Annotated in this window: 378 protein-coding genes and 9 pseudogenes (2 of these 387 running past the window's edge); 171 read left to right on the top strand and 216 right to left on the bottom strand. The window is 67.6% G+C overall.

Annotation, left to right across the window (positions count from 1 at the left end; translation table 11 throughout):
• Nucleotides 1–1,458 carry the 5' portion of a PAS domain-containing protein gene (locus tag P0M04_RS26155; protein WP_281042105.1) on the bottom strand. Its footprint begins 918 nt before the window's first position, so the window shows 1,458 of its 2,376 coding nt (coding positions 1–1,458); it begins with the start codon at nt 1,456–1,458; its stop codon lies off the left edge, out of view.
• A 130-nt stretch (nt 1,459–1,588) separates the two neighbouring features.
• Between P0M04_RS26155 and P0M04_RS26150 the strand changes: the two genes are divergently transcribed.
• From P0M04_RS26150 to glf, 3 genes are all read left to right on the top strand, one after another.
• Nucleotides 1,589–2,710, top strand: a complete 1,122-nt coding sequence (locus P0M04_RS26150) for a mechanosensitive ion channel family protein (protein ID WP_259451333.1) — start codon at nt 1,589–1,591, stop codon at nt 2,708–2,710.
• 174 nt (nt 2,711–2,884) lie between these two features.
• Nucleotides 2,885–3,208: a KGG domain-containing protein gene (locus tag P0M04_RS26145; protein WP_259451334.1), complete on the top strand. Its 324-nt coding sequence runs from the start codon at nt 2,885–2,887 to the stop codon at nt 3,206–3,208.
• 238 nt (nt 3,209–3,446) lie between these two features.
• Nucleotides 3,447–4,604, top strand: coding sequence for a UDP-galactopyranose mutase (gene glf / locus P0M04_RS26140; protein WP_259451335.1), 1,158 nt, complete (start codon nt 3,447–3,449; stop codon nt 4,602–4,604).
• Here the strand turns inward: glf and P0M04_RS26135 are convergent, their stop codons facing one another.
• The 11 genes from P0M04_RS26135 to uxaC all read right to left on the bottom strand — a co-directional run bounded on the left by P0M04_RS26135 (nt 4,605) and on the right by uxaC (nt 20,820).
• Complete coding sequence (locus P0M04_RS26135; protein WP_259451336.1) at nt 4,605–6,512, bottom strand: glycoside hydrolase family 97 protein; 1,908 nt, start codon at nt 6,510–6,512, stop codon at nt 4,605–4,607. It abuts the gene before it with no gap.
• 1 nt (nt 6,513) lies between these two features.
• A complete protein-coding gene (locus tag P0M04_RS26130; RefSeq protein ID WP_259451337.1) occupies nt 6,514–8,037 on the bottom strand; it encodes an alpha-L-fucosidase in 1,524 nt (507 codons plus the stop codon).
• 76 nt (nt 8,038–8,113) lie between these two features.
• Nucleotides 8,114–10,228 carry an alpha-L-rhamnosidase-related protein gene (locus P0M04_RS26125; protein ID WP_259451338.1) on the bottom strand — a complete coding sequence of 705 codons (2,115 nt, stop codon included), beginning with the start codon at nt 10,226–10,228 and terminating at the stop codon, nt 8,114–8,116.
• Nucleotides 10,229–10,329: 101 nt separating this feature from the next.
• Nucleotides 10,330–11,568 carry a glycosyltransferase family 1 protein gene (locus P0M04_RS26120; RefSeq protein WP_259451339.1) on the bottom strand — a complete coding sequence of 413 codons (1,239 nt, stop codon included), beginning with the start codon at nt 11,566–11,568 and terminating at the stop codon, nt 10,330–10,332.
• 389 nt (nt 11,569–11,957) lie between these two features.
• Nucleotides 11,958–13,220, bottom strand: coding sequence for a hypothetical protein (locus tag P0M04_RS26115; RefSeq protein ID WP_259451340.1), 1,263 nt, complete (start codon nt 13,218–13,220; stop codon nt 11,958–11,960).
• 65 nt (nt 13,221–13,285) lie between these two features.
• Complete coding sequence (locus P0M04_RS26110; protein WP_259451341.1) at nt 13,286–14,011, bottom strand: GntR family transcriptional regulator; 726 nt, start codon at nt 14,009–14,011, stop codon at nt 13,286–13,288.
• Nucleotides 14,008–14,955 carry a 2-dehydro-3-deoxygluconokinase gene (kdgK, locus tag P0M04_RS26105; protein ID WP_259451342.1) on the bottom strand — a complete coding sequence of 316 codons (948 nt, stop codon included), beginning with the start codon at nt 14,953–14,955 and terminating at the stop codon, nt 14,008–14,010. Before kdgK ends, P0M04_RS26110 begins: the two co-directional genes overlap by 4 nt.
• Nucleotides 14,956–14,988: 33 nt before the next feature.
• Nucleotides 14,989–16,284, bottom strand: coding sequence for an MFS transporter (locus tag P0M04_RS26100; protein WP_259451343.1), 1,296 nt, complete (start codon nt 16,282–16,284; stop codon nt 14,989–14,991).
• Between the two features lie 94 nt (nt 16,285–16,378).
• A complete protein-coding gene (locus tag P0M04_RS26095) occupies nt 16,379–17,806 on the bottom strand; it encodes a tagaturonate reductase (protein ID WP_259451344.1) in 1,428 nt (475 codons plus the stop codon).
• Nucleotides 17,807–17,816: 10 nt separating this feature from the next.
• Entirely contained in the window at nt 17,817–19,415 is a 1,599-nt protein-coding gene (locus P0M04_RS26090) for a UxaA family hydrolase (RefSeq protein ID WP_259451345.1), read from the bottom strand.
• Nucleotides 19,416–19,425: 10 nt separating this feature from the next.
• The gene (gene uxaC, locus P0M04_RS26085) at nt 19,426–20,820 is read right to left on the bottom strand and encodes a glucuronate isomerase (RefSeq protein ID WP_259451346.1); all 1,395 of its coding nucleotides are present in this window, start codon (nt 20,818–20,820) and stop codon (nt 19,426–19,428) included.
• 175 nt (nt 20,821–20,995) lie between these two features.
• On the opposite strand from uxaC, the gene P0M04_RS26080 reads away from it, so the two are divergent.
• Nucleotides 20,996–22,288, top strand: a complete 1,293-nt coding sequence (locus P0M04_RS26080) for an NCS2 family permease (protein WP_259451347.1) — start codon at nt 20,996–20,998, stop codon at nt 22,286–22,288.
• An 18-nt stretch (nt 22,289–22,306) separates the two neighbouring features.
• Here P0M04_RS26080 and P0M04_RS26075 read toward each other — a convergent pair whose 3' ends face one another.
• Together P0M04_RS26075 and P0M04_RS26070 are read right to left on the bottom strand one after the other, a co-directional pair.
• Nucleotides 22,307–24,931, bottom strand: coding sequence for a GGDEF/EAL domain-containing response regulator (locus tag P0M04_RS26075; protein ID WP_259451348.1), 2,625 nt, complete (start codon nt 24,929–24,931; stop codon nt 22,307–22,309).
• A gap of 307 nt (nt 24,932–25,238) precedes the next feature.
• Nucleotides 25,239–25,868, bottom strand: coding sequence for a response regulator (locus tag P0M04_RS26070; protein ID WP_259451349.1), 630 nt, complete (start codon nt 25,866–25,868; stop codon nt 25,239–25,241).
• 284 nt (nt 25,869–26,152) lie between these two features.
• Here P0M04_RS26070 and P0M04_RS26065 point away from each other — a divergent pair, with 284 nt between their 5' ends.
• Nucleotides 26,153–26,956: a DUF481 domain-containing protein gene (locus P0M04_RS26065; RefSeq protein WP_307727282.1), complete on the top strand. Its 804-nt coding sequence runs from the start codon at nt 26,153–26,155 to the stop codon at nt 26,954–26,956.
• A 27-nt stretch (nt 26,957–26,983) separates the two neighbouring features.
• Here the strand turns inward: P0M04_RS26065 and P0M04_RS26060 are convergent, their stop codons facing one another.
• The 5 genes from P0M04_RS26060 to P0M04_RS26040 form a co-directional block, all read right to left on the bottom strand.
• On the bottom strand, nt 26,984–27,958 hold the full coding sequence (locus P0M04_RS26060) for an IS1595 family transposase (RefSeq protein WP_259451351.1): 975 nt from the start codon (nt 27,956–27,958) through the stop codon (nt 26,984–26,986).
• Between the two features lie 130 nt (nt 27,959–28,088).
• On the bottom strand, nt 28,089–28,583 hold the full coding sequence (locus P0M04_RS26055) for a hypothetical protein (protein WP_259451352.1): 495 nt from the start codon (nt 28,581–28,583) through the stop codon (nt 28,089–28,091).
• Nucleotides 28,584–28,702: 119 nt separating this feature from the next.
• Nucleotides 28,703–29,113, bottom strand: coding sequence for a GFA family protein (locus P0M04_RS26050; protein WP_259451353.1), 411 nt, complete (start codon nt 29,111–29,113; stop codon nt 28,703–28,705).
• Nucleotides 29,114–29,135: 22 nt separating this feature from the next.
• Nucleotides 29,136–30,434 (bottom strand): MFS transporter, encoded by a 1,299-nt coding sequence (locus P0M04_RS26045; RefSeq protein ID WP_259451354.1) that lies wholly within the window; start codon nt 30,432–30,434, stop codon nt 29,136–29,138.
• Complete coding sequence (locus tag P0M04_RS26040) at nt 30,431–30,766, bottom strand: thioredoxin family protein (RefSeq protein ID WP_503827476.1); 336 nt, start codon at nt 30,764–30,766, stop codon at nt 30,431–30,433. The genes P0M04_RS26045 and P0M04_RS26040 overlap by 4 nt, the downstream gene beginning before the upstream one ends.
• Before the next feature lie 144 nt (nt 30,767–30,910).
• Between P0M04_RS26040 and P0M04_RS26035 the strand changes: the two genes are divergently transcribed.
• The 3 genes from P0M04_RS26035 to P0M04_RS26025 all read left to right on the top strand — a co-directional run bounded on the left by P0M04_RS26035 (nt 30,911) and on the right by P0M04_RS26025 (nt 33,250).
• The gene (locus P0M04_RS26035; RefSeq protein ID WP_258850610.1) at nt 30,911–31,099 is read left to right on the top strand and encodes a DUF3606 domain-containing protein; all 189 of its coding nucleotides are present in this window, start codon (nt 30,911–30,913) and stop codon (nt 31,097–31,099) included.
• A gap of 99 nt (nt 31,100–31,198) precedes the next feature.
• The gene (locus P0M04_RS26030) at nt 31,199–32,329 is read left to right on the top strand and encodes a mechanosensitive ion channel family protein (RefSeq protein ID WP_259451356.1); all 1,131 of its coding nucleotides are present in this window, start codon (nt 31,199–31,201) and stop codon (nt 32,327–32,329) included.
• 75 nt (nt 32,330–32,404) lie between these two features.
• Nucleotides 32,405–33,250, top strand: coding sequence for a glucose 1-dehydrogenase (locus P0M04_RS26025; protein ID WP_259451357.1), 846 nt, complete (start codon nt 32,405–32,407; stop codon nt 33,248–33,250).
• A 40-nt stretch (nt 33,251–33,290) separates the two neighbouring features.
• Here P0M04_RS26025 and P0M04_RS26020 read toward each other — a convergent pair whose 3' ends face one another.
• The 3 genes from P0M04_RS26020 to P0M04_RS26010 form a co-directional block, all read right to left on the bottom strand.
• Nucleotides 33,291–35,699 (bottom strand): penicillin-binding protein 1A, encoded by a 2,409-nt coding sequence (locus P0M04_RS26020; RefSeq protein WP_259451358.1) that lies wholly within the window; start codon nt 35,697–35,699, stop codon nt 33,291–33,293.
• Between the two features lie 70 nt (nt 35,700–35,769).
• A complete protein-coding gene (locus P0M04_RS26015; RefSeq protein ID WP_281042104.1) occupies nt 35,770–38,544 on the bottom strand; it encodes a bifunctional diguanylate cyclase/phosphodiesterase in 2,775 nt (924 codons plus the stop codon).
• 111 nt (nt 38,545–38,655) lie between these two features.
• A complete protein-coding gene (locus P0M04_RS26010) occupies nt 38,656–39,993 on the bottom strand; it encodes a chloride channel protein (RefSeq protein ID WP_259451360.1) in 1,338 nt (445 codons plus the stop codon).
• 86 nt (nt 39,994–40,079) lie between these two features.
• Here P0M04_RS26010 and P0M04_RS26005 point away from each other — a divergent pair, with 86 nt between their 5' ends.
• Nucleotides 40,080–40,580, top strand: a complete 501-nt coding sequence (locus P0M04_RS26005) for a MarR family winged helix-turn-helix transcriptional regulator (RefSeq protein ID WP_259451361.1) — start codon at nt 40,080–40,082, stop codon at nt 40,578–40,580.
• A gap of 153 nt (nt 40,581–40,733) precedes the next feature.
• Here the strand turns inward: P0M04_RS26005 and P0M04_RS26000 are convergent, their stop codons facing one another.
• The gene (locus tag P0M04_RS26000) at nt 40,734–42,125 is read right to left on the bottom strand and encodes a metallophosphoesterase family protein (RefSeq protein WP_259451362.1); all 1,392 of its coding nucleotides are present in this window, start codon (nt 42,123–42,125) and stop codon (nt 40,734–40,736) included.
• On the opposite strand from P0M04_RS26000, the pseudogene P0M04_RS25995 reads away from it, so the two are divergent.
• The 3 genes and pseudogenes from P0M04_RS25995 to P0M04_RS25985 form a co-directional block, all read left to right on the top strand.
• Nucleotides 42,124–42,738: pseudogene (locus P0M04_RS25995) on the top strand (TonB-dependent receptor plug domain-containing protein); the annotation flags it as partial. The gene P0M04_RS26000 and the pseudogene P0M04_RS25995 overlap by 2 nt on opposite strands.
• 110 nt (nt 42,739–42,848) lie before the next feature.
• On the top strand, nt 42,849–44,645 hold the full coding sequence (locus P0M04_RS25990; RefSeq protein WP_281042459.1) for a TonB-dependent receptor domain-containing protein: 1,797 nt from the start codon (nt 42,849–42,851) through the stop codon (nt 44,643–44,645).
• 77 nt (nt 44,646–44,722) lie between these two features.
• Nucleotides 44,723–45,487, top strand: coding sequence for a ZIP family metal transporter (locus P0M04_RS25985; RefSeq protein ID WP_259451364.1), 765 nt, complete (start codon nt 44,723–44,725; stop codon nt 45,485–45,487).
• Between the two features lie 9 nt (nt 45,488–45,496).
• Here P0M04_RS25985 and P0M04_RS25980 read toward each other — a convergent pair whose 3' ends face one another.
• A complete protein-coding gene (locus P0M04_RS25980) occupies nt 45,497–46,156 on the bottom strand; it encodes a LuxR C-terminal-related transcriptional regulator (RefSeq protein WP_259451365.1) in 660 nt (219 codons plus the stop codon).
• Nucleotides 46,157–46,705: 549 nt separating this feature from the next.
• On the opposite strand from P0M04_RS25980, the gene P0M04_RS25975 reads away from it, so the two are divergent.
• The 4 genes from P0M04_RS25975 (at nt 46,706) to P0M04_RS25960 (ending at nt 49,949) form a co-directional block, all read left to right on the top strand.
• Entirely contained in the window at nt 46,706–47,041 is a 336-nt protein-coding gene (locus P0M04_RS25975; RefSeq protein ID WP_259451366.1) for a hypothetical protein, read from the top strand.
• Between the two features lie 134 nt (nt 47,042–47,175).
• Nucleotides 47,176–47,427 carry a hypothetical protein gene (locus tag P0M04_RS25970; protein WP_259451367.1) on the top strand — a complete coding sequence of 84 codons (252 nt, stop codon included), beginning with the start codon at nt 47,176–47,178 and terminating at the stop codon, nt 47,425–47,427.
• Nucleotides 47,428–47,540: 113 nt separating this feature from the next.
• Nucleotides 47,541–48,233: a hypothetical protein gene (locus P0M04_RS25965; RefSeq protein ID WP_259451368.1), complete on the top strand. Its 693-nt coding sequence runs from the start codon at nt 47,541–47,543 to the stop codon at nt 48,231–48,233.
• Between the two features lie 75 nt (nt 48,234–48,308).
• Nucleotides 48,309–49,949: an alpha-L-fucosidase gene (locus P0M04_RS25960; RefSeq protein WP_259451369.1), complete on the top strand. Its 1,641-nt coding sequence runs from the start codon at nt 48,309–48,311 to the stop codon at nt 49,947–49,949.
• Here P0M04_RS25960 and P0M04_RS25955 read toward each other — a convergent pair.
• From P0M04_RS25955 to cyoA, 7 genes are read right to left on the bottom strand one after another with little or no spacing between them, the layout of a single operon-like run.
• Nucleotides 49,942–50,499, bottom strand: coding sequence for a response regulator transcription factor (locus P0M04_RS25955; protein ID WP_259451370.1), 558 nt, complete (start codon nt 50,497–50,499; stop codon nt 49,942–49,944). The genes P0M04_RS25960 and P0M04_RS25955 overlap by 8 nt on opposite strands.
• Nucleotides 50,492–51,838, bottom strand: a complete 1,347-nt coding sequence (locus tag P0M04_RS25950) for an ATP-binding protein (protein WP_259451371.1) — start codon at nt 51,836–51,838, stop codon at nt 50,492–50,494. Before P0M04_RS25950 ends, P0M04_RS25955 begins: the two co-directional genes overlap by 8 nt.
• Entirely contained in the window at nt 51,822–52,613 is a 792-nt protein-coding gene (locus P0M04_RS25945; protein WP_259451372.1) for an SURF1 family protein, read from the bottom strand. Before P0M04_RS25945 ends, P0M04_RS25950 begins: the two co-directional genes overlap by 17 nt.
• Nucleotides 52,613–53,029: a cytochrome o ubiquinol oxidase subunit IV gene (gene cyoD / locus P0M04_RS25940; protein ID WP_259451373.1), complete on the bottom strand. Its 417-nt coding sequence runs from the start codon at nt 53,027–53,029 to the stop codon at nt 52,613–52,615. Before cyoD ends, P0M04_RS25945 begins: the two co-directional genes overlap by 1 nt.
• On the bottom strand, nt 53,026–53,661 hold the full coding sequence (cyoC, locus tag P0M04_RS25935) for a cytochrome o ubiquinol oxidase subunit III (protein ID WP_091662197.1): 636 nt from the start codon (nt 53,659–53,661) through the stop codon (nt 53,026–53,028). Before cyoC ends, cyoD begins: the two co-directional genes overlap by 4 nt.
• The gene (gene cyoB, locus P0M04_RS25930) at nt 53,654–55,657 is read right to left on the bottom strand and encodes a cytochrome o ubiquinol oxidase subunit I (RefSeq protein ID WP_259451374.1); all 2,004 of its coding nucleotides are present in this window, start codon (nt 55,655–55,657) and stop codon (nt 53,654–53,656) included. Before cyoB ends, cyoC begins: the two co-directional genes overlap by 8 nt.
• 2 nt (nt 55,658–55,659) lie before the next feature.
• Nucleotides 55,660–56,685 carry a ubiquinol oxidase subunit II gene (cyoA, locus tag P0M04_RS25925; RefSeq protein ID WP_259451375.1) on the bottom strand — a complete coding sequence of 342 codons (1,026 nt, stop codon included), beginning with the start codon at nt 56,683–56,685 and terminating at the stop codon, nt 55,660–55,662.
• A gap of 153 nt (nt 56,686–56,838) precedes the next feature.
• Between cyoA and P0M04_RS25920 the strand changes: the two genes are divergently transcribed.
• Nucleotides 56,839–58,185, top strand: a complete 1,347-nt coding sequence (locus P0M04_RS25920; RefSeq protein WP_259451376.1) for an MFS transporter — start codon at nt 56,839–56,841, stop codon at nt 58,183–58,185.
• A 66-nt stretch (nt 58,186–58,251) separates the two neighbouring features.
• Nucleotides 58,252–59,822: pseudogene (locus P0M04_RS32955) on the top strand (EAL domain-containing protein).
• Between the two features lie 3 nt (nt 59,823–59,825).
• On the opposite strand, the gene P0M04_RS25905 reads toward P0M04_RS32955, so the two are convergent.
• The 4 genes from P0M04_RS25905 to P0M04_RS25890 all read right to left on the bottom strand — a co-directional run bounded on the left by P0M04_RS25905 (nt 59,826) and on the right by P0M04_RS25890 (nt 66,258).
• On the bottom strand, nt 59,826–62,732 hold the full coding sequence (locus P0M04_RS25905) for an ATP-binding protein (protein WP_259451378.1): 2,907 nt from the start codon (nt 62,730–62,732) through the stop codon (nt 59,826–59,828).
• An 84-nt stretch (nt 62,733–62,816) separates the two neighbouring features.
• Nucleotides 62,817–64,184, bottom strand: coding sequence for a family 43 glycosylhydrolase (locus tag P0M04_RS25900; protein ID WP_259451379.1), 1,368 nt, complete (start codon nt 64,182–64,184; stop codon nt 62,817–62,819).
• A gap of 112 nt (nt 64,185–64,296) precedes the next feature.
• Nucleotides 64,297–64,827 carry a ZIP family metal transporter gene (locus P0M04_RS25895; RefSeq protein ID WP_281042101.1) on the bottom strand — a complete coding sequence of 177 codons (531 nt, stop codon included), beginning with the start codon at nt 64,825–64,827 and terminating at the stop codon, nt 64,297–64,299.
• A gap of 489 nt (nt 64,828–65,316) precedes the next feature.
• Nucleotides 65,317–66,258 (bottom strand): manganese catalase family protein, encoded by a 942-nt coding sequence (locus tag P0M04_RS25890; protein WP_259451380.1) that lies wholly within the window; start codon nt 66,256–66,258, stop codon nt 65,317–65,319.
• A gap of 342 nt (nt 66,259–66,600) precedes the next feature.
• On the opposite strand from P0M04_RS25890, the gene P0M04_RS25885 reads away from it, so the two are divergent.
• Nucleotides 66,601–67,185, top strand: a complete 585-nt coding sequence (locus tag P0M04_RS25885) for a hemerythrin domain-containing protein (protein ID WP_259451381.1) — start codon at nt 66,601–66,603, stop codon at nt 67,183–67,185.
• A 156-nt stretch (nt 67,186–67,341) separates the two neighbouring features.
• Here P0M04_RS25885 and P0M04_RS25880 read toward each other — a convergent pair whose 3' ends face one another.
• The 7 genes from P0M04_RS25880 to P0M04_RS25850 form a co-directional block, all read right to left on the bottom strand.
• Nucleotides 67,342–68,082: an LrgB family protein gene (locus P0M04_RS25880; protein WP_259451382.1), complete on the bottom strand. Its 741-nt coding sequence runs from the start codon at nt 68,080–68,082 to the stop codon at nt 67,342–67,344.
• The gene (locus P0M04_RS25875; RefSeq protein WP_259451383.1) at nt 68,075–68,437 is read right to left on the bottom strand and encodes a CidA/LrgA family protein; all 363 of its coding nucleotides are present in this window, start codon (nt 68,435–68,437) and stop codon (nt 68,075–68,077) included. The genes P0M04_RS25880 and P0M04_RS25875 overlap by 8 nt, the downstream gene beginning before the upstream one ends.
• A 43-nt stretch (nt 68,438–68,480) precedes the next feature.
• Nucleotides 68,481–69,878, bottom strand: coding sequence for an SH3 domain-containing protein (locus tag P0M04_RS25870; protein ID WP_259451384.1), 1,398 nt, complete (start codon nt 69,876–69,878; stop codon nt 68,481–68,483).
• Between the two features lie 54 nt (nt 69,879–69,932).
• Nucleotides 69,933–71,945, bottom strand: a complete 2,013-nt coding sequence (locus tag P0M04_RS25865; protein ID WP_259451385.1) for a methyl-accepting chemotaxis protein — start codon at nt 71,943–71,945, stop codon at nt 69,933–69,935.
• Between the two features lie 14 nt (nt 71,946–71,959).
• Nucleotides 71,960–72,757, bottom strand: a complete 798-nt coding sequence (locus tag P0M04_RS25860) for a TorF family putative porin (protein ID WP_259451386.1) — start codon at nt 72,755–72,757, stop codon at nt 71,960–71,962.
• Between the two features lie 275 nt (nt 72,758–73,032).
• The gene (gene hppD / locus P0M04_RS25855; RefSeq protein ID WP_259451387.1) at nt 73,033–74,112 is read right to left on the bottom strand and encodes a 4-hydroxyphenylpyruvate dioxygenase; all 1,080 of its coding nucleotides are present in this window, start codon (nt 74,110–74,112) and stop codon (nt 73,033–73,035) included.
• Nucleotides 74,113–74,141: 29 nt separating this feature from the next.
• Nucleotides 74,142–75,047 (bottom strand): LysR family transcriptional regulator, encoded by a 906-nt coding sequence (locus P0M04_RS25850; RefSeq protein WP_259451388.1) that lies wholly within the window; start codon nt 75,045–75,047, stop codon nt 74,142–74,144.
• A 135-nt stretch (nt 75,048–75,182) separates the two neighbouring features.
• On the opposite strand from P0M04_RS25850, the gene hmgA reads away from it, so the two are divergent.
• The 7 genes and pseudogenes from hmgA to P0M04_RS25815 all read left to right on the top strand — a co-directional run bounded on the left by hmgA (nt 75,183) and on the right by P0M04_RS25815 (nt 80,552).
• Nucleotides 75,183–76,463: a homogentisate 1,2-dioxygenase gene (gene hmgA / locus P0M04_RS25845; protein ID WP_259451480.1), complete on the top strand. Its 1,281-nt coding sequence runs from the start codon at nt 75,183–75,185 to the stop codon at nt 76,461–76,463.
• A 175-nt stretch (nt 76,464–76,638) separates the two neighbouring features.
• On the top strand, nt 76,639–77,943 hold the full coding sequence (locus P0M04_RS25840) for a hemolysin family protein (protein ID WP_259451389.1): 1,305 nt from the start codon (nt 76,639–76,641) through the stop codon (nt 77,941–77,943).
• Between the two features lie 53 nt (nt 77,944–77,996).
• Nucleotides 77,997–78,761 (top strand): OBAP family protein, encoded by a 765-nt coding sequence (locus P0M04_RS25835; RefSeq protein ID WP_259451390.1) that lies wholly within the window; start codon nt 77,997–77,999, stop codon nt 78,759–78,761.
• A 28-nt stretch (nt 78,762–78,789) separates the two neighbouring features.
• Nucleotides 78,790–78,897, top strand: a pseudogene (locus tag P0M04_RS25830) (transcriptional regulator); the annotation flags it as partial.
• A gap of 38 nt (nt 78,898–78,935) precedes the next feature.
• A complete protein-coding gene (locus P0M04_RS25825; protein WP_259451391.1) occupies nt 78,936–79,370 on the top strand; it encodes a YeeE/YedE family protein in 435 nt (144 codons plus the stop codon).
• 9 nt (nt 79,371–79,379) lie between these two features.
• Complete coding sequence (locus P0M04_RS25820) at nt 79,380–79,850, top strand: DUF6691 family protein (RefSeq protein ID WP_259451392.1); 471 nt, start codon at nt 79,380–79,382, stop codon at nt 79,848–79,850.
• Entirely contained in the window at nt 79,851–80,552 is a 702-nt protein-coding gene (locus P0M04_RS25815) for an MBL fold metallo-hydrolase (RefSeq protein WP_259451393.1), read from the top strand.
• A gap of 2 nt (nt 80,553–80,554) precedes the next feature.
• On the opposite strand, the gene P0M04_RS25810 is transcribed toward P0M04_RS25815, so the two are convergent.
• Together P0M04_RS25810 and P0M04_RS25805 are read right to left on the bottom strand one after the other, a co-directional pair.
• Nucleotides 80,555–82,789 carry an outer membrane beta-barrel family protein gene (locus tag P0M04_RS25810; RefSeq protein ID WP_259451394.1) on the bottom strand — a complete coding sequence of 745 codons (2,235 nt, stop codon included), beginning with the start codon at nt 82,787–82,789 and terminating at the stop codon, nt 80,555–80,557.
• 93 nt (nt 82,790–82,882) lie between these two features.
• Nucleotides 82,883–85,483 (bottom strand): EAL domain-containing protein, encoded by a 2,601-nt coding sequence (locus P0M04_RS25805; RefSeq protein ID WP_259451395.1) that lies wholly within the window; start codon nt 85,481–85,483, stop codon nt 82,883–82,885.
• A 194-nt stretch (nt 85,484–85,677) separates the two neighbouring features.
• Here P0M04_RS25805 and P0M04_RS25800 point away from each other — a divergent pair, with 194 nt between their 5' ends.
• The gene (locus P0M04_RS25800; RefSeq protein WP_259451396.1) at nt 85,678–87,048 is read left to right on the top strand and encodes an amino acid permease; all 1,371 of its coding nucleotides are present in this window, start codon (nt 85,678–85,680) and stop codon (nt 87,046–87,048) included.
• Here the strand turns inward: P0M04_RS25800 and P0M04_RS25795 are convergent.
• On the bottom strand, nt 87,038–87,601 hold the full coding sequence (locus P0M04_RS25795) for a flavin reductase family protein (protein WP_259451397.1): 564 nt from the start codon (nt 87,599–87,601) through the stop codon (nt 87,038–87,040). The two genes, P0M04_RS25800 and P0M04_RS25795, sit on opposite strands and share 11 nt — an antisense overlap.
• 52 nt (nt 87,602–87,653) lie before the next feature.
• On the opposite strand from P0M04_RS25795, the gene P0M04_RS25790 reads away from it, so the two are divergent.
• Nucleotides 87,654–87,920: a cupin domain-containing protein gene (locus tag P0M04_RS25790; protein ID WP_259451398.1), complete on the top strand. Its 267-nt coding sequence runs from the start codon at nt 87,654–87,656 to the stop codon at nt 87,918–87,920.
• Between the two features lie 13 nt (nt 87,921–87,933).
• Here the strand turns inward: P0M04_RS25790 and P0M04_RS25785 are convergent, their stop codons facing one another.
• Together P0M04_RS25785 and P0M04_RS25780 are read right to left on the bottom strand one after the other, a co-directional pair.
• Complete coding sequence (locus P0M04_RS25785; protein WP_259451399.1) at nt 87,934–88,458, bottom strand: hypothetical protein; 525 nt, start codon at nt 88,456–88,458, stop codon at nt 87,934–87,936.
• Nucleotides 88,459–88,480: 22 nt separating this feature from the next.
• Complete coding sequence (locus P0M04_RS25780) at nt 88,481–89,398, bottom strand: PLP-dependent cysteine synthase family protein (protein WP_259451400.1); 918 nt, start codon at nt 89,396–89,398, stop codon at nt 88,481–88,483.
• A gap of 272 nt (nt 89,399–89,670) precedes the next feature.
• Between P0M04_RS25780 and P0M04_RS25775 the strand changes: the two genes are divergently transcribed.
• Entirely contained in the window at nt 89,671–90,057 is a 387-nt protein-coding gene (locus P0M04_RS25775; RefSeq protein ID WP_259451401.1) for a group III truncated hemoglobin, read from the top strand.
• Here the strand turns inward: P0M04_RS25775 and P0M04_RS25770 are convergent.
• The gene (locus P0M04_RS25770; protein ID WP_259451402.1) at nt 90,043–92,400 is read right to left on the bottom strand and encodes a hybrid sensor histidine kinase/response regulator; all 2,358 of its coding nucleotides are present in this window, start codon (nt 92,398–92,400) and stop codon (nt 90,043–90,045) included. The two genes, P0M04_RS25775 and P0M04_RS25770, sit on opposite strands and share 15 nt — an antisense overlap.
• A gap of 148 nt (nt 92,401–92,548) precedes the next feature.
• Here P0M04_RS25770 and P0M04_RS25765 point away from each other — a divergent pair, with 148 nt between their 5' ends.
• Nucleotides 92,549–92,935, top strand: a complete 387-nt coding sequence (locus tag P0M04_RS25765) for a cupin domain-containing protein (protein WP_259451403.1) — start codon at nt 92,549–92,551, stop codon at nt 92,933–92,935.
• Nucleotides 92,936–92,947: 12 nt separating this feature from the next.
• Here the strand turns inward: P0M04_RS25765 and P0M04_RS25760 are convergent, their stop codons facing one another.
• Both P0M04_RS25760 and P0M04_RS25755 read right to left on the bottom strand, forming a co-directional pair.
• On the bottom strand, nt 92,948–94,015 hold the full coding sequence (locus tag P0M04_RS25760; protein ID WP_259451404.1) for a hypothetical protein: 1,068 nt from the start codon (nt 94,013–94,015) through the stop codon (nt 92,948–92,950).
• A gap of 74 nt (nt 94,016–94,089) precedes the next feature.
• Nucleotides 94,090–96,489 carry a glycoside hydrolase family 31 protein gene (locus tag P0M04_RS25755; RefSeq protein WP_259451405.1) on the bottom strand — a complete coding sequence of 800 codons (2,400 nt, stop codon included), beginning with the start codon at nt 96,487–96,489 and terminating at the stop codon, nt 94,090–94,092.
• A gap of 188 nt (nt 96,490–96,677) precedes the next feature.
• Here P0M04_RS25755 and xth point away from each other — a divergent pair, with 188 nt between their 5' ends.
• Nucleotides 96,678–97,463 carry an exodeoxyribonuclease III gene (gene xth / locus P0M04_RS25750; protein ID WP_259451481.1) on the top strand — a complete coding sequence of 262 codons (786 nt, stop codon included), beginning with the start codon at nt 96,678–96,680 and terminating at the stop codon, nt 97,461–97,463.
• Here xth and P0M04_RS25745 read toward each other — a convergent pair whose 3' ends face one another.
• A complete protein-coding gene (locus tag P0M04_RS25745) occupies nt 97,464–98,093 on the bottom strand; it encodes a TetR/AcrR family transcriptional regulator (protein ID WP_259451406.1) in 630 nt (209 codons plus the stop codon).
• 84 nt (nt 98,094–98,177) lie between these two features.
• On the opposite strand from P0M04_RS25745, the gene P0M04_RS25740 reads away from it, so the two are divergent.
• The 3 genes from P0M04_RS25740 to P0M04_RS25730 are packed head-to-tail and all read left to right on the top strand — an operon-like array spanning nt 98,178 to nt 101,445.
• Nucleotides 98,178–99,662, top strand: a complete 1,485-nt coding sequence (locus P0M04_RS25740; protein WP_259451407.1) for a flavin-containing monooxygenase — start codon at nt 98,178–98,180, stop codon at nt 99,660–99,662.
• On the top strand, nt 99,659–100,459 hold the full coding sequence (locus P0M04_RS25735; RefSeq protein ID WP_259451408.1) for an SDR family NAD(P)-dependent oxidoreductase: 801 nt from the start codon (nt 99,659–99,661) through the stop codon (nt 100,457–100,459). The genes P0M04_RS25740 and P0M04_RS25735 overlap by 4 nt, the downstream gene beginning before the upstream one ends.
• Nucleotides 100,456–101,445, top strand: coding sequence for an alpha/beta fold hydrolase (locus P0M04_RS25730; RefSeq protein ID WP_259451409.1), 990 nt, complete (start codon nt 100,456–100,458; stop codon nt 101,443–101,445). Before P0M04_RS25735 ends, P0M04_RS25730 begins: the two co-directional genes overlap by 4 nt.
• On the opposite strand, the gene P0M04_RS25725 is transcribed toward P0M04_RS25730, so the two are convergent.
• On the bottom strand, nt 101,397–104,612 hold the full coding sequence (locus P0M04_RS25725) for a PAS domain S-box protein (protein ID WP_259451410.1): 3,216 nt from the start codon (nt 104,610–104,612) through the stop codon (nt 101,397–101,399). The two genes, P0M04_RS25730 and P0M04_RS25725, sit on opposite strands and share 49 nt — an antisense overlap.
• Nucleotides 104,613–104,895: 283 nt before the next feature.
• Between P0M04_RS25725 and P0M04_RS25720 the strand changes: the two genes are divergently transcribed.
• From P0M04_RS25720 to lpdA, 4 genes are read left to right on the top strand one after another with little or no spacing between them, the layout of a single operon-like run.
• Nucleotides 104,896–106,128: a 3-methyl-2-oxobutanoate dehydrogenase (2-methylpropanoyl-transferring) subunit alpha gene (locus P0M04_RS25720; RefSeq protein WP_259451411.1), complete on the top strand. Its 1,233-nt coding sequence runs from the start codon at nt 104,896–104,898 to the stop codon at nt 106,126–106,128.
• 1 nt (nt 106,129) lies between these two features.
• Nucleotides 106,130–107,173, top strand: a complete 1,044-nt coding sequence (locus P0M04_RS25715; RefSeq protein WP_259451412.1) for an alpha-ketoacid dehydrogenase subunit beta — start codon at nt 106,130–106,132, stop codon at nt 107,171–107,173.
• Nucleotides 107,173–108,471 (top strand): dihydrolipoamide acetyltransferase family protein, encoded by a 1,299-nt coding sequence (locus tag P0M04_RS25710; RefSeq protein WP_259451413.1) that lies wholly within the window; start codon nt 107,173–107,175, stop codon nt 108,469–108,471. The genes P0M04_RS25715 and P0M04_RS25710 overlap by 1 nt, the downstream gene beginning before the upstream one ends.
• A 4-nt stretch (nt 108,472–108,475) precedes the next feature.
• On the top strand, nt 108,476–109,879 hold the full coding sequence (gene lpdA / locus P0M04_RS25705; protein ID WP_259451414.1) for a dihydrolipoyl dehydrogenase: 1,404 nt from the start codon (nt 108,476–108,478) through the stop codon (nt 109,877–109,879).
• Between the two features lie 97 nt (nt 109,880–109,976).
• On the opposite strand, the gene P0M04_RS25700 is transcribed toward lpdA, so the two are convergent.
• On the bottom strand, nt 109,977–110,285 hold the full coding sequence (locus tag P0M04_RS25700; RefSeq protein WP_259451415.1) for a hypothetical protein: 309 nt from the start codon (nt 110,283–110,285) through the stop codon (nt 109,977–109,979).
• Nucleotides 110,286–110,442: 157 nt separating this feature from the next.
• On the opposite strand from P0M04_RS25700, the gene kefF reads away from it, so the two are divergent.
• Nucleotides 110,443–111,024, top strand: coding sequence for a glutathione-regulated potassium-efflux system oxidoreductase KefF (gene kefF, locus P0M04_RS25695; protein ID WP_259451416.1), 582 nt, complete (start codon nt 110,443–110,445; stop codon nt 111,022–111,024).
• A pseudogene (kefC, locus tag P0M04_RS25690) lies at nt 111,014–112,821 on the top strand (glutathione-regulated potassium-efflux system protein KefC). The gene kefF and the pseudogene kefC overlap by 11 nt, the downstream one beginning before the upstream one ends.
• Here kefC and P0M04_RS25685 read toward each other — a convergent pair.
• From P0M04_RS25685 to soxR, 7 genes are all read right to left on the bottom strand, one after another.
• Nucleotides 112,822–113,778 carry a glycoside hydrolase family 43 protein gene (locus P0M04_RS25685; protein ID WP_259451418.1) on the bottom strand — a complete coding sequence of 319 codons (957 nt, stop codon included), beginning with the start codon at nt 113,776–113,778 and terminating at the stop codon, nt 112,822–112,824.
• An 8-nt stretch (nt 113,779–113,786) separates the two neighbouring features.
• A complete protein-coding gene (locus P0M04_RS25680; protein WP_259451419.1) occupies nt 113,787–116,513 on the bottom strand; it encodes a TonB-dependent receptor in 2,727 nt (908 codons plus the stop codon).
• A 94-nt stretch (nt 116,514–116,607) separates the two neighbouring features.
• The gene (locus P0M04_RS25675) at nt 116,608–117,636 is read right to left on the bottom strand and encodes a LacI family DNA-binding transcriptional regulator (RefSeq protein WP_259451420.1); all 1,029 of its coding nucleotides are present in this window, start codon (nt 117,634–117,636) and stop codon (nt 116,608–116,610) included.
• A gap of 612 nt (nt 117,637–118,248) precedes the next feature.
• Nucleotides 118,249–118,530: a hypothetical protein gene (locus P0M04_RS25670; RefSeq protein ID WP_259451421.1), complete on the bottom strand. Its 282-nt coding sequence runs from the start codon at nt 118,528–118,530 to the stop codon at nt 118,249–118,251.
• Nucleotides 118,531–118,685: 155 nt separating this feature from the next.
• The gene (locus P0M04_RS25665; RefSeq protein WP_259451422.1) at nt 118,686–119,042 is read right to left on the bottom strand and encodes a hypothetical protein; all 357 of its coding nucleotides are present in this window, start codon (nt 119,040–119,042) and stop codon (nt 118,686–118,688) included.
• A 165-nt stretch (nt 119,043–119,207) separates the two neighbouring features.
• Complete coding sequence (locus tag P0M04_RS25660; RefSeq protein WP_259451423.1) at nt 119,208–119,513, bottom strand: hypothetical protein; 306 nt, start codon at nt 119,511–119,513, stop codon at nt 119,208–119,210.
• Nucleotides 119,514–120,081: 568 nt separating this feature from the next.
• A complete protein-coding gene (gene soxR / locus P0M04_RS25655; protein ID WP_259451424.1) occupies nt 120,082–120,534 on the bottom strand; it encodes a redox-sensitive transcriptional activator SoxR in 453 nt (150 codons plus the stop codon).
• Between the two features lie 76 nt (nt 120,535–120,610).
• Between soxR and P0M04_RS25650 the strand changes: the two genes are divergently transcribed.
• A complete protein-coding gene (locus tag P0M04_RS25650; RefSeq protein ID WP_259451425.1) occupies nt 120,611–121,063 on the top strand; it encodes an ester cyclase in 453 nt (150 codons plus the stop codon).
• Between the two features lie 113 nt (nt 121,064–121,176).
• Here P0M04_RS25650 and P0M04_RS25645 read toward each other — a convergent pair whose 3' ends face one another.
• The 7 genes from P0M04_RS25645 to P0M04_RS25615 form a co-directional block, all read right to left on the bottom strand.
• Entirely contained in the window at nt 121,177–122,292 is a 1,116-nt protein-coding gene (locus P0M04_RS25645; protein ID WP_259451426.1) for an ABC transporter ATP-binding protein, read from the bottom strand.
• 4 nt (nt 122,293–122,296) lie between these two features.
• A complete protein-coding gene (locus P0M04_RS25640) occupies nt 122,297–123,121 on the bottom strand; it encodes a carbohydrate ABC transporter permease (protein ID WP_259451427.1) in 825 nt (274 codons plus the stop codon).
• A complete protein-coding gene (locus P0M04_RS25635) occupies nt 123,118–124,002 on the bottom strand; it encodes a carbohydrate ABC transporter permease (protein WP_259451428.1) in 885 nt (294 codons plus the stop codon). Before P0M04_RS25635 ends, P0M04_RS25640 begins: the two co-directional genes overlap by 4 nt.
• 22 nt (nt 124,003–124,024) lie before the next feature.
• Entirely contained in the window at nt 124,025–125,332 is a 1,308-nt protein-coding gene (locus P0M04_RS25630; protein ID WP_259451429.1) for an extracellular solute-binding protein, read from the bottom strand.
• Between the two features lie 39 nt (nt 125,333–125,371).
• Nucleotides 125,372–127,378 (bottom strand): glycoside hydrolase family 2 protein, encoded by a 2,007-nt coding sequence (locus P0M04_RS25625; protein ID WP_259451430.1) that lies wholly within the window; start codon nt 127,376–127,378, stop codon nt 125,372–125,374.
• 103 nt (nt 127,379–127,481) lie between these two features.
• Nucleotides 127,482–129,278, bottom strand: a complete 1,797-nt coding sequence (locus P0M04_RS25620; protein ID WP_259451431.1) for a glycoside hydrolase family 43 protein — start codon at nt 129,276–129,278, stop codon at nt 127,482–127,484.
• A gap of 65 nt (nt 129,279–129,343) precedes the next feature.
• Nucleotides 129,344–129,676, bottom strand: coding sequence for a DMT family transporter (locus P0M04_RS25615; RefSeq protein WP_259451432.1), 333 nt, complete (start codon nt 129,674–129,676; stop codon nt 129,344–129,346).
• Between the two features lie 143 nt (nt 129,677–129,819).
• Here P0M04_RS25615 and P0M04_RS25610 point away from each other — a divergent pair, with 143 nt between their 5' ends.
• Genes P0M04_RS25610 through merP form a run of 4 tightly spaced genes read left to right on the top strand, consistent with a single transcriptional unit; the run spans nt 129,820 to nt 132,146 of the window.
• On the top strand, nt 129,820–130,347 hold the full coding sequence (locus tag P0M04_RS25610; RefSeq protein ID WP_259451433.1) for a TlpA family protein disulfide reductase: 528 nt from the start codon (nt 129,820–129,822) through the stop codon (nt 130,345–130,347).
• 4 nt (nt 130,348–130,351) lie between these two features.
• A complete protein-coding gene (locus P0M04_RS25605) occupies nt 130,352–131,470 on the top strand; it encodes a transglutaminase-like domain-containing protein (RefSeq protein WP_259451434.1) in 1,119 nt (372 codons plus the stop codon).
• A 5-nt stretch (nt 131,471–131,475) separates the two neighbouring features.
• The gene (locus P0M04_RS25600) at nt 131,476–131,850 is read left to right on the top strand and encodes a mercuric transporter MerT family protein (RefSeq protein WP_259451435.1); all 375 of its coding nucleotides are present in this window, start codon (nt 131,476–131,478) and stop codon (nt 131,848–131,850) included.
• An 11-nt stretch (nt 131,851–131,861) separates the two neighbouring features.
• Nucleotides 131,862–132,146, top strand: coding sequence for a mercury resistance system periplasmic binding protein MerP (gene merP / locus P0M04_RS25595; protein WP_259451436.1), 285 nt, complete (start codon nt 131,862–131,864; stop codon nt 132,144–132,146).
• On the opposite strand, the gene P0M04_RS25590 is transcribed toward merP, so the two are convergent.
• Genes P0M04_RS25590 through P0M04_RS25580 form a run of 3 tightly spaced genes read right to left on the bottom strand, consistent with a single transcriptional unit; the run spans nt 132,130 to nt 134,959 of the window.
• Entirely contained in the window at nt 132,130–133,386 is a 1,257-nt protein-coding gene (locus tag P0M04_RS25590; RefSeq protein WP_259451437.1) for an MFS transporter, read from the bottom strand. The genes merP and P0M04_RS25590 overlap by 17 nt on opposite strands.
• Before the next feature lie 60 nt (nt 133,387–133,446).
• On the bottom strand, nt 133,447–133,911 hold the full coding sequence (locus P0M04_RS25585) for a hypothetical protein (protein ID WP_259451438.1): 465 nt from the start codon (nt 133,909–133,911) through the stop codon (nt 133,447–133,449).
• On the bottom strand, nt 133,889–134,959 hold the full coding sequence (locus P0M04_RS25580) for a serine hydrolase domain-containing protein (RefSeq protein WP_259451439.1): 1,071 nt from the start codon (nt 134,957–134,959) through the stop codon (nt 133,889–133,891). Before P0M04_RS25580 ends, P0M04_RS25585 begins: the two co-directional genes overlap by 23 nt.
• On the opposite strand from P0M04_RS25580, the gene P0M04_RS25575 reads away from it, so the two are divergent.
• A complete protein-coding gene (locus P0M04_RS25575; protein ID WP_259451440.1) occupies nt 134,958–135,098 on the top strand; it encodes a hypothetical protein in 141 nt (46 codons plus the stop codon). The two genes, P0M04_RS25580 and P0M04_RS25575, sit on opposite strands and share 2 nt — an antisense overlap.
• Before the next feature lie 27 nt (nt 135,099–135,125).
• On the opposite strand, the gene P0M04_RS25570 is transcribed toward P0M04_RS25575, so the two are convergent.
• A complete protein-coding gene (locus P0M04_RS25570; protein ID WP_259451441.1) occupies nt 135,126–135,938 on the bottom strand; it encodes a glycoside hydrolase family 16 protein in 813 nt (270 codons plus the stop codon).
• A gap of 259 nt (nt 135,939–136,197) precedes the next feature.
• On the opposite strand from P0M04_RS25570, the gene P0M04_RS25565 reads away from it, so the two are divergent.
• From P0M04_RS25565 to P0M04_RS25540, 6 genes are all read left to right on the top strand, one after another.
• On the top strand, nt 136,198–139,140 hold the full coding sequence (locus P0M04_RS25565) for a TonB-dependent receptor (RefSeq protein ID WP_259451442.1): 2,943 nt from the start codon (nt 136,198–136,200) through the stop codon (nt 139,138–139,140).
• A 140-nt stretch (nt 139,141–139,280) separates the two neighbouring features.
• The gene (locus P0M04_RS25560; protein ID WP_259451443.1) at nt 139,281–140,813 is read left to right on the top strand and encodes a tryptophan halogenase family protein; all 1,533 of its coding nucleotides are present in this window, start codon (nt 139,281–139,283) and stop codon (nt 140,811–140,813) included.
• Between the two features lie 47 nt (nt 140,814–140,860).
• Nucleotides 140,861–141,571 (top strand): SapC family protein, encoded by a 711-nt coding sequence (locus P0M04_RS25555; protein ID WP_259451444.1) that lies wholly within the window; start codon nt 140,861–140,863, stop codon nt 141,569–141,571.
• Nucleotides 141,558–142,565, top strand: coding sequence for a cupin-like domain-containing protein (locus tag P0M04_RS25550; RefSeq protein ID WP_259451445.1), 1,008 nt, complete (start codon nt 141,558–141,560; stop codon nt 142,563–142,565). The genes P0M04_RS25555 and P0M04_RS25550 overlap by 14 nt, the downstream gene beginning before the upstream one ends.
• A gap of 33 nt (nt 142,566–142,598) precedes the next feature.
• A complete protein-coding gene (locus P0M04_RS25545) occupies nt 142,599–144,122 on the top strand; it encodes a tryptophan halogenase family protein (RefSeq protein WP_259451446.1) in 1,524 nt (507 codons plus the stop codon).
• Nucleotides 144,119–145,270: an acyltransferase family protein gene (locus P0M04_RS25540; protein ID WP_259451447.1), complete on the top strand. Its 1,152-nt coding sequence runs from the start codon at nt 144,119–144,121 to the stop codon at nt 145,268–145,270. Before P0M04_RS25545 ends, P0M04_RS25540 begins: the two co-directional genes overlap by 4 nt.
• On the opposite strand, the gene mntP is transcribed toward P0M04_RS25540, so the two are convergent.
• The 11 genes from mntP to P0M04_RS25485 form a co-directional block, all read right to left on the bottom strand.
• A complete protein-coding gene (gene mntP, locus P0M04_RS25535; RefSeq protein WP_259451448.1) occupies nt 145,271–145,840 on the bottom strand; it encodes a manganese efflux pump MntP in 570 nt (189 codons plus the stop codon).
• A gap of 213 nt (nt 145,841–146,053) precedes the next feature.
• Nucleotides 146,054–147,313: a sugar MFS transporter gene (locus tag P0M04_RS25530; RefSeq protein WP_259451449.1), complete on the bottom strand. Its 1,260-nt coding sequence runs from the start codon at nt 147,311–147,313 to the stop codon at nt 146,054–146,056.
• 29 nt (nt 147,314–147,342) lie between these two features.
• Nucleotides 147,343–148,305: a glucokinase gene (locus P0M04_RS25525; RefSeq protein ID WP_259451450.1), complete on the bottom strand. Its 963-nt coding sequence runs from the start codon at nt 148,303–148,305 to the stop codon at nt 147,343–147,345.
• A complete protein-coding gene (locus P0M04_RS25520; protein ID WP_259451451.1) occupies nt 148,302–150,812 on the bottom strand; it encodes a glycoside hydrolase family 3 protein in 2,511 nt (836 codons plus the stop codon). The genes P0M04_RS25525 and P0M04_RS25520 overlap by 4 nt, the downstream gene beginning before the upstream one ends.
• A 113-nt stretch (nt 150,813–150,925) precedes the next feature.
• Nucleotides 150,926–152,305, bottom strand: coding sequence for a GH1 family beta-glucosidase (locus P0M04_RS25515; protein ID WP_259451452.1), 1,380 nt, complete (start codon nt 152,303–152,305; stop codon nt 150,926–150,928).
• A gap of 91 nt (nt 152,306–152,396) precedes the next feature.
• Nucleotides 152,397–153,425: a LacI family DNA-binding transcriptional regulator gene (locus P0M04_RS25510; RefSeq protein ID WP_259451453.1), complete on the bottom strand. Its 1,029-nt coding sequence runs from the start codon at nt 153,423–153,425 to the stop codon at nt 152,397–152,399.
• A gap of 53 nt (nt 153,426–153,478) precedes the next feature.
• Entirely contained in the window at nt 153,479–154,531 is a 1,053-nt protein-coding gene (locus P0M04_RS25505) for an ABC transporter ATP-binding protein (protein WP_259451454.1), read from the bottom strand.
• 3 nt (nt 154,532–154,534) lie between these two features.
• Nucleotides 154,535–155,461 (bottom strand): carbohydrate ABC transporter permease, encoded by a 927-nt coding sequence (locus P0M04_RS25500; RefSeq protein ID WP_259451482.1) that lies wholly within the window; start codon nt 155,459–155,461, stop codon nt 154,535–154,537.
• A 2-nt stretch (nt 155,462–155,463) separates the two neighbouring features.
• Entirely contained in the window at nt 155,464–156,339 is an 876-nt protein-coding gene (locus tag P0M04_RS25495; RefSeq protein WP_259451455.1) for a carbohydrate ABC transporter permease, read from the bottom strand.
• 1 nt (nt 156,340) lies between these two features.
• Nucleotides 156,341–157,606, bottom strand: a complete 1,266-nt coding sequence (locus P0M04_RS25490) for an ABC transporter substrate-binding protein (RefSeq protein WP_259451456.1) — start codon at nt 157,604–157,606, stop codon at nt 156,341–156,343.
• 131 nt (nt 157,607–157,737) lie between these two features.
• Nucleotides 157,738–158,655, bottom strand: coding sequence for a LysR family transcriptional regulator (locus tag P0M04_RS25485; RefSeq protein ID WP_259451457.1), 918 nt, complete (start codon nt 158,653–158,655; stop codon nt 157,738–157,740).
• Nucleotides 158,656–158,736: 81 nt separating this feature from the next.
• On the opposite strand from P0M04_RS25485, the gene P0M04_RS25480 reads away from it, so the two are divergent.
• Nucleotides 158,737–159,603 carry a DMT family transporter gene (locus P0M04_RS25480; protein WP_259451458.1) on the top strand — a complete coding sequence of 289 codons (867 nt, stop codon included), beginning with the start codon at nt 158,737–158,739 and terminating at the stop codon, nt 159,601–159,603.
• Here the strand turns inward: P0M04_RS25480 and P0M04_RS25475 are convergent.
• A complete protein-coding gene (locus tag P0M04_RS25475; protein ID WP_259451459.1) occupies nt 159,589–160,488 on the bottom strand; it encodes a LysR family transcriptional regulator in 900 nt (299 codons plus the stop codon). The two genes, P0M04_RS25480 and P0M04_RS25475, sit on opposite strands and share 15 nt — an antisense overlap.
• 108 nt (nt 160,489–160,596) lie before the next feature.
• On the opposite strand from P0M04_RS25475, the gene P0M04_RS25470 reads away from it, so the two are divergent.
• From P0M04_RS25470 to P0M04_RS25460, 3 genes are read left to right on the top strand one after another with little or no spacing between them, the layout of a single operon-like run.
• Nucleotides 160,597–161,646 (top strand): porin, encoded by a 1,050-nt coding sequence (locus tag P0M04_RS25470; RefSeq protein ID WP_259451460.1) that lies wholly within the window; start codon nt 160,597–160,599, stop codon nt 161,644–161,646.
• Nucleotides 161,647–161,659: 13 nt separating this feature from the next.
• Nucleotides 161,660–162,430: a substrate-binding domain-containing protein gene (locus P0M04_RS25465; RefSeq protein ID WP_259451461.1), complete on the top strand. Its 771-nt coding sequence runs from the start codon at nt 161,660–161,662 to the stop codon at nt 162,428–162,430.
• Between the two features lie 20 nt (nt 162,431–162,450).
• The gene (locus tag P0M04_RS25460; protein WP_259451462.1) at nt 162,451–163,776 is read left to right on the top strand and encodes an MFS transporter; all 1,326 of its coding nucleotides are present in this window, start codon (nt 162,451–162,453) and stop codon (nt 163,774–163,776) included.
• On the opposite strand, the gene P0M04_RS25455 is transcribed toward P0M04_RS25460, so the two are convergent.
• Nucleotides 163,769–164,176: a DoxX family protein gene (locus P0M04_RS25455; protein WP_259451463.1), complete on the bottom strand. Its 408-nt coding sequence runs from the start codon at nt 164,174–164,176 to the stop codon at nt 163,769–163,771. The two genes, P0M04_RS25460 and P0M04_RS25455, sit on opposite strands and share 8 nt — an antisense overlap.
• A gap of 123 nt (nt 164,177–164,299) precedes the next feature.
• Between P0M04_RS25455 and P0M04_RS25450 the strand changes: the two genes are divergently transcribed.
• Nucleotides 164,300–165,094: a cupin-like domain-containing protein gene (locus P0M04_RS25450; protein WP_259451483.1), complete on the top strand. Its 795-nt coding sequence runs from the start codon at nt 164,300–164,302 to the stop codon at nt 165,092–165,094.
• Here the strand turns inward: P0M04_RS25450 and kdpE are convergent.
• The 3 genes from kdpE to wrbA form a co-directional block, all read right to left on the bottom strand.
• On the bottom strand, nt 165,057–165,755 hold the full coding sequence (gene kdpE, locus P0M04_RS25445; protein WP_259451464.1) for a two-component system response regulator KdpE: 699 nt from the start codon (nt 165,753–165,755) through the stop codon (nt 165,057–165,059). The two genes, P0M04_RS25450 and kdpE, sit on opposite strands and share 38 nt — an antisense overlap.
• Entirely contained in the window at nt 165,745–167,736 is a 1,992-nt protein-coding gene (locus tag P0M04_RS25440) for an ATP-binding protein (protein WP_259451465.1), read from the bottom strand. The genes kdpE and P0M04_RS25440 overlap by 11 nt, the downstream gene beginning before the upstream one ends.
• A 79-nt stretch (nt 167,737–167,815) precedes the next feature.
• Complete coding sequence (gene wrbA, locus P0M04_RS25435) at nt 167,816–168,415, bottom strand: NAD(P)H:quinone oxidoreductase (protein WP_259451466.1); 600 nt, start codon at nt 168,413–168,415, stop codon at nt 167,816–167,818.
• A 136-nt stretch (nt 168,416–168,551) separates the two neighbouring features.
• Between wrbA and P0M04_RS25430 the strand changes: the two genes are divergently transcribed.
• A complete protein-coding gene (locus P0M04_RS25430; RefSeq protein WP_259451467.1) occupies nt 168,552–170,396 on the top strand; it encodes a sensor histidine kinase in 1,845 nt (614 codons plus the stop codon).
• Nucleotides 170,397–170,405: 9 nt separating this feature from the next.
• On the opposite strand, the gene P0M04_RS25425 is transcribed toward P0M04_RS25430, so the two are convergent.
• On the bottom strand, nt 170,406–172,505 hold the full coding sequence (locus P0M04_RS25425) for a putative bifunctional diguanylate cyclase/phosphodiesterase (RefSeq protein WP_259451468.1): 2,100 nt from the start codon (nt 172,503–172,505) through the stop codon (nt 170,406–170,408).
• 176 nt (nt 172,506–172,681) lie between these two features.
• On the opposite strand from P0M04_RS25425, the gene P0M04_RS25420 reads away from it, so the two are divergent.
• The 3 genes from P0M04_RS25420 (at nt 172,682) to P0M04_RS25410 (ending at nt 177,562) form a co-directional block, all read left to right on the top strand.
• Entirely contained in the window at nt 172,682–173,665 is a 984-nt protein-coding gene (locus tag P0M04_RS25420; RefSeq protein WP_259451469.1) for a Gfo/Idh/MocA family protein, read from the top strand.
• A gap of 135 nt (nt 173,666–173,800) precedes the next feature.
• Nucleotides 173,801–175,192 (top strand): MFS transporter, encoded by a 1,392-nt coding sequence (locus P0M04_RS25415; RefSeq protein WP_259451470.1) that lies wholly within the window; start codon nt 173,801–173,803, stop codon nt 175,190–175,192.
• Nucleotides 175,193–175,210: 18 nt separating this feature from the next.
• The gene (locus P0M04_RS25410) at nt 175,211–177,562 is read left to right on the top strand and encodes a GH36-type glycosyl hydrolase domain-containing protein (protein ID WP_259451471.1); all 2,352 of its coding nucleotides are present in this window, start codon (nt 175,211–175,213) and stop codon (nt 177,560–177,562) included.
• A gap of 21 nt (nt 177,563–177,583) precedes the next feature.
• On the opposite strand, the gene P0M04_RS25405 is transcribed toward P0M04_RS25410, so the two are convergent.
• Nucleotides 177,584–178,063, bottom strand: coding sequence for a GNAT family N-acetyltransferase (locus P0M04_RS25405; RefSeq protein ID WP_259451472.1), 480 nt, complete (start codon nt 178,061–178,063; stop codon nt 177,584–177,586).
• 243 nt (nt 178,064–178,306) lie between these two features.
• On the opposite strand from P0M04_RS25405, the gene P0M04_RS25400 reads away from it, so the two are divergent.
• Nucleotides 178,307–179,260, top strand: a complete 954-nt coding sequence (locus P0M04_RS25400) for an IS1595 family transposase (RefSeq protein WP_281042100.1) — start codon at nt 178,307–178,309, stop codon at nt 179,258–179,260.
• A 228-nt stretch (nt 179,261–179,488) separates the two neighbouring features.
• Here P0M04_RS25400 and gntR read toward each other — a convergent pair.
• A pseudogene (gntR, locus tag P0M04_RS25395) lies at nt 179,489–180,516 on the bottom strand (HTH-type transcriptional regulator GntR).
• Nucleotides 180,517–180,741: 225 nt separating this feature from the next.
• Between gntR and P0M04_RS25390 the strand changes: the two are divergent.
• Nucleotides 180,742–181,254 (top strand): hypothetical protein, encoded by a 513-nt coding sequence (locus P0M04_RS25390; RefSeq protein WP_259452305.1) that lies wholly within the window; start codon nt 180,742–180,744, stop codon nt 181,252–181,254.
• Between the two features lie 156 nt (nt 181,255–181,410).
• Nucleotides 181,411–184,167, top strand: a complete 2,757-nt coding sequence (locus P0M04_RS25385) for a bifunctional diguanylate cyclase/phosphodiesterase (RefSeq protein WP_259452304.1) — start codon at nt 181,411–181,413, stop codon at nt 184,165–184,167.
• Nucleotides 184,168–184,242: 75 nt separating this feature from the next.
• Here P0M04_RS25385 and P0M04_RS25380 read toward each other — a convergent pair whose 3' ends face one another.
• Nucleotides 184,243–185,238 carry a diacylglycerol/lipid kinase family protein gene (locus P0M04_RS25380; protein ID WP_259452303.1) on the bottom strand — a complete coding sequence of 332 codons (996 nt, stop codon included), beginning with the start codon at nt 185,236–185,238 and terminating at the stop codon, nt 184,243–184,245.
• A gap of 275 nt (nt 185,239–185,513) precedes the next feature.
• On the opposite strand from P0M04_RS25380, the gene P0M04_RS25375 reads away from it, so the two are divergent.
• Nucleotides 185,514–186,122 (top strand): TetR/AcrR family transcriptional regulator, encoded by a 609-nt coding sequence (locus P0M04_RS25375; RefSeq protein WP_259452302.1) that lies wholly within the window; start codon nt 185,514–185,516, stop codon nt 186,120–186,122.
• Here P0M04_RS25375 and P0M04_RS25370 read toward each other — a convergent pair.
• Nucleotides 186,112–187,239 (bottom strand): branched-chain amino acid ABC transporter substrate-binding protein, encoded by a 1,128-nt coding sequence (locus P0M04_RS25370; RefSeq protein WP_259452301.1) that lies wholly within the window; start codon nt 187,237–187,239, stop codon nt 186,112–186,114. The genes P0M04_RS25375 and P0M04_RS25370 overlap by 11 nt on opposite strands.
• A 131-nt stretch (nt 187,240–187,370) precedes the next feature.
• Between P0M04_RS25370 and P0M04_RS25365 the strand changes: the two genes are divergently transcribed.
• The 3 genes from P0M04_RS25365 (at nt 187,371) to P0M04_RS25355 (ending at nt 189,171) form a co-directional block, all read left to right on the top strand.
• On the top strand, nt 187,371–188,201 hold the full coding sequence (locus P0M04_RS25365; RefSeq protein ID WP_259452300.1) for a MaoC family dehydratase: 831 nt from the start codon (nt 187,371–187,373) through the stop codon (nt 188,199–188,201).
• A gap of 74 nt (nt 188,202–188,275) precedes the next feature.
• Nucleotides 188,276–188,734, top strand: a complete 459-nt coding sequence (locus P0M04_RS25360) for a universal stress protein (protein WP_259452299.1) — start codon at nt 188,276–188,278, stop codon at nt 188,732–188,734.
• Nucleotides 188,735–188,736: 2 nt separating this feature from the next.
• A complete protein-coding gene (locus P0M04_RS25355) occupies nt 188,737–189,171 on the top strand; it encodes a universal stress protein (protein ID WP_259452298.1) in 435 nt (144 codons plus the stop codon).
• Here P0M04_RS25355 and P0M04_RS25350 read toward each other — a convergent pair.
• The 4 genes from P0M04_RS25350 to P0M04_RS25335 form a co-directional block, all read right to left on the bottom strand.
• Nucleotides 189,168–190,100, bottom strand: coding sequence for a hypothetical protein (locus tag P0M04_RS25350; RefSeq protein ID WP_259452297.1), 933 nt, complete (start codon nt 190,098–190,100; stop codon nt 189,168–189,170). The two genes, P0M04_RS25355 and P0M04_RS25350, sit on opposite strands and share 4 nt — an antisense overlap.
• Entirely contained in the window at nt 190,097–192,472 is a 2,376-nt protein-coding gene (locus P0M04_RS25345) for an LTA synthase family protein (protein WP_259452296.1), read from the bottom strand. Before P0M04_RS25345 ends, P0M04_RS25350 begins: the two co-directional genes overlap by 4 nt.
• The gene (locus P0M04_RS25340) at nt 192,466–193,701 is read right to left on the bottom strand and encodes a YaiO family outer membrane beta-barrel protein (protein ID WP_259452295.1); all 1,236 of its coding nucleotides are present in this window, start codon (nt 193,699–193,701) and stop codon (nt 192,466–192,468) included. The genes P0M04_RS25345 and P0M04_RS25340 overlap by 7 nt, the downstream gene beginning before the upstream one ends.
• A 147-nt stretch (nt 193,702–193,848) precedes the next feature.
• Complete coding sequence (locus P0M04_RS25335) at nt 193,849–194,433, bottom strand: NAD(P)H-dependent oxidoreductase (protein WP_259452294.1); 585 nt, start codon at nt 194,431–194,433, stop codon at nt 193,849–193,851.
• Between the two features lie 172 nt (nt 194,434–194,605).
• Between P0M04_RS25335 and P0M04_RS25330 the strand changes: the two genes are divergently transcribed.
• The gene (locus P0M04_RS25330) at nt 194,606–195,061 is read left to right on the top strand and encodes a hemerythrin domain-containing protein (RefSeq protein WP_259452293.1); all 456 of its coding nucleotides are present in this window, start codon (nt 194,606–194,608) and stop codon (nt 195,059–195,061) included.
• Here P0M04_RS25330 and P0M04_RS25325 read toward each other — a convergent pair.
• Together P0M04_RS25325 and bla are read right to left on the bottom strand one after the other, a co-directional pair.
• Complete coding sequence (locus P0M04_RS25325; RefSeq protein WP_259452292.1) at nt 195,047–195,535, bottom strand: GNAT family N-acetyltransferase; 489 nt, start codon at nt 195,533–195,535, stop codon at nt 195,047–195,049. The two genes, P0M04_RS25330 and P0M04_RS25325, sit on opposite strands and share 15 nt — an antisense overlap.
• On the bottom strand, nt 195,535–196,404 hold the full coding sequence (gene bla / locus P0M04_RS25320) for a class A beta-lactamase (RefSeq protein ID WP_259452291.1): 870 nt from the start codon (nt 196,402–196,404) through the stop codon (nt 195,535–195,537). Before bla ends, P0M04_RS25325 begins: the two co-directional genes overlap by 1 nt.
• A gap of 100 nt (nt 196,405–196,504) precedes the next feature.
• Here bla and P0M04_RS25315 point away from each other — a divergent pair, with 100 nt between their 5' ends.
• Nucleotides 196,505–198,817 (top strand): GH92 family glycosyl hydrolase, encoded by a 2,313-nt coding sequence (locus P0M04_RS25315; RefSeq protein ID WP_259452290.1) that lies wholly within the window; start codon nt 196,505–196,507, stop codon nt 198,815–198,817.
• On the opposite strand, the gene P0M04_RS25310 is transcribed toward P0M04_RS25315, so the two are convergent.
• Complete coding sequence (locus P0M04_RS25310; protein ID WP_259452289.1) at nt 198,814–199,695, bottom strand: DMT family transporter; 882 nt, start codon at nt 199,693–199,695, stop codon at nt 198,814–198,816. The two genes, P0M04_RS25315 and P0M04_RS25310, sit on opposite strands and share 4 nt — an antisense overlap.
• Nucleotides 199,696–199,980: 285 nt before the next feature.
• Between P0M04_RS25310 and P0M04_RS25305 the strand changes: the two genes are divergently transcribed.
• Complete coding sequence (locus P0M04_RS25305) at nt 199,981–200,448, top strand: Lrp/AsnC family transcriptional regulator (RefSeq protein ID WP_091661881.1); 468 nt, start codon at nt 199,981–199,983, stop codon at nt 200,446–200,448.
• A 2-nt stretch (nt 200,449–200,450) separates the two neighbouring features.
• On the opposite strand, the gene P0M04_RS25300 is transcribed toward P0M04_RS25305, so the two are convergent.
• The 6 genes from P0M04_RS25300 to P0M04_RS25275 all read right to left on the bottom strand — a co-directional run bounded on the left by P0M04_RS25300 (nt 200,451) and on the right by P0M04_RS25275 (nt 207,167).
• A complete protein-coding gene (locus P0M04_RS25300) occupies nt 200,451–201,176 on the bottom strand; it encodes a DNA-binding protein (RefSeq protein WP_259452288.1) in 726 nt (241 codons plus the stop codon).
• A 136-nt stretch (nt 201,177–201,312) separates the two neighbouring features.
• Nucleotides 201,313–202,608 carry a GGDEF domain-containing protein gene (locus P0M04_RS25295; protein WP_259452287.1) on the bottom strand — a complete coding sequence of 432 codons (1,296 nt, stop codon included), beginning with the start codon at nt 202,606–202,608 and terminating at the stop codon, nt 201,313–201,315.
• 195 nt (nt 202,609–202,803) lie between these two features.
• Nucleotides 202,804–203,694: an RNA polymerase sigma factor SigJ gene (gene sigJ / locus P0M04_RS25290; protein ID WP_307727330.1), complete on the bottom strand. Its 891-nt coding sequence runs from the start codon at nt 203,692–203,694 to the stop codon at nt 202,804–202,806.
• A gap of 81 nt (nt 203,695–203,775) precedes the next feature.
• Nucleotides 203,776–204,156: a hypothetical protein gene (locus tag P0M04_RS25285; RefSeq protein WP_259452285.1), complete on the bottom strand. Its 381-nt coding sequence runs from the start codon at nt 204,154–204,156 to the stop codon at nt 203,776–203,778.
• 81 nt (nt 204,157–204,237) lie between these two features.
• Nucleotides 204,238–206,346 (bottom strand): TonB-dependent receptor plug domain-containing protein, encoded by a 2,109-nt coding sequence (locus tag P0M04_RS25280; RefSeq protein WP_259452284.1) that lies wholly within the window; start codon nt 206,344–206,346, stop codon nt 204,238–204,240.
• Nucleotides 206,347–206,507: 161 nt separating this feature from the next.
• Nucleotides 206,508–207,167 (bottom strand): TetR/AcrR family transcriptional regulator, encoded by a 660-nt coding sequence (locus P0M04_RS25275; protein ID WP_259452283.1) that lies wholly within the window; start codon nt 207,165–207,167, stop codon nt 206,508–206,510.
• Nucleotides 207,168–207,322: 155 nt separating this feature from the next.
• On the opposite strand from P0M04_RS25275, the gene P0M04_RS25270 reads away from it, so the two are divergent.
• From P0M04_RS25270 to P0M04_RS25245, 6 genes are read left to right on the top strand one after another with little or no spacing between them, the layout of a single operon-like run.
• Nucleotides 207,323–210,277, top strand: coding sequence for a polymer-forming cytoskeletal protein (locus tag P0M04_RS25270; RefSeq protein ID WP_259452282.1), 2,955 nt, complete (start codon nt 207,323–207,325; stop codon nt 210,275–210,277).
• Nucleotides 210,274–210,753, top strand: coding sequence for a pilus assembly FimT family protein (locus P0M04_RS25265; RefSeq protein ID WP_259452281.1), 480 nt, complete (start codon nt 210,274–210,276; stop codon nt 210,751–210,753). The genes P0M04_RS25270 and P0M04_RS25265 overlap by 4 nt, the downstream gene beginning before the upstream one ends.
• Nucleotides 210,743–211,210, top strand: a complete 468-nt coding sequence (locus P0M04_RS25260; RefSeq protein WP_259452280.1) for a prepilin-type N-terminal cleavage/methylation domain-containing protein — start codon at nt 210,743–210,745, stop codon at nt 211,208–211,210. Before P0M04_RS25265 ends, P0M04_RS25260 begins: the two co-directional genes overlap by 11 nt.
• Nucleotides 211,207–212,070 (top strand): prepilin-type N-terminal cleavage/methylation domain-containing protein, encoded by an 864-nt coding sequence (locus tag P0M04_RS25255; RefSeq protein WP_259452279.1) that lies wholly within the window; start codon nt 211,207–211,209, stop codon nt 212,068–212,070. Before P0M04_RS25260 ends, P0M04_RS25255 begins: the two co-directional genes overlap by 4 nt.
• On the top strand, nt 212,067–212,537 hold the full coding sequence (locus P0M04_RS25250; protein ID WP_259452278.1) for an MSHA biogenesis protein MshP: 471 nt from the start codon (nt 212,067–212,069) through the stop codon (nt 212,535–212,537). Before P0M04_RS25255 ends, P0M04_RS25250 begins: the two co-directional genes overlap by 4 nt.
• A gap of 5 nt (nt 212,538–212,542) precedes the next feature.
• Nucleotides 212,543–213,406, top strand: coding sequence for a DUF817 domain-containing protein (locus P0M04_RS25245; RefSeq protein ID WP_371877389.1), 864 nt, complete (start codon nt 212,543–212,545; stop codon nt 213,404–213,406).
• Between the two features lie 362 nt (nt 213,407–213,768).
• On the opposite strand, the gene P0M04_RS25240 is transcribed toward P0M04_RS25245, so the two are convergent.
• Together P0M04_RS25240 and P0M04_RS25235 are read right to left on the bottom strand one after the other, a co-directional pair.
• Complete coding sequence (locus P0M04_RS25240; protein WP_259452277.1) at nt 213,769–214,164, bottom strand: nuclear transport factor 2 family protein; 396 nt, start codon at nt 214,162–214,164, stop codon at nt 213,769–213,771.
• Between the two features lie 19 nt (nt 214,165–214,183).
• Nucleotides 214,184–215,047 (bottom strand): protein phosphatase 2C domain-containing protein, encoded by an 864-nt coding sequence (locus P0M04_RS25235; protein WP_259452276.1) that lies wholly within the window; start codon nt 215,045–215,047, stop codon nt 214,184–214,186.
• A 141-nt stretch (nt 215,048–215,188) separates the two neighbouring features.
• On the opposite strand from P0M04_RS25235, the gene P0M04_RS25230 reads away from it, so the two are divergent.
• Entirely contained in the window at nt 215,189–215,524 is a 336-nt protein-coding gene (locus P0M04_RS25230; protein ID WP_259452275.1) for a DUF805 domain-containing protein, read from the top strand.
• A 4-nt stretch (nt 215,525–215,528) separates the two neighbouring features.
• Here the strand turns inward: P0M04_RS25230 and P0M04_RS25225 are convergent, their stop codons facing one another.
• Nucleotides 215,529–216,467, bottom strand: a complete 939-nt coding sequence (locus P0M04_RS25225) for a LysR family transcriptional regulator (protein WP_259452274.1) — start codon at nt 216,465–216,467, stop codon at nt 215,529–215,531.
• Between the two features lie 96 nt (nt 216,468–216,563).
• On the opposite strand from P0M04_RS25225, the gene metE reads away from it, so the two are divergent.
• Nucleotides 216,564–218,894, top strand: coding sequence for a 5-methyltetrahydropteroyltriglutamate--homocysteine S-methyltransferase (gene metE, locus P0M04_RS25220; RefSeq protein ID WP_259452273.1), 2,331 nt, complete (start codon nt 216,564–216,566; stop codon nt 218,892–218,894).
• On the opposite strand, the gene P0M04_RS25215 is transcribed toward metE, so the two are convergent.
• On the bottom strand, nt 218,891–220,414 hold the full coding sequence (locus tag P0M04_RS25215) for an FAD-dependent monooxygenase (protein ID WP_259452272.1): 1,524 nt from the start codon (nt 220,412–220,414) through the stop codon (nt 218,891–218,893). The genes metE and P0M04_RS25215 overlap by 4 nt on opposite strands.
• A 125-nt stretch (nt 220,415–220,539) precedes the next feature.
• On the opposite strand from P0M04_RS25215, the gene P0M04_RS25210 reads away from it, so the two are divergent.
• Nucleotides 220,540–221,112, top strand: coding sequence for a hypothetical protein (locus P0M04_RS25210; RefSeq protein ID WP_259452271.1), 573 nt, complete (start codon nt 220,540–220,542; stop codon nt 221,110–221,112).
• Between the two features lies 1 nt (nt 221,113).
• On the opposite strand, the gene prsT is transcribed toward P0M04_RS25210, so the two are convergent.
• Nucleotides 221,114–223,903 carry an XrtA/PEP-CTERM system TPR-repeat protein PrsT gene (gene prsT, locus P0M04_RS25205; RefSeq protein ID WP_259452270.1) on the bottom strand — a complete coding sequence of 930 codons (2,790 nt, stop codon included), beginning with the start codon at nt 223,901–223,903 and terminating at the stop codon, nt 221,114–221,116.
• 217 nt (nt 223,904–224,120) lie between these two features.
• Here prsT and P0M04_RS25200 point away from each other — a divergent pair, with 217 nt between their 5' ends.
• Nucleotides 224,121–224,954, top strand: a complete 834-nt coding sequence (locus P0M04_RS25200) for a PEP-CTERM sorting domain-containing protein (RefSeq protein WP_259452269.1) — start codon at nt 224,121–224,123, stop codon at nt 224,952–224,954.
• Between the two features lie 6 nt (nt 224,955–224,960).
• Here P0M04_RS25200 and P0M04_RS25195 read toward each other — a convergent pair whose 3' ends face one another.
• On the bottom strand, nt 224,961–225,902 hold the full coding sequence (locus P0M04_RS25195; RefSeq protein ID WP_259452268.1) for a sensor domain-containing diguanylate cyclase: 942 nt from the start codon (nt 225,900–225,902) through the stop codon (nt 224,961–224,963).
• A 119-nt stretch (nt 225,903–226,021) separates the two neighbouring features.
• On the opposite strand from P0M04_RS25195, the gene P0M04_RS25190 reads away from it, so the two are divergent.
• The 4 genes and pseudogenes from P0M04_RS25190 to P0M04_RS25175 all read left to right on the top strand — a co-directional run bounded on the left by P0M04_RS25190 (nt 226,022) and on the right by P0M04_RS25175 (nt 229,075).
• Nucleotides 226,022–226,570, top strand: coding sequence for a Dps family protein (locus P0M04_RS25190; RefSeq protein ID WP_259452267.1), 549 nt, complete (start codon nt 226,022–226,024; stop codon nt 226,568–226,570).
• A 138-nt stretch (nt 226,571–226,708) separates the two neighbouring features.
• On the top strand, nt 226,709–227,485 hold the full coding sequence (locus tag P0M04_RS25185; protein WP_259452266.1) for a sensor histidine kinase: 777 nt from the start codon (nt 226,709–226,711) through the stop codon (nt 227,483–227,485).
• Complete coding sequence (locus P0M04_RS25180) at nt 227,478–228,110, top strand: response regulator (protein WP_259452265.1); 633 nt, start codon at nt 227,478–227,480, stop codon at nt 228,108–228,110. The genes P0M04_RS25185 and P0M04_RS25180 overlap by 8 nt, the downstream gene beginning before the upstream one ends.
• Nucleotides 228,111–228,119: 9 nt before the next feature.
• Nucleotides 228,120–229,075, top strand: a pseudogene (locus P0M04_RS25175) (MBL fold metallo-hydrolase).
• A 3-nt stretch (nt 229,076–229,078) separates the two neighbouring features.
• Here P0M04_RS25175 and P0M04_RS25170 read toward each other — a convergent pair.
• Entirely contained in the window at nt 229,079–229,387 is a 309-nt protein-coding gene (locus P0M04_RS25170) for a hypothetical protein (protein ID WP_259452263.1), read from the bottom strand.
• Nucleotides 229,388–229,603: 216 nt separating this feature from the next.
• On the opposite strand from P0M04_RS25170, the gene P0M04_RS25165 reads away from it, so the two are divergent.
• Both P0M04_RS25165 and P0M04_RS25160 read left to right on the top strand, forming a co-directional pair.
• Entirely contained in the window at nt 229,604–230,239 is a 636-nt protein-coding gene (locus P0M04_RS25165) for a response regulator transcription factor (protein ID WP_259452262.1), read from the top strand.
• Between the two features lie 11 nt (nt 230,240–230,250).
• Nucleotides 230,251–233,226 (top strand): sensor histidine kinase, encoded by a 2,976-nt coding sequence (locus P0M04_RS25160; protein WP_259452261.1) that lies wholly within the window; start codon nt 230,251–230,253, stop codon nt 233,224–233,226.
• On the opposite strand, the gene P0M04_RS25155 is transcribed toward P0M04_RS25160, so the two are convergent.
• Nucleotides 233,196–234,110 (bottom strand): LysR family transcriptional regulator, encoded by a 915-nt coding sequence (locus P0M04_RS25155; RefSeq protein ID WP_259452260.1) that lies wholly within the window; start codon nt 234,108–234,110, stop codon nt 233,196–233,198. The two genes, P0M04_RS25160 and P0M04_RS25155, sit on opposite strands and share 31 nt — an antisense overlap.
• Nucleotides 234,111–234,211: 101 nt before the next feature.
• On the opposite strand from P0M04_RS25155, the gene P0M04_RS25150 reads away from it, so the two are divergent.
• Both P0M04_RS25150 and P0M04_RS25145 read left to right on the top strand, forming a co-directional pair.
• The gene (locus P0M04_RS25150; protein ID WP_259452259.1) at nt 234,212–235,219 is read left to right on the top strand and encodes an NAD-dependent epimerase/dehydratase family protein; all 1,008 of its coding nucleotides are present in this window, start codon (nt 234,212–234,214) and stop codon (nt 235,217–235,219) included.
• Nucleotides 235,220–235,236: 17 nt separating this feature from the next.
• Nucleotides 235,237–235,698: a CBS domain-containing protein gene (locus P0M04_RS25145; RefSeq protein WP_259452258.1), complete on the top strand. Its 462-nt coding sequence runs from the start codon at nt 235,237–235,239 to the stop codon at nt 235,696–235,698.
• Nucleotides 235,699–235,711: 13 nt separating this feature from the next.
• Here P0M04_RS25145 and P0M04_RS25140 read toward each other — a convergent pair whose 3' ends face one another.
• Complete coding sequence (locus P0M04_RS25140; RefSeq protein WP_259452257.1) at nt 235,712–236,641, bottom strand: LysR family transcriptional regulator; 930 nt, start codon at nt 236,639–236,641, stop codon at nt 235,712–235,714.
• Between the two features lie 126 nt (nt 236,642–236,767).
• On the opposite strand from P0M04_RS25140, the gene mdcA reads away from it, so the two are divergent.
• The 9 genes from mdcA to mdcH all read left to right on the top strand — a co-directional run bounded on the left by mdcA (nt 236,768) and on the right by mdcH (nt 244,044).
• Nucleotides 236,768–238,429 carry a malonate decarboxylase subunit alpha gene (gene mdcA, locus P0M04_RS25135; protein ID WP_259452256.1) on the top strand — a complete coding sequence of 554 codons (1,662 nt, stop codon included), beginning with the start codon at nt 236,768–236,770 and terminating at the stop codon, nt 238,427–238,429.
• Nucleotides 238,429–239,295 carry a triphosphoribosyl-dephospho-CoA synthase gene (locus P0M04_RS25130; protein WP_259452255.1) on the top strand — a complete coding sequence of 289 codons (867 nt, stop codon included), beginning with the start codon at nt 238,429–238,431 and terminating at the stop codon, nt 239,293–239,295. The genes mdcA and P0M04_RS25130 overlap by 1 nt, the downstream gene beginning before the upstream one ends.
• A 4-nt stretch (nt 239,296–239,299) precedes the next feature.
• Nucleotides 239,300–239,611 carry a malonate decarboxylase subunit delta gene (locus P0M04_RS25125; protein WP_259452254.1) on the top strand — a complete coding sequence of 104 codons (312 nt, stop codon included), beginning with the start codon at nt 239,300–239,302 and terminating at the stop codon, nt 239,609–239,611.
• Nucleotides 239,608–240,456 carry a biotin-independent malonate decarboxylase subunit beta gene (locus P0M04_RS25120; protein WP_259452253.1) on the top strand — a complete coding sequence of 283 codons (849 nt, stop codon included), beginning with the start codon at nt 239,608–239,610 and terminating at the stop codon, nt 240,454–240,456. Before P0M04_RS25125 ends, P0M04_RS25120 begins: the two co-directional genes overlap by 4 nt.
• Nucleotides 240,457–240,461: 5 nt before the next feature.
• Entirely contained in the window at nt 240,462–241,280 is an 819-nt protein-coding gene (mdcE, locus tag P0M04_RS25115; protein WP_259452252.1) for a biotin-independent malonate decarboxylase subunit gamma, read from the top strand.
• Between the two features lie 77 nt (nt 241,281–241,357).
• A complete protein-coding gene (gene madL / locus P0M04_RS25110; RefSeq protein WP_259452251.1) occupies nt 241,358–241,759 on the top strand; it encodes a malonate transporter subunit MadL in 402 nt (133 codons plus the stop codon).
• A gap of 11 nt (nt 241,760–241,770) precedes the next feature.
• Nucleotides 241,771–242,535 carry a malonate transporter subunit MadM gene (gene madM, locus P0M04_RS25105; RefSeq protein ID WP_259452250.1) on the top strand — a complete coding sequence of 255 codons (765 nt, stop codon included), beginning with the start codon at nt 241,771–241,773 and terminating at the stop codon, nt 242,533–242,535.
• A gap of 1 nt (nt 242,536) precedes the next feature.
• Nucleotides 242,537–243,130 (top strand): malonate decarboxylase holo-ACP synthase, encoded by a 594-nt coding sequence (locus tag P0M04_RS25100; protein ID WP_259452249.1) that lies wholly within the window; start codon nt 242,537–242,539, stop codon nt 243,128–243,130.
• Nucleotides 243,127–244,044, top strand: coding sequence for a malonate decarboxylase subunit epsilon (mdcH, locus tag P0M04_RS25095; RefSeq protein ID WP_259452248.1), 918 nt, complete (start codon nt 243,127–243,129; stop codon nt 244,042–244,044). Before P0M04_RS25100 ends, mdcH begins: the two co-directional genes overlap by 4 nt.
• Here the strand turns inward: mdcH and P0M04_RS25090 are convergent.
• The 4 genes from P0M04_RS25090 to P0M04_RS25075 all read right to left on the bottom strand — a co-directional run bounded on the left by P0M04_RS25090 (nt 244,038) and on the right by P0M04_RS25075 (nt 252,804).
• On the bottom strand, nt 244,038–245,036 hold the full coding sequence (locus P0M04_RS25090) for an alpha/beta fold hydrolase (protein ID WP_259452247.1): 999 nt from the start codon (nt 245,034–245,036) through the stop codon (nt 244,038–244,040). The two genes, mdcH and P0M04_RS25090, sit on opposite strands and share 7 nt — an antisense overlap.
• Before the next feature lie 64 nt (nt 245,037–245,100).
• Entirely contained in the window at nt 245,101–246,357 is a 1,257-nt protein-coding gene (locus P0M04_RS25085) for a DUF3472 domain-containing protein (protein WP_259452246.1), read from the bottom strand.
• 20 nt (nt 246,358–246,377) lie between these two features.
• Nucleotides 246,378–249,401, bottom strand: coding sequence for a TonB-dependent receptor (locus P0M04_RS25080; protein ID WP_259452245.1), 3,024 nt, complete (start codon nt 249,399–249,401; stop codon nt 246,378–246,380).
• A gap of 94 nt (nt 249,402–249,495) precedes the next feature.
• Nucleotides 249,496–252,804 carry a TIM-barrel domain-containing protein gene (locus P0M04_RS25075; protein ID WP_259452244.1) on the bottom strand — a complete coding sequence of 1,103 codons (3,309 nt, stop codon included), beginning with the start codon at nt 252,802–252,804 and terminating at the stop codon, nt 249,496–249,498.
• A gap of 320 nt (nt 252,805–253,124) precedes the next feature.
• Here P0M04_RS25075 and P0M04_RS25070 point away from each other — a divergent pair, with 320 nt between their 5' ends.
• The 6 genes from P0M04_RS25070 to P0M04_RS25045 are packed head-to-tail and all read left to right on the top strand — an operon-like array spanning nt 253,125 to nt 260,131.
• The gene (locus P0M04_RS25070; RefSeq protein ID WP_259452243.1) at nt 253,125–254,261 is read left to right on the top strand and encodes an SIS domain-containing protein; all 1,137 of its coding nucleotides are present in this window, start codon (nt 253,125–253,127) and stop codon (nt 254,259–254,261) included.
• Entirely contained in the window at nt 254,245–255,186 is a 942-nt protein-coding gene (locus P0M04_RS25065) for an ROK family protein (RefSeq protein WP_259452242.1), read from the top strand. The genes P0M04_RS25070 and P0M04_RS25065 overlap by 17 nt, the downstream gene beginning before the upstream one ends.
• Nucleotides 255,183–256,499 (top strand): D-tagatose-bisphosphate aldolase, class II, non-catalytic subunit, encoded by a 1,317-nt coding sequence (locus P0M04_RS25060; protein WP_259452241.1) that lies wholly within the window; start codon nt 255,183–255,185, stop codon nt 256,497–256,499. Before P0M04_RS25065 ends, P0M04_RS25060 begins: the two co-directional genes overlap by 4 nt.
• Before the next feature lie 36 nt (nt 256,500–256,535).
• Complete coding sequence (locus P0M04_RS25055; RefSeq protein WP_259452240.1) at nt 256,536–257,303, top strand: DeoR family transcriptional regulator; 768 nt, start codon at nt 256,536–256,538, stop codon at nt 257,301–257,303.
• A gap of 1 nt (nt 257,304) precedes the next feature.
• A complete protein-coding gene (locus P0M04_RS25050; protein ID WP_259452239.1) occupies nt 257,305–258,390 on the top strand; it encodes an N-acetylglucosamine-6-phosphate deacetylase in 1,086 nt (361 codons plus the stop codon).
• Nucleotides 258,391–258,412: 22 nt separating this feature from the next.
• On the top strand, nt 258,413–260,131 hold the full coding sequence (locus P0M04_RS25045; protein ID WP_259452238.1) for an MFS transporter: 1,719 nt from the start codon (nt 258,413–258,415) through the stop codon (nt 260,129–260,131).
• Nucleotides 260,132–260,138: 7 nt separating this feature from the next.
• Here P0M04_RS25045 and P0M04_RS33010 read toward each other — a convergent pair whose 3' ends face one another.
• Genes P0M04_RS33010 through paoA form a run of 4 tightly spaced genes read right to left on the bottom strand, consistent with a single transcriptional unit; the run spans nt 260,139 to nt 267,086 of the window.
• Nucleotides 260,139–263,228, bottom strand: a complete 3,090-nt coding sequence (locus P0M04_RS33010) for a PAS domain-containing protein (RefSeq protein ID WP_281042098.1) — start codon at nt 263,226–263,228, stop codon at nt 260,139–260,141.
• 33 nt (nt 263,229–263,261) lie between these two features.
• Nucleotides 263,262–265,466: an aldehyde oxidoreductase molybdenum-binding subunit PaoC gene (gene paoC / locus P0M04_RS25035; RefSeq protein WP_259452235.1), complete on the bottom strand. Its 2,205-nt coding sequence runs from the start codon at nt 265,464–265,466 to the stop codon at nt 263,262–263,264.
• A 10-nt stretch (nt 265,467–265,476) separates the two neighbouring features.
• Nucleotides 265,477–266,430 (bottom strand): FAD binding domain-containing protein, encoded by a 954-nt coding sequence (locus tag P0M04_RS25030; protein WP_259452234.1) that lies wholly within the window; start codon nt 266,428–266,430, stop codon nt 265,477–265,479.
• A complete protein-coding gene (paoA, locus tag P0M04_RS25025) occupies nt 266,427–267,086 on the bottom strand; it encodes an aldehyde dehydrogenase iron-sulfur subunit PaoA (protein WP_259452233.1) in 660 nt (219 codons plus the stop codon). The genes P0M04_RS25030 and paoA overlap by 4 nt, the downstream gene beginning before the upstream one ends.
• 240 nt (nt 267,087–267,326) lie before the next feature.
• On the opposite strand from paoA, the gene P0M04_RS25020 reads away from it, so the two are divergent.
• From P0M04_RS25020 to P0M04_RS24995, 6 genes are all read left to right on the top strand, one after another.
• On the top strand, nt 267,327–267,722 hold the full coding sequence (locus P0M04_RS25020) for a hypothetical protein (protein WP_259452232.1): 396 nt from the start codon (nt 267,327–267,329) through the stop codon (nt 267,720–267,722).
• Nucleotides 267,706–268,503 (top strand): DUF2145 domain-containing protein, encoded by a 798-nt coding sequence (locus P0M04_RS25015; protein WP_259452231.1) that lies wholly within the window; start codon nt 267,706–267,708, stop codon nt 268,501–268,503. The genes P0M04_RS25020 and P0M04_RS25015 overlap by 17 nt, the downstream gene beginning before the upstream one ends.
• A gap of 79 nt (nt 268,504–268,582) precedes the next feature.
• Nucleotides 268,583–270,772 (top strand): NHL domain-containing protein, encoded by a 2,190-nt coding sequence (locus P0M04_RS25010; RefSeq protein WP_259452230.1) that lies wholly within the window; start codon nt 268,583–268,585, stop codon nt 270,770–270,772.
• Nucleotides 270,773–270,788: 16 nt separating this feature from the next.
• On the top strand, nt 270,789–271,043 hold the full coding sequence (locus P0M04_RS25005; RefSeq protein ID WP_259452229.1) for a hypothetical protein: 255 nt from the start codon (nt 270,789–270,791) through the stop codon (nt 271,041–271,043).
• Entirely contained in the window at nt 271,040–272,068 is a 1,029-nt protein-coding gene (locus P0M04_RS25000) for a HupE/UreJ family protein (protein ID WP_259452228.1), read from the top strand. Before P0M04_RS25005 ends, P0M04_RS25000 begins: the two co-directional genes overlap by 4 nt.
• A 38-nt stretch (nt 272,069–272,106) precedes the next feature.
• A complete protein-coding gene (locus P0M04_RS24995) occupies nt 272,107–274,065 on the top strand; it encodes a CocE/NonD family hydrolase (RefSeq protein ID WP_259452227.1) in 1,959 nt (652 codons plus the stop codon).
• Here P0M04_RS24995 and P0M04_RS24990 read toward each other — a convergent pair.
• Together P0M04_RS24990 and P0M04_RS24985 are read right to left on the bottom strand one after the other, a co-directional pair.
• Entirely contained in the window at nt 274,030–275,985 is a 1,956-nt protein-coding gene (locus P0M04_RS24990; RefSeq protein ID WP_259452226.1) for a diguanylate cyclase, read from the bottom strand. The two genes, P0M04_RS24995 and P0M04_RS24990, sit on opposite strands and share 36 nt — an antisense overlap.
• The gene (locus tag P0M04_RS24985; protein WP_259452225.1) at nt 275,982–278,336 is read right to left on the bottom strand and encodes an EAL domain-containing protein; all 2,355 of its coding nucleotides are present in this window, start codon (nt 278,334–278,336) and stop codon (nt 275,982–275,984) included. Before P0M04_RS24985 ends, P0M04_RS24990 begins: the two co-directional genes overlap by 4 nt.
• Here P0M04_RS24985 and P0M04_RS24980 point away from each other — a divergent pair.
• From P0M04_RS24980 to P0M04_RS24970, 3 genes are all read left to right on the top strand, one after another.
• On the top strand, nt 278,335–278,514 hold the full coding sequence (locus tag P0M04_RS24980; protein ID WP_259452224.1) for a hypothetical protein: 180 nt from the start codon (nt 278,335–278,337) through the stop codon (nt 278,512–278,514). The two genes, P0M04_RS24985 and P0M04_RS24980, sit on opposite strands and share 2 nt — an antisense overlap.
• A gap of 104 nt (nt 278,515–278,618) precedes the next feature.
• On the top strand, nt 278,619–280,331 hold the full coding sequence (locus tag P0M04_RS24975) for a diguanylate cyclase (RefSeq protein ID WP_259452223.1): 1,713 nt from the start codon (nt 278,619–278,621) through the stop codon (nt 280,329–280,331).
• Nucleotides 280,332–280,362: 31 nt separating this feature from the next.
• Complete coding sequence (locus P0M04_RS24970) at nt 280,363–281,673, top strand: amidohydrolase (protein WP_371877388.1); 1,311 nt, start codon at nt 280,363–280,365, stop codon at nt 281,671–281,673.
• Here the strand turns inward: P0M04_RS24970 and P0M04_RS24965 are convergent.
• The 5 genes from P0M04_RS24965 to P0M04_RS24945 are packed head-to-tail and all read right to left on the bottom strand — an operon-like array spanning nt 281,670 to nt 285,632.
• Complete coding sequence (locus P0M04_RS24965; protein WP_259452222.1) at nt 281,670–281,972, bottom strand: DUF5710 domain-containing protein; 303 nt, start codon at nt 281,970–281,972, stop codon at nt 281,670–281,672. The two genes, P0M04_RS24970 and P0M04_RS24965, sit on opposite strands and share 4 nt — an antisense overlap.
• Before the next feature lie 42 nt (nt 281,973–282,014).
• A complete protein-coding gene (locus P0M04_RS24960) occupies nt 282,015–282,893 on the bottom strand; it encodes an ABC transporter permease (RefSeq protein WP_259452221.1) in 879 nt (292 codons plus the stop codon).
• On the bottom strand, nt 282,890–283,711 hold the full coding sequence (locus P0M04_RS24955; protein ID WP_259452220.1) for an ABC transporter ATP-binding protein: 822 nt from the start codon (nt 283,709–283,711) through the stop codon (nt 282,890–282,892). The genes P0M04_RS24960 and P0M04_RS24955 overlap by 4 nt, the downstream gene beginning before the upstream one ends.
• 10 nt (nt 283,712–283,721) lie before the next feature.
• A complete protein-coding gene (locus P0M04_RS24950; RefSeq protein ID WP_259452219.1) occupies nt 283,722–284,729 on the bottom strand; it encodes an ABC transporter substrate-binding protein in 1,008 nt (335 codons plus the stop codon).
• A 21-nt stretch (nt 284,730–284,750) separates the two neighbouring features.
• A complete protein-coding gene (locus P0M04_RS24945) occupies nt 284,751–285,632 on the bottom strand; it encodes a TauD/TfdA dioxygenase family protein (protein WP_259452218.1) in 882 nt (293 codons plus the stop codon).
• A 123-nt stretch (nt 285,633–285,755) separates the two neighbouring features.
• Between P0M04_RS24945 and P0M04_RS24940 the strand changes: the two genes are divergently transcribed.
• Nucleotides 285,756–286,253 (top strand): GNAT family N-acetyltransferase, encoded by a 498-nt coding sequence (locus P0M04_RS24940; protein ID WP_259452217.1) that lies wholly within the window; start codon nt 285,756–285,758, stop codon nt 286,251–286,253.
• Nucleotides 286,254–286,269: 16 nt separating this feature from the next.
• On the opposite strand, the gene P0M04_RS24935 is transcribed toward P0M04_RS24940, so the two are convergent.
• From P0M04_RS24935 to P0M04_RS32935, 7 genes and pseudogenes are all read right to left on the bottom strand, one after another.
• Nucleotides 286,270–286,638 carry a DUF1622 domain-containing protein gene (locus P0M04_RS24935; protein WP_259452216.1) on the bottom strand — a complete coding sequence of 123 codons (369 nt, stop codon included), beginning with the start codon at nt 286,636–286,638 and terminating at the stop codon, nt 286,270–286,272.
• Between the two features lie 7 nt (nt 286,639–286,645).
• Entirely contained in the window at nt 286,646–287,011 is a 366-nt protein-coding gene (locus P0M04_RS24930; protein WP_259452215.1) for a c-type cytochrome, read from the bottom strand.
• A complete protein-coding gene (locus P0M04_RS24925) occupies nt 287,008–287,910 on the bottom strand; it encodes a cytochrome c oxidase assembly protein (protein ID WP_259452214.1) in 903 nt (300 codons plus the stop codon). The genes P0M04_RS24930 and P0M04_RS24925 overlap by 4 nt, the downstream gene beginning before the upstream one ends.
• On the bottom strand, nt 287,898–288,233 hold the full coding sequence (locus P0M04_RS24920; protein WP_259452213.1) for a hypothetical protein: 336 nt from the start codon (nt 288,231–288,233) through the stop codon (nt 287,898–287,900). The genes P0M04_RS24925 and P0M04_RS24920 overlap by 13 nt, the downstream gene beginning before the upstream one ends.
• A 10-nt stretch (nt 288,234–288,243) precedes the next feature.
• Nucleotides 288,244–288,885 (bottom strand): cytochrome c oxidase subunit 3, encoded by a 642-nt coding sequence (locus P0M04_RS24915; RefSeq protein ID WP_259452212.1) that lies wholly within the window; start codon nt 288,883–288,885, stop codon nt 288,244–288,246.
• A complete protein-coding gene (gene ctaD, locus P0M04_RS24910; protein ID WP_259452211.1) occupies nt 288,882–290,804 on the bottom strand; it encodes a cytochrome c oxidase subunit I in 1,923 nt (640 codons plus the stop codon). The genes P0M04_RS24915 and ctaD overlap by 4 nt, the downstream gene beginning before the upstream one ends.
• Before the next feature lie 112 nt (nt 290,805–290,916).
• Nucleotides 290,917–291,462: pseudogene (locus tag P0M04_RS32935) on the bottom strand (c-type cytochrome); the annotation flags it as partial.
• On the opposite strand from P0M04_RS32935, the gene P0M04_RS24900 reads away from it, so the two are divergent.
• Nucleotides 291,443–291,784, top strand: coding sequence for a hypothetical protein (locus P0M04_RS24900; protein WP_281042097.1), 342 nt, complete (start codon nt 291,443–291,445; stop codon nt 291,782–291,784). The pseudogene P0M04_RS32935 and the gene P0M04_RS24900 overlap by 20 nt on opposite strands.
• A gap of 122 nt (nt 291,785–291,906) precedes the next feature.
• Here P0M04_RS24900 and P0M04_RS24895 read toward each other — a convergent pair whose 3' ends face one another.
• The gene (locus P0M04_RS24895; RefSeq protein WP_259452209.1) at nt 291,907–292,818 is read right to left on the bottom strand and encodes a polysaccharide deacetylase family protein; all 912 of its coding nucleotides are present in this window, start codon (nt 292,816–292,818) and stop codon (nt 291,907–291,909) included.
• A gap of 121 nt (nt 292,819–292,939) precedes the next feature.
• Here P0M04_RS24895 and P0M04_RS24890 point away from each other — a divergent pair, with 121 nt between their 5' ends.
• The 3 genes from P0M04_RS24890 (at nt 292,940) to P0M04_RS24880 (ending at nt 296,878) form a co-directional block, all read left to right on the top strand.
• Complete coding sequence (locus P0M04_RS24890; RefSeq protein ID WP_259452208.1) at nt 292,940–293,848, top strand: alpha/beta hydrolase family protein; 909 nt, start codon at nt 292,940–292,942, stop codon at nt 293,846–293,848.
• Between the two features lie 107 nt (nt 293,849–293,955).
• Complete coding sequence (locus P0M04_RS24885; RefSeq protein WP_259452207.1) at nt 293,956–295,695, top strand: glycoside hydrolase family 9 protein; 1,740 nt, start codon at nt 293,956–293,958, stop codon at nt 295,693–295,695.
• Nucleotide 295,696: 1 nt separating this feature from the next.
• Nucleotides 295,697–296,878, top strand: a complete 1,182-nt coding sequence (locus P0M04_RS24880; RefSeq protein WP_259452206.1) for a glucuronyl esterase domain-containing protein — start codon at nt 295,697–295,699, stop codon at nt 296,876–296,878.
• 106 nt (nt 296,879–296,984) lie between these two features.
• Here P0M04_RS24880 and P0M04_RS24875 read toward each other — a convergent pair whose 3' ends face one another.
• The 8 genes from P0M04_RS24875 to P0M04_RS24840 all read right to left on the bottom strand — a co-directional run bounded on the left by P0M04_RS24875 (nt 296,985) and on the right by P0M04_RS24840 (nt 313,279).
• Nucleotides 296,985–298,064 carry an SGNH/GDSL hydrolase family protein gene (locus P0M04_RS24875; protein WP_259452205.1) on the bottom strand — a complete coding sequence of 360 codons (1,080 nt, stop codon included), beginning with the start codon at nt 298,062–298,064 and terminating at the stop codon, nt 296,985–296,987.
• The gene (locus P0M04_RS24870; protein ID WP_259452204.1) at nt 298,061–299,176 is read right to left on the bottom strand and encodes a glycosyl hydrolase; all 1,116 of its coding nucleotides are present in this window, start codon (nt 299,174–299,176) and stop codon (nt 298,061–298,063) included. The genes P0M04_RS24875 and P0M04_RS24870 overlap by 4 nt, the downstream gene beginning before the upstream one ends.
• On the bottom strand, nt 299,173–302,049 hold the full coding sequence (locus P0M04_RS24865) for a glycoside hydrolase family 31 protein (RefSeq protein WP_259452203.1): 2,877 nt from the start codon (nt 302,047–302,049) through the stop codon (nt 299,173–299,175). The genes P0M04_RS24870 and P0M04_RS24865 overlap by 4 nt, the downstream gene beginning before the upstream one ends.
• Nucleotides 302,050–302,074: 25 nt before the next feature.
• The gene (locus tag P0M04_RS24860; protein WP_259452202.1) at nt 302,075–303,736 is read right to left on the bottom strand and encodes a GH35 family beta-galactosidase; all 1,662 of its coding nucleotides are present in this window, start codon (nt 303,734–303,736) and stop codon (nt 302,075–302,077) included.
• Nucleotides 303,737–303,809: 73 nt separating this feature from the next.
• On the bottom strand, nt 303,810–306,812 hold the full coding sequence (locus P0M04_RS24855) for a TonB-dependent receptor (RefSeq protein ID WP_259452201.1): 3,003 nt from the start codon (nt 306,810–306,812) through the stop codon (nt 303,810–303,812).
• 91 nt (nt 306,813–306,903) lie between these two features.
• Nucleotides 306,904–309,165, bottom strand: coding sequence for a glycoside hydrolase family 95 protein (locus P0M04_RS24850; protein ID WP_259452200.1), 2,262 nt, complete (start codon nt 309,163–309,165; stop codon nt 306,904–306,906).
• A gap of 58 nt (nt 309,166–309,223) precedes the next feature.
• Nucleotides 309,224–311,377: a sialidase family protein gene (locus P0M04_RS24845; protein WP_259452199.1), complete on the bottom strand. Its 2,154-nt coding sequence runs from the start codon at nt 311,375–311,377 to the stop codon at nt 309,224–309,226.
• 30 nt (nt 311,378–311,407) lie between these two features.
• Nucleotides 311,408–313,279, bottom strand: a complete 1,872-nt coding sequence (locus P0M04_RS24840; RefSeq protein WP_259452198.1) for a putative glycosyl hydrolase — start codon at nt 313,277–313,279, stop codon at nt 311,408–311,410.
• Between the two features lie 581 nt (nt 313,280–313,860).
• Between P0M04_RS24840 and P0M04_RS24835 the strand changes: the two genes are divergently transcribed.
• Both P0M04_RS24835 and P0M04_RS24830 read left to right on the top strand, forming a co-directional pair.
• Nucleotides 313,861–316,914, top strand: coding sequence for a TonB-dependent receptor (locus P0M04_RS24835; protein WP_259452197.1), 3,054 nt, complete (start codon nt 313,861–313,863; stop codon nt 316,912–316,914).
• Between the two features lie 108 nt (nt 316,915–317,022).
• The gene (locus P0M04_RS24830; protein ID WP_259452196.1) at nt 317,023–318,603 is read left to right on the top strand and encodes an aldehyde dehydrogenase (NADP(+)); all 1,581 of its coding nucleotides are present in this window, start codon (nt 317,023–317,025) and stop codon (nt 318,601–318,603) included.
• A gap of 6 nt (nt 318,604–318,609) precedes the next feature.
• Here P0M04_RS24830 and P0M04_RS24825 read toward each other — a convergent pair whose 3' ends face one another.
• From P0M04_RS24825 to P0M04_RS24795, 7 genes are all read right to left on the bottom strand, one after another.
• Complete coding sequence (locus P0M04_RS24825) at nt 318,610–320,601, bottom strand: glycoside hydrolase family 2 protein (RefSeq protein WP_259452195.1); 1,992 nt, start codon at nt 320,599–320,601, stop codon at nt 318,610–318,612.
• Nucleotides 320,602–320,658: 57 nt separating this feature from the next.
• Nucleotides 320,659–322,443: an IlvD/Edd family dehydratase gene (locus P0M04_RS24820; protein ID WP_259452194.1), complete on the bottom strand. Its 1,785-nt coding sequence runs from the start codon at nt 322,441–322,443 to the stop codon at nt 320,659–320,661.
• 6 nt (nt 322,444–322,449) lie between these two features.
• Complete coding sequence (locus P0M04_RS24815) at nt 322,450–323,334, bottom strand: SMP-30/gluconolactonase/LRE family protein (RefSeq protein WP_259452193.1); 885 nt, start codon at nt 323,332–323,334, stop codon at nt 322,450–322,452.
• Entirely contained in the window at nt 323,331–324,119 is a 789-nt protein-coding gene (gene xylB, locus P0M04_RS24810; protein ID WP_259452192.1) for a D-xylose 1-dehydrogenase, read from the bottom strand. The genes P0M04_RS24815 and xylB overlap by 4 nt, the downstream gene beginning before the upstream one ends.
• A gap of 21 nt (nt 324,120–324,140) precedes the next feature.
• Nucleotides 324,141–325,313: a fumarylacetoacetate hydrolase family protein gene (locus tag P0M04_RS24805; protein WP_259452191.1), complete on the bottom strand. Its 1,173-nt coding sequence runs from the start codon at nt 325,311–325,313 to the stop codon at nt 324,141–324,143.
• Between the two features lie 16 nt (nt 325,314–325,329).
• Nucleotides 325,330–327,720: a glycoside hydrolase family 3 N-terminal domain-containing protein gene (locus tag P0M04_RS24800; RefSeq protein WP_259452190.1), complete on the bottom strand. Its 2,391-nt coding sequence runs from the start codon at nt 327,718–327,720 to the stop codon at nt 325,330–325,332.
• A 303-nt stretch (nt 327,721–328,023) separates the two neighbouring features.
• Nucleotides 328,024–329,136, bottom strand: a complete 1,113-nt coding sequence (locus P0M04_RS24795) for a LacI family DNA-binding transcriptional regulator (protein WP_259452189.1) — start codon at nt 329,134–329,136, stop codon at nt 328,024–328,026.
• A 183-nt stretch (nt 329,137–329,319) separates the two neighbouring features.
• On the opposite strand from P0M04_RS24795, the gene P0M04_RS24790 reads away from it, so the two are divergent.
• The 4 genes from P0M04_RS24790 to P0M04_RS24775 all read left to right on the top strand — a co-directional run bounded on the left by P0M04_RS24790 (nt 329,320) and on the right by P0M04_RS24775 (nt 335,471).
• Entirely contained in the window at nt 329,320–331,545 is a 2,226-nt protein-coding gene (locus P0M04_RS24790; protein ID WP_259452188.1) for an alpha-glucuronidase family glycosyl hydrolase, read from the top strand.
• 38 nt (nt 331,546–331,583) lie between these two features.
• Nucleotides 331,584–332,717, top strand: a complete 1,134-nt coding sequence (locus tag P0M04_RS24785) for an endo-1,4-beta-xylanase (RefSeq protein ID WP_259452187.1) — start codon at nt 331,584–331,586, stop codon at nt 332,715–332,717.
• A 103-nt stretch (nt 332,718–332,820) separates the two neighbouring features.
• Nucleotides 332,821–334,185: a glycoside hydrolase family 27 protein gene (locus P0M04_RS24780; protein WP_259452186.1), complete on the top strand. Its 1,365-nt coding sequence runs from the start codon at nt 332,821–332,823 to the stop codon at nt 334,183–334,185.
• Nucleotides 334,186–334,271: 86 nt separating this feature from the next.
• Entirely contained in the window at nt 334,272–335,471 is a 1,200-nt protein-coding gene (locus tag P0M04_RS24775; protein WP_259452185.1) for a GGDEF domain-containing protein, read from the top strand.
• Here the strand turns inward: P0M04_RS24775 and P0M04_RS24770 are convergent.
• From P0M04_RS24770 to P0M04_RS24760, 3 genes are all read right to left on the bottom strand, one after another.
• Nucleotides 335,458–336,183 carry a GH12 family glycosyl hydrolase domain-containing protein gene (locus tag P0M04_RS24770; protein WP_259452184.1) on the bottom strand — a complete coding sequence of 242 codons (726 nt, stop codon included), beginning with the start codon at nt 336,181–336,183 and terminating at the stop codon, nt 335,458–335,460. The two genes, P0M04_RS24775 and P0M04_RS24770, sit on opposite strands and share 14 nt — an antisense overlap.
• A 218-nt stretch (nt 336,184–336,401) precedes the next feature.
• Entirely contained in the window at nt 336,402–336,806 is a 405-nt protein-coding gene (arfB, locus tag P0M04_RS24765) for an alternative ribosome rescue aminoacyl-tRNA hydrolase ArfB (RefSeq protein WP_259452183.1), read from the bottom strand.
• A gap of 6 nt (nt 336,807–336,812) precedes the next feature.
• Nucleotides 336,813–338,090 carry a cyanophycinase gene (locus tag P0M04_RS24760; RefSeq protein ID WP_259452182.1) on the bottom strand — a complete coding sequence of 426 codons (1,278 nt, stop codon included), beginning with the start codon at nt 338,088–338,090 and terminating at the stop codon, nt 336,813–336,815.
• 194 nt (nt 338,091–338,284) lie between these two features.
• Between P0M04_RS24760 and P0M04_RS24755 the strand changes: the two genes are divergently transcribed.
• Nucleotides 338,285–338,686: a hypothetical protein gene (locus P0M04_RS24755; protein ID WP_259452181.1), complete on the top strand. Its 402-nt coding sequence runs from the start codon at nt 338,285–338,287 to the stop codon at nt 338,684–338,686.
• Here the strand turns inward: P0M04_RS24755 and P0M04_RS24750 are convergent.
• Both P0M04_RS24750 and P0M04_RS24745 read right to left on the bottom strand, forming a co-directional pair.
• Complete coding sequence (locus P0M04_RS24750) at nt 338,683–341,544, bottom strand: glycosyl hydrolase 115 family protein (protein ID WP_259452180.1); 2,862 nt, start codon at nt 341,542–341,544, stop codon at nt 338,683–338,685. The two genes, P0M04_RS24755 and P0M04_RS24750, sit on opposite strands and share 4 nt — an antisense overlap.
• A 30-nt stretch (nt 341,545–341,574) precedes the next feature.
• A complete protein-coding gene (locus tag P0M04_RS24745; RefSeq protein WP_259452179.1) occupies nt 341,575–342,831 on the bottom strand; it encodes an SGNH/GDSL hydrolase family protein in 1,257 nt (418 codons plus the stop codon).
• Nucleotides 342,832–342,944: 113 nt separating this feature from the next.
• Between P0M04_RS24745 and P0M04_RS24740 the strand changes: the two genes are divergently transcribed.
• Entirely contained in the window at nt 342,945–344,312 is a 1,368-nt protein-coding gene (locus tag P0M04_RS24740) for an enolase C-terminal domain-like protein (protein WP_259452178.1), read from the top strand.
• 18 nt (nt 344,313–344,330) lie between these two features.
• On the opposite strand, the gene P0M04_RS24735 is transcribed toward P0M04_RS24740, so the two are convergent.
• From P0M04_RS24735 to P0M04_RS24720, 4 genes are all read right to left on the bottom strand, one after another.
• The gene (locus tag P0M04_RS24735; RefSeq protein ID WP_259452177.1) at nt 344,331–346,715 is read right to left on the bottom strand and encodes a putative bifunctional diguanylate cyclase/phosphodiesterase; all 2,385 of its coding nucleotides are present in this window, start codon (nt 346,713–346,715) and stop codon (nt 344,331–344,333) included.
• Between the two features lie 169 nt (nt 346,716–346,884).
• Nucleotides 346,885–347,844 carry a chemotaxis protein gene (locus P0M04_RS24730; protein ID WP_259452176.1) on the bottom strand — a complete coding sequence of 320 codons (960 nt, stop codon included), beginning with the start codon at nt 347,842–347,844 and terminating at the stop codon, nt 346,885–346,887.
• 154 nt (nt 347,845–347,998) lie between these two features.
• Complete coding sequence (locus P0M04_RS24725) at nt 347,999–348,124, bottom strand: hypothetical protein (protein ID WP_259452175.1); 126 nt, start codon at nt 348,122–348,124, stop codon at nt 347,999–348,001.
• A gap of 74 nt (nt 348,125–348,198) precedes the next feature.
• Nucleotides 348,199–349,158 (bottom strand): MYG1 family protein, encoded by a 960-nt coding sequence (locus tag P0M04_RS24720; RefSeq protein WP_259452174.1) that lies wholly within the window; start codon nt 349,156–349,158, stop codon nt 348,199–348,201.
• 63 nt (nt 349,159–349,221) lie between these two features.
• Here P0M04_RS24720 and P0M04_RS24715 point away from each other — a divergent pair, with 63 nt between their 5' ends.
• The 4 genes from P0M04_RS24715 (at nt 349,222) to P0M04_RS24700 (ending at nt 353,628) form a co-directional block, all read left to right on the top strand.
• Nucleotides 349,222–350,493: a cyanophycinase gene (locus P0M04_RS24715; protein ID WP_259452173.1), complete on the top strand. Its 1,272-nt coding sequence runs from the start codon at nt 349,222–349,224 to the stop codon at nt 350,491–350,493.
• A 161-nt stretch (nt 350,494–350,654) separates the two neighbouring features.
• On the top strand, nt 350,655–351,299 hold the full coding sequence (locus P0M04_RS24710; protein ID WP_259452172.1) for a Dps family protein: 645 nt from the start codon (nt 350,655–350,657) through the stop codon (nt 351,297–351,299).
• Between the two features lie 621 nt (nt 351,300–351,920).
• Nucleotides 351,921–352,547 (top strand): OmpA family protein, encoded by a 627-nt coding sequence (locus P0M04_RS24705; RefSeq protein ID WP_259452171.1) that lies wholly within the window; start codon nt 351,921–351,923, stop codon nt 352,545–352,547.
• Nucleotides 352,548–352,575: 28 nt separating this feature from the next.
• Nucleotides 352,576–353,628, top strand: a complete 1,053-nt coding sequence (locus P0M04_RS24700; RefSeq protein WP_259452170.1) for a YsnF/AvaK domain-containing protein — start codon at nt 352,576–352,578, stop codon at nt 353,626–353,628.
• Between the two features lie 36 nt (nt 353,629–353,664).
• On the opposite strand, the gene P0M04_RS24695 is transcribed toward P0M04_RS24700, so the two are convergent.
• Nucleotides 353,665–354,150 carry an Lrp/AsnC ligand binding domain-containing protein gene (locus P0M04_RS24695; protein ID WP_105376963.1) on the bottom strand — a complete coding sequence of 162 codons (486 nt, stop codon included), beginning with the start codon at nt 354,148–354,150 and terminating at the stop codon, nt 353,665–353,667.
• A gap of 106 nt (nt 354,151–354,256) precedes the next feature.
• Here P0M04_RS24695 and P0M04_RS24690 point away from each other — a divergent pair, with 106 nt between their 5' ends.
• Together P0M04_RS24690 and alr are read left to right on the top strand one after the other, a co-directional pair.
• A complete protein-coding gene (locus P0M04_RS24690; protein WP_259452169.1) occupies nt 354,257–355,549 on the top strand; it encodes a D-amino acid dehydrogenase in 1,293 nt (430 codons plus the stop codon).
• Nucleotides 355,546–356,676 carry an alanine racemase gene (gene alr / locus P0M04_RS24685; protein ID WP_259452168.1) on the top strand — a complete coding sequence of 377 codons (1,131 nt, stop codon included), beginning with the start codon at nt 355,546–355,548 and terminating at the stop codon, nt 356,674–356,676. The genes P0M04_RS24690 and alr overlap by 4 nt, the downstream gene beginning before the upstream one ends.
• Here alr and P0M04_RS24680 read toward each other — a convergent pair.
• The 4 genes from P0M04_RS24680 to P0M04_RS24665 all read right to left on the bottom strand — a co-directional run bounded on the left by P0M04_RS24680 (nt 356,661) and on the right by P0M04_RS24665 (nt 359,778).
• Nucleotides 356,661–357,062 carry a YybH family protein gene (locus tag P0M04_RS24680; RefSeq protein WP_259452167.1) on the bottom strand — a complete coding sequence of 134 codons (402 nt, stop codon included), beginning with the start codon at nt 357,060–357,062 and terminating at the stop codon, nt 356,661–356,663. The two genes, alr and P0M04_RS24680, sit on opposite strands and share 16 nt — an antisense overlap.
• Nucleotides 357,063–357,214: 152 nt before the next feature.
• The gene (locus P0M04_RS24675; protein WP_281042095.1) at nt 357,215–358,258 is read right to left on the bottom strand and encodes a glycoside hydrolase family 62 protein; all 1,044 of its coding nucleotides are present in this window, start codon (nt 358,256–358,258) and stop codon (nt 357,215–357,217) included.
• An 86-nt stretch (nt 358,259–358,344) separates the two neighbouring features.
• Entirely contained in the window at nt 358,345–358,944 is a 600-nt protein-coding gene (locus P0M04_RS24670; protein WP_259452165.1) for a 2-hydroxychromene-2-carboxylate isomerase, read from the bottom strand.
• A 12-nt stretch (nt 358,945–358,956) separates the two neighbouring features.
• Complete coding sequence (locus P0M04_RS24665; RefSeq protein WP_259452164.1) at nt 358,957–359,778, bottom strand: CmcJ/NvfI family oxidoreductase; 822 nt, start codon at nt 359,776–359,778, stop codon at nt 358,957–358,959.
• A 115-nt stretch (nt 359,779–359,893) separates the two neighbouring features.
• On the opposite strand from P0M04_RS24665, the gene P0M04_RS24660 reads away from it, so the two are divergent.
• Both P0M04_RS24660 and P0M04_RS24655 read left to right on the top strand, forming a co-directional pair.
• Nucleotides 359,894–360,856, top strand: a complete 963-nt coding sequence (locus tag P0M04_RS24660) for a LysR substrate-binding domain-containing protein (protein ID WP_259452163.1) — start codon at nt 359,894–359,896, stop codon at nt 360,854–360,856.
• Nucleotides 360,857–360,873: 17 nt separating this feature from the next.
• A complete protein-coding gene (locus tag P0M04_RS24655; protein ID WP_259452162.1) occupies nt 360,874–361,104 on the top strand; it encodes a hypothetical protein in 231 nt (76 codons plus the stop codon).
• Here the strand turns inward: P0M04_RS24655 and nhaR are convergent.
• Nucleotides 361,094–361,996, bottom strand: coding sequence for a transcriptional activator NhaR (gene nhaR / locus P0M04_RS24650; protein WP_259452161.1), 903 nt, complete (start codon nt 361,994–361,996; stop codon nt 361,094–361,096). The two genes, P0M04_RS24655 and nhaR, sit on opposite strands and share 11 nt — an antisense overlap.
• 109 nt (nt 361,997–362,105) lie before the next feature.
• Between nhaR and P0M04_RS24645 the strand changes: the two genes are divergently transcribed.
• Together P0M04_RS24645 and P0M04_RS24640 are read left to right on the top strand one after the other, a co-directional pair.
• On the top strand, nt 362,106–363,077 hold the full coding sequence (locus tag P0M04_RS24645) for a TerC family protein (protein WP_281042094.1): 972 nt from the start codon (nt 362,106–362,108) through the stop codon (nt 363,075–363,077).
• A 13-nt stretch (nt 363,078–363,090) separates the two neighbouring features.
• Nucleotides 363,091–363,435, top strand: coding sequence for a TerB family tellurite resistance protein (locus P0M04_RS24640; protein ID WP_281042093.1), 345 nt, complete (start codon nt 363,091–363,093; stop codon nt 363,433–363,435).
• A 56-nt stretch (nt 363,436–363,491) separates the two neighbouring features.
• Here the strand turns inward: P0M04_RS24640 and P0M04_RS24635 are convergent, their stop codons facing one another.
• Nucleotides 363,492–364,637: an efflux RND transporter periplasmic adaptor subunit gene (locus tag P0M04_RS24635; protein WP_259452159.1), complete on the bottom strand. Its 1,146-nt coding sequence runs from the start codon at nt 364,635–364,637 to the stop codon at nt 363,492–363,494.
• A complete protein-coding gene (locus tag P0M04_RS24630) occupies nt 364,627–367,812 on the bottom strand; it encodes an efflux RND transporter permease subunit (RefSeq protein ID WP_259452307.1) in 3,186 nt (1,061 codons plus the stop codon). Before P0M04_RS24630 ends, P0M04_RS24635 begins: the two co-directional genes overlap by 11 nt.
• Nucleotides 367,813–367,998: 186 nt before the next feature.
• On the opposite strand from P0M04_RS24630, the gene P0M04_RS24625 reads away from it, so the two are divergent.
• The gene (locus P0M04_RS24625) at nt 367,999–368,580 is read left to right on the top strand and encodes a DUF6058 family natural product biosynthesis protein (protein ID WP_259452158.1); all 582 of its coding nucleotides are present in this window, start codon (nt 367,999–368,001) and stop codon (nt 368,578–368,580) included.
• 89 nt (nt 368,581–368,669) lie between these two features.
• Complete coding sequence (locus P0M04_RS24620; protein ID WP_259452157.1) at nt 368,670–369,134, top strand: carboxymuconolactone decarboxylase family protein; 465 nt, start codon at nt 368,670–368,672, stop codon at nt 369,132–369,134.
• Here the strand turns inward: P0M04_RS24620 and P0M04_RS24615 are convergent, their stop codons facing one another.
• Complete coding sequence (locus P0M04_RS24615; RefSeq protein WP_259452156.1) at nt 369,135–369,500, bottom strand: VOC family protein; 366 nt, start codon at nt 369,498–369,500, stop codon at nt 369,135–369,137.
• 71 nt (nt 369,501–369,571) lie between these two features.
• Complete coding sequence (locus P0M04_RS24610; RefSeq protein WP_259452155.1) at nt 369,572–370,429, bottom strand: hypothetical protein; 858 nt, start codon at nt 370,427–370,429, stop codon at nt 369,572–369,574.
• Between the two features lie 102 nt (nt 370,430–370,531).
• Here P0M04_RS24610 and P0M04_RS24605 point away from each other — a divergent pair, with 102 nt between their 5' ends.
• Entirely contained in the window at nt 370,532–370,861 is a 330-nt protein-coding gene (locus P0M04_RS24605; protein WP_259452154.1) for a hypothetical protein, read from the top strand.
• On the opposite strand, the gene P0M04_RS24600 is transcribed toward P0M04_RS24605, so the two are convergent.
• The 3 genes from P0M04_RS24600 to P0M04_RS24590 are packed head-to-tail and all read right to left on the bottom strand — an operon-like array spanning nt 370,858 to nt 372,951.
• The gene (locus P0M04_RS24600) at nt 370,858–371,748 is read right to left on the bottom strand and encodes an arginase family protein (RefSeq protein ID WP_259452153.1); all 891 of its coding nucleotides are present in this window, start codon (nt 371,746–371,748) and stop codon (nt 370,858–370,860) included. The two genes, P0M04_RS24605 and P0M04_RS24600, sit on opposite strands and share 4 nt — an antisense overlap.
• The gene (locus P0M04_RS24595) at nt 371,745–372,506 is read right to left on the bottom strand and encodes a DUF6597 domain-containing transcriptional factor (RefSeq protein WP_259452152.1); all 762 of its coding nucleotides are present in this window, start codon (nt 372,504–372,506) and stop codon (nt 371,745–371,747) included. The genes P0M04_RS24600 and P0M04_RS24595 overlap by 4 nt, the downstream gene beginning before the upstream one ends.
• Before the next feature lie 7 nt (nt 372,507–372,513).
• On the bottom strand, nt 372,514–372,951 hold the full coding sequence (locus P0M04_RS24590) for a hypothetical protein (protein ID WP_259452151.1): 438 nt from the start codon (nt 372,949–372,951) through the stop codon (nt 372,514–372,516).
• A gap of 169 nt (nt 372,952–373,120) precedes the next feature.
• Between P0M04_RS24590 and P0M04_RS24585 the strand changes: the two genes are divergently transcribed.
• Nucleotides 373,121–373,702 (top strand): hypothetical protein, encoded by a 582-nt coding sequence (locus tag P0M04_RS24585; protein WP_259452150.1) that lies wholly within the window; start codon nt 373,121–373,123, stop codon nt 373,700–373,702.
• 4 nt (nt 373,703–373,706) lie between these two features.
• Here P0M04_RS24585 and P0M04_RS24580 read toward each other — a convergent pair whose 3' ends face one another.
• Together P0M04_RS24580 and P0M04_RS24575 are read right to left on the bottom strand one after the other, a co-directional pair.
• Nucleotides 373,707–374,297 carry a protein-S-isoprenylcysteine O-methyltransferase gene (locus tag P0M04_RS24580; protein WP_259452149.1) on the bottom strand — a complete coding sequence of 197 codons (591 nt, stop codon included), beginning with the start codon at nt 374,295–374,297 and terminating at the stop codon, nt 373,707–373,709.
• Between the two features lie 110 nt (nt 374,298–374,407).
• Nucleotides 374,408–376,177, bottom strand: coding sequence for a glycoside hydrolase family 16 protein (locus P0M04_RS24575; protein WP_259452148.1), 1,770 nt, complete (start codon nt 376,175–376,177; stop codon nt 374,408–374,410).
• 228 nt (nt 376,178–376,405) lie between these two features.
• Between P0M04_RS24575 and P0M04_RS24570 the strand changes: the two genes are divergently transcribed.
• Nucleotides 376,406–376,759, top strand: a complete 354-nt coding sequence (locus P0M04_RS24570) for a translation initiation factor Sui1 (RefSeq protein WP_259452147.1) — start codon at nt 376,406–376,408, stop codon at nt 376,757–376,759.
• On the opposite strand, the gene P0M04_RS24565 is transcribed toward P0M04_RS24570, so the two are convergent.
• The 3 genes from P0M04_RS24565 to P0M04_RS24555 all read right to left on the bottom strand — a co-directional run bounded on the left by P0M04_RS24565 (nt 376,760) and on the right by P0M04_RS24555 (nt 380,553).
• Nucleotides 376,760–379,144, bottom strand: a complete 2,385-nt coding sequence (locus P0M04_RS24565; RefSeq protein ID WP_259452146.1) for a DNA polymerase II — start codon at nt 379,142–379,144, stop codon at nt 376,760–376,762.
• Nucleotides 379,137–379,934 (bottom strand): ferritin-like domain-containing protein, encoded by a 798-nt coding sequence (locus P0M04_RS24560; RefSeq protein ID WP_259452145.1) that lies wholly within the window; start codon nt 379,932–379,934, stop codon nt 379,137–379,139. The genes P0M04_RS24565 and P0M04_RS24560 overlap by 8 nt, the downstream gene beginning before the upstream one ends.
• 64 nt (nt 379,935–379,998) lie before the next feature.
• On the bottom strand, nt 379,999–380,553 hold the full coding sequence (locus P0M04_RS24555) for a hypothetical protein (RefSeq protein ID WP_259452144.1): 555 nt from the start codon (nt 380,551–380,553) through the stop codon (nt 379,999–380,001).
• Between the two features lie 273 nt (nt 380,554–380,826).
• Here P0M04_RS24555 and P0M04_RS24550 point away from each other — a divergent pair, with 273 nt between their 5' ends.
• The 6 genes from P0M04_RS24550 to P0M04_RS24525 all read left to right on the top strand — a co-directional run bounded on the left by P0M04_RS24550 (nt 380,827) and on the right by P0M04_RS24525 (nt 389,648).
• Nucleotides 380,827–381,843 (top strand): glycoside hydrolase family 53 protein, encoded by a 1,017-nt coding sequence (locus P0M04_RS24550; RefSeq protein WP_259452143.1) that lies wholly within the window; start codon nt 380,827–380,829, stop codon nt 381,841–381,843.
• Nucleotides 381,844–381,873: 30 nt separating this feature from the next.
• The gene (locus P0M04_RS24545; RefSeq protein WP_281042092.1) at nt 381,874–383,541 is read left to right on the top strand and encodes a sodium:solute symporter family transporter; all 1,668 of its coding nucleotides are present in this window, start codon (nt 381,874–381,876) and stop codon (nt 383,539–383,541) included.
• 312 nt (nt 383,542–383,853) lie between these two features.
• Nucleotides 383,854–386,472: a TonB-dependent receptor gene (locus P0M04_RS24540; RefSeq protein WP_259449167.1), complete on the top strand. Its 2,619-nt coding sequence runs from the start codon at nt 383,854–383,856 to the stop codon at nt 386,470–386,472.
• An 8-nt stretch (nt 386,473–386,480) separates the two neighbouring features.
• A complete protein-coding gene (locus tag P0M04_RS24535) occupies nt 386,481–388,907 on the top strand; it encodes a beta-galactosidase (RefSeq protein WP_259449168.1) in 2,427 nt (808 codons plus the stop codon).
• A gap of 22 nt (nt 388,908–388,929) precedes the next feature.
• Nucleotides 388,930–389,175 (top strand): hypothetical protein, encoded by a 246-nt coding sequence (locus P0M04_RS24530; RefSeq protein WP_259449169.1) that lies wholly within the window; start codon nt 388,930–388,932, stop codon nt 389,173–389,175.
• Nucleotides 389,172–389,648 carry a hypothetical protein gene (locus P0M04_RS24525; protein WP_259449170.1) on the top strand — a complete coding sequence of 159 codons (477 nt, stop codon included), beginning with the start codon at nt 389,172–389,174 and terminating at the stop codon, nt 389,646–389,648. The genes P0M04_RS24530 and P0M04_RS24525 overlap by 4 nt, the downstream gene beginning before the upstream one ends.
• On the opposite strand, the gene P0M04_RS24520 is transcribed toward P0M04_RS24525, so the two are convergent.
• On the bottom strand, nt 389,617–391,209 hold the full coding sequence (locus P0M04_RS24520; RefSeq protein WP_259449171.1) for a rhamnogalacturonidase: 1,593 nt from the start codon (nt 391,207–391,209) through the stop codon (nt 389,617–389,619). The two genes, P0M04_RS24525 and P0M04_RS24520, sit on opposite strands and share 32 nt — an antisense overlap.
• 134 nt (nt 391,210–391,343) lie before the next feature.
• On the opposite strand from P0M04_RS24520, the gene P0M04_RS24515 reads away from it, so the two are divergent.
• On the top strand, nt 391,344–391,931 hold the full coding sequence (locus tag P0M04_RS24515; RefSeq protein WP_259449172.1) for a LysE family translocator: 588 nt from the start codon (nt 391,344–391,346) through the stop codon (nt 391,929–391,931).
• A gap of 3 nt (nt 391,932–391,934) precedes the next feature.
• On the opposite strand, the gene P0M04_RS24510 is transcribed toward P0M04_RS24515, so the two are convergent.
• The 8 genes from P0M04_RS24510 to P0M04_RS24475 all read right to left on the bottom strand — a co-directional run bounded on the left by P0M04_RS24510 (nt 391,935) and on the right by P0M04_RS24475 (nt 398,714).
• Nucleotides 391,935–392,759 carry an AraC family transcriptional regulator gene (locus tag P0M04_RS24510; RefSeq protein WP_259449173.1) on the bottom strand — a complete coding sequence of 275 codons (825 nt, stop codon included), beginning with the start codon at nt 392,757–392,759 and terminating at the stop codon, nt 391,935–391,937.
• A gap of 52 nt (nt 392,760–392,811) precedes the next feature.
• Complete coding sequence (locus P0M04_RS24505) at nt 392,812–393,324, bottom strand: putative immunity protein (RefSeq protein ID WP_259449174.1); 513 nt, start codon at nt 393,322–393,324, stop codon at nt 392,812–392,814.
• Between the two features lie 9 nt (nt 393,325–393,333).
• Nucleotides 393,334–393,945: a 2-dehydro-3-deoxy-6-phosphogalactonate aldolase gene (locus tag P0M04_RS24500; RefSeq protein ID WP_259449175.1), complete on the bottom strand. Its 612-nt coding sequence runs from the start codon at nt 393,943–393,945 to the stop codon at nt 393,334–393,336.
• Nucleotides 393,942–394,850 (bottom strand): 2-dehydro-3-deoxygalactonokinase, encoded by a 909-nt coding sequence (locus tag P0M04_RS24495; RefSeq protein ID WP_259449176.1) that lies wholly within the window; start codon nt 394,848–394,850, stop codon nt 393,942–393,944. Before P0M04_RS24495 ends, P0M04_RS24500 begins: the two co-directional genes overlap by 4 nt.
• Before the next feature lie 9 nt (nt 394,851–394,859).
• On the bottom strand, nt 394,860–395,834 hold the full coding sequence (locus tag P0M04_RS24490; RefSeq protein WP_259449177.1) for a LysR substrate-binding domain-containing protein: 975 nt from the start codon (nt 395,832–395,834) through the stop codon (nt 394,860–394,862).
• 77 nt (nt 395,835–395,911) lie between these two features.
• Nucleotides 395,912–396,685, bottom strand: coding sequence for an SDR family oxidoreductase (locus P0M04_RS24485; RefSeq protein WP_259449178.1), 774 nt, complete (start codon nt 396,683–396,685; stop codon nt 395,912–395,914).
• A 70-nt stretch (nt 396,686–396,755) separates the two neighbouring features.
• The gene (dgoD, locus tag P0M04_RS24480; RefSeq protein ID WP_259449179.1) at nt 396,756–397,904 is read right to left on the bottom strand and encodes a galactonate dehydratase; all 1,149 of its coding nucleotides are present in this window, start codon (nt 397,902–397,904) and stop codon (nt 396,756–396,758) included.
• Between the two features lie 81 nt (nt 397,905–397,985).
• A complete protein-coding gene (locus P0M04_RS24475; RefSeq protein WP_259449180.1) occupies nt 397,986–398,714 on the bottom strand; it encodes a substrate-binding periplasmic protein in 729 nt (242 codons plus the stop codon).
• A 122-nt stretch (nt 398,715–398,836) separates the two neighbouring features.
• Between P0M04_RS24475 and P0M04_RS24470 the strand changes: the two genes are divergently transcribed.
• Both P0M04_RS24470 and P0M04_RS24465 read left to right on the top strand, forming a co-directional pair.
• Complete coding sequence (locus P0M04_RS24470; protein WP_259449181.1) at nt 398,837–399,049, top strand: DUF7661 family protein; 213 nt, start codon at nt 398,837–398,839, stop codon at nt 399,047–399,049.
• An 85-nt stretch (nt 399,050–399,134) separates the two neighbouring features.
• Complete coding sequence (locus P0M04_RS24465) at nt 399,135–399,323, top strand: hypothetical protein (RefSeq protein WP_259449182.1); 189 nt, start codon at nt 399,135–399,137, stop codon at nt 399,321–399,323.
• Here P0M04_RS24465 and P0M04_RS24460 read toward each other — a convergent pair.
• Genes P0M04_RS24460 through P0M04_RS32930 form a run of 3 tightly spaced genes read right to left on the bottom strand, consistent with a single transcriptional unit; the run spans nt 399,308 to nt 401,076 of the window.
• Complete coding sequence (locus tag P0M04_RS24460) at nt 399,308–399,559, bottom strand: hypothetical protein (protein ID WP_259449183.1); 252 nt, start codon at nt 399,557–399,559, stop codon at nt 399,308–399,310. The genes P0M04_RS24465 and P0M04_RS24460 overlap by 16 nt on opposite strands.
• A gap of 10 nt (nt 399,560–399,569) precedes the next feature.
• Nucleotides 399,570–400,892, bottom strand: a complete 1,323-nt coding sequence (locus P0M04_RS24455; protein ID WP_281042091.1) for an RNA-guided endonuclease InsQ/TnpB family protein — start codon at nt 400,890–400,892, stop codon at nt 399,570–399,572.
• A gap of 1 nt (nt 400,893) precedes the next feature.
• Complete coding sequence (locus tag P0M04_RS32930; RefSeq protein ID WP_371877295.1) at nt 400,894–401,076, bottom strand: MerR family transcriptional regulator; 183 nt, start codon at nt 401,074–401,076, stop codon at nt 400,894–400,896.
• A gap of 48 nt (nt 401,077–401,124) precedes the next feature.
• Here P0M04_RS32930 and P0M04_RS24450 point away from each other — a divergent pair.
• Nucleotides 401,125–401,874: pseudogene (locus P0M04_RS24450) on the top strand (sterol desaturase family protein); the annotation flags it as partial.
• Between the two features lie 4 nt (nt 401,875–401,878).
• Here P0M04_RS24450 and P0M04_RS24445 read toward each other — a convergent pair.
• Nucleotides 401,879–403,000, bottom strand: a complete 1,122-nt coding sequence (locus P0M04_RS24445) for a PepSY-associated TM helix domain-containing protein (RefSeq protein WP_259449185.1) — start codon at nt 402,998–403,000, stop codon at nt 401,879–401,881.
• A gap of 94 nt (nt 403,001–403,094) precedes the next feature.
• Between P0M04_RS24445 and P0M04_RS24440 the strand changes: the two genes are divergently transcribed.
• The 3 genes from P0M04_RS24440 to P0M04_RS24430 all read left to right on the top strand — a co-directional run bounded on the left by P0M04_RS24440 (nt 403,095) and on the right by P0M04_RS24430 (nt 407,607).
• Nucleotides 403,095–405,113: a TonB-dependent receptor gene (locus P0M04_RS24440; RefSeq protein WP_259449186.1), complete on the top strand. Its 2,019-nt coding sequence runs from the start codon at nt 403,095–403,097 to the stop codon at nt 405,111–405,113.
• Between the two features lie 163 nt (nt 405,114–405,276).
• The gene (locus tag P0M04_RS24435; RefSeq protein WP_259449187.1) at nt 405,277–406,488 is read left to right on the top strand and encodes a hypothetical protein; all 1,212 of its coding nucleotides are present in this window, start codon (nt 405,277–405,279) and stop codon (nt 406,486–406,488) included.
• Nucleotides 406,489–406,512: 24 nt separating this feature from the next.
• Nucleotides 406,513–407,607, top strand: a complete 1,095-nt coding sequence (locus P0M04_RS24430; protein WP_259449188.1) for an acyltransferase family protein — start codon at nt 406,513–406,515, stop codon at nt 407,605–407,607.
• A gap of 59 nt (nt 407,608–407,666) precedes the next feature.
• On the opposite strand, the gene P0M04_RS24425 is transcribed toward P0M04_RS24430, so the two are convergent.
• Entirely contained in the window at nt 407,667–408,065 is a 399-nt protein-coding gene (locus P0M04_RS24425; protein ID WP_259449189.1) for a VOC family protein, read from the bottom strand.
• Nucleotides 408,066–408,145: 80 nt separating this feature from the next.
• Here P0M04_RS24425 and P0M04_RS24420 point away from each other — a divergent pair, with 80 nt between their 5' ends.
• Nucleotides 408,146–409,099, top strand: a complete 954-nt coding sequence (locus tag P0M04_RS24420) for an NAD-dependent epimerase/dehydratase family protein (RefSeq protein WP_259449190.1) — start codon at nt 408,146–408,148, stop codon at nt 409,097–409,099.
• Here the strand turns inward: P0M04_RS24420 and P0M04_RS24415 are convergent.
• Complete coding sequence (locus tag P0M04_RS24415; RefSeq protein ID WP_259449191.1) at nt 409,089–409,382, bottom strand: H-NS histone family protein; 294 nt, start codon at nt 409,380–409,382, stop codon at nt 409,089–409,091. The genes P0M04_RS24420 and P0M04_RS24415 overlap by 11 nt on opposite strands.
• Before the next feature lie 226 nt (nt 409,383–409,608).
• Here P0M04_RS24415 and P0M04_RS24410 point away from each other — a divergent pair, with 226 nt between their 5' ends.
• On the top strand, nt 409,609–412,239 hold the full coding sequence (locus tag P0M04_RS24410; RefSeq protein ID WP_259449192.1) for a sensor domain-containing diguanylate cyclase: 2,631 nt from the start codon (nt 409,609–409,611) through the stop codon (nt 412,237–412,239).
• Here P0M04_RS24410 and P0M04_RS24405 read toward each other — a convergent pair whose 3' ends face one another.
• The 6 genes from P0M04_RS24405 to P0M04_RS24380 form a co-directional block, all read right to left on the bottom strand.
• On the bottom strand, nt 412,240–412,527 hold the full coding sequence (locus tag P0M04_RS24405) for a hypothetical protein (RefSeq protein ID WP_259449193.1): 288 nt from the start codon (nt 412,525–412,527) through the stop codon (nt 412,240–412,242). It lies immediately after the preceding gene.
• The gene (locus P0M04_RS24400) at nt 412,508–412,798 is read right to left on the bottom strand and encodes a DUF504 domain-containing protein (RefSeq protein WP_259449194.1); all 291 of its coding nucleotides are present in this window, start codon (nt 412,796–412,798) and stop codon (nt 412,508–412,510) included. Before P0M04_RS24400 ends, P0M04_RS24405 begins: the two co-directional genes overlap by 20 nt.
• Nucleotides 412,799–412,804: 6 nt before the next feature.
• Nucleotides 412,805–415,195 (bottom strand): sensor domain-containing protein, encoded by a 2,391-nt coding sequence (locus P0M04_RS24395; RefSeq protein WP_259449195.1) that lies wholly within the window; start codon nt 415,193–415,195, stop codon nt 412,805–412,807.
• A 212-nt stretch (nt 415,196–415,407) separates the two neighbouring features.
• A complete protein-coding gene (locus P0M04_RS24390; RefSeq protein ID WP_259449196.1) occupies nt 415,408–417,012 on the bottom strand; it encodes a fatty acyl-CoA reductase in 1,605 nt (534 codons plus the stop codon).
• 15 nt (nt 417,013–417,027) lie between these two features.
• On the bottom strand, nt 417,028–418,035 hold the full coding sequence (locus P0M04_RS24385) for a DUF2156 domain-containing protein (RefSeq protein ID WP_259449197.1): 1,008 nt from the start codon (nt 418,033–418,035) through the stop codon (nt 417,028–417,030).
• Nucleotides 418,036–418,161: 126 nt separating this feature from the next.
• Entirely contained in the window at nt 418,162–418,812 is a 651-nt protein-coding gene (locus P0M04_RS24380; protein ID WP_259449198.1) for a class I SAM-dependent methyltransferase, read from the bottom strand.
• Between the two features lie 287 nt (nt 418,813–419,099).
• Between P0M04_RS24380 and P0M04_RS24375 the strand changes: the two genes are divergently transcribed.
• The 7 genes from P0M04_RS24375 (at nt 419,100) to P0M04_RS24345 (ending at nt 428,291) form a co-directional block, all read left to right on the top strand.
• The gene (locus tag P0M04_RS24375) at nt 419,100–420,314 is read left to right on the top strand and encodes a DUF4861 family protein (protein WP_259449199.1); all 1,215 of its coding nucleotides are present in this window, start codon (nt 419,100–419,102) and stop codon (nt 420,312–420,314) included.
• Entirely contained in the window at nt 420,242–422,989 is a 2,748-nt protein-coding gene (locus tag P0M04_RS24370; RefSeq protein WP_281042090.1) for an exo-rhamnogalacturonan lyase family protein, read from the top strand. Before P0M04_RS24375 ends, P0M04_RS24370 begins: the two co-directional genes overlap by 73 nt.
• Nucleotides 422,990–424,285, top strand: coding sequence for a right-handed parallel beta-helix repeat-containing protein (locus P0M04_RS24365; RefSeq protein ID WP_259449201.1), 1,296 nt, complete (start codon nt 422,990–422,992; stop codon nt 424,283–424,285).
• 19 nt (nt 424,286–424,304) lie between these two features.
• Entirely contained in the window at nt 424,305–425,573 is a 1,269-nt protein-coding gene (locus P0M04_RS24360; protein ID WP_259449202.1) for a rhamnogalacturonan acetylesterase, read from the top strand.
• Complete coding sequence (locus P0M04_RS24355) at nt 425,570–426,559, top strand: glycoside hydrolase family 43 protein (RefSeq protein WP_259449203.1); 990 nt, start codon at nt 425,570–425,572, stop codon at nt 426,557–426,559. The genes P0M04_RS24360 and P0M04_RS24355 overlap by 4 nt, the downstream gene beginning before the upstream one ends.
• Nucleotides 426,560–426,672: 113 nt before the next feature.
• Nucleotides 426,673–427,104: a YsnF/AvaK domain-containing protein gene (locus tag P0M04_RS24350; RefSeq protein WP_259449204.1), complete on the top strand. Its 432-nt coding sequence runs from the start codon at nt 426,673–426,675 to the stop codon at nt 427,102–427,104.
• Nucleotides 427,105–427,124: 20 nt separating this feature from the next.
• Nucleotides 427,125–428,291, top strand: a complete 1,167-nt coding sequence (locus tag P0M04_RS24345; RefSeq protein WP_259449205.1) for a YsnF/AvaK domain-containing protein — start codon at nt 427,125–427,127, stop codon at nt 428,289–428,291.
• On the opposite strand, the gene P0M04_RS24340 is transcribed toward P0M04_RS24345, so the two are convergent.
• From P0M04_RS24340 to P0M04_RS24330, 3 genes are read right to left on the bottom strand one after another with little or no spacing between them, the layout of a single operon-like run.
• On the bottom strand, nt 428,213–428,782 hold the full coding sequence (locus tag P0M04_RS24340) for a GNAT family N-acetyltransferase (RefSeq protein ID WP_259449206.1): 570 nt from the start codon (nt 428,780–428,782) through the stop codon (nt 428,213–428,215). The genes P0M04_RS24345 and P0M04_RS24340 overlap by 79 nt on opposite strands.
• An 8-nt stretch (nt 428,783–428,790) precedes the next feature.
• The gene (locus P0M04_RS24335) at nt 428,791–429,711 is read right to left on the bottom strand and encodes an NAD(P)/FAD-dependent oxidoreductase (protein ID WP_259449207.1); all 921 of its coding nucleotides are present in this window, start codon (nt 429,709–429,711) and stop codon (nt 428,791–428,793) included.
• Nucleotides 429,692–430,147, bottom strand: a complete 456-nt coding sequence (locus P0M04_RS24330) for an Rrf2 family transcriptional regulator (RefSeq protein WP_259449208.1) — start codon at nt 430,145–430,147, stop codon at nt 429,692–429,694. Before P0M04_RS24330 ends, P0M04_RS24335 begins: the two co-directional genes overlap by 20 nt.
• A 61-nt stretch (nt 430,148–430,208) precedes the next feature.
• On the opposite strand from P0M04_RS24330, the gene P0M04_RS24325 reads away from it, so the two are divergent.
• Nucleotides 430,209–431,528: a GMC family oxidoreductase N-terminal domain-containing protein gene (locus tag P0M04_RS24325; protein ID WP_259449209.1), complete on the top strand. Its 1,320-nt coding sequence runs from the start codon at nt 430,209–430,211 to the stop codon at nt 431,526–431,528.
• On the opposite strand, the gene P0M04_RS24320 is transcribed toward P0M04_RS24325, so the two are convergent.
• Nucleotides 431,494–433,668: a glycoside hydrolase family 3 C-terminal domain-containing protein gene (locus tag P0M04_RS24320; protein ID WP_259449210.1), complete on the bottom strand. Its 2,175-nt coding sequence runs from the start codon at nt 433,666–433,668 to the stop codon at nt 431,494–431,496. The genes P0M04_RS24325 and P0M04_RS24320 overlap by 35 nt on opposite strands.
• 169 nt (nt 433,669–433,837) lie before the next feature.
• Here P0M04_RS24320 and P0M04_RS24315 point away from each other — a divergent pair, with 169 nt between their 5' ends.
• Entirely contained in the window at nt 433,838–435,313 is a 1,476-nt protein-coding gene (locus P0M04_RS24315) for a tryptophan halogenase family protein (protein WP_259449211.1), read from the top strand.
• Between the two features lie 100 nt (nt 435,314–435,413).
• On the opposite strand, the gene P0M04_RS24310 is transcribed toward P0M04_RS24315, so the two are convergent.
• Entirely contained in the window at nt 435,414–436,070 is a 657-nt protein-coding gene (locus P0M04_RS24310; RefSeq protein WP_259449212.1) for a TetR/AcrR family transcriptional regulator, read from the bottom strand.
• An 84-nt stretch (nt 436,071–436,154) separates the two neighbouring features.
• Here P0M04_RS24310 and P0M04_RS24305 point away from each other — a divergent pair, with 84 nt between their 5' ends.
• Nucleotides 436,155–436,814 carry an O-methyltransferase gene (locus P0M04_RS24305; RefSeq protein ID WP_259449213.1) on the top strand — a complete coding sequence of 220 codons (660 nt, stop codon included), beginning with the start codon at nt 436,155–436,157 and terminating at the stop codon, nt 436,812–436,814.
• A gap of 10 nt (nt 436,815–436,824) precedes the next feature.
• On the opposite strand, the gene P0M04_RS24300 is transcribed toward P0M04_RS24305, so the two are convergent.
• Genes P0M04_RS24300 through P0M04_RS24290 form a run of 3 tightly spaced genes read right to left on the bottom strand, consistent with a single transcriptional unit; the run spans nt 436,825 to nt 446,714 of the window.
• On the bottom strand, nt 436,825–443,889 hold the full coding sequence (locus P0M04_RS24300; protein ID WP_281042089.1) for an Ig-like domain-containing protein: 7,065 nt from the start codon (nt 443,887–443,889) through the stop codon (nt 436,825–436,827).
• Nucleotides 443,805–445,892 (bottom strand): DUF4347 domain-containing protein, encoded by a 2,088-nt coding sequence (locus P0M04_RS24295; RefSeq protein ID WP_281042088.1) that lies wholly within the window; start codon nt 445,890–445,892, stop codon nt 443,805–443,807. The genes P0M04_RS24300 and P0M04_RS24295 overlap by 85 nt, the downstream gene beginning before the upstream one ends.
• 15 nt (nt 445,893–445,907) lie before the next feature.
• Complete coding sequence (locus tag P0M04_RS24290) at nt 445,908–446,714, bottom strand: phage tail protein (protein WP_259449215.1); 807 nt, start codon at nt 446,712–446,714, stop codon at nt 445,908–445,910.
• Between the two features lie 542 nt (nt 446,715–447,256).
• On the opposite strand from P0M04_RS24290, the pseudogene P0M04_RS24285 reads away from it, so the two are divergent.
• Nucleotides 447,257–448,582 (top strand): annotated as a pseudogene (locus P0M04_RS24285) (NCS2 family permease); the annotation flags it as partial.
• Between the two features lies 1 nt (nt 448,583).
• On the opposite strand, the gene P0M04_RS24280 reads toward P0M04_RS24285, so the two are convergent.
• Nucleotides 448,584–448,964, bottom strand: a complete 381-nt coding sequence (locus tag P0M04_RS24280; RefSeq protein ID WP_259449217.1) for a nuclear transport factor 2 family protein — start codon at nt 448,962–448,964, stop codon at nt 448,584–448,586.
• Nucleotides 448,965–449,055: 91 nt separating this feature from the next.
• On the opposite strand from P0M04_RS24280, the gene P0M04_RS24275 reads away from it, so the two are divergent.
• Both P0M04_RS24275 and P0M04_RS24270 read left to right on the top strand, forming a co-directional pair.
• Entirely contained in the window at nt 449,056–449,463 is a 408-nt protein-coding gene (locus P0M04_RS24275) for a hypothetical protein (protein WP_259449218.1), read from the top strand.
• A 44-nt stretch (nt 449,464–449,507) separates the two neighbouring features.
• The gene (locus P0M04_RS24270; protein ID WP_259449219.1) at nt 449,508–450,326 is read left to right on the top strand and encodes a metallophosphoesterase; all 819 of its coding nucleotides are present in this window, start codon (nt 449,508–449,510) and stop codon (nt 450,324–450,326) included.
• Nucleotide 450,327: 1 nt separating this feature from the next.
• Here the strand turns inward: P0M04_RS24270 and P0M04_RS24265 are convergent, their stop codons facing one another.
• From P0M04_RS24265 to P0M04_RS24255, 3 genes are read right to left on the bottom strand one after another with little or no spacing between them, the layout of a single operon-like run.
• A complete protein-coding gene (locus P0M04_RS24265) occupies nt 450,328–451,734 on the bottom strand; it encodes a glycoside hydrolase family 88/105 protein (RefSeq protein ID WP_259449220.1) in 1,407 nt (468 codons plus the stop codon).
• Between the two features lie 12 nt (nt 451,735–451,746).
• The gene (locus tag P0M04_RS24260; protein ID WP_259449221.1) at nt 451,747–452,430 is read right to left on the bottom strand and encodes a DUF6250 domain-containing protein; all 684 of its coding nucleotides are present in this window, start codon (nt 452,428–452,430) and stop codon (nt 451,747–451,749) included.
• The gene (locus P0M04_RS24255) at nt 452,427–454,109 is read right to left on the bottom strand and encodes a rhamnogalacturonan acetylesterase (RefSeq protein WP_259449222.1); all 1,683 of its coding nucleotides are present in this window, start codon (nt 454,107–454,109) and stop codon (nt 452,427–452,429) included. The genes P0M04_RS24260 and P0M04_RS24255 overlap by 4 nt, the downstream gene beginning before the upstream one ends.
• Before the next feature lie 154 nt (nt 454,110–454,263).
• On the opposite strand from P0M04_RS24255, the gene P0M04_RS24250 reads away from it, so the two are divergent.
• Complete coding sequence (locus P0M04_RS24250; protein ID WP_259449223.1) at nt 454,264–455,604, top strand: TolB family protein; 1,341 nt, start codon at nt 454,264–454,266, stop codon at nt 455,602–455,604.
• Here P0M04_RS24250 and P0M04_RS24245 read toward each other — a convergent pair.
• Complete coding sequence (locus P0M04_RS24245; protein ID WP_259449224.1) at nt 455,601–456,239, bottom strand: 3-keto-disaccharide hydrolase; 639 nt, start codon at nt 456,237–456,239, stop codon at nt 455,601–455,603. The two genes, P0M04_RS24250 and P0M04_RS24245, sit on opposite strands and share 4 nt — an antisense overlap.
• A 46-nt stretch (nt 456,240–456,285) precedes the next feature.
• Here P0M04_RS24245 and P0M04_RS24240 point away from each other — a divergent pair, with 46 nt between their 5' ends.
• Nucleotides 456,286–457,215, top strand: coding sequence for an alpha/beta hydrolase (locus P0M04_RS24240; RefSeq protein ID WP_259449225.1), 930 nt, complete (start codon nt 456,286–456,288; stop codon nt 457,213–457,215).
• A gap of 101 nt (nt 457,216–457,316) precedes the next feature.
• Here the strand turns inward: P0M04_RS24240 and P0M04_RS24235 are convergent, their stop codons facing one another.
• The 3 genes in view from P0M04_RS24235 to P0M04_RS24225 are tightly spaced (at most 16 nt apart) and all read right to left on the bottom strand, a layout consistent with a single transcriptional unit that may run on beyond the window.
• Nucleotides 457,317–457,634 carry an L-rhamnose mutarotase gene (locus tag P0M04_RS24235; protein ID WP_259449226.1) on the bottom strand — a complete coding sequence of 106 codons (318 nt, stop codon included), beginning with the start codon at nt 457,632–457,634 and terminating at the stop codon, nt 457,317–457,319.
• Nucleotides 457,631–458,833: a glycoside hydrolase family 88/105 protein gene (locus P0M04_RS24230; RefSeq protein ID WP_259449227.1), complete on the bottom strand. Its 1,203-nt coding sequence runs from the start codon at nt 458,831–458,833 to the stop codon at nt 457,631–457,633. Before P0M04_RS24230 ends, P0M04_RS24235 begins: the two co-directional genes overlap by 4 nt.
• A gap of 16 nt (nt 458,834–458,849) precedes the next feature.
• Nucleotides 458,850–460,261 carry the 3' portion of a glycosyl hydrolase gene (locus P0M04_RS24225; protein ID WP_259449228.1) on the bottom strand. 1,276 nt of this gene lie beyond the right edge of the window, so the window shows 1,412 of its 2,688 coding nt (coding positions 1,277–2,688); the start codon falls outside the window, past its right edge; it ends in the stop codon at nt 458,850–458,852.

Here is a 460,261-nt window from a genome sequence, read left to right as displayed (position 1 = left end):
GTGCTGCAGGCGCCCGCCCGGCGCCATCAACTGCACGGATGCCAGGCCGGCGCCGCCCGTGTATTCCTCGGCGGTGCGCGCCAGCACGTCCAGCACGTCGCCCAGCGGCGCGTCGGTGACGGCCAGTTCCAGCGCGCCGCGCTGGCCGATGGCGAGCAGGTTCGCGCGCGTGCGCTCGGTGACGTCGACGCCGTGCAGCAGCACGCCGGAGATGCTGCCGTCGGGCTCGCGCAGCGCCATGCACACGAAGTCGAGGAAGTGTTCTTCCAGGCCCGTGTGCGGGTCGCCGTCGCCGTCCGCGGCAGGGGCCAGCAGCAGCCGCACGTTATGGCCCTCGACCGCTTCGCCGCTTGCGAAGACGCGGTCCAGCACGTCGATGAACCCCTGTCCGGCGAGCTCGGAGAGCGCCGCGCGCACGGGGCGCCAGGCGAGCTTGCGGCCGCCGGCCAGTTCCAGGAAGCGCTGGTTGGCCATCTCGATCACGTGGTCCGGGCCGCTCATCACGCACATGATCGCGGGAGCGCGGTGGAAGATGTCGCGCATGCGCTCGCTGGCGGCCTGCAGTTCGCGCAGCAGCCGTTCGCGCTCGGCGTCGGCCTGGCGCCGGCTGTCGTCGAGTTTCTGTTCGCTCTCGGCCAGCCGTTCGGCGGCCAGCTTTTCGGCGGTCGCGTCGCGGATGATCTTGGCAAAGCCGACGTGGACGCCCGCTTCGTCGCGCAACGGCACCATGACCCCGTCGGCGTAGAACAGCATGCCGTCGCGGCGCACATGCCAGCGGCGGTCCTCGGCCCGGCCCTGTTCGAGCGCGCGCCGGGCTTCCAGTTCGGGCTGGCCGTTCGCCAGGTCTTCCGGCGTGAACAACAGGTCGGCGCCGCGCCCGCGCACGTCGTCGGGGGACCAGCCCGTGATCGCGGCGGCGCCCCCTTCCCATTCTGTCACGACGCGGTCGACGTCCGTGCCGATGAAGGCATAGTCGCGGATGTTGTCGAGGATGAGGCGCAGGCGCGCGTCGCGTGAGCGCAGCTGGGCGCGGTGGCGCTCTTCCTCGATACGGGCCAGTTCCGCGTTCTTGCGGTACAGGTCGATGAACACCGCGACCTTGGCCCGCAGGACGATCGGATTCAACGGTTTGGTGAGGTAATCGACCGCGCCCAGCGCGTACGCGCGTTCGAGGGGGAATTCGTCGGCGTCGCCGGCAGTGAGGAAGATGATGGGCAGACTGTGCGTTCGCGGGTGTTCGCGGATCAGCTGCGCCAGCTCGAACCCGTTCATCGTCGGCATGCGCACGTCCAGCAGCACGACGGCGAAATCGTGGGCGAGCACTTCGCGCAGCGCCGCCTCGCCCGATGTCACGGACACGAGCGTCTGGCCCAGGTCCGCCAGGATGGCCTCCAGCACCGCCAGGTTGGCCGGCTGGTCGTCGACGAGCAGGATCTTGGTGGTCTGGTCGGAGGCCATCAGTGTCAGGCGATGTATTGATGCAAATAAGGCAATGTATGCCGCGCCCTTCCGAAAGTCAATTGTGCGCGGCCGGATCCCGCACGCCCGCACACTGGCGGCTGGCTTTCGTTTTTATTGAATCATGTCGATGACGTTTCCCTTCCTGTCCCGATCCGGACATTTCTCCTTTCTCAACAATGCTTTCGATGACTGGGCCCTGGCCCTTGCCGTGACGGCCGGCAGTGCCGTCGCGATGATGTTCCTGCGCGCCTTCGTGCTGCGGCGCATGGAAGCGTTGTCGCGGCGGACGGAAACCCGGCTGGACGACTTCGTCACGGCGATGCTGTCGAAGACGTATCTGCTGTTCATCCTCGTGTTCGCGCTGTATTTCGGCAGCACCTTTCTCGAACTGACGGCCAAGCAGGACAAGTTCGTCACCCGCATCGCGATCGCGTCGCTGCTGCTGCAGGCGGCGATCTGGGGCGACACGGGCCTGCGTGCGTGGCGCGACCGGTTCAGCATCGGCCCGGTCGACGGCGAGCGGCGCGCGTCGAGCAGCGTGCTGTGTTTCATTTCGCGGTTGCTGCTGTGGGTGGTCGTCACTTTGATGATCCTCGATAATTTCGGGATCAACATCACGACCCTCGTCGCGAGCCTGGGGATCGGCGGCGTGGCCGTCGCGCTCGCCACGCAGAACATCCTGGGCGACCTGTTCGCCTCGCTGTCGATCATGCTGGACAAGCCGTTCGAGGTCGGCGACTTCATCATCGTGGGCGACGTGCTCGGATCGGTGGAACACATCGGCCTCAAGACGACGCGCGTGCGGGGCCTCGGCGGCGAGCAGGTCGTGTTTTCCAACGGCGAGCTGCTGAAGAGCCGCATCCACAACCACAAGCGCATGCAGACGCGGCGCGTGGCGTTCGTGCTGCGCGTCGCGTACGGCACGCCGGAAGACCAGCTGTCCCGCATCCCGCAGATCATTCGCGAGATCGTCACGAGCAAGCAGAACGTCGATTTCGAGCGTGCGCACTTTTTCAGCTGGGGCCAGTGGTCGCTCGACTTCGAGGTCGTGTACCACTTCCGCAGCCCGGACTACATCCTTCACATGGATGCCCAGCAGGCCATTTTCCTGGAGATCTACCGCCGCTTCCAGCAGGAAGGCATCGAGTTCGCGCACCCGCTGTCGATCGTGCGGCTGGACGACCCGAAGCTCGCGGAATCCTTCCTGCGCCGTGGCGACACGCCGCCGCCCGGGCCGTCCGTCCACTGAACTGTTGCACCAAAATGGACAGACTCATCCTACAAGCCAGCCATAAGTAGTCCTATTCACCATGCATAAGTTCGCCGTTACCATGGACTCACCTCTTCCCGATCGGGAGTCTGCAGACGCTGATCCGGCAGAGGAAGTGCAAACGCGCTTTCACCAACTTCAAGGAGAACGATCATGGCATCGAACAACCAACAAGGCGGTAACAAAGGCAACAACCAGAGCGGCGATACCAGCAACCGCGGCTTCGCGTCGATGGACCCGCAAAAGCAGCGCGAAATCGCATCGGAAGGTGGCCGCGCCGCCCACGCTTCGGGCAATGCCCACGAGTTCACCTCGGAAGAAGCACGCCGTGCCGGCTCGATGAGCCACAAGAACGACGGCAACAACCAGAGCGGCAATGGTGGTAACCAGCAGAGCGGAAACAGCACCCGCGGCGGCACGCCGGAGCAGCACGCCAAGGCCGGCTCGCAGAGCCACAAGAATGACAACAAGCGTTAAACACTGAGCGCTTGTCGATCATCGAACCGCTGGCTTCGGCCGGCGGTTTTTGCGTTTACGTGACGCGTCCGGAAAACCGGCTTGCATTCGTCCGCATCCAATTGTGCGGGGTAAAACGACCGAACGGTGATATATTTTTGGCACTATATTTCACATTCCTATCGTGTAGTAACTGCAAGTCACGCCAGCAGGACATACGGGGCAACCACCACAAATATCTTTCACACAGGAAACGCGAATGAAAAAAAATATTGCCATTGTCGGTGCTGGGTTTTCGGGAGCTGTCATCGCCAACCAGTTGGCCCATGCGGGCTACAACGTGGAGATCTTCGAATCGCGCGATCACATCGCGGGCAACTGCCATTCGGAGCGCGACAGCGAAACCGGCGTCATGGTCCACGTGTATGGACCGCACATTTTTCACACCGATAACGAACGGGCGTGGGAATTCGTCAACCGTTATGCCGAATTCATGCCCTACGTGAACCGCGTGAAGGCGATCACGAACAACCGCGTGTTCACCTTGCCGATCAACCTGCTGACGATCAACCAGTTCTTCGGCAAGACCTTCCGCCCCGCCGAGGCCCAGGCATTCATCCAGTCGCTGGGCGACAAGTCGATCGAGAACCCGCAGACGTTCGAGGAACAGGCGCTGCGCTTCGTGGGGCGCGAACTGTACGAAGCCTTCTTCAAGACGTACACGATGAAGCAGTGGGGCCTGCACCCGAGCGAGCTGCCGGCCAGCATCCTGAAACGCCTGCCCGTGCGCTTCAATTACGACGACAATTATTTCAACCACAAATACCAGGGCATGCCGAAGGACGGCTACACGGCGCTCGTGGAAAACATCCTCAAGGAAGCGCCCGGCATCACCGTGCACCTGGGCACCCGCTTCGATCCGGCGTCGAAGGCGGATTACGACCACGTGTTCTACAGCGGCCCGATCGACGCCTGGTTCAAGCACGTCGAAGGTCGCCTGCCCTATCGCACGCTGGATTTCGAAGTCTTCCGCGACACCGGCGACTACCAGGGCAACGCCGTCGTCAATTATTGCGACGACTCGCAAACCTATACCCGCATCACGGAACACAAGCACTTCTCGCCGTGGGAACAGCACGAGAAAACGCTCTGCTACATGGAATACAGCCGCCAGTGCGAGGAAAACGATACGCCGTACTACCCGATCCGCCAGGCGCGCGAAAAGGCGCAGCTGGAAAAATACGTGAACCTGGCACGCAACGAGGACAACGTCACGTTCGTCGGCCGCCTCGGTACGTATCGCTACCTCGACATGGACGTGACCATCCACGAAGCGCTGCTCACGTCGGACAAGTTCCTCGAGGCCGCCCGCGAAAACGTGCGCATGCCCGCCTTCGCGATCGACCCGCTGGCCTGATCAACGGGCCTCGATGACCACCACCGCGCCGCCCGCCGCCGCCAGTTCCAGGGCCAGGGCGTCGCGCGGCGTCACGTCCACCTCGCGCAGCCTGACGTTGTTCGGCGTGGCGCCGTCTTCCCAGATCGTGGCCTTGTAGCGTCCGGCCGGCAGGAAGTCCAGCTTCACCCGCTTCGTCGTCGTCGACTCGTCCGCCGACATCGCGCCCAGGTACCATGTGGTGCCCTGGCGGCGTGCGAGCACGATATCCTTGCCCGGTTCGCCGGACACGAAGCGTGTCTCATCCCAGGCCGTCGGCACCTTGCGGATGAAATCGAAGCCTTCGGCGTCGCGGTAGACATCCGGATCGTCCGACACCATCTGCAGCGGGCTGTCGTACACGACGTACTTCGCCAACTCCTGGCCGCGGGTGTTCTGGACGAACGGCAGCTCGGCGCGCACCTGGAACGTCGCGGGCGCGACATTGCGGAAGCCGCCCGGCGTGTAGTCGATCGGGCCCGCGAGCATGCGCGTGTACGGCAGCATCAGGTTGTGTGCTGGCGTGACGATCGTTTTCATCTTGTCCCATTCCGCACCCATCACCCCTTCCTGCGTGATGAAGTTCGGATACGTGCGCTGCAGCCCGGCCGGGACGTACGCGCCGTGCAGGTCCAGCAGCAGGTGGCGCTGCGCCGTGCCGGCCGCGACGCGGTGGTAGAAGTCGACGACTTCCTGGTCGTCGCGGTTCATGAAGTCGATCTTGACGCCCTTGATGCCCCAGCGCGCATAGGTGTCGAGCACCTCGTCCATGCGCTGCCTCACGTGATCCCAGTGCGCCCACAGGATCAGGCCGACGCCCTTGTCGGCCGCGTACTGGACCAGCGCGGGCATGTCGATGCCGTCGGCGGCGCGGGTGATGTCCGTCGTCGGCAACGCGTCGCAGCAACCGCCGCTGCCGGACGCCCAGCCGGCGTCGATCAGGTAGTACGGAAAGCCGGATGCGGCCGCGAAGTCGATGAAGCGGCGGTAGGCAGCCATGTCCGGCTTCATGCCCACGAGCGGGCCGGACCACCAGTCCCACGCGGCCTTGCCGGGCTTGACCCAGCTGAAATCGCCTTGCGGGGCCGGGTTCAGGTTGCCGACCAGGTGGGACGCGATCAGGTCGCCCGTCCGGTTGCCCAGCATGACCACGCGCCAGGACGTCCGCAGCCCGCCTTTCGATTCGTACGCGGACGCGCCGGACAGGCGCACGCGCAACCCGCCGCCTTCGCGCCACAGCGACGCACCCGTATAACCTTCCAGGTGCGACTGCGTGATCGCGTACGCGGTGCGGCCCGACGGGGTCGTGCAGACGACGGGGACGTCGTAGCCCTGCTTTTCGCCCAACTGGGACACCTTCTGGCGCGCGAACGCCACTTCGTGCGCGCCGTCGAACGGCGAGATCAGGCAGTCCGGGTCCCCGGCCGGCACGAACGCCGTTTTTTCGCCGCGCAGGCGCACCGGTGCGCTGCCGTCCATGCGGTAGCGGAAGGCGACGCCGTCGTCATACGCGCGCACGTCGACCAGCAGGCGGCGCGTGCCGTCCGCGCGGTCGCGGAAGTGGAGCGTCGCGGCGCGGTAATGATCGCGCGCGCTGGACGCTTTCGTCGCCACGAGGGGAATCACCTGGTCCGTCGCCGACTTCGTGACTTTCTCCAGGACGAGCTTGCCAAGGTCCGGCTGGCCGTCGAACTCGAGACCCAGCGGCGACGCGGCGATCACCGTTTCGCCGCCGCGCGTCACGACATAGCTGCCGCCGTCCCGGGCAATCCTGATCGCGGCCCGGCCGTCCGGCGACGTCACCGTGACCTGTCCCGCCGACGCCGCGCACGCGGCCCCGCTCAGGGCGGCCAGCACCGCTGCCGCCATCGTCATCATGCGAGTGTTCATATCAGAATCCGATCTTGAAACTGGAGGCGATGGCCGTCGGCAGGCTGGCCGGCACGTCGATCACGAGTGCGTCGTCCTGCTGCTTCCAGCGCAGCGGTGCGGTGGCGCCCACGAGCGACACCGACTTGACGGGTCGCGTCTCCAGCCCGGCCTTCGTGCCGAGCGACGCGATGCGCACCTGGCCCTTCGGCTCGCCCAAGGTGATGGCGTACAGGGCGCCGCCCTTGGTGGTGAAGCGGATGTCGCTGGCGGTATAGTCGGCGTTTTCCTTGAAGGCGCCGGCTTCGAGTCTGGTCGGGCCTTCGCCGAACGTCTTCCACGGCCGCGTGCCGTAGATGGCGTCGCCGTTGACCTGGATCCACGCTGCCATCTCGTCGAGGAATTTACGGGATTCGGGCGGCAGGCTGCCATCCGGATACTGCACCACGTTGAGGAGCAGGTTGCCGTTCTTGCTGACGATATCGGCCAGCATGTAGACGACGTCCCGGGTCGTCTTGTACTTGTAGCCTTCGCTGTAGAACCAGTCGCCCATCGACGTGTCGGTCTGCCAGGGCAGCGGCTGGATGCCGTTCATGACGCCCCGTTCGACGTCCTGCACGCCGGCCTTGCGGAGGAACTCGCCGGAGCCGATGTCCTTGTGGTTGTACACGGCTTCCAGCTTGCCGTGGGTCTTGATGTTCTGGTTGTAGAAATTGGCGACGAGGGTCCTGCCGGTCTCGCCGAACGGGATCCCGCCATCGCTGTACAGCAGGTCAGGCTTGTAGCGTGTCACGAGGTCCGTCACGCGGTTGAACCATTCCTGGTGATACGCGGCGTTCTTCGTGTACCACTTCTGGCCGCCGCCAAACAGCTCGTCGTGCTTCGGGTGGTACAGGTCCGCGTACTGCGGGTCGGCGCCGTCATACGGCTCGCCGAGCGCCGGGAACACCTCGTCGTGCCCGTGGCTCGTGCCGAACCAGCCGTAGCTCGCGCCGAGGTGCTCGGACACGCCGAAGCGCAGGCCCGCCTTGACCGCCGCCTTCTGCCAGTCGCCGACGATGTCGCGGTGCGGTCCCATCTTGACGGCGTTCCAGCGGTGGTACTTCGAATCCCACAGGTCGAAATTGTCGTGGTGGACGCCCATGCTGACGAAGTATTTCGCGCCCGCCCTGGCGTACAGGGCCATCAGCGCGTCCGGCTCGAACTTCTCGGCCTTCCACAACGGGATGATGTCCTTGTAGCCGTGTTTGGACGGGTGGCCGTACGTCTTGAGGTGGTGCTCGTACTGCGGCGTGCCGTAGATGTACATATTGCGCGCGTACCAGTCGCCCGCACGCGGCACGGCCTGCGGTCCCCAATGGGACCAGATGCCGAATTTGGCGTCGCGGAACCAGTCCGGGGTCCGGTATTTGTCCAGCGTGGCCGGATCGGCGGCGAACGGGCCCGCGACGTGCGTCAGCTTGACGGGCGTGTCGGCTGCGGGTGCCAGCGGGCTGGCGAACAGGCCGCACAGGATGAGGGTGGAAAGTAGCGGTCGGCGCAACATCGGGTCTCCGTGGTTTTTAATCTATAACGTACAGACCGGATTATAGATGCACCCATGGAATCCCCGCAACAGCTTATTATTTCCGCGAAACGATGTAGGTCTCCCCTCCTTCCAGCGGCAGTTCGTAGCGGTGCTCGCCCGTCTTGCGGATCGTCCCGCCATCGCTGCGCGGTGTGGTCGCACTGGTGAACCGCAGCACGCCCTGCCCGGCGACGCCGGTCACCCGGATCGTCTTCGCGTCCGCATACACGGCGATGTCCCCGTGCGGCGTCGGTACCTTCCCGTCGATCCATTTCAGGCCGCCCAAGTCCGGCTCGACGACATAGGCCGCGTAACCGGGCTGCGTCGGTTTCACGCCCAGGTAGTATTTACCCAGTAGGTAGAGCGGACTCGCGCCCCAGGCATGGCACAGGCTCATGCCGAACGGCTTGCCGTACATCGCCCAGCGCGCGGCGCCCTCCACCTTCGGGTCGTACTGCTCCCAGAAGCAGGTGGCGCCCGCGCGCAGCATGCCGCCCCAGTAATCCTTGATCTGGCCCCTGACGTAGCGCTGCTGCCCGCTTTCCGCCAGCGCGGCCAGTTCGTAGAAGCGCATGTAGGGCGTCGTGATCTTCGGCACCGTCTCGCTCGTGAGCACGTTGCGGCGGACGCTCGCCGCCTGTGCGTCGTCGAGATAGCCGAACATCAGCGCGAACATGTTCGGATGGCGCGTGACGAGCGGATTCGTCCTGCCGTCCTTGCGGCCGTGGACGAACAGCTGGCGCCGTGGATCCCAGAAGGCCGCCATGATCTTCGTCTTCAGGTCGGCGGCCAGCTGGCGGTAGGTGGCGGCCCTGGCGTCGTCGTGCGCGAGCGCCGCGCAGTCGGCCATCGCTTCGAGACTCCTTGCGAACAGCAGCTGGATGACGGCCAGTTCGCCTTCCTTCGGCATGTCGGCCCAGTCGACGAACACCCAGTCACCCGGCAAGCCTTCCAGCATGCCGTTCGCGTTGCGGCGCGCGAGCACGAAGTCCATCAACGTGGTCATGCGCGGGTAGACGCTCTTCACGAAGTCGGCATCGCCCGTGTACTGGTAGTAGTCGCGGATCCCGATGAACCAGTACAGCGAGTAATCCAGGATCGTGTTGATGTGCATGTCGACGGGATCCGCGCCGCGCAGCGCCCACGTCGTGCGCTTGACCGTGTCGCTGTCGAAGAACGTGTAGTAGTTCATCAGGTAGGTCTGCACGGCGTCGCCGGACCAGACCCAGTGGTCGCGCTTGACCCCGTCGATGAAGAATTCGCGCGTGTTCAGTTCCAGCGTGCGCTGGGCGACGTCCCAGATCCGGTTCAACTCGTCGTCGGAACTCTTGAACGTGCCGCGGTGCGAAACGGGCGAGTATTCATACAGCAGACCCACGTCGCCGAGGCTCAATCCGGCGTCGAAGCGGATGTTCACGTAGCGCATGGCGCGCGAGATGGGCGCGACGAAGTCGCCATGGTGGTCGGCGAGCGTGAAGCGGTCGAGGGTTTCCGCGCCCTGTTCGGACAGCGCTTCCTCCTTCGATTCGCCGTAGTACAGGGTCACCTTGCCGCTGCCCGAGACGTTTTTCAGCTTGACGAAGCCCGTCGTCTCGCGGCCGAAGTCCACGAGGACGGCGCCGTCCCAGCGCGTGAGCGCGACGGCCGGGATCTCCCGGGTCGGCAGGCGGTAGCGCGATGGCGGCGTGTCCGGCGCGGTCAGGTTCCAGTGCGCGGCACTGGCGGTGGGTGCACCAGGACGCGGGCCGACCGACCAGGATGCGTCGGAGCGGATCGTCCTGCCCTGCACGAAGACGGCCGGCGGCGAGGCCGCATTGTAGACCTGGAGGTTGAGCGTGTGTTTGCCGGCGGGGATGCGGACATGGCGCTGGTCGCCATGCACGAACTGGCCGTCGATGGCGATGTTGTAGATGCCTTCGACGGCGATGTCGACGTCTTCCGGCGCGGCCAGGTCGACCTGCCGAATGAAGTTCACCTGCGGCTGGTGGTTGTACAGCCGCCAGAACGGCGGCCACGCGACGTCGCGCTCGACGCGCTGCACCTGCATGCGGTTGGAGAGCCAGATCTCGAAATCGCCCGGCGACCAGATCCAGGTCGCCGTGCCCTGTGCTCCCGCCAGGCCGCACGCGAGCGACAACAGGAGACCGATGAAGCGTGAATGAATTCGCATGCGCGAATTGTATTCACGAACCTCACCGGTCTTGGGCGCTTGCGCGAATTAATCGCCCGGTTGAGCGATTTCCGCGTGACGCATCACGCGAATAAAATGCGTCAACCAGCGGCCTTCGCCATCCCGTCCTTCGGCGTCATGCGCGCAGCGAGTGCGGCGATCGGCAGCGGATTGACGTTCTCGGCGTTGACGACGTCGTCGAAGTCCTGCTCTTCCGCCTGGGCGAGGAAGCGCTGGGCCTTGTTGCTCGGGGCGGTCGTCTGGATCAGGTGGTGCATGCTGGCGGCCGTCTTGTCCCACGACGTGTTGGCGACGATGGCGCGCATGCGTTCCTTCAGCGCGGCCTGTTGCTCGTCGTTCATGGCCAGCATGCGTTCGCAGGCGGCGATGAATTTCTCCGGCGTGTCGGCGATCGCGACGACGTCGCCGTACGGCACCTTCACGTCCGTGATCGGGGTGCTGACGGACGGCAGTTCGGCCGCCATGTATTCCAGCACCTTGGTCGGGCTGATGAACTTGGTCGACTCGTTCAGCGCGAACGGCAGCAGGCAGACGTCCCAGCCGGCCAGGAATTGCGGCAGCTGCTCGTACGTGCGCTGGCCCATGTAGTGGATGTTGTTCGCGCGCGGCAGATTGGCCGGGTCGATCTTCACGACCGGGCCCACCAGCACGATCTGCCAGTCCGGACGGGCTTCCGCGACCTGGCGGATCAGGTCCGTGTCGAAGCGCTCGTCGATGACGCCGTAGAAGCCCAGGCGCGGACGCGCAACATGGGCCTGCTCCGGGTGGCTGTAATCGCGGTCCAGCGCCTTCTGGAAGTGCTTCGCGTCGACGCTGCTGGAGAAGCAGTGCGCGTTTGCATGGCGATCGCGCTTGGACTGGTACAGGCTCGGGCCGCCGGTGAAGCACAGGTCGGCGATGTTCAGCAGTGCGTTCTCGCGCTGCAGCAGCTGTTTCGGCGCGTTCTTGAAAGCGGCCAGTTCGTCCATGCAGTCGTAGACGACGAGTGCGGGATCGAAGCCTTGCAGCAGCGGCAGGGCCATCGGGGTGTAGAACCAGACGACAGGACGCTCGCCTTCCGGGACGAGGTCGGCCAGCAGCGTCTGCAGGGTCGGGATCTGGTCGTCGTGGAAGCCGGGTGCCTGGATGCCGGTATGCGGCTGGCACACCGTGATGTTCGGCGCGACGGCCGTCTTCTTCAGGTGCGCCTTGCCCTCGTCATACACCGGCTCCTCGACAAACAGGATTCGGTAGTGTTCCGCCAGGCGAGTCATGAGGTGCTGGGGGCGCTGAAAGACGAAGTCCCAGCGCAGATGGCAAAACACGATCAGGGTCGGCATGTTGATTTCCTTTCGCCTCGGGGCGTTCTAGTTGATCTGGATTCAGGCCCGGACCCTGATGCGTCGGTGCTCTTGGAAACACCGACAGATCAGGTGCCGGACCAGTGAATCGTATCATGCAAAATTCTTAATATTTTCATTTATGCATTGCAATATTTACATCAGGAAATGACTGGGAGCCCGTACGGTCCGGGTCTCCCTAGGAGAGCTCGGCATAGTGCCCAACGATGTAGGTTCCCTCCTACGCGGACAATGGAAAAAGCACTACGAAATCGCATCATCTGCGCTTGCGTGACGGCGTGTGCAGTGCCGCAAAAACAGCGGTTTTGAGAGAGAAAAGACCGCGCCGGAGGGCGCGGCCGGGGACCGTAAGGCGGCGGTAAGGACGCCTAGGCCGAAAGATAGGGTTCCGCGTCTTCCGGCTCGCCGGCCTCATCGAAGCCGCGTGCCAGCAATACGCCGTCGAGGCCGACCGTGCCGAGTGCGTCGCACAAATCCTCCAGCTCGGCTTCCAGGTGCGCAGCCAGGTCGAGCGGCTTGTCGATGGAGGCGAGCGGCGCACCGCCGTCCAGCGGGTACAGGTTGATGCGCAGCACCGGTTCGCCGTTCGCCTCCAGCGGTGCGACGACGGCCTTGATGCGGTCCGGCGGGCGCTGCTGCTCTTCCAGTTTCTGGTTGACCTCGGCCAGCGTGGCCAGCATCGACAGCTCGGCCACGCCCTGCTCCAGGGCGCCGTAGAACAGGTCCTGGTACAGGAAATTCAGTTCGAGCTCGGCCGGATGACGCGACAGGCAGCGTTGCAGCAGCGGCGACACGCTGCCGGCCCACATGCGGTAGCGCGCCATGCGGCCCTCGAAATAGGCATCCGAGGCCGCCTCGCCGGATGGAATCTTGTAGAACGGATCGTCGACCGGTTTCAGCGCAAAGCCGAGCAGGAAGCGCAGTTCCATCGCATCGTCTTCCGCTTCGTAGTCGCCGCCGACCCACGGGCGCATGCTGGCCTCGATGGCGGGCGTGGCCACGAGCTTGCGCGACCGCATCGCCTGCGCCGCTTCCCGCAGCATCTCCTGCAGCTCGCTGTAGCGGATGCGGTCGACGGCGTCCAGGTCGTACAGGTGGCGCACGAGCACGATGCGGGTGGCGGCGCTGGCGAGGCCGGATTGCCTGAAACTGTCCATCAGGGCTTCGAAATCGGCGTCGTCGCGGAACACGTCTTCCTGCACGAGGCCGCCCGTGCTGTGCACGAACAGCGGGATCATGAAGGCGTCGATTTCGAGCTCCATCTCGTCGTCGCCGCGGACGTGGTACGTGGCGGCTTCTTCTTCCACGCGCTCGCGCAGCAGGCGGCAGCAATCCGGATCCGTGTATTTCGCCACTTCGATGGCGCCGTACAGCACGTCGTCGTGCTTGCGCCGCAGCATGCGCCGCACGAGAACGGCCAGTTCTTCCTGGCGCGCGGTGAGCGTCGCCGCGTCGGGGCCTTCGCGCTCGGTGATATCGAGCGCCAGGTCGACGAGGTTCTGGGCCAGCTCTTCGGGATCCGCTTCCACCGGCTTGGCTGCCTTGGCCGGCTTTGCCGGCTTGGCCGGCTTGGCCGATCCCCGGTTGGGCTGGGCCGACGGGCCCTTGGCCGGGCGCTTGTTGTTGGGCATGGCTGACTTCATCAAAGTTTACAAGCCACCATGGTAACAAATCGGTCGCGCATCGCGAAACCGCGTCAGCGTGCGGGGCGGGTGTCGAGGTGGGTCGTGAAGAATTCCGGCCGCAGCTTGCGGGTGATTTCCAGCACCGGCATGACGTGGTCGAGGTGTTCGCGCATGGCGGCCACGGCGCGCGCCGGGTCACGCGCCTCGATGGCATCGACGACGGCCCGGTGCTCCTCCAGCACCCCGGCCATGCGGCCTTCCAGCGGCAAGGTCAGCTGGCGGTAGCGGTCCATCTGCGTCTTGGCCTGCTGGATGATCGGCCACACGCCCGGATAGCCGGACAGCTCGGCCAGCAGCGCGTGGAAGCGCTCGTCCGTGCGGTGGAACGTGCCGAAGTCGTTGGCGGTGATGGCCGCCTCCTGCTCGGCCAGGATCGCGCGCAGGCGCGCCATGTCCTCCGGTCCCACGCGCGCGGCCGCCTTTTCGATGATCGCCGTCTCCAGCGCGTGGCGCACGAGGTTGGCTTCGTCCAGCGCGTCCAGCGGGATGCGGGCGACGAACGTGCCCGAGCGCGGCACGATCTCGATCAGGCCCTCGTCGGCCAGGCGCTGCACGGCCTCGTGCACGGGAGTGCGGCTCGTGCCGAACTCCTCGGCGATGTCGCGCTCCACGACGCGCGTGCCGGGCAGCATGTCCATCTCGACGATACGCCGGCGCAGGCACAGGTAGACGCGGCGCGACGCACTCAGGCCGCTCTCCGCCTCGGTCACGGGATTGGGTGGGGCTTGGTGGTTCATGGCCGGAAGTGTAGCGAATTCGGCATCGCGTCGCGCGGGATGATCGCGCCGCGGTGGCGGATCACCGTGCCGGCCAGCCGGTGCCCGGCGCGCGCCGCGTCTTCCGGGCCCTTGCCGGACAGGCGCGCGGCCATGTAGGCGGCGCCGAACGAGTCGCCGGCAGCCGTCGTGTCGACCACGTCCTGCACGGGTTCCGGCGCCACCTCGTGCACCGTGCCGTCGTGCCAGACGACGGCCGGATCGCCGCCGCACTTCACGACCACCTCGCCCACGCCCAGTGTTCGTGTGCGCTCGATCGCGTCGCGCGCGTCGCCCGGGCCGTACAGCGCGACCTCGTCGTCCAGCGTCAGGAGCGCGATGTCGGCATGGGCCAGCACGCGGCCATAGACGTCGCGTGCCGTGTCCGCGCTGTCCCACAGGCGCGGCCGGTAGTTGTTGTCGAAGACGACCTTGCCGCCCGCCGCGCGGCAACGGGCCAGGGTCGCGATCAGCAGGTCGCGGTCCGGCGGGGACAGGATCGCGAGGCTGATGCCCGACAGGTACACCATGCGCGCCTCGGTCAGTTGCGCGAGCACGCGCGCCGCGCCCGGCGCCGCCATCCAGTGGCGCGCGGCGGAATCGCGGCGCCAGTAATGGAAGCGGCGCTCGCCGTCGGGGTCGGTCTCGATCATGTAGATGCCCGGCAGGCGGTCCGGCAGGCGCAGCACGCTGGCGGTGGCGATGCCTTCGCGCTCCCACGCCGCCAGCATCTCGGCCGACATGCCGTCCGTGCCCAGGCCCGTTACGTACGCGACGTTCGCCACCGCCGGATCGAGCAAGCGGGCCATGTACACGGCAGTGTTCAGCGTGTCGCCGCCGAAGCGGTAATCCAGCGTGTCCTGCTCGCCGTGCTTCTGCAGTTCGATCATGCATTCGCCGATCGCGTAGACGGTATGTGCGCCCATCGTGTGTCCTTGTTGTGAAGTAGCCCGTAGAGTTTACCGGATGCCGGCGACTGCCGGGGCATCTGTTTTGACGGGCGTGCGCGGACCGCCGTCCCGGACCAGCGTCCACACGACGATCGCCGCCAGCACGTCGAACACGGCCAGCACGACGAACAGCGGGCTGTAGCCCACGTGCGTGACCACGACGCCGAACAGCAGCGTGAACAAGGTCGCGCCCAGGTAGCCGGACATGCCGGCCAGCCCGGTGGCCGTCGCCACTTCGTTCTTGCCGAAGACGTCCGACGTGATCGCGTACAGCGCGCCGGACAGCGTCTGGTGCGCGAAGCCGCCGATACACAGCAGGAAGATCGCGGTATAGGGGCTCGCCACGAGGCCGATGCAGCCCGGGGCGATCATGCACAGGGCGCCGAACACGACGACCCATTTCCGTGACGCGAACAGCGACACATTGAAATGCCGGTGCACGAACGGCGACAAATAGCCGCCCAGCACGCAGCCGATGTCCGCGGCGAGGAACGGCAGCCAGGCGAATACCGCGATCTCCTTCAAGTCCATATGGCGCTCCGTCGCCATGTACAGCGGGATCCACGCATTGAACGTCTGCCAGGCCGGCTCGGACAGGAAGCGCGGGATCGCGATCGACCAGAAATTCCGGTTCCTGACGATCTCGCGCCACGACGCCCGCGCGCCGCCGTCGTGGTGTTTTGCCTCCTGGCCGGACAGGATGTGGTCGCGCTCCGCATCGGACAGCAGTTTCTGGTCGCGCGGGTGCTTGTAGAACACGACCCACAGCAGGGTCCATGCAATGCCCAGCACGCCGACGATGACGAACGCCGACTTCCAGCCCGCGTGCAGGATCGCCCATACGACGAGCGGCGGCGCGCACAGCGCGCCGATCGACGAGCCGATGTTGAACCAGCCGATGGCAACCGACCGTTCCTTCGCGGGGAACCATTCCGTCGTCGCCTTGACGCCGGCCGGTATGCCCGCCGCCTCCGTCAGCCCGAGCAGGCCGCGGAAGAACGCCATGCTCTGCCAGCCGGTTGCCAGCGCGGCGCAGGCGCAGGCCAGCGACCACGCGAACGCGAACACGGCGAAGCCGATCTTCGTGCCGATCGCGTCCAGCACGTACCCGGCGACCGGCTGCATGACGGCGTAGCAGATCTGCCACGCGACGACGATGTACGAATACTCCTTCGTATCGATGTGCAGGTCGGCCATCATGGTCGGCGCCGCGACGGACAGCGTGTTGCGCGCCAGGTAGTTGACGATCAGGCCCAGCGTCACCAGGCCCACCATCCACCAGCGCATACCCTTCATTTTGCTCATGTTGTCTCCTCCGGCGCCATTTTTCAGGCGCGCAAGATCCCGAGCCGCTGGGCGCATGCGCCTGCGGCTTCTTCTTTCGTTGATGGTCGGTGGCTTACGCCAGCAGCGCGCGGATGCCCTGCTGTTCGATGTCGCGCAGGTTCGCAGCCAGCTGCGCCGCGAGGCCCGGGACTGCGTTCAGGTCCCTGCCCCACAGCGCGGTGTGGGCGAGCCAGCCGCGGGCCAGGTCGTCCAGCGTCCATTCGGAGCCAGCCACCTTGTCCCAGCCCGCGCGGAACCACGCCAGGGTCGCCGGATCGTCCGCGAGGTCGATGACGCCGCCGCGGTACAGCACCATGGTCGCGGCCATCGCGAGGACGAGGCGGCGTGGCAGACGGCCGTCGTGCAGTTCGGCGTAGCGCAGCAGTTGCGGCAGCACGCGCGCGGCGAACTTGCTCCAGCTGTTCAGCGCGATCGACGCGAGCCGGTGGTGGATGGCCGGATTGCGGAAGCGGCGCAGCACGTCGGCGGCGAACGCTTCCAGCTCCGCGCGGTCCATTTCCAGCGCCGGAATGATCTCGTCGTCGATGGCGGCACGCAGGAACGCGCCCACCTGCGGATCGTCGACGGCCGGGCCGACGGCTTCCAGCCCCGCCAGCAGCGCGACCGGCACGAGGGTCGTGTGGCCGCCGTTCAGGATGCCGACCTTGCGCTTCTTGTACGGCGTGATGTCGTCGACCAGCTTCACGTTGAGGTCCGCACCTGCCAGCTTCAGCTCTTCGCCGACCGACGCCGGCCCCTGGATCACGAACAGGTAGTAGTATTCCGCCGCGACGAGGAATGGATCCGCGTAGCCGAGTTCCTGTTCGATCTGCGCGGCGTCCGCGGCCGGGTAGCCGGTGACGATGCGGTCGACGAGCGTATTGCAGAACGTGCAGGCGTCGCCGATCCATGCGGCGAAACCGGCCGGCAGGTCCCACAGGCGCGCATAGTGCAGCACGGCGTTCTTCAACGCTTCGCCGTTCCTGTCGATCAGTTCGCACGGCAGCAGGATCAGACCTTTGTCCTGCGCGCCTTGAAATGCCTGGTAGCGCGCGAACAGCAGTTGCGTGAGCTTGGCGGGGAACGTCACCGGCGGCGCGTCGGCCTGGCCGTCCGTGTCGTTGACGACGATGCCCGCCTCCGTCGTGTTGGAGACGATGAAGCGCAGGTCCGGATTGGTCGCCTGCGCCAGGTAGTCGGCATACATCGTGGCCGGATCGATTTCGCGCTGCACGCATTCGACCTTGCGGTACTGCTTGACCGGCAGCCCTGCCTCGTCCAGGCCGCGCACGAGCACGGTGAACAGGCCGTCCTGCACGTCGAGCAGCGGCGTAGCGGAACCGCCGCGCGGGCGCACGACGACGACGCCGGCATTCAAACCGGTGCGCTCGTTCAGCAGGTCGACCTGCCAGTCGAAGAAACCGCGCATGAAGTTGCCCTGCCCGAACTGCAGGATCTTGACGGGCAATGCGAACGGAGTGGTACGACGAAGTTGAGTCATGGGTCTGCCCTTACAGCGAGATATCGCGTTTCCAGAAGATGAAGTCGTATTGCTGCAGCCGGTCGGCCTTGCACTTGTATTGCCCGCCCGCCGTCGCCACGACCATGTCGAACAGGCCTTTCGCCACCTCGGGCAGCGGCTTGCCTTCGATGATCGGACCGCAGTCGTAGTCGATCAGGTCCGACAGCTTCGAGGCCACGCGGCTGTTGCTGGAGATTTTCAGCACGGGCACGATCGGGTTGCCGGTCGGGGTGCCGAGGCCCGTCGAGAACAGCACGACGTTCGCGCCCGACGCCACGATGCCGGTGACGGATTCGACGTCGCCGCCCGGGGTGCACAGCAGCGCGAGGCCCTGTTTATCCGTCTGCTCGCCGTAATCCAGCACGGAGACGATCGGCGACGTACCGCCCTTCTTCGCGGCGCCGGCCGACTTCATCGCATCGGTGATCAGGCCGTCGCGAATATTGCCGGGGCTCGGGTTGTCGGCGAAATGCGTGCCGACCGACAGCGCGCGCTGCTCGAAATCGCGCATCATGCCGAGGAAGCGGCGCTTGTCGTCGTCCTCGACGCAGCGCTCGATCAGCGACGACTCCACGCCGCACAGCTCCGGGAACTCGGCGAGGATCGACGAACCGCCGACCGCCACGACCATATCCGACACATACCCCATCGCCGGGTTCGCGGAGATGCCGGAAAAGCCGTCCGAGCCGCCGCATTTCACGCCGATCTTCAGGTGCGACAGCGGCATCGGCCGGCGCTGCACCTTGTTCGCTTCCTTCAGGTGCGTCAGGGTGTCCTGCAGCACCGCCTTCATCATCTTCTCTTCGCTGTCCCATTGCTGCTGTTCGTAGATCAGCACGGGCTTGTCGAAGTGCGGATTCTGCTTCGCGAGCGCATCCTTGAACATGCCGATCTGTGCGTTCTGGCAGCCCAGCGAGAATACGGTGATGCCGGCCACGTTCGGGTGGTCGGCATACGCGGCGAGGATCTTGCACAACGAGCGCGCGTCCGCGCGGGTGCCGCCGCAGCCGCCGTTGTGCGTGATGATGCGCACGCCGTCCACGTTCGGGAACGGACGGACCACTGGCTTCGGTGCTTCCATGTCCTCGCCCAGCAGCTGGAACGTCAGCGACGCGAGATCATTGGTCGCATACCCGAGCGGGCCTTCGAGCGCATTGCGCAGGTGTTCCACGTTGCGGTTCTCGCAGAACACGAGCGGGAAGATCAGCCAGTAGTTGGCGGTGCCGACGCGGCCGTCCGCGCGGACGACGCCGTCGAACGTCGCGCCTTGCAGGTCGGCCACGTCCGGCGGGGTCCAGTGATACGGCTTCGATTCTCCGATCTCGACCTCGGACGCGTAATGCGCCAGGTTGTCCGTCGTGACGGCCTCCCCCTTGCGGATCGGCTGCGTGGCCTTGCCGACGACGACGCCGTACATGGTCAGCAGATCGCCCTCGGCGAAGGCGCGGCGCGCCAGCTTGTGCTTGGTCTTGATCGGCGTGGAGACGAGGATGTTCTCCCCGTTCCACGTCACGACGTCACCCGGCGCCAGGTCGGTCAGGGCGACCAGCATGCTGTCGTCCGGGTGAATGCAGATTACTTTTTGCATGGTTGCCCAATCAGAGCTTGAAGTAGTTCTTGGCGTTTTCGTAGCAGATGCCGCGCACGATGGTCGCCAGCGCATCGTAGTCTTCCGGGTACTCGCCGCTGGCGACCCATTCGCCCAGCTGGCGGCACACGAGGCGGCGGAAGTAATCGTGGCGCGGGTAGGACGCGAAGCTGCGCGAGTCCGTCACCATGCCCACGAAGATGCCCAGCACGGAGTGATTGCCGAACGCGAGGATCTGGTTCAGGTTGCCCAGCTTGTGGTCGTTGAACCACCAGGCCGGGCCGAATTGCACCTTGCCGGCCACGCTGCCGTCCTGGAAGTTGCCGATCATCGTCGAAAGCACTTCGTTCATCGCCGGGTTCAAGTTGAACAGCATCGTCTTCGGCAGTTGCTTGCGCGAGTCAAGCGCGGACAGCAGCGCCACGAGGCCGTTACTGGTCGTCATGTCCGAAATCGAATCGAAGCCGGTATCCGGACCCAGGGTTTCCAGCATACGCTGGTTATTGTTGCGCATGGCGCCGATGTGGAAGCACATCGTCCAGTCGTACTTCGCATAGACGCCCCCGATCGCCTCCAGCAGGCCGCGCAGGTATTGCGCCTGTTCGAGGTCGCCCAGCAGCTCGCCGCGCATCCGCTTGGCGAACAGGCCGTCCAGTTGTGCCGGGGTGGCGGCCACGGTCGGCAGCGGGATGTCGATGGCGTGGTCGGAAATACGGCCGCCGCGCGCATGGAAGTATTCCACACGGTTGGCCAGCGCGGCGATCAACGACGTGAACGAATCGATCTTCACACCGGCGACTTCCGCCAGGCGCGCGACATACTGCTCGAAGCCCGGGTTATTGATGCGCATCGCCTTGTCCGGACGGTAGGCCGGCAGCACGCGGGTCTTCAGCGCCGACTGCGCGATCTCGGCGTGCTGCAGCAGGTCGTCGGCCGGATCGTCCGTCGTGCAGGCGATTTCCACCTTGGCCTGCTCCAGGAAGGTCCACGTGTCCATGTCGGCCAGCCTGGCGTTCGCCTGTTCCCAGATCGCTTCCGCGTTCTTCTCGTTGATGACCAGGTCGATGCCGAAGATGCGGCGCAGTTCCAGGTGGCTCCAGTGGTAGATCGGGTTGCCGATGGCAAGCGGCAGCACCTTGCAGAAGGCCAGGAATTTTTCCTTGTCCGAGCGGTCGCCCGTGCAGTACTCCTCCGGCACGCCGGCCGTGCGCATCAGGCGCCATTTGTAATGGTCGCCGCCCAGCCACAGCTCGGCGATGTTGCGGAACTTCTTGCGCTCTGCGATCTCGCCCTGCTGCAGGTGCGAGTGATAGTCGATGACCGGCAGGTCGGCGGCCACTTCATGATAAAGCTTGCGGGCGACGTCGGTGGTGAGGAGGAAATCCTGGTCCATGAAGGCGGTCATAGCGTGTTGCTCCTTGGGTGGCTGATCTGATATATCAGGATGGTATGCCTAATATATTACTGGTGCAAGAACTTTGTGCCTTCGCGGGAAAAGGCCCGGGTGTTATGCTTCGGTCATCGGCTCGTGATGCATGGATACAACGCACACGGCCATCGACAACCCTTGGAGCCAGAGAATGCTCGAATCACTATTCAAACTACGCCAAAGCGGCACCGACGCGCGTACCGAAGTACTCGCCGGTATCACGACGTTCCTGACGATGGCCTACATCATCTTCGTCAATCCAGCTATCCTCGGCGACGCCGGGATGCCGAAGGATGCCGTGTTCGTCGCCACCTGCCTCGTGGCCGCGCTGGGCAGCCTCGTGATGGGCCTGTACGCCAACTACCCCATCGCGATGGCGCCGGGCATGGGCCTGAACGCCTACTTCGCCTACGCCGTCGTGCTGGGCATGAAGGTGCCCTGGCAGGCCGCGCTGGGCGCCGTGTTCGTGTCGGGCTGCCTGTTCATCCTCGTTTCCGTGTTCGGGCTGCGCGCGATGATCGTGAACGGCATTTCGCGCTCGCTGCGCGTGGCGATCACGGTGGGCCTCGGGATGTTCCTCGCGCTGATCGCCCTGAAGAGCGCCGGCATCGTCGTCGCCAGCCCGGCGACGCTCGTGCAGGCGGGCGACCTGCACAAGCCGGAGGCCATCATGGCCGTCGTCGGCTTCCTGCTGATCGTCACGCTGGACCGCCTGAAGGTGCGCGGCGCGATCCTGATCGGCATCGTCGTCGTGACGATCCTCTCCTTCTTCTTCGGCGGGAACACGTTCCACGGCCTCGTCTCCGCCCCGCCGTCGATCGCGCCCACGCTGGGCCAGCTGGACATCAAGGGCGCCCTCGGCGTCGGCATCATCAACGTGGTGCTCGTGTTCTTCCTCGTCGAGCTGTTCGACGCGACCGGCACCCTGATGGGTGTCGCCAGCCGCGCGGGCCTGCTCGTGGAAGGCAAGATGGAACGCCTCAACAAGGCCCTGCTGGCCGACAGCGCGGCGATCGTGGCCGGCTCCGTGCTCGGCACGTCCAGCACCACGGCCTATATCGAAAGCGCGGCGGGCGTGCAGGCCGGCGGCCGCACGGGCCTGACGGCACTGACGGTGGCCGTGCTGTTCCTCGCCTGCCTGTTCATCGCGCCGCTGGCGGGCGTCGTGCCCGCGTACGCGACGGCGCCAGCACTGCTGTTCGTCGCCTGCCTGATGCTGCGCGACCTGGGCGACATCGAGTGGAACGACACGACGGAAGCCATTCCGGCCGCCATCACGGCGCTCGTGATCCCGTTCACGTACTCGATCGCGGAAGGCATCGCGTTCGGCTTCATCACCTATGCCCTGCTCAAGCTGACGACGGGCCGTGCGCGCGAAGTCAAGCCGGTGATCTGGGTGATCGCCGGCCTGTTCGCCTTCAAGATCGTCTATATCGGAAGCTGAGCGGAAGCCGGGCGGACGTCAAGGTTGCCCGGCCGCGAGCATCCGGGCAAATTCCTCTGCCGGCACGGCGCGGCTGAACAGCCAGCCCTGCGCGAGGTCGCACCCGAGGTCGGCCAGCAATGCCAGCTGGCCCCTCGTCTCCACCCCTTCCGCGACGACGGACAGCCGCAGGCCGTGGGCCATCGCGATGACGGCGCGCGCGATCGCGAGGTCGTCCGGATCCGTCTCCAGGTCGCTCACGAACGAACGGTCCAGTTTGAGGCGGTCGACCGGGAAGCGCTTCAGGTAGTTCAGGTTCGAATAGCCGGTGCCGAAATCGTCGATGGCAAGCCGGATTCCCATCGCCTTCAGTTGCGCCAGCAGCGCGACGCTCTTGTTCGCGTCGGCCATCGACGCGCTTTCCGTCAGCTCCAGTTCCAGCAGGCCGGGTTCGAGGCCGCAGTCGTCCAGCACGCGGCGCACGGTGTCGATGATCCCCTCCGTGAACTGGTGCGCCGACAGGTTCACGGCCACCGGCACGACGGGCAGGCCCGCGCGGCGCCAGCGCTCCAGCTGGCAGCAGGCCTGGTGCAGTACCCATTCCCCGATCTCGACGATCAGCCCCGTCTCCTCGGCCAGCGGGATGAATTCGTTCGGCGGCACGAAGCCGCGTTCCGGATGGCGCCAGCGCAGCAGCGCCTCGGCGCTCACGATGGCACTGCCGTCGATGCCGTACTGCGGCTGATAATGGAGCTCGAGCTCGTGGCATTCGAGCGCGCGGCGCAGCGCGTTTTCCAGCTTGAAGCGGTCGTTCGCGTCGCGGTTCAGTTCAGGCCTGTAGAAGGCGTAACGCTGGCCCGTGCCGTCCGCGGCCTGGCGCAGCGCCGTCTCCGCGCCCCGGGCCAGCGTATCGTACGCGATGCCGTCGTTCGGATAGATCGCGATGCCGATGCTTGGGTCGAGGTGGAATTCGTCGTGCTGGTACGTGTAGGGCGCGCCCAGCGATGCCAGCACGCGGCGCGCGCACGTCGCGAGTTCGTCCGCGTCCGCGCGCAGCAGGGCCAGCGCGAACGTGCCTTCCGAGAAGCTGGCGACGACGTCCTGGCTGCCCGCCTCGCGCAGGCGCGCCGCCGCTTCCTGCAGCAGGGCCTGCTCGGCGCCCAGGCCCAGTGCTTCGCGGATCAACGCCATGCGGCCCAAGCGCACCAGCATGAAGCCGAGTACGCGGCCTCCGCCGTTCGCCTGCGCCTTCATCCGGCGCAGGCGTTCGCGCAGGAGGTCGCGGTTCGGCAGGCCCGTGACGGCGTCGTAGTTACTGGCGTAGTGCAGGCGCTGCTCGGCGCCGCGCAATTCGGTCACGTCGATGCCGGTGCCGAGGACGAACTCGACGCTGTCGTCCTCGCGCCGCAACAGCGTGTGCGTCCAGACGATGTTGCGCGTGCGCCCGTCCGGCGTCAGCCACTCGCCCTGCAGCCGCTGCGGCCGCGGATCGCTCGGCAGGCCCGCGAACATGTGCCGGACGGCGTCCGGGTCGGTCGCGCTGCGCATGACGTCCCAGCAGCGCCGGCCCATGGCCTGCGCGGCGCGCCAGCCCAGCGATTCCTCGCAGGCCCGGTTGAATGTCACGATGCGGCCTTCCGGATCCGTCATCAGCACGAGCGTGCCGGCCGTCTCGACGACGGCCGACAGCCGGTTGCGTTCCGAGCGCAGCGCGTTCGTCCGCTCGACGACGAGCGCCTCGGCCCGCGTGTACAGGCGCGCGCGTTCGAGCGCGAGGGCGACCTGCTGCGCCACGCCGGCCAGCAGTTCGCGGTCTTCGGCGCTGAACGCGTCGTGCCGGGCGCGCGCGTGCAACCGGCCCAGTTGGCGTGTCCCCGCGAGCAGCGGCAGGCAGACCTGCGCCGGATCGTCCGCCGCGCCGCCGTTCGCGCACGTGCAGGCGCTCGGCACGGGCCCCTCGCCGCGCTGCGCGAGCACGCGTACGCCACCGTCTGGCGCGCCGGTGCTGATGGCGGCGCCGGCGAGCGCCGGCAGCCTGCTCAGGTGGTCGAGGGCGGCGCGTGCCACGTCGGTCTCGCCCGCCGCCTCGTTCAGCGCGCCCGCGATCCGTCCCAGCAGCGCGAGCGAATCGACCATGCGCGCGAGGTCCGTGTTCAGGCGCTGGGTGTCCTCGTGGGTTGCGACGAGCAGTTCGTAGATGCGGCGGCGTTCGTCCGCCATGACTTCCAGCGGCCGCGCCGGGTCGCCCGCGTCGCGGCCCTGCAGGATGCGGCGCACGCGTTCGCGCAGCTGGTCGGCATCGTAGGGCTTGCGCAGGAAGCCGTCGGCGCCCGCTTCCAGGCTGCGCACGATGTCCTGCAGGGTGGTCAGGCGCGTCAGCAGCAGCACGGGCACGGCGGCCAGGTGCGGATCGTCCTTCAAGGCGCGGCACAGCGCATAGCCGTCCATGCAGGGCATGGCGATGTCGCTGACGACCAGGTCGGGCGCGAGCTCGCGGGCCATGCGCAGGGCGGCCTCGCCGTCCGCGGCCACGCGCACGCGCGCCGGGCAATCCGGATCCTGCGCCAGCACCCGGGCCAGGTGTTCGGCCTGCGTCGGGCTGTCCTCGGCCACGAGGATCTCGTAGCACAGCCCGGCCTTCTCTCTCTTGTGCGTTGTTGTCATCTTGTTCGCGCCGCCCTCATGAGCGGTCGTGCTGTCATCTCAAAGCAGTCGGTGGCCGGTGCAGCGCACACCCCGGCCGTCAGAACTTGCATTGATATTAGCTAAGATGGCTAACCATTAACATTCGTAGTGGGTCTGACCATGTGGACGACCGTCCTTACGAATAGAACGTTTTGGAACCGATTTATCGGTAACCGGGCGCGTCCTCCTCTGGCGCGTCACAATTTGGGGTAGGAAAACGCGTAGGAGCTGTCACGAATATTATGACAATCGCTCCGACACATTGTTGCCTAGTGGCAACGCAAAATCAGCCCGCCAGGCCATGCTGGAGCGCGTAGCGGATCAGGGCCGCGTTTGTCGACATGCCCATCTTGCGGAAAATGCGGGTGCGGTAGGTGTTGACGGAACTGATGCTGATGCCAAGCTCGGCCGCCACCTGCTTGATCTGCAGGCCGGAACCGATCAGCGCGACGATCTCCGACTCGCGCGGCGTCAGGCTGTGATGCGGCGGACGCCCGCCCGGGCGCGCCTCGAGCGCAAGCAGTTCCCCGACCCGCGGCCCCAGCCACGTAACGCCGGTGGCCGCGCGGCGCACGGCTTCCACCAGTTCGGCGGACGCCATCGCCTTCGAGACGTAGCCGAGCGCACCCGCGCGCAGCGAGGCGAGCGCGAACTTTTCCTCCGCGTGCATGCTGAGGATCACGACCCGCAGGTCGGGAAAATGGCGCCGCAGTTCGGCAAGGCCTTCCAGCCCGTCGTAATCGGGCAGTGTCAAGTCCAGGATCACGACGTCGGGGTGAACCTGGGCGATGAGGGCGATCGCTTGCTTCAAGTCTGCGGCTTCGCCGACGATTTTTAGGTCGGCGCAGGGCCGTACGATCTTCTTGATCCCCTCACGGATCAACTCATGATCGTCGGCGATGACTAGCCTGATCAATATGCGTCCTTAATACATGCATGCCGGTATGTCGGCGAAGCAAGCATTCTAGGCAACGTCCACGCACAATTGCAAACACAATCTTTGATTAGTTAACAATTGCACCAGATTTTGAAGCATTTCTCTAGGTAAATATGTAAATTTTCCGTGCGAAAGTATTTCGCGCGGCGCTTTGGGCTACAATGTCGCCTCCGCCGGCAGGCTCGGCTTGCCGCAGATGATCCGTGAACGACAGGCTGCGCATCGCTCCCGATGGCGACGGAAGGCAGCCGACCTCGATGCCTATGAAATCTCTGATGCTTTGCGCGCTGGCACTGACCGGCGCGGGGGCGGCGATGGCCGCTCCGGACGACCTCGACAGCAGCGTGCCGTCGTCCAGTTACTTCACGCAGGCGCCCTCGATGGCGATACCGGAAGGCAGCAACTGGTACACGTCGGCCGAGCTGGGCGCGATCACGACCTCGGGCAATACCGAGGGTACGTCCGTGACCGGCAAGGTCGACGCACGCCACGAAATGGCCAACTGGAGCAACGAGTACATCGTCAGCGGCTATTTCAAGGAAGACGTCACGCACAACGGCGACGGCACCACGACGCGCACCCGTTCGGCGGAGCGTTACCAGGTGTCGGCGAAAGCGGCGTTCAAGCTGCTGGAAGACGGCAACCGCGCCTTCCTGCTCGGCTCCCACGTGAACGACAAGTTCGGCGCCTACACGCGCTATTCGTCGGTCGGCGTCGGCTACGGTACCCAGTTGCTCAAGCGCGACAACGAAACCGTCGACGTCGAGGTGGGCCCGGGTTATTTCCACGGCGAGAATGCGGCCGGCGGCGTCGAGTCCGGCATGACCGTCCGCGGCGCGGCCCAGTTGCGCTGGCGCGTGAGCCCGTCGGCGGCGTTTTCGCAAAGCGTCAGCGTGGAACGGGGCACGTCGAACATGCACTCGATCGCCGAGACGGCGCTCTCGACCAAGATCAACGGCACGATGCAGATGAAGGCCGCGTTCAGCGCGCGCAATGACACGAACGTGCCGGACAACAAGAAGAACACGGATACGCAGACGTCGCTGACGCTCGTGTATTCGTTCTGACTCCCAAAAGAAAAGGCTGTGTTCGCGTTACTTCAGTGACCCGCCGACCTGATCGAGCTGGACCGCAGCGCATAAAAGGTGGGCAGGCGTCGTCAGCCGACGCGCATCCAATAAGCGCTGCCATCCCGAATAATTGATCAGGTAGCGGCTGGCGACGCCTCGGAACCGCACGAGCCAGCTTTTGAAACGGCTGTGCCAGCTGTTGACGTTCTGGATATGGATCGCGCCCCGGGCCCGTTCCCCCGCCTGCACATTGACGGTCTCATGCGTGATGCCAGCCTGTGCGGCGAAGCGGCGATACGACACGGCGCCGTCACTGATCAACAACACATCGGTGGGCAGCACGGGCTTGAGGCATTGATGTAATTGCTCCACCGTCACCTGGCCCCGCCCCGTATGGAAATCGAGGGTCTGTCCACTACGGTCCCGCGCGACGAGCAGGCAATCGTGCTCCCGATGGATGCCGCGCCGCTTCGCCACACCGCCGCGCTTCCTCGGCCGCCGCGTCAGGCTGCGCGAACCCTTCTGTGATTCCAGGCGATACGTCTCGTCTGCTTCGACGATGGCCGACAGCGTCGTTGGCCGGTCGCGCATCGCGCCGGGCACGAACCGGTGGCGCCATCGAAAACTGGTAGTGCGATGCACGCAAACGACCTGGGCCGCATCGCGAACCGTGCGCGATTCGAGTACGCATTGCAGATAGGGCAACCAACACTCTTTCTTACGCAACCTTGCCAGTGGTGTCCGCGTCAATGCATTATGGCTGCGCCCGCAGTGGAGGCAGCGGAAGCGCTGCAGTCCGCTCGCCTGGCCGCAGCGGTGTTTGCGGGCGCAGCCGCAGTGCGGACACGGCCGTCCTGCCACCGCCTGCTCGATGAGGGCAATGCATTTGGCCGGATGCGCGATGCTGGCGAGCCATTCCCGTAGCCGGGCCAGGTCACCTGCCGACAAAGCGACCGCCGAGAGCATGGCGAACAACTCGTCGAACGTCAGGCTGCGCATCGTCACTCCTCATGAGTTAACTCGACGATACGTGAGACCTCTACAACGGGTTTCAGTTCACATAACTAGCGCGAACACAGCCAAAGAAAACGGCCGGCAGTGCCGGCCGTCGTTCGACTCAATTCTCCGCTTACTTCGCCAGGATACGGCCGCTCAGCTGGATCGTCCCCTGCCCCGTCGTCATATCCTCGCCGCCCGTGATGTCGCCGCCGCCCGTCGCCTTGTAGTAGCGGCCGGTGCCGCCCGTGATCTGGAACGTGGCGTTGCTGAAGATGAATTTGGTGCCCTCGCCCGTCGGCACGAACTGGCCGCTGTAGTTAGCGTAGATCAGTTCGCCGGTCAGCGTGGTGATCAGGAATTTGCCTTCGCTGAAGGTGAACGAGGTGCCGTTCGGCGTGATGCAGTCGGTGGCCAGGAAGGTGACCTTGTTGCCGACCAGGCTGCTGGTGCCGAAACCGAGGATGGTGCCGCCGAAGTTCGAGGCGCAGCGGGCGGACGGGCCCGGGATCTCCTGCAGTACGCCGGACACCTTGAAGTCCTTGTACGTGGCCGGATCGGCGGAAGCGCAGAACGCGGCAGACATCAGGACGGCACCGGTGGCGAAACGCAGGACAGACTTGAACATGAAGTTCTCCAAATAAATTGTTGAAACCGAATTTTAGCGATTTGCTATCGTTTCGGGTGCGCGGTTGTGTATTTTATTGTAACTACGTTGCTGAAAACAACACTTTTCGTGTCACTGATTCAACAAAGTTTGCCCTGGGAACGTGTCGCCACGTAACGCGGCAGCGTGTCGGCGAGATGCAGCCAGCGCACTTGCTGGGACGCAAAGGTATGGTCGGCCGGGGCGACCGCCTCCGGATCGTCCAGGCTGCAGATCGTGACGTCGATCTCATCGGGGGCGCCGGCGCCGTGCCAGGTCAGCTGCGTGCCGCACTGGCCGCAGAACAGGCGCTCGACGCCGGGGCTGGAGGGGTTGCGGGCCGGGCTGCCGCGGGTCCAGCGCAGCGCGTCGCGGCGCACGCTGAACCACGCGAGGGCGGGCGCGCCGCTCGCGCGGCGGCAATCGACGCAGTGGCACAACGTGGCGTTGAAAGGTTCCCCCGCCGCCTCGTAGCGCACCGCGCCGCACATGCATCCGCCCTGTAAGCCCATCGCCCTCCCTCCGTCGTCGGTGTCAGCGCGCCGTGGCAGCCGTGCTCTGCGGTGCCGGCGCCGCCAGCAGCAACGCGACGAGGCTGATGAGGGAGGCTGCGCTCAAATACCAGCCCACGGTCTGCAGGCCGTAGTTCGTCGCGAGCCATGTTGCCACATACGGCGCGAGCGAGGCGCCCAGGATGCCGGCCAGGTTGAACGTCAGCGATGCGCCCGTGTAGCGGACCTCGGCCGGGAACATTTCCGACAGCAAGGTGCCCAGCGGGCCATACGTCAGGCCGATCAGGCACTGGCCCAGCACGAGGAACAGCGCGACGAGCGTCAGCTGGCCGGACCCGAACAGCGGGCCGAACAGCAGGCCGAACAACGCGAGACCGACGGACACGAGGATCATCGCCGCGCGGCGGCCGTGACGGTCGGCCAGTACGGCCGCGATGGGGATCGTGAGGCCGAAGAAGACGATGGCGCCCAGCTGCAGCAGCAGGAAGGTCTGGCGCGAATAGCCCAGTGCCGACGTGCCCCAGCTCAGCGCGAACACGGTCATCAGGTAGAACACGACGAACGTGGCCAGCGCGGCGAGCGTGCCCAGCACGAGGGCGCGCGTATGATTCGCGAACACGGCCGCGACGGGCAGTTTCACGCGCTCGTTGCGGTCGAGCACAGCCTGGAAATCCGGCGTTTCCGTGATCTTCAGGCGCACGTACAGGCCGACGAGCACGAGCAGCGCGCTCGCGAGGAACGGGATCCGCCAGCCGTAGCGCAGGAAATCGGCATCGGACAAGGTCTGCGACAGCAGCAGGAACACGCCGCTCGACAGGAAGAAGCCGATCGGCGCGCCCAGTTGCGGGAACATGCCGTACCACGCGCGCTTGCCCGGTGGCGCGTTCTCCGTCGCCAGCAGCACGGCGCCGCCCCACTCCCCGCCCAGGCCGAGGCCCTGGCCGAAGCGGCACAGCGCCAGCAGCAGCGGCGCCAGCGTGCCGATGGTGGCATAGGTGGGCAGCAGGCCGATGAAGACGGTGGACAGGCCCATGGTCAGCAGCGCGGCCACGAGCGTGGCCTTGCGGCCGACGCGGTCGCCGAAGTGGCCGAACACGGCCGAGCCGACGGGGCGCGCAAAGAAAGCGATGGCGAACGTGGCCAGCGACTGGAGCGTGGCCGCCGCCGCGTCCCCGGCCGGGAAGAACAGCTTCGGGAACACGAGCACGGCGGCCGTGGCGTAGATATAGAAGTCGAAGAACTCGATGGTGGTGCCGATCAGGCTGGCGAACAGGACGGTCGCCGGGCGGTTCCTTGGGGTATGCGTTGCGGATCCGGTCATGCGGCACCGGCCTGCGACAACGCGTCGGCGAGCTCGCTGCTCGCGACCGGGCGCACGACGCGCGCGACTTCCTGGCCGTCCTTGAGCACGACGACGGTCGGCCACAGTTTCACCTTGAACGAACGGCCCAGCTTGCGTCCGGGGCCATCCTCGACCTTGATGTGCTGGACGCCCGGATACGGTGCCAGCGCGTCGTCGATGTGGCTGGCCGCCGCCTGGCAATAGCCGCACCAGTTCGTGCCGAAGTCGAGGGCGACCACGCCCGGCAGCGCGTCGATGGCGCTGCGCTCGGGCTGCGCCGTGTCATAGGGTTTGCTCATGCATGTCTCCATGTTGTCGATCACGCTAGCCTACAACAAAACATGCCATGGGAGTAAGTGCGGGCCGCTTTTAAGGCGGCCACAACGTGAAACACCGAACGGAATATGGCCGGGACCGGTGGCATCCTGCACTTATATCGATCAAGGAGGCTCATCATGTCCGATAACCTGCAAAACCGCGGCCAGCAGGACCGCTCGCGCATCAACCTGCACGAAAAATGGGAAGTCCAGTACTGGACCAAGGAACTGGGCGTGACCGAGGAAGAGCTGGCGAAGGCCGTCAAGGAAGCCGGCAGCAGCAGCGCCGAGGCCGTGCGCCAGCACCTGCGCGGCACCCGCCACTGATCCTGCAGGTGCCCTGCCTGACGCCCGCCCGGCCCCGCCGGCCGGGCGCTACCCCTTCGCGCGTGCTCCCGTGCAACCCGCCTTTTCGAAAGGAGCCCGATGACTATCCGCGGCTATTTCTCCAATCTCGACATCAGCTGGACCAACGCGGCCGTGGCACTCACCGCTGCAGTCCTCAGCTTCATCGCCATCCACGGCGCCGTGCACCTGTTCCGCCGCCGTCTCGACCAGCTCGACGACGAGCGTGCCCATAAACCCATGGTCGAGGTGCTGCGCCACACGCTCGCGCGCACGAGCAACCTCGCCATCCTCGCGACCTCGATCCTGATCGGCGTGTCGCTGCTCGACCTGCCGCCGCCGTGGGACCAGCGTATCGGCCACCTGTGGTTCATCACGCTCGGCGCGCAACTGGCCCTGTACCTGCACCACGCCATCGCCGTCACGGCGCGGCGCTATTTCCGCGTGCATGGCAAGGGCCTGGAAAACGAACAGGTCACCGTCGCGCATACCCTGATGATCTGGGCGCTGCAGTGGAGCGTGTGGACCGTGTTCCTGCTGGCGATGCTGGCCAATCTCGGCATCAACGTGACGACGTTCGTCGCGAGCCTGGGCATCGGCGGCGTGGCCGTCGCGCTGGCCGTGCAGAACATCCTCGGCGACCTGTTCGCATCGCTGTCGATCGCGACCGACAAGCCGTTCGAGGTGGGCGACGCGATCTCGGTGCCGGAATTCTCGGGCACGATCGAGCACGTGGGCCTCAAGACGACCCGCATCCGCGCGCTGTCGGGCGAGCAGATCGTCATCGCCAACGCGGAGCTGCTGCGCAAGGTCGTGCACAACTTCAAGCGCCAGAACACGCGCCGCGTGCAGTACACCCTGCGCATCAATCCGGCCACGCCGCACGAACTGGCGGCGCAGCTGCCGGAGCGCGTGGCCGCCATCATCGCGGCCAGGGACAAGGTGAAACTCGACCACGTCAACCTGACGACGATGGACCAGAACTACCTGGAATACGACATCGTCTACAACCTGACGGACGCCAATTACGGCCTGTACCTGCAGACGCAGCAGGCCGTGCTGCTGGAGACGATGCAGCTGCTGCGCGACCTGGGCATCTCGACGGCGCCGCGCGCGCAGGAGCTGCTGGTGCAGCAACCGGCCGCCAACGACGGGGGCGGCGCCCGCCGTCCCGACGGCCGCGCGACGCCCCAGGCACGACCCATGCATTGATTGCCGGAACCGGACGCCGCGTCCCGGCGTCCGGCCCTATCATCCGAGCCTCCAACGTTCGATCAGGAGGTCACGATGCAGCAACATCAACCCGCGCAACAACAGACCCCGCCGGGCCACGAGTCGCAGCTGACGCCGAAGGCCGACCACGGCGAGACGAGTTATGTGGGCCACGGCCGGCTCAAGGACAAGGCCACCGTCATCATGGGCGGCGACAGCGGCATCGGCCGCGCCGTCGCCCTCGCCTTCGCGCGCGAAGGGGCGGACGTGCTGATTTCCTATCTCAATGAAGACGACGATGCGCGCGAGACGGAACGCCTCGTGCGCGAAGCGGGCCGCAAGGCCGTGCTGGTCCCCGGCGACATCGCGGATCCCGCCCACTGCCGCGCCATCGTCGACCGGGCCGTGCAGGAATTCGGCCGCATCGACGTGCTGGTGAATAACGCGGCGTTCCAGATGACGCGCCAGTCGCTGGAAGAGATTCCGGACGAGGAATGGGACCGCACGTTCGCCGTCAACATCACGGCCATGTTCCACCTCTGCAAGGCAGCGGTGAAGCACATGAAGCCGGGATCGTCGATCATCAACACGACGTCGATCAACTCGGACAATCCGAAGCCGACGCTGCTGCCGTATGCGACGACGAAGGGCGCCATCGCCAACTTCACGGCCGGCCTCGCGCAACTGCTGGCCGAAAAAGGCATCCGGGTCAACTCCGTCGCGCCGGGGCCGATCTGGACACCCCTGATCCCGTCGACGATGCCGCCCGACCAGGTGGAGAGCTTCGGCCAGCAGGTGCCGATGAAGCGGCCCGGCCAGCCGGTGGAAGTCGCGCCGGTGTACGTGATGCTGGCGTCCGACGAGGCCAGCTACATTTCCGGGGCGCGGATTCCCGTGACCGGCGGCACGCCGATCCTGTAATCGGCGCATCTCGCGTGGGCACGGGGTGCCCACCCTACGATCACGCGTCGTTGGGAGGCGGCGGCAGCATGATGCCTTCCGACGGCTGGTCGGACTGCGGCGGCGCCGGCGGTTCGTTGTCGGGCGGCTGCGGGGTGTCGGCCGGCGGGCCGCCTTCCTGCTGCATGTCGCCGCCCTCTTCCATGTCTTCCTCGGGCGGCGGTTCTTCGTGACGCGTCGCGGGTTCGGGTTTGCGCCCGCCCGGGAACAGCGCGTCGGCGCTGACCTTGCCGCTGTCGAGCGCGGACTTGAAGAAGTCGCCGACGAGCAGGATGGCGCTGTGGCCGCCCTGCCCCCAGTAATTCGAACGCATGGTGACGCGATTGTCGTTGAAGCCCACCCACGCGCCCGCGACGAGGTTCGGATGCATCATGATGAACCAGCCGTCCGCGTTGTTCTGCGTGGTGCCGGTCTTGCCCGCCACGTCGGCCGTGATGCCGAAGCGGTAGCGGATGCCCGTGCCCGTGCCGCGGTTGATCACGCCGCGCATCATGTCGATCAGGGTGACGGCCGACTCCTGCGACAGCACGCGCTGCGGCGTCTGCGAGGCAAAATCGGCGATCACCTGGCCGTTGCGGTCCGTGATGCGGCGCACGAACACCGGCTTGCGGTATTCGCCCTGCGCGGCGATCGTCGAATACGCGTTGACCATCTCCAGCAGGGTGACGGGGCTGGAGCCGAGCGCGATCGACGGCACGGGCGCCAGCTTGCTCGTGCGGACGCCCAGGTCCTGCGCCAGCTTGACGACCGGGGCCACGCCGATGTCGCGCACGACCTGCGCCGTGATCGTGTTCTTCGAAAAGACGAGGCCATCGCGCATGGTCAGCTGGCGGCCCGTCGTGCCGCTGTTGTCCGTCGGGCGCCAGACGGTGCCGTCGTTGAAGCGGATCGTCGTCACGGCGTCCAGGTAGGCATGGTCCGGTGCGAGGCCCTTTTCCAGCGCGGCGGCGTACACGATCGGCTTGAACGTGGAGCCGGGCTGGCGCGCGGCCTGGGCCACATGGTCGTACTGCTCCTTCTCGAAGTCGCGGCTGCCGACCCACGCCTTGATCTCGCCCGTCGCCGGGTCCATCGCCAGGAAGCCCGCCTCCAGGCGCGATTTCGATGCCTTCAGCTGGCGCATGAAGTTGCGGTCCGCCTTCAGTTTCTTCAGGACCGCGACGGGATTGTCGCCGCCGTCGACGGCCTTGCGGTAGTCGGACGACTCGCGGATGAACGTCTCCAGCAGCTCGCCATGCGACTGCCAGTAGTATTCGAACGGATTCACGCCGTCGCGCATGTCGACATAGGTCTGTGTCGACGTCGCGTTGATCGGCCAGGAATGGGCCCAGTCGACGTCCGCGATGGCCTGCAGCGCACTGGCCTGGCGCTCGACGGCGCGCTGCGCGGCCTGCTGCAGGTCGTAGTCGAGCGTCGTCTGCACGACGAGGCCGTCCTGCTGCAGGTCGGCGTCGTTCTTGTTCGCCCAGTCCAGGAGCCAGCGCCGCACGTAGGCGGTGAAATGGTCGTCCTTGCCGGTGCGTTCCGCCATGCGTGCGAAATGCAGGCGCAGCGGCCGCTTGATCAGCTGACGGTACTTGGCCTCGTCGAACGCGCCCGCCTTCAGCATCTGCCCCAGCACGACGTTGCGGCGCGCGAGCGAACGCTCGGGATTCGTCACGGGGTTGTAGTAGGCGGTGCCCTTCAGCATGCCGACCAGGGTGGCCGCTTCCGTCTCGTTCAGCTGCGCCGCCGTCTTGTTGAAGTACGTGTGCGCCGCCGCCTCGATGCCGTAGGTGTTGTACAGGAACGGGACGGTGTTCAGGTAGGCTTCGAGGATCTCCGTCTTGCTGTACGTGTTCTCGATCTTGAAGGCGGTGATGAGTTCCTTCAGCTTGCGGTTGATGTTGCGCGCGCGGCCGATCTCGTCGCGGAACAGGTTGCGCGCGAGCTGCTGGGTTATCGTCGAGCCGCCCTGCGCATCGCCCTTCAGGTTGGCGACGAAGGCGCCGGCGATGCGGGTGAAGTCGACGCCGTGGTGGTCGTAGAAGCGGTGGTCTTCCGTCGCGACGAGGGCGTTGACGACGTTCGGCGACACCGCCGACAGCGGCACCTTCATCTGGATGCCCTGCTCGAAGCTGGCCAGCTGGCGGCCGTCGGCCGAGACCACGACCGTGGGCTGCGCGACGCGCGCCTGCTTGACGTCCTCGATGCCGGGCGTGAGCGGGAACAGCAGCGCGATCCAGACGGCGAACAGGGTCGCCAGCAACAGCGCGAGCCCGGCGGCGATGTACAGCCAGCGCACATGCGGCGGCTTGGTCATCAGGTGCCCGTGCGCCCGTGCATAGGCTTCCCTGGCGCGGGCTCCGGCGCGGTCGATCATCCTGCGTTCGCGTCCGTCCCAGTCCTTGCCGTCGTTATGGTCATCCACTCTCGTTTCTTCCTGTCAGCTAGCTTGTCAATGGCGCCACAAGTATAGCCGACGGCCCGCTGACTTTCGGTTAGCGCACGCTCATACCGTCCCCGTTGTGGGGGATCATGTGCCGGCCCATGCGCAGCAGGCGCTCGACCTCGGCGCCGGACGACGCCTGTGCATACACGTGGCCCTGTACCTCGTCGCAGCCGCGCCGGCGCAGGTACTCGAGCTGGGCCTCCGTCTCCACGCCCTCGGCGATCACGCGCATGCGCAGCCCGCGCGCGAGCTCGATGATGGCGGCGACCATCGCCGCGTCGTCCTCGCTGAACGGAATGTCGCGCACGAAGCTGCGGTCGATCTTGAGCACGTCGACGGGAAAGCGGCGCAGGTACGACAGGCTCGAATAACCGGTGCCGAAATCGTCGATCGACAATTGCACGCCCATCTGCTTCAGTTCGCGCATCGTGCGGATCGCGCTTTCCACGTCGCCCATCACGAGGCTTTCCGTGATCTCCACTTCGAGGCAGCCGGCGGACAGGCCCGTCTCGTCCAGCACGCGGGCGATCTCGCGCACGAGGTTCGGCTCCGCGAACTGGCGCGCCGACAGGTTCACGGCGATCCGCAAGTGACCGAGGCCGGCGTGCTGCCACGCGCGGCTCTGGCGGCACGCCGTGCGCAGCACCCAGGCGCCGATGGGAACGATGAGGCCCGTCTCCTCGGCCAGGTTGATGAAACGGTCGGGCCGTACCATGCCCAGGCTCGGATGACGCCAGCGGATCAGCGCCTCCAGCCCGACGACGGCGCCCGTCTCCAGGTCGACCTGGGGCTGGTAGTACAGCTCGAACTCGTCGTGCACGAGCGCGCTGCGCAGCGCGCCTTCCAGCGCGAGGCGTTCGCGGGCGCGGGCATTCATCGTCGGCATGTAGAACTGCACCATGTTGCGGCCCAGTTCCTTGGACCGGTACATGGCCACTTCCGCGTGCTGGATCAGCGTGGCCGCGTCGTCGCCGTCGGCAGGGAACGCGGCGAGGCCGGCGCTGCCCGTGAGGACGAGTTCCTGCCCCAGCAGCTCGAGCGGATGGGCGAGCGCCTGCAGTACGGCGCGCACGGTGGCCGCCGCCTCTGACTCGCTCTCGCGGCCCGGCAGCACGAGCACGAATTCGTCGCCGCCGGTGCGGGCCACGGTGTCGCTGCGCTCGACGGCCGCGCTGATGCGCTGCGCGGCTGCCTTCAGCAGCTCGTCGCCGGCGTCGTGGCCCAGGGTGTCGTTGACGAACTTGAAGTGGTCGAGGTCGAGCGCCGCCACCCACACGGTGCCGCGTCCGGCCGCGAGGTTGATCGCGTTGTCGATGCGGTCGTGCAGCAGCGCGCGGTTGGCGAGGCCCGTCAGCGTGTCGAAGCGGGCGCGCGCCTCCAGCTCCGCCTCGTAGCGCTTGGCCATCGTCACGTCGTACTGCGCCAGCACGAAATGCGTCGTGACGCCATCCTCGTTGTTGACGGGCGCGATATACACTTCGGCATACATGTCCTCGCGGTCGCGCCGGCGCAGAAGCATCGACACGTGGGCCTCGCGCCGCTCGCGGATCGCGGCGCGCAGTTCGGCCACGCCGGCCTGGTCGGGTTCGCGGTTGCCCATGTCGAGCAGGCCGCGGCCGATCACTTCGGACGCGGTGACGCCGCGCATGCGCTCGAACGCCGGGTTCACGTATTCGATGGGGTAGCCGGGCCGCGTCGCGCTGACGAGGAGGATGGCGTTGGCGCTCGCGTCGATGGCGCGCCGGTACAGGCGCAGCGCGTCGAGGGCGTCGTGCAGGTCGGCCGTGCGGCTTTCGACGAGCGCCTCGATGCGGCGCGTGCGCTTGACGCGGCTCTGCACGTAGCCGGACGTGGCCAGGCTCCCGACGCCGCCGAGGACCAGCGCGATGAGCGCGCCGGCGCCGCCCGCCATTTCGCTGGAGCGCCCGGTGACGCGCAACTCCCACGGCATGCCGGCCACCTCGAACGTGTGGCGGTTCGTGAACACCGTGTCGCCGAGCCACGCGTGCCAGGCGGGGCGGTTCGTGCGGTCCAGGGCGTCATGCAGGTACGCGCGCTGCGGGCCGTCCAGGCCCGGGCCGTACAGCTCGATCTTCAACCCGTTGCGCACCAACATGTTCGATTTGGCGAGCGTCGTGCCGACCAGCGTCGCCACGTCGATCACGACGGCGGTGTCGCCCAGCGCCGCGTCGCTGCGCGCGGCCGCGTTGACGAGCGGCGCCCCGCGCCGGTACACGGGCATCATCAGCAGGAAGCCGAGGTGGTCGCCGCGCTGCAGCAACGGCAGCATGAGGCTGGACGCCGGCTGGCCCGTGTCGATGGAACGCATGAACGTGGAACCCTGCTGGGCGAACGAAAACGCGTCGTAGCCCAGCGTGACTTCGTTGCCCGCCAAGGGCTCGATGTAATCGACGACGAGGTAGCGCGGGCGCGGCGCCGCGCGCACGAGCGTGACGCTGTTGTCGTTCACGCGGCGTTCGCGGATCTCGAAGTTGGGCCGGAAGCGCCGGTTCTCCGCCTCGAACGCGGCGCGCTCGTGGCTGGCCACCATGCGGTGGAACACGACGGCCTGCAGGTACGGGTGGCTGGCCAGCAGCGGCCGTGTGAAGGCGCTGAACTCATCGCGGCTGGCGATGCCGACGGACGCAAACAGCGCGTTGGCCGCCTGCAGTACGTCGAGCGCGTCGCCGAAGCTGCGCGTGACGGTAGCGTTGCGGATTTCCGCGCGCTGCAGGAATTCGGAGCGGGCCCGTTCGCGCTCCGAGCCGATCATCCCGACGACCAGCACGGCAGTAAGACCCAGTCCCGCCAGCAGTGTCAGCACCGCGGCAGGAGTCGGGGCCGCGCGCGCGCGCGGCCGAGGCGCACTTTCCGTGTCAGCATGCCCCATCGTAGCAAATTTGCTCACACCGACGCGGCTTGTTTCCGTGCCGCCTCAGTCTGGCGCCTGGGGTTGTTCCCGCGCCACGGCTGGAGGCGGTATGCGCCCCAGTTGCAGCCGCGCGAGGGTCGGATACAGCGGTGGACTGATGAGGCGTGCGACGGCGAACGCGACCAGCGCGCAAGCCATCAGGCTCAGCACCATTGCGTGGCCGTCGACCATTTCCATCACGATGATGAAGGCCGTCAGCGGCGCCTGCGTGGCGGCCGCGAGGAAGCCGACCATGCCCAGCGCGATCAGCGCAGGCACCTGCACGCCATACAAGAGCAGCGCGACGTCGTTGCCGAACGCGGCGCCGATCGCCAGCGACGGTGCGAAGATGCCGGCCGGTACACCGGACCACGCGGTCAGCCACGTCGCCAGGAATTTGAAAGGCGCATAGGCGAACGGCATCGCCGCGCTGCCCTCCACCATCGTGCGCGTGGTGGCGTAGCCGGAGCCGAACGCGGCGCCGCCCGTCGCGATGCCGATCAGCGCGACGCCGAGGCCGCAGGCGCCGGCGAACAGCACGGGCCGGCGCGCGCGCCAGCGGCTGGCGCGGTCGGGACCGCCGCCTGCCAGCGAGGCGATCATCAGGCGCGAGAACAGGCCGCCGGCAAGGCCGGACAGCACGGCGACCAGCAGGCCCGGCAGCAGCAGGTCGAGGCCGATCGCGGGCGCGTGGATGACGCCGAAATAAGCGTCGTTGCCATGTGCGGACACGCCCACGAGGCCGGCCAGCACGATGCCCGCGATGATCAGGCCGCTGGAGCGCTGTTCGGGCGCCCGCGCCAGTTCCTCGATGGCGAACATGACGCCGCCCAGCGGCGTGTTGAACGCGGCCGCGATGCCCGCCGCGCCGCCTGCGACGAGGAGCCCGTGGACGCCGACGGCGCTGCCGGCGGGGATCAGCCGGCGCGCCTGCAGCATGACGCCGGCCGCGATCTGCACGGACGGCCCTTCGCGCCCGAGCGAGAGGCCGCCCAACAGGCCGCCGGCCGTCAGCAGGATCTTGGCGACGGACAGGCGCAGCGACACGAACAGGCCGCGCTCGGCGTCGCCGACGTTCGTGTCGAGCGTGGCCATCACCTGCGGGATCCCGGAGCCGGCCGCGCCGGGCGCGAAACGGCGCGTGCACCAGACGATGAAGGCGGCGCACAGCGGTGTCCACACAAGCGGGCTCCACCAGGCGAGGTCGCGCAGCGCGGCGAAGCGGCCGTAGGCCGCCTCCGCCAGCCAGGTAAAGCCGACGACCGTGAGGCCGGCCGCGGCGGCGAGCAGCACGACGATGGCGCGGACAGTCCACAGGCGCCAGTCGCCCAGTTCGCGGCGCAGGTCAGGTGCCGGATTCATCAATTTCCGGCCTCATTTTCCCGATTATATGGTTGCCTGAATATCATTTTTCGACGACCTGCCAGGTTTTCCGCTATCATTCTTGCATGTCCTCGTCTTCCGAATCCAATGCGGCTATCGAGCCGTCCCTGGCGCCTTCCACGCGCGTGCTGCGCCAGTTCCGCGTCGTCTTCAATTCCGTCAAAACCCATTTCCGCCAGGTCGAGCGGGAAGCGGGCGTCGGCGGCGCCCAGTTATGGGCCCTGTCCGTCATCGACCGCCGTCCCGGCATCGGCGTGACCGAACTGGCGCGCGAGCTGGACATCCACCAGTCCACCGCCAGCAACCTGATCAAGAGTCTCGTGGAACGCCGCCTTGTCGCCACGAGCCGGGAAGGCACGGACCGCCGCAGCGTGTCGCTGCGCATCCAGCCGGCCGGCGCCGACGTCCTGCGCAGCGCACCCCTGCCCTTCGCCGGCGTGCTGCCGGACGCGCTGTCCGCGCTCGATGCGGAGACGCTGGCGCGGCTGGAGCAGGACCTGTCCAAGCTGATCGCCCTGCTCGAGGCGGATGAATCCAGCGCCAACGTCCTCTTGTCGCAGATGTAAAAAAGAAGCCCGCGGCAAGCCACGGGCTCCAAAGATACAAAGGTATCCTCATCGCTGATCGCGGAGGCGGCCTGAAAGCATCCGGCAGCCCCGCTCACAGGTTCATTGTGACATGAATCGTGTATTGTAGGCAATCACATTTGTCGCAATATATCAGGCTTGTGGAACGGCGCAGCGGGAGTGACGGCCTGCCACCGTGCACGTGTTGCGTTGCTTGCCGTCGCGGTCGTGGACGACGACCGTCCACGTGTCCGGCCCGGTTCGCTCCATCGTCATGAAGCCGAAACCGTCGATCCAGGAACTCATCGCCTCGAGCACCGCACCCGGCGCTGGCGACTGCCCGGCGGGCGGAGTCTTCGGCAGCGGCACGATGTCTTCCGCCGTGCCGGCGAACCCCGCGACGAACTGGCTCGGGTGATCGCTGCTGAAACTGGTCTGCTCCCACAGGTGCACATGACCGGACAGCAGCATGTCGACCGTGGATGGCAGCAGGCGCGGATCGAGCGCGCCGAACACCTGCGTGAGGCCGGCATCGCCGCCGAACAGCGTGACCGCGCCCGTCCGCGCATCCTGGCTGGCGCCGAACGCGTACAGCGGATGGTGGTCCACGGCGATGTTGTAGCGCTGGCGCGCGGCCAGGCGTTCGATCTTGCGCCACGTGTCCGTGTAATGCCGGACGCGCATGTCGCCCGGCTTGAACCCTTTCCAGTTCGTGTTCGCGCTGTCGAACACGATCAGCTGCGCGCCTGCGCCCAGCGGCACGGCATACGGGTCCGTGTAATCCGCGCGCTCGTCCGCCGCCGGGTCGTCGCAGTTCGCGGCGGGATCGTAGGCGTGGGCGTCGAGGAAGCGCCACCAGCCCTGGCCGCCCCGGGAGCACGACTCGTGGTTGCCGCGCGCGAGCACCCACGGCGCCGCGGCCAGCAGGGTGCGCGCGGGGGCGAAGAAATCCGCGTTCCACGCGTCCCAGCCGTAGCCGTATGGGCTGCCCGCGCAGCCGGGACGGTCCGCCGGGCACGGGTCTTCGCGATAATGAAAATCGCCGACGTGCACGACGAGGTCCGGCTTCCATGCGGCCGCACTCGCGGCCACGCGCGCGAACGGGTAAGCCTCCGGGTCGTTACAGTCCTGGAATTCCTTGGCCTTCAGGCGGCAGCCCGTGTCGCCGATGACGACGATGCGCTTCGCCTCCGCCGGCGGCAGCGGCAACGCCTGGCCCGCCACGGCGACCTGCTTTGCGCCGCCAGGGAGCGGCGTCTCGCACGACAGCACCGGGTTCGACACGGCGTCCGGGTGAAAGCTCGCGCTGTGGTCCTTGCCGCGCAACGGGATCGCGCCGTACGGGGCACGCACGGCCATGGGCGCCGTGCGGCCGTCGATGGTGATCGCGGGACAGGTGGAGGCGGTCGTGACGGCGCGGGCGACCGGTGCGCCCTCTTCGCCCAGCACGACGAAGGCGGCGGCCGGCGGCGATTCGGACGGCAGGCTCGCGCAGCCTGTCAGGACGGCGGCGACGGCGAGCGGCCGGAGGATAGTGCGGATCATGGATGGTCCGGGGAAAAATTGGCAATCTACCACAGCTTCATCGGGCCGCATAAGCATAGGCGAAATCGTTATTGGCGCGAGAATTTTCTGCCTGTTAATGTTGCGACCCCGCGGCGGCCCTGTCGCCGCCGCCAAGTCGAGAAAGAAGAACATGAGCTGCAAATACACCACCGCCAATCCCGGGCGCGCCGTGCTCGTCCTGAGCCTGATCGCGTCCGCCCTGCCCGTCCAGGCGCAAGAAGCGTCGGGCGTGTCCGCGGATGCCCAGACCGTCGTCGTCACCGGTACCCGTTCGCTGAACCGCCGCACCCTCGATTCCGAATCGCCCGTCGACGTCATCAGCGGCAAGGACCTGCACAGCACCGGCTCCGGCGAGCTGGCCACCGTGCTGGGCCGCCTGCTGCCGTCGATGAACTTCCCCCGCCCGTCCGGCGCCGACGCCAGCGACGCCGTGCGTCCGGCCCAGCTGCGCGGCCTGTCGCCCGACCAGACCCTGGTCCTCGTGAACGGCAAGCGCCGCCACACGTCCGCCGTCGTCAACGTCAACGGCACCCTGGGCCGCGGTTCGGCGCCCGTCGACCTGAACGCGATCCCGCTGGCCGCCATCGACCACATCGAAGTGCTGCGCGACGGCGCCGCCGCGCAGTACGGTTCCGATGCCATCGCGGGCGTCGTCAACATCATCCTCAAGAAGGGTGCGGACGGCGGCGACGTCGAAGGCACGTGGGGCAAGTACGACGCGGGCGACGGCGAGCAGCACACCGTGCGCGGCTCGGCCGGCTTCAGGCTGGGCGACGCGGGCTTGGTGCGCGTGGCCGTCGAAGGCGCCGACCGCAATCCGACCAACCGCGCCGGCCCCGATCCGCGCGCGTCCGCCGGCCCGCGCCGCAACCAGGTCAACCAGCGCCTGGGCGACCCGGAAAGCCACCCGCGCACCGTCTTCGTCAACAGCCAGTACACGCTGAACGAGAACATCGACTGGTACGCCTTCGCCAATTACGGCGAACGCAAGACGTCGGCCGCCGCCACGTGGCGCCTCGCCGGCAATACGCCCATCTTCCCGGAAGGCTTCCTGCCGCTGGAAGACAGCAAGTCGAGCGATGCGTCGCTCGTCACGGGCCTGCGCGGCGACCTGGCCGGCTGGCGCTGGGACGCGAGCGTGAACTTCGGCCGCAACCGCTTCCAGCTGAACGTCGACAACACGGTCAACTACGCGCTCGGCGCCGCCAGCCCGACGAACTTCTACGCGGGCAAACTGATCCAGACGCAGGAAGTGGCCAACCTGGACGTCGCGCGCGACATCCCCGTGACGTGGCTCGCCGGCCCGCTGACGGTCGCCCTCGGGCGGAAGCACGCTACGAATCGTACGAGATCGGCGCGGGCGAACCGAATTCGTACTTCGGCTCGGGCTCGCAGGGCTTTTCCGGCTTCCGTCCGGAGAACGCGGGCAAGAACAGCCGCAACAACCAGTCCCTGTACGCGAACTTCGAAGCGGACATCACGAAGAAGCTGTCCGGCTCCTTCGCGGTGCGCCATGAGCACTACAGCGACTTCGGCGACACCAGTTCGGCGAAGGCGTCGGCCCGCTACGCGTTCACGCCCGCCTTCGCGCTGCGCGGCACGGCGTCGAACGGCTTCCGCGCGCCGTCGCTCGCACAGCAGTTCTACACGATCACGACGACGAACTTCATGATCGTGGGCGGCGAGAACGTGGCCGTCGAGACGGGCACGTTCCCGGTCGGCAGCCGCGCGGCCCTCGCCCTCGGCTCGCAGCCGCTGAAACCGGAAAAGGCGCGCAACCTGTCGATCGGCGCGCAGTGGCAGCCGACCCGCAACTGGACGACGACCGTCGACCTGTACCGCATCGACATCGACGACCGCATCGTGTTCTCGTCGAACGTCCAGCTGAACGGCACGTCGCTGAGGAATGCGCTGGCCGCCCAGGGCATCTTCGTGGGCGCGGCGCGTTACTTCACGAACGCGGTCGACACGCGCACGAAAGGCGTCGACGTCGTCAGCACGTACCGCCTGAACCTGCAGCAGGGCGCGCGCGCCGACTTCACGGTGGCCTACAACCACAACGACAACGAAGTCCGCCACGTGGCCGCGACGCCGGCCCTGCTGGCCGCGCAAGGCCTCGTGCTGGCCGACCGCCAGACCGTCAACCGCCTGACCGTCGGTTCGCCGAAGGATAAACTGAGCCTGGCGACGGACTACACGCGCGGCGTCTGGAACGGCCACGCCACCGTGACGCGTTACGGAAAATTCACCGTGCCGCAGAACGACCCGGCGCTGGACCAGACGTACGATCCGCAATGGGTACTGGACCTGTCCGCGAGCGTGAAGCTGGCGTCGAACCTGCGCCTGACGGCCGGCGCCGACAACGTGACGAACCGCTATCCGGCCCAGGTGACGTCGGCCGGCAATCTGAACCTGAACGGCATCAACCGCTACAGCGGCTTCGCGCCGAACGGCTTCAATGGCCGGTTCTACTACGTGAAGGCGGCCTACGCCTGGTAATGCCGGGTGGTAGCGTACGCCGCCCTCTCCCTCCGTCCCGCTATCATCGTTTTGTCGACGCGTGACGGAGGATAAGGATGTCGGGCATACCGCTGTGGGCGCAGGCCGGATTCTGGGGGCTGGTGGCCGGTGGCGCGCTGGTCCTTGGCGCCGTGGTCGGTTACAAGTTCGACGTGCCGCGGCGCCTGATCGCCGCCATCATGGCGTTCGGCAGCGGCGTCCTGATCTCGGCCCTGTCCTTCGAACTGATCGCGGAAGCCTACGAGCGTGGCGGTTTCAATTCGATGGCGGTCGGCTTCCTCGGTGGCGCGGCCGTCTACACGGCGGCCAACTGGCTGCTGTCGCACAAGGGCGCGAAGCACCGCAAGCGCTCCGGCGGGCAGCAGCCGTCCGAAGCGGAGGACAGCGGCAGCGGCGTCGCGATCGCCGTCGGCGCCCTCCTCGACGGCATCCCGGAATCGATCGTGATCGGCCTGTCGATGCTGGGCGGCGGCGCCGTCAGCACGGTGGCCGTCGGCGCCATCTTTCTCTCCAACGTGCCCGAAGGCCTGGCCAGCGCGGCCGGCATGAAGAAGGCCGGCCGCTCGGCCACGTACGTCTTCGGCATCTGGGGCGGCATCGCGCTCGCGTCAGGCGTCGCGTCGCTGGTCGGCTATACGGTGTTCCAGGACTTGTCGCCCGCCGTCGTCGCGGCCACGACTGCCGTCGCGGCCGGGGCGATTCTCGCCATGCTGGTCGACACGATGATTCCGGAAGCGTTCGAGGTGGCCCACGATTTCGCGGGCCTCATCACGGTGGCTGGCTTCCTTGCGGCGTTTGCGCTCAGCAAGCTCGGGGGCTGACCGGGCGAACTACCGGTCGGTGCAGCGATCCCGACAGACGTCCGTCAGGTTGTTCGCGATACTGTACTGGATCATGTCGCTGAGACTTTTACAGCGCAGCTTGACCATCGCTCTGGCCTTGTGCGTGCTGATCGTCTTGATACTGAGGTTGAGCACGGCCGCGATGCGGCTGACGCTCCGGCCACAGACGAGCATGGCGAACACGAGAAACTCGCGGTCGCTGAGGAGCTCGTGCGGCAACGCATCCTTACCTTCCCACATGTGCAATGCGACTTCTTCGGCGAGTCGCTCGCTCATATGGATCTTTCCCAGGCTCACCCGGCTTGCGGCCTTGAGAAGTTCATCGGCGGGACGGCTTTTCATCACGTATCCCTTCACGCCGCAGCGGATGGCCCGCATGCCGAAGTGAAGCTCGTCGAGCTCGGTATAGACGAGGACATGCGCGCGCGGCGCCACGGCCCGGATCTGGCGCAGGAACGTCTCCTCGCTTCCGGCTGCCAGGACCGGATCGACCAGGACCAGGTTGTATTGCTCGGTTTGCAATTTGCTGATCAGGTCCGCCCGGCTCGTCGCTTCGCAGACCACCGTATCCTCCGCTTCCTTGCTGAAGAGCGTACACACGCCTAGCCGCATGGTCTCGCTCCGATCACCTACCAGCATCTGAATCATGCTGCCTCCTAACCGTTTTAGTGGGGGAATGTGAGAGTAAACACAGCCATAATTAACCAATTGTCACCATAGGTCAAATTATCAGTTCAAATTTATTTTGTACAAACTCTCGCCGTCTCGATTTTGCTGCACCGCGTCGTGTTTTCCTATTCAATTTGGATAGGTGGCGAATGGTTTGATAAAAATCAACTGCCGCATTGCACCACCCTCTAAGCTTCATTGTGATCGCCTTCAATAACTTAATCGCAATTTATTGCGCCATGTCAAGAAAAACGCTCATCGAATCGGCCCGTGCCCACCCTGAGGTCATCGCCATTGCCCTTGAGGTGACAATGGACCCCGGCCGGAGACGCCACTACTCGCCCCTCGTTCTTATGCTCGCAGATGCTGCGATGCAAGAATTGATATCGAGAATCATTGCGACCACGCTGGAAAAGCCAGGTCCAGAGCCTAGTTCCTAGAAAAAATTTCCGTCAGTATTGAACCAAGAGTTACATGCAATATTCATTGGCGTTTTGCAATCTGAATGCGCGGCGCGGGAGCCAATCGATGAGTAAGGTCTGGCCTGGTCTTTTCCGCACATTCACATTAGCCGCTCGCACCGCCCTCGCGAGGTTGCGCAAGGACGTGCACCCGGCGGACGCCGTGACGCATCACGACGCGGGCCGTTCCGCGCGCGCCGGTATCGAGCGGCGGGCCGATGCCTTCACTGCTGACATTATTCAGATCGGCATCTCCTTCATGAAGGTCTTTGGACGGGAAAACGCCGAAGCGTTCTTCCTCACTGCGGGCATCGAGCCCGCCGTCTACCGACGGGTCATCGCGGGCCGGTTTCGAATGGTGGCGCAAGACGGGGATGCCGATACGCAAGGCGTCCCCGCATGAGGCAGTGTCACGGGACATGCGGCCGCCCTGGTCCGCGTGTCCGCCAGGTGTGCCGTCGTAAAGGCGCTCTACCGGAGCCGGCGGTAGGAAAATATACCGGCACCACGTTCCGCCAAGGAGAGCGAGACACTGCGATGGGCAATGACGATGATGAGCTACGGCATTTCCTCGGCGTGAACCGCCGGAAGGATCACGCCACCGCGGACATCGTCGACATCGGCCTCCTGTTCATGCGCGTCTTCGGTAACGATAAAGGTTGGAGCTTCTTTCGCAGCACGTTGATTCAGCCGGAAGTGTGCTGGCGCGTCATGCGGCGGCGAACGCGCGGTTCGCCGCCCGAGATCGATCCCGAGCACAGAGGCGATGCGGGCAGCCAGCCCCGCTAGCGTGCGATGGCCCCATGCATGGGGGAAATGCGGATTTTCGTCAGGCAATATATTTACTGCAAAAACAAGGATGGTTATCGTGCTGTCCATTCCCACACAGCACAGGAGACCCCATGACCCGCACACTTCGCCACGTCCTCGCCGCTTCCGCCTGCCTGTTCGCGGTGAACTCGGCCCACGCCCAGTTGTCCGCGCTCGGCGGGCTTGCGTCCAGTATCGGCGGCATGCTGGCCGGCGCCACCGGGATCGGGACGGCGGATGCCGGTTACGACGTCGACGGTTTCGTGCGCAAGAGCGCGGAATTGTCCGAAGTGGCGGGCCGCGCGGTCACTGCCATCAACGCCGCGTTCGCGACGGACGAACAACTGGCGGCCAAGCGCACCGCCCTCGCGGCCATTGCGGTCGTCGCCGAACCGAAGGAGCGCCAGGCCCGGTACGCGGCACTGTACGCGGCCGAAAGCGCGGAGACCAAACGCCTGCTCGATTCGGGCGAGATGGAACGGCGCATGGCGCAGCTGGACAGCGACAAGAAAAAACTGATTGGCCAGGCCCTGCTGAACTTCGCGATCGGCAGCCTGCAGGCAGTCGAACTGGGCAAGCACGGCCAGGCGCTCGTCCAGCAGGCCGGCATCAGCCCCGTCGAACTCGTGCGCATCCTGCCCGTGAAGGATGCGATTCCGCTGCTGGGCAAGGTGGCCGTCGATGCATCCGGCTTCGTGGGCGGCGTCGTGAAACTCGCGCGGGCCGCGCACATCACCGTGCCGGACGCACGCACCGGGTCGGCCCCTGTCAGCCTGAACGTTTGAGCCATTGATTGTTTTGAATCTATAAAGTACAATCGCGTGTGATGTTATCGATAACTAGACCATCACGGAGACAATATGAAACGACGCCAGGTCCTGGCCGGATTGGCCGCCACTGTGCCGGGCTTCGCCGCAAGCGCCCTCCTGCCGCGGCGCGCGCTGGCGGCAACCGCCGGCGGTCCCTTCAAGCCGGACTGGGATTCGCTGGCCGCGTACCGCACGCCCGACTGGTTCCGGAACGCGAAGTTCGGCATCTGGGCCCACTGGGGCCCGCAGTGCGAGCCGGAATTCGGCGACTGGTACGCGCGCAACATGTACAAGGAAGGGAGCAACCAGTACCGTTACCACGTGCAGAAATACGGCCACCCGTCGAAGTTCGGTTTCAAGGACGTGATCCGGCAGTGGCAGGCCGCGCAATGGGACCCGAACGCCCTGCTCGCCCTGTACCGCAAGGCCGGCGCCCGCTACTTCGTCGCGTTGGCGAACCATCACGATAACTTCGACCTGTACGACAGCCGCTTCCAGCCCGACTGGAATTCGACCCGCATCGGGCCGAAGCAGGACCTGATCGCCGGTTGGGCGAAGGCGGCGCGCGCGCAGGGCCTGCGCTTCGGCGTGAGCGTCCATGCGGCCCATGCGTGGACGTGGTACGAGACGGCCCAGGGCGCGGACAAGGCGGGACCGTACGCCGGCATCCCGTACGACGGCGTGCTCACGGCCGCCGACGGCAAGGGGCAGTGGTGGGAAGGGCTGGATCCGCAGGCGCTGTATGCCCAGGCGCATCCGCTGAGCCGCAAGACCACCGTCCCCGCCGAATGGGGCGCGCAGTGGGACTGGGGCGGCGGCGCCATGCTGCCGTCGCGGCGCTACGTCGACAACTTCCACGACCGGACCATCGACCTGATCGACAAGTACGACCCGGACCTCGTCTACTTCGACGACACCGCCCTGCCCTTCTGGCCGTTCAGCGACGCGGGCCTGCGCATCGCCTCCCACATGTACAACCGCAGCATCGCCACGCGCGGCCGGCTGGAAGCTGTTATCAACGGCAAGATGCTCGATGAGCGGCAGCGCCATTCCCTCGTATGGGACATCGAGCGCGGCCAGAGCAACGCCATCGAGCCGCTGCCGTGGCAGACGTGCACCTGCATCGGCGGCTGGCACTACTCGCGCCCGGAGTACGAGCGCGGCGCGTACAAGAGCGCGCAGACCGTCGTGCACATGCTGGTCGACATCGTCAGCAAGAACGGCAACCTCCTGCTCAGCGTTCCCATGCGCGGCGATGGCACGATCGACGAGAAGGAACAGGCGATCGTCGAGGAGATCGGCCGCTGGATGGCCGTGCACGGCGAGGCGATCTACGACACGCGGCCGTGGGCCGTGTTCGGGGAAGGCCCCGCGCTGCATGGGACGGCGCGGCTCAAGGACCAGGGCATGAACGAGGGGAAGAATGCACCGCTCACGGCGGCCGACGTGCGCTTCACGGCGAAGGGCGATGTCGTGTATGCGTTCGTGATGGGCTGGCCGGCCGGCCGCGAGCTCGCGATTGCGGCGATGGGCACGGCGGCCGGGCACCTGAAAAAGCCGGTCGCGCGGGTGGAGGTCGTCGGCACCGGCGCGCCGCTCGCGTTCCGCCAGGCGGCCGACGGGCTGAAGGTGACGCTCCCCGCCGCGGCGCCGGCCCTGTCCTACGCGTTCGCGTTGAAAGTGCTTATTTGACGCGCTGTTTTTCGAGCTTGCGCGCGAGGGTCCGGCGGTGCATGCCGAGCCGCCGCGCCGCTTCCGAAATATTGAAATCCGTCTCGGCCAGCACGGCGTGGATCCGCTCCCACTCCAGTGTCTTGATCGACGTGGCGCGGTTGGTCAGTTCCAGGTCCGTGTTGCCGGCGACGTGGCCGAAGGCGGCCTCGATGTCGTCCGTGTTCGACGGTTTCGCCAGGTACTGGCGGGCACCGAGCTTGATGGCCTCGACGGCCGTGCCGATGCTGGCGAACCCCGTCAGCACGACGATCTGCATGTCCGGATCGTGCGCATGCAGCATCTGCACGCACGCGAGGCCGGAGCTGTTGCCCTTCAGCTTGAGGTCGACGACGGCGTAGTCCGGCGAATGCTCCTTCAACAGTTCCTGCGCCTCGTCGAGGCCGGGCGCCTGCAGCACCTGGTAGCCGCGCCGTTCGAACGATCGGGCGAGTGTGCGGGCGAACGCGTCGTCGTCCTCGATGATCAGGAGCAGGCGGTCTTCGGCGTCGTTGACGATGTCTTCATCCATGGGCATGTCCCAATTCCTTGTCGAGCGCGATCGCGGACAGCGGCAATGTCAGCGTGACGGCGGCGCCGCCTTCCGGCCGGTTCACGGCCTGCACGGACCCGCCCAGGGTGCGGGCCACGTTCACGACGAGGAACAGGCCCAGGCCGCCGCCGGGACGGCCTTTGCTGGACTGGTACGGTTTGCCGAACTGGGCCAGCATCGCGGGCGCGAAGCCGGGGCCGCGATCGTTCACGGTCAGTACGAGCGTGCCGTCGGAGACACAAGCGTCCACGCCGACCCAGTCGGGTGACGCTTCGAGCGCGTTGTCCAGCACGTTGTCGATCGTTTGTTTCAGTGCGGAGTCGAAGGCGACCGGCAAGTCGTGTTCGATCCGGTTGCGGTAGTCGAAGCCGCGCACGGGGCGGCTGTGCTGCCATTCTTCGACGAGCTTGTCGAGGAAGCCCCGGATCGTCGTGCGCGCAGCCGACTCGCCCCGCGTCTCGCCGGCCGACAGCAGGATGCCGCTGACGATGGATTTGCAGCGCTTCAGCTGCGTTTCCATCTCCGTGATCTCTTCCAGCAGGTCCGGGTTCGCCTTGAACTCGCGCATGCGCTTCCAGTCGCCGAGGATCACGGACAGCGTGGCGAGCGGCGTGCCCAGTTCGTGCGCGGCGCCCGAGGCGAGCAGGCCCATGCGCACGATGTGTTCTTCCTCGGCCGCGCGCTGGCGCAGGTCCGCAAGCTGCGCCGCCTTGCCCTTCAGCGTGCTGGTGATCCGCGAGATGAAGACGACGAGCAGCGCCGCGTTCAACGTAAAGCAGATCAGCATGCCCTGCACGTACAGGCTCGAAATGCCGCGCGCGTGGTCGAACGGCAGCGCGAGCGGCTTCGCGAAGACGGACAGGCCGGCGAGGCACGCGAGCGTGATGGCGACGATGGTCCACGTCGACCACGCTTCCAGCAGCACGGCCGACAGGATCACCTGCAGCAGGTAGAGGAAAGCGAACGGATTCGTCGTGCCGCCCGCGAGGTACAGCTGCATCGTGAGGCTGGCCACGTCGACGAGGAGCGCGAGGAACAGCTCGTTGTTCGTGACGGGCCGGTGTTCGTGCCAGCGCAGGTGGCTGGCGATGTTGAAGGCGATGAGGCACGCGAGCACCTCGAGCATCTGCACGAGCGGCAGGCGCACGTCGAACACGAGGATCGCGCCGGCGATGGTCGTGATCTGGCCGATGACGGCGATCCAGCGCAGCTCGATCAGCTGCAGCATGTTCTTGTGGCCGGCGACGTATTCGACGGCGGCGGCGGTGTCCGCGCCCCGTTCGAAGATCCGTTTCAGCAGGTCAGTCGTGTCGTTCATCATTCGAGGGTTCGTCGCCGCGGCGGGCCACCCACCACCAGGCGCCGGCCACCATCAAGGCAAGAGCATACCAAGTGAATGCGTACACGAGGTGGGAGTTCGGAAATTTGACGACGGTGAGGCCGCCGATGGGCCGGTCGGGGCTGTCCGGCGGGTTCTGTTGCGCGGCGGCGTCGACGAAGAACGGGGCCGCGGCCAGGCCGCGCGCGGCGGCGATGGCGGCCACGTCGCGGGTGTACCAGCGGTTGGCGGCCGGATCGTTGGTGCGCGTAAAGGCGCCGTTGCGCTCGCTCGTGCGCAGGAGGCCCGTGACGTCGGCCGCGGGGCCGGCGTTCGCGCACGGGTTCCCGGCGGCGCGCTGCGGCGTGTAGCGCGTGCGCGCACCCAGGTCGGTGGCAATGAAGCCGCGGTTGACGAGGACGATCCCCTGTTCCGTGCACATCGGTGTGAGCAGCCAGTAGCCGCTGCCCTGTTCGGTGAGGGCCTGGACGGGCGTGGTGAGATCGTAGAGATAAGTGCCGTGCAGCTTGACGCGGCGGTACTCGTCGGATTCGGGGGTGATGCCGGCCCAGCTCGTGCGCGATGGCAGCGGCGCCGGGGCGGCGTGCACGCGTGCTTCCACGCGTGCGATAAGGTCCAGTTTCCACTGCAGGCGAATCACCTGCCAGGTACCCAGACCCGCGAAGAGGACGATCAGCAGCAGTGCCAGCACTGCCAGGACGGGAGAGACTCCCTTGCGGCCGGCCGGCGCCGCTGCGCGATCGTCCCTCGCCATTACTGCATGTCGTGCATGCCGTGTACCGAACCGCCGTCATTGCCCATGTTGGGCATCATGTTGGCGTTCATGTGGTACATGACCCAGATCGAGCCGGTCAGGACGATGAACAGCAGGATGGCCGTGAGGATCAGCGCCATCATGTTCCAGCCGCCTTCCGACTTCGAGTTCATGTGCAGGAAGTAGACCATGTGCACGACGACCTGGACGGCCGCGAAGCCGAGGATCACGAACTTGGTCGTGCCCGGTGCCAGCTGGTGGGTCATCACCAGCCAGAACGGGATCGCCGTCAGGATCACGGACAGGATGAAACCGATCGTGTAATCCTTGAAGCTGCCGTGCGCGTGCAGTTCGTCGTCGTGATGACCGTGGCCATGGTCATGCCCGTGGCCGTGGGCGTGGTGGTGATCGCTCATGGCAGGACTCCCATCAGATAAACATAGGTGAACACGCCGATCCAGATGACGTCCAGGAAGTGCCAGAACATCGACAGGCAGGCGAGGCGGCGGTAGTTGGCGGCATGGATGCCGTGCTTACCGACCTGGAACATCAGCGTGACGAGCCACACGATACCGAAGGTCACGTGCAGGCCGTGCGTGCCGACCAGCGAGAAGAACGCGGTCAGGAAGCCCGAGCGCCACGGGCCGTAGCCTTCGTGGATCAGGTGCGCGAACTCGTCCAGTTCGAGGTACAGGAAGCAGGCGCCCAGCACGCCGGTGATGGCGAGCCAGACCAGCGTGCCCTTCACGTTCTTCTTCTGCGCGGCCAGCATGGCGAAGCCGTACGTGATCGACGAGAACAGCAGGAACGCGGTGTTCAGTGCCACGGTCGGCAGCTCGAAGATCTCGGCGCCGGACGGGCCGCCCGCGTAGTTGCGGCCCAGGACGGCGTAGGTCGCGAACAGGCAGGCGAAGATGAGGCAGTCGCTCATCAGGTAGATCCAGAAGCCCAGCAGCGTGCCGTTCTCCGGATGGTGCTCGCGCACGTAGTAGCGCGAGCTCGGGTCGGCGCTCGCGGCGCCGGCGTGGGTTACGTTAATCTCAGACATGGGCTTCCAGCAAACGGGTGCGTTCTTCTTCCGTGCGGGTCACTTCGTCCGCCGGGATGTAGAAGTCGCGTTTGTAATCGAACGTGTGGTAGATGGCGACGGCGAGCATCGCGACGAACGCCAGGCCGACCAGCAGCCACATGTGCCAGATGATGCCGAACGCCATCACGAACGTGATGCCCGGGATGACCGGACCGGCCCACGTGTTCTTCGGCATGTGGATCGCCACGAAGTCCTTCAGCGGACGCAGGTAGCCGTGCTTCTTCATGTCGGCCCACGAATCGTTGTCATGCACGACCGGGGTGAACGCGAAGTTGTAGTCCGGCGGCGGCGACGACGTCGACCATTCCAGCGTACGGCCGTTCCACGGATCGCCCGTCATGTCGGCCAGCGCCTTGCGGTTCAGGATCGACACGAAGATCTGCATCAGCATGCAGCCGATACCGGCGGCGATCATCAGCGTACCGGCCAGCGAGATCTGGAACAGGTAGTGGATCGACGGATCGTCGAAGTGGCTCATGCGGCGGGTGACGCCCATGAAGCCCAGGATGTACGGCGGGGTGAAGGCGACCCAGAAGCCGATCGACCACAGCCAGAACGAGTACACGCCCCATTTACGGTCGAGACGGAAGCCGAACATCTTCGGCCACCAGTAGTTCACGCCCGCGAACAGGCCGAACAGCACGCCGCCGATGATGACGTTGTGGAAGTGGGCGATCAGGAACAGCGAGTTGTGCAGCACGAAGTCGGCCGACGGGACCGCCAGCATCACGCCGGTCATGCCGCCGATGATGAAGGTGATCATGAACGACACGGTCCACATCATCGGCAGTTCATAGCGGATGCGGCCCTTGTACATGGTGAACAGCCAGTTGAAGATCTTCGCGCCCGTCGGGATCGAGATGATCATCGTGGTGATGCCGAAGAACGAGTTCACGCTCGCGCCCGAACCCATCGTGAAGAAGTGGTGCAGCCACACGAGGTACGACAGGACCATGATCACGACCGTCGCATACACCATCGAGGTGTAGCCGAACAGGCGCTTGTTGCAGAACGTCGCGACGACTTCCGAGTAGATACCGAACGCCGGCAGGATCAGGATGTACACCTCCGGGTGGCCCCAGATCCAGATCAGGTTCACGTACATCATGGCGTTGCCGCCCAGTTCGTTCGTGAAGAAGTGCGTGTCGAACAGGCGGTCCATGCCCAGCATGGCCAGCGTGGCGGTCAGGATCGGGAATGCCATCACGATCAGGATGTTGGTGCACAGGGCGGTCCAGGTGAACACCGGCATCTTCATCAGGTCCATGCCCGGGGCGCGCATCTTGATGATGGTGACGACCAGGTTCACGCCTGACAGCAATGTGCCGACACCCGCCACCTGCAATGACCAGATGTAGTAGTCGACGCCCACGTCCGGGCTCGCCAGGATGCCGGACAGCGGCGGGAACGCCAGCCAGCCGGTACGGGCGAATTCACCGACGAACAGCGAGGCCATCACGAGGATCGCGCCGGCGGTCGTCATCCAGAACGAGAAGTTGTTCAGGAACGGGAACGCCACGTCGCGTGCGCCGATCTGCAGGGGCACGACGTAGTTCATCAGGCCCGTCACGAACGGCATCGCCACGAAGAAGATCATGATCACGCCGTGGGCGGTGAAGACCTGGTCGTAGTGGTGCGGCGGCAGGAAGCCGTGCGAATCGCCGAACGAGAACGCCTGCTGGGCGCGCATCATCAGTGCGTCGGCAAAGCCGCGCAGGAACATCACGAGACCCAGCACCATGTACATGATGCCGATCTTCTTGTGGTCGATACTGGTGAACCACTCGGTCCAGAGATAGCCCCACAGCTTGAGTTTGGTGAGGACGCCGAGCAGGACGATACCGCCCAGCAGGACGCCGATAAATGTGGCGATCAGGATCGGCTCGTGGTAGGGAATCGCTTCCCAGCTGAGCCGACCGAAGATCAACTTCGCTAAGTCAAATTGCTCGTGCATGATTACTTCTTCTTCACAGAATCATTGGGCGTAGTGCAGACCTCGCCGTTGGCCTGGGCCAGACGGGTCGTTGCCGCTTGTTGGGGCGAGTAACGCGCAACGGCCATTTCGCGGGCCTTCTTCGCGTCGTCGTTCATCATCTTGTCCTGGCACACGACGCCGTCGGTGACGCAGCGGTTCAGGATTCGATAATAGAGGTCCTCGTCGACGGCCGCGTAACGGCGCACCGGCTCCTTGATGCTCGGCTTTTCGAGCGTCAGGTAGTTGGCACGATCCAGCTTGCCGCCGCCGGCAGCCTTGGCCGAATGGACCCAGGCGTCGAAGTCGCCTTGCGCGACGCCGCGGTAGCCGAAGCGCATGTCCGAATAGCCCGCGCCGCTGTAGTTCGACGAGAAGCCGACCGACTGGATCGGCTTGTTCTGCACCGCGTTCAGCGTGATTTCCATGCCCGGCATGCCGTAGACCATGCCCGCCAGTTCCGGTACGTAGAACGCGTTCATCACCGACGTCGCGCTGACCTTGAAGCGCAGCGGCACGTCGACCGGTACGACCAGTTCATTGACCGTCGCGATGCCCTGCTCCGGATAGATGAACAGCCATTTCCAGTCCATCGCCACGGCCTGGATGACCAGCGGCTTGGCCGACGCGGGAATCGGACGCCCTTCGGCGATGCGGTCCAGCGGACGGTAAGGATCGAGCTTGTGCGTCGAGATCCAGGTCACGAGACCCAGCACGATGATGATCAGCAGGGGCGCGCCCCAGATGACGAGTTCCAGCTTGGTCGAGTGGTCCCAGTCCGGTTCGTAGGCCGCTTCCTTGTTGCTGGCGCGGTACTTGTACGCGAACCAAATGATGAGGAACATCACGGGGACGATAATCAGCAGCATCAGGACCACCGAAACGATGATCAGTTGCGCCTCTTGCTTGGCGATGTCGCCGGAAGGGTTCATCACCACCGTGTTACAGCCAGCCAGCGCTGCCAACAGTGGAGAGAGGAACATTCCGCGACGGAGGGTCTTAGGAATCATGCTTGTGTTTTACGTTACATGGGAAAAATAACATGCTAATGTAACGCCAACGGCGTGCGTTTGGCGATTGGACGTTTTGTCCTACCCTTTCCGTGTTGCAGCATATTTTTGTGGGTCCGAACGGCCGTTGGCTTAGAAAAGGAGACGAAGAACATGCAAGGCACCCCGAACACGTACGGCGGCGTAGGAGCCGCTCCAATCACAGCACCCCACTCCGGGGCCCGGAACATCAACAGCCGCGACACGAAAATCGCCCCTGGCGAGATCGCGGTCGGCGTCGTCATCGGCCGCGCTTCCGAATACTTCGACTTCTTCGTTTACGCGATCGCTTCGGTGCTCGTATTCCCCGCCGTGTTCTTCCCGTTCGCGGACCGGCTCGAAGGTACGCTTTATTCTTTTGCCATCTTCGCGCTGGCCTATGTGGCAAGGCCGGTCGCGTCGCTGGTCTTCATGGTCATCCAGCGTCATTACAGTCGCGAGATCAAGCTGACCATCGCCCTCTTCCTGATGGGTTCCGCCACGGTCGCCATCTCGATGCTGCCCACCTATTCCCGCTGGGGCGAGTGGTCCATCGTCGCCCTCGCCATCCTGCGCATCGGCCAGGGCGTCGCCCAGGGCGGGTCGTGGGACGGGCTGCCGTCGCTGCTCGCGCTGAACGCGCCGCAAAACAAGCGAGGATGGTACGCCATGTTGGGACAACTTGGCGCACCAACGGGATTCATCATCGCGGCGGGCCTGTTTTCGTACCTGATGGCCGAGCTGTCGCAGGACGATTTCCTCGTGTGGGGCTGGCGCTATCCGTTCTATGTCGCCTTCGCGATCAACGTCGTCGCCCTGTTCGCCCGCCTGCGCCTCGTTTCGACGCCGGACTATACCCACCTGCTCGACGAGCACGAGCTGGACCCGGCCCCGGCCCGCGAAGTGATCGGCAACCAGGGCACGAACATCGTCATCGGCGCCCTCGCCGCCCTGGCCAGCTATGCCCTGTTCCACCTGGTGACCGTGTTCCCGCTGTCGTGGATCCAGCTGTACGATACCCGCTCGATGTCGCAATTCCTCGAAGTCCAGATGATGGGCGCGGGGCTCGGCATCGTGGGCGTCCTGGCGTCGGGCCTCATCGCCGACAAGTTCGGCCGCCGCAACACGCTGGGCACTCTCGCCGCGCTGATCGCCCTGTTCTCCGGCTTCATCCCGACGCTGATGGATGGCGGCGTGACCGGCCAGAACACGTTCATCCTGGTGGGCTTCCTGCTGCTGGGCCTCTCGTACGGCCAGGCCGCCGGCGCCGTGACGTCGAACTTCCTGCCGCAATACCGCTACACGGGCGCGGCCCTCACGTCGGACCTCGCCTGGCTCGTGGGCGCCGCGTTCGCCCCGCTCGTCGCGCTGGGCCTGGCCGCCAACTTCGGCCTAGGTTACGTCAGCCTGTACCTGCTGTCCGGCGCCGTCGGCTCGCTGGCCGCGCTCAGCCTGAACCGGGCGCTCGAGATCCGCAACTGAACCCTATATAGATAGCAGAGCTCAAGCCCCGGTATCCCCGGGGCTTTTTTTAATCGACGGTGACGGATGCGTACGCGGGCAACCTTCGCGCTGACCCTGCTGGCCGCGGCCCTGGCGGCGGGCGGCCCGCCCTGGATCGCCCTGCACGAGGCGCGACGCCAGGCGTACGATGCGGAAGCGGAACTGGCGCTCAACTATGCGCGCGACGTGCTGCACCGTACCGACGAGACGGCGCGCCAGGCAATGGAAGCGATCTCGCAGCTGCGGCGCGCGGGGCTCGCCTCATGTTCGGACGCCGCCCGCGCCGCAATGCGCGAAATCGACCTGACCTCCACCTACATCCAGGCCGTCGGCCACCTGAACGGCGACACCATGGAATGTTCGTCGCAGGGCGGCCCGCCCGTCCACCTCAACCGGGAGGCGTTCCACACGTCGCGCGACGTGGCCGTGTACGACGCCGTGCCGCTCGTCGCCGGCGGCCGCAATCCGCTGATCGGCCTCGCACGCGAGGGCGTGATCGTCGTCGTGCACCGCGACCTGCCGCTCGACATCTGGACCGCCGTGCCGGACGTCGCGCTCGGCGTGCTGCACCTGGAAGGCCGGCGCGCGGTGATGGCGCGCGGCCCAGTCGATCCGGCCTGGATGGACCGCGTCGGCGCCCGCGGCGAGACCACCTTCGTCGCCGGCGACCGCCTCGTGGCGCTCGTCCGCTCGCGGCGTTTCGTCACGACGGTCGCCGTGGCCGCCGTGCCGGCCCGCTACCTGCACGAGCGCGTCGCCGCGACGACGCGCCGCCTGGTCCCGGCCGGCCTGTTCGGCGGACTGGCGGCGGCCGCCGCGATCCTGCTGCTGGCACGCCAGCGGATGTCGATGACGTCGGCGCTGCGCAGCGCCCTGCGCCGCGGCGAATTTTACCTGCTGTACCAGCCGCTGATCGACATGCGCAGCGGCGCGTGCGTCGGCGCCGAGGCCCTGCTGCGCTGGCAACCCCGAGCGGGGAAGATGTCGGCCCCGACCTGTTCATTCCCGTGGCCGAGCAGACGAGCCTGATCACGCGCGTGACGGCGCGCGTGCTGGACCTGGTCGAACGCGACGCCGGCGACTTCCTCGCCCGCCACCCCGACTTCCATATCGGGATCAACCTGTCGCCCGCCGACCTGCGGTCGTGCGCGGTCGTCGAGCGGATCGATGCGCTGCTGGCGCGCACGGGTGCGCGGCCGACGAACCTGATCGTCGAGATCACGGAACGGGGCTTCCTCCACCTCGACTCGGCGCGGGCCGTGATCGCGGCCCTGCGCGACCGCGGCATCGACGTCGCCATCGACGACTTCGGCACCGGCTACTCGAGCCTGTCGTACCTCGAAACCCTGGACCTCGATTTCCTCAAGATCGATCGCTCGTTCATCGAAGCGATCGGCACCGGCGCGCCCACGAGCCAGGTCGTCGGCCACATCATGGCGATGGCGCGCACGCTCGACCTCAGGATGATCGCCGAAGGCGTCGAAAGCGAAGCCCAGGCCGAGTTCCTGCGCACGCACGGCGTGCATTATGCGCAAGGTTGGCTGTACGGCAAGCCGATGTCGTTCGCCGACGTCGCCAGGCTGACGTCATACGCACGCCGGCCAGTCCGGGGCTGAACGTCAGCGCCGGCCGGCCACGATGTCGAGCAGCGCCTGCAGCTCGACGGGCTTGGTGAGGTGGCAGTCGAAGCCGGCGTCCGCCGAGCGGGCCCGATCGGCATCCGTGCCCCAGCCGGACAACGCCACGAGCCGGGTCGCGCGCGTGCCCGGCTGCGCGCGCAGGCGGCGCGCGACGTCGTGGCCGTTCAGGCCCGGCATGCCGATATCCAGTAACGCCACGTCGGGATTTACCCGCGCCGCCGCTTCCAGCGCCGCGTGGCCGTTGCCGACCACGTCGACCGTGTGCCCATGCCGCGCCAGCAGTTCGCGCAGCAGCTCGGCCGCATCCGCGTTGTCGTCCGCGACGAGGATGCGCAGGCCGGCCGTGGCCCGTCCCGCGCCGTCGTCCGTGTGCTGCGCGGCCGGCTGCGCGCCGGTGGCCAGCGGCAGTTCGACGACGAACGTACTGCCCTTGCCCGGACCCGCGCTGTCGGCGCGCACGGAACCGCCGTGCAGTTCCGTCATCTGGCGCACGAGATGCAGGCCGATGCCCAGGCCGCCGGATTCCTGTTCGGGATGGCGCCCCACCTGCGTAAACATGTCGAAGATGCGCGGCAGCGCCGCTTTCGGGATGCCGATGCCGCTGTCCGCGACTTCGATACGGACGCGATTCCCGGCGCGGCGCACGCCGAGGCCGACGCTGCCGCCCTCCGGCGTGTACTTGGCCGCATTGGTCAGCAGGTTGCCGATCACCTGGGACAGGCGCGTGGCGTCCGCATGGACGGCAAGGGGTTCGTCGCCCACATCGACGTGGAAGTCGTGGCGCTTCGCCTCGATCACGGGCAGGGTCATCTCGATCGCGCGCAGCACGACGTCCTTCAGCGGCACGACGGCCTTCTTCAGTTCGACCTTGCCGCTGTTGATGCGCGCCAGGTCGAGCAGGTCGTCGACGAGGTGCACGAGGTGGTTCACCTGGCGCTCCATCATCGGCCGCACGCGCGCGAGCACGTCCGGCTTGTCGGCGCCGATGCGCAGCAGGTCCAGGCCCGTGCGGACGGGGGCCAGCGGGTTGCGCAGCTCGTGCGCGAGCGTGGCGAGGAATTCGGACTGGCGCCGGTTCGCCTCGGCGAGGTTGTCCGCGAGGTCGCGCAGGGTCTCGCTGCGGGCGCGCTCCTCCGTCACGTCGCGCAGGAAGATGGCGACCTGGCGGCTGTCGGCATCGCCCAGGCGCGCCGCGTACACGTCCAGCCAGCGTCCGAGGTTGGCCGTGTATTGTTCGATGCGCACGGGCAGGCCCGTCTTCGCCACGCGGCCATAGATGCGCGACCAGCGGATATCGTGCGTCGGCACCAGTTCGCGGATCGTCTTGCCGGCCGCGTCGACGAGCCCTGTGTGCCGCACGAACGCGGGGTTCACTTCGAGCATGCGGTAGTCGCAAGGCTCGCCGGCGGCGTCGAACATCATCTCGATGATGCAGAAGCCCACGTCGATCGATTCCAGCACGGTGCGGTAGCGCTGCTCGCCCGCGCGCCGCGCCGACTCGCTGTTGCGCAGGTCCGCTTCCGCCGCCGCCTGGCGCGAGATGTCGAACACGACGCCGGCCATGCGCACGGGCGTCCCGGACTCGTCGACTTCCACGCGGCCGCGCGCATTGACCGTCCGGACAGCACCGTCGCGGGCCAGCACGCGATGCACGACCTGGTGCGGCTCGCGCGCCGCCACCGCGCGCTCCAGGCTCCCGCGCACGGTGTCGACGTCGTCCGGGTGGATGGCTTGCAGGTAGGCGTCGAGCGGGGCGCCGCCCGGGTCCAGGCCCGGCGCCACGGAGAACATGGCGGCCACGTTCGCGTCCGCGTGCACCTTGCCCGTCCTGAGGTCCAGTACCCACGTGCCGATCTCGCCCGCCTCGAGGATCGCTTCCAGGCGCGCGCGCCAGGCCTGCGCCGTGCTTTCCGTATGCACCTGGTTTGTGATGTCCATGACGGCGGTGACGGAACCGGCGATGTCGCCGTTCGGCCCGAGCACGGGTGCCGCGCGCAGGATCACCGTGCGGCGCCGACCCGGGGTGTCGAACGGCTCGATCTCGATGACGTCGCCATCGGCCCGCTCGCCGCGCAGCGCGCGGGCCTGCGCCCATTCCTCGGGCGCGACGGGACGGCCGTGGCGTTCCGAATGGTCGGCCCACCACCCTTTCCAGTCCGCGTATTCGGCCACGTTCGACGAGCGCGGATAGTCGCCCCACAGCCGTTCCAGCTCGTCGTTGCACAGGACGAGCTTGCCGTCACGGTCCGCATAACTGATGCCGACCGGCGCCGCGGCCAGCAACGCGTCCAGGCGGTTGCGCAAGGCGCGTGCCGTGTTGCGGGTCTCGTCCAGTTCCGCGCGCGTGCGGCGCAGCGCCTGTTCGGCCGTGTGCCGCTCGTGTTCCGCGCGGCGCAGTTCCATCAGGGTCATCACCTGGTCGCCCAGGGTGCGCAGGGCAAGGCGCTGCTGCACGGTGATCCCTTCAGGGCGCGGGCGCAGGTCGAGGATGCACAACGTGCCAAGCGGGATGCCTTCCGGCGTGCGCAGCAGCGCGCCCGCGTAGAAGCGCAAGCCGGGCTGGCCGGTCACGAGGGGATTGCAGGCGAACCGGGTGTCGCAGGTCGTGTCCGGGACGACCATCACGCTGTCTTCCAGCAGCGCGAACTTGCAGATGGAGTCGTCCAGCGGCATCTGGCGCACGCCCAGGCCGATCTCCGCCTTGAACCACTGGCGGTTGCCGGCGATCAGGTTGACGGCGGCAATCGGTGCGTCGAACAGGTCGGCCAGCAGGCGGACGATGGCATCGAAGGCCGCTTCCGTCGGCGTGTCGAGAATGCCGTAACGGTCGAGCGCGGCCAGGCGGGTCGCCTCGGGCCAGGAACAAAGGGGTTGTGCTGTGGTCATGAAGGATTGCCGTGCGGATTGGCAACAATGTACCACAGCGCATCGGGCGCACGTCACACGCGTGCGCCCTGCCGCCCGGCCGCGCTATTTTCGGATCAGCGACCACTGCTGGTTGGTGCCGCCGTTGGACGGATACTGGATGATCTGCGCGCCATCGGCCGTGCTCTTGTTCTGCACGTCCAGCACCATGCCGGAGAGCTGGTTCGCGACCGTATAGTAGCCGGCTGCCGGGCTGGCGAAGCGCCATTGCTGTCCCTGCCCCGCCCAGTAGCCCCACTGGGCGATATTCGTGCCGGCCGTCGTGGAGTTATTGTAGTCGTCCAGGCTCCGCAGGCTGTTGGCGTTGATGACGCTGTAGTACCCGTCGCCGTGGCCGATCACGTACCACTGCTGGTGGCGCGCGTTCGTGTCCGTCGCCTGCTGCACGAGGGCGCCGTCCGCGGTCGACGCACCCGCCACGCCCGTTACCTTGCCCGACAGGCGCGACTTGAACGCGTAGACGCCGTCGCTGATGCCGCCGCAGCCCGCGAAGTCCGTGAAGTTGCGGGTCAGGACCGGCCAGCCGGCACTGTACGTCATGCGCTGGATGTCCAGCTTCGCGTTGCCGTTGTCGGTCAGGTCGTAGTAGTGCGTGGAGACGAAATGGCAGCCGTCCTGGCGCAGGTCCGCGATGTGGCCGGGGCCCCGGTACTTGCCGTCGGTGACCGGGAGGATCGTACGCGTGCCGGAGTACGGGCCCCGGATGTTCGTCGCGCGCTGCACTTCGACGTAATAGGTGGAATCGGCGCCGTGGCAGCAGCTGCCGCGGTTCACGAACAGGTAATAATAGCCGCCGTCGCGCGTGATGTACGGCGCCTCGATGTCCTTGCCGCCGCCGCCCCAGATCGTCGTCACGCTGCCGGCCAGCTTGCCGGTGGACTGGTCGATCTCGGCCAGTCCGATGCCGCCGAAGAACGAGCCGTAGCTCAGGTAGACCTTGCCGTCGTGGTCGCGGAACAGCGCGGGGTCGATGGCATTGATCTCCGCGCTGCCGCCATACGATTGCACGACGATGCCGAGGTCTTGCCAGCTCGGGTTCTTCAAGGAGAGACTGCGCGCCACGCCGATCGCGGACGACGACGTGCCGAACGACGACACCGAGTAGTACAGGTAGTAATAGCCGTTCATCTGGATCACGTCCGGCGCCCAGTACGAGCCGGAGAAATTCGGGATCTTTTGCGTGACCCAGGCCGGCGGGGTCGCGAACACGGGCGCCGGGCCCGCCGCCCACGTCTTGAGGTCCTTCGACGTGGAGTACCAGATGCCGGTGCCGGTCGTGAAGTTGAAGTACGTGTCGCCGTCCTTGGTGATGGTGCCCGGGTCGTGGGCGTTCTGCACGCCCAGCAGGTCGATGGCCCCGGCCGAGGCGCAGCCGAGCGCGAGGCAGCACGCTGCCAGCAGCTTCTTGAACATGTGAGTCTCCTGTGTTTTATATGTATGGATGGGTTGAACCCGCCACCAGCTTAGGCAATACGGGTGGGCGCCACCAATGAAATAAAACAGCCAGGCGATTGCGATTTCGGTATCAGCCGAGCGCCGTGTCGAGCACCGTCATGAGGATGAAGCCGCCGACGAGGGCCACGCTGGCCCAGGTGCCGTTGCCGTTCTGCTGCGCTTCCGGCACGACGTCGTTGACGATCACGAACAGCATCGCGCCCGCCGCGGCGGCCAGCGCGAACGGCAGCAGGCCGGCGGAGATGCCGATCAGGACGGCGCCCGCGACGGCGGCCACCGGTTCGATCAGTCCGGACGCGACGCCCAGCGCCGCCGACAGGCCCCGTCCATAGCCGACGGTGCGCAGGGCCAGCGCGACAACGAGACCTTCCGGCACGTCCTGGATCGAGATGCCGGTCGCGAGCGAATTGGCCTTGTCGACGTCGACGCCTGCATACGCGACGCCAATCGCGAGACCTTCCGGCAGGTTGTGAAGTGCGACGGCCCATACGAACATCCAGGCGCGCTTGAGGGAGTGGGCTGTGCGTGGATCGTCGTGGGCGAGGATCCCGTCGGTGGAAATGCAGCGGTCGAGGACGAGCAGCAGCGCCGCGCCGGCCATGATGCCGGCGCCGACGGACAGGCTCGCCCCCAGTTGCCCGCCCCGCCCGTCTTTGCCGCGGCGAGTGCGGGGATCACGAGCGAGAAAGCGGTCGCACCCAGCATCACGCCGCCGCCGAAGCCGAGGAAGCAGTCGTAGGTGCGACTGGAAAAATTCTGGGACAGCAGGATAGGCAGGGTACCGAGCGCCGTGGCGGCGGCCGCGGTGGCGCCGCCGACCAGCGCACCGCGCACGTGCGGGACGTCCTGCAGGAGGCCGGCCAGATAGCCGAAGCCCGTGAAGATGAGGACCGCGCAGCCGAGGAGGCAGACGGCGCAGCCGGCGAGGCGGCGGGGGCGCAGCATCCAGGACAGTGCGGGTTGTTTGGTCAAGGGTGATTCCATGCGCGGGCTCAGTAAAAGAACGACCCGTCGTTCCCGCGCACGCGGGAACCCATGCTGAGCGTCCTGATCGATTCAGTATGGATCCCCGCTTTCGCGGGGATGACGGTCAGTGAAGCTTCGGCGCCCCCGGGCTCGGCTGCGTACCCGGCTGCACGGTCATGCCGTCAGCCAGCGTCTGGTTACCCATGCCCAGCTCCGCACCTGTCTGCGGATCGACGTTCGGGTCGGACATCGTGCGCTCGGCCATCTGCTTGAGCAGGTCGACTTCCTTCGCCGGCAGCCTGACTTCGGCCTCGCCCGTGCCGCCGTCGACGGCCATCTGCTTCTCGCGGTCCGTGACGAAGTCCCAGTTCTCGCCCTGGTTCCAGGAGCCGCGCATCTCGCCCGGACCCTGCGACATGTTGAAGTAGGTGTTGGCGAAGCGCGGGTCGCCCGGCATCTTCCCGGACGGGAAGTTCGGCTGGATCGAGTACAGCGCCTTCTCGAACGACTTCTGGTGCGCGATCTCGCGCGTCATGAGGAAGCCCAGCGCCTCTTTCACGCCCGGGTCGTCGGTCAGCGCGATCAGGCGCTCGTAGACGATCTTGGCGCGCGCCTCGGCGGCGATGTTGGAGCGGAGGTCGGCCGTCGGCTCGCCAATCGTGTCGATGTACGCAGCCGTCCACGGCACGCCCGCCGAATTGACCAGCGGCGTGCCGGCGCCGTACAGCACCTGGGTCACGTGGCTGTCGTTGCCCGCACCCTGGATCTTCTTGTACAGATCGGCTTCGCTGTCGACGGCTTCGGCCAGGTCGCCCTTGGCGCCCTTGTTGAGCATGGCGACGATGTGGCCGATCACCTCGAGGTGGCTCAGTTCTTCCGTCGCGATGTCGAACAGCATGTCCTTGCGGCCCGGATCGTCCTCGCTGACCGCCTGCGTGAAGTAACGCATGGCTGCGGCCAGCTCGCCCTGCGGCCCGCCGAACTGTTCGAGCATCAGGTTGGCCAGCCCCGGGTTCGGTTCACTGACACGCACGGTGTACTGCAGGCGTTTGTTATGTGCAAACATTCCGATTCCTCCAGTGTGTGATTGGATGGCCGCGCGGAACGCGTCTTGCGTTACCGCGCGGACAAACGGACGCGCCGTGGCGCGACCGGTCGATGCCATCTTGGCAGCGTTGCGGCGCCGAGTAATCAGAAACGAAGCCGTGTCTGTGTAGGAGTACAGGCGACATCCTGTCGAGCTCCGTGAGATTCTGAACAGGCGGAAACAGTCGAGAGACTGCCAGTCTGGGCCTGACAGCCCGTGCGTCATCGGCCGACAAGACCGTGCGGCGCCCTCCTACGCGGCAGCTCTAGCGTCGGCACTAACATGGTCATATCGCTACCCCACAGCCAACAGGAGACGATCATGTTTTCCCTGAAAAATTTGAGTCCGTCCATCACCGACATGATCCGCTTCGATCACTCGCATGTGATGGTGACGTTCCACCAGTACACCCGCGACAAGCGCGCCAGCGTCAAGAAGGCGCTGGCGGAAACGATCTGCGACGCGCTGGAAATTCATGCCACGCTGGAAGAGGAAATCTTCTATCCCGTCATGCGCCCGCGCGCCCACGACCAGAAGGTGATGGACAAGAGCGAGCCGGAACATGACGAAATGCGCAGCGTGATCTCGGAACTGCGCCGCACCGACCCGAAATCACCGCGCCACGACGAGCTCGTCTTCGAACTGATGCGCGACGTGCAGCACCACGTGGCCGACGAGGAAACCGTGTTGCTGCCGGAAGCCGAGCAGACGCTCAGCAAGGAGCGCCTGTCCGAGCTGGGTGCCCAGATGACGAAGCGGCGCCTGGAACTGGTGACGCCGAAAGCCGGCAAGATCGCGGCCAACACGGCCGTCGGCTTCTCGGGCAGCACGGCCGCCATCGTCGTCGGCGTGGCCAGCGCGCTGTTCGCGGCCCGCGCCTTTACACGCAAGCCTTCGCACGCGTAGCACCGGTTTTCCGCAGGGGGCGCAAGCCGCCTGCGCGTCCCCAGTTTCACCGCAGCGGCGCAAGCCGCCTGCGCTCCCCCGGCACGGCGTTCCGCGCGCCTGCCCCGCCCGCAATCGCGTCCGCGCGTGGTTGCGGGCTTCTTTTATCTTCCCAACCTACTGTCCCATCCAGCGCAGCAGCAAAGGCACGAGCCAGGGCGCCAGCAACGCCGTGAGCACGCCGTTGATGCCCATGCCGAGCCCCGCATAGGCGCCCATCTCCGGGCTGACCTGGAACGCGCGCGCCGTCCCGATGCCGTGCGACGCGACGCCCAGCGCGAGGCCGCGCGCCGCGTGCGAGTCGATGCGCAGGGCGTTCATCAGAAAGCGCGCCGTGACGGCGCCGAAGATGCCCGTGCCGATCACCAGGACGGCCGTCAGCGCCGGCACGCCGCCCAGGTGCTCGGACACGGCCATGGCGATGGGCGTCGTGGCCGATTTCGGGCCCAGCGAGCGCGCCAGTTCGGGCGAGGCGCCCATCAGCACGGCGATGCCGACGGCGCTGACGATGGCCGTCACGCACCCGGACAGCAGCGCGCACGCGAGCGGGAACAGGCTGCGGCGCAGGCGCGGCATCTGGCGCGCGAGCGGCACGGCCAGGGCGACGGTCGCGGGACCGAGCAGGAAGTGGACGAATTGCGCGCCCGCGAAATAGCGCTGGTACGACATGCCGCTGGCCGCCAGCACGAGGCTCACGAGCGCGATGGCGATGGCGACGGGGTTGGCGAGCGGAGAAAATCCGCAGCGCGCGTAGACCCATTGCGCGAACACGTAGGCGCACAGCGTGATCGTGAGGCCCAGCAGTGGCGACGCCGACAGGTAGACCCAGAAGTGGCCGAGTTCCTCGAACTTAAACATCGCCGCCCTCCCCGGGCCTGTGGGCCGGCGTGAGGGCGCGCAGCACGAGCGCCGTCACGGCAAGGGTCAGCAAGGTGCTGCCGACGACGGCCGCGCAGATCGCGAGCCAGTGCCCGCTGCCGCTCGCCGCCGCCACGATGATCCCGACGCCGGCCGGCACGAACAGCAGCGACAGATGGCGCAGCAGCTCGTTCGCGCCCGCCTCCACGGTGTCATGCAGGCGCGGGAACGCGACGAGCGCCGCCAGCAACAGCAGCATGCCGGCCACGGGACCCGGCACAGGTAGTCCGAACAGGAAAACGAGCCCCTCTCCCAGACACTGGAAAACGAGCAATACGGCAAACGCGAGCAGCAAGCGACCTCCTTCGATGATGGTTCACCGAAGGATAGCACCCGGCTCAGCGTCGCGTCGGCTGCGCGAGACTCGTCATCGCATCCACGTAGGTCTTCTCGTCGTCGGCATACAGCGGCAGCAGCGGCGTCACGGCCACCTGGTTCAGCTTCGTCCTGCGCAGCGCGCCCGTCGCCGGGTCCTTGAAGACGGCATACGGCACGTCCTGGATCACGTACGGTTCGCCGTTCACGTGGCCGACGATCATCAGCACGTGTCCCGGCACGACGACGAGATCGCCCACCTGCGCCTCCCGCACCGCTTTGACGCGCGCGTCGTGCGTGTCCGCCGCCGTGAACGTGCGGTGCTTCAGCGCCGTCGACGTTCCCTGCAGCCCGGAGCTGTGCTGCAGCAGGAGGCCCATGGTGCGGTAGGTTTCGGCGACCAGGCCGCTGCAGTCGCGCGCGTCGAACTGGTGGCCCCACCCGTACCGCTCGCCGAGCAGCTTGAAGGACTGCCGGATGATGTTGGCGCGTGTCAGAGGCAGGTAGCCCGGCGCCGTGTCGGCGCCGCGGCGGATCAGCGCCGGCCGGATGGCCAGCGAGCCGTCGGCCTGGCGCACCGGCAGTTGCACTGCCCACGACGCGTACGGACTCGCGCCGTTGACGGGTTGGTCGGGCGGCACGTCGGCGCGCGGCAGGGCCACGCCCATGTCGAGATCCAGTTGCGACAGCGCCGGCGCCTCCGGCGTGAAGACCGTGTGCACATGGTCGCCCGTGACGACGCGGCCCGGCGGCAATGCCGCGTACGCGAACACCGTCTCCGCGGGACCGATGGCGATGTCGCCCGTGTGCACCCACGCCGGGCCCTGCGTCGTCACCGCGAGCAGCCAGCGGCCATCGGCGCTCGTGTGTGCGACGAGCACGGGTTCACCCGGGAACAGGGTGCCGGCCGTGAGGCTTTCGTAATCCGTTTGATCGAGGCTCGCGTAGAACACGCGGTCGCTCGGGTAGGTGCGCATCGGCGCGCGGCGCACCGCGAGGCCGTAGCGCGCGGGGGCCATGGCCGGGACCTGGCCGGCGGCCGTCGCGTCGCGCAGAAGCTGCAGCGTGTCCGGACCGACGGGGCGGCCGGTGTCGTCGACCGCGAGCTTGACGGGCGTCTGCTGCTCCGCGCCGCGGATCCAGTCGAGCACCTGGTCGCGCGTGAGTGTCGCGGAAAGTTTGCGGACGTCGACGAACCCGCCGCCGGGCGCATACGCGGCGGCGCGCTGCGCGGCGGTCGCGCGGGCGTCCAGCAGCACGGCGTCCGGTTGCGGCGCGCGCCGGATCCAGTAGTCGGGGGACAGCATCGCCTCGTCGAAGGCGAGGATGCCGGCGGTCGATACGGCCGGCGGGGCGGCAAAGGCGCCGGCCGAAAAAACGAGGCCGCATGCGACTGCGGCCAGGAGATGCGCTGCTTTCATGTGCTGGGCCTACTTCCGGATCGTGGATCCGGCAGTGTAGCCCAGCTTCGCGGTTTACGCGGCAGCGAGGGCCTTGATCGGGGTCCGGCTGGCGCCGGCCGGACGTGCCGCGGGTGCGGCTTCGCCCTCGAGCCTGAACTGGCCCACCAGCGACACGAGCAGGTCGGCCTGTTGCTGCAGGCTGTCCGCCGCGGCGGCCGCCTCTTCGACGAGGGCCGCGTTCTGCTGCGTCGTGCCGTCCATCTGCACGATGGCCTGGTTGACCTGGCCGATGCCCGTGCTCTGCTCCGCGCTGGCGGCCGAGATCTCGGCCACGATGTCGCTCACGCGGCGCACGCTGGCGACGACGTCGGCCATCGTGCGGCCCGCGTCCTGCACGAGCGCGCTGCCCGCTTCGACCTTGCCGGACGCGTCGCCGATCAGGGCCTTGATCTCCTTCGCGGCGCCGGCGCTGCGCTGGGCCAGGCCCCGCACTTCCGACGCGACGACGGCGAAGCCGCGTCCCTGCTCGCCGGCGCGCGCCGCTTCGACGGCTGCGTTCAGCGCGAGGATATTGGTCTGGAAGGCGATGCTGTCGATGACGCCGATGATGTCGACCACCTTGCGCGACGCGACGTCGATCGCGGCCATCGTCTCCACGACTTCGGCCACGACGGCACCGCCGCGGCGCGCCGTTTCCGATGCGGACAAGGCGAGCTGGTTGGCCTGGCGCGCATTGTCGGCGTTCTGCTTGACGGTGGACGTCAGCTGCTCCATCGACGCGGCCGTCTCTTCCAGCGCGCCCGCCTGCTGCTCGGTGCGGCCCGACAGGTCCATGTTGCCCTGGCTGATCTCGACGCTCGCGGCGGCGACGCTGCCCGCGCTTGCGCGCACCTGCACCAGCACTTCCTGGATCTTGGTGACGAAGCCGTTGAAACCGGCGGCGATCAGGGCCAGCTCGTCGCTGCCCTTCGCGTCCAGGCGGGCGTTCAGGTCGGCGTTACCGCTGGCGAGGTCAGTCATGGTGGCGCCGAGGACACGCAGCGGGCGGGTCAGGCGGCGCTGCACGGTGACCATCACGATGGCGGCCACGACGGCGCAGACCAGCGACGCGAACAGCGAATAGCCCATCAGCTGGCGCGCGCTGGCCGTCGCGACGGCGTGCGGGAACGACAGTTTGACGGCCCACGGCGCGATGTCCGGATGCAGGCGCAGCGGCTGCAGCAGGTGCACGATGCCGGCCTTGTCGATGTACTCATAGGTCTCGCCGGCGCGCACGGCCGCCAGCGCGGCGGGCGGCAGGTCGTCGGCCTTCTTGCCGGTCTTGCCCGCGTCCGGATGGCTCGCATACAGGCCGCCGTTCGAGAGGAGCGACAGGCGGCCGCCGTCGACGACCTTGATCTTGCCGAGGATCTCGCCCAGGTGCGTCAGCTGGAAGTCGGCGCTGGCCGTGCCGCGGAACTCGCCCTTGACGAGGATGGGCGCCACCAGCGACGCCATCATGATGTCCTTGCCGTTGACGGGATACGAGTACGGCTCCGTGAAGAATACCTTGCGGGTGGCCTTGGGGATGTCGTACCAGTCGTTGGCGCCCGGCGTGGTGGGGAACACGATCGGCTCCACGTGCACGGTGCCGTCCGCGTTGCGGGTGTAGTACGGCATGTAGCGGCCGGTCGCATCGTACTCCGGGGCCTTGCCGGCGAAGTCGGCGTCCTTGCCGTCCAGTGCATTCGGTTCGAAGGTCACGGCGCTGCCGATGAAATCGCCCGAGCTGCGCAGCGTGGCCTGCGTCATCGCGGCGACCTGCGGCCGCGACGGCGCGATGTCCGCTTCGCGCAGCGCGCTCATGCCCGCGGCCAGGTTGGTGACGGCGCCCAGCTTGGTGCCGATCTGCGCCTGCACCGCGGAAGCGGCTTCGCGCGCGGACGTGCGGGCCTGGTGCATGCTCGCGTCCTCGGCGGTATCGCTGCTGCGTACGGCGATGACGGCCGACGTGACCGCGAGGCTCAGCACGACGAGCGTGGTGGCCGTCGCGCAGATTTTCGCCGTGAGCGACAGCTTATGCAGTGCGAAAGGATTTCGACTCATTGTTTTTCCTCGATTCAGAATTTGCGGGTCAGCGACAGCACGACGGCGCGGCGCGCGACGTTCGACACGGCCAGGCGGCCGTCGGCGCGCGGCACGCCCGTCGTGTAGCTCTTGTAGATGCCGGTCGCGCCGATGGCGCGGGTGTAGTTCAGGGCGACGGTCCAGCCGTCTTCGAGCTTGTGCGTGAGGCCGGCCTTCAGGTCGCGCCAGTCCCAGATGCCGTTGCCGCTTCCGGCCACGCGGCCGTCGCCGGCGTGCAGGTTCAGCGTCAGCGACTTCGTGAGCGGCTGGTCGGCGCCGACGTCCACGTAGCCGGTGCCGCGGGCATTCGTGATGCCGAAGAAGTCGCGGCTGAACGTGTAGTTGTAGCGGGCGTACAGCGTCTTCCACGTGAGGCCGGCGGACAGTTCGCCGTAGTCGAACGAGGTATCCGTCGCGCTGATGCGCGCGCCCGGGTATTTGTACCAGTAGACCATCGCGGACCAGCCGACGGGGCCCGTACTGCCGCTGTAGCCGCCGTACAGGTCCCATTCCACGGTGCCGCCTTCGATGAACTTGTCGCTGACGTTGATGACGGACGTGCCGGCCGACCAGCCGCTCGGATGCGCATAGTCGACGCCGGCCATCGCGGCCGGCCCGCCCCACGTCTGGCGGATGCCGCGCGAGATGTATTGCGAGCTGACGGACACCGTCGCGCTCAGCGGGTTGTCGGTGTCGTCGGCATGCGCGGACGAGGCAGCGGCCAGCAGCAAAAAGGTCAACGGGGCAAGGCGCCGGGTCGGCCGCATGGCCGGGCGGTGTCGGGTGCTCATGGTCTCTGGAGTCGGTAGTTCGGCGGTCGGGCCGATGTTGAATTTCGGTAGGCGGTGATGCCGTACGGAAATTCTAGTGCCGACTCAGATGCTTTTGGTTACAAATCGGTGGGAAATCTGCGGAAAGCGGGGGAATGAGACATGCACGCAACACTCAGATATTTGTCTGGAAATGAAGTGCACAGGTGTTCGCAAAAAATCGATTAACACCTTGAAAAGATGAGGAAATTTTGGAAACAGGCAGGCGCGGGAGGCCTGCCTGTCGCGTTGCGGCCTTATGCGGCGGTCTTGAGCGCCCCGCGGCGCAGCTGGTCACGCTCGATCGACTCGAACAGCGCCTTGAAGTTACCTTCGCCAAAGCCCTCGTCACCTTTGCGCTGGATGAACTCGAAGAACACGGGCCCCAGCTGCGTCTCGGAGAAGATCTGCAGCAGCAAGCGCAGGTTGCCGTCCTCGGTCGTGCCGTCGACGAGCAGCCCGCGTGCCTTGAGCGCTTCCACGTCCTGGCCGTGGCCCGGGAGGCGGGACTCCAGCATCTCGTAGTACGTGGCCGGTGGCGCGCTCATCAGCGGCACGCCCGCGGCGCGCAGGCCGTCGACGGTCGAGAAGATGTCGTCCGTCAGCAGCGCGATGTGCTGGATGCCTTCGCCGTTGTACTTGAGCAGGAATTCCTCGATCTGGCCGCCGCCCGCCTTGCCTTCCTCGTTCAGCGGGATGCGGATCATGCCGTCCGGCGCCGTCATCGCCTTTGACGTGAGGCCCGTGTATTCGCCCTTGATGTCGAAGTAGCGGATCTCGCGGAAGTTGAAGAGTTTCTCGTAGAAGCCGGCCCAGTAGCTCATGCGGCCGCGGTAGACGTTGTGCGTGAGGTGGTCGATGATCTTCAGGCCATGGCCCACCGGGTGGCGTTCCGTGCCGTCGATCCATTCGAAGTCGATGTCGTAGATGGATTTACCGTCTTCGAAGCGGTCGATGAGGTACAGCGGCGCGCCGCCGATGCCCTTGATGGCGGGCAGGCGCAACTCCATCGGGCCGGTCGGAATGTCCAGCGGCTGGGCACCCAGTTCCAGGGCGCGCGCGTAGGCTTTATGGGCGTTCTGGACGCGGAAGGCCATGCCGCAGGCCGACGGGCCGTGCTCGGCCGCGAAGTAGTAGGCGGCGCTCTTCGGCTCGTTGTTGACGATGAAGTTGATGTTGCCCTGGCGGTACAGCACGACGTCCTTGGAGCGGTGCACGGCCACTTTGCTGAAGCCCAGCGCCTCGAACACGGGTTCCAGCACGCCCGGGGTGGGCGAGGCGAATTCCACGAATTCGAAGCCCATCAGCCCCATCGGATTGTCAAACAGGTCGGCCATTGTCTATTCCTCTATCGTTTATTAAGTTTTCATTCCGCGAATACGTCGGCAATCAGTCCCCGCAGCCACTGGATGCCGGGATCGTGGTTGAAGCGCCGGTGCCAGAAGACGTTGGTCTGCAACGTCGGCAGGGCGAGCGGCGGCTCGATCCACTTCAGGCCGAACGGGCTTGCCGCGCTTTCGGCCAGTTTTTGCGGCACCGTCACCACCAGCCCGCTCGTGCTGACGATGTACGGCACCGCGGTGAAATGCGGCACCCGGAACCGGGTCCCGGCCGTCACCCCGGCCTTTTCCAGTAATCCATTGATGCGGTCGTAAGGGCTCTGTGCCGCATCGACGATCAGGTGCGGCGCCGCCACGAAGCGCTCCAGGTCCACCTTGCCCTTCGCCAGCGGATGGTCCTTGCGGAACATGCTCACGAAACGCTGGCGGAACAGCGCCCGGTGGTACAACGCTTCCGACACGTCCTCGAACGCGCCGATGGCCAGGTCCACCCTGCCCGTCTCCATGTCGTCCTTCAACGTCAGGCCGTTCGCGCGGATCGACGCGATCTCCACGTTCGGCGCGACCGTGCGGCAACGCTCGATCAGCACCGGCATGAAGTACACCTCGCCCACGTCCGTCATCGCCAGCGTGAAGCGACGGCCGCTCGTGGCCGCATCGAAGCGGCTGCGCTGCGACAGGGCCAGTGCCACCTGGACCATCGCGGCGCCGATCGGCTCGGCCATCTGCTGCGCGAGCGGCGTCGGCTGCATGCCGTGCGCCGTGCGCACGAACAGTTCGTCGCCGAACGTGCGCCGCAGCCGCGCCAGCGCATTGCTCACGGCCGATTGCGTCAGGCCCAGACGCCTTGCGGCGGCCGAGATCTGGCGTTCGCGATAGACCTCCTGAAATACCGATAACAGATTCAGGTCGATGCTAGAGGGTTCGATCATGCGTTCGATAGTCTTATTGATGATCTGAATAGTCTACATTTTTGTATTCATCTCGTAAAACTCGCTGGTCTCCTCTACAGTGTCATAAACGCCACGCATCTGGAGACACCCTTGACTGCTTCAACCGAACGCTACATGTCCGGCTTCGCCAACGAATTCGCGACGGAGGCCCTGCCCGGCGCCCTGCCGGCGCACCGCAATTCGCCGCAGCGCGTCGCTTATGGTCTGTACGCGGAACAATTGTCCGGTACGGCCTTCACGGCGCCGCGCAGCCATAACCGCCGCTCGTGGCTGTACCGCATCCGCCCCGCCGCCATGCACGGGACGTTCGAGCCGATGGGCAATGGCCGCATCGCCGCCGGCTTCGACGGCGTGGCGCCGTCGCCGAACCAGATGCGCTGGAGCCCGCTGCCCATGCCGGATGCGCCCACCGACTTCATCGACGGCCTCGTGACCATGGCCGGCAACGGCTCGCCGGCCGCCATGACCGGTTGCGCGATTCATCTCTACGTGGCGAACCGGTCCATGCGCGGGCGCTATTTTTATTCGGCCGATGGCGAGCTGCTGATCGTACCGCAGCAGGGACGCCTGGCCATCGCCACGGAATTCGGCCTCATCGACGTCGAACCGCAGGAAATCGCCGTGATTCCGCGCGGCGTGCGTTTCAAGGTCGACCTGCCGGATGGCGACGCCCGGGGCTATGTCTACGAAAACTTCGGCGCCCTGCTCCGCCTGCCGGACCTGGGCCCGATCGGCTCGAACGGCCTCGCCAACCCACGCGATTTCCTGACCCCTGTCGCCCGCTACGAAGACGTCGAAGGCGATTTCGAGCTGGTCGCGAAGTTCGGCGGCAACCTGTGGCGTGCGGGCATCCGCCATTCGCCGCTGGACGTCGTCGCCTGGCACGGCAACTATGCGCCATACAAGTACGACCTGCGCCACTTCAACACGATCGGCTCGATCAGCTACGACCACCCGGACCCGTCGATCTTCCTCGTGCTGCAGGCGCCGTCGGACACGCCCGGCGTCGACACGCTGGACTTCGTCATCTTCCCGCCCCGCTGGCTGGCCGGCGAGGACACGTTCCGCCCGCCCTGGTTCCACCGCAATGTCGCGAGCGAGTTCATGGGCCTCGTGCACGGCGCCTACGATGCGAAGGCGGATGGTTTCGTGCCCGGCGGCGCGAGCCTGCACAACTGCATGAGCGGCCACGGCCCGGATGCCGCGACGTTCGACAAGGCGAGCAGCGCCGACACGAGCCGGCCGCACAAGGTCACGGACACGATGGCGTTCATGTTCGAGACGCGCAATCCGCTCGTGGCGACGCCGTATGCGCTGCAGTCGCCGCAATTGCAGGGCAATTACCAGGAATGCTGGGCGGGGATCGCGAAGCATTTCAATCCGGCAAAGCCCTGATGTCGTCGCCCCTGCGAAGGCAGGGGCCCAATTCGTATGCAGTCCGTCGACGCGTAAAAATTGGGTTCCCGCCTGCGCGGGAACGACGTCGGTTTGCACCGGGGGGACTCGTTCTGTGCGACCTCCCCCGTTTTCCTCATGCGATGATTAACCCGACATCTCATACGGGAATCGCATGGCCGACGTCGTCATCATCCTCGCCCTCATCCTGCTCAATGGCGTGTTCTCCATGTCGGAGCTCGCCGTCGTTTCCGCCAAGCGACTGCGCCTGGAAAAGATGGCGGACGAAGGCCGGCGCGGCGCCGGTACCGCGCTCGGCCTGCATGACGATCCGAGCCGCTTCCTCTCCACCGTGCAGGTGGGCATTACCCTCATCGGCATCTTCAACGGCGCGTTCGGCGAAGCGTCGCTGACGGCGCGTCTGACGCCGGCGCTCGCCGCCATGGGCGTGCCGGACGGCTATGCGCGGCCCGTCGCGCTGGCGATCGTCGTGGCCGGCATCACCTTCTTTTCGATCGTGCTGGGCGAGCTGGTCCCGAAGCGCATCGCGATCCTGTATCCGGAAACGATGGCAGCGACGATCGCGCGCCCGCTGCAATTCGTGGCCCGCCTCGCGCACCCGTTCGTGCGGCTGCTTGCGATGACGACGGACGGCATCATGCGCCTGTTCGGCATGCACCACCACAAGGACGAGACGCCGACCGAGGAAGACGTCACGGGCATGATCAAGGAAAGCACGGACGCGGGCGTGTTCGAGAAAGCGGAATACGACATCGCCGCGCGCGCCCTGCGGCTCGACGACTGGCATCTGCGCGCGCTGATGACGCCCCGGGTCGACCTCGAATTCCTCGACCTCGACCAGCCGCTCGAGCGGAACCTCGCACGCATCGCGGAATCGCCGTACAGCCGCTTTCCCGTCTACCGCGGCGACCGGTCGCAGGTGCTCGGCATCGTGCGTGCGCGCAATCTGTTCGGCCAGGCGATCCGCACGCAGTCGCTGGCCGGCATCGACATCGAGGCCGCCCTCGAGACTATCCTGTACCTGCCCGAATCGAGCAGCGCCATCGACCTGCTCGAGCAACTGAAGCAGCACCGCGCCGAGCTGGCGATGATCGTCGACGAATACGGCGACATCCAGGGCATGATCACGCTGACCGACGTGATGAGCGCGCTCGTGGGCGACGTCACGCCGACGAGCGACCACGGCCAGCCGGACGCCGTCAGGCGCGACGACGGCAGCTGGTTCGTCGACGGCGGCATGGTGCTCGACCGCTTCCGCTACCTCACGGGCGCCGACGTCGACTTCCCCGACGAGGACGGCGGCGTCTACCACACGCTGGCCGGCTTCATGCTGTACCAGCTCGCCGTGATCCCGCGCGCGGGCGACCGGCTGGACTGGCAGGGCTGGCGGTTCGAGGTCGTCGACATGGATGGCAACCGCATCGACCGGTTGCTCGTCGCCCCGGTCCCGCGCACCTGATTCGAGCGGAACCGGCGGCCCGTTTCACGATCCTATCCACCAAGGAGGTCATGATGAAGCTACGTACCGCGGCCGGCCTGGCCGGCTGCCTGATGGCCACCGTGGCCGCCGGCCAGAATCCGCAGCCGGCCGGCGCCCCGAAGGCCGGCGACACGCGCGCGCTCGAAGCGGGCGCGAAGCTCCTGCAGGGCAATGCGCCGCTGGCCGGGTTCGACATCTACCTGAACGGCTTTCATCCGATGAAGGACCATCCGGAGATGCAGGTCGAAGCGCACCACTTCTGCCGCCAGGTCAACGAAGACTTCGCGCAATGCGCCCTGTTCGACGGCAACACGCGCACGGCCAACCTGAACGGCATCGAGTACATCATCTCGGAAAAACTGTACGGCCGGCTGCCTCCGGACGAGCGCCAGTACTGGCATCCGCACAACGGCGAGATCCTCGGCGGCCAGCTGATCGCACCCGGCCTGCCCGAGGCGGCGGAACACGCGCTGATGAAGAAAAAGATGAACAGCTACGGCAAGACGTGGCACGTGTGGAACACGGGCGCCAACGGCAAGCCCGGCGACGCGCTGCCGCTGGGCGCGCCGATGCTCGCGTGGTCGTTCGGCCGCGACGGCGAGCTGCTCCCGAACATGCTCGAGGAGCGCGACACGCGCATGAAGGTCCACACGGGCGAGAAACGCAAGTCGCGCGCGGACCTGAAACCGCTCGCGCATCCGCAGGGCGGCGTCGACGCGCTGAAGGGCAAGTTCCCGCGCCAGACGCAGGACATCCCGGGCGTCGTGGATAGCCAGCCACCACCAGCCGTGAAATAATCCATTAGCGCTCGCGAATCCCGACCGCCTGCTGTCGCTGTGCCAGCTCACGCAGGGCGAACAGCCCTTCGGCGACCTGGAAGCGGCGCTCGATATCCGCCAGCGGACCCTGTCGCAGCAACTGGCCGTGCTGCAGCTGTTGTACCGGCTTTACCGTCCGAAGGAGGACCGAACATGACAATCGACTGGCTCCATTTCACCCCGTGGGCGTCGCTCGCGGGCGGCATCCTCATCGGGCTGGCGACGGCCCTGCTCCTGCTGGCCAATGGCCGCGTCGCCGGCATCAGCGGCATCCTCGGCGGCCTGCTGCGGCCGAGCCGCGGGGATATTGCGTGGCGCGTCACGTTTATTCTCGGCCTGTTCGTCGCGCCGCTCGTGTGGCTGACGATGCGGGCGATGCCGCCGGCGCAGATCGACCACTCCCCCGCGCTGCTCACGATCGGCGGCCTGCTCGTTGGCATCGGCACCCGCTTCGGCAACGGCTGCACGAGCGGCCACGGCGTGTGCGGCATCGCGCGCCTGTCGCCCCGCTCGCTGCTGGCCACGGCCTGCTTCCTCGCGGCCGGCTTCGTCACCGTCTTCATCGTGCGCCACGTGCTCGGGCGCTGAGGAGCTGTCATGAACCTCGTCACCGCTTTTCTCGCCGGCCTGCTGTTCGGCGGGGGCCTGATCCTGTCCGGCATGAGCAATCCCGCCAAGGTGCTCGCCTTCCTCGACGTGGCCGGCACCTGGGACCCGTCGCTGCTGTTCGTGATGCTCGGGGCGATCCTCGTCGCCGCGGTCGCCTTCCGTTTCGCACGCACGCGCGTGCGGCCGCTGTTCGGGAGCCAGATCCACGTGCCGGGCGCAGGCCGCATCGATACGCCGCTCGTCCTGGGCAGCGTCACCTTCGGCATCGGCTGGGGCCTCGTCGGCTATTGCCCCGGTCCGGCGCTGACGGCGTTGGCCGTCGGCGGCCGGTCGACCCTGCTGTTCGTTGCGGCGATGGTGGCCGGCATGGCAATATTCGAAGTGGCCGAGCGTATCCGCGCCGGCAACGAGGCCAATCGCGGCGGTACCCGCGCCGCGGCCGGCCCTTCGGGAGAATGAATGCACACCAATCCGATCCAGCTGTTCGACGCCGTGTCGTCGACCTTCACCTATATCCTGGCCGCGCCCGGCAGTGACGCCGCCGTCATCATCGACCCCGTCGACCAGCACGTCGAGCGCGACCTCGCCCACCTGAAACGGCTGGGCCTGCGCCTCGACTACATCCTCGAGACGCATGCCCACGCCGACCACGTGACGTCCGCGGGCCAGCTGCGCGCGCTGACGGGCGCCCGGGCCGCCGTGCCGAGCGGCTGCGGCATCCCGCCGGCCGAAGTGCAGTTGCAGGATGGCGACGTCATCCGCTTCGGTGCCGACGAGACGATCGCCGTGATCCACACGCCCGGCCACACGGCGGGCAGCATGTGCTACGTCTGGCGCGGCAACGTGTTCACGGGCGACACGCTGCTGATCGACGGCTGCGGCCGCACCGATTTCCAGGGCGGGAGCGCCGCCGCGCTGTACGACAGCATCACGCGCAACCTGTTCGCGCTGCCGGATGCGACCCGCGTGTGGCCGGGGCACGACTACAAGGGGCAGTCGGTGTCGACCATCGGCTGGGAAAAGGCCCATAACGCGCGGGTCGCGGGGCGGTCGCGGGACGAATTCGTGACCCTGATGAACGGGTTGAACCTGCCGCAGCCGAAGCTGATCGATATTGCCGTGCCGGCGAATCGGAATCTCGGGCTGCCGCACAGCGTCTGACGTCAGATCCCCGGTCCGCCACCGAAGCCGCCCGGCGGCGGTCCACCCGGCGGCGGCCCGCCATGGAACCCTTCACCATCCGGCCCGTCGCGCCGCTCGCGATTGACGCTGCTCTGCACCCCGCCGAACCGCCACGACAGGCCCACGTACACGATCCGTCCATCGAAGCGGCGGATCGACGTCTCCTTCAGCGTGGCCGTGTTGGTGATCGTCTCCATCTTCTGCGAGCTGAACACGTCCGTCACGTTCATCACGAGCGACAGCGTGCGCGAGAGGCTGCGGCGCCAGCTGAGGTTCGCGCTCGACACGGGCTGGTTGTAGCCCGACCCCGCCAGCGTCCTGCCGCGCGCATTCAGCTGCAACTGTAGCTGGTCGTCCGGCGTCGCCTGCCAGTTGATGCGGCCGCGCACGCTCAGCGACGTCGCGTTGCGCGTCGTCTCGGCGCCGTTCAGGTCGATCTGCTGCTGCTCCAGGTACGCGAGATTGCCGCTCGTGTTGATGGTGACGTTGGGCGTGACCTTGCCGGACAGCGTGAATTCCAGGCCGCCCGACCGGTTGCTGCCGCCATTCTCCAGCGTCGTCAGGATCACGGTGTCGCTGATGGCGGTCTGGCGGCTGCGGATCGTGTCGCGGTCCGTGCGGTAGTACGCGCGCACGGCGGTATCGAGCTTGCCGGCCTTCGTTTCGTAGCTGATCTCGAAGGAATCGGTCAGCACGGGTTTCAGGTGCGGATTGCCGGCGGATTCGTTCAACTCGTCCTTGTAGACGATGAACGGATTCAGGTCGGCCGCATTCGGACGGCGGATGCGGCGCGCGTAAGCGAAGCGCAGGTTGGTCGTGTCAGTCAGTTTATAGGTCGCGAACGCGCTGGGGATCCAGTTCAGGTACGTGTTGGATGCCGCCGTCCCGGTCGTGACCTGGTCGAGGTCCATGTGCGTGTATTCGGTGCGCAGGCCGACCATGGCGGCCCAGCGCGGGTTCACCTGCCACTGGTACGACGAATACAGCGCGGCGTCGCGTTCGTGGACGGAGAACGCGTTCGTGAGACGGGTGTTCACGACGGTGTCGTCGTCGACATAGCGGTTGTCGAAGTCGCTCCTGTTGTCGAACAGGCGGTAGCCCATCTTGAAGGTCGCACCGCTGTCGAGCGGGCGTTCGTAGTCGCCCGAGTAGTCGACGATGCGGCTCCTGTTCGCGACGATTTGCAGGCTGTCGGCATCCGCCGGTCCCGCCGGGGTGACGACGTATGTGTTCGCGTAGCGCATGTCGTTGCCGTTGTCGCTCGTGGACACGCGCAAGTCCATCTTGAACAGTTCGCCGAGCTTCTCGCCCTTGTGGTCCCAGCGGGCGCCCCACATCGTGTTCGTGTTGTCGCCCGTGCGTTGCGTCGTCCGCGTGTAGTCGCTGGTCGGGTTGCCGTCCTCGTCGAACACGCGGTAGTGGTCGAGGCCCGACTGGTCGTTCGTGCGCTTCATGGCGCCGACGCTGGCCTCGATGGCATCCACATCCGTCAGGTTGTAGGTCAGCTGGCCGCGCAGGCCGGCGCTGTCGTTCAGGCCGCTGCTGGTGGAGGCCTGGCTGCTGTGCTGGACGGCGCCCGTGACGGGGTCGATGCGGTCGCGTTCCGTCTCGCCCGTCGAATTGCGGCCGTCGTGGCGCACGTTGACGCCGCCCTGCATGCCCCAGCGGCCCGTGTTGTACGCGCCGTTGACGGCCGAGTTGTAGCGGCCGGCCGTGCCGAGGTTCGTGTTGACGACGCCGAAGCCGCCCGCCTTGCGGTTGCGCTTCATGACGAGGTTCAGGATCGGCCCGCCGCCGCCCTCGTTGCCGAATTCCGCGCCGGGGTTGTTGATGACCTCGACGGAATCGATGTCCTCGGCCGGCATCGCCTGCAGCGCGGGGCCCTTGTTGTCGCCCTGGAGCATGGCGGACGGCTTGCCGTCGACGAGGATCTGCACGTTGGCATTCCCGCGCAGGGAGACGGTGCCGTCCGGATCGACGGACACGGACGGCACGTTGTTCAGGGCGTCCGCCGCGCTGCCGTTGCTGGCGTTCACGTCGTTCTTGACGTCGTAGACCTGGCGGTCGATGCGGTTGACCTGGCGTTCGCCGACGACGTTGACCTGTTTGATGTTCTCGGCCGCCTTGGGCGCGGCCTCCTGGGCCAGTGCGGGCTGGAGCGCGGCCAGCGCCAGGCCGACGAGCGTGGCGCTGCGTTTGCGTGTGAAGTGGACCATGTATCTGCTGTACGAAAAAAGTTGGCAGATGTTACAGGTCCGATCGCGTTAAAAGATGGGCGTTTCGTGTAAAGAAACGTAAAACCGGGCGACCTAGCCGCTGCGTTGCCGGTGCAGCCGGAAGGCGTCGCGAATATTCCTGACCAGCTCACCATCGTCCCACGGCTTGGTCATGAACTTGAAGAGTTCCCCCTGGTTGACGCTGTCGGTCACCGTCGCGAGATCGGTGAATCCCGACAGGATGATGCGTATCGTATCCGGATAGAGTTCCCTGACGATCCGCATGAACTGGGTTCCCGACATGTTGGGCATACGCTGGTCGGAAATGATGACCTGCACCTTGTTCAAGGCAAGCAGGTTGAGACCTTCCTGCCCGCCGCTCGCCGTCAGCACGCGGTAGCCCTCGCGCCGCAGCAATCGTCGCAGCGTCGCCAGGTTGTCGGGCTCGTCATCGACGATCAGGAGCGTATCGTCATCGACCTGTTCTCCGAGCGTCAGCAGCGTCTTTTCAACGAGCATGGCTTCGAATTGCGCGGCCGGCACCGCCTCGCTGAAGTAAAACCCCTGCAATTCGTCGCAACGGCGCCGGCGCAGGAACTGCAGCTGACCTTCCGTTTCCACACCTTCGGCGACCACGCGTAAATGCAGGCTGTGGGCCATCGCAATGACCGCGGTCGCAATCGCCGCATTTCCTGCATTGGCATTGACGTCGCGAATGAACGCGCGATCGATCTTGACCGCATCAAACGGGAAACGCTGCAAGTGGGCGAGCGATGAATGCCCGGTGCCGAAATCGTCCAGGGACAACTGGATGCCAAGCGCCTTCAAGGCCTGCAGATGCGCTGCGGCCAGCTCCACGTCATGCATCACCATCGATTCCGTCAGCTCGAATTCGATATGGTGGGCCGGCAGCTGGTGCCTGGAAAGCGCATCCATGACGTTCTGTACGAATTTTCCATTCCTGAGCTGCGCCGCCGACAGGTTGACCGCGACCGGCACGACGTCGATCTGTCGTTCCAGCCAGCGCGCCTGCTGGCCGAAGACCGTATCGAGAACCCAATCGCCGATCGGCTCGATCAGCCCGACCTCTTCCGCGAGCGGAATGAAGGTGCCGGGACATACCAGTCCCCGCTGTGGATGCCGCCAGCGGATCAGCGCTTCGGCGCTGTCGATGCGTCCACTCACCAGGTCGACCCGGGGCTGGTAGTACACGACGAATTCCTGTGCGTCGAGCGCATGCAGCAGCTCCGATTCCAGCGCGAGCCTGGCGGCGTGAAGCGCATTCATCGCCGGCGAGTAATACAGGTAAGGTTCGCCCAGCCGCTTGGCACTCTGCAGCGCCGCTTCCGCATGCTTGAGCAGCCTTTCGGCGTCGCCGCCATCACGGGGAAACAATGCCAGGCCGGCCCGCGCCTGGACAAGTGCTTCGTGCGGCCCCAGCCGGAAATGCTGGTTGATCGCCGCCAGGATCGTCCCGCCCACGATATGTTCGAGGTCGGCGACTTGCGCCACTTCGGCGATCGCGATCGCAAACGTGCCGCCGCCGAGTCGGGCAAGGCTGGCGCCCCCCGGGAGCGCCTCGTCGAGACGCTGTGCGACCTGCTTGAGCAGGGCGTCGCCCATGTGGCGTCCCAGCGCATCGTTCAACTGCGTGAACCGATCGATATTCACCAGGATCGTGCAGACATGGTGCCCGGCCTGCGCGCCGTGAATGAACTGTGCGAGCCTGTCCTCGAACAGCCTGGCGTTCGCCAGTCCGGTCAACACGTCGTAATACGCCAGGTAACTGAGCCGCTCCTTGTTGTCGATGAACTGCAACGCAAAGTTGAGGTCACCGACCAGGTCATCGAGGAGCTTGACTTCTTCCGCATCGAAGAATCCGGCGGTATCGGCAATGAAAACCATCACGGCATCCACGCGGCCGGCCGGCGCCAGCGGCAGCGCGGCAACGGCACGATGGCCCTCCTCGAGCATGTCCTTTGCCAACGGCGCCAGCCCGGGATCCGTCGCGACGTCGTTGCAAATCACCGCCCGCCCTTCGCGCGCCGCCACGCAAGCCGGCCTGGCGCTGTCGACACTGTCGGCACGTAAGGTCAAGCGCACCCGGTCGGCGTTGCGCCGGTCGGCGCCGCACCATGCCACGACGCGCCCGTCGAGCGCATCGGGCTCGAACACGCCGATCCATGCCGTCTTGAACGCGCCGACGTGCACCGCAATCCGGCAAACCTCGTCGAACAGCGCGTCCCGCGTATGAATCCGGGTAATCGCGGCATTGACGCCGCTCGACACGGCGTAGATCCGGCTGAGACGCATGATCTTGTCCTGCGCGAGCAGGCGCTCGGTGACGTCGTGGGCCAGGACAAACCTGCACGGGCGTTCATCGAACCACAAGGGATGCGACGTGATTTCCACCTGAATCAGGGAGCCGTCCTTCCTGACATGACGCCAGATCCCGGATTTCTCGATACTCGGCACCTGCGGCTGGCGCAGGTTCGCATCCAGCCGCGCGAGATCTTCCGGCAAACGGATGTCGCGGATCGTCATGGCCAGGAATTCCGCTTCCGAATACCCATAATGGACGATTGCCGCGGCATTGACCGCCATGAAGCGGAACGTGTCGAGGTCGTATACCCACATCGGTACGGGATGCGCATGAAACAGCGCGGAAAATCCGGCGTCGGATGGTTGAATCATGACATTCCTGACCAGCGGCTTTCAAAATACATGCGGGGCGACTCCGGTTCAAGATTGCTCGAACCACTGCGATTTTGCAAGTCCGTTATTTCGCGACAAAATGCCGCCCCGATATCCGTGTACAAGTTCGCGATCGTGTGGTCACATCCGCCACCGTTTGCTTTAAAATCCTTGTCTTTTAGCAAGCGGACACCATGGCTTCCGACGACACGACACTCCACCGCGGCCTCAAGAGCCGGCACATCCAGTTGATGGCCCTCGGCGGCGCCATCGGCACCGGCCTGTTCCTCGGCGTCGCGGAAACGGTCAAGCTGGCCGGCCCGTCCGTCCTGCTCGGCTACGCGATCGCGGGCCTCGTCGCCTTTTTGATCATGCGCCAACTGTCCGAGATGATGGTCGACGAACCGGTCGCCGGCTCGTTCGGCCATTTCGCCGACAAGTACTGCGGCCGGTTCGCCGGCTTCGTCTCGGGCTGGAATTACTGGGTGCTGTACGTGCTCGTCAGCATGGCCGAGCTGTCCGCCGTCGGCATCTACGTGCAGTACTGGTTTCCCGACGTGCCGGCGTGGGTGTCGGCGCTGGGCTGCTTCGTGCTCGCGAACGGCATCAGCCTGATCAACGTGCGCGCGTTCGGCGAGAGCGAGTTCTGGTTTTCCGTCATCAAGGTGGCGGCCATCATCGCGATGATCGTCTACGGCGTGTTCCTGCTCGCGAGCGGCGGCGCCGGACCGCAGGCGAATGTGAGCAACCTGTGGACGCACGGCGGTTTCTTCGCCCACGGCATCCAGGGCCTCGTGATGTCGATGGCGATCATCATGTTCTCGTTCGGCGGCCTGGAAGTCATCGGCATCACGGCGGCCGAGGCGGCCGATCCGTCCCGCTCGATCCCGCGTGCCACGAACCAGACCCTGTGGCGCATCCTCGTGTTCTACGTGGGTGCCCTCGCCGTCCTGCTGTCGCTGTACCCGTGGGACCAGATCGTGCCCGGCGCCAGCCCGTTCGTCCTGATCTTCAAGGCGCTGGACGCCGGCATCGTCGCCCACGTGCTGAACGTGGTCGTGCTGACGGCCGCGCTGTCCGTCTACAACAGCTGCGTGTACTCGAACAGCCGCATGCTGTACGGCCTCGCCGTGCAGGGCCATGCGCCGCGCGCGCTGTTGCGCGTCAATGAACGGGGCGTGCCGCTGGCGTCGCTGGCCGTGTCGGCCGTCGCCACCGCGCTGTGCGTCGGCGTCAACTACGCCGTGCCGGGCAAGGCGCTGGGCCTGCTGATGGGCCTCGCCGTCGCCGGCATGCTGATCAACTGGGCGATGATCAGCTGGTCGCACCTGCGCTTCCGCGCCGCCAAGGAGGCTGCCGGCGAACGCACGGCGTTCCCGAGCCCCCTGTACCCGCTCACGAACTGGGCCTGCCTGCTGTATCTCGCGGGGATCGTCGCGATCATGTATGCCACGCCGGAACTGCGCGTATCGGTATGGATGATCCCGGCCTGGCTCGTCGCGCTGGGCGTCGGCTACCGCATCGCCGAGGGCCGGCGCGCACGCGTCGCCCGCGCTACTTCCTGATGCCGACCGCCGCGCCAGTCTCGAAGAACTGGCCGCCGGCGATATAGTGGATGCTGCGCCTGCCGCCCTGATCTTCCTTCCAATGGCCGTCCGCGAACACGGCCGGATCGGCCCACGCGGCCACGACTTCGGCGAGGAACAGGTCGTACGCGGCCTGGATGTGCGGCTCCTGGATCACGCGGCATTCCAGCCACGCGAGGCAGCCGTCGACGAGCGGCGCTTTGACGACGCTGCCGGGCAACGTGCGGATGCAGTGCGCGGCGAACTTGTCGGCGTCGCGGCCGGACGTCGAACCGACGGCGACCGTCAGCGCCGCCTGGTCGCTGGACGGCACGTTCAGCACGAATTCGCCGGACCCTTCGATCAGGCCGCGCGTGAGCGTGTTTTTATCGATGACGACGGCCACCTTGGGCGGGTCGAAATCGAGCGGCATCGACCATGCGGCCGACATCACGTTAACGGCGCCGTCGTGCGCGCTGCTGACCATGACGGTCGGGCCGTGGTTGAGCAGGCGGTAGGCTTTCGGGAGTTCTACAGGGACAAGTGTGGTCATGGACCAATGATACACTCGGCCAGTCACGAACTCCGACCTTTGCGAGCCCAGCATGGAACAACAGGAATTCCTCGAAGCCCTGAAAGCGGAAGGTTATGCCGAACCGGTCCTCGTCGAACGCGCGCCGAACGGCACGCTGGCCGACCACGCGCATCCGTTCGAAGCGAAAGCGCTGATCCTGAAAGGCGAGATCCGCCTGCACGCCGGTGGCGAGATCAAGATCTATCGGGCCGGCGACGTGTTCCACGTGCGCCGCGACGAGCCGCACCGCGAGAGTTACGGGCCCGAGGGCGTGGCCTATCTGTCCGGCCGGCGCTGAGTTTGCTCCATTCTCAGGCGCACGCTTCGGCCAGCACGAGCACCGGCTGCATGCCGGGCGCCCGGAATACGATGGCGAAGCAGTCGAACCAGTCCTGCGGGTCGGGACAGCCGTCCGCGAGCATCGCCCTGTAGGCATCCTCGGCGCGGTAGGCATACGCGACGACGACTTCGCCCGCCGCATTGCCGAACCACGCCTCGTCGTCCGCGCGCGGCCGCACGCCGTCGCCCTGGCGGCCGTGCCAGCCATGCTGCGCGGGGTCGAACAGCAGCACCTCGCGCCCGCACACGGGGCAGGCCGCATGCACGGGTCCGACGGGCGCCGCGACCGTCTTGCGGCCGAACAGCCCGCGCCGCTCGCGCCGCCGCGCCGTGCGCAGCTTCAGTTCCCAGCTGCCGCAGGGGCAGCCGAGCCGGCGCGCGAGAACGTCCGGGCCGTGCGGCACCCCGCGCACGACAGGCGTCGTGACGTTGGCGAGCATGAACGGCGCCAGGTTGGCCGGGATGCGGGCACCGAGCAGGGCGATGAGGTCGGACACGGTCCGGATCCGTAGTCAGTAATCAAAAATACTTCGACAGATAGTACACGCCGGAGTCCGGGAACACGGTCGCCACGCGCTTGCCGGCGAGGCGCGGCAGCAGGTGCGCGATGCCGGCCGTGACGCAGCCGCTGGACCCGCCGGCGAGGATGCCCTCCTCCGCGGCCAGCCGGCGGCACCAGTCGAGCGCGTCGTCGTCGGCCACCTGCACGACGTCGTCGACGATGGCGGGGTCGAAGCTGCCGGACGCCTGGCGTTTGCCCACGCCTTCGACGACGCTGGCAAACGGGCCATCGGCGGGCGTGTCGGTGACGACCTTGCGGTAGGCGGAATTGCGTGGCTCCACGCCGATCACGATGAGGTCCGCCTTCTGCTCCTTGAGGTAGCGCCCGATGCCGGAGATCGTCCCGCCCGAGCCGATGCCGCACACGAACACGTCGATTTCGCCCGCGAGCTGATGCCACAGTTCCGGACCCGTGTCGCGGTAATGGGCTTCGCGGTTCAGTGCCGAGCGGTACTGGTCGAGGAAGTGGACGTTCTCGCCCTGGGCCAGGCGTTCGGCCACGGCGTGGTAGCCGGCGACGGGATCCTGGCCGTCGTCCGGCGCGCACAGGTGCACCTCGGCCCCGTAGGCGCGGATGCGCTTGATCTTTTCGATGCTCGTAGTCTGCGGTACGGTCACGTCGCATTGCAGGCCCAGCACGGCGCTGGCCATCGCGAGCGCTGCACCCGTGTTGCCCGACGAGCTTTCGACGACGCGGGCCGTGCCTGCCGGCAGGCTCTTGAGCATGTGCCGCACCATGCGGTCCTTGATGCTGCCGCCCGGATTCATGTATTCCAGCTTGGCGACCACGTCGAAGCCGGCAAAGAGGCGCCCCAGCCTGACGGCGGGGGTATTGCCGATCGCGTCCATCACGGAAGATTTGACTTGGGATTCCACGCCGCTCCTTTCAGTGAGATTTCCGCCGAGAAAGGCTAACACAACAATGCGTTCCACGGCGTCGGATTGGAACGCGCTTACCTTAACCGGGTAAGGTGCGTTCTCGCAAGACATTCGGCGTGCCGGTGTGGCCTATCGGGTTCATCGGGGCAAATTGCGTGTCCACGTGACAATTCGCGGATTTACCAGGCATGATCATTTGCTAAGCTCGCACTCTTGAAAACAATTATGCTAAAAGATGCATTTGAATGCATATTTGCTAGAATCGTCCCATGCCTTCCCCTGCCATCACCGAATCCTCGATCATCCGCCTGGTCGACACGTTTTACGCGCGCGTCCGCGACGATGCCGTGCTGTCCCCCGTGTTCGAAGCAAAGCTGGCCGGACGGTGGCACGAGCACATGCCGCGCATGTATGCGTTCTGGACCAAGGTCCTGCTCGGCACCGGCGAATTCCAGGGCAATGTGTTCGGCAAGCACATGGCACTGTCCGGCATCGAGACGGAGCACTTCGTCCGCTGGCTCACGCTGTTCCGGTTGACGGCCATCGACGTGTTCGGCATCGACGGCGCGACGGACGCCCTGGAAGTGGCGCAGCGCATCGCGTCCAGCCTGCAACTGGGCTTTTTCGGCGATATTCGGGTCTCAAGCGCGGCGTGACGCGTCACGGTCGCGCTGTTCGGCCACGGCGGCCAGCAGCGCCTGCTTCAGCTGCAGATCCGTAAACGGTTTCGTCAGCACGCGCGCCGTCACGTCCGACGTGCCCGCGACCAGGCTGCCGTAGCCGGACGCGAACACGATGGCGACACTAGGATGGCGTTCCACGATGCGCCGGGCCAGGGTGAGGCCGTCCAGGTCGGGCAGGCTGTAGTCGACCACGGCCGCGTGATAGCGGTCGCGCCTCAGCATGGCCAGCGCGTCCTGCGCCGTGGGCGCCTCGTCGGCCTGGAAGCCGGCCGCCAGCAGGATGTCGCGGTACAGCTCGCGCGCCTGGGCATCGTCTTCGATCAGCAGCACGCGCAGGCCGGCGGACGCCGCCTGGCGCGGCGCCGGCGCGTCCGGTGCCGGTTCGGGCGTCGTCTCCTTCGCACCCAGCAGCTGGCGCACCTTGGTCGCCAGCTTCTCCCGCCGGTACGGCTTGGACAGCAGTTCCACGCCCGGATCGAGGCGGCCGCCGTGGATGATCGCGTTCTGCGTGTAGCCCGACGTGTACAGCACCTTCATGTCAGGCAGCAGCGCGCGCGCCTGGCGCACCATCTCCGTGCTCTTCAGCTTGCCCGGCATGACGACGTCCGTGAACAGCAGGTCGCAGCGCACGCCGGCCTTCAGCACGGCCAGCGCCATCTCGGCATTGTCCGCGCGCAGCACCTGGTAGCCCAGTTCGGAGAGCATGCCGACGACGGTCGCCTGGACGCTCGCATCGTCCTCGACGACGAGGATCGTCTCGGTGCCGCCGCGCACCTCGTTCGCGACCGGTTCCGGCAGCGTCTGCTCCGCTTCCAGCACGCGCGGGAAATACGCCTTGATCGTCGTACCGTGTCCGACCTCGCTGTAGATGCGGAAGTGGCCGCCGCTCTGCTTGACGAAGCCGAACGCCATCGACAGGCCGAGGCCCGTTCCCTGCCCTTCGCCCTTGGTGGTGAAGAACGGTTCGATGGCGCGCTCGCGCACGTCGGGCGGCATGCCGGTGCCGGTATCGGAGATCGCCAGCAGCACGTACTGCCCCGGCGGCACCTCGTGCGCCGCGCTGACGTAGGTGTCGTCGAGCATCGTGTTGGACAGTTCGACCGTGAGCTTGCCGCCGTCCGGCATCGCGTCGCGCGCATTGATGGCGAGGTTCAGGATGACGTTTTCCAGCTGGTGCGGGTCGAGCGTGGTGTTCCACAGCGACGCGGAGACGACGGTCTCGACCTCCACATGCTCGCCGACGGCGCGGCGCACGAGGTCTTCCATGTTGCGCACGACGCGGCCCGGATTCAGCACATAGGGCTGCAGCGGCTGGCGGCGCGCGAACGCGAGCAGTTGCGACGACAGCTTGGCGCCGCGGTCGACGGCGGCCAGCGCCATCTGCACATGCCGCTGCGCGGCCGGCAGGCCGGCCACCGTTCCGCCCAGCAGCTGCAGGCTGCCGCCAATCACTTGCAGGATGTTGTTGAAGTCGTGGGCGACGCCGCCCGTCAGTTTGCCGACCGCTTCCAGGCGCTGCGCATGCTGCAGGACCTGGCGCGCCTCGTCCAGCTGCACGCGCTGGGTGACGTCGCGCGTGATCTTGGCGAAGCCGGCGAGGCGGCCGTCCGCGTCGCGGATGGCGTCCACGACGACATCGGCGCGGAAGCGCGTGCCGTCCTTGCGCACCCGCACGCCTTCGCCATGGTAGCGGCCCTGCTCGCGCGCCGTCGCGAGCACGTGTTCCGGCAGGCCGTTGTTCCGGTCTTCTTCCGTGTAGAAGCGCCGGAAGTGCGAGCCGATCACCTCGTCGGGCGTATAGCCCTTGATGTTGCGGGCGCCCGCGTTCCACGTCGTCACGAGGCCTTCCGGCGACAGCATGTAGATCGCGTAGTCGATCACGCTGTCGACCAGCAGGCGGAACTGTTCCTCGCTGCGGCGCAGGGCTTCGCGCGCCAGCTTCTTGTCGCTGATGTCGCGCGTGATCTTCGCAAAGCCGAGCAGCTGGCCGTCGTCGTCGCGGATCGGGTCGATGACCACGGACGCCCAGAAATGGCTTCCGTCCTTGCGCACGCGCCAGCCTTCCGCCTCGAACAGTCCTTTCTCCAGCGCCGTGGCGAGCGCCCGTTCCGGCAGGCCGGCGGCGCGGTCCGCCGGCGTATAGAAGCGCGAGAAATGCTGGCCCAGGATCTCCGCCTCCGTGTACCCCTTGAAGCGGCGCGCGCCGGCGTTCCAGCTCGCGACCGTGCCGTCGGGATTCAGCATGTAGATCGCATAATCGGCGACGCGCTCGACCAACAATTGCATACGGCGCTGCGTGGTGAAGTCGGAAGTCATGGTGAGCCGGGTCTGATGTTCATGATCTCAGTATAACATTGTGGAAATATTCATGCATGCAATGAAACGTTTATGGCTCGGTTGACAACGTTGCGTGTCGGATCACGCTTTCCGATACAATGGGGTGGACAACTTAATGGAGAACGCCATGTCGGGTTACAGCATCAATATTGAAGAAAAAACACTCGCCGGAAACAACTTCCGCGAAGTCCTGTATACGACCCAGCGCAGCCAGCTGGTCATCATGACCCTGCAGCCGGGCGAGGAAATCGGCCTCGAAAAGCATGAGGGTCACGACCAGTTCATCCGTGTCGAGGCCGGCCAGGGCGTCGCGATCCTGGACGGAGAGCAGCACCCGCTCGAGGATGGCGTCGCCGTCGTCATCCCGGCCGGGACCGAGCACAACGTCATCAACACCTCGGGCAGCGAACCGATGCGCCTGTACACGCTGTACACCCCGCCCGAGCATCCGGACGGTATCGTCCACGCCACCAAGGCCGAGGCCGACGAATACGAGAAACAGCACGGCCACTGAGTCAGCGGCGCTCTACCCTTTGCACGCGAGGCCGTAGCGCGTCATCGTACAGGCGCGCTCGATACACTGGCGCGCGTCGTAGCCGTGCGCCCGGCATTGCATCAGCGTCTCTTCGCGGCGCTGCCGCGGCGACTGCGTGGCGGCCACGGGCGGCGCCTCCTGCACCGGCGGCCGTCTCGTCCTGACCGCCGTTCGTTTCTTCTCCACTGACCTGGTGCGCGCCGCACGCCGTGGCGGCTTGACGTCGACCGGGGTCGCGGCAACAGGTTCGGCGGACTCGGGCGCCTTGTCCTCGACGGCGGGCGCGACCGGTTCGGGCGCCGGGGCCGGCACCGGCTTCACGGCCTCCGGGACGACGGCCGCCTGCACGGGTGCAGGCGGCGGCGAAGCGGCGGCGAACGGCCGCACAACCGGCGGCTGCCCCGCCGGCGACGTGTTGGCCACGACGACCAGCGCATCCTCGACCCGGTTTTCCTCGTAGAGCCACAAACCGCCCGCCGCCAGGCCCGCCAGCAGGCCGCCCGCGATGCTCCAAGTGACGAGGCGGCGTTTCCACATGCTCGACCAGGCCGGCGCCGCCGCGTCTTCGCGCAGGCGCGCGGCGAGCCATTCGGCTTCGATGTCGGGCTGGACGGGACGCGGGATCGTACCGGCATCGCCTTGCGGCGGCGGGATGGGATGCGGGATGTGATGGGGGACGTCGTGCCGTTCGGCCACCGGCGGCGGTTCGGGCGGCGGCTCCGGACGGGGCCGGGCCTCGCTGCCCGGTAACGTGGCCTCGTCGACAGGCGGCGGCGCTGCGGCGCGCGCCGTCCGTGCCGCCGCGATGCGGTCGGCCAGGGCTTCGATCGCGACGCCCTTGCCGCGTGCGGACGTTTCCGGCGCACGCTGCAGCGCGCCCGGATCCGCTTTCTGGACGGCCGCGGCGGCCTCGGTGCGCTGCGCGCCGGGGCCGTGCCACACGGCCGGGCGCCGCGGCGGAGCAGGCGAACGCTGAGGCGGAGGTGGAGGCGCGGGCGGCCCCGCCGACGCCGGCGCCGATCCGCTCTCCTGGAAGTCTTGCAACAATTGGGTCTTCATGGTGCAGTGCGCAAATCCGGGTTCCCGGGGAGGCAGTGTACCGAATTCAACCCAAGCGTGGAGCGCGCCTGATGTTACAAGGTCACGACCACCTGCAACGCCTCCGTACGCACGGCCGGCAGCCGGACGTCGAGCACGCGCCATTTCGCATCCCAGCGCACCGCGACGGCCTTGCCGCCCACCCGCACGGCACGAGGTTTCGTTGCCACGTTGTGGACCTTCAGGTCGAACGTGCGTGCGGTCGGCGTCGCGGCGGCGCCCGGTTCCGGCGTCACCGTCAGCGCCAGGCGGCCGTCGGCGAACTTCCCGGAAAAGCGCACCAGTTCGTACTTGCCTGCTTCGAACGCGTACGCCGTGTGGCCGTCGTCGTCGTACAGATGGCCCTGCGCCTGCGTCACCCCGGCATCGTGCCAGTAATGCAGGTCCAGCCTGGCCGTCGAGTAATCGCGCGTGCTCTGCACCGGTTGCGCGAGCGGGATGAAAGCGCCGGCGCGAACGTACGTCGGGATCCGGTCCGGGCGCGTGGGCACCGTCTCGAGGATGCCGCCGTGGTGCGGCTCGTCCGTGTAAAAGTCGAACCACACGCTGCCCTTGCGCGGGAAGAAGACTTCCTTACGCGCGGCGCCCGGTTCCGTGACCGGTGCTACGAGGAAGTCCGGACCCCACAGGTAGGTGGACGAGATAGCCGTCGTCGACATGAACTCGTTGTCCGGGTCGTCGAACAGCACCGGGCGCATCATCGGCATGCCCGTGCGGCTGTCGTCGAAGGCGGCCGTGTAGTTATACGGCAGCATCGCATAGCGCAGACGGATGGCGTCGCGCGCGAGGGCCTTCACGGCCGGCGTGCGGAAGATCGCCTCGGCCGGCACTTCTTCCTGCGCATGCGGGCGGAAGATCGGCTGGAACACGCCGTACTGCAGCCAGCGCACGTACAGCTCGTCGTCCAGCACCGGCCCGGCAAAGCCGCCCAGGTCGGAATGCATGTAGGCCTGGCCCTGCATGCCCATCTGCAACACGATCTCCATCTGCGACTGCAGGCCGCCCCAACCCCGCTGCACGTCGCCGGACCACGGGATCATGCCGAAGCGCTGCGAGCCCGAATAGCCCGAGCGCATCAGGATGAACGGCCGCTCCTGCGGGTAGTCGCGCGCATAGCCGTCGGCGATCAACTTCGCCCATTCGTGGCCGTAGATGTTGTGGACCTGGTCCGCGGTGCCGCTCGCGTGGCGCGTGGCGGACGGATGCGTTTCCGGCTCGCCCAGATCTCCCCACCAGCCCGCGGCGCCGCCGGCCTTGAGGTCCTTGTAGATGTTCCAGAACCAGTCGCGCGCCTGCGGCTTGAACACGTCGACGAGGCCCGTGTTCCCGAAGAAGAAATCGAAGACGAACGGCTTGCCCTGCGCATCCGTCGCCAGCACGCCCTGCTGCGCGGCGTCCTGCCAGCGCTTCGACGTCGTCAGCACGAACGGTTCCGTGATGAGGACCGTCTTGACGCCCTTCTTGCTGAAGTCGGCCATCATCGCCTCGGCGTGCGGGAAGCTGTCGCGGTCCCATGCGAGGTTGCCCATCGTGCCCTTGACGGTCTTGCCGAACCAGTACAGGTCGAACACGATCGCATCCAGCGGGATGCCGTCCGCGATGAACTTGTCGACGACGTTGCGCGCCTCGCTTTCCGTGTGATAGCCGAAGCGGCTGGCGAAATTGCCGAATGCCCAGCGCGGCGGCAGCGGCTGGCGGCCCGTCAGCCGGGTCGTCCCGTCCATCAGCTGCGCCCAGTCGTCGCCGGCGATCACCTGGTAGGTCTTGCGGCCGCCCATCACTTCGTAGCGCAGGGTGCCGTCCTTGCGGCTGTCGAAATCGAGCCAACCGGCCTGCGGATTGTCGAAGTGGATCGCGTACTTGTGGGACGACACGGCCATCGGGATGCCGTAGCCCATCTGGTCGGCGCGGTTGCCGAACCCGTACGACGCCCGGTTGTACAGGCGCAAGCGGTTGCCGCGCCGGTTCATGCCGACGGCGCGCGAGCCGGCGCCGTACAGCGCCTCGTCGCCCTCGAGCGCGAATTCGATGCTTTCCAGCTCCCCGGCCTGGCCATAGCCCTGCTTCTCGGCGACGAGCGGCCGGCCTTTGTAGGCATAGCTGATGCGCAGCGGCGATTTTTCCACCGTGACCGTGATCCCGTCCGTGACGAGCTGGATGCGACCGTCCGCTTCCCTGATCGCGGCCGGCGCCTGGCCGGGCTTCAGCACGACGGCGTGCGAGGCCGGATCGAAGGTCTCGCCGCGCGGCACGAAGCTCGTCTCGACGATGTTAGCGTCGTAGGGCCGGATCAGGTAGCGGCCGTCGCTGGTGGCGATGTCCAGCGTCCCGTTGTCGTTGCGGTAGCCGAGGAACGTGCGGTCCGCGTTCTGCGCGTGGGACGGCAGGCTGGCGAGCAGGCAGAGGGCGAGAACGGCGTGGGGGATCGGCTTCATGGTCTCCGGGCGGTGTCGTTGTTGGAATACGGGAATTTTAACCGCAATCCGTAGAAAAGCTACAGCGACGGGCTAGCAACATGGAATTTCTGAAGATTTCCGCGTAGTTTGACTACTTACGTAGGTCGTGCGGCGGCCGCGGCATTCTCGCGTCAGAATAGCGGCAACGACAACCCATGAGAGACCCCATGCGCATCGCCACCTTCAACGTCAACGGTATCAACAGCCGCCTCCCCGCCCTGCTGCGATGGCTGGAGGAGACGCAGCCGGACGTGGCCTGCCTGCAGGAGCTGAAGGCGCCGCAGGAAAAATTCCCCGAGATGGAAATCCGCGCGGCCGGCTACTGCCCGATCTGGCACGGCCAGAAAAGCTGGAACGGCGTCGCGATTCTCGCGCGCGGCACCGAGCCGCAGGAACTCCAGCGCGGCTTGCCGGGCGATCCCGACGACGAGCAGAGCCGCTACATCGAGGCGGCCGTGAACGGCATCCTCGTCGCCTGCCTGTACCTGCCGAACGGGAATCCGGCGCCGGGTCCGAAGTTCGACTATAAGCTGCGCTGGTTCGAGCGCCTGCGCCTGCGCGCGCAGGAACTCATCGCCACGGGGGCCCCGGTCGTGATCGCGGGCGACTATAACGTGATGCCGACGGAACTGGACGTCTACAAGCCGGAGCGCTGGCTCGACGACGCGCTGTTCCGCCCGGAGACGCGCGCGGCGTACCAGCGCCTGCTCGACCAGGGCTGGACGGACGCGCTGCGGACGATGCACCCCGGCGAAGTCATCTACACGTTCTGGGATTATTTCCGTGACGCGTACGGCCGCAACGCGGGCCTGCGCATCGACCATCTGCTGCTGAGCCCCGCCCTCGCCCCGAAGCTGAAGGCGGCCGACGTCGACCGCGACGTGCGCGGGCGCGAGAAGCCGAGCGACCATGCGCCGACGTGGGTCGAGCTGGATTGGCCGAAGCTCGGTTGATCAGGCGCGGCGCACGGGCGCCCGCCCCAGCACCATGCCGAGGCGCAGCGCGCTGTCGGTGACGACCTCGATGTCCGGCGTGTACCCGTCCTCGATCCAGCGCAGCGCGATATGGATCACGCCGCCGACGATGCCCGCTTCCAGCAGCGGATCGGCCGGCACGTCCGGGGGCACGAGGTAGCGGCCGACCTGTTCGCCGATGGCGCGCAGTGCGGCATCGAACGCCTTGTCGACGGCCCGGCTGACGCCGCGGATCTCGACGAGGAACACGCGCGCCGAACGCGGCTCCCGCTGCAGCGCCGCGAAATACGTGTGCAGCATCGCCCGCGCCCGCGCGACCCGGCTGCGGCCGGCCTGCTGGGCCGCTTCCGTGATTTCGCCCAGCACGCTGTACGTGACGGCGTTGAACGAGGCGATCAACAACTCTTCGCTGTTCGCGAAGGATTCATAGAAATAACGTTCGGTCAGCCCGGCCGCTTCGCAGACGGCCTTGACGGTCGACTGGCGGTAGCCGCGCTCGCCGTAGACGGCGACGGCCGCCGCCATCAGCTGGGCGCGCCGCTGTGCGCGCCGTTCGCCCTGGGGAACGCCGCGGTAGGGCCGGGCAGGTTGTAAAGATTCTGGAGGCATCCTTCTATTTTCGCACAGAACGTTGCTTATCAATATGTGACAATATACAGTGTCAGTAGTATTCAAAACACAACGAGACACGCCATGACCGACCGCCCTCGCGACCCAGCCGCGGAGCCCTTTTTCGACGTCCTGATCGTCGGCGCCGGCCTGTCCGGGATCGGCGCCGCCTGGCACCTGCAGCGGGGCTGCCCCGGCAAGACCTGGGCGATCCTGGAAGCGCGCGCCGCACTGGGCGGCACGTGGGATCTGTTCCGCTATCCCGGCGTGCGTTCGGATTCCGACATGTATACCCTCGGTTACGCGTTTCAACCCTGGACCGAAGGCAAGGCGATTGCGGATGGCCCGTCGATCCGGCGCTACATCGCGCAAACGGCGCGCGCGAACGGCATCGACCGTCACATCCGCTACGGCCACAAGGTCGTCGGCGCGCACTGGTCGAGCGAGGACGCATGCTGGCGCGTGGAAGCGGAGCACGACGGCGTGCGCACGCGGCTGCGCGCCCGTTTCCTCTACATGTGCAGCGGCTACTACAGCTATGACGAGGCGTACCGGCCCCGCTTCGACGGCGAAGAGGACTTCGGCGGCCGGATCGTGCAGCCGCAGTTCTGGCCCGCCGACCTGGATTACCGGGGCCGGCGCGTCGTGGTCGTCGGCAGCGGCGCCACGGCCGTCACGCTCGTGCCGGCGATGGCGCAGGATGCCGCACACGTCACGATGCTGCAGCGCTCCCCGACCTACATCGTGAGCCGCCCTTCCGAATACGGCTTCGCGCAGCGCCTGCGCCGCTGGCTTCCCGCGCGCGCCGCGTACGCGCTGACGCGCTGGCGCGTGATCGTCGAGAGCATGCTGCTGTACCGCGTCGCGCGGACCAGGCCGGAGCTCGCGAAACGGAAAATCGTCGAGATGGCGCGCCACCAGCTGGGCCCGGGCTACGACGTCGACACCCATTTCACGCCCGACTACAAGCCGTGGGACCAGCGCGTCTGCGTCGTGCCGGACGGCGACCTGTTCCGCGCGATCCGCACGGGCCGCGCGAGCGTCGCCACCGACCGCATCCAGCGCTTCACGCCGGAAGGCCTGCTGCTCGCATCCGGCCGCATCCTGCCCGCCGACGTCGTCGTGCTCGCGACGGGCCTCAAGGTCAAGCTGCTGGGCGGCATCGCCATCACCGTCGACGGCCGGCCGTTCCAGCCGAACGCCGCGATGTCGTACAAGGGCATGATGCTGTCCGGCCTGCCGAACTGCGTGATGACGTTCGGGTACACGAACGCGTCGTGGACGCTGAAGGCGGACCTGACCGCCTCCTGGGTCGTGCGGTTGCTGCGCCACATGGACCGCAAGGGCCAGCAGGTCGCCGTCGTGCACCGCGAACCGGGCGTGCAACCGGAACCGTTCCTCAGTTTTACCTCGGGTTACGTGCAGCGCGCCAGCGCCGACCTGCCGCAGCAGGGCTCGCGCAAGCCGTGGCAGGTCTACCAGAACTATCTGCAGGACATGCTGACGATCCGCTACGGCCGCATCGCCGATGGCGTGCTGCGTTTCGGCCGCAAAGGAGCCATGCCATGAACCTCGACGACCGCGTCGCCGTCATCACCGGCGCCGGCAGCGGCATCGGCCGCGCCACCGCCTTCGCCATGGCCCGCCGCGGCGCGCGCCTCGCCCTGGCGGACATCGATGCCGATGCCGTGGCCGCGGTAGCACGCGAAATCGGCCCGGCCGCCACGCACCACGTGCTCGACGTGGCCGACCGCGCCGCCGTGGCCGCGTTCCCCGCCATCGTGCACGCCGCGCACGGCCGCGTGGATCTCCTGATGAACAACGCGGGCGTCGCGCTGGGCGGCACCTTCGAACAGGTGGGCGCGGAAGATTTCGACTGGCTCATGGAAATCAACTTCGGCGGCGTCGTGCGCATGACGCGGGCGTTCCTGCCGCTGCTGCACGCAAGCGACGACGCGCGCATCGTCAACGTGTCGAGCATCTACGGCATCATCGCCCCGCCGGGCCAGGCCGCCTACTCGGCCAGCAAATTCGCCGTGCGCGGCTTTTCCAGCGTGCTGCGCCACGAGCTGGAAGGCAGCACGGTGGGCGTGTCCGTCGTACACCCGGGTGGCGTGGCGACGCAGATCGCACAGAACGCCCGCGTGCCGGCCGGCGCGCCGGCGGACGAGGTGGAACGCGGACGCCGCACGATGGAAAAGCTGCTGCGCATGGCGCCCGAACAGGCGGGCGAGATCATCGTGCGCGGCATCGAACGGCGCCGGGCCCGTATCCTCGTCGGCAGCGATGCCAAGGCGGCCGCGCTGCTGGAACGTTTGTCTCCCGTCGGCTACTGGAATCTTCTCAAGAAAGCGATCAAACGATGACACTCGTGCTGATACTCCTCGGCGTCCTCGCCCTCCTCGTCCTCGTCGCCTTCCTGTTCACCCTGTGGACCGTGCGCAAGGTCGAATCCGTACTGCCGCCGCGGGGCCGCTTCGTCGACGTGCCCGGCGCCCGGCTGCACATCCGCGAGTTCGACGGCGGCGATCCGGCCTTGCCGGCGCTGCTGCTCGTGCACGGCCTCGCGGCCCAGCTCGACCATTACACGTATGGCGTGACGGACCGGCTGGCCGGCCGTTACCGCGTAATCGCCGTCGACCGCGCCGGCTCCGGGTATTCCACGCGCGCGTCCGGCACGGCGGCGGACCTGGACACGCAGGCCGCCATGCTCGCCGCGCTGATCGAGCACCTTCAGCTGGAGCGCCCGCTCGTCGTGGGCCATTCGTTGGGCGGCGCATTGTCCCTCGCGCTCGCGCTGCGCCATCCGCACCGTGTGGGCGGTCTCGCGCTCATCGCGCCGCTGACGCACATGCAGGAACACGTGCCGCCCGTGTTCGAGGGGCTGACGATCCTGTCGCCGACCTGGCGCAAGATCGTCGCGTGGACGCTCGCGATCCCCGTGTCGATCAAGAACAGCCGCGCCACGCTCGACGTCGTATTCGGGCCGGAAGCCGTGCCGGAGGATTTCGCGACGCGCGGCGGCGGCCTGCTCGGCCTGCGCCCCAGTGCCTTCCTGTCCGCGTCCGACGACCTGCGTTCGCTGCCCGACTGCCTGCCGGCGCAGGCGTCCCGCTACGGTGAACTGCAGCTTCCGGTCAGCATCCTGTACGGCAAGGACGACCGCATCCTCGACTGGCGCGCCCACGGCCAGGCGCTGGCCGACAAGGTGCGCGGTGCGACACTCCAGCTGATCGAGGGCGGCCACATGCTGCCCATTACGAATCCGGATGTGACGGCCGCCTTCATCGATACGGCCGCGCGTCAGGCGATGCTGCTCGCCAGTGCCGCCACCAGCGCGGCCAGGTCGTAGGGTTTGCGCAGCACGACGGCGTCCGGCCAGTTGTTGACTTCCCCCTTGCCCGTCGCGAACACGATGCGGATGCCCGGTGCCAGGGTGCGCGCCTGCGCGGCCAGCAGGTCGCCGGACATGCCGGGCAGCAGCACGTCCGTGATGAGCACGTCCGACGCGGGCGAGATGATGTCGAGCGCCTGTTCCGCGTCCACGGCTTCCAGCACCTCGTGGCCCAGGTGGCGCAGCAGCGCGGCCGTGGCGTCGCGGATCTCGTCCTCGTCTTCCACGAGCACGATGCGCAGGCGGTCCGGATCGGGCCCGGGCCCGGCCGCCGGGACGATGGGCGGCGCGCTGTCCACGTGCACGCGATTCCTCTGGTTCGCGAGCACCTGGCGGATGCGCCGTGCGAGGCTTTCGCGCGTGTATGGCTTGCCGAGCAGCTCCACGCCGGGGTCGAGACGGCCGCCGTGCACGATGGCGTTTTCCGTGTAGCCCGACGTGAACAGCACGGCGAGGTTTGGCAGCCGTTCGCGTGCCATGCGGGCGAGGTCCGGGCTGCGCAGGGTGCCGGGCATGACGACGTCCGTGAACAGCACGTCGATCGGCACGCCCGACTCTACCACCGCGAGCGCGCTGGCCGCGTCGGCCGCCTTCAGCACGCGGTAGCCGAGCTGCGTCAGCATCTCCACGACCGTCGTGCGCACGGCTTCGTCGTCTTCCGCGACCAGGATCGTCTCCGTGCCGCCGATGGCCGGCTGGTGCGCATCCATCGGCCCCAGCGGTTCCTCGGCCGCCGTCGTGCGCGGCAGGTACAGTTTCACCGTCGTGCCCTGCCCCGGCTCGCTGTAGATCTTGACGTGGCCGCCGGACTGCTTGACGAAGCCATACACCATCGACAGGCCGAGGCCCGATCCCTTGCCCTCCGCCTTGGTCGAGAAGAACGGCTCGAATGCCTGGCGCAGCACGTCCGGCGTCATGCCGCTGCCCGTGTCCGTCACGGCCAGCATCACGTACTGGCCCGGCGCCACGTCGCCGTGCGTCCGGCAATACAGGTCGTCGAGGATCGCGTTGTGCGCCTCGATCGTCAGCTTGCCGGCACCGGACATGGCGTCGCGTGCGTTGATGGCGAGGTTGAGGATCGCATTCTCGACCTGCGCCACGTCGACCGCCGTGTTCCACAGGCCGCCCGAGATCGCAAGCTCCACCTCGATCTCTTCGCCCAGCGCGCGGCGCAGCATGTCTTCCATGCCCGTCACGACGCGGCCGATTTTTACAACCTTCGGCTCCAGCGGCTGGCGGCGGCCGAACGCGAGCAAATAGCTGGCCAGCTTCGCGCCTTTTTCGACCGCGGACCGCGCATTGCCGATCCATCGTTGCACTTCCGCGCCGCCGGTATTCATCTCGAGCAGTTGCAGATTGCCCGAGATGATCTGTAGCAGATTGTTGAAATCGTGCGCCACGCCGCCCGTCAGCTTGCCGATCGTCTCCATCTTCTGCGACTGCTGCAGCGCCAGTTCCGTGCGGCGGATCTGCTCGGCCTGTTCGCGGTCGGTCGTGATGTCGCGTCCGATCGCGTGGATGAAATCGGCGTCCGGCGCCGCGGTCCACGACAGCAGGCAATAGCTGCCGTCCTTGCGCCGGTAGCGGTTCTCGAATTTATAGACGTAGTGGCCCTCGCCCAGCGACGCCATCTGGTTGACCGTCGCGGCCTGGTCGTCCGGGTGCACGAGCTGCAGGAAATTCTTGCCGACGATATCGTGCTCGGACCAGCCCAGCAGCGATCCGAACGACGGACTCACGGCTTCGACGATGCCGTCGAACGACGCGACGAGCATGATGTCGCGCGACAGTCGCCACATCCGGTCGCGTTCCGCCGTGCGCCGCGCGACCGTCGATTCCAGGTCCGCGTTCAGCGCCGCGAGGCGGTGCGAGATGACTTTCTGGTCCTCGATGTCGATGGTGGTGCCGATCCAGCGGACCACGTTGCCGTCCGCAGCGCGCAGCGCGACGGCGCGCGACAGATGCCAGCGGTACGTGCCGTCCGCGCCGCGCAGGCGGAACTCCGCGTCGTAGGGCGCACCCGACGCCACCGCGACAGCCCAGCGCATCTGCGCGGCCGGCAGGTCGTCCGGATGCACGGTGGCCGTCCACTCGATGCCCGCGAGGGTGTCGTGATCGAGGCCGCTGTAGGCGTACACGCGGGTGTTGAACCAGTCGAGCTTGCCTTCCCGCGTCGCGGTCCATACCTGGTTCGGCATCGCCTCGGCGAACGTGCGGAATTTTTCCTCGCTCTCGCGCAGCGCGCGCTCGGCGTCGACGCGCACCGTGACGTCGCTGCCCTGCACGAAGATGCCGAACACGGTGCCGTCCTCGCGCTTGACGGGCTGGTAGACGAAATCGACGTAGTGCAGGACGCGGTTCCCGTCGCTGCCGGCCAGCCACAGCGGGCTCGCGGTCGCGGTGTACGTCGTGCCGGTGAGGTAGACCTGGTCCAGGATCGTGATCACGCCCTGCGGTACCGTCTCCGGCAGCGCCTCGCGCAGCGGTTTGCCGAGCAGGTCGCGCTGGCCGGCGAGCGCCCGGTAGGCGGCGTTCGCGGACTGGATCACGTGGTCGGCCCCCGCCAGCTGGGCCATGAATCCGGGCGCCTGCTCGAACATGGCCCGCAGGCGGTCGTGTTCCCCGCTCAGCCAGCGCTCGGCGCGCACCTTGGCGGTCGTCTCGACGACGATGGCGATCACGCCCACGACGGCGCCGCCGGCATCGACGATCGGCGAGTAATCGAGGTTCATCCACACGGGCTCGGGCTTGCCGCTGCGGTGCAGGGTCAGTTCCTGGTCGCGGTACGACAGCGTGCCGCCGGCCAGGCCGACCTTCATCACGTTGTCGTTGAAATCGGCCACCTCCGGCCAGCCCTCTCTCACCCTGGAGCCGAGCAGGCGCGGATGGCGGCCGCCCGCGAAGCCGGAGTAGGCGTCGTTGTAGATCATGACGCCGTCCTCGCCCCACAGGGTAACGATGGGTACCGGCGAGCGCAGGATCAGTTCGACGGTCGTACGGACGACGTCGGGCCACTGGACGATGGGGCCGAGGCTCGTGCCGGCCCAGTCGTAGTCGTCGATGATTCCGCCCAGCAGGCCGCCGCCCGCACCGAAGGTCCTGACCGGAGCCGCCTGAGTCAACATCTTGTCGATCCGCCCGCAATGTTAAGAAACCAGCAATTCTAATCGTGTTCGGCGTCCTGGGTACACACGATTAGCAACCTGCGTTCCGGTTGTCCGTATCGGCCCCCGTCCGCTGCACCGCGTGCTAACGTCCGGGCCAGATACGGCGGGCACGCGCGCGGCGATCCCGCGCCGGCATGCTGCATGGCAGCACGAAAAATCCCGGAGAAAGCAGCCGTGCGCTGTCTTTCCGGAATTAATATGTTGCTGCCGCACACACACCTTACCAAGGGGGACAGCGTTTATGAGCCAGAGTACACCTCTGTCGCTGCACGTCCCGGAGCCTACCGGCCGCCCGGGTTGCAAGACCGATTTTTCTTACCTCGACATCCACCAGGCCGGCGACACGCCCCGGCCGCCGGTCGACGTCCGCTACCAGGACACCGCCGCACTCGCCGCCGGCATGATCCGCGTGCTGGACGACGACGGCAATGCCGTCGGCCCGTGGGACCCGGGCCTCGAGCGCGACACGCTGCGCTTCGGCCTGCGCACGATGATGAAGACGCGCATCTTCGACGCGCGCATGGTCATCGCCCAGCGCCAGAAAAAGCTGTCTTTCTACATGACCTCGCTCGGCGAGGAAGCCATCGGCAGCGCCCACGCGCTCGCGCTGAAGGATGGCGACATGTGCTTCCCGACCTACCGCCAGCAAAGCCTCCTGATGGCACGCGAGTATCCGCTCGTGGACATGGTGTGCCAGCTGCTGTCGAACGAGGCGGACCCGCTGAAGGGCCGCCAGCTGCCCGTGATGTATTCCGTGAAGGACAAGGGGTTCTTCACGATCTCGGGCAACCTCGCCACGCAGATCCCGCAGGCCGTCGGTTGGGCGATGGCGTCCGCGATCAAGGGCGACACGAAGATCGCATCCGGCTGGATCGGCGACGGCGCCACGGCGGAAAGCGATTTCCACACGGGCCTCACGTTCGCGCACGTGTACCAGGCGCCCGTGATCCTGAACGTCGTCAACAACCAGTGGGCGATCTCCACGTTCCAGGCCATCGCCGGCGGCGAGAGCGTCAGCTTTGCCGCGCGCGGCGTCGGCGCGGGCATCGCGTCGCTGCGCGTGGACGGCAACGACTTCCTGGCCGTCTACGCCGCGTCGTGCTGGGCGGCGGAACGCGCACGTTCCAACCTCGGTCCCACCCTCATCGAGTGGGTGACGTACCGCGCCGGCCCCCACTCGACGTCGGACGACCCGTCGCGCTACCGCCCCGCCGACGAGTGGACCTATTTCCCGCTGGGCGACCCGATCGGCCGCCTGCGCCGCCACCTGATCAAGAAGGGATGGTGGACCGACGCCGAACACGAGGCCCTGCAGGCCGAACTGGAAGCCGAGGTGCTGGCCGCGCAGAAGGAAGCGGAACGCCACGGCACGCTGATTGACGGCCGCGTGCCGAGCGCCGCGTCGATGTTCGAGGACGTCTACAAGGACATGCCCGAACACCTGCGCCGCCAACGCCAGCAACTGGGGGTGTGACATGAAGCGCGACATCGACAACGACATCAAGACCACCCCGATGACGATGATCCAGGCCCTCCGTTCGGCCATGGATGTCATGCTCGGGCGCGACGACAATGTCGTCATCTACGGCCAGGACGTGGGATATTTCGGCGGCGTGTTCCGCGTGACGGACGGCCTGCAGGCGAAGTACGGCAAGAACCGCTGTTTCGACGCGCCGATCTCGGAAGGCGGCATTGTCGGCACCGCCGTCGGCATGGCGGCATACGGCCTGCGGCCCGTCGTCGAGATCCAGTTCGCCGACTATTTTTATCCGGCGACCGACCAGATCGTGTCGGAAGCGGCGCGCCTGCGCTACCGCTCCGCCAGCGATTTCACCGCGCCGCTGACGATCCGCATGCCTTGCGGCGGCGGCATCTACGGCGGCCAGACGCACAGCCAGAGCCCGGAAGCGTTCTTTACGCACGTGTGCGGCCTGCGCACGGTGATGCCGTCCAATCCATACGACGCGAAAGGCCTGCTCATCGCGTCCATCGAGAACGACGACCCGGTCATCTTCCTGGAGCCGAAGCGGCTCTACAACGGCCCGTTCGACGGTCACCACGACCGCCCCGTCGTCTCGTGGGCGAAGCACCCGAAGGGAGAAGTCCCGGAAGGCTATTACACGGTCCCGCTGGACAAGGCCGCCGTGTTCCGCGAAGGCGCCGACCTCACCGTGCTCACGTACGGCACGATGGTGTGGGTGTCCGAGGCGGCCGCGAACGAGACGGGCATCGATGCCGAGATCATCGACCTGCGCACGCTGTGGCCGCTGGACCTGGAGACGATCGTCGAATCCGTCAAGAAGACGGGCCGCTGCGTCGTCGTCCACGAAGCGACCCGCACGAGCGGCTTCGGCGCGGAACTCGCGGCCCTCGTGCAGGAACACTGCTTCTACCACCTCGAGGCGCCCATCGAGCGCGTGACGGGCTGGGACACGCCCTACCCGCATGCGCAGGAATGGGCGTATTTCCCGGGACCGGACCGCGTGGGCGCGGCATTCAAGCGAGCGATGGAGGCGTGATGGGACAGCATGTGATCAAGATGCCGGACCTGGGCGAAGGCATCGCGGAAGTGGAAGTCGTCGCGTGGCGCGTGCAGCCGGGCGACGCGATCGTCGAAGACCAGATCCTGGCCGACGTCATGACGGACAAGGCGACCGTGGAGATTCCGTCACCGGTGCACGGGACGGTGGTGTCCCTCGGCGGCAAGGTCGGGGAATCGCTGGCGGTCGGGGCGGAGCTGATCCGGCTGGAGGTAGAGGGTGCCGGGAATGCGAAGGCGGCGCCACCGCCGGCCGATGAACCGGCCGAGGTCCCGCACGGCTTCGTGCCGGAACCGCCGCGCGTGGCCGAAGCCGCGGCGAGCGTCGCGGAGGCGGCCCCGGTCGTCGCAGCGCCGCCGCGTCCCGCGCGTGCGCCCGCGCCCGCACCGCGCGCGGCGGGCGACAAACCGCTGGCCGCGCCGGCCGTGCGCAAGCGCGCGTGGGACCTGGGCATCGAGCTGCAATACGTGGCCGGCAGCGGCCCCGCCGGCCGCATCACGCACGCGGACCTGGATGCGCACGTGACCGGCCACCGGCAAGGCCGCGCGGCTGCGGCGGATGGGCGTTATGCGGAACTGGAAGGCGAGGAAGCTGTCCCCGTGATCGGCCTGCGCCGAAAGATCGCGGAAAAGATGCAGCTCGCGAAACGCCAGATCCCGCATTTCACGTACGTGGAAGAAGTCGACGTGACGGAGCTGGAAGCCCTGCGCAGCCAGCTGAACGCGCGCTACGGCGAGGAGCGGGGAAAGATCACCCTGCTGCCCCTGCTGATGCGTGCCATCGTCCTCGCGATCCGCAAGTTCCCCGACGTGAATGCCCGTTACGACGACCAGGCGAATATCGTCACGCGCTACCAGCCCGTCCACATGGGCATCGCGACGCAGACGGACGCGGGGCTCATGGTGCCCGTCGTGCGCCACGCGGAAGCGCGCGATCCGTGGGCCTGCGCGGCGGAAATCGCCCGGCTGGCGGACGCGGCGCGCCACGGCAAGGCGGCGCGCGACGAGCTGTCCGGGTCGACGATCACGATCACGAGCCTCGGCGCGCTGGGCGGCATCGTCAGCACGCCCGTCATCAACCATCCCGAAGTGGCGATCGTGGGCGTGAACCGCATCGTCGACCGGCCCGTGATCCGCAACGGCAGCATGGTGGCGCGCAAGCTGATGAACCTCTCGTCGTCGTTCGACCACCGCGTCATCGACGGCATGGTCGCGGCGGAATTCATCCAGGCGGTGCGCGCGTATCTCGAAGCGCCGGCCACCCTGTTCGTGGAGTGAACGCATGACAGTGAACACTGAAACCACCACCCTCCTCGTCATCGGCGGCGGCCCGGGCGGCTACGTCGCCGCGATCCGCGCAGGCCAGCTGGGCATCCCGACCGTACTCGTCGAAGGGGCGGACCTGGGCGGCACGTGCCTGAACATCGGCTGCATCCCATCGAAGGCCTTGATCCACGCAGCGGATGCCTTCCACCAGGCGGCCAGCTACGCGGGCGAGTCGCCGCTCGGCATCCGGACGGGCGCGCCGACCATCGACGTCACGCAGACGGTCGCGTGGAAGGACGGCATCGTCAAGCGGCTGACGGGCGGCGTCGGCGCGCTGTTGAAGAAGAACGGCGTGAAGGTCGTGCAGGGCTGGGCGCGCATCCTCGACGGCAAGACGGTCGAGGTGGGCGAGTCCAGGATCCGCTGCGAACACCTGCTGCTCGCGACCGGCTCCGTGCCCGTCGAATTGCCGTTCATGCCGTTCGGCGGCAACGTCGTCTCGTCGACGGAGGCGCTCGCGCCCGCGACGCTGCCCGGGCATCTGGTCGTCGTCGGCGCCGGCTACATCGGCCTGGAACTGGGCATCGCGTACCGCAAGCTGGGCGCGCGGGTGACGGTTATTGAAGCGGCCGGGCGGGTACTGCCTGCCTACGATGACGAACTGGTGAAACCTGTCGCGGCGAGCCTGAAACGGCTGGGAATCGAGCTGCACCTGGAATCCAGCGTGCTCGGGCTGGCCGAGGACGGCCGCAGCGACGGCTGGCGTGGCATCCGCATGAAGAACGGCGGCGGCGAGGAAGTCGTGCTGGAAGCGGACCGCGTGCTCGTCGCCGTCGGCCGCCGGCCGCGCACGGAGGGCTACGGGCTGGAGAGCCTGCTGCTCGACATGAACGGGCGCCACGTCCGCATCGACAACCAGTGCCGCACGTCGATGCGCAACGTGTGGGCCATCGGCGACCTGACGGGCGAGCCGATGCTGGCGCACCGCGCGATGGCCCAGGGCGAGATGGTGGCCGAGATTATCGCGGGCAAGCGCCGCCATTTCGCGCCGACCGCGATTCCCGCAGTCTGCTTCACGGATCCGGAAGTGGTGGTCGTCGGGATGACGCCGCAGGACGCTGCGACGCTCGGCATCGACTGCATCAGCGCCAGCTTCCCGTTCGCCGCGAACGGCCGCGCGATGACCCTGGAATCGACGGACGGCTTCGTACGCGTGGTCGCCCGCAAGGACAACCACGTGATCGTCGGGTGGCAGGCAGTCGGCGGTGCGGTGTCGGAACTGTCGACGGCGTTCGTGCAATCCATCGAAATGGGCGCGCAGCTGGAGGACGTCGCGGGCACGATTCACGCGCATCCGACGCTGGGCGAAGCGGTACAGGAAGCCGCGCTCAGGGCATTGGGGCACGCGCTGCACATCTGATAAAAACGCACGGGCGAACCGGCGTCGCCCCCGGCGCCGTTCGCCCGTACTGCGCACCAGACCGCTGGCACGCCCCCGATCCCGGACCAGCCGGGCCTTACCTTGACGCCTTGTCGTCCTCCTCGGACTGCCGGCTGCCCGCGTTACCTGTGCTCAGGCTGCCGATGCCGCCCAGACCGGTCTGCAATTCACCCGCTTCCTCACCGACGAAGCCTTCGCTGTCGCGGTCGGCGTCGTTGCTCAGCAAATCGTCCGCCCTGCCTTTTTGCAGGTTGCCGCCCGTGTCCGACTGTGCGTTAGTGCCAGTCCCTCCCACACCCAACGTGCCGGCGGAACTCGTGCCGTCCTTCGTCACCTGATCGTAGTTGCGCCCTTTGGCGTTGTTACCTTCGCTCTGCATGGACATACGATTCTCCATTCGTTCGCGTTGATGATCATCATAATCCTCCCGCATCCGCGGACTATAGGCATGTACGCGGCTGGCTTGTAGGACATGTCGGGCGAGAATGACGCACGGCATGTCTTGTATGCTATAAAACGGTGTTGCAATTGATGAACTACGAATGAACGAACCGAACATCCTGGTGATCTACGCCCATCCGGCGCCGCACCGCTCGCCCGTCCACCGCCAGCTCGCCGAGACGGCGCGCGCGCTTCCCGGCGTCGAACTGTGCGACCTGTACCAATGCTATCCCGACTTCGACATCGACGGCGAGCGGGAGCGCGAGCGGCTGCGAACCTCCCGCCTGCTCGTCTTCCTGCACCCGTTCCGCTGGTACGGCATGCCCTCCATCGTCAAGGAATGGATGGACGTCGTGCTGCAGCCCGGCTGGGCCTACAACGATTACGCGCATACGGGCGAATGCGCGCTGCGCGGGAAAAGCTTCTGGCTCGTGACGACGACGGGCAGCGGCCCCGATGCGTACCAGCCGGGCGGCCTGCACGGCCGGCCATTCGCGGACTTCCTCGCGCCGTACGAGGCGACAGCCGCCCTGTGCGGCATGGACTGGATCGCGCCGCTCGTGATGCACGGGACGGCGCAGGCGACGCCCGACGCGATCGACGCGTTCGCGGCGGAATTCCGCCACCGCCTCGAAGGGTACGCCGGCCCCGCCGACGTACTGGAGCGTCCGCATGGAACATAATCTGCTGCAGAACGCGGTGGTCTACCTCGGCGCCGCCGTGCTGGTCGTACCGTTCGCGAAACGCCTGGGCATGGGCGCCGTGCTGGGCTATCTTGTCGCCGGCATCCTGATCGGCCCGTTCGGCCTGCGCTTCGTTGCCGATGGCGAGGACGCGCTGCACTTCGCCGAATTCGGTGTCGTGCTGCTGCTGTTCCTGATCGGCCTGGAACTGGAGCCGAGCCGGCTGTGGGCGCTGCGCCGACCGATCTTCGGCTGGGGCGGTGCGCAGGTCGCCGGGGTCGCGGCGGGTCTGTTCGGCGCCGCGCTGCTGGCCGGGATCGACTGGAAGGTGGCCCTGATCGCGGGCCTGGGCCTGTCGCTGTCGTCGACGGCGATCGCCCTCGCGTCGCTGGAAGAACGCAACCTGATGCCGACACCGGCCGGCCAGGCCGGCTTCGCGATCCTGCTGTTCCAGGACATCGCGGCGATCCCGATGATCGCCATCGTGCCGCTGCTGGGCGTACCGGAATCCGCCGGTGGCGGGGCAATGCGTGGATCGCGGCGCTGAAGGTCGCGGGCGTGCTCGCGGGGCTCGTCGTCGCGGGCCGTTTCCTGCTCCGGCCCCTGCTGCGCATCATCGCCAAGACGGACGCGCGCGAGATCTTTACCGCGTTCGCCCTGCTGCTCGTCATCGCGATCTCGCTGCTGATGCAATGGGTCGGCATGTCGATGGCCCTCGGCGCCTTCATGGCCGGCGTGCTGCTCGCCGATTCGGAGTACCGCCACGCGCTCGAGACCGACCTGGAACCGTTCAAGGGCCTGCTGCTCGGTTTGTTCTTCATCGCCGTCGGCATGTCCGTCGACTTCGCCGTGTTCTTCGCGCAGCCGGGGCTCGTGCTGGGCCTCGTGGCGGGCTTCCTGGTCATCAAGGTCGCCGTGCTGTACGGCCTGTCGCGCGGGTTGAAGATCGCGCGCGGCCAGCACCTGCAGTTTTCCCTGCTGCTCGCGCAGGGCGGTGAATTCGCGTTCGTCGTGTTCGGCGCGGCCGCCACGGCGAAGGTGTTCTCGCCGGACGTGGTCAATATCCTCGTCGTCGTCGTCGCATTGTCGATGGTCGTGACGCCGCTCGCGCTGATGGCCTACGACCGCCTGTCGGCCGGCCGCGAAGGCCGCGGCGGCAAGCGCAAGGCCGACCGCATCGAGCCGAACGAGGGCCATGTGATCGTCGCGGGCTTCGGCCGCTTCGGGCAGATCGTGGGCCGCTTCCTGCACGCCAACAACGTACGGTTGACGGTGCTGGACCACGACCCGGACCAGATCGAGGTGCTACGCCACTTCGGCTTCAAGGTGTTCTATGGCGACGCGACCCGCCCCGACCTGCTGCGCGCGGCGGGCGCGCCGAAGGCCAGGGCCGTCGTCGTCGCCATCGACGACATCGAGGACAGCCTGAAACTCGTCGACGCCGTCCGGCGCGAGTACCCGGACCTGCCCGTGTTCGCGCGCGCCCGCAACGTCACGCACTACTACCAGTTGATGGACCGGGGCGTGGAACTGATCGAGCGCGAGACGTTCGAGGCGGCGCTGCGCCTGGGCCGCTCCGTGCTGACGGCGGGCCTGGGCCAGAGCGCGTACGCGACGCGCCAGGCCGCGCTGAAATTCAGGCGCTACAACAAGCAGACCCTCGACACGGTCTACCCGTATTACAAGGACCGCGAGACGTTCGTGTCGATGGCCAAGCAGGCGCGCGAGGAACTCGAAGAGATGATTTCGCGCGACCGCAAGGCGTTCGACGAGGAGACGGGCAGCGACTGGGATTGATCAGGGCGCCGGCTGGTCCGTCCACGTCGGCCCCGGCGTGGACGGCTTGCCGTCGACCCAGTCGATCCGGTCGATGCACATGCGCCGCGCCGTCTGCGCGAGGTCCCACGCGTGGTACACGATCCACGTGGATGTCCCGTCCGGCCCCGTGGTGAACGAATTGTGGCCCGGCCCAAGCAGGTCCCCGCCCTTCGGCGTGCGCATGAGCAGCGCCTCGTGCCCGCCTTCCGGGCGCGTGTACGGCCCCAGCGGATCGTCGGCGACGACCCAGCTGACGCCATAATTGTCGCGCTCCCACGCCCCGCCGCTGTAGAAACAGTAGAAGCGCCCGTCATGCTGCAGCACGGCCGCGCCCTCCACCGTGTGCCAGTCGTAGACGCCCCCGTACATCGTGCGGCCCTTGCGGAACACGTGCCAGTCCTCGTGCGGGCGGACGACGACATGCGGCTCCCCCGCCAGCGTCGTCATGTCGACGAGCCGGTCGACGACGATGCCCGTGCCGACGCGGTACTCGCCCTCCAGTTCCAGGAAATCGGTGCAGTAGAACAGGTACCACTGGCCGTCCCCTGCCCGGAACGGATGCGCATCGATGGCGAACGGTTGATCGGGCACGAGCAGCTTGCCGCTGTCGGCGAACGGGCCGGCCGGGTGATCGGCAACGGCCACGCGCAGTTTCTGGTCCGTGCCCTCCGGTGCCGACCCGGCCGAGTAGTACATGTAGAAGCGGCCCCCGTGGCTCGCCACTTCCGGCGCCCAGTAGTGCGACTCGCCGATCGGCAGCAGCGCGTGGCCCAGCGGCTCCCAGTCGACGAGGTCGGCCGAGCGCAGCACGGGCACCTGCCGCCCGTCCGCGCCGCCCGGCCCCGTGCCGTACGCGTAATACACGCCGTCGTGGCGCAGCACGAACGGGTCCGCGAACACGTCCGGGTACACCGGGTTGCGATACGTCTTCGCCATCGTCGGGCTCACAGCGAGAAGCGCAGCCCGAGGCCGTACGTGGTCGGGTTGTAGCGGATGTCGCGCGGACGGATCTCGGAGCCGAGATAGCTTTCGTACTTCTCGTGCGTCAGGTTGATCGCGTCGAATTGCAGCGACAGGTTCTTGTTCAGCGCATACGACACGCTCAGGTCGACGTACGTGCTGGCCTTGACGATGCGGTCCTGGAAGAAGCGCGGCTCGGCGATCTGCTCGACGTAGTTGCCGCGGTGCGTCGCGGTCAGGCGTCCCGTGATGCCGTTCCCTTCATACAGCAGCGCGAAGTTGTAGTTCTTCTTCGCGACGTTCGTCAGCGCCGTCGTGCGGTATTCCGTGCTCGTGGGCGAGACGAGCGTCTGGTTGTCGCCGTCGATCCACGTGTAGTTGAACTGGGCGCCGAAATTGCTCCACGGGCCGGGCAGGAAGTCGAAGAACTTCTGGATGCCGAATTCCGCGCCGCGCAGGGTGCCCTTGCCGGAATTTTGCGGACGCGTCACGCGATAGTTCTGCCCGCCGATGACTTCGCTCGACTCCATGTTCTGCAGGTAGCCGTCGATATCGCGGTGGAACAGCGCGACCTGCGCGTAGCCGTTTTTCGGGAAGTAGTATTCGAGCGTCGCGTCCGTGTTCACGGAGCGCGTCGGCCGCAAATTGGGGTTGCCGGCCGAGCCGGTGCCGGGCGCGTTGACGGTTGGCGGGATGAGCGACAGTGCCGGATTCAGCGACGCGAAATCCGGCCGGGTGATCGTCTTGCCGACGGAAAGGTGCGACTGCAGGTTCTCGCGCCAGCCGACGACGGCCGCGAAGCTGGGCAGGAAGTTGTTTTCCGTCGAGCTGACGGCGATCGGCGACACGACGTCGCCGATGCGGCTGTTGCCGTTCAGGTTGCGCGCCACGTGGACATAGCGTCCGCCCACCGTGCCGGACAGGTCGACGTCGCCCGCCTTCGTCTTCCAGCGCGCGGCGAGATACACGGTGTTCGTGCTCTCGCGCTGCTCGAACGTGCGGGTGGGGTCGTCCGCCACGCGGCCCGGCGACGCGCCATAGAAGGCACGCACGGTGTCGGCCTGGTCGATCAGGAAGTCGCGCGATGGCGTCAGCCACGGGCCGCCCAGCCGGTCGATGCCCGGCACCAGCGCTTCGAAACCGGGGCCGAATGCGTCGACCGGATTCGCGCGCACCGCCCCCGCGATGTCGCTGTGGCCTTCCGCGCCGTGGAAGCTGGCCAGGTGGTTCGACAGGCGCAGGCCGGCGTCGATACCGGAAAAGAAGCCGTCGCCGAGGCGGTACGACGCATCGCCGCGCCATTGCACCTGCTCGCCCTTCGAGATGCCCCAGTTCTGCACCATCCCGCGCAGCACGAATGCGCGCGGATCGCGCAGCGCGTTCGGGCTCGTGGGCGTGCTCACGCTGTTGTAGCCCCCGTGGCCGTCCGCGCCGTACGTGTAGACGTTGACGCTGGCGCCGGGGATCTGCTGGTCGACGATCACCGTGTCGTTCACGAACGTGGACTTGGTCCAGCCGAAGTTGGAACTCGCCTTCCACGGGCCCTCGCGGTAGTTCAGGCCCAGGTTCAGGAAGTGCGACGTCGTGTGCTCCTTCACGCCCCACGTCGACGTGGCCATGTACGGATCCCAGTCGTACGGTCCGCCGAACTGCGCGGCTTGCGCGTACGCGGACTGGATCGGGCACACGACGCCTTCCGGCGTGTTGCAGTACGCCCCCTGCGGGGCCAGCTGCACGTTGGTCAACCGTGGGGTCCACGTCGTGATGGCGAGGATGTAATCGACTTCGCTGCGCGCGCGGTAGCCCGTGCCGAGGTATTGCACGTTCGCTTCCAGCGTCGGGTTGACCTTCCACTGCAGGGCGCCGTGGATGCTGCCGCGGTCGCGGTCGCCCGCGTTGTAGATGCCGCCCACGTTCGGCAGCTCACCCAGGCGCGCGCCCGGCGTCAACGGCGCGAGCGGGCCGTCGCCCAGGCGCGTGCCCACGCCGTTGGAGTCTATGGAGTGCACGCGGTCGGGCCGGTCGACCCACTGCACGGGATAGCCCCAGTGCTCGCGGTTGAACGCCACGTCGACCAGCGCGCCGATCTCGCCGTAGCTCGTGTTCCAGCGGTTACTGGCCGAGAAGCCGGCGCCCGGGTTGTTCTTCGTCGACGTCGCGTCGGATCCGGTCACCTTCTGGCGGCGGTCTTCCACGTAACCCGTCACGTTGAGGCCCTTCAGGTCGAACGGCTGGCGCAGCCGGACGTCGATGCCGCCCGCGATGCCGCCTTCGAGCTGGTTCGGCGTCGCCGTCTTGTACACGTCCAGGCCGCCGATCGACTGCACCGGCAGGTCCTGGTACTGCAGCCGCCGGCCGTTCCCCGTGAAGTACTCCATGCCGTTCAACGTCGTCACGACGTCGGGCAGGCCGCGGATGATGACCTGGCTCGTCTCGCCGCGGTCGCGGCCGACCTGCACGCCGGCGATGCGCTGCAGGGCGTCGCCCGCGGCGCGGTCCGGGAATTTGCCGATGTCTTCCGCGTTGATGGAGTCGACGACCTGCACGGAGTCGCGCTTGATCGCCTCGGCGCTGCGGATACTGCTGCGCAGGCCGGTGACGGTGACTTGCTGGACTTGCGTGGGTTGTGGGTCGGTGGTTTGCGCGGCGGCAGTGTGGGCGAGCAGCGCAAGGATGGCCGCGGACACGGGCCGGAGCTGGAACGTAGTCATGCGTATCTCCCGTTTATTAGTAATAAGTTTTATCAGGAAGCTAACGCAAAAGTCGGCGGACCGACGCACGCTTGAACCGGTTTTTTGAGCGGTTTTACAGCCTTGGCGAGGCCACGGAATCGCGTGCCACCAGAGGGCATTCCATCTTGATGATGGCCTTGGAGGACTGGTTCGCGCGCACTTGCGCGATGAGGGAATCGGCCGCCCAGCGGCCCATTTCGTAGTTTGGTAACAACACTGTGGTCAGCGGCGGGTGAGTGTAGCGCGCGATATCCTGATCGTCATAACCGACCACGGACAGGTCGCGCGGCACCAGCAGGTTGCGTTCCCGGGCCGCGTCCAGCGCGCCGATCGCCATCAGGTCATTGGCACAGAACAATGCGGTCGGCCGTTGCGGCAGGTCGAGCAGGGACAACGCGTGGTCGTACCCGGCCGCCACCTGCCAGTCGCCGGCACGCACGAGGACGGGATCGAACGGGATGTCGGCCGTCGACAGCGCCTGGCGATACCCCTTCAGGCGCTCGGCCGCCGCCTCGATCCAGTGTTCGCCGTTGATGAAGCCGATGCGGCTGTGGCCGTTCTCGATCAGGTGCATGGTTGCCGTGTAGCCGCCCAGCAGCTCGCTCGGCACGACCGATGCGCGTCCCCTGTCGCGCGTGTGGCAATTCAGCAGGACGGTCGGCGTGGCGTCCAGCGCGGCCGGCACCGTCACGGCGCGGGTGAAGATGGTGGAGTAAATGACGCCCAGCAGCGCCGGATGGTCGAGCATGCGCGCGAACACCGCGGCCTCCAGTTCAGGATCCCCGCGCGTGGCGAACACGGCAACGAGGCAGTCGTGCTCCCAGGCGGCATCCTTGGCACCGTCGATGGTCTGCATCGCGTGCGGACTCGTCGTCAGCTCGTCGGTGAGATACACGATCAGGTTGCGGGTCTGGGCCGCAGCCAGGTGCGCATGCCGGTCGACGGGGTAGCCGAGCTCGCGCGCGATCCGCAGCACGGTCTCACGCGTCACCTTCGACACCTTCGCCCCGCTCATATGGTTGATCACCAGCGACACCGTCGACTGCGACACGCCGGCCAGCTTGGCGATGTCGGTCATCGTGGGGCGGCGGGGCCTGGTCATGGGCGGATGTGTTGGCAAATGGTCATCGGTTGCACAACATTATCACTAATTATCAACGGGTGCATGCCTGGAGCGTGCCTCGGGTTACGCAGCACGAATTCGTTCCCGTCCCTGCTATTCATATCGCGAATCGCCGATATCTAAAACGACAATTGGACTGATGTCTTCGGTTGCCGGAGAATCTGAATCGTCTCCTCTATCTCCTCCAAGGAAATAGATTCAGCCCGCCTCGTGCGGGCTTTTTTTTGCTGACGACAAACGAATACCGTGGATTCTCCTTTTTCGATGTCCCGGTGGAACCGGGCAACAAGCTTCCGAGCCATGAGCTTGCACGCACTTTGCGTCCAGCCGCGAGGAAACGCGACGCCCGCTCGGTAATCTGCGGTGGCGGGTTAACCTGTGGTGCATCTACATGAAGGGCTATAACCAGGAACGGAGTCCGGAAGGCAAGATTACGTTGTCCCGCACGGCGCGTTTCGACGACTTTGCCTGCCTTGGCGCGCCGGTGTCGGCAACTCGCGGCTTCTACAGCCGACAGAGCGATCAAACGTGTTGCCTCGGTAAAAGTTTGCTGACTGCTGTGACTGGCTGCTATCGACACGAAGCGGACGGTCATCCGGCCTGGATTCCATCCCAAGCACTGTCAAAAAGCCGGTGCGAAATTTCGTTGAGTGTCCCGTACTTGGGCTTGGCGGCCTCCAGCGCATCCCAAGGTCCATCCGGTAGCGCGCCAAACTCATCTGCTGGCTTGTCCTCGGTGTACTTCAGTGCGTGTCCCACAGACCGAATTTCGAGGTAGCGAGAGCAATATCCATCTTCAGCAATCGCAAAGAAGGCTATGTACTCATCCAATCCTTCCGTGTTTCCTGCGGAGCAGTAAAGGTAATACTTCAAGTTGTGGTGTCCTGATGAGCTGTTGTGTCCGCTTGGAAGGTCTGCTTCTGGCCGAACACGGCCGTTGGCTCAGCATAGCAGGTTGCCGAGCTGAAAAAGTCGCTTACTGTCACGACAGTCTGCTGGCGACCCAAAGCGGTCGTCGAATAGGGCCGTCAATCGTTCTTGTAAACATCGACAGCATCAACGTCAGAACGAAGGGCTGGATTGACGACGGTGCGGACAATTGCTTCGCCAATTTTTCCAAGAGGCCACGGGATGAACTTATACCCTTCATAGAGACGGCCTGAATTTCTCTCAGGCGCTAACAACCAAAGTTCGGCCAACGCCGTCTCGCCGGGTTCCGGCGGATTGCCTTTGAAAATATACATACCGTCGTTTAATTCACCCGGCAATCCGAAGTCGTTGGGGGTACGCCAACCTTGAGGCAGCGGTCGATTCAGTGCTTCGTCATCCGTGAAAAAACGCCGCAGCTCGACTTCCAAATCCGGTGGATGCGCTGGTCTCCGCATGTGTTTCTCCGAAAATTCTGGCTAACTAAGTTCAACGTCTGCTCTTGGCCGAACTCGGCCGTTCGGCTCAGCATAGCAGGTTGCCGAGTTGGAAAAGTCGCTTACTGTCACGACAATCTGCTGGCGACCATAGAGGTCATCGCGGGCAGATTGATGCGCTATGCTTCACCAGACTTTCGCTCGCCAGTTCTCAATTGCCTGTGTTACTTTGTCGGAGTAAATCTTTGACAAGTCGCGCCCCTTAAATCGAGAAGTGCTGATCGTCAGAACTGGCGCGCTGTCCTGTATCTCGGTCGCTAGGTGGTTGATAAATGTCCTTCCCTCCCGAGCATATCGTTCCTGCTCTTCCGAACTGAGTTGAACTAAAAAATCATAGCCTACAAAGCTGTGATTGCAGTTTGCGTCGAGAAAAAGTTTTCCATCTTCTTGCAGCAAAAACCACCACCGTGGTTCGTGATCGATCACTTTCATCATTTTTCAGCGGACTTAAATTGTCGAAGTTCCCATAGGTGAACAGCAGTTCCATGTGTGCTGAACGTCCGCCTTTGGCCGTTCTTGGGCGCTCTGCCAGGATAGCAGCTTGTTCGCGTGGAAAGTTCATGGACTATCACGACAGGCCGTTGTCGACCTAAAGCGGCCCCTGCGGTGCTGTGCCTGCGAGATTGTTTTCGGCTGCTACCTAACGTTTTCGCGTAGCCAAGTTGCGAGCACGGGCCATTTGACACGGCTTTCTTTCGGCGTGTAAGGGTTGGCCTCCCAACAAACCATCGCTTCCCTATGATCGCTATCCTTGTGGACAAGCGCCCCAAAACTGCCTTTCCAGCTGACCACAAACGAGGCTCCGCTATCGACGATCGTCAGGCCAGGCAGGTCTGAACAGTATCGCTCTAATCGCTCTTGCACCTGATGCATGGCTGTCCAGATAAGTGACAGTTATAAAAACTCGCTTCGGTCGCTCTTGGCCGAACGCGGACACACAGCACGGTTCAGTGTACGGCTCAGTGAATCTCAAGACAAGCAGGTGGCCCTGTCACCCGCATCACAACCGCTGCGCCCCACTCCCCTGCTCCGACAATTCGTCCAGCGGATTGCGCAGCCGGCACGCCTCGATCGACAGGCAGCCGCAGCCGATGCAATCGTCGAGCTGGTCGCGCAACCGGGTGAGCTGGTCGATACGTTCATCGAGCTCGCGCCGCCACAGGCTGGACAGCCGGGTCCAGTCGGCCTTCGTCGGCGTGCGCTCTTCCGGCAGCGACGCCAAAGCCGCGCTGATCGACGCGAGCGGAATGCCGATACGCTGCGCGACCTTGATGACGGCGACGCGGCGCAGCACGTCGCGCCCGTAGCGCCGCTGGCCGCCGCCGCTGCGCACGCTGCGGATCAGCCCTTTCGATTCGTAGAAATGCAGGGCCGACACGGCCACGCCCGCGCGCCGTGCGACCTCGCCCACCGTCAAGGGTCGCCCGATGTCGGCCGGATCGATTTTTGCCATCAGAATCCTCTTGACCTCAAGTTAAGTTGAGGTTCTACACTCCTTTGCATCGACACGCAACCACGAGGAGAACCGCATGAACGATCGCATGAACGCCACTGCCATGAACAAGGCCCTGGTCCGGGCACTGTACGAAGAGTGCATCAACGGGCGCGACCTGGATCGGCTGGAAACGCTGATCGCCCCCGACTTCGTCGGCGCGCGCAGCGAACGGGGTCCGCGCGAATTCCGCGCGACCATCGAAGCCGTGCTGACGGGCTTCCCGGGCGTGCGCTTCGAACTGCACGACGTGTTCGGCGAGGACGACAGGGTCGCCGTCCGCTGGACGTTCCGTGCCGTGCACGGCGGGCGCTTCGTCGGCATCAAGCCGAGTCTTGCGGATGTCACGCAGGAAGGCAATGTGATCTACCAGGTCCGCGACGGGCAGATCGTGCGGGCGTGGCTGCAGGCGGATCGGCTGGGCGTGTTGCAGCAGATCGGGGTGGTGCCGAAGTCGTTCGTGGAGGCGAGCGGGCAGCGGCCGATTTAGTTGAAAGATGATTCGTCGTCCCCGCGCAGGCGGGGACCCAGTTTTTATGTGCAGTTGCGATGCGTACAAATTAGGCCCCTGCCTCCGCAGGGGCGACGTGCTTGTGTTACGGACTACGACGCCGCCACCTGTTCCCGCAACGCCGGCAACGCCGCGCCGCCCTCGTCGAACAGCCACGCCCGCGCCGGATCGAACCGCAGCCGCACGGCCGTCCCCGGCGCCGGCAGCGGCACGTCGGGCGGACACTTGGCCGCCACCATGCCGTCGACGCCCTCGACCTGCACGTATGCGAGCGTCACGTCGCCCAGGTATTCGGCAAGCGCCAGCCGGCCCGGGATGCCGGCGTCGCCCCCGGTCTCCAGCCGCAGGTGCTCCGGACGGACGCCCAGGGTCAGCGCGGCGCCTCCCGGCGCCTGGCTCGCATCCGCCGCCACCTGGGCCATGCCGCCGCCCGGCACGCGCACGGTCGCGAGGCCGCCCGTGTGGCCGGCCAGGGTTGCGGGAAACGCGTTCATGCGCGGCGAGCCGAGGAAGCCCGCGACGAACAGGTTCGCCGGCCGCTCGTACAGTTCCAGCGGCGTGCCCACCTGCTCGATGCGGCCGCCGTTGAATACGACGATCTTCTGGCCCAGGGTCATCGCTTCGACCTGGTCGTGCGTCACGTAGATCATCGTGGCCTTCAGGTCCTTGTGCAGGCGTGCGAGTTCCACACGCGTCTGCGCGCGCAGCGCGGCGTCGAGGTTCGACAGGGGCTCGTCGAACAGGAACACTTCCGGCTTGCGCACGATGGCGCGGCCGATCGCGACCCGTTGCCGCTGGCCGCCGGACAGCGCCTTCGGCTTGCGGTCCAGCAGGTGCGCGATCTGCAGGATCTCGGCCGCGTGCCGCACGCGCGCGACGATGTCCGCCTTCGGCACCTTCGCGAGTTTCAAGGCAAAACCCATGTTCTCGGCCACCGTCATGTGCGGATACAGCGCATAGCTCTGGAAGACCATCGCGATGCCGCGCCGGGACGGTTCCACCGTGTTGCTGACGACGCCGCCCAGTTCCAGCGTGCCGTCCGTGATGTCTTCCAGCCCCGCGATCATGCGCAGCAGCGTCGACTTGCCGCAGCCGGACGGCCCGACGAAGACGACGAACTGGCCGTCCTCGATGTCCAGGTCCACGCCCTTGATGACGGGATTGTCGCCATACGTCTTGCGGATGCCGCGCAGCCTTACCGAAGCCATAAATCTATCCTTTTAATCCGCTCGCCGCCAGGAACCCCTGAGTCACGCGGCGCTGGAACAGCACATAGGCCAGCGCCACCGGCAGCGCGCCCAGCAACGCGGCCGCCATCAGCTGGGCGTAGCGCACGCCGAATGCATCGTACGTCTGCGTGAGCCCCAGCGGGATCGTCATCATGTCGTTCGACGTGACGATGATGAACGGCCACAGAAAATTATTCCACGCCGCGATGAACGTCACGATCGCCATCGCCCACACGATATTGCCAGAGATGGGCAGGTACACGCTCCACAGTACACGCAGGGGACCGGCACCGTCCATCACGGCGGCTTCGCGGAAGTCGGCGGGGATCGCGTCGAAGAACTGCTTGAACACGTAGATCACGACCGGCGACACGACCTGCGGCAGCACGATGCCCGCATACGAGTTGATCAGGCCCAGCTGGTGCATCGTCCGGAACAGCGGCACGAGCAGCGCCTCGAAGGGCAGCAGGAAGCCCAGCATGGCGATGCCGAACACGATGCCGCGGCCCCTGAAACGCAGCTGGGAAAACGAGTACGCGGCCATCAGGCTGATCGCCATCGTCACGACCGTCACCAGCAGCGCGACGAGGAAGCTGTTGAACAGCCAGCGCACGACGTTGCCGGCGCCGAGCGTCTTGCGGTAGGCGTCCAGCGTCCAGTCCTGGGGCAGCCAGTGGAAGTTCGCCGAGACGGTCTCCAGCTCCGGCCGCAGGGACGTGGACAGGGCCCACAGCAGCGGGAACGCCCACAGCGCGGCGAGCACGATGGCGCAGACGGCGCCGGCGAGGGTCCAGAACGAAGCCTTCATGCGTCCCTCCCGGCCAGGAATTTCACCAGCCACGCCTGCAGCAGCGACAGCAGGATCACGATGGCGACGAACGCCATCGCAACGGCCGCCGCATAGCCCGCGTCGCTCTGCGTGAACGCCGTCTCGTACATGTAGTGCAGCGCGACGCGCGTCGTGTTGAACGGCCCGCCGCTCGTGAGGATGTAGGTCTGGCCGAACACTTTCAGGGACGCGATCAGCTGCAGGATCAGCGCCGTGGTCGCGACAGGACGCAGCGCCGGCCACGTGATCGTGCGGAACAGGGTGAAGCCGCGGGCGCCGTCCAGCGCGGCCGCCTCGTACAGCTCGGCGGGGATGTTGCGCAGGCCGGCGAGGAACAGCAGCATGTTGAAGCCGACCGTCCACCAGATCGTGCCGATGGCGACGGCCGGCAGTGCCCAGTGCGGGTCCGCGAGCCATGCGCGCTGGCCGCCGAGGATGTGGTTGACGACGCCGGACGACGGTTGCAGCATCCAGTCGGCGATAAGGGTCATCACCGAGATCGGCAGCACGAACGGCAGGAAGAACGCGCCCTGCAGCCAGCCCTGTACGCGCGTAAAACGGTCGACGAGCATCGCCGTCAGGAGGCCGAGGGCGCACAGCGGGATCACCGTCAGCAGGGAAAAGTAGAACGTGTTGCCGACCGAATCCCAGAACGACGGGTCGTTCAGCAGCGTGTGGTAGTTATCGAGGCCGACAAAGGCGCTCGTGCGCGTCAGGCTGCTCTCCGTGAGGCTGAGCCAGAACGTCTGCAGCGCGGGCAGGAAGAAGAACAGGCCGAACGCCACGAGGAAAGGCGCCAGCAGCAGCCAGGCGGGCAAGGTGTCGCGCCGGGCCGTGGTGGGGCCTGCGCTCAATGTCATGTCGTCGCGTCGCATGGGCTCCTCAATAACGCGGCGGGCGCTTGCGCACGAGGCGCGCCGCTTCCGTCTCGAACCGGTGGACGGCCTGCTCCGGCGTCAGGTAGCCGTACAGCGCCGCCGGCAGGAATTTCGACGCGATTGCCTCCAGCGGTCCGGCCGCGCCCATGTACCAGCCGTCCGGATCGTACACGACGTCGTTCGCGACCCGCGCGTACATCGCATTCGGCATCAGGCTTTTCGCCGCGGCCGATTCGGCGACGGGCTTGTACGCGGGGATGTGGCCGCCCTCGGCCCAGCCCAGGGAATGCTTGCTGACATAGGCGATGAAGCGCAGCACGGCCTGCACCTTTTCCGGCGACGGTTCATGGCCCGGGTTCGCGGGCAGCGCGAACGCGTGGGAGTCGGCCCATGTCGACGCGTTCGCATACATCTTCGGTAGCGGCACGATGCCGTACTCGAAGCCCAGGGTGCCGGCCTTCGACGCGCGCACCAGTTCCGGCACTTCCCACACGCCGTTCAGCATGAACGCGGCGCCGCCGCCCATGAACTGGCTCGTCGACGCCGGGTAATCGAGCCCGGATTGCGCATAGCCCTTCGTGAACCAGTCGCTGATGCGGGACAGCGTCGCGGCGCCGGCCGGGCCGTACGTGAAGCGGCCATTGGCGATGATGGTGACGTTCTGCTGCGCGAGCATCGCCAGCCACAGGCGCCAGATCGCATACGAGCTCTGGCTGCTTTCCATCGTCAGGCCGCGCTGGGCCGTGCGCTCGGTGGCGATGCGGAACGCCTCCGTCAGGGCATCGACCCCGGCGATGGGTTTCAGGTTGCCGTCCGCGTCGAGCAGGCCCGCCTTGCCCGCGAGGGTCTTGTTGTAGTACAGGACGAACGGGTGGACGTCGAGCGGGACGGCATAGGTGGCGCCCTGGTAGTGCGCCTTGGCCCACTGGCGCGGCAGGTAGTCCTGCCCGCGCAGGCCGGCCGCCGCCAGCTCGCCCGGTGCGATCGGCCGCAGCACGCCGCCGCCGGCCAGGTTGACGATGCGCGACAGGTGGATGGTCGCGACGTCCGGCCCGGCGCCCACGACGGAGGCCGTGATCAGTTTCGTGTAAAAGGGTTCGCCCCATTTGAGGGTCGTGCTGACCACGCGCACGTCGCGCTGGCTGGCGTTGAAGTCGTCGACCAGCGCCCGCATGCGCGCGCCGTCGCCGCCCGAAAGCAGCGTCCACATCCTGACTTCGACCTGCGCCCGCGCGGGGGCGCTCACGCCCGCCAGCACGATGAACAGGGTCGCAACCAGCGCGGCGGCGCGCGGGAATCCGCGTCGCGCCACGTCGTCTCCTTGTCGTTCGTTGGCGGGAGCGCGGTCGAATCAGGCGGCTTTACGCCGTGCCCGCGCTCCCGGAGCGCCACGCCCGCGACGTTCGAAACCCGGAGGACCCGCGGAAGGACTCGGTTCCGTGGGTGGTTTGTCGGGCTCCACCTGCTGCGGCTGGCGCTCTCCCGGATAGGCTAGCACTTCTGCCGTTTCTCCGACGCGCGTCCACTCGACAGGAAAATCGGGCCCCCGCCGCGCGCGCCAGCGCTGGCTGTGGCCAAGGGGATCCAGCACCCAGTCCTGCAGGTGCGCCTGCGGACCGCGCGTGGCCTGGGCCAGCGCTTCGATGGGCGCTTTCGGGACGCGGTCTTCCGTCAGCAGCCCGTTCTTTTCGAGGAAGGTGTCCGTCAACTGCGTGTAGCAGAAGCCGGACAGCGGCCGGCACCGGTGCACCGCCGACATCAGTTGCTGGTAGCGGGTCAGCAGTTCCTTGCTGTCCTTCGCCACCGAATAGCCCCAGCCGGATTCCTCGCCGGGTTTCGACATGGCAATGCCACCGAATTCGGACAGGAACAGCGGCCGCCCCAGTCCCGTGTAGCCGTCGATGACGAGGCGGCGCCGGTCCGGCTGCACGTGTTCCAGCGTGTAGGCGACGGCTTCGCGGCTGCCGTAGCGTTCCAGCAGCACGACCGGGTCCTGCTCGTAGTCGTGCACGCACACGAGGTCGCCGCACGGCATCTCCCAGCCGTCGTTGCCGACGACGGGCCGCGTGCCGTCCAGCGCACGTGTCATGTGGTACAGGGCGCGCACAAAGTCGACCTGGCGCCGGTCGTTCATCAGTTCCGGCACGCCCCACGATTCATTGGTCGGCACCCACGCGACGATGCATGGGTGCGAGATGTCGCGCTCGACGAGTTCCTTCCACTCCTCCATCACGCCGTGGATGGTCGCGCTGGAGAAGCCGTACGCGGACGGCATCTCGCCCCACACGCACAGGCCCAGCACGTCGCACCAGTACAGCCAGCGCGGGTCTTCCGACTTCTGGTGCTTGCGCACGCCGTTGAAGCCGAGGCGCTTGATGAGCAGGACGTCGTGGCGCAGCTGGTCGCTCGACGCCACCATTAAACTGTCCGGCCAGTAGCCCTGGTCGAGCACCATGCGCAGGAAATACGGCCGGCTGTTCAGCACGAAGCGGTCGCCCTCCACGTTCACCGTGCGCAGCGCCGTGTAGCTCTGCACGCTGTCGATCAGGTTGCCGTCGGCCGAGCGGATCTCGATCTCGGCATCGATCAGTTGCGGGCTCTCCGGGCTCCACATCCACAGGCCGCGCGCGTCGTCGATGCCGGGATCGGGCAGCTGGAAGATGCGGGACAGGCGCGGTCCGGTCAGCAGGCAGCGGTCGTTGACGAGCAGCCGGTCGCCCATCTTCAACGTCACGTTGGCCATGCCGCCTTCCGGCACGTGGGCGATGTCGGCGTCGAGGCGGATCTGCCAACGGGCGACGTCGGCCGTCCAGCGCAGCTGGGCCACGTGGGCGCGCGGGACCTTCTCGATCCAGACCGTGCGCCAGATGCCGCTCGTGCGCGGGTACCAGATCTTGTGCGGCTCCGGCTCCCAGTCCATCTTCCCGCGCGGCTTGTGCATGTCCTGCGGGTCGTCTTCGGCCTGCACGGCGATCTCGAGGATCGAGCCGTCCAGGTGGCGCGTGACGTCGAGGGAGAACGGGCTGTGGCCGCCCCGGTGCTCGATGGCAAAGCGGCCGTTGATCCACACGCGGGCGCGGTAGTTGACGGCGCCGAAGTGCAGGATCAGCCGCTCCTCCGGACCCGGCAGCAGCGCGGGGTCGAGCGAAATCTGGCGCTTGTACCACACGCGCCGGCGGTAGCCGCGGTCGTGCACGCCGCTCGCGCGGGCTTCGGGCGGATACGGGACGACGATCGTGCGGTCGAACGGCACCTCGGCCGGATCGACGTAGAGGGTCGAGTCGTCGAACATGGCCTGCCAGGGGCCGTCGAGGCTGCGCCAGGCGGCGCGCCGCAATTGTGGGCGGGGATATTCCACGTTTGCGCTCCTTCGTTCTTCTGTACGACCTACTCTATGAGCCGACACTGTCGCTGGCAAGTCCTTTCACTGCCGGTTACAAACCGATACCAACGACGTCGCATCAACGAGACAGGCGGGACACGGTCACGCGTTCGAACACCGCGCGGTAGCCGGCGCCGCCCATCGCCACCAGTCCCAGCTTTGCCTGCGGTCCGAGGCGGTGCGTCCACGCCCCGCCGCCGACCCAGGTCTTGCCGTCCCGGCTCGAATAGGCCGTATAACGCTCATCCCCCCCGACCCGGTGGACATCGAGCCGCAGCCACGTGGTCGTCCCGGGCGTGCCGACCACCGTATTGCCGTAGCGCGGATACGCTTCCGGCACGGGAGACAGCTCCTTCGCGAACTCGACCTGGTGCAGGCCCCCGTTCGCCATCTCGACGAGCTTGACGTAGTTGTCGTCGTCGCGCATCACCACGAGGCCCGCCTGCACGGCCGTCTTGCAGCAGTCGTCGGGCACGTCAAGTTTGACGACCGCTTCGATCCGGACGTCGCCTTCCGGTAGAGAAGCCTGCAGCACACCGGCCGTGTTCGTGTCCACGTGCAGGTCGGTCGCGGCCGTGGCCATCGTCAGGCCCTTCGGACCGGTCGACCACGCGTCATCGGACGGCCGGCGCTGCCACGCCCACCGGTCGTCCAGCTTCGCGCCGTTGAAAGCGTCCGTCCACAGCGGACTCGCGTTCTGCGCGGGCGCCGGCGCGAGCGTCAGTGCACGAGGACGCGTACCGGCCACCGTGGCAGGCGCGGGACGCGGTTCGTCGCTGGGTGCGCCGCGCGCGACGGGCCAGCCGTCGACCCAGTCGATACGGTCGAGCAGCGCGAGGCGCCGCGTCAGCTTGTCGCGCGCGCTGAAGAAGGGTTCGTTCACGTCGATGCCGTGGTAGATCGTCCACCACTGTCCGCCCGCATCGGGGAACACAGTATTGTGGCCGACGCCCACCCAGCGGTTACCGTTCTGGAACAGGACGGGCGTGCCGCCGGCGCGCGGCGCCGCCAGGTCCTGGCCCAGCCGGTCGAGGAACGGCCCGGCCGGCGTGCGCGCCCGGCCCGCGTAGACGGCATAGCCGGTCAGCGGGCCGTTGCAGCAATCGGTCGTCGATCCGAACAGATACCACCAGCCGCCATGCTTCACGACTTCCGCGCCCTCGTAGCGCCACGCGGCGCCCACCTTGCGCGGCGTGCCCTCGGCTTGCAGCCCGTCGGACCGCAGCGGCTGCACGTACACACCGCCGCCGTAGCTGCCGTAATAAATCCACTTGCGGCCGCCGTCCTCGACGACTTTCGGGTCGAACGTCCATTGAAAATCGCAGCCGGGTCCCGCGCGCCGCGGCGGCACCACCGGCTTGGCCGCCGGCACCCATGGGCCTGCCGGACTCTCGGCCATGGCCACGCCGATGGCGCTATCCTTGTCGCACCCCGCTTCCGGGCTGTGCGCGTCCGCCACGTCGGTAACCGTGAAATACAGGTAGTAGTGGCCGTTCAGGAATTCGGGCTCGGGCGCCCACAGGCCGGACGTCGGCGCCGCCAGCCCGGCCGGACGGTCGGCGAACGCGTCGCCCACGTAGGCCCAGTCGACCAGGTCCGTCGAGCGGTAGATCGCGATCATATGGAAGTGCCAGTCGCCCTGTTCGCCTTCCAGCGGACGCTCCTTCTTGCTGACGGGATCGCTCGTGCAATATAGATACCACGTGGGCGTCTTCGCGCGCGGGTCGCGCAGCACGGCCGGGTCGGCGCAGTTCTGGGAGGGCTCGCCGTTCGCCAGGTGGACGGGCAGCGGATTGCGGTAGGTGGCGGCGGGCGCCGCCCATGCCGGTGCGGCCAGCGCGAATGCGAGTGTCGCGAGCTTCCGTAGCGATCCCATGGTCTCCCCCGTCGAGTGCCGCAGAGCTTACCCCAAGCGGCCCGGGCGGGATGCACGGTTGGCAATCAGTGGCCGGCCGTCTTCGAGAACAGGTTCATCACGAGGACGCCGGCCACGATCAGCGCGATGCCCGCCAGCGCCGCGGCGTCGAGTTTCTGTTCGTACAAGATCCACCCGGCCGCCGTGATCAGCACGATGCCCACGCCGGACCAGACGGCATACGCCACGCCCAGCGGGATCGTCCGCAAGGTAAGCGACAGGAAATAAAACGCGAGACCGTAGCCCACGACGACGAGCGCCGCAGGGCCCGGACGGGTGAATCCGGCGCTGGCCTTCAGCGCGGTGGTGGCGACGGTTTCCGATAAGATGGCGATCGCCAGGTAAATCCAGTTGTTCATCGCTGCTCCTTTGGCAAGATTATGAACAACCCCGTCGCATCATGCCAACTGGAAGGGCCCTTCCTCGGGCGCCGGAACGTCCGCTCTGGTATCATGACGCCTGTTTCCGCTTCGAGATCCACACGTTGACGAACCACCCGAGGATGTCCACCGGCCTGCTGTTTGCGGCTCTGCTGAGCGCCGGCACGGCCGGGGCGAAGGACGCGACGCTGCGGCCTTGGCCTGCCGGCCAGCCGACGCCAGGCCTGCAGGTGACGGGACTGGACGGCCAGCCGTGGAACCTGGCGAGCCTGCGCGGCAAGGTCGTCGTCGTGAATTTCTGGGCCAGCTGGTGCGGCCCGTGCGTGGACGAGCTGCCGGTATTGAAAGCGCTGGCGGGTCACGACGGCGTCGCGGTCGTCGGCGTGAACTACAAGGAACCGCTCGACACGATCGAACGTTTTACGATGGACCACCCGCTCGGCTATCCCGTCCTGCGCGACCGCACGGGCGACGCCTTCAAGCGCTGGACGCCGGGCGTGATGCCGACGACGATCCTCGTGGACCGGACGGGGCGCGCACGCTGGCGCACGGTCGGCGAGATTCCGCCGGACGACACGAGACTGCGCGCCGCCATCGATGCGCTGCTGGCCGAATCGCAACACAGAACACCAACCAAAAATAGGGAATAAACGCATGCAAGACACCAAACCGTCCACCGCCCGCCGTGCGCTGCTGAAAGCGGCCGGCGGCCTCGCGCTCGCCACCACCCTGCCCCGCGCCGTGCTGGCGGCGGACGAGCAGGAACGCCATTTCGACCCGCGTCCGGGCGACTGGAAGAGCTACGAGGTGGTGACGAAGGTGGCCCTGCAGCGCGCCGCCGGTCCGTCGACCGTGTGGATCCCGCTCCCGGCCATCGACACGGAATGGCAGCGCAGCCTGTCGAGTAACTGGTCCGGCAACGCGACGAAGACCCACGTGGAGAGCGACCCGCACTATGGCGCGCGCTTCCTCGTCGCCGAATTCGACGGCAGCGCCGCGCCGATGCTGGAAGTCGTGTCGCGCATCCAGACCCGCGACCGCGCCGAGAACTGGAAGACCCGCACTCCGGGCGGCGAGTCTGCGGAAGACCTGCGCCTGTGGCTGCAGCCGACCGACCTGATGCCGCTCGACGGCATCGTGAAAAAGACGTCGCTGACGATCACCAAGGGCGCGCGCACGGACGAAGAAAAAGTCCAGCGCATCTACGACTGGATCGTGCTGAACACGTTCCGCGAGCCGAAAGTGAAAGGCTGCGGCACGGGCGACATCAAGACGATGCTGGAGACGGGTAATTTCGGCGGCAAGTGCGCCGACCTGAACGGCCTGTTCGTGGGCCTGTGCCGCGCTTCCGGCGTGCCGGCACGCGACGTCTACGGCATCCGCATCGCACCGAGTGCGTTCGGCTACAAGGAACTGGGCGGCAAGCCGGCATCGCTGCAGGGCGCCCAGCACTGCCGCGCCGAGGTGTACCTGAAGCAGCACGGCTGGGTCGCGATGGACCCGGCCGACGTGGCAAAAGTCATGCGCCAGGAGACGGCGGACTGGATCAAGGACCCGGACCACCCGGTCGTCGCGCCGGTCAAGCGCGCCCTGTTCGGCGGCTGGGAAGGCAACTGGATGGGCTATAACTTTGCCCACGACGTGCGCCTGCCGGGTTCCGCCGCGGGCAAGGTCGGCTTCCTGATGTACCCGCAGGCGCAGAGCCGCGGCGAAGCGTACGACTCGCTCGCGCCGGACACGTTCAAGTACACCATCACGTCGCGCGCCATCTGACCGCCATGTCCACGCTCGCCCGCCAACCTGTCGACGGAACGGAACGCAAAGCCGGCCGCCTGATCGCCGTCGGCATGCTCGCGGCGCTGCTCGCCTCCACGTGCTGCGTGCTGCCGCTCGCGCTCGTGCTGATCGGCGTGACGGGCGCGTGGATGGCCAATCTGCAAGCCCTGAAGCCGGTGACGCCGTATGCCGTCGCGCTCACCGTGGGTGCGCTGGCGTGGGCCGGCTGGCTCGTGTTCCGCCCGGCGCGCGCGTGCGACCTGGCGAGCGGCGACTGCGCCACCACGCGGCCGCTGATGCGCCGCGTGTTCATCGCCTGCGCGCTGTTCGTCGCGCTGTTGCTGGGCTTTCCGCTGATCGCCCCACTGTTTTACTGAGGATAGCCATCATGAACTTCACCCGCTCCGCCGCCATCGCCGCTTTCTTCATCGCGGCGCCGGCCTTCGCCAAGCAGCAGACCGTGTCGCTGAATGTCCCGACCATGGACTGCGCCACCTGCCCCATCACCATCAAGACGGCGCTGTCGAAGGTGCCGGGCGTGTCGAAGGTGAAGGTCAGCTACGAGAAGCGCGAAGCCGTCATCGTCTACGACGACGCCCAGGCCACCGTCGCCGACCTGAAGAAGGCGACGGAAGACGTGGGTTATCCGGCGATGCTCAAGACGTCGAAGTGACCTTGCGGGGTTCGGTGAGGAATATCAGGAACACCGCCCCGATCAATCCCATCCCCACGGCGCACGCGGCCTGCCAGCCGCCGTGCGCATAGCTCCACGCCCCCAGGGCCGATCCGCTCGCGCCGCCCAGGAAGAACGTCGCCATGTACAGGCCGTTGACGCGGCCGCGCACTTCCGCGCCCAGCGCGTAGATCGCGCGCTGCCCCAGCACCAGGTTGCCCGACACGGCGAAATCGAGCGCGATCGCGGCCGCCACGAGGATGCCGACGCCGAACCTGCCGCCATCCGCCAGGCCCAGCGTCGGGACGAACGACAGCAGGCCGAGAAGCATGCAGAACACCGTCGCGGGACGCGTCCAGCCGCGGTCCGCGACGCGGCCCGAGAGCGGCGCCGCTATCGTGCCCGCGACGCCGGCCAGCGCGAACCACGCGATGTCGCGCTGGTTCATGCCGTAGGCCGGGCTGGCGAGCAGCAGCGGCACGACGGTCCAGAACACGCTGAACGCGCCGAACATGCCCGCCTGGTAGATGGCGCGGCGGCGCAACACGGGCAGGTCGCGTACCAGGCCCGCCATCGAGGCGAGCAACGCGCCATAGCCCAGGGTCGAATGCGGCCGGCGCGTCGGCAGCAGCACGCGCAGCACGATCCCGAGCACCACCATCAGCACGGCCGACATTACGTAGACGCCCTGCCACGACCACGCGTGCGTGATGAAACTGGCGACGGGCCGGGCCAGCATGATCCCGAACATCAGGCCGCTGACGATATTGCCGACGACTCTACCCCGCACGTGTTCGGCCGCCATGTGCGACGCGTACGGCACGAGCACCTGCACGGCCACGGCGCCGAAGCCGATCAAGAGCGAGCACGCAAGGAACGCGGGCGCCGGATGACCGAGCGCCGGGGCGATGGGCGCCGCGACGAGCGCGACCACCAGCAGGGCGACGAGAGCCAGCACGAGCTTGCGGTTTTCCAGCAGGTCGCCCAGCGGCACGACGAGCAGCAGGCCCGCGACATAGCCGAGCTGCGTCAGCGTGACGAGCAGGCCCGCGGCGCCGGCCGGCAGGCCGATGTCCGCGCGGATCGGACCGACGAGCGGCTGGACGTAATACAGGTTCGCGACGATCAGGCCGCACGCGGCGGCGATCAGCAGCATCAGCCACGTGGGCATGTCGGGGTGATTTACGGCGTCATGCCGCGGACTGTCGAGCACCTCGGTGGGCGAAGGCGATGGGGACAACGTGCGCTCCGGTCAAAGCGTCGAGTGTAACGCCTGGCTGCGATTCGTGCCGAAGGCGCGTCAGACCGGCGCGCGCTCCCACACCACGTCAAGCGCGCCGTCCACGTGGCCCACGGCGACGCGCGGATAGCGTTTCAGGCGCGCACCCGCGAAGCCGTCGGCGAGCGCTGCAAGCACGAGGCGCCGCACGAGCAGGACGCCGTCGCCGGCATCGGCGACGTCTCCCGGCAGCGCGATGCGGGGGCGCGACGGCAGCCAGACCTCGTCCAGCGCCCAGTCGGCGGCGGCCGGGTCGCAATCCGCCGCGCCGATCAATTCCACGGCGTGGTCGCCGGCCATCATGGGGTGCACGTTGAAGCACAGCGCGCGCACGCCGGCACGCCAGCTGCCGGCCGGCTCCGCGATCGCGCCCAGCAGCCAGCGCCGGAAGGAGTCCTCGAAGCGCGCGTCCTCGAAACGGGCATCGGGCGCGGCTTGCGGTATGCCGGCGTTGCCCGCGTCGTCAAGGTTGATCCAGCCAGTCATATTCCCAGCTCCAGGGCATGTCGTCGGGACCGAGCGCCTGCCGGCCCAGTTCCGGAAACAGGCGCTCCGCCCGTACGTCGTTCGACAGCATCACCACGCAGCGCTGGCCCGTCTCCAGGCACAGCACGAAGTCCGCCGTCGAATCGTCGTGGCCCCCGTCGAACCAGCCTGGGCCCGTCCTGTCCTCGAACGTGACGACGCCCAGGCCTGCCGCGAGCTTCTGCGGCCATGCCGTCTCGGCCCCGCCGAACGCGGGGAATCGACGGCGCGACGCGATCGGCAGCCACCCGGTCGTAAAAGCGGCGCGCGTGTCGGGCCGCAGCCCATCGCCGCGCATGATGCCGGCCCACAGCTTCGCCTGGTCGGCGATCGTCGTCTCCATCGAGCCGGCCGCGCGCACGCGGTAGCGGCGCTCGTGCGGCTGCAGGGTGCCGTCGAAGGCATAGCCGTCCGCCGCGTTCTCCGCGAACTCCGCGCGCCAGTGCATGCTCGTCCGGCGCATGCCGAAGCGGTCGAACACGCGCCGGCGCATCTCCTGTGCCACGTCCAGGCCGAGCCCCTCTTCCACGATCAGCTGCAGGATCGCATAGCCCTCGCTGGAATAGGCGTAACGCTCGCCCGGATCGGTGTGGATGCGCAGCCGGCTGCCGGGCTCCATCCAGCGGTAGTCGGCGAGGCCGCCGCCGTGGGCCAGCAGGATGCGCGGCGTGAGCGTCTGCCAGCGCGCGTCGCCGGCGAGATCGGAAAAGTCGTAGGGACGCACGCGGTACGTGGGCAACGGATGCGGCAACAGCTTCGTGACGGGTGCATCGAGGTCAAGCCGGCCCTCGTCGGCCAGCTGCAGCAGCATGTACGCAAAGGCTGCCTTGGTCAGGGAGCCGCCGGCCATGATCGTGTCCGGCGTCAGCGGCTGGCCGAGTGCCGCGTTGCGCGTGCCGAACACCTTCACCTGCGCGACTTTGCCGTTCTCGATCGTCGCGACGGCCAGGCCCTGCACCTGCTCGCGCCGCATCGCGCGCTGGATCTCCGGGTCGGAGAACGTCTGCATGGGACGCAGGGGACGCGCGCAGCCCGCCATCAACATCGCCGCCATACCCACCGTCAACCACGTCCCGACCCGCATGCGCTTCCCCCAGACCCGTCGGGCGCCGCACCGCGCGGCACCCCAGCCCGACATGATGCCATGAGAGCGCTAACTTCGTCATGACGAATCGTCAACGTGCGCGCCTGTAGACGCGCACGTAGTCGACCAGCATCTGCTGCGGGAGCACGGTCGCCGCATCCGGGTTGCCGGGCCAGGCGCCGCCGACGGCGAGATTCAGGATCACGAAGAACGGATGCTCGAACACCCAGTCGCCGGTGACGGTGTCGGGCCGCGCCGTGTGGTACAGGATGCCGTCGCGGTACCAGCGGATCTCGCGCGGCTCCCATTCGACGGCGTAGACGTGGTAGTCGTCGGCATAGTTTCCCTTCTCGAGGCGCTGCGGCTTGCCGATGGCCTTGTCGCCGCTGTAGCCGGGACCGTGCAGGGTGCCATGCACGAAGTCCGGCTCGCGGCCGATGTTTTCCATGATGTCGATCTCGCCGCAGCGGGGCCACCCGGCCTTGCCCACGTCGGCGCCGAGCAGCCAGAACGCGGGCCAGATCCCCTGCCCGCGCGGGATCTTGATGCGCGCCTCGTAGCGGCCGTACGTGCGCTCGACCTTGCCGGCCGTCTTGATGCGCGCGGAGGTGTAGTGACGGCCGCCGTGGTCTTCCTTGCGCGCTTCGATGACGAGGTTGCCGCCGCCGACGCGCACGTTCTCCGGCCGGTCCGTGTAGAACTCCAGCTCCTCGTTGCCCCAGCCGTCGCCGCCGGTTTCCGGCACCCATTTCGTGCGGTCGAGGGTCGGGCCGTCGAATTCGTCGTTCCAGTCCAGCACCCAGCCGGGCGGCTGCGTGAGCGGCACGTTCGCCGTTTGCGCGTTGACCACGGCCCCCGTGGACAGGAAAACGGCAAGCACGGCGGCAGCGCGAAACGTGGACATGCGGGCTCCTCTTGGAAACGTTCCCAGACAATTTCCAATATAGCACCGCGATTTTTTCGATGTCAAACATACCCTGGTTTTCCAGTGTGCCGTTTCGGCCACGCACTACTGAATATTCCGTTGACAATTATTTTTTCTGAACATAAGATTCGACCAACATATGGAAACGTTTCCAGAGAATGGAAACGATGTTGAAGCGGTGAAGAGAGATAAAAACAGAGGAGACCCAATGCATTACCCAAAGGCAAACCAAACACTGATGAGCCTGGCTGTGGCGAGCGCCTGCGCCGCCCTCATCCCGGCCTACGCCCAGACCACCGCGACCGAAGACAGCCGCGGCGGCGACATCCCGACCACGTCGATCCAGCAGGTCACCGTCACCGGCCTGCGCCAGTCGCTGGCCTCGTCGCTGAACCTGAAGCGCCAGTCGGACGGCATCGTCGACGGCATCGTGGCCGAGGACATCGGCAAATTCCCCGACACGAACCTGGCCGAATCGCTGCAGCGCATCTCGGGCGTGTCGATCGACCGCGTGAACGGCGAAGGCCAGAAGATCACCGTGCGCGGCGTGGGCCCCGACTTCAACATGGTGCTGCTGAACGGCCGCCAGATGCCGACGTCGAACCTGGGCGACCTGAACGGCCGCTCGTTCGACTTCTCGAACCTGGCGTCGGAAGCGATCTCGCAGCTGCAGGTCTACAAGACCAGCCGCGCCGAGACCCCGACCGGCGGCATCGGCGCCACCGTCAACGTGATCACCGCGCGTCCGCTCGATAAACTGGGCACCTGGTCGAGCATCGGCATCAAGGCCGTTCACGACACGTCGAACAACAACCTGCCGGGCGACGTCAAGGCCAGTACTTCCACGACGCCGGAATTCTCGGGCATCTATTCGACGACGTCGAAGGATGGCCACTGGGGCCTGGGCGTGTCGGCCAGCTACCAGGAACGCAACCTGGGCTTCAACCAGGCCTCCGTCGGCAACGGCTGGAAGGGTCCCTTCCGCGGCGACGAGAACAACTGGGGCACGATCCCGCAGCCGGGTACCGCGGGTTCGGAAAACATCACGAACCGTCCGAAGCCCGGCGACATCTACCAGGTGCCGCAGAACCTGAACTACAGCATGACGGGCGTGAAGCGCCAGCGCACCAACGGCCAGCTGACCCTGCAGTGGCAGCCGGTCAAGGAACTGACGACGACCCTCGATTACACGTATTCGGAAAACAAGCTGCAGACGAAGCGCAACGACGTCTCCGCCTGGTTCAACTTCGGCGCGTCGGCATCGTCGTGGACCAACGGCCCGATCGCCGCGCCGCTCGTCTACACCGAATTCATCCCGGCCGGGAACAGCGACATCGCGATGGGCGGCGCCGACTTCGCCACCAAGACCCAGAACAAGTCGCTCGGCTTCAACGCCCAGTGGCGCGCCACGAAGGACCTCAAGCTGGAATTCGACGCGCACCGATCGACCGCGGAATCGAAGGCGGACAGCCCGTTCGGCTCGAACAATACGCTGGGCACCGCGAGCTTCTCGCGCGGCGACACGACCGCCGACTTCTCGCAGGAATTCCCCGTCCTGTCGATCAAGGGCGCCAACTTCACGGGCGCGCCGCAACAGGTCACCGGCTCCGTCTTCCAGAACGGCTACATGAAGGGCGAGGTCGACCAGCTCCAGTTCAAGGGCCGCCTGCGCATGCTGGAAGCGTCGAACCTGAACTTCGGCATCGGCACCGTCGAGGTCAAGAACCGCTCCGCGTTCTCCACGCAGCAGCGCGACGCCTGGACCGGCGCGACGAAGCCGTCCGACTACCCGAGCAGCCTGTGGCACGCCGACACGATCCGCCAGTACTTCGACCAGCTGGCCGGCAGCCAGAACCCGAACCTGTTCAACACCTTCTACACCTTCAACTTCGCGCAGGTGCGCGACGTGGTCTCGAAGGCATCCGGCCTGCCCGCGCTGTACCTGCCGAAGAACACGTACGACACGGACCAGCGCACCGGCGAAAAATCGAAGAGCCTGTACCTGCAGTTCAACACGGACTGGGATACGGCGCTGCCGATGCACACCGCGATCGGCGTGCGCTACGAGAAGACGGACGTCGTCTCGACGGCACTCGTGCCGGCGGCCACCGCCATCACGATGGTGTCTGCCAACGAGTTCCCGGTCACGTTCGGCGCCCCGACGTTCACCACACTGACCGGCAAATACCACCACCTGCTGCCATCGGTCGACTGGGACATGGACCTGCGCGACGACATGAAGGTGCGCGCGAGCTATGGCGAGACCATCGGCCGTCCGCGCTACGACCAGATCGCCGGCGGCCAGATCCTGAATACGCTGGCGCGCGTCGACGGCGGCACGGGCTCGCAGGGGAACCCGGCGCTGAAGCCGGTCAAGTCGAAGAACTTCGACCTGTCGTGGGAGTGGTACTACGGGAAGGACAGCTTCTTCTCCGTGAACGCGTTCTATAAAGACCTGGAGAACTACGCGGGCCAGTCGAAGATCGACGCCACGCCGTTCAACCTGCACACCCCGGTCGGCGGCGCGCTGTGGAACGAAGCCTCGGCCTCCGGCTGCGGCACGGACCCGGCCTGCATCCGCAACTACATCTTCAAGAATCACCCGACCGCCGCGGGCGTGACGGTGACGGGTGTGGACAGCAGCGGCAACCCGACGGGCAACATCGTCGGCCAGCCGGGCGATCCGGTGGCGCACTTCCAGATCACGACGTTCTCGAACCAGAAGAAGGCGAGCCTGAACGGCCTGGAATTCAACCTCCAGCACATGTTCGGCAACACCGGCTTCGGCATCTCGGCGAACTACACGTACGTGCACTCCGGACTGCGGTACGATAACGGCAGCGTGGGCGAACAATTCGCGCTGGTCGGCCTGTCGAACTCCGCGAACCTCGTCGGCATCTACGAGAACGACAAGTGGAACGTGCGCGCGGCGTACAACTGGCGCGGCGAGTTCCTGTCGTCGACGTTCGACGGCGCGGGCCCGAATCCGAACTACGTGGAGCCGTACGGCCAGCTCGACCTGTCGGTCGGCTACAACGTCACGCCGAAACTGGTCGTGCAGGCGGAAGCCATCAACCTGACGAACGAGACGAGCCGTGTCCACGGCCGGGCCACGCAGCAGGCCCTGTACGTGACACAGACCGGACCGCGTTTCATGCTGGGCGCCCGCTACAAGTTCTGATGCGCCGATCCGCCGCGGGGGCGGGTCCCCTGCGGCGGACGCACAGCCTGCCGTAATCGGTTTCAGCGCATAAAAAGTTGTTCCAAAAGCAGCTTTTTCGGGTAGACTCATGCGGCCCACCGGAAATAAGGAAAGCTGTGATGAGTAAACCCATCGAACACGTCGTGGTGGTCGGCGGTGGCTCCGCCGGCTGGCTGACGGCCGCCGTCCTCGCGGCCGAACATCCGCGCCTGGCCGTCACGCTCGTCGAATCGCCGGGCGTGCCGCCCATCGGCGTCGGCGAAGGCACGTGGCCGTCCATGCGCGAGACCCTGCAGCGCATCGGCGTGTCCGAAGCCGCGTTCTTCCGCGAATGCGACGCGGCGTTCAAGCAGGGTTCGCGCTTCGACCGCTGGGTCGACGGCAGCGACGACGATATCTATTTTCATCCCTTTTCCCTGCCCCAGGGCTATGGCGAGGTGAACCTCGTCGCGGCGTGGCAACGCGCACACCGTGATGTGCCGTTTGCGGACCTGGTCAGCTATCAACCGCATCTGTGCGTGCAGGGCCGCGCCCCGAAACAGCCGCAGACGCCGGAATTCGCCGGCGTCGCCAACTACGGTTATCACCTCGACGCCGGCAAATTCGGCGTCTTCCTGCAGAAGCACTGCGTGGAGAAGCTGCGCGTGCGCCACGTGCTGGCCCACGTCGTCGACATCCTGTCCCTCGACGACGGCGACATCGCCGCGCTGCGCACGCGCGAGGCGGGCCTGATCGAAGGCGACCTGTTCATCGACTGCACGGGCATGGCGTCGCTGCTGCTGGGCCGCCACTACGGCGTACCGCTCGTGTCGCAGCGCGACGTGCTGTTCAACGACCGCGCCCTCGCCGTGCAGGTGCCCTACCCCACGGACGACACGCCGATCGCGTCGCAGACGACGTCCACCGCGCAGTCGCACGGCTGGACCTGGGACATCGGCCTGCCCACGCGGCGCGGCGTCGGTTACGTGTATTCCAGCGCCCACGTCGACGACGACGCGGCGGAGAAGACGCTGCGCGCCTATCTGGCGTCCACCGGCATCGTCGGCGAGGTCCCGCAACCGCGGAACATCGCGTTCGACCCGGGCTACCGCGCCCGCTTCTGGGAACGCAACGTCGTCGCGATCGGCCTGTCCGCGGGGTTCATCGAGCCGCTGGAAGCGTCCGCGCTCGCGCTCGTGGAACTGTCCGCCACCTGGCTGGCGGACGACATGCCCGCCACGCGGGCGCAGATGGACACGATCTCCGCGCGCTTCAACGAGGCCTTCACGTACCGGTGGGAGCGCATCATCGACTTCCTGAAGCTGCACTACGTGCTGTCGAAGCGCACGGATACCGACTACTGGCTGGATCACCGCGCGCCGCGCACGCAGTCGCCGCGCCTGCGCGAACTGCTCGCGCTGTGGCGCACGCGCGCGCCGTCGCGCCGCGACTTCCCCCGCATCGAAGAGATCTTCCCGTCCGCGAGCTGGCAATACATCCTGTACGGGATGGGCTTCCGGCCCGAGCTGACGGAACGCGCATCGGACCTGCCGGAGGCTGCCTCCCAGTATTTCCGCGAGGCCGCGCGCCTGACCGCGCGCATGCTGCCGCAGCTGCCCGCGAACCGCGAGATGCTCCACCACATCCGCCAGTACGGCATGCCGCCGGGCTAGCAGAGACACCGCCACCAAAACAAAGACAACGAGAGAGACTACCACCGATGGCCAACCATGCACCCCTGAACAACGTCGACCACAAGAACCTGCGCGTGGTCACCACCCGCGGCGCGGCATACGGCGACGCCGTGATGTCGGCACTGACCTTCCCCGCCGAATTCCGCGACCTGCAAGCCTGCTACCCGATCGTCTTCGCGCAGGACGGCAACGGCAGCTACGACGCCATCGCCCTGCTGGGCTTCGAACAGGGCGAGAACCTGTTCCTCGGGCCGAACGGCTGGGACGCGCCGACGATCCCGCTCACGATCGAACGCCAGCCGTTCATGATCGGCCGCAGCGGCGAGGAACTGTCCGTCCACGTCGACCTGGACAGCCCGCGCGTGCGCGACGGCGGCATCGAGGGCGAGGCGCTGTTCCTGACCTACGGCGGCACGAGCGAATACCTGGAACGCATCAGCTCCGTGCTGCGCACCATCCACGAAGGCCTGGCCGCATCGCGCGCGTTCGTCGGCGCGCTCGTCGAGCTGGAACTGATCGAATCGTTCGTGCTGGACGTGGAACTGGACGACGGTTCGCAGAACCGCCTGGCCGGCTTCTACACGATCAACGAAGACCGCCTCGCCCAGCTGTCGGGCGAGCAGCTCGCGCGCCTGCACGCCCAGGGCTACCTGCAGGCCATCTACATGGCGGTGGCGTCGCTCGCGCAGTTCCGCGGTCTGATCCAACGGAAGAATCGCGCCAATGACATCCGTTAAGCACGTCCGCGAGGTAGCGGCAATCGACGGCAAGCTGCCGGACGAGATGCTGCGCGCGACCCGGCCGTACATCGTGCGCGGGCTCGCGGCCGACTGGCCCCTCGTGCGCAGGGGGCGCGTGTCCGCGGAGAGCGCGGAGGCCTACCTGCGCCAGTTCTATCGTGACGCGACCGTCAACGCGATGCTGGGTCCCCCGCAAATCGGCGGCCGCTTCTTCTACAACGACACGATCACGGGCTTCAACTTCCAGAACGTGCGCGCACGGCTCGACCAGGTGCTGGACGAACTGGCCGTACAGCGCGCGCGGCCGGAGCCGGGCGCGATCTACGTGGGCTCGACGTCGATCGACACGGCCCTGCCCGGCCTGCGCGCCGCCAACGACATCGACCTGGGCGACCGCGACGCGCTGGCCAGCATCTGGATCGGCAACCGCACCGTCGTCGCCACGCACTACGACCTGCCCGACAACGTGGCAGTCGTCGCGGTCGGCGAGCGGCGCTTCACGCTGTTCCCGCCGGACCAGCTGAAGAACCTGTACGTCGGCCCGCTCGACTTCAATCCGGCCGGCCAGGCGATCAGCCTCGTCGATGTGCGCAATCCGGACTTTGAGCGCTTTCCCCGCTACGCCGAGGCGCTGCAGCATGCCGAGGTGGCCGAGATGGGCCCGGGCGACGCGCTGTTCATCCCGTCGATGTGGTGGCACCACGTGGAAGCGCTGTCCGCGTTCAACGTGCTCGTGAACTACTGGTGGCGCCAGTCGCCGGACTGGATGGACACGCCGACGAACGCGCTGATGCTGGCGATCCTGACGATGCGCGACCTGCCGCCCGAACAGCGGCGCGCGTGGCAGGAGATCTTCCGCCACTACATTTTCGAGCCGGACCCCGCGAACCTCGCGCACCTGCCGGAGAACGCGCGCTATGCTTTGTCGCCGCTCGACGACGACGGTGCTCGCGTCCTGCGCGGCCAGCTGCTGCGCCGGATCAACCGATAAGACTACAAGCAGTGAAAAGCCAGGAGTAGAGACATGGAGAACAATAACGAGAACAAGCAGCAGCGGGGCCGCGGCCGCCCGATCCGCCGCGTCGTCATCGCCGGCGGCGGCACCGCCGGCTGGATGGCCGCAGCGGCGCTGGCACGCACCCTCGGCAAGGTCCTCGACATCAAGCTGGTCGAGTCGGACGACATCGGCACGGTCGGCGTGGGCGAGGCGACGATCCCGAGCCTCGTGCACTTCCACCGCCTGCTCGACATCGGCGAACAGGAATTCATGGCCGCCACGCGGGCCACGTTCAAGCTGGGCATCAGTTTCGAAAGCTGGCGCGCGCGCGGCGAAGACTACATCCACTCGTTCGGCATGACGGGGACGGACCACTGGACGGCCGGCTTCCAGCACTTCTGGCTGAAGGGCCGCGACCGCGGGCTCGCCAGCGACTACGGCGACTACTGCCTGGAACTGGTCGCATCGCAGGAAAAGCGCTTCGGCCACCTGCCGAACCAGGGCATCAACTACGCCTACCACCTGGACGCCACGCGCTACGCCCGCTACCTGCGTCGCTTCTCCGAACATTTCGGGGCGCAGCGCATCGAAGCGAAGATCGCGAGCGTCGACACCGATCCGGCCACCGGCGACATCACCGCGCTCGTGCTGGACTCCGGCACGCGCATCGAGGGCGACCTGTTCATCGACTGCACGGGCTTCCGCTCGCTGCTGCTGGGCCAGACGATGGGCGTGGAATACGAAGACTGGTCGCAATGGCTGTTCAACGACTGCGCCATCGCCGTGCAGACGGAATCCACCGGCCCGGCCGTGCCGCTGACCCGCTCGATGGCGCACGACTGGGGCTGGCAGTGGCGCATCCCGCTGCAGCACCGCACGGGCAACGGCATCGTGTTCTCCAGCCGCCACACGGACGAGGCCACGGCGCGTGCCACGCTGCTCGGCAATATTGAAGGCAAGGTGCTCACCGAGCCGCGCGTGATCCGCTTCACGCCCGGCCAGCGCAAGAAGGTCTGGGCCGGCAACTGCATCGGCCTGGGTCTCGCGAGCGGATTCCTGGAGCCGATCGAATCGACGAGCATCCACCTGATCCAGCGCGGCATCGTGCGCCTGCTGCAGATCTTTCCGACGCACGGCGTCCAGCAATCGGACATCGACGAGTTCAACGCGCAGGCCGAAGAAGACATCCGCACGATCCGCGACTTCATCATCCTGCACTACAAGGTCACGAACCGGCGCGACACACCCTACTGGCACGACGCGGCGACGATGCCCGTGCCGGACAGCCTGCAGCACCGCATCGACCTGTTCCGCGACAGCGCCCGCGTCTTCCGCGAAGGGAACGAACTGTTCGCGGAAAACTCGTGGGTGCAGGTGATGCTGGGCCAGGGCATGACGCCCGAACGCTGGCACCCGAGCGCGGACCTGATGGGCGACGACGAGCTGCGCGGCTTCCTGGACGGCATCAAGAACGGCGTGCGCCGCACGGTGTCGCAACTGCCGCCGCACCAGCAATACGTGGAGCGCTACTGCCCGGCGGGCAAACCGTGACGGCGGCCGGCGGCTTCGCGGACACCAGGCGGCACTACCCCGTCCTCGACGGCCTGCGCGGCGTCGCGGCGCTGACGGTCGTCGCGTTCCACCTGTGCGAGGCGCATGCCGTCAACCGCTTCGCCCAGGTGATCAACCACGGCTACCTGGCCGTCGACTTCTTCTTCCTGCTGTCCGGCTTCGTCATCGGCTACGCGTATGACGACCGCTGGCGGCGCATGTCGCTGGGCGAGTTCTTCCAGCGCCGGCTGATCCGCCTGCATCCGATGATCGTCGTCGCGATGGTGATCGGCGCGCTGATGTTCTACTTCCAGGCCGGGCCCCTGTTCCCGATGATCGCGGACACGCCGCTGTGGCGCGTGCTCCTGATCATGGTGATCGGCATGACCTTGCTGCCGGTGCCGCCGTCCATGGATTTGCGCGGCTGGGCCGAGATGCATCCGCTGAACGGGCCCGCGTGGTCGCTGTTCTTCGAATACGTGGCGAACGTGCTGTACGCGCTGGTGCTGCGGCGGTTGCCGAACCGGATCCTCGGCGTGCTCGCATTGCTGGCTGGCGCGGCCCTCGTGGTTTACCTGCTCACGGGACCGAACGGCGACGTGATCGGCGGCTGGTCGCTGGACCCCGTCCAGTTCCAGCTGGGTTTCACCCGGCTCGCCTACCCGTTCTGCGCGGGACTGCTGCTGTCGCGCGTCGTGCGTCCGGGCCGCGTCGCGCACGCGTTCCCGATCAGCGCCGCGATCCTGTTCGCGACGATGGCATTGCCGCGCATCGGCGGCCAGGACACGCTGTGGATGAACGGCCTGTACGAAGCCGTGTGCATCGTCGTCGTCTTCCCGTTCGTCGTGTGGCTCGGCGCCAGCGCACCCGCCAGCGAGCGCACGGCCCGCGCGTGCGCCGCGCTGGGCGGGCTGTCGTATCCGCTGTATATCATCCACTATCCGTTCGTGTACACGTACACCGCATGGACCAACGCGAACCACGTGTCGCTGCGCGACGGCCTGCCCGTCGCCGCGGCCACCTTCGTCGTGTGCGTGGCGCTGGCCTGGCTGCTGCTGAAGTATTACGACGAGCCGGTGCGGGCCTGGCTCACGCGGCGCTGGATGGAGCGCAAGCCCGCGCTCGCCGCGCCGGCCGCGAACGGCTGATCAACCCTGGCCGAGGTGCTCGTACAGGATCAGCGACCCGATCGCGATCAGTACGAGCCCGCCCACGACCTCGGCGCGCTTGCCCACCAGCTTGCCGAGGCCGCGTCCCACCATCACGCCGAGCGTCACCATGATGAACGTCGACAGGCCGATGGCGCCGGCCGTCGTGACGATGTTCGCATCGATGAACGCGAGCCCGACGCCGACCGCCATCGCGTCGATGCTCGTCGCAAAGCCGGCCACGGCCAACAGCCAGAACGAGTGGCTCGTCGGCTTGTCGTCCTCGTCGTCGTCCGCGCCCGACAGGCCTTCGCGCATCATGCGCAGGCCCAGCACGCCCAGCAGGGTGAACGCGATCCAGTGGTCCCACGCCTGGACGTACGGCGCCGCCCAGTGGCCCAGCGCCCAGCCGATGACGGGCGTGAGGCCTTCGATGACCCCGAAGATGGCGCCCGTGCGCAGGGCTTCGCGGAGATGGGGACGTTGCAGCGCGGCGCCCTTGCCGACGGCGACGGCGAATGCGTCGGTGGACATGGCGAGGGCGAGTGCTGCGGTGGCGAGGAGATTCATGGTGGTTCCAGTCGGGCAAACGCGAAGGCATGCCGGCGCGGCCCGATGAACGCGGAGGCATACCAAAGGTCTTGCCAACCGAAACGGCTGCCCGTACCACGTCAGCCGGGGCTGTCGAGTATGTTGATACGGGAACTTCCGCGGGGGCGGAAGCAGGCTACTCCCCAATGGGATGCCGGCATTCTACTGCAAAAGATGCCGGCATGGCCAGTCTCAGGCGGTGATGGCTTCCTGGCGGTGCAGGCTCGCATACTTCAGACCGAAGAACAGGATGAAGCCATAGCACGCGGCGGGCACGAAGAACGACGGCTGCACGCCGATGTGGTCCGCCAGCCAACCTTGCGCGAACGGCACGATGGCGCCACCCACGATGGCCATGCACAGGATCCCGGAACCTTGTCCAGTGTGGCGTCCGAGGCCGTGCAACGCCATGCTGAAGATCGTCGGGAACATGATCGAATTGCACAACCCGACGGCGAGGATCGCCCACATCGCGGCCTGGCCGCGGCCGAAGATGGCGGCCAGCACGAGCGCGATGGCCAGCAGCGCGTTGAACGCGAGCGCCTTGCCGGGGCTGACGACGCGCATGACGGCGAAGCCGATGAAGCGGCCGATCAATGCCCCGCCCCAGTACACGCTGACGTAGCTGGCCGCCTGCGCCGCCGGCATCCCGGCCACCTGTTGCTCGCCGAGGAAGTTGACGAGGAAGCTGCCGATGCTGACTTCACCGCCCACGTACAGGAAGATCGCGACGGCGCCCAGTACGAGGTGGCGGTACTGCAGCGCCGAACCGGAAGCGCCTGCGGTGGCAGCGTCCGCCTCCGCATGGCCGATGCGCGGCAGCCGGGCCAGCGCGAACAGCCCCGCGAGGATCGCGAGCGCCGCGGCGAGCGCCAGATACGGCCCCTGCACGGCCGCCGCCTGGTCCGCCGCGACGCTGCCGGCCCCCGCGAGGATCAAGATGCCGCCCAGCGCCGGGCCGACCGTCGTGCCGAGCGAATTGAATGCCTGCGTGAGGGTCAGTCGGCTCGACGCCGTCGCGGCCGGGCCGAGCACGGTGACGTACGGGTTCGCGGCCACCTGCAGGATCGTGATGCCGGACGCAAGCACGAAGAACGCGAACAGGAACAGGCCGTAGCCGCCGCGGGCGGCCGGATAGAACAGCGCGCAGCCGACGGCCGCGATCAACAGGCCCGTGACGGCGCCCTTCTGGTAGCCCAGGCGGCGGATCAGCGCACCGGCCGGCAGCGACACGATGAAGTAGGCGCCGAAGAAGCAGAACTGCACGAGCATCGCCTGCAGGTAGTTCAGCGTGTAGATCGCCTTCAGGTGCGGGATCAGCACGTCGTTCAGCGACGTGAGCAGGCCCCACATGAAGAACAGGATCGTCACGATGACGAGCGGTCCGGTGTTGGTCGCGGTCGCGGACGTTGCCGTGGTTACGGGCACGGACGGGTTGGGGGAAGCTGCCATGGAATCTCCTTGCTGGTTTATCGTTATGGTTATGGTGTTGCGGCGTCGAGCAGCGCGGCCACGCCGCGCAGTGCGGGATACGGTTCGGTGACGAGCCACGTCGGGATGCGGGCCAGGTAAGCCTGCAGCCGGCCCTTGCCCTCGAACCGGGCGCGGAACGCGGACGCATGGAACAGGGGCCCGAGACGAGGCACGATGCCGCCGCCGACGTACATGCCGCCCGTCGCGCCCAAGGTCAGCGCGACGTTGCCGGCCACGCTGCCGAGGATCGCGCAGAATGCGTCGACGGTCGCGCGGCATGCGGCGCACGAGCCGTCCAGCGCGCGCGCCGTGATGTCGGCGGCCGCCAGGCGTTCGCCGGCCAGCACCCTGTGGATCGCTTCCAGGCCCGGCCCCGACAGCAACCGTTCGGCGGACACGTGGCCGTGCTCTTCCCACAGCGCGTCGAGGAGCCGCATCTCGTCGCGGTCGACGGGCGCGAAGCTGGCGTGGCCGCCCTCGCCCGCCAGCGCGATCCAGCGGCCGCCGCCCGCGGGCACGACGCCGGACACGCCGAGTCCCGTGCCGGGCCCGATCAGGCCGATGGGGCGACCTTCGACGGCCGCGCTGTCGGTGCCGCCGATCCGTTGGCGGCCTCCGGTGCCCAGGTGCGGCAACGCCTGGGCCAGCGCGGCAAAGTCGTTCACGACGAGCAGCGTGGTAAAAGCGCAGGCGTCGCGCAGTCCGGCGATCGAAAAGCGCCAGTGGTGGTTGGTCATGCTGACGACATCGCCCTCGACCGGATTCGCGATGGCGATGGCCGCGTGGCGGATGCCGTCCGTCGGCAGACCCCGCGCGGCGGCGCGGGCCAGGTACGCGGCGATCGCATCGTCGATGCGGTCGTAGTCGCGGCACGCCAGCACCTCGATATCGGCGAACCCACCGCCCGGCGCCTGCAGCGCGAAGCGGGCATTGGTGCCGCCGATGTCGGCCAGCAGGCGCAATGCGCTCATTGCAGGTCCTCGCATGTGACCGAGCCGGCACCGGCGGTCACGTCGACGTTGCCGAAGGCGGCCGTGAACGGCCCGTCGCTCGTCACCCGGAACGGCGTGTCGACACTTGCCAGGTCCACGCCGCGCGCGCGGAAGCAGGCCAGCGGAATCGCGACCTCCTGCCGCCCCTTGCCGGCCAGGCGCGTGAACAGCCTGGTCGCGTCCAGCGGCGTGCCGCAGGTGGTGCCGCCGCAGGCCATCGCGATCGTTACTGTTCCGGCGGGTGCCTGCTGCACGATGGTGTCGAAGCGCAGCACGCCCTTGTCCGCCAGGGCGGCGGGCAGCGCGAGCGGCTTGCCGCCGTGCGCTTCGAACGTGGCCGGCGCCGTCCACGTAACGAGCTTCGCATCCTGTTGCGTCCTGATCTGGGCGATGGCGACCGAGATGCCCGGCAGGCTGGCGCCCGCGTTCAGGTCCGCGCCCAGCGGCTGCACGGCGTTCCCGCTGACGATCCGCAGCGGGAAGCTGGCGCGGTCCGCCTGCCCGTACACCGGAAACGTATCGGATGCGCTGCAGCCGCCGGCCGGATACGTGGCATCCAGCGTGCCGATGTGCGAGCGCTCGCCGCGTTTCAGGCCGTAGCCGTACGCGAACAGCGGCGCATAGCCGGCGTCGCCCACGTTCAGCGGCGTCTGGCACACGGACTTCGGCCACGAGAACGACAGCTTGCCCCTGAATTCGTACGGCTTCGCCCCCTTGCCCGCGACGAGCAGGTCCGAGACGCCCTTGCCTTCCGTGCCAGGCAGCCACGCGGCGATGAAGGTGTCGGACAGGTTCAGCAGGTCGTTCACCCACAGCGGCCGGCCGGACAGGAACACGGTCACCACCGGCTTGCCCTTGCCGTGCACCTTCTGCAGCACGGCCAGGTCTTCCGGATAGCGGCTCGAATGGCGCAGCGTGCCCGACGGGACGATGTCGCCGTCGCCTTCCGCATACGGCGCCTCGCCGATCACGGCGATGACGGCGTCGAATTTGGCCGGGTCCACGTTGACGCCATCCGCGCTGTACGTGACATCGGCACCCGCCGCCTTCAGGCCGGCCAGGATTGTCTCGGCCTTGGGGAAATCGGCATTGGTGTTCGCCGTGCCCTGCCATGTCAGCGCCCAGCCGCCCGTCTGGTTGGCCATGCTGTCGGCGGCCTTGCCCACGACGAGGATTCGTTTCGACGGAGTCAGCGGCAGCGCCGGCCCTTCGTTCTTCAGCAGCACGAGCGATTCGCGCACGGCGCGGCGGCCCAGGTCCTTCGCGAGCAACGCATCGTCCTTGCCCGCCCACGCGGATTGCGACGGGCGCTTGGCGAACACGCCGGCGCGCAGTTTCACCCGCACGATGCGGCCGACGGCGTCGTCGATGCGCGCCATCGGGATCCGGCCCGCCTCGACATCCTTGATCGTATTCGCGATGAATGCCTTCCAGTCGTTCGGCACCATCACCATGTCGACGCCCGCGTTGATGGCCTGGGCGCAGCTGTCGTTGCGGCAGCCCGGGACTTCGCCGTGGCCGTTCCAGTCCGTGACGACGAAGCCGTCGAAGCCCATTTTGTCCTTGAGGATATCGGTGAGCATGTAGCGGCTGCCGTGCACCTTGCCGTGGTCCTTGCCGGCCGCCACGTCGTTCCACGAATTGAACGAGGCCATGACGGTCTGCGCGCCCGCCTCGATGCCGGCGTAATAGCCTTGCGCGTGGATGTTCATCATGTCGCGTTCGCTGACCTTCGCGACACCCGCGTTGATGCCGAACTCCGTGCCGCCGTCGGCCATGTAGTGCTTGATGCTGGCGATGACGTTGGCGTCGCCCTTCAACGCGCCCTGCAGGCCCGTCACGTACGGGCCGGACAGGCGCTTCACCAGTTGCGGGTCTTCCGAAAAGCTTTCGTACGTCCGGCCCCAGCGGTCGTCGCGCACGACGGCGACGGTCGGCCCGAACACCCACGCGATGCCCGTCGCGCGCACGGCCTTGCCGGTCGCGGCACCGATCGCTTTCACGAGTTCCGGGTCACGCGCGGCGCCGAGGCCGATATTGTGGGGGAACATGGTGGCGCCGTAGACGTTGTTGTGGCCATGGACGGCGTCCGTGCCCCAGATCATCGGGACCTTGACCGCCATGTCCGTCGCCATCGACGCGTCGTAAAAGGCGTCCGCGAGTTTCAGCCAGTCGGCCGCGTGCGCGTGCTTGTCGTTGTACGGCCAGCTGCCGCCGCCGTTCAGCACGGAGCCGAGGTAGTAGGCGCGCACGTCGTCCGGCGTCACGGCCTTCAGTTCGGCCTGCGTCATCTGGCCGATCTTTTGCGCGAGCGTCATGCGGCCGACGATCTCGCGCACGCGCGCCTCGAGGGCGGCGTCGGGCGCGATGGCGCTTTTCAAGTGCGGCCACGACGTGATCGGCGGCGCGGCCGTTGCGCAGAACGCGGCCGCGGCCAGCGCGGACGCGACGGCGAGCCGGATGTGGTTGTTGCGATGGGTGGTCATGCGGGTGTCTCCAGGGGTGATCTCGTTATCGTGGACGGCTGATTGGAAACGATTCCAATCGACCCCGCAGATATTGAATGCAAACGCCCGCGCTGTCAATCACCCGCTTGTGCTCAGCCGCCGCGCAGGAACGTGCGATACCATTTCGCGCTGTCCTTCAGGCGGCGCTCCTGGGTGGCGTAGTCCACGTGCACGAGACCGAAGCGGCGCAGATAGCCTTCCGCCCACTCGAAATTGTCCAGCAGGCTCCACGCGAAATACCCTTTCACCGGCACGCCATCGGCCACGGCCTGGCGCAGCGCAGCGAGGTGGCGCATCAGGTAGCGGCGCCGCGCCACGTCGCGGACACTTCCATCCCCCGTCACCACGTCGTCGTAGCACGAGCCGTTCTCCGTCACGTACAACGGGCCGGGACGGTAGTCGCGGTCGACCCGCGCCAGCAGCTCGGACAGCCCCTGCGGCGCCACGGGCCAGCCCATCGCCGTGATCTCCCCTTGCGCCGGCAGGATGCGGGCGCCCAACGGGCCATGGTCCGGATCATGCGCGACCGTCTCCGGGAAGTAGTAATTCACGCCGAGGAAGTCGGTCGGCACGGCGATGTCGTCCAGGTCGCCCGGCAGCACGACGGGCGCCGCGGCGCCCACCTGCGCGAGCGTCGCTTCCGGGTAGCCGCGGCCGTAGAGCGGATCGAGGAACCAGCGGTAGCGCAGGCCATCGTGGCGTTCCATCGCGGCGACGTCCTCCGGTGCAGCGCTCGCGGGCCGCAGCGGATGCAGGCTGAGCGAGATGCCGACCTGCGCACCCGGCACGTTCGCACGGATCACCGGCACCGCCCTGCCGTGCGACAGCAGCACGTGGTGTGCGACCTGCAGCGCCGTGCCGAGGTCCGTCAGGCCCGGCGCATGCCAGCCTTCGTAATTGCCGATGATCGCGGTGCACCACGGCTCGTTGTGCGTGATCCAGTGGCCCACGCGGTCGCCGAGGCGACGCGTCACGACGTCGGCCAGGTCGACGAAGGCGTCGACCGTGTCGCGCGACGCCCAGCCGCCCCGGTCCTGCAGCCACTGCGGCAAGTCCCAGTGGTACAGCGTGGCCCACGGCTGCAGGCCGCGCTCCAGCATGCCGTCGACGAGGCGGTCGTAGAAATCGAGGCCCTTCGCATTCGGCTCCCTGCTCCTGCCGTCAAAAATGCGCGGCCACGCGATCGAGAAGCGGTAGGCGTTCAGGCCCAGGTCGCGGCCGATGTCGAGGTCTTGCGGCCAGCGGTGGTAGTGGTCGCAGGCATGCACCCCGGACGAGCCGTCGCGGATCTTGCCTGGCGTCGCGGCGAAGCGGTCCCAGATCGATTCGACCCGGCCGTCCACGGTGCCGGCGCCCTCGATCTGGTATGACGACGTGGCGCAGCCCCACAGAAAATCGGGACCGAAGTCGGCGCGCTGCGGCGCCTGCGGTTCGGGGCCGTCGGCGCCCGGGAAAATGTCGTAGGTGGTCATCGTAGTCTATGTCGTTATGACTGGAAAGCTTTCCAGAGTCGCCGCAAAAAAAGGCGCGCATGCGGCGGCGCGCCGGATCAGGTATTTAGTGTCATGCGGCCTTGCGTTTCACGCCCGGTGCCTTTGAGAGAGAGGCGCGCAGGGTCACGCTGACGGGGAATTCGCGCGTGACCGGGCGGCGCATGTCGTAACACAGGTTCAGCAAGGCGTTGATGCCGTTCTGCGTCATCTCGCGCCACGGCATGTGCACGGACGTGAGGCGCGGCGCGGAAAATGCGGCGCTCGGCGTGTCGTCGTAGCCCAGCACGGACAGGTCGTGCGGCACGCGGATGCCCGCCTCCTGGAAGTACGACAGCGCGCCGACTGCCATCTCGTCGTTCGCGCAGAACAGCGCCGTGCACGGGTAGCCGGAGTCGAGCAGCTGCTTGGCCGCGGCCCAGCCGCCGGCCGGCGAGAAGTCGCTCTCCAGGCGCCAGATCTTCGCGGGGTCGATGCCGTTGTCGCGCAGCTCGCTCATGAACCCGTCGATACGGGCGCGGTTATCCTCGAGCTGGCGCGGGCCTTCGACGACGGCGATCTTGCGGTGCTTGTGGTCCAGAAGCGCGCGCGCCGCAAGGCGGCCGCCCAGCGCGTGGTCGACGGTGAAGCACTGGTCGGGCATGGAATCGAAGCTGTGGTTCAGTGCCACGAGCTGGCCGGACTTGGCGCCCAGCGCGGCCACGTCTTCTTCCAGCAGCGCGCTCGTCATCACGACGAGGCCGTCGCAACCACGCTCGACGAGGAATTCGACGCCTTCGATCGCCTGGCGGCGTTCGTCGCCCAGGCCCACGCCGAACGCGAGCACCATGTGGACGCCGGCCGCGCGCAATTCGGTATCGATGATCTGCAGGATCGGCGTATAAAAGGTCCCGCTCAGCACGGGGATGTACACGCCGACCATGCGGCTCGTACCGGACAGCAGCGCGCGCGCCGCGTGCGACGGCCGGAAGCCCAGCTCGTCGATTGCCTTCTTCACGCGTGCCAGCGTCGCCGGCGACACGGAGCCCTTCCCGCTCACCACGCGCGACGCGGTGCCCAGGCCGACCCCGGCCAGCTTCGCTACGTCCTTGATAGTTGCCACAAACTCTTCCTCAATGCTGTCGATTCGTCCGAAGGATACTGTATTTGCCGTCTCTAGAGGCGATTTCCGCTCGCGGGATCGAACAGCGACACCCGGGCCGTGTCGATCGAAAAGGCCACGCGCTCGCCCGGCGCGTAGCTGCGCGCATCGTGCACGAGCGACGCCAGCGTTGCCTGCCCGCGGCGCAGCCACACGACCTGGTGGTTGCCCATCGGTTCCACCAGCGTCACGTCGCCGACGAAGTCGCCATCGGCGTGGATCTTCACGTACTCGGGGCGGATGCCCAGCACCGCGGCCCGTCCGGCGGGACGCGACTCGTCCGCCGGCAGGTAGCGCATTCCATCCGCCTCGAAACATCCTTGCGCGTCCAGGGCCCCTTCCATGAACGCCATCGCCGGCGCGCCGAGGAAGCCCGCCACGAAACGGTTCGCGGGGCGCTCGTACACGTCCAGCGGCGTGCCGATCTGCTGGATCTCTCCGCCCTGCATGACGACGATGCGGCTCGCGAGCGTCATCGCCTCCACCTGGTCGTGCGTCACGTAGATCATCGTCGAGCCGAGCGCCTGGTGGAGCAGTTTGAGTTCGCGCCGCAGTTCCGCGCGCAGCTTCGCATCAAGGTTGGACAGCGGTTCGTCGAACAGGAACACCTGCGCCTCGCGCACGAGCGCGCGACCGATCGCGACGCGCTGGCGTTGGCCGCCCGACAGCTGCGCGGGCTTGCGGCGCAGGAGCGCATCAAGCTGCAGCATGGCGGCGGCGCGGTCCACGCGGCGGCGGATCTCGGCCTTCGGCGTGCCAGCGATGCGCAGGCCGAACGACATGTTGTCCTCGACGGTCATGGTCGGGTACAGCGCGTACGACTGGAACACCATGCCGATCCCCCGTTCGCTCGGATCGGCGTCGGTCATGTCGCGGCCGCCGATCTCGATGGCGCCGGAATCGCTGTCGACGAGGCCCGCGATACTGTGCAGCAGCGTCGACTTGCCGCAGCCCGAGGGCCCGAGCAGCACGAGGAATTCACCCGGCTCCACGCACAGGTCGAGGTCGCGGATGATGGGCTTGCCGCCCAGGACGATGTTCAGTTTGCGCAGCGAGACGTTGGCCATCCCTTATCCTTTCACGGCACCAGCGGCGATGCCGCGCACGAACCAGCGGCCCGAGAAGAAGTACAGCGCGAGCGGCACGAGCGCGGTGAGGATCGTCGCCGCCATGTTCACGTTGTACTGCCGGACACCGGTCGTCGTGTTGATCACATTGTTCAGCTGGACCATCATCGGCATGTTGTCGCGCCCCGCGAACACGAGGCCGAGGATGTAGTCGTTCCACACGCCCGTCACCTGCATGATCGCCGCGACGACGACGACCGGCAGCGACATCGGCAGCATCACCTGCAGGAAGATGCGCCAGAAGCCGCCGCCGTCGATGCGCGCGGCCTGGAACAACTCGTGCGGGACGTTGCAGTAGTAATTCCGGAACAATAAAGTCATGACGGGCATGCCGAAGACCAGGTGCACGAGCACGATCGCGGGGAGACTCCCGAAGATGCCGGCCAGCGCCATCACGCGCACGAGCGGGTAGATCATCACCTGCACGGGGACGAACGCGCCGGCCATCAGGATCCCGAACAGGATGTTCGCGCCGCGCGGCCGCCAGAACGACAGCGCGTAGCCGTTCACGGCGCCCAGCAGGATGGGCAGGATCGTCGACGGCACGGTGATGGCAACGGAATTCCAGAACCCGGTGCGCACGCCGTCGCAGGCCGCGCCCGTGCACACGCCGCTCCACGCGAGGCGCCACGGTTGGAGTGTCGGCGCGAGGGGCAGCGCGAAGATGCCGCCCTGCCGGATCTCGTCCATCGACTTCAGCGACGTCACGATCATCACGTACAGTGGCAGCAGGAAGAACAGCGCGGCGCCCAGCAGGAACACGTACAGGCCGATGCGCGCCGGCGTCCAGCGGCGGCGTGCGCGCCGGGCGGCTTTTTGCGGCGCTGCGACCGGTGCCGTGGCCGGCAGCGGCGGGACGATCGACTCCATTTTCATGCGGCCTCCTTGCGGCTGCGGGCATAGGCATAGGGCGCGAGCAGCGCGAGCACCGGCACGAGCAGCACGATCGCGCCGGCCGAGGCCAGGCCCACGTTCGAGCGCAGGAACAGGTGGTCCATGATGAACTTCGCCGGCACCTCGCTGGCGATGCCGGGACCGCCCTGCGTCATCGCGACGACGGCATCGTACAGTTTTGCCACGGCCGTCGCCAGCAACAGCAGCACGGTGGCGATGGTTGGCCACAGCAGCGGCAGGACGATCTGGGCGTACACGCGCCATGCGGGGATGCCGTCCAGGCGCGCCGCCTTCCAGATCTCCGGATCGACGCCGCGCAACCCTGCCAGCATCAGCGCCATCACGAGGCCGGACATCTGCCACACGGTGGCGATGACGACGGTATAGATGGCGAAGTCCTGCGACACGATCCAGTCGAAGCGGACGTCGTGGAAGCCGAGGGCACGCAGGCTGCCGTCGATGCCGTCGCCCGGCGTGAGCAGCCATTGCCACACGAGGCCCGTCGCGACGAACGACATCGCGTACGGGTACAGGAAGATCGTGCGGAACACGCCCTCGCCCTTCACGTTCTGGTCGATGAATACCGCGAGCAGGAAGCCGATCACGAGGCAGGCGAGCACGAACAGCACGCCGTACGCGGCCAGGTTGTGCAGGGAGAGCATCCAGCGCTCGTTGTCGAACAGGCGGTGGTATTGCGCGAGGCCGATGAAGTGCCCGGACGGGAACGTGCGCGAGCCGGTCAGCGAAATGTAAAACGTCCACAGGCCGGCGCCGAGGTAGCCGAGTGCGGCCACGACGGCCATCGGCAGCAGCGCGGTATAGGGCGTGATGCGGGTGAGCCTCAAAGTCGCCATATCAGTAGCGCAGCGCCGAAGCGATGCTGTTCTGGGCCCGTTCGACGGGCATGTTGGTGTTCCAATAGGCGGTCAGCACGTCCTGCAGCGCGCCGTTCTGGTCCGGCGTCAGGTACACCTCGGCCACGCCGACGGGCCGCTTCGGATCGCGCAGGATCGCCATGCCCTTGCGCGCGCACGCATCGAACTGGCTGTCGTCCGCGTCGAGCCGCACGGGGACCGAGCCTTTCAGCTTGTTGAACGCGAGCTGCACGCCCGGCTTGTCGACGACGGCCGCGAGCAGCTTCTGTGCACGCAGGGCACCGGCATCGTCGGTTTTCGGAAACACGAACACGTCGCCCTGGATCAGGTACGGACTGTCCGCGCCCAGGCCCGGCAGGCAGCCGAACTGGCGGCCCGGCGCCTGGCCCGCCGCGATGAATTCGCCCTTGGCCCAGTCGCCCATGATCTGCATGCCGGCCTTGCCGCCGATGACGAGCGCCGTCGCGTCGTTCCAGTTGCGGCCCGGCGACGCGGGATCGACATAACCCTGCAGACGCTTGTACGCGACGAGCACCTTGCGGAATGCAGCGGAGCGGATCGCGGCCTGGTCGCGGTCGCGGATCACTTTCAGGTACAGGTCGCGTCCGCCCATGTTCGACAGGACCATCGAGAACAGCAGGATGTCCTGCCACGCCTGGCCGCCGTGCGCGAGCGGGATGACGCCCGCGGCCTTCAGCTTGTCGAGGTCCGCGAACAGCTCGTCCATCGTCGCGGGCTCGCGGGTAATGCCCGCCTTCGCGAACGCCGGTTTCGAATACCAGATCCACGTCTGCATGTGGATGTTCATCGGCACGGCATACCAGTGGCCGCGCACCTTGATCACGTCGACGATGGGCGCCGGCAGCACCTCGTCCCAGCGGTCGCGCCGGGCGAGATCGTCGACGGGGTTCAGGAGGTCTTCCTCGATGATGTCGAGGAACTGCTTCGACGTGTTGAACTGGGCTGCCGTCGGCGGATTGCCGCCGATGATGCGGTTGATGGTGACGGCGCGCGACTGGTCGCCGCCCGCGATCGCGGTGTCGACCCACGTGCCGCCGGCGTCGCGGTAGGCCTGCTCGACCTGCTTCACGGCGGCCGATTCGCCGCCGGACGTCCACCAGTGGATCACCTCGGCCCGTGGACCGGCATGCGCCGCACTTGCGGCCGCGCACAGCCAGGCGCACAGGCAGGCGCACAGGCAGGCGCACAGGCAGGCGAACTGCAGCGCCCTGCGGATTCCGTACATGCTGTCTCCGTTATGGCGTCCTGGCTGGGCCGGCGCCTTTTTTATACTTCGCGGCATGCCATGGAAACGTTCCCACGGGCATGGTCCGACTATAACATCCCGAAAAAATCAGTGTCAAACAAAACAACGTCTCAGCCGGCCGGGTGCGCACACACGGCCTTGACGTGGCCGCGCAGCCACGCATGGACGGGGTCGGCATGCTGGCGCTGGTGCCAGCACTGTTCCACATCCACGGCCGGCAACGCGAACGGTAGTGTAAACGTCTGCAGCGGCATGGTCGCCATCGCCCAGTGCACGAACGGCGCCGGCATCACGGCGACGAAGTCCGACGCCAGCGCCATCGACAGCGCGGCCTGGAAGCCCGGCGCGACCAGCGCGATGGTACGGCGCAGGCCCCGCTCGGCCAGCGCCGCGTCGACGGCCGCGCACGAGCGCCGGCCGGGCGACGTGGCGATGTGCTGCCATGCGACGAACTCCTCCGCCGCGATTTTCGCCCGGCGCCGCCCGGCGCACAAGGGGTGGCCACGGCGGACGACGCCCACGAACGACGCCGTGAACAGCCGCTCGGTGAAAATGCCCGGCTCCGGCGCCTTCACGACGAGGATGTCCAGGTCGACCTCGCCGCTGCGCAAGGCGTCCGGGTCGCGGCTCGCGCGCGGCAGGAACTGCAGCGCGATACCCGGCGCCTCGGCGCGCATCGCGGCCGCCAGGCGCGCGGCCCACGCGCCCGCGAAGCCGTCGTTGGCGCGGAGGGTGAACGTCCTCTCCACGGTCGCGAGATCCAGTCGCGGCGGCTGCAGCACGCCGCGCACCTGGTCGATGGCGGCGGCGACGGCTTCGCGCAGCGCCAGCGCGCGCGACGTGGGGACGAGGCCGCGCCCGGCCGGCACGAACAACGGGTCGCCGAACGCGTCGCGCAGGCGCGCGAGGCGGCGGCTCATCGCGGGCGCGCTCACGTGCAGGCGTTGCGCCGCGCCCGCCACGCTGCCCGCCTGCAGCAGGGCGTCGAGGTCGACGAGGAGATTGAGGTCGAGCGTCTGGAGGGTCATCGGGAATGCTGCATGCGGTGCACGGATTGCTTGCAAGGATATCACTTTACGCACGGCCCGCGGCCCGGCGATGATGGCGGCATGAACACGCTCTTTCCCTTGCTGGCCGTGTCCATCTGGACCGGCAACACGCTCGTCACCAAGTCCGCGGCCACCGCGATCAATCCGGCGGCCATCGCCTTCTACCGCTGGGTGCTCGCCGGTGTGCTGCTCACGCCGTTCGTCGCCCGCGCGGTCTGGCACAAGCGCGCCATCGTCGCGCGGCACTGGCCCAGGCTGGCGTTGCTGGGCGCCCTCGGCATGGCGACGTACCAGGGACTCGCCTACGAGGCCGCGCGCACGACCACGGCGATCAACATGGGCGTGATCGTCGCCACGATGCCGCTGATGTCCGCGCTTCTGGCCGCGGCCGTCACTGGCGAGCGCCCGACCCGTGCGACCGTCGGCGGCGCCATGCTGTCGCTCGCCGGCGTGGTCGTCCTCGCGGCGCAGGGTGCGCCGGCCCGGCTGCTTCACGGCGGACTGCATCCCGGCGATGGCCTGATGGTGGTCGCGGTGGCCTCGAACGCCGTCTACGGGGTCCTGCTCAAGCGCTGGGCGCTGCCGCTGTCGACGTGGGAGCAGCTCTACGTGCAGATCGGCTTCGGGGTACTGGTCCTCGCACCGTTCTGGTGGCTCGCGCCCGCCGCGCCCATCACGGCGCACAACCTGCCGCTGGTCCTGTATGCGGGCACCGCCGCGTCGATCGGCGCGCCGTTCTGCTGGATGAACGGCATCAAGCGGATCGGTCCCGCGCGCGCCTCGGTCTTCATGAATCTGCTGCCGCTGCTGGTCGCCCTCGGCGCCTGGGGACTGCTGGGCGAACGGCTGCACGGCTACCACGCGGCCGGCGGCGCGCTCGTGCTTGCCGGCCTGCTGTGGAGCCAGCGCCGCTCAAGACTTCACTAACGCATCCCTCAGCATGTCGAACAGCGTGCGCGCGGCCGGTGCCATCGTGTGGTTGCGCTTCGAGATCAGGCCCAGCGTGCGGTGGATCGCCGGATTCACGAGCGGCACGCCGACGATCGTGTCGGGCCGCCCGGGCAGCACCGAGAGGCCCGGCACCGCGGCCACGCCCATCCCCGCTTCGACGAGCGCCAGCACGCCGGACACGTGGTTCACCTCGCACAGGATGACGGGGTGCTTCTCGACGCCGGCCAGCGCCGCGTCGATGACCGTGCGGTTGCCGCTCGACTTCGCGACCGAGATGTAGCGCTCGTCCACGGTCTCCTTCCAACCGAGTTCCTTGCGGCCCGCGAGCGGATGGTCGCTGCGCATCGCCAGCACGTAGCTCTCCACGTAGATCGGCTCGAACACGATCTCCGGGTTTTCCGCGCCGGTGAAGTTGATGCCGAAATCCGCTTCTCCCGCCAGCACGAGGTTCAGCACGTCCTGCGCGCTCTCGTCGTGCACGCGCACGCGGATGCGCGGAAAGCGCTCGCTGAAAAGCGTCAGCACGTCCGGCAGGAAGTGCCACACAGCGGACGGCACGCACGCGAACGTGACGGAACCCGTGCGGTGTGCCGCGAGGTCGGCGACGCCGAGCACGGCATCTTCCAGGCCGTCCAGCGCCGTGCGCACGTTCACGAGGAAGGTCTGGCCGACGTTGGTCAGCTGAACGCGGCGCGTGGTCCGCTCGAACAGCTTCACGCCGAGGCTTTCCTCGAGCTTGTCGATGCGCCGGCTCAGCGCCGATTGGGACAGGAACAAATCGGATGCGGCCTGGCGAAAGCTGGCGCGTTCCGCCACGGCCACGAACGCCTGCAAGTCATGAAGATCGTAATTGATGCGCATGACGCAAGAATACGCCCGAAATTTGCAATTATCAAATCATTCCTTTTGTTGGATGATCTAGCCACTCAGCCAATCAGCCTCGCCAAGAAGGCATCACAAGGAGACATCGTGCGCCATTCCTGCGCCCTCATCGTATTGCTGCTTGCCAGCGGCACCTGCCTGGCCCAGACCAGCGTGAACCTGTACGGCATCGTCGACGTCGGCCTGCGCGCCGTCGACGGCCTCCCCGGCAGCACGACCGCCGTCGCGAGCGGCGTGAACCAGACCAGCCGCTGGGGCATCCGCGGGCAGGAAGACCTGGGTGGCGGATTGAAAGCCGTGTTCCGGCTCGAAGGCGGCATGAACGCCGACACCGGCACGCAGGCCAAGAGCGACCGCCTGTTCGACCGCCAGGCTTGGGCCGGACTCGACTCCCCATACGGCCAGCTCGCCGTGGGACGCCAGGCCAACCTGATCTCCGACGCCCTGCTCCCCGTCGACCCGATCGGCAAGCGCGATGCGTCGTTCAACCCGAACATCAACGTGGCGGGACTCTCCAACACCGCGTTCGGCACGCACGCGTTCGGGCGCCAGTACGGTCCGAGCGGCTACGCCGACAATTTCTACCGCCTGGACAACACGGTCAAATACACGGCGACCGTGGGCCCGTGGCAGGCGCGCGCCGCGTATTCCGCCGGCGAAGTCGCGGGCGATGCCGGCGCCTCGAGCAGCCACGGTGTCGCGCTGGCCTACCAGCGTCCGGACTGGGTCATCTCCGGCGCGTCGATGCAATTCCGCAGCCGCGACGGCCTGGCGCTCGACGCGTGGAGCCTCGGCGCCGCCGTGCGCCTGGGCAGCTGGCAGCTCAAGGCCAACGCGGCGCGCAACGATGCCGACACGGGGCCCTCGAAGCGCGTCGCCCAGCGGGTGCTGTCCGCGGGCGTCAGCCGTGCGATCGGCCGCGACCTGCTCGTGACGACCGCCTGGTACAGCGTGCGGCGCGAAGCCACCGGCTTCGTGGACGACGGCTTCGACCGCGGCTTCCTGTTCGTCGAAAAGACACTCGCGCCGCGCACCACGGCCTACGTGGAAGCCGACTACACGGTCTGGCGCGGGGACGCCGCCACGAAAGACCGCCACGGCACGGGCTTCACGCTCGGCCTCATGCAGAAATTCTGACAAGGAGACACTCATGCACCTCAAGACTACCCTGGCCGCACTCGCCTGCGCCCTCGCCGGCGCGGCCCACGCCACCGACGTCCACGTCGTCAGCTCGGGCGGTTTCGCCCAGGCGTACAAGGACTTGTCCGGCCCATACGAACGCACCAGCGGCGACAAACTGGCATCGGAATGGGGCCCGTCGATGGGCACGACGAAGAACGCGATTCCCGCGCGCCTCGCCCGCGGCGAACATATCGATGTCGTCATCATGGTGGGCGATGCGCTGGACAAGCTGATGGCCGAGGGCAAGCTCGAACCGGGCAGCAAGGTCGTCCTCGCCGACTCCCCGATCGCGTGCGCCGTGCGGCATGGCGTCCCGAAACCGGACATCGGCACCGTCGACGGCCTGCGCCAGGCATTCCTGCACGCGTCGAAGGTGGCCTATTCGGACAGCGCGAGCGGCGAATACATCAAACGCGAGCTGCTGAATAAACTGGGCATCCAGCAGCAGATGCAGGGCAAGGCGGCGCAGATCCCGGCCACGCCGGTGGGCGAGATCATCGCGCATGGCGAGGCGGATTTCGGCTGCCAGCAAAGGAGCGAGCTGAAACCCGTGCAGGGCATCGACATCGTCGGCCTGCTCCCGGCCGAAGTCCAATTGAAGACGCAGTTCGCCGGCGCCGTCGTGCGCGGCGCCCCCCATGCGGACGCCGGCCGCGCCCTGCTCCGCTTCCTCGCGGCGCCCGCGAACGCACCCGCCATCGAGGCGACCGGGCTCGAACCCGCCGCGGCCCAGCACTGAACCCTCACCGAGACACCATCATGACCAGTCAAACCACCGTCAGGGCACCGGCCGCAACCGCCGCCGCGCCCGCGCGCGCGCCGTCGAAGCTCGGCGCCGTCATCCGCGTGACGAGCGGGAATTTCATCGAGATGTACGATTTCTTCCTGTTCGGCTTTTACGCGAACCAGATCGCGGCCGCGTTTTTCCCGTCGACCAGCGAGTACGCCGCGCTGATGATGACGTTCGCCACATTCGGCGCCGGCTTCTTCATGCGGCCGCTGGGCGCCATCTTCCTGGGCAGCTACGTCGACCGCATCGGCCGCCGTAAGGGCCTCGTGCTCACGCTCGGCATCATGGCGTCCGGGACCGCGCTGATCGCGTTCGTGCCCGGCTATGCCACCATCGGCCTCATGGCGCCGCTGCTCGTGCTGATCGGCCGCCTGCTGCAGGGGTTTTCGGCGGGCGTGGAACTGGGCGGCGTGTCCGTCTACCTCTCCGAAATGGCGACGCCGGGCAACAAGGGCTATTACGTGAGCTGGCAGTCGGCCAGCCAGCAGGTGGCCGTCGTGTTTTCCGCCGCGCTGGGCTATGGTCTCAATCACCTGATGCCGAAGGACGTCATCGCCGACTGGGGTTGGCGCATTCCATTCTTCATCGGTTGCTCGATCATCCCGGTGGTGTTCTACATCCGCCGCTCGCTGCAGGAGACGCAGGCCTATCTCGCGCAGAAGTCGCACCCGACGTTTTCACAGGTGATGCGCACGCTGACCGTGAACTGGCCCATCGTGACGGCGGGCGCCATGCTGGTCGTGATGACGACCGTCGCGTTCTACCTGATCACCGTGTACACGCCCACGTTCGGCAAGAGCGTGCTGAAACTCTCCACCGAGGAGAGCCTGCTGGTGACGCTGTGCGTCGGCGTGTCGAACTTCATCTGGCTGCCCGTGATGGGCGCCCTGTCGGACCGCATCGGCCGCTGGCCCGTAATGGCCGTCTGCTCCGCGCTGGCCGCCGTGACGGCATATCCCGCCCTGTCGTGGCTCATCGCGCATCCCAGCTTCGGCAACATGGTCATGATCGAGCTGTGGCTGTCGTTCCTGTACGGCAGCTACAACGGCGCCACCATCGTCGCGCTCACGGAAATCATCCCGATGCAGGTGCGTACGACCGGGTTCTCGCTGGCCTACAGCCTCGCGACCGCGCTGTTCGGCGGCATGACGCCGCTGCTCTGCACGTGGCTGATCGAAGCCACGGGCGACAAGGCCGCCCCCGGTTACTGGATGGCGGGTGCCGCCGCGATCAGCCTGTTCGCGGTGTTCCTCGTCTACCGCGGCATCGTGAAGGAGCGCGTGGCCGTCAATTGAAGCGGCCGCGCTGGCCGCCGACGCTGTAGCGCCCCGCACCCAGCAGGGCCACGGCGACGGCGGCGCCAAGATACATCCCCTGCAGTTCGAGCGCCCAGCCGCCCTGGTCATTCAGGGTGAAGAACTGGCGCGTGTGGACCAGCAACAGCGCCACGATCATGTTCACGACGACGACCAGCGCCGCGGCCCGGGTGAACACGCCGAACAGGATCAACAGCGGCGCGATCACTTCGCCGATGTACACCAGGTAGCCCAGCGCGCCCGGCAGACCGGCCTTCACGAGCATGCCGCTGATGAAGCCGACGCCGCCGATCAGCTTCGACACGCCATGAAACAGGATCAACACGGCCAGCACGACACGCAGGACCAGCTTGCCGCCATCGTCCATCTTGGTTTCCATAACTCCTCCCCAGTGTGAGCACGGCCTGTATACTTGCATGGTACGCCAACTGAAGAGAACGAGCCGTTGATTCCTGATCCAGACAAGAATGCCCGCGTGCGCGGCGTCACGTCGATCGCCGCCATGCGCGACGCCATCCGTGACGCGTCACGCAAACTCCCGCCGCTGACCACCATCCCGCGATTCAAAACCCTCGATCGCGCCGCCTTTCGCGCGCAGGCGGAGCGCGGCCTGCCGTTCATGATCACGGGCCTCGTCGGCCGCTGGCCGCTGTGCGCGTTCACGCCGGACCAGTTGCGCGAGCGCTTCGGCGACGTCCCCGTGCGCGCCCGCGTTGGCGACTACATCGGTACGGCCTTCGCGCCCGACCGCGCCATGCAGGACATGGCGATGCGCGCGTACCTGGATCTCGCCGCGTCCTGGACCGACGGCTTGCCGCCGTATGTCGGCAACCTGGAAATCAACGAATTGAATGCGATGTGCCACTGGCCGGGCTATTTCGGCAAGATGGGCCCGCCCCGCTTCTGGCTCGGCCCCGCCGGCACGGTGACGCCGCTGCATTGCGACTACGACGACAATATCTTCGCGCAGATCTGGGGCACGAAGCGGATCTTCCTCGTCCCGCCCCACCACGACGAATTCCTGTACGTGCGCGAAGCGAATCCGGTGCTGTTCGGATCCCCGTTCGATCCGGAGCGGCCCGATTTCGATGCGTACCCGCTCGCGCGCGGTGCGGCGCCGGTCGAATGCATCGTCGAACCCGGCGACATGCTGTACGTGCCCGCCGGCTGGTATCACCAGGTGCGGGCGTTGACGTTCGCACTGTCCGTCAACCGCTGGGCCAGGGCGATGCCGCTCGCGCTGAAGGACGATCCGGCGCTCAGGGCTGCAGGCGATACCCGACCGCCGTCTCCGTAAGCAGGTGCCGCGGCTGCGCGGGATCGTCTTCCAGCTTCTGGCGCAGGTGCCCCATGTAGATGCGCACGTAATGCCCGTTGTCCGCGTTCGACGGGCCCCATACCTCGCGCAGGAGTTGAGGCGCCGTGACGACGCGGCCCAGGTTCGCGATCAGCACGGACAATAACTTGTACTCGGTCGGCGTCAGGTGCACGGGCTGGCCGTCGCGCTGGACCGTGCGCTTGTTCAAGTCCACTTCCACCGTGCCGAACGCGATGCGCGCGGAGGCGTCTCCGCCCGCCTTGTGCTGGCGGCGCAACGCGGCGCGCACGCGCGCGAGCAGTTCGCCGATGCCGAAGGGCTTCGTCAGGTAGTCGTCCGCGCCGGCGTCCAGCGCCGTGATCTTGTCCGCCTCGTCGAAGCGCGCGGACAGCACGATGATCGGCACGGGGCTCCAGGTCCGCACGTCGCGGATCAGCCGCAGGCCGTCGCCGTCGGGCAGGCCCAGGTCGAGGATGATGAGGTCGGGCGTGCGGGTGCCGGCGTCGATCACGCCGCGCTTCAGGGTCTCGGACTGGTGCACCTGCCAGCCCTCGCCTTCGAGGGCCATGCGGACGAACCTGCGGATCTGCGGTTCGTCCTCGACGATGAGGGCGACGGGTGCGGCGGACTCAATGCTCATGCTGGTCGATCGGGTGGTGTTGATGTTCGGGGTCCGGGTGAGCTTCCGGCAGCGGCAACGGCGGTGGCTCGCCCAGCGGCAGGCTCAGTTCGAAGCAGGCGCCGGCGTCCGGACGGTTGAAGGCGCGCATGCCGCCGCCGTGGGCTTCGACGATGGCGCGGCAGATGGCCAGGCCCAGGCCGACGCCGGCGATGGACGATTCCTGCCGGCCGCGCACGAATTTCTCGAACAGCGCATCCTCGCGCCCGGCCGGCAGGCCCGGGCCGTCGTCGCACACGGCGACGGTCAGCATGCCCTCTTCCGTGCGCGCCGCGATCGTCACATGCGCATCCGGCGGCGTGTACTTGCCCGCATTTTCCAGCAGATTGCACAGCACGCGCTCGAGCAGGGTCGCATCGAAGCGCACGAGCGGCAGGCCGCGTGGGATGCGCGTGTCGATGGATCGTCCGCCCAACTGCCAGCGGCAGGCGCGCAACGCGCTGCCGATCGTCTCCTCGACCATCTGCCACTGCAAATTGAGTGTCACGCCGCCGCTCTGGATGCGGGCCATGTCGAGCAGGTTGGCGACGAGGGTGCTCATGCGCCGCGCTTCGTCGCGCAGCGCGTTCGCCAGTTCCATCTGCGCGGCGGCCAGCGGCGGGCGCGATAACGTCAGCGATTCGGACAGGCCGACGAGGCTGGTGAGCGGCGTACGCAAATCGTGCGACAGCGCGGCCAGCAGCGAATTGCGCAGGCGCTCGCCCTCCATGCGCACGACGGCGTCCTGGGCCACATCGACGTAGTGCACCCGCTCCAGCGCGATGGCGGCCAGCGCCGCGAAGGCGTCCAGCAGTTCGCGCCGTTCCGGCACGAGCAGCGCCGCGACGTCCGGCACGCGCACCGCGAGCACGCCGCGCGAGCGCATCGGCGCCAGCAGCGGCAGGTACAGCCACGGATTGCTGGGCAGCGTGGGCGTCTCCGCGCCGGCCGGTGCCGCATGGTCGAATGCCCACTGCGCTGCCGCCATGTCCAGCACGCTCAGCACCGGGACGCGTTCGGCGCTGCCAGGCTCCGCCGCCGGCCAGCGCAACCGGCCCGCATCGTCCGGCAGCAGGATCACGGCGCGCGCGTCGAAGGTACGCGCGAGGAAGCGGCGCGTGATTTCGAACACCTGTTCCGTCTGCAGCGCGACGGACAGCGCCCGCGCGAACTCGTACAGCGCGCGGGTGCGGGCTTCCCGGCCGATCGCGCTTTCCGCCTGCTCGCGCAGGTCGGACGTCAGCCGCGCCGTGATCCAGCCGACGGCCAGCATCACGACCAGCGCGACCGCGTACTTGAATTCGCTGACGTCGTACTCGCGGCGCGGCGCGGCGGCGACGAGCGCGCAGAAGCCGACCAGCGTCGCGAGGATCGCGGGGCCGCGCCCGAGGCGGATCGCGACGAGCACCACCGTCAGCAGGAACAGCATCGCGACGTTGGCCACGTCCAGCAGCGGCAGCAGCGGCAGCGCGACGATGGCGGTGGCCAGGCTCGCGCCGACGGCGGCCAGGTAGGGACGCGGCCTGGCATTCCCGCTCACCCGCGGTCCGGCGACGATGGGCCCCGACGGCGCAGCGACGTCGACCAGATCCAGTTCCGGCGCCGCCCGCGTCAGCCGCCGGCCGAACGGACCATGCCACCAGGAGAACCGGTGCTCGCGTGCCAGCACGGCGGTCGTGCAGCCGTGGCGGCGGGCATAACCGGCAACGACGGCGGGCGCGTCGCGCCCTTCCAGCACGGCCGTGACGGCACCCTGCGCATGGGCCTGGCGCAGCAGTTCGAGCGTGCGCAGGCGGGCCGCTTCGCCGCGGCGGCGCGTGTGTGCGTTCTCGACGAGGACGGCGTGCCACGGCGCGTCGCCGCGCGCCGCGAGCCGCGCCGCCGCGGCGACCGCGGCTTCGTCGCCCGCGTCCGCGCGCAGCACGGCCAGTACCGTGCCTGTCTTCGATTCGGAACTCTGCATGCGTGGATGGTAAGCGATCGGCCGTAAACGCGGCATAAAAACGCGGCATAAAAAAACCGCCTTCACCCCCGCCGGACGGTCAGCCGAACAGCTTGATCGCCGTCTTCGCCACCAGCTCGCCCTGGTGGCGCGCGCCGTCCAGTTCGTTGCCGCTGGGCTGGCGCTGGCCCTGGCCGCCCGCGATCGTGCTCGCGCCGTAGGGGCTGCAGCCGGTGATCTCGTCCAGCGTCATCTGGCCCGCGAAGCTGTACGGCAGGCCGACGACGACCATCCCGAAGTGCAGAAGGTTCGTGATGATCGAGAACAGCGTCGTTTCCTGGCCGCCGTGCTGGGTGGCCGTCGACGTGAACGCGGCGCCGACCTTGCCGTGCAACGCCCCCCTCGCCCACAGGCCGCCCGTCTGGTCCAGGAACGCGGCCATCTGCGACGGCATGCGGCCGTAGCGCGTGGGCGCGCCGATCACGATGGCGTCGTAGTCGGGCAGTTCGTTCACGGTCGCGATGGGCGCCGGCTGGTCCAGCTTGAAATGGCCGTTGCGGGCGACGTCTTCCGGCACCGTCTCGGGCACGCGCTTCACGTCCACGGTCGCTCCCGCCGCGCGGGCGCCTTCCGCCAGCGCATTCGCCATCTGTTCGATGTGTCCATACGTCGAGTAATACAGCACCAGTACCTTCGCCATAGCCGTTCCTTTCCCGTCTTCCCGGCGCCACCGGCGGCGCCCCGCCCTCGCTTGCCCGACTGGCAACGATCCGCACATGCTACCGCAACGCGCGGGCTTCCGGCGTCTGCATTAATGCAAGTACAATGGCACCCTGATGAAAGCCCGTCACTATCTGATCCTCATGGCCGTCGCCATCCTGGTGCCGGTCACCGTCATCGCCGGCGCGGGCTTGTCCATGCTCCTCGACTGGGAACGCGAATCGCGTATCCGCAGCGTCGAATCCAGTGCGCGCGCCACCGCGCTGCTCGTCGACCGCGAAGTCGCTGCCGCCCAGGCCGCGCTGCGCGCGCTCGGCAACTCGGACGCCATGCGCCGGGGCGATTTCGCCGAAATCCACCGCGAGGCGGGCGCGATGAACGCGGGGACGCCGTGGACGTGGACCCTGTTGATCGACCATGACGGCGCCCCGCTCCTGAACACCCTCGTCCCGTACGGGACCCGCCTTCCGGGCCGTGCCGGTCCCTGGGTCGCACAGGCGTGGGACAGCCAGCGGCCGCGCGTGTCCGGCTACTTCGTCGGCGCCCTGTCGCGCAAGCCCGCGGTCTCCATCGACGTGCCGGTACCGCGCGGCGCCGGCGGGCGCTGGGTCCTGAGCCAGGTCTTCGACGCCGGCCATTTTTCCACCGTGTTCGCGGACAAGGGACTGGGCCCCGACTGGGTCATGGGCATCTTCGACCGCGACGGCATCTCGATCGCGCGCAACCGCAATAACACGCTCGTCGGCGGCAAGGTGCGGCCCGAACTGTTCGCGGCCGCCCGCGCCGCGAACAGCGGCATCGTGCGCCACCTGACGCGCGAAGGGATCGAAGTCTACGACATCTTCACGCACAGCGAGGCCACCGGCTGGACCATCGCGATCGGCGTGCCCGTCGCCGAGATCGAGGCGGCGGCGCGAGCGGCGACGCGGTATGCGGCGCTCGCGCTGCTCGCGGTCATCAGCCTCGCGTTCGGCATCGCGTCGTTCATCGCGCAGCGCCTGTCCGTCGCGCTCGACCGCGCACGCCGAACGGCCGAGGCCCTGCCGCTCGGCGCGCTGGCCCGGCCCGCGCCCACCCGGGTGCATGAAGTCGACGTGCTGCAGGACGCGCTGTTCCACACGAGCGAAAACCTGGCGCGCGAGCGTACCGCGCGCGCGGCGCTCGAATCCGAGCGCGAGGCCCTGCTCCAGAGTGAACGCGAAGCGCGCCGCCTGGCCGAGGCGCAAAGCGCCGCCAAGGACAACTTCCTTGCCATGCTGGGCCACGAACTGCGCAATCCGCTGGCCGCCATCGCCGGCGCGCTGAAGGTGCTCGACATGCCGACGGCAAACGCACAGATGGCGGCGCACGCGCGCGAGATCGGCCGCCGCCAGACGCGCCACCTGACCCGTATCGTCGACGACCTGCTCGACGTGCGCCGCATCCTCTCCGGCAAGGTGGAATTGAAAAAGACCCCGATCGATGCTGGCGCGCTGCTGCTGCACTGCTGCGCGACGCGCCAGGTCGTCGACGCGGGCGTGCATGCGTGGACGGTGGGAGTCTCGCCGTTGTGGGTCGACGGCGATGCCACGCGGCTCGAACAGGTGTTCGACAACCTGCTGCACAACGCGATCAAGTACACGCCGGCCGGCGGCGCGATCGCCGTGCGCGGACGCGCCGAAGATGGCGCCGCGGTGTTCGAGGTGAGCGATACCGGCATCGGCATCGAGCCGGCCACCCTGCCGCTGATCTTCGAGGCGCTCGTGCAGGGCCCCGTCAGCATCGACCGCGCCCAGGGCGGCCTCGGTCTCGGCCTTGCCCTCGTGCGCGAGCTCGCGGCGCTGCACGGCGGCACCGTGACGGCGCACAGCAGCGGCGAGGGTCAGGGCAGCACGTTCACCGTGCGCCTGCCGCAGGTGCCGGCGCCCGCGCGCCCGGCCGATCCGGAACCGGACGCTGCGGCCAGCGCCGCCCAAGGCTGAGCCCCGCACTCACGCGCACACGGGTTCGTCCTGCAGCCGGTACGGCGACGCGCGAGCCCAGTCGAGCAGCATCGCCGCGGGCATCGGCGCGGCCACGAAATACCCCTGGGCCTCGTCGCAGCCGAGCGCGTACAGCGCGTCCCAGATGCGCCCATTGCTGACGCCTTCCGCGACGACGCTCATTCCGAGATCGTGCGCCAGGTGCACGGTGGATTTCACGATGGACGCCGCACGCTGGTCTTCGATCATCTGCATGGTGAAGCCGTGGTCGATCTTGATCACGTCCACGGGCAGGCGGCTCAGGTAGCTCAGCGACGAATACCCGGTGCCGAAGTCGTCGATGTACAGCCGGAAGCCCATCGCGGACAGGCGTTCCAGCTCGGCGATGCTCTCTGCCGGGTTCTGCATCAGGCTGCTCTCCGTCATCTCCAGGCCGATCAGGCCCGCGCACGAGCCGTGGTGTTCCAGCAGCTCGCGCAGGTGTTCGGACAGGGACAGCGCGGCGATGTCGCGCGCGGACAGGTTCACGGCGATGGGCAAACGCACCCCCTGCGCGCGCCACGCCTCGCTCTGGGCGACGGCGCTGGCCAGCATGTGCTGCGTGAGCACGTGGATCAGGTCCGTGGACTCGATCAGCGGCATGAACGTCTCCGGCCCGATGCAGCCCTTGTCCGGATGGACCCAGCGCACGAGCGCTTCCGCGCCGACGATCTCGCGGCTGTCCATTGTCACCTTCGGCTGGCAGAAGAGCTGGATCTCGCCCGCTTCGATGGCGGCGCGGAAGTCGCCGATCAGCGACAGCCGGTCGGGCGTATGCGGGTCGTCCTCGGCGGCGTAGACGGCGACGTTGCGGCCCAGGTGCGCGGCCTGGTACAGCGCGATGTCGGCCTTGCGCAGCAGCGCGTGGTAATCGAGGCCCTGCAGCGGCGCGAGCGCGATGCCGACCCGTGCGCCGATCTCGTACGAGATGCCGGCCACGGAGAACGGGGCTTCGAGGGCGCGGTGGATGTGCTGGGCCCAGCGCCGCGCCTCTTCCTCGTCGGCGCCGTCGAGCACGATCGGGAAGCGCGCATCGCAACGCGCGACGACGCCGGCCTGCCCGACGACGGCCGCGAGGCGGTCCGCCACGAGCGCGAGCAGCACGTCGCCGTACAGATGCGTGAGCGCGTAATTCACGTCGCGGAAACGCACGAGGTCGACGATCAGGCATGCGAACCGTGCGGGCGCGCGTCCCCGGCCCGCGCCGCGCCGCAGCTGGATCAGCCGGTCGCCGACTTCGCTCTCGAACCGGTTCATGTTGGGCAGGCCCGTCACCGTGTCGTAATACGCGAGGCGCCGCACGTTTTCCTCGGCGCGGCGGCGCTCGGTCACGTCCTGCACCAGACCCAGCATCTTGACGACGTGTCCGCAGGCGTCGCGCCGGACCTCGGCCACGGAATGTAGCCAGCGCACCTCGCCGTCCGGCCGGATCAGGCGGAACTCGATGTCGTACTTGTAATCGGGGTCAAGCAGCGCCCGCTCGCGCGCCCGTTCGGCCATCGGCCGGTCGTCCGGATGGATGCGGGCATAGATCTCGGCCGTCGACACGGGCGTCTCGTCCGCCCGGAAGCCCATGATGCGGTAGCCTTCCGGCGACGACGTGACGTGCGAATCGCTGGCCGCGTCCCAGATCCAGTTGCCGATCAGCGCGAGCGCCTGTGCGCGCAGCAATTCGTTCTGGGTGTCGCGCAGCTGGACTTCGGCCTCCACGTGGCGCGTCACGTCCTGGAGAATGACGAGCACGGCGTCGCGCCCGCCGTACTCGATGGCGCAGCGCTGCAGGATCGCATGGTGGATGTCGCCGCCGGCGCCGGCGATGTGGCGCACGTGCGAATGCAGGCGGCATGTTTCCGGACGCAGGCCGTCTTCTTCCGGGTCGTGCGCGTACAGGTCGGGCAGGCGCATGCCCAGCAGCCGGTCGCGGGAATAGCCCAGCAGGGCTAGCGTCGCGTCGTTGACGTCCAGGATTTCCTGCGACACAGGGTCGCAGACCAGCATCGAGAGTTGCGTCCCTTCGAACAGGGGCCGGCACCATGCGCTCGCATCCGCGCTTGGGGACTGTGCAGCCATGGCTTTCCTTTCGATCGATGGGGGACCACAATGCAGTATAACGCAATCATCGATAACAAAATGTCATCAAAGACCTGTCAAGATAGACAGGTAGCCCACCTTTCGGCCATCCTCCAGAATTCGCCGCCCCGCTTGTTCCACCCACGCTTGTTCCACCCTTGTTTAAAGGAGTACACATGACAAAAACCGTACGCTGGGGAATCCTCGGCACCGGCAGGATCGCCCGCGATTTCGCGACGGCCCTGCGCGACACGCCCGGCGCCACGATCGCCGCCGTCGCCTCGCGCGAACGCGCGTCGGCTGCCGGATTCGCCGACGAATTCGACATCCCGCTGCGCCTCGCCGGCTACGACAGCCTCGCCGCCTGCGCCGACGTCGACCTCGTCTACATCGGCACGCCGCACGCCATGCACGCCGAAAACGCGCTGTCGATGCTCGCCGGCGGCAAGGGCGTGCTGTGCGAAAAACCGTTCGCGCTGAACCGCGCCCAGGCCGAGCAGGTCGTCGCCCTCGCCCGCAGCCGCAAGGTGTTCCTGATGGAAGCCATGTGGACGCGCTTCATGCCCGCGCTGGACGAAGTCAAGCGCATCCTCGCCTCCGGCGTGCTGGGCGAGGTGTCGCAGGCCAGCGCCGATTTCGGCTTCGTCGCGGCGGGCGGCCCGGAAGCGCGCCTGTTCAACCCGGCCCTCGGCGGCGGCGCCCTGCTCGACGTGGGCATCTATCCGCTGTCGATCACCACGTACCTGCTCGGCGCCGTGGACACCGTGCGCGCCCAGGCGGAGCTGGGTCCGACCGGCGTCGACCTGCAGACCGTGTTCACGCTGCGCCACGCGGGCGGCGCGCTGTCCACATGCGCCTGCTCGCTGAAGGCGCGCACGCCGGGCCTGCTCACACTGTCGGGCCGCCACGGCCAGCTGCGCCTGGACGCGCCGTTCCACCGCCCGCCCACCGTCACCCTGATGCTGGCCGACGAACCGGCACGCGTCATCCCGACGCCGTATCTCGGCAACGGCTACGTGCACGAGGCGATCGAGGCGCAGCGCTGCTGGAGCGAAGGCCTGATCGAAAGCCCGGCCATCACGCACGAGCAGACCCTGCACCTGATGGGCGTGCTGGACGAGATCCGCGCCCAGACCGGCGTAAAGTATCCGGGCGACTGATCGTGTGGACGGGCGGCGCATCCGGCGGTTGACATGATTCCATAGCGGCGGCATACTCGCCGGTGTTAGCGCTATCAGACAACAATGACCGGAGACGCAGATGGCCGCATTTTCCTATTCCGCCGGAGCAGTCCGATGACGGCCGCCCTGCCCCAGTCCGCCGCCGCCACGACCACGGCGGCCGCGGCTCCCTTGCCGTGGCGCGAAAAGCTCGCGTACGGCATCGCCGACATGGGGTTCAATTTTTATTGGACCAATGTCGCCACCTTCCTGCTGATCTTCTACACCGACACCTTCGGAATCTCGGCCGCCGCGGCCGCGACGATGATGTCGACGATCAAGATCATCAACGCGTTCACCGACCCGATGATCGGCGCCGCCGCCGACCGCACGGACACCCGCTTCGGCAAGTTCCGCCCGTGGCTCGTGTGGATGTGCGTACCGCTGGCCGGCGCCGCCGTGCTCACGTACACGACGCCGGGCCTGGAAGGCGACGCGAAACTCGCGTGGGCCTACGGCACCTATCTCTTCATGATGGTGTGCTACACGTGCGTGAACATCCCGTACAACGCGCTGTCCGGCGTGATGTCCGCCGATCCCCAGCAGCGCTCGACCATCAACGGCCTGCGCTTCATCTTCGCCTTCGCCGGCAGCACGCTCGTGACGGCCGCGACGCCCGACCTCGTGCGCTGGCTCGGCGCCGGCAACGACCAGCGCGGCTGGCAACTGACGATGCTGCTGTGGGGCGTCGCAGCGTCGGCCCTGTTCGTGTTCACCTTCTTCAATACGCGCGAGCGCATCGCGCCGCCGCCAGGCCAGAAGAACGCCGTGTGGCGCGACGTGCGCGACCTGGCGGGCAACCGGCCGTGGATGGTGCTGTTCTTCCTTGCGCTGATCATCATGGTGACGATCACCCTGCGCACCGCCAGCGCCGCCTATTACTTCAAATACGTCGTCGGCCGCCCGGACCTGATGCGCACGTTCGTGCCGACGTACATGGTGACGGCCGCCATCGGCGCCGCACTCACTCCGCTGCTCACGCGTTGGGTCGACAAGAGGACCCTCATGATCGTGCTGATGAGCGCGACCGCCGTGCTGTCCGCCGCGTTCTACGTCGTGCCGGCCGACCAGGTGTGGCTGATGTTCGTGCTGCAGGGCGGACTCGGTCTCGTGCTCGGGCCGAAGTCGCCGCTCGCGTTCTCGATGTATGCCGACACGGCCGACTACAACGAATGGCGCACGGGCCGGCGCGCCACCGCCATGACGTTCGCCGCCGCCACGTTCTCGCAAAAGCTGGGCACCGCGGTCGCCGTCGCCGTGATCGGGTCCGTGTTCACGGCGCTCGGCTACGTCCCCAACGCCGTGCAGGCCAGCGGGTCGCGCGAGGGGATCGTGTGGCTCATGTCCTTCATCCCGGCGGCGTTCGCCGTCGCCGCCGTCGCCGTGATGTGCTTCTATAACCTGAATGCCAGGCAGCTGGCGCAAATCCAGGCCGACCTGGCCGCGCGCAAATCAGCCTCTGAATAACAACGACAAGGAAAGACCATGCTGCAACCGACCGAGAACGGGGCGCGTTACGACCTCGCCAGCCCCACCGCCATGCCGAACGCCGGCGGCTTCCTGTGGAACCGCCGGATGATGATCCAGGTGACGTGCCGCGGCTATGCCACCGCCCAGTTCATGCAGCCGGAGCCGGCCAAGTACTCGTACGCGCCGAACCTCGAGGCGAAGACCTTCATGCAGCCGGAGCAGGCGTATTACGCGCACCATCCGGGCCGCTTCTTTTATGTGAAGGACGAGGAGACGGGCGAGCTCTTCTCGGCCCCGCACGAACCCGTGCGCGCGGCGCCGGACCGTTTCGCCTTTTCCGTCGGCCGCGACGACATCGCGTGGACGGTGGAAAAGCTGGGCATCCGCATCGATCTGCGTCTCGGTCTCCCCGTCGACGACGTGGCCGAGCTGTGGACGCTCACCGTGACGAACGTGAGCGGCCGGCCGCGCAAGGTCAGCGTCTACCCGTACTTCACGATCGGCTACATGTCGTGGATGAACCAGTCGGCCGAGTACCGCGCGGATCTCGGTGGCATCGTCGCCTCCAGCGTCACGCCGTACCAGAAGCTGCAGGACTATTTCAAGAACAAGGATTTCAAGGACAAGACCTACTTCCTGTGCGAGACGGCGCCGGACGCCTGGGAAGCGAACCAGGGCCAGTTCGAAGGCGAAGGCGGCCTGCATGCGCCGGACGCGCTGCGCAACGAACGCCTGGCCGGCGGCGACGCCCGTTACGAAACGCCCGTCGCAGTGGTGCAGTATCGCCTCTCGCTCGATGCCGGCGCCGCCGCTACGCGCCGCTTCCTGTTCGGCCCCGCGCGCGACGATGCCGAGATCGCGTCCATGAAACAGCGCTACCTCGGCGCCGAACAGTTCGCCGCCGCGGCGCGCGCCTACGCCGCCTACGCGGACCATGGCGCGGGCTGCCTCCAGGTCGAGACGCCCGACGCGGAATTCGACAACTTCGTCAACCGCTGGCTCGCGCGCCAGGTGTTCTACCACGGCGACGTGAATCGCCTCAGCACGGATCCGCAGACCCGCAACTACCTGCAGGACAACATGGGGATGGCGTTCATCAAGCCGGCCGTCGCCCGCGCCGCGTTCCTGCACGCGCTGTCGCAGCAGGGTGCGAACGGAGCTATGCCGGACGGGATCCTCCTGTTCGAAGGCGCGGAGCTCAAGTACATCAACCAGGTGCCGCACACGGACCACTGCGTGTGGCTGCCCGTCTGCCTGCAGGCCTATCTCGACGAGACCGGCGACTACGCCGTGCTCGACGAACACGTCACCGGCCACGACGGCATGGCCCTCACCGCGTACGAACGCATCTCGATGGCGATGGACTGGCTGCTGCACAAGCGCGACCACCGCGGCCTCTCCTACATCGAACAGGGCGACTGGTGCGATCCGATGAACATGGTCGGGTACAAGGGCCGTGGCGTCTCCGGCTGGCTGACGGTGGCGGCCGCGTATGCGCTGAACCTGTGGGCCGACGTGTGCGCGGCGCGCGGCGACGACTGGCGCACGGAGCACTTCCGCGCCGGCGCCCTCGACATGAACACGGCCGCCAACCTGCACCTGTGGGACGGTGCCTGGTACGCCCGCGGCATTACGGACGATGACGTGATCTTCGGCGTCAGCGGCGACAAGGAAGGCCGCATCTATTTGAATCCGCAGAGCTGGGCGTTCCTCAGCGGCGCGCCGGACGAGAAGCAGCGCGCCACGATGCTGGCCGAGATCGACGGTCAGCTCGACACCCCGTACGGCGTGCAGATGTTCGCGCCGCCCTATTCCGCGATGCGCGAGGACGTGGGCCGCGTCACGCAGAAGCACCCCGGGTCGGCGGAGAACGGCGCCGTGTACAACCACGCGTCCGTATTCTACATCTACAGCCTGTACACGATCGCGCAACCGGACCGCGCGTGGGACGCGCTGCGCAAGATGATCCCGGGTCCGGGCGAGGACGACTACCTGCGGCGCGGCCAGCTCCCCGTGTTCATCCCGAACTACTACCGCGGCGCGTGGAAGGAGTACCCGCGCACGGCCGGCCGTTCGAGCCAGCTGTTCAACACAGGCACCGTGTCGTGGGTCTACCGTTCCATCGTCGAGGGCTTGTGCGGTTTGAAGGGCGATGCGGCGGGCCTCGTCGTGAACCCGCAACTGCCGTCGCACTGGCCGTCCATGCGCGTGCGCCGCATGTTCCGCGGGGCCACGTTCGACGTCAGCGTGACGCGCGGCGCGGTCGGGCGGACGACGGTCGTATGTGACGGGAAGCAGCTGCCGGAAGCACGCATCGCAGGCATCGAAGCGGGCCGCACTTATCGCGTCGAGGTGACGGTGCCCTGATAATCCGGGTCAACTCGGTGATCAGCCCGGGCGCACGCCCGGGGCGCTGCGCGCGAACGGGAACGCCGGTTTGCGTAGCAGCGGATTGATGTCTTTCTTGAGGAAGCCGGCCGCCACCGGGTCGGCCTGGTAACGCAGCTTGTCGTAGAAGCCGCGCGAATCGTTCGTCGCCTGCAGGACGACGCGATCGATGCCGCGCGCGAGGCAGAACCGTTCGATCTGCTCCATGAACCACTCCCCCACGCCGCGGCCGCGGTACTCTCCCAGGATCACCAGCTCCGACAGGTAGCAGAACTGCGGCGGCGCCAGCTCCAGCCGCACGATGCCGATCGTCTTCTTGCCGGACTGTACGGCGGCCCACTGCACGTGGCTGCCCGGTGCGAACGCGCCGTTCAGGGCGGCGTCGCCCGTCTCGCTCCATCCGGCGTCCTTGCGGAAGGCTTTCAGCACTTTCGGCGTCGGGGCGGCGGGCATGGCGAGGAAAGACAGGTTTGGATGCATTTGTGGAAATCTTTTGAGCTGACTCAAGCAGATTAACCAGTGTATGCATGGGAGGCCAGAGCGGACGCGTAACGAAACACGTCTACATGTAACTATTTGTATCGAAGATGATTGAAATTGTCGCTATCCGGATCATGGCACGCGAACACAGCCGAAAAAATGGCTGTGTGCGCGCTAGTTATGCGAACTGAAACCCGTTGTAGAGGTCTCACGTATCGTCGAGTTAACTCATGAGGAGTGACGATGCGCAGCCTGACGTTCGACGAGTTGTTCGCCATGCTCTCGGCGGTCGCTTTGTCGGCAGGTGACCTGGCCCGGCTACGGGAATGGATCGCCAGCATCGCGCATCCGGCCGAGTGCATTGCCCTCATCGAGCAGGCGGCGGCAGGACGGCCGTGTCCGCACTGCGGATGCGCCCGCAAACACCGCTGCGGCCAGGCGAGCGGACTGCAGCGCTTCCGCTGCCTCCACTGCGGGCGCAGCCATAATGCATTGACGCGGACACCACTGGCAAGGTTGCGTAAGAAAGAGTGCTGGCTGCCCTATCTGCAATGCGTGCTCGAATCGCGCACGGTCCGCGATGCCGCCCAGGTCGTTCGCGTGCATCGCACCACCAGCTTCCGGTGGCGCCACCGGTTCGTGCCCGGCGCGATGCGCGACCGGCCAACGACGCTGTCGGCCATCGTCGAAGCAGACGAGACATATCGCCTGGAATCGCAGAAGGGTTCGCGCAGCCTGACGCGGCGGCCGAGGAAGCGCGGCGGTGTGGCGAAGCGGCGCGGCATCCATCGGGAGCACGACTGCCTGCTCGTCGCGCGGGACCGTAGTGGACAGACACTCGATTTCCATACGGGGCGGGGCCAGGTGACGGTGGAGCAATTACATCAATGCCTCAAGCCCGTGCTGCCCACCGATGTGTTGTTGATCAGTGACGGCGCCGTGTCGTATCGCCGCTTCGCCGCACAGGCAGGCATCACGCATGAGGCCGTCAACGTGCAGGCGGGAGAACGGGCCCGCGGCGCGATCCATATCCAGAACGTAAACAGCTGGCACAGCCGTTTCAAAAGCTGGCTGGTGCGGTTCCGCGGCGTCGCCAGCCGCTACCTGATCAATTATTCGGGATGGCAGCGGATACTCGATGCGCACCAGTTGACGACACCTGCCCAACTCCTGCGTGCGGCAGCCCAGCTCGGTTAGGATGGCCGATCACTGAATTAACGCGAACACAGCCAAAAAAATAGGACCGGAAGCGACAAGCAACCAGTCCTTAAGAGGAGATATTTGAAGAGTGCGCAGCCCCCGCGCACCCGCACCGCCTGTTCGCGCCGCCAGTCTGGTAGCGCTAACAAGCAATACCCACAGTGTAACGTTTCCACGAAAAATGTAAAGCTCAACCGGATGATTTTTTCGCGGCCGTTGGCCGAATCAGGTGCTTTCCCGCTCGCGCAAGGTGAAGCCCAGGTCGATCCGCCGCTCCCGCGGCTCCTTGCCCCGATGACGTCCAGCAACAGCGAAGCCGCCTCGTATCCGATACGGTAACGCGGCGTATCGATGGTCGTCAGCGACGGCACCATCCACGCGGACGCCGGCAGGTCGTTGAAGCCGGCAATGGCGACGTCCTGCGGCACCCGGATATCGTGGCGCTGGCAATAATAGATGGCGCCATGCGCGAGGTCGTCGTTGCAGAAGAATACGGCGTCGCAATCCGGCAGCGTGTCCAGCGCATGGCGCATCAGCTCGGCGCCGAGCGCGATCGTCGACGGGTCCGGCACCATGATCTCCAGCTTCGGATCGGCCAGGCCGGCCGCCTGCATCGCCTCCCGGTAGCCGTCCGCGCGGCGCAGGGTCCGCTCGTCGAGCTGCGCGCCCACGAAGGCGATGCGTTTGTAGCCGCGCTCGATCAGGTGGCGCGTGATGGCATTGCCGGCATCGTGCTGCGAAAAGCCGACCGACAGCTCGCCCGGGTCGTCGGCGAGGTCCATCATCGACACGACCGGCATGCGCGATGCTGCCAGCATGCGTTCCACCTGCGGGCTGTGCGTGAGGCCCGACAGCAGGATGCCGTCCGGATTCGACTGCAGATACGTGAGCAGCAGCTTTTCTTCCTCGGCGTCCGAATAGCGCGTGTTGCCGATGAGGAGCTGGTATTGCCCATGTTCGATCGCGTCGTGAATACCGTCTAGGACGGCCGTGAACACGACGTTCGACAGCGACGGCACGAGCGCCACGATCACGCGCGATTGCGCCGATGCGAGAGCCCGTGCGGCGCGGTTGGGCACATAGCCCAGTTCCACGACCGCCAGCTCCACCTTGGTCCGCGTCGCTTCCGACACCAGCTGGGGCTGGCTGAGGGCGCGCGATGCCGTCATCGTCGATACCCCCGCGTGCGCCGCCACCTCTTCCAGCGTCGTCCGCCCCGTTCCCCTTACTTTACCGCCACTGCTTCTGCTCATTGTTTTTTTCTTAAATGCTGGCCGCCACGCGGGCCGACCATGGATTGCGCCATGGATTGGACATTTTGTCAATGTTTGACATGCAATCGTTCCCAATCCGCGACGCATCGACCGTACTGTCGAGACCTGTCCGACTGGTCCTACAAGGGCCTGACGCCTGCTCCGATTGTCGGCCCCGACAGGGGGCCTACCATGGCATCTCACGTACCGATCAAGGAGACAATTATGCCGAGCAATCAGGAGTACAAAGGCAAGGGCATGAAAGGCAGTAACTACGACGAGCTGAGCGGTGTAGGCACGAGCAGTGCCGGCAAGACGGGCACGACGGGCAACCTGAACGACGGCGGCCGTGACGGCGGCGTCGGCACACCCGACCGGGGAGATGCGGGCAACCTGCAGTCAGCCGGCGGCCAGCCGGGCGGCACGCCCGCGCAGGGTCGGTCCCGCCGCAGCAGGAGCAGCCAGAGCAGCCAGGGCAACCAGCAGAACTCCGACCTGGCCAGCGGGCCGGGCGACAACGCCCAGCGGGGCGACTGGGGCAGCCAGCAGAGTGGCGACCTCAACCGGGGCAACCAGTCCCAGTCCGATCTCGGCAGCGGACCTGGTGACGACTCGTCGGGCGACGCTTCGTTGCAGGGCAGCCGCGGCGGGGGCAACATGCAGAGCGGCGGCCAGGGCAGCCGGTCCGGCCGGAACCGGCTGACGCCGGACGACCTCGATACCGACGAATCGCTATAACGCCATCACCGGCCCGTCCACGCGGCGGGCCATTCCCACTGTGTTGTGTTTACGCGTCACTCAAGGAAAAGGTTGCCGTATGGAATGATACAATCTTCCGGCCGCGCGCTCGCGCCGGCATCTTCCGCATCATCCCCGGTTTGACTGGAACCCATCATGAACGCGCCGGCCCTGCCCGCCTCCGCTGCCGACTACATCGCGCATATCGATCTCGCCTTCGAACTGATGGTCGTGCTCGACGCCGCCGGGCGGATCGTGCGCGCCAACGCGGCGGCCGGCGACATCCTCGGCTACGCGCCGGCCGAGCTGGCCGGACGTCCCGTACGCGACCTGCTGCACCCGGACGAGCGCGCGGCGCTGGACACGCTCACGGCCGACCTGCTGGCCGGGCGCCCATGCCATGAGCGCGAGCTGCGCTGGCGCCGCAAGAACGGCGCGACGATCTATCTGTCGTTGTCCGCGCGCTGGTCCGCGCGCGCCCGCCTCGTGTACGCGACCGCGCGCGACGTCACCACGCACCGGGCGGCGCGCGAAGAGCTGAAGCGTTCGCGCGAGCGCATGAATGCCATGCTGGAGAGTATCGGCGACGCCTTCTTCGCGATCGACCGCGACTGGCGCCTCATCTACGCCAACCGCAAGGCCGGCGCCTTCATCGGCGTGGACGTCGAACCCAACATCGGTCGGCATCTGCTCGACATCGCGCCCGCGCTCGAAGGCACGGAAAACCTCGACTACTACCGGCGCGCGATGTCCACCGGCGAACCGTGCTTCTATGAAGTGTACTGGGCGCCGTCCGCCGCCTGGCTCGAAGCGCGCGTCTACCCCACATCCGACGGCCTGTCCGTGTACTTCCATGACATCACGTCCAAGCGCCGCGCCGCGGACGCCGTGCGCAAGAGCGAGCAGCGCTTCCGCAACCTGTTCCAGCAGGCCGGCGACAGCATCGTGATCGCCGACGGCGATCTGCGCATCATCGCCGCCAACGGCCGCGCGTGCGCCCGCTTCGGCTACACGGAAGACGAATTCACGACGCTGTCCGTCAGCGACATCGACGGTCACCACGCGTACACGGCGGGCATGCTCGACAGCCTGCGCGCCGGCCATACCCACCTGCTGCGCATCGCCAAGCGGCGCAAGGACGGGACCCGCTTTCCGGCCGAGGTGCACATCTCGCGCTTCGAGGATGGCGGCCAGGAGTACTTCCAGGCCATCATCCGCGACCTGACCGAGCGCGAGGAAGCGGAGCGCCAGCTGCGCGCCAGCGAACAGCGCTTCCGCGAAGTCATCGAGATGACGCCGGCCGGCTACGTGCTCGCCAGTGCGGACGGCCGCGTCCTCGACGTCAACCCGGCCCTGTGCGCCCTGTCCGGCCACACGCGCGCCGCGCTGCTCGGGCGCACGCTCGACGACCTGTTCGTCGCATTCCCCTGGCACAGCCTCGCGACGCACGACGTCGAGGCGCCCGTGCAGGGCGTGGAGGCGGTGCTGCGCCACGCCCACGGCGGGTCGGTGCACGTGCTGTTCAACGGGAGTGCCCGTCGCGACCCGTGCGGCAACGTCGAATGCGTGACGGGCCTGATGAGCGACATCACGGGCCGCAAGCAGGCCGAAAGCCGCCTGCGCGAACTGGCCACGCACGACACGCTGACGGGCCTGCCCAACCGCGCCCTGCTGCAGGAACGCGTCCAGCGCATGCTCGACGCCTGCCCGCACGGGCGCAGCGTGGCCGTCATGTTCCTCGACCTCGACCGCTTCAAGGAAGTCAACGATTCGTTCGGCCACGAGCTGGGCGACGCGCTGCTGTGCGAAGTCGCGGCGCGGCTGCGCAAGGTGATGCGGCCGGGCGACGTGATCGCCCGCCTCGGCGGCGACGAATTCGTCGTGGCGGCCGAGTGCGCGGGCGGCGCGGATGCCGAAGTGATCGCGGCCAAGCTGCTGGACGCGCTGGCGGTGCCGGTGCGCGTGGGCGGCCAGGAAGTCACGGCCGGCGGGTCGATCGGCATCAGCATGTTCCCGCACGACGCCGGGACCCGCGAACTACTGTTCCAGACGGCCGACACGGCGATGTACGGCGCCAAGCGCGCGGGCCGCAACCGCTACCGGTTCTTCGAGCCCGGGATGACGCTCGCGGCCCAGGCCCGCATGGCGCTCGAGATGGCGTTGCGGCCCGCACTGGTGCGCGACGAGTTCGAGCTGCACTACCAGCCGCGCATCGACCTGCGCACGATGCACGTCGTCGGCATCGAGGCCCTGATCCGCTGGAACAGCGCCGACCTGGGACGCGTGTCGCCGGGCGAATTCATCGCCATCGCGGAAGAGACGGGCCTGATCCTCCCGATCGGCCGCTGGGTGCTGAACGAGGCATGCCGCCAGACGCGCCGCCTGATCGACCGCCACGGCCGCACCATCCGCGTGTCGGTGAACGTGTCCGCGCGCCAGCTCGCTCAGCCGGGCTTCGTCGACGACGTGCGCGCCGTGCTGGCCGACAGCGGCCTCCCTCCCGATTGTCTCGAAGTGGAATTGACGGAGAGCGCCCTGATCGAGGACATCCCGCGCACGGCGGCCATGCTGGACGAGCTGCGCGCGCTGGGCGTCAAGTTGGCCGTCGACGACTTCGGCACCGGCTATTCCGGCCTCGCCTACCTGCGCCGTTTCCACATCGACGTCCTCAAGCTGGACCGGTCGTTCGTGCTGCAGGAGGACGGCCGCATCAGCGCGTTCGACTTCGTCAAGGCGTTCGTCGACATGGCCCATGCGCTGAAACTGTCCGTCGTGGCGGAAGGCGTCGAAACGGCCGACGTGCTCGATTTCCTGCGCGCCGCCGACTGCGACGAGGTGCAGGGCTATCTGATGGCCCGGCCGATGCCGCTGGATGCGCTCGAAGGGTGGCTGGCCGCCGCCACCGAAAACTAACCGCTGGCGGCTGATCCGTCGCCCCGGCGAAGGCCGGGGTCCAATTTCAGCTGAGCCGCCGTGACGCTCGCAAAATTAGGTTCCCGCCTGCGCGGGAACGACGGGAAGTTTGCCGCGGGAGGCCTCCGCGGAAACTGCGTCCGGCACGAGCAGAAGCAACCTCCCCTCCAGCGCCTCGAACCGCAGCGGCAACGCCATCCTGCACACCTCGCCGTCCGTCGCCGTTTTCAGGCGACGCCGCGCCGACAGCAACGGCGCACGCACCGTCATGCGGCGGAATGCGAACGCGTCGACGTCTTCCGCCTCGCCCAGCCGCCCGAGCGCGCCGCGCACGAGCAGGCCCAGCATCCGCAGGCGCCCGACGGGGCGCGGCGCGATCGCCACCAGCCGGCCCTCGTCGAGCGCCTGGTCGAGCGCGTGCATGCCCACCTGTTCCATCTGCAGGCGGTTGTTGCCGACGAAGAGCGTGGGAGTTCTCAGGTGGCGCGTCTTGCCATCCAGTTCGAGCGTGATGCGCAGGCTGCGGTAGCCGCGCAGCGCCGTCTTGACAGCCGACAGCAGGGCCACGACGCGCGAGCGGCCGTACTGGCGCTTGTCGTGCTCGCGCTCTTCCAGCAAATGCGGATACATGCCGACGCTCGCGTTCACGAGGAAGATGCGGTCGTTCAGGAGGCCGATCTGCACGGGCCGCACACGCGCGTGGAGCAGCGCGCGCACGGCGTCGGCCAGGTCTTCCGGGATGCCGTGCGTGCGGCCGAAATAATTGAAGGTTCCCTGCGGGAGCACGCCGAACACGCAGCCATGGGCGACCGCCGCATGCGCGACCGTGTTGAGCGTGCCGTCGCCGCCGGCCGCGACGAGAATGGCGCCATCGCGCGCCGCCCGCCCGGCCATCACGCGGGCCGCGTCCTCCAGCTTCGCCGCATCGTGCACGACTTCCAGCTCACAGGTGCGCCCGGCCGCACCCAGCACGTGGCGGATGGTCGAACAGCGCAGGTCGGTCTCGGCCCGGCCGGAACCGGCGTTGAGTACGACATAGAACGGGGCATCGGGGCGAAGTTCGGCCGGCATCGCCAGGGATCTCCAGGGTCGGTGGTGGATCGGACAGCCGCAGGATAGCAGCATTCGCGCGACCGGCCCGCCCGGCTGAACGTGGCGAGCATAATGTAACATCGCGCCCCTTTTCACCAGGATGGTGCATCCTCCCTGGCCCGTGCCAATGTCAACAATTTCGCTACGCGCGCCCTACCCACGACGCGTTATACTCGCAGACACAATCATAATTTCATCATACGAAAATGCGCCACTCCGCCAAGCCGGCGCGCTTCAGGCTTTACACGCACAGCATGAGAATCAGCAAAGAAAAGGCCGCCGACAACCGCGCGGCATTGATCCGCGCGGCGAGCAAACTGTTCCGCGAACGCGGCATCGACGGCGTTGGCGTCGCCGAGATCAGCAAGGAAGCCGGCCTCACGCACGGCGCCCTGTATGCGCATTTCCGTTCGAAAGAAGAGTTGGCGCTGGAAGCCCTGTCGTATGGGCTCGACCAGGCCAATTCGCGCATGTATTCGAGCACGGTGGACGGCATGCCCGACCTCGCCCGTTTCCTCGACCGCTACCTGTCGCTGGAATCGCGCGACGATATCGGCAACCGCTGCGCGATGGCGGCGTCCGCCAGCGAGATCGGGCGCCAGGACAAGGCGATCAGCGCCCGCTTCGCCGAGGGCTATATGGTGATGGTGCGCGCGTTCGAGCGCCAGATCGCGCAGAACGAACCGGGCAGCGACGCCCTCGCCCGCGCGATGGTCGTCGTGTCCACGATGATCGGAAGCCTCGCCGTGGCGCGCGGCGCGGCGAAGGGTAATCCGGCCGTGTCGGAACAGGTGCTGCAGGCGACCCGCCACCTCGTGGACGAGCTGATGCGGGCGCCCGAGAAGGCAGACGTTACTTCGTGACCCCGATCGGCGTGCGGTGGCCGCCCTTGAAGGTGTACAGGGTCAGCACGCCGTCGCGGATGTCGCCGTGGGCGTCGAACGCGATGGTGCCGGTGACGCCGGGATAGCGGACCTTCGCCAGCTCAGGCAGGTATTTCGCCGGCGCGCTGGAGCCGGCCTTGTCCATTGCCGAGGCGATGGCCAGTACGGCGTCGTACGAATACGGCGCGATGATCTGCACGTCGATCCCGAAGCGTTTCTTGTAGTCGGCGCGGAACTTGTCCATGCCGGCCTTGCCCTTCTCTTCCACGCCGCCCGCTTCGGCGCACACGACCTGCCCATCCGTCATCGTATTGCCCGACAGCGGCTGCATGGCGTCCGAGCAGATGCCGTCGCCGCCCATCATCTTCGCGTTGATGCCCAGCTGCTTCATCTGGCGCAGCATCGGGCCCGCGACGGCGTTCATGCCGCCGAAGAACACGAGGTCCGGGTTGCTGGCGCGGATGCGCGTCAGGATGGCGGCGAAGTCCGTCGCCTTGTCGTTCGTGAATTCGCGCGCGACCGGGTTCACGCCCTGCTGGCGCAGGCTGTTCGCGAATTCCGTGACGAGACCCTGGCCGTAGGCCGTGCGGTCGTCGATGACGGCGATGCGCTTCGCGCCCATCGTCTTGACGGCATAGCGGCCCAGCGCGCGCCCCAGCTGGATGTCGTTCGCGACGACGCGGAACGCCGTGTTGTAGCCCAGCTGCGTGTACTTCGGATTCGTGGCCGACGGCGAAATCTGCGGGATGCCGGCGTCGTTGTAGATCTTCGCGGCAGGGATCGTCGTGCCCGACGTCTCGTGGCCGATCACGGCGTTCACTTTCGCATCCGCCAGCTTTTGCGCGGCGGTGGTCGCCGCCTTCGGATCGCCCGCATCGTCTTCCGGCACGAGCACCCATTTCACCTTCTTGCCGCCGATCGTGGCGCCGCGCGCGTTCAGCGCGTCGATCGCCATGCGCACGCCGTTTTCGCTGTCCTTGCCGAAATGGGCCACCGGTCCCGTCATCGAGGCCACGTGGCCGATCTTCACGGTCTCCTGGGCCGTCGCGAGACCCGCCGCGGACAGTGCCAACACCAACAACGCTTGCTTCTTCATTCCATCCTCATCTAAAACTGTGATTCTTTATACCAAATCGATAGGGTAACGCGGATGAGCGGATTTCACAAGTCTTGCAAGGGAAGCCGGAATTTCAGGCACAATGGGATTTTGGTTTTCCGAAGTTCACGATGACAGCCGACTCTCCGTCACCGCTCCCCTCATTGGGTGCCGCCACCCTGCTGCGCGCCCTTGTCAAACGCCCGCGCCGCCTGAACGGCGTCCGCACACCGCGCACTGCGTACGTGCTCGACAGCATCGACTCCAACCAGCTGCGGCGCTACCGCCAGGCGCTCGGCTTCCGCGACGAAGGCATTCCCGTTACCTATTACTACCTGCTGGCCCAGCGCGCCCACGTCGCGACGATGCTCGACGACGCCTTCCCGTTCCGGCTGCCCGGCACCGTGCACACGGAAAACGCACTGCGCGCGCTGGCCGAACCGCGCCGCGGCGTGCCGCTCGTGCTGTCGACCACCGTGAACATCCGGCCGCCGGCCGAGAACGGCGCCGTGTACGCGGAACTGGACACCGTCGCGCGCCAGCAGGGCACCGACATCTTCACCTGCCGCAGTACCTACCTCGTCGTGCGCGGCGAGTCCGGCAGGAAGCGCCGCCAGGACGCGCGCGACCTGCCCGTGCTCGCGGGCTGGCGCCTGCCGCGCAATACCGGGCGCGCCTACGCCCGGATCTCCGGCGACTGGAACCCGATCCACCTGTGGACGTGGAGCGCGCGCCTGATGGGCATGAAGCGGCCGATCGTCCACGGCATGCACACGCTGGCGCGCGCTTGCGCCGAACTGGAGCAAGCCTGCGGCCGGCGCATCCTCGCGCTGGAAGGCCGTTTCCGCGCGCCGGCCGCGCTCGGCAGCGAACTGGTGCTCGGTGCCGACCTCGCGGCCGGCAGCTTTGCCGTCGGTGGCGGCAGGCGCATTGTGGCCGAAGGCAGCTTCCGGACCATTTGATATATATCAAAGAAACTGCTTGATAGATTCGCCATCCTGAGACTGTCCCCACCGGACTCTCAGGAGGAATCATCATGTATGACCGTATCCTCGTCCCCACGGACGGTTCCGACGTCTCCGCCGCCGCCGAGCAGGCCGCCATTGCCTTCGCGCGCGCCCACGGCAGCGAAGTCGTCGTCCTCGCCGTCGGCCAGCCGCAACCGCCCATCGCCTCGGCGGAGGCCGCGATGGCAATCGATCCCGGCCTCGACGACGCCGTCCTGCTCTCCGCCGCCAAGGAACATGCGCGCAACGTGGCCAATGCCGCCGAGGCGGCCGGCGTGCGCTGCACCTCGCTGGCCGTGCTCGATTACTCGCCGGCCGACGCCATCCTCGCGACGGCCGACAGCCACGCCTGCGACCTGATCTTCATGGGCTCGCACGGCCGGCGCGGGCTGTCGCGGCTGCTGGCCGGCAGCGTCACGCAGAAAGTGCTGGCCGAAGCGCACGTGCCCGTGATGGTGATGCGCCCACGCGCCGCAGAGAGGAAGTGACCGTGTACAAGCGCATTCTCGTCCCTGTCGACGGCACCGAACGGGCCGCGGCCGCCCTCGGGTCCGCGCTGGGCCTGGCGAAACTGGGCGGCGGGACGATCGTCGGCGTGCACGTGGCCGGCGAATCGCCGCTGCTCGCCACGGGCGACATCGGCGGCCCGTTCTACGATGCCTGGCGCGGCGAGGCGGACCGCCTCGGCCGCGAGGCGCTCGATTACGTCGTGCGGCGCGCCACCGAGGCGGGTGTGCCGTGCGAGACAGTGCTGGCGCCGCCCGGTCCGCCGTGGGAAGGCATCGTCGCGGCGGCGCGCGCACATGGCTGCGACGTGATCGTGATGGCATCGCACGGTCGCCACGGGATGGCCGCGCGGCTGCTGGGCAGCGAGACGCAGCGGGTGCTGATCCACTGCGACATTCCCGTGCTGGTGGTCCGCTAGTCGGCGCCGAGCCAGCGCCGGTATGCCGCGTAGTGGTGGATGGCGAAGCCGCCGAAGCCCGGCAAACCGGCGACGGCGCGCGCCGTTTCCGCGAGTTCGCGTTCCATGTCCCCTTCGCGCAGGTGGTGGAACGACACCTTGCGGATGGCGTTGGGCATCGTCTCCACGCCGATGACGACGGGCTTGCCGATCCTGGCGGCGTAATCCAGTTCGTCGCGCGCATGGCTGACGATGCCGTCGCCGCCTTCGGCATGGTCGCGGTAATCCATCAGCGCCACGGTGTCGTACAGGTCCTGCACGTGCTCGTTCATCGGCCTGCGCCGGCCCTTCCACTCGACCTGGATGCCGTCGTACCAGAACGGGATCGCGGGCCCCATCGGCAAGCCCGGCGCCACCGCATTCTTCTGGCGCACCAGCGCGTCCGACATGTCGAGGAAATCGCCCAGCAATTCCATCTTGCTGGTCGCCCAGGCGTCGAGGATGTGCGGCTCGATGTCGAGGCTGATGCCGTCGAAGCGCTCGTCGGGCGCAGCGGCCGCGTTGTAGTCCAGTACCCGCTGCAGCATCGCCTGCGCGGCGCGACGGTGTTCCGGCAGCAGGTAGCGTTCCGTGTGCAGATAGCCGGAACCCAGCAGCGCCTGCACCTTCAGCCCCGCCGCGTGCATGCGCCGGACGAGCGTCCGGTAGCGCCCCGGCTGCGTCGCGATCAGGTTGCGGCCTTCGTACGCGTCGGCATACACGTAGGCAGTGCCGATCGCCTTGTCCTTCAGGAAGGCGATGGCGGTGCGCGCAGCCGCATCGTCTTCCAGCATGGCGTACGACTCGCCTTCCCAGATCCAGATCGCGCGCGGACCGGGCCGCGTATCACCCGCGTGCACGAGGGTCGACGCCGTCAGCAGCAGCGCGGCGAGCCAGCGGCGCGCCGTCACAGCGGCATCTCCACGTGGTACTGGCCGATGCCGATCGAGCGGCCTGTCTCCGGGTGCGACGGGATCATCGAGACGAAATACTTGCCGTGCGGGAGACGGCCCAGCTTCGCCTTCAAGGCCACCGTCACCGACGCGCCAGGGGCGAGGGTCTGGATCTCGCCGGCCGTTTCTCCGAGTTCCAGGCCGCCCGCGTCGCTGATGACGAGCAGCGGTACGAACGGGCTCGATGCCGTCGTGCCCTGGTTGACGATGGTCGCCTCGATGCTGCCGTCGGCGCCGCGGCGTACGTGATTCACGCTGACCTGGCCCGCTTCCGACGCGAGGTCCACACTGCGCAGCCTGCGGCCGTCGTCGTGCCAGTCCGCCAGCGCGGGTGTCCCGGGCACCAAGGCCGCGGCGGCGCCGACCTGGCGGTTCGCGTTCAGGAAGGCGTCGAACTGGGCGCGGGCCCGCGCGAGCGCGCCCTCGTCCGTCGCGCGGTCGAGGCGCATGCCGTCGGCCAGCGCGAACAGCCGGCCCTGCGCCAGGTATACGGCGCCGGACACGAAGTCGGACAGCTCCGTCTTCGTCTGCTTCAGCGGAATCGCGTGGAGGTTGCGGAACGTGGGTTCCGTGTCGAGGCCCGTGCCGAGCCACGTCACCTGGTCCGGCGTGCGCAGGCCGTAGCCGTGACCGAGGAACGCCAGCAGCGACGGCGCGATGTCGAATTGCGACGACACGGCCTTGATCGACCGCGGCGCCTTCAGCATGGGCGAAAACACGATCAGCGGCACGTGGTAGCGCTCGATGCGCGTGTCCATCGGCAGCTCGGGCAGGCGGTGGTCGCCCGTCACGACGAAGATCGTGTTGTCGTAGCCGGGCAGCCTGGCGGCCTGCTCGAAATAGAGGCGCAGCGCGTCGTCCGCGAACAGGATGCTGGCGAAGACCTCGCGCTGGGCCGTGTATGCCGGGTTCGCGTCTTCCGCGATCCCGAGCGCGGCCAGGCGTTCACCCACCTTCCGCAGGTAGGCCGGCTTGTCCGGGAACGTGAACGGATCGTGCGTGCTCGTCGTCTGGATGATGCGCACGGACGGTTGCTCCTCACCGTCGCGCTGGCGCGCGATCGTCGTCTCCATCAGCGCGCGGTCGTCGTAGCCCCAGTAATTGCTGCGCTGGTAAGGCGGCTTGTAGTCGGTCTCGCTGACGAAGTTGTCGACGCCTTCGCCGCGCAGGAACAGGCCCTGGTTGTCGAACTCGAGGTTCGAGCCGCTGTAGTAGGCCAGGCGGTAGCCCTGGCCTTTCAGGATAGACAGCAGCGACGCATGGCGCGGCATGCGCTCGCCCAGCGCGGACATGCCGTTGTCGCCAAATGGCAGCGAACCGAACACGGTCGGCAGCACGCCGAAGGTACGGCCCTGGCCCGCCAGGAAGTTTTCGAAATACAGGCTGCGGCCGGCCAGCTCGTCGAGGAATGGCGTAAAACTGCCGAAGCGGGCGCCCGGCCCGGAAAAGCTGCGTCCGAGGCCCTCGACGATGATGAAGACGATGTTCGGCGGCGTGCCCGGCTTCGTGTCGAACAGCGGGCCGAGCGTGTCCGGCGTGCGTTCGGCGTGGGCGAACGGATAGCGGGGATCCTTGCCGGTCCACGGCAGGCCTTTTGCCTGCTCGTGCGTACCGGTGCCGCGCTCGCCGGCCACGTGGGCGATGCTGCGGTCGGCGAAATACGCCATCTTGTTGCGCAGGTAGTCGACGCCCGCTTCCGTGTCGGCGCCCGGCGGCGCGAAGTGGTCGGGCAGCAGCGTGTACGCGACAAGGCTGAGCAGCGCCGCCACGAGTGCCGCACGCGCCCGCGCACGGGGCCACCATGGCCGAAAGCTCGCGACGAGAACCCCGGCCAGCGCCGCCAGCGCGAGCACGTATGCCAGCGCGAGGCCGCTACCGGGCTGCGCGCGGACGCCCACCGTCGTCGCGATCTCCGCGCGCGAATAGCCGAACAGGTCGGCACCGAGCGGCACGCCGGCCGTCCAGTGGTATTGCAGCAGACCGGCCTGCACGGCCAGCAGCACGCCCCACAGCACGCCGAGCGCGACCACGCGCCAGCGCCGGCGCGGCAGCAGCGCGAGCGGCACGGCGCCCAGCAGGAAGACAAACCCGTAGCGCGCGAGCGCCAGCAGATCGTTCGCCAGCGCGGGGCCGACCAGCACGGACACCTTGATGCCGCCGGCGCCGGCGTGAATGGTTTCCGCGATGCGCAGCACGAGCCACCCGGCCACCAGCGCGGGCAGGGTCTCGAACGCCGTCGCGAGTGCGCCCTTGACGCGGGCGAGCAGCTTGCCGGCGAAGCTGGGCGGCGGATCGTCGTGCCGGCGGGCGGGTTGCGTCGCGCTTACCATCGGCGGTACAGGGAGAATGTCAGGCCGCGCTGGTTGTCGGCACCGCTGGCGCGCGAAAAACTGGCGCCCACGCGGGTGCCCCAGTTCGGCGTCCAGTAGCGCACCCAGGTCGCGCTGCCGCCGCCGGAGCGGCCCTGGCCGCCGACGAGGCTCAGGGGATCGTCGCTGCGGCCGCTGTTGACGGTCACCTCGGCATAGGTATCGGCGTCGCCCGCGTAATACCAGCGTGCCAGCAGGCGTTCGCCGGTGCCGTGCGACCCGGCCGAGACGATGTTCTGGTGGCGCAGCTGGACGTACCAGTCGCCCGTGTACTTCGCGATGCCGACGCCGTAGATGTTCACGCGCGACGCGAAGCCGAGGACGTCGTCGCTGACCGACGCTTCCCAGCCGTTGCCGAGCGATTGATACAGCTCCGCGCGCCCCGAGTTGGCGGGGAACAGGCGGGCTGCCGCGCCGCGCTGGTAGCGCAGGTTGGCATACGCGCCGGACCACAGGTTCGCGTAGCCGTCCAGCGCCCACGCGTAGTCGTGCCGCCCGAAGCGGTGCGCGCGCAGCGTCTCGAACGCGAGCGAACCGCGCTTCGTGTAATGGCGGATGCTGGCGGTCTGGTCGTTCCAGCGCGGGCCGGCGCCGACGTCCGTCCAGCTCGACGACAGGCTCGCGGCCCACGTGTAGCCGGCCGCGATTGTCGCGTCCGGGTTGCCGGCGCGGGGCTGCAGGGCGGCAGCCAGCGCGTCGAACGCATCGCCGCTGGCGCCCAGCGCTGTCGCCTTGTCCAGGTCCGCCCGCGCCTCGGCATTCCGGCCCAGCGCACGCAGGGCGCGGCCGCGCGCCACGTACGAGGCGGCGTCATCCGGCTGCAGCGCGATAAGGCGCGTGTAGGCATCGACTGCCTGGTCGGGCTGGTCGCTCCAGGCGTAGGTGTTGCCGAGCGCGGACCACACGTCCGCATAGGTCGGCGAGGCTGCCGCCGCGGCGCGCAGGTCGCGCTCGGCCTCCTGCCACCGTCCCAGCCGCGCGTAGACAATGCCACGGCCGAGCAGCACGTCGACGTTGCCCGGCGAGCGGGCCAGCAGCGCGTCGTAGGCGGCCAGCGCCAGCTCGGGCTGGCCGTCGTTGGCGAGGGCGCGCGCCCGGGCGTAGGCGTCATCGAAGGAAGGCGTTGCGGCCGGCTGGGCCGGGGCGGAAACGGAGGGAGGCGATGGAGGTAGCTGGGCAGCGACAGGCATCTGAGCAGGAAAAAGTGGCAAAAGTGAGCAGCAATGTTAAATGCTGCCCCACCGCAACTTTGCCGCCTCCAGAGGAGAGCGTCAAGCGGAGCACGCCTGACGCATCCCGGATGTCGCACAAAACACGCAAATCGGTTGCTGCCCTCGTCAGGCCGCCGAGCCACCCAGCCGCCGCAGGTGATCGCGCCACGTGTCGATGCGCTCGGCCGACAGGGAATGCGCCCGCCCGATCAGCGTCGTGCGCACGGGCCGGATGCCGGCCCTGCCGAGGATCTGCCGCCGCATCATCTTGACGCCGTAGCCGCCGTAACCCCACCGGTAGAGGGCCGCCGGCATGCCCATGCTGACGACGAGCCGCGCGCTGCGGCCGCCCAGCAGGCCGGCGCCGAACGGCCGGCGCGGGTCGTCCATGAAGACGCCGGGCCGCGTGACGTGTTCCATGAAGCCGCGCATCAGCGCGGGCATGTCGCCCATCCACAGCGGGTACACGAAGACCAGGTGGTCCGCGTGCTGGATCGCCTCCTGCACGGCCGCGAGCTGCGGCGGCGCCGAGCCGTGCCACCATTCGGACGGGCTGGTCAGCAGCGGAAAGCTCAAACGGGCCGGTTCGACGACCTCGACGTCATGCCCCGCCGCGCTTGCGCCGTCCACGTACGCCTGGGCCAGCGCATGGCACAGGTGCGGGCGATGGCAGTCGGGATGACCCTGAATCAATAGTATGCGTGCCCCCATCAGCGACCGCCATGCTCTCGTTCGACTTGTACTCCGCTCATTTTCCGCCTTCGATATGTATTCCCTCAATCAGGCTAACCGAACACAACATTGCTACGTTGCGAGATATCAAACCACAGGGAATTTTTCGTGCTACTGGAAGTCTAAGAAAATTCCGACTTGAGGAGGCAACATGCCGGCGACCCGTGCCAGTCCCAGCCGTCCGCGCGCCATCTGCGCTGCGCTGCGGCATGGCCGCAAGATGCTGTGCCGGCGCATCGGGGAGATCGTGTCCGGCCCGGACGACATGGTCGGGCACGGCTTCGCGGCGCTCGTCGCGGCCGTCGAGGCGGCCTTCCGCCACGAAGAACTGATCATGGAAACGCTGGGCTATGCGCACCTGCACGAGCACCGCGAGGAAAACGCCGTCGTGCTGTCCGCCCTGCACCGCGTGCTGCCGGACGTCGAGCGGGGCGACCACATGCTCGGGCGCCAGGTGCTGTCCGCGCTGGTCGACGTGCTGGACCTGCACCGCCTCTCCGGCGAGCTCGCCCTCACCGTGGCGGCCCAGCCGGCCGAGGTGCGTGCCCGCGGACGCGCCGCGCGCGCCACGCTGCACGTGGCCGCGCGCCGCTCAGGCCTGCGCTGACAGGCGCTTCGTCATGTACAGCGCGCCGGCCGGATACGTGGCCAGTGCCGCCGCGTCCCCCGCCGCGGGCAGATAGCCCAGGCTTTCCCAGAAGCGGCGCGTATCCTGCACGGACACGAGCGCGGAGTGGCGCAAGCCGGCGGCCCGCGCCAGCATCGCGTCCACGAGGCGGCGCGCGACGCCCTGCCCGGCCACCCGCGGCGCCACGGCGACGTCGTGCAGGTACAGCGTGTCCGGACTCTCCGGCACCGAGAACGCGCCGCCGAGGGGCGTCACCTTGCCGAGCCGCGACGGGTACGCGAACAGGTAGGCGCAGACGCCGTCGGCGTCGCGCGCGACCAGCACCGTGTCCGGGCTCGCGCGCAGGCGCGCCCGCACGACGTCCGCGGCTTCCTGCATCGCGGGCGGATAGCACGCGGCCTGCACGGCCAGCACGGCGTCCAGGTCGGCCTCCGCCATGAGTCCCGGCTGCATCAGGCGGTCCCCAGCGCCCGCGCGACGATCGCCGCGGCGTCGGCGACGACCTTGCTGTCGCTCTTCGCGTCGGGCGAGGATCCCGTGTAGTAGATCGCCACGATCACGGGCTGGCCCTGCGGCGGGAACACGATGCCCACGTCGTTGGTCGTGCCCCAGGCGCCCGTCCCGGTCTTGTCGGCCACGCGCCAATCGGCCGGAAAGCCTGCCTGGATGCGCTCCTTCCCCGTCGTGTTCGCGAGCATCCAGTCGAGCAGGCCGCGCCGCGCCTCGGGTGCCAGCGCTTCCTCGAGCAGCAGCGCTTCCAGGCTGTTCGCCATCGCGCGCGGCGTCGTCGTGTCGCGCGGGTCGCCGGGCAGCGCCGAATTCAGTTCGGTCTCGCGGCGGTCGAGACGGAATGCCGTGTCGCCGATGCGGCGCGCGAACGCCGTGACGGCAGCCGGACCGCCGATCCGGTCGAGCAGCAGGTTGCACGCGCTGTTGTCGCTGACCTGCAGCGTGGCGGCGCACAGGTCCGCGATCGTCATGCCGCCGTCGACGTGTTGTTCCGTCACGGGGGACCACGACACCAGGTCCGCCTTCCTGTAGCGCACGCGCTCGTCGAGCAGGCCCGGCGTGCGCGACGCCTGCGTCAGCACGGTGCCGACGACCATCACCTTGGCCGTGCTGCAGAACGGGAAGCGCTCGTCGCCGCGCCATGCGAGCACCTGAGATCCGCCGCGGCGCCACGCGGCGACACCGAGGCGGCCGCCGGCGCGGCGTTCGAGGTCGGCGAAAGCCGGAGCGGCGGCGTGAGCGGTGCCGGTCAGGCCCAGCGCGGGCAAGGCCAGGGCGGCAAGCAGGACGGTGCGGCGGGACGGATCGATCATGCGGTCTCCTCGTGGTGAACGGCGGCGGACATTATGCCGCAACTGAACACAACCGTTACATTCTGCGTTATGTTGCAGGTTCGACAGCTCTGGAGATCCTATGCGCCGCGCCGCCCTTCACTTCGCCATCGCCCTCCTCTGCGCCGGCAGTAACAGCCACGCGGCCAACCGCACGGACAACGTCGACGTCTTCATCGGCACCGGCGGCGACGGCCACACCTTTCCCGGCGCGGCCAGGCCGTTCGGCATGGTGCAGCTCAGTCCCGACACGCAGGTGCGCCACTTCCGCCAGAGCTATCCGTGGGCGGCCGGCTACCGCTACGACGACGATTCCATCCTCGGCTTCTCGCACACGCATTTTTCCGGTGCGGGCCACTCGGACCTGGGCGACGTGCTGTTGATGCCGACTGCGGGCGAGGTGAAACTGGAACCCGGCTATCCCGAGCGCCCGTTCAGCGGCTACCGCTCGCGCTTTTCGCACAAGGACGAGCGCGCGGAGCCGGGCTATTACGCGGTAAAACTGCTGGACAACGACGTCGACGTGGAGCTGACCGCGAGCGCGCGCGTGGGCCTGCACCGCTACCGCTTCAAGCCCGGCGCGGAGGCCAATGTGATCCTCGATCTGCGCGCCAGCATCTACGACTGGTCCGGCAAGAACCTGTGGTCGCGCCTGCGGCTGCGCGGCACCGACACGGTGACGGGCATGCGCGAAACGCGCGGCTGGGCGCCCGGCCGCCAGCTGTATTTCGCGATCCGCTTCTCGCGCCCGATCGTCGCGCACCAGCTGCTGAACCGCGAGGAAGGCGTCGAATACAAGGGCTTCGCGGCGCCCGGCAAGACGCCTGCCGACAAGGTCCTCGTCGAAGGCAAGGCATTGGAAGGCACGTTCGGCTTCGGCACGCCCGCCGACGGCACGGTGCTCGTGAAGGTGGCCGTGTCCGGCGTCAGCGAGGACGGCGCGCTCGCCAACCTCGACGAGATGCCCGGCTGGGACTTCGATGCCGAGCGCCGGCGCGCGCACGACGCGTGGGAAGAGGCGCTTGCGGCCGTCGACATCGACGCTCCGCCGCCGATGAAGCGCATGGCCTATACGAGCCTGTACCACGCGCTGCTGGCCCCCAGCCTGTTCATGGACGCGGACGGCAAATACCGCGGCCCGGACAACCAGGTGCACCAGGCGCAAGGCTTCCGCTTCCACTCCACGTTCTCGCTGTGGGACACGCACCGCGCCCTGCACCCGCTGCTGACGCTGATCCAGCCGGAGAAGCGCAACGTCGACTTCGTCCGCTCGCTGATCGAATCGCAGAAGGCCAGCCCGTACGGCATCCTGCCCGTCTGGCAGTTCGCCGGCCTGGAGACGTGGTGCATGATCGGCTACCACGCCGTGCCCGTCATCGCCGACGCGTACATGAAAGGCCTGAAGGGTTTCGACGCCGACGAGGCGCTGCGCGCGATGACGGCCAGCGCGGAGTACGGTCCGTACGGCGGCCTGCAACACTACATGAAGCTGGGCTACGTACCGATCGACCTGGAACCTGAAGCGGCATCGAAGACGGTGGAATATGCGTTCGACGACTGGACCATCGCGCGCATGGCCGACAAGATGGGCCGGCGCGACGTGGCCGACCGTTATTACAAGCGCGCACAGAACTGGCGCAACGTGTTCGACCCGGAGACGGGCTTCGTGCGGGCGAAGAAGTCGGATGGCCAGTTCCGCACGCCGTTCGATCCCGTGCGTTCGAACTTCGGCAGCGATTACACGGAAGGCAGCGCGTGGCAGTATTCCTGGTATATGCCGCACGATAACGCGGGCCTTGTGAAGATGCTGGGTGGCGACGCGGGGCTGATCAACAAGATCGACCAGGTGTTCGACGCGAAGATCGATCCGGCGGTCTATGCGCACATGGAAGACATCTCGGGCCTGATCGGGCACTACGCCCACGGCAACGAACCCTCGCACCACGTCGCCTACCTGTACAACTACGCCGGCGCGCCGTGGAAGACGCAGGCGCGCCTGGCGCACATCGTGAAGAGCCAGTACAACGACACGCCGGACGGCCTCGCGGGCAACGACGACCTGGGCCAGATGTCGGCCTGGCTCGCGTTCACGGCGCTGGGCTTTTATCCCGTCGCCCCTGGCAGCAACGAGTACGCGATCGGGCGGCCGTTCGTTGGGCGCGCGACGTTGAACCTGCCGAACGGGAAGCGTTTCACGATCCGCACCGAAGGCCTGTCGGATGCGCACCCGTACGTGGGCAGCGTGACGTTGAACGGCAAGCCGCTGGCGCGCAGCGTGCTGCGGCACGAAGAGATCGTGGCGGGCGGGGAGCTCGTGTTCCGGATGCAGGCGGCACCCGACAAGGACTGGGGCAAGGCGCCGGCGAACCGGCCCTACACCCAGACGGCGTATTAACGAGGGCTTTGAACCGGGCGGCGCATGCTGGCGACGGCGACGCCGGCCAGGATGACGGCGAAACCGGCCGCATGATACAGGTGCGGCGGCTCCTTCAGCATGGGCCACGCCGCCAGGGTCGCGAACAGCGGGATCAGGTACACGGTCAGGCTCGCGCGTGCCGGGCCGGCGGCCACCACGAGGCGGTCGAAGAAGAAGTACGCGCCGAGGCTCGGCACGACGGCAAGGAACGCGAGCGCCGCGTACAGGCGGCCGTCGGCGAAGTCGGCGACGGTGCCGCTGGCCGCTTCGAACGCGGCGAACGGTGCCAGCACGAGCGCGCCGCCACCGATCAGCGCCGCCAGCTTCACCGTGGACGGCAGCGGCGGCAGCGGCAGGCGCTTGTTGAAGACGGTATACAACGACCAGCCGCATGCGGCCAGTACGACCCACAGGTCGCCGCCGCCGAATTCCAGCTGGCCGAGCGCGGTCACGTCGCCCTTCGACAGCACGACGAGCACGCCGAAAATCGCCAGGAACATGCCGCCCGCCTGGCGGCGCGACAGCGGCGCCTTCCACACGAGCGTTTCGATCAGGGACACGAGTGCCGGGCAGGCGGCGAAGATGATGCCCACGTTGGCCGCGCTCGTGTGGCGCGCGCCCACGTATTGCGGGGCGACGGACAGGCCCATGCCGAGGCCGGCCAGCAGCAGGATGCGCTGCCAGTTGGCGCGCAGCGTCCCGCGCAGCGCCCACAGGCGCGGTCCGCACGACGGCAGCAGGATCAGGAACGCCAGCATCCAGCGCCCGAAGGCGAGGAAGACGGGCGGAATCCCCGCGCCCTGCGCCCAGCGGGCGACGACGAGGTTCGCTGCGAACAGCGCGGGGGTGATCAGCATGAGCGGCAGTTCGGCTGCGAAGGGATCACTCCGGTAACCGGCGCCCGCCCGTGACACTGCATTCGACACGAGGGCTCCTGAACGAAAAGCGGCGACGCGGACATTCCCGGGTAAGGCATGCTGCGCCGCAATAAATGGATAGGCGCCATGGTAAGGGAGCACGCGCAGAATGTGCTTCTATTCGATAGCGATAACACAGCCATTTCCGCAAGGCTCTTCTGCAGAAATGCGAAATAGAAGATAAAATCTCCGCCCTTATCTAGAAACTACGAAGGAAGCACTGCGATGAAAGACGGCCAGCTGGACGAGACCGACCGCCAGATCCTGCGCACGCTCAGCCGCGACGGGCGCATCAGCAACCAGAAACTGGCCGAAACGGTGCACCTGTCGCCGACGCCTTGCTGGCACCGCGTCAAATCGCTGGAGGAAGCAGGTTTCATCACGGGCTACGTCGCAATGCTGGACCAGCGGGCCCTGGGCATGCCGGACACGGTGATCATCGAAGTGACGGTGGACCGCCATGACGACGAGATCTTCAAGGCGTTCCAGGACGCCCTGGCCGACCTGCCGGAGGTGATGGAGGCGTATCTGCTGTCGGGGGAGTACGACTACCTGATCAAGGTTGCCGTGGCGGGGACGGAGGGCTACGAGAAATTCCTGCGGCAGAAGCTGTACAAGCTGCCGGGGGTAACGCGGACGCGGTCGACGTTTACGTTACGGTGCCTGAAACGCACCCCGTCCGTGTCACCATAACGTTACTTCTTTTTGAGCTCGGTGAGCTCGGCCCGCAGCTTGCTGCGCTCCGTCGTCGACTTGTCGAGCTTCGCACGCAGGTCGTCCAGCTCGGACGCCAGGCTGTCGCGGGCGGTGGTCGCGCCCACGAGTTCCATCTCGGCGCGCAGGCGTGCATCGGATTCGGCGGCCATGTCGGCCACCTTGCGTTCCAGTTCCTGGCGCAGCTGCGCCAGCTGCTGTTCCTTGCCGTCGATCGCGAGCTGGTCCTTCGCCTTGCTGACGAGGGCATCCATCGCGACCTGGCGCGCATTCTTGAGTTCCGCGTTCAGGCGTTCGATGGTTTCGTCGCGCTCGGCGATCGCTTCCTCCGCCGCCGCCGCCGCGTTCGCCATTTCGTCACGCAGCGCATCGCGTTCGCCTTCGAGTGCTTCGCCGGCTGAACGCAGGGCTTCGATATCCGCCTCGTTGCGCGCCAGCGCCTCGCGGTCGCCGGCGCCGGACTCTTCCGCGAACTTCAGGGCCCAGTCTGCCAGCCCCGCCAGCAATTCCTTCGGCAGCTCGGCCTTGGGAGGCTTCACCGGCTTGACGTTTGCCGCACGCCACGCGGCCAGATGCTTGAAGATCGCGTTCGGCGAACCCTCGGCGAGGAAGTCCTGCACCGCTTCGATGGTGACCGCTTCGCCATCCTTCTGCAAACTCTCGGCTGCGCGCGCAACGTCGTCGAATGTGACTTCTTGGCCTGCCATAAGGTCTTGACTCCTGCTTCGTTGGATTTCGGGAGTGCGTATGATACTTCCCGTAGAGAAATTCGGCAGCAATCAGCGCAAGAGTGTTGCGTGCCGGACGCGTAGCCCGGCAAATCATTTCACATTTGGTAAGGATTCAGCCCGTTTGCGCGACGGGCGCCGCCAGCGGCCGGATCTGGTTCCGCCCGCCCTGCTTCGCTTCGTACAGCATCGCATCGGCGCGCAGGAACAATTCGTTCTCGCTGCGGCCTTCCGGGTACGCCGCCAGGCCGCCGCTGAACGAGAAGTGGCGCACGTCGCCCGGCTTGACCTCGAACGCGATCGCGCCGAACGCCTGGCGCAGTGCGTCGAGCCGGCGCCAGCCCTGCTCCAGGTTGCAATCCCAGAAGACGACGACGAATTCCTCGCCGCCGAAGCGGCTCAGCAGATCGCCCTCTTCCATGCGCGCCGCCAAGGTCAGCGACAGGCGCTTGATGACGATGTCGCCAAAGTAATGGCCCCAGGTATCGTTGATGGTCTTGAACTTGTCGATGTCGATGATGCCGAAGCACAGCGGCCTGTTCTCCAGCGCCGCGCGGCAGATCAGCGACTGCGCCTTTTGCTGCAGGCCGATCTTGTTCAACAGGCCAGTCGCGCGGTCCTTGCCGATGAGGTCGCGGCTGATGCGGATCTTGGCGGCCCGGTTGAGCAGCTGGCGCGCGAGCAGGTCCGGGTCGTCCATCGCGAGCAGCGCATCGAAACCGCTGTCCAGCGCGCGCCGGGCCTGGGCCGGGTCGGCACGGCGCTGCAGCAACGTGATCTCGCGCACGGGGTCCGCTTCGATATTGCGCTTGAGGACGCGCACGACGGCTTCCGTGCGTTCGTATTCCACGTCCGTGATCAGGACCATGTCGGGCTGCAGGTCTTTCACGCGCAGATGCAGCGTCTGCGGGTCGGTGTGATAGGTGATGTCCAGGCGCTGTTCGCGCAGCGCGGCCTCGTCCCAGCCCGGCGGCGCGCCCAGCATGGCCACGCGTACGAGGTCGCCGCGTTTCTGCTGCACGAACAGGTTGAACAGCTTGTCGACGAGGACGTCGTTGGCGATGGGTTTTTCGGCATAGGCCAGGCACTTGCTGTCGACGAGGCGTTGCTGCAGCAGGAACCGGCTGCCCTGGCGCACGCTCTGCAGGTAGACGTAGCGGTGATCGTCCGGCAGCCGTTCCAGCAACTCGCCCAGCAGCAGGGTCTTGCGCTTGTCATGCAGGTCGGACTGCATGTTGTACAGCGCGTCCAGATCGATCAGGTACAGGCCGTCGCCCGCGTCGCGCTCGACGGCAGTCACGAATTCGCTGAGCTCATGGAAGAAGCGGATGTCGAAATCGTACTTATGCGCGTGCAACTGCAACTCGGCCTGGTTGTCCTTGATGAAGAAGCTGTGCGACAAGAACAACACATGATTCTTGTACAACGAGGTATGCCCTGCCATCTGTTACGCACCTTCGAAGAGTTGACCATGGTAGCGTTGCGCCGCCCTCAGCATACCTCCGTTTGCGCCATGCATAAGCAACACGCCCGGTTTTTTTTGACTATCTGCTCTTCCTCTGAGTGTTATCAGGAAAATATGTTGCGCGGTGACAAAAGATACCGATCAGGCACGCATGCCGGCCAGTCCGCTTAGCTTGTCCGGATTGCGCACCACGTAGATGGCGGCGATGCGGCCGTCCTCGACGTGGATCGACGTGATCGCATCCGGCATGCCATCGCGCCAGGTCAGCAGGCCCGGCATGCCGTTGACCGTGATGATATCGTGGCGCGTCGCGGCGTTGGACCACTTGCGTTCGATGCCCGCGACAAGGCGGCCCACGCGGTCGGCGCCGAACACCTGTTTCACGGTCGTCTTGACCTTGCCGCCGCCATCGCCCGTGAACGTGGCATCCGCCGTCAGCAGGGCCTGTACCTGCGCCGGATCGGCCGAGCGGGTCGCCTGCACGAAGCGCCCCAGCAATTCCAGGTGCAATTCGCGGTTGACGGCGAACCGGGGCCGTTCCGCGCGCACCCGCTCGCGCGCCCGCTGCAGTACCTTGCGGCAGGCGGCTTCCGTCTTGCCGACCATCGCCGCGACTTCGGCGTAATCGAAATCGAATACCTGGTGCAGCAGGAACACGGCGCGCTCCTCCGGTGCCAGCCGTTCGAGCATCAGCAGGAACGCGGTCGAGAGGTCGCCCGCCGCTTCAAGCGCGCTTTCCGGCGAGTCCGCCGTGTCTTCCACGAGCGGTTCCGGCAGCCATGGGCCGACGTAGTGCTCGCGCTCCGTCATCGCCCCGCGCAGGCGGTCGATGGAGAGCCGCGTGACGACGGTGACGAGCCACGCTTCCGGCGTGCGCGCCTCGATGCTGCCGCCGTTCTGCCAGCGCAGCCAGGCTTCCTGGACGATGTCTTCGGCGTCGGCGCGCACCCCGAGCATGCGATAGGCAATCCCGAACAGGCGGGGGCGCAGGCGGACGAATTCGTCCAGCGGTGTGGCGGTCTGGGTATCCATATCCATTAGACGGATGAGGCTTACGTTTTGTGACCGCCGATTGTAAGCGCCATCAGCGCTGCGGAAAAACTCCCCGGACTGTCAGGTTGTCGTCCCGCACTCGGCATCCGACCGCGTGCGGGCGTGCGACTTTCCCGGCCGCACCCGCATCGGTGCGCGCGGCGCGTCCAGCCGCACCGGGGTGAGTTTGCCGGCATACGGCGGCATGTCGGGATCGATCTCGATCGTGCTGCCGTCCGGCGGCGCGCCTGCGAGGAACGCGCCGATGGCGATCCGCACGATCATCCGGTTGCCCGGTTCCGGCTTCATGCTCAGCTTCTTGTTTATGTAGAGGAACGTACACGACACCCCGCCGGGCGTGGTGATGTCGACTTTCTTCGGCAGGGAAAACCCGTAACGGCCCGTCGCCCAAAGCTTGACGACACAGGTTCCGTGCTCCAATGACGAAAAAGTAAAGTTCATGCGGCAATCCTAACCGCCGTAACTCATCTGTACGTTTGGAATTTGTACCAAACCGTAACGGATGGAACATTCGTTTCTTCGTCACATCTTCAGCTCGAGATTCACCCCGACCCGCGTGGCGCCCTGCTGCCAGCTGGCCTGGCGCGACAGCCCGCCGGCGTCCTCGTACATGCTCTCCGACGCGTTGTCCATGCCCAGGATATTGTTGAGCGTGACGCGCAGTTGCAGCATCGGGTCGAGCCTCCACGCGGCGTACGCGTCGACGTCGCGCCGCGTGTGCGCGTGGCGGGTTTGCGCATCGGAGACCCGCACCCAGCCGCCCTGCTGGTACGCCATGCTGGCGCCGAAGCTGAGGCGATCGCGGCGGTAATCGAGGCCAAGATTGGCCGACATCGGCGTCTGCCCGTCGAGACGGTTGTCGGGACCGGGCACGGTCGACACGTCCGACCAGTTGCGCGTGACGCTCGCGCGCATGTCGAAGCCCGCCGCGGCCGGGTTCAGCATGCGCAGCGGCAGCTTCACTTCGGCCTCGAGGGAATGCACGCGCGCATCGCCGTCGTTCAGCGGGCGATAGATCCAGCGGCCGTCCGGATCGAGGTCCAGCCGGGTGCGGATGTAGTCGCTGATGAGGCGCTGCGTGCCGCTCACGGAGACCATTGCCCCTTCGGCCCAGTACTGCTCGAACGCGATGTCGATACCGTTCGCCAGCTCCGGCTTCAGGGCGGGGTTGCCGCTGGAATCCGCCGCGAAGCGGGTGTTCAGCGCGGACAGGTAGCGCCGCGCCGTCAGCTGGTCGACGGTCGGCGCCTTGTACGTGCGCGTGAGCGCGAGCCGCACCTGGCGGCCGCTCTTGTCCGGGAATTTGTACAGGGTCTGCGCGACGGGGCTCAGCACGTGGCTGCGCGACGTCGTCCCGGGCACGTTCGTCCCCGCACTCTCCGTCTCCACGCCTTCCCAGCGCCCGCCCAGGTACATCGACCACTGCTTCGTGATGCTCCACTCGTCCTGTACGTAGCCGGCGAGGCGCGTCACCTGCGGCGCGTACGCCTCCACGACGTGCGTGGCGGGCGCGCCGTCCTGCTGGTCGATGCGGTCGCGCGAGTCCTCGTTGCGCTGGCGGCTCGCATCGATGCCCGTGACAAGCGCATGGCCATCGAACAGCGAGCGCGCGAACTTGCCGCGGAATGCCATGCGGCGGGGGCGATACACGGTGTCCCAGTCGCGCAGCAGGTGGTGCGCGCGGCCGACAGAGTAATAATCCGTGGCGTTGTCGTTCTCGTCTCGGCTGCGCTCGCCCGACAGGCTCACGTCCAGCTTGCCGCCGGCCACCTTCGCGACCCAGCCGATCTCGCCGCGCATCATCCACTGGTCGCCGGACGTGCGGCCCGGCATGTCGACCCAGTCCGGATTGCCGAACGATCCGACCAGGTTGTCGTTGTGCGAGGCACCCGACCACGCATGGCTGCTGGCCTGCAGGCCGGCCGACAGATTCAGCTCGTTGTCCTCATCGATCTTCCAGTTCAGGCGCGGGAACAGGACGCCGCCGCGGTACGCGCCGCCGCCGTCGTAGCGGGTCAGGCGCGACTGCGCAAGCGTACCGTCCGGCAGCGACAACTGGTCCGCACCGCGCGAATGGAATTCGTTGTGACCGCCGAACAGCGAGCCGTTCACGAAATACGACAGGGTGCCCACTTTCTCGCCCCACGTGCCGCCCATCGTGCCGCTTCTTTGCAGCGTCGATCGCGTCGCGTTCAGGCGCAGGTCGCGCTGCGGCTTGCTCACGACCTTGCGCAGCACGATGTTGATGGTGCCCGCCATGGCCTGCATCGAGTACTCGGCGCTGGCGGCGCGGATCACTTCGATGCGCTCGATCTGGTCCGGCGTCAGCGCGTCCAGCGAAAAGCCCGGCGGCGGGCGGTCGCCGTTGACGAGGATCTGCGTGTAGCCGGCGCCGAGGCCGCGCATCTTGATCGATTTATCCGTCACGGTAACGCCCGGCGCGCGCTTCAGCACGTCGAAGATGTTGTCGTCGCCGTACTTGCGGATCTCGTCGGCCGACAGGACGGTCTTGCTGGCCGTGTCGTCACGGCGCGGGTCGTAGGTGCTGGCAGCCCCTTTCACTTCCACCTTCTGGATCGGCTTGTCCTCGGCCTTGTTTTTAATGGCCGGGGGCGTGGATTGTGCGAACACGGCACCGGGGCAAGACAGCGCGGCGGCAGTGGCGAGGCAAAGAGGTGTGGGAGACATCGTCGGTGGGCAGAGGATTGCGTCAATACGCTTGCGGGCGGCAGCGTCCGGGCTAAATTGTTCGAGAGACTAACAAATTATGCTAACCGGAATGGCGGCGTTTGTCACTTCTGCGACGCCACATCAAGTCCCGCGAGAATGACCTGCACGCCCTTCTCCAGGAACGCTTCCGGCGCGCCGATCTCGCGTTCGGTCAGCACGCGGTTGGCGGCCAGCAGGGTGAAGCCATGAACGTGGGCCCATAACAGGCCCAGGACCTCCTTTTCGTCGAGCCCTCCCGGCAAGTCGCCCGACAACCGGCAGTTGTGGATGATGCGCTGCAGGATGGCGCGCGTGCGCTCGAGCGCGGGCGGCGGTGCGGCCTTGTCCCACAGCTCGCGGTCGGTGCCGAACATCACCTGGGCATACGACGGGTTGTCGACGGCGAAACGGTAATAGCAGGCGCATGCCGCCAGGATCTGGCGGCGCGGCGCGCGTACGTGCTGTGCCGCCGCATCTTCCAGCGCCTGCGCCAGCATGCCGAAACCGATGTCGCCGATGCGGTTCAGCAATTCCTGCTTCGACCGGAAATGGCGGTAGGGCGCCATGTGCGAGATGCCGGCCGCGGCCGCGATGTCGCGGAACGTGATGCTGTTCGGGTTGCGGGTGCGCATCAGCTCGAGGAAGGTCGCGATGATCACTTGAGGCATGCCGCGGCCGCGCCCCTCGCGCTCCCCCACGATTGTCGTCGCATCCGGCTCCTTCATCGTGACCTCGCCATCCATTGACCCTATTCTACGCGCACGGCGCGACAATGGCTCCAACGTATGCATCACACGAATCCGGCCACGGCGCCGTCGCGATGCCGGTGTGGCTGGCAGCCCTCATGCACTATTGATTTGACGAAATACGTGTTCCGTCAAGATATAATCGCCCAGCCATGTTCCTGCGCCGCTTTCATCTGTTCGTGCTTGCCCTGATGCTGTCCGCGGCAGGCGGCCCCGCGTCCGCCGGCGCCGTGTACACGTTCGGCGGCATCGCCACCGTCGGCAACTGCACCCTGTCCGGCGCCGTCTACACCTGCCCCAGCCTCCCGCTCACGGGCTGGGACGACAGCATGGTCATCGCCAGCGGGTATACGGTGAACGTTACGTCGGACGTCTCGTTCGGCTACAACCACAGCCTCACGATGAGCGGCAGCGCCGTCCTGTCAAGCACGGGGAACCTCGACATCGGCGGCATCAAGGGGGACAACCTCAACGTCGACGGCGGAACGTTCGTGGCCGCAAACACCTTCCGCATCGGCAGCCAGGTGCAGACAGTGAGAGCGAACATCAAGGCCGCCGACGCCGACCTGGGGACCGGATCCGGCCTGACGATCAACGGCAGCGTCACGGCAACGGGCAGCGTCGACATCGCGACGCACGCCGTCATCAACGGCAACGTGACCGGCGCGACGATCACCGCGCGGCCGGGCTCGGAAATCTACGGCAACATCGTCGCCAAGACCTCGTTCGAACTGGGTTCGCAAGGTACGGTAAAGGGCGATATCACGGCCCCCGTCGTCAACCTGCTGCCCGCACAGTCGAACGTGACGGGCAAGATCACGGCCAAGACCTCCCTCGAGATCGGTTCGCAAGTGAACGTCTACGGCGACGTGGTGACCGGCACGCTCACGATGAACCCGGCCAAGGCCATCATCGACGGCAACGCCACCGTCGACAGTGCCGTGCTCGGGTCGCAGGACCGCGTCACGCAGGTCATCTACTGCACGGGCGGCACCCGGTCCGGCCAGTGCGACTGCGTGACCAACAACAGCGGGTACGAAGTGAACACCGAAGAGGGCCCGCACTGCCAGGGGAATGTAGTACCGCTGGACCACTTCCTGATCGCGTACGATCCCGCAGGCAGCGTGTGCGCGCCGTCGACGGTGACGATCACCGCCTGCGCCAACCAGGCCTGCACGGCCACGTACGGCGGCGGCGGCACCGTGACGCTCGCTCCGACGGGCCAGTCGGTGCCGATTCCCACGTCCGGCATCGCGCAGGCGACCGTTGCATGGACGCAGCCTGGCACCTTCACCCTCGGCGCGTCTGGCGCCACGACGGCCAATGCCACGACGTGCATCCGCAACGGCGATACCGGGCCGGGCGCCGACTGCAAGGTCGCCGTGGCCAGTTCCGCCTACACGATGACGTTGCCCGGCCAGGCCTTCTACGCCGAAGCGCCAACGGCACCGCAGCTGACCATCGCGGCCGTGCGCTTCGACGCGAAATCGAACTCGTGCGTGCCGCTGTTCAACAATGTGGAGCGCAACATCAACTTCACCTGCGCCTACGGCAATCCGACGAGTGGCACGCTACCCGTCCGGCTGAACGGCACGCCTTTGAACGGCGGCCAGAACGCAGCGGCCGCCTGTGACAGCACCGGTACGACGCTGAAGCTCACCTTCAATGCGGACGGCAAGGTGGCCGTGCCGCTGCAGTACGCGGACGCCGGCGCGGTGACCGTGAAAGCAGCCGACAGCGGTGCCGGCAGCCCGCCATCGGCCAGCGTCACGACCGTATTCGCGCCCGCGAAATTCGCGATCACGCTGGCCGGCGCCAATGCCCCCTACGTCGCGGGCAAGGAATTCACAGCGACGGTCACGGCGCTGAACGGCGCTTCCACACCGGCCGCGACCCCGAACTTCGGCCGCGAGTCGGTATCGGAAAGCGCGAAACTGGCGCCGGTGGCCTGCCAGCCGATCAACAACAACGGCCTGCTCGCGCAAACGACGGCGTCTACCGTCGCCGGGGTCCAGACGCTCAAGGCGAGATGGAGCGAGACGGGCCGCATCGACCTCCTCGCCTCGCTCACCAATAGCAACGGTTATCTGGGCACGAACCTGCAGCCGGCCACCGCGACGACCAACATCGCGACCACCGGCTGCACGGGCGCCGCCGGCACGTTCAGCCCGGCCTACTTCACGTTCGACACGGACACCGGCTGGAAACGCACGTCCAGCGCCTTCGGCGGCGCCCTGCCGCAATACTATTCGGGCGAACCGGCGATCAAGTTGACGGTCACGGCGCGCAACCTGCAGAACGGCATCACGCAGAACTACGCCGGGACCGATGCGCGCGACGTGCTGTTCACCGCGCTCAACCCGGACGGCACGGCGCTGGCCATCGGTGCCTTCAGCCGCTCGGCGACGTATCCGGCCACCGACCTGACGGGCAAGGCACAACTGAGGGGCACGGACTTCACGGCCGGCATCGCCACGTGGACCGGCAGCCATACGTTCACGACGTCCCCCACCGGGCAGACGCGCCTGCGCGTGCGCGCCACCGAGGATTTGCCCGCCGCGCAATCTCCGGCCAGCTCGTCGGCGATCCCCTCCGGCGTCACGACCGGCACCGAACCGACGCTGCTGATCCGTAGCGGCCGCATCCGCATGCCCAGCCGGTTCGGCCCCGCGGGCGCCACGCTCAAGATTCCCGTGTCGATCGAGTACTACACGGGACAAACGTGGATCCTGAACAACGAGGACTCCACCACCGCCCTGCCCGCCGGCATCGTGTCGACGGGGGCGGTGTCCGGCTACACGATCGCGCCCACCTTGTCGCCGGCGTTCACGAACGGCAAGGCCGAACTGACCCTGACGCCCTCCGTGGCCGCCCACGTCAGCGCGCCGTTCGCAATCAACCTGGGCACGACGACCGCCAACACCTCCTGCTACGCCGGCAGGGGCGTCAAGATGACGACCAGCACGGGCGCCAATCTTGCGTTCCTGCGCAGTGTCGATGCGTCCTGCACGGCGGCCGGTGCCGTCGACCCGTCCGCCCTGGCCACCTTTGGCGTCTATGCCCCGGAAACGAAGCGCATCATCCACACGCGCGAGGTGTTCCGATGACACGCCCGGCCCACCGCGGCGGCTTCACGATGGTCGAACTGGTCGTCGTGATGGTCATCATCGGCGCGCTGGCCGCCATCGGCATCCCGCGCCTGATGGGCGACAAGACGTCGGAAGCGGCCATCTTCGGCGACCAGGTCGTCAGCGGCCTGCGCCGCGCCCAGAAGATCGCGATGGGGCACCGCCGCGTCGTGTGCGCGACGGTCGGGCCGAAAGCCGTCGTGCTGCGCGTGAACGATTGCGGCAGCGCGGGGATCGCGCTGAACGGAGCGGGCGACGACGACTTCGCGACGAGCGACAGCGCGCTCACGGCCACGGCCGGCACGCTGTACTTCCAGCCGGACGGCCGCGTCACGCAGGATCTCGCGGGCAAGACACCCTGGACGGACGGCATCGCCATCACAGGCGACGTCAACGGCCAGAAGAACACCTTCCGGACCATCACCATCCAGGGCACGACCGGCTATGTTGAATAAAGTCAGGCGCAGCGCCGGCGTCACGCTCGTGGAACTGATCGTCGCCCTCGTCATCATGGGCGTCGCGCTGGCGGGCATGGTCGCCGTGTACACGGCCACGACGCGGTCCAGCGTGGACCCCGTCATCGTCCAGCAGATGCAGGCGATCGCGGACAACATGATGGAAGAGATCCTGATGAAGCCGTTCACGTCGGCGGACCCCGCGCCCCCCGCCGGCGGCGCGCGCATCAATTTCGACTGCGTCATGGATTACAACGGCTACGGCACGACCGGTGTCCAGGACGTCGAAGGCAATGCAATCCCGGGACTGGAGCGGTACAACGTCGCCGTCGAAGTCAAGCAGGCCGCGCTGGCCGGCATCGCGACGAGCACGGACTCGCTGCGCGTCACCGTCACTGTATCGATGCCGGGGAACGGCTCCATCGTCCTGACCGGCTGGAGGACCAACCCATCATGAACCGCCAGCGCGGCTTCACTCTCGTCGAACTGATCATCGTGATGGTCCTCGTCGGCGTCATCGCGGGCATCCTCGTGCTGCAGATCCGGCCGGCGATGCAGAGCTACCTCGCGATCCGCCAGCGCGTGAATCTCACGAGCCAGGCCGATGCCGCGCTGCGGCGCATCCTGTGGGAGGTGCGCACGGCCGTGCCGAACTCGCTGCGCTATACGTTCGACGGCGCCCAGAGCCAGTGCATCGAATTCGTGCCGACCCGGGATGGGGGCCGGTTCCGCACGGCGCTCGATTACGGCACCGATCCGGCTAACCCCGGGGGCAAGGCATTGGACCGCGACACGCCCACCACCACATTCAACACGCTGACGAGCCACGACGCGAGCCTCGTGGGCGACTATCTGTTCATCGGCAACGTCAACGGCAACGACGTCTACGACACCGCCAACAGCTGGCAAATCCAGAAGGTGGACCCGGCCGCGAAGCCGGCCGACGGCAAGAACCTCATCACCCTCGCCACGGCGGCGACCCTTCCCCCTGGCTACGAAGGCGGCCGCTTCGTCGTCATCCCCGCCAGCGAGCGTGCCGTAACCTACACGTGCACGAAGCCGGGCACGGACCCCAACGGCACGGGCACGGCCTCCATCTACCGCGTGACGGGCTATGCGCCCGGCACCACGCCGGCGAAGACGTGCCCGACGGGCGCAGCGGTCCTCGTCGCCAAGGTCAGCGACTGCAACATCCTGTACCACGAAAGCCAGGGCGTGACCCAGCAGAGCGGCTACATGCAGCTGCGCCTGGGCTTGTCCGAAGGCGGCGAGACGGTCCGGCTGACGATGGGCGCCCACGTGGAGAACACGCCATGACGGCCCGGCGCGCAGGCGGGTTCGCGTACATCGCGGCCATCGTCTTCCTCGTCGTGCTGGCCGGCTTCGCGCTCGCGGTGCTGCGCCTGTCGGATACGGAGCAGACCACCGTCAACCAGGCCGTCCTCGGCGCGCGCGCGAGCCAGGCCGCGCGCACGGGACTCGAATGGGCGTTCTACAAGCTGAAACCCAAGAACGCCAACTGCGCCACCCTGAATCCCGCGCCGGATTTCAAGACCGACACCGGCTTCACCGTGACCATCGAGTGCTCGATGCAGACGTATGACGAAGGACTGACGCCAGCCGGCGCCTCGGTGAAAAAGAACATCTTCGAGCTCAAGGCGACGGCCTGCAACGGCGCCACGTGCCCGGGCAGCAACACCGACCTCGCCAACCCGGACTACATCGAACGCAAGCGCACCGCGTCGATCTGCGTCGCCGCCGCAGACGGCACCGACTGCTACTGAAGCCCATGCTCCGCCGCGCCCCGCCCTCCCTCGCCACGCTGGATGCGCTGCTGACGGACGCGCGCAGCCGCCGCATCGAGGGTTGGCGCCGCGGCGCGCTCGAATTCCTCATGTTCGGCGTCAAGGAAGCGCGCGCGTGCCTGTTCGCGGGGCTGTTCTTCGCCTGCGTCCTGTTGGTGCCGCGTGCCGGCCTGTTCGGCGTGCCGCGCTACGACCTGCTGCTGGTGGCGGCGCTGGCGATCCAGGCGTGGATGCTGAAGAGCGGGCTGGAAACCCGGGACGAACTGAAGGCGATCTGCCTGTTCCACGCGCTCGGCTTCGCGCTGGAGGCGTTCAAGACGTCGAGCGGGATCAAGTCGTGGAGCTATCCCGATTTCGCCTACACGAAGGTGTTGGGCGTACCGTTGTTCTCGGGGTTTATGTATGCCGCCGTGGGGAGCTACATCATCCAGGCGTGGCGCCTGCTGGACCTGCGCGTGCGTCATCATCCGCCGTACTGGATGGCCGCGCTCGTCGCATTGCTGATTTATCTGAATTTCTTCACGCACCACGCGCTGGGCGATGTGCGCTGGTACCTGGCGGCCGTCGCGCTCGGGCTCTACGCCCGCACGACCGTCAGCTTCCGCCCGCTGGACCGCGAGCGGCGCATGCCGTTATTGCTTGGATTCGTGCTGACCGGGTTCTTCATCTGGCTGGCGGAGAACCTCAGCACGTTCTGGGGGTTGTGGCGTTATCCGAACCAGCTGGGAGCCTGGTCGGCCGTCCACGTCAGCAAGTGGAGTTCGTGGTCGCTACTGGTCATCATGACGTTCACGATCGTCGCGAACCTCAAGCACGTCAAAGCGCGGATACACGTACCAGAGCAGTAACCCCGGTCTTCGCCAGCGCCATCGCCACGGGCAAGGCACACAGCACGATCATTACACCAATGCGCACGCGACGGGCGCGCTGCTTCTGTTCCTCGAGACGGGAAACGCGGAATCCTGCATCATGGTTCATGGAAGTCCTTTCATGTGATATGAATAAGCCAATCATAATATGGAGCCGAGGAAACCCGCGACACGAATGGATTTCCTGAAAATCCGATGCCACCCCAATAAGTTACATTGCGCTGGGGTAAAAGATCAGATTATACCTCCTGGCTATACAAATCCATGAGTCAGATCTAACCAAGGTTAAATTTCGCAGAATCGTCTGATTTTATCCACGTCAAATCGGCAAGCCGCGCGGCTCAGCTGCGATCGACGACGAGCGCCAGTTGTCCATCGCGCACGACGAACTCCGATTCGCCCCGCAGCGCCAGCCGCGTGCCGGCCGGCGGGCCGCCGGGAACGTCGACCGCGAGCTGGCCGCGCCAGGCGATCGCCGCGACGAGCGTGTCGCCGCGCGGCGCGAGCGCCGTCACGCGCTGCTCGCGTTCGGCGAACATCGTTCGCGCCTGTTCCGCCAGCACGCGGAACGCGTCGCGCCCGTCGCTGGCGGCGGTCAGCTGCCCGCCGGACCAGTTCTCGAAACGGACGTCGGGGGTCAAGGTATCGAGCATGGCGTCGACGTCGAAGGCGTTGTAGGCGGCCACGTAGCGCTCGATCAGGGCGAGGGCCGCCGGTGCGATGCAGGCATGGGACATCGGTCTCTCCTTTCTCGTTTCAAGTAAAACGCCAGGCAACGGCGGAGGCGTCGTCCGCCGTCTTCGCGGCCAGTCCCGCGGCCTCCTTGCCGGCCTCGAACGCGCGCAACTCGTCCAGCAGCGCATCCAGGCCGCGCGCGCGGCACGCCTCCAGCAGGCTGCCGTCGGAATGCAGGCCGTAGGTATCGACGAGGCGATACAGGCCGTCGCTGAGCACCAGCAGCAGCGCGCCCCGTGGTGCCGTCACCCGCGCCTTGCGCACCGCGAACGGGCCGCGCGGCTCCATGCACAGGACCGTTGGACTGGCTGCCGTGTTCTGTTCGTGACGGCGCGCGCGCAGCATCGGCAGCAGCCGCGTCCAGCGCTCGGCCGGGTCGAGGATGCCCTCGGCGACGAGCGCGGCGACGGCCGCCTGCGTGGCCTGTTCCTGCGGGTTCTCGAACGGGTCGAGGTCGCGCACGGCGCCGTCGGGCAGTTGCAGCAGGATCTTGCTGTCGCCCAGGCAAAAGAGGTCCAGCGTGTGGTTGCCTTCCGTGTCCGGGTCGAAAACCCTCACCCATGCGAGCGTCGCGATGGGCCAGGCGTACGGCGGCACGTCGGCGTGGCCGCCGGCGGTCCGGTACGCGGCGCGCGTGTGTTCCAGCGCTTCCAGCACGAGCGCTTCCTGGCTGGCGTCCGCGCGCAGCACGCACCCGAGATCCTGCGCGAAGCGGCGCACGAACCAGGCCGGATCGCTGGCGCCGGCCGCCACGCAGCGCTCCGGCGTGAGCGGCGTCGCACCATCCATCAGCACCAGGTCCGTGAATCCGTCGCGCTCGTACACGACGACGGCGTCTTCGTTGATCCGGCCCTTGCCGGCCGACGAAGCGAGGGTGTACCGCATGCTTGCTCCCGTCAATATTGTCGTCGTTACTATAAGCCATCCGGATGACGCACGGATGAACCGTGCGGAGCGTGAGAATTGGCGAGTTTGTCAGGCCGCTTTTCGCGTACGATGCTGTCGGGCTTACATCGCGAGGACACCATGACGTTCATTGAATCGATCCAGACCTGCTTCCAGAAATACGCCAACTTCGAGGGCACGGCACGCCGTTCCGAATACTGGTGGTTCGCCCTGTTCCTCGTCATTGCGAGCATGATCCTCGGCCAGGTCAGCACCACCCTGTCGATCGTATTCTCGCTCGCGACCCTGCTGCCGTCGATCGCCGCCGCCGCGCGCCGCCTGCACGACACGGACCGGAGCGGCTGGTGGCAGCTCATCAGCCTCGTGCCGATCGTCGGCATCATCGTCCTGATCGTGTTCCTGGCCCAGGACAGCCGTCCGAACCGCTACGGCGCCACCCCGGCCTATGCCGTCTGAGGGCTCACAGTAGCCGAATACCGGGCAAGGTCCGCAACGACGTCTCGCGCATCACCTGGACGAAATCCTCCAGGTAGGCGTCGTCGCGGCCCGTCTCTTTCTTCCCCTGGCGCGTGACCGCGTACAGGCGCCCCGTCAATCCGCCCTCCCCGATACGCTGCTGCGCCACGTAGCCGCGCTGCAGATACGTCTGCACGGCCCACAGCGGCAGCGCCGCGAAACCCCGTCCGCTCGCCACCAGTTGCAGCATCGCCACCGTCAGCTCCGTCGTGCGGCGCGGCGGTTCCACGCCCGCGGGGCGCAGCACCTGGCGCACGAGGTCCAGCATCTCGTCCGGAACCGGATACGTGATGAGCGTCTCGTCGGCGAAATCGGCGGCCACGAGATGGTCGCGCGCCAGCAGCGGGTGGCCCAGCGGCAGGATCGCGACGATGTCGAACTCGAACAGCGGATAGACACCCACGCCGCGCTCGTCCGCATCGACCTCGGAGACGATGGCGACGTCGGCCCGGTCCTGGTGCAGCAGCCCGACCGGGTCGGACTGGAAGCCGGACACGATGTCCTGCTCGACCTCCGGCCAGCGCAGGCGCAGCGCATCCATCGACGGCATCAGCCAGTCGAAGCACGTGTGGCATTCGACGGCGATGCGCAGCTTGCCCGCGCCGTGGCCCGTCAGGCGCGCGATGTCGCGCTCGGCCCTGTCGACGGCCGGGATCACGTCCTGCGCCAGCTCCAGCAGGCGCCGCCCGGCGGGCGTGAACGCGACGGGCGCCGACTTGCGCTCGAACAGCGTCAAGCCGTAGAACTCTTCCAGTGCCTTGAGCTGGTGCGACAGCGCGGATTGCGTCACGTTCTGCAGCGCGGCCGCGCGCGAAACGCTTCCCGATTCAAGCAGCGCCAATAAAGTGCGCAGGTGGCGCAGGTCGAGGATCGAGGTCGGCATGAGCGGAATTCATCTGGACAGAAAAATAATTCGTTTGAATTATGCCCCTTGCTCATCGATGATGACAAGACTTATTCATCCAGATGAGGCAACAACATGATCAAAACTCATATTCTCGGTTATCCCCGCATCGGCGCCCAGCGCGAACTGAAATTTGCGCTGGAGCGCCACTGGCGCGGCGAGATCGACGAGCTCGCGCTGGAAGCCGTCGCCGCCGACCTGCGCGCGCGCCACTGGGCCGACCAGCGGGCGGCCGGGCTGGACTTCGTCAGCGTGGGCGATTTCGCGTTCTACGACCAGGTGGCCGACCACGTGCTGCTGTTCGGCTGCGCGCCCGCGCGCTTCGGCTTCACGGGTACGGAGACGCCGCTGCAGCAGCTGTTCACCCTGGCCCGCGGCGTGGCGACGGAAGCCCACGACGATTGCGGCTGCGGTCACACGTCTCACGGCAAACCCGCGCTAGAAATGACCAAGTGGTTCGACACCAACTACCACTACCTCGTGCCGGAATTCGACGCGGCCACCCGGTTCGCACTGGCACCGGACCGCCTGCTGGACCAGGTGGCGCAGGCCCGCGCACTGGGTCACGCCGTCAAGGTGACCTTGGTCGGTCCGTTGTCCTTCCTGTGGCTGGGCAAGGCCAAGGACGGCGCCGACCGCCTCGCGCTGCTGGAATCCCTGCTGCCGCTCTACTGCGACCTGCTGGCCCGCCTGAAGGCCGCCGGCGCGGAGTGGGTGCAGCTGGACGAGCCGATCCTCGGCCTCGACCTGCCGGGCGACTGGTCGCTCGCGTTCGAGCGCGCCTATCACCTGCTGCACGGCGCGGGTGTGCCGCTGCTGCTGGCCACGTACTTTTCGCCGCTGCAGGAAAACCTCAGCCTCGCATGCAAGCTGCCCGTCGCGGGGCTGCACGTGGACGGCGTGCGCGCGCCGGAAGAACTGCGCCCCGTCGCGGACTGGCTGCCGGACCACAAGGTACTGTCGGTCGGCATCGTCGACGGCCGCAACATCTGGCGCGCCGACTTGGACGCCTGCCTCGAACGCCTGCGTCCCGTGCTCGAGCGCCGTGCCGGCGCCGTGTGGCTCGCGCCATCGTGTTCGCTGCTGCACGTCCCGTTCACGCTCGCGCACGACGCCGCCCTCGACGCCGAACTGCGCACCTGGCTGGCCGGCGCCCGCGAAAAGCTGAACGAGCTGCGCATCCTGCAACAGGCATTGACGCATGGCGAGCAGGCCGTCGCGATGGATCTCGCCGCCGCCCGCGCCGCGCTGGCCGCCCGCCGCGCCAGTCCGCGCGTGTCGCGCCCCGACGTCGCCGCCGCGCTGGCCGCGTTGCCGCCGGACGCCGACCGCCGCGCCTCTCCGTTCGCGCAGCGCCAGGCCGTGCAGCGCGCCCGCTTCGACTTGCCCGCGTTCCCGACGACGACGATCGGCTCGTTCCCGCAAACCCCCGCCATCCGCGCCGCGCGTGCGGCGTGGCGCCGCGGCGACCTGGCGGATGCCGCGTACGACACCGCGATGCGCGCCGAGATCGCCCATGCCGTCCGCGTACAGGAAGCGCTCGGGCTGGACGTGCTCGTGCACGGCGAGGCCGAGCGCAACGACATGGTCGAGTACTTCGGCGAACAGCTGGACGGTTTCGCGTTCAGTGCCAACGGCTGGGTGCAGTCGTACGGTTCGCGCTGCGTGAAACCGCCCGTGCTGTACGGCGACGTCGCCCGCCCCGCGCCGATGACGGTGGCGTGGACCGCGTACGCGCAAAGCCTCACGGCGCGGCCGATGAAGGGGATGCTGACGGGCCCCGTCACGATCCTGCAATGGTCGTTCGTGCGCGACGACCAGCCGCGCGCCCTCACCTGCGCCCAGATCGCGCTGGCGATCCGCACCGAAGTCACGGACCTGGAACGGGCCGGCATCGGCATCGTGCAGATCGACGAGCCGGCGCTGCGCGAAGGCCTGCCGCTGCGCCGCGCGAGCCGCGACGCCTACCTGGACTGGGCCGGCCGCGCCTTCCGCATCGCCGCCAGCGGCGTCGCGGACGCGACGCAGATCCACACCCACATGTGCTACGCCGAGTTCAACGACATCCTGCCGGCCATCGCCGCACTGGACGCCGACGTGATCACGATCGAGACGAGCCGCTCGGACATGGAACTGCTGGCCGGCTTCGGCGCGTTCGCCTATCCGAACGAGATCGGCCCGGGCGTGTACGACATCCACTCCCCGCGCGTGCCGGCGACGGCCGACATGGTGCGCCTGCTGCGCAAGGCGAGCGCCGTCGTGCCGGCCGACCGGCTGTGGGTGAACCCGGACTGCGGGCTCAAGACGCGTGCCTGGCCGGAGACGGAAGCGGCGCTGCGCAACATGGTGGCGGCCGCGCGTCTGCTGCGCGACGAGGCGGCCGGCGGGCAGGCGCGCGCCGCCTAGACCGGGTGGATGCCGCGCTCCGTAAAATACGCCTCCAGCGTGTCGCGCTCGCCCGCGCGGTCCACCAGTGCGACATACGTATCCGGCCGCACGAGGTAGACCGCATCGCGGGCGAGTCCGGCCGCCTGGCAGGCGTCGCACCAGTCGTAGCGGTACAGTGCGATGCCGCGTCCGGCGCACCAGGTCTGCAGCGCCGGCGCCACCTCGCCGTACACGTGCACCTGCCACGCGATCGCCGCCAACGGCGCGTGGTTGTCCGGGCCGCCGCCGTAGCCCGTCCATGGCAGCCGGTCGCCGCCGTGCACGTGGCCCGCGCTGCCTGCGGACAGGGTGCTGTCGGGATAATGGATGCCCAGCTGCGACAGCACCCGGAACATGAACGCCCGGACCGGCTCGATGCCGTATGCGGCCGACGCGAACAGGGGCGCGATGTGCGTGCGCACGAAGTCGGCGAACCCGCCCTCCGCGACGACGAACGAGAACGCGCGGTCCGTCGTCTCCACGAGCTTGCGGGCGAACGCCTTGCGCTCCGTCTCGTAGGTATCGATGAGTGACTCGGGCGCCTGGCCCCGCAGCACGTGGGCCAGCTTCCATGCGACGTTGATCGCGTCGCCGATGCCCGTGTTCATGCCCTGCCCGCCGGCCGGGCTGTGGACGTGCGCCGCGTCGCCCAGCAGCAGCGCGCGGCCCACGCGGTAATGTCCCGTCACGCGGTGGTGCACGCGGTATGTCGAGAACCAGTTCACCTGCCGGATCTTGATGCCCAGGCTCGTGATGGCACGCTGGCGCACGTCGTCGAAGGCCAGCGTATGGCCCTCGCGGACTTCGGCATCCCGCACGGCGCCGATCAGGCGCGCATTGCCCTGCAGGTCGTACGCGAACAGCGCGGCGAAATCGCCATCCTCGAGCGACACGTGGATCTCCCCGTTCGCCGCCGGCCCGGACACTTCGACGTCGGCGACATAGAACGTGTGCTGGTACGTGCCGCCCTCGAAACCCGTGCCCAGCTGGTGACGCACGACGGAATGGGCGCCGTCGCAGCCCGCGAGCCACGCGGCGCGGCACACGGATTCGCCCGCCGGACCGCGCAGCCGCGCCGTCACGCCCGTGGCATCCTGCTCGAAGCCGAGCAGCTCGGTATTGCGCTCGACCGTCACGCCCGCATCGATCAGACGGCGCACCAGCACCCGCTCGTGCCGGTCCTGCGGATAGATCAGCGCGAACGGGTACGGCGTCAGTTCGCGGCCGGCGTCACGGAACGACAGGCGCGCGCGCCGTTCGCCCTTCACCCACATGTTGATGGCCGGGTTGCGCAGGCCCCCCTCCACGATCTCGTCCACCAGGTCGAGCTGGCGGTACAGTTCCAGGGTGCGCGCCTGCACGGCCATCGCACGCGAACTCGTGCCGGGCCCCGCGCTGCGGTCCACGATCCGCACCTTGACGCCCTGGCGCACGAGCCACAGGGCCAGCACGAGGCCGGTCGGTCCGGCACCCGCGATCAATACTTCGGTCTCGTCCATGTCGCCTCCTCGCAGGAAAGTTTGACAGGAAATCCGCTGCGCACGGCGCACGCTAACGATACAGTATGTTACGCGCGTCCCGCTACAATGGTCCGGTCGGGCTCGTTAGAGGAAAGGACCGCATCGTGAAGATCGTCTGCATCGCCTGGGGTTCCCTGATCTGGGAACCCGGACCGTTGAAGCTGGCCTCGGGCTGGCAGCCGGACGGCCCATCGCTGCCGCTGGAATTCGTGCGCGACAGCGACGACAGCGCGGAGCTGGCCCTCGTCCTGCATGCGCCGGCGCCGGCCATGCCCACGCGCTGGGCCCGCCTGGATACCGATGACCTCGAGCATGCCCGCGAGATGCTGCGCGAGCGCGAAAAGATCCGTCCGGAATACCCGCAATGGGTCGGCAGCCTGCCCGACCGGGCGCCGCCCGGCTCGGGCGCGCCGACGCCGCCGGCCATCGTGGCCTCCATTGCCGGCTGGATGGCCACGCGTGACGTGGACGCGGCCGTGTGGACGGCGCTGCCCGCGAAATTTGCCGGCGTGAGCGAACGGGCGCCGAGCCCGCACGAGGCGATCGCCCTGCTGGCGAGCCTGCAGGGGGACGAGCGGGCCAAGGCCGAGCAATACGTGCGCAGGATTCCGCAGGATATCCGGACGTTGTACCGCGGTGTGATCGAGGAAAGGCTGGGCTGGACGCCGCAGCCGTAAGTCAGCCGCCCGTCTTCAATTTTTCCATCAGCTTGCGCGCCTCGTCCGCCTGCGCAAACCGCATGTCCCCCGCCAGCAAGCCATCCAGCTCCTTGCGCGCAGCGGCCTTGTCGCCGCTGGCCGCGAGCGCCGCCGCCAGGTGGTAGCGGATATCGCGCGCCTTCGGTGCCAGCGCCTGCGCCTCGCGCAACAGGGTCACGGCGCGAGCGGTATCGCCCTTGCCGACGAGGATCCAGGCCAGCGTGTCCATCACGTCCGCGCGCTTCGGGGCCACCTTCAGCGCCGCCTCGGCCGTCGCCTGCGCGCGCGTGTCGCCCAGGGCCTGGTAGCACAGGGCGAGATTGTTCAGCGCGACGGGATTGCCGGGCTGGCGCCGCAGCACGTCTTCCAGTTGCACCGCGGCCCGCTTGAAGTCGTTCGCCCCCATCCACGTCTGCGCGCGGTACGCGAGCACGCGCACGTCGTCGGGATGTGCCGCCAGCCACTTCGCCAGACGGCTGTCCGCATCCGCCGCGCGCCCGGCCTGGCGCAGCGCGTTGTCGATCTTGATCGCGAGTTCGTTCGTCGCATGCAGCGCGGACGCGCGCTCGAACGCGGCCAGCGCGGGGGCCGGCTGGTGCTTGGCCATCAGGATGTCGCCCTGCAGCTGGTAGCCGGCCGCACCCTGCGGGTGCTGCTTCTGCATGTGTTCCGCGACCATGAGTGCGAGGTCGTGCGAGCCCTTGCGCACGTACAGCGCGGCCAGTTCCAGCTGGGCCGACGGGAAATCGGGCTGGATCGCGAGCACGCTCTTGAGGTCTTCCTCGGCCTGCGTCGTGTTGTTCATCACGAGGCGCAGCGCCGCCACCTGCATCAGCGCCGGCGCGGAGCGCGGCAGCGTCTGTGCAAGCTGTTTGTACGATTCCAGCGCGGCCGGCAGGTCGCCCTTCGCCAGCTCGGCCTTGCCGCGCAGGTCGAGCAGGTCCGGGTTTTCCGGATGGCTCACCTGCAGGCGGCGCGCCAGTTCCAGCGCCTTGTCCGTCCGGCCCGTGCGCAGGTAGTGCGCGCACAGGTCGACGCCGGGTCCGATCGCGTGCGGATCGACGGCGGCGGCCTGTTCCAGCCAGCGCGTCACCTCGGCGCTGTCCTGCGTGCGCTCGGCCAGCGTGGCCAGGCCGTCCATCGCGGCCACGCTCTTTTTGTTCTTCGCCAGGAAGTCGACCAGGACCTGGCGCGCCTGCGCCGGCTGGTTCGCATCCAGCGCCAGCTGCGACAGGCTTGCGGCGGCGCGGTAGTAGCCCGGATCGAGCTGCAGGGCCCGCGCGAAACTGGCCCGTGCGGCGTCCGCCTTGCCCTGCGCCGCCAGCACCTGGCCCTTGAGCGCATGGGCCAGCGGCCGGTCGGGCTGGGCGCCCTCCAGCGCGAGCGCCGCGTCGAGGGCGGCATCGCGCCGCCCCAGCCGCAGGTTCGCCTGCACGAGGGCTTCCACGGCCTCCGGCGAGCGCTTGTCGAGCGCCGTCGCGGCCTGCAGTTCGCGCACCGCGTCGTCCGTCGCGCCCGCACCCAGCCGCGCCAGCCCGAGACCCGTGCGCAGCGTGGCCGACGCGCCATCGAGCGCGCTGGCGCGTGCGAACAGGTCGGCGGCCTGGTCGTAGCGCCGCGCCTTCAGGTTGGCGTCCGCGGCCAGCGCCAGCACCTCGGCATCGGCCTGGCGGGCGTCCAGCACGGGTTCCAGCACGGTACGCGCCTCGTCCCCATGGCCCGAGCCGATCAGCGCCTGCGCCAGCATCTTGCGCGCGTACACGTTGGCGGGATTGCGTTCCAGGTAGCGGCGGAAATGCTGCTCCGCCTGGTAATTCGACCCGAGCTTCAGGTCGACGGCACCGGCCAGCAGCACGCTGGGCATGTGGTCGGGCACGGCCTTGAGCACCCTGTACAGCACGTCGCGGGCGGCGTCCGGCTTGTCGGTCGTGTAATGGAGCAGCGCCTGCGTGTAGGCGACGAGCAGGCTGCCCGGCGCGCCCTTGGCGGCCAGGTCCAGCTCCGCCTGCGCCATCTGCGGCTTGCGCAGGCCGATGGCGAGATAGGCTTTTTCCACGTGGGCCGTGCGATGTTGCGGGCTGACGGCCAGCACGCGGTCATACAGCGCCAGTGCTTCTTCCGGATGCTCGCCCGCGCGCACCAGGTCGGCCTTGAACATCAGCGCGTCGACGTTGCGCGGATCGCGGGCCAGCACGCGGTCGGCGTAGCCGTGCGCGGTGTCCGCGTGACCCTCGACGATGGCGAGCCGGCCCAGACCAACGAGCGCCGCCGGGTCGTCCGCCCGCTTCCCGAGCACGTGTTCGTACGCCGCCCGCGCCTCGTCGTTCCGGCGCAGGGCCAGGTACGCATCGCCGCGCGCGGTGGACAGGCCCGGGTCGTCGGGCCCGCCGGCCGTCTCGTCCAGCGCCTTTTGATGCTGTCCTTCCATCACGAGCGCCGCGGCGAGCGCCCCCAGGGCCGGCCCCCGCGCATAACCCCGGTCCAGCGCCTGCCGGGCTTCCTTTTCGGCGGTCGTGCTGTCGCCCAGGTCGAGGTAGACCTGCGCGAGCTGGTAGCGCGTGTCGGTGCTGCGCGGCTCGGCGTCCAAGGCGTTCTTGAGGACGATGAGCGCACCGCGGAAATCCCCCTTCGCACGCAGTTGCGCGGCCTCGGCGCGCTGCTCGGCCGCCGACTTCTGGTTGCAGGCGGAAAGCGCGACAGCCAGGGCGGCAGCCAGTACGACGGACGCCAGGCGGCTGGCGCGCGGGGTTGCGGAGGATCGGGTGGACATCGCTGATCTTGTTATAGATTAATCGTGCATTTTCGTGGTGCAGGCACGTTTATGGCAAGCAAAACCCAACGAGCATGGCTGCGATACCACGCCGCCCCGCGTAGTTGTAAAAAGATCACGCTGCTTATTGATATTAAATAATTTATTTACAAGTTAAGTTTATCTGTGGCATGATGCGCTTTGAAGCTGGTCAACGTGTATTTATCTGGGAGAGTCTGTGAAAAAAGCGATCAAGCTGGCCGTTACGGCTGCATTCATCCTCGGCGCCGGCCAGGGATGGGCCGCGACCATCACCGACTCCGGTGTCACCGCCTATTACGGCGCCGACAACCAGGGCGCCGCCGACGTCATCGGCGGCAGCCAGTACGACATTTCCAAGGCGACGATCGCGCGCGCCGGGAGCGTGCTGACCATCACGATCAACACGAGCTTCGCCGGCAAGGCGGGCATCAACCCGACCTGGGGCAAGGACGGCCTGACGGGAACGACCGGCAAGGGCATCGGCTACGGCGACGTCTTCCTGTCCGACACGTGGAACGCCGCCGGCACGGACACCAACCACTACTCGACCGACAACGCGACCAAGGGTACGGTCTGGGACTACGGCTTCGCGCTCGATAACCGCTGGAGCAACACGGGCGGCAACTTCAAGCTGTACGCCCTGAACGGCGAGACCAACGCGAAGAACATCCTGAATTCGAACAGCTACATCAACTGCTCGAACTGCAATTACCGCGAGACCGAGGAAACGGCCGTCAACACCAAGTCGTCGACGGTCAAGTACACGGGCCTGTCCGGCAAATGGGCCGTCTCGACCGGCGCCCTCACGTTCACCATCAACCTCTCCGGTTCGGAACTGATGGACTACAGCTCGTTCGCGATGCACTGGGGCGAGACCTGCCAGAACGACGTCCTCGAAGGCGTGGCCATGGGCGTGCACGTTCCGCTGCCGGGCACCGCCGCCCTGCTGTTCCTCGGCCTCGGCGCACTCGGCGTGGCCCGCCGCCGCCGCGCGCCGGGCGCGCTGCCCCCGGGCGCCGCAGCCGTCTGATTCCTGTCAGCCGGCGCTGCCGGCAATCCTGTTCCGTCCCGCCGCCTTGGCGCGGTACAGCCACGTGTCCGCCAGGTCGACGAGTCCGGCCGGCTGGTCCTGGCTGCCCGGCACGATCGTCGCCACGCCCATGCTGCACGTGACCAAGTCCGCGACGCCGGATGCCGCATGGGGAAGCGCCGCCTGCGCCAGCTTGCGCGCGCACCGCGCCGCCACCGCCAGCGCCGCCGCCTCGTCCGTCGCGGGCAGCACGAGCGCGAACTCTTCCCCGCCCAGCCGCGCGCACAGGTCGCGCGTGCGTGATGCGGCACGGTCCAGCACACGCGCCACCTCCTTCAGGCACGCGTCGCCCTGCGGATGGCCGTAGCGGTCGTTGTACTGCTTGAAGTAATCGATGTCGACCATCACGAGCGACAGCGGCTCGCCCAGCGCACGCGCCTTGCCCCATTCGACGTCCAGGATGCGGTCGAACATGCGGCGGTTGGCGATGCCGGTCAGCGGGTCGCGGTACGACAGCGCCTCCAGTTCCTTCTGCAGCTGCAGGATCTTGTCCTCGGCGCGTTTGCGTTCGCTGATGTCGAACATGAAACCCACGAGACAGTCCACGGTGCCGTCGGCACGCCGGATCACGTGCACGACGTCGCGAATCCACACGTATTCTCCGTCGGCCGTCAGCGCGCGGTAATCCGCCTCGTGGTCGACACCCTGCTGCGACTGGCTCACGCAGAAATCGACCGTCTTCTGCCGGTCTTCCGGATGGATGCGCATGGCCCAGTCCTCGACCGTCAGCCAGCTGTCCTGCGGCCAGCCGAGCACCCGCTCGATCTGCGGACCGATGTAGGTGAAGCGCGCGGAGGCCCAGTCGATGCGCCAGGGAATGGCCTGCGTGGACTCGAGCAGCGTGCGGTAGACGCCGGCGTCGTCGCCGGTCTCGGAGTGGGTGGTCATGGCGTTCCTGCGGGTGAAAGCCATCATGTTACCGGAATGCCTGGCCTTTGGATCAGTGCCGACGCGGCACGCCATGGATAGACTCCGCCTGTCATCCATTTCCCATCACGAGGTCACCCATGGACAACCAACACACCCACGACAATGCCGGCGTCGTACAGGAATTCGGCGCGCTGGCGCCCGTGCGCATCGGCCTTCCCGAGCAGACCCGCTCGCAGAGCGTGCGCGCACTGAACCGCCTGCTGGCGCACACGATGGCCCTGCGCGACGCCTACAAGAAGGCGCACTGGCAGACGTCCGGCGCCAATTTCTACGAGCTGCACCTGCTGTTCGACAAGCACTACGAAGAACAGGTCGCGATCATGGACGCCATCGCCGAACGCATCCAGACCCTGGGCGGCGTGACGTTCGCGCTGGCGGGCGACATCGCCGGCGAATCGTCGATCGCGCGCGCCCCGCGCGGCCGCGAATCGGCCCCTGCCCAGCTGGAGCGCCTGGCGGCCGCCCACGAGACCATCCTGCTCGATGCCCGTCCGCTGGCCCGCGCCGCGGCCGACGCCGGCGATGACGGCAGCAACGACCTGATCGTCAGCCAGGTCGTGCGCGCCAACGAACTGCAAAGCTGGTTCATCGGCGAACACCTGGCGCGCCAGGCCGAACGCGGCTGAATGCGGCCGGACATCATACTTTAGTGTGATGTCATATCCCTTCGTATAGCTGGACCCGGGCAGCCTTCGTCCCGACAATGACCATGGTGGCGCGGCATTCCGTCCGCACCACCCTGATCACCGGACGAGGAGCTGCCCATGACCACCCACCCGCCCCCACTGGCCGCGAGCCTGGAACCCGAACGGCAGGCGCGCCTGGCCACGATCGGCCAATTGGCCGCGTCGATCGCCCACGAAGTCGACCAGCCGCTGGCCGCCATCGCCCTGCACGCCCACGCGGCGCTGCGCTGCATCGAACGCGCCCAGGCGCCGGCCCAGGCGCATGCCGCGCTGTGCGCCGTGCTGGAAGCGTCGCAACGCGCCAGCGCCATCGTCAGGAGCGTGCGCGCCCTCGCCGGCCAGGTCCGGCCGGAGCGCACCGAATGCCGCCTCGACGCCGCCATCGACGACGTGCTGGCCGAATACGCGGCCGACCTGCGCCGCCACGCCATCGCCTGCAAGGTCACGCTGGCGCCTGGAGCGCGCATGGTGGAGGCCAGCCCGGTGCAGCTGCGCCAGCTCCTGCGCAACCTCGTCGGCAACGCCGTCGACGCCTTGTCTCCCGTGCGCGGCCGGTGCCGCGCGTTGGCCATCCGCGCCCGCGCCGGCGCCGGCGGCGAAGTGATCGTGACCGTGCGCGACAACGGCACCGGCATGGATGTGGCCACCGCCGCCGACGCTTTTTCCCCACTCGTGACGACGAAGCCGCACGGCATGGGCCTGGGATTAGCGATCTGCCGCGCCATCGCCGACGCGCATGGCGGACGCCTCTGGTTGGACGCCAATCCGGACCACGGTGCCACGGCCGGCTTCGCACTGCCGCGCGCCGCGCGCCCGCAGCCGTTCACCGCATCCGCGGAGGCCGTCCATGGATGACGTACGCCCCATCACCGTGCTGATCGCGGACGACCACCCGCTGATCCTTGCCGGCCTGGCCGCGCTGATCGGCGCCGAACCGGCCCTGCAGCTCGTCGGCCAGGCAAGCGACGCCGTCGCCGCCGTCGAACACTACCTGCGCCTGCGCCCGGACGTCATGCTCGTCGACCTGAACATGCCGGGCGGCGGCGGGGTCGAGGCGATCCGCAAGATCCGCGCGCTCGTGCCGGACGCCCGCATCGTCATCCTGACGACCTACGACGGCGACGAGGACGTGCACCGCGGCCTCCTCGCCGGCGCCAGCGCCTACCTGCTCAAGCAGTCCGGCCTGGACGAAGTCGTGCAATGCGTGCGCCAGGTGGCCGCCAACCGCCGCTACCTGGCGCCCGGCCTCGCCGAGAAGCTGGCCGGCCGCGTCGATGCCAACCGCCTGTCGCGGCGCGAACTGGAAATCCTCGCGCACCTGTCGGCCGGCATGAGCAACAAGATGATCGCCCGCACCGAGAACATCGGCGTCGGCACGGTCAAGTACCACGTCAACAACATCCTGTCCAAGCTGAACGTCTCGTGCCGCACCGAAGCGGCCTGCGTGGCGGCGCGGCGGGGCCTGATCCACGCATACTGAGAGATTGCCATGTCCTTCCGCTCCATCGTCGCCGCCGCCCTCGTGATCGCCGGCGCGGCGGCGCACGCCGCAGCACCGCAGGTGCGCACCCAGGCCCCCGGCTGGTATCGCACGACGCTGGGCCGGTTCGAGATCACCGTGCTGTCCGACGGCACCCACGCGTTCCCGGTCGATACCGTCATGGAGGGCGTGACCCCGGCCGCCGTCGACGCGGCGCTCGCGAAGAACGACCTGCAGCGCCCCGTGCAGGGCTCCATCAACGCCTTCCTCGTCAACACAGGGACGCAGCTCGTGCTGATCGATACCGGCGCCGGCGCGCTGTACGGCGACTGCTGCGGCAAGCTGCTCGCGAACCTGCGCGCGGCCGGCTATGCGCCCGAACAGGTGGACGTCGTGCTGCTGACGCACCTGCACAAGGACCACGTCGGCGGCATTGTCGCCGACGGCAAACCCGCGTTCCCGAACGCGGTCGTGCGCGCGGCCGGGGCCGATGCCGATTACTGGCTGTCGCAGGCGCAGCGCGCCGCGGCACCGGCGTTCCTCACGAGCTTCTTCGACAGCGCGGCGGCTTCGCTCGCCCGTACACGGCCTTGGGCCGCTTCCAGCCGTTCGCACCGGGCGCGGCACTCCTGCCCGGCATCCGCGCCGTCGCCGAACCGGGCCACACGCCGGGCCACAGCGGCTATCTCGTCGAGGACGGCGGCCGGGCGTTGCTCGTGTGGGGCGACGTCGTGCACGTGGCGGCGGTCCAGCTCGACCAGGTCCAGGCGACCGTCAAGTACGACACCAGTGCGCCCGACGCCCGCGCCACGCGCACCGGCCTGCTCGAGCGCGCGGCGCGCGAGCACCTGCTGGTCGGTGCGGCGCACGTGGCGTTCCCCGGCCTCGGCCACGTGCGCCAGGATGGCGCAGGCTATGCGTGGGTGCCGCTGAACTACGAAGGCGATCCGGCCGACCCGCACTGACGGTCAACCCTCGACCAGGTAGGACGTGGCGCCGCCGGCCATCTCCTTGAACAGCCGCCGGATCACGCGGCTGAGCGATGCATGCGGCTTCCCGCCCTTGCGCAGCAGGGGGTAGCCGCCGGAGAGGCGCAGGCCGTCGAAGAACGTGACCTCGTAGTCGACGCGGCTGTCGCGGCGGGCCTGCGCCGCCCACGCGGCCAGGATGCGGTTGGCCATCCGGAATTCGCTGACGACGGCGGTCGCGCCCGCGTCGGCGGACAGGCGGATGCGGACGACGTCGATGGGTTCGGGGGATGGGGCTTCGATATGCACGATGTTGGCTCCGGCTTCTGAAGTGGCTTGGCCGGCAAAATTCGGGGTCAGAGCGCAAAAAAGCAGATTCGCGCTCTGACCCCGGTGCTGCCGACTTTGCCTTGATGCTAGCGTCCCTGCGAACATTCCGCCCCACCCATTTGGCGGGGAGCGATGACTCGATAAGGTGGAATCTTGTACAATCTTGCCCTGTACCGCCCCCGAAGACTGCACCGCATGAACCCTCCCAGCGCCACGCCGATCCGCGTCCTGATCGCGGACGACCACCCGATGATGCGCGAAGGCATAGCCGCTTCGCTGACTGCACACGGCAACATCGAGGTCATCGCGCAGGCCTGCGACGGCGACGAAGCGATCCGCTTCTTCACCAACTGGCGCCCCGACGTGGCCCTCGTCGACCTGCAGATGCCCGGCAAGGATGGCCTCGAAGCCATCCGCGCGATCCGCAGCCTGCACCCGGACGCCCGCCTCGTCGTCCTCACGACCTACGACGGCGACGCCCGCATCGCGGCCGCGCTCAAGGCCGGCGCATCCGCCTACCTGCTGAAGAATGTCCCGGGCCGCGAACTGGCGGCCACCGTGCGCGAGGTGCACAACGGCTCGCACATCCTGCCCCAGGCGCTGCGGCGCGAAGTGGCGATCCACTACGCCGGCGACGCACTGTCGCCGCGCGAGCTGGACGTGCTGCGCCTGGCGGCCGTCGGTCATTCGAACCGCGCCATCGGCACGCAGCTGCACATCGGCGAGACGACGGTCAAGACGCACATGAGCACGATCCTCGTGAAGCTGGGCGCGAACGACCGCGCGCACGCCGTCACGCTGGCCGTGCAGCGCGGCTTCATCGACCTCTGACCGGTACCGCGATGCGCCGCCGCCATCGTCTCGTCCGCGCGCTCGCGGCCGTCCTGCTACTGGCTGCCGGACCGGTCCCCGCAGCGCCGGAAACCTTTGCCGACTACCACCACACGCAATGGACGGCGGCCGACGGCGTACCGCCCGGGATCGCCGCGCTGGCGCAGACCCACGACGGCTGGCTGTGGCTCGGCACCGCCGACGGGCTGTACCGCTTCGACGGTCTCGCCTTCGAGCGCGTGCCCCTGCCGTCGCCGCCCGGACGCAGCCGCGACCGCGTGTCGCAACTGGTTGCGGCGCCGAACGGCGACCTGTACCTGGCGCACCTCGCCGAGGGCGTCTCGGTGCTGCGCCGGGACGGCAGGTTCGAGGATCTGCCGTCCCAGCCGCCGGCATTCGACGGGGCGGGCGACATGGCGGTCGACACGGACGGCACCCTGTGGACCATCAACGGCCCCGTGCTGCACCTCGTCGGCGGCACGTGGCGCGTCGTCGCGGAAGGGCCGGACTGGAACACGTCGCGGCGCAGGAGCCTCGTCGTCGACGGCGCGGGGCAGCTGTGGGCGTTCAACGACAGCGGCGTCTGGCGCCTGGACCGGGTCACCGGCCGTTTCATCCGGGTCGTGGACACGCCGGGCAAGCCGCTGCTGGCGCCGGACGGCCGCCTGTGGATGCGCCAGCCCGACGACACGCTGCGCCTGGTCGATGCGTCCGGTGCCGGCCGGCCGGACACGTATGCGCCAGCGGAAGGCCGCACGGGCGGGCACTTCGGCGCGGATGGCACGCTGTGGCTGCTCGCCTGTCCGCAGACGATGTGCCGCGTCCCGAACGCGGGCGCACGCAAGGAAGCGCGCTGGTCCGCCGGGCCCGCGATCGCGGAGCGGATCGCCGGCCCGGCGCAAGTTTCCGGCGTGGATGCGGCGGCGATCCTGGAAGACCGCGAAGGCGATATCTGGATCGCGACGGAAAACGGCCTGGACCGCTTCCGGCACAACCGCTTCCTCAAGAGCGGCCTGCCCGGCAGCGGCCTGCGCTACAGCCTCGCCACCGACACCGACGGCCGCGTGTGGGCCGCCGACCGGGACACCGGCACCCTGTGGCGGCTGGCGCCGGATGCGGCACCGGTGTCCGAGCGCGGCCCCTGGACCACCGTCGTCGCCAACGGTCCCGACGGCGCGCTGCTCGCCGGCGGCAAGCGCCGCATCCAGCGCCGCCGCGGCGGCGCCGCAGAAGACATCCCGCTGCCGCCGGGTCCGGACGGCAAGCAGCGCGACTACGAGCTGTACGGGCTGCTGGACGACGGCAAGGTCTTGTGGACGGCGACGAACGAAACGGGGCTCATCGGCTGGCGCGACGGGAAGTGGCTGCCGCGTTCGGCCTTCAACCTGCCGCCCAAGATCTACCAGTCCGCGCCCGCGGGGCCGGGCGGATTCTGGATGGCGACGGGCGACGGCAAACTCGTTCTCTACGACGACGGCAAGCTGGCGGTCCGCGATCTCGGCCCCGTCGGCACGGCCAGTGCGCTGTTCGCGGGCGCCGAACTGGTCGTCAGCGGCACCGGCGGGACCGCGGTACTGCAGCAGGATGGCCTGCGCCTCCTGCATACCGTCGAACCGGGCGCGCTGCGCAACCTGTCCGGCATGATCGTCACGGACGACGGCGACCGCTGGCTGAACGGCGTCGCGGGCCTGGTCCACGTACGGGCCGCGGACTGGCGGCAGGCGCTGCAGGACCCCGGCAAGGCGCTGCGCTACGAACTGTTCAACACGCTGGACGGCTACCCGGGCCGCGCCGTCTTCGAAAACCGGTCGCGCGGCATCGTCAGCGCCGACGGCCGCAACCTGTGGCTGACCGCGACGGGCGGCGTCGTGCGTCTCGACCTCGCGCAGCTGCGCCGCAACCGCGTGGCCCCGCAGGCCGTGATCCTCGGCGTGACGGCGGATGGCCGCAGCTGGCCGGCGCACGGCACGGCGATGCTGCCGGCCGGCACCGACCACTTCCGCGTCCAGTACACGGCGCCCGCGCTGCGCCTGCCGGAGCGGGTGCGCTTCGAATACCGGCTCGACGGCGTCGACAAGACCTGGCTCGATGCCGGCACGCGGCGCGCCACGTCGTACACCAACATCGGTCCCGGCGACTACGTATTCCGCGTGCGCGCCGTGAACGAGGACGGCGTGCCGGGCGACGCCGTCGCCACCCTGCCGCTGCACGTGGCCCCGACGCTCGTGCAGACGCTGTGGTTCCGGCTCGCCTGCGCGGGCGCGCTCGCGCTGCTCGGCGTGCTGCTGTACCGCTACCGCATGCGCTACGTGACGCGCCGGCTGACGGAGCGGCTGCAGGTCAGGACGGCCGAACGCGAACGCATCGCGCGCACGCTGCACGACACCTTCCTGCAGACCGTGCAGGGCCTCGTGCTGCGCGTGGACGCCGTCGCCGCGACCCTGCCGCCCGACGCCGGCGCGCGCCGCCAGCTGGAGAACGTGCTGGACGATGCGAGCCACGCCATCGGCGAAGGCCGCGACCAGTTGCAGGAGCTGCGCGCGGGCGATGCCCACGTGCTGGAAGACGTGCTGGCCGATGCCATCGCCCGCCTCGGGCAGACGCATGGCGCGCCCGCCGTCGACGTGCACGTGGAAGGCGAGCGCCGTCCCCTGCTCGCCCCCGTCGCCGACGAGATCGCGGAGATTGCGCGCGAGGCGCTGCGCAACGCGTTCGCCCACGCGCACGCCGCCCGCATCCGCGTCACGCTGGTCTATGCGCGCCGCACACTGTCGCTGTGCGTGGCCGACGACGGCCGCGGCCTCCCGGAATCCGTGCGGCGCGACGGGACGCGCAGCGGACACTGGGGCCTGGTCGGCATGCGCGAACGGGCCGAACGCATCGGCGCGCGCCTGGACATCGCCTGCGGTCCGCGCCAGGGCACGACGGTCACCCTGGCCGTGCCCGGCGCGCACGCCTACGGCGCCGACCGAACCACGCCGATATAGTCTTCCAGCCCGGCGACGAGCGCGTCGAACGCGACCCGGCAGCGCGGGCTGGCACGCAGGTCCTCGTGCATGGTGACCCACGTGTCGAGACGGAACGTGAAGGAATCCGGCAGCACACGCACGAGCGCCGGCGGGCGCGCGGCCAGCGGCACCTGGCAGACGCCGATGCCGGCGCCGGCGCGGATCAGCGCCAGCTGGGCCACGTCGCTGTCCGTGCGCAGCACGAAACGGTCGCGCGTAAAACCCGGCAGTGCCTTCGCGGCCTGGCGCACGAACGGCGTCGGGCGGTCGTAGCCGATCAGCGCGTGCGCACCGAGGTCGTCGAGCGTGGCCGGCGTGCCGCGCCGGTGCAGGTAGTCGGGCGTCGCATGCAGGCCCAGTTCGATGGCACCGACGCGGCGTGCTACCAGCTGTTCCTGGCGCGGCGCCGTCATGCGCACGGCAATGTCGGCTTCGCGCTGCAACAGGTCTTGCACGCGGTTCGACAGCACCAGCTCCACCTTCAGCGCGGGATGGCGCCGGCCGAGATCCGCGACGATGACCGGCATCACTTCCACGCCCACGACTTCGCTGACGCTGATCCTGACCGTACCGGCCACGCCCGCGGCACCGTCGCGCAGGCCGGACGCCGTCCGCTCCAGTGCGGCAGCCGTGTTTTCCATTCCCTCAGCATGCGTGCGCAGCGCGAACGCCGCTTCCGTGGGCAACAGGCCCGTCTGCGAGCGCGTGAACAGGACGAGGCCCAGTGCCTGCTCCAGCGCGGCCACATGGCGCCCGACCGTCGGTTGCGCCACGCCGAGCGCACGGGCCGCGCCGGACAGCGAGCCTTCGCGCAGCACGCCGAGGAAGGCGCGATAGAGTTCCCATTCGATGTTCGATGCCATGGTGTTATACAAAAATGTTTAGCGGCTGGTACATGCTATGCAATTCCATTGCACCAGAGCCGGCGCTACGCTGTCAACACTTTCAACGCACGGAGGACGACATGAACGACAACAGGACGGTACTCGTACTGGGCGCCAGCGGCGGCATCGGCGGCGAGGTGGCACGGCAGCTGGCTCTGGCCGGCTGGCAGGTGCGCGGCATGAAGCGCGCCCTGGCCGCGCCGACCCTCGATGGAGACGGCATCGCATGGACCGGCGGGGACGCGATGTCTCCTGCGGACGTGGCCCGTGCCGCGCAGGGCTGCGCCGTCATCGTGCACGCCGTGAACCCGCCGGGCTACCGCGACTGGGGCCGGCTCGTGCTGCCGATGCTGGACAACACGATCGCGGCGGCCGAGGCAAACGGCGCGCTCGTCGTCCTGCCCGGCACGGTGTACAACTACGGCCCGGACGCCTTTCCGTCCATCGCCGAGGACGCCCCCCAGCATCCGGCCACGCGCAAGGGCGGTCTGCGGGTGCGGATGGAAGCCGCATTGCAGGCCTATGCGGAACGGGGCGGACGGGCGCTCATCGTGCGTGCCGGCGACTTCTTCGGTCCCCGCGCGGGCAACAGCTGGTTCGCGCAGGGCCTCGTCAAGCCGGGCAAGCCGGTGGACCGCATCGCCAACCCGGCCGCGCCCGGCGTCGGCCACCAGTGGGCCTATCTCCCGGACGTGGCCGCGACGATGGTGGCGCTGATCGGGCGCCGGCATGCGCTCGACCCGTTCGCACGCTTCCACATGAACGGCCACTGGGACCCGGACGGCACGGCGATGTGCGCGGCCATCGCCCGCGTCGTCGCACGGCGCGGCGGCCGGGCCACCGTCGGCGCCTTCCCGTGGTGGCTCGTGCGGCTGGCCACGCCGTTCAACGACACCCTGCGCGAGCTGTGGGAAATGCGCTACCTGTGGCGCCAGCCCGTCCGGCTGGACAATGCCCGCCTCGTCGAGGTGCTGGGCACGGAGCCCCACACGCCGCTGGACGCTGCCGTCGAGCGTACGCTGGAAGGGCTCGGTTGCCTGCCGCCTGGAACTTCGGCGCAGCGCCAGGTTCAAAGTGTATTCGGCTAAAAATCGAGGAGACTGCCATGAAAACCGTAGGCCAGGTCATGACGCACGACGTCGTGACCGTCGCGCCGACGGACGGCCTGCAGCGGGCCGCCCAGCTGATGCGCGACATGAACGTGGGCGCCCTGCCCGTCTGCGACGGCCAGAGACTCGTCGGCATGATCACCGACCGCGACATCACGATCCGCGCCACCGCGAACGGCCTGGCACCGGACGCCTGCAAGATCGGAGACGTGATGAGCGGGGACATCGCCTGGTGCTTCCAGGACCAGACCGTCGGCGAAGTGCAGCAACTGATGGCCGACCGCCAGTTGCGCCGCATCGTCGTCATCGACCGTGCGAGCATGCGCATGGTCGGCATGGTGGCGCTGGCCGACCTCGCCACGCGCCAGCCGGCGCCGATGGACGCCATGCTCGAAGACATCTCGCGCCCGTACCCGCCGCAACGCGCGCCGACCGGCAAGGCGCCCGACACCCACTGATCCATTCGTAAAATCAGCCGTGCGCCGGCACGCCGAGCCGCTGGCCCTTCCCATACATCCGGCACTCGGCCGCCAGCGCCAGCAGGTTCGGGTCGCGCTCGCGGCTCTTCGAAATGAGCAGGCTGATGGTCTGGTGCGACGCGTACGGCGCATCGAGCGGGATCAGCTGGATGCGCGTGCTGAATTCGGCCACGCGGCCCGGGAGCAGGCTGTAGCCCATCCCGCCGCTGACCAGGTTGATCAGCGAGAAGATGTCGGACACGCGCATGATCGTTTCCGGCGTGTAGCCGGCCTGGCGGAACGCGTGGTCGAAGCTGTCCGACGTGACGAAGCCGCCGCCCAGCGTGATGAATTTTTCGCCTTCCAGGTCGCGCAGGTCCACGCGCGCGCGGCCCGCATACGGTGAGCCCAGCGGCGCCGCCAGGTGCACCTCGTCCTCGAATAAAGGCACAGCGAGCAGCTGCGGCTCGTCCAGCGGCGCCTGCAGGCCGATCACGATCGCATCGAGCCGGCCCTCGTCCAGGCCGCGCAGCAACTCCTGGTTCGAGCCCAGCGTGAGGTCGATCTGCAGTTCCGGCCGGCGCAGCTTGAGGCCCATGAGCAGTTGCGGGATGCAGCGCAGGGTCAGCGAATACAGCGACCCGATCTTCAGCCGGCCACCCGCGAAACCGGCCAGCTCGCGCACCTTGCGCACGCCCTCTTCCGTTTCGCTGACCGCGCGCTGCGCATGCTTGGCGAACGCGTAGGCGGCCGGCAGCGGTGCCAAGTTGCGGCCTTCGCGCCGGAACAGCGGACAGCGCAGTCCTTCCTCCAGCGAGTGCAGCGCGCGGTGGATGCTGACCGTGCTCTGGCCCAGTTCTTCCGACACCCGCGCGAGGCTGTGCAGGCGCATGAACGCCAGGAAGACTTCCAGTTTCTTTAAAGTAATCTCTTCGTCGATCATTGCGTCGCTCCCCGGGAAAGCATACCCCAATCATTAACCTGAGAGTAAACATTCCGCCGCCGCGTTGATTGAAGGCCGGCCGTCTCCTTTCTATGCTGGACCTACCTTCCATACAAAGGAGACAACATGGAAAGCAATACGCGTACGACGCGCCAGTGGGACACCCGGCGCCGCGAGAAGGCGCGGCGGATGGCGGCGGCCAGCCACCTGGCCGACGGTCCCGTACTGGACAGCGCGCGCATCGTCGACGCCCTCGAACTGCTGCTGGCCGGCGGCGACCGCGTCGTCCTCGAGGGGAACAACCAGAAACAGGCGGACTTCCTCGCCCGCGCCCTCGTGCAGGTCGACCCGGACCGGATCAACAAGCTGCACATGATCATGCCCAGCGTGAGCCTGCCGGAACACCTGGACCTGTTCGAGCGCGGCATCGCCTGCAAGCTCGATTTCGCCTTCGCCGGCGCGCAGAGCCTGCGCATCTCGCAATTCCTGCAGGAGGGCACGCTCACGGTGGGCGCCCTGCACACGTATATCGAGCTGTACGCCCGCCTGTACGTGGACCTGTCGCCGAACGTCGTGATGGTCGCGGGTTACATGGCGGACCGCGAGGGCAACCTGTACACGGGACCGAGCACGGAAGACACGCCGGCACTCGTCGAGGCGGCCGCCTTCCGCGACGGCATCGTGATCGCGCAGGTGAACGAGATCGTCGACGACCCGAAGGACCTGCCCCGCGTCGACATCCCCGGCGCGTGGGTGGACTACGTCGTACGCTCCGACAAGCCGTTCTACATCGAACCGCTGTTCACGCGCGACCCGCGCCTCATCAAGCCCGTGCACATCCTGATGGGTATGATGGCGATCCGCGGCGTCTACGAGCGCCACAACGTACAGTCGCTGAACCACGGCATCGGCTTCAACACGGCCGCCATCGAACTGCTGCTGCCGACCTATGGCGAGCAGCTGGGATTGAAAGGCAAGATCTGCCGCAACTGGACGCTGAACCCGCACCCCACGCTGATCCCCGCCATCGAATCGGGCTGGGTCGAGAGCGTGCACTGCTTCGGCGCGGAGCTGGGCATGGAAAAGTACACGGCAGCCCGTCCGGACGTCTTCTTCATCGGCCGCGACGGCTCCATGCGCTCGAACCGCGCGTTCTGCCAGCTGGCGGGCCAGTACGCCGTCGACCTGTTCATCGGTTCCACCTTGCAGATGGATGGCCTGGGCAATTCGTCGACCGTGACGCACGGCCGGCTGACGGGCTTCGGCGGCGCGCCGAACATGGGCCACGACCCGCATGGCCGGCGCCATCCTACACCCGCGTGGCTCGACCTCGTGGAGACCGACGATCCGCTGGCACGCGGCAAAAAACTCGTCGTGCAGATGGTCGAGACGTTCCAGGACGGCAGCCAGCCCACGATCGTCGAGTCGCTGGATGCCGTCGAAGTCGGCAAGACGTCCGGCATGCCGCTGGCCCCGGTGATGATCTACGGCGACGACGTCACGCACGTACTGACGGAAGAAGGCATCGCCTACCTGTACAAGGCACGTTCGCTGGAAGAAAGAAAAGCGATGCTGGCGGCGGTGGCTGGCGTCACGCCCATCGGCCTCACACACGACCCGAAGCAGACGGCGCGCATGCGTGCGGAAGGCCTGATCGCGCTGCCGGAAGACATGGGCGTGCGCCGCGCGGACGCGACGCGCTCGCTGCTGGCGGCGAAGAGCATCGCGGAACTGGTCGACTGGTCCGGCGGGCTGTACGAACCGCCGGCCAAATTCAGGAGCTGGTGATGACGGCACGCGATCCCATCCTGATTCCCGCCGATGCCGCGCCGGACCTGGCATTGGCGCTGGCCGACCACGCGGTCGCGGCGCTGGTCGACGAAGCGATGTTGACACCGAAGCCGGGTCTCGTCGACCTGCGCGGCGCCGGCGCCCACCGCGACCTGTCCTGGCCCCTGATGTGCGCGTCGGCCTGTGCGTTGCGGCCCGCGTTCGGCCAGATGGCGCTGGCGGGTCTGCTCATCGCGGATGACGACGCCATGCTGCGCCGGCGCATCGGCGCCATCGGCCGCGACGGCGAAGCGGCGATGATGGCGGCCAGCGGCGGCGTCAACACGCACCGCGGCGCGATCTGGGCCCTGGGCCTGCTCGTCACGGCAGCCGCCGCATCGATGGAACGCGACGCCGGGACCATCGCGGCACGCGCCGGCCGGCTGGCCCGCATCGCCGACCCGGGCGCCCCCGCTGCCACGGGCCACAAGGGCGAACGCGCCTGCATCGAGCACGGCGTGGGCGGCGCCCGCGGCCAGGCCCGTGCCGGCTTCCCGCACGTGGTCGGCCACGCGCTGCCGATGCTGACACTGGCGCGCGCCCGCGGCGACGCCGAGCACCACGCCCGCGTGAACGCCCTGCTGGCCGTGATGGCGACGCTGGACGACACCTGCCTGCTCGCGCGCGGCGGCCGCAAGGCCCTGGCCGCGGCGCAGGACGGCGCGCGCCGCGTGCTCGCATGCGGCGGCATCGCCACGCCGAACGGCCGGCGTGCGTTCGACGTGCTGGAAGCGCGCCTGCGCCGCCTGCACGTCTCGCCCGGCGGCGCCGCCGACCTGCTGGCCGCCGCGCTGCTGCTGGACCGGATCGAACGAGGAGAATAAGACAATGGAAAGACTGGAATACGAATTCGCCGCCGGCCAGCCGGCACCCGGCCGCACCGTGAGCGGTGTGGTCAGCTCCGGCGACCTGGAAGTGCTACTCGAACCGGCACCCGCCGGCCGCACGACGGTTGCCGTGCAGACGTCCGTCGACGGCTATGGCGCCACGTGGAAGGCGCTGCTGGAGCGCGTGTTCGGCGCGGGCATTCTCCCCGCCGCGCGCATCGAGATCAACGACAACGGCGCGACGCCGGGCGTCGTACGCATGCGCATCGAGCAGGCATACGAACAAGCGGCGAACAACGGAGGCACGCCATGAGCATCGACAACCTGTTGAAGCGCGACAGCTTCATCGAACGGGGCGCCCGCAGCCGCGCCCAGGCGCTGCTCGATCCGGGCACGTTCCGCGAACTGGCCGGCCCGTTCGCGCGCCTGCATTCGCCGTGGCTCGCGATGCAGAATCTCGTCACGCAGGCCGACGACGGCGTAGTGGTCGCCAAGGGCAAGGTGGCCGGCCATCCGACCGTCGTGCTGGCGATCGAAGGCGCGTTCCAGGGCGGCAGCATGGGCGAGATCGGCGCCGCCAAGATCGCCGGCGCGCTGGAACTGGCGCTGCGCGACAACGAACGAGGCATCCCGACGCAGGCCGTGATCGTGTTCGAGACGGGCGGCGTGCGCCTGCAGGAAGCGAACCTGGGCCTGGCCGGCATCGCCGAGATCCAGTCCGCGATCGTCGCGCTGCGCCGCCATCGTCCCGTCATCGGCATCAGCGCGGGCACGGTGGGCTGCTACGGCGGCATGTCGATCGCGGCCGGCCTGTGCTCGTACTTCGTGATGACGCGGGAAGCGCGGCTGGGCCTCAACGGCCCGCAGGTGATCGAGCAGGAAGCGGGCGTCACGGAATTCGATGCGCGCCAGCGGGCACTGATCTGGGGCCTGACGGGCGGCGAGCAGCGCACCGCCACACACCTGGCCGACGCCTGCGTCGAGGACGACACGGCGCTCGTCCGCGCCAGCGTCATCGACTTCTTCGCGCGCGGCGTGCCGCCGGTGCACCGCAGCGACCGCACGGCCGACTTCCTGGCCTGCCTGGATCGCGTCGACACCGGCCGGCAGGCCACGGCGCAGGACGTGCGCGAACTGTATGCGAAAGGACTGGAATGATGAACATGCACACGAATCACGCGTCGCGCGGCGCCATGTGGCTGCGGCTGCTGACGGGCGGCGCCCACCCCGTCCACGACTGGACCACCGTGCACGCCTGCGACGCCATCCTGGCCGGCCGGCCCGCACGCTACCTCGCCGTCGTGCCCGATGCGGACAACACCTTCCCGCGCGCCCGCAACGGCGAAGTAGGTCTCGTCGAAGGATGGCGACTGGCGCAGGCCGTGCGCGAAGTCATCGACCTGGACCGGGACTCGCCTGAAAAACGCCCGATCGTCGCCGTCATCGACGTCCCGAGCCAGGCCTACGGGCGGCGCGAGGAAGCGTACGGCATCCACCAGGCGCTGGCCGGCGCCGTGGCCGCGTACGCGGATGCCCGCCAGGCCGGGCACCCCGTCATCGGGCTGATCGTGGGCCTCGCGATGTCGGGCGCGTTCCTCGCGCACGGCTACCAGGCCAACCGTCTGATCGCGCTGGACGACCCGGCCGTTGCCGTGCACGCGATGGGCAAGGCGTCCGCCGCGCGCGTGACCTTGCGCTCCGTCGAGGCGCTGGAAAAACTGGCCGCCAGCGTGCCGCCGATGGCCTACGACATCCGGAGCTTCGCGTCGCTGGGCATCCTGCACGACGTGCTGCAACTGACGAATCTCGCGCTGCCGGACGAGCAGGACATCGCCCTCGTCCACGGCGCACTGGAGGCGGCGCTGGCGAACATCCTCGAGGATCCGCGCCGCGACCTGTCAAGCCGCCTGCGCGGCCAACACCGGGGCGCGTCGCGTACCGTACGCGCGCTGCTCGCAACGGAATGGGAGGCCGCCGACTGAACCCCACTGCAGCACCCGGCCGCCAACAATAATATCCACGGCCGGTCCACCTTTTTTTGGACGAAGAGGAGACACACATGATTATCTACGGAACCGCATTACTGGCCATCTGCCACCTGCTCGGCATCTTCCTGGGCGACCTGCTCGGGGCGCTGCTGGGCGCCAAGACCAACGTCGGCGGGGTCGGCATCGCCATGATCCTGCTGATCTGCGCCCGCCTGTGGCTGCACAGGCGCGGCCTGATGCCGCAGCAGACCGAAATGGGCGTCGCCTTCTGGGGCGCGATGTACATTCCGGTCGTCGTCGCGATGGCAGCCCAGCAGAACGTCGTCTCGGCGCTGCGCGGCGGCCCCGTCGCCCTGCTCGCCGCCTTCGCCACGGTCCTCGTGTGCGCGGTCTGCGTCTCGCTGATCAACCGCGGCGAACGCCCGGTCCCGGAAGCCGACGCCGAAGCCCGCGTCGCCACCCAACGCGCCTGACGGAGGCCACCATGCTCGAACTCCTGGAAAAGACTGCAAAACACAACGGCCTCGTGCTGGCCTTTGCCCTCGTGGGCCTCGTGATGATCGTGTCGATGCAACTGTCGCGCCGCCTCACATTCGGCCGCGTGCACGGTTCCGCCATCGCCATCCTCATCGGCCTGGGCCTCGCCTACTGGGGCGGCATCCAGACCGGCGGCCAGAAAGGCCTGGCGGACGTCACCCTGTTCGCCGGCGTCGGCCTGATGGGCGGCGCCATGCTGCGCGACTTCGCCATCGTCGCCACCGCGTTCGAAGTGCAGGTCGTGGAAGCGAGAAAGGCGGGCCTCGTGGGCGCCGTCGCGCTGATCCTCGGCACGGTGCTGCCGTTCATCGTGGGCGCCAGCGTGGCGTGGGGCTTCGGCTACCGCGACGCCGTCAGCATCACGACCATCGGCGCCGGCGCCGTCACCTACATCGTCGGCCCGGTGACCGGTGCCGCGATCGGTGCCAGCTCGGAAATCATGGCGCTGTCGATCGCGACGGGCCTGGTAAAAGCCATCATGGTCATGGTCGGCACGCCGATGGCGGCGCGCTTCCTGCGCCTGTCCACGCCGCGCTCGGCGATGGTGTTCGGCGGACTGGCCGGCACGGTCAGCGGCGTCTCCGCCGGCCTGGCCGCCACCGACCGCAAGCTCGTGCCGTACGGCGCCCTCGTCGCAACGTTCCACACGGGCCTCGGCTGCCTCCTCGGCCCGTCGCTGCTGTTCTTCGCGACCCGCGCGCTGGTGGGCTGACGTGGACCCGCACGACCTGCTGTTCGTCCACCGGCCGGCGGCGTTCGCGTGCGACGGTGCGCGGCCCGCCTGGCTGGATCCGGCCGCGCCGCTGGTCGTGCGGCGCGAGGCGACGGCGTCCGGGATCGTCCCGGTCGGCGCGCGCGGGCTGCAGCGCAACGAGCGGTGCAAGGGCCGGATCGCGCTGGCCGACGTGGCGGCCATCCTCACGCCGCGCATGCTGGCGGAGCAGGCGCGGACGGCCGAGGGCGACCTGCCCTGCATCGCCGCCCTGCGCGCGCTGGCCCCGCGGCTGGACGCATTGGGTGTCGACTGGGGGCCGACCGGCGGGGCCGGCTACTGGCTCGCCTGCCGCCTGCCCGTGCTGCGGGCGACGAGCGATCTCGATCTGCTCGTGCGCCTGCCGGACCGGCCTTCGCCTTCGCTCGTGGCCGCACTGTGCACGCTGCAGGACGGCCAGCCGTGCCGCCTCGACATCCAGGTCGACACGGGCGCGGGCGGTTTCGCGCTCGCGGAATATGCGCGCGGGGGCCGCGTACTGCTGAAGACAAACGACGGGCCCCGTCTCGTCGCCGACCCATGGGAGGCCGCATGAGCGTCCTGTTCACCTTCCCCGGCCAGGGCGCGCAAAAGGCCGGCATGCTGCACACGCTGCCTTCGCACGCCGAGACGGACCGCACGCTGGCCGAAGCCACGGCCGCGCTGGGTCGCGACGTCATCGCGCTGGACAGTGCAGACGCATTTCGCTCCACGGTCGCCGTGCAATTGTCGCTGCTGGTGGCGGGCGTCGCGATGGCGCGCGTGCTGGCGGCACACGGCGCGGCGCCGCAGATGGTGGCCGGGTTGTCGATCGGCGCATGGCCCGCCGCCGTCGTCGCCGGCGTGCTCGAGTTCGGGGATGCCTTGCGCCTCGTCGAACTGCGCGCCCGGCTGATGGAAGACGCGTACCCGAGCGGCTACGGCATGACCGCGATCGGCGGGCTCACGCGCCAGCAACTGGAGCCGCTGCTCGCGCAAGTCCACGGTCCCGTGTACCTGGCGAACCTGAACGCGCCGCGGCAACTCGTCATCTCGGGCAGCGCGCCGGTCCTGGACGCCGTGGCTGCGCTGGCGCTTTCACACGGCGCTGCCCGCGCGGAGCGGCTCGCGGTACCGGTGCCGTCGCACTGCGCGCTGCTCGACGACCAGGCACGCACGCTCGCCTGCGCCTGCGACCAGGTCCCGCGCAAGCGCCCGCGCATCACGTACGTCAGCAGCAGCGTGGCACGCGCCCTGTTCGACGGCGACCGGATCATGGCGGACCTCGCCGCGAACATGGCGCGCCCCGTGCTGTGGGCGGACACCTTGCGCCATGCGTGGGAACGAGGCGCCCGCGCGGCGCTGGAAATGCCCAGCGGGTCCGTGCTGACCCGCCTCGCGCAGGACGCCGACTTCGCCGCCGGCACCGCCCTGTGCGCCGACGGCAACCGCCTCGATACGCTCGTGCAGGTCGTCCTGGAAAATCAGTAGCCGGCCCGGTCCAGCGCCTCGTTGACGGCGTCGACGACGGCCTGCGGCTTGTCGGCCTGGATGATGTGCGACGCGCCCGCCACGACGTGCAGGCTGGAGCGGGTGGACAGCGCGGCGATCTCCTTCTGGATCGCGAGGTTCTCCGCCTCCGTCGCCTTGTTGAGGGCACTCTGCGGCTTGCCCGGCACCGCGTACGGGCTCACTCCGCGCACGAGCACGACGAGCGGCAGGTCGCCGAAGCTACGGCGCGCGGCGCGCAGCTCCGCCTCGCTCGCGTCGCCCGCCTTGTTGCCGGCGACGATGTCGTCCCAGTACGCGGGCTGGCGCACCATCGCGAGGCGCGCCGCCGCCAGCTCGCGGCCATACTCCGTGCCCGTGCCGCCCGTGCAGGCGGCGAACAGATCGCTGCCCAGTTCGAACCCTTTATGTGCCGCCTGCGCGCACTGTTCGATGAACTGGTTCTGCGCGTCGTAGAACTGTTTGAGTTTGCCCTGCGACGCGGCGTCGATCCGCTTTTCCTCGTCCTCGTGACCCGCTTCCACCAGCACGAGCGCCTTCACTTCCCGCGGATAGCGATAGGCGTACAGCTGGACGGACGCACCGCCGAACGAATTCCCGACCAGGACGTACGGCGGCGCGATGCCGGCCTTGTCCAGCAGCGCATGCAGGTCGGACACCGCATTGCCGAACGTGGGCGGCAGCGGCGACGGGTCGCTGAAGCCGCGCGCCGCGCGGTCGTACACGCAGGCGCGCGTGCGCGTCGCCACCTTCGGCTGCACGCCGTGCCACGTCCAGCCGCCGTCGCCCGACGGTGCGTCGAACACGACGGTCACCGGCCCGCTGCCCGCGCAGTACAAATTCAGCCGGCGCCCGCCGATGTCGACCATCTGGTGCGGGCGGGCGAACTCGCGGTCGGTGTCGTTCATGGCGGCGGCGATGGCGCCGGTCGATACGCTGGCCAGCACGAGGGAGAACAGGACGGGACGCGGCATTGAATCTCCAAAAAAGTGGGAAATCGCCATCCTAGCGCGTCCCGACGCCGTCAATCCTCACCAATTATTGCGGCAGCGCGTTGACGTCCACTGCCGGCGTCGTCCCTGTGGCGGGACGGTTGAACGTCTGGTTGATGTTCACATAGTCCGCGAAGAAGCCGCCATTCTTCAGATAGAACATGCCGCTGTCGACGCCGCCCGCGAAGTCCATGCGCTGCTTGTTGGCGGCCGTTGCATCACCCGTGAAGCGCGCAGCCGTGATCTCGGTCCAGCGACCGGCCGTGTCGCGCGCCCACTGGTTGCCGTAGCGCGCGCTGCGTCCCAGGTAGCCGTTCGTGTCGATGAAGCTTTCGAGGAACGAGTACACGCCGGCATGGTACGTGGTCGTCTGCGGGCGCTTCCACGTCGCGATCAGGCGCCACTTGCCCCCGCCTTCCGGCGCCAGGAACCACGCGCTGAAGTCCGTGTTGCCGGCGCCGTCCGGCCGGACGCGCGTGAGGAAGCGGTACGTGTGGCCGGCCTTCCAGTCATAGATCAGGTAGGACTGGCCGCCCGTCCCTTCGCCACCGAATCCGTTGTCGACGACGTCCGGTCCCTTGTTCACGAGCGTCGTCTTCGCGCCGCTGTCCGCATCCCAGATGGAAAACAGCACACGGCGCTCGTGCGGGCCATTCACCTGGATGCCGAAATAGCCGCCGTTGAAACCGTTGGCCATGTAATAGGAGCCGACCTTGTCCTGGCCCGGCGGCACCGTCAACTCCGTGTAGAAGTATTCCGTGTTCGCCGGCACCTTGAAGCCCAGGTGGACAGACGGGCCCCGTCGCGACCAGTAGTAATTGTCGGCGTCGTTCGCGTAGTGCAGCGGGACGTCGGTCGACACGCGCAGCGCGGACACGTCGCCGAAATAGCCGCCGTCCTTGTTCACGCCCTTCAGGTCCACACGGACATAGCCTGCGGCCGGGATGTTGATCGTGCCGATGGCATAGGTCTTCGTGTCCGTCCCGGACAGCGCCACATCATAGTCGCGGCCCGCCACCGTCGCGCGGATCCGGCTCGTGCTGCTGCCGGCCAGGCGCGCGTCCAGGGCCAGCGCCGCGCTGCCGGGAGCGTCCATGCGGAACCAGATGCTCGTGACGGTCGCGGGGCTCGTCCAGTTGGCGAGGCCGGCATCCGTGATCTCTTCCTTCGCGTGCGCGGGCGCCTGGGTGACGAACGCGTTGCCCGCGAGTGCGACACGGTAATCCGCGGCGCTTGCCAGGCCGGGTACGGTGGACGCGCCCAGCAGCGCGAGGCTGAACAGCATGAGGCTTCTTCGTTTCATCGTCGACTCCTTCATCGGGGTTAAAAGTTGTATTCGGCTGTCAGGCGCACGGCGCGCGGCGATGCGCGGCCGGCCACCTCGAGGTAGTGACGGTTGATGGCACCGGCCTCCTCGCGCGTCTCGTTGTAGCGCGTGACGGTCTGGCGATCGAGCACGTTGAACACGTCCACGCGCAGGATCAGACCTTTCAGACGCGCGGGACTCCAGGCGGCGTTCAGGTCGAGCTGCACCTGCCACGGCAGGCGGCCCTGGCTGCCGCGCGGTGCGGGCTGGCTGTTGCAGTAGAAGTAGGCATCGCCGTAGTCGCCGTCGAAGCGCAGGTCGTCGGGCAGCGCACCGATGCAGTTGCGTGGCGCGCCGGAGACCAGCGCCAGGTTCGCGCCCACCGTCAGTTCCGGCAGCAACTGCGCGAAGCCATAGGCCTTGATCTGGTGGCGGTGGTCGCTCGGCAGGTAGCCGTACGCGTTGTACATCAGCTCTTTATGGTCGTCGCTGACGGTGAGCGCCACGTCGCCACCGCCGATCGTATCCGTCTGGCCTTCCATATTCCCCTTCAGTGCGGACAGCGTGTACGTGACCTTGCCGTACCACCCGTTGCTGAACGGGTGTTCGAGGAAGACGGTCAATGCCTTGTACCGGCGCTCCGGCAATGGGTTGCCCCACTCGGCCGCCGCGATGTCGACGCGGCGCAGGCCACGGCCGTCGTTGAAGTCGATCATGAGGCTGTTGTCGCGGCCCGGATTCATGATCGTGCACTGAAAGCCGCCCCAGTGGCTGGCGTCGACGTTGTTGCGGGCCGCCCAGGCGTCGATTGGACGCTGGTCGCACGTGTCGTCGTTCGTGTCGTTCAGGCGGCGGTACAGCAGGTTACCGCCGACGACCAGCTGGCGGGTCAACGCCTGCTCGAACCCCAGCGAGAACTCGTCCTGCGACAGTGGTTTCAGGCCGACCGCCGTCACCTCGCGCGCATCGCGGCCCTTGCCGTAGAAGTTGTTGGCCGAGTAGGCATTGCTGATCGGATGCAGCCCGGTCGGTGCACCAGTAGCCGGGTCGACGCCCGTATAGGTGTAGAACTGGCTGGTCGACAGCAGCGGGCTCGCCATGTTGCTGGACAGGTTGGAGGGCACCGGCAGGTGGTAGCGGCCCGCGTTGGCAAACACCTTCAGCGAACTGTCGCCCTTCACGTCCCATGTGGCACCGAAACGCGGCGCGATCATGTTCCGCTGCGAGATGAACGCATCGCCGCTCGTCGTATAGTTCGTGAACTGCTCGCGGCGCACGCCCAGGTCGAGCAGCACACGCTCCGCGACCTGCCAGTGGTCCTGGAGGTATTGCGCCGACTGCACGCTCGTCGGGCGCGCCAGGTTCGTGTTGATGTCCTTGCTGACGTAATAGCCCTGGAGGCCGTAGCCGCCGCCCTGGGCCGGGGTCTCGAACGCGCCGTTGATGGCGCGGTTCGGATCGCTGGCCTTGCGGTACGTCCAGCGATAGCCGCCCGCCAGCGTCTGGCCCACGAGGGATTCCACTTCGATGCGGTCGATACCGGCGCGCAGTCCGTGGTTGCCCAGCTTGTACTCGACGTCCAGGCGCAAGCCTTTCTGGCGGTCTTCCGTCGCCGGGTCGACCAAGCTGCCCGTCACAGTCTGCGGGTTGTTGTAGACGAGGCCCGGCACCTGCGTGGACACGGTCGACGACGTCTGGGCCAGTGACGGATCGTAGCCGTCCGGGATGCGCCGGTGGGTCGTGCGCGAGTCGCCGTACAGCGCCGTCACCGTGAGGTCGTCGCGCAGATAGCCCGTGTATTTGACGATGTCGGCGTTCGCGCCGGGCGCGGCGGCCGCGCCGCAGCAGTTGATCGTCTCCTGGCCGGCGCCGCCCGGCTTGCCATCGCGCGTCAGGGTCGCGTAATCGAAGCCGTAGGCCTGGCTGCGGCCCACCGTGCGGTCAAACACTTTCGTGTATTCGAAGTGGTGATCGTCCGTCAGGTTGTAATCGAGCTTGGCCAGGTAGCGGTTGACCGTCGAGTGCGACGTGCTCCAGCCGGTGCGCGATGTCGTGCCCGCGCTGCTCGCGGCGCCGACGCTCTCGCTGTCGGTGATCGTGCGTTCCAGCGCGACGAACGCGAACAGCTTGTTGCGGATGAGTGGACCGCCGCCGTACAGGCCCGCGACGCGGGTGCGCGTCGTGTTGTCGTGGTTCCAGTACAGCAGTTTGCCGTCCGTGTCCGGATTGGCGCCGGTCTGCGGATAATACGTGTTCTCGGGCGCCGCACGCAGGCGGGCTGGCAGGTATTGCAGCTTCCCGCCAAATTCGAACCTGTTCCCGCCGCTTTTCGTCGTGATGTTGATGACGCCGCCCGTCGACCGTCCGAACTCCGCGCCATAGCCGCCCGACAGTACCTGCATGTTGGCGATGGCGCCGAACGGCAGCTCGGACGCGCCCACCTGCGTGAGGATGTTCGTGACGGGGAAGCCGTTCACGTAGAACGCGTTTTCCGACTGGCCCGAACCCGAGATCTGCGGCGCATTGCCATACTGGCTGTTCGTTCCGCGGTTCACGCCCGGCGTCAGCTGGACGACGGACGCAACGTCGTTCGCCACGGGCAGCGCCTTCAATTCCTTCGCGGTGAAGACGACGCCGTTGTTCGTGTTGGACACGTCGATGAACGAGCGGGTCGCCGCCACCACCACGGTCTGCATGCCGCCGTCGCCGAAGCTGGCTTCGACACCGGAGCCGACGACCGCCTCCACCTCGCGGCTCGCCTCGACGGCACCGCCGCGCACCACCTTCACGGCGTAGCGGCCCGGCGGCATCGACGTGGCCGCGTACCGTCCGGCCGCATCCGGACTCACGGTGCGCTGGACGCCGGTCGCCAGGTTCTCGATGACGACGCTTGTCCCCGCCGGCCCGCGCACCTCGCCGAAGATCGTCGTGGTGGCGTTCGACTGCGCCCAGGCCTGGCCGCCGCTCGCGGCCAGGGCGATCAGGATGGCGGTGGCGTGCCGGATGGCGTCGTGCCGCAGTGTGAGGCGCTTGTTGTTCATGCTCATCTCCCTTTTCGATGGATACAGCAGTCCCTCCCCGTCCGGGACAGGGACTGCTCGCTTGCTTGTAGTAGTGGTGGTGGTTGCGGTGGCGTCAGCGCGGTGTGACCGTGGCGCCCGGACTGCCCGTCAGGCGCGCGTTGGCCCAGTTGGCGCAGACCTTGCCGGGACTCCTGCCCTGCGCGCCCAGCGTTCGGAGGCTCAGTTCATGCAGGCCGCGCACGTCTATCTCGGGTTTCACGACGGCCGGCGGCGTCACGAGCCCGCTGTCGTACAAAAGTTTCGATCCGCTCCAGACCTGGAACTGCAGGCCGCCGTTGCCCCGGCAGCTGTCGTCGACGCCGAGGTCGGCCCGCAGGAGGTCCCAGTCGCCCTCCAGCCTGAAGTCGACACGGCTCGCGGGTCCGACACCTACACCCTTGCGGAACCTCAAGCCGTTCATGCGCAGTTCGGCCTCCTTGCCCGCAGGCCTGTCGCGCGCGGCCGACTTCGGCAGTGCGAGGTCGGACAGGTAGACCATCGTGTCGGGACCGTCGGCGCGGCGGTGTTCGAGGATGTGAAATTCCGACACCGCGATCGGCGGGACGTCGGCCGGCAGCGCCGCGTCGTACGCCTTGGCTAGCGCGGGTCCCTGGGCCGCCGTCACCATCGGGTCGAGCGCGCTGGCCCCGTCGCCGTCCGGGTTGTGCACGCTCAGCACGCGGAAGCGCAGCAACCGGCCGGCCGTTGCCGGGAAAGCGATCGTCTGCGTGCCTTGCGCCAGTTGGAGGCGTCCGTGTGCGACCGGTGCGCCCCAGTCGCCGTTGCTGTCGCCGACATAGACTTCATAATCGCGCACCTGGCCGTTCTTCCAGTGCGGGTCATTGCGCGGCGCGACCTCGATGCCGTCGACGAGACGCCGCTCGGCGAAGCCCAGCACCCATTCGTGCGGGCCGCTGCGCACGGCCTGGCTGCGAACGGTACGGAACCACGTGTCCGGCTTGCCGTCGAACGCGCGCTCCAGGCCATGGCCCGGTTCTTCCGCCGGGCGGTTGACGACGACGATGGCGTCGGCAGGAACCGCGCGGCCCGTTTCCGGTGCGGCTGGGAAGGGATCGTCGGGCCGCGCCGCCAGCGCGCCGCGAACATCGATGCGCAGTGCCGAGCGGATGTCGCGCGCCGCCGTCTTCACGTGCAGGGTCCCGCGGCGGTCGGCCGCGTCGAAGAACCAGCCGTCGTCGGCCGCATCGAGCGCGGCGAGGCTGGACCGGACCGGCAGCGTGCGGCCTTCGGCCTGCACCGTCTCGGGCGCCTTCGCGGCCAGCATGCGCAGGCTGTAGCCGCGCCGCGCTTCCTGGCCGGCGTAGGTCCCGTCAACCGCGCCGATCTCGACCGCCGTATCCGCGCCGGCGGCATGCATGCGGATCGTCTGGCGGCTCGATGCGCCCTGCTGGTAACGGCGCGTGTTGCCGTCGTCTTCGTACAACGTGAAGCTGGAGTCCCCGGACACCGGATAGACGTCGAACGTCACACGGTCCTTCGGTTTCTGACCGTCGTACAGCACTTCCGGGTACATCGGGAGGATCGAACCGGCACGCACGAACACGGGCAGCTTGTCCAGCGTGACCCGCAGGTCGACGTCGCGCCCATCGGCACCGGCCGTCGCCTGGTGGCCGTCCCAGTAATCGAGCCACGTCCCCTGCGGCAGGTGGATGCCCTTGCGCCAGCCGCCGCTCGCCGCCTGGCTGCGGTAGACGGGCGCCACCAGCACGTCGCGGCCCAGCATGAACTGGTATTTGTACTTCTCCGTCCACGCGGCGGGGTCGCGCGGGTAGTCCCACATCAGGCCGCGTACGAGCGGTGCACCGCTGTCCTCGGCCTCGCGCGCCAGCGTGTACATGTAGGGCGTCAGGCGCAGCTTGAGTTTCAGGTAGCGCCGGTTGATGTCGCGGTAAGGCTCGTCGAACCACCATGGATGCTTGCGCTCGGCCGCCGACCAGCCGGACATCCCCATCAGCACGGGCGTGAAGCTCTTCCACTGCAGGTCGCGGGTGTACGTCTCCGGGCTCCCGCCGAAAATGGCGTCCACGTCGCCGGTCGCATACGCCTGGCCGGAGAGGCCGGAACCGATCAGCGTGGGCACATGCCAGCGGATGTAGTCCCAGCTCGCGCTCTGGTCGCCCGTCCACGCGACGGCATAGCGCTGCGTGCCGGCCCAGCCCATGACCGTCCAGATGAAGGGGCGGCTGTCGGAATTCTTCAAGATGCCGTCGTACGCAGCCTGGTTCGCGTCGAGCGAGAATTGGTAGCCCTTGCCGGTCCACGCGACGTCGAGCTTTTGCACGCGCGTGCCGGCCGTACCGACTTCCCACGCGATCTTGTCGACGCCATTTTCCGTCCACAGGCCCGTGCGGAATCCGTATCCGGCGAGCCCCTTCACCGTCTCCGGCAAATTCGTGTAGCCGCAGCCGTAGCCGTCGTTCGGCAGGATCCAGCCGCCCGGCATGTCGTGCTCGCGGTAGCGTTTCGCGACGCTGTCGACCACGTCCGGCGTCTTGCCGGTCGGGCCGTCGCTCCATCCTTGCGGCACCGTGCCCGGCTTCTTGACGTTGTCGCCGTCGTTGTAGCAGTCGGCATCGCCGAATTCCAGCGCCCAGCGCGGCAGCAGGCGCGCGCGGCCCGTCCATGCGGTGTAGCCGGCGAGCGCGCCGCGCAAGTCCGGTGCCACGAAATAATAGGCGTCGAAGCGGCCTTCCGCATGCTGCAGCGCGATCTGGTCGTCGCTGCGCAGGTCGTAGCTGCCGTCCGACCACGTATTGCGCAGCATCGCCCAGCCCTTGGAACTGAGCAGGAACGGCGCCGGGTTCGGGCGATCGCCCTCTTCCCAGCCGCCCGAATACGACACAGCCAGCTCGCGCCCCTTGAATTCGTAGCGCCCGTTCTGCTGGCCGCCGCCGTAGAAGCGCTCTGCCGCATCCGTCGACAGCACCTGGATGGCCTGCTTCGCATCGATGTCGAGCGGCTGCAATTCGCGCCACAGCGGCGCCGCCTCGCCGGCACGGTACAGGGAGAAGCGCAGCGGCTTGCGGTCGATGCGGAGCATCAGGGCCGCCGTCTTCAGCATGATATGGTCGGGATGCTCGTCCAGCGCGTAGGTCTGGTTGTCAGGCGTGCCGACGACGATGGGCGCTGCCTTGTCGCCCGGCCCCGTCAGTTGCGCGGTCGGGCTGGCCTGGATGTGCAGCACGTCCGGGCGCGGGAGGCCCACCTGCACACGGGCGCCGCGGTCCGTCACGATGTCCCATGTATGGCCGTCGGCGGCGGCGCTGATGGATTTCAGGTGGCCCAACGGGGCGGCGCCAACGGCGGCCGTCCAGGTCAGGGCGAGTAAGGCAGCGACAGGAGTAAAACGAAAAGGTCTCATGGTCATAATGGTTGTCGATTTACGTTTTTGTTTTTCTTAATGTAGAAACAAAAACAAACGGGGTCAACAAAAAGTCGTCGAACGGGCGAAAAGATAGCGATATCACCGGTTTTCACGCGATTTTTTCTTTCGTTTTAAAGAGTATTCAGCGCGCTAACTTTCGCTATGTCGCAAAAGTGGGACACTAGCATCGCAGACATCGAAGACATATACGGGAAAATACCGAAACACGACTACTTTGCTTTCGATTTATCTTTCGTGTTTGACATTTCGAAAAATAAGCTCTAATCTTGCCCTATCCGAACCTTTCGAATATGACGATGACCACCCTTCTCGAACGCGACGCGCAGTCCTGGCGCGACCTCGGCGGCCTTGCAACCGCGGAGGAGATCGTCCAGCAGCCCGCCGTCTGGCGCGCCCTCGCCGGCGTCCTCGCCGCGGAGGGCCAGCGCGTCGCGGACTTCCTGGGCCCTTGCCTGGACGACCCGCGCCAGCGCGTGATCCTGACGGGCGCCGGCAGCTCGGCCTATGTCGGCGAGATCGCCGCGGCCCAACTGGATGCCGGGTGTGCGGCCGACGTACGCGCGCTCGCCACCACGAGCCTCCTTACGCACCACGAACTGTATCTGGACCCGGCCGCGCCCACGTTGCTGGTGTCGTTCGCGCGCAGCGGCGAGAGCCCGGAGAGCCTGGCGGCCGTCAACCTCGTGCGCAGTGTCGTCCCCGGCGCGCGCTTCCTGCATATCACCTGCAACGCGGCCGGCAGCCTGGCGACGCAGGCCGCCGGCGATCCCGCGGCCTGCGTGCTGCTGATGCCGCCCGCGAGCTGCGACCGCGGCTTCGCGATGACCAGCAGCTTCACCAGCATGCTGCTGGCCGCCTTGTGCGTCCTCTCGCGCGGCGCGGATGCCGCCGGGCGCCTCGACCGTCTCGCGCACCTGGGCGAACGCGCCCTCGCCGACTGGTCCGCGTCCGTCGCACGCCTGGCGCAGCGGCCGGCGCAGCGCGTCGTCTACCTGGGCAGCGGCCCGCTCGAAGCACTGGCTAAAGAAGCGGCGCTGAAGATCCTCGAGCTGACGGGCGGCCGCATCCTCGCCCTGGCCGAGTCGCCGCTGGGCTTCCGCCACGGTCCGAAATCCGTACTGGACGAGACGTCGCAAGTGATCCTGTTCGCGAGCACGAAGCCGCTGGCGCGCCGCTACGACGACGACCTGCTGGCCGAACTGCGCCGCGACGGCATCGCCGCCGACGTGCTGACGGTGGGCCAGTGCGGCGATTTTGCCGCCGAAGCGCCAGCGTGGCCGGACGCATGGCTCGCGCCGCTGTGGCTCATGATGGCGCAGCAGTATGCGCTGCAGCAATCCGTGCGCTTGAACCTGCGCCCCGACAATCCGTTCGCCGGCGGGATCGTCAACCGCGTCGTCCAGGGAGTGACCATCCATGACCACGCTGCCTGACGGCTGCCACGGCATCGACATCGGCGGCACGAAGATCGAACTCGTTTCGTTCGACGCCGCCCTGCGCGAAGTCCACCGTGAGCGCGTGGCCACGCCAGGCCACGACATCATGGCGTTCTCGCAGGCGATTCACACGCTCGTGCGCAACGGCGACGCGGTGTTGGGTGCCCGCGCCCCGGTCGGCATCGGCCTGCCCGGCATCACGGATACGTTCAGCGGCCGCCAGCTGAGCACGAACGTCCCGGCGCTGAATGGCCGCCAGGCGCGCAAGCTGCTGGAGCACATGCTCGACCGCCCCGTCGTATTCGGCAACGACTGCCAGTGCTTCGCGCTGTGTGAAGCCGCGGGCGGCGCGGCGGACGGCTCGCCGACGATGTTCGGCGCCATCCTCGGCACCGGCGCCGGCGGTGGCTATTGCGCGGGGGGGAAGCTGCTGCGCGGCCGCAACGGCATCGCCGGCGAATGGGGCCACTGGTCCGTCTCCGCATCGCTGCTGGCGCGCCACGGCCTGGCGGCGCTGGACTGCCCCTGCGGCAAGGCCGGCTGCACGGAGCGCTATGTATCGGGGCCCGGCATGAGCACGCTGCACCGCCACTTCGGCGGCGACGGCGCGGAACCGCTGGCGCTGGCCGCCCGCGCGAATGCGGGCGACGCGCTCGCCGCGCGCACGCTGGACACCCACCTCGACCTGCTCGGCCAAGCGATGGCCGGCATCGTGCTCGCGTTCGACCCGCATGCTATCGTGCTGGGCGGCGGCCTCTCGAACCTGCCGCACTTGTACGAGCGCCTGCCCGACGCCGTCCAGTCCCACCTCCTGCGCGGCGTCCAGGCGCCGCCCATCCTGCCCCCACGCTTCGGCGATGCCGGCGGCGCCCGCGGCGCGGCGCTGCTGCTGCGCCAGCAACTCAACGACAGCGAACCATGACGTCACCCATCCAGCAAGTCATCCAGGCGCACCGCCGCGGCGAACGGGTCGGCCTGGCCAGCATCTGCTGCAGCCACCCGGCCGTATTGCGTGCCGCCATGCGCGTCGCGCTCGACCACGATTCCCTGCTGCTCGTGGAAGCGACGTCGAACCAGGTCGACCAGTTCGGCGGTTACACCGGGATGACGCCCGCCGTCTACCGCGACTACGTCCTCGACCTCGCGCGCGACCTGGCCTTCCCGCCCGGGCGGCTCGTGCTGGGCGGCGACCATCTCGGTCCCAACGCGTGGCAGGGTCTGGACGCCGCGACCGCGATGGCCCATGCGGAGACGCTGATCGCCGCGTACGCCGGCGCGGGCTTCCACAAGATCCACCTCGATTGCAGCATGCGCTGTGCTGACGATCCGCCCCTGTTGCCCGACGAGATCGTGGCACAGCGCTCGGCGCGGCTTGCACGCGTTGCGGAGGATGCCACACAAGCGGCCGGCCTGCCGCCGCCCGTCTACGTGATCGGGACGGAAGTGCCGATTCCCGGCGGCGAGGCGGACCTCGACGATGCGGGCGCACCGACGGCACCGGCCGCGGCAAAGCGCACCCTCGATGTGCATTGCCGCGCGTTCCTCCACGCCGGGCTGCATGCGGCCTGGCGCCGCGTCGTCGCGATGGTCGTGCAGCCCGGCGTCGACTTCGACACGAGCCGCGTCCAGCACTACGACGCTGCCCGCGCGGCCTCGCTGTCCGACTTCATTGCCGGTCATCCGGGCCTCGTGTTCGAAGCGCATTCCACGGACTACCAGCGCGAGCCGGCCCTGCACGACATGGTGCGCGACCACTTCGCCATCCTGAAAGTGGGCCCGGCCGCCACGTTCGCATTGCGCGAAGCGCTGCTGGCGCTGTGCCATATCGAGGATGAACTGGTGCCGGTCGGCCACGCATCGCGCCTGATGCGCGTGCTGGACGACGTGATGCTGGCGAAACCCGACCACTGGCGCAAGCACTACCGCGGCAGCAGCGACGATCAACGCATCCTGCGCCGCTATGCGCTGTCGGACCGGTGCCGCTATTACTGGGGCGAGCCGCCCGTCGCGGCGGCGCTGGAGACGCTGTATGCCAACCTGGAAGCGACGACTATCCCGCTGCCCCTGCTGAGCCAGCACCTGCCGGAGCAGTACGCGGACGTCGTGGACGGCGGCCTGGATCCGGCGCCGCGCGCACTGGTCGAGCACAAGATCGGGCGCGTGCTGTCGCAGTACATGAGGGCGTGTACGCGCAACACGGCGCAGCCCGTCGGCAGCGCCGCCGCGATCTGTTAAGCTCGGCGTTTTCACACTGCCTGCCTGCACGCGACCATGCGAAACACCAGCCAACGCCGCGAATCGATCCTGCAAACGCTCGCCCGCCAGGGCTCGGTCCAGGTGACCGACCTCGTCGACCAGCTCGCCGTCTCCGCCGTCACCATCCGCACCGACCTGTCCGCGCTGGAGAGCCAGGGGCTGGTCACGCGCAGCCACGGCGGCGCGGTCCTCGTGCGCACGCCGCCGCCGGAGCAGAGCATCCGCCAGAAGGATGCGTTGCACCATGAAGAAAAAGAGCGCATCGGCGCCTTCGCCGCGTCGCTCGTCGAACCGGGCGACAACATCGTCATCGACTCCGGCACGACGACGATCTCGCTGGCACGCCACCTGCGCGACGCCCAGGACGTGACGGTGGCGACGAATGGACTCAACATCGCCTGGGAGCTGGCGGAGTCGCCCGGCGTCGACCTGATCCTGACGGGCGGCCTGCTGCGCAAGCAGTCGCTGTCGTTCCAGGGCAGCCAGGCCGAGGCCTGCCTGCAGGTCTACAACTTCGACAAGTTGTTCCTCGGCGTCGACGGCCTGGACATGCAGTTCGGCGTCACCACGCACAACGAGGCCGAAGCGAGTCTGAACCGCAAGATGGTCGAGCGGGCCAAGCGCATCATCGTCCTCACGGATGCCTCGAAGTTCGGCCGCGTGAGCCTGCACCGGATCGCGCAGCTGGACTGCATCCACACCGTCATCACGGATGCCGGCATCAGCGCCGAATACCGCGACGGGCTCCAGAAGCTGGGCATCGAACTGCTCATCGCGAACTAGCATGCTCACGGGCCGGATCCTCACTCCCGACGGCTGGATCGCCGGCCGCCTCACCTTCGGGGAGCGGATCGGGGCCATCGAGGCCGATACGGCTTGCGCAGGCGGTCCACTGATCCTGCCCGGCTTCGTCGACCTGCACGTGCACGGCGCGGCGGGCGTGGACATCATGCAGGGCGGGTCGGCCGGCGCGACGGTCGCGCGGGCGCACGCCCGCCACGGCACCACGTCCATGCTGGGCACGACGATGACGGCGCATCCGGCTGCCATCCGCCGTGCTCTGGAAAGCCTCGGCCCCGTCATCGCCACGCGGCCGGCCGGCGCGGCGCGCATGCTCGGCGTGCACCTGGAAGGCCCGTTCATCAGTCCGCACAAGCTGGGTGCCCAGCCGCCCGAGACGCTGCCCGCCAGCCTCGACCTGATCCGCGCCTGGCATGCTCTGGCGCCCGTCCGCGCGCTGACCCTGGCGCCGGAAATTCCCGGCCACCTGGAACTGATTCCGCAACTGGCGGCGCTGGGCATCCGCGTCCAGCTGGGCCACAGCGCCGGCACGTACGCGGATGGCGTGGCCGCGCTCGCGGCCGGCGCGGCCGGATTCACGCACCTGTTCAACGGCATGAGCGGCTTCGCGCACCGCGCGCCGGGCATCGCGGGCGCCGCGCTCGCCCATGCGGAATACGCCGAGATCATCCCCGACCTCGAACACGTGGCGCCCGGTGCCATCCACGCGGCCTTGCGCGCCATCCCGAAGCTGTACGGCGTGACGGATGCCACGGCCGCCACCGGCATGCCGGACGGAGAGTACGCGCTGGGCAGCCAGCGCGTTTATAAATGCGTGGGGTGCGTGCGCCTTGCCACCGGCTCGCTGGCCGGCAGTGCGCTGACGATGGACCAGGCGCTGCGCAACCTCGTCGCCATCGGCCTGGATGTGGCCGACGCGTCGCGCCGCCTGTCGGAATACCCCGCCGATTACCTCGGCGAGCCGGCGCGCGGCCGCATCGTGCCCGGCGCCTGGGCGGACCTCGTCGTCCTGGATGCGGACCTGCGGCCGGTTACGGTCGTCGTCGAGGGCGAAGCCATACCACGATAAAAAAGCACACCAAGGAGACGACATGACAGCAGCTTTTACGCGATCCCCCGCCTGGTCCACCCGCTACCTCCTGTTCATCGCCGGCATGGGCGGGCTGTTGTACGGCATCGACGTCGGCATCATCGCGGGCGCGCTGCCTTACCTGGAGTCGACGGCCGCACTGGCGTGGAAGCTCAACGCCCAGCAGCTCTCGTTCGTCGTGGCGGCCGTGCTGCTCGGCTCCGTGCTGTCGTCGTTGTTCGCCGGTCTCCTCGCCGACGTCATCGGACGCCGCCCCGCGATGGTCGTCGCGGGCGCGCTGTTCGTCGCCAGCATCCCCTTGATCGCCCTCGCGGACGGCTATGTCCCGTTGCTGTGCGGCCGCCTGCTGCAGGGCGTGAGCGGAGGCCTCATCGGCGTGATCGTGCCGCTATACCTTGCCGAATGCCTGCCGGCCGACCGGCGCGGGCGCGGCGCCGCACTGTTCCAGTTGCTGCTCACCGTGGGCCTCGTCGCGGCGGCGCTGATCGGGCTCGTGCAGGCGCGCAGCGTGCAGATCGCGACGGATGCCGCGGCGGCGGTCCCGGAAGCGGCCCGCGCCGCCGCCGTGCTGGCCGCCAAGGACCACGCGTGGCGCGGCATCTTCTGGATGTGTCTCACGCCGGGGATCGTGTTCACACTGGGCTGCCTGCTGCTGGCCGAATCGCCCCGCTGGCTCGCGCAGCGCGGCCAGCGCGAGGCCATACCGACGCGCACGGCGCGGGCCACGGACCCGCTGCTGTCGCGCCGCTACGTGCTGCCGTTCCTCCTGGCCTGCCTGATCCTCGCCTGCAACCAGGCGACCGGCATCAATTCCGTGCTGGCCTATGTCGTCAACATCCTGAACCGCGCCGGCCTGTCCGGCGCCAGCGCCAACCTGGCGGACGTGCTGCTGAAAGTGCTGAACGCCCTGATGACCATCGTCGCCGTGCTGCTCGTCGACCGCAAGGGCCGCCGCTTCCTGCTGATGGTGGGCACGGCGGGGATCGTCGTCGCGCTGCTGGCCGTCGGCCTGCTGTTCCGCGCCAACGAGACGCAACAGCGCGACGTGAGCGCGAAGGTGACGGCGCAGGCGCGCGGCGACGGCCTGTCGCTGCGCCTCGACGCACCGACCTTGCGCGCGCTGGGCGCCGACCCGGCCGGCCCGCCGCAGGTACTGACGGTCGCCTACGCCTATGGCCCGTTCACGAACGTGGCGAGCATCCGCAGCGACGATCCCGCGCTGCCGCGCCTGGACGCGCGGCGTGCCGACACCGTGCAGCCGGACAGCGTGATCGGCGCCGCGTTCCGCCGCCTGCATGCGAATCCGTTCCCCGATCCGGCCGCGGCGGCCACCGCGCCGCTCGCCATCGAGACGGCGCGCCTCGGCCCGCTGCCGACGGCCGGCCACGGTTGGCTCGTCGCCGTGGCGATCTGCCTGTTCGTCGCCAGCTTCGCCGTCGGGCCGGGTGTGTGCGTGTGGCTCGCGTTGTCCGAGCTGATGCCGACGCGGATCCGCTCGAACGGCATGAGTATCGCGCTGCTGATCAACCAGTTCGTGTCGACGTCGATCGCAGCCGTGTTCCTGCCGACCGTCGGCCGCCACGGCTATTCCACGATCTTCTTCTTCGGCGCCGCGTGCACGGTCGTGTATTTCCTCGCATCGGCCTTCCTGCTGCCGGAGACGCGCGGCAAGACGCTGGAAGAGATCGACGCGTTTTTCGCGCGGCCGGCCGCGAAGTGAACGCCGCCTACAGGTGCGCGAGGATGTTCACGAGCCGTCCGAACGGATCGCGCACGAAGAAACGCCGCACGCCCCACGGCTCGTCCGCCGGACCGTACGTCGGCGTGTGACCGCCCGCGATCACGCGGCGCAGCGCCTCGTCGACGTCGTCCACTTCGATCGACAGGTCGGGCACGGGCGTGCCCGAGCCGCCCTCCGTCGCGAAGCCCAGTTGCGGCGTGTTGTCGCCCTGGCCGGCCAGCATGAGGAACCAGCCATGGTCCATGACGACGTCCATGTCGAGAATGCCGCCATAGAAGGCGCGCGCGGCGTCGTAATCAGGCGCATGAATGTTGGCGACGATGCGTTTCACTTGCATGGGTGTCCCCCGTTCAGGCTTGTCCGCGCCGGGCCGCCACGCCGTCCAGCACGTCGAGGATGTCCGCCGCCATGACCGGCTTGACGAAATGGCGGTCGAAACCGGCCGCCAGCGCCCGCTCGCGGTCGTGCGCCTGGCCGTAGCCGCTGACGGCGACCAGCGGCACGTCCGCCATGCCAGGCAACGCACGCAGGCGGCGCGCCAGCTCGTGGCCGTCGAATTCGGGCAGGCCGATGTCGAGCACGCACACGTCCGGCCGCCGCTCGGCCGCATAGGCCAGCGCCTTGCCGGGCTGTGCCACACCGTGGCGCGGTGGCCCACGGCTTCGATGTACATGGCGAGGATCTGCGCCGCGTCCACGTTGTCGTCCACGATCAGGACCTCCAGCGCCTCGGCCGCCGCGGCGGCACCCGTCGCCACCGGCTCGGCGTACGCGTCGTCATTGTCGCTGGCGAGGCGCGGCAGCACGACGGTGAAACGGCTGCCCCGGCCCGGCCCGTCGCTGTGCGCCGACACGGTCCCGTCGTGCAACTCCACGAGGCTCTTCACGAGCGCGAGGCCGATCCCGAGGCCGCCCTGCGACCGGTCCGCGCTGCGCTCGGCCTGCGAGAACAGGTCGAACGCGCGCGCCGCCAGGTCGGGCGCCATGCCGATGCCGTTGTCGCACACGTCGACGGCCACGTTGCCGCCGTCGCGCCGCACGTGCACGTCGATGCGTCCGCCCTCCGGCGTGTACTTGGCCGCGTTGCCGAGGATATTCGCGAAGACCTGCACGAGGCGCTTGCGGTCGCCTTCCACCTGCGCGTCGTCGGACGGCAGGTGCAGTTCCAGGTGGTGCGCCTTCGCCTTGACCTGCGGCCTCACCTGCTCCACGGCCTCCGAGATGACGCCGGCCAGCGGCACGGGCGCCCGCTCCAGCGTGATCAGGCCGCGCGTAACGCGCGACACGTCGAGCAGGTCGTCGATCAGCCCCGTCATGTGGCGCGCCTGGCGGCCGATGATCGTCGTCACCTGGCGCACCCGGTCCTCGTCCAGCCGGCCGACCTTGAGGAAGTCGGCGGCCGCCGTGATCGGCGCGAGCGGGTTGCGCAGCTCGTGCGCCAGCATCGCAAGGAACTCGTCCTTGCGACGGTCGGCTTCACGCAGCGCGCGCTGCGCTTCCTGGATCGGCGTCACGTCGACCATCACGGCCACGCCCTCGGTGGCCGGATGGTCCATCGTGATGGAGCCCATCTGCACGCTCACCCGGCTGCCGTCCTTGCGGAAGTATTCCTTGACGAGGTTTTCCATCCGTCCCGTCGTGCGCAGCTCGACCATTGCGCGGGCCGTCGCGTCGGCCCATTCCGGCGGCGTCAGCGTGCGCGAATCGAGGCCGTCGCGCTCGAATTCCACGCGCGTGTAGCCCAGCATGTCGAGGAACGCCTGGTTGGCGTCGATGATCGAGCCATCCATGCGGTAGCGCACGACGCCCACGACGTTCGATTCGGCCAGGCGCGCGAACCGCATCTCGCTCGCGCGCAGCGCTTCCTCGGCGCGCTTCTGCCCGCTGATGTCGAGCACGACGCCCGGCAGCCATGCGGCCCGGCCGGCAGCGTCGCGCGTCACCTTGCCGCGCGCGAGCACGTCGCGCCACGTGCCGTCCGCGCGCCGCACGCGGTAGGTGCATTCGAAGCCGTCGCCCGTCGCGATGGCATCGTCGATGCAGCGCCGGGTGTATGCGACATCGTCCGGGTGCACGGCCGCGAGATAGGCGGACAGCGGACCGCCGGCCGCCGTCGCCTCGTCCACGCCCCAGATCCCGGCGAGGTTGCGGTCGGCGTACACGCGGTCGTGTACGAGGTCGTAGGTCCAGGTGCCGATGTCGGCGGCCACCAGCGCGGCCGACAGGCGCATGCGCGCGTCCTGCAGGGCTTCCTCGTTGCGCTTCTGCTGGTGGATGTCCGTGCACGTGCCCATCCAGCGCACGATGCCTCCCTGCGCGTCGCGCACGGGCTGCGCGCGGCCCAGCACCCAGCGGTATTCGCCGCTGCGGTGGCGCAGCCGGTATTCGATCTCGTACGTCGTGCCCGTTTCCAGCGAATGGCGCCAAGCCGCCCACGCCCGCTCGCGGTCGGCCTCGTGGAACATGGCGTTCCAGCGCTCGCCATCCGTCTCGCCCTCGCGCATGCCGGTGAACTCGTACCAGCGCTGGTTGTAGAAGTCGTGGTAGCCGTCCGGCAGCGTGGACCACACCATGTGCGGCATCGCATCGGCGATCGCGCGGAATTCCGCATCGATGGGACGCAGCGCGCCGGTGCCGGACACGATGCACGTGAAGCCGCGTACCGTGCCGTCCAGGTCGCGCAGCGGCGAGAATGCCAGTTCCAGCCACGCCGGCGCATCGCCGCCGTCGCCGAGCGGGCATGCGGGCCGGCCGACGCGGAACGATTCGCCCGCCAGCGCACGCGCGACGTGCGGCTGCAGTTCGCCCCAGGCCTCCTCCCACTCGGCGAGGCTGCCGCCCAGCAGGGCCGGATGACGGGTGCCCACCAGCGGCACGGCGCCATCGTTGTACAGCAGGCCCGGCGCGTCGCCCCAGCCGAGGAATGCGGGCACCGGGGCATCGAGGACGAACCGGGCCGCGTAGGCGAGCGCGGGCTCCCACGTCGCCGGCGCGCCGAGGGGGGATGCCGACCAGTCCCGCTCGCGCAGGATCCGCTCGACGGCGGGTGCGGGCAAGCCGCCGGCAGAATCGTTCATGGTGTCCCGGTCAAAGACCCCATTCTAACGGGCTCAGGCATATTGGGGCATCCCGGGCAGCAGCTTGTCGAGCGTGACCGGGTAGTCGCGCACGCGTACGCCGGTCGCGTTGTAGATGGCATTGGCCACCGCCGCCGCCACGCCGCAAATGCCCAGCTCACCGACGCCCTTCGCCTTCATCGGTGACGAGATGGGATCGGTCTCGTCGAGGAAGATCACCTCCTGGTGCGGAATGTCGGCGTGCACCGGCACCTCGTAGCCGGCAAGGTCGTGGTTGACGAAGAAGCCGACGCGCTTGTCGACGACGAGGTCTTCCATCAGCGCGGCCCCCACGCCCATCGTCATCGCGCCGATCACCTGGCTGCGCGCGGATTTCGGATTCAGGATGCGCCCGGCCGCGCACACGGCCAGCATCCGCCGCACGCGCACTTCCGCCGTGGCCGCGTCGACCGCCACTTCGACGAAATGGGCGCCGAACGTCGATTGCTGGTATTTCTTGTCGAGGTCACCGTATTCCATCGTGTCCTCGCCGATGACGTCGGCGTCGCGCGACGCCTGTTCCAACGGCAGCGCCTTGCCGCCGGCGCGCACCATGCCGCCGCTGAAATCGGCCTGCGCCGGGTCGAGGCCCAGCTTCTTCGCCACGTTCTCGCGCAGCTTGACGCACGCCGCGTACACGCCGGCCGTCGAGCTGTTGCCGCCCCACTGGCCGCCGGAACCGGCCGACACCGGATACGCGGAGTCGCCCAGGCGCACCGTCACGCGCGACAGCGGCACGCCGAGCATCTCGGCCGCCGTCTGGCCGATGATCGTGTACGTGCCGGTGCCGATGTCCGTCATGTCCGTTTCGACGGTGACGGTGCCGTCCCGCTCCAGGCGCACGCGCGCGGCGGACTTCATCACGAGGTTGTTGCGGAACGCGGATGCCACGCCATAGCCCACGAGCCAGCGCCCGTCGCGAACCTGGCCCGGCTTCGGATTACGCCTGTTCCAGCCGAAGCGCTCCGCGCCGATGCGCAGCGTGTCCACGAAGCGCCGCTGCGAGAACTTGCGGCCGGGCTTTTCCGGGTCGACCGTCGTGTCGTTCACGATGCGCAGCATCACCGGGTCCATCTTCAGTTTTTCCGCCAGCTCATCCATCGCGATTTCCAGCGCCATCATGCCCGGCGCCTCGCCCGGCGCGCGCATTGCATTGCCTTCCGCGAGGTCGAGGACGGCGAGACGCATCTGCGTGAAGCGGTTCGGTCCCGCGTACAGCAACCGCGTCTGGTTCACCGCGGTTTCCGGCCCGCCGTCCGGCAAATCGCCCGACCAGCTCTCGTGCGCGATGGCCGTGATGCGCCCTTCGCGCGTGGCGCCGATGCGGATGTGCTGGATCGTCGCCGGCCGGTGCGTCGTGTTGTTCATCATGAGCGCCCGCTGCAACGTCACCTTCACGGGCCGGCCGACGGCTTTCGCGCCCAGCGCGGCCAGCAGCGCTTCCGACCGCAGGAACAGCTTGCCGCCGAAGCCGCCGCCGATGTAGGGCGACACGAGGCGCACGTTTTCCTCGGGAATACCGAGCGTCCGCGCCATGTCCTTCTTGCCCCAGTTGATCATCTGGTTCGCCGTGTACAGGGTCAGCGTGTCGCCCTGCCACACAGCCGTCGACGCGTGCGGCTCCATCATCGCGTGCGTCTGGTCCGGGGTTTTGTAGGTCGCGTCCAGCTTCACGGGCGCGGACGCGAAGGCAGACTCGAAATTGCCCACCTTCGTCGTCGATTTCGCCTTGTCCTTGCTGGCCGGGCCCGCTGCGTTCATCGCCGCTTCCAGGTCGTAGACGCCGGTGATGGGCGCGTACTCGACGTGCAGCAGCGCCGCGGCGGCGCGCGCCTGTTCGAACGTCTCCGCGACGATGAGCGCGACGGCCTGGTGGTAGTGCTCGATCTCCGGTCCGCCCAGCAGGTGCGCCGTGTTGTACTTGCCCTTCGCGAGCTTGCCCGCGTTTTCGTGCGTGATCACGGCGAGTACGCCTGGTGCCGCACGCGCCGGGCGCGTGTCGATGCGCTTGATGGTGCCCTTGGCGATGCCGGCGCCGACGACCCAGCCGCAGGCGGCATTCGGCGCCACCTTGTGCTGTTCGTACGCGTACGGCGCCGTGCCCGTCGTCTTGAACGGGCCGTCGATGCGGTCGGTCGGCTTGCCGACGACCTGCAGGCGGTCGATGGGATTGGTGGTGGCGGGGGTCGTGAATTTCATGGCTGCCTCCTCATGCCTTGCGTGCATCCGCCAGCACGGATGCCAGCGTGCGCTGGACCAGCGGGATCTTGAACGCATTGTCGTTCGTGACGCGCACGCCGGCCAGCAACTGGTCGGTCACGGCCTGCGCGCCGCGCGGCATGGCGGATTCCGCGGCCGGCACGCGCCACGGCCGGTGCGCGACGCCGCCCAGCGCCACGCGCCCGCTGCCGTCCGGCTGGACGACCGCCGCCACGGAAACCAGCGCGAACGCATACGACGACCGGTCGCGCACCTTGTGGTAATAGTGCCTGCCGCCCAGCGGTTTCGGCAAGGTGACCGCCGTGATCAACTCGCCCGGCGCGAGCGTGTTCTCGATATGCGGCGTGCCGCCCGGCAGGCGGTAAAAATCCGCGATGGGGATCGTGCGCGCCGAACCGTCCGGGCGCACCGTCTCCACGCCCACGTCCAGCAGCTGCATCGCCACCGCCATGTCGCTCGGGTGCGTCGCGATGCACGCTTCGCTGTGGCCCACGATCGCCAGCTGGCGCGTAAAACCGCCGATGGCGGAACAGCCGCTGCCCGGCTTGCGCTTGTTGCAGGCCATGTTCGTGTCGTAGAAGTACGGACAGCGGGTCCGCTGCAACAGGTTGCCCGCCGTCGTCGCCTTGTTGCGCAGCTGGGCCGACGCGCCCGCGAGCAGGGCGCGCGACAGTACGGCGTAATCGCGCCGCACGCGCGGGTCGGCCGCGAGGTCCGTGTTGCGCACGAGGGCGCCCACGCGCAGCCCGCCGTCCTGCGTCGGCTCGATCCTGTCGAGACCCAGCCCGTTGACGTCGACGAGGTGCGGCGGCGTCTCGATCTCGAGCTTCATGAGGTCCAGCAGGTTCGTGCCGCCGGCGATGAAGCGGGCGCCCGGATGCTGCGCGGCGGCGGCCGCCGCTTCCGCCGGCGTGCGGGCGCGCTGGTAGGTGAACGCCTTCATGCCGGCCTCCCCGCGAATTCCGTGATCGCATCGATGATGTTCGAGTACGCGCCGCAGCGGCAGATGTTGCCGCTCATGCGCTCGCGCAGCTCGTCCGGCGACAGCAGGGGTTTCGCTGTCAGGTCCGCGCTGACGTGGCTCGGGATGCCGCGCCCGATCTCGTCCAGCGCCGCGACGGCCGAGCAGATCTGGCCCGGCGTGCAGTAGCCGCACTGGTAGCCGTCGTGCTTCACGAACGCGGCCTGCAGCGGATGCAGCTTGTCCGGCGTGCCGAGGCCTTCGATGGTCGTCACCTCCGCGCCTTCGTGCATCACCGCGAGGCTGAGGCAGGAATTGATGCGGCGGCCGTCCACGATGACCGTGCACGCGCCGCACTGGCCCTGGTCGCAGCCCTTCTTGGTGCCCGTCAGGCGCAGGTGCTCGCGCAGCATGTCGAGCAAGGTGGTGCGCGTGTCGAGATCCAGTTCGTAGCGCTGGCCGTTTACGCGCAGCGCGACCTTGGCCGTCACCGGCGCCGGCGTGGCGGCGGCGGGCGCCTGGCCGGTTTCCGGTCCCTGGGCGGATGCCATGGGCGGCAACGCCGCGGCCGTGGCGGAGAGCGCGCCGCCGATCAGCAGGTCGCGCCTCGTCTGGTTGATGTCGCTCGAGTCGATCATGGGTACGCTCCCTCCTGTGCACGGCGTTATCGTCAGATTGCGCATATTAAATCCGTTTTGCCGGGCACCCTTGCACGATACGCGTACCCGCACGTAAATTCGGCAGTTTCCAACCGGATGCCCCGGTCAGGTAGCGGATTTCGCTACCGTACGGTGCGATCCGTGCGCCTCGCCCGACGCGGCCTTGGCCCCGCCCGGCCCCACGGGCATGATGGCGCCACATTCGATCACGGAGGAACCATGAAACGCCTGTTGCTTGCAACCCTGTTTGGCCTGACATGTGCCGGTGCCCATGCCGCGGATGCCTCGACCCCGTCGCAGGCCGCCAGCGAACTCGTGGGCAGTGTCGCCCTCGGCTCGATTGCCGTCGTGGGCGTAACGGGCAGCGCGGTGGTGGAAAGTGTCGCGGCAGTCGGCGACGGCATCGAGGTCGTGCTGGAAGGCGCGGGCCAGGCGAGCCGCGCGACGGTCCGGCTGTCCGGCGCGGCGGCGCGCGGCCTGTCGATCGGCACGGGCACCGTGCTGCAGGTGGTTGCCATGTCTGCCGGCCACGCGCTGGTACTGTCGGGCAAGGTGATCGCGTTCATCCCGAACGAAGTCGGCCAGGCGTTGCTGCACCATGCGCGCGCATCGTAACCGCCTGGCCCGGCTGGCCTGCGCATTGATCTTCGCGGCGGCTTTGCCGGCGCACGCGGGCCAGGTCTGCCGCGACGAGCCATTGCGTGTCGACGAAGTGCGCCGGTCGCTGGACCTCGCCCAGCGCACGTTCGCCGCCCTCGACGCGAGCGGGGCCAGCGTGGCGATCATCGCCCGCGCGGGCCAGGACCTCAGCAAATACGGCCTGGAGTACTCGCACATGGGGATCGTCGTGCGCGACCATGCGGCCGGGCGCTGGACCGTCGTGCACGAACTGAATACCTGCGGGACGGCGGATTCGGACCTGTTCGTAGAAGGCGTCGGCAACTTCTTCCTGACGGACCTGTACCGCTACCGGGCCCAGGTCCTGATCCCCGGCCCGGACGTGCAGGCACGCGCGGCCGCCCTGGTGGCGGGCCGCACGGCGCGGCGCCTGCACGAGCCGCACTACAACATGCTGTCCTACGTGTACTCGACGCGCTACCAGAACTCCAACCAGTGGGTGCTGGAGACGCTCGCCGCCGCCAGCGCGCCGCCAGGTGCCGTCGAGACGCGCGCCGAGGCGCAATCGTGGCTGAAGGGCCAGGGCTATCGCGTGCCGACGGTCGAGATCCCGGCCGTGACGCGCCTCGGCGCCCGCATGTTCCGCGCCAACGTCGCGTTCGACGACCATCCGTTCGACCGCCGCATGGCCGGGCAGATCGACACCGTCTCCACGGACGCCATCGTGAATTTCGTGCGCGAACGCGATCCGCAGGCACGCGTACTCGTCGTGGAGTAAAGACGGGCGTGTGACAATCTTTGAATTTTGCGACACATTCCGGCTGCTATCCTTGCCGTTCCGAGCCCAAGGAGCCGAGATGTCCCCGCAAAACCGCTTGCACCGCGCCGTCGTGCTGTCCCTCGCCATCGTCCTCGCGTCCTGCGGCGGCGGCGGAGGCGGAGGCGGCAACGGCGCACCCGCCCCCGTCCAGGCGACCCCCGCGCCGCCCGCTGCAGTGGGCCCGGCCATCACGTCCCAGCCGGTGTCGCAATCGGTCGTCGCCGGCCAGGCCGCAACCTTCTCCGTCGCGGCGGACGGCACGGCCACCGGCTACCAGTGGCAGCGCGACGGCAAGGACATCCCCGGCGCGACCGGCCTCACTTACACGCTGGCCAACCCGCAGGCAGGCGACAGCGGCAGCAGGTTCACGGCCGTGGCCACCGGTACGCGCGGCAGCACCGCCAGTACGGCGGCGACGCTCACCGTCTCGGTACCGAAAGGACTCGCACTCGTCGCGGGCAACCCCGGCGGCGTGGGCAACCTGGACGGCACGGACGCCCGGCTGGCCCTGCCCGGCCTGCTCGCCATGCAGCCATCCGGGGCGCTCTTCCTCGTCGACGACATGGACGGTTTCGCGTTCACGCCGGGCATACGCGCCATCGACCTCGCGACGGGGGCGGTTACCACGCTGGCGCGCGACCCGGCGCTGCACGACGCCCGCGCCATCGCCGTCGACGCGGCCGGCAACCTCTACGACGCACCGTGGGCGACCGGGCCCGCGACGGCCATCTACCGGACGCCGCCCGGCGGCAAGCGCACGCTGTTCGCCGGCGCGGCCGGCGCGACGGGCAGCGTGGACGGTGCCGCCACGGCCGCACGCTTCACCGAGATCAGCGGCCTCACGGTGGACGCCGCCGGCAACCTGTACGTGAACGACGGCGGCAAGACCGTCCGCAAAGTGGCGCAGGACGGCACCGTCACGACCCTCGCGGGCGGTGCCCAGCCCGCGTTCCGGCAGATCGCCGCACTGGCCGCCGACCGCGACGGCAACCTGACGCTGATCGACGACGGCGCGCTGCGCACGGTGTCCACGGCCGGCACCGTCGCGACCCGCACGCTCGTCGCGGTGGACGGCGGCTCGTCGAACCTCGGCGGGTCGGGTGTCACCGTCGACGGCGCGGGCAACGCCTACGTGCTCGACCACACGTATCCACCCCGGGTCCGCAAGATCGCCCCGGACGGCACGGTGACGACGGTGGCCACCCTGCCGGCCAGCGGCTCGAGCGGGACCCATTACACCAACCTCGTGGCCGACGCCGCCGGCAACCTGTACGTGGGCGACGATGCGAGCCAGGTCATCCGCCGCATCAGCGCGGGCACCGTTGCCCCGTTTGCAGGCCGCGGCGCCTCCGTGGCGAATGTCGACGGCACCGGTGCCGCGGCACAGTTCTCGCTGGCCGGCGTGCTCGGGCCCGATCCGCGCTACGAGCTGGCCACGGATGCGCAGGGCAACGTCTACGTGGGCGAAGGGGCCGTCGTGCGCAAGGTGACCCCGGCCGGCGTCGCGACCACGCTCAACCTGCCGCCCGGCGGCCGCACGCTCGGCTATTACGTGAGCAGCGTGGCGGTCGACGGCAGCATGCTGGCGGTGTCGAACGGCGTCGTCGCGCGCATCGATGCGGCCGGCGTCTCCCATTTCATCGCGGGCCAGGCCGGCGTGGCGGGCATCGCGGATGGCGTCGGCGCCAAGGCCACTTTCACGAGCCCGTCGGGACTGTTCGAGGATGTCCAGGGCAACATCTGGCTGACGGACACGGTGCCCGGACCGATGACCGACGTCGGCGTCAAGACCTATCGCCGCAAGATCGCGCCGGACGGTACCGTCACCACGCTGCCCGCCGACACGCCGATACCTTCCGTCACTCTGTACCGGGGCAAGGACGGCACGCAATGGGGTGTCGATACGAGCTTCAACGTCGTCCGGACCGATCCCAATGGCACCCGTACCGTCGTCCGCCAGGCGCGCGACGTGGCCGACCGCGTGACCGGGCTGACGGTCGACGGCAGCGGCAACCTGTACCTGGCCATGCAGGAAGGCAGCACGTTGTACTCCGTGCGCAAGATTACGCCGGCCGGCACCGAGACCGTCATCGCGGGCAAGCCGGGCGCTGTGGGCGTACGCGCCGGCACCCCGGGCAGCCTCGGTCCGGTCGACGCGATCGCGGTCGCCCCCGACGGCACGGTCTACGTGATGAGCGAGAACGCGCTGGTGCGCATCCTTCAATAAGCGGGCCGGCGCCTCTTTGCAAAGATTTACACAAACCGTCAGCACCTTGACGGCCAGCGCGTCCATACTCCGGCGCAGGAACCGACACGACACCATGCACCTGCCCGCCCTGCCCTACAAACAGCTCGCCGCCAGCCTCGCGCTGGCCGTGCCCATGCTGCTCGCGTCCCGCAGCGGCGCGAACGTCGTCCCGGTGCGGGCGCCGCTCGTGCGCGTCGCCACCGCGCCGGTGGTCCACCCTCCCGCGCCCAGGGCCGCGCACACGCCATGAGCATCCTGCTGCGCCTCGTCCTCGCCTGGCTCGCGCTGGCCTGGTCCGGCAGCGCCGCGGCGGCCGATTCGGAAGTGCTGCTCGAATTCCGCGAGGATGCCGTCCTGGCCGAACTGCGCCTGCCGCTGCGCGACCTGGCGGCCGCGTTCGGACGGCCGCTGCCCGCATCGCCGCTGCCGGTACGGGGCCGCCTGCATGCGGAACTCGCACGCTATCTCGGCGCCCACATCGTCCCCGTCACCGACGACGGCCGCCGCTGGTGGGTGGAACTCGCGGACATGCGCGTCGCCGTCGATGCCGAGCCGCGGATCCTCGTCGCGCACGCGCTCCTGGTGCCGCCCGCCGGCGCCAGCGCGCGCCGCTTCGTGCTCGACTACGACGCCATCGCGCGCGAACTTCCCGGCCATGCGACCCGCCTGGCCGTCCGCAGCGACTGGCACGGGGGCGTCCTCGCCAGCGGCCCCGCCACCATCGCGCTACTGGATGCGCCGCGCGGCCGGGTCGCCGTCGACCGCGCGGACGGCGGCGCGTGGCGCGGCTGGCTGGCCGCCTGCAGGCTGGGCCTGCGCCACGCGGCGGACGCGGGACGCTACCTGCTGCTCCTGCTCGTGCTGGCCCTGCCGGCGGCCATGCGCTCGCCGGTCCTGCTCGCCCGCATCGGCGCCGCGTTCGCACTGGGGCAGACGCTCGCGCTGCTGGCGGGCGCGCCCGGCTGGTTCCGGGTGCCCGCCGGCACCCTCGATGCCCTCGCGGCCGGCGCCCTCGTACTGGCGGCGGCGCACGCGGTGCGTCCGCTGTTCGGAGGCCGCGAGACGTGGTACGCCACCGGGTGCGGCCTGCTGTACGGCCTCGCCGCCGCCGGCACCGTCGGCGCGCTGGACCTCGACGGCTGGCAGCTGGCCGCCGCGATCCTCGCGTTCGCGGCCGGTTGCGCGCTGGGGCAGGCGGCCATGCTGGGCGGCGTGCTGTACGTGGCCGTGGCCGCGGGAACGTACATGCGCAGCCCCCTGATCAGGAGACGATGACGATATACTTGCGGTTTTACCAACCTGCCAAGGAAGTCATGACCCGTCGCTCCCTGCCCGCACGCCTGCCCCTGCTTACCCTGCTGGTGGCCCTCGCGTGCTCCGCCCTGCCCCCGGCCGCCGTCCACGCGGCCGACGACGCCAAGCCCGCCCCGCGCGACCTGCGCGAGACGTACACGAAGTACGAATACCGCATCCCGATGCGCGACGGGACGAAGCTGTTCACCGTCGTCTACGTGCCGAAGGATGCGTCGAAGTCGTACCCGTTCCTCGTCAACCGCACGCCGTACAGCGCGGGCGTGCAGGCCGACGGCGAGCTGCATTACGGCGAGGACTGGTTCCCGAAGCAGATCGGGCCGTCGAAGGAATTCGAGGATGCGGGCTACATCTTCGTCAAGCAGGACGTGCGCGGCCGCTACATGTCCGAGGGTAAGTGGCAGGAGATGACGCCGCACGTGAACCCGCAGCGGGCCGCTGGCGAAGGCCAGGAAAGCCAGGACATGTACGACACGATGGAATGGCTGCTGAAGCACGTCCCGAACAACAACGGCAAGGCCGGCATCTGGGGCATCAGCTATCCGGGCTTCTACACGTCCGCGAGCATCATCGATTCGCACCCCGCAATCAAGGCCGCGTCGCCGCAGGCGCCCGTGACGGACCTGTACATGGGCGACGACTCGTACCACGGCGGCGCCTTCATGCTGGCCGCGAACTTTGGCTTCTACGCGTCGTTCACCGAGCAGCAGAACCCGACGCCGCTGCCCAAGACGTGGGCCGACTTCGACTACGGCGCTGCCGACTCGTACGACTTCTTCCTCAAGCACCGCACCCTGGCGAACATCCTGGGTACGCTCACGGACAGGCAGCGCGCCCTGCTCGCGCCGACGATCGAGCATGACACCTATGACAGCTTCTGGCAGACGCGCGCCATCGCGCCGCACCTGAAGAACGTGAAGGCGGCCGTGCTGACGGTCGGCGGCTGGTTCGACGCCGAGGATCCGCAAGGCCCGTTCACGACCTACCACGCGATCAGGAAGAACAACCCCGGCATCTTCAACGGCCTCGTGATGGGCCCGTGGGTGCACGGCGGGTGGGCGCGCTACGACGGCAAGCAGCTGGGCCGCGTCTCGTTCGACAGCAAGACGGGAGAATACTTCCGCCAGCACATCCAGTTCCCGTTCTTCGAACAGCAGCTCAAGGGCGTCAAGCCCGCGCAGCCCATCGCGGAAGTGACGGCGTTCGAGACCGGCTCCAACGTATGGCGCCGCTACACGGCCTGGCCGCCCGTGCAGGCGAAGGCACGCACGCTGTACTTCGGCGCGAACGGCACGCTGAGCTGGCAGCAGCCCGCGGCCGGCAGCGGCTACGACGAATACGTGTCCGACCCGAACAAGCCGGTGCCGTACATCGGCTACCCGGCCACGTCGGTGCCGCAGGAATACATGGTGTCGGACCAGCGCTTCGCGTCCACGCGTCCGGACGTCCTCGTGTACCAGAGCGAGGTGCTGGAGGAAGACGTCACCGTCGCCGGGCCCGTCACGCCGAAGCTGTTCGTGTCGACCACCGGCACGGATTCGGACTGGGTCGTGAAGCTGATCGACGTCTATCCGGCCGAGTATCCGAACGGCGAGCAGCCGGCGCGCGGCAACGACGTGGCGCCGCCGCGCGGCACGATGGCCGGCTACCAGCAGCTCGTGCGCGGCAATCCGCTGCGCGGCAAGTTCCGCAACGGGTTCGAGCATCCGGAAGCCTTCGTGCCCGGCAAGGTCGAGGCGATCAGCTACCACCTGGGCGACGTCAACCACACGTTCCGCCGCGGCCACCGCATCATGGTGCAGGTGCAGAGTTCCTGGTTCCCCCTCGTCGACCTGAACCCGCAGACGTTCGTCACGATCCCGAAGGCGAAGCCGGAAGACTTCAAGGCGGCCACGCAGCGCGTGTACCACGCGGCGCAGACGCCGTCAGGCCTGCAGCTGCTCGTCCTGCCGGCGCACTGATTCCGGCGCCAGCCGGCGGCTGGCCGTCACCGCGCCGGTGGCATCGGCGACGTCGAGCCAGGCGCAGCGGCGGCCATCCTGCTTGCCGCGATACAGGGCCGCATCGGCCAGCGCCAGCGCGTGCTGCCAGTCGATGGCGTCGTCGCCGCCGGCAGGCAGCGAAAGCGCGCCGGCCGTGATCGTCACGGCCAGCCGCTGGCCGTCCGCCGTCGTCACGGGCGTATCCGCCACCGCGGCCAGCAGCGTGCGCACGAGGTCCGCGTGGCCGGCGGCGCCGCCGCCGTCCGCGTGCACGAGGAATTCCTCGCCGCCCCAGCGCAGCACGGTGCTCCTCCCGTCCACCGCCGCGCGCAGCCGGCGCGCTACTTCCACGAGCACCTCGTCGCCGGCCGCATGGCCCAGGCGGTCGTTGATGGTCTTGAAGTGGTCGATGTCGAGCAGGATGAAGCAGCGGCCCGGCCCCGGCGTGCGGGCCACCATCGCGTCGCGGAACGAGCGGCGGTTCAGCAGCCCCGTGAGCGCGTCGTGCGTGGAGTGGAACGCCAGTTCCTCATTCAACTCGCGCAGGCGGGCACTCGTGCGCACGGAGCGGCGGTACAGCCGCCAGACAAAGCCGCACAGCACGAGCGCGAGGCCGGCACCGGCCGTGGCGATCAGCTGCCACACGCGGCGCTTGCGGATCTGCGCATCCTTCATCGCATTCTCGCGCCGCAGGCTCTCGATCTGGATGGCGCGGCGTTGGGCCTCGAACTGCTCGTGCAGCACCCTCGCCGTGTTCTCGTGTTCCGCCGCGGCCAGCTTCGCGGCCACCTGGTGGTGTTCCTGCAGCGCCTGCAACGCCTGGCGCACCTGCCCGGCCTTTTCCAGCATCCGGCTCTTCTCGATCAGCATGTTCGCCAGGTCCGGCTGGGATCCGTCCGCGCGCTCTTCCGCCACCACGCGGTCGACGTAGACGAGACCATCGGCCACGTGGCCCTGCCCGGCCAGCGCGAAGCCGAGGTTCGCCTCGGCGATGCGGCGCGTGGCCGGATCGCCCGCGCGCAAGGCGAGCGGCAGAGCCGCGCGCGCCGCACGTTCGGCCTCCACGTAGTTGCCGTCCTCCAGCCAGCTGTCGGCAATGTTGCCGAGCGCATTCGCCTCCAACAAGGTCAGGCCGTTCGCGTGCGCGATCTGCAGGCCCTTGTAGTACGCGACGCGGCCCCGGTCCGGATGGCCCTGCATGACGTGGGCGATGCCTTCGATGACGAACCGCCGCACGGCGGACGACGGCGGCAGCGCGCCGCCATCGGGCCCGATCGCGGCCAGCGTGGACAGCACCTTGTCCGCCGCGCGCGTGTACACGTACACCTTGGCGATGGCCAGGCGCAGGCCGTTCACCGTCGGGTCGAGGAGGTCGGGATGCTGGCGCGCGATCTCTTGCGCCTTCAGGTAATGACTGTGGGCGAAATCGAACTGGCCCAGTTTCACGTAGGCGTCGCCGTAGGCCTGCTGCAGCGCGGCCGTGAATGCCGGGTCGCGCAGGTCGGCGTTGCGGATGTCGATGTCGTTCACGGCGGCGAGCATGCCCGTCTTGCCGTGCCCCGCCGCCGCGTCGGCGCGCGCCAGTTGCCCGAGCGCCTTGTTCAGCGCGTCGTGCTCCGCCTGCGCCATCCGCACGATCCGCTCGGCGGCCTCGCCTGCCGCGGCGGTGTCGCCGCGGTCCGCATATGCGCGTCGCAGCAGGTGCAGGTAGGCGATCCGTTCGGGGTAAGCGGCCGCCATCTGCGCGTTCTGCGCGGCCAGCAGGGCGGGCAGCGCGCCGGCGTCGGCGCTGCGCACGAGGCCATCCAGCCGCGCCAGCTGGCCCGGTTCCGCGGCCGCATGCGCGCCCGGGGCGCCCAGGCCGAGGGCCAGCAGCGCCGCCAGTGCGCGCCGCTTCATGCTTCCTCCGGCGCGCCGAACTCGAAACGCGCTTCCAGCGGGCAGTCCGCCGCGGCGACAGGCCGGCCGAAATGGTAGCCCTGCATCTCGAAGCAGCCATCCGCCATCAGCAGGCGCGCCTGCGCCGGCTGCTCGATGCCTTCGGCGATGACGTCCAGGCCCAGGCAGCGCACGGCCGTCACGATCGCGCGCACGATGGCGCGCGATTCCGTGCTCTGTTCGAGGTCGGAGACGAACGCTCGGTCGATCTTGACCTTGTCGATCGGCAGGCGCTTCAGGTAGGCCAGACTGGAATAGCCGGTGCCGAAGTCGTCGATGCTGAGGACCACGCCGGCCGCCTTCAACTCCTTCATGATCGTGATGCTGCGTCCCACGTCGTGCATCGACGTGGATTCCGTCAGTTCCAGTTCAAGCGCGCCGTGCGGCACGCCGTGGCGGGCCAGCGTGTCCACGACGCGCGCCGCCACCTCGTCGTCGAGGAACTGGCGCGCCGACAGGTTCACGGCCACCGTCAGGCCCGCATGGCCGGCATCGCGCCAGGCACGCAGCTGGGCGCAGGCCTGGTCCAGCACCCACTGGCCGATCGGGATGATCAAGCCGCTTTCCTCGGCCACGGGGATGAATTCGGATGGCGCGACCATGCCGTACACGGGATGCTGCCAGCGCAGCAGCGCCTCCACCCCGACGACGCGGCCGCTGCGCAGGTCCACCTTCGGCTGGTACGCGAGCGCCAGTTCGTCGCGCGCGAGCGCGCCGCGCAGGTCGTGCTCGAGGGCGCGTGCACTCGTGCGCCGCTGCGCGGGCTCGTACGCGCGCGCAAGCCCGTGGCCCTGCGATTTGGCATGGCGCAGCGCGGCGTGCGCACGGACCAGCAGCGTCTCCGCGTCGTTACCGTCACGCCCGAAATGGCAGTGTCCCATCGTCACGCTGCCGTGGATCACGCGGCCGGCCACCTGCACGGGGCGGTTCAGCGCACGGTGCAGGGCCTGCGCCCGTTCGGCGCAATCGTGCGTGTCCGACTGGAGCCACAGCAGGAACGTGCTGCCGCCGATGCGGGCCGCCACGTCGCCGGGGCCGGCGCGGTGGCGCAGCCGGCGCGCGATCGCCACCAGCACGGCGTCGCCGCTCGCATGGCCGTGTTCTTCGTTGACGGCCGCCAGGTTGTCGACGTCGACGACGGCCAGCAGCGCGCAGGTGTCGGCGTGCGCGCGCAACGCATGGCGCGCGATCGCGTCTTCCACGACGAGGCGGTTCGGCATCCCGGTCAGCGGGTCGCGCAGGAATTGCTGGCGCAGCCGCGCGCCCGTGCCGCCCTCCAGCAGCGGCCGCCCGCCCCAGTTGTTCAGGCTCTGCACGGCGTCCAGCGTCGCCGTGCGCAGTTCGATCAGGTCCTCGACCATGCGCGCGAGCTGCTTCAGCACCAACAGGTCCTGCGGCCCGAGCGTCCGCGGCACGTAATCGACGGCGCAAAGCGACCCGATGCGCCGCCCGCCGCTGCGCAGCGGCACCCCGGCGTAAAAGCGCACGAACGGCGCACCGGTGACGTGCGGATTGTCCGCGAAGCGCGGGTCGCGCGCCGCGTCCTCCACCACGAACGGCTCGTCGTCCAGCACGGTCCAGGCGCAGAACGCGACGGTGCGCGGCGTCTCGCGCCCCTCGATGCCGCAGCGCGCCTTGAACCACTGGCGGTCGCTGTCGACGAGGGAGACGAGGCTGACGGGCACGTTCAGCGTGGTGCAGACGATGCGCACGATGCGGTCGAACAGTTCGTCCGGCTCGCTGTCGAGCAGCTGCGTCGCGCGCAAGGCTTCCACGCGCGCCGTCTCGTCGGGCGGCAGCGGCGCGCCGTCCGCGGGGCCCCGCGCCGGCGCCGCGGGCGGCTCGAACAGCACGGCCGTGTTGCCGCCGCGCCCGCGCGCGTCCCGCAACGCCGTTTCCGCACGCGTCACCAGCGTCGCGCCATCCAGGTTGCCGTCGTCCAGTGCGATGCCGACGCTCGCACTGCATGGCGCGGCCGCCGCCAGCATCTTGCCGGCCAGCGCGCGCGTATCGGCGGCGGGATCGGCCAGGTGCGTGAGCAGCACGGCGAATGCGTCGTCGGCAACCCGTGCCACCACGTCGGTGCGACGCACGCGGGCGCTCAGGCGCGCCGCGAACGCGGGCAGCGCGCCCGGGGCGACGGTGCCGTCCAGGCCCACGAACAGCAGGGCGACGCCGCCGCCGGTGCGCGCGGCCGTCGCCAGCGCGCTGTCGAGGCGGCTCATGAATTCGTCGCGGTTCGGCAGGCCGGTGGCCGCGTCGTGCGTGGCCGCGTGATGCATGGCGGCGGAGTTCGGATAGGGAGAGTTCATGATCGATGTGGCGCCGGTGCGGCGGCGCGCCGTTGGCTGGCGGGGATCGGGCCAGGAAATCGTCTGCGGGGCTAGGCAGTCCCACTATAGCATCGACGTCGGCGCACGATTTACTGAAGGCAACTTATTTTCACAATCTGTCGGCGAATCCAACACATTATTGACATCCTGGCAGTGAAGCGCGCTGCCATTTGTTCAATAACCATCAGTTTCGTCATATATCGCTTGAATGCCGGCGTTTCCTTGAGGCAAAATGACGATGCCGCCGCCAAAGGAAACGCCATGCTCGTCACCGACAACCCTCCCGCCGAACACGCGCCCGCCATGGGCGACCCGGGGCTGCGCTGGCTCGCGGCCGTGATCCTCGTGATCGTGGCCTGCCTGGCCGCCCTGCCGTTCGTCAGCAGCCGTGAGGCCGATTCCACGATGACGGCGTTGAAAGACGTGGCGGACAAGTCGCGCGCCTACGACCGCCTGCTCGGCCTGCTGAAAGATGCCGAAACGGGCCAGCGCGGCTATATCATCACGGGCGACGCGGCGTTCCTCGCCCCGTACGACAACGCCACGCTCGAGTTTCCGGACGCCCTGCGCGCGCTCGTCGCGCTGGCGGAAACCGCCGCCGAACGGGCGGCGCTGGGCGAGATCGAACGCCTGTCGCGCCTGAAACTCGACGAGCTGGCGGACACCGTCGCCCTGCGCCGCGAGCGCGGCCCGGATGCCGCCGCCGCCGTGGTCCGCGACCGCCGCGGCAAGATCTACATGGACCGCCTGCGTGTCCTGGTCGGGGAACAGATCGATACGCTGGAACGGCGCCGGCACGCGCTGCGCGACCGCCTGCGCACGACGCTCGGCTACAACACGGTGCTCGGCATCGCGGCCAGCGTCGCCAGCGCCCTCGTCATCGGCATCGCGCTGTACGTGGCCACGCGCACCTTGCGCGAACGCGCCCAGGGTGCCGCGCAGGCGCACCAGCTGGCCGAAGCCCAGGCCGAGCAGGCGCGCCAGAGCCAGGCGCGCAGCCAGCGCCTGGCGGACACCGCGCAGATGCTGCAGGCGATGGACAGCCTGACGGGCGCCGAGGAGCTGCGCGAGGTGCTGCCGGCCTTCCTGCCCAGGCTGCTGCCCGGCAGCGCCGGCGCCGTCTACCTGTACCGCAATTCGCGCGACTTCCTGCAGCGGGCCGCCACGTGGGGCGGCGACGGAGGCCACCCGGACCTCGTCGGCGCCGACCAGTGCTGGGGGCTGCGCTTCGGCCGCGTGCACGCCGCGGGGAGCGGCGACGGCATGCATTGCGCGCACTGCGCCGCCACGCCGCCGCCGGAGAACCGCACGAACCTGTGCGTACCGATGATCTCGCAGGGCGAGGTCCTGGGCCTGCTCGTCGCGAGCGTGCCGGCCGGCCCGGACGCGGCGATGGACCAGGCTGCGGCTACCGCGATCAGCGAACAGCTCGCGCTCGGCACCAGCAACATCAACCTGCGCGAAGTGCTGCGCCGCCAGTCGACCACGGACGAGCTCACGGGTCTGTACAACCGCCGCTGGTTCGACGAGACGCTGCGGCGCGAACTGTTCCGCGCCGAACGCAAGCGCGCGGCGCTGGCTGTCGTGATGATCGACCTGGACCGCTTCAAGCACATGAACGACACGTACGGCCACGAAGCGGGCGACCTCGTACTGCGCGCCGTCGGCCAGTGCCTGCGCGACGGCGTGCGCCGCAGCGACGTCGCCTGCCGCTACGGCGGCGAAGAACTCGTGCTCGTGCTGCCCGAATGCGACGGCGCCGCCGCGGTCCGCTGCGCCGAGACGATCCGCACCGCCATCGAAGCCCTCTCGCTGCGGCAGGGCGATGTCCTGCTGCCGGCGGTGACCGCATCGTTCGGCGTGGCGGTCTGGCCGGCCCACGGCGACGATGCGGCCACGCTTCTGCAGTCGGCCGACCGCGCGTTGTACGCCGCCAAGCACGGCGGCCGCAACCGGGTTTGCATGGCCGCGTGACCCCGTGCTAGGCTTGCCTTTTCGTTACCGCATGAAGAGGCCCGCATTGAAACGAACCGCCGTCTCCCTGTTGCTGCTCGCGCTGGCCGTCCCGGCCTCCGCCGCACCCTTGAACACCGAAGTCGCCGGCAAGGTCGACGGCATGTACCCGTGGCTGGACGGCGTCTACAAGGACTTGCACGCGCACCCGGAGATCGCGTTCCAGGAAGTGCGCACGGCGGGCAAGCTGGCGGGCGAGATGCGCAAGCTGGGCTTCGAGGTGACGGAAAAGGTCGGCCGCACGGGTCTCGTGGCGATCCTGCGCAACGGCGCGGGCCCCACGGTGCTCGTCCGCACGGAGCTGGACGGCTTGCCGATGGAAGAAAAAACGGGCCTGCCGTACGCCAGCCGCAACCGCACGCAGGACGGCGCGACGTTCACGACGCACAGCTGCGGCCACGACGTCCACATGGCCGCGTGGCTCGGCGCCGCGCGCACCCTCGTCGAGCTGAAGGCGCAGTGGAAAGGCACGCTGATGTTCATCGCCCAGCCGGCCGAGGAAACCGTATCCGGCGCGCGCGCGATGCTGGACGACGGCCTGTTCAAGCGTTTCCCGAAACCGGATGTCGCGTTCGCCCTGCATTCCTGGCCGCTCGCATACGGCACGGTGGGCTTCGAGGCCGGGCCGGTATCGTCCAACTCGGACGCGCTGGAAATCCGGTTCAACGGCCGCGGCGGCCACGGTTCGGCGCCGGACAAGGCCATCGACCCGATCGCCATCGCCGCGCGCTTCATCGTCGACGTGCAGACGGTCGTCAGCCGCGAGAAGGATCCGAAGGAATTCGGCGTCGTGACGATCGGCGCGATCCAGGGCGGCACCGTCGGGAACATCATCCCGGACACGGTGCAGGTGCGGGGCACGATCCGCTCGTACAGCCCGGAGGTGCGGACGAAACTGCTGGACGGCGTGCGCCGCGTGGCCAACGCGTCGGCCGCGATGGCAGACGCGCCGGCGCCCGACGTGCGCCTGATTCCGGGCGGCGCCGCCATCGTCAACGACGCCGCGCTCGTACGCCGCACGGAAGCCATCTTCCAGGACGCGTTCGGCGCGAAGAACGCGGTGCGCATGCCCGCGATGACGGCCAGCGAGGATTTTTCGGTCTACGCCAACGAGGGGATCCCGTCGATGTTCTTCTTCACGGGCGTGTACGCGCCGGAAGTCGTGGCCGAGGCACAGCGCGCGGGCGGCAAGCCGCTCGCGTTCAACCATTCGCCGTACTATGCGCCCGTGCCGGAACCGTCCATCAAGACGGCCGCCCGGGCCATGAGCCTGGCCGTGCTGGGCGTGCTCGCCCGGCTTTAACGCCTGGAGAGTGCCGCGCGCGCCTGTTCCCAAGGCGTGCCGGCGAGCGCCTTCGCGCACTCGGCGCAGGGCTCGAACGGATTGCAGGCGTGGTCCAGTTCGACGTAGTTGGCGCCGACCATCAGCTTGGCGGCGGCCGAATCGGTGCGTCCGGTGGACGCGCCCTCCTTCAGCCATTTCTGGAAAGGTTCGAGCGCGACGCCCGTGGGCACGTACCAGCGCTTGCGGCCGGGGTTCCAGCGGGCGCCGAGGGCGCGGGCCTCGTCTTTTTCTGCGTAGGGAACGTTCAGGAAAGTCATCCCGCGGATGCTAACCGATCCCGCGTCCGCGCGCAAACGTTGTCATCGTTGCATGCCCCAGCGCCGGATCGTCAGCCGTTCCACCGACTGGAACACGAGGTGCTCGAACAGCAGGCCGATCGCGATGACGGCGGCCAGTCCCGCGAAGACGCGGTCGGTGAACAGTTCGTTGCGGCTCTGGTAGATATACCACCCGAGACCGCCCTTGCCGGACGTCGTGCCGAACACCAGTTCTGCCGCGATCAGCGTGCGCCACGCGAACGCCCAGCCGATCTTGAGGCCCGACAGGATCGCGGGCAGCGCGGCCGGCACGAGGATCTGCGTGACGATGGCCAGCGGCCCGAGGCCGTAGTTGCGGCCGGCCATGCGCAGGGTCTCCGGAACGGCGCGAAAGCCCGCGTACGTCGCCAGCGCGAGGGGCCACAGCACGGAATGCATCAGCACGAAGACCAGGCTCCCCTGCCCCAGGCCGAACCACAGCAGCGCCAGCGGCAGCAGCGCGATGGCTGGCAACGGGTTCAGCATCGCCGTCAACGTCTCCAGCACGTCGCGCCCGATTCGGGTGGACATGGCCAGGGTCGTGAGCACGAACGCCCCCACCACGCCGGCCGCATACCCCTGCAGCAGCGTCCACAGCGACACGCCCACGTAGCGCGGCAGTTCGCCCGAGACGACGCCGTCGCCCAGCGCGCGCGCCGTTTGCACGAAGCCCGGCAGCAGCAGGTCGTTGCCGGCCCAGCGCGCAGCCAGCTCCCATACGATGGCCAGCACGGCCAGCAGCACGAGCTTGCGCGGCCAGCCCGAACGCCACAGCCGCAGCGCCAGCGGATACGGGCGCGGTGCCGCGTCGGCGGGCGCCGGCAGGAGCGGCAGCACGTATTCCGGCCGCACGGGCGGCTCGTTCCTCAGGACGGCGCTCACGATTGCACCGCCCGCGCCGGTTCGTCCGCCACGTCGCCACCGCCGAACAGCAGGTCGTGGATGCGGCCCGCGGTGGCCTGGAACTCGGCGCCGCCCGCGCTGTGCAGCCCGAACTGGTGGCTGTTGAGCTCCGCGCGCACGCGGCCCGGATGCGGCGACAGCAGCAGGATGCGGTTGCCGACGACGAGCGCTTCCTCGATCGAATGGGTCACGAACAGCATCGTGAAGCGGACTTCTTCCCACAGCGCCTGCAACTCCTCGTGCATGCGCCGGCGCGTGAGCGCGTCGAGCGCCGCGAACGGCTCGTCCATCAACAGGATCTCCGGCTGCATCGCCAGCGCCCGCGCGATGGCGACGCGCGCCTTCATCCCGCCCGACAGGGTATGCGGATAGGCGTCCAGGAAGCGCGACAGGCCGACCTTCCCGATCCAGTACAGCGCACGCGCCTCGGCCTCGCGCTTCGGCATCTTCCCGGCCAGCAGCGGGAACATGACGTTCTGGCGTACCGTCTTCCACGGCGCCAGCTGGTCGAATTCCTGGAACACGACGATGCGGTCGCGGCCCGGCCCCGTGATGTCGCGACCGTCCAGTTGCAGGCTGCCGGCGCGCGGCGCGATGAAGCCGCCGACGGCCTTCAGCAACGTCGACTTGCCGCAGCCGGAAGGCCCCAGCAGCACGAAGCGGTCGCCGCGCCACACGTCGAAGCTGACGTCGTGCGTGGCCTGGACCACGCCCTGCGCGGCCGGGTACTCGATGGTCACGCCCTGCGCCCGCAGCAGCGGTGCGTTGGGCACGACCTGGAACGGGAGCACGTTCATGACGGTGTCCTCAGCTGCCCGACGCCAGCGCCGGGTGGTCGAAAAAGTAGTCGCGCCACGTCGCCGGCTGCTTCTTGATGGCGCCCGCCTGGAACAGGAATTGCGCGAGGCCGTACGTGTTCGTCGGCGCGACCTTGTACTGGAACTGCGGGTTCTTCAGGATCTTGACGAGGAAGGCGCGGTCGATCTTCGCCTTCGTCACCCGCAGGTAGGCGTCGGCCGCCAGTTCCGGATTCTTCGTCGCGATGTCGGCCGCCTCGGCCAGCGCGTCGATGAAGGCGCGTGTCGTCTTCGGATTCTCCTTCACGTATTTCTCGGTGGCGTACAGCACGGTGCCGGAGCTCGGGCCGCCCAGCACGTCGTACGAATTCAGCACGATGTGCGCCTTCGGATTGCCAGCCAGTTCCTGTTCCTGGAACGGCGGCGTGGCGAAGTGGCCGTTGATCTCCGTGCGGCCCGCGACGACGGCGGCCGCGGCGTCCGGATGCGGGAGCGTCTGCGTGTAGCGGTCCAGGCGCGCATACTCGCCCGTGCCCCAGCGCTTCGCGGCGGCCATTTGCAGGAAGCGGGCCTGCACCGACACGGTGACGGCCGGCAGCGCGATGCGGTCCTTGTCGGAGAAGTCGGCGATCGTCTTGACGTCCGGGTTCGTCGACACGAGGTAGTACGGATAATTGCCGAGCGAAGCGACGCCTTTCACGTTCTGGCGGCCCGCCGTGCGGTCCCAGATCGTGAGCAGCGGGCCGACGCCGGCGCCGGCCACGTCGATGGAGCCGGACAGCAGCGCATCGTTGACGGCATTGCCGCCCGAGAGCTGGACCCACTCGACCGAAACGGGCACGCCCTGTTTCTGGCCATGTTTTTCGATGAGCTTCTGGTCTTGCGCGACGTTCAGCAGCAGATAGGTGATGCCGAACTGCTGGGCGACGCGCAGCTTGCCTTCCGCATGGGCGGGCGCGGCGGCGACGAGGGAAGCGAGGCCGAGGGCGGCGGCGAACTGGTAGAACGGTTTACGCATGGGGGTGGTCTTTATTCGGGTTCAGTACGGGGCGTCGCCCTCGATGGTGGTGCGGTACAGCTTGCGGCGCTGGTCGTCCGGACAGCCGGCCGCCAGGTGCATGACGGAACGGTTGTCCCAGAAGACCATGTCATGCGGCTGCCAGCGGTGCCGGTACACGTGCTCCGCGCGCGTGCTGTGGTCGAACAGTTCGGCGAGCAGCGCACGGCTTTCGTCGTCCGACATGCCGACGATCTTCGTCGTGAAATGCTCGCTGACGAACAGCGCGAGGCGGCCCGTTTCCGGGTGCGTGCGCACGACCGGCTGCACGACGGGTTTCACTTCGTCGATCTGGGCCTGCGTGAGGTTCGGGCGCCAGGGATTCTTTTTCTGCAGGTCGGCGTAGCGGGCCAGGTAGCTGTGCTCCGCTTTCGCGTGGCGCACGGCGCGCTGCAGATAGCCCGGCAGGCGCTCCCATGCCGTGTGCTGGTTGGCAAACAGCGTGTCGCCGCCGGTGGCCGGCAATTCCTGCGCGTGCAGCATCGAGCCGAGGCTGGGCTTGTCCTTGTACGACAGGTCGGAATGCCAGAAGTGGCCGGCATCGCCCAGGCCGATGGGCTGGCCGTTTTCGCGGATGTTGGAGACGACGAGCACCTCGGGCTGCGACGGCAGCTGGAACTGGCGCAGCACGTGGATCTGCAGCGGGCCCCAGCGGCGGCTGAACGCCGCCTGCTGCGCGGGCGTGATGTGCTGTTCGCGGAACACGAGCACGTGGTGCGCCAGGTGGGCACGATGCAGGCGATTGAAATCTTCAGCGTCGAGCGGGAGGGACAGGTCGAGGCCGACGACCTCGGCGCCGAGCGGTGCGTCGAACGGGGTGACGTCGAAGTGCTGGCGGGTTTGCAGTACGGCGGACATGGTCATGGACAGTTCTTGTTGTCGATGGCCCAAGCTTAGGGTTCCAGGGCGACTGTGACAACGAAGCTTTTCGCACTTGCTCATGCGATTTTCCATTATGATCGTCGTTCCCCATCACCGGACCCCGACATGCCCGCCATCCGCACCCTGCACCCCGACGACTGGCCCATCTACCGCGACCTGCGCCTGCGCGCGCTGGCCGATTCTCCCCAGGCATTCGGCAGCACCCATGCCGAGGAATCGCAACGCACGGACGACATCTGGGCCGCGCGCCTGGCCGCGCCCGCGCTCGGGTCGCACCTGCAGGGCTGGCCGTTCGCGATGGAGGTGGACGGCACGCCCGTCGGGCTGGCCTGGGTCAAGATGGAAGGCGCGCACGCCAGCGTGTACCAGGTATGGGTCGCGCCCGAGGCGCGCGGACGCGGCGTCGGTGCCGCGCTGCTGGACGCCGCGATCACGTGGGCGCGCGCACGCAAGGCGTCGGAAGTCCGGCTCGACGTGACGGCCGGCGACGGCGCGGCGGCGCGGCTTTACCGCCGCATGGGGTTCGTCGACGTGGGCGCGCCCGTGCCGATGCCGGGCCGGACGACGTTCGAACAGGCGATGGTGCTTACGCTCGGCGCGTAAGGACCTGGACCAGGCATCAGGCCGACGGCTTAGCAGGGGACGGCTCTGCGCCGGCTGCTTCCTCCTTCATTTCGCGGTTGAGGAAGTAGTTCAGCGCCGTCCGGATCACGGCGATGGCGGCCAGCTTGCCGATGCGGTCCCACGTCGGCGCCACGGACGTCGACAGGACGTCGGCCGCCAGCTGCAATTCCAGCGCGAGCGTGAGATAGCGCGCGAACGCGAGCCGGATCGGGATGAAGCTGCTGCCCCTGGCCAGCGCATAGCGCACGAGCCCCACGATGACGATCACGACACCGGCCGCGATCACGCACGCCCCCATTGCTTCCACCAGCAGGCGCAGCCACTCCACCCAGGCGCGCACCTGTTGTTCCGTCTGTTCGAACATTCGACTCCTATTGGCTATACAGATAAGCAGCCATGTCGCGCGCCTCCGCTGGCGTGACGCCCAGCTCCGGCATCGCGGTGTTCGGGACCACCTGGCGTGGATACTGGATCCACTTCATGAGGTTGTCCGCGGTGTGCGGCATGACGCCCGCAATATAACCGCGCGAGCGGATCTCGTCGAGGGGCGGACCGACCTGGCTGTCCGCGTGCGCGATGCCCTTGATCTGGTGGCAGCTCGCGCAGCCGTAGCGGGCGAGCAGTTCGCGGCCGTGGCGCGGATCGCCGCCCGTGATCGGCTCCGTCTTCGGCGGGGCTTTCGAGCAGCCTGCCAGCAAGACTGCGTACAGCAGGATCGCAAGCGAACGATGGCTCATGGCCGGGCCTCCAGCGTGCGCGGCGCCGGTCCGGCCCGCAGCCAGCGGGCGCACAGGACGAGGCCCGCAATCAGATACGCGAGTCCACCAGGGATCCACATGATGAGGCCACCCAGTTGCTGGTCTTCCAGCGGGCTCAATCCGAACAGCTGCGCGCGGTTACCGTACAACGGATACCAGATCGTCTCCGACATGGTGAACAGCGCGCCGAGCGCGCCCGTGTGCATCATCGTCGTGAACAGGTAGACGATGGCGCCGCCGCGGCCGTGCGCTCCGCCCTCGCGCCCCAGCACGGCCCACCAGAACAGCAGCGCGGTGGCGAGGAAGCTCGTGTGCTGCAGTGCATGCATGCCGTTGCTTGCCAGCGCCAGCTGGAAACAGGCCGGCACGTGCCACATCCACAGCGCGGCGAAGTGCAGCAGCCATGCATTCACGGGCGCGGTCAGCGCGCCCCATGCGGCGCGCACGGCGGGCCTGCGCGTGGCAGCCGCAATGCGTAAGCGCGCCTGGGGCCCGAACGCCCACAGCCACAGCGCGAGCGGACGGCCCAGCACGAGCAGCGGCCCGGCCACGATCATCAGGATTTCGTGCTGCACCATATGGGCGGAAAACGCATAGCTGCCGGCACCGTCCAGCGGCGATGCGAGCGCCAGCACGAGCATCGCCCAGCCCGCGCCGAACCACGCGGCCTGCCGCGCCAACTGCCGGCGCGCCCCGTGCGCGCGGGGCCACAGCCGTCCCAGGCCCGCCGCATACAACAGCAGCGACAGCGCCAGCAGCGTCACGACCCACCATTCCGCGCCCCAGCCGAGCGACGGGCCGGCGGCCAGTTCGGCCTGGACGTCGTGGGCCCGCGCCACGAGTGGTGCCAACGTCAGCAAAGCGATCAGGCGGCGCATGGCGACAACACCCATTGCGGAAACCATTGCGCCAGGACGGCGAGGCAGGACAGCGCGCCCACGAGCGCGGCGACGAGCGCGATGAACGGCGGGCGGTCCGGCACGTGGTCGCGCGCGGCTTCCCGTCCCAGGCTGCGGCCATCCTTCCAGTTGCGCCACGCGGCCCAGCTCATCCACGTGCACGCGGCCAGCGTGACGGCCGTGATGACGTTCGGCGCCACCATCGACTGGCGCGTGCACGCGGGCGTCACGAGCGCATACGTGATAGCCAGATTGGTGAGCGCCAGGCTGGGCGCGAGCAGCAGTGCCGGCCAGTTTCCCATCGTCCCTCCCCTAAAAACGTGCGCCCCAGTAGATGACCGCATAGATCGGCAGCCAGCTGAGGACGACGAAATACCAGTAGCCCGCGTTCTCGCTCACGTCCACGAAGCGCTTGCCCTCGTGCGGCCCGGTGAACATCAGCACCGTCAGCACGAGCGAATCGTAGGCGTCGGTGATGAGGTGCGTCGTGTGCAGGCCGAGCAGCATCCACACGACGGAGCCGTAGGCATCCGTGTCCCAACTGGTGTTCAGCGCGCCGAACTCCAGCACCCGCACCGCGAGGAAGGCGATCGACACCACCATGCACACGCTCATCCACAACCGCACGCCGGCCATGTCGAGGCGCTCGGCCGCCTGCTTGGCCTTCTGGTTCGGCCACATGCTCAGCAACAGGATCGCCGTGTTGACGGTCCCCCACAGGAGGTCGGGCGGGAAGCCGCTGAGCGGCCATGATGCCGCATGGCTGCGGAGGTAGAAGTAGGCCATGATCGTCAGCGCGAACACGGTGCTCTCGACGGCGACGAGGCCCATCGTGCCCCACCACATCGGGCTGCGCGTGCCGAACGCGAATGTGGGCAGGCCCGTCACGTCGAGCGCGGCGCCGCGCTGCACCGCTTCCTTGCCCGACTTGCGGTTCTCGCTGGTGGCGCTCATGGCCGCGACTCCGAATGCACGCGCTGCTCCACGATGGACCGCTTGGGCCAGAACCACAAGGTCGCGCCGATCGCCACCGGCGCGGCGGCCCAGACGACGGCCCATGGCGTATAGATGGAGCCGACGAACAGGATCGTCGTCGCCACCGCCGAGAGGAACGGCCAGATCGACGACGACGGCATCCACAGGCGGTGGTCCGGCTCCGCGTCCGTGACGGTCGTCACGAGCACTTCGCGCCAGTCGTTCGACATGCCGACGACGTGCGTCGGTTCTGGCTGCGGCTGCCACAGCGGGTAGCGGCCGTGCACGACCGGGATCACCTCGAAATTCCCCATCGGCGGCGGCGACGCGACGCCCCATTCCAGGGTGCCCGCACCCCACGGGTCGGGGCCGGCCGTCGGGCCATTGCGCAGCGTGCGCACGACGTTCAGGACGAACAGCAGAACGCTCACACCGATCATCGCCGCGCCGATGCTGGACAGGAGGTTCATGTGGCCCCACTCCATCTCGGCCGGATACGTGTACACGCGGCGCGGCATGCCCCACAGGCCGAGGAGGTGCATCGGGAAGAATGCGACGTTGAAGCCGATGAAGAACAGCCAGAAATTCCAGCGCCCCAGGCGCTCGCTCAACAGCCGTCCCGTGAACTTGGGGAACCAGAAGTAGAACGCGCCGAACAGCGGAAACACGGCGCCGCCCATCAGCACGTAGTGCAGGTGCGCGACGACGAAGAAGCTGTCGTGCAGCTGCGTGTCGAGCGGCACGGACGCCAGCATCAGTCCCGTCAGCCCGCCCATGACGAGGATGAAGAAGAACGCGAGCACGAACAGCAGCGGCGTCCTGACGTAGATCCGGCCGCTGCCCAGCGTGGCGATCCAGCAGAAGATCTGCACCGCCGTCGGTACGGCGATGATCAGGCTCGCCGCCGTGAAGAACGTCTTGCCCAGTTCCGGCAGGTTGGTCGCGAACATGTGGTGCACCCACAGGCCGAACGCGAGGAACGCGGTTGTCACGAGGGCCAGCACCATGGCGGGATAGCCGACGACGGGCCGGCGCGAGAAGGTCGCGACGATCGCGGAGATGAAGCCCAGCGGCGGAATGAAGATCAGGTACACCTCGGGGTGGCCGAAGAACCAGAACAGGTGCTGCCACAGCAGTGCGTCGCCGCCCTTTTCCGGATTGTAGAACTGGGTGTCGACGAGGCGGTCGGTGATCAGCGCGGTGCTGGCCAGCATCACGGCCGGCAGCGCGAACAGCACCATGAACGACGTCACGAGCATCGCCCACACGAACAGCGGCATGCGGTTCAGGCTCATGCCGGGCGCGCGCAGCTTGAGGATGGTCGCGATGATGACGATCGCCTCCATCAGCCCCGAAAGCTCCGTGTACGTGATCATCTGGGCCCAGAAGTCCACGCCCTTGCCCGGCGAGTAGCGCAGGCTGGACAGCGGCACGTACGCGAACCAGCCGGCGTCCGGCCCGGCGCCCGCGAAGAAGGCGACGTACAGCATGATGCCGCCCATCGTGAAGATCCAGTAGGCGTAGGCGTTCAGCCGGGGGAACGCGAGGCTGCGCGCGCCGATCATCAGCGGCACGAGGTACGTGGCGACCGCCTGCATGATGGGCACGGCGAACAGGAACATCATCGTCGAGCCGTGCATCGTGAAGATCTGGTTGTATACCTTCGGCCCGATGATGCCGGCGTTCGGCTGCGCCAGCTGCAGGCGGATCAACAGCGCCAGCACGCCGCCCAGCAGGAAGAAGATCATGGTCGTGACCATGAAGCGCTTGCTGATCGTCTTGTGGTTGATGGCGGCGAACCACCCATAGAGGCCCGGCGGGTCGCTCCACGTGCGTTCCAGCGCCGTGGCGGCGGCCGGGTCGGCCTGCGGGACGAGGCGCGGATCGGATACGGTCATCGGAGGGTCTCCAGGTAAGCCAGCAGGGCTTGCAGGTCGTCGGGGGCAAGGCGTTTGCGGGCATGTTCACGCCGGGCTTGAGGGCCTGGGGATCGCTGATCCAGCCCGCCAGGTGGCCGCGGTTGTTGGGGAACATGCCGGCGCCGATGGTCCGGCGCGACGCCAGGTGCGTCAGGTCGGGTGCGAAGCTTCCCTGCGCCGGCGTGCCCGCGATCGCATGGCAGCGCGCGCAGTTCGCGTTCAGGAACACGTCGCGGCCGCGGCGCGCGGGGGCGTCCGCCGGCTCGGGGGCCGGCCGGCGCTGGTTCGCGGCCCAGGTCTCGTACTGGTCGGACGGCACCGCGTGCACGAACAGCGCCATCAGTGCGTGTTCGAGGCCGCAGAATTCGGCGCACTGCCCGCGGTAGGTGCCGGCGCGGTCGGCGCGCAGCTGCAGGGTGGCGGTGCGGCCGGGGATCATGTCCTTCTTCCCCGCGAGGTTCGGGATCCACAGCGTGTGGATCACGTCGTCGGCGCGCAACGTGACGATGACGGGCCGGCCGACGGGAATCGTCAGCTCGTTCGCCGTCGTGAATTCACGGGCCCCGTCCGCATCGCGGTAGCGCGCTTCCCACCACCACTGGTGGCCGACCAGCTCGATGTCGACGGCATCGCGCAAGGGCAGCCGCGCCAGCGCGCGGCTCGTGAACGCATCGGCGGCCAGCAGCGCGAGCAGGCCCGCGATGCACGCGCCGGTGGCCCAGCCGATGCGGTGCCAGATGCGCCGCTCGGGCCCCTCCAGGGACGATGTGTCGGGCCGCGTGGCGGCGTCCGCGCGGGGCGCGCACCAGACGGCGATGATCGTCGCGACGACGATGGCCACGAACACGAAGGTGCAGAGCGCCAGCGTACCGTTCCACAGGTCGCCGATATGCGCCGCCTGGGCGCCGGCGGCACGCAGCGCATCCTGCATGCCGCGTGCCTGCGCAGCCGGCTGGTAATCCATGTGCCTCCCGAAAAAAAGGACTGATCTGCATGCCAAAATGTCTATATTGCAGATATACCTTTTTTTCGGCCGTTCCCGCGCACGAATGGCGGCTAAGTCACCGCGGCCGCGGGGAAATCAGCGGCACAGCGCGTCCAGATTCCCCACCGGTTCCACGGCCGGCAGCCCGGCCAGGTCGATGCCTGCGTCCTGCGCGCGGCGCTCGATCATCTCGCCGTGGCCCGCGCGCGGACCCGGCATGCGGTACGCCGCATCGGACTGGACCTGGTCCAGCGTCACGTAGTGCGCGCCGGCCGCATCCAGCCGCTTCATCACTTCCGGCAAGGTGACCGCGCTCCAGGCCCCCATGTGCGTGAGCAGCACCTGCGGGATCATGCGGCCGTACACGCGCTGCGACATGGCCTTGAAGCGCGCCAGCTGCTGGTCGACACGCCGGAAGTAGCTCGTCTTCATGCCGTCGATCGCGGCCTGGTCGCCCTTGGCGACGCAGCGCGCATAGGTGTCCGTATAAGCCCAGTCGTCGAAGCCCAGGGTCGCCTCCGCGACGCGGTAGCCGCGCGCCTTCAGCCACGCCAGCGCATCGTCGTGGCGCGCGCCCGTGCCGCCCGCGTCGAGGAACGGGAAGCGCATGACGTGCCAATCCTTGCCGGCCATGTATTTTTGCAGCACGGGTTCGTTCGCACTCACGTCGGCTTCCCAGGCCTCCAGCGACTTCGCCCCCGACAGGCCCATGTGGGTATAGCCGTGGTTGCCGAGCGGGTATCCGGCCTTGCGCCACACGTCCAGTGCGGGGTCGCTGCCCGGATCGTTGACGAGGGCGGCGGCATTCACGAAGCCCCACGCTTCGGGTACGCCGTGCGCCTTGAACGTCTCGATGTGCGAGCGGGCGATGTCGGCGCGGCTGACGTCGGCCGGCCTGGCACCGTGGGACGGCAGGTCGTCGACCGTGACCGCGACGTCGAAGCGGTCGGCCGCACCTGCACCGCCGGCGGCGAGCGCCAGGGCGCACAGGAGGATGGATGGTTTCAAGGCTGTCTCCGTAATTAGTTTGATGAATGCATTATTGATCGGATAGGCGGAAGCCGGCAACGGCCCGGGGAACGATTTATGATCGCATGGTTCGACCTCCGTTCAACGAAAGGAAATCCGCATGCAGAAACGTCTCGCCGCCGCCCTCGTCGCCGCCATGCTTGCCGCACCCGTCTTTGCCGCGCCGCGCGCCGTCATCGCCGATCCGCCGCGCGACGCCGCGCACCCCGCGCGCAACCGCCAGGCGTTGATCCTGTCCCACGGCGACGGCATGAACGCGCTGTTCATGCTGGCCGCGGGCGCCGGGCCGAAGCCGACGATGCTGCTGCTGCACGGCCTGCCCGGCAACGAACAGAACCTCGACCTCGCCCAGGCCGTGCGCCGGGCGGGCTGGAACGTATTGACCCTGCACTACCGGGGCAGCTGGGGTTCGCCCGGACGCTTCACACTCGCGGGCGCGGGCGAGGACGTGGACGCCGCGATGGCGTTCCTGCGCCAGCCCGACACCATCGCGCAATACGGCATCGACCCGCACCGTATCGTCATCGCGGGCCACAGCCTGGGCGGCTTCCTCGCCGCGCGCTATGCCGTAACGCACAAGGACGACGCCGACGTCGCGGGCGTCGTACTGCTCGATCCGTGGAATATCGGCGCCAGCGGCAAGGACGTGGCCGCGCATCCCGAGACGCGCCAGGATGCCGTCGCGGACCTGGGCGACGACTTCGGCAACAGCCTCGCCGGCACGGATGCCGCCCGGCTGATGACGGAAGTGGAACGCCATGCCCGCGACTGGGACCTCGTAGACACGGCGCCCGCGCTGGCGAAAGTGCCCGTGCTGATCGTCGCGGCGCAACACGGCAACGCGGCCCAGGTGGCGCCGCTGGCGGCGGCGCTCAAGGTGCAGCGGGGCGCGCGGGTGCAGGCCGTCACGCTGCCCAGCGACCATGCGTTCGCGGACAGCCGCATCGGCCTCGCGGGCATCACGGTCGAGTGGCTCGCCGGGCGCCGGGCGCGGGCCGCGCTGAAATGAACGGCGCCTGTATTGACGGGCGTTCCGCGCGATTGGATGATTGACTTTACTTTCGCGGGCGGGGTAGGATGAAATCGATTTCAATTCTACAAGACCAAGGAGACTGCATGTATTCGTCGCGCCCGCGCCTTCCCACCGCCCTCGCCGTTGCCGCCCTGCTCGCAACGGGCGCCTTTGGTGCAAAAAACGCGGCGGCCGCCGGCATCGAGGTCAACCAGCTCGGCTTCCTGCCGGCGGCGCAAAAACTGGCCATCGTGCCGGCCGGCGCGAACGAGCGCTTCAAGGTCGTGGACGCGAACAGCGGCAAGCCCGTGTTCGAGGGCACGCTGGGCCCGGCCGCGACGTGGGACGCCTCGGGCGAGAGCGTGCGCATCGCCGATTTCTCCGGCCTGCGCACGGCCGGCAGCTACCGCGTGACGGTGGCGGGCCAGCCGGATTCGCCCGTCTTCGCCATCGGCGCCGAGCCGTACCGCGCGCTGGACGCGGGCGCCATCCGCGCCTACACGCTGAACCGCGCGGGCATCGCACTGGACGCGCGCGTCGCGGGCACCTACGCGCGGCCGCTGGGCCACCCGGACGACAAGGTGCTCGTGCACGAATCGGCCGCCTCGCCCAAGCGCCCGGCAGGCACCGTCATCAGGAGCCCGAAAGGCTGGTACGACGCGGGCGACTACAACAAGTACATCGTCAACTCCGGCATCAGCACGTACACGCTGCTGTCCGCCTACGAACACTTCCCGGCCTGGTTCGACAAGCTCGCCGTCAACGTGCCGGAATCCGGCAACGGCGTGCCCGACCTCCTGAACGAGGTACAGTGGAACCTCGACTGGATGATCACGATGCAGGATCCGGAGGACGGCGGCGTGTACCACAAGCTGACGAACAAGAGCTTCGACGGCATGGTGATGCCGGACCGCGCGACGGCGCCGCGCTACGTCGTGCAGAAGACGACGGCCGCGGCCCTCGACTTCGCGGCCGTGATGGCGGCCGCGAGCCGCGTGCTGGCGCCGTTCGATGCGAAGTCGCCGGGCCGCTCGCAGCGCTACCTGGCCGCCGCGGAGAGCGCGTGGCGCTGGGCCGTCGCGCATCCGGACGTCCTGTACCGCCAGCCGGCCGACATCCAGACGGGCACCTATGGCGACGAGAAGGTCGACGACGAGTTCTCGTGGGCCGCGGCCGAGCTGTACATCGCGACCGGCAAGGACGAGTACCGCAGCCGCGCCATCGCGGCGGCGCCGGGCGTGCAGACGGAACCCGGCTGGCCCGACGTGCGTCCGCTCGGCTGGATCTCGCTCGCGCAGCAGCGTGCGCACCTGAAGAAGCCGGAAGACGCGGACAACGCGCGCAAGCAGATCCTCGCCGCGGCCGACACGCTGCTGGCACGCTGGCAGGCATCGCCCGCGCGGCTGTCGATGGCGAAGTCCGAGTTCGTCTGGGGCAGCAATGCCGTCGTGCTGAACCAGGCCATGATGCTCGTGCAGGCCTATCGCCTCACGAAGAAGGCCGACTACCTGAACGCGGCGCAGTCGGCGCTCGACTATACGCTGGGCCGCAATCCGCTCGGCATCAGCTATGTGACGGGCTTCGGCTCCCGCTCGACCATGCATCCGCACCATCGTCCGTCGGAAGCGGACGGCATCGCCGCGCCGGTCCCCGGCTGGCTTGCGGGCGGTCCGAATCCGGGCCAGCAGGACGCCAAGGATTGCCGCGGCGTGTCGTACGCGTCGAAGCAGCCGGCCCTGTCGTACCTGGACCACGGATGCAGCTACGCCAGCAACGAGATCGCGATCAACTGGAACGCGCCGCTGGTGTACGTGGCCGCCGCGCTGCAATCGCTCCAGCGCTGACGTGGGCACGCGCCTCATCGCCGCGGCCTGCGCGGCGGCGCTGCTTGCCGGCTGCCAGCATCTAGCGCCGGCATTGCCGGGCGTGGCGGACCTGCGCCCGCAACCGCAACTGCCCGACCCGTTCACCTTTGCCGACGGCCGTCCCGTGCGCAGCAAGGCCGACTGGCAGCACCGCCGCGCCGAACTCGCGGTGCAGGTGCAGCACTACGAACTGGGTGTCAAGCCGGGAGCCGCGCCCGTGCAGGCGCGGATGGACGGCGCGGACCTCGTCGTATCGGTCACGCACGAAGGCCGCACGTTCAGATTCCCCGCGAAGATCCAGCTGCCGCAAGGCGGCAAGGCGCCGTACCCGGCCATCATCGGCATGGGCGCCGTCTCACTGAACAACGACGACTTGCAGCGGATGGGGGTCGCGCTCATCACCTTCCCCAACAACCTCGTGGCCGAGCAGCAGAACGGCGGCTCGCGCGGCAAGGGCGGGTTCTACGACCTGTACGGCAGCGGCCACATGGCCGGCGCGATGGCGGCGTGGTCGTGGGGCGTGAGCCGCCTGATCGACGCGCTGGAGCAAACGCCCGACGCACGCATTGACGCGGGCCGTCTCGGCATCACGGGCTGCTCGCGCAACGGCAAGGGGGCCATCGTAGCGGGCGCATTCGACGAGCGCATCAGGCTGACCATCGCGCAGGAATCCGGCAGCGGCGGCGCGGCCGGGTGGCGCATCTCCGACGCGCAGCGGGCCGCGGGCCAGAACGTGCAGACGCTGCGCCAGATCGTCACGGAAAACGTGTGGTTCACGGAGAACTTCAAACAGTTCGGCGAGGCCGCGACGCGCCTGCCGTTCGACCAGCACGAAGTGATGGGCCTGATCGCGCCGCGCGCACTGCTCGTCGTGGAAAACACGTCGATGGAGTGGCTGGGCAACGAGAGCGCGTTTCGCACGTCGCTGGCGGCGCGCGAGATCTGGACGGCGCTGGGCGCCGAAGATGCGATGGGGATCGCACAGGTGGGCGGGCATCCGCATTGCCAGCTGCCGGCGTCGCAGTACGGCCACGTGAATGCGTATGCGCGGCGGTTCCTGCTGAATGAGGCGGGTGTGGATACGCGGGTGCTGACGACGGATGGGACGTTTGAACGTGATCCGAAGGCTTGGGTAATCTGGAGCACACCCGCACTCCATTAATGCTGCTACCCCCGAACGTCATCCCCGCGAAGGCGGGGATCCAGGTTCTGCCAGCGTCATGTCAGCGCATACAAAATTGGGTCCCCGCCTTCGCGGGGACGACGGCTTACCAGTTCATCTTCTTCCTGATGAACGCCGTGAGGATCTGCGCATTGTCGCGCTGGTGCTTCAGGCGCGGATGCGCGCCGTAGCCCGTGAACGGGAAGAACACGGTGTCGATGCGCTGGTCGCCGCCCTTGCGCATGTCGTCGACCGCCGACTTGATGTAGCCCGGCCATTGCGAGCCCGGCTTCGTCGCGTCCATGCTGCCCAGCGCACACACGATGTAGGCCTTCGGGTACAGCTGGCGGATGCGCTTGACGAAGGTTTCATAGGCGGCGACGCGGCCGGCGTCGTCCGGTTCCGGCTGCAGCCGGTGCTGGTCGCCGACCAGCCAGCGGTCGTTCTGCATCAGGTTGATGACGACGACGTCCGGCGTCCAGCTCGCGAAGTCCCACTTCGTGTCGTTGTTGCCGACGGCGCTGAGCTGGTCGTAGAAGTCCGGCATCGTGAACGGGAACCAGCTGATCATGACGCCGATGCCGCTCTGCGACGTCTGGTGCAGTTCCGCGTTCAGGTTGCGCGCCGTGATGCCGGCGTACGACAGGTAGCTGTTCTTGTCGCGGCCCACGTCGTCGCGGCCGTTCATCGGGGCTTCGTCGCCCATGCCGCTCGTGATCGAATCGCCGAAGAATTCGATGCGGCGCTTCGGGCGTGCCGGCGGTGCCAGCATCTGGGCGCCGTCCGCCAGCTCCAGGCCGCGGAACACGGTCGCGCCCTCCTCGCCTTCCGTGCGCTTGGTGATCAGGAAGCTGTGCTTGCCCGCCGCGAGGCCGGCTATCACGTCATACTTCTTCGATCCCTGGCCCGCCTCGATGATCAGGGGGCTGGCCGTGTCGCCGTCGATGAAGACGTTGAAGTAGTTCTTGCCCTTCTCGTCGTCCAGCGTGACGGACAGCGACGTGCCCGTGAAGTTGCCGGCGATGGCCGTGTTTGGCCAGGTGATGACAGGGGCGTCCGGCTGGGCGAAGTCGATGCGGCCCGTGTACTGCAGGTGCTTGTCGCTGGGCGCCACGGCGACGCCGGCAAAAGCCTGGCCGGCATGCAGCAGCGCGGCCAGCACGAAAGTCTTGGTCAATCGTTTCATTGGGGAGCTTTCAGGAATGCGGGCAGCTCGTCGAGGGTGATCACGTCGGGGTGCCGATACACCTTCGTCTTGTGCGCCGCGTTGTTGTAATAGTCGCCGGTCCAGAAATTGTCCTTGTCGGACGTGCCGGCGGGTGCGCGGCCGTCGTTCCACGTCAGGAACCACAGCCAGCGCGCGCCGTCGCGCCGCATGTTGTCGGGATCGGGAATGTAGCTGTTCTCGGTCATGGCCACGGGCTTGGTCGCCGGACCGATGGCGGCCATGCGGCGGTAGGTGTCGATCTGCGACTTGTAGGTTTTCCGGTCGCGCTCATCGTACACGTCGTAACCCGTGATGTCGACGACGTCGTCGCCCGGATACCAGCCGGCGTCCTGGCCGTTCCACACCCAGATCAGGTTGTGCAGGCCATGCCTGCTCACGAGCCGGTCGAACATGTGGCGGTACAGCTGCACGTACGCCTCGGCGTTCGACACGCCGTCCGTGCGCTTGCGGCCCCACCAGAACCAGCCGTCGCCATTGCTGCCGGACGCTTCGTGCAACGGCCGCCACAGCACCGTCACGCCGGCCGCCTGCAGCTTCGCGAGTTCGGCGGCCACCCGGTCGATATCGGCATCGATCTGGCGGCCCGCGGGGCTGGACGAATCGAGCCGGCCGTCGCGCATGGGGATCGTGAACGCCGTGTTCTTGCGCGCATCCGGCTCGCGCGCATAGAAGTTGCCTTGCGTGCCCGCGGGCGCCGACGGGTCGCGCCAGTGCCAGCAGAACGTCACGAGGCCGCCGCGGCGTGCCCAGGCGATGGCTTCATCGACCTGGTGCGCGCCGTCGCCCTTCTGCCACGTGTTCATGAAGTCGAAGCCCATCAGCGCCGGGTATTTGCCGGTGTCGTCGAACACGCGGCGCGCCATGTCGACGCTGTCGTTCCACGTCAGGTCCTGCTGGCCGGCGATGGTCTGCCGGCCCCAGGTCTGCACCAGCCACGTGTACGCGGCGCGCGTGCGGGCGTCCGCCTGCGCGTCCACCGGTGTCGCGCGCGGGGACGCCGGGCGCGGCACCGCCGCGCCGCTCGATCCGGCCAGCGCGAACATCAGCGCAATGACGATGCTGCGCTTCACAGCTTCACGGTGACGGGCTTGCCGTCATACGTCACGGTCTTGTCGGCCGCATCCATGTCCGCGCTCGTCGCGACGCCGGCACGCAGCACGCGCACCTTGATCTGGCGCGTCTGCGGCATGCCCTTGTACTGGCCGCTGCGGGCGCCGATCGTGACGGTGCCCGTCTTGTCGTCGTAGCTGAACGGGATGCGGCTGAACTCACCGCGCTCGTACGCATTCGTGACGCCATCGTCCTCGTACAGGCTCGCCTGCCCGCTGGCGCCCGCATACACCTGCAGCACGATCGGCGCGTCCGGTTTCTCGTCGACGTACTGCGTGACGGGACCGGTCGGGATCACGGCGCCCGTGCGCACGAACACCGGGATGCGGTTCAGGGGAGCGTCCACCTTCGCGCTGGTGCCGCCCGCGTAGCGCTTGCCGGTATCGAAGTCGTACCAGTCGGCACCCGCCGGGAAGTAGACGGTGCGCTCGCGCGCGCCGTACGACGTCACCGGCGCCACCATCAGCGCGTGGCCGAACAGGTACTGGTCCTTGATGTTCTTCACCTTGTCGTCCTGCGGGAAGTCCATCACGAGGCCGCGCATCATGGTGCCGTTGGCGTAGTGCGTGTCGGCCGCCAGCGAGTAAATGTACGGCATCAGGCGGTAGCGCAGTTTCAGGTAGCCCACCATCGAATCGCGCATCGCGTCGTCGCCGGCCGCGATGTTGTAGATCTCGCGCTTGACCACTTCGCCGTGCGAGCGGAACAGCGGCGAGAACGCGCCGAACTGGAACCAGCGCAGGTTCAGCTCGCGCCATTCCTTCATGTCTTCCGGCTTGGCCTGGCCACCCGTCGTGGTGCGGTTTTCCTGGGCGGAGCCCACGTCGCCGTACTGGAAGCGGTTCTCCTGCGCATAGCCGCCGATGTCGTGCGTCCAGTTCGGGATGCCGGACATCGAGAAGTTCACGCCCGATGCGATCTGGTCGTACAGGTTGTTCCAGCGGCCGGCCGTGTCGCCGCTCCACACGGCGACGGAATTGCGCTGGATGCCGGCGAAGCCCGAGCGCGACAGGATGAACTGGCGCGTATCCGGCTGGTCGCGGCGCAGGCCTTCGATCATGCCGCCCGAGTGCACGAGGCTGTACGGGTTGAACGTGATCTCGCCGGGGCCGTAGACGGTCGGGCCGATCAGCTTTTTGAAGTCTTCCAGGCGCGAGTTCGACAGGACGTCCGGTTCCGTGTTGTCCATCCACCAGGCGTCGAAACCTTTCGCCACCAGCTTGTCCTTCATCTGGCGGTAATAGATGTCGCGCGCTTCCTGCGTGTACGGGTCGTAGTGGCTGTTCTTGTAGCCCTTGCCGACCCAGTCAAGCGCGCCGTCTTCGACGTTCTTCGTCCACATGTGGCCCTTCGCCGCCAGCTCCTTGTAGTTGTCGGTATTGGCGTAGAACTTGCCCCAGATGGAGATCATGATGCGCGCGTGCTGCTTGTGCACTTCGTCGACCATGCCCTTCGGATCCGGGAAGCGCACCTTGTCGAAGTCGTGCGAACCCCAGCCGTCTTCCGGCCAGTAGAACCAGTCCTGCACGATGTTATCCAGCGGCCAGCCGCGCTTGCGGTATTCGGACACCGTGTCCAGCAACTGCTGCTGCGTCTCGTAGCGCTGGCGCGACTGCCAGAAGCCGTACGCCCACTTCGGCATCATCGGCTGCTGGCCCGTCAGCGTGCGGTAGCCGCCGATGACGTTGTCCATACTGTCGCCGCTGATCACATAGTAATTGACGGCTTCGGCGATCTCCGACGACATCGTCAACGAATGGCGTTCCGGTGCCGGCAGCGGATCGTTGTGCGTCATCGCGATCATGCCGCCCGACGGCTTCCATTCCAGGTGCAGCCTGACGGGCTTGTTCGCCGCGAATTTCACTTCGAAGTTGTGGTACCACGGGTTCCAGCCCTGGCGCCACACGTCCATGACCTGCTTGCCGTCGACGGTGAGCGTCGCATAGTCCGACGCGTACAACTGCATCTTGTGCACACCCGCTTTCGGGCTGGCCATCGCGCCGTCCCACACGACCTTGACCTCCTTGCCGCCCAGCGCCTTCATCGACGGCAGTTCCTTCGGCCAGAACTCCTCGACATCCTTCAGGAACTGGTAGGCGATATCCTTCTCTTGCCGGGTCAGCGCCAGCTTGCCGTCGATGTAGTAGCGCGCCGTCAGGCCGCCCGGTTTGCCCTGCTCGTCCGTCAGTTTCAGGTCGCGCGACAGCCACGCATACGGCTTCGAATCGCCGAAACGCGTGATCGAGTTCTGGTCCCACAGGACGCCGTAGTTCTTGTCCGAGACGACGAACGGCACCGACGCGATCATGTTGTGCTGCTGCAGCAGCACGTCTTCGCCGTTGTAGTTCATCTGCGCGTTCTGGTGCTGGCCCAGGCCGTAGAACGCATCCTTCGTGCCGTAATTGAAACCTTCCTTGATCGCGAGGTAAGGCTTGCCGCCCACCTGGATCGGCGTGATGGTTTCCGCTGCCTGCGTCAGGAACGCCTTGCCGGCCGCGTCGAAGAAGCGGACCTGGCCATCCTTCAGCGACACCTGGGCGGCGATCTTCTGGGCCTTGAGCGTCACGGCATCCTTGCCGTCGGCGACCGTGAACGCGCAGCTGCCGCACGGTTTGGCGACCGTCATCAGCGACGGCGTGAGTTGCTTGCCTTCCTGGTCCAGCTTGACGACGTGGACGATGTTATCGGCCATCAGCTCGAGGCGCACGAGCTTTGCGGGGCCGGTATCCGGGCGCACCTCGATGCCGGTGGCGGTCTTCTGGACGGTGCCCGCGAGGGCGTGGCCGCCTGCGGCCAGCAGCAGCGCGGCGGCTGCGATTCTTGTCAGTTGCATGTCTCTCTCCTGGTTTTTCGCTACGTCAGTACGAACCCATCTTCACCTTCAACACCGTCGGCACAGCCGGCAGATTCAGGCCATAGTCGGTCTGGTCCCCATTCCAGTTCCGCTCCATGACCCATTTGCCGTCGGCGTCGAACCGGCCCTCTTCCACCCGCGCGTAACCCGTGGGCTTGCCCGCATTGGGGCCGGTGCCGGAAAACTTCACGCGGATCCGCTGGCCCACGATCACGAATTCGTCCGGGCCGACCTGCGCGATCGCGGCGCCGCCGTTCGGCTGGTCCGTGCCTTCGGCGTATTCGTTCTTGTCCTTCAGGTACTCGCGTTCGCCGAACTGGAATTCGCGGAACGACAGGTGCACGTCCCAGCCGTTCGCTGCGACGGTCTGCGGCTTGCGGTCGTCGCCTTCCGCGACGCCGTACGTGCGGCCTTCGTAGGCCCACTTGGCCCACACGCGCTGCATAGTCGCGAACACCTCGTAGACTTTCGCGAACGGCTCGATCATGCGCTTGTCCGTGTATTTCGAGCCGAGCGGGTAGTTGCTGTACATGGCGTAGTCGAAGCCGAACGGCGCGACGCCCAATGCGCCCTTGCCGATGATCTGGTAGACGTAGCGCGCATAGGCCGCGGCATTGCCCATCTCCGGCACCATCAGCGGATTGTCCGGACGCTGGAACAGCTGGAGCGTGGCGCTCACGTTGCTGGACTCGGGCATGTAGATGTCCGGGCCGGCGAAGTCGATGTGCGGTGCGGCCGCTTTATAGATGCCGATCACGTCGTAGGTCGGACCGCCGGAGGCGAAGTCCGCCTTCCACGGCGGCGCCGGCTTGTCGAGCACGGGCGCGCGCAGGGCATTGTTCACGTACATCGGCAGGTCGTACACGGCGCGGCCCGCCTTGGCGATGTCTTCGATGTAGGCGGCGATGGCCCAGGTATGGAAATACTGGTCGGCGTAGTCGCCGTACACCTCGGACCACGTACCCTGCTTCGGCCGGCCCGCGGGCGGCGGCTGGTGCGCAAGGACGGCGGCCGGCACCGGCTGCTGGAACGCGGCCTGGGCCCGCGGCGCGTAATCGCGCGCGACGCCATAGGTGCCCACTTCGTTCTCGACCTGCACCATGATCACGGTGCGCTTGTCCGAGTCGATCTTCCTGATGTGCTCCATCAGCGCCACGAACGCCTTCTTGTCGGCGGCCAGCGTGGCTTCGCCCAACGGGGACAGGCAGTAGCTCGTCTTGCCGTCCTTGTCGATCATGCGCGGGAAGCGCTTGTTGTCGAACTTGACCCACTCGGGCGCGTACGCCGGGCCGGTATTCTTCCAGGTGCCGAACCACAGCAGCACGAGGCGCGTCTTGTGCTCGCGCGCCTGTTGCACGAGCTTGTCGACGTAGCTGAAGTCGAAGGTGCCTTCCTTCGGCTCGATCTGTTCCCACGCGACGGGGATCTCCAGCGTGTTCGCATGCACATCCTTCATGGCGGCCCAGACCTTCGGCAGCGCGGCCGGATAGTTGCTGGAGTTATGGGCCTGGCCACCCAGGATCAGGAACGGGGCGCCGTCGACCATCAGGGCATAGCGGCCGTCCTTGCCCACGATGCGGGGCAGTTCGGATGCCGCGTGGGCGGCGTGGCAGGTGGCGGCGGCGAGCAGGCCGGCGGCCAGCAGGCGGAAGGATTTGGTTTTCATACGCGAACGGGTCTCCAGTCGTAGGCGTGGTTATTAAAAGCGGGCGGCCAGCTGGCCGCCCGCCGTGATGCGCTTAGAACGAGTAGCGCAGTGACGCCGTGTAGCGGCGGCCGGACACGAAGACCGCGCGGGTCATCATGCCGATCGACTGCTGCATCAGCTGTCGGTACTTCGAGTTGGTCAGGTTCTGCGCTTCCACGCCGAGCGACAGCTGCTCATTGATATTGTAGAAGAATGAACCGTCCAGTTGGCCATAGCTGTCCGACCACGTCGGCAATGCCCACGCGACCGTCTGCGTGGCGCCGGTCGCCGGATCGACGCGGCGGCCGTCCGTGCCGTTGGTGCCGTTGACGTTCACGTTCTGCAGTGCCTTCGAACGCCAGGCCCATGCCAGGCGTGCCGAGACCTTGCCCTTGTCGTACAGCAGGGCCAGGTTGTAGGCGTTCTTCGACAGGTTCTGCAGCGGCAGGTTGCCGAACGTCGCGCCGTTGGTGTCGCAGCCGTTCTGGTTCAGGTTCAGGTTATCCGCGCCGTTCGAGCTGCCCGAGCAGAACGCCGAGTTGACCGGATGGTACAGGTCTTCCTTGCTGTCCACGTACGTGTAGTTGGCCTGGACGCCAAATCCCGACATCCAGCCCGGCAGCTTGTCGAAGTACTGCTGGTACGCGATCTCCGCGCCGCGCGCACGACCGCGCGCGCCGTTGACCGGACCCGTGACCGTGAACGTGTACGGCGTACCGGTCACGCCGGCCACGTTGTAGCCGTAGGACTGGTTGATGATGATGTCCTTCAGCTGCTTGTTGAAGACGGCCACCGTCAGCGAACCGGCCGGCGCGAAATACCATTCCGCCGACAGGTCGACCTGGCGCGACTGCACCGGCTTGAGCTTCGGATTGCCGGTGCCGGTACCCGTCAGGCCGACGTTGTTGACGGTGACGACGTTGCCCGTCGTGGTCTGGTCGACGTTTTCCGACAGGGTCGTGTAGCTTTGCAGCTGCGAATAATCCGGTTTCGAGATGCCCATTGCGGCCGCGAAGCGGAACTGCAGCTTGTCGGTCGCCTTCATGCGCAGGTTCAGGCTCGGCAACACGTTGTGGTAGTGATTGTCGAAGTCCTGGCGCGTCGAGAACGCGGCGATGTTCGGGATTTCCGGACCGATGACCGTCGTGCCCTGGGCCGGCTGCGTGACGTTCGGGTTGAACACCGTGTAGCCGTGCGCCTTCAGCAGCGTCTGCACGTAGCGCACGCCGATGTTGCCGTCGATCGGGTACTTCAGGTCGTCGAAGCCGAAGCGCAGCTGCGTGTAGAACGCGCCGGTGCGCTCGGACAGGTCGTTCGTGCCTGCCGGGTCGGTGCCGAACGTCGCGGGCGACCACGGCGTGCACGGGTTGCTCGTGCCGTTCGCCTGGTTCGCCTGCTGGCACAGGATGTCGTGGTAGCTGTGCAGCGTCGCATAGCTGCCCGGGTAGCCCGTGGCCAGCGCCACGTTCGGGAACACGAGGGCCGGGACCGCGGTGTTATTGTTGAAGAAGTTCGTGAACTGGTGGACCTGCGTCTGGTTCGAGAAGCGCGGATCGCCCAGGTACGCGAGCTGGCCGCCCGTGTCCGACTGCCACGGCTGGGTGATGGCCGCCCAGTTGTAGCTCGGGTTCGAGTTCGTCGTCGTCGAATCGGCCTTCGTCAAACGCATGCCGAAACGGACGTCGCGCAGGACCGGATGGTCGAACGTGTATTTCGCATCCGTCTTCCACGCCCATTCGCCGGCATGGCTGTCGTCGAAGTGCTCCTGCGTGAACGCCCAGTAGTAGTTCGCCGGATTGGCCAGGTAGCTGGTCTGGTACTGGTCGAACGTCAGCTTCGGCACGGAGCCGGACAGGTCCACGTTCTCATACGGCATCTTGACGGCCGTGGCGACGGTCGAGTCGAAGCTGTTGCTCGTCGCGCGCACGCGCTGCAGGTCGGTGTCGAACTGCCACGCGCTGGTCGGACGCCAGGTCAGGTGCCAGGAGATATCCGTTGTCTGCGACTTGCGGTTGGCGGCGCGGGTGTCGGCGCCGAAGTCGATGCCCTTGTCGGTGGCGTCGGTCAGGGTGCCGGTCAGCAGCTGGCCGTTGGTGCCGTACGTGCCGTTGGTGACGCCGATGTTGTACGGGCTGGCGGACGAGAAGATCGCCTGCTCGTCCCACTGCATGCGGTACTTCGACTTGAAGTACGTGAGCGAGGACTGCAGGGTCGCATCCTTCTTCCACTGCAGCGCGCCGTAGAGGCCCTGGCGCTTGCGGTCGAAGTTCAGCGTGCGGTACTGCGAGCCTTTCGGCACCCACACGTTCTGGCCGGCGACGACGTCGCTGCGCTGGTAATACGGCTCGACCTGGAACGCGTCGGTGCGGGTGCCGCTTTCCGAGTACGCGTAGTCGACCAGGGCGCCGATCTCGCCGAAGCCCGTCTTCCAGCGGTCCGAGAACATGAACGAACCGGACGGCTGGCGCTTGCCCTTCTTCAGTTCCGAGTACGTGTTCTGCAGCGACGCGGCCAGCTTGCGGCCCTTGAAGTCGAACGGCATCGCCGTGCGCAGGTTCACGAGGCCGCCGATGGCGCCTTCGATCTGTTCCGCCGACGGGTTTTTATAGATATCGACGCCGGCCATCAGCTCGGGCGGGACGTCTTCGAAGTTGAGCGAGCGGCCGCCGTTGGCCGAGAACGAATCGCGGCCGTTCAATTCCGAACGCGTGTACGACAGGCCGCGGATGGTGACGCCCGAGCCTTCCACCGAATAGTGTTCCGGGTCGCCCTTCGACATCGTGCGGTCGATGGTGACGCCGACCACGCGCTGCAGCACTTCCGTGATCGAACGGTCCGGCAGCTTGCCGATATCGTCCGCGACGATCGAATCGACGATCTCGTCGGAATCGCGCTTGAGCGCCTGCGCCGAATTCAGCGCGGCGCGCTGGCCCGTGACGACGACGACATTGCTGCCGCCGGCCGGCTGGGCCTCCTGCGCGACCGCCATGCCGCCGGCCAGCAACGCGACATGCGTTACGGCCACGGCGATGGCTGTTTTCTTCAATTGATACATCTACATCTCCTTTGGCTGACAACAGGGCCCATCGAATGACGGTGCCCTTTACTGCAAAGAGACGACCTCCCGGGGTCTGCCTCTGAACTCCTCAAAACCGTGCCGCATCCAGGCGCACGCTCTCGCCCGGACGCAGCTTCACCGCGACGGTGCGCTCGCCATAGCGCACGTTCGCGGCACCGCTGCCTGCTACCCTGCGCACGACGGCATCGACGAGGCGGCCGCGCGTCCAGCGCAGGTCCACCTCGAATCCGCCGCGCGCACGCAGGCCTTTCACTTCGCCGTCCGGCCACGCGGACGGCAGCGCGGGCAGCAGCTGGATCGCGCCCGCCTGCGACTGCAGCAGCATCTCCGCGATGCCGGCCGTCGCGCCGAAATTGCCGTCGATCTGGAACGGCGGATGCGCGTCCAGCAGGTTCGGATACGTGCCGCCGCCATTCAGTTGTTCCGAGCCGGCGCTGGCCTGCTGGGCCGCGCGCGCGCCCGGGCTCGCCAGCACCCCGCGCAACATTTTGTAGGCGTGGTCGCCGTCGTAGAGGCGGGCCCAGAACGCCATCTTCCACGCCATCGACCACCCGGTGCCCGCGTCGCCGCGGGCTTCCAGCGTGCGCTTCGCGGCGGCGGACAGCGCCGGCGTGCGCGCGGGGCTGATCTGGCGCCCCGGGAACAGCGCGAACAGGTGCGAGACATGGCGATGCGTGTCGCCCGGCGTATCCAGCACCGGATCCTTCTTCTCGTCGAGCCACTCGAGCAGCTGGCCCCAGCTGCCGACCTTCGGCGCCGCCAGGCGATCGCGCATGCGGGCGAGTTTGTCGCGCAGGGGCTTGTCGACGCCGAGGACGTCCGCCGCTTCCACCGTGTTGTTGAACAGGTCCCAGACGATCTCCTGGTCGTACGTGACGCCGTCCTCGATGGGGCCGTGCTCGGGCGACCAGCCCTGCGGCGCGACGAGCCGGCCGTCCGGCAGTTCCTTCAGATAGTCCTGCCAGAACGCGCTCGCCTCCTTCATCATCGGGTACGCGACGTCGCGCAGGAACGTTTTATCCTGCGTGAACGCGTAGTGTTCCCAGAAGTGCTGGGCATACCAGGCGTTGCCCGTCTTGTTCCACGTGTAGCTCATGCCGCCGAAGGGATTCGATTCCGTGCGCAGCGTCCAGCCGCGCACCGGTCTGCCCTCTTTAGTCTTGAACTCCGCCGCCGTCGCCTGGCGCCACACGGGCGCCACGCTCGTCACGAAGCCGAAGAACGGCTTGGCCATCTCGGACAGGTTCGTCACCTCGGCCGGCCAGTAATTCATCTGGACGTTGATGTTCGTGTGGTAGTCCGAGCGCCACGGCGGCGTGAGACTGTTGTTCCACAGGCCCTGCAGGTTGGCCGGGAGCGACCCGCGCGAGCTGGACGCCAGCAGGTAGCGGCCATACTGGAAGTACTGCGCTTCCAGTTCCGGGTCGTTGCCGTCCTTCGTGTATGCCAGTACACGCGCGTCCGTCGGCAGCGCCTTGCGGTCCGGCGCGGTCGCGCCCAGGTCGAGCTGGACGCGGCCCAGCAGGCTTGCCACGTCGCGCTCATGCTCTGCGCGCAGCTGGTCGGCGGGACGTGCGGCTGCTTTCGCCACCTGTGCCGTCACGCGCGCCAGCGGATGCTCGCCCCGGAAGTGCTTCGCCGCGTCGGCTACATAGCTCGTGCCGGCGCCCACGATCACGGTCAGCGCATCGCAGCCCGTGAACACGATGCGGCCGTTCTCGACGGCCACCTTGCCGCCCTCGTTCACGATCCTCGCCTGGCTCGCGTAGTCCAGCGTATTGGCCGTCGGCGCTTCGTTCGGCAGCGTCCAGCCGGCCAGCGTGCCCGTCGCGTACAGGGTATCCTTGCTGGACGCGAGATGCGCGCCGTGGCGGTCGGACAGCGCGATCGACCCCGAGTACTGGCCCGGCTTGTCGGCCGTCAGGCGCAGCACGAGTACCTGCGCCGGGTGGCTGGCCCACGCCTCGCGGCGATAATGCACGCCGCCGTGCGTGTACGTGACGGCGTGGACGGCATGCGCCAGGTCCAGCGTGCGGCGGTAGTCCCGCGCATCCCAGTCGTGCCCCGGCAGGTCGACGACGACGTCGCCGAACGGCTGATAGGTACCCGTCTCCTTCGCGTCGCCCGACCACAAGGTGATGTCGTTGAACTGCAGGTGTTCGCGCGCGAGGCCGCCGAACACCATCGCGCCGATGCGGCCGTTGCCGATCGGGAGCGCTTCCTTTTCCCAGCCCTGGTCATTGTCCTGGGCCGGGCGGTCGTAGCGCAGCACGAGGTCCTGTGCCGCTACCGCAGTGGAGACGGCGCCGGCCAGGGCCAGCGCGAACATCAACGGATGAAATCGATTACAAAGAAGGGCCATAAAAATCGCTGTCAGGAAGCGTTGATCAGTTGGCGGCGGCAGGTTTGCCGTACACGATGCCGCGACCGGCCGTGCTCATGTAGACGACGCCGTAGCGGTTCATGTCGCCCACGATGAACTGGCCGTCGCCCGGTCCGCCGTACTGGTGGGCGTCGTCGTTGATGCGGGTCCAGGTGGCGCCGCCGTCGATGGAGCGATGGATGCCGCGCACGCCCTTCACGTCGCCCCAGATGTAGACCGCCGGGTAGTCGTGTCCGGGCGCCGCCTTGCCGAAGCCGACTGCGCCGCAATAGCGCACGGCGTCCAGCGCCGCGAAGTGGGTGCCGCCGTCGACGGAGCGTACGAGACCGCCGTTCTTCAGCGCGACCCACACGTCCCCGCCCCGCCCCGGCGCAACCCGCACGAGGCGCGACCCGCCCGCGGGCAGGCTCGCGCGTGGCGCGAACGAGGCGCCGCCGTCGGTGCTGACGAGAAGCGCCGTATCGTCGTACGCGTAGAACACCTTCGCGTCGACCGGGTCGCCCACCGGGCGCAGGTTGGCCTTCGCGAGACCCGCCACGGCAGTCCACGTCGTGCCGCCATCGCCCGAGCGCCAGGCCTCTTGCGCCTTCTCGGGTGCGTGCAGGATCACGGCGCCGTCGGCCGATATCGCGACCTGTCCGCGCTTGCCGTTGATGGCCGCCGTCTTCTTCCACGTGGCGCCGCCGTCGTGCGTGACGAGCATGCTGTCGCCCACGCGTACCATCGTGCGCGGATCCTTTGGAGCGTAGGCGAGGCCCGTCGTCGTGCCGATCTGCGGATCGTGGATGCGACCGTGGCGCGACGGATCGTCGTGCAGGTAGCCGTCGATGTCCCCGATGGCGGAAACGAGCGGACCGCCGGGAATACTGGCGAAGCCCAGCGGGACCGTCTCTTCCAGCCCGTCGACGGTGAACGTCCACGTGGCGGGCGACGCATCGATGTTCGCCGTGCGGAACACGCCGTTGCCGGACGTGACCCAGACGGCATGCGTGTCGGCCGGGTCGAATTCGACGGAACCGGCCCAATGGATCGAGTGACCTTTCAGCCAGGGCACCCCGGCCGCGTCGCGCACGAACCCCCGGCCGATCACGTCGGTCCACGAGGCGCCGCCGTCATTCGACAGGAAGATGCGGTCGCCCTTCGCGTCGCCCTGCGGCAGGAACGTATTGATGGTCGACGCGACGAGGCGCTGCGGATTTTTCGGATCGACGCTGATGCCGGCGAACGGGCGCGTCCAGCCGGCGGGCGTGATGTTCGTCCACACGCCGCTCGCGATCGCGTATCTCCAGATCTGGCCGCGGTCCATCGGCTCGCGGCCCGTGCGATCCGGATGCGGGCCGGCGCCGTTCGCGAACGTGACGATGAGGTTCCCTGCCCCGTCGAGGATGGCGCGCTGCGGCATCAGGTCGAGCGGCGCACCGGCCACGGGTTCGAACGTCGCGCCGCCGTCGTCGCTGCGGTACAGGTTCGCACCGACGGCGCCGAAACGCGACACGCCCACGAACACGCGGCGCGCCTGCCCATCCTTCACGCTGGCGGGGTCCGGCACGACGACATCGATGCCGACGTCGTTCGGCGTGGCCATTACCGGCAGCGCCGTCACGCGGGTCCACGTGCGGCCCGCGTCGGCGCTCTTGAACAGGCCGTCGCGGCGCGTGCCGACGTACAGCAGCTTGCTGTTGCCCGGATCGACGGCGAGGCGCTCGCCATCCTGGCGGCCCATGCCGTTGCCGTGGGTCTTGAACTGGTTCGTGACGTCGACGACGGAAAAGGTCTTGCCCGCGTCCGTCGAATGCAGGATCGCGGTGCGGCCGCCGTTCAGGTAGGCGATACCGGCGAGCAGCCAGATGTTGTCGGCATCGCGCGGGTCGACCGCGAGCGAATCGATGCCGAGGTAACCCGTCTGGTCTTCCGCCACCCAGTCGAGCAGTGGATGCCAGCGGCGTGCGCGCGGATCCCAGCGGTACGCGCCGCCCACGTCCGTGCGCGCATAGGCGACGCCGGGCGCGGCGCGGCTGGGCACGACGGCCGTGACGAAGCCGCCGCCGCCGATCGCGACGCTGTCCCATACGTACGGCACCTGCTGCGCCTCCACGCGGCCGGCCAACAGCGCGACCGCCAATGCGACCGCGGGGGCCAGCTTCATCGACTTCATCATGCCGTCTCCATCATGCGTACATACACCTGTTTAGCCCTTGTAGACACGGAAGCTGTGCGGCGGGATCACCACCTCGCTCACCGCATCGGTCGGCCCGTGCTTCACGACCTTCACTGTCGTCGCGGTGTCGCGGAACGACTGGATGACGTAGGCGCCGTTATCGTAAGTGAACAGGCTCACGCCGGCCGGCGCCTCGATGCGTACGGGCGTGTCGGCCATCAGGTATTTCTTCACGCTGTTCATCACGCCCGGCGGCATACTATACAGGTCGCCGATATTGCTGGGAATGGACAGGACGTAGAGCACGCCCTTCGAATAGCGGTTCATCAGCAGCACCGGGAAGCCGCGTGCGCCCGCGACGCCGCGGATGATGGGCCACGCGTCGTTCGTGAAGTAGTGCAGCTCGGGGAACAGCACGTCGCGCGGTGCCACCTTCGGATCGTCGCGCAGCGATTCGCCGTTGCCCGCGCCATAGCCGTTGTAGTAGTCGTTCAGCAGCACCTGGTTGCCGGTCGCATAGACCTCGAGCAGGTCCTGGAAGCCGCGGTCCTTGCGCTTCGGATCCTGCGTCGCCTTGACGAAGCCGGACGTCACGAACACGACCTTCCCCGCCTCCAGCTGGCGCTTCACCTTGTTCAGCACATCGGGGTCCGCGGCCGATGCCTGCGTCAGCAGGATCGTCTGCGCGTCCCGCGGGAAGCGCGCCGTCAGTGCGATCGGGATGCCGACGTTGCCCAGGTAGTTGGGCAGGAAGTCCTCGGCCGACGACGAGTTGGCCGGACGGTAGGTCGGGATGCCGGTCGGATTGCCCAGCTGGTCGAGTACGGCGTCGATCTGCTTCAACGCGGCGCCCGCGGCCAGACCCCAGCCCGGCGGCGCTGTCGCGTCCGGGTTCGCCGCCTTCCAGTCGGCCACGATGCGGTCCCAGTCGAACGTCGTGGGCGTCCCCGCCCACGGACGCTCGCCCGCTTCGGCCGGCGTGTCCTGCGCGGCCGGGTGCCAGTTGAACAGCGTGATCTCGGGCGCCTTCGCAAGCATCGTGTCCCACAGCTGTTCCGCGTAACGGTCGATGTAGCGGATCGAATAGGTGTCGACCCAGCCGCCGCCGTTCTTGCCGTCCTTACGGAGCGTCTCGTAATAGCGGATGATGTTGTACGACTCGTACTGCTGCAGCAACTGGTCGGTGATGACCGGGTCGCGCGTCTCGGTGCCCGCATAGATCCCGTCGAACATGTCGGGCTGCTGCGCGAGGTCGAAGCCCAGGCCTTCGAAATGCTCGTACCAGTTCGGGTACTTGATGACGATCTTGACGTTTTTGTTGACGGCGCGCGCCGGGTCGATGATCAGGTCTTTCGACACCTTGCGCATCGTGGCGAGGCGGTAGTCCGTCCACGTGCGTGCGCCCTTCGCCTTGATGTCGGCGTCCGACTTCGACGTGTAGAACGTGAAGTCGTCGAGGATCACGTGGTCGAAATGGCGCGCCATCAGTGCCATCGCGCGCTTGCACGTGTCGCGGTCTTTCGGCGACTCGTAGTCGAAGGTCATGAACTGGCCGTCGAAACCGCCCGCCGCGAGCGTGACGCCGCCCGCCACCTCGATGCCCTTCGCCTGGAACTGGCGCTTCACGGCCTCGATCTCGGCGTCGCTGGCAAAGTGGTTGTCGCGGTAGCCTTCGATATAGACCTTGTCGAACGGGACCTGGCTCATGGCACGCGCGAATTGGTGCTCGAAGACCTGCGGGTCGACGAGGCTCTGCGTGACGTTCACCGGAATATAGATCGCGGTCTTGAAGTGCTTGTAGTGGCCGGCGGCCTGCGCCGGGACGGGCGCCAGCATGGCATTGCCGGCGAAAGCGAGAAAGGCCAGCGCGGCAGCGGTCTGGCGGGCGAGCGAGGTGCGCATGTGTCTCCGGCAATGTTTTTATGGTGTTAATCGCCGCTATGCTAAGCGAACCGATGTGGGGTGCGCAAGGCGAATGTTCGCGCTAACAAATGGTAGCGCTCCTCATCCCGGTGTTTAGCGTGTTTAGTCGCTACACCCTGAAACTGTGCGAAACGTTGTGAAAAGGTAGCGCTGACATGACACACTTGTTGTATTTCTCACACGCACAAGAAGATTTTTTTGGCAGTCATGAAATCGATTGCGTATAACATCGTCTGGTGAGCTTGCAGCCGGGCTCAGATGACGCACGCGAACGCGAGCGCACTCTCGAAAACGGCAGTGTTCACAGGTAAGACGGGGCCTCGCGCGCTTCCGGCCCAGCGCTCTCCCGGCTGGCCAGCATACGGGGGCGAGGTCCTGGCAACGGTCTCTTTGCCTCCACTGTCGGAAAAAAGAAACGTTGCGTTGTCACAAAACTGACAACGGAGTAGCAAGAAATAAAAAATTTATGGTAGCGTATAACAACCAGTGTTAAGTCTCACATTCACACTGGATTTGTTAGAGCTTGTTATAACAACACTACCTGATCATCGGGGGAGACAATGAGGAATTTCCAAAAGACCGCGATTGCGGCAGCGGTTGCGCACGTAGCCGTCCTTTCCAGCGCCGCAGCATGGGCACAAACCACCGGCACGACCGACCCCGCCAGCGGCGCCGCCGTCGTCGTGGTCAGCGGCCAGCGCGCCGCACTGCAGTCGGCGCAAAAACTCAAGCAGGATGCCGACGAAGTCGTCGATTCGATCGTCGCCGAAGACATCGGCAAGCTGCCGGACCGTTCGGTCACCGAGGTGCTGCAGCGTATCGCCGGCGTCACCATCGACCGCAACATGGCGGGCGACCCGAACCGCCAGTCCGTCGAAGGCTCGGGCGTGTCCGTCCGCGGCCTGACCTACGTGCGTTCGGAAGTCAACGGCCGCGACGCATTCTCGGCCGGCGGCGGCCGCTCGCTCGGCTTCGCCGACGTTGCACCGGAGCTGATGGCCGGCGTCGACGTCTACAAGAACCCGTCCGCGGAACAGATCGAAGGCGCCGTCGCCGGCCTCGTGAACCTGCGCACGGCCATGCCGTTCGACTACAAGGGCTTCAAGGGCACTCTCGGCGTGTCGGAAACCTATTCGACCCTGCGCAAGGGCGCGCCGTCCCCCACCGGCACGGTCCTGCTGTCGAACCGCTGGAAGTCGGACACGTTCGGCGAATTCGGCGCCCTGGTCGACTTCGCGCATGCGAAGAGCCCGACCCGTTCCGACGGCGTCGGCGTCGACGTGTACTACCCGCACGTGAACTCCACGAATCCGGCCCTGTACGACCGCTCGAAGACCCAGTGGATCCCGCTGGGCGTCGGCTACCGTTCGCAGGACTTCGAGCGTACCCGCCGCGGCGACTACGCCGCCTTCCAGTGGCGTCCGAACCGCGACTTCACGGCCGCCCTCACCTACTTCAAGACGAAGTACAAGGAAGACCTCGACGAGCACGTCGTCGGTTCGTCCGAGGACAAGTGGTACCAGCAGGTCGCGAGCCAGGACTCGGTCTTCAACAGCAACGGCGTGTTCCAGAGCGGTACGATCTCGAACCCGACGTACGGCGGTTCGCCGTTCAACAGCTCGCAGCGCATCAACTCGCGTGAATCCAGCACCCGCGACACCTCGCTGAACCTGCAATGGCGCGTCACGCCGAGCCTGACCTGGACCAACGACTTCCAGCACGTGCGCTCGACGACCGAAGGCTTCGACGCCGACGTGTCGACCGGCTTCATCATGCCGAACCAGCAGATGGACATGCGCGGCGACGTCCCGCAGATTACCCTCGGCTCGGCAGCCTACATGGCCGACCCGAACAACTACTACTGGGCCTACACCCAGGAAGCGCTGGACCACGCCACGGCGACCCAGAAGGCATGGAAGACCGACTTCAAGTACGCGTTCGACCACCCGGTGCTGCGCGACGTCCGCTTCGGCTTCCGCATGGCCAACCGCGACGGCGAGAACCACAAGGCCCAGAAGTTCTACAACTGGCAGGCCATCACGTTCCCGTGGATGGAAGGCTGGCAGATCCCGCACGTTGCCCGCCTGGGTGACCCGCGCTTCGCCGGCGGCGCCTCGCTGCAGAAGATCGACAACTTCTTCGACGGCAAATACAACCTGCCGCCGATGCTGTTCGCCGACGAATCCGTGGTGCGCGGCTTCCCGAACGAATGGGCGAAGATCCACGCCTACCACGACGTGCTGTGCAAGGAGCAGGGTTCGACCTGCGATCCGTGGAAGGCAGCGACCTTCAACGATCCGGCAGCGACCAACACGCAGAGCGAGAAGACCCGCGCCGCGTACACGCAGCTGCGCTTCGGCTTCGACGACCTGAAGTACCCGATCGACGGTAACATCGGCATCCGTTACGTGAAGACGAACGGCTCGGGCAGCGGCTACGTCTCGTACAGCCCGCCGACCGTCAACATCCCGACCGATGCCCCCGTCACCGGCGCGGACACGCTGGTCAACATCGCGCCGTTCGCGGCAGCCCAGTCGGCCAGCAACTCGTACCACAACTGGCTGCCGAGCCTGAACCTGCGCCTGAAGTACAGCGACCAGCTGCAGTTCCGCTTCGCCGTGGCCAAGTCCATGTCGCGTCCGGACTTCAACCAGCTGCAGGTGCAGACGACGCTGAACTCGTCGCCGAACCAGACGACGATCCGCGACGCGTCCGGCAAGACGACCCAGGTCATCTTCAACGGCACCAGCCTGTCCGGCAACAGCGACGGCAACGCGATGCTGAAGCCGACCACGTCGACCAACGTCGACCTGACGGCGGAATGGTACTTCGCCAAGGCCGGTTCGCTGACGTTCTCGGCGTTCAACAAGGACATCAAGGACATCATCACGACGCAGAACTACGCGTACACGAGGAACGACGTCAACGGCAAGCCGCAGACGTTCGTGGTCACGGGTCCGGTCAACGGCGCCAACGGCTTCGCCCGCGGCTTCGAGATCGCGCACCAGCAGTACTACGACTTCGTGCCCGACTGGCTGAAGGGTATCGGTACCCAGGCAAGCTGGACCTACGTGTCGAGCGAGCGCACGCTGAAGAATCCGGTGTTCGAAGCATGGTGCTCGGGTAACGATGCGGGTTCGAACTACAACCTGTTCATCAACGGCTGCGATACCGACGGTCGTGCATTCGGCAAGACCCCGCTGCAGGGCCTGTCGCGTCACACGATCAACTTCGCGGTCATGTACGAACAGCACGGCCTGTCGATGCGCCTCGCGTACAACTGGCGTTCGCGTTACCTGCTGGGCGTGACCCAGTGGGGCAGCCGCGGCAACAACGGCCTGAACACGAACCCGGCGGCGGATCCGGCGAAGTTCCTGATCCCGACGACGAACAACGACCAGGCATTCGGCCTGCCGCTGTACCAGGCACCGTACGGCCAGCTGGACGGTTCGATCTTCTACGACTTCACGGACAAGTTCCGCGTCGGCCTGGAAGCGACGAACCTGACCAACTCGTACACGCGTCAGATCATGGAGCAGCACGCTGGCAACTTCACCCGCCAGGTGTTCATGAGCGGTCCGCGTTACACGCTGCTGGCCCAGTACTCGTTCTGATCGAACGGAAATCCGCATGATTCGATACAATCGCTGATCGATTCCTGCCCACCGCCGCCGCGGCCTTCACGGGTCGCGGCGGCGTTTTATTTTCAACAAGGAGCACTCATGAACATCCAAGGCGAAATGATCATCGGCAAGCAGGCCGTGCGCGGCAGCGCCGGCACGCTGCGCGCCTACAATCCGTCGACGCGCGCCGAGATGGAACCCGAATTCGGCGCCGCCGGCATGGACGACCTTGCCGCCGCCTGCCTGTTGGCGGAACAGGCGTTCGACGCCTACCGCAACCAGCCGCTCGAGCAGCGCGCCCGCTTCCTGGAAACCATCGCCGACCGCATCATGGACCTGGGCCCGGCCCTGATCGAGCGTGCCTCCGCCGAATCCGGCCTGCCGACGGCCCGCCTGGAAGGCGAGCGCGCGCGCACCTGCAACCAGCTGCGCCTGTTCGCGAAGGTCGTCCGCGACGGCCACTTCATGGAAGCGACGCTGGACTCCGCCCTGCCCCAGCGCACGCCGCCGCGATCCGACCTGCGCATGCGCAAGATCGGCCTCGGCCCCGTCGCCGTGTTCGGTGCGTCGAACTTCCCGCTCGCGTTCTCCGTCGCCGGCGGCGACACCGCGTCCGCGCTGGCGGCCGGCTGCCCCGTCGTCGTGAAAGCCCATAACGCGCACCTGGGCACGTCGGAACTGGTCGGCAAGGCGATCCGCCAGGCCGTCGAAGACTGCGGCATGCCGGAAGGGACCTTCTCCATGCTGATCGGCACCGGCTTCGAGATCGGCCTCGCGCTCGTCCAGCACCCCGTCATCAAGGCCGTCGGCTTCACGGGCTCCCGCAATGGCGGCCTCGCGCTCGTCAATGCGGCGCAGGCCCGCAAGGAACCGATCCCGGTCTACGCCGAAATGAGCAGCATCAATCCGTTCTACCTGCTGCCGGGCGCCCTGGCCGCGGGCGGCGCCAAGCTGGCGCAAGGCTTCGTCGATTCGCTCACGATGGGCACGGGCCAGTTCTGCACCAACCCGGGCCTCGTGATCGCCCTCGCCGGCCCTGAGCTCGACGTGTTCCGGAGGGCCGTCACGGAAGCGCTGGCCGCCAAGGGCGCGGGCACGATGCTCACCGCGGGCATCCACCAGGCGTACGTCGACGCGATCGCGCGCCGCTCCGGTCTCGCCGGCGTGGAACTCATCGCCCAGGGCAGCTCGGACGGCTGCGGCTGCGCCGCGCAGGCCGCGCTGTACCAGACGGATGCGGCCACGTTCCTGTCGAACAGCGCGCTGGAAGAAGAGATCTTCGGACCGAGCTCGCTGATCGTCGTGTGCAAGGACGAAGCCGAGCTGCTGGAGGTGACGCGCCACGTGGAAGGCCAGCTGACGGCCACGATCCACGCGACGGCCGCCGACCGCGAACTGGCCGCGCAGCTGATGCCGACGCTGGAACGCAAAGCCGGCCGCATCCTGTTCAACGGTTTCCCGACCGGCGTCGAAGTGTCCCACTCGATGGTGCACGGCGGCCCGTTCCCGGCCACGTCGGACAGCCGCACCACGTCGGTGGGCGCGACGGCCATCGAGCGTTTCCTGCGTCCGGTGTGCTACCAGGACGTGCCGGCGGACCTGCTGCCGGAAGCGCTGCGCGACGAGAATCCGCTGGGGCTCACGCGCATGGTGGACGGGACCCTGCAGGTCGCGAAGTAAGTCACATCACGGTTCGAGGTGCCATTCGACGCTGTCCTGGACGGCGCCGGCCTGCACCTCGATCCGGTTCGTCCCCGGCGCCAACCGCACCGGCCACCGGGCGATATGGCCTTCGACGGCCCGCTCGCCCTGGTCGGTGCCATTCACCCGCAGCCACGCCGCCGGCTGGTTGCTGTACACCTTCACTTCCACCTGCGCCGCGGTCCGCTTCACCGCGCGCCGCGACGTGATGTACACCATCGGCTGCTTCGACCAGTTGGCCTGGTACCAGTAATACGCATCCTTGCGCACCTTGCGGTCCATGCTGACAAGGCCCTTGTCGTTGACGCCCCGCGCATCGCCCTCGTTGCGCCCGGCGGACGCGAAATCGAATCCCGTCCACACATAGCTCGCCCACAGCCACGGCGCCGCCTCGATCTGGCGCCAGGCCGCCTCGTGGTACAGCGCCTGGTATTGCTCCGGATGCCAGCGGCTGGGCGCCACCGGCCGGCGCACCGGGTCTTCCTGGTGCAGCGCGCTGCCGCCGGCGCCGTATTCGCTCAGCGACTTCGGCGTGCGCGGCCGCTTCGCATGGTTAGCCGCGAGGAACGGGGCCAGATCCGCGAATTCCTTGTCGTACCAGCCGAAATAGACGTTGGACCCGACGGCGTCCGTGTGCATCGCCTGCGGCCCGTCGATGGGCGCGCAGCAGTTCGCGTACGCGGTCGGCCGGCTCGCATCCTCCGCGTGCACGAGCTTCTGCATGGCGTCCAGCACGCGGCCGCTCACCTCGTCGACCTTGTAGATCTCGTTCCCGAGCCCCCACACGAATACGGACGGATGGTTGAAATTCTGGCGCACGAGTTCGCGCGCCTGCTGCGCCGCATTGGCCGCGTACGCATCGCTCCCGTTCACTTCCGACGTCAGCGGCAGCTCGGTCCAGACAAGGAAGCCCTTGCGGTCCGACAGCGCGTAACTGTGTTCGTTGTGCTGGTAGTGGGCAAAGCGCAGGCCCGTGACGCCCAGCTCGGACAGGATGCGGTAGTCGTCGTCGATGTCGGCATCGTCCACCGCGACGCCCTTGCCCGGCACGTACGTCAGGTGCACGTTCACGCCGTGCACGCGGTACGGGCGGCCGTTCAGCAGCAGGCCGCGGTCCGGGTCGAGTTGCACGGTCCGGATGCCGACCTCGTTGTCCACGCGGTCGAGAACCGCGCCCGCACGGGCCACCGTCACCTCGCTCGTGTACAAATACGGATCCTCGACGCCCTGCCACAGGTGCGGGTTCGCCAGCACCGCATCCAGCTCGACCGGCACCACGGCGCGCGCGGGCAGCGCGACGGACCGCTGCGCCGTCGCCACGACCTTGCCGCCTGCATCGCGCAGCCGGGCCGTCACCACGACGTTCTCCGGCCGCGCACGGTCGTTGGCCACGCGCGCGCGCCAGTGCGGGCGGTCCGCCTGCGGCGTACTGAAATACACGCCCGGTCCGCCCGCATCGAGCATGTCGATGTGCACGTCGTCCGTCGCCACGAGGCGTACGTGCCGATACAGGCCGCCGTACAGCGTATAGTCGCCGCCCAGCGGCGCCACATCCGGCTGGCGCGTGTTGTCGACGCGGACCAGCAACGCGTTGGCGCCGGGCCGCAGGTGATCCGTGACGTCGAAACGGAAGCGCGCGAAACCGCCTTCGTGGCGGCCGATGCGCGTGCCGTTCAGCCAGACGTCCGTCGACAGCGCGGCGCCGTCGAATTCCAGGTACGTGCGGCCCGCATTCGAGCGTCCGACGGTGATCGTGCGCCGGTACCAGCCCGCGCCGCGATAGAAGTTGGGCGACGTGCCGTCGTCCGCGTTGAACGTGTGGGGCAGCGCGACGGTCGTCCAGCCGCTTGGCGCACCCTTGGCGAACTGCCAGCCGTCGTCCAGCGCGGTGACGGTACGGGGTGCCGCCTGGACGGAGGCGACACAGGAAAGCGCCAGGACGAGCACCCGGCAAATACGGATCATGGTAGCGTGCATCTTTGGTTCGGGCATAAAAAAAGGCCCGCGAACGGGCCCTCGTCGGGTTCAGGACGATCAGTGGTTATGACGCGGCATGTCGTGGCCGACGTCGCGATACTGCAGCGCCATCTCCATCACGGCACCCGTGTGCAGCTGGCCGACGGTCGCGCGGTAGATCTGCTGCCACGGCGTCTGGTTCGGCGGGATCGGCGGCGGCGCATCCTTGCGGCGCGCTTCCAGTTCCTCGTCCGGGATCAGCACGTTGCAGCTGCCCGTGTTCAGGTCCACGCGCACGCGGTCGCCCGTGCGCAGCAGCGCCAGGTTGCCGCCCGCCGCGCTTTCCGGCGACGCATTCAGGATCGACGGGCTGTCCGACGTGCCGGACTGGCGGCCGTCGCCCAGCGTCGGTAGCGCGTTGATGCCCTTCTTGATCAGTGCATCGGGCGGTTGCATGTTGACGACTTCCGCCGAACCCGGCCAGCCCACCGGACCGGAACCGCGGATCACGAGCATCGTGTTCTCGTCGATGCCGAGTGCCGGATCGTTGATGCGGTGGTGGTAATCGTCCGAACCGTCGAACACGACGACCTTGCACTCGAACGCGTTTTCCGAACCCGGCGTCGACAGGTAGCGCTGGCGGAAGGCGTCCGAGATCACGCTCGTCTTCATGATCGCGAAGTCGAACAGGTTGCCCTTCAGGACCATGAAGCCGGCCTTCTGCTTCAGCGGCTGGTCGAACGGGGTGATCATTTCGCGGTCATGGCTCTCGCGGCCGACGAGGTTCTCGGCCATCGTCTTGCCGGTGACGGTCTGGCGCTTCGAACGCAGCAGGCCTTTCTGCTCCAGCTCCCACATGATGGCGGGCGTGCCGCCGGCGCGGTGGTAACGCTCGCCGAGGTATTTGCCGGCCGGCTGCATGTTCAGCAGCAGTGGGACGTCGTAGCCGTATTCCATCCAGTCTTCGGGCGTGATCTCGACGCCGGCGTGACGCGCCATCGCCACGATGTGCGGCTGCGCGTTGCTGGAACCGCCGATCGCGGCGTTGACGACGATGGCGTCGATGAAGGCGTCGCGCGACAGGATCTGCGACGGACGCAGGTCTTCGAACGCCATGCCGACGATGCGCTTGCCGGTTTCATACGCCATCTGGCCGCGTTCGCGGTACGGCGCCGGAATGGCCGAGCAACCGGTCAGCGACATGCCCAGCGCTTCCGCGATGGCGTTCATCGTCGATGCGGTGCCCATCGTGTTGCAGTGGCCGGCCGACGGGGCCGATGCGGTCGCGATGTCGATGAATTTCTTTTCGTCGATCTCGCCCGCGGCGAGGCGACGGCGGCCCTTCCAGATCGCGGCGCCGGAGCCGACCAGTTCACCTTCGAACCAGCCGTCCAGCATCGGACCGCCCGACAGCACGATCGCGGGGATGTCGACGGTGGCGGCGGCCATCAGCTGGGCCGGCGTCGTCTTGTCGCAGCCGGTCGTCAGCACGACGGCGTCGATCGGATAGCCATGCAGGATCTCGACGAGGCCCAGGTAGGCCAGGTTGCGGTCCAGCGCCGCGGTCGGGCGGCGGCAGTTCTCGAAGATCGGATGCAGCGGGAATTCCATCGGGATGCCGCCGGCATCGCGGATGCCGTCGCGCACGCGCTTGGCCAGGTCCAGGTGGATGCGGTTGCACGGCGAGATGTCGCTGCCGCTCTGGGCGATGCCGATGATCGGCTTGCCCGAACGGAGTTCCTCAGGGGTGATGCCATAGTTCATGAAGCGCTCGAGGTAGAGCGCGGTCATGTCGATGCGCTCTTCGTTGTCGAACCAGTCCTGCGACCGGAAGCGCTTCGGTTTGCTGTTCTGTTGTGTCATTCCGTATTACTCCTGCAGCCGCAGCACGTGGTGCGGCAATCCGGCCGTCTCGGCGCGGAAGGTGAACAGCGCGCCCGCGAGCGGCTGCTGGGCCAGTTCCTCGGCCGTCAGGCCCTTGCGCGCCGACGTCGCGTACACGGTGCGCAGGTCGGCGCCGGCAAAAGCCAGCTTGGTGATGTTCGAGCAGGGGAAGCGCACTTCGCCCACCTTGTCGCCTTGCGGATTGCGGCGCTCGATACGCCAGCCGCGGAACACCGCGATCCACACGTGACCCTCGGCGTCGACCGCCATGCCGTCCGGCCAGCCGCCGTCCGTGATCTCTGCGAACAGGCGCTTGTTCGACAGGCTGCCGTCTTCCGCCAGGTCGAAAGCATACACCCGTTTATCGAGCGTGTCGGTGTGATACAGCGTGCGTCCGTCCGGGCTCACGGCCGGGCCGTTCGTGATGATGTAGCCGTCGTCCATGCGCACGACGTGCTTGCCGTCGAAACGGTACAGCACACCCGACGGGGCCTCCTCCGCGTCGTCCATTGAGCCGAACCACAGCAGGCCCTGCGCATCCACGTGGCCGTCGTTGAAGCGGTTGCCGGGGACGTCCGCCTCGACCTTCACGAACGGCACGAATTCGCCGGTGCTTTCCACGAAGCGGTACAGGCCGTCCTCCAGCGAAACGACGAGGCCGCCGTCCGTGGCGCGCACGACGAAGCTCACCTGGCCGGGCGCGTCCCAGCTCTGCCTGGCGCTGCCGTCCGCCGCGCAGCGGTGCAGGCGCTTGCCTTTGATGTCGACGAACCAGACCTGGCCGTTCGGGGCATCCCACAGGACGCCCTCGCCCAGCGTCGCGCCGACTTCCCACAGCGGCGTGGGTTGCGTGGCGATCGCGGTACTCATGCGCCGTACCAGCCCGCGTCGACGAAGTACTCGCGGCCGCTGATGTGGCGCGCGTTGTTCGACGCCAGGAACAGCGCCAGCGCGGCGACGTCTTCCATCTCCACGCGCTCGGGGATGCACTGGCCGGCCAGGATGCGGGCTTCCTCATCCGGGTTGTGCCACAGCGCCTTCTGGCGCGGCGTGACGACGGCGCCCGGGACGACCGTCACGGCACGGATGCCGTGCGGGCCGAATTCGCGCGCCATGTTGCGGGTCATGCCTTCGATGGCGGCCTTCGCCATCATGTACAGGCCCAGCTGGGTGTGCGGCAGGTGCCACGAAATCGAACCGAAGTTCAGCAGCACGCCGTACTTGCGCGCTTTCATGCCCGGAATGACGGCCTGTGCGCAGAAGTACTGGTGGCGCAGGTTCACGTTCATGCGGCTTTCCCAGTATGCCGGCGTCACGTTCTCGATGTCGTGGCGGTCGTCGTTGGCCGCGTTGTTCAGCAGGATGTCGACGCCGCCCGCTTCCTCTTCGATGCGCGCGAAAGTCGCCTTCAGCTCGTCGAGGTTGGTCAGGTCGCACTTGATGAACTTCGGCGCGATGCGCGAACCGGCCAGCGTCGCTTCCAGGGAACGCGAGGCTTCCTCGGCGATGTCGAGGAAGTAGACGCGGGCGCCCTGGCCGGCGAAGGCCGTGGTCAGCTCGGCGCCGATGCCGCTGCCGCCGCCGGTGATGACGACGCGCTTGCCGGCGAGGTCGGGGAACGTCGCGTAGACGAATGCTTGGTTTTGTTCAGACATGTAATTCTCGTTATGTTCAGTTCACAGCAGGCCGCGTTGGGCCAGGTTGGCGTACAGCGCGCGCACGCCGAAGGTCCACGGTGCGATCTGGTCGCTGCGCTGGACGGTATTGACCAGCGTGCCCAGCGACGGCGTGGAGATGCTCACGCGGTCGCCCGCGTGGTGGGTAAAGCCGCCGCCTTGCGCGTCGCGGTCCTTGATCGGCGAGAACATCGTGCCGAGGAACAGCATGAAGCCGTCGGGGTATTGATGATGCTTGCCGCAGGTCTGGCGCACGAGGTCCAGCGGGTCGCGGCTGATCTCGCGCATGAAGCTGCTGCCTTCCAGTTCGAAGTTGTCGTCGACGCCTTCGATCAGCATGCGGACTTCCGCGTTGCGCAGCGTGTCGATGTTGAAGTCGCCGTCGAACAGGCGGATGAACGGGCCGATGGCGCACGAACCGTTGTTGTCCTTCGCCTTGCCGAGCAGCAGCGCGCTGCGGCCTTCGATGTCGCGCAGGTTGACGTCGTTGCCCAGCGTGGCGCCGACCACTTGCGCGCGGCTGTTCACGGCCAGGACGATTTCCGGCTCCGGGTTGTTCCAGTGCGACGACGGGTGCAGGCCGACGGCGGCGCCATGGCCGACCGCCGACATCGGCTGCGACTTGGTGAACACTTCCGCGTCCGGGCCGATGCCCACTTCCATGTACTGCGACCACATGCCGCGTGCCGACAGGTCGGCCTTCAGGCGCATCGCGGCCTCGCCGCCCGGTTCCAATTCCGACAGGTTCGTGCCGATGGTTTCCTGCAGCTGCTGGCGCATCGCGGCCGCGCGGGCCGGATCGCCCTTGGCCTGTTCTTCGATCACGCGTTCCAGCAGGCTGACCGCGAACGTGACGCCGCACGCCTTGATCGCCTGCAGGTCGCACGGGGCCAGCAGGCGCACCGGCGCACCCTCGTCGCCTGCCAGCGCGGCGGCGACGAGCGCATTCACGTCGCCCAGGTCCTCGCCTTCCGCGCCGCGCACGATGGCGACGAGGTCGTCGCGCTCGAGCAGTTCGGACACGGTCGGAGCGTGGCGCGTGATATCGATTACACGACCGTTACGAACGGCGACCACGGCCGGGCCTTCGGATGGGGTGCTGCGCCAGACGCGGCCGACCATCAGAGCCTGGTCGAGGTCCTGCGGCAGCGGATTGGCTTGGATTGCTGTCATGTCTTGTCTCTCTTGGTTATGCCACCGTCAGCGTTGCCTTCTTCAGGTCGACGCTGTTCGGTCCTGCGAAAATGGTGAACGTCCCCGGCTCCACGACGCGTTTCATGTCGGCGTTGTAGAACCACAGGTCGGTCGGTTTGATGTCGAAGGTGACCGTGCGCTTTTCGCCCGGCTCCAGGGTGACGCGCTGGAAGCCCTTCAGTTCGAGCAGCGGACGGGTGACGGAGCTGACGTCGTCGCGGATGTACATCTGCACGACTTCGTCGCCGCGCACGGCGCCCGTGTTCTGCACGTCCACTTGTACCTGGGTCGTGCCGGAGACTCCCATCCGGTCCTTCGTGAGGCGCGGCGCGGAGATGTCGAAGCGGGTGTACGACAGGCCGTAGCCGAACGGGTACAGCGGCGTCGTGGTGTCGTCGATGTAGCCGCGGCGGCTGCTCGGCTTGCGGTTGTAGTACATCGGCAGCTGGCCGACGTTGCGCGCGATCGTCACGGGCAGTTTGCCGCCCGGGTTGGCGCGACCGAAGATCAGGTCGGCGACGGCGTGGCCCGTTTCCTGGCCCATGTACCAGCATTCCATCAGCGCGTCGGCGCGTTCGGCCAGGTAGTTCACGGACAGCGGACGGCCGTTCAGCAGCAGCACGACGGTCGGCTTGTTCAGCGCGAAGATGGCGCGTGCCAGGTCGTTCTGCTGGCCGATCAGGTCGAGCGTGGTGCGGTCGCCCAGGTGGTTGTCGGCCCAGGCCTCGCGTGCCGTCTGCTCGTTGTCACCGAGGACCATGACGATGGTGTCGGCCTTCTTCGCGGCTTCCACCGCCTCGGCGATCAGGCGCGCATTGACTTCCGGCTTGGTCCAGACGATTTCGTCCTGGCCCCACACGTGGCCTTCCGTCAGGCGCACGCCTTCCGAATAGTCCAGAGTGAAGCCGCCCGCCTGCGCTTCCTTCTGCAGCGATTCGTGGATGGAGACGACGTGGCGCGGCTTGTCGGAGTAGCCGCCGATCGGTGTGTCCTTCGCGTGCGTACCGACCAGCAGCAGCTTGCCGACCTTCTTCGGCGCGAGCGGCAGCAGGCCTTTGTCGTTTTTGAGGAGGACGGCGGTGCGCTGGGCAGCCTTGCGCGCGAGGGCGATGGCTTCCGGCGTGGCGGTGCGCGCGTCGGCCTGGGCGGCGTCCGCGTACGGGTTCTCGAACAGGCCCGCGTCGAATTTCCAGCGCAGGATGCGCCGCACGACGGCGTCGAGTTCCTTCGTCGTGATCTTGCCTTCCTTGACCAGTTCGTTCAGCGCGGCGAAGCCGGCGGGATCCGGCGTCTCGATGTCGACGCCGGCCTTGAATGCGCGCAGGCCGCCTTCCTTCACGGAGCCGACGAGGTGGTGGCGGCTGCCCAGTTCCGCGACCGCCATGTAGTCGGACACGGTCAGGCCCTGGAAGCCCCATTCCTTGCGCAGCACGTCCGTCAGCAGCCAGCGGTTGGCATGCGACGGGACGCCGTCGATCTCGTTATACGACGGCATCACGGCCGCGATCTTCGTTTCCTTGATGATCTTCTCGAACGGCGGGAAGAAGTCTTCGCGCAGCGCGCGTTCGCCCACGTTCGCGGGGCCGATGTTGGTGCCGGACTCCGGCTGGCCGTGGCCCGTCATGTGCTTCAGCGTGGCGAAGACCTTGTCCTGCGCCAGCGGCAGCGTATTGCCCGAAAAGCCCAGCACGGCCGCCTTGCCCATCACGCCGCACACGTGCGGGTCTTCGCCATAGGTCTCTTCGATGCGGCCCCAGCGCGGCTCGCGCGCGACGTCGACGACGGGCGCCAGCGCCAGGTTGGCGCCGCGTGCACGCATTTCCTTCGCGGCGAACGAGAAGATCTGCTCGACCATCTGCGGATCGAACGAGGACGCCAGGCCGATCGCCTGCGGGAAGCTGGTTGCCTCCGGCGCCACGTAGCCGTGCAGCGATTCCTCGTGCATGAAGACCGGGATGCCCAGGCGCGTGTTCTCCAGCGCCCACTTCTGCACGGCGTTCACGTATTCCGCCGTTTCCTTCGGACCGCGGTTGCCGACGGCACCCGAGTTGCCGGCATTGTTGTCCGCGCCGATCTGGCGGTCGGACGGGCGCGCGAACATGCCCATGCCGTGCGGGTGCACGCGGCTCGCCTTCTCGGCGTTGAAGCTCGTGTCTTCGTTCTGCAGATCCTTTTTCGTCAGCCAGACGCATTGCAGCTGCGCGATCTTTTCATCGACCGTCATGCGGCCCAGCAGGTCTTCCACGCGGGACGCGACGGGCGCGTTTGCCTGCTTGTAGACCGGTGCGCCGCCCTTGACGGCCTTGGCCGCCATCGCGCCGGGCACGACTGCCATGCCGGCCGCGCCCCCAACGGTGGCCAGAAACTCTCTGCGTTTGATACCCATCGACTTATGTCTCCTGCTTGTTTTTGTAAGTGCCGCCGTATGGTCGGCGGCGTGTAGTCTGCCTGGCATGCGGTAGGTCTTTGCCCAACATTCCAATAACAAAAATGTTACCGCAACCATTCCAGTCTAAACGTCTAATTTGGCGCTTGTCAATGAATTATTGGGAAGATGTCCGGCAGAGGCGACGCAACGGCTGCAGGCAGTGGCAGAAATGGCAGGAAAAGAGGGAATTCAGGATGTTTGCGCGAACAGTTTATGCGTCGCGCGTAGCGGGCCGCGGCAGGATGCCGCGGCCAGGAGGGATCAGCCGGCGCGCTTGGCGGCCGAGAGCGGCAACAGTGCGGAAGGACGGGTACGCGGGGCGGCGTCGGACTGGCGGCGCACGAGTTCGAACTCCATGCGCACCTGTTCCGGATCGGCTTCCTCGCCTTCGCGCAGCGCACGCACGCGGCGCACGAGCGACTGCACGGCCTCGCGCGCCATGCCGGCGATCGGCTGGCGCACCGTGGTCAGTTCCGGCCAGATCGTGGTGGCGAGCGCCGTATCGTCGAAGCCGGTGACGGTGAGGTCGCCCGGCACGTCGAGCCCGAGACGGTGCGCGACGGCGACGCAGGCTGCCGCCATGTCGTCGTTGCTGGCAAAGATGGCGGTCGGACGTTCTTCCAGCGCCAGCAGGTGTTCGGCCGCGTCCAGGCCCGAGCGGTACGTGAACATGCCCTGCACGACGAGTTCCTCGGACGCGTCCGCGCCCTGCTCCGCAATCGCCGCCCGATAGCCTTCGAGGCGGCGCGCGCTCGCGGTCTGGTTCGGATGGCCGACGACGAAGCCGATGCGGTGATGGCCCAGGTTGATCAGGTGGCGCGCCATGGCGTGCGCCGCTTCGTAGTCGTCGATGCTGACGGCGCCCACGCGGCTGTCCGGCAGGCCGCACGCGACGACGACGGCCGGGATGTTCGCGTCCGCGATGGCGGCGAGCACCTCTTCGCTGTCGCACAGCGGCGGCGGCAGGATGATGCCGTCCAGGCCGTTCTCGACGAGACGGCGCGTCTGTTCCGCTTCATGCTCGCCCGCTTCGCATTTTTCCACGAACAGCTGGACGTTGTTCAGGCCCGACTGGCTCAGGAGGCCGACGAGGAACTCGCTCAGGTAGGCCGCGCTCGGGTTACTGTACAAGAAGCCGACGCGGATCGGCTTGGAGCCGGCGAGGTTGCGCGCCTCCTGGTTCGGCGTGTAGTTCAACGCCGCCACGGCTTCCGCGACCTTGCGGCGCGTGCTTTCGCGCACGAGACCCTTGCCGTTCATGACGCGCGATACCGTCATGGCGGACACGCCCGCGAGCTTGGCGACGTCGGCCATCGTCGGCTGGCCCCGGCGTTCCAGCTCTTCCTGGACGGACTCTGGTTTGGTTTTAGACATTCTCCCGATTCCCCATCATTTTTTGTTTGCGCTATCTTAGCACTTCACGGGCGTGCAAAGATAGCTATAAAAATGGCCGTAAACACCCAGAAATCGATTTCCCATTTCCAAAGTTTGCGCTAACATTCCTGCGCCGGACGGGCCGCCGCATCCGGCATTCATATAAATACAACGGAGACTACAATGGAACGTTTGATGCGGCATGCCCGCGCACGCCTGCTGGTTGCCCTCGCGCTGAACGTCGTTCTCGCACTGTTCGGCACCCGCCTCGCCCACGCCGCCGATGAAGACGGCTACGACCTGTGGCTGCGCTACCGCCCCCTTCCCGCCGCCCAGCGCTCCGCACTGGCAGCCGCCGCCACCGGCATCACGGCACCGGACGACACCCCGACCGTGCGCGCCGCCAGCGCGGAACTGAAACGCGGCCTGGCCGGCATGCTGGCCCGGCCACAGGACGCCATCCCCTCGAACGCCAGGGCACGCGCCGGCGCGGTCGTCCTCGCCCGCGCCACCGTGCCGGCGGGCCTGGCCGACGCGGACGCCGTGCGCCGCGACCTCGCGGCCGCCGGTGCCGAAGGCTATGTCGTGCGCCGTACGCGCCAGGGCGGCGTCCCCGTCACGCTGATCGCGGCGAACACGGACATCGGCCTCCTGTACGGCAGCTTCGCGTGGCTGCGCCAGCTGCAGCTGGGTATCTCACCCGACAGGATCGCCCTCGTCGACAAACCTGCGCTGCCGCTGCGCGTGCTGAACCACTGGGACAACCTGGATCGTACGGTGGAACGCGGCTACGCGGGCGAGTCGATCTGGAACTGGTGGGAGCTGCCGAACATCGTCGACCCGCGCTACACGGATTACGCGCGCGCCAACGCGTCGCTGGGCATCAACGGCACGGTCCTCAACAACGTCAACGCCAAGGCCGAGGTGCTGAGCCCCGCGTTCATCGCCAAGACAGCCGCTATCGCGAACGTGCTGCGCCCGTACGGCATCCGCGTCTATCTGTCCGTGCGCTGGTCGACGCCGCTGGAACTGAAGGAAACGAAGACGGCCGACCCGCTCGACCCCGCCGTCGCCGCGTGGTGGGCCCGCAAGGCGGACGAGATCTACCGGACGATCCCCGACTTCGGCGGCTTCCTCGTCAAGGCGAATTCGGAAGGCCAGCCCGGCCCGCAGGACTATGACCGCAACCACGCGGACGGCGCCAACATGCTGGCGCGCGCGCTCGCGCCGCACAAGGGCATCGTGATGTGGCGCGCCTTCGTCTACAACCCGCCTGCGCACCCGAGCCAAGGAAGAGAAAAAAGCGGCGATCGCGCCGCCCAGGCGTACGACCAGTTCAAGCCGCTGGACGGCAAGTTCGACAAGAACGTCCTCGTGCAGGTGAAGAACGGCGCCATCGACTTCCAGCCGCGCGAGCCCGCGCACCCGCTGTTCGGCGCGATGCCGGACACGCCGCTCGTGATGGAATTCCAGGTGACGAAGGAATACCTGGGCTTCGCCACCCACCTCGTCTACCTCGGTCCCCTCTTCCAGGAGACGCTGCGCTCCGACACCCGTGCCGGGAACAAGCCCATGACCGTCGCGCATGTGCTGGAAGGCGCACAGGATGCGCACGTGGGCGGCATCGCAGGTGTCGCCAACATCGGATCGAGCCGCAACTGGACCGGTTCCACGTTCGACCAGGCCAACTGGTATGCCTACGGCCGCCTCGCATGGAATCCTGACCTGGACAGCCGAGCCATCGCGCGCGAATGGGCGGGCCAGACGTTCGCGCCGGATGCACGCGTCGTCGACCCGGTCGTCGCCATGATGATGCGCTCGCGCGAAGCGGTGGTCGACTACATGACGCCGCTCGGCCTGCATCACATGATGGGGACCGGCCACCATTACGGTCCCGCGCCATGGGTCGACGACCTCGGACGCGCCGACTGGAACCCGGTCTATTATCACCGCGCCGACAGGAACGGCATCGGCTTCGACCGCACGTCCAAAGGCAGCAATGCCGTGGCCCAGTACGCGCCCGAGGTCGCGCGCCGCTTCGCCGACCCGGCCACGACGCCGCCCGAATACCTGCTGTGGTTCCACCACCTGCCGTGGGACTACCGCATGCCGGACGGCCGCACGCTGTGGGCGGACATCATTGCGCACTACGACCACGGCGTGGCCGAAGTGGCGGCGATGCAGGCCGACTGGCAGCGCCTGCGCCCGTTCGTGGATGCGCAGCGCTTCGACGACGTCGCCCAGCGTCTGGCCCAGCAGCAGCGCGAGGCCGCATGGTGGCGCGACGCGTGCATCGCGTACTTCCAGCACCAGTCCGGCCGCGCACTGCCGGCCGGCGTGCGCGCGCCCGCGCAATCCCTCGAGTATTACCGGTCGCTCTCTTTCCCGTTCGCGCCCGGCCACGGCTGAACCTTTTAACACCACCACGCAAAACAGAAGGAACCATAATGACTACGAGACGAGAGATCATCCAGGCGCTTGCCGGCGCCGCCCTGCTGCCGGCCGTCGCGCCGTTCGCGCGCGCACAGGGCCCCGCGGGCGAAACACTGAAGGACGTCGCGGCCCGCAAGGGCATGCGCTTCGGCACCGCCATCAGCGCAGGCCGCAACCAGTTCGGCGATGCGGCCTACCGCGCCCTCGTCGAGCGCGAGTGCAACCTGATCGTGCTCGAGAACGAGATGAAATGGCAGGCGCTGGAACCGGCGCCGGGCAAGCCGAACTTCGGCCCCGCCGACGACGTCATCGCCTGGGCGCGGGACAAGGGCATCGCCGTGCGCGGCCACAACCTGTTCTGGCAGGCCGAGAAATGGGTGCCGGCATGGGTCGCCAAGCAGAACTTCGGCCCGCAGCCCGCGAAAGCCGTCGAGCAGCTGATGCGCACGCACGTGAGCACCGTGTGCGGCCACTTCGGCAAGAGCATCAAGAGCTGGGACGTCGTCAACGAAGCCGTCGACCCGGCCGACGGCAAGCTGCGCCAGAACGCCCTCACGAAGCCGCTGGGCGCCGTCGAGCAGATCGACCTCGCGTTCCGCCTCGCGAAAGAGTATGCCCCGCAGGCGCAGCTGGTCTACAACGACTACATGCGCGGCGACGCCGGCAGCGCGAAGCACCGCGCGGGTGTCCTGGCCCTGCTCGCGGACCTCAAGAAGCGCGGCACGCCGGTCAACGCCCTGGGCCTGCAGAGCCACATCGGTTCGTGGGACGAAACCGACAAGGGCCGCTCGGACCTGGTCGAGTGGCGTAAATTCCTCGATGAGGTATCGGGCATGGGCTACGACCTGCTGATCACGGAACTGGACGTGAACGACCGCCGCCTGCCGGCCGACATCGCCAAGCGCGACGCCGGCGTGGCCGCCGCCACCCGCGACTTCCTCGACGTGACCCTGGCCTACCCGCGCCTGCGCGACATCCTCGTGTGGGGCCTGGCCGACAACATCAGCTGGCTGCAGACGTGGGACGAGGCGCCGCGCACGGACAAGCTGCCGATGCGCCCGACGCCGTTCGACGCGCAATTGAAAGCGAAGCCGATGAAGCAGGCGATCATCGACGCCATCAAGGCGGCGCCGGCACGCCAGGGCTGACCTGCGATATCGATTCGGGTATCGGTCGGCGCGCACAAGTAATTGGTGCGCCGACCGATCGGTACTTATACTCGCGCGACGCTCATCAACTCTTTGCCCGCACATGGACTCGAATCGCCGCCGCATCCTTACCGCTTCACTCGCCACCGCTGCCGCCGCCGGCATCCCGTCGCTCGCTTTCGCCGCAAAATCCAGGTCGCCTTCGCCGGCCGCGGGCCTCGCCCCGACGCCGCCGATGGGCTGGAACAGCTGGAACTCGTTCGGCCCGACCATCACGGAAGCCCAGGCGCTGGAAAACGCCGACATCATGGTCGCGAAACTGCTGCCGTTCGGGTACAACGTCTTCACCGTCGACATCCAGTGGTACGAGCCGAACGCGAACAGCTACGAGTACCGCAAGGACGCCGAGCTGACGATGGACCAGTACGGCCGCCTGCAGCCGGCGCCGAACCGCTTCCCGTCCGCGGCCGGCGGCGCGGGCTTCAAGAAGCTCGCCGACCAGATCCACGCGCGCGGCATGAAGTTCGGCATCCACCTCATGCGCGGCATCCCGCGCCAGGCCGTGCGCCTGAACACACCGATTCTCGGCACGAACCTGCGCGCACAGGACATCGCCGACACGAAGGCGATCTGCGAGTGGAACGGCGACATGTACGGCGTCGACATGAAGAAGCCGGGCGCCCAGGAATACTACAATTCCGTGTTCAAGCAGTACGCGGCGTGGGGCGTCGACTTCGTCAAGATGGATGACATGTCGCGCCCGTACGACCGGAACTGGCCGGAAGTCGAGGCCGCGCACAAGGCCATCGCAGCCAGCGGCCGTCCGATCGTCCTGAGCCTGTCGCCGGGCGAAATGGACCTGCGCTGGGCCAACCACGTGCCGCACTATGCGCAGATGTGGCGCATCTCGGACGACTTCTGGGACGAATGGCGCCTGCTCAACGACCAGTTCCAGCGCCTGGAAAACTGGAACCCCGTCATGGGCGAGAACTCGTGGCCCGACGCCGACATGCTGCCGCTGGGCCGCCTCGCCCTCGGCGCGCGCGATACCAAGTTCACGCCCGACGAACAGCAGACACTGATGTCCCTGTGGAGCATTGCCCGCTCGCCGCTGATCATGGGCGGCGACCTGCGCCACCTGGACGCGAAGACGCTCGCACTGCTGACGAACCCCGAGGTGCTGGCCGTGAACCAGCGCAGCCGCGACAACCGTCCGCATCGCGCGGATGCCGGCACGCGCATCTGGAGCGCGCGTTCCGCCGACAAGCGCAACCTGCAGTACCTGGCGCTGTTCAATACGTCCGACGCGCCCACGGAAACCGTGTTCGACCTGTCGCGCCTGGACCTGGGCAACCGCAGCGTCGCCGTGCGCGACCTGTGGGCACGGCGCGACCAGCCGGCCGCCCGCGGCGCGCTGCGCATCACGCTGGCACCGCACGCGTCGACGTTACTGGGCCTGTCCGCCTGACCGCGACAAAGAATAGCGTCGATCCAGATTTTGGAACATAATGGTCCGGTTCGCGCCGGCCCTTTATGTTCCCGTCCATCGACCGCATGAGAATACACCCGCTCACCGGCGAGTTTGCGCTGCCCGCAGACGAAACCGCGTTCCTCGTCCACCAGCTGCCGCAGACGCGGGCCCTGCTGGGCTACACGCTCGTGTTCTGCACGCTGTTCTACGTGGCGTTCTCGATCTCGGACCTGGCCGCGCTGGGCTATGGTCCGACCTACCTGAAGCTGTGCGCGGCGCGTGCCGTCGTCGCCGCGACGGCCGGCACGTGCGCCTGGCTCGCTTACCACAGGCCGCTGAGCCTCCACGCGACGCGCATCGCCGCCTGCGTCGCGGACGTGGTGGCGCTCGCATGCTTCATGTTCATTGCCGTACTGCGCCCCGACGAGTTCCACTGGCACGCGATGTCGCTCGGGATCATGCTCATCGTGATCTACCTGTTCATCCCCAACAGTTTTTCCAACGCCCTTGTGCTCGCATGGGGCGCGACCGCCGTCTTCCTTGCACTGACCGTGACGTACGGCCGGCTGACGGCCGCCGACGACGTCACGATGGTCATGCTGCTGGTGCTGGCGAACGCGTTCGGCGCGCTCGCGGCGCGGCGCTTCAACCAGGTGTCGCGCGAGGAGTACCAGGCACGCGTGCAGCTCCAGCACACGGCGGCGCGCGACCACCTCACCGGCTGCTTCAACCGGCGCTACCTGCACGAGACCCTGATGCGCCCAGGCCAGGTGCGCGCGGCGGAGCATGGCGGGCTGGTGACGGTGGTCCTGTGCGACATCGATCACTTCAAGCGCATCAACGATACCTACGGCCACGCCAGCGGCGATGCCGTGCTGCGCAGCTTCGCGGACCTGTTGCGGCGCATGACGCGCGACGGTGTCGACAGCGTGGTCCGCTACGGGGGCGAGGAATTCCTCGCGATCCTGCCCGGCACGGACCTGGAAGGCGGCATCCACCTGGCCGAACGGCTGCGCACGCGTTTCGCCGACACGAGCGTCCTGACCGACGACGGCACGGAGCACGTGCGCACGACCGCGAGCTTCGGCGTCGCCTGCGCCGACCCCGCGGCCGATGGCGGGCATCACGTGCTGCGCGACCTTATCGCCATTGCCGACAAGCTGATGTACGACGCCAAGCGCGGTGGACGCGACCGCGTCCACGCGCGCTGCGCCTGCGCCAACGACGCGGCGGGACCGGGTCGCGAAAGACCGCGCCGCGCGGGACTGGTCAATAGGCGGTGACCGAGAAGTTGCGGGCGCCGAAATCCATGCCGCCCGACGACGACGTGATCTCGAACCCGTACTGGACGTCGCCCAGCGTCACGTTGCCGATCCAGCCGAGGTTCTGCAGATAGCGCATGATGGCCAGGATGTCGACGGTCGTGTTGTTCGTCTTCGTCGTGCGCAGGAACGAATACACCATGTTGCCGCCGTTATTGCCGCGATAGACATTCCACGTCGCGCCGCCGACGTTCACGTTCGTGTACACAGGGATCGCGCAGCCGGTGGCCGTCCAGTTGTACGAGACCGGCTTGACGTTGCCGCAGCCGGCCGACGTGCCCGTGTAGTTCAGCCACAGCATGATCTCGTTGGCGTGGTTCGAGTCCCAGATGTCGTACGTGGATTCCCAGGCGCCGCCGGCCGGCGTCGTGGCCGACACGACGGACGTCACGCGCGACAGCGCGCTCAGCGACTTGCCGACGTAGAAGCTGATGTGCGGGTAGGACTTGATGCCGCCGGTGTTCGGCTGGTTCGACCACACGCCCCAGTCGGTCGGCGAGTTGACCCACAGGGTCTGCGGCCCGGCGCCCTGCCCCCAGATGTCGTTATTGAAGGTGTACGCGCCCATCGTGGTCGACCCGTACTGCGCGGTGGTCGACCAGGTTGCCGCCTGTGCCGGGGCGACGAGAGCCGCTGCCAATGCCACTGCCGTGATGCAAAGTGCGTGCTTCATATAGTCTCCTTGATGTTCGCCCCACTTGAAGCGGACCGCAACCGCCGTATCCGCATACGGCATCCGGGGCCTTGTTGCCGCATTCTTATTTTTATGTAACCGATTTCATCGTAGAGACGGCCATGTGCAGCGTCAATCGTGCTAACACTGATTGTTAACCGCTATCACGGGAGACATGCCAACTTCGTATGGCAAATGCGGATTTCGATATGGCTGGCTTATTCGCGGACCTTGCCGCGCAAGGCTTTTACCTGCCCGCGGCCGGCCTTGGATTCGAGCCTGCGTCGCTGCGAGCCCAGCGTGGGACGCGTGGGCCGGCGCACGAGCGGCACGGCGGCGGCCGCATCGACGAGCGCCTGCAGCCGCGCCAGCGCCTCCGCGCGGTTGCGCTCCAGGCTGCGCGCGGACTGCGCCTTGATCACGACGACGCCGTCGCGCGTGATGCGCGTGTCGGGCAGCGCGCGCAGGCGCTCCTTCACGTCCGCCGGCAGCGAGGACGCGCCGATGTCGAAGCGCGCCTGCACGGCGTTCGACACCTTGTTCACGTTCTGCCCGCCCGGGCCCTGCGCACGGATCGCGCTGAACTCGACCTCGTCCGGATCGATGGCGACGGGCGGACGCATGCGCGGTCAGCGGACCTGGTTGCCCAGGATCGCGCCGCCCGCCGTGCCGAACACGAACGGGCCGTTCAGCGACGAGCCGTCCGCGTAGGTCGTCGGTGTCTGCTGGGTCCAGCTGGACAGGTTGAACGTCGCATTGGTCTTGAAGCTGTACTGCGGCGCCGACGGATACGGCGACGGCTGCGCCACCTGCGCGCTCAGGCGGTAGACCTGCACGCCGCTGTTGATGTCCAGCGTCTTCTTCGCGGCGCACTGCGCCGGCGTGCGCGCGAGCTTCGTGAAGTAGGCGGAGTTCTGCGGCGCGTACGGTGCCGTCGTGTTTTCCGGGTTGTACGGGTTGGCGACCAGTTGCGCCTTGACGCTGCCGCGCGCGCCGGACACCAGCACGGCCGTCTCCTCGTCGACGCCGACGCCCAGCACCTGGTCGAACTGTTCGACGCCGCCGGGACAGCCGTTGCCGATGCGGGATACGAAACCGATCAGGCGGCCCAGGCGGTCGCGCGTATTGAAATGGTCGTCCGTGATCGTCTTTTCCAGGCCCGGGATGCTGATGAAGCTGCCGGTCTGGACGAACTTGCCGGACGACGTGTTGAGCGGATCGATCGTCATGTAGCGGTTGAACGGATTGGCCAGCGCCTCGTCCGACGTGACGGTGTCGTTCAGCGCGACGAACGCATACTGGCCCAGCATCGCATTCCCCGCGCTCGTGCCGCCGATCGGGACGCCCGCGTTGACGGCGCGCTGCAGTGCGGCGGCCAGCGGCGTGCTTTGCCAGTACTGGTAGTAATCGGCCTGGTCGCCGCCGGCGATGAAGATGGCGCTCGCTTTCGAGACCACGTCCAGCACGAACGGATCCGCCGCCGCGGTGCGGCTCGGGACCACGAGCGTCTCGACGGAGGTCACGCCCAGATCGAGGCCGCCGACCATCTCGTAATTGCGCGACGTCGTGGTATCGACGGTACCGAGACGGCTGTAAACGTACGGGTTGTACGCATCGCCGCCCGTTGCGCGCAGGATGACGAAGCGGCCGCCGGTGGCCTTCGTGATGCCGGCCTGCGCGATCATCCAGCGGAACGCCTCGGCCACGTCATAGCCGCCGCCCATCAGCACGACGGAGGGCGTGCAGACCGTCTCCCAGCACGACACCGGTTTCGCGCGCACGGGCGTGGTCGGATTGCCCACGTAGCTGTACGTGTACCTGGGACCGGCGTGCGCCGCCTCGGCGGCGAGCAGCGGAGCGATGGCGAGCAAGGCGCGAGCGGCCTTGGATTTCAGCGTAGAAGTCATGTGGGCTCCAATGGGCGATGGGTTCGGGACGGCAGGCTATGGCAGGCTCAGCATATTATCTTTTTTGCACCGCCGGAACCAGCCGCGCGCATGGATTGCCGGTTTTTCGGCATTTGCACCACACGCGGGCGGCGTGTATCGTCATGCCTGACCGCAGAAGTGCCCCGAGAAATCCGCCCCGAGAGAGCCGCACGATGAGTTTCGACCTGATGGTATTCGCCCCCGACGCCGCCCCGGCCAAGCGCCCCGCCTTCCTCGACTGGTACGAGGAACAGACGGCGTGGAACGAGGACCATGGCTACGACGACCCGGGCGTGGCCACGCCCGCGCTGCAAGCCTTTTACGCGGCACTGGCTGCCGAATTCCCGCCGGCACCGGCGGATGCGGACGAGCCCGAAACCGGCACCGATTACACCATCGGCCGGACACTCCTCTATATGTCGTTCCTCGACTGGGACCGGATCGACGCCGCCTGGGAAGCCGTGCACCGGCTCGCGGCGAAGCACGAACTGGGCTTCTTCGACGTCAGTTCCGACCTCGCCGAAGTATGGCTGCCCGACCGCAAGGGCGGGCTGCGCGTCGCCCATTCCGATTAATCTGCCTTGACCAGCGGGCTCTCCTGCGGGCCGAGATAGCTCGGCTTCAGACCGCCCGCATCGATCACGACGCGCTGCAGCACGAGGCCCGGATCCAGCGCCCAGAACTTCAAGGTGTGCCGTCCCGGCGCCTTCACCTCGTGCGCCGTCGTGAATTGCGCGACGCCGTCCGTGACGATCTTTTCCCAGTGCCTCGGCGAGTCGTCCGCATGCACATCGACGATGCGCGGCGCCTCGTCGTCGATGGAGACGGCATAGCGGAAGCCCGGCCCCGGCCGGAATTTTAACGTGGGCGCCAGCGTCGCCTGCACGTTCACCTTGCCCGGCTCGAACAAATACACGTCGTACTCCAGCCACATGCCGTCCGCAGGCGCCAGCGCGGGCGCGTCCACCGGCAGCGTCGTCATGCCGGACAGCGTGCGGCCCAGGCCCGGCACGCGCAGCCACTCGCGGCCGGTCGGCGCCAGCGCACGGCTGTAGTGCTCCGCCTCGATGGCCACCGTGCCGCCGGTCTCGACGAAGCCGGCAAGCCGCGCGCCGCGCTGGTCGGCATGGCGCAGCGGGACGGCGACGGCAGCCTGCCGGCCATCCGGGCCGCTGACCAGCACCCGGCCGGACGTGGCGCCCGCCGGCACCTGGTCCCAGCGCACGTCGACGACGATCCGCGTCGACTTGTCCGTCGTGCCGGACGATTCGCCCAGCACGATCCACGGCTGGTCGGCGCGCGCGGTCCACGCCACCGGTGCGGCGCCGCGGTCGAACACCTCGATATAGCGGTTCGATTTGTCGAACGGTTCGAACGCCGGCAGGCTCAGATCCTTTGCAGCGGGCCACGCGGCCTCGCTGCCCTCCACCGCCACGCCCAGCGCACCCGCACCCGGCACCGCGATCTCGCGCACGTCGGGCATGATGTTCGTGGCGGGGTCGCGCCAGCTCGTGTAGCCGATGTGCGTCTGCGCCATCATGTGGTTCCACTTGCCGCCATTGATCGAGTGGTACTCGCGCGAGATCGCGGCGTCCTGCGCGAACAGGTCGCGTGCGCGGGCCGCGAGATCGTTCGTGTCCGCGCGCCCCTGTTGCGCATGGAGGCGGTTCGCCTGCACCGTCGCATACAGCTCGCCCAGCGTGCCGGACGCGCGCACGGGATGCTCGACGAGCTGGAAGAAAGCGTCGCGCTGCGCCGGCGCCAGCTTCGCTTTCACGCGCTCCACGCGCGCGGCCAGGTCGCGCCAGTCGGCGACGATGCGCTCGGACTCGCGGTAATTCGTCGCGCTGTACGTGCCCGGCTCCAGCTGCTCCGGCCGGCGGCGGCCGTTGTAGCGGGCGTACGTCTCCACGATGTCGGCGATTTCCGCGGCGTTGTCGGCGCCGAATTCGCGCGCCGCCCACAGCTTCAGGTAATCCGGCAGGCGCGACGCCGGCCACGCGGCCGGGTTCCAGGCGTAGGTGAGGAAGAATTCGGTCGGCACTTCCATCGGCTTGAGGTCGCCCACGTTCACGACCCACAGCCGGTCCGCGCCGAGGCGCCACGCCAGGTGCATCTGTTCCCACACCTTCGGCAGCGGCGTCACGTTGATCCACTTGTACGAGCGCGGGCCACCGACGTAATCGAAGTGGTAGTAGATGCCGGCGCCGCCGCTGCGCTTGCGTTCCTCCGCAGTCGGCAGGCGGCGGATATTGCCCCAGTTGTCGTCGCACCAGAGCAGCGTGACGTCGTCCGGCACGCGCATGCCCTTCTCGTAATACTCCTGCACTTCCTTGTACAGGGCCCAGACCTGCGGCACCTGCGGCAGCGGTTTCCCGGTCGTCTTTGCGATCATCGCGCGCTGGTCGGCCACGATGCGCTCCAGCAGCGCGACGTTCGACTCCTCCGACATCGGCTCGTCGCCGTCGCCGCGCATGCCCAGCGTGATGACCTTGTCGTAGTCCTTCGATCGGTCCAGGCCCTGCTGCCAGAATTCGCGCAGCACCTGTTCGTTGCGGTTGTAGTCCCACGGCCCCTTGCCGTATTTTTTCCACTCCGCGTGTGCGCGCATCAGCGGTTCGTGGTGCGACGTGCCCATCACGATGCCCATCTCGTCGGCCAGCGGGCCGTTCTCGGGATCGTCGTCGTAGAACGCATTGCCCCACATCGCCGGCCACAGGTAGTTGCCGCGCATGCGCAGGATCAGCTCGAACAGTTTGCCGTAGAACTTGTGGTTGAAGCCGCCGAATTTTTCCTTGGCCCAGCCGGACAGCGCCGGCGCCTCGTCGTTCAGGAAGATGCCGCGGTAGCGCACGACCGGCGCGTCGGCCACGCGCGTGCCGGCCGCCACAGCGAGCACGTCGTGCTTCGGCGGCGCCACGTCGGCCCACCAGTTCCAGGGCGAGACGCCGATCTGTTCGGACACCGTGTACAGCCCGAAGATCGTGCCGCGCCGGTCGCTGCCCGCGACGACGAGCGCGCGGGCGACGCCCGGCAGCGGATTGCGCACCGTCTGCACGAGATACCCTTCCCACTTGCCGCGTACGGCCTTCGCGTCGATCCTGTTCTCGCGCGCGAGACGGTCGATCAGTGCACTCTTGCCGAGCGTGCCGACGATGACGACGTCCGATCCCTTCGCCACGGCGCCCGCGGACGCCAGCAGCGCGGGCCGCGTGCCGGACACGCGCTCGATGTCCGCCTGCAGGTCGGCCGCCGCGCGGCGCACGCCCTTGAATTCGTTCGGATCCACGACGATGCGCGCGGCCTGGCCGGATCGCGCGAGCACGACGGCATCCTTGCCGGCTTCGAACGTGACGAAGGGGCGCTCGCCCAGCGCCCATGCCGGGTGCGCGGCCGCGAGCGTCAGCGTCGCGGCGACGACGAGTGATTTCATAAGTCTCCTGATGTTTTTATGGGAACGCGTTCAGCGCGCGATGCGGCAGGTCTTGAGCTGCTCCAGCGGGACGGCGTCCGCCATTGCCTTGTAGCCGGCGGTCGACGGATGCAGGCCGTCGTTGTCAAGTGCCTTGAGCAGGTGGTCGGGTTTGGCCGGATCGCGCAGCGCCGCGTCGAAGTCGACGACGCCGTCGACGACGCCCGCGCTGCGGATCCACTGGTTGTACGCGAGGCGGTCGGCTTCGTTGTCCGGGCCCGGCGCGTAATAGCCGCTGCCGCCGTACGGGCTGATGGTGGCGCCCAGCACGCACACGCCCTGCAGATGGGCACGCGCGACGATCTGGCGATACGCCTGTTTCAGGTCGTCCAGCAGCGCCGCGCGCGCCGCCGGGGTGTCTTCCTTGTTCCGGTGCTGCACGCCGAAATCGTTCACGCCGATCATGACGATGGCGTGGGAGACGCCGGGCCGCGCCAGCACGTCGCGTTCGAAGCGGGACACGAGGTTCGGGCCCAGACCGTCGCGCAGCATGCGGCCGCCGCCGATGCCCGCGTTGACGACGCCCACGTCCGTCATGCCGGCGGCGCGCAGGCGCGTGGCCAGGCCGTCCGTCCAGCGCATGTACGTATCCGGATTCACGCCATAGCCGTCCGTGATCGAGTCGCCGATCGCGACGACCGTATGCGCCCCGGCGCGGTCCAGCACTTCGACGCCCGTGATCTGGTACCAGCGCGTAAAGGTGTCGGCCTGCGGCCAGCCCGCGGCCAGTACCTGGTTGCCGGGCACGCGAAAGCTCGTCGCGCGCGCGCCGGGGTGGCCCGTCTGGCGCGCCGGCGCCTGGGGAAAATGCAGCGAGATGGCGAGATCGGCGCCCGCGGCATGCGGCAGGTCGACGGGATCACTCAGGTATTCCGCGCCGGCCGGAATCGTGATGGACGCGGCACCCCCGAAGCGCAGCGGGCGCAGGCTGGCGGCGTCGACGTCGGCCTTGCCGGGTGCGGTCGCCAGCGCGACGCTGCCGGCGTCGATCACGAGCGGGGCCGTGCTGAACACGTTGGAGAGCTTGACGCGCAGCTGGCGGCCGCCCAGCGACACCCGCACGACCTGGCGCAGGCTGGCATCCCGCCATTGGGCGGCAGGCAGTTCGTTCTGGCCTTCCGGTACCAGCTGGGCACTGCCCCACGAGGCGACCCAGTACTCGCCGGCTGGGGTTTGGACGGCGATCGCGGCACAGCCGCCGAGGGAGAGACACAGGAGGCTGGCAGCCAGAATCGATTGACGGGACATCGTTATTCCTTCACACTGAGCAAATGGTTGCGCTACCATTCTAGTTTAGATCAATGTTACGGGCAACGAGAACTATTTTTTCGATATGCCCGTCATCACCAGGAGACACTGAAATGCCCCTCATCCAGCGCGCCGCCAGCCCGATCGTCACCGAGATGCAGGTGATCCCCGTGGCCGGCCGCGACAGCATGCTGCTGAACCTGTGCGGCGCCCACGCGCCCTACTTCACCCGTATCCTCGTCCTGCTGAAGGACAGCGCCGGTAATACCGGCATGGGCGAGGTGCCCGGCTCGAACGGCATTCTGCGCGCGCTGGAGCGGCTCGTGCCGCTCGTGACGGGCACCGAGGTGGCGCGCTACAACCGCACCCTGAACGTGCTGCGCACGGCGATCTCCGGCGTGAGCCACCAGGTGACGTCAAGCGCCGAGGAAGCGGTCATGAAGCAGCCGCACGAAATCAACCTGCGCCTGGAAAACGTGGTGACGGCCGTGGAAGCGGCCCTGCTGGACCTGCTGGGCCAGCACCTCGCGGTGCCGCTGTGCGAATTGCTGGGCGACGGCCAGCAGCGCACGCACGTGACGATGCTCGCCTACCTGTTCTACATCGGCGACCGTACGCAGACGGATCTTCCGTACGACGGCGAGGCGGTGAAGGATGGCTGGTACAAGGTTCGCGACGAGGAAGCGCTGAGCCCCGAGCAGATTGCCGACCTGGCGTCCGCCGCCGTCGACAAATACGGCTTCCGCGACTTCAAGCTAAAAGGCGGCGTGATGCGGCCCGAGGACGAGATCGCGGCGGTGGCCGCCATCAAGCGGCGCTTCCCGGACGCGCGCGCGACGCTGGACCCGAACGGCGCCTGGTCGCTGGCGGAAGCGATTGCCGCCTGCAAGGGCCAGGGCCATGTGCTGTCGTATGCGGAGGATCCGTGCGGTCCGGAGAACGGCTACTCGGGCCGCGAGATCATGGCGGAATTCAAGCGCGCCACGGGCATCCGCACGGCGACGAACATGGTCGCGACGGACTGGCGCCAGATGGCGCACTCGCACCTGCTGGGCGCCGTCGACATCCCGCTCGCCGACCCGCACTTCTGGACCATGCAGGGCTCCGTGCGCCTCGCACAGCTGTGCCACGACTGGGGCCTGACGTGGGGTTCGCACTCGAACAACCACTTCGACGTGTCGCTGGCCATGTTCACGCACTGCGCCGCCGCCGCGCCGGGCGACATCACGGCCATCGACACGCACTGGATCTGGCAGGAAGGCCGCGAGCGCCTGACGACGGAACCGCTGAAGATCGTGGGCGGCCAGGTCGCCGTGCCGGACGCGCCGGGCCTCGGCGTCAAGCCGGACATGGAGCGCATCGCCGCCGCGCACGAGTTGTACAAGAAGGTGGCCGGCGGCGCGCGCGACGACGCGATGGCGATGCGTTACCTCGTGCCCGGCTGGACGTACGATCCGAAGAAGCCGAGCTACGCGCGCTGAACCGGCGCGGGCGGGGTGTCAGGCGGCCAGCGCCCCCGGCACTTCGCACTGCAGGAATTTGTCGAAGTCCGGCAGCGCCATCGGCCGCGCGAACAGATAGCCCTGCGCCTCGTCGCAGCGGCAGTCGCGCAGCGTCTCCATCACTTCTTCCGTCTCGATGCCTTCCGCGACCACCGTGAGGCCGAGCGCGTGCGCCATGTGGACGAGCGCCGCGACGAAGTCGTCGCCGTTCGGGCACTCGTCCAGGAAGAACGAGCGGTCCAGTTTCAGCACGTCGACGGGGAAACGCTTCAGGTACGACAGGCTCGAATAGCCGGTACCGAAGTCGTCCAGCGCCAGCTTCACGCCCAGGCGCTTGAGGCGGTGGAGCACGTCGACGGATTGTTCGATGTCGTCGATCAGCGCGCTCTCGGTCAGCTCCAGTTCCAGCGCGCGCGGCGCGAAACCGGACACGCGCAGCGCCTGCTCGACGTCGGCGACGAGCTCCGCCGACCGCAGCTGGCGTGCCGACACGTTCACGGACACATGCAGCTGCGTGCCGTACTTGTCCGAGAGCTCCTTGCCGACGCGGCAGGCCTCGCGCAGCACCCAGCGGCCGATTTCTTCGATGTGGCCGCGCTCTTCCGCGATCGGGACGAATTCGAACGGCGCCACCTGCCCGAGTTCCGGATGCTTCCAGCGCAACAGCACTTCCACGCCGCGCAGGCGGAAGGTGCGCACGTCGATGCGCGGCTGGTAGTGCAGTTCGAACTGGCCCAGCTCCAGCGCGCGCCGCAGGGCCGTCTCCACCTGCAGCCGGCGCCGCGCTTCCACGCTCATCTCCGGTTCGAAGAACTGGTAGGAACTCGCGCCCAGCGCCTTCGCCTTGTACATCGCCGTATCCGCGTTCTGGAACAGCAGCTCCGGCGTGGCGCCGTCCTGGCCCGACAGGCTGATGCCGATGGACGCGCCCACGCACATCTCCAGCCCGTCGATGTGGAATGGATTGGTGAGCGTTTTCAGCAAGCGCTGTGCGATGCCGGCGGCCGCCTCGCGGCCCGCGCAATGGGCCGCGACGACGAATTCGTCGCCGCCCAGCCGCGCCACGACGTCGCCCGGACGCAGGCACGATTGCAGTCGCAAGCCCACCTGCCGCAGCAGATGGTCGCCGGCCGCGTGGCCCAGCGAATCGTTGACTTCCTTGAAGCGGTTCAGGTCGATGAACAGCACGGTGGTTTCCGCCTGGCCGCGTGCCTGGCCCAGCATCGAGCGCAAATGGCCGTTCAACCAGGCCCGGTTGGGCAGGCCGGTGAGATCGTCGCGCGTGGCCAGCTGTTCCAGCCGCTCCTCGGCGCGCTTGCGGTCGGAGATATCGTGGAAGAACACCGACAGTCCGTCCTCGTGGGCATACACGCGCACGCTGAGCCAGACGCCCTCCGGTTCGTAGAACGTCTCGAACGCCTCGTTCTCGCGCCGTTCCATCGCGCGCCGGTAGACACGGCTGGTTTCCGTACCTTCCAGCCCGTTGGCCAGATCCCACAATACCTTGCCACCCGACGTCCCCGGCTCGACCCCGGCAAAGACTTCGGCGAGCGTGTTCGCGTACGTGATCTCCCAGTCCCGATTCACCGAGAAGAAGCCATCCTCAATGCTTTCCAGGATCGTGCGTACCCGCGCGTGCGCCTGCTCGACCCGGTGCAGCATCTCCTTTTCGCGCGTGATGTCGCGCGAGACGAGGACGGCCCCGAACACGGCGCCGGTGGCGGGATCCGCGACCTTGCGCAGCTTGGAGCCCAGCTCCACATAATGGCCGTCGCGATGCCGCTTGCGGACCTCGATCACGTCGCCGATCTCCTCGCCGGCGACGACACGTGCCAGCGCGGCAGCCGCCTGGGCCCGGTCGTCGGGATGGAGGAAATCGAGCCCGTTTCGTCCCACGATGTCCGCCGCCTCCCAGCCCAGCAAGGTCGTGTAGGACGGCGACACGTGGATATAGCGGCCGTCCACGCCGCAATGCGCGATCAGGTCCATGCTGTGGTCGACGATGAGGCGGTGCTCCGCGTCGCTGCGCAGCGCGCGGTCGAGCGTCGCCTTCTGTTCCGTGACGTCGGCGAAGGCGCCGGACCACCCGGTGCACCGGCCCGCGGTATCCATCCCCGGGAGCCCGGACACGGCGACGCGGCGCATGACGCCATCCGCGCACTTGATCCCGACCTCTTCGCCGAACGCCGTGTGCCGCGCCAGCGCATCCGCGACGCGGTCCGCCGCCTGCCCGTCCACGGCATACGCGCGCAGCCAGTCGGGCAGGCGCGTCGCGACGGCGAACGGCGGCAGCGCGCCCTGTGCGTGGTCGACGGCGGACGTGCAGACGCCCTCCGTATCCGTTGTCCAGATGCTCGCGATAAACGATGTCGGGTGTGGCATGGGATTCTGAAAAGGTGGGAAACAGCACCCTGAGCAGTCATTATGCGGCATGACTATTGCCGTAGGGCAAGGCCTACGTAAATTCGCTTGGGAGTGTTGCCCGACAACAACTCAGCAGTGGGCGGTGCGGTGCGGGCCGGCAGGCATGCCGGCACCGCGTGGGGAAGAATTACTGGCGCAGCAGCGTGCGCAGGGTGCGCGACAGGTCCTCGGCCGAGAACTTGGCGACATAGGCGTCGGCGCGGACGTTCTTGACGTGTTCCTCGTTCGTCGTGCCGGACAGCGACGAGTGGATCACGACCGGCATGTTGCCGAAGCGCGCGTTCGACTTGATGTTGCGGGTCAGGGTGAAGCCGTCCATTTCCGGCATCTCGAGGTCGGTCAGCACGAGCGCGACCTTGTCGTGCACGGTCTTGCCTTCGGCTTCCGCCGCGGCGGCGATGTGGTTCAGCTGTTCCCAGCATTCCTTGCCGCTCTTGGTCATGACGAACGGCAGGCCCATGGCATCCAGGCCCTGCTCGATCAGCGCGCGCGCGACGACGGAATCGTCCGCGGCCAGGATCACGGCGCCCGGTTTCAGCTTCATTTTGGCACCGACGGCCTGTTCGATGTTCTCGGTCTCGGATTCCGGGTTCAGGTTGCGCAGGATGGTCTCGACGTCGAGCACCTGGGCCAGGCGGGCCGGTTGGCCGTCGACCGCTTCCAGGCGCGCGATGCTCGTGACCATGCCGCTGCCGGCGCTCTTCTCGGCCGACATCACCTGTGTCCAGTCGAGGCGCACGATTTCTTCCACGCTCTCCACTGCAAACGCCTGCGTGGTGCGCGCGAATTCCGTCACCAGCATGATGTTCAGGCCGGTCTTGGGCGTGACGCCGGCGATGCCCGGCAGGTCGAGGACCTGGATGATCTGGCCGCGCAGGTTGACCACGCCGAGGACGTGATCGGGCGCGCCGGCCACCTTGGTGATCGTCGGCATGGCGACGATCTCGCGGATTTTAAAGACGTTGATGCCGAACAGCTCGCTGTGCTCGCCGCTGGCGTCGCCGCCGAGACGGAAAAGCAAAAGCTCGAATTTATTCGTGCCCGTAAGGTTGCTGCGCTCGTCGACTTCCTGCTGAACCGATTTCATGTCCCATCCCAAAAAGGTTGATTCTTTTGGGAAATTCTAGACGCGAACCGCGTGTCGGTGTAAAGACCAGCATGAATCTCCGTCACTTTTTGGTGATTTCGCACCAAAAAACCACAACCATTTGATGAAATCGTAACGGTGCGGCTGAGGCGGATCAGTGAGCAGTGTAAGGAAGATAACTGATGCCATTCTCGATCGTACCGACGAGCGCGGCCGCGTTCTCCGGGCTCTCGCTGACCAGGCCGTTGTGCGGAAGCGCGTCGAGCTCCACCTTGATCATGTCACATCCGGTCGAAAGCGAAAGCGAAAGCCGCTATTCCCGCATCCGGCTCCGCCCGCAAGTTGCGCGCATTGTCACGCCGTGGGCGCCTGCGCATCTACCTCGCGCAGCGCCTGCCGCGCCATCTCGAGGATCCCCTCGAACGACTTTGCCGCCGCGATGAAGCGGCCGTTGTGGCAAAAGCCCGCGTCCGGCACGCCGGTCACGGCGGCCAGGTCGGCATCGCGCAAACCCGCCCACGCGGCCGGGAGGTCGGCGCGCGCATCGAAGCTTTCCGCGCTGACGGGCACCGTGTGGATCATGTGGCGCTGCTCGGCCAGGCTGTAGCTGATGACGAACAGCACCTTCGGCATCTCCTTGCGCACGATGGCCGTCCACGGCAGTGCCGCATTTTTCAGGAACAGCACGCGGCCGCCTTCGAGCACCTCCGCATGGCGTACCTGCTCGACCGCGAGCTGTGCGCCCACGCGATACTTCACCGCATTGATCATCAGGTCCGTGAGCAGGCCCAGCACGCGCCGGAACTGCGCGTCGCGGTAGGCCTCGGCCGCCGGGCCATAGCCCAGCCGCTGCTCGTCGAGCCAGTTCGGATTGAAGCCGGACACGATCGCGGACAGGCCATAGCTGCCGGGCGCGTTGCGGGCCGCGCCCACGTCGGACAGGTCGAGGTATTGCACCACGTCCGCATCGATCGCGTACGCCATCTGCTGCGCGGCCTCGTCCGACAATTTATAGCCGGCGTGCCGTTCCGCCAGCAGCGCCACGCAGCGCGCGCCGTACTCGCGCCACACGAGGCCGGCGCTGGCGTAGGGGACGCCGCTCATGCGGGCGCCGTCGAAGCCCTTCTGGTGGTGGTCGAAGCGGCCCGCGGCCGGATTCCATTCGCCGCCCACGTCGATGGCGACGTCGGCCCGCGCGATGATGGCCGGGTCGCGCGTGCGCACGAGCTCCGCGTCCGGGTACAACAGCAGCAGGACGGCCACCGCCCACGCATCGTCCGCGTGGAATTTACCGCTGTGGGTCACGATCAACATTCTGGCTCCAATCTGAGTGCATACCCCATGATACCGGCTTTGGCTGCAAGGCCGGGCACGCGTATGATGATGGGTGTTCCCATCCGCATCGAGACGCCCGCCATGCCGATCCGCTTTCCTGTGTTGCCCCTCGCTTTCGTGCTGAGCCTCGGCCTGGTACCCGCCGCCGCGCGCGCGGACGCGCAGGCACCCGCGGGCCCGGGCAAGGGCTCGCTCGTGATCGCCGGCGGCGCGCTGCGGGCCGACAACGCCCCCGTGTGGAAAAAGATCGTGGAACTGGCCGGCGGCCCCGGCGCGCGCATCGCCGTGTTCCCGACGGCGGCCGGCAATCCGGAGCGCTCCGGCCGCCTGACGGCCGAAATCCTGGCCGGCTACGGCGCCCGCCCGTTCGTCGTGCCGCTCGCCGCGAAACTGGCCGGGACCGACGTGCGCAAGGCCGCGGACGACCCGCAACTGGCCGCCAGCGTGCGCGCGGCCGGCGGCGCTTTCTTCACCGGCGGCGACCAGGGCCGCATCACGGCCGCGCTGCGCCATGCCGACGGCGGCAACAGCGCCGTGCTGGACGCGCTGTGGGACATGTACCGGCGCGGCGGCGTCATCGCCGGCACGAGCGCCGGCGCGGCCATCATGAGCAAGACGATGTTCTACGAAGGCCGCGCGCCGCTGCCCACGCTGCGCGACGGCATCACGGATGGCCGCGATATCGCGCCCGGCCTCGGCTTCATCGGCGACGACGTGTTCGTCGACCAGCATTTGCTGATCCGCGGCCGCTTCGCCCGCATGCTGCCCGCGATGCTGGCCAAGCACTACAGGCTCGGCCTGGGCATCGACGAAAACACGGCGGCCGTCGTCGCGCCGGACCGGTCGATCGCCGTCATCGGCTACAAGGGCGCGCTGCTGCTCGACCTCGGCCAGGCCAGCGTGGACGCCGCGCGCACCGGCTTCAACGTGACGGGCGCCCGCATCAGCTACCTGGACAGCGGCGACCGCTACGACCCGGCCAGCGGCCGCTTCACGCCCGGCCCGGACAAGGAAAAAGTGGACCCGGCCGACCCATCCTACCGCGGTCCCCTGTTCACCCCGGACATCCTCGGCAACACGGCCGTCGTCGACCTGCTGATGAAGCTGTGCGACAGCGACCAGGCCCGCGCCACCGGCATCGCGTTCGGCGACCCGGCCGGCGCGGCGGCGGACCGCGGTTTCGAATTCACATTTACGCGCACACCGGAGAGCGAGGGCTGGACGTCGAACCGGGCCGATACCTATTCCGTGTACCGCGTGCGCATGGATGTGCGGCCGGTGAAGCTGACGTTGCCGTTGTATCGGGAGGATTGAGACGGCTTGCTCATCGCTGACCCGGGTTTGACCACGTTTTTCAATCGGACGGCCTGCGTCGACCGATCGGGTCGTGTACTTTCATGGTGCGTCCTGCGCAGCCTGCGATAACGCGGCACAGGCCAACTCCATCCTGCAGTCATCTTCAGCGAGGACACACCATGAGCGACAAGAATAATCAGGACGATCACGTCATCCAGGATTTCGGCACCCTGCAGAACGTGCGCATCGGACTCGGCGCCGACGTGCGCGCCAGGAGCGTGCGTGCATTGAATCGCCTGCTGGCCCATACCATGGCCATGCGCGACGCCTACAAGAAAGCGCACTGGCAAACGGCCGGCGCCACGTTCTACGAATTGCATCTGCTGTTCGACAAGCATTACGAAGAGCAGGCGGAACTGATGGACACGATCGCCGAGCGCATTCAGGGACTGGGCGGCGTTACGTTTGCATTGCCGGGCGACGTCAACAGCGAGTCGTCCATCGCGCGCGGACCGCGCGGCCGTGAATCGGCCCGTGCCCAGCTCGACCGCCTTGCCGATGGCCATGAAACGATTCTGCTGGAAGCCCGTCCGCTTGCCCGCGAAGCCGCCGATCACGGTGACGACGGCACGAACGACCTGATCGTCAGCGATCTGGTGCGCCTGAACGAACTCCAGTCCTGGTTCATCGTCCAGCACCTGAACCGCCACTCCGAGATCGGCGACGCCTCGCAACCGACGCAAGCGGATGCGGACCTGGACGCGGACCCGGTCGACACGAAGGGCGACGGCGCTCAGGCCCGGCATGAAGCCCGCCACCACTGATATTTAGCTTGCGATATCTCGATGTGGAAATATTAAGATGCCGGGGGCGCGCCATTGATTGCGGCACGCCGGCATCGCGTTGCCGTAAAGCTTTCCCGGAACTTGGAGTGTCGGTAAAAAAGTCGATTCTGATAGCCCCGCCCGTTTCGACTATCTTGTCCGCCTCGACATGATCGTTCTGGCGACCAATCCACGAAACGGGCGGATCCGGGCGATCTGGATCGCAGCTTCAGCGCCCGCACGCCGGACCCGCCGGTGGAAAGTCCCGTCGTCGCCCGCTCCAGGTCGAGGTCGTGGCTGCGCGACAGCGACCAGCACGTAATCGAGACCGGCAGACGATATTCCACGAAGGCCGCGTGCCGCTCCCACGCTGCGCGACCCGCGGACGCTCCGCAAACTGTCGGGCTGTGTTTACACTTTACGCCTCCCTTGTCCTACCTATGTATGCGCACTTGGCTTACAAGCGCACCAAAAAGACACGCAGCTGATCGCTACAATGGAATTGTCATCAAATTGCCAACATATGAATGCAGTAATGCATTTTTATGACATGTTGATCGCATTCGTGACACGTTGGCGACTACTTCAAACATACCTACAACGGAATAAGGAGAAGGCATCATGGCAAATCCGGATCATCGCGGCGACGGCGCACCGCCACGGGACGTTCACGTCGGCCCGGCTACAAAAAAGACGGGCTGGCTGCCCTGGTTACTGCTCGCGCTGGGCGTTCTTGCTCTGCTGTTTGGGCTGACACGTTGCAACCGCAACAATGAGGCCGCCCGTGTTGCAGCGGGCTCCACCGCCGCACCCGCCACCGTCCCCGTCACCCCGACGACGACGACGACGCCCCTCCCCGTGACGTCGACCGTCGGTACCTATCTTGGCGGTACCGAAGCATTGCCCCGCACCTTCGTGTTCGAAAAGCTGAATTTCGATACCAACAAGAGCGACATCCGTGCGGCGGACCGCGACGAGGTGAACGCGCTGGCAGCCACCCTGAAGCAGTATCCGAATGCGCGCATCCGCATCGTCGGTTATGCCGATGCACGCGGCACGGCTCCCGCCAACGCCACGCTCGGCAACGAACGTGCGGAGAGCGTGAAGGCGGCACTCGTGGCCGAAGGTATTGCCGCTACCCGCCTGGAGACGGCATCCGGCGGCGAGTCGAATCCCGTCGACACCAACGCCACCCAGAGCGGCCGCTTCGAGAACCGTCGCACCGAGCTGATCGTGCTCCAGCGCTGATCCCAACAGACACAGAAAGGAATATCCCATGTCACGGACTATCACAGCATTGTTCGATACGCGGGCCGATGCCGAGGCCGGCCGCCAGCGTCTGCTCGACGCGAATATCGATATGGACAACGTCAATATCTACGACAAGTCGTCGATCGGCGAGACCGGCTACTCGTCGCCCGCGGCGCCCGGCATGTGGGCGTCGATCAAGAACGCGTTCTTGCCCGAGGAGGACCGCCACGTGTACGAGGAAGGCGTGCGCCGTGGCGGCCTGCTGCTGGTCGCCGACGTCGATGACGACGAGGTCGACGAGGCGGTCCGCGCCCTCGAGGACGGCCATCTCGGGAGCGTCGATATCGACGAGCGCGCCAACCAGTGGAAATCGGAAGGCTGGGTGCCGCCAGTGACGGGCGCCGCCGGCGCGGCCACGGTCGCGGCCGCCGACCGCGATGCGCCGGCCGCGGGGACCACGGGCGGCGAAGCGCACGTCCCCGTCGTCGAGGAACAGCTCATCGTCGGCAAGCGCGAAGTCGAGCGCGGCGGCGTGCGCGTGCGCTCCTACATGACGGAGCAACCGGTGCACGAGCAGATCCGCCTGCGCGAGGAACGCGTGAATGTCGAGCGCCATGCGGTCGACCGTCCGGCCGACGCCGACGCACTGCGTGAACAGGCGATCGAGGTGCGTGCCACCGGCGAGGAGGCGGTCGTGCAGAAGACCGCCCGCGTCGTCGAGGAAGTCCTGGTCGGCAAGGAAGTCACCCAGCGTCAGGAAAACGTGAGCGACACCGTGCGCCACACCGAAGTGCAGGTCGAGCGGCTGGGCGGTTCGGCGCAAGCCGACGACACCTACTATCGCACGCACTACGCCAGCACCTACGGCGCCGCGGGCGGCAGCTACGACGATTATGCGCCGGCGTACAGCTACGGCACGCAGATGCGCAGCGACGCGCGCTACCAGGGCCGCCAATGGGACGACGTCGAACCGGACCTGCGCACCGATTGGGAAAGCAGCCATGGCAGCGCCGCCGGCTCGACCTGGGAAAAGGTGAAGGCCGCCGTCCGGCACGGCTGGGATAAAGTCACCCGCTGAGGCTGACCGTTCGACGGGACGTGCCGGCACGTCCCGTCAACGCGCGATCGACACCGCGAGCGTCTCCTTGACCTCTTCCATCACGACATAACTCTTCGACTGGCCGCCATCCGCCACGTGCAGGATCTCGCCCAGCAATCGCCGGTATTCCGTCATCTCCGGAATGCGCGCCTTGATCAGGTAATCGAAGTCCCCGGACACGAGGTGGCATTCCATCACCTCGGGAATCGCCAGCATCGCGCGGCGGAAGCGTTCGAACGCCTGCTCCGACTTCTGGCGCAGCGTGATCTCCACGAACACGAGGATCTGCAGCCCCAGCGCCCGCGGCGCCACGCGGGCATGGTAGCCGGCGATGACGCCGTCGCGCTCCATGCGTTTCACACGCTCGATGCAGGGCGTCAGCGACAGGCCCACGCGCTCCGCCAGGTCCTTCATCACGATGCGGCCGTCGTCCTGCAGGATGGACAAGATGTGCAGGTCGATGCGGTCCAGCACACGGTTCGAGTCTTTTTGCACGCGCATGATTTATCACTAAAAAGTTAATTGCAAACCGAAACAATTATCGCATTACGACTACTACAATAAAAACATTTTCTGATTCTAGAATAACAGAGACACAAGGAAAGCTATGCGCGTCATCGTACTCGGCAGCGGCGTGGTCGGCGTGACCACCGCTTATTACCTGGCCAAGGCCGGCCACGACGTCACCGTGATCGACCGTCAACCGGGTCCGGCCCTGGAAACCAGCTTCGCCAACGCCGGCCAGATCTCGCCGGGCTACGCATCGCCGTGGGCGGCGCCGGGCATTCCGCTGAAGGCGTTCAAATGGCTGTTCCAGCGCCACGCGCCGCTGGCGATCCAGCCGGACGGCTCCCTGTTCCAGCTTCAGTGGATGTGGGAGATGTATAAGAACTGCGACGCCGACCGCTACGCCGTCAACAAGGAGCGTATGGTACGCCTCGCCGAGTACAGCCGCGATTGCATCCGTTCGCTCCGTGCCGAAACGGGTATCGCCTACGAAGGCCGCCAGCAAGGCACCCTGCAGCTGTTCCGCACGCAGGCGCAGTTCGACGGCGCCGCCAAGGACATCGAGGTGCTGAAGGAAGCCGGCGTGGCGTTCGAAGTTCTCGGCCGCGAGCAGCTCGCGCAGGCCGAGCCGGCACTGGGCAACGTGCGCAATAAACTGGTCGGCGGCTTGCGCCTGCCGAACGACGAGACGGGCGACTGCCAGCTGTTCACGACGCGTCTCGCGCAGATGGCGCGCGAGCTCGGCGTGCGCTTCCAGTTCGACACGGCGATCGAACGCCTCGACATCGCCAATGGCCACGTCGTCGGCGTACAAACGGACAAGGGCCGCGTGACGGCCGACCGCTACGTGCTGGCACTGGGAAGCTATTCGCGCCTGCTCCTGCAGGACCAGTTCCGCGTGCCCGTCTACCCGCTCAAGGGCTATTCGATCACGGTGCCGATCGTCGATGCGGCGAAAGCACCGGCCTCCACGATCCTCGACGAGACTTATAAAATCGCCGTGACCCGCTTCGACGACCGGATCCGCGTGGGCGGCATGGCGGAGATCGCGGGCTACAGCAAGGTGCTGAATCCGCGCCGGCGCGAGACGCTGGAACTCGTCGTCAACGACCTGTTCCCGGGCGGCGGCGACGTCGCGCGCGCCACGTTCTGGACGGGCCTGCGCCCGATGACGCCGGACAGCACCCCGATCGTCGGCGCCACGCCGCTGAAGAACCTGTTCCTCAACACCGGCCACGGCACGCTGGGATGGACGATGGCATGCGGCTCGGCCAGCGTCATCGCCGACCTGGTGAGCGGCAAGGTCCCGGCCATCCACGCCGACGACCTGGCCGTGTTCCGCTATGCCGGCACCCGCACCGCACCCGTGCGCGCGGAGCTGGCCAAGGCATGAACGCGGTCGCCCATCCCTCGCACGTCGCGAACGCTTCCCGCGCCGGCGCGCTCCTGACCATCGACCTGGACGCCATCGCGGCGAACTACCGCCTGCTGGTGGAACGCGCGGGCGGCGCCGTCGTCGCCGGCGTCATGAAGGCCGACGCCTATGGTCTCGGCATGGTGCGCGTCGCGCCCGCGCTCGTGCACGCGGGCTGCCGCGTGTTCTTCACGGCCCACGTCGACGAAGGCATCCACCTGCGCGACATCGTCCCGCCCGACAGCACCATCTACGTCCTGCATGGACCGCCGCCCGGCACGGCCGCCGACTTCCTCGAACACGGCCTGACGCCGGTGCTGAACGACCCCGGCCAGGTGCGCGAATGGAGCGCCCTGTGCGAACGCCTCGGCCGCCGCCTTTCCGCCGCGGTGCAGGTCGACAGCGGCATGTCGCGCATGGGCCTGTCGCCCGCGGACCTCGATGCGCTGGGCGATCCGCCCAACTGGCTCGCTGCATTCGAGCCGGTCCTCCTGATGAGCCACCTGGCCTGCGCGGACGTGCCGGATCATCCGATGAACGAGCGCCAGCGCCGGCGCTTCGACGCCATCCGCGCGCAATTCCCGGCGATGCCCGCGAGCCTCGCGAATTCGTCGGCCGTCTTCCTCGGCCCCGATTTTCACTACGACCTCGCGCGTCCGGGCGCCGCGCTGTACGGCATCAATCCGCAGCCGGGTCATGCGAACCCGCTGCGCCAGGCCGTGTCGCTGGACGCGCGCATCGTGCAGGTACGGACGATCGAGGCCGGCGATGCCGTCGGCTACGGGGCCCGCTACGTGGCGGACGGCACGCGCCGTATCGCCACCATCGCCATCGGCTATGCGGACGGCTGGCAGCGCGCCCTGTCCGGCCGGGGTTGCGCATACATCGACGGCGTGCGCGTGCCGATTGCCGGTACGGTGTCGATGGACAGCATCACGCTGGACGTCACCGGCATGCCGGAAGCCCGTCTGCAGCCGGGCATGACCGTCGAGCTGCTTGGGCCGCATCAGCATGTCGACGTCGTCGCGGCGGAAGCCGGGACGATCGGCTACGAAGTGCTGACGCGGATGGGCAACCGGTTCGACCGGCGTTATCTGGGTGGGTAATCCAGCAACGCCGTGCCGTACGAATTGTCGACGGTGCACACCCAGTGCCCGTCGGTCTCCCGCCGGAACACATAGGTCGCGCGCCGCGTGACGCTCACCTTGTCCCCCGCCTCCACGTAGTCCAGCGTGGATTCCATGATGACGAGGGCGGTATTCCCGCCTTCGATCACCTCCATCCGTCCCTGCCCGACGACAAGACTGTGCTGCACGTAGTCGGCGATCCGCACGAACGCCGCGCGGATGTTCTCCTTGCCGGAAACGTTCAGCCCGGGCTTGACGACGAGCGTCGCATCGTCCGCATAAAAATCCATCAGCGCATTGAAATCTTCCGCCGTGATGGCGGCATCGGCGGCGCGGATCAGTCGTTCGAGGGGATGGGGTGCCATGAAGTCTCCTTGGGTTGGGCCATGGAGACTGGTTGTGGTGCGAACCCGCCTCCAGGCGGGTCGCAAAGCAAGCGCTAACCCACCATCCGGATGATGGTGGTAATAATCGCTTGACGGGTGAAATGGGTGCGGTGCATGAGGAAATAGTAGCACTACCGGCGGCAGAGCGCGCTCACCGGATTGTCGCCCTTCGCCGTGATGACACCCAGGCGATACGGCAGCTTGATGTAGTCATCCACACGCACGGCCGGGTCATTGCCCTGGAAAAGGTATTCGAGCGGCCGGCACGGATCGATCGTCATCGTCTGGTCGGCATTCGTCCGTATCATTTCACCGTGCGAGATCCCTTCCGACCAAAGGCGTTCGACGTTATCGCTGCCGGCGAACGTGTTCATGGGCGCGGAAGAGAACGGCTCCCATTTTCCGTCCAGGCGATCGCTCTTCCAGATCCGGAAATAGCGTCCTTTCGGAGACATTGCCTCCACCAGGGTAATGTACGTATCCGAATTCGCAATCCGGTAGGTATTGCTCGCCTCAAACAAGTCTTCCGTTTTTTCGCTGAGGACGGCGACCGTATTGCGGAAGCCGTTCGGGAACTGGCTCAGATCCGTTTCGGACCGGAGCAGGCGGCCATGGTCGTCGGTATTGAACAGATAGCATTTTTTATCGTCGCAGATGACCCAGAAATCCAGCCAGCCGTGGCCCTGCGGTTCCTTGATGATGTCGGGAACCACCGGGAAGAACGGCTTCGGCGCGCTCCAGGACATCGGATCGCCGATATCGTCCGACGTCGAATACAGCGGATCGCCCCCCTGGTAGACGAGATACCACTTCTTCTGCGGCGCAAAATAGAAGACCTGCGGCGCAGCGCGATAACCCGGCCCCATCGGGGACTTGTCGAGCGGGACGATGGGCGCGGACGCGGCATCTTCCCATTTGTCGAAGCTGGTGTACGCGAGTCCCCAGCCTTTCGAGCCGGCCGTCGTCATGAACACGTGATACTTGCCGTTCACGTGGACGATCGAAGGATCTTTCACGCCATGGATGGTCTGGTCCGGAACCGGCTGGGGCGAGATCAGGGGCGCACTCGATGTCCAGTGAAACGTGCCCTTGACAGGCTCCGTGGCGCACCCTGCCAGGGCAGTCGCGATGGTTGCTGCGAGAATGCACTTCCCAACTTTCATGAACTTCCTCATATCCGGCACGTGAACGATCTGGCCTGTATTCTATCGATTCAACGGTCTCGAAAAGGCATCATTTTCCCGAATCAGAGTAATGAATTTCACCGGCCGGCGAGCGCCAGCGCATCCTCGAGCCGATCGTTCCCCCAAAACATCTCGTCGCCAACGAAGAAAGTGGGCGCGCCGAAGATACCGCGCGACTGGGCAGCGGCGGTCCGCGCACGTAATCCGGCTTTGCACGCGTCGCCCCGCGCAGCCGCGACGATCGGGTCACTGTCCACGCCAAGTCCGGCCAGAATGGCGCGGATGACCGCCTCGTCCCCGATCTCCCGGTCGTCCGCGAAGTTCGCCAGCATGACCTGTTCGCAGAAATCGAACTCCCACGCCGCGCCCTCCCCGTGCAGCGCGACGCGCGCCGCCAGCAACCCGTTGCGCGGAAAGACGGAAGGCTGCCGCCAGCGCAAGCCGTATTTCGCACACTGCCGCTCCATGTCGCGCCACACATAGCGCCCCTTGGCGGCCTGCAGCACGAACGGCGACGTCTCCCACCCCTGCGCCTTGAAGATCGGCCCGAGGAGGAACGGTTTCAGTACCACCCGCACACCCGCGTCGGCCGCGAGACGCCGGATGCGCTGGGTACGCATTATGCTCAGGTAGCTGTAGTTACTGCCGAAGTCGAACCAGAATTCGATCGTATTCATGCACGGTTCCTGTCAGTCGAAGGTGAGAAGGCAGCGGATCTCGATGCTCTCGCGCGGCGGCGTGCCGGGCGGCGTGTCCGGATGCGCGAACGCGGCGTGCGGCGTAAAGCATGACATGCCGTCCTGGGAATCGTACTGCTTGAACACCAGCACCTCGTCGAACTGCATGGCGTGATAATACGTCCACGCGTGGGCCGGGTTATGCAGCACTTCGAAGATTTCGCCGGTACGGGTCGGATAGACGATATCCGCGGCCACGAGGTCCGACGCCGCCACGGTACGCGCGTCGCATACGGCCAGCGGCGCGTCCAGCACCGGCAGCCCCGTCGAGCGCCAGAGATTGACGATGGCATGGCGCGAGACCGACCGGATCCCGTGCGCCTCCATCTCGATCGCCAGCCTGCGCTGCGCCGACGCCGGCGTGAAATCGCAGTGCACGCGAGTGGCCGTGCCGGGACGCTGGCCGTTGCGCGCGCCGAACGGCGTAGGAGTCTCCGGATCGCGCCGGCGCACGAGATGATCGAACACGATGGCGTGGCGCGCGCCGGAGACGGCGCGTGCAAGCTCCTCCATCTCGCGATAGTACACGCGCTGGATGGCGTCGCGCTCGCCGAACGAACGCATCGCGCTCGGTGCGCTGCACAACTGGAAGCCCTCGCGGTCGAGCGCGGGCGCATCGGCCTTGCCGCGTCCGTCAATGATGGTCACAGGCGTCGACGCGTAACAGCCGGTGTCCCACGTATGCCCGCCGGGCGGCGCGAGCATGTAGGTGACGGGTTTGTGTTCTGCGCTTTGCAGATACTGGAGTGTCGCACTGACGGGTGTCGGTTGCATGCTGGTCCTTTGAATGAATGCCGTAGAACCTTCATTACAAGCCGTCGTCGGCCGCCGTTCAAACGTTTAAAATGACCGGGTCGCATGCCGCATCGGCATGCGAGGGAGCCGCCATATGCCGCACCGATTGATCGACCTGCCGCCGCTCGACCTGCTGCGCACCTTCGTCGCGGTGGGCCGCCGCATGAGCATCACGCTGGCCGCGCAAGACTTGTGCATCGTGCAGTCCGCCGTGAGCCGCCAGATCCAGGCGCTGGAGGCGGCGCTCGGTTGCCGCCTGTTCGTGCGCGCATACCGCAGCATCGAGTTCACGCCGGAAGGCCGGCACCTGTTCCGGAATGCCGATCCGATGCTGGAACAGCTGGGGTCCGTGATCGGCACGCTGCGCCCGCCCGCCGAGCGGCCGTGCATCACGATCACGGCCACGATCGGCGTCACGGCGCTGTGGCTGCTGCCGCGGCTGGGCGCCTTCCAGCGCGGCGCACCCGACGTCGACGTCCGCGTCGCCGCCACCAACCGCGTGATGGACCTGGAGCGCGACGGCATGGACCTCGCGCTGCGCTATTGCCCCGACGCGGCGGCGCCGGCAGATGCGGTACGCCTGTTCAGCGAGGTCCTCGTGCCCGTGGCGCACCCGTCGCTGGGCGTGAGGGCCATCGAGGATCCGGCCCAGCTGCGCCGGCACGTGCTGATCGACTACGACGATCCTTCGCGGCCCGGGCTCCAGTGGAAGCACTGGTTGCGGGGCGCCGGGCACAAGGCAGCGGCGACGGGGAATGGACGCCTGCTGTTCAACCAGTACGACCAGGTGGTGCAGGCAGCACTGGCCGGGCAAGGCGTCGCGCTCGGCCGCCTGGCGCTGGTCGGGAACCTGCTCGCGGACGGCAAGCTCGCGCTGGCCACGGCGCGGCCGCCCGTGACGACCGATCACGGCTACTGGCTGCTGGAGCGCCCCGGTGCCGGCAGCCGCGCATTGTCGGCGGTGCGGGACTGGATTCTCGCGGAGGCCGCGGCGACAAATCGACGACAGATTTCGGACGATATCGCGCCTATATTGTCTGGACCAACAACCAGATAAAAAAAGGATTACCAGGCATGATGAAACCACTCCTGATCGCCGCCGCCGCGGCTTGCGTCCTGGCAGGTTGCGCCGAAACGCCGACCAACGACGGCCAGCAACTCTCGCGCGAAGACCGCGAGGCACCGACGGGCAGCATGCTGCCGCGCCGTCACACGACCGGCAACGCCCAGGTCATCAACAAGGACCAGATCGACACGAACCAGATCCTGAACCCGGGCGCCACCCAGCCGCACATCAAGCCCTGAACAGCGTGTCCCGCGCGAGCGCGCCAATCGCGACCGTGGCGGGATGGCTCAGGCGCCGCTCGGTCGTGATCGCGTAGACCTGCTCGACCACGGCACCGACGGTACCGATCTCGACGACCTGGTACTGGTCGCACACCTGCGCCGCGATGACCGTCGGCGCAAAGAACACACCGGCTCCCGACTGGCCGAACGCCTGCATCATGGCGCTGTCGTCGAACTCCCCGATCACGCGCACGTGGATGTCGTCGCGCTCCAGCCATTGCAGCAGACGGCCCTGGATCGCGACATCCTCGCCGGGGAACAGGACAGGCGCATCGTCCAGGCACCCCGGGAAATCCGGCCCCAGCCGCGCCGCCAGGTCCGCGGTGGCAAACGCCGTCATCGAACTTTCCCCCAGCAGGTGGTTATAGGCGCGCACGCTGAAGTGTGCGGGGATCGGCCTGTCGGCGATGACGAGGTCGAGGCGGTGGACGGCGAGATCGGCCAGGAGGTTGTCCAGACGGCCTTCGCGGCACACCAGCCTGACCGGCTCCTCCAGCTTGAGCGCCGGCTCCACGAGCCTGCACGCGATGAGTTTCGAGACCGAATCCGCGCACCCGACCCGGAACGGCTGCGGCGTCGCGAACTGGCTGTTCCGCACGAGTTCCAGCAGCTCATCCCCGGCCGTGAAGATCTGTTCGGCCGAGCGGGCAATGCGACGGCCGGCCTCGGTCAGCTCGAGGTTGCGGCCGGCGCGCCGGAACAGCTGCACGCCCAGCGTGGCTGCGAACTCGGACAGCTGCCCCGAGATCGCATGCGGCGTCAGGTGCAGTTGCGCGGCGGCCGTCGCGATGCTGCCAGTCTTTGCCACCATCCAGAAATAGCGCAGATGCTTGTAGTTGAGTGAACTCATGGCGTGCCAATGCATCGAAAAAACCGATGAATGATGAAAGATAACACGATTAGTACGATCTTTAACGTGCGTCTATAGTGAGCTCATTCAACGACAACCCGGAGCAATCATGAACGGAATCGAGACCATCGCAAGCGGCCCGATGTGGGCCGGCTTCGTCGGGTTCGTGCTGGTGATGCTGGCGCTGGACCTGTTCGTGTTCGGCGGCAACAAAGCGCACAAGGTCGGCGTGAAGGAAGCGGGACTGTGGTCCATCGCCTGGGTCAGCATGGCCCTGCTGTTCAACGGCGGCCTGTGGTGGTACCTGAAAACCACGGTGGGCGCGGACGTCGCCGACCAGAAGGCGCTCGAATTCCTGTCCGGCTACCTGATCGAAAAAGCGCTCTCGGTCGACAACATCTTCGTGTTCCTGATGATCTTCACGGCCTTCCAGGTGCCCCAGCAATACCAGCGCCGGGTGCTGGTCTACGGTGTCCTCGGCGCCATCGTCATGCGTGCCGTCATGATCGGCGCCGGCGCGTGGGTCGTCAGTGAATTCAGCTGGGTGCTGTACGTGTTCGGCGCCTTCCTGCTGCTGACGGGCATGCGCATGCTGGTCGCGGCCGACAAGGAACCGGACGTGGCGCACAGCCCGATCCTGCGCTTCGCCCGCAAGCACCTGCGGGTCACTGACGGCGACCATGGCGAGAAGTTCTTTGTGATCGCGAACGGGATCCGCTACGTGACGCCGCTGTTCATGGTCCTGATGCTGATCGAAGCGACGGACCTGATCTTCGCGGTGGATTCGATCCCGGCCATCTTCGCCATCACGACGGACCCGTTCATCGTCTTCACGTCCAACCTGTTCGCGATCCTGGGTCTGCGTGCCCTGTACTTCCTGCTGGTGGACATGGCGGACCGCTTCCACCTGCTCAAGTACGGCCTGGCGATGGTCCTGACCTTCATCGGCACGAAGATGCTGATCATGCCCTGGTATCACATGCCGGTCCAGGCCTCGCTGACCGTCGTCGCCGTGCTCATTGCCGGCAGCTGTATCGCCAGCCTCTACGTCGCGCGCAAGCAAGACACTCATCATTCTTAAAGGAGAACCAACGATGCGCTCATACCCGAAAAACAGTCCCCGCGCCGCCGGCCGCCTGCTGGCCCTGACGATGATCGTGGACGGCAACGTCGCCCTCAGCGAGCTGAAAGCGGTCTACCGGTCGCGGATCCTGGACCACATCGCGCTGGACGACGACGAGTTCGACACGGTCCTGCACGAGTTGTGCAACGACCTGCTGGCCACGGCGCACCATGGCACCGTCCAGGTGGACACGGCCACGATCGACGCCTTCCTCGACGACGTCGAGTCGCCCGAACTGCGCCGCAACCTGCTGGGGCGATGTGGCGCCTCGCGGATGCCGACGGCTGGCTGGCGGATGCCGAAGCCGTCGTTCTGAACCGGGCCGCGATCCGCTGGGGTGCCGAGTCGGGCTTCGTCACCCACTGACCAGAGTCAGCCAGCTTTCGCTACCCGCACCTGGTCGCCGTCGCCGATGCCGTCCGGCGGGCTGTCGATGATGCGGTCGGCGCGCGTCACGCCCTCGAGCTGGATGGCGTTGCCGAGATCGCGCGCGATCGTCACGGACTTGATGTGCACGCGGTTGGCGGCATCGACCGTCGCCACGCGCGTGCCGTTCTTCCCGAGAATCAGGGCGCCCGGCGGCACGAGCACGGCGTCGCGCGCGGCCGGCAGGTCGAAGCGGACGTTCGCGTACGCGCCCGGCAGCAGTTCGCCGCCGGCGTTGTCCACCGCGAGCTGCACGAGCATCGCGCCCGTGCCCGCGTTGATGGCCTGCGCCAGCGATTGCACGGTCGCCTTGTAGGCGCGGCCCGGCCGCTCCGGCACGTTCAGCACGGCGCTGCTGCCCGGATGAATGAGCGCAACCTGGCGCTGCGGCACCTGCACGTAGACGCGCAGCTTGCGCAGGTCGGAGACGACGAACAACTCGCTGCCGCTCGTACCGCTTGCACCCGAATTCACGAGTGCGCCGACGTCGATGTTACGGGCCGTGACGACGCCGTCGAACGGCGCGACGAGGCGCGTGTAGCGCTTCAGGGCCTGCTGGCGTTCCACGTTGGCGGTCAGCGCCTGCACATTGGCCTGCTTCGCCACGAAATCGTTCTGCTTCTCGTCCGCTTCCTGCTTCGACACGGCGTTCTGCGCGACCAGCGATTGCCAGCGCTGCGCGGTGCTTTCCGCGAGGCCGAGCGCCGTGCGCGCGACCGCGAGCTGGGCCTGGGCCTGGCGCAGGTCCTGGTCGAGGTCCGGCGTCTCGATCACGGCCAGCACCTGCCCGGATTTCACGGGCGCGCCGATGTCGACGTTCCACCGGCCCACGTAGCCGCCGACGCGGGCATAGATCGGTGCGCGCGACCACGCCTCGATGCGGGCCGGAAGTTCGAGCGGCGCGTTCGGCGCATCCTTCCACGCGACCAGGTTCACGCTGCGCACGGCATTGTCGGCGGCGGCCGACTGCAATGCCACCGCCTGCGAGTGGCGGGTCATCAAGCCGCCGGTGACGATGGCGCCGGCACCGAGGACGCACACGACGGCCACGATGGCGGAACGGTTGCGCGGGGTGTGGGGCTTAGTTTGCATGGGCGGGTACTCTGGAATGAGGGACGGCGCGGCGCGCAGGCCGGCCGTGCACGAGGCTGAAGACGACGGGGACGAAGACGAGCGTGGCGACCGTGGAGAACAGCAGGCCGCCGATCACGGCGCGGCCCAGCGGGGCGTTCTGCTCGCCGCCCTCGCCCAGGCCCAGCGCCATCGGCAGCATGCCGATGATCATGGCCAGCGCCGTCATCAGGACGGGACGGAAGCGCACGAAGCCCGCTTCCAGCGCGGCCGCGGCGGCGTCCCCGAGTTCATCGAGGCGTTCGCGCGCGAAGCTGATCACGAGGACGCTGTTCGCCGTGGCCACGCCCATGCACATGATGGCGCCCGTGAGCGCGGGCACGGACAGTGTCGTGTGCGTGGCGAACAGCATCCACACGATGCCGGCCAGCGCGGCCGGCAGCGCCGACACGATCACGGCCGGATCGAGCCACGACTGGAAGTTGATCACGATGAGCAGGTAAATGAGACCCACGGCGCCGAGAAGACCGAACAGCAGGCCGGAAAACGCGCGCTCCATGGTGCGCACCTGCCCCAGCATCTCGACCGACGCGCCCTTCGGCACGTCCGCCTTCGTTTCGGCGATGACCTTGCGGATGTCGGCGGCGACGGCGCCCAGGTCGCGGTCCTGCGTGGCCGCGTGAATCTGCACCATCGGCTGCACGTCGTACTGGCTGATCAGGGCGCTGCCGCTGGTGCGCTGGACCCTGGCCAGTGCACCCAGGGTTGCCGCGTTGGCGCTGGCGCCGTTGCCGACCGGGAGATTCGACAGCGCCGCCAGCGAATCGAGCTGCGCCTGCGGGGTCTGCATCACGATCGGGTAGCTCACGCCGTTCTGCGGATTCAGCCAGTACGTGGGCGCCACTTGGCTGCTGCCCGCGAGGTTGACCACGAGGCTGTTGGTGACGTCGCGCGTCGTCAGGCCGAGGAGCTGCGCCTGCGTGCGGTCGACGTCGACGTTGAACACGGGCGCGCGGTTGCTCTGCTGGATGCGGGCATCGGCCACGCCGGGGATCGCGCGGATCCGCTTCAGCAGTTGTTGCGCATAGGCGTAGTCGGCGTCGAGGTCGCGGCCGCGCACCTGCACGTCGATCGGCGCCGGCGAGCCGAAATTCAGGATCTGGCTGACGATGTCGGCCGGCGGGAACGAGAACGTGGTGTCGGGGAATGCGCGCGGCAGCACGGTGCGCAGCTTGCGCACATAGTCCGCCGTCGGCGCGTGCTCTTCGCCCAGCGCGATCTGGAAGTCGCCGTCCTGCGAACCCATCGTGCCCGTGTTGTTGTACGTGGTGTTGATGCTCGACGACGGCAGGCCGATGTTGTCGACCATCGTCGTGATCTGGCGGCCGGGGATGACGGTGCGGATCGTCTTCTCGATCTGCGCGAACCGCAGCGCCGTTTCCTCGACGCGGGTACCCACCGGGACGCGCGCGTGGATCAGCACCTGGCCGGAATCGACCGCGGGGAAGAAATTCGAGCCGAGGAACGGCACGAGCGCGAACGACAGCAGCACGACGGCCATGAAGCCCGGCAGGAACGCCTTGCGGCGCGCGATCGAGCGTTCGAGGATGCCGTGATAGCCCTGGCGCAGGCGCTCGAAGCGGGCTTCGAAGCCGCGCTGGAAGCGCTGGAACGCATTGCCGCCCGTCGCGTGCGCGTGCGCCGCATGGGTGTCGTGCGCGCGTAGCAGCCAGTTGGCCATCGTCGGCACGAGCGTCCGCGACAGGATGAACGAGCACACGAGCGCGAAGATCACGGCCTTCGCCATCGGCACGAACAGGAAGCGCGCCACGCCTTCGAGGAAGAACATCGGAATGAACACGATGCAGATGCACAGCAGCGACACGAGGGCCGGCGCCACGATCTGCCGGGCGCCGTCGAGGATCGCCGGTTCCACGGCCTTGCCCTGCTCCAGGTGCCAGTTGATGTTCTCGATGGTGACCGTCGCGTCGTCGACGAGGATGCCGACGGCCAGCGCCAGGCCGCCGAGGGTCATCAGGTTCAGCGTCTCGCCGGTGGCGGCCAAGGCGATGATCGAGCCGAGGATCGACAGCGGGATCGACACGGCGATGATGACGGTCGAGCGCCAGCTGCCGAGGAACAGCAGGATCATCACGCTCGTGAGCGCGGCGGCGATGGCGCCCTCCATGGCCACGCCCTTGATCGCGGCGCGAACGAACACCGACTGGTCGTTGATGGCGGCGACCTTCAGGTTGTCGGGCAGCGCCGCCTTCATCGCATCCAGCCTCGCGCGCACGCCGTCGACGATGGCGAGCGTGGACGCGGTGCCGTTCTTGAGGATCGACATCAGCACGGAACGGCCGCCGTCCACGTGCACGATGTTCGTCTGCGGCGCGTTGCCGTCATGGACGTCGGCCACGTCGCGCAACAGGATCGCCGTCCCGTTCACGATTTTCACCGGGATGCGGCCCAGATCCTCGATGGCGGACGGCGCGCTGTTCAACTGGATCGTGTAGTCGAGCGCGTCGATTTTCTGGTTGCCGACCGGCGTCAGGATGTTCTGCGCCGCCAGCGCGCTGGCGATGTCCTGCGCCGAGAGGCCGCGCGCCTGCAACGCGTCCGGCTTCACGTCGATCTGCACCTGCCGCTGCTTGCCGCCGTACGGCAGCGGGATCGCGGCGCCCGGCACCGTCACGAGCGGCGTGCGCAGCGTGTTCATGCCGAGGTCGAACAGCTGCTGTTCCGACAGGCCCGCGCCGGACAGCGCCAGCTGCAGGATCGGCACGGTGGCCGCGTTGTAGTTGAGGATCAGCGGCGGCGTGATCCCGGCCGGCATCTGGCGCAGCGCCGACTGCGCGATCGCCGTCACCTGCGCGTTCGCGACCGCGATGTCCACGCCCGGCTGGAAGAAAATCTTGACGATGCTGATGCCGGGAAAGGTGTTCGCTTCGATGTGTTCGATGTCGTTGACGGTCGTCGTCAGCGAACGCTGGAACAGTGTCGACACCCGGCCCGACATCTGGTCCGGCGGCAGGCCCGTGTACTGCCACGCGACGGCGATCACAGGCATCTTGATGTCGGGGAAGATGTCCGTGGGCGTGCGCATGGCGGCCAGCGGCCCGATGATGAGCAGCGTGAGCGCCAGCACGACGAAAGTATAGGGGCGCCGCAGCGCGATGCGGACCAGGTCAAGCAGCATGTAACGACTCCAGACGGGAACGGCGCCAACTCCTTGTAATTACAGGGGTTTTTCGTCTTTTAAGGCGCGCAAACCCGGTAATATGCGCCAAAAACGGAATTCTTGCCAGAGGCTTAAAATTTTTCGACGGATGCTTCGGGCGCGGCCGAATCGTCTTGCGCGGCAAATCGCTAGCATCGGTGCATGGAACTCATCGACTATCTGCACACCCACTTCCTCACCCGCGCGCAACTGCTCGCGGCCTGCGCCACGGACGGCGCCCACCTGGATGCCTTCATCGCCGCCGGCACGATGCCCGCACCGTCGTACCGGCTGCAGGTCCGGATCGACTGCGCGTCGTATTTCGGCGAGCACGCGGAAGCGCATGCGCTCGACTGGTATGCGACGGGCTATGTCGAGTGGCTGCGCATGCTGCTGGAGGGAGACCACGATCCTTACGCTCTGTTCGCGGCGCGCTACCGGACGGCGCTGGCTGCCCTGCCCCTGTCCGGCATGGAGGCGACGGACGCGCACCTGCGCAGCGAGTGGCAGCATTTCCTGGCCGGCACGTACGGCCTGTGTACGCGCTCCGGCCTGCCCGAGGACATCGCGGCGAAGGAGCTGGCGATCCACGTCATCCGCATGCTGACGGACGACGGCAGGCCGCTCGTCGCCGAAGAACGCGAACGGCTTGCCCAGGCGCGCGGCCTGCTGGACCGCGCAAGCAGCCTCTTCGCGCCGCACGAACGGGCACGCAGCTCGCGGGTCCGGTACGGTTTGAAATAATTTGCGTGACCTGTCACAAACCCGCGGGCCGTTCCGTCTAATGAATAGAAGGCTGCATTTCGCACCCTGTTCATTCGAAAGGAACCATCATGACGCACGCTGCACGCATCAACCTGTTCACCCTGGCCCCGTCCGCACTGAAGGCCATGGTCAACCTGTCCCAGACCGTCAAGCAGGGCGCGCTGGGCCCGCGCCTCGTGGAACTCGTCAACCTGCGCGTCTCGCAGCAGAACGGCTGCGGCGTCTGCGTGGACATGCACTGGCGCGACCTGATCAAGCAGGGCGCCGACCCGCGCCACCTGAACAGCGTGGCCGCCTGGCGCGAATCGCCGTTCTTCAGCGAACGCGAACGCGCTGCGCTGGCCTGGGCCGACGCCGTCAACGCCCTGCCCCACCGCGACGACACGGATGCCGCCTGGCCCGCATTGCGCGAGCATTTCAGCGAGGCCGAGATCGCGGAGCTGGGCTATACGATCGCCGTGATCCGGGGCTGGAATGCGATCAACCTGTCGCTGCGCAATCCGATCCCCGTCGAGCCGCCGGCCGGCATGTAACTACTTCACGGCGGCGGGGTCGAACAGCGGGTTCTCGATGAGCCCGAGCACGTTGCCGAACGGGTCCTTCAATTCCGCCACCTTGATGCCCTCGCCCACCTCCTGGATCGCCGCATGGACGGTGGCGCCGAGGCCGACGATGCGTTCGACCTCGGCCGCGATATCGTCCACGCCCCAGAACGTCGTCGACCCGGTCGTGCCCGGGGTACCGTCCGGGACAAGGCCCAGCTCGAACCCGCCGACGGCAAAGCCGACATAGAACGGCTGGTCAAAATAGGGCTGGACGCCGAACACGTCGGCGAACCAGGCTTTGGCGCGGCCGAGGTCGGCCACGGGATAAGTCACGGTGCGCAATCCTTTGATCATGGTGTCTCCTGTCGTAAAGGCTCCATGATGCCTGTTTCGCGCGCCCGTGGATTGGAAAAATGGAAAGCGGATCAGAGCAAGGCGTCGATCTGCGCCGTGATCTGCGACTGCAGGCCGACGAGATCGACCGTCGTGCCCTGGCCGTGCGCGACGGCCGTGTAGATGCCGTCGCCGTTCCCGTCGTGGAAGACTTCGTAATACGAGTGATTCCCGCGGGTGATCGTCTCCACGACATAGCCCGCGGCCGCCAGCGCGTACGCGACGGTGGTGCCCAGGTGGACGTCGACCGCCGTGCCGTCCGCCTTCACGCTTTGTGCCGCCGACACCGTGGCACCGTCGAACGTGAAGCGCATGCGTTCGTACGGTTCGACGTCCAGCGCCGTCTGCGCCGTCCCCACCGGCACCACCGTCAGCGTTTCGGAGGCGAGCTTGTACGTTGTCCCGTCCGTCGTCGTGTACCGCAGCGTCGCCAGCGTGTTGCCGCGGATCGCTGTTTCCGTGACGGTGCTGCCTTCCACCGTGAATACGCTGGCGGCCAGGTCGCCGACGGCCACGCTGTGCGCCCAGCCCGAGGTGCCGAACGTCTGCGTCATGGCCGTGACGGCGCCGCCGCTCACCGTGAAGCCGTACGTCGGCGTGGTCGCCGCCGTCGTGTCGAAGCTGCGCACTTCCTGCGTCAGGTGGTACAGGCCCGCGTCGTCCGCGTCCACCGTGTACGTCAGCGTCGCGGTGGCCGTGCCGCGGGTCAGCGTTTCCGTGACGGTGCCCGTGCCCACGGTGAACGTCGCGTCGGCGGGCGGGCCTGCCGCGATCGTCCGGCTGCCGATCACGTGTTCGAGGCCGGTGACCTGGCCGTTGCTGATCGTGAACCTGACGTCGCCGGATGCCAGTTCGTCGGCCAGCCGGCCGGCCGGGGAATGGTCGCGCATATCGAGTCTCCTTACATGTCCGGGAATAGTGCGGAAAGCATAAGGTTCTCGTCTGTAAAATGGCGTTAAGACCGGTCCTCACAAGTGTTACGAGATATTGCGATGCCCACCCAACACCCCGTCACGCCCGACGGCCGCTACTTCGTCGTCGCGGGCCGCCTCTGGCGCACGAGCAACCCCGATCTCGATCCAGGGACGCGGCAGGCGCTCGTCGACGGGCTGATGCGCGCGCGGCGGCAGGTCGGCGTCGCGAAAAAGGCGGGCGATGCACAGGCGGAACGGCGTGCGCGGGATGACGTCGATGCCGCCAAGCGCGCCCTCGGCGAGCGCGGCCCCGTGTGGTGGACGGATGGCGCGCCGGATTACAACCGGCGCATGGTGGCGAACACGCCGTACGCGGACTGGTACGCGGCGCTGCCGGCGGGCGGCTAGCGCAACGGCAGCCGGCCCAGCAGCCCGACGAGCGTGCGCGCATGCCGTCCGTCCGGATCGAGGTCCGGATCAAACACGGTGACCGTCATGCCGACGCAGCGCGCATCGGCCACGAGGCCGGACAGGATCGTCACGAGGTCGTCCGGCGCGATGCCCGGCGCGCCCGGACTGTCAACGGCGGGCATCACGGCTTCGTCCAGCACGTCGACGTCGAGGTGGATCCAGAAGCGCTGCTGCAGCCGTTGCCGGGTGCGTTCCAGCACCGCCTGCGGCCCGATCTCGTTCGCCGTGAACACGTCGATGCGTTCGAAGTCCGTGTCGTTCACGTCGGCCCAGGCGAAGTCGGGGCGCCGGCCATCGCGCTCGCCGATCTGGACGACGTCGCGATCCTGCACGAGCGGGGATGCCACGCCCGGCCAGTCCGTCATCAGCGCCTCCCCGCGGCCCGTGGCCAGCGCGAGGTCCATGCCCGCGACGGCTCCCAGCATGCTGTCGGGGTCGTAGTTGCCCGGGTGGCGGAAGTCGCTGTGACCGTCCACGTGGACGAGCGACAGCGGCCCGCGGCGCCGCGCACCCGCCAGTGCCCCCAGCAGGATCGAACAGTCGCCCCCCACCACGAATGCGAACTCGCCCCGTGCGCCCGCCGCCGCCACGTGGTCGGCCAGCGCGAGGTTGAAGTCGCGCATCGCGAGGCCGTTGCGCAGCCGCGTGCCGGGATCGGGACCGGGCTTCCAGGACGGCCGCGGCATGACGACGGGCGCGCCGGCTTGCAGGCGTTCGAGCAGTCCCGCCTCGAACAGCGCGGCGGGCGCGCGCCACGTGCCCGGTTCATGGCCGGGGCGCAGCGGGCGGAGTCCGAGGTTCGACGGGGCGGCGATGACGATCATGGCGCGGTATGCAGAAAGGATTCCGGGGTCGCGTCCGCGAACTGGCGGAACGCGTGGATGAGATGCGACTGGTCGTAGTAGCCGCAGTCGCCGGCGAGGCGCGCCCAGTCGACGGCGGCATCCCGGCCGCGCAGCGCCGCATGCGCGCGGCGGAAGCGGCACACCATCGCGAACGTCTTTGCGGGGAGGCCCACGCGTTCGCGGAACAGCGTCGCGAGGTGCTGGCGCGTGACGCCCAGCCCGTCCGCAAGGGCTTCGACGCGCACGCCCCCGCCGCTCGCCTCGAGCCGCAGGACGGCCGCCCTCGCGAGCGCATCCGCCCGCGCCGGCGCGCGCGCATGCAGACGCGCGAGCAAGGCCTGTTCGACGATGGCAAGCCGCTGTGCCGTCGGGCGCTCGCGCTCCCACAATGCCGCCGCCAGCGCTTCCGCGTCGGCGCGCGGCCACAGGTCGGCCAGGGCCGGGTGGCCGTCCTGCAGTTCGGTCAAGGGCACGTCGACGAAGGCGCGCGCGGCGCCCGGCAGGAAGCGCACCGCCACCGTCAGGACCGGCTGCGCCAACTCGACATGGTGCGGGCGCGACATCATGCCGGCCACCTTGCCGAGCGGCGAGACATCTTGCCACAGGATGTCGATGCAGTTGTCGGGCAGCACGCGCGTGCGCACGGGCACACCGTTCGGGACGGCGCGGCTGGTCCACAGGCAGGCCACGTGGCCGGCCAGCGCGGGATGCGGCGGGAATTCGCGGTACAGGTGCATGGTGGCGTCAGTATAGCGCCGGCCTGCGCGCGGCTTTCACGCCGAGCGCGAAGCCGATGCCCGCCAGGCCCCACAGGATTGACGCGACGACCTCGAACGTGTTGCGCAACTCGGGGTGGGTCACGGCCAGCGGCGGCAGGAGCAGCGCGCGCACGAGGCAGATCGCGGCCATCGTCGCGAGGCCTGTGCGCAGCAGCGGCGGACGGCGCACCGCGCCCAGCGCCGCGCAGGCATACCAGGCGCACGTCGCCATCAGCAGTGCGATGACGAGCGCCCCCACGGGCGCGGGCCAGGTGCCGGCGCGCGCGGACTCCACCACGCTCGGCGGGGCGCCGAAGTACGCGTACCACGCGGGGCCGGCCGGAATGGCCGCCACGTGGATGAGCGCCCCGACGGCCGCGATGGCGGCGGCAAGCTGGATCCACGGCCTGGATGATGTCGTCATGCATGTCTCCGATGTCGATCCGTGATGGTGCCACGACCGCCGCAGCCAAAGTGCGCGCATTCTCACGGGAACCCTATCAGAATGGACAGGAAGGCCGGGCTGGCTTGTTCCGTATTGACGCCTATACTGAGTTGATTCGTCTTCAGCGACCCACCCCAGGAGACACAGCATGAACGCAGCCCACCGTATCTGCCTTGCATTCGCCCTCGCCGCCGCCAGCGCGGCCCCGTACGCTGCGGGACCCGGCCAGGACAGCGACATGGACGCCGCCTCGGCATTGAGCGACACGAACAGCCGCGCCATGCGCGGCCGCGAAATCGTCCCGCCCGGCGTCATCCTGAACCTGAAGGGCAAGCAGAGGAATCTCGTGTGGCAAGGCAGCTACATCGTCAACACGACGGGCTGCATCGACTGCCACACGCACCCGACCTATTCGCCCGGCGGCGATCCGTTCCAGGGCCAGCCCGAGCGCGTCAACGCGGAGCAGTACATGTCCGGCGGGCGCCAGTTCGGCCCCTTCACGGCGCCGAACCTCACGCCGGACAACGCGGGCCGCCCGGCCGGCCTCACGCGCGACGAATTCGTGCAGACGCTGCGCACGGGCCACAACCCGCACGACCCGGCCGGCCAGATCCTGCAGGTGATGCCGTGGCCTGCCGTCGGCAAGATGACGACGCGGGACCTCTACGCCATCTACGAGTACCTGCGCGCGATCCCGTCGCTGCCCGACAATCCGCATCCGGGGCCGTGACGCTCTACTGTCTGAAAAAAGGAAGCAGGCGATGGGTCCGCGCCTTGTAGTCGGCATAGGCTTCCCCAAAATGATCGAGCATCATGTCTTCCTCATGCTCGATCCGCGAGGCATACAGGATGCTGAATGCGAGCAGGAAAGCCGGTCCCACGACGGCGTTCCCGATCAACAGCAGTTGCGCGCCGGCGATAAGGAACAGCGCCGTGTACATCGGATGGCGTATGCGGGTGTAGATGCCTTCGGCGACCAGGTGGTGCGCTTCCTTGAGCTCGAGCGTCGGCGAAAACTGGCGGCCCAGGGCGCGGTGCGATTTCCAGAACAGGAACAACCCGAGCACCGCGAGTGCGGTGCCGGTGCCGCCCACGCCGGGCCTGACCGCGTAGTCGGCGAAATCGAACCATGGCGTGAAGAGGTAGAGCAAGGGCAGCGTCGTGGATCCCGTGAGCACCAGCAGGAGGCAGAACTTCTCGAACACCCCCGCGCGCGATTCGACGGCCCTGATTCGCTTGTTCCTGACCTCGATCGGCGCGCGGATGACGACACAGAGTGCGAACATCGCGAGGAAGACGACGTCGAACATGTCGGCATGATGCATGGCCACTCCCTATTGTTGAATTGGACCTCCGCCGGATAGTAACATCGTATTTACAGAAATGCACGACCCGGAACGGATACCCCTTCCGGGCCGCATCGTCACTGCATCGCTTACTGCATCGTATATGTCTGCTGGGCCGTGTCGACGGCAAAGTTGCGCGCCGCGTCCCAGTACGTGAAGCTGTAGCGCACGACGTCGCCGATCTTCAGGCCGCCCGCGCTGTACGTGTTGGTCGTGCCGTCCAGGCGCATGCGCACGTTCTGCTGGGTGCCGTTGTTCACGGTGTAGTGGACGTCGGCCCAGCTGCCGGTCGTCGTCGTGAACTGCAGCGTCGTCGCGGACGTCTGCGTCACATATGTCGGGCCGGACGGCGGCGGCGTGGTCGTCGTGCCCGAATCCCACACGATGTCGTCGATCGCGAACTGGAACGCCGACGCCGGCAGTTTATTGGCGTCGCTCGAGATCATGAAGATGTCGAGCAGCGACTGCAGCGCCACCTTCGGCCCGATCAGCGTCGACACCGGAATGCTGGCCTGCGCCCAGTCGCCGTTGCGCACCAGGCCATACGCCGTCGTATTCGCCGGGAAGTTCACCCAGTTCTGGTTCGTGTACGTGTCGCCCACGCCGATGTTGAACGAGACGTTGGCCGGGATCTTGATGCGGAACTTCATGGTGCCGTTGCGGTAGTTCGTCAGGTCGCGGGCCTGGCGCGCCTGCACGCCGCCGCCGAACCATTGGCCCGGCGCCGTGTAGGCCCAGGCGATGACGTTGCTGCCCTCGTAAGCCGGCGTATTGCCCGCGCCGGACGACGCGCCGTTCCACAGGAAGATGTCGGAACTCGTGCCGGCCACCAGCTTGTTGTTCACGGGCGTGTTGTCCGTGAAGACGCCGAATTTGCCTGCCACTTCCGGGACCGTCTGGTTGCCCAGCTTGACGCTGCCCTTGCCGTCGAGCTGGTACACGCGGACATAGTCGACGTACATGGTGCCGGGCAGCGGCGCCGTCACCTGGCCGGGCGTGGCCGCGTCGGTGAAATTGCCGCCGACGGCGAGGTTCAGCAGCAGGTAGAACGGGGCCTGCAGTGCCGTCGAATTCACGGGCAGCGGCGCGTCGTACATATTGCGCTCGACGCCGTTGTCGACGGTCGTGAAGCGCATTTCGCTCTCCGTCCAGTACAGGCGGTACGTGACGAAACGGTTCGCGAGCGACGTCGTGGGCACGTACCAGTTCTTCGTCTGCCACGCCGTGGACGCGGCGCAGCTTTCGTTACCCGGCACGCACGCGGCCTGTTGCCACGTGATGACGTTCGAGCCGACGAAGTTGTTGGCCGATGGGGACCCGGCCGCCGCGCGCACGGACGCCTTGTGGCCCATCTCCATGATGTCGATCTCGCCGTTGCGCGGCCACGTCTGCGGGCTCGTGCCCAGCATCCACGCGGCCGGCCACAGGCCGGTCGCGATGTTCGGGGTGCTCATGCGGATCTCGATCATCCCGTACTGCACCTGCACCTTGTTGTGCGTGTCGATCTTCCCGGACGTGAACACGTTGCTGCCCACCGTCTGGTTCTGCGCGCGGATCGCGAGCGCGCGCGTGCCCGGCTCGAACGGCACGTCGGCAATCGAGACGTTGTTCGGGCTGTAGTATTCCAGTTCCTGGTTGCCGTAGCCGCACAGGTTGATCTGGCAGCCGTTGCCGTCGGTGGCGGTCCAGCGCGACGCGTCCAGGCTCGGTCCATTGAATTCCTCGGACCACAGCAGCTGGCCGATGGCCGGGCTGGTGACGCTGGCCCCGGCCTGCGCCGCGCACGCCAGCAGCACGCCGGCGGCAGCGGCGCGGAAAGGTTTCCATTGCGAGTGAGATTTCTCGTTATGTTGGTTCACTTCGACTCCTCTGTTTCACTTCGACGGATATGCGACCGCCCTTGCGGACGGGCGCGCTGTGCCGGCCTGGCGTGCCGGTCTTGTTGGATCCTGCGGAAACTGGATTTGGAAACCTTTCCAAAGGTGAGCGAGAATATAGCCGCGTTTACGGTCAACGTCAAATCGAATCGTGCGTGATGACACATCCGGCTGGTAAACTCGTGGGATAACCATCATTCACCACACACCATGAAGCATTCGAACGGAGGGCTCGTCTACTCCACCGAGAGCGGCCGCATGTGCCCCGGCTGCAGGCAGCCCGTCGCGGCGTGCACGTGCAAAGCCGCCGCCGCGCCCGTCGGCGACGGCAACGTGCGCGTCTCGCGCCAGACGAAGGGCCGGGGCGGCAAGGCGGTCACGCTGGTCAAGGGACTGGCGCTCGACGCCGCCGCCCTCGCCGTCCTGGGCAAAACCCTGCGCACCGCGTGCGGTTCCGGCGGGACCGTGAAGGATGGGGTGATCGAGGTCCAGGGTGACCACTGCGACCGCATCATGGACGAGCTGACCAGGCTGGGGCACCGGCCGAAGCGCGCCGGCGGCTGACTAGAACAGCGCGCCCTGCGGGCTGGTGAGCCTCGTAAAACTGTCGTCCAGGAACGGCAGGATGCCGTCCGCGATGGGTTCCAGCTGCTTCGTCAGGTAGTGCTCGTAATCGATGGGCGTACGGCTGGTGTCCAGCGTCTCCAGCGGTTCCGGTCCCGCCGTCGTCATCACGTAGCGGATCCAGCCGCCGTTGCGGTATTGCGCGGGCCGGCCCTGGCGCACGTGGAATTCGTCGGCCGCGCGTGCCGCGCGCACGTGCGGCGGCACGTTGCGCTCATACTCCACCAGCGGCCGGCGCAGGCGCTTGCGGTACACGAGCTGCTCATCCAGTTCGCCGCGCAGCGTACGCGCCACGTAATCGCGCACATAGTCCTCGTACGGCTCGCCGCGGAACACGCGGCCGTACAGCTCCTGCTGGAACGCCTGCGCCAGCGGCGTCCAGTCCGTGCGTACCGTCTCCAGGCCCTTGAACACCAGGTCGTCGCTGCCGTCCTTGCGCCGCACGAGGCCCGCGTAGCGCTTCTTGCTGCCCTCCTCCGAGCCGCGCACGGTGGGCATCAGGAAGCGGCGGAAGTGGGTTTCGTATTCGAGTTCGAGCGCGCTCTCGAGCTTGAGCTCTTCCTGAAGATGCTCGCGCCACCACGCGTTCACGTGATCGACGAGCGCGCGGCCGATGCGTCCGGCCTCGTCGTCCGCATGCGCGCGCCCGAGCCAGACGAACGTCGAATCCGTGTCGCCGTAGATCACCTGGTAGCCCTGCGCCTCGATCAGCTCGCGCGTACGGTGCATGATCTCGTGGCCGCGCATGGTGATGGACGACGCCAGGCGCGAGTCGAAGAACCGGCACGCCGTCGTGCCCAGCACGCCGTACATCGAGTTCATGATGATCTTCAAAGCCTGCGACAGCGGCGCGTTGCGCTCGCGCTTGGCGGCATCGCGGCCCTGCCATACGCGCGTGACGATGCCGGGCAGGCAGTGCTGCGTGCGCGAAAAACGCGCGCCCCGGAAGCCCGGCACCGTGTCTTCTTCCGGCTCTTCGAGACCCGCGACGAGACCCACCGGATCGATCAGGAACGTGCGGATGATCGACGGGTACAGGCTTTTATAGTCCAGCACGAGGACGGAGTCATACAGGCCGGAGCGCGAATCCATCACGAACCCGCCGGGGCTGTCCGCGCCGGGCACGTCGCCGATGTTCGGCGCCACGCGTCCCAGCCGGTGCATCAGCGGGATGTACGCGTGTTCGAACGCGGCGACGGAACCGCCGCTGCGGTCGGCCGCAAGACCGGTCACGCTCGCGCGCTCCAGCAGGAAGGTCATCAGCTCCGACTTCGCGAAGATGCGAGTGACGAGCACGCAGTCCTGCAGGTTGTACGTCGCGAGCGCCGGCTTGTCCTCGGCGAACATGCGGTCGATTTCGGCCATGCGGTCGTACGGATTGTCGATAGCCTTGCCCTCGCCCAGCAGGCTTTGCGCCACGTGCTCCAGCGAGAACGAGGGAAAACTCCACGTGGCCCCGCGCAGCGCCTCGATGCCGTCGATGACGAGGCGCCCCGCGATGCCGGCGAAGTAATGCTCCTGCCGGCCGCCGTGTTCGCGCCATTCGATCGCGCTGCCGTCGCGGCCCAGGCGCAGCGGGCGCTGCATCTGCTGCGCATGCTGCTGCAGCACGCGCAGGTCGAACTGGACGACGTTCCAGCCGATGATCGCGTCCGGGTCGAACCGCCGGATCCAGTCTTCCAGCCGGTCGAGCAGGTCGCGCCGCGTGTCGACCACCTCGTAGTCGAAATCGAGGCCGGACGCATCGCCGTTCGCCGGGCCGAGCATGTACACCTGGCGCTGGCCGCAGCCTTCCAGCGCGATCGAGCGCAACTCCCCCTGCATCGTCGTCTCGATGTCCAGCGAGACGGTCGACAGCGCCGGGCGATAGTCCTGCGCGGGCGTCAGGCGGGCGTCGACGAGAAGCTGCGGGTCGTGCGGAGCGGGCGTGCCTGTGAACGTGACGGGCGCCATGATGAAGCGCTCCATCAGATAGCGTTCGGGCGGCCGGTTATCGGCCTCGTAGACGTCGATGCCGTGCTCGCGCAGCCGCTTTTCCAGCCGCAGCAGGTGGCGGTATTGCGTGCAGTACAAACCCAGCACGGGGCGGTGGCGGAAGTCGCACAGCGACAGTTCGCGCAGTTCCGCGCCCCGTTCGCGCGCCAGCAGCAGCCGCGCCGTCTCGCCCTGCTCCGCCGGGATGAACGCGACGGCCGGCTGCGGCGCGAGGCGCACGCGCCGTGGCCCATCCGGCGTCGCGAGCCAGAACTCGACTTCGACGCCGGCATCCGTATCGCGCCAGTGGCGGGTCAGCAGGAAGCCCTGCGTGTCCATGGTGTCAGGCATCCGCAAGGCGGGCCAGTTCCGCTTCCGTAAAGCCGGCCTGGCGCCGCGCCTCCACGTTGAAGGGCCCCTTCAGCACGGGCGCCTTGTACTGTACCGTCAGCGCGTCGTACGTGGCGACCGGTTCCAGGCCGCGCTGGACGCATAAATAAAAATACCAGCGGTTGCCGATTTCGACGTGGCCCACCTCGTCGCGCAGCAGCACGTCGAGGATGCGCGCGGCAGCTTCGTCGCCAGCCTGCGCCAGCTTGGCGCGCAGCGGCGGAATCGCATCCAGGCCGCGCGCCTCCATCGTGCGCGGCACGAGGGCCATGCGCGCGAGGACGTCGCCGCTCGTCTTGGCGACCATCTCCCACAGGCTGTCGTGGCCGGGAAAATCGCCATAGGCCCAGCCCAGCGTGCGCAGGTGCGCCGCCAGCAGGGTGAAATGATGGGCTTCCTCGGCCGCGACGCGCAGCCAGTCCGTGTAGTAGGCGTCCGGCATGTCCGGAAAGCGCCAGATGGCGTCCAGCGCGAGGTTGACGGCATTGAACTCGATGTGCGCCAGCGCGTGGACGAGCATCGCGCGGCCTTCGTCCGTCGCCATCGAGCGGCGGCCGACGAGGCGCGGCGGCACGAGTTCCGGCCGCGCGGGACGGCCGGGGATGGCCGCGTCGTCCACTTGCAGGACAGCCGCGCTGTCGAGCGTCGCGGCGCCGCGACGACTGGCGTCGGCCAGCGCGGCCACGCCCGCCGTCTTGGCGACGGCATCCGTCTCGATCAGTAATTCCAGCGCGCGGTCGCGAAGCGCCATCGTGGTCCTCTGCGGCAAAAGGCGGCAGTTTACCATTTCGGCGCCCCGCGGCGCGAGACCGCCCCTACTGTTGCTGCTGCTGGACCGGCACCGTGCTGCCTTGCGGCGGCTGGGTCGGCGCCTGGGTGTCCGACGGGTCCACGCGCGGCGGCGGCAGGCCGCCCGCCTGGCCGGTGCTCGGCGGGATCGCGTCGTCCTTGCCGCTGACGGTGCCCGCGCCGGAACCGGTCGCGCCCGTGCTGGAGCTGCCGTAGGCGGTGCTGCCTGCCGACTGGTCAGGCGTCGCGGGAGCCGGCGTCGTGGAGACGACGCGTTCCGTCACCTCGCCGCGCGGTGCCTGCGCCAGCAGTTGCGGGGCATGGGCCATGTCGCGCTGATAGACCAGGCGCGCTTCCTTCAGGCAGGCGGCCCGGTTCGCGGACGACTTCTTCTTGCATGCTGTCTGCTGCTCGGCATACGCCGCATTGATTTCCTTCTTCAGCGTGGCCATGCGCTGGGCTTTCGTCTTGTCGCCCTGCGTCCACCGCGCCGGATCTTTTGCCGCCATCGCGGGCGAGCCGGCCGCGCACAGCGCGCACGCCAGCGCGACACCGCGCAGGATACATGTTGCTTTGCTCATCTCGACCTCCTGATTCCAATTAGGCGACGCCGCCGGCGTCAGCCGGAATCCCGCCGGAATCGACGGGCACGAGGCCAGTATAGTACGAGAGCGCTGATGACCTGCGTTCCTTTCCCCTTGTCAAATAAACACTGGATGTTTCATAGGAAACATTGGCGCCATACGAATTTTTCATAGGTGACGCGAAAAATGGATGGGGTCGGCATGGCATTTCCTGCCTAGAATCCCGGTTTGCTGCCGGATTGATAATAACGATAACGACTACGGAGATCGATGAAGCACACCTTTTCCGCCCTTGCGGCCGCATTTGCGCTCGGTTCTTTGCTGGGGTTTCCCTTCGCCCATGCGGCGGACGTGACCTTCGCCAAGGGCGCCGACGTCGGCTGGGTCAGCGAAATGGAGGCATCCGGACGGGTGTTCCGCAACCGCGACGGCAAGACCGACGACCTGTACGCCATCCTGAAACAACAGGGCATGGACGCCATCCGCCTGCGCGCGTGGGTAAACCCGCAGGATGGCTGGAACGGCACCGCTGACCTCGTCGCGAAAGCGAAACGCGCGAAAGCCGCCGGCATGCGCGTCATGATCGACTTCCACTACAGCGATTCGTGGGCCGATCCGCAGCAGCAGACGAAACCGAAGGCCTGGGCCAACTACACCGTGCCGCAGCTGGCGACCGCCGTCGCCGACCATACGCGAGCCGTGCTGACCGCGCTGCGCGATGCGGGCGTCACGCCGACGTGGGTCCAGGTCGGGAACGAGACCCGCACCGGCCTGCTGTGGCCCGAGGGCGACGCGACGAAACACATGGACAACTACGCGCGCTTCGTCGACAGCGGTTACGGCGCAGTCAAGCAGGTGTTCCCGGACGCGATCGTGATCGTCCACGTCGACAACTGCCATGACAACGCCACGTTCCGCTGGAACTTCGACGGCCTGAAGGCACACGGCGCGCGCTTCGACATGATCGGCGTGTCGTCGTACCCGACCACCGCGAAGAACCTGACCTGGCAAGCCGCCACCGCCGCCTGCCTCGCCAACCTGAACGACATGGTGCACCGCTACGGCAAGCCGGTCATCCTGTCCGAAGTCGGCGTGCCCTGGGACCACCCGGACGGCAAGGCGGTCATCGCCGACCTGATCGCCAAAGCGCGCGCCGTCGATGGCGGCCTGGCGCGCGGCGTGTTTTATTGGGAGCCCGAGGCCTACGACTGGAAGGGCTATCCGATGGGCGCCTTTGACCGCGGCGGCAAGCCGACCGCGATCATGGACGCCTTCCTGGAGCGCTGAAAACGCGCGAATCACAACCGAGACCAACCTATGAATCTGATTTCCCGCCTCGACGCCATCGTCTTCCTGTTCTACTTCGTCGTGGTCGCAGGCTACGGCCTGTGGGTCTACCGCCGCAAGAAGAGCGCGAACACCTCCGCCTCGCACGACTACTTCCTGGCCGAAGGCTCCCTCACCTGGTGGGCCATCGGCGCGTCGCTGATCGCATCGAACATCTCCGCCGAGCAGTTCATCGGCATGAGCGGGTCGGGCTTCCGCATCGGCATGGCCATCGCCGTGTACGAACTGATGGCCGCCGCCACGCTCGTCATCGTCGCCGTGTTCTTCATGCCGGTCTACCTGAAGAACCACATCTACACGATGCCCCAGTTCCTCGAGCAGCGCTACGGCAAGGCCGTCGCCACGACGATGGCGCTGTTCTGGCTCGGCCTGTACGTCGTCGTCAACCTGACCTCGATCCTGTACCTGGGCGCGTTGGCCATCGGCAGCGTCACCGGCATCGGCGTGCTGCCCTGTATGCTGTTCCTCGCCGTCTTCGCCGCCATCATCACGCTGGGCGGCATGAAGGTCATCGGCTACACCGACGTCATCCAGGTCACCTGCCTCGTCATCGGCGGCCTCGTGACCACGTGGCTGGCGCTGGACCTCGTCGCGAAACTCGGCAACGGCCACGGCGCGCTGCAAGGCTTCTCCACGCTGTACGCCTCGACCCGCGACCACTTCCAGATGGTGCTGGGCCGCGACAACCCGAACTACATGGACCTGCCGGGCCTGTCGACCTTGATCGGCGGCATGTGGATCGTGAACCTGAACTACTGGGGCTGCAACCAGTACATCACGCAGCGCGCGCTGGGTGCCGACCTGCCGACCGCCCGCAAAGGCCTGCTGTTCGCCGCATTCCTGAAACTGCTGATGCCGATCATCGTCGTCATGCCGGGTATCGCCGCGTTCGCGCTGGACCGTTCCGGCGTGCTGGGCGACGCGATGCGCGTCGGCGGCGAGCTGAATCCGGACCGCGCCTACCCCACCCTGCTGGCACTGCTGCCGTCGGGCCTGAAGGGCATCGCGTTCGCCGCGCTGACCGCGGCCGTCGTCGCGTCGCTGGCCGGCAAGGCCAATTCGATCGCCACGATCTTCACCCTCGACATCTACCAGAAGCGCCTGCATCCGGACGTCACCGAGAAGAAGATGGTGTGGATCGGTCGCGTGACCGTCGTCGTGTCGATGCTGCTGGCCGTCGTGATCGCCCCGCTGATGGGCATCGACAAGAAGGGCGGCTTCCAGTACATCCAGGAATACACGGGCTTCGTCTCGCCGGGCATCCTGGCCATGTTCCTGCTGGGCTTCTTCTGGAAGAAGACGACGTCCAGCGCCGCCATGTTCGCGACCGTCGGTGGCCTGGTCTTCTCGATCATCCTGAAGTTCCTGCCGACGATGATGGACCTGTCCTTCCTCGCGCCGATCGGTTTCGCCCATGACAATGGCTCCGGCGTGTACGAGATCCCGTTCCTGGACCGCATGTTCATCGTGTTCTGGCTGGTCGTCGCCGGCATGGTCCTGCTCAGCACCGTGTTCGCCCGCGGCAAGGTCAAGGCGCTGATCGTCGACACCAAGCTGTTCAAGGTCGACGGCGCGTTTGCGCTGGGCTCGGCCGTCATCTGCGTGGTGCTCGCGACCATCTACGGCATGTGGTGGTGATGCGCTCATAGACCGTCGTCCCTGCGCAGGCAGGGACCCAATCTTGCGTGCGCTTCGACTGCGCCGGCAGAACTTGGGTCCCCGCCTGCGCGGGGACGACGTTTCGCGGCAATGGAAAGGCAGCCTGCGGGCTGCTTTTTTTATTATTTTTACCAGGGTATATGAACTTCGTATATACGCTGGTGAAAAACACAATGGTTGTACTCCTTGCAAGGCGACAGAATGCCGATCAGTCGCTTGATTGGTTCGCTCGACGCACCAACAAAGTCGACCACAACACATAAGTCTAAACGACAAAAGCAAGGAGATTACATGCAGCAGAAAACCCTGAGCGTACTCGTACGCTCGCTCTTCCCATTGTTGGCCCTCCCCGCCGTCCCCGCCCTCGCCCAGCAAGCCGCGCCGTCCGAACCCGCCGCCGGCGGCGACACCAGCGTGCAGCAGGTCGTCGTGTCCGGCATCCGTGCGTCCGTGCGCAGCGCGCTCTCCGTCAAGGAAAACTCCAACAGCATGGTCGAAGTCGTCGCCTCCGAAGACATCGGCAAACTCCCGGACACCACCATCGCCGAATCGCTGGCGCGGCTGCCGGGCCTCGCCGCCGGTCTCGATCGCGGCAACGCGAGCCAGATCGTCGCGCGCGGCATGGGCGAGCGCTTCATCGGCGCCACGCTGAACGGCCGCGAACTTGCGTCGTCCGAGCCGAACCGCGCCGTGCGCTTCGAGCAGTTCCCGTCCGAGTCGCTGTCCGGCGCCATCGTCTACAAAACGCAGAACGCCGACCTCGTCGAAGGCGGCGTCGCGACGACCATCGACCTGCAGACCGTGCAGCCGCTGAAGTACAACGGCCGCCAGGCGTCGCTGAAGGCCGACGCGCTGTACTACCCGCTTGCGAAGGACGTCGACGCGCAGACCGTGCGCCCGCGCCTGGGCGGCATCTGGATCGACCAGTTCGCGAACAAGACCATCGGCGCAGCCGTGGCGTTCAGCTACCAGAAGCAGCCGTCGATCGAGGAACGCAAGAACCACTGGGGCTTCAATGAGGACCACTCCGCCGACCTGAATGGCGACGGCAAGGTCGACAAGACGCCGTGGGGCTTCGAGGATGAGCTCAAGAGCGGCACCAACGAACGCAGCAGCGTACTGGGCAAGCTCGAATGGAAGGCCAGCCCGGACGCCATGATCACGGCCGACCTGTACTTCGCCCGCAACAAGATCCGCGAGCCGAGCGTGCAGCACTGGACCGGCGACGTCGGCAACTGGGACGGCTGGCAGACCGGGAATTACTCGAACGTCGACATCCGCAACGGCTACGTCGTGGGCGCGACCGTCAAGGACGTGAGCCTGACCACGCACAGCACTCGCTGGATCCAGAACATGGACAACTTCGCCGGCGGCCTGAACGGCAAGTTCAACGTGGGCGACTGGAAGGTCGAAGCGGACGTCGCGACCTCGCGCGCGAGCCGCGCCAGCCAGTGGGCCGACGTGCGCAACACCACCGCGAAGAACGGCACGCTGTCGTGGGCCTTCATCGGCGACGAGCAGCAATCGTATTCGTACAGCCAGGACACCGGCAACCTCGCGACGTTCGGCGCGCCGCAGCTGTATATCGACAACGACGGCCACGTGCACGACCGCCTCGACTCGGCCCAGCTGAGCGGCGCGCTGCCGCTGGACCTGGGTCCGGTCAGCCGCATCAAGATCGGCGCGCGCTTCGCCGACCGCGAGAAGTCCTACCGCCAGACCACGTGGAACATCTCGCCCACGAACGCAGCTATCCCGGCATCCGCGTACACGACCATCAACGTGCCGGGCTACTTCCCCGCGCTGATGCTGAACGATTTCGAAGGTACCGTGACCTCCACGTTCGGCGCGGGCGCACTGGATGCGAGCGGCCGCACGCCGACCGCGAACGACCTGCTGGCCGGCTGGCGCGTCAAGGAACGCACGAGCGCCCTGTATGCGCAGGCGGACCTGGACGGGGAGATGTTCGGCCTGAAGTACCGCGGCAATGCGGGCGTGCGCGTCCTGCACACCAGCCAGACGGGCGAAGGCATGGAATCCGTGAACGGTGCGGCACCGACCGCGGTGTCCGGCGGCGCCTCGTACACGAAGGCCCTGCCCAGCATGAACCTGATCTTCAACCTCGACGAGGAACAGAAGCACCAGGTGCGCTTCTCGCTGGCCCGCGCCATGTCGCGCGCGCCGATGGACGAGATGCGCGCATCGCGCCAGATCTCGATGGACACGACGCCCGGCTCGCAGCAGCCGCTGACGGGCAGCGCGGGTAACCCGGGCCTGCTGCCGATGATGGCCAACCAGGCCGACCTCGCGTACCAATGGTACTTCGACAAGGGCTCGCTGTTCTCGGCCGCGCTGTTCTACAAGCAGATCGGCAGCTACATCGGCATCACCACTGACACGACGACGATCGGCAACCGCCAGGCGGTCATCACCCGTTCCATCAACGGCGAAGGCGGCTACGTGCGCGGCCTGGAACTGGTGTACCAGCATGCGTTCACGCACCTGCCGGCACCGTTCGACGGCCTGGGCGTCGCCGCGAACTGGTCGTACAACGAGAGCGACATCCACGAGTACACCAATAACTTCCCGATGGAAGGCCTGATGCGCAACAACGGCGGCGTCACGCTCTGGTACGAGAAGAACGGCTTCGAGGCCCGCGTTTCCGCCAACTACCACAGCCCGTTCGTGCGCATGCCCCGCTGGACGGCCGGCTACATGGCGGAAAACGGCGAGGAGACCTACGTCACCGCGAACGTCTCGTACTACCTGACGCCGCAGCTGCAGCTGCGCGTGGGCCTGGACAACATCACGAACCAGAAGGTCGTCTACACGCAGAACGCGAACGCGTACATGCAAAACGTGATGGAATACGGCCGCCGCTACAACGTGGGCCTCTCGTACAAGTTCTGATGATGACGATGACCCGAACCACGCTGCTCCGCACCGCCCTGCTGCTGGCCTTCGCCGGCCCCGCCGTGGCGGGCGCGGAACAACTCCTCACCGTCGACGCCACGGCACCGGCGCCCGACCCGCACACCGGCTATATCAAGCTGGGCACGGCAACGGCGCCCGGCGGCCATGCGCTCGGCATCAACAACCAGTACCTCACGCGCGACGGGAAGCCATGGCTGCCCGTGATGGGCGAGTTCCACTATACGCGCAGCCCGGCCGCCAGCTGGGACGCGGAACTCGCCAAGATGAAATCGGCCGGCATCGACATCGTCGCCAGCTACATCATCTGGAACCACCACGAAGCGACCGAGGGTAAATTCGACTGGTCCGGCAACCGCGACCTGCGCCGCTTCGTCCAGCTCGCACACAAGCACGGCCTGGACGTCGTCGTCCGCGTCGGTCCGTGGTCGCACGCGGAGGTGCGCTACGGCGGTTTCCCGGACTGGGTGGTCGACGCCATGCCCACGCGCGGCAACGATCCGACTTACCTCCGTTACGTGGAGCGCTACTACCGCGAGATCGGACGCCAGCTGGACGGCCTGCTGTACAAGCAGGGCGGCCCGGTCATCGGCGCCCAGATCGAGAACGAGTACAACCTGGGGGGCCCGGGCCGCGGCGCGGACCACATCCGCACGCTGAAGGGTCTTGCAGTGAAGGCGGGCATCGACGTACCCTACTACACCGTCACGGGCTGGGACCAGACCTTGTACCCGTCGGGCGAAGTCACCCCGGTGTTCGGCGGCTATCCGGACGAGCCGTGGGCGACGAGCACCAAGGAACTGCCGCCGAAGGAGACGTATGCCTTCCGCTTCGACACACGCGTGAGCGGCGACCTCGGTGCGCAGACCCGCGCGAGCCAGCAGGGCACGGCCGAGACGGACATGGAGAAGACCCCGTTCCTCGGCGCCGAATACGGCGCGGGCCTGCCCGCGATGTACCGCCGCCGCACGCTGGTCTCCGCCGACGACATCGCGTCGATGCTGCCCGTGCAGCTGGGCTCCGGCGTCAACCTGATGGGGTACTACATGTTCCACGGCGGGCGCAATCCCGTCGCCGGCACCACGCTGGAGGAAAGCACGAAGTCAGGCGGCTACAACGACGTTCCCGCGATCAACTACGACTTCAACGCGCCGCTGGGCCCGGACGGCCAGCAGCGCGACGTGCTGGCCAGCCTGCGCCCGTTCCACTGGTTCCTGCACGACTTCGGCGCGCGCCTCGCGCCGATGACGGTGCGTAAGCCGGACGTGGTGCCGAAAGATCCGGCCGACCTGGGCCCGGCCCGCTGGTCCGTGCGCAGCCGCGGCGATGCAGCCTTCCTGTTCTACGATGGCCACATCCGCCAGTACCCGACGCCTGCGCGCGAACAGGTCCGTTTCGCCATCAAGCTGCCCGGCGCGACGGTGACGCTGCCGCGCAAGCCCGTCGACCTGCCGGCAGGCGCGTACTTCGCCTGGCCCGTCAACTTCGACATGGGCGGCCAGCGCCTGACGTACGCGACGGCGCAGCCGCTCGCGAAACTGGACGGCGGCACGTGGGTGTTCGCGGCGCAGGACGGCGTTCCCGTCGAATTCGCGTTCGGTGAGAAAGCCCGCGGCTGTGTGCAGATCCAGCGCGCGCACGTCGACGAGGGTGCCGACGCGGTCGTCGTGGACGGCATCCAGCCCGGCCTCGATGCGGCGTTCACGGTGCGCTGCCCGGGCGCGAAGCCGCTCACGGTGCTCGTGCTATCGCAAACGCAGGCGCGCCAGGCGGCGATCGGCACGTTCCAGGGCCAGCGCCGGCTCGTGCTCAGCGAGGCGCAGGCGTACTTCGACGGCGGGCGTCTCGTGCTGCGCAGCGCGGGCCAGCCCCACGTGCGCGCGGCCGTGTACCCGGCCACCACGCTGAAGAGCGCCGGCCGGGACGGCCTGTTCCAGGTGTTCGACACGACGCTGCCGGCCCGCAACGTCGCGGTCGCGGTGAAGCCGTTGCGCGACGCCCAGCCGGCGCGCCCGGTCCGCATCGGCGGTAACGCCAACGCGGCCGTGCAGCCGGATCCGGAAGCCTTCGGCACCTCGGCCGCGTGGCTGCTGGACGTGGCGGCGGCGAGCAAGTCGAAGGACGTGGACAGCCTGCTGCTCGACATCGACTTCACCGGCGACGTTGCCCGGCTGTTCGACGGCACGCGCATGGTCGACGACTGGTACTACAACGGCCAGCGCTGGCAATTCGATCTGGGTAATTTGGCTACCAAACGCCAAGGTCCGCTCACGCTGACCGTGCTGCCGCTGCGCGCCGATGCACCGATCTACCTGCCGCGCGAGCACCGGCCCGACTTCGGCGGCAAGCCGCAGGTGGCCGAGCTGAAGGCGGTGAAGGTGGTGCCGGTCTACCGCGTGGAGATCGGCAAGTAGACAAAACCCCCACCGGTGGGGCATGACCGTCCATGGCGCGAGTGTCAATATGCGCGCCATGGACACGTCACACACCGAATTCCTCCCGCGGCGCGGCGCAATGCTCGATACGGTCGAGCAATACGTCGTCAGCGCCGCACGGTACCTGCTCGAGCAGCAGCTGGGCTTCGTCCCGGCGTGGGCGGTGCTCGGGGACTACCTCGGCAGCGTTGGCGTGCGCGTCATTGCAACCCTGGCCCGTGCCGCTACTTCCCGAGGAGAACCATGATCTTTCACGCATCCATCCCCGCGCGCGATCCCGAGCGCGTCGCCGCCGTCATTGCCGAGATCTGGGGCGGCCAGTCGTTCCGCTTCCCGCCCTGGCCCGGCGCCTGGGTCGCGATGGCCGGCGACGTGCGCGGTTCGATGGTCGAGGTCTATCCGCACACGATGCCGATGGCGCCGGGGAACGGCGCCGAGATGGCACGGCCGCACCCGGACGCGGCACCGCGCCCGTACGCCTGCTTCCACCTGGCGATCGCGACCGAGCGCTCCGTCGAGGAGATCCTCGCGATCGGCAGGCGCGAAGGCTGGCGCGCCGTGCCGTGCTCGCGCGGCGGCGTGTTCGACGTCGTCGAGCTGTGGCTCGAGAATGGCCTGATGTTCGAAGTGCTGACGCCCGAGATGCAGCACGATTACCGCAAGGGTGTCAACCTGGACATGTGGCGCATCACGCGGGAGGAAGAGCCCGTCCCGGCCTGACGCGGCGGATCGCGGGCACGCCGGCCGCGCATCCCAGCCGCACGTGATCGAAGCGGTCGCCCGCCACGTCGTCCAGCACGACGGGCGGCCGCGCGTCCGGCGCCGCCGTGCGCAGGTCGACGTGATGCACCTCGACGTTGCGCGCATGGCGCACGTACAGACCGTAGGCCGGCGTCACGCCGAACATGCTGGGTTCCGGATAATGGTCCGGCTGCTCGGGCGGCACGCGCCGTGCGTCGGCTGCGGTACCCCCGCCCCCGTGCACGATCGTGATATTCGACAGCCGCACGTCCTCGACGGGCGCCTCCGGCAGCCCTGCCACGATGGATGCGTACGGCGCATTCGCCTGCGACACGACCACGTTGCTGATGTTCACCCGGCGGATCGCGCCGACGCGTGTGCCCGCCGGCGCGCGCATGCGGCGCCCCAGGCGGATGAACAGCGGGGACGTCGTCAGGTCGCGCATGGCGAGGTTGTCGACCGTGATGTCCTCGATGACGGCGCCGTCCACGCTTTCGATGGCCAGGCCGCGGCAATGCTCGAACACGCAGTTGGCGATGACGATGTTGCGAAAGCCCCCGTTCGATTCCGTGCCCAGCTTGATGCGGCCGCACACGCCCTCCTCGTCCGGCGCTTTCAGTTGCGTCTTCTGGTACGTCCCGTCCAGCAGCGTACCGAGGTCGAAGCCGGAGACCTGGCACCCCGTGATCGTCACGTGCTCCGTGAAATGCGCGCGGCCCAGTGCGTAGGAACTCTTCAGGCAGATCGCGTCGTCGTTGGGCGTATTGACCGCGCAATCGCTGATCCGCACGTTGCGGCAGCAATCGATGTCGAAGCCGTCGCGCTCGGTGTCGACGGTGACGTTCGCGATCGTCAGGTTGTCGACGCCCGTCGCCAGCACGGCGAAGTGGCCGCACTTGAGCATCGAAACATCGCGCAACAGCACGTTGCGGCAGTTCTTCAGGGCGATCGCCTTGTTGCCCTTGCCGTCCATCTCCGCGCCGAACACCGTGCCTGCACGCGCTCGCTCGCCCATCGGGTCCTTGCCACCGAGCGAGGACGGCATGTCGCCTGCTTTCATCGGCCGGTTGGCGCCCGGTCCCGAGCGCGTCAGGCCGCGGCCCCAGATGCGGCCCGGCCCCAGGATCGCCACGTCCTCCAGGTTCTCACCCCAGATCAGCGAGTTGTGCCAGTGGCTGTGGCCGAAATCCTGCCAGGCATCGTGCGGGTTGGGCTCGGCCGCGTCATAACGTCCCTTGCCGTCGGCCGGATCGGCCGCGACGATCACACTGCCGGCGTCCAGATGCAACGTCACGCGGCTTTGCAGCCGTATCGAAAAGCTGAGGTAGCGGCCGGCCGGGAAGCGCACGGTGCCGCCGCCGGCGGCGCCGGCCGCGGCGATGGCCGCGTTGATGGCGTCCGTATCCAGGGTCGTGCCGTCGCCGCGGGCGCCGAACGCACGCACGTCGAAGTCCGCGGCCAGCGCGGGGGCGCACACGGTTGCGCAGGCGGCGCCAAGCCCCTGCAAGAGTCGGCGCCGGGTCGTGTCGAAGGAAGTCATCGCATCACCATAGCACCGCCACGCCGCGCCGAACGCGCAAGTTGCTGAGCAATTGGTTGGGTCATTTTCTTCAATACCGGCCCGCACGCCGCCGCTATCGTCTGCCGCATCCCTCAACCCGAAAGGAAACGCAGATGAGCATGTTCGCTTCGATGGCCGCTTTCGCCCTCGCCACCTCGATCTCTCCCGGCCCCGTCAACGTCGTCGCCCTGGGCAGCGGCGCCCGCCACGGTTTTACCGCCAGCCTCGCCCACGTCACGGGCGCCACCGCCGGCTTCTGCCTGCTGCTCGTGCTGGCGGGTCTCGGGCTGCACGAAGTGGTCGCCGCATGGCCGCAGGTCACAAGCGTCGTGCGCTGGGCCGGCGTCGTCTTCCTGCTCTACATGGCCTGGAAGCTGGCCGCCGATGCAGGCGAGCTGGATGCCGGCGAGGCCGCGGCGCGCCCGACGATGCTGCAGGGCGCCGCCCTGCAGTGGCTCAGTCCCAAGGCATGGCTGGCCGCGCTGGCGGGCATGGGCACGTATGCCTCCGGCGGCGACGCGGCCGCCGTCTGGCTGTTCGCGGCGATCTACTTCGTCGTGTGCTGGCTGTCGATTGCCGCGTGGGCGTGGGCCGGCAGCCGTTTGCAGGTCTACCTGCGCACGCCGCGCCGGGTGCGCGTGTTCAATCGCACGATGGCCGGCATGCTCGTGGCGAGCGTGGTCTGGCTGGCCGCAGTGTGACCGTCAGTCGCGGTATTGCTTGGGCGTGGCGGCCGTCATCCGCTTGAACACCCGCTGGAAATGGGCCTGGTCGGCAAAACCCGTGTCGACCGCCACCTCGGCGATCGGCGCGCCGGCGCGCAGCCTCGCCTTGGCGTACTGGATGCGCCGGTTCGTCTGGTATTCGTGCGGCGCGACGCCGTAGCGCTTCTTGAAGGCGCGGATCAGGTAGGAGCCGGACAGGTTCGCCGCATCGCACAGGTCCTGCAGCGGCAAGGCGTCCGCGAAATGGGCGTCGATGTGGTGCGCGACGCGTTCCACCTTGGGCGCGACGGCATCCGGCACCGATCCGGGCGCGAGCTCGCCGTCCAGGCGCGCGACGAAATCCACGACCGCGGCCTCGCGTTCGGCAGCGCTGCGATCCGACGCCGCCAGCACGGCGAACAGCCGGACGCCCGCCTCCACCAGGTGCGGCGCGCGCAACGCGGCCTGTGCGTACGGGCGGAACACCGGATCCGCCAGGCCGCGCACGCGCGCCTGGACTCGGCCCAGCCACGCGGGGTCGAAGTAGAACATCACGTACGACCACGGCGCGTCGTCGACCGGATTGCAGCCGTGGACGTCGCCCGGATTGATCACGACGACGGCGCCCTGCTCCACCACTTCCGCATGCGCGCCGTTGACATAGGTGCTGCGGCCGCCCGTGATGACGCCGACGGAATACGTCTCGTGCCAGTGCCGCCCGTAGTGCAGGTCGCGTCCGTCCGTGACGTGGCGCGCTTCGACGAAGGGCAAGGCGGGGTCGCGCCAGAAGACCTGGGCGGCGTGATGGCGGTCGGGACGGGTCATGATCGTACCTGCGAGAGATCGTTCATCCATTCTACCAGCGGCGCGGCGCCTGCTAGTCGAACACGTTCCAGCACAGCGCATTGCGTAGCCGCTGGTCGTCCAGCACCAGGTCGCGGATCGCGTCCGGCAACTGGGCGCGCTGCCAGTGACATTCGCGCTTGCCCGCTTCGTCCCGCTCGTGGTCCGGCGCGGCCTCGCGCGCCGCGCGGATCGCATACGCCGCCGCGCCGAGTTCGTGCGCGGCCACGTGGGCGACAGCGACGGCCTGTCCGGCCGCCAGCGCTGCCATCTTGGCGGCGCCGGACTCGTCGCGCGCAGCCGCATTCGCAATGAAGGCCGCCTGGTGGGCCTGCTTCATCGGGATCTCGCCGCGGGCCCAGGCACGCGCGAGTTCGATCGCCTGCCGCGGCCTGTCGTCGCCGGGCCGCACCTGTTCGAAATGATGCAGCACGTGCTGCGCACAGTCGGCCGCCCAGATGGCGAGCAGGTGGTGATCGGGATCCGACAATGTACCGCCGCGGCGCACCGTGATGAACCTCGGGTCACGCTCCTTCGGCAGGATCATGCGAACCTCTCAACCGCGCCAGGCGACGGCAAACGACCGCGCACGCGCGGCCAGGTCGTCCAGGGTCACGCCGGGCGTAAACAACTGGCTGCCGATGCCCGCGCCCGTCGCGCCCGCAGCCTTCCACGCCGTGATCTGTTCGGGCGTGACGCCGCCCACGGGCCACAGCGGCGTGCCGGGCGGCAGGACGGACTTCATCGCCTTCAGCCCGGCCGGGCCGATGGACTCTGCCGGGAACAGTTTCAAAGCATGGGCGCCCGCATCCAGCGCGGCGAAGGCTTCCGTGGGCGTGGCGACGCCGGGTGCGCACAGCATGCCGGCCGCGCGCGCATGCGCGATCACGGCGGGGTTGCAGTTCGGGGACACGAACAGCCGGCCGCCCGCCTGCGCGACGGCGTCGACGTCGGCAATGCTCAGCATCGTGCCGCCGCCGACGATGGCGTCGGGCGGGGCCATGTCGACGAGGATGCGGATCGCGTCCAGCGCGCCCGGCCGGTTCAGCGGCACTTCGAGCAGGCGCCAGCCGGCGTCGAACAGGACGCGTCCGACTTGCGCCGCGTCGGCGGGATCGAGGCCGCGCAGGATGGCGACGAGCGGCAGGTCGGGTAGAGCAAACGTCATGATGGGATCCGGTCGAGGAAGCGCGCCAGCGCGGCGCAATACACGCGGTCCGGATCGAGCCCGGCCAGGGTGATGCCGAAGTGGACGGCCGCGCGCGCGTAGCGGGCCCGCAGCACGGGCGAGCCGATGCAGGTCGGCGGGACGGCGCCGCCCGTCAGCCCGACCGCGGCGACGAATTCCGTTCCGACGAGCAGGCCGCTGACGAACGAGCGCGCCTGCGCGGCCGGCATGGCGCCCGAGACGACGCGGGCACGTACGCCGAACAACGCGTTCGACAGCGGCGCGCCGCGGCGGGCCGCGTCCAGGCCGGCGACGAACGCGCCGTCGTCGTCATGATCGCCCGCCATCAGCGGCGCCAGCGTGCCGTGCGCGGACACCATCGCGAACAATTCTCCCGTCATGAACGTGGCGATGCGGCGGATGACGCCGTCCGCGAGATGCACCCATTTGCTATGGGTGCCGGGCAGGACGAACCAGCCGTCGCGCCGGCCCAGCGCGACGGCACCCAGCAGCTGCGTCTCTTCGCCGCGCATCACGTCGACGTGCTCTCCCCGCTGGACATAGCCGGGAACGATGAAACAGGGACGCCCGGCGCGCGGATCGTCGACGCGGACCACGTGGTCCGGCAGCGCTTCCAGCGGCACGCCGATGTCGAGATAAGGCACTTCGCGCCAGCCCTGGGCGCTGCCGACCATGCCGGAAGCGACGGCGGGCACGTCCGGATCGACGCCCATGTCCGCCACCAGGGCGGCGAAGGAGCCCGCGAAATCGGGGCGCACGGCCAGCATGCCCTGGTCGTCGGCGCGCGTGGCGAGCGAGGCGCCGGCGGCGTCGACGAGATAGGCGCGGCGGTTGCTCGAACCCCAGTCGATGCCGAGCAGGCGGTGTGATGCGGATGAAGCCATCGCGCCAGCTTACACCGATTTGATGTACGTGACGCGCGCCGTCGGCTTGGGACGCGTGGCCGTCTCGCGCAGCGCGCCGAGCATGGCTTCCGCGGCCGGCGATAGCTGGTGATGGCGGCGCGTGATGATGCCGTAGACGTCCATGCGCAGGTTCAGTTCGTACGGCAGCACGGCCAGCAGGCCGCTGTCCAGGTACGGCTTGACGAGTTCGACGGACATCGGCGCCACCATGTCGCTGCCCAGCAGCAGCGTCGTCACGACGGGCAGCTCGGCCGTCGACACGGTCTCCGCCGGCTGCTCCAGGCCCTGCGTGAGGAACAGCGCCGCCATCCGGTCGCGCACCATGCTGCCGGCCGGCGGCACGATCCACGCCTGGCGCGCGAGCTCGGCCAGGTCCAGGCCGCGCGCGCCCAGCAGCGGGTGCCCGGCGCGCACGATCAGGCTGTGCGGCTCGTCGGTGATCGGCTCGAAATGGAATTCGTCGGCGATCGAGCCGTCGACGACGCGGCCGATGACGATGTCGAGATCGCCCGCGCGCAGCCGCTCGACGAGCTGCTTGCTGCTGCTCACCTCGATCGACACGTTAAGGCGCGCATGCCGCGTCTTGAGCAGGGTGACGGCGGCGGGCACGAGGGTCGTCGACGGCGTCAGGATCGCACCGACGGCCACGCGCCCGCGCAGGCCGGACATCAGTTCCATCACTTCCTGGTACGCGGCATCCATCTCGGCCAGCGAAGCGCCGGCGCGGCGGATGAGCACCTTGCCGTACCACGTGGGCTCCACGCCGCGCGGCAGGCGCTCGAACAAGGTGACGCCCAGCGCGTGTTCCAGCTCGCCGAGCAGTTTCGACGCAGCCGGCTGCGTGAGGTTCGCGGCCTGCGCGGCCTGCATGATCGACCCGTGCCGGCCCAGTTCGACGAGCAGGACAAGGTGGCGCGTCTTCAGGTAGGCGCGGACGAAGCGGTCGGAGCGGGGATCGGACATGGGAGTGCGGCGTAGGCCTCGAAAGTTTCCATAATGATAGTTGCCCATCCGTCCAGGGTCAAACTCCGGAATAGTACTTAGTCGTGATACACCTGGCTCCTGCCCCCGTCGACCAGCAAATCCGTCGCATTCACGAACCGCGCCTCGTCGCTGGCCAGGAACAACGCCGCGTTGGCGACGTCCTTCGGCTCGCCGATCCACCCGCACGGCAGCAGCGCGGCCTGGCGCCGCCGTTCCGCTTCCGGGTCGGGATGGCCCGCGAGCCACGCCTCGATCCGCTCCGTCAGGATCAGGCCCGGAGAGATGGAATTCACCCTGATGCCGCGCGCCGCGTACTCGACGCCCAGCGAGCGCGTGAGGCCGATCAGCCCGTGCTTCGCGACCGGGTACGGAAAACAGCCCTTGATGACCTTGTGACCATGGACCGAGGCGATGTTGACGATGCTGCCGCTGCCTGCCGCCAGCATGGACGGGAGCACGGCGCGGCATGCGTTCCACGCGCCTTCCAGGTCGAGCGCGAGGCAGCGCCGCCAGCCTTCCGCATCCAGTTCGAGCGGGTCCGCGAACACGTTGACGCCCGCGTTGTTGACGAGGATGTCGATTTGGCCGAAGCGCTCCAGCGTGCGCGCCGCCAGCCGCTCCATCGCGGCGGGCTCGGTAATGTCGGCCTGGACGAACAGGCTGCGCGCCCCGCCCAGTTCCTCGCGCAGCGCCTGCGCGGCCGCGTCGTCGACGTGGCTGTTGATGACGACGCGCGCGCCTTCGTCCACAAAACGGCGCGCGACGGCCGCGCCGATGCCCATGGTGGAGCCGGTGACGATCGCCACCTTCCCTTCGAGTCTTCCGTTCATCTCTTCCTGCCGCTTCCCTGGCCATGCATGTTTTTATATAACATGCATCCTACACCACGGATCGGCAGGTCTACCACTCCGCGACGCTGCCGTCGGCGTGGCGCCAGACCGGATTGCGCCAGTCGGGCGCCTGGCGGCTCGCCTCGATCACGCGTTCCTCGTCGATCTCCACGCCGAGGCCCGGTTTCGTCAACGGCCGGATCCAGCCGGAAGACAAGTGGAAATCCTCCTTGTTCTTCACGTAGTCCAGCAGCTCGGCGCCCTGGTTGTAATGGATGCCCATGCTCTGCTCCTGCAGCACGGCGTTGTGCGCGACGAAGTCCACCTGCAGGCAGGAGGCCAGCGCCACCGGTCCGAGCGGGCAATGCGGCGCGAACGCGATGTCGTGCGCTTCCGCCATCGCGGCGATCTTGACGCATTCCGTGATGCCGCCCGCGTGCGACAGGTCCGGCTGGACGATCGAGAGACCGCCGCGCTCGAACACGCGCTTGAAGTCGAAGCGCGAGTACATCCGCTCGCCGGCCGCCAGCGGGATCGACGTCGCGTCGGCCAACGCGCGGTAGTATTCGTCCTGCTCGGCCAGCACCGGTTCCTCGACGAACAGCGGCCGGTACGGCTCCAGCTCGCGCAGCAGCACCTTCGCCATCGGCGCGGACACGCGGCCGTGGAAGTCGACGCCGAACTCGATCTCGAACCCGAACTTCGCGCGCACCTCGGCCACGCGGGCCACGGCCTGGTCGACCTTGCGCGCGTTGTCGACGATACCCAGTTCCTCGGTGCCGTTCATCTTGAACGTGTCGAAACCGGCTTCGCGCAGCGCGGCGATGCCCGCGATCAGCTCCGCCGGACGATCGCCGCCCACCCAGCTGTACGTCTTCATGCGGTCGCGCACGAGGCCGCCCAGCAGCTCGTACACGGGCTGCCCCAGCACCTTGCCCTTGATGTCCCACAGCGCCTGGTCGACGCCGGCGATGGCGCTCATCAGGATCGGACCGCCGCGGTAAAAGCCGGCGCGGTACATCGTCTGCCACAGATCGTTGATGCGGGCCGGGTCCTTGCCGACGAGGTAGTCGGACAGTTCGTGCACCGCCGCTTCGACGGTGCGCGCGCGCCCCTCGATGACGGGTTCGCCCCAGCCGGTGACGCCTTCGTCGGTCTCGATCTTCAGCAGCATCCAGCGCGGCGGGACGCGGTAAGTGGTGAGTCGGGTGATTTTCATGGCGGCCAGTGTAGCCGCGCCCGGCCCGCCGCATGCATGCGCAATCGCTGGGGATATATATCGATACGATATAGACGCCGGTCAGGCCAGTCCGTACTGCCGGAAAATCCGCTTCTGCGTGCCGTCGGCGACGAGTTCCGCCATCGCCGCGCGCCAGCGGGCCGCGTCGCGCTCGCCGATATCGAGCGAACCCGCCAGCCAGGCGGTGGTCGACCGCACCGGCCGGCCGAGACGGAAATTCTTTTCCTCGCCCCGCATCTCGAGCGAACGGTGGATGATGGCGCGCTCGCCGAACGCGGCGTCGGCCATGCCCGCCAGCAGGAACCGGTGGACCTCGTCGATGGATGACGCCTCCACCAGTCGCTCGAAGCCCAAGTCGCGCAGGATGGCCGCCTGGGCGGCGCCCCGCAACAAGGCGATGCGCCTCTCTTTCATGTCCTGGGGGCGCTGGACGTCGAAGTCGCTGCCCTTCTGCGCCAGGAAAATGTAGTTTTCTTCGTACAGCGGGGCGAGCCAGCGGAACTGCCCCTCCCGCTCCGGCAGCCGGGTCACAGGGAAAATCGCCGTGTGCGGCGCCGTGGTCGCGACGTACAGGGCGCGCCGCCAGGGCATGAACTCGATATCCGGCGCCAGGCCGAGGCGCTTGCACAGCGCGTCCACGAGCTCGCGCAGGGCGCCCGGCTGCCTGTCGCCCGGGCTCATCACCAGGGGCGGCAGGTGCGCGGTCACGATATGCAGCGGCGCCTGCTCCGCGCGGGCGCCGCTCATTGCGCCCAGCGCCAGTACCAACACATCCCGTCTCGTGATCAACGCCGCTCCTGTTTTTTTTCAGCAGGCGCCATCGTAACGCAGGTGACGGGTAAACGGCAGCCCGGCTTGCCATACTGGCAATATGCCGCGTACACTGAAGCGCCCAGCGAAAGGAGTCGACCATGCGATTCAACATTTACGGCCGCTTCCAGGTGGACGTCCGGCGCGACAACGATGCCTGGGCCGTCTATCGGGCGGAGCTGGGCAAGCGGACGTTGTGCGAGGATGTCGTCATTCCACCGGACGTGCCGGCGGACGAGCTGGCGACGTATCTCGACGATATCTTTCATGAATATGCCGGGCACGGGGACATCGTGGAATCGATGCCCGATTGAACGCTGCGTGACAATCCGCGCCTTTTTTCGCCACCCCAGGATGCTATGCTCCGCCGGCCCAGATTGCCAGGAACGGAGCGCATTCATGAAAATTCTGACCAAACCCGCGCGCGCCGCGCTCGACGACGTGACGGACGCCGTCTCCGATACCGCCGGACTCCTGCAGCAAAGCGGCCGGCTGGAACCCGGCTACGGTCTGGCCAGCGGTGCGCTCGCGTTCTTCCTGGCCGTGCTGTGTTTCCTCGGCGTGCTGGTCTTTCATTTTCCGCAGTAACTGACGACCCCGGAGCTGCGCCAGAAATACGATCCCGACATCATCCGCTCGATCATGTTCGCGGCCATGGTGCTGTCCGGGTCGATCAGCCTGCTCAACGTGATTCTCAAGCGGCGCCGCAGCATCAACGGCATGGCGGCGGCGCTCATTCTCCTGACGCTGGCGCTGGGCGGATCGCACGTCCCCGTCGACGATTTTCCCGACCACACGCCGTACATCGGACTGGACTGGTTCATCCTCGATCTGCTATCGATTACGTGTGCAAATGTGCACAGCGTTCTCTTCCTGCCCCGAGCCGTCCTGCTGACCGTGCTCGTGCCTGACAAGCGTGACTTTCCCGCCTCCCGCCGGCGCCAGGCCGGCGGCAGTGCCACGCGTTACCGCCTGGCTCGCCTCGGGTAGCGCCGTGCGCGCCGCGAGGGCGCCGGTGGCGAGCCGTTGCAGGTTGATGGCCGCGTTCACGTCGCGGTCGTGCAGCGCGTCGCAACCGGCGCAGGTCCACGCCCGGTCGCCCAGCGCGAGTTCCCTGTTGCGGGTACCGCATCGCGAACACAGTTTGCTGGACGGGAACCAGCGGTCGGCCAGCACGATGTGCGCACCGTAGCGCCGCGACTTGTACGTCAGCTGGCGCCGGAATTCGTAAAAGCCGACATCGGCGATCGCGCGCGCCAGACGCCCGTTGGCCAGCATGCCGCGCACGTTCAGGTCTTCGATCACTACCGCTTGGTTTTCGCGGCACAGCCGGGTCGTGAGCTTATGGGTGAAATCCCGGCGCACGCGCGCGATGCGCGCCTGCAGTCGCGCCAGCGCCAGCGCGCCCTTGGTCCGGTTCTTCGATACAGGCAGGCGCGTGCCCTTGCCGATACGGCCGACGATCCCGGCCGCGGCCTTGGCCGCCTCGAGTTTTCGCGACTGTCGGCGCGAGCGGATGCGCAGGCGCCGCAGCGCCGCCTTCAACGGCCGCGGCGCCGCGATCTTCTCGCCGTTGGACAGCGTGGCTGCGCTGGTCACGCCCGAGTCGACGCCGGTGACGGCGTCACCCGTGCGACGCCGCCGGGCCAGTTGGTCCGGCACGTCGACCTGAACCGCCAGGTACCAGTGACCGGCTTCGCGCGAGACACTCGCGCCCATGATCTTGCCGCTCCAGCGCAGCGTTTCGCGCAGCGCGACGCGACCCACCTTCGGCAGCACGGCGCTGCGTCCCTCGAGCCGGAATTTGTCGTTCGCGAGGTAAAAACTCTCGGCCGAGCGGCCCTTTTTCTTGAACCGCGGTACGTGCGCCAGCTGGCCGGCGCGGCGCTGCTCGAAGTAACGCCTCCAGGCCTTCGCGAGGTTAGAGAACGGCTGGGCGTGCGCGTCGCGGTGGATGGCGCGCAGCCACGGCTTGCCGTCGGCGTCGAGCCATTCGGGATCGGAATACTTGATGCGGTTGAACGCCTTCTTGAGCGCCATCGCGTTTGGCCGCAGGCCACGGGCAGCCTGACGATTCCACTCGGCGAGCGCCCAGTTCCAGACCCGGCGGGCGGTGCCGGCCGCGCGCGCGAAATAGTCGCGCTGGGCCGCTGTCACGTTAATCCTGATCCGGTGCGCCAGCAGCATGGTCACTCTCCATGGCCGCGCGTAGCTGGCGGCGCCGGTTGCTGGCGGTGCGGGCGACTGGTACCAGCCGGCACTCGCGTTCCCACTGGTGAAGCGTCTTGACGGTAATTCCCAGCAGTCTGGCGGCCTCGCCTGCGCCTATCGTCTTTTCCATGATCACGATTGGACACGTTCAATCACGTCTAGTTCGACCAGAGTCGCACTCCTCGGTTCGACCCTGATCTTCGCCGCGATCGAGAAGATCTTCCCGCTCTATAAGGGCCAGCTGCTGTTCCGCCGCGAATGGCAGACCGATCTCGTGCACTTTGCCGTCAACCACTTCATCGTCGGCCTGGCGCTGCTGACCGTGAACTTCGCCATTCACCGTCTGTTCGGCTGGATGGCCAGCGACACGATCCAGAATACGGTGCAATCGATCCCGTTCCTGCCCCAACTGCTGCTCTGCATCCTGTGCGCGGACCTGGTGCAATACTGCACCCACCGGGCCTACCACGAGATTCCCTTCCTGTGGCGTTTCCACGCCGTGCACCATTCGGCGAAAACGATGGATTGGCTGGCCGGCTCGCGCCAGCACATGGTGGAACTGATCATCACCCGGGTGGGCGTGCTGGGCGCCCTGTACGTGCTCGGCTTCGAGAAGAACGTCATGGACGTGTACATCGTCGTGGTCGGATTCCAGGCCGTCTTCAACCACGCCAACGTGCATTTGCCGTGGGGGCCGCTGAAATACGTGATCGTCACGCCGGACTTTCACCACTGGCACCATTCGTCTGACGATGTGGCCATCGACAGGAACTATGCCGCGCATTTCGCTTTCATCGACCATATTCTCGGTACGGCCATCAAAGGCCAGACTGGCTTCCCCGAGAAATACGGCGTGGTGGGCGATTATGTACCGGACGGTTTCACCAGGCAGTTGATGTTCCCGTTCCGGTCCCGGAAAGACGACTGAACAATCAGTTTGCCGCGCTGGTCACCTGCGCACGCCCGCGTTTGCGCGCCTCCGCCCGTTTCCTCGCGAGCCTGTTCCGGACCCACATCCACCCGCCGGACAGCGAGATCAGTGCGAGCGACAGGCCGAACAGGACATTCAGCAGGCGCGTCGCCGTCCCGCCATAAACCCCGGTATGCAGCGGATAGAACCAGGCGTTGATGCGCGTGGCCAGGTTCGATTCGAGGACGTTGTCCGTCCGCAGCAGCCTGCCGTCGTACTGGTCGAAGTAGACGAACGTGCGGCCGATCTGGTGGATTTCTCCGGGCAACCGCATGCGGATCGCCACCGCGCCTTTCGGCGTCGCGGGCATCATCAGGCGCGTGATCCGTCCCTCCGGGAAGGTCGCCCCGGCCCGTTGGACCATCGTGTCGAGCGACGCGGGCGGTCCCGTGCGGGACGACGAGGCTGGCGCGGCCTGTTTTGCCCCTGCGCCGGTGAGGGCGACCAGCAACGGTTCCGTCACGACGCCCGGCAGCGCCAGCGCGGCACCCGTCGCGGCGATCACAACCAGGAACACGCCCGTCACGATGCCCGCGACTTTATGCACGTCCAGCCAGACGCGCGCGGGCCCCGCCTCCCACTTGACCGTCAATGCCTGGCGCCACCGGCCGCCCCTGGGCCACCACAGCCAGATGCCCAGGACGATGAGCAGGATGGCCGCCAGGCCGCACCAGCCGATGACCGCCCTGCCCGTCTCGCCCGACAGCAGGTTCGTGTGCAGGTCGACGAGGACGCCCATCAGCGAATCGTGCGTATCGCGCAGGCCCAGGACGTGGCCGTCGCGCGGATCGAGATAGGCGCGCATGCTGCTGCCCCGATACCAGACCTCGACCGCATCCCCCGGCGACTCGGGCAGGACGAGCATGCGCACCGGGTCCCGCGACCACGCCTGGCGCGCCCCGGCCGCGAGGCGGTCGGCGCCGGCGCCCGCGGACTGCGGCGCGACCTGGCGGAGCTCGGGGTGGGTCACCCGGTCGATCTCGCTATCGAAGGTGATGAGGGCGCCGGTCAGGCCGCTCATGAAGAGCACGCCGACGACCGCCAGCCCGACATACCGGTGCAACCACAAGATGAACCTGCGCATATTGTCCTGTTGTATCAATGAGAATCATTCTCATTATAATTGTCAGTCAGGTTTTCGTGGGGTAAGATCAGACTTTTCCTTCTATCAACATTTAATGATGTTTTATCGCAAGAAGACGGTCGTTCTCGCCATCGGACTATGTTTCGGCGTAGCGGCCAACGCACAGGACACGCCGGAAAACGCCGCAACGCCCGCAATGACGGTGGGTATCGTCACGGTGACCGGCAAGGCAACAGGTCCGCTGGCCACGCGCAATGTGCTGACGTCGGTCGACATGCTGGACGAGAGCAAGATCGCGACGCAAGCCGTCAGCCATAACTGGCAATTGTTCGGCCAACTCCCCGGCGTGATGCTGACGCAGTACGGCCAGGGCACGACGTCCGGCAAGATTTCGATCCGGGGCTTTACGGGCGAAGGCGAGATCAACGCCGTCAAGCTGTTGATCGACGGGATCCCCAGCAACAGCAACGACGGCATGATGCCCTACCTCGACCTGGCGCCGCTGCTGGACATCCGCACCGTCGAGCTCGTCCGCGGCACGAACGATCCGCGCTACGGCTTGCACAACATCGCCGGCAACGCGAACATCGTGACGAAAATCGGCGGCAATTATGGGGCAGCCCGCCTCGGCTACGGCAGCTTCGACACGCGTGATGCGCAGGCGGCCCTCGGCATCGACCGCAACGGCTTTTCCCAGAACTACGCGGCAAGCTGGCAACAAACGGATGGCTACCGCGCCCACTCGGATGCGGACAAGGCCAGCTTTTCGGGCAAATGGTTTTATTCGCCCGACAACGGCACGAGCCGCTACGGCCTGATCGTGCGGCACCATGAAACCCGCGCCGACGAACCGGGCTTCCTGACGGCTGCGCAGGCCCGCGCGGACTGGGAACAGTCGATGCCGCACAACGCCACCGACCGCGGCACCCGCCGGATGGACCAGGTGGCCCTGCAGGCCGAAACGGCGTTCGGCAGCCGGCTGTTCTGGACCGCGCAGGTCTACCACAATGCGCTGGACGACCACCGCTACGTGACTTTCTCGGCCGAGGTGCGCCAGCAGGAACGCACGATAGCGGAAAACCACACGGGCGCCTCCACGACGTTGACGTGGCGTCCCACCAGCCAGTTGCGTGTCGTCGGCGGCCTCGACACGGAGCGCCAGGACAACGCCAGCCAGCGCTGGTTCACCGCGAACGAGGTGAGGCAATCCCAGACCCGCGACCAGCAGTTCGACCTGAACACCGCCGGCGGCTTCGTCCAGGCGATCTACAAGCCGGTGGCGAATCTGACCATCACCCCGGCGCTGCGCGTCGACAGGCTGACCGGCAGCTATACGAACCTGCTGAGCGGCCGCGTCTACGGCATCAACGACTATGGCCTGATCCGGCAACCGAAGCTGTCCGCGGTGTACCAGGTCAATGACGCCTATGCCGTCTACGGGAACTTCGGCCGCACGTTCCAGATCGGGATCGGCACCGCCACCTACAAGGTCAACCAGACGAGCGACCTGGCACCGTCGATCAACGATGGCTGGGAGACCGGCGTCAAATTCCGGCCCGCGCACGGCGTCGAAGGCCGTATCGCGGTGTGGCAGCAATATGCGTCGAACGAGGCGCGGCGCAAGATGAACGACCCGGCCAACGACGCCGAGAACATCGGCGAGACACGGCGCCGCGGCGTGGACCTGCAACTGAACGTGCAACCGACGTCGCAGCTGGGATTCTGGCTGGGCGCCGCCGTGCAGCGCGCGCGCATCGTCAAGGCCGACGCCGGATCGATCGCCACGCAGGGCCACGAGATCGACCACACGCCGCACCTGCTGTACAACGTGGGGGCGGATTATCACGTCAGCGACGCGCTGCGGCTGTCCGCCTCGATCAACGGCCAGGGCAGCTATTTCCTGGACCGGACCAACACCACCGGCAAGTTCGGCGCGTACTCGCTCGTGAACGTGTCGGCCGCCTACAGCCTCGGGAAGAACCTGGATGTGGAACTCCAGGTCCGCAACCTGGCGGACCGCTACTACGAGTATGTGTGGCACGACGGTACGCAGTCGCTGCACGCACCCGGCAGTCCGCGCAACATCAGCCTGATGCTGACCAGCCGTTTCTAGTTGAGTCATATCAAACGAGCTTCAGCATCGTAGCGCATGCTTGACCAGTGCACCAATCACCCCGTCCCTTGGACGGGGACAAGCGGCAAATTTACACAAGGCAAAACTCGACCCGCTTCGTTGATTCGGCACGCTTATTCATATCGGAAATCTTGGTCCAGACATGAAGAACAAGCGACATCTGCCGGGTTTCTCGATCCTGTCCTTTCTGGCGTTCTTCGTAACGCTGTTCCTTTTATTCACGCCTTTTGAAGAGTCGGGCAGCCGCGCCACGATGCTTCCCAAGTATCTCGCGGCCGGTGCCTCGATGGTGGCCATGTCTCCGTTGCTTTTCCTTGGAAAAATCCGGCTGAAGTTCGCTTCCCTCCTCGTGGCGACACTCCTGTTCACCCTGGTTTTTCACGGGGTCATCGTGAAACCGGTGCCACCGCAATTCGTGCTCCTGATCGCCGCCAACCTGTCCTTGGCCATCGCAATATTCGAGGCACGATTTTCCTACAGAAAGGAATTCGAGGCGGCGGTCGCATGCCTGATCGGGCTGAACGTGCTGACGTTGACCATCCAGGTGATTCTGTACTATTTCGTCACGCATTCGATCTTCGACGTTCATAAAATCGTGTTTGGAGCGGAGAGCCGCGTCACGGAGGAATACTTCAACATCGCCCGGTTTGCCGGTCTTCATGTGGAGCCCGGCACTTACACCAACTATGTATCCTGCATGCTGGCCATCTATGCATTTTCCGCGGAGTTCAGCAAAAAAGTCATTATCCTGGGGGTCGCAACCATTATTTCCGTGTTGATGACGCATGCCGCATCGTCGATTTTTTTCGTTTCCGTACTGCTACTCCTGCTCGGGTGGCTGTGGCGAAAACGGATAGGATTTCTCGAGATTCTCCTCGCACTGTCCGTCGTCCTGTTTTATATTTACGCATCGAATTTCATCGACCACCTGATGACCCGATTTGGCGGCAACGATCCCAGCTTGTCATTCAAAATGCTGGGCATAAACACGTACCTGAATGCCGGCGTGGAAGAAAAATTCATCGGGTTCGGCTATGGAACGGATCCTTGCATCGGATGCCACTATCAGGACATCGGCGTCATCCTGAATCTTGTCAGTCGCGGCGGCATTATCGTGACATTGCCGTTGGCGCTCATATTGCTGCGCATATTTGCACTGCATGGAATCATCCTGGCGACAATCATTGTTTTGCTGCCGGCATATTGCATCATGTATTTCTACGAGGCGCCGATTTGGATATTTCTCCTGTTTGCGATCTCGAACAGAAAGATGTTGGACAAGCGCGCACAACCCAGCGTACGAAGTACGACCTCGGGGGCCATACGACCTGCAGGCATGGTCGCGCCCCATTGAGTCCACTGCCTGGATCTGTACACCATGACACGCACCAGAGTCAACGAAATCGATCTGCTCCGATTTTTAGCGGCGGTCTCCGTCGTCTTCTTTCACTACGCCTTCCGGGGCCACGCTGGCGGGTATTCGGCGATGCCATACCCGCTTCTCGCTCCCGTCGCCAAGTATGGATTCCTTGGGGTCGAACTGTTTTTCATGATCAGCGGGTTCGTCGTCCTGATGACTGCGGCCGCCAGCGCGCGGCTGCGCGACTTTTGCATCTCCCGCTTCGTTCGGCTCTACCCCGCATTCTGGACGTGCTGTACCATCACCTACCTGGCCGGCATCTTATTGGCCGCGGCGCAGAACGTCACGTTCAGTCAATACGTCGTCAACATGACGATGGTCCCCGGCCTTTTCAGGGTTCCGTTGCTCGAAGGAGCTTACTGGTCGTTATTGGTGGAAATTCGATTTTATGCACTTGTGGCTGCGCTGCTGATCATCGGAAAAATTCACCAGGTCCAGCACTATCTCGTCATGTGGCTGCTGGCATCCATCGCTCTCGAAGTCCTCGCATTTTTCTCAGGCGTCTGGATACCGGAAAGAGCGTTGCATTACATCCACTCACTCCTGATCATCGATTACGCGGCGTATTTCATTGCCGGTGCAACCTGCTTTCTGATATGGGAGAAGGGTGCCGCGATGAGCAGGCTGACCGTACTCGCCGCATCCTGGGGACTCGCCATGTTCCAGTCCGACGATATCGTTCGCAAAGTCCTCGCTGACAATGCCATGTCGACCTTGAACGGCGGTATCGTTATCGCGATCCTGACCCTATTTTTCCTGGGGATGTTGCTGATCGCATTAGGGCGGACAGGCTCGATCGCACGCTATCGCTGGCCGTTGGCCGGGGCGATCAGCTATCCGTTGTATCTGCTTCACGAGAATATTGGCTATCTCGTCTTTAATCATTTCTACCCGACCGTGAACGCCCACCTGCTTTTCTGGAGCATGATCGCCGCCGTTATTGGTGTCGCGTATGGCGTGCACGTTCTTGTCGAACGGCGGTTTGCCTCACGGTTGAAGACCTGCCTGATGGGAGCGCTGACGAGCCGTCCGAGCGCGCCTCAGAATATGTGAACCGGTACGATGACAGACCGGCAGCGCTTTGCGCGCGCCCTGCCGGCCGTTCGGCTGCATTACGCCTGCGGCGCCATCCAGACCAGGTTCCACAGATGGCCGTCCAGGTCTTCGAACCCCTGGTCGTACATGAAACCGTGATCCTCGGGCGGGTGCGGAATCCGCGCACCCGCCGCTTGTGCCCTCGCGATCAGACTGTCGACCTCTTCCCGGCTCTCGCAGCTCAGGCAGATGACCACCTCGTTGGCCTCGCGCGCCTGCACGACCGGCTTGTTGATGAGGGATTTGAAAAACCCTTCCGTCATCAGCATGACGTGCAGGGTGTCGCCCACGACGTTCATGAACAGCGCGTTCTCGCTGCTGAAGCGCGGATTCACGGAAAAGCCCAGCGCGGCAAAGAAGGCCTTCGAACGTTCCAGGTCCCGCACCGGCAGGTTGAAGATGATTTGCTTGTTCATGATGTCCTCTTGTCATAATGTTGGCTGGAAGGGTGCTACACCCTGACGACGAACGACATCCCACGACATCGACATCGAACATGCGAATTCTTTTGACCGGTTCTTCCGGCTGGCTCGGCCGCTATCTCTCCCCCTTGCTGCGGCAGGCCGGGCACGAGCCCGTCGGCCTCGACGTGGCGCCCGGCCCGCACACCGACGCGGTCGGCAGCGTCGCCGACGCGTCCCTGGTCCGGCGCCTGTTCGCCGACTATCGCTTCGACGGCGTGATCCACGCGGCCGCGCTGCACAAGCCCGATATCGCGCGCTATCCGCGCCAGACGTTCGTCGACGTGAACGTCGCCGGGACCCTCAACCTGCTGGAGGCGGCGGTGGAATACGGCGCGAGCCGGTTCGTCTTCACGTCGACCACGTCGCTGATGATCACGCAGGCGATCCGCGCCGAGACGGCACCCGCCGCCGTCTGGCTGGACGAGACGAGCGGACCGCTGCGGCCGCGCAACATCTATGGGGTGACCAAGCGCACGGCCGAGGAGCTGGCGCGCCTGTTCCACGCCGACCACGGCCTGCCCGTAGTCGTGCTGCGGACGGCCCGGTTCTTCCCCGAGAACGATGACACGCACGACGCGCTCGCGGGCGAAAACATGAAGGCCAACGAATTCCTGCACCGGCGCCTGACCGTCGAGGACTGCGCGCTGGCGCACCTGGCCGCGCTGGAGAAGGCGCCGGACATCGGCTTCGGCCTGTACATCGTGTCCGCGCCGCCGCCGTTCGACCGTACCGACGCGGCCGCGCTCAGGACGGATGCGCCGGCGGTGATCGCACGGTACTTCCCGGACGCGGCGGACCTGTATGCGGCGCGGGGCTGGACCCTGCCGGCGACCATCGGCCGGGTGTACGACGCGGCCGCCATCGAGCGCGACCTGGGTTTCAGGTGCCGGACCGACTTCGCAGCGGTCCTTGCCGCCCTGCGCGACGCGCGGCCGCTCCCGTTCGCGCACGATCCGAACTACACGTCGCCGCTGCTCAGATCTTGAAATCGTCCAGCGACCGCCCGCTGGCCAATGCCTCCGCGATCCAGCGCGGCTGGCGCCCGCGGCCCGTCCATGTCTGGCCGTTGTCGGCCGGGTTGCGGTAGCGCGGCGCCGCTGTCTTGACGAGGGCGTCGAGCGGGATGCCCGCGTCGGCCGCCAGCGCGTGGATGCGCTCGCGCGCCCGGTCGCGCTCGTCGCGGGCGCGGCGCTTGATCTCCTGCTCGATATCGAACAGTAAACCTTTCAGTTCGGCGAGGTCATAGCCGTTGAGATCGATCGGCGCCATGGGTGACACATCCTTTGCCTGGAAGGGAATGAACGCCACCATTCTACTATGCCGGGGACGCACTGATATGTGAACTGCAACGTAGTCGGCGCGCCACATTCCACAAAAGTGAAACTTTCCGTGAGGAATTTAGTGTTACCATTCCTTTCGGACTCACGCCCCAGCTCATGGCGACGTCCATCCTTGCGGCCCCTGCCTCGCCGCCGTTCACGCCACCGGACGGCCCATGCTGATGACCAAGACGATCTCGGAAACTTCTCGCCTCGCGGCATTGACCGCGCTCGACCTGCTGGATACCCGGCCGGAGCCCCGCTTCGACCGCTTCACGCGCCTGGCCGCGATGACCTTCGGCGTCCCCATCGCGCTCATCACGCTGCTGGACGACAAGCGCCAGTGGTTCAAGTCGCGCTGCGGGCTGGACGTGGAACAGACGGCCCGCTCCGTCGCCTTCTGCAGCCACACCGTGGCACAGGCCGAGATGCTCGTCGTCGAGGATGCGGCTGAGGATCCCCGTTTTGCCGACAGTCCGCTCGTCAAGGGCGAGCCGCACATCCGCTTCTACGCGGGCCAGCCGCTGTTCTGCGACGGCCATGCCGTGGGCACCCTGTGCATCGTCGACCGCAACCCGCGCCGTTTCGACGACCAGCAGCGCCAGTGTCTGCGCGACCTGGCCGACCTCGTCGCGGTGGAGCTGAACCAGGCCCGCGTCACGACGGCGCGCGTGATGGCCGAACAGGCCCTCAAGTCGCTCAATGCCGAACTCGAACAACGCGTGGCCCAGCGCACCGCCGAACTGGAAGCCCGCCTCGCCGAACTGCGCGACGCTGAAAGCTGGAACCGCACGATCGTCGCGACGTCGTACAGCGCGTTCGTCGGCGCCGACCCCGAGGGCCGGATCACGGAATGGAACCCGGCCGCGGAACGCATCTTCGGCTGGAACCGCGCCGAGGCACTCGGCCGTTCCCTGGAGGAGCTGATCGTGCCCGAGGAACTGCGCGCGGCGCACGCGGCGGGCATGCGCCGCTTCATGCAGACGGGCTCCAGCACGGTCGTCGACAAGCAGATCGAGCTGCCGGCGCTCACCGCGAGCGGCCGCCGCATCGCCATCGAGATGAAAGTCGGCGCCTACGAATGGCAGGGCCGGCGCTGCATCGGCGCGTTCATCGACGACGTCTCCGAGCGCAACCGCACGCGCCAGCAACTCGAGGAGAAGCAGGAGTTGCTGGACGCCGTGCTGGAATCGATCGACGTCGCCGTCGTCGCCTGCGATGCGGAGGGCAACCTCACGTTGTTCAACAAGAAGGCCCGCAAGTTGCACGGCCTGGATCGCGCCTGCGTCAAGACCGCCGACTGGCCCACATATTACGCCTTGTACGAGGCGGACGGCCACACGCCGCTGGCGGCGGACGAAGTGCCGCTGGCGCGCGTGCTGCGGGGCGAAGTGGTACGCGAACAGGCGATGGCCGTCGCGCCGCCGGGCCGCCCCGCCGTCACGCTGCTGGCGAGCGGCCGCCCGCTGAAGAGCGCCAGCGGCCGCATGCTCGGCGCCGTGGTCGCGATGACCGACATTACGGAACGCAACGCCGCGCGCGAGCAGCTGGAAGCGAGCGAACGCCGGCTGCGCGCCGTCACGGAAAACCTGCCGGCGCTGATCGGCAAGGTCAACGCGGCCGGCAAGTTCGTGTTCCTGAACGGCCGCGCGATCCAGTTCTACGGCAAGCCGGCCGAAGCCCTGATCGGCCACGACGTGCGCGACGCTTATTCGGAACAGGACTACGCCAAGCTCGAACCGCACCTGCGCCGCGTCCACGGGGGCGAACGCAGCACGTTCGAGGACGTCATCGATGTCAACGGGCGCCAGTTGCACTACCAGTGCGCGTTTGTGCCGCAGCGCGCGCTGGACGGCACGCCGGACGGCTACTACGCGATGGCGTTCGACATGACCGCCCGCAAGCTCTCCGAACTGCGCCAGGCCGAGAGCGAGGAGCGGCTGCGCACCATCACCGACAACGTGCCGGTGCTGATCGCCCACCTGGACGCCGACCGCCGCTACGCGTTCGCCAACGCCGTCCACGCGTCGTGGCTGGGCGTGCCGCCGGAGCAGATCCTCGGCCTCACCGTCGAGGAAGCGTTCGGCCCGGCCTTTTATGCGCCGCAAGCCAAGGCGCTGGAGCAGGCCTGGCTCGGCAACGCATCGCAGTGCGAACACGAGATCGTGCGCAAGAACCACACGCGTATCGCCCACTCGACGTTCCTGCCGCAGCTGCGCGACGGCCGCGTGGTCGGCGTGTACATCCTGACGACGGACGCCACCGCCTCGCGCATGCACGAGCGCAGCCTGCACGCGCTGGCGCACACGGACCCGCTCACGCAGCTGCCGAACCGGCGCCGCTTCGAACAGGCGCTGGAAGGCGCCGCCAGGCGCTCGCGCCAGGGCGACCGCGATTGCGCGCTGCTGTACCTGGACGTGGACTTCTTCAAGCAGATCAACGACCGCTACGGCCACGCGACCGGCGACGACGTGCTCGTGGAATTCGCGCGCCGGCTGCGCACCAGCGTGCGCTCGACCGACCTGGTGGCCCGGCTGGCCGGCGACGAATTCACGGTGCTGCTGCACGACGTGCGCAGCGAAGCGGACGCCGAACGCGTCGCCCGCAAGATCCTGGACGCGATTGCGCAACCGTTCGTGCTCGCCGGGCGTACGTTGAAAGTCGGGACGACGATCGGCGTCGGCCTCGCGGCCGGCGGCAGCGTCGACCCGCGCGCGCTGATGGAAACGGCCGACCGCGCGCTGTATGCGGCCAAGGAAGCCGGGCGCCACACGTACGCCGTGCTGCACACGGGCGAATACGCCTGATCAGTGGAGAATGCCGACCGCGAGTTCGGCCCACACCAGCAGCAGACCGAGCGCAAGCAGCGCGCCGAGCAGCAGGCGGCCGGGCTGGCGCGCGATGCGCCGCTTCGCCACCACATAAGCGAGGCCCGTCCCGGCCAGCAGCGCGCCGCCGGCCAGGAAGTCGCCGGCGCCCCAGTTCACCTCGTCCGTGAACCGCATCGCCACGGCCGGCACGAGCAGGATCGCCAGCGTGGCCAGCAGCACCCGCCGCACGTCCGTGCGAACGGCGTCAACGTCCGTCGTCTTCATCTTCGACCTCCTCCCCGCCCACGTGGCGGCGCCAGATGACTTTGCCGTCGCGCAGCACTTCGCGCACGCGGTGGTATGGAATCATGCGCGCGACGCCGTCCGCGCCGATGATGTCGAACGAGAATCCCCGTCCTTCCGCCAGCACGATCCGCTCGAACGGAATGCGCACCGTCCGTCCGCGCACGCGGTCGCGGTAGCCGATGACGAAACCGCCCGTGCCGAAGCCGGGATCCCAGACGATGCGGTGCAGGATATCCTGGATGGGCACCATCGGCATCTACATCGGCAGGCGCGCGTCGCGTCGCAGCATCTCCTGCAGCCCGTCCTGCGCCAGGGCCGGGCTGAAGTAATAGCCCTGCATCTGGTCGCAATCGTGGTCGCGCAGGAACGTCAGCTGCTCGATCGTCTCGACGCCTTCCGCGATCACCTGCAGCTTGAGGTTGTGGCCGAGGGCGATGATGGCGCGCGTGATGACTTCGTGGCCGTCGTCCGGATCGGACACCCCGCCGAGGAAGGACCGGTCGATCTTGATGCAGTCGACGGGGAATTTCTGCAGGTGGCTGAGGCTCGAATAACCGGTCCCGAAATCGTCGATCGACAGCCGCACGCCCAGCAGTTTCAACTGGGCCAGCGCTTCGCGCGCCTCTTCCGGGTGGTCCATCAGCTGGCTCTCCGTCACTTCCAGCTCGAGCCGGCGCGCCGGGACGCCATGGCGGGCCAGCGTCTCCGCCAGCCGGTTCACGAAGCGGCGCTGCCGCAGTTGCCGCGCGGACAGGTTCACCGCAATCACGAAATCCTCGATGCCCACCGCCGCGAGCGTGCGCAGCGTCGCGCAGGCCTCGTCGAGCACCCAGTCGCCCAGCGGCACGATCAGGCCCGTCTGCTCCGCGACCGGAATGAAGACGTCCGGCGCGATGATGCCGTCGACCGGATGCTGCCAGCGCACGAGCGCCTCGGCGCCCACGACCTTCCCGGTGCGCAGGTCGACCTTCGGCTGGTAGCCGAGCACGAGCTCGCGGTTGCGGATCGCGCGGCTCAGGCTCGCTTCCAGCAGCAGGTGCTGGTGCACGACCTGGTTCAGCTCCTCCGAGTAGAACTGCACATTGTTGCGGCCGAGCGTCTTGGCGTGGTACATCGCGGCGTCGGCCGCGCGCATGACCTGGTCGACGGTCCGCCCGTCCTGCGGAAACAGGCTGACGCCGATGCTCGTGCCGGGCAGGATCTCCTTGCCATCGACGACAATGGGCGCCGACACGCTCTGGCGGATCCGCTCGACGAGGCAGGCCAGCTGGGTCACGTCGGACTGTTCGGCGATCACGAGGACGAATTCGTCGCCGCCGAGGCGCGCCACCGTGTCTTCCTCGCGCATGCTGTCGCGCAGGCGGGCCGCGATCTCGCGCAGGACCGCATCGCCGGCATCGTGGCCGAACGTGTCGTTGATGTGCTTGAAATTGTCGAGGTCCAGGAACGCGAGCGCCCCCTGCCGCCGGTGCCCGGCCGCCGCGTCGATCGCGGCCTTGAGGCGTTCCAGCAGCAACGTGCGGTTGGCGAGGCCGGTCAGCGCGTCGTGGTGGGCCAGGTGCTGCAGCCGGCGCTCGTAATGCCGCGCCTCGGTGATGTCGTTGATGACGCCGACGAAGTGCGTCACGTCGCCTTCGATGCTGGTGACGGGATCGATGCGCAGGTCGTTCCAGAAGATCTCGCCGTTCTTGCGCCGGTTGCGCAGGACGGCGCGCACGCTCTGCCGGGCCGCGACCGCGTCGTGGATGCGGTGCTGCTCGTGCAGGTCGCAATCGTCCACGCGCATGAAGCGCGGATTGCGGCCCTTCACCTCGGCCAGCGTATAACCCGTGATCTGCTCGAACGCGGGATTCACGTACTCGATCACGTTGTCGGCGCCCTCCGCGCAGCACGTGATCAGGATCGCGTTCACACTCGCATACATCGCCCGCTCGCGCACGCGCAGGCCGCGCTCGGCCTCCTTGCGCGCACTGATGTCCAGGCCGGTTCCGAACACGACCGGCAGGCTGCCGAGGCTCGCCCTCGCGCAGTGGAACAGGAACGGCGTGCGCTTGCCGTGCCTGCCCACGAGCTCCGCTTCGTGCGTCGACGAACCGCGTTCGAACGCTTCCAGTATCTTGTCGACGATCTTCTCCTGCTCCCGCCCGTCGAAAAAGTGCTTGACGTTAAGCGTCGGCAACTCCTCGCTCGCCATCTCGAGCGCGTCTTCCAGCTGGTGGTTCCACAACAGCAAATGCCCGCTCTGGTCGATGACGTAGAACACGCACGGCAATTCCTCGATGATGTCGGCGATGGGCAGGTCCTGGATCAATGCATAACGGGTCGGCGCCAGGCCGGTGCGGGGCACGACGATGACGCTGAAGCCGCCGGGGTTGTCCGGATCGAGCGACTGCGGGGCCACCGTCACCCGCACCGGCACGCGGTGCCCGTCCGCACAGATCAGGTCGCCCGTCGAGTCCTCGTTGACGCGTTCGCCGACCCAGCTCACGTTGGCGGCATCGTCGAAGGCGATGATCTTGTCGAGGCTGCAGTTGCGGATATCGGCCGCGCCATAGCCCGCCAGCTTCTCGCAGGCGCGGTTCCAGCTCGTGATGGTCCCTGTCGCATCGACGACGAATACCGCGAGGGGTAAAGGCGAAAGGTTCACGACCTCCTCCAGAGAACCGGCCGGGGACGCTTGTGCGTTGCGTCCCTTGGGCAAACATCATAGCGCAGACACGCCGGACAGGGCGCCATATTTACATCGAATAGCGCTGCCCCTCCCGCGTGCTGGTGGCGGGGTTGGTGTGGTGGGTCTGGGCACATGTCGGTTAGTTGCAGATTTTCCGGACAAGCCGGTCCGGCTTGCCGCACTGTCCGTCAGTGCGAGGCCGTGGCCGGGACCGCCAGCGTTTCCGCGCCCTCGTCCACCGGGGCCGCCGCCACCGCAGCGGCGGTCGCAGGCTCCTCGGGCACCGCATCCTTCCGCCGCAGCGCATACCGGTTCAGTCCTGCCATGTGCACGCGGCACAGGTAATCTTCCCAGTCGACGAGGCGCGCATCCACCGGATACAGCTGCCGCGCCTCTTCCCCGAAGCGCGCGGCCAGCGCCAGCAGGCCGGCGTTGTGGAAGCGGTAGCGCGGGTGCGCGTAGAAGGCGAAGGTCAGCGCCAGGAGGCGCGTGGTACGCAGCTTCTCCAGCGCGCGCGTGGCGCCGGGCGCGCCCACGAGGCGGCGCAGGCCGTTCCACGCGGTCGCGCCGATGCCGAACGCGCCCATGAAAAAGCGAAAAGTCCCCTCGCCGACCGTGCGGAAATCGTGCTTCGGCTCCGCATGGAACAGGCGCTCGTACTTGCGCCAGTTGCGCTTGGATTCCGCCTGCAGCAGCCGGATCAGCTCACCCAGCGCGAGCGGATTCGTCGAACCGCTGCAGCACTGGTAGATGCGCCGGTCCGGCGCGGCCGACAGCGCCTCCGCGCCCGCCAGCACGATGGCGTTGGCCACGAGGTCGACGGGGATGACGTCGATGATGCCTTCGCGCCGCGCGGGGAAGAAGCTCGTCTTGCCGCGCGCATAGGCCAGGATGACGGCGTCCGCCACCTTCACGCCCTCGATCCAGCCGGGCGCCGGTTCGCGCAGCGTGCTTTCGATGATGGCAGGCCTCACGATCGTCAGGGCGCGCCCGTGCATGGCGCGCAGCGCGACCTGCTCGCCGAGCCACTTGGTGAACGTATAGGTGTCGTTCCAGCCGTGGCGCTGGGCCTCCCGGATGCCGAGGTCCGTCAGGCGCCGGCGCAGCCGTTCCGGATCCGCACCGCCGGCTTTCGCCCGCACGCGCTCGATCCTGCGCTGCAACGACGCGATCAGCGCGTCGACGTCGTACCAGCCGTCGCGATGGCACGGGATCGCGCCGCGCGCGCTGCCCGCGGGCGCCACGACCTGTTCGCGCATCTCGCCGCGGTTGTAGCCGTTCACATAGCACGTCGACACGTGCACGAGCGGCGCGTTCGCCACCCGCGCGAACGCCGTCACGTGGCGCAGGCTCAGCGTGTTGATGGCCAGCGCCTCGTCGAGCGGTTCGCGGAAGTCGACGCTGGCGGCCGCGTTCACGACCACGTCCACGTCGCGCGCCAGCTCGGCGAAGCGCGCGGGCGCGAGGCCGAAGCCCGGCGCCGTGATCTCGCCCGTCACGCATTCCACGCGTTCGGCGAGAAACCGTTCCAGCCAGGCGGGACGCACGGCGCGCAGGTGGTCGAAGACGGACGATGCCGCGACCTCGCGCTCGAAGCGCGCGCGGGCGTCGCCGTTGCCGCCGGCGCGGATCAGCAGGACGATGCGTCCGATGTCGGGCACGGTGCGGATCAGCTTTTCCAGCAGGACCTTCGCGACGAAGCCCGTCGCGCCCGTGAGCAGGATGCGCTTGCCGGCGAAGGCGTCGCGCACGTCGGGCAGCGCGGCGGCTGCCTCGTTGATGGTGGTCGTCATGTGGGTCTCCGTGGCCTAGATGATCCGCGTCAGGCGGAACATGGCCGTCATGGCGAGGGCCGGCAACGCGTTCCGGTGGCAGCAATACGTCTTTTCGACCTGCCCCTGGAAGCGCGACTTGGCGAATTCCAGCCCTTTGAAGTTGTAGAGGAAATCCATCCGCTCGCGGATCACGGACAGGGTCGCGCGCAGCAGCCGCGATTCCTGCGGCTCGATCCCGTCGGACAGCATCAGCGGCGTCAGGCCCAGGTCCACGCACGGCACGCCTTCTTCCTGGAAGCGCGCGATCGCGTAGGCCATCAGCGCGTACCACAGGCCCTGGCGGAAGTTCGCGGACGAGCGCGAGATGTTCGGCACGTAGCCGACCAGCCGGCCGTCGCGGTACAGCGGATCGAAGAACACGAAGCCGACGGCTTCCTCATCCCGGTACGCGTAAAAGTAGCGCGTGCCTTCGCGGTAGTCGACGATCATCGGCCGGATCAGGAAGCGGATCTCGTTGTTCTTGCAGCGGCGCGTGCGGATCCACGCGTCGGAGATGCGGCGCACGTCGTGGTCGAAGCCGCCCTCGCGGATCTCGATGCCGTCCGCGCGGGCCGCATTGATCGCCGTGCGGATGACCTGCTTGCGCGCGCCGCGCAGCGAGAACGTGGCGAGGTCCAGGCGCGACTCGCTGCCGAACTGCGTGCCGTAATAGCCGTGGCGGGCATGTAGGTGGTCGACGACGCCCTTGCCCACCTGGACGAAGACGGCGTCGGGATAGCGGTCGACGAACGCGGTGAGCATCGCGTCGCGCAGGTGCGGCGGGCACACGGGCTCTCCCAGCGCGAAGCGCATGCCCCAGTACTTCGCGAAGGCGATATAACCGACGCCGGGCACTTCGAAATACGACATCCCCGGCTGCATGGTGCAGAACGACAGCGCGTGGCCGCCGTATTGCCGCAGGACGGCGGCACGCCTGGCCGTATCGTGATGGGACAGGTCGGCGGCGATGCGCCGCTCGAGCGCGACTGCGTGTTGGCTCATGTGGGCTCCGGTTGGATTCGATGGGCGTGCAGTACCGTCATTCCCGCGCAGGCGGGAATCCATGCCGAGTCTCCCTGGTCAGCTCAGTATGGGTTCCCGCTTCCGCGGGAACGACGCCTCACGGTCTCAGGCCGGCTTCTGGCCGATGACCGACCAATAGCAGTCGAGCAGCAGCAGCTTGTAGTGCTTCTGTTCGCTGACCTGCAGGCCGAACTTTCTCATCCACTCCGGATAGTTGTAGATGTTGTGGAAGGCGTTCCCGGCGAATAGCCAGAAGAAGCCGACGGCCCCGTACCAGTACAGGGTCTTGGCGACGCGGCTGAACACGTTCCCGGTCGGGAACGAGAAATCGCCGACGACGATGTGGGCGCCCGGGCGCCCCAGGCGGATCAGGTGTGCGAGCACGCGCAGCATCATGTCCTGCTCGAACACGTTCAGGAAGAAGTTCGCGACGACCATGTCGTACTGTTCGAATTCCTCGACCAGCATGATGTCGCTGTGCACCTGGCGGATGCGCACGTCGACGATGCCTTCGCGTTCCAGATTGGCCTGGAATTTCTTCAGCATGGTGGCCGACAGGTCGACCACCGTGACCTCGGCGCCGAGCCGCGCCGCGTGGACCGCATCCCGGCCGTGGCCTACGCCGGCGAACAGCACCTTGTCGCCCGGACGCAGCTTGTCCAGCATCGCGACCTTGCAGCGGTGGATCGATTTGCCGCTGTAGAAAGCGCTGAGCCAGTCGTAGATCGGCCCTACGAGCTTGTACTTGTCTCTCATGTTTGCCCTTCCGGTCTTTCCGACCTATATAGGTGTCTCCTCTGCCTCCGTCCACGTTGCATGAACGTCAAGCACCATTAGAGTAATTGAAAGCCCGTGCATTCCACGGCCCGGCGCCTTGTCCTTGCGAGCCAAAACACTGGCTTTGCGGGTCATGGGCGTAAAGACCATCGCTCAACCCGCTGATTGAATGGCGCCCGCGGCCGCCCGTAAGTTGACACTTGCGAGGCGCCGAATCGATACTCGACGGGCATATTCCCACTGGACCCTTACGCCGCCCACGCACGATGAAACTTTCCCTGCCGCTGTTCGCCCTCGCTGCCATCGCCACGTCCACGCACGCCGCCGAGCGCCTGACCGTCACCGTCACCCACGATCTCGCCATCGCCCGGCCGGCGGAAACCATCGCCGTTCCCTGGAAGAGCGTCAACGACGCGCTGCCCCATGCCGGCATCCAGCACATCGTCGTGAAGGACGCGGCCGGCCGCGTGCTGCCGCACCAGGTGACGAACGTGGCGCCGGAAGCCAAGGACCCGCAGAAGAACGGCGTCGCGTACGGCGAACTGCTGTTCCAGCACGACTTCGCGCCGGGCGAAAAGAGCGCCACGTTCACGGTCGAAAAGACGGACGCCGTCGTGCCGCCCTTCCCCACCAAGGTCTGGGCCCGCATCGTGCCGGAGCGCCTGGACGACTTCGCGTGGGAAAACGACAAGGTCGCGCACCGGACGTACGGCCCCGCCCTCGCCGCCCCGGCGCCCGCCGGTACGGACAAGGAAGTGCTGAAGACGAGCGGCCTCGATATCTGGTTCAAGCGGGTGCCCTACCCCATCGTCGACCGCTGGTACAACATCGGCCACGACCACTACCACCACGACGAGGGCGAAGGCATCGACATGTACAACGTCGGCACGACCATGGGCGCCGGCGGGACCGGCATCTGGGCCGGCGGCAAGCTGTACTCGGGCATCAACTTCACGCGGTGGAAGGTGCTGGCCAACGGCCCCGTGCGCGCGATCTTCGAGCTGGCCTACGACGGCTGGGACGCGGGCGGCACGAAGGTGTCCGAAGTCAAGCGTTTCACGGTGGACGCGGGCCACTGGTTCGACCGCATCGACAGCACGTTCACGTTCGCCGGCAGCGCCCCGCTGCAGGCAGCCGTCGGCTTGAACAAGGCGCCCGCCGACAAGGGCGAGGACGGCAAGTCCACGTTCACGGAAGACGCGAAGGCGAAAGCCCTCGTCCAATGGGTCGCGCAGAAGAAGAGCGGCGATTTCGGCGTGGCCGTGATCCTGCCCTCGGCCGGCAATCCGGCCTTCGGCGCCGATGCGCGCAACGCGTTCATGCTGGCGCCGGCCACGTCGGGCCAGCCGCTGCGCTACTACGTGGGCGCGGCATGGACGCGTGGCAGCGAGATCACGTCGCGCGAACAATGGCAGCGCACGGTGAGCGACGAGGCCGCCCGCGTGGCCGCGCCCGTGCGCGTGAGCCTGTCGGCGCGCTGATGGACCGGCGCGACTTTTTCCGGGCCACCACCCTGGCCGCCGCGCTGCCGCTGGGCGGATCGGCCCGGGCAGCGGCCACGCCTGCGCGGCCAACCGACGGGGCGGCGCTGGCCTGGCTGGAAGGCGCCCCGGCCTTCAGCGCCGGCACGACGTTCGGCGTGCCGTGGCCGCGCGGCGCCGTCCGCAAGGGACAGCCATTCGTCGTCGACGGCGCCGCCGGCGAGGTGCCCGCGCAAAGCTGGCCGCTCGCGTACTGGCCGGACGGCTCGCTGAAATGGACGGCACATGCACTCGGCGCCGGCGGCCGTCCGGATGCCACCCTGCGCGTGCGTCCCGGCACGCGCCGCGCACGCGCGCACCATGCCGTCACCGTGCGGCGCTCGGCCGACGGCTTCGTCGCGGGCACGGGCGTCGTCGAATGCACGGTGCCCGCACGCGGCCCCGTCCTCGTCACGGCCATCCGCCGCGCCGGCCGCGACATCGCGCGCAACGTCCGCCTCGTTGCGCTGTGCGACGACCAGCCGGAGGGCGCCGCACGCCGCGCCGAATTCGTGAGCGAGATCGGGAAGGTCACGCTGGAACAGGACGGCCCGGTGCGCAGCGTGCTGAAACTCGAAGGCCGGCACCGCGACAAGGACCGTGCCTGGCTCCCGTTCACCGTCCGTCTGTACCTGTACGCCGGTGCCGAATCCATCCGCATCATGCACACGTTCGTGTTCGACGGCGACGAGAACAAGGACTTCATCCGCGGCATCGGCCTCACGTTCGACGTCCCGCTGCGCGACGAACTGCACGACCGCCACGTGCGCTTCGCGGGCGAGGACGGCGGCCTGTGGGCCGAAGGCGTACGCAACCTGACCGGGCTGCGGCGCGAGCCGGGTGCGGACGTGCGCCGCGCGCAGCTGGGGGGCGAACGCTGCCCGCCCGTCGCAGAGAAGGTCGCGCCGCTGCTGCACCTCGTGCCCGCCTGGGGCGACGTCTCGCTGTCGCAACTGTCGGCGGACAGCTTCCGCATCCGCAAGCGCACGAAGACCGGCTGCGGCTGGGTCGATTCGGCCTGGGGCCGGCGCGCGCCCGGCTGCGGCTACGTGGGCGGCGCCTCCGGCGGCGTGGCGTTCGGCCTGCGCGACTTCTGGCAGCGCCACCCGACGCAACTGGACATCCGCGACGCACACACGGACACGGCCCGCGCGACCGTCTGGATGTGGTCCCCGGACGCGCCCGCAATGGACCTGCGCTTCTACCACGACGGCATGGGCATGGACACGCATGCCGGGGAACTGCAGGGCCTGGAGATCACGTACGAGGATTACGAACAAGGCTTCGGCACGCCGGTGGGCGTCGCGCGCAGCAGCGAGATCACGCTGTGGGCATTCGAGGCGACACCGCCGCGCGCACGCATGGTCGAGATCGCGCAGGCGGTACAGGCGCCGCCGCAGCTCGTGCCCGCCCCCGCGCACATCCTCGCGACGCAGGTCTTCGGCGCCCTGTGGTCGCTGCCGGACCGCAGCACGCCGGCGCGCGCGGCCATCGAGGACCAGCTGGATGCGCGCTTCGATTTCTACCGCAAGGAAGTCGAGCAGCGCCGCTGGTACGGCTTCTGGGACTATGGCGACATCCGCCACACCTACGATGCCGACCGCCACGACTGGCGCTACGACGTGGGCGGGTTCGCCTGGGACAATTCGGAACTGTCGCCCGACCTGTGGCTCTGGTACAGCTTCCTGCGCACGGGCCGCGCGGACATCTTCCGCATGGGCGAAGCGATGGTGCGGCACACGAGCGAGGTCGATACGTACCACCTGGGCCGCTTCGCGGGACTCGGCTCGCGCCACAACGTGCAGCACTGGGGCTGCAGCGCCAAGCAGGTGCGCATCAGCACCGCGGTCTACCGGCGCTTCTATTACTACCTGACGGGCGACGAGCGCACCGGCGACATCATGCGCGAAGTGCTGGACGCGGACCGCAAGCTGGACGCCGTCGACCCGGTGCGCAAGCTGGCGAACCAGCCGCCCAAGGGCCCGTATCCCGCGCGGATCAGCTTCGGCACGGACTGGGCGTCGCTCGTGGCGAACTGGCTGACCGAGTGGGAGCGCAGCGGCAATCCGCGCTACCGCGACAAGATCCTCGCCGGCATGCGCGACATCGCCGCCATGCCGCACGGCTTCTTCAACGGCGACCGCATGGGCTACGAGCCGGACACCGGGCGCCTGCACAACATGATCGGCAGCGACGTGAAGGCGCTGCACCTGAACGCCGTGTTCGGCGCCGTCGAGATCTTCGACGAACTGATACGCCTGACGGGCGACGCGGCGTTCGAACGGGCCTGGCTCGAGTACTGCGAACTGTTCAACGCGCCGGTCGAGGAGCAGCGCCGGCGCCTGGGCGCGCCGCACGGGGCCACGCATGCGCTGTACGTCGGCCACTCGCGGCTGACGGCGTACGCGGCCTGGAAGCGCCAGGACCTCGAGCTGGCCCGGCGCGCGTGGCAGGAGTTCGCGGGCGAAGGCAAACAACGGCCGTTCCGCACGGTCCATGTGGCCGGGCCGGACGTGTTGAACCCCGTCGATGAAGTCCCGTGGGTCAGTACGAACGAGACGGCGCAGTGGGGCCTGGCCGCCATCCAGAACCTGGCGCTGATCGGCGCCGCGCTGCCACGCACCCAGGAGAGCTGAATGCATCGTTCCCTCGTCATTGCCGCTGCTTTCGCCACCGCGCCCGCCTCCGCCGCGACCTGGTACGTGGCCCCGACCGGCAGCGACACCGCGGCCGGCTCGCTGGCCGCGCCGTGGCAATCGTTCGCGCACGCACAGTCCATGGCGCAGCCGGGCGACACCGTGGTCTTCCGCGGCGGCCGCTACGCCTTCACGAAGGCGACGACGGCATGCGCGTCGCGCCGCGCGACCGTGTCCGCCATCGTCCTCGACAAGGGCGGTACCGAGGGTCAGCCCATCCGCTACTGGGCGTATCCGGGCGAGACGCCCGTGTTCGATTTCTCGGGCATGAAGGACGATTGCCGCGTCAAGGGCATCGAGGTCGTGGCCGACTGGATCCATCTGAAAGGCCTGGAGATCACGGGCGCGCCGCAGCAGCCGGACAACCGCCTGAACCACGAATCGTGGGGCGTGTGGATCGATGCGAACCACGGCGTGTTCGAGCAGCTGGACCTGCACCACAACATGGGACCGGGCCTGTTCATCAAGGACGGCGGCTGGAACCTCGTGCTGAACAGCGATTCGCACCATAACTACGATCCGTACACGTCGAACGGCGCCGGCCAGAGCGCGGACGGCTTCGGCGCCCACGTGAGCGCGGGCCATCCGGGCAACGTGTTCCGCGGCTGCCGCGCGTGGGCGAACACGGACGACGGCTTCGACCTGATCAACGCGTACTCGCCCGTGACCATCGAATACTCGTGGGCATGGCAGCACGGCTACCTGCCGGGCACGCACACGCCGCTCGCGGCGGGGAACGGCAACGGGATCAAGGCGGGCGGCTACGGCGGCAAATATGTACCCAACGGCGTGAAGCACGTCGTGCGCTTTTCCGTCGCCTTCGACAACAAGGTGTCGGGCTTTTATGCCAACCATCATCCCATCGCGCTGGAGTTCTTCGGCAACACCGCTTTTGGAAATGTTATCGATTACAATATGCTCGGCGTGGCCCCGGATGGCGGCCCCGTCTACCTGGGCACCCTGCGCAACAACCTCGCCTACCCGGCGGGTACGGCGCTGAAGGTGGAAGGCGCGGACAGCGCGGCCAACTCCTGGGATCTGCACCTTGCGTTGAAGCCGTCCGACTTCGACAGCGTGGCGCCCACCGGCTGGGACGCGCCGCGCAAGCCGGACGGCAGCCTGCCCGACGTATCCATGTTCCACCCGTCCGCCGCCAGCGCCGTCATCGACCGCGGCGTCGACGTGGGCCTGCCCTGGCGCGGCAAGGCACCGGACCTGGGCGCGTTCGAGCGCTGAACCGAACCACAGGAAGACCATGAACCTATCGATCCGCGGGGCGATCAGCGCCCTGCTTCTTGCCGCCTGCGCGGCCAACGGCCATGCCGCGGAAGGCTGGAAATTCGCCTTCGGGCCGGGCAAGGCCCCGGCCGGCTTCACGCCCGTCGACGCGGTCTACAGCACCGCGCGCGGCTACGGGCTGGAGCCGGGCGGCCGCCCGGACGGCGTCCACCCTTATTATTTTTCCGTCGACCTCCCCGAAGGGAATTACACGGTGACCGTGACGCTGGGCGACGACAAGGCCGCCACGACGACGACGGTGAAATCCGAACTGCGCCGTCTGATGCTGGAAAACGTGACGACCAGACCGGGCGAGACCGTCACGAAGACCTTCACCGTCAACGTCCGCACGCCGGCCATCCCGACGGGCGGCGCCGTCAAACTGAAAGCGCCGCGCGAAACGGTCGAGGAAGCGTGGAACTGGGACCCGCGCCTGACGCTTGAAATCAACGGCGCGCACCCGGCCGTGCGGACGATCGCGATCGCGCCGGCGCACGTGCCGACGCTATACCTGCTGGGCGATTCGACCGTGTGCGACCAGCCGGCGGAGCCGTACAACAGCTGGGGCCAGATGCTGCCGCGCTTCTTCAAGCCCGGCATCGCCGTCGCCAACCACGGCGAATCGGGCGAGACCTACCGCGACTCGCTCGCGCGCCGGCGCCTGGACAAGATCGTGAGCGGCATGAAGCCGGGTGACACGCTCGTCATGCAGTTCGGCCACAACGACCAGAAACAGATCAAGGATGGCAAGGGCGGCCCGTTCACGACGTACAAGGCGGAGATCAAGGCCCACGTGGACGCCGTCCGCGCACACGGCGGCCTGCCCGTGATCGTGTCGTCGATGGAGCGGCGCGGCTTCGACGCCGATGGCCGCGTGATCCCGTCGCTGAAGGATTACGCCGAGGCCGCGCGCCAGTCCGCGCAGGAATTGAACGTGCCGTTCATCGACCTGAATGCCATGAGCAAGGTGTTCTACGAAGCGCTGGGACCGGAAGGCTCGAAGGCCGCGTTTGCGGAACCTGCGCCGGGCCGCCTGGACAACACGCACCACGACAGCTACGGCAGCTACGAGCTCGCGAAGGCCGTCGTGCTGGGCCTGCGCCAGGCGCACGTGCCTGCCGCGGATTTCATCGTCGACGACTTCGCATTCGATCCCGCGCATCCCGACCCGGTCGCGGCATTCGCCGTACCGCCGAGTCCCCACCATACCGTAGCGCGCCCGCTGGGCGACGAGGAGCACAAATGAAACGCCGCACTTTACTTGCCACCTTCGTCGCGGCGCTTGGCCTGGCCGCACTGGGCGGCTGCGCAAGCGTGAAGCCGACACAGTCCAGCAAGGCCTACGTGTTCGCCTACTTCATCGACAACGGCCAGGACGGCCTGCACCTTGCCGGCAGCACCGACGGCTACCGCTGGGAAGCGCTGAACGGCGGCCGCAGCTACCTCCAGCCGACAATCGGCAAGGCGCAGCTGATGCGCGACCCGTGCATCGTGCGCGGGCCCGACGGCATCTACCACATGGTGTGGACGAGCGGCTGGAACGAGACGGGCATCGGCTACGCGTCGTCGCCGGACCTCGTCCACTGGTCGGCGCAGCGCGAACTGCCCGTGATGGCGCACGAACCGACGACCCTGAACGCGTGGGCGCCCGAGATCGCGTGGGACGACAAGCGCGGTGAATACCTGATTTTCTGGTCGTCGACCATCCCGGGCCGCTTCGCGCACTCCGAAGCGGCCGGCGACGATGCCGGGGCCAACAAGTACAACCACCGCATCTACGCCACGACGACGCGCGACTTCCTCACGTTCACGCCCACGCAACTGTTCTACGATCCGGGCTTTTCCGTCATCGACGCGACGTTCCTGCGCACGAACCGCGGCGACTGGCTGCTCGTGAAGGACGAGACGCGCCACCCGCCGCGCAAATACCTGCAGCTCGCGCGCGCCGCCGGACTGCAGGGTCCGTTCGAACCGCTGGGTGCGCCGATCTCGCCGGCCGGCCTGTGGACCGAGGGACCGACGGCGCTGCAGGTAGGCGAACAGGACGTCATCGTGTACTACGACGCCTACACGACGAAGCATTACGGCGCGCTGCGTTCGCGCGATCTCGTGCATTGGGAAGACGTCACGGCCCGGATGCACTTCCCCGACGAAGGCACGGCGCGGCGCATGCGCCACGGAACGGCGCTGCAGTTGCCGGCTGACCTGCTGGAGCGCTTGCGCCGCCCGTAAACCAGCCTTGCCTCCCGTCCTACAGCCTTGATTGTGGGGTGGCAACGGTGCGCGGGAACCACGGCTGTTGGAGTAATCTGAACGCTCCAACGTCGTGATCCCGGAGGCGCACCGTGTCTGTTGACTCATCCCAACTCAGTCAGGAAAAGCAGGAACTCGCGAGGGTGCCTGTCGTCCAGGAAGAGGCGTGGGTCGAGAAACGGATCGTCGACACGGGCCGCGGCGTACGCATCCACAAGACCGTCGCCGAACACCCTTGCCAGATCGACGAAAGTCTTCTGCGCGACGAGGTGCAGGTCAGCCATGTACCGGTGGACCGCATCGTCCCACTGGACCAGGCGCCCGCCACCCGTTACGAGGGTGACACGCTCGTGGTACCGATCCTTGAGGAAGTGCTTGTCGTCGAACGGCGCCTGCGCATCAAGGAGGAACTGCACATCACGCGTACCCGCCACGAGGAGCGCCACGCCGAGACTGTTCTGCTCAAGTCCGAGCATGTCAGCGTGGAGCGCTTCGACGAGCGCGGCGACACCTCATCCACATGATATTCACCGGAGGACGCATCATGCAACATACTCTCGTAGCAGTGTTCGACAACCGCAGCGACGCCCAGAACGCGATGGACGAACTGCTGGCATCCGGCTTCACCCGCGACAACGTGTATGTCTCCAGCGCCGATCTGTCCGGCACCACGACGACGACCGACACGACGCTGGGCACGACCCACGAGGAAGGCGTCGGCGCCTCGATCAAGCACTTCTTCGAAAACCTGTTCGGCTCGGACAACGACGAACATGCAACCCGCTATTCCACCGCCGTCGCCGGCGGCCAGCACGTGCTGACCCTGACCACGTCGTCGGAGCCGGAAGTGGAACGCGCCGCGGACGTGATCGAGCGCTTCGGCCCCATCGACATCGACGAACGCCACGACCTGGCGGGCAATGCCGCCTCGCTGGGCACGAGTGCCTACCAATCGCAGTCGTCGTCGACGCTGGCCGCCGGCTCGATGCAGTCGGGCACGCAGGCGGGCAATCTGTCGGGCAGCCTGTCCGACTCGACGCTGCGCTCGGACTCGCTGCAGCGCGACACCGCGATCGACCAGACGACCGGCAAGGCCGCGATCCCGGTCGTGCAGGAAGAGGTCCGCGTCGGCAAGCGCCAGGTTGAACGGGGCGGCGTGCGCGTGTTCTCGCGCCTGGTCGAGACGCCCGTGAACGAGACGGTGTCGCTGCGCGAGGAGCACGTCAGCGTGGAACGCCGTCCGGTCGACCAGCCGATCAACCCGGCCGACGTCGCCGCGCTGAAGGACAAGACGATCGAGCTGCGTGAAACGGCCGAGGAAGCTGTCGTGCAGAAATCCGCGCGCGTCGTGGAGGAAGTCGTCGTCGGCAAGGAAGTCAGCCAGCGCCAGGAAAAGATCCAGGACACGGTGCGCCACACGGAAGTGGAAGTCCAGCCGCTGCAGGGCAGCGCGCTCGACGACGACACCTACTACCGCAACGACTGGCAGACGAATTACGCCAGCCTGGGCGGCACGTACGACGACTACGCGCCGGCCTACCGCTACGGCTACGACATGCGGCGCGACGCCCGCTACCAGGGCCGCAACTGGGACGACGTGGAATCCGACCTGCGCAGCGACTGGGATACCCGCTACGGCAGCAGCGGCTCGTCCACGTGGGAACGCATGAAGGCGGCCGTGCGGTCGGGCTGGAACCGCATGACGTCCTGAGGCGCTGCCGGGCGCAACGCGAGCCGGTAGCTCAGCCTGTCCGCGACCCGTTGCGCCCCGAGGCCGGCATAGAAACGGATGCCGGCCTCGTTGGACGCCTTCACGTGCCAGTCGATGCGGCCGCAGCCCTGCGCGGCCGCATCGCGCGCGATCCACGCCATCAGGGCCCGGCCCACACCGCGGCCCCGGCTGTCGGCGCGCACGAACAATTCCTTCATCATGCACTGGCGACGGTGCGCCGGCGTCGGGTCGACGAGCGAATACAGCAGCACGATGGCCGCGAAACCGACGACGTTACCTGACGCGTCCGCCGCCACGACGAGCCGCAGCGGCGACTCCGGCGCCAGCAGGTTGTGCAGCAGATGCTCGCGCACGTCGGCGCGCGCGACCTCCGCCTTATCGTGAGCATCCTCGTGATAGTAGCGATACAGCTCGCACAGCAGGTCGATCAGCGACTCGTGCTGGTCCGGACGGACGATGTCTACGTGCATATTGCCTCCTACGCCACCACGGCGAGTTCAGGGATCAGCGACCGGTGCGCCGCGATGCCTGCCAGCGCGCCGTCCGCGACCGCGAGCGCCACGTTGCCGGCGGGCCGGGCCATGTCGCCGCAGCAGAACACGCCGGGCACGCTGCTCGCCTTCTGCGCGTCCGTCGCCACGTACTGCCCCATCGGACCGTTCTCCAGCGCGCAGCCGAGCTGCTGCGCCAGCGGACTGGCAATGTGCGTGCGCGTGGCGACGAACAGGCCCGCCAGCGGCAGGCGGCGGCCGTCCTGCAGGACCACATCGGCCCGGCCCTCGATGCGCGCGACCGGCGTGCGCTCGACGGCCACGCCGCGGCCGGCCAGCGCCGCCAGCTGATCCTTCTGCGGCTCGAAGGCGCCGTTCAGCAGTAAGGTGACATTGCCCCAATCCGGCAGCAGCAACGCCTGGTGCAGCGACGCTTCGCCCGCGGCGAGCACGCCGATGGCCCCTTCATCCAGCTCGTAGCCATGGCAGTACGGACAGTGGAACACGCTCGTGCCCCAGCGCGCTTCCAGGCCCTCCACGGGCGGCAACGTGTCGGCGACGCCGGTGGCGAGGACGAGCCGGCGGCCGCGCACGCTGCCGCCGTCCGGCAGCGTGACGTCGAAGCCGTCGCCGGCAGGATGCGCGGCGACCGCCGTGTCGTTCGCCCACGCCACGCTGGAGTAGGCGCGCAATTGGGCGCGGCCCTGCGCGGCGATGGCCGCCGCTTCCGCACCGTCCTGCGTGAGAAAGCCGTGCGAGCGGTCGGCATGGCGGTTGCGGCGCCGGCCGCCGTCGATGACGAGCACGCGCCGGCGCGCCCGCGCGAGCTGCGTGGCCGCCGACAGGCCGGCATAGCTGCCGCCCACGACGATCACGTCGAATGCGGACTCATTCGGATGGGTGTGCATGATGTGCTCCTCCTTTGGGATACTGCGCGTTGAAGCGCCCGGACAGTTCCGCCAGCGTGACCTGCGCGAAGCGCGCGAGGAGCAGCGCTTGCGCCTCCGCAAGCGCGTCGCCGAGCGACTGGTTGACGACCTTTTCGACGAGACAGCCGGGCTGCTCGACCCGGTTGCCGATCGCGAACACGTTCGGCGACCCGACCGCCTCGTACACGTCGCGCAAGGTCACGCGGTGCAGGTCGGCGGTCACGACCCAGCCGCCGCCATGCCCCTTCCCCGACGCCACGTAGCCCCGTTCGCGCAGGCCCGCCAGCGTGCGGCGCACGAGCACGGGATTCGTGTGCAGGAAGCCCGCCAGTTCTTCCGACGTCAGCGGGCGGTCGCTATGGGCCATGTGCAGCAGCAGGTGCAGGATCGATGAAAGTTTGCTGTCGGTTTTCATGTAACTTATGATAGTACATAACGGGTCGGCGTGCACGACGGCGTGCACGCTACAATGCCGCATGTCTTCCGACTCCACTTCCTTCGACGCCATCGTGGCCGGCACCGGCCCCGGCGGCGCCAGCGTGGCGCGCGAGCTCGCGCGGGCCGGTGCGCGCGTGCTGATGCTGGAAGCGGGCGGCGCCGCGCCGCTCGCGGGCACCCTGGCGCAGATGGCCGGCATGGCCGCCGTGCCCGGCAAGGGTGCGTTCCTGCACCGCGACCTGTCGCTGCTCGTGCGTGCGCTGACCACCGGCGGCACGTCGACCATCAACTTCGCCACCGCCGCGCCGCCGCCGGCCGCCATGTTCGCAAAGCACGGCATCAACCTCGCACCGGCGCTGGCCGCCTGGCGCGCGGAATTGCCGATGGCGCCGCTGCCGGACGACCTCGTCGGCCCGATGGCCGCCCGCATCGCGGCGGGGGCCCGCGCGCAGAGCCTGGCATGGCGCAAGCTGGACAAGATGATCCGCCCTGCCGCGTGCCGCACGGGCTGCTGGCGCTGTGTCTACGGCTGTCCGTTCGGCGCGAAATGGTCGGCACGGGAACTGGTCGACGACGCCTGCATGCATGGCGCGCGGCTCGTCACGGATGCGCACGTGACGCGCGTGCTGGTGGCAGAAGGCCGCGCCGTCGGCGTCGAAGCGCGGCTCGGCGGACGAACGGAGGTGTTTCGGGCGGGCCTTGTCGTGCTGGCCGCGGGCGGCATCGGCAGCCCGCGCATCCTGAGATCATCCGGCCTGCTGGACGGGGCCGTCCCGTTCTTCAGCGACCCCGTCGTCGCCGTGATGGGCACGGTGGACGGCATCGAGGGCGGCGGTGCCGAAGTGCCGATGGCGGCGGGCTATTACGATCCGGAGGGAGGCATCAGCCTGGCCGACCTCACGCTGCCCCGCCCCATGTACCAGGCGTTCGCGGCGCAGGCGGGCCGGGTCGACCGGCTGTTCGCTCACGCCCGCACGCTGACGATCATGGTCAAGATCCGCGACGCCATCCGTGGCGACGTCGGCCCGCGCTGGGTCGACAAGACGCTGGCCCCGGAAGACCGGCGCCGCTTCGACGCCGGCATCGCGCAGGCGCGAGGCATCCTGGAAGCGGCCGGCGCGCATCACGTCTTCGCCAGCCACCACTTCGCCGCGCATCCCGGCGGCACGGTACGCATCGGCCAGGCGCTGGACGCGGACCTCGCGACCGCCACGGCCGGCCTGTACGTGTGCGACGCGTCCGCGATCCCCGAACCGTGGGGCCTGCCGCCGACCCTGACCCTGCTGTGCCTGGGCTGGCGGCTGGGCCGTCACCTGGCGCGGGTCAGCGCTTCACGGGAAGCGTCGTCGTCAACCTGATGTCCGCTGACGACTCGCCGACCATCAGCTTCACGGGCACGGCTTCGACATCGAAGCGGCCCGCCTGCGTGTTCCAGTAAGCGAGGCGCCGGGCCGCGAGCGGAATGCGCACGGTGCGCGTCTCGCCCGGTTTCAGGTTGACCCTCTGGAAGCCGACCAGCGCCTGGCGCGGCCGCTCGGCCTGCGACTTCGGCCAGGCCGCGTACAGCTCGACGACGCTGTCGCCCGCCACCTTGCCCGTGTTGGTCACGTCCACGTCGACATCGACCGTGCCGTTCGCCGCCAGCGCCGGCGCGCTCGTGCGCAGCTTCCCATACCTGAAGGTCGTGTAGGACAGGCCGTGCCCGAACGGGAACAGCGGCTGGCCCTTGAAGTACATGTACGTGCGGCCGTGGCGGATGTCGTAGTCCATCATCGGCGGCAGCTGCGCTTCCGTCGCCGGCCACGTCGCCACGAGCTTGCCGCCCGGGTTGTAGTCGCCGAACAGCACCTGCGCGAGTGCCGTGCCCTGGTCCTGCGACGAATGCGCCATCTGCACGATCGCCGGCACGTGCTCCTTCGCCCAGTTGATCGTGTACGGGAAGCTCGACACGAGCACCATCACCGTGCGCGGATTCGCCGCCAGCACCTGTTTGACCAGGCCTTCCTGCGCCAGGGCCAGCGTCTCGCGGTCGCGGCCTTCGCGGCCGTCGCCCGGGTCGGCGCACGGCTTCGTGCCGGCGTCGGTCCAATCGTGCGCCATGTTCGGGCCGCAGGTCGGGTCGTTGCCGACCACGACGATGGCCACGTCCGCGTCGCGTGCCGCCTTCACGGCCGCGTCGTTGGCGTTGTCCGCTGCATAGTTCACCTTCACGTCCGGGCCCACGGCCGCCTTGATGCCGGCCAGCGCCGTCACCGTGTACGGCGCGATGCCGCCATACCAGTCCCAGTGCACGCTGTCCGCATGCGGTCCGATCACGGCGATGCGCTTGACGCCCGTCTTCGCGAGCGGCAGCGCACGGCCGTCGTTCTTCATCAGCACGATGGATTCCAGCGCCATCTTCAGCGACACTGCCTTGTGCGCGGCGCTGTCCCACGGGGCCGGGCCATCCTTGATCGCGGCGTACGGATTGCCGGCCGGCGGATCGATGAGGCCCAGTTTGATCGTCGTGCGCAACTTGCGCGCGACGGCATCGTCGAGATCGGCCACCGTGATGGTGCCCTCCTTCAGCGCCGCGCGCAGCTCGTCCTGGTATTTGTCGAGGTACTGGTTGATGCCCGCCTTCAGTCCCGCGACGGCTGCGGCCTTCTGGTCCGGATACCGTTTATACAGTTTTACCAGGTTGCCGATGGCGCCGCCGTCGCTGGAAACCACGTCCGCGTCCCACTTCCCGATCACGAGGCTGCGCAGCACCGGATGCACCCCCATCGGCGTGCCGTTCCACGCGTTGTACGACGCCATCAGGGCGCGTGCCCCGCCCTCCTCGAAGGCCATGCGGAACGGCGCCGCATAGTATTCGTGGAACTGGCGGTCGTCGAAATCGGACGTCGAGTTGCCGCGCCCGTTCTCGTTGCTGTTGGCGAGGAAGTGCTTCAGGAGTGCAGCGCCGCGCCAGTACTTCGGATCGTCGCCCTGGATCCCGCGCGTAAAGGCAGTCGCCATCGTTCCGACGAGGAACGCATCTTCGCCATACACCTCTTCGCTCCGGCCCCAGCGCGGATCGCGCGCGAGGTCCGACTGCGGCCCCCATTGCATCAGCATCGGATGCCTGTACTGCGCGCTCTGCGTGATGTAGCGGGCTTCCGTCGACTGCACGGCGCCGGCCTGGCGCACGAGCTCCGGGTCCCAGCTCGCGCCCATGCCGGGCGGCTGGGGGAACTGCGTCGTCGGGATGGGCTGGCGCTGGCGCTTCGACTCGCCGCGCTGCACCACGCCGTGGATGCCTTCCGTACCGCCGAAGCTGGGGATGCCGAGGCGCGGCACGCCGGAATCCGTCGACAGCGCGTCGATTTTTTCGTCGGGAGTCATCAGCGCCAGGATGTTGGCGATGCGTTGTTGCGGGGCCAGGTTCGGATCCTGGAACGGATAGGTGGCCGCGTGCGCGCCGCCGGCGCACAGTGCGGCGCCGAGCGCGATGGCGCGGAGGATGTTCGTCTGCATGCTGTCTCCTTGTGTAAACGTTTTTTGTTAGCGCGAACATCCACATCTTACCCCGGATTGAAACCGTTTTCACAACACTCGGCCTCAAGTTCATGTCCGGCGCTAAAAGTTTCTTGCGCGCCGTAAAGACATCAGTACAATCGTTGTGCATACAACAGGAGACAGCAGCATGACTTATGAACGCATCGTGGTCCTCGGCGGCGGCACGGCCGGCTGGATGGCCGCGACGGCCCTCGCGACGGGCCTGAAGGGCGCGACGGTGGAACTGGTGGAGTCAGAAGACATCGGCACGGTCGGCGTCGGCGAAGCCACCTTCCCCTCGATCCGCAACTACCACCAGATCCTGGGCATTCCCGAAGCGGATTTCCTGCGCGCGACCAACGGAACGTACAAGCTGGGCATCCGGTTCCGCGACTGGCGCGTGAAGGGCGAGGACTACTACCACACGTTCGGCGACTTCGGCATGTTGAGCGGCCCCGAGTCGCTGTGGGGCCAGTACCGCCGCCATCCGCAGGCCAACCTGCCCACGTTCGGCGAGCAATGCCTGCCGTCCGTGATGGCGATGAACGACCGCTTCTGCGCGCCCGGCAAGGATGCCGCCAATTTCAACTACGCCTACCACTTCGACGCCATCCTGTACGCCCGCTTCCTGCGCGACATCGCCCTGAAGCGCGGCGTGCGCCGCACCGAGGGCAAGGTCGTCGACGTGGCGCGCCGGCCGGACGGCGGCGTGGCATCGCTGAAGCTGGACGACGGCCGCACCGTCGGCGCCGACCTGTTCATCGACTGTTCCGGCTTCTCGTCGCTTCTGCTGGGGCGTACGCTGGGCGAGCAGTTCGTCGATTTTTCGCGCTGGCTGCCGGTCGACCGTGCATGGGCCGTGCCGTCCGCGCGCGTGGGCGACAGCCTGACGCCGTACACCCGCGCGACGGCGCTGGACGCCGGCTGGGCGTGGCGCATCCCGCTGCAGGACCGCACGGGCAACGGCCACGTGTTTTCCAGCCGCTTCATCGACGAGGACAAGGCGCGCGAACAGCTGCTGCAGCAGCTCGACGGCGAAGCGCTCGCGGAACCGCGCCTGCTGCGCTTCACGACGGGCCACCGCGCGAAGTTCTGGTCGCACAACGTGGTCGGCATCGGCCTTGCGACGGGCTTCCTCGAGCCGCTCGAATCGACCAGCATCTACCTCGTGCAGGTGGGCGTCGGCCGCCTGATGACCCTCCTCCAGCGGGGCGGGCCGGTCGCGCCGGGGTTGGTCGATGCCTACAACACGGGGCTCACGCGCCAGTTCGAACGCATCCGCGACTTCATCCTGATGCACTACTGCCTGACCGCGCGCCGCGACACGCCGTTCTGGCAGTACATGGCGGGCGCGGACCTGCCCGAGACGCTTGCCTACAAGCTGCATGCGTGGCGCGAAACCGGCGCGCTGCACCAGTACGACGAGGAAGGCTTCGACGGCCACAGCTGGCTCGCCATCCACGCAGGCATGCAGAACTGGCCGACGCGCAGCGATCCGACCCTGAAGCTGATCACCGACGAGCAGTCGCTGGAGTGGGTGCGGGAACGCGCAGTCCAGCTGGCGGAGGCGGTGAAGTCGGTGCCGACGCACCAGGAGTATCTGGCCAGGGTGCTGGGTCGCTGACATACGCTCGTCATTCCCGCGCAAGCGGGAATCCATGCCGAGTCACCGAAGCCGCTCAGTCAAGGATGCTGCAGGCCTCCTATGTATCGAATCCTGTCACTCAGTATGGGTTCCCGCCTTCGCGGGAACGACGCTCAAGCCTATCCATCCACGCACACAACATATCCGCGAGCGCATCCGCGTACGCCAGGATCTCCCCCGGCGTGCGCGGCCGCTCCGAAAACTGCTTGCCGACCGCCGACAGCGTGTCGGTCAGCAGATCGGCGGCCAGCGCGCGCGTCGTGTCCGGCGCCGACGGCAGGGCCTCGCGCAAAAACGTCCGCACCGCCTCTTCCCCCGACTGCCTGACTTCGCGCGCTTCCGGCGCATCGCGGTACAGCGGCGCCGCGTCGTTCAGCGCCACGCGCATCGCCGCCTCTTCGCGTTCCGACCGCACGAACGCGTGCACCAATGAACGCAACCGGTCCAGCGGCGGCCGCGCCGTATCCGCGAGGATGGCGGACAACATGGCCGTCGTCCGGCGCCATTCGTCGCTCTGCAGGCGGAACAGGATCGCCGCCTTGTTCGGGAAGTACTGGTACAGCGAACCGACGCTCACCCCTGCCTTCTCCGCCACGCGCGACGTCGTGAAGCGCTGCGCCCCTTCCGTCGCCAAAACCTGAACAGCCGCCTCCAGCACGGCCGCCACGAGCTCGTTGGAACGCGCCTGTTTTGGCGCTTTACGGGAGGCGATCTGGGGGCGGCGGCGTTCGGTCATCGGTGGCTCCGGGAATGCGAATAGAAAACCTGAAGGATTATTCGCATAATAACCGGACCCCATCAACCACCACAAGGAACCCCGATGACCACCCTTGCCACCACCCCCGTCGCCCCGCTGCTGGCGCGCCTGTTCGCCGAGACCGATGCCGAATCGCCGCTGGCCGCCTGCCGCGACCTCCCGCCCGACGAACTGCAACGACTCATGCGCAGCAAGACGGATTACCGCGACCTGTACGGCCGCCTGAAGGACCTTGCGCTGCCCGTCTCGCGCGGCACCGGCATCCTGCTCTACATGCTGGCGCGCACGAGCCGGGCCCGGACGATCGTCGAATTCGGCACGTCGTTCGGCATCTCGACCATCCACCTGGCCGCCGCCCTGCGCGACAACGGCGGCGGGCGGCTGATCACCAGCGAGTTCGAGGCGGCGAAGGCCGAGCGCGCGCGCGCCAACCTGGCAGACGCCGGCCTGCTCGATCTCGTCGAGATCCGCATGGGCGACGCGCTGCGGACGCTCGCCGGCGACCTGCCGGACGCCATCGACCTCGTCCTGCTGGACGGCGCCAAGGCTTTATATCCCGACATCCTGGCGCTGCTGGAACCGCACCTGCGGCCGGGCGCCGCGATCATCGCGGACAATGCGGACCACAGCCCGGACTACCTCGCGCATGTGCGCGCGCCGGCGTCGGGCTATCTGTCGATGCCGTTCGCCGACGACGTCGAACTGTCCGTGCGGACGGCGTGAGCGCGCACGGTCAGACGAAGAAATCCCATTGCGCGACGCCGACCTTGTGCTGCTCGAACTCGGCGGATGTCGCGAACGACTGCGCCACCTGCGCCAGGGTCATGCCATGCGCCATCGCATCGGTCCAGAAGGCCAGGCCGGCCGCCTCGCCCGCGCGGCCGAACAGGTCCTGGTACAACAGCGCGACGTCGTGGGACGCGTTGCCGTCGAACGCGCCGCTCAGCCGCCCCTGCGCTTCCTGGGACGCGATCATCCGCAGCGCGATCTCGCCGAGACCGACGCCGTTCCTGTCCGCGCCGCCCCAGAAATCCATGCCGAGGTAATCGGCCTGGCGCCCGAGGATCGCTTCGTACAGGCCGGCGATCGAGGACAGGCCGGCGCGATTGACGACGGCTTCCGTCGCGTCCGCGAACTGCAGGCTCTCGACGTTGACCACCACCGCGTGCTGCGCCGGCTGTCCGGTCGGCGTGACGACCAGGTAGCCTTCGTGCTGCTCGAACGTGTAGGCCGACCGTGCGCCGTCGAACACGGCGGTATCAGTGCCAAGACCGCCGTGCAGGATCGTGTTGACCGGCCCTGCATCGGCCCGCACGCCGCCGTCCGCGCTGGCCGGCGTGGCCGGCGTGGCCGCGAACGCAAGCCGGTCGCCGCCGCCGCCCGCGAACACCGCGCCGCCGAGGTTCCCGGCCACCGTGAACGTCTGCGCGGCCGCGTCGCCCGTCAGGATCTGGCCCGCCGAATGGCCGGTCACGTTTGCGGCGCCGACGACGGCCGCGAAATCGACGCCGTTCAGCGCGATGCGGCTGCCGGCGGCCAGCCCGGTCGCGTCGATGACGAGTGCCGTGTGCTGCGCGCCGTCACTCGTACCGGTGAGGACCAGCTGGCCGGCCGGCGCCGTGCCCGTGGATACGGGCGCGACGGTCTGCACGAGCAAAGGCGCATCCGCGGCCAGCGCCTGCAGGAACTGCTGGCCGTTGCCGGTCAGGTGCGCCTGGTCGGCCGGCGCATGGCCCGGCGTGGCCGCGACAATGGCCTGGATCAGATGCTCGAGCGGATCGCCGGCGGGCCGGCTCGCGCCACCGGTGGCGCTCAGGCCGAAGCCGACCGGCACCTGGGCCAACAGCAGGTTCGCGCCGCCGGATTGCACGAGCGGGATGTCCGCCACCGCGGCGGCGCCGGTCGATTCCACGCGGGACGGCGTCACGATCGGCACCACGGTCTGCGTGCCCGACCCGCCGCCCGGCAGGACGACCGGCTGGGCGCTGACCGCGACGCCGTCGATCGTCGACGACGCGGGCGGCGGCGGTGGCGGCGCCGCGATGGTGAGCGCCAGGGCGGCGCCGGCCGCGGACACGTTGCCGGCCGCGTCGACCTGCTTCGCCGTCAACGCATGCGTGCCGACGGCCAGCGCGGCGCTCGTGACGCTCCAGTTGCCGGCACCGTCGACGGTGGCGGTGCCCAGCACGGTCGAGCCGTCGGTGTCGTACAGTGCGACGATGGCGTTGGCCGCACCGGTGCCCCGGATCACGGGTCGCGTGACGGTCGTGATGCCGTCGCCAACCGTGCCCGTGTCGCTGGCGGCGCCCACGGCCGGCGCCTCCGGCGCAGCGGGCGCTTGCGTATCGACGGTCACGGTCAGCCCGGCACTCGCGGCCGACGCATTGCCCGCGCGGTCGACCTGCCGCGCCGTCAGCGTGTGGACCCCGTCCGCCAGCGCGGCCGAGACGATCTGCCAGGCGCCCGCACCGTCGGCCGTCGTCGTTCCCAGCTGGGTCGTGCCGTCCGTGTCGTACAGGGTCACCGTGGCGTTGGCTTCCGCCGTGCCCGCGATGGCGGGCGCGTTGACGCTGGTGATGCCGTCGCCGGCGACGCCGCTGTCGCTGGCCGCCGCGAGTGCGATCGCGCCGGGTGCGGCGGCAACGGTGTCGATGGCGATCGTGAGCGGCGCCGAAGCGTTCGATACGTTGCCTGCCGCGTCGGTTGCCTTTGCCGTCAGCCTATGGTTGCCGTCGGCCAGTGTCGACGCCGCGATGGACCAGGTGCCGTTCGTGGTGGTCGTCGTTCCCAGCACCGTCGTGCCGTTCGTGTCGTACAAGGTGACCGTGCTGCCGGCTTCCGCCGTGCCCGTGATGATGGGGACGGCGTTCGCAGTGATGTTGTCGGTGTTCGATGTGCCGCTGTCGCTGCCGCCGCTCAAATCGGGCGTCGACGGCGCATTCGGTGCCGTGTGGTCCAGCGTGTACGTCGCACCGCTCGTGTAGCCGCCGCCGATGGCAATGCTGCCGCCATTCTGGATGCCGGTGCCGCTGGCGTTCAAATCGAGCCGCAGCGTACCGTCGCCGGCGAGAGAATCGACCGTGACCGTGTACGTGGTGCCGCTGCCGTTGACGGCCGCGATGTGACCGGCCGCCGTGCCGCTGGCGGTCAGCGCGAAGTCGCTCGCGTCGACGCCCGTTACGCTGTCGCTGAACGTGACCGTGTAGTCGACCGACGTTGCCGCGCCCGCGTCGGCGCCGCCCACACGCACGATCGAGGTCACCGAAGGCGCGTCCTGCACGGTGATATTCTGCGCGATGTGGCTGACGTTGCCGGCGGCATCCGTCGCGGACAAATTAACGTGGTACGTGCCGGCTGTCAGCGCCGAACCGCCGATGGTCAGCGTGTTCCCGGACAGGACGAACTTCGCGTTGTCGGCATCGTTGCTGCCGCTGGCCAGCGCGTACGTCACAGCCGTCGCGTCGTTCGCAGACAACGTACCGACCGTGGCGCCGGTGCCGGCGTTCGCCGTGACGAGGGTGGTTGCGCTCAGCGCCACGCTTGCCGGCGCGGTCGTATCGATCGTCACCGCCAACGGCGACGATGCGTTCGACACGTTGCCGGCCGCGTCGGTTGCCTTCGCCGTCAGCGTATGGCTGCCCTCGGCCAGCGTGCCGGTCGTGATCGACCAGTTGCCGCCCGTGGCGGTCGTGGTCCCGAGCACCGTGGTGCCGTTCGTGTCGTATAACGTGACCGTACTGCCGGCTTCCGCCGTGCCCGTGACGACGGGCGTAACGGAAGACGTGATGTCGTCGCTGTTCGACGCGCCGCTGTCGCTGCCGCCGTTCAAATCGGGCGTCGACGGTGCGTTCGGCGCCGTGTGGTCCAGCGTGTACGTCGCGCCGCCCGTGTAGCCACCGCCGATGGCAATGCTGCCGCCATTCTGGATGCCGGTGCCGCTGGCGTTCAAATCGAGCCGCAGCGTGCCGTCGCCGGCGAGCGAGTCAACCGTGACCGTGTACGTGGTGCCGCTGCCGTTGACGGCCGCGATGTGACCGGCCGCCGTGCCGGTGGCGGTGAGCGTGAAGTCGCCTGCGTCGACGCCCGTCACGCTGTCGCTGAACGTGACCGTGTAGTCGACCGAAGTAGCCGCGCCCGCGTTGGTGCCGCCCACACGCACGATCGAGCTGACGGTGGGCGCGTCCTGCACGGTAATGTTCTGCGCGAGATAGGAGACGTTACCGGCGGCATCCGTCGCGGACAGATGAACGTGGTACGTGCCAGCTGTCAGCGCCGAGCCGCCGACGGCGAGCGTGTTCCCGGACAGTGCGAACTTCGCGTTGTCGGCATCGTTGCTGCCGCTGGCGAGCGCATACGTCACAGCCGTCGCGTCGGTCGCGGACAACGTACCGACCATGGCCCCGCTGGCGGCGTTTGCCGTGACGAGGCTGGATGCGCTGAGCGCCACGTTCGCCGGCGCCGTCGTGTCGATCGTCACCGCCAACGGCGACGACGCGTTCGACACGTTGCCGGCCGCGTCGGTCGCCTTCGCCGTCAGCGCGTGATTGCCCTCGGCCAGCGTGCCGGCCGTGATCGACCAGTTGCCGCCCGTGGCGGTCGTGGTCCCGAGTACCGTGGTGCCGTTCGTGTCGTACAACGTGACCGTGCAGCCGGCTTCCGCCGTGCCCGTGATGACGGGCGTAACGGAAGACGTGATGTCGTCGCTGTTCGACGACCCGCTGTCGCTGCCGCCGTTCAAATCGGGCGTCGACGGTGCGTTCGGCGCCGTGTGGTCCAGCGTGTACGTTGCGCCGCTCGTGTAACCGCCGCCGATGGCAATGCTGCTTCCGTTCTGGATCCCGGTACCGCTGGCATTCAAGTCGAGCCGCAGCGTACCGTCGCCGGCGAGCGAATCGACCGTGACCGTGTACGTGGTACCGCTGCCGCTGACGGCGGCGATATGGCCTCCCGCCGTGCCGGTTGCAGTCAGTGCGAAGTCGCCCGCGTCGACGCCCGTCACGCTGTCGCTGAACGTGACCGTGTAGTCGACCGAAGTGGCCGCGCCCGCGTCGGCGCCGCCCACACGCACGATCGAGGTCACCGAAGGCGCGTCCTGCACGGTGATATTCTGCGCGATGTGGCTGACGTTGCCGGCGGCATCCGTCGCGGACAGATAAACGTGGTACGTGCCGGCTGCCAGCGCCGAACCGCCGATGGTCAGCGTGTTCCCGGACAATGCGAATTTCGCATTGTCGGCATCGTTGCTGCCGCTGGCCAGCGCATACGTCACAGCCGTCGCGTCGGTCGCGGACAATGTGCCGACCGTCGCGCCGCTGCCGGCGTTTGCCGTGACGAGGCTGGATGCGCTGAGCGCCACGCTCGCCGGCGCCGTCGTGTCGATCGTCACCGCCAGCGCCCCCGACGCGTTCGATACATTGCCGGCCGCATCGGTCGCCTTCGCCGTCAGCGTGTGGTTGCCGTCGACCAGCGTGTTCGCCGTGATCGACCACACGCCGCCCGTGGCGCCCGCCGTGCCGAGCACCGTCGTGCCGTTCGTGTCGTACAACGTGACCGTGCTACCGGCTTCCGCCGTGCCCGTGATGACGGGTGTAACGGAAGACGTGATGTCGTCGCTGTTCGACGAACCGCTGTCGCTGCCGCCGCTCAAATCAGGTGACGACGGTGCGTTCGGCGCCGTGTGGTCCAGCGCGTACGTCGCGCCGCTCGTGTAGCCGCCGCCGATGGCAATGCTGCTTCCGTTCTGGATCCCGGTGCCGCTGGCATTCAAGTCGAGCCGCAGCGTACCGTCGCCGGTGAGCGAGCCGACCGTGACGGTGTACGTCGTGCCGCTGCCGCTGACGGCCGAAATGTGGCCGGCAGCCGTACCGGTGGCGGTGAGCGCGAAATCGCCCGCATCGACGCCCGTCACGCTCTCGCTGAACGTGACCGTGTAGTCGACCGACGTTGCCGCGCCCGCGTCGGCGCCGCCCACGCGGACGATCGAGCTGACCGTGGGTGCGTCCTGCACGGTGATGTTCTCTGCAAGATAGCTGACGTTGCCGGCGGCATCCGTCGCGGACAGATAAACGTGGTACGTGCCCGCTGTCAGCGCCGAGCCGCCGACGGTGACCGTATTCCCCGACAGCGCGAACTGCGCGTTGTTGGCATCGTTGGTGCCGTTGCCGGTGGCCAGCGCATATGTCACGGCTGTCGCATCGGTCGCCGACAGCGTCCCAACGCTTGCGCCGCTGCCGGCGTTCGCCGTGACAAGGCTGGTTGCGCTGAGCGCCACGCTCGCCGGCGCCGTCGTGTCGATCGTCACCGCCAGCGCACCCGACGCGTTCGACACGTTGCCGGCCGCATCGGCCGCCTTCGCCGTCAGCGTATGGCTGCCTTCGGCCAGCGTGCCGGCCGTGATCGACCAGTTGCCGCCCGTGGCGGTCGTGGTCCCGAGCACCGTCGTGCCGTTCGTGTCGTACAACGTGACCGTGCTGCCGGCTTCCGCAGTGCCCGTGATGACGGGTGTAACGGAAGACGTGATGTCGTCGCTGTTCGACGACCCGCTGTCGCTGCCGCCGTTCAAATCGGGCGTTGACGGCGCGTTCGGCGCCGTGTGGTCCAGCGCGTACGTCGCGCCGCTCGTGTAGCCGCCGCCGATGGCAATGCTGCTGCCGTTCAGGATACCCGTGCCGCTGGCGTTCACATCGAGCCGCAGCGTGCCGTCGCCGGCGAGCGAGCCGACCGTGACGGTGTACGTCGTGCCGCTGCCGCTGACCGAGGCGATGGTGCCGGACGCGGTGCCGGTGGCGGTCAACGCGAAATCGCTCGCGTCGACACCCGTGACGCTCTCGCTGAACGTGACCGTGTAGTCGACCGACGTCGCCGATCCGGCCGCGCCAGCGCCCGCGCCACCCGCGCGCACGATCGAACTGACCGTGGGCGCGTCCACCACGGTGATGTTCTGCGCGAGATAGCTGACGTTGCCGGCTGCATCGGTTGCGGACAGGTACACGTGATATGTCCCGGCCGTCAGCGCCGAGCCGCCCACGGCTAGGGCGTTGCCCGACACGGCGAACTGTCCGTTGTCGGCATCGTTGGTGCCGTTGCCGGTGGTCAGCGCATACGTCACGACCGTCGCGTCGGTCGCGGACAACGTACCCACCGCGGCGCCGCTGCCGGCACTGGACGTGGCGACAGTCGATGCGCTCAGGGCGACGCTCGCCGGCGCCGTCGTGTCGATCGTGACCGCCAGCGCACCCGACGCGTTCGACACGTTGCCGGCCGCATCGGCCGCCTTCGCCGTCAGCGTATGACTACCCTCGGCCAGCGTGCCGGCCGTGATCGACCAGTTGCCGCCCGTGGCGGTCGTGGTCCCGAGCACCGTCGTGCCGTTCGTGTCGTACAACGTGACCGTGCTGCCGGCTTCCGCCGTGCCGGTGACGACCGGCGTTGCAGTCGCCGTGATGTCGTCGCTGCTCGACGAACCGCCGTCACTGGCGCTGCTCATATCGGGCGTCGACGGCGCGTTCGGCGCCGTATGGTCCAGCGTGTACGCCGCGCCGGCCGTGTAACCGCTCGCGATCGCGACGCTCGATCCGTTCTGGATGCCGGTGCCGCTGGCGTTCAGGTCCAGGCGCAGGGTGCCGTCGCCCGCGAGCGAGTCCACCGTGATCGTATAGGTCGTGCCGCTGCCGCTGACGGCCGCGATGGCACCGGAGGCCGTACCGGTGGCGGTCAACGCGAAATCGCTCGCGTCGACACCCGATACGCTCTCGCTGAACGTGACCGTGTAGTCGACCGACGTCGCCGATCCAGCCACGCCCGCACCTGCGCCGCCCCGCGCACGATCGAACTGACGGCGGGGACCGATTGCACGGTGATGGTTTGCGCGAGATAACCGACGTTGCCGGCGGCATCCGTTGCGGAGAGATAGACGTGGTACGTCCCGGCGGTGAGCGCCGAGCCGCCGACGCTCAGCGTCGTCCCCGACACGGCGAACTGGCCGTTGTCGGCATCGTTGGTGCCATTGCCGACCGCGAAGGCATACGTCACGGCCGTCGCATCGATCGCGGACAGCGTGCCGACGCTAGCGCCGCTGCCGGCGTTCGCCGCAACGAGGCTCGATGCGCTCAGCGCGAGGCTCGCGGGCGCCGCCGTATCGATCGTCACCGCCAACCCCGACGACGCGTTGGACACGTTGCCCGCCAGATCGGTCGCTTTCGCAGTCAGCGTATGACTGCCCTGCCCCAATGCGCTGGCTGGGATCGACCACGATCCGCCCGCGGCCGTCGCCGTGCCCAGCACCGTCGTGCCGTCGGTATCGTACAGCGTGACCGTGCTGCCGCTTTCCGCCGTGCCGGTGATGACGGGCGTAACGTTCGCGGTGATGTTATCGCTGTTCGACGCCCCGCTGTCGCTCGCGCTGCCCAGGTCGGGCGTCGACGGTGCGTTGGGCGCCGTCGTATCCATCGTGTACGTGTGGCTGTACGCCGTGCTGCCGCCGTAGGCGTTGGTCACGCGCACCTGCATCGTGCCGCTGCCGGCCAGCGTCGTGGTCGTGGACCAGGTATTGCTGCCGACCGTGTAAGTGCCCGCGTTCTGCCAGTGGGCGCCGTTGTCGTAGGAGATCTGCACGGCTTCGCCGCTCGCCAGCAGGCCGCTCAGCGTGCCGCTGATGGTCTGCGCCGCCGTTTTCGTCACGAAGTCGGTGCTGCTCGCGCCGGTGTCGGCCGACAGCGACGCGGTGGTGACCGTCGTCGTGGGCGTGGCGCCCGGCGTGACGACGATGTTGTCCATGATGAGCGGGTCCAGCGCCGACCCGAGCTCGTTGGTGATCGTGAATCCCGTCACGCCGACCCAGTTCAGGACGACGTGGCAATCGGCGTGCGCGGGTACGTCGACGACGGTCGTGTCGCCGGTGTTCGTGGCAGTGATGCGTAGTCTCGCCCCGGAGAGGTCCATGGCGTCGGCAAAGTCGAGCGAGTTCAACGCCAGGGCCTGGCTGAAGGTCACCGTCACCGACGCGGTGACCCCCATCTGGCTGATCAACATGACGCTGTTGTTGCTCGTCGCAATGTAGGACCACGTGCCGCTTGGCACGAAGTCGCCAAATTGGGTGGTGTCCCAGATATAGGCGTCGTTGTCGAATTGGCCAGGAAGCGGGATTGCGATGGCGGACATGGTCAGGCCGCCGATCGTTTCCGTGACGGCGCCCGCGAGGTCGGTATTGTCGTCCCGCGTACCGGCCGACAGGTCGAAGGCGACGCCTGCCATCAAATGCGGCCACGCAACCGCACGCGCCACGTCCACCGCCAGCGGCACGAAGACCGTCCCCGTGCGCACCGCCAGTGCCCAGTCGCCGCCCCGCGCGGCCGCACCGGTCGGGACCTCGGACGCCGCCACGGCCGCACCGGTCGCTTGCGCCAGCGCCGTCACGAAACGCCGGCCGACGTCGCCCGCGCCCACCGAGCAGGCGTACAGCAACAGCGCGCCGCCAGGCGTCAACGCAGCGCCGAGCGCCGCCAGCGCCGCTGCCGCCTCCGGCCGCCCGAGACCGTCCAGGTCGAGCGCGTGCCCGCCAAGCGCCAGGCGGCCCGGTTCGCCGTGGCAGAGGACGTGGATGGCGTCGTAGTCCGCCTGTCCATCCGCCCACAGGGCCAGTTGCGCCAGACCGTCCTGGCCGCCGCCGAATTCGACGACCGCCACGCCGGGCCGCAAGGCCGCGGCGAGGAGCGCGCGGTCGTCCAGCGCGCTGTCGATGAATGCGATTTCCCTTGGCTGGACGGCATGAGAAACGAGGTGGGAGGAAGTCTGGCGATACATGGGCTTACCTTTGATTCAGGGCCGTTGGGGATAGAGACCGAGGACCGCGATACACACGGTCATCCCTAGCCCCGGGGACTGGGTGGACACGGCCTGGCCCGCGGCCACGGGTTGATTGTTCTGGACGGTGACCGTACCGCCCGTCACCATGTTGACCTTCACCGTCGCAGCGGCGCTGCCGGCGCTGCCGGTCAACGTGACGTCGGCCGGCAAGGTCGCCGCCGACGGCTTCGTGGTCGTGTATGGGCCTTTCACGGCGACGGTGCTCGCGCCGATCTGGCCGCTGATCGCGGTCAGGTAATTCTGGCCGGACGCCGGCACCGCCGTGGCGCCGGATGACGACGTGCCGACCGGCAGCGTGGCGGCGACGCCGAGATTGCCCTGACTGGCCGGGATGGCCACGTCGACCGGGCCGACGACGGGCACGAATGCGGCCGGGTGCGCGTGCGGTGCCACCGGGGTCTGCGCCGGCGTCAGCGTCAGTTGCTGCTGGCCGACCTTTTGCGCCAGGGCGACGTTCGCGAAATTCTGGCCCTGGCCGATACCGACCGTCGAACGGCCGCGCAGGTCGGGCAGGTTGAAATTATTTCCGCTGCCTCCGTACTGATAACTGATGAGCGCAAAGATAAGCTGGTTCTGCTGGATCGTCAGCGAGCGGCCGTCGGCCGGGAGGTAACCCTGTGGACACCAGTCGAATGCGAACGTGCACACCTCCCCGACATACGGCTCCGAGCCGCAGGCACCGGCGGCCAGCGGAAGCGCGCCCAACATGACGGCGGCACAGGCGGCAATGCGGTGGTGGATGGTGGTGGGAGTCTTCATGATGGTCTCCTGGTGGCCGATGGCGGGAGATCCGCCATGCGATTGATTGCGCACAAGATAGGGACGTGTGGAACACGTTCGGTCCATGCTAGCGCGGTCGAGAGGCGGCAAATCTAACCGTTTGTCACCGCATGGGGAAACTTTTTGAACGTCGAGTTGCAGTATGGCATCATAGGTACCAGATGTGGCGCAAACGTTGCATCGAATCTACAATTTCGGCGATATAGGGAATATTTGTTGCCGCTCAATGCAAGATTGCAAACATGCATGCTCGCCGCCGCGCGTCGCCGGCATAGCCAGCCCCGCCGCGGCATCGATGTTTTGATAAAGGCAATACAAGTTTCGTTATAGCGCCTATTCACCAAACGCATGTATCGCCGGGCACCTTCGGCTCTAAGCTTCCAACTCCATAACGACGAGACACCCCGGCGATCGCCCAAGCAGCGGCCATCGGGCAATAACACGGAGGAGCAGCCGCCATGTCACAGCCTCAACTCCAGCGCGTCGAACGCGCGGAGACTTTCACGTCCCCACCTGCCGCCCGCGGCAAAATCGACCAGTACTTCCAGATCTCGGCACGCGGCAGCACGCAGCGGACCGAGGTGGTGGCCGGCGTCACCACCTTCCTCGCCATGGTGTATTCGGTGTTCGTCGTGCCCGGCATGCTGGGCCAGGCCGGCTTCGACGTCAGCGCCGTGTTCGTGGCCGTGTGCCTCACGGCGGCCTTCGGTTCGCTGCTGATGGGATTCTGGGCGCGGCTGCCGATCGCCGTCGGCTGCGCGATCTCGCTGACCGCATTCACCGCCTTCGGCCTCGTGCTGGGCAAGGGCTTGAGCCCCGCGATCGCGCTGGGCGCCGTGTTCCTGATGGGCGTGATCTTCACGGCGATCTCCATCACCGGCGTGCGCTCGTGGATCCTGCAGAACCTCCCGTCCGGCGTCGCACACGGCACCGGCGTCGGCATCGGCCTGTTCCTGCTGATGATCGCGTCCAGCGAGGTCGGCCTCGTCGTCAAGAACGCGGGCGCCGGCCTGCCGGTCGCGCTGGGCCAGATCACGTCCTTCCCGGTCGTGATGAGCATCCTCGGCCTGGCCGCCATCTTCGGCCTGGAACAGCGCAAGGTCCCGGGCGGCATCCTGCTCGTCGTGATCGCCATCTCCGCACTCGGCCTGGCCTTCGACCCGAAGGTGCACTTCACCGGCATCTTCTCGTGGCCGCAGCTGAGCAGCCCGGGGCACGCGTCGCTGATCGGCGCGATGGACATCAAGGGCGCACTGAGCATGGCCGTGCTGCCCAGCGTGCTGGCCCTCGTCATGACCGCCGTGTTCGACGCCACCGGCACCATCCGCGCCGTCGCCGGCCAGGCCGGCCAGGTCGATGCCCGCGGCTACATCCACAACGGCGGCAAGGCCCTCACGGCCGATTCGGTCAGCTCCATTTTCTCGAGCCTCGTGGGCGGCGCACCGGCGGCGGCCTACATCGAATCGGGTGTCGGCACCGCGGCCGGCGCGAAGACCGGCCTCACCGCCGTCGTCGTCGGCCTGCTGTTCCTGGGCCTGATCTTTTTCTCGCCGCTGGCCGGCCTGGTGCCGTCCTACGCCACCGCACCGGCGCTGATGTACGTCGGCCTGCTGATGCTGAGCAGCGTGGCGCACATGAACATGGACGACAAGCTCGATGCGCTGGCCGGCCTCGTATGCGCCGTGTTCATCCTCCTGTCCTGCAACATCGTCACCGGCATCATGCTGGGCTTCTGCACCCTCGTGATCGGCCGCGTGCTGGCGGGCGAATGGCGCAAGCTGAACTTCGGCACCGTCAGCATCGCCGTCGCACTGGCCGCGTTCTACGCCGGCGGCTGGGCCATCTGAACTAGAACATCCCGTCCCGGTTCGCCATCGGGACGGGCGCCGCCTGGGCGATGTCCCACATCTCCGCGATCCGTCCGTCCTCGAAACGCAGGATGTGGACGATCGCCAGTTCCGCTCCCCCTTCCTCCAGTACCGCGCGCGAATGCACGGCCACCAGCGGGCCGTCGCAGAGCGCGCGCTGCACCTCGAACACCATGTGCGGGAACCGTCCCGCGTTCTCCTTCATGGCCGCCTGCAGGGTCGCCGCATCGGCCGCGAAATGCGGATTGTGGTGGCGGAAACCCGGCGCCGCGTAACGCGCGAACGCGTCGTCGACCTGGCCGCGCGCGGTCAACCGAAGGAAGTCCATTGCCGTTTCTTTCTGTGTGTTCGTGTCGCTCATTTCCCGCTCCTTGTCTGGCCCAGCCGTATCGTACGCCGCATCCTTGCGAAATTGTGTAATCTAAGTGACAACTTCTTACTAGGAGAACATTATGAAAGCCACCACCATTTCGAGCATCATGCTTGCTGTCGCCGTGCTTGTCACGGGTTGCCACAAAGCCGAGGACAAGAACGGCATGGGTCCGGCGCAGGAGGCCGGCAAGGCCATCGACGACGCGGGCGCCAAGGCCGCGGCCGAGTCGAAGGAAGCTGCCGCCAACGCCAACGCCGCTGCCCAGCAGGCCGGCGCGAACGCGAAGGAAGCCGCGCACGAGGCCAACGAGAACGTCAAGGCGGCCGCCGACCGTGCGGGCGACAAGATGCAGCAGGCCGGCGCCGAAGTGCGCCAGGACTCGAAAGAAGCCGCGCACGACGTGAAGGAAGGCGCGAAAGACGCGACCGCCGCCACGGGCCGCGGCCTGGAGCGCGCCGGCGAAAAGCTGCAGGAAGCCGGCAAGTAAGCACCCGTCCCCGGGGTCCCGGCAGGAGGCTGTATACTGGCTGGATGCGTATCCAGCTCTTTTCCGACCTTCACCTCGAACGCGATCCCGGGTTCCAGCCGACCATCTTCGCCGACACGGACGTCGTCGTCCTTGCCGGCGACATCGGGTCGTACCAGGCCCGCTCGCGCCTGGACACCGACGACTTCGGCCTCGGGCGCTTCGCCCCATCCGCCACGGGCGCTCCTGCCCGTGTGCTGTACGTCCCGGGCAACCACGAATTCGACGGCCTCGAGTTCGACGCCACGCAGGCACGCCTGCGCGCGACCTGCGCCGCGCTGGACATCACATGGCTCGACCGCGAGATCGTCACCATCGGCGACGTCCGCTTCATCGGCACGACCTTGTGGGCCGACTTCGACGCGCTGGCCGTGAGCGAGACCGACATCGGCCGCCAGCTCAAGCAGCGCGAAAAGGCGTTCCGCGCCGCGAATTATTACCTGAGCGGGAACACGACGCTCGTCGATGGCGTGCCGCTGCTGGCGGAAGGCCAGCGCGAACTGTCGTTCGCCTGCCAGGCGTGGCTGCGCGACGCACTCGCCACGCCGTTCGACGGCACCACCGTCGCCGTCACCCACTACGCCCCGACCCTGCGCAGCGCCGACCCGCGCTACGGCATCTCGCCCGGCACGGCGGGGTTCTGCAATGCGCTGGACGACCTGCTGCCGTTCGCCGACGTGTGGATGCACGGCCACCTGCATTGTGCGAACGACTACGTCGTCGAAGGCACGGGCTGGCGCTGCCGGGTGGTCGCGAATCCGCTCGGCTATGCGAACAAGGGCGAGCAGGCGGCGTTCCGGGAAGATCTCGTGATCGAGGTCTGAGTCAACGCACGCCCTGGTACATCAACCCGCTGTCGTTCAGGCCGAACTTGAACTTGCGGTTCATCGCGATGATCTCCGCCCCCGCCAGCAGGGTCGGCCCGTACCCGTGCGCCGCCTTCACGCTCGTCGGCCGGTACGCATAGAACGCGGGATCGAACGCCATCCCCGTGCCGACGCAAATCCCTTCGATCTGCCCGTTCGGCTGCACCTTGCTCGCGACGGCATTCCACGCGAGGTTGGCCATCGGACCGTAGGCCTGCGCGTCGACATAGCCGCGGTTGACGGCACGTGCGATGGCGTACGTGTAGATCGCGGTGGCGGACGTCTCCTGGTACGTGTCGTTGCGGTCGATGAGCTGGTGCCAGAAGCCGTCCTTCGTCTGGTAGCCGGCGAGGCCCTTGACGTGTGCGCGCAGCTGTTCCAGCACGGCCTTGTAATCCTTGTGCGTCTTCGGCAGCACTTCCAGCACCTCGACCATGGCCATCACCGCCCAGCCGTTCGCCCGCGCCCAATGCATCTCCGGATGGTCGCGCGAGCCTTCGACGTAGCCGTGCATGTAGATGCCGAGACTCCGGTTGAACATGCGCTTCGAGAACTGCAGCACCTGGCGCGCCGCGTCGTCGTAATGGCGCGTGTCGCCCGTCGCCTTGCCCAGCCACGCGATCGTGGGCACGCCCATGAACATGTCGTCCAGCCACAGCGTGTCCGGCAGCGGCCGCATTTTCACGCCGCCGCGGCCGTCCGGACCGCCCCGCGCCAGCGTGCCGTCCTTCAGCCGGTATTCCTTTTTCGTGACGAAGTCGCCGCAGATCGGAATCATCTGCGAGTAATCGACCGGCGATCCCTCCAGCTTCGCCTTCAGGAAGCTCTGGCACAGCGCGCCGGCATCGTCCAGCGCATGCGGGTTCAGGAAGCTCTTGATGGGGGCGGCGGCATGCTCGCGGTCCGCCTGGACGACGGGGAGCCAGGTCTTCGTCAGCCGCGCCAGCAGCTCGTGGCGCCTGATCGCGTAGTCCGTGTAGCGGCGGTCGCCCGTGGCGGCGCCCGCGGCCAGCATGCCCGTGTAGGTGACGCCCCATTCATAGCTGGTCAGGCGGAAGTCGCCCGGCTTCAGCACGGCGTTCGGATCCGGCTTCGCCAGGTCGGCGATGGGCGCGCCCGTGCGCTGGTCGATCACCTCGGCCGGCGTCGCCTTGTCCAGGTAATCGAACACGCGGTCCAGCACGGCCTTGACCTCGGCCGCATCCATCGCGCGGTAGGGCGTCGGGTAATGCACATCCAGCGCGTGCAGCATGGCGTCGGCCGCGGCCGGGCCCTTTTCCTGCGGGGCCGGCGCCTGCTGGGCGGATGCGGACAGCGCGCACGCAGCCAGTGCCCCTGCGACGCATGGCTTCAAACGGTTCTTCAAGCATGTCTCCTGTCAGTCGAGTCGTTGTATTTTCAGATCGTCCACCGTCTGGCGCGACCATGTCGTGCGCAGGCCGAACCAGCCGCTCCTCAGCGGGCGCGGGTCGCGGTACGTGAACCAGGTATTGCCGTCCACGCGCACGCGCGTGCAGCCTTCGTAGACCGCGACCTCGATGCGATAGTCGCGGTTCGGGGCCAAGAGGTGCGCGCCGTCGGTGTATTCGGCGATCAGGGCCCGGACGCCGTCGCCATAGCGGCGCAGGCGCGTCGTCGTGTTGCGGTTGCCGCCGATGCCCACGTAGTACAGCGTGAGGTCGTCGTAGTCTTCGAACTTGCCGCTGCGCGTGAACAGGTCGGCGCGTTTCGGATCGCGCGCCATCCAGAACACGTTCAGGTCGGACAGCCGGTCATTCTTCCCGCCGTCCACGATCACGCGGCGCATAAAGCTGATCTGCACGTTGCCGGTCAGCGGCCGATCCAGCCACACGGTGGCACCGCCGTCCACGTCCATCAGCAGCCGCCCGTCGCGGTTCTCGACGACATTGCCCGGCTTGCGCGCATACTCGACCACCCAGCCCGTCTGCGGTCCGGAGAAATCGTCCTGGAACAGCACCGCACCGGGGCGGCCCCACGCGGTACACTCGTCGGCCTGCGCTGCACCGGCCAGCGCAATCAGGAGCAGTGGCAGGAGCCTCATTGCGACGCCAGCGCCCGGTCGGCGAAGTATGGTCCCAGCGGATTGCCCGGCAGCGCCTTCAGGCCGGCCACGACACGCTCCGCGTTGAACTCGGCGCCCGCCGCATTCGTATGCGTGCGCGCATCGGCGAACAGCGTGTTCACCTTGTCCACGCCGATGCGCCTGTATCCTTCCGAGACAAGAAGGGTCAGGTCCATGAACAGTACGCCATTGGCCTCGGCCACCTGGCGGTCCCAGTCGGCGAACGTCGCGAAGTCGCGGCCATCCTGCCACCGGTCGCGGTGCGGCACGGGCGCGACGAGGACCACGGTGGCGCCCTTCGCCTTCGCATCCTCCGCGTAACGGGCCATGTACCAGCCGAAACTGTGTACCTGTTCCTTCGTACCGTCCGGGCGGGTGTCTTCCACGGTCTCCGGACCGGTGCCGGGCGCCGACGCGCGGTTCTTCATCGCGGGGTCGCCGATGCGGCCGCCATCGTTGTGGCCGAACTGGATCACCACGACGTCGCCGCGCTTCAACTGGTCGCGCACCTTGTCCCAGCGGCCTTCCGTGAAATACGTGCGGCTGCTGCGGCCGCCGATCGCGGCGTTCACCACGTTGATCTTGCGGGCATCGAAGTACGGCGCGATGCGTTCGCCCCAGCCGATGGCGCCGTTCACGCCGCCGCTCTTCACCGTCGAATCGCCGACGAGGTACAAGGTCGGCAGGTTCGCGTCGCGCGGTGCCTCGTCGCGTACCGTACGCGCATCGACGACGGGACGGTCGTCCTCGCGCATCGGCGGCCGCGGATCGACGGGCGCCTGCGGCTTCAGCCAGGCGGCGATGCGCGGATCGCCCAGCGCTTTCAGGCCCTCGACGGCCACCTGCGCATTCAGCACGGCGCCGGCCCAGTTGGTGTGCGTGTGCTCGTCCGGCGTCGTCTGCGGGAACAGCTGCACGACGGCGTCATGGCCGAGCGCATCGTAGCGGCGCGCGATGCCCTCGTTCAGGTCGATGAAGCCGACGCCTTCCGCCTTTGCGACCGCCGCGGCCCAGCCGCCGTACGTGTCGCGGTCGCGCTTCGCGTGGCCCGCAGCGTCCCACTGCTTGTGCGGGATCGGCGAGCAGATCACGGGCGTGGCGCCTTTCGCGCGGATGTCGGCGACGAACCGGCGCAGGTACCAGCCGTACGTGTGCACGGTCTCGTGCTTGTGGGTGAGCAGGTTGTCGATCTCCTCCGTCTCGTCGCCGATGCCGCGGATCGTCCCCCGTGCGCGGCTCGTGTCGTTGACGGCGCTGGCGTCGTTGTGACCGAACTGCATGACGACGATGTCGCCGCGCTTCACGAAAGCCAGCGTGCGCTCCCAGTGGCCGCTCGTGATGTACGTGCGGCTCGAGAGGCCGCCGACGGCACGGTTGACGACGTTGACCCTGGCGGGATCGAACCACGCGGCCACCGGATTGCCCCATCCCCACTGGCCCGCCGCACCCTTGCCCTGGCCGTCGTCGCGGCCGTTGCGGACGGTCGAATCGCCGATCAGGATCAGCGACGGCAGCGCCGGGTTCGCGGGTTCCGGCAGCGTGACCTGGGCGCGGGCCGGGTCGGTATTGACGGCGGCGGGCAGCGGCTGGGCGTGGGCGCCAACGATGGTCAACACGATCAGCGCGGCGGTGCGGAGCAGGATGGAGAGCAGCGGCATGGCGGTATTCCGGTTCGTTGTTCTGTTCTGCGTTGCATTCTATGCCCCCGCCGTTCAGTGTCAAAACTGGTCCATCCAAAGAATCAGGAAAATGATCGGTTGTGCGCGGCCGCCGCTGCAACAATGATCGGATTCTAAAAACAGGAGACCGCCCATGCGCATACTGTCCGTATTGACGCTTAGTTGCACATTCTGCTGCACATTACTCGCCGCCTTCGACGCCACCGCCGCCATCGGCCAGCGCTTCCCGTCCGAACGCAAGGAAGTCGTCGATCCCGTCACCGGCACCCGCCTGACGTTCCTGACGAGCCGCCCGCACGGCGATTCGAAGATCTACCAGACGCACCCGCAGTGGACGGCGGACGGCCAGTGGCTGATCTTCCGCTCCCGCCTGGCCGGCAACGAAGCGATGGCCGTCAACGAAAAGACGGGCGATATCGTGCAGGTCACGGAAGGTGGCTACGAAGGCATGCTGAACGCGGCCCGCAAGTCGATGAAGCTCGTTTTCCTGCGCCGCGCGGGCGACGACCGGCAGGTGGTCGAAGTCGATCTCGCGCGCGTGCTCGCGGACAGCGCGGCCGGCCGCATGCGCGAGGCGGCCAGCTACCAGCGCGTGGCAGCAACCCTGCCGGCCTCGATGGAAGCGTATGGCGACACGGCGCTGGACGCCGACGAGGAATGGCTGTACGTGCGCGTCGGCCCGCACGAGTCGGCGCGCCACCTGGCGCCGGGCACGAAGCTGGAGCCCGCGTCCGGTCCGCGCAAGATGGGCGCCGGTCCGGCCGGCATCGCGCGTGTGAACCTGCGCACGGGCGAGGTGCGCCACGTCGTGTCCGTGCCGTTCCAGGTCGGCCACATCCAGGCGAATCTTTGGAACCCGGGCGAGATCGTGTTCTGCTGGGAGACGGGCGGCAAATCGCCGCAGCGCACGTGGACGGTGAAGGCGGACGGCAGCGGCCTGCGTCCGCTGTACCCGGAAGCGCCGTACGAATGGGTGACGCACGAAGCGGTGATCGGCAGGGACGAAGTGGCCCTCGCCATCATGGGCCACCGCGCGATCCCCGGCGCGGCGTCGGCCGTGGACGGCCCGGCCACGGACGTCGGCGGCGCGAATCCCGGCCAGGACGACGGCTGGGGCCAGACGGGCACGCGCGAAAAGCCGAGCGGCCTCGCCATCGTCAACCTGCGCACGCGCCAGATGCAGATCGTCGGACAGACCCCGTCCGGCAGCGGCTTCTGGCACGTGCACGGGTCCAGCGACGGCCGCTTCGCCGTCGGCGACGATTTCAGCCGCAGCCTGTACCTGATCGACCGCGCATCGCACGAGATGAAGCTGCTGACGACAGGCCACAAGACGACGGCCGCCGACCACCCTCATCCCACGTTCAGCCCGGACGGAACGCGCATCGAGATCCAGTCCGCCATGCTGTCGGCGGACGGCCGCACGCTGAACATCTGCATCGTGCCGGTGCCGGAAGCATGGCTCAAGCGTTAAAGCCGTTCCACGCGCAGGTTGCGCAGTTCATATGGCGTACCCTCGAGCTGGAAGCCGATGCGGCCCGTCGCCGGCTGCGCGATCGTGACGGCGTTCTGCGCGACGCCGTTGATCGTCACGTCGATGCAGCCTCCGCGCACCAGCACGTCCATGCTGTTCCACTCGCCGGGCGGGCGTTCGCTGTCCGCGGTCACATGCGCCTTGATCGGCGGGTAGGCACCCGGCGCCGTCGTCAGCGGTTCGTTGAACGTGGCACCCGCCATCGGCAGCAGGTCGCCGACTGCCCCATGCTTCGTCTGCACCTGGATACTGTAGGGCCACACGCCATCCTTCGGCCCGGACGCCACGTGCAGCAGCACGCCGCCGTTGCCCGGCTTGCCCGTCCAGCGCCATTCCACGTGCAGGCGATAGTCCGTGTACGTGTCGCGCGTGGCGATGAAGCCGGACGGCTTGCCCGCCACCGCAATGACGCCATCGGCGCGCGGCTGCCAGACCGTCTCCAGCGTGGCCGCCGGCGTCGTGACGATATCCAGTGCGCCGAGCGCGCCATCTACTAGCGCCGGCGCCGGCGTCGACGCACATCCCAGCAAACCCGCGCACAATAGTGCGCCGCCCAACCATCCAAGCTTTACCATGTCAGGACCTCAAATGAATCGTTCGAATGAAACCAGGAGACGCTATATGAAACTCGCCGCCGGCGCGCTGCTCGCCGGTGCCGTCGATGCCGCTTCCGCTACCCTTGCGGCGCCGCAGATAACAGCGACGGCCGTGATCCCGCTGTGGCCCGAAGGCGTGCCGGATGCGAAGCCCGGCCTCGGCCCGGAACACGTCGACGACGGCCGCGTGTCCAACGTCAGCGAGCCGACGTTGACCGTGTACGGCCCCGCCGTCGACCGCCCCAACGGCACCGCAGTCATCATCTGCCCCGGCGGCGGCTACGTACGGCTGTCCACGGCGCGCGAAGGCGAGCAGTATGCCGCGTGGCTCGGCACCCTCGGCATCACGAGCTTCGTGCTGAAGTATCGCATGCAGGAGTTCGGCCACCCTGCTCCGCTGCGCGACGTGTTGCGCGCGGTCCGCCTCGTGCGCTCCCAGGCGGCACGGTACCACATCCGCCCGGACCGCATCGGCGTGATGGGCAGCTCGGCCGGCGGCCACCTCGCGGCCAGCGCGGGCACGCTGTTCGACCACCCGCTGGGCCGCACTGGCGCGGACCTGGACAAGGTCAGCGCGCGTCCCGACTTCCTCATGCTGATGTACCCCGTGATCGCGATGGACGGTCCGGCCGTGCATGCCGGTTCGCGCAAGGCGCTGCTGGGTGCGAATCCGTCCGCGGCCGACGTGCGGCTGATGTCGGTCGAGCAGCAGGTCACGGCAGCCACGCCGCCGACGCTCCTCATCCACACGCAGGAAGACCAGACGGTCCCCGTCGAGAACAGCATCCTGTTCTACCAGGCGCTGACGCGGGCGAAGGCGCCGGCCGAGATGTATCTGTTCGAGCATGGGTCGCATGGGATGGGAATGCGGGCGGGGCTCGGGACGGCGTCGGAGTGGCCGAAACGGGCAGAAGAATGGCTCAAGGCTCGCGGGCTGCTGGATCCCGCCAGGTAGCTTACAGACACCGTCATTCCCGCGCACGCGGGAAGCCATACTGAGGCAAGAGTCACGCGACGCATGGGTTCCCGCTTTCGCGGGAACGACGGCTGTTGGACTCACTCCAAATGAAACACCCTATTTAATGGCCACTCCTTTGGCCGGTTCCCCGGCTCGACTTCCATCAGCGGCGCCATCGCATCCCACCAGCGCCGCATCACCGGATGTTCCGGCAACGCGGCGACCGTATGCCCCGGCCGCAGCTTCAGTACCGCGAACAGCTGCAGCGACGCCTCGTCGAGGAAGATCGAATAGTCGTGAATGCCGGACTGACGCAGCAGCTCCGCCAGTTCCGGCCAGATATCGTCGTGGCGACGCTTGTACTCGTCGACGTTGCCGGGTTTCAGCCGCATGATGAATGCACGCGTCTCGCTCATCGCACGCCTCCGTGCGCCATGCGCTTGAGTTCCGCGGCCGCAAGCATGAAACCGCCGACACCGTAGTCGTAGCTCGACGTCGGACGATAGAACGCCGGCTCGGCGCCCGTCTGCTGGATATTGCCGACGCGGCCATCCGCGTACACGTTCTTCAGGATGCCGGCCCAGGCCTTCGCGATCACCGGGCGGTATTTGGCGCCGTCGAGCAGGCCGTGATTCACGCCATACGCCATCCCGTACACGAACAGCGCGGAGCCCGAGACTTCCGGCAACGGATACGTCTTCGGATCGAGGAGGCCCGCATGCCACAGGCCATCCGCGCCCTGCAGCGACGCGAGTTTCTCCGACATCTCGCGCAGCTGCTGCACGTAGAAACCGCGCTGCGGATCGTCCGCCGGCACGTAGTCCAGCACCCTGGCCAGGCCGCCCATCACCCAGCCTTCGCCGCGCGACCAGAAGATCTTCCTGCCGTTTGCCTCGCGCTTGTCCTTGTAGCTTGCATCGCGCGCGTACAGATGCTCTTCCTTGTCGTACAGGAGGTCGTACGTGCGCTTCCAGTTCAGGTGCATGTAGTCGAGGTATTTGCGTTCGCCCGTCACCTTGAACATCTTGGCCCACACGGGCGGCGCCATGAAAAGCGCGTCGCACCACCACCACGGGATGCGCGGATCGTTGGGTTTCAGAGTCGCCAGCGGCAGCAGGTCGTCCATCTCGGCCTTCGTCAGGCGCAGCATGCCCGGGTTCTTCTCCTGGAAGTACAGGTCGAGGTAGGTCTGCGCGATCGACAGGTCGTCCGCATTCGGCAGGCGGTCGCGTTCCTGGAAATCGTAATGGCGCGCCATCGCGAGCATCGCATCGCGGTATCTCGTATCGCCCGTCGCCTCGGAGGCGGCCATGAAGCCCGTGTACATCACGCTCTCCGTCCAGATGCGCGAGAAATACGGTTGCGAGCGCGCGAGCTGCCAGTCGGCCACCTTGCGCAAGGCCTTGTCGATGGCGGCCGGCGTCAGCTCGGGCGAGAGGTCCGACGCGAGCGGGCCCGCGTCGGCCGGGGCGTCGCCGAAGTGGCGGCTGATGTCCTTGTCGATGATGGCCTGCATGGCCGGCGTCGGTTGCGGGTAGCCGGTCGTCTGCGCGAACGCCGGCAGCGCCAGCGCGACACTGGCGGCCAGCAGGGAAAGTCTTAGGGTCGTAGTCATGTTGTTGTTCTCCTGGCTATCGTGATTGGCCGCCGCCCAGCAGCTTGACGGGGCCCAGCAGGCCCGCCGGCTGCGGCGCGATCAGGGCCGTGTCCTGCGGGACGAAGCGCTGGCCGTAGCGTGCGGACAGCAGCCGGTAGTCCGGCAACGCGTGGCCCGCCAGCGCATTCAGCGCCAGGTTGGCGACGCGGACTTCGATGCGGTTGCGGCCCGGCTGCAGATAGCCCGTGACGTCGACCGCATACGGCGGATGCCACACGGCGCCCGCACGGCGGCCATTGACATAGACCTGCGCCGCCTCGCGCACGGGACTGTCGAACATCGCCCGCATGCCGGCCGGAACCTTCGGCGCCGATTCCAGCGGCGCGCCGGGGCCGAAGTCGAGCACGAGGCGCGCCGATTGCAGTTGCGCGGCCGTGAGCTCGATGTCTTTTTCGTAGGTGGCGACGCCCGAGAAATAGCGCGTGGCCTCATCGTCCGTCCACGAACGCAGCGCGGCCAGCCGTTGCGCCTGCGCCTGGCCGGGGAAGCGCAGGGTCCAGTCGCGGCCCAGGTCCGCGATCTCGGTCGTCGCCGCGACGGGCGCCGGCGCCGACGGCAGCACATCCGCCAGCACGAGCACGCGCGACTCATACGGCGCCAGGTCGAGCGCGGCCGGCAAGGTGGCGGCCGTCATGCGGCCGGTGTCCGGGTCCATCCACGCGGCCGCCTTGCGCTTGGCGCCAAACGACGCCTGCGCATGCACGGGCCGGTTGCCCGTATTGGCGATGAAGTAGATGTCGGCGTCGCGCAGCCTGCGGCGCACGAAGCCGACGTCGGACGCCTGCGCCGACAGCTTCAGGTCGGGCGCCAGCACGGCCTGCAGCGCGGCGCCGACGGCATCGTCGTTCGCGACGGAACGCACGTTGGGATGCGCGAACAGCGTCTTCGCTTTCGCCGCGACCGTCGCGGACACGCGCGCCGCATCGAGATAGCCGGGCGCCAGCGACGGCGCGCCGCCCACGGCGATGATGTGGCCTCCGCCGCGCACGTAGGCCGCCAGCTTGTCGATGACCTCGGGCGCCAGCCGCGTCACGTGCGGCAACACGAGCACGGGGTAACGCACGCCCAGCGCGAGGACTGCCTCGGCATCGATGTAGTCCAGGTTCTGGCCCGCGTCGAGGATCTGCGCCGTCAGCGCGGGCGTGACGTGGGTGTGCATCTCGGCCGACAGCGACACCTTGCCCGGCACGAGGGCCGCGTACACGTCGTCGTTCGGCAGCAGCACCGCGACCTGGTTGGCGGGCTCGCCCTGGCGCATCAGCCAGCTCATACGGGTGAGGTAGCCCGTCACGTCCGGCATCACGTTCCACCACGGGTTGTGGTCGTTGAACACGGCGGCCGCATAGAACGCGTAGCCGGGTGCCATCGTGTCGGGCGGCGTGTACG

Source organism: Telluria mixta, assembly GCF_029223865.1.
Taxonomy (GTDB): domain Bacteria; phylum Pseudomonadota; class Gammaproteobacteria; order Burkholderiales; family Burkholderiaceae_D; genus Telluria; species Telluria mixta.
Note: the sequence above shows the minus strand (reverse complement) of the source record. Positions and strands in the feature narration are given on the sequence as shown.

Excerpts from the sequence above, each read along its gene's own strand:
- P0M04_RS26150 (WP_259451333.1), top strand. The coding sequence starts at position 1,589 with ATGACGTTTCCCTTCCTGTCCCGATCCGGACATTTCTCCTTTCTCAAC.
- P0M04_RS26145 (WP_259451334.1), top strand. The coding sequence starts at position 2,885 with ATGGCATCGAACAACCAACAAGGCGGTAACAAAGGCAACAACCAGAGC.
- glf (WP_259451335.1), top strand. The coding sequence starts at position 3,447 with ATGAAAAAAAATATTGCCATTGTCGGTGCTGGGTTTTCGGGAGCTGTC.
- P0M04_RS26135 (WP_259451336.1), bottom strand. The coding sequence starts at position 6,512 with ATGAACACTCGCATGATGACGATGGCGGCAGCGGTGCTGGCCGCCCTG.
- P0M04_RS26130 (WP_259451337.1), bottom strand. The coding sequence starts at position 8,037 with ATGTTGCGCCGACCGCTACTTTCCACCCTCATCCTGTGCGGCCTGTTC.
- P0M04_RS26125 (WP_259451338.1), bottom strand. The coding sequence starts at position 10,228 with ATGCGAATTCATTCACGCTTCATCGGTCTCCTGTTGTCGCTCGCGTGC.
- P0M04_RS26120 (WP_259451339.1), bottom strand. The coding sequence starts at position 11,568 with ATGCCGACCCTGATCGTGTTTTGCCATCTGCGCTGGGACTTCGTCTTT.
- P0M04_RS26115 (WP_259451340.1), bottom strand. The coding sequence starts at position 13,220 with ATGCCCAACAACAAGCGCCCGGCCAAGGGCCCGTCGGCCCAGCCCAAC.
- P0M04_RS26110 (WP_259451341.1), bottom strand. The coding sequence starts at position 14,011 with ATGAACCACCAAGCCCCACCCAATCCCGTGACCGAGGCGGAGAGCGGC.
- kdgK (WP_259451342.1), bottom strand. The coding sequence starts at position 14,955 with ATGGGCGCACATACCGTCTACGCGATCGGCGAATGCATGATCGAACTG.
- P0M04_RS26100 (WP_259451343.1), bottom strand. The coding sequence starts at position 16,284 with ATGAGCAAAATGAAGGGTATGCGCTGGTGGATGGTGGGCCTGGTGACG.
- P0M04_RS26095 (WP_259451344.1), bottom strand. The coding sequence starts at position 17,806 with ATGACTCAACTTCGTCGTACCACTCCGTTCGCATTGCCCGTCAAGATC.
- P0M04_RS26090 (WP_259451345.1), bottom strand. The coding sequence starts at position 19,415 with ATGCAAAAAGTAATCTGCATTCACCCGGACGACAGCATGCTGGTCGCC.
- uxaC (WP_259451346.1), bottom strand. The coding sequence starts at position 20,820 with ATGACCGCCTTCATGGACCAGGATTTCCTCCTCACCACCGACGTCGCC.
- P0M04_RS26080 (WP_259451347.1), top strand. The coding sequence starts at position 20,996 with ATGCTCGAATCACTATTCAAACTACGCCAAAGCGGCACCGACGCGCGT.
- P0M04_RS26075 (WP_259451348.1), bottom strand. The coding sequence starts at position 24,931 with ATGACAACAACGCACAAGAGAGAGAAGGCCGGGCTGTGCTACGAGATC.
- P0M04_RS26065 (WP_307727282.1), top strand. The coding sequence starts at position 26,153 with ATGAAATCTCTGATGCTTTGCGCGCTGGCACTGACCGGCGCGGGGGCG.
- P0M04_RS26060 (WP_259451351.1), bottom strand. The coding sequence starts at position 27,958 with ATGCGCAGCCTGACGTTCGACGAGTTGTTCGCCATGCTCTCGGCGGTC.
- P0M04_RS26055 (WP_259451352.1), bottom strand. The coding sequence starts at position 28,583 with ATGTTCAAGTCTGTCCTGCGTTTCGCCACCGGTGCCGTCCTGATGTCT.
- P0M04_RS26050 (WP_259451353.1), bottom strand. The coding sequence starts at position 29,113 with ATGGGCTTACAGGGCGGATGCATGTGCGGCGCGGTGCGCTACGAGGCG.
- P0M04_RS26045 (WP_259451354.1), bottom strand. The coding sequence starts at position 30,434 with ATGACCGGATCCGCAACGCATACCCCAAGGAACCGCCCGGCGACCGTC.
- P0M04_RS26040 (WP_503827476.1), bottom strand. The coding sequence starts at position 30,766 with ATGGAGACATGCATGAGCAAACCCTATGACACGGCGCAGCCCGAGCGC.
- P0M04_RS26035 (WP_258850610.1), top strand. The coding sequence starts at position 30,911 with ATGTCCGATAACCTGCAAAACCGCGGCCAGCAGGACCGCTCGCGCATC.
- P0M04_RS26030 (WP_259451356.1), top strand. The coding sequence starts at position 31,199 with ATGACTATCCGCGGCTATTTCTCCAATCTCGACATCAGCTGGACCAAC.
- P0M04_RS26025 (WP_259451357.1), top strand. The coding sequence starts at position 32,405 with ATGCAGCAACATCAACCCGCGCAACAACAGACCCCGCCGGGCCACGAG.
- P0M04_RS26010 (WP_259451360.1), bottom strand. The coding sequence starts at position 39,993 with ATGAATCCGGCACCTGACCTGCGCCGCGAACTGGGCGACTGGCGCCTG.
- P0M04_RS26005 (WP_259451361.1), top strand. The coding sequence starts at position 40,080 with ATGTCCTCGTCTTCCGAATCCAATGCGGCTATCGAGCCGTCCCTGGCG.
- P0M04_RS26000 (WP_259451362.1), bottom strand. The coding sequence starts at position 42,125 with ATGATCCGCACTATCCTCCGGCCGCTCGCCGTCGCCGCCGTCCTGACA.
- P0M04_RS25985 (WP_259451364.1), top strand. The coding sequence starts at position 44,723 with ATGTCGGGCATACCGCTGTGGGCGCAGGCCGGATTCTGGGGGCTGGTG.
- P0M04_RS25980 (WP_259451365.1), bottom strand. The coding sequence starts at position 46,156 with ATGATTCAGATGCTGGTAGGTGATCGGAGCGAGACCATGCGGCTAGGC.
- P0M04_RS25975 (WP_259451366.1), top strand. The coding sequence starts at position 46,706 with ATGAGTAAGGTCTGGCCTGGTCTTTTCCGCACATTCACATTAGCCGCT.
- P0M04_RS25970 (WP_259451367.1), top strand. The coding sequence starts at position 47,176 with ATGGGCAATGACGATGATGAGCTACGGCATTTCCTCGGCGTGAACCGC.
- P0M04_RS25965 (WP_259451368.1), top strand. The coding sequence starts at position 47,541 with ATGACCCGCACACTTCGCCACGTCCTCGCCGCTTCCGCCTGCCTGTTC.
- P0M04_RS25960 (WP_259451369.1), top strand. The coding sequence starts at position 48,309 with ATGAAACGACGCCAGGTCCTGGCCGGATTGGCCGCCACTGTGCCGGGC.
- P0M04_RS25955 (WP_259451370.1), bottom strand. The coding sequence starts at position 50,499 with ATGGATGAAGACATCGTCAACGACGCCGAAGACCGCCTGCTCCTGATC.
- P0M04_RS25950 (WP_259451371.1), bottom strand. The coding sequence starts at position 51,838 with ATGAACGACACGACTGACCTGCTGAAACGGATCTTCGAACGGGGCGCG.
- P0M04_RS25945 (WP_259451372.1), bottom strand. The coding sequence starts at position 52,613 with ATGGCGAGGGACGATCGCGCAGCGGCGCCGGCCGGCCGCAAGGGAGTC.
- cyoD (WP_259451373.1), bottom strand. The coding sequence starts at position 53,029 with ATGAGCGATCACCACCACGCCCACGGCCACGGGCATGACCATGGCCAC.
- cyoC (WP_091662197.1), bottom strand. The coding sequence starts at position 53,661 with ATGTCTGAGATTAACGTAACCCACGCCGGCGCCGCGAGCGCCGACCCG.
- cyoB (WP_259451374.1), bottom strand. The coding sequence starts at position 55,657 with ATGCACGAGCAATTTGACTTAGCGAAGTTGATCTTCGGTCGGCTCAGC.
- cyoA (WP_259451375.1), bottom strand. The coding sequence starts at position 56,685 with ATGATTCCTAAGACCCTCCGTCGCGGAATGTTCCTCTCTCCACTGTTG.
- P0M04_RS25920 (WP_259451376.1), top strand. The coding sequence starts at position 56,839 with ATGCAAGGCACCCCGAACACGTACGGCGGCGTAGGAGCCGCTCCAATC.
- P0M04_RS25905 (WP_259451378.1), bottom strand. The coding sequence starts at position 62,732 with ATGACCACAGCACAACCCCTTTGTTCCTGGCCCGAGGCGACCCGCCTG.
- P0M04_RS25900 (WP_259451379.1), bottom strand. The coding sequence starts at position 64,184 with ATGTTCAAGAAGCTGCTGGCAGCGTGCTGCCTCGCGCTCGGCTGCGCC.
- P0M04_RS25895 (WP_281042101.1), bottom strand. The coding sequence starts at position 64,827 with ATGGCCGGCGCGGCGCTGCTGCTCGTCCTCGACCGCTGCATTTCCACC.
- P0M04_RS25890 (WP_259451380.1), bottom strand. The coding sequence starts at position 66,258 with ATGTTTGCACATAACAAACGCCTGCAGTACACCGTGCGTGTCAGTGAA.
- P0M04_RS25885 (WP_259451381.1), top strand. The coding sequence starts at position 66,601 with ATGTTTTCCCTGAAAAATTTGAGTCCGTCCATCACCGACATGATCCGC.
- P0M04_RS25880 (WP_259451382.1), bottom strand. The coding sequence starts at position 68,082 with ATGTTTAAGTTCGAGGAACTCGGCCACTTCTGGGTCTACCTGTCGGCG.
- P0M04_RS25870 (WP_259451384.1), bottom strand. The coding sequence starts at position 69,878 with ATGAAAGCAGCGCATCTCCTGGCCGCAGTCGCATGCGGCCTCGTTTTT.
- P0M04_RS25865 (WP_259451385.1), bottom strand. The coding sequence starts at position 71,945 with ATGAGTCGAAATCCTTTCGCACTGCATAAGCTGTCGCTCACGGCGAAA.
- P0M04_RS25860 (WP_259451386.1), bottom strand. The coding sequence starts at position 72,757 with ATGAGCACCCGACACCGCCCGGCCATGCGGCCGACCCGGCGCCTTGCC.
- hppD (WP_259451387.1), bottom strand. The coding sequence starts at position 74,112 with ATGGCCGACCTGTTTGACAATCCGATGGGGCTGATGGGCTTCGAATTC.
- P0M04_RS25850 (WP_259451388.1), bottom strand. The coding sequence starts at position 75,047 with ATGATCGAACCCTCTAGCATCGACCTGAATCTGTTATCGGTATTTCAG.
- hmgA (WP_259451480.1), top strand. The coding sequence starts at position 75,183 with ATGTCCGGCTTCGCCAACGAATTCGCGACGGAGGCCCTGCCCGGCGCC.
- P0M04_RS25840 (WP_259451389.1), top strand. The coding sequence starts at position 76,639 with ATGGCCGACGTCGTCATCATCCTCGCCCTCATCCTGCTCAATGGCGTG.
- P0M04_RS25835 (WP_259451390.1), top strand. The coding sequence starts at position 77,997 with ATGAAGCTACGTACCGCGGCCGGCCTGGCCGGCTGCCTGATGGCCACC.
- P0M04_RS25825 (WP_259451391.1), top strand. The coding sequence starts at position 78,936 with ATGACAATCGACTGGCTCCATTTCACCCCGTGGGCGTCGCTCGCGGGC.
- P0M04_RS25820 (WP_259451392.1), top strand. The coding sequence starts at position 79,380 with ATGAACCTCGTCACCGCTTTTCTCGCCGGCCTGCTGTTCGGCGGGGGC.
- P0M04_RS25815 (WP_259451393.1), top strand. The coding sequence starts at position 79,851 with ATGCACACCAATCCGATCCAGCTGTTCGACGCCGTGTCGTCGACCTTC.
- P0M04_RS25810 (WP_259451394.1), bottom strand. The coding sequence starts at position 82,789 with ATGGTCCACTTCACACGCAAACGCAGCGCCACGCTCGTCGGCCTGGCG.
- P0M04_RS25805 (WP_259451395.1), bottom strand. The coding sequence starts at position 85,483 with ATGATTCAACCATCCGACGCCGGATTTTCCGCGCTGTTTCATGCGCAT.
- P0M04_RS25800 (WP_259451396.1), top strand. The coding sequence starts at position 85,678 with ATGGCTTCCGACGACACGACACTCCACCGCGGCCTCAAGAGCCGGCAC.
- P0M04_RS25795 (WP_259451397.1), bottom strand. The coding sequence starts at position 87,601 with ATGACCACACTTGTCCCTGTAGAACTCCCGAAAGCCTACCGCCTGCTC.
- P0M04_RS25790 (WP_259451398.1), top strand. The coding sequence starts at position 87,654 with ATGGAACAACAGGAATTCCTCGAAGCCCTGAAAGCGGAAGGTTATGCC.
- P0M04_RS25775 (WP_259451401.1), top strand. The coding sequence starts at position 89,671 with ATGCCTTCCCCTGCCATCACCGAATCCTCGATCATCCGCCTGGTCGAC.
- P0M04_RS25770 (WP_259451402.1), bottom strand. The coding sequence starts at position 92,400 with ATGACTTCCGACTTCACCACGCAGCGCCGTATGCAATTGTTGGTCGAG.
- P0M04_RS25765 (WP_259451403.1), top strand. The coding sequence starts at position 92,549 with ATGTCGGGTTACAGCATCAATATTGAAGAAAAAACACTCGCCGGAAAC.
- P0M04_RS25760 (WP_259451404.1), bottom strand. The coding sequence starts at position 94,015 with ATGAAGACCCAATTGTTGCAAGACTTCCAGGAGAGCGGATCGGCGCCG.
- P0M04_RS25755 (WP_259451405.1), bottom strand. The coding sequence starts at position 96,489 with ATGAAGCCGATCCCCCACGCCGTTCTCGCCCTCTGCCTGCTCGCCAGC.
- xth (WP_259451481.1), top strand. The coding sequence starts at position 96,678 with ATGCGCATCGCCACCTTCAACGTCAACGGTATCAACAGCCGCCTCCCC.
- P0M04_RS25745 (WP_259451406.1), bottom strand. The coding sequence starts at position 98,093 with ATGCCTCCAGAATCTTTACAACCTGCCCGGCCCTACCGCGGCGTTCCC.
- P0M04_RS25740 (WP_259451407.1), top strand. The coding sequence starts at position 98,178 with ATGACCGACCGCCCTCGCGACCCAGCCGCGGAGCCCTTTTTCGACGTC.
- P0M04_RS25735 (WP_259451408.1), top strand. The coding sequence starts at position 99,659 with ATGAACCTCGACGACCGCGTCGCCGTCATCACCGGCGCCGGCAGCGGC.
- P0M04_RS25730 (WP_259451409.1), top strand. The coding sequence starts at position 100,456 with ATGACACTCGTGCTGATACTCCTCGGCGTCCTCGCCCTCCTCGTCCTC.
- P0M04_RS25725 (WP_259451410.1), bottom strand. The coding sequence starts at position 104,612 with ATGTTGACTCAGGCGGCTCCGGTCAGGACCTTCGGTGCGGGCGGCGGC.
- P0M04_RS25720 (WP_259451411.1), top strand. The coding sequence starts at position 104,896 with ATGAGCCAGAGTACACCTCTGTCGCTGCACGTCCCGGAGCCTACCGGC.
- P0M04_RS25715 (WP_259451412.1), top strand. The coding sequence starts at position 106,130 with ATGAAGCGCGACATCGACAACGACATCAAGACCACCCCGATGACGATG.
- P0M04_RS25710 (WP_259451413.1), top strand. The coding sequence starts at position 107,173 with ATGGGACAGCATGTGATCAAGATGCCGGACCTGGGCGAAGGCATCGCG.
- lpdA (WP_259451414.1), top strand. The coding sequence starts at position 108,476 with ATGACAGTGAACACTGAAACCACCACCCTCCTCGTCATCGGCGGCGGC.
- P0M04_RS25700 (WP_259451415.1), bottom strand. The coding sequence starts at position 110,285 with ATGTCCATGCAGAGCGAAGGTAACAACGCCAAAGGGCGCAACTACGAT.
- kefF (WP_259451416.1), top strand. The coding sequence starts at position 110,443 with ATGAACGAACCGAACATCCTGGTGATCTACGCCCATCCGGCGCCGCAC.
- P0M04_RS25685 (WP_259451418.1), bottom strand. The coding sequence starts at position 113,778 with ATGGCGAAGACGTATCGCAACCCGGTGTACCCGGACGTGTTCGCGGAC.
- P0M04_RS25680 (WP_259451419.1), bottom strand. The coding sequence starts at position 116,513 with ATGACTACGTTCCAGCTCCGGCCCGTGTCCGCGGCCATCCTTGCGCTG.
- P0M04_RS25675 (WP_259451420.1), bottom strand. The coding sequence starts at position 117,636 with ATGACCAGGCCCCGCCGCCCCACGATGACCGACATCGCCAAGCTGGCC.
- P0M04_RS25665 (WP_259451422.1), bottom strand. The coding sequence starts at position 119,042 with ATGCGGAGACCAGCGCATCCACCGGATTTGGAAGTCGAGCTGCGGCGT.
- P0M04_RS25660 (WP_259451423.1), bottom strand. The coding sequence starts at position 119,513 with ATGAAAGTGATCGATCACGAACCACGGTGGTGGTTTTTGCTGCAAGAA.
- soxR (WP_259451424.1), bottom strand. The coding sequence starts at position 120,534 with ATGGCAAAAATCGATCCGGCCGACATCGGGCGACCCTTGACGGTGGGC.
- P0M04_RS25650 (WP_259451425.1), top strand. The coding sequence starts at position 120,611 with ATGAACGATCGCATGAACGCCACTGCCATGAACAAGGCCCTGGTCCGG.
- P0M04_RS25645 (WP_259451426.1), bottom strand. The coding sequence starts at position 122,292 with ATGGCTTCGGTAAGGCTGCGCGGCATCCGCAAGACGTATGGCGACAAT.
- P0M04_RS25640 (WP_259451427.1), bottom strand. The coding sequence starts at position 123,121 with ATGAAGGCTTCGTTCTGGACCCTCGCCGGCGCCGTCTGCGCCATCGTG.
- P0M04_RS25635 (WP_259451428.1), bottom strand. The coding sequence starts at position 124,002 with ATGACATTGAGCGCAGGCCCCACCACGGCCCGGCGCGACACCTTGCCC.
- P0M04_RS25620 (WP_259451431.1), bottom strand. The coding sequence starts at position 129,278 with ATGGGATCGCTACGGAAGCTCGCGACACTCGCATTCGCGCTGGCCGCA.
- P0M04_RS25615 (WP_259451432.1), bottom strand. The coding sequence starts at position 129,676 with ATGAACAACTGGATTTACCTGGCGATCGCCATCTTATCGGAAACCGTC.
- P0M04_RS25610 (WP_259451433.1), top strand. The coding sequence starts at position 129,820 with ATGTCCACCGGCCTGCTGTTTGCGGCTCTGCTGAGCGCCGGCACGGCC.
- P0M04_RS25605 (WP_259451434.1), top strand. The coding sequence starts at position 130,352 with ATGCAAGACACCAAACCGTCCACCGCCCGCCGTGCGCTGCTGAAAGCG.
- P0M04_RS25600 (WP_259451435.1), top strand. The coding sequence starts at position 131,476 with ATGTCCACGCTCGCCCGCCAACCTGTCGACGGAACGGAACGCAAAGCC.
- merP (WP_259451436.1), top strand. The coding sequence starts at position 131,862 with ATGAACTTCACCCGCTCCGCCGCCATCGCCGCTTTCTTCATCGCGGCG.
- P0M04_RS25585 (WP_259451438.1), bottom strand. The coding sequence starts at position 133,911 with ATGACTGGCTGGATCAACCTTGACGACGCGGGCAACGCCGGCATACCG.
- P0M04_RS25575 (WP_259451440.1), top strand. The coding sequence starts at position 134,958 with ATGGGACGCAGGGGACGCGCGCAGCCCGCCATCAACATCGCCGCCATA.
- P0M04_RS25580 (WP_259451439.1), bottom strand. The coding sequence starts at position 134,959 with ATGCAGACGTTCTCCGACCCGGAGATCCAGCGCGCGATGCGGCGCGAG.
- P0M04_RS25570 (WP_259451441.1), bottom strand. The coding sequence starts at position 135,938 with ATGTCCACGTTTCGCGCTGCCGCCGTGCTTGCCGTTTTCCTGTCCACG.
- P0M04_RS25565 (WP_259451442.1), top strand. The coding sequence starts at position 136,198 with ATGAGCCTGGCTGTGGCGAGCGCCTGCGCCGCCCTCATCCCGGCCTAC.
- P0M04_RS25560 (WP_259451443.1), top strand. The coding sequence starts at position 139,281 with ATGAGTAAACCCATCGAACACGTCGTGGTGGTCGGCGGTGGCTCCGCC.
- P0M04_RS25555 (WP_259451444.1), top strand. The coding sequence starts at position 140,861 with ATGGCCAACCATGCACCCCTGAACAACGTCGACCACAAGAACCTGCGC.
- P0M04_RS25550 (WP_259451445.1), top strand. The coding sequence starts at position 141,558 with ATGACATCCGTTAAGCACGTCCGCGAGGTAGCGGCAATCGACGGCAAG.
- P0M04_RS25545 (WP_259451446.1), top strand. The coding sequence starts at position 142,599 with ATGGAGAACAATAACGAGAACAAGCAGCAGCGGGGCCGCGGCCGCCCG.
- mntP (WP_259451448.1), bottom strand. The coding sequence starts at position 145,840 with ATGAATCTCCTCGCCACCGCAGCACTCGCCCTCGCCATGTCCACCGAC.
- P0M04_RS25530 (WP_259451449.1), bottom strand. The coding sequence starts at position 147,313 with ATGGCAGCTTCCCCCAACCCGTCCGTGCCCGTAACCACGGCAACGTCC.
- P0M04_RS25525 (WP_259451450.1), bottom strand. The coding sequence starts at position 148,305 with ATGAGCGCATTGCGCCTGCTGGCCGACATCGGCGGCACCAATGCCCGC.
- P0M04_RS25520 (WP_259451451.1), bottom strand. The coding sequence starts at position 150,812 with ATGACCACCCATCGCAACAACCACATCCGGCTCGCCGTCGCGTCCGCG.
- P0M04_RS25515 (WP_259451452.1), bottom strand. The coding sequence starts at position 152,305 with ATGACCACCTACGACATTTTCCCGGGCGCCGACGGCCCCGAACCGCAG.
- P0M04_RS25505 (WP_259451454.1), bottom strand. The coding sequence starts at position 154,531 with ATGGCCAACGTCTCGCTGCGCAAACTGAACATCGTCCTGGGCGGCAAG.
- P0M04_RS25500 (WP_259451482.1), bottom strand. The coding sequence starts at position 155,461 with ATGGAGTCGATCGTCCCGCCGCTGCCGGCCACGGCACCGGTCGCAGCG.
- P0M04_RS25495 (WP_259451455.1), bottom strand. The coding sequence starts at position 156,339 with ATGGCGACTTTGAGGCTCACCCGCATCACGCCCTATACCGCGCTGCTG.
- P0M04_RS25490 (WP_259451456.1), bottom strand. The coding sequence starts at position 157,606 with ATGTACGGAATCCGCAGGGCGCTGCAGTTCGCCTGCCTGTGCGCCTGC.
- P0M04_RS25485 (WP_259451457.1), bottom strand. The coding sequence starts at position 158,655 with ATGACCCTCCAGACGCTCGACCTCAATCTCCTCGTCGACCTCGACGCC.
- P0M04_RS25480 (WP_259451458.1), top strand. The coding sequence starts at position 158,737 with ATGAACACGCTCTTTCCCTTGCTGGCCGTGTCCATCTGGACCGGCAAC.
- P0M04_RS25475 (WP_259451459.1), bottom strand. The coding sequence starts at position 160,488 with ATGCGCATCAATTACGATCTTCATGACTTGCAGGCGTTCGTGGCCGTG.
- P0M04_RS25465 (WP_259451461.1), top strand. The coding sequence starts at position 161,660 with ATGCACCTCAAGACTACCCTGGCCGCACTCGCCTGCGCCCTCGCCGGC.
- P0M04_RS25460 (WP_259451462.1), top strand. The coding sequence starts at position 162,451 with ATGACCAGTCAAACCACCGTCAGGGCACCGGCCGCAACCGCCGCCGCG.
- P0M04_RS25455 (WP_259451463.1), bottom strand. The coding sequence starts at position 164,176 with ATGGAAACCAAGATGGACGATGGCGGCAAGCTGGTCCTGCGTGTCGTG.
- P0M04_RS25450 (WP_259451483.1), top strand. The coding sequence starts at position 164,300 with ATGCGCGACGCCATCCGTGACGCGTCACGCAAACTCCCGCCGCTGACC.
- kdpE (WP_259451464.1), bottom strand. The coding sequence starts at position 165,755 with ATGAGCATTGAGTCCGCCGCACCCGTCGCCCTCATCGTCGAGGACGAA.
- P0M04_RS25440 (WP_259451465.1), bottom strand. The coding sequence starts at position 167,736 with ATGCAGAGTTCCGAATCGAAGACAGGCACGGTACTGGCCGTGCTGCGC.
- wrbA (WP_259451466.1), bottom strand. The coding sequence starts at position 168,415 with ATGGCGAAGGTACTGGTGCTGTATTACTCGACGTATGGACACATCGAA.
- P0M04_RS25430 (WP_259451467.1), top strand. The coding sequence starts at position 168,552 with ATGAAAGCCCGTCACTATCTGATCCTCATGGCCGTCGCCATCCTGGTG.
- P0M04_RS25425 (WP_259451468.1), bottom strand. The coding sequence starts at position 172,505 with ATGGCTGCACAGTCCCCAAGCGCGGATGCGAGCGCATGGTGCCGGCCC.
- P0M04_RS25420 (WP_259451469.1), top strand. The coding sequence starts at position 172,682 with ATGACAAAAACCGTACGCTGGGGAATCCTCGGCACCGGCAGGATCGCC.
- P0M04_RS25415 (WP_259451470.1), top strand. The coding sequence starts at position 173,801 with ATGACGGCCGCCCTGCCCCAGTCCGCCGCCGCCACGACCACGGCGGCC.
- P0M04_RS25410 (WP_259451471.1), top strand. The coding sequence starts at position 175,211 with ATGCTGCAACCGACCGAGAACGGGGCGCGTTACGACCTCGCCAGCCCC.
- P0M04_RS25405 (WP_259451472.1), bottom strand. The coding sequence starts at position 178,063 with ATGCATCCAAACCTGTCTTTCCTCGCCATGCCCGCCGCCCCGACGCCG.
- P0M04_RS25400 (WP_281042100.1), top strand. The coding sequence starts at position 178,307 with ATGCGCAGCCTGACGTTCGACGAGTTGTTCGCCATGCTCTCGGCGGTC.
- P0M04_RS25390 (WP_259452305.1), top strand. The coding sequence starts at position 180,742 with ATGCCGAGCAATCAGGAGTACAAAGGCAAGGGCATGAAAGGCAGTAAC.
- P0M04_RS25385 (WP_259452304.1), top strand. The coding sequence starts at position 181,411 with ATGAACGCGCCGGCCCTGCCCGCCTCCGCTGCCGACTACATCGCGCAT.
- P0M04_RS25380 (WP_259452303.1), bottom strand. The coding sequence starts at position 185,238 with ATGCCGGCCGAACTTCGCCCCGATGCCCCGTTCTATGTCGTACTCAAC.
- P0M04_RS25375 (WP_259452302.1), top strand. The coding sequence starts at position 185,514 with ATGAGAATCAGCAAAGAAAAGGCCGCCGACAACCGCGCGGCATTGATC.
- P0M04_RS25370 (WP_259452301.1), bottom strand. The coding sequence starts at position 187,239 with ATGAAGAAGCAAGCGTTGTTGGTGTTGGCACTGTCCGCGGCGGGTCTC.
- P0M04_RS25365 (WP_259452300.1), top strand. The coding sequence starts at position 187,371 with ATGACAGCCGACTCTCCGTCACCGCTCCCCTCATTGGGTGCCGCCACC.
- P0M04_RS25360 (WP_259452299.1), top strand. The coding sequence starts at position 188,276 with ATGTATGACCGTATCCTCGTCCCCACGGACGGTTCCGACGTCTCCGCC.
- P0M04_RS25345 (WP_259452296.1), bottom strand. The coding sequence starts at position 192,472 with ATGGTAAGCGCGACGCAACCCGCCCGCCGGCACGACGATCCGCCGCCC.
- P0M04_RS25340 (WP_259452295.1), bottom strand. The coding sequence starts at position 193,701 with ATGCCTGTCGCTGCCCAGCTACCTCCATCGCCTCCCTCCGTTTCCGCC.
- P0M04_RS25335 (WP_259452294.1), bottom strand. The coding sequence starts at position 194,433 with ATGGGGGCACGCATACTATTGATTCAGGGTCATCCCGACTGCCATCGC.
- P0M04_RS25330 (WP_259452293.1), top strand. The coding sequence starts at position 194,606 with ATGCCGGCGACCCGTGCCAGTCCCAGCCGTCCGCGCGCCATCTGCGCT.
- P0M04_RS25325 (WP_259452292.1), bottom strand. The coding sequence starts at position 195,535 with ATGCAGCCGGGACTCATGGCGGAGGCCGACCTGGACGCCGTGCTGGCC.
- bla (WP_259452291.1), bottom strand. The coding sequence starts at position 196,404 with ATGATCGATCCGTCCCGCCGCACCGTCCTGCTTGCCGCCCTGGCCTTG.
- P0M04_RS25315 (WP_259452290.1), top strand. The coding sequence starts at position 196,505 with ATGCGCCGCGCCGCCCTTCACTTCGCCATCGCCCTCCTCTGCGCCGGC.
- P0M04_RS25310 (WP_259452289.1), bottom strand. The coding sequence starts at position 199,695 with ATGCTGATCACCCCCGCGCTGTTCGCAGCGAACCTCGTCGTCGCCCGC.
- P0M04_RS25305 (WP_091661881.1), top strand. The coding sequence starts at position 199,981 with ATGAAAGACGGCCAGCTGGACGAGACCGACCGCCAGATCCTGCGCACG.
- P0M04_RS25300 (WP_259452288.1), bottom strand. The coding sequence starts at position 201,176 with ATGGCAGGCCAAGAAGTCACATTCGACGACGTTGCGCGCGCAGCCGAG.
- sigJ (WP_307727330.1), bottom strand. The coding sequence starts at position 203,694 with ATGGATACCCAGACCGCCACACCGCTGGACGAATTCGTCCGCCTGCGC.
- P0M04_RS25285 (WP_259452285.1), bottom strand. The coding sequence starts at position 204,156 with ATGAACTTTACTTTTTCGTCATTGGAGCACGGAACCTGTGTCGTCAAG.
- P0M04_RS25275 (WP_259452283.1), bottom strand. The coding sequence starts at position 207,167 with ATGGATGGCGAGGTCACGATGAAGGAGCCGGATGCGACGACAATCGTG.
- P0M04_RS25270 (WP_259452282.1), top strand. The coding sequence starts at position 207,323 with ATGTTCCTGCGCCGCTTTCATCTGTTCGTGCTTGCCCTGATGCTGTCC.
- P0M04_RS25265 (WP_259452281.1), top strand. The coding sequence starts at position 210,274 with ATGACACGCCCGGCCCACCGCGGCGGCTTCACGATGGTCGAACTGGTC.
- P0M04_RS25260 (WP_259452280.1), top strand. The coding sequence starts at position 210,743 with ATGTTGAATAAAGTCAGGCGCAGCGCCGGCGTCACGCTCGTGGAACTG.
- P0M04_RS25255 (WP_259452279.1), top strand. The coding sequence starts at position 211,207 with ATGAACCGCCAGCGCGGCTTCACTCTCGTCGAACTGATCATCGTGATG.
- P0M04_RS25250 (WP_259452278.1), top strand. The coding sequence starts at position 212,067 with ATGACGGCCCGGCGCGCAGGCGGGTTCGCGTACATCGCGGCCATCGTC.
- P0M04_RS25245 (WP_371877389.1), top strand. The coding sequence starts at position 212,543 with ATGCTCCGCCGCGCCCCGCCCTCCCTCGCCACGCTGGATGCGCTGCTG.
- P0M04_RS25240 (WP_259452277.1), bottom strand. The coding sequence starts at position 214,164 with ATGTCCCATGCCTGCATCGCACCGGCGGCCCTCGCCCTGATCGAGCGC.
- P0M04_RS25235 (WP_259452276.1), bottom strand. The coding sequence starts at position 215,047 with ATGCGGTACACCCTCGCTTCGTCGGCCGGCAAGGGCCGGATCAACGAA.
- P0M04_RS25230 (WP_259452275.1), top strand. The coding sequence starts at position 215,189 with ATGACGTTCATTGAATCGATCCAGACCTGCTTCCAGAAATACGCCAAC.
- P0M04_RS25225 (WP_259452274.1), bottom strand. The coding sequence starts at position 216,467 with ATGCCGACCTCGATCCTCGACCTGCGCCACCTGCGCACTTTATTGGCG.
- metE (WP_259452273.1), top strand. The coding sequence starts at position 216,564 with ATGATCAAAACTCATATTCTCGGTTATCCCCGCATCGGCGCCCAGCGC.
- P0M04_RS25215 (WP_259452272.1), bottom strand. The coding sequence starts at position 220,414 with ATGGACGAGACCGAAGTATTGATCGCGGGTGCCGGACCGACCGGCCTC.
- prsT (WP_259452270.1), bottom strand. The coding sequence starts at position 223,903 with ATGTCCACCCGATCCTCCGCAACCCCGCGCGCCAGCCGCCTGGCGTCC.
- P0M04_RS25195 (WP_259452268.1), bottom strand. The coding sequence starts at position 225,902 with ATGACCACCCACTCCGAGACCGGCGACGACGCCGGCGTCTACCGCACG.
- P0M04_RS25190 (WP_259452267.1), top strand. The coding sequence starts at position 226,022 with ATGGACAACCAACACACCCACGACAATGCCGGCGTCGTACAGGAATTC.
- P0M04_RS25185 (WP_259452266.1), top strand. The coding sequence starts at position 226,709 with ATGACCACCCACCCGCCCCCACTGGCCGCGAGCCTGGAACCCGAACGG.
- P0M04_RS25180 (WP_259452265.1), top strand. The coding sequence starts at position 227,478 with ATGGATGACGTACGCCCCATCACCGTGCTGATCGCGGACGACCACCCG.
- P0M04_RS25165 (WP_259452262.1), top strand. The coding sequence starts at position 229,604 with ATGAACCCTCCCAGCGCCACGCCGATCCGCGTCCTGATCGCGGACGAC.
- P0M04_RS25160 (WP_259452261.1), top strand. The coding sequence starts at position 230,251 with ATGCGCCGCCGCCATCGTCTCGTCCGCGCGCTCGCGGCCGTCCTGCTA.
- P0M04_RS25155 (WP_259452260.1), bottom strand. The coding sequence starts at position 234,110 with ATGGCATCGAACATCGAATGGGAACTCTATCGCGCCTTCCTCGGCGTG.
- P0M04_RS25150 (WP_259452259.1), top strand. The coding sequence starts at position 234,212 with ATGAACGACAACAGGACGGTACTCGTACTGGGCGCCAGCGGCGGCATC.
- P0M04_RS25145 (WP_259452258.1), top strand. The coding sequence starts at position 235,237 with ATGAAAACCGTAGGCCAGGTCATGACGCACGACGTCGTGACCGTCGCG.
- P0M04_RS25140 (WP_259452257.1), bottom strand. The coding sequence starts at position 236,641 with ATGATCGACGAAGAGATTACTTTAAAGAAACTGGAAGTCTTCCTGGCG.
- mdcA (WP_259452256.1), top strand. The coding sequence starts at position 236,768 with ATGGAAAGCAATACGCGTACGACGCGCCAGTGGGACACCCGGCGCCGC.
- P0M04_RS25130 (WP_259452255.1), top strand. The coding sequence starts at position 238,429 with ATGACGGCACGCGATCCCATCCTGATTCCCGCCGATGCCGCGCCGGAC.
- P0M04_RS25125 (WP_259452254.1), top strand. The coding sequence starts at position 239,300 with ATGGAAAGACTGGAATACGAATTCGCCGCCGGCCAGCCGGCACCCGGC.
- P0M04_RS25120 (WP_259452253.1), top strand. The coding sequence starts at position 239,608 with ATGAGCATCGACAACCTGTTGAAGCGCGACAGCTTCATCGAACGGGGC.
- mdcE (WP_259452252.1), top strand. The coding sequence starts at position 240,462 with ATGCACACGAATCACGCGTCGCGCGGCGCCATGTGGCTGCGGCTGCTG.
- madL (WP_259452251.1), top strand. The coding sequence starts at position 241,358 with ATGATTATCTACGGAACCGCATTACTGGCCATCTGCCACCTGCTCGGC.
- madM (WP_259452250.1), top strand. The coding sequence starts at position 241,771 with ATGCTCGAACTCCTGGAAAAGACTGCAAAACACAACGGCCTCGTGCTG.
- mdcH (WP_259452248.1), top strand. The coding sequence starts at position 243,127 with ATGAGCGTCCTGTTCACCTTCCCCGGCCAGGGCGCGCAAAAGGCCGGC.
- P0M04_RS25090 (WP_259452247.1), bottom strand. The coding sequence starts at position 245,036 with ATGCCGCGTCCCGTCCTGTTCTCCCTCGTGCTGGCCAGCGTATCGACC.
- P0M04_RS25085 (WP_259452246.1), bottom strand. The coding sequence starts at position 246,357 with ATGAAACGAAGAAGCCTCATGCTGTTCAGCCTCGCGCTGCTGGGCGCG.
- P0M04_RS25080 (WP_259452245.1), bottom strand. The coding sequence starts at position 249,401 with ATGAACAACAAGCGCCTCACACTGCGGCACGACGCCATCCGGCACGCC.
- P0M04_RS25075 (WP_259452244.1), bottom strand. The coding sequence starts at position 252,804 with ATGAGACCTTTTCGTTTTACTCCTGTCGCTGCCTTACTCGCCCTGACC.
- P0M04_RS25070 (WP_259452243.1), top strand. The coding sequence starts at position 253,125 with ATGACCACCCTTCTCGAACGCGACGCGCAGTCCTGGCGCGACCTCGGC.
- P0M04_RS25065 (WP_259452242.1), top strand. The coding sequence starts at position 254,245 with ATGACCACGCTGCCTGACGGCTGCCACGGCATCGACATCGGCGGCACG.
- P0M04_RS25060 (WP_259452241.1), top strand. The coding sequence starts at position 255,183 with ATGACGTCACCCATCCAGCAAGTCATCCAGGCGCACCGCCGCGGCGAA.
- P0M04_RS25055 (WP_259452240.1), top strand. The coding sequence starts at position 256,536 with ATGCGAAACACCAGCCAACGCCGCGAATCGATCCTGCAAACGCTCGCC.
- P0M04_RS25050 (WP_259452239.1), top strand. The coding sequence starts at position 257,305 with ATGCTCACGGGCCGGATCCTCACTCCCGACGGCTGGATCGCCGGCCGC.
- P0M04_RS25045 (WP_259452238.1), top strand. The coding sequence starts at position 258,413 with ATGACAGCAGCTTTTACGCGATCCCCCGCCTGGTCCACCCGCTACCTC.
- P0M04_RS33010 (WP_281042098.1), bottom strand. The coding sequence starts at position 263,228 with ATGAACGATTCTGCCGGCGGCTTGCCCGCACCCGCCGTCGAGCGGATC.
- paoC (WP_259452235.1), bottom strand. The coding sequence starts at position 265,466 with ATGAAATTCACGACCCCCGCCACCACCAATCCCATCGACCGCCTGCAG.
- P0M04_RS25030 (WP_259452234.1), bottom strand. The coding sequence starts at position 266,430 with ATGAAGGCGTTCACCTACCAGCGCGCCCGCACGCCGGCGGAAGCGGCG.
- paoA (WP_259452233.1), bottom strand. The coding sequence starts at position 267,086 with ATGATCGACTCGAGCGACATCAACCAGACGAGGCGCGACCTGCTGATC.
- P0M04_RS25020 (WP_259452232.1), top strand. The coding sequence starts at position 267,327 with ATGAAACGCCTGTTGCTTGCAACCCTGTTTGGCCTGACATGTGCCGGT.
- P0M04_RS25015 (WP_259452231.1), top strand. The coding sequence starts at position 267,706 with ATGCGCGCGCATCGTAACCGCCTGGCCCGGCTGGCCTGCGCATTGATC.
- P0M04_RS25010 (WP_259452230.1), top strand. The coding sequence starts at position 268,583 with ATGTCCCCGCAAAACCGCTTGCACCGCGCCGTCGTGCTGTCCCTCGCC.
- P0M04_RS25000 (WP_259452228.1), top strand. The coding sequence starts at position 271,040 with ATGAGCATCCTGCTGCGCCTCGTCCTCGCCTGGCTCGCGCTGGCCTGG.
- P0M04_RS24995 (WP_259452227.1), top strand. The coding sequence starts at position 272,107 with ATGACCCGTCGCTCCCTGCCCGCACGCCTGCCCCTGCTTACCCTGCTG.
- P0M04_RS24990 (WP_259452226.1), bottom strand. The coding sequence starts at position 275,985 with ATGAAGCGGCGCGCACTGGCGGCGCTGCTGGCCCTCGGCCTGGGCGCC.
- P0M04_RS24980 (WP_259452224.1), top strand. The coding sequence starts at position 278,335 with ATGATCGATGTGGCGCCGGTGCGGCGGCGCGCCGTTGGCTGGCGGGGA.
- P0M04_RS24985 (WP_259452225.1), bottom strand. The coding sequence starts at position 278,336 with ATGAACTCTCCCTATCCGAACTCCGCCGCCATGCATCACGCGGCCACG.
- P0M04_RS24975 (WP_259452223.1), top strand. The coding sequence starts at position 278,619 with ATGCTCGTCACCGACAACCCTCCCGCCGAACACGCGCCCGCCATGGGC.
- P0M04_RS24970 (WP_371877388.1), top strand. The coding sequence starts at position 280,363 with ATGAAGAGGCCCGCATTGAAACGAACCGCCGTCTCCCTGTTGCTGCTC.
- P0M04_RS24965 (WP_259452222.1), bottom strand. The coding sequence starts at position 281,972 with ATGACTTTCCTGAACGTTCCCTACGCAGAAAAAGACGAGGCCCGCGCC.
- P0M04_RS24955 (WP_259452220.1), bottom strand. The coding sequence starts at position 283,711 with ATGAACGTGCTCCCGTTCCAGGTCGTGCCCAACGCACCGCTGCTGCGG.
- P0M04_RS24950 (WP_259452219.1), bottom strand. The coding sequence starts at position 284,729 with ATGCGTAAACCGTTCTACCAGTTCGCCGCCGCCCTCGGCCTCGCTTCC.
- P0M04_RS24945 (WP_259452218.1), bottom strand. The coding sequence starts at position 285,632 with ATGACCATGTCCGCCGTACTGCAAACCCGCCAGCACTTCGACGTCACC.
- P0M04_RS24940 (WP_259452217.1), top strand. The coding sequence starts at position 285,756 with ATGCCCGCCATCCGCACCCTGCACCCCGACGACTGGCCCATCTACCGC.
- P0M04_RS24935 (WP_259452216.1), bottom strand. The coding sequence starts at position 286,638 with ATGTTCGAACAGACGGAACAACAGGTGCGCGCCTGGGTGGAGTGGCTG.
- P0M04_RS24930 (WP_259452215.1), bottom strand. The coding sequence starts at position 287,011 with ATGAGCCATCGTTCGCTTGCGATCCTGCTGTACGCAGTCTTGCTGGCA.
- P0M04_RS24925 (WP_259452214.1), bottom strand. The coding sequence starts at position 287,910 with ATGCGCCGCCTGATCGCTTTGCTGACGTTGGCACCACTCGTGGCGCGG.
- P0M04_RS24920 (WP_259452213.1), bottom strand. The coding sequence starts at position 288,233 with ATGGGAAACTGGCCGGCACTGCTGCTCGCGCCCAGCCTGGCGCTCACC.
- P0M04_RS24915 (WP_259452212.1), bottom strand. The coding sequence starts at position 288,885 with ATGAGCGCCACCAGCGAGAACCGCAAGTCGGGCAAGGAAGCGGTGCAG.
- ctaD (WP_259452211.1), bottom strand. The coding sequence starts at position 290,804 with ATGACCGTATCCGATCCGCGCCTCGTCCCGCAGGCCGACCCGGCCGCC.
- P0M04_RS24900 (WP_281042097.1), top strand. The coding sequence starts at position 291,443 with ATGTCGACGGCATCGCGCAAGGGCAGCCGCGCCAGCGCGCGGCTCGTG.
- P0M04_RS24890 (WP_259452208.1), top strand. The coding sequence starts at position 292,940 with ATGCAGAAACGTCTCGCCGCCGCCCTCGTCGCCGCCATGCTTGCCGCA.
- P0M04_RS24885 (WP_259452207.1), top strand. The coding sequence starts at position 293,956 with ATGTATTCGTCGCGCCCGCGCCTTCCCACCGCCCTCGCCGTTGCCGCC.
- P0M04_RS24875 (WP_259452205.1), bottom strand. The coding sequence starts at position 298,064 with ATGAAACGATTGACCAAGACTTTCGTGCTGGCCGCGCTGCTGCATGCC.
- P0M04_RS24865 (WP_259452203.1), bottom strand. The coding sequence starts at position 302,049 with ATGCAACTGACAAGAATCGCAGCCGCCGCGCTGCTGCTGGCCGCAGGC.
- P0M04_RS24860 (WP_259452202.1), bottom strand. The coding sequence starts at position 303,736 with ATGAAAACCAAATCCTTCCGCCTGCTGGCCGCCGGCCTGCTCGCCGCC.
- P0M04_RS24855 (WP_259452201.1), bottom strand. The coding sequence starts at position 306,812 with ATGTATCAATTGAAGAAAACAGCCATCGCCGTGGCCGTAACGCATGTC.
- P0M04_RS24850 (WP_259452200.1), bottom strand. The coding sequence starts at position 309,165 with ATGTTCGCGCTGGCCCTGGCCGGCGCCGTCTCCACTGCGGTAGCGGCA.
- P0M04_RS24845 (WP_259452199.1), bottom strand. The coding sequence starts at position 311,377 with ATGATGAAGTCGATGAAGCTGGCCCCCGCGGTCGCATTGGCGGTCGCG.
- P0M04_RS24840 (WP_259452198.1), bottom strand. The coding sequence starts at position 313,279 with ATGCGCACCTCGCTCGCCCGCCAGACCGCTGCCGCGCTGGCCTTTCTC.
- P0M04_RS24835 (WP_259452197.1), top strand. The coding sequence starts at position 313,861 with ATGAGGAATTTCCAAAAGACCGCGATTGCGGCAGCGGTTGCGCACGTA.
- P0M04_RS24830 (WP_259452196.1), top strand. The coding sequence starts at position 317,023 with ATGAACATCCAAGGCGAAATGATCATCGGCAAGCAGGCCGTGCGCGGC.
- P0M04_RS24825 (WP_259452195.1), bottom strand. The coding sequence starts at position 320,601 with ATGCACGCTACCATGATCCGTATTTGCCGGGTGCTCGTCCTGGCGCTT.
- P0M04_RS24820 (WP_259452194.1), bottom strand. The coding sequence starts at position 322,443 with ATGACACAACAGAACAGCAAACCGAAGCGCTTCCGGTCGCAGGACTGG.
- P0M04_RS24815 (WP_259452193.1), bottom strand. The coding sequence starts at position 323,334 with ATGAGTACCGCGATCGCCACGCAACCCACGCCGCTGTGGGAAGTCGGC.
- xylB (WP_259452192.1), bottom strand. The coding sequence starts at position 324,119 with ATGTCTGAACAAAACCAAGCATTCGTCTACGCGACGTTCCCCGACCTC.
- P0M04_RS24805 (WP_259452191.1), bottom strand. The coding sequence starts at position 325,313 with ATGACAGCAATCCAAGCCAATCCGCTGCCGCAGGACCTCGACCAGGCT.
- P0M04_RS24800 (WP_259452190.1), bottom strand. The coding sequence starts at position 327,720 with ATGGGTATCAAACGCAGAGAGTTTCTGGCCACCGTTGGGGGCGCGGCC.
- P0M04_RS24795 (WP_259452189.1), bottom strand. The coding sequence starts at position 329,136 with ATGTCTAAAACCAAACCAGAGTCCGTCCAGGAAGAGCTGGAACGCCGG.
- P0M04_RS24790 (WP_259452188.1), top strand. The coding sequence starts at position 329,320 with ATGGAACGTTTGATGCGGCATGCCCGCGCACGCCTGCTGGTTGCCCTC.
- P0M04_RS24785 (WP_259452187.1), top strand. The coding sequence starts at position 331,584 with ATGACTACGAGACGAGAGATCATCCAGGCGCTTGCCGGCGCCGCCCTG.
- P0M04_RS24780 (WP_259452186.1), top strand. The coding sequence starts at position 332,821 with ATGGACTCGAATCGCCGCCGCATCCTTACCGCTTCACTCGCCACCGCT.
- P0M04_RS24775 (WP_259452185.1), top strand. The coding sequence starts at position 334,272 with ATGAGAATACACCCGCTCACCGGCGAGTTTGCGCTGCCCGCAGACGAA.
- P0M04_RS24770 (WP_259452184.1), bottom strand. The coding sequence starts at position 336,183 with ATGAAGCACGCACTTTGCATCACGGCAGTGGCATTGGCAGCGGCTCTC.
- arfB (WP_259452183.1), bottom strand. The coding sequence starts at position 336,806 with ATGCGTCCGCCCGTCGCCATCGATCCGGACGAGGTCGAGTTCAGCGCG.
- P0M04_RS24760 (WP_259452182.1), bottom strand. The coding sequence starts at position 338,090 with ATGACTTCTACGCTGAAATCCAAGGCCGCTCGCGCCTTGCTCGCCATC.
- P0M04_RS24755 (WP_259452181.1), top strand. The coding sequence starts at position 338,285 with ATGAGTTTCGACCTGATGGTATTCGCCCCCGACGCCGCCCCGGCCAAG.
- P0M04_RS24750 (WP_259452180.1), bottom strand. The coding sequence starts at position 341,544 with ATGAAATCACTCGTCGTCGCCGCGACGCTGACGCTCGCGGCCGCGCAC.
- P0M04_RS24745 (WP_259452179.1), bottom strand. The coding sequence starts at position 342,831 with ATGTCCCGTCAATCGATTCTGGCTGCCAGCCTCCTGTGTCTCTCCCTC.
- P0M04_RS24740 (WP_259452178.1), top strand. The coding sequence starts at position 342,945 with ATGCCCCTCATCCAGCGCGCCGCCAGCCCGATCGTCACCGAGATGCAG.
- P0M04_RS24735 (WP_259452177.1), bottom strand. The coding sequence starts at position 346,715 with ATGCCACACCCGACATCGTTTATCGCGAGCATCTGGACAACGGATACG.
- P0M04_RS24730 (WP_259452176.1), bottom strand. The coding sequence starts at position 347,844 with ATGAAATCGGTTCAGCAGGAAGTCGACGAGCGCAGCAACCTTACGGGC.
- P0M04_RS24725 (WP_259452175.1), bottom strand. The coding sequence starts at position 348,124 with ATGATCAAGGTGGAGCTCGACGCGCTTCCGCACAACGGCCTGGTCAGC.
- P0M04_RS24720 (WP_259452174.1), bottom strand. The coding sequence starts at position 349,158 with ATGTTGATCGTGACCCACAGCGGTAAATTCCACGCGGACGATGCGTGG.
- P0M04_RS24715 (WP_259452173.1), top strand. The coding sequence starts at position 349,222 with ATGATGATGGGTGTTCCCATCCGCATCGAGACGCCCGCCATGCCGATC.
- P0M04_RS24710 (WP_259452172.1), top strand. The coding sequence starts at position 350,655 with ATGAGCGACAAGAATAATCAGGACGATCACGTCATCCAGGATTTCGGC.
- P0M04_RS24705 (WP_259452171.1), top strand. The coding sequence starts at position 351,921 with ATGGCAAATCCGGATCATCGCGGCGACGGCGCACCGCCACGGGACGTT.
- P0M04_RS24700 (WP_259452170.1), top strand. The coding sequence starts at position 352,576 with ATGTCACGGACTATCACAGCATTGTTCGATACGCGGGCCGATGCCGAG.
- P0M04_RS24695 (WP_105376963.1), bottom strand. The coding sequence starts at position 354,150 with ATGCGCGTGCAAAAAGACTCGAACCGTGTGCTGGACCGCATCGACCTG.
- P0M04_RS24690 (WP_259452169.1), top strand. The coding sequence starts at position 354,257 with ATGCGCGTCATCGTACTCGGCAGCGGCGTGGTCGGCGTGACCACCGCT.
- alr (WP_259452168.1), top strand. The coding sequence starts at position 355,546 with ATGAACGCGGTCGCCCATCCCTCGCACGTCGCGAACGCTTCCCGCGCC.
- P0M04_RS24680 (WP_259452167.1), bottom strand. The coding sequence starts at position 357,062 with ATGGCACCCCATCCCCTCGAACGACTGATCCGCGCCGCCGATGCCGCC.
- P0M04_RS24675 (WP_281042095.1), bottom strand. The coding sequence starts at position 358,258 with ATGAGGAAGTTCATGAAAGTTGGGAAGTGCATTCTCGCAGCAACCATC.
- P0M04_RS24670 (WP_259452165.1), bottom strand. The coding sequence starts at position 358,944 with ATGAATACGATCGAATTCTGGTTCGACTTCGGCAGTAACTACAGCTAC.
- P0M04_RS24665 (WP_259452164.1), bottom strand. The coding sequence starts at position 359,778 with ATGCAACCGACACCCGTCAGTGCGACACTCCAGTATCTGCAAAGCGCA.
- P0M04_RS24660 (WP_259452163.1), top strand. The coding sequence starts at position 359,894 with ATGCCGCACCGATTGATCGACCTGCCGCCGCTCGACCTGCTGCGCACC.
- P0M04_RS24655 (WP_259452162.1), top strand. The coding sequence starts at position 360,874 with ATGATGAAACCACTCCTGATCGCCGCCGCCGCGGCTTGCGTCCTGGCA.
- nhaR (WP_259452161.1), bottom strand. The coding sequence starts at position 361,996 with ATGAGTTCACTCAACTACAAGCATCTGCGCTATTTCTGGATGGTGGCA.
- P0M04_RS24645 (WP_281042094.1), top strand. The coding sequence starts at position 362,106 with ATGAACGGAATCGAGACCATCGCAAGCGGCCCGATGTGGGCCGGCTTC.
- P0M04_RS24640 (WP_281042093.1), top strand. The coding sequence starts at position 363,091 with ATGCGCTCATACCCGAAAAACAGTCCCCGCGCCGCCGGCCGCCTGCTG.
- P0M04_RS24635 (WP_259452159.1), bottom strand. The coding sequence starts at position 364,637 with ATGCAAACTAAGCCCCACACCCCGCGCAACCGTTCCGCCATCGTGGCC.
- P0M04_RS24625 (WP_259452158.1), top strand. The coding sequence starts at position 367,999 with ATGGAACTCATCGACTATCTGCACACCCACTTCCTCACCCGCGCGCAA.
- P0M04_RS24620 (WP_259452157.1), top strand. The coding sequence starts at position 368,670 with ATGACGCACGCTGCACGCATCAACCTGTTCACCCTGGCCCCGTCCGCA.
- P0M04_RS24615 (WP_259452156.1), bottom strand. The coding sequence starts at position 369,500 with ATGATCAAAGGATTGCGCACCGTGACTTATCCCGTGGCCGACCTCGGC.
- P0M04_RS24610 (WP_259452155.1), bottom strand. The coding sequence starts at position 370,429 with ATGCGCGACCATTCCCCGGCCGGCCGGCTGGCCGACGAACTGGCATCC.
- P0M04_RS24605 (WP_259452154.1), top strand. The coding sequence starts at position 370,532 with ATGCCCACCCAACACCCCGTCACGCCCGACGGCCGCTACTTCGTCGTC.
- P0M04_RS24600 (WP_259452153.1), bottom strand. The coding sequence starts at position 371,748 with ATGATCGTCATCGCCGCCCCGTCGAACCTCGGACTCCGCCCGCTGCGC.
- P0M04_RS24595 (WP_259452152.1), bottom strand. The coding sequence starts at position 372,506 with ATGCACCTGTACCGCGAATTCCCGCCGCATCCCGCGCTGGCCGGCCAC.
- P0M04_RS24590 (WP_259452151.1), bottom strand. The coding sequence starts at position 372,951 with ATGACGACATCATCCAGGCCGTGGATCCAGCTTGCCGCCGCCATCGCG.
- P0M04_RS24585 (WP_259452150.1), top strand. The coding sequence starts at position 373,121 with ATGAACGCAGCCCACCGTATCTGCCTTGCATTCGCCCTCGCCGCCGCC.
- P0M04_RS24580 (WP_259452149.1), bottom strand. The coding sequence starts at position 374,297 with ATGCATCATGCCGACATGTTCGACGTCGTCTTCCTCGCGATGTTCGCA.
- P0M04_RS24570 (WP_259452147.1), top strand. The coding sequence starts at position 376,406 with ATGAAGCATTCGAACGGAGGGCTCGTCTACTCCACCGAGAGCGGCCGC.
- P0M04_RS24565 (WP_259452146.1), bottom strand. The coding sequence starts at position 379,144 with ATGCCTGACACCATGGACACGCAGGGCTTCCTGCTGACCCGCCACTGG.
- P0M04_RS24560 (WP_259452145.1), bottom strand. The coding sequence starts at position 379,934 with ATGGCGCTTCGCGACCGCGCGCTGGAATTACTGATCGAGACGGATGCC.
- P0M04_RS24555 (WP_259452144.1), bottom strand. The coding sequence starts at position 380,553 with ATGAGCAAAGCAACATGTATCCTGCGCGGTGTCGCGCTGGCGTGCGCG.
- P0M04_RS24550 (WP_259452143.1), top strand. The coding sequence starts at position 380,827 with ATGAAGCACACCTTTTCCGCCCTTGCGGCCGCATTTGCGCTCGGTTCT.
- P0M04_RS24545 (WP_281042092.1), top strand. The coding sequence starts at position 381,874 with ATGAATCTGATTTCCCGCCTCGACGCCATCGTCTTCCTGTTCTACTTC.
- P0M04_RS24540 (WP_259449167.1), top strand. The coding sequence starts at position 383,854 with ATGCAGCAGAAAACCCTGAGCGTACTCGTACGCTCGCTCTTCCCATTG.
- P0M04_RS24535 (WP_259449168.1), top strand. The coding sequence starts at position 386,481 with ATGACCCGAACCACGCTGCTCCGCACCGCCCTGCTGCTGGCCTTCGCC.
- P0M04_RS24530 (WP_259449169.1), top strand. The coding sequence starts at position 388,930 with ATGACCGTCCATGGCGCGAGTGTCAATATGCGCGCCATGGACACGTCA.
- P0M04_RS24525 (WP_259449170.1), top strand. The coding sequence starts at position 389,172 with ATGATCTTTCACGCATCCATCCCCGCGCGCGATCCCGAGCGCGTCGCC.
- P0M04_RS24520 (WP_259449171.1), bottom strand. The coding sequence starts at position 391,209 with ATGACTTCCTTCGACACGACCCGGCGCCGACTCTTGCAGGGGCTTGGC.
- P0M04_RS24515 (WP_259449172.1), top strand. The coding sequence starts at position 391,344 with ATGAGCATGTTCGCTTCGATGGCCGCTTTCGCCCTCGCCACCTCGATC.
- P0M04_RS24510 (WP_259449173.1), bottom strand. The coding sequence starts at position 392,759 with ATGACCCGTCCCGACCGCCATCACGCCGCCCAGGTCTTCTGGCGCGAC.
- P0M04_RS24505 (WP_259449174.1), bottom strand. The coding sequence starts at position 393,324 with ATGATCCTGCCGAAGGAGCGTGACCCGAGGTTCATCACGGTGCGCCGC.
- P0M04_RS24500 (WP_259449175.1), bottom strand. The coding sequence starts at position 393,945 with ATGACGTTTGCTCTACCCGACCTGCCGCTCGTCGCCATCCTGCGCGGC.
- P0M04_RS24495 (WP_259449176.1), bottom strand. The coding sequence starts at position 394,850 with ATGGCTTCATCCGCATCACACCGCCTGCTCGGCATCGACTGGGGTTCG.
- P0M04_RS24490 (WP_259449177.1), bottom strand. The coding sequence starts at position 395,834 with ATGTCCGATCCCCGCTCCGACCGCTTCGTCCGCGCCTACCTGAAGACG.
- P0M04_RS24485 (WP_259449178.1), bottom strand. The coding sequence starts at position 396,685 with ATGAACGGAAGACTCGAAGGGAAGGTGGCGATCGTCACCGGCTCCACC.
- dgoD (WP_259449179.1), bottom strand. The coding sequence starts at position 397,904 with ATGAAAATCACCCGACTCACCACTTACCGCGTCCCGCCGCGCTGGATG.
- P0M04_RS24470 (WP_259449181.1), top strand. The coding sequence starts at position 398,837 with ATGCGATTCAACATTTACGGCCGCTTCCAGGTGGACGTCCGGCGCGAC.
- P0M04_RS24465 (WP_259449182.1), top strand. The coding sequence starts at position 399,135 with ATGAAAATTCTGACCAAACCCGCGCGCGCCGCGCTCGACGACGTGACG.
- P0M04_RS24460 (WP_259449183.1), bottom strand. The coding sequence starts at position 399,559 with ATGAACCAGTCCAGTCCGATGTACGGCGTGTGGTCGGGAAAATCGTCG.
- P0M04_RS32930 (WP_371877295.1), bottom strand. The coding sequence starts at position 401,076 with ATGGAAAAGACGATAGGCGCAGGCGAGGCCGCCAGACTGCTGGGAATT.
- P0M04_RS24445 (WP_259449185.1), bottom strand. The coding sequence starts at position 403,000 with ATGCGCAGGTTCATCTTGTGGTTGCACCGGTATGTCGGGCTGGCGGTC.
- P0M04_RS24440 (WP_259449186.1), top strand. The coding sequence starts at position 403,095 with ATGATGTTTTATCGCAAGAAGACGGTCGTTCTCGCCATCGGACTATGT.
- P0M04_RS24435 (WP_259449187.1), top strand. The coding sequence starts at position 405,277 with ATGAAGAACAAGCGACATCTGCCGGGTTTCTCGATCCTGTCCTTTCTG.
- P0M04_RS24430 (WP_259449188.1), top strand. The coding sequence starts at position 406,513 with ATGACACGCACCAGAGTCAACGAAATCGATCTGCTCCGATTTTTAGCG.
- P0M04_RS24425 (WP_259449189.1), bottom strand. The coding sequence starts at position 408,065 with ATGAACAAGCAAATCATCTTCAACCTGCCGGTGCGGGACCTGGAACGT.
- P0M04_RS24420 (WP_259449190.1), top strand. The coding sequence starts at position 408,146 with ATGCGAATTCTTTTGACCGGTTCTTCCGGCTGGCTCGGCCGCTATCTC.
- P0M04_RS24415 (WP_259449191.1), bottom strand. The coding sequence starts at position 409,382 with ATGGCGCCGATCGATCTCAACGGCTATGACCTCGCCGAACTGAAAGGT.
- P0M04_RS24410 (WP_259449192.1), top strand. The coding sequence starts at position 409,609 with ATGCTGATGACCAAGACGATCTCGGAAACTTCTCGCCTCGCGGCATTG.
- P0M04_RS24405 (WP_259449193.1), bottom strand. The coding sequence starts at position 412,527 with ATGAAGACGACGGACGTTGACGCCGTTCGCACGGACGTGCGGCGGGTG.
- P0M04_RS24400 (WP_259449194.1), bottom strand. The coding sequence starts at position 412,798 with ATGGTGCCCATCCAGGATATCCTGCACCGCATCGTCTGGGATCCCGGC.
- P0M04_RS24390 (WP_259449196.1), bottom strand. The coding sequence starts at position 417,012 with ATGACGACCACCATCAACGAGGCAGCCGCCGCGCTGCCCGACGTGCGC.
- P0M04_RS24385 (WP_259449197.1), bottom strand. The coding sequence starts at position 418,035 with ATGAGCCAACACGCAGTCGCGCTCGAGCGGCGCATCGCCGCCGACCTG.
- P0M04_RS24380 (WP_259449198.1), bottom strand. The coding sequence starts at position 418,812 with ATGAGAGACAAGTACAAGCTCGTAGGGCCGATCTACGACTGGCTCAGC.
- P0M04_RS24375 (WP_259449199.1), top strand. The coding sequence starts at position 419,100 with ATGAAACTTTCCCTGCCGCTGTTCGCCCTCGCTGCCATCGCCACGTCC.
- P0M04_RS24370 (WP_281042090.1), top strand. The coding sequence starts at position 420,242 with ATGGCAGCGCACGGTGAGCGACGAGGCCGCCCGCGTGGCCGCGCCCGT.
- P0M04_RS24365 (WP_259449201.1), top strand. The coding sequence starts at position 422,990 with ATGCATCGTTCCCTCGTCATTGCCGCTGCTTTCGCCACCGCGCCCGCC.
- P0M04_RS24360 (WP_259449202.1), top strand. The coding sequence starts at position 424,305 with ATGAACCTATCGATCCGCGGGGCGATCAGCGCCCTGCTTCTTGCCGCC.
- P0M04_RS24355 (WP_259449203.1), top strand. The coding sequence starts at position 425,570 with ATGAAACGCCGCACTTTACTTGCCACCTTCGTCGCGGCGCTTGGCCTG.
- P0M04_RS24345 (WP_259449205.1), top strand. The coding sequence starts at position 427,125 with ATGCAACATACTCTCGTAGCAGTGTTCGACAACCGCAGCGACGCCCAG.
- P0M04_RS24340 (WP_259449206.1), bottom strand. The coding sequence starts at position 428,782 with ATGCACGTAGACATCGTCCGTCCGGACCAGCACGAGTCGCTGATCGAC.
- P0M04_RS24335 (WP_259449207.1), bottom strand. The coding sequence starts at position 429,711 with ATGCACACCCATCCGAATGAGTCCGCATTCGACGTGATCGTCGTGGGC.
- P0M04_RS24330 (WP_259449208.1), bottom strand. The coding sequence starts at position 430,147 with ATGAAAACCGACAGCAAACTTTCATCGATCCTGCACCTGCTGCTGCAC.
- P0M04_RS24325 (WP_259449209.1), top strand. The coding sequence starts at position 430,209 with ATGTCTTCCGACTCCACTTCCTTCGACGCCATCGTGGCCGGCACCGGC.
- P0M04_RS24320 (WP_259449210.1), bottom strand. The coding sequence starts at position 433,668 with ATGCAGACGAACATCCTCCGCGCCATCGCGCTCGGCGCCGCACTGTGC.
- P0M04_RS24315 (WP_259449211.1), top strand. The coding sequence starts at position 433,838 with ATGACTTATGAACGCATCGTGGTCCTCGGCGGCGGCACGGCCGGCTGG.
- P0M04_RS24310 (WP_259449212.1), bottom strand. The coding sequence starts at position 436,070 with ATGACCGAACGCCGCCGCCCCCAGATCGCCTCCCGTAAAGCGCCAAAA.
- P0M04_RS24305 (WP_259449213.1), top strand. The coding sequence starts at position 436,155 with ATGACCACCCTTGCCACCACCCCCGTCGCCCCGCTGCTGGCGCGCCTG.
- P0M04_RS24295 (WP_281042088.1), bottom strand. The coding sequence starts at position 445,892 with ATGTATCGCCAGACTTCCTCCCACCTCGTTTCTCATGCCGTCCAGCCA.
- P0M04_RS24290 (WP_259449215.1), bottom strand. The coding sequence starts at position 446,714 with ATGAAGACTCCCACCACCATCCACCACCGCATTGCCGCCTGTGCCGCC.
- P0M04_RS24280 (WP_259449217.1), bottom strand. The coding sequence starts at position 448,964 with ATGAGCGACACGAACACACAGAAAGAAACGGCAATGGACTTCCTTCGG.
- P0M04_RS24275 (WP_259449218.1), top strand. The coding sequence starts at position 449,056 with ATGAAAGCCACCACCATTTCGAGCATCATGCTTGCTGTCGCCGTGCTT.
- P0M04_RS24270 (WP_259449219.1), top strand. The coding sequence starts at position 449,508 with ATGCGTATCCAGCTCTTTTCCGACCTTCACCTCGAACGCGATCCCGGG.
- P0M04_RS24260 (WP_259449221.1), bottom strand. The coding sequence starts at position 452,430 with ATGAGGCTCCTGCCACTGCTCCTGATTGCGCTGGCCGGTGCAGCGCAG.
- P0M04_RS24255 (WP_259449222.1), bottom strand. The coding sequence starts at position 454,109 with ATGCCGCTGCTCTCCATCCTGCTCCGCACCGCCGCGCTGATCGTGTTG.
- P0M04_RS24250 (WP_259449223.1), top strand. The coding sequence starts at position 454,264 with ATGCGCATACTGTCCGTATTGACGCTTAGTTGCACATTCTGCTGCACA.
- P0M04_RS24245 (WP_259449224.1), bottom strand. The coding sequence starts at position 456,239 with ATGGTAAAGCTTGGATGGTTGGGCGGCGCACTATTGTGCGCGGGTTTG.
- P0M04_RS24240 (WP_259449225.1), top strand. The coding sequence starts at position 456,286 with ATGAAACTCGCCGCCGGCGCGCTGCTCGCCGGTGCCGTCGATGCCGCT.
- P0M04_RS24235 (WP_259449226.1), bottom strand. The coding sequence starts at position 457,634 with ATGAGCGAGACGCGTGCATTCATCATGCGGCTGAAACCCGGCAACGTC.
- P0M04_RS24230 (WP_259449227.1), bottom strand. The coding sequence starts at position 458,833 with ATGACTACGACCCTAAGACTTTCCCTGCTGGCCGCCAGTGTCGCGCTG.